General features: G+C 61.4%; 414 protein-coding genes, 10 tRNA genes, 3 rRNA genes, 1 other RNA gene and 3 pseudogenes (2 of these 431 only partly in view). 188 read left to right on the top strand and 243 right to left on the bottom strand.

Annotated features, from left to right (window positions below; all coding sequences use genetic code 11):
* Positions 1-833: the 5' portion of an alkaline phosphatase PhoX gene (locus D6858_RS09235; RefSeq protein ID WP_120109245.1), read on the bottom strand. Its footprint begins 493 nt before the window's first position; only the first 833 of its 1,326 coding nucleotides appear in the window; the start codon lies at positions 831-833; the stop codon falls past the left edge of the window.
* 239 nt (positions 834-1,072) lie between these two features.
* Between D6858_RS09235 and msrB the strand changes: the two genes are divergently transcribed.
* The 5 genes from msrB to D6858_RS09210 all read left to right on the top strand — a co-directional run bounded on the left by msrB (position 1,073) and on the right by D6858_RS09210 (position 7,082).
* A complete protein-coding gene (msrB, locus tag D6858_RS09230; protein WP_120109243.1) occupies positions 1,073-1,519 on the top strand; it encodes a peptide-methionine (R)-S-oxide reductase MsrB in 447 nt (148 codons plus the stop codon).
* Between the two features lie 2 nt (positions 1,520-1,521).
* Positions 1,522-3,012 carry a protein adenylyltransferase SelO gene (locus D6858_RS09225; protein WP_240623786.1) on the top strand — a complete coding sequence of 497 codons (1,491 nt, stop codon included), beginning with the start codon at positions 1,522-1,524 and terminating at the stop codon, positions 3,010-3,012.
* A 314-nt stretch (positions 3,013-3,326) separates the two neighbouring features.
* Positions 3,327-5,591: a TonB-dependent hemoglobin/transferrin/lactoferrin family receptor gene (locus D6858_RS09220; protein WP_240623784.1), complete on the top strand. Its 2,265-nt coding sequence runs from the start codon at positions 3,327-3,329 to the stop codon at positions 5,589-5,591.
* Positions 5,592-5,611: 20 nt separating this feature from the next.
* Entirely contained in the window at positions 5,612-6,586 is a 975-nt protein-coding gene (locus tag D6858_RS09215) for a DUF6607 family protein (RefSeq protein WP_120109241.1), read from the top strand.
* Positions 6,587-6,611: 25 nt separating this feature from the next.
* On the top strand, positions 6,612-7,082 hold the full coding sequence (locus tag D6858_RS09210) for a hypothetical protein (protein WP_120109239.1): 471 nt from the start codon (positions 6,612-6,614) through the stop codon (positions 7,080-7,082).
* A 32-nt stretch (positions 7,083-7,114) separates the two neighbouring features.
* On the opposite strand, the gene D6858_RS09205 is transcribed toward D6858_RS09210, so the two are convergent.
* A complete protein-coding gene (locus D6858_RS09205) occupies positions 7,115-8,047 on the bottom strand; it encodes a DMT family transporter (RefSeq protein WP_225081901.1) in 933 nt (310 codons plus the stop codon).
* A gap of 166 nt (positions 8,048-8,213) precedes the next feature.
* Between D6858_RS09205 and D6858_RS09200 the strand changes: the two genes are divergently transcribed.
* The gene (locus tag D6858_RS09200) at positions 8,214-9,449 is read left to right on the top strand and encodes a glycoside hydrolase family 6 protein (protein ID WP_240623782.1); all 1,236 of its coding nucleotides are present in this window, start codon (positions 8,214-8,216) and stop codon (positions 9,447-9,449) included.
* Here the strand turns inward: D6858_RS09200 and D6858_RS09195 are convergent.
* Complete coding sequence (locus D6858_RS09195; RefSeq protein ID WP_338067291.1) at positions 9,430-10,434, bottom strand: LacI family DNA-binding transcriptional regulator; 1,005 nt, start codon at positions 10,432-10,434, stop codon at positions 9,430-9,432. The genes D6858_RS09200 and D6858_RS09195 overlap by 20 nt on opposite strands.
* A gap of 190 nt (positions 10,435-10,624) precedes the next feature.
* Here D6858_RS09195 and D6858_RS09190 point away from each other — a divergent pair, with 190 nt between their 5' ends.
* Both D6858_RS09190 and D6858_RS09185 read left to right on the top strand, forming a co-directional pair.
* Positions 10,625-13,096: a glycoside hydrolase family 3 protein gene (locus D6858_RS09190; RefSeq protein ID WP_240623780.1), complete on the top strand. Its 2,472-nt coding sequence runs from the start codon at positions 10,625-10,627 to the stop codon at positions 13,094-13,096.
* Between the two features lie 38 nt (positions 13,097-13,134).
* Positions 13,135-15,768 (top strand): TonB-dependent receptor, encoded by a 2,634-nt coding sequence (locus tag D6858_RS09185; protein WP_120109661.1) that lies wholly within the window; start codon positions 13,135-13,137, stop codon positions 15,766-15,768.
* A gap of 213 nt (positions 15,769-15,981) precedes the next feature.
* Here D6858_RS09185 and D6858_RS09180 read toward each other — a convergent pair.
* Positions 15,982-16,055: transfer RNA gene (locus D6858_RS09180), tRNA-Gly, on the bottom strand.
* 220 nt (positions 16,056-16,275) lie between these two features.
* On the opposite strand from D6858_RS09180, the gene D6858_RS15975 reads away from it, so the two are divergent.
* Together D6858_RS15975 and D6858_RS09170 are read left to right on the top strand one after the other, a co-directional pair.
* Entirely contained in the window at positions 16,276-16,767 is a 492-nt protein-coding gene (locus D6858_RS15975; RefSeq protein ID WP_205664906.1) for a hypothetical protein, read from the top strand.
* 11 nt (positions 16,768-16,778) lie between these two features.
* Positions 16,779-17,087 (top strand): I78 family peptidase inhibitor, encoded by a 309-nt coding sequence (locus D6858_RS09170; protein ID WP_120109231.1) that lies wholly within the window; start codon positions 16,779-16,781, stop codon positions 17,085-17,087.
* Positions 17,088-17,090: 3 nt separating this feature from the next.
* On the opposite strand, the gene tatC is transcribed toward D6858_RS09170, so the two are convergent.
* The 9 genes from tatC to D6858_RS09125 all read right to left on the bottom strand — a co-directional run bounded on the left by tatC (position 17,091) and on the right by D6858_RS09125 (position 24,473).
* Complete coding sequence (gene tatC, locus D6858_RS09165) at positions 17,091-17,921, bottom strand: twin-arginine translocase subunit TatC (protein ID WP_120109229.1); 831 nt, start codon at positions 17,919-17,921, stop codon at positions 17,091-17,093.
* Between the two features lie 7 nt (positions 17,922-17,928).
* Positions 17,929-18,342, bottom strand: a complete 414-nt coding sequence (gene tatB / locus D6858_RS09160) for a Sec-independent protein translocase protein TatB (protein ID WP_120109227.1) — start codon at positions 18,340-18,342, stop codon at positions 17,929-17,931.
* Positions 18,343-18,371: 29 nt separating this feature from the next.
* Positions 18,372-18,617 (bottom strand): twin-arginine translocase TatA/TatE family subunit, encoded by a 246-nt coding sequence (gene tatA / locus D6858_RS09155; RefSeq protein ID WP_120109225.1) that lies wholly within the window; start codon positions 18,615-18,617, stop codon positions 18,372-18,374.
* Positions 18,618-18,681: 64 nt separating this feature from the next.
* Positions 18,682-19,317, bottom strand: coding sequence for an SMC-Scp complex subunit ScpB (gene scpB / locus D6858_RS09150; protein ID WP_120109223.1), 636 nt, complete (start codon positions 19,315-19,317; stop codon positions 18,682-18,684).
* Complete coding sequence (locus D6858_RS09145) at positions 19,314-20,120, bottom strand: segregation and condensation protein A (protein ID WP_120109221.1); 807 nt, start codon at positions 20,118-20,120, stop codon at positions 19,314-19,316. Before D6858_RS09145 ends, scpB begins: the two co-directional genes overlap by 4 nt.
* Positions 20,117-21,133 (bottom strand): beta-N-acetylhexosaminidase, encoded by a 1,017-nt coding sequence (gene nagZ, locus D6858_RS09140; RefSeq protein ID WP_120109219.1) that lies wholly within the window; start codon positions 21,131-21,133, stop codon positions 20,117-20,119. The genes D6858_RS09145 and nagZ overlap by 4 nt, the downstream gene beginning before the upstream one ends.
* Positions 21,134-21,233: 100 nt before the next feature.
* Positions 21,234-21,944 carry an SPOR domain-containing protein gene (locus D6858_RS09135; RefSeq protein ID WP_225081906.1) on the bottom strand — a complete coding sequence of 237 codons (711 nt, stop codon included), beginning with the start codon at positions 21,942-21,944 and terminating at the stop codon, positions 21,234-21,236.
* Complete coding sequence (argS, locus tag D6858_RS09130; protein WP_120109217.1) at positions 21,944-23,689, bottom strand: arginine--tRNA ligase; 1,746 nt, start codon at positions 23,687-23,689, stop codon at positions 21,944-21,946. The genes D6858_RS09135 and argS overlap by 1 nt, the downstream gene beginning before the upstream one ends.
* Positions 23,690-23,816: 127 nt before the next feature.
* On the bottom strand, positions 23,817-24,473 hold the full coding sequence (locus D6858_RS09125) for a hypothetical protein (RefSeq protein ID WP_120109215.1): 657 nt from the start codon (positions 24,471-24,473) through the stop codon (positions 23,817-23,819).
* A gap of 75 nt (positions 24,474-24,548) precedes the next feature.
* On the opposite strand from D6858_RS09125, the gene ispH reads away from it, so the two are divergent.
* Genes ispH through rnhA form a run of 3 tightly spaced genes read left to right on the top strand, consistent with a single transcriptional unit; the run spans position 24,549 to position 26,983 of the window.
* A complete protein-coding gene (gene ispH, locus D6858_RS09120; RefSeq protein WP_120109213.1) occupies positions 24,549-25,523 on the top strand; it encodes a 4-hydroxy-3-methylbut-2-enyl diphosphate reductase in 975 nt (324 codons plus the stop codon).
* Positions 25,524-25,538: 15 nt separating this feature from the next.
* The gene (locus tag D6858_RS09115) at positions 25,539-26,522 is read left to right on the top strand and encodes a homoserine kinase (protein WP_120109211.1); all 984 of its coding nucleotides are present in this window, start codon (positions 25,539-25,541) and stop codon (positions 26,520-26,522) included.
* A gap of 17 nt (positions 26,523-26,539) precedes the next feature.
* On the top strand, positions 26,540-26,983 hold the full coding sequence (gene rnhA / locus D6858_RS09110; RefSeq protein ID WP_120109209.1) for a ribonuclease HI: 444 nt from the start codon (positions 26,540-26,542) through the stop codon (positions 26,981-26,983).
* Positions 26,984-27,129: 146 nt separating this feature from the next.
* Here rnhA and D6858_RS09105 read toward each other — a convergent pair whose 3' ends face one another.
* The 3 genes from D6858_RS09105 to D6858_RS09095 are packed head-to-tail and all read right to left on the bottom strand — an operon-like array spanning position 27,130 to position 29,376.
* On the bottom strand, positions 27,130-27,306 hold the full coding sequence (locus D6858_RS09105; protein ID WP_102153455.1) for a YegP family protein: 177 nt from the start codon (positions 27,304-27,306) through the stop codon (positions 27,130-27,132).
* Positions 27,307-27,355: 49 nt separating this feature from the next.
* A complete protein-coding gene (locus D6858_RS09100; protein ID WP_120109207.1) occupies positions 27,356-28,474 on the bottom strand; it encodes an NAD(P)/FAD-dependent oxidoreductase in 1,119 nt (372 codons plus the stop codon).
* The gene (locus tag D6858_RS09095) at positions 28,471-29,376 is read right to left on the bottom strand and encodes an alpha/beta fold hydrolase (protein ID WP_240623779.1); all 906 of its coding nucleotides are present in this window, start codon (positions 29,374-29,376) and stop codon (positions 28,471-28,473) included. The genes D6858_RS09100 and D6858_RS09095 overlap by 4 nt, the downstream gene beginning before the upstream one ends.
* A gap of 171 nt (positions 29,377-29,547) precedes the next feature.
* On the opposite strand from D6858_RS09095, the gene D6858_RS09090 reads away from it, so the two are divergent.
* The 7 genes from D6858_RS09090 (at position 29,548) to D6858_RS09060 (ending at position 36,953) form a co-directional block, all read left to right on the top strand.
* Positions 29,548-30,036 (top strand): A24 family peptidase, encoded by a 489-nt coding sequence (locus D6858_RS09090; RefSeq protein WP_120109205.1) that lies wholly within the window; start codon positions 29,548-29,550, stop codon positions 30,034-30,036.
* An 87-nt stretch (positions 30,037-30,123) separates the two neighbouring features.
* Positions 30,124-31,218 (top strand): Flp pilus assembly protein CpaB, encoded by a 1,095-nt coding sequence (cpaB, locus tag D6858_RS09085; RefSeq protein ID WP_120109203.1) that lies wholly within the window; start codon positions 30,124-30,126, stop codon positions 31,216-31,218.
* Positions 31,219-31,282: 64 nt separating this feature from the next.
* Positions 31,283-32,929: a type II and III secretion system protein family protein gene (locus D6858_RS09080; protein ID WP_120109201.1), complete on the top strand. Its 1,647-nt coding sequence runs from the start codon at positions 31,283-31,285 to the stop codon at positions 32,927-32,929.
* A 16-nt stretch (positions 32,930-32,945) separates the two neighbouring features.
* Positions 32,946-33,605 carry a CpaD family pilus assembly protein gene (locus D6858_RS09075; protein WP_120109199.1) on the top strand — a complete coding sequence of 220 codons (660 nt, stop codon included), beginning with the start codon at positions 32,946-32,948 and terminating at the stop codon, positions 33,603-33,605.
* A gap of 1 nt (position 33,606) precedes the next feature.
* Positions 33,607-34,884 (top strand): pilus assembly protein CpaE, encoded by a 1,278-nt coding sequence (locus D6858_RS09070; protein WP_120109197.1) that lies wholly within the window; start codon positions 33,607-33,609, stop codon positions 34,882-34,884.
* Positions 34,885-34,963: 79 nt separating this feature from the next.
* A complete protein-coding gene (locus tag D6858_RS09065; protein WP_120109195.1) occupies positions 34,964-35,935 on the top strand; it encodes a type II secretion system F family protein in 972 nt (323 codons plus the stop codon).
* A 10-nt stretch (positions 35,936-35,945) separates the two neighbouring features.
* Entirely contained in the window at positions 35,946-36,953 is a 1,008-nt protein-coding gene (locus D6858_RS09060) for a type II secretion system F family protein (protein WP_120109193.1), read from the top strand.
* A gap of 69 nt (positions 36,954-37,022) precedes the next feature.
* Here D6858_RS09060 and D6858_RS09055 read toward each other — a convergent pair whose 3' ends face one another.
* The 5 genes and pseudogenes from D6858_RS09055 to D6858_RS09035 form a co-directional block, all read right to left on the bottom strand.
* Positions 37,023-37,514 (bottom strand): MarR family winged helix-turn-helix transcriptional regulator, encoded by a 492-nt coding sequence (locus tag D6858_RS09055; protein WP_120109191.1) that lies wholly within the window; start codon positions 37,512-37,514, stop codon positions 37,023-37,025.
* Positions 37,515-37,558: 44 nt separating this feature from the next.
* Positions 37,559-38,425, bottom strand: a pseudogene (locus D6858_RS09050) (phosphorylase family protein).
* 12 nt (positions 38,426-38,437) lie between these two features.
* The gene (locus tag D6858_RS09045) at positions 38,438-39,310 is read right to left on the bottom strand and encodes a crotonase/enoyl-CoA hydratase family protein (protein WP_120109189.1); all 873 of its coding nucleotides are present in this window, start codon (positions 39,308-39,310) and stop codon (positions 38,438-38,440) included.
* 167 nt (positions 39,311-39,477) lie between these two features.
* Positions 39,478-40,263: an SDR family NAD(P)-dependent oxidoreductase gene (locus tag D6858_RS09040; protein ID WP_120109187.1), complete on the bottom strand. Its 786-nt coding sequence runs from the start codon at positions 40,261-40,263 to the stop codon at positions 39,478-39,480.
* Between the two features lie 116 nt (positions 40,264-40,379).
* Complete coding sequence (locus D6858_RS09035) at positions 40,380-41,552, bottom strand: acetyl-CoA C-acetyltransferase (RefSeq protein ID WP_120109185.1); 1,173 nt, start codon at positions 41,550-41,552, stop codon at positions 40,380-40,382.
* 311 nt (positions 41,553-41,863) lie between these two features.
* Here D6858_RS09035 and D6858_RS09030 point away from each other — a divergent pair, with 311 nt between their 5' ends.
* The 3 genes from D6858_RS09030 (at position 41,864) to D6858_RS09020 (ending at position 48,521) form a co-directional block, all read left to right on the top strand.
* Positions 41,864-45,046: a TonB-dependent receptor domain-containing protein gene (locus tag D6858_RS09030; protein WP_120109183.1), complete on the top strand. Its 3,183-nt coding sequence runs from the start codon at positions 41,864-41,866 to the stop codon at positions 45,044-45,046.
* 84 nt (positions 45,047-45,130) lie between these two features.
* Entirely contained in the window at positions 45,131-46,639 is a 1,509-nt protein-coding gene (locus D6858_RS09025) for a putative 2OG-Fe(II) oxygenase (protein WP_120109181.1), read from the top strand.
* A gap of 4 nt (positions 46,640-46,643) precedes the next feature.
* The gene (locus tag D6858_RS09020) at positions 46,644-48,521 is read left to right on the top strand and encodes a tetratricopeptide repeat-containing sulfotransferase family protein (RefSeq protein ID WP_120109179.1); all 1,878 of its coding nucleotides are present in this window, start codon (positions 46,644-46,646) and stop codon (positions 48,519-48,521) included.
* A gap of 26 nt (positions 48,522-48,547) precedes the next feature.
* On the opposite strand, the gene D6858_RS09015 is transcribed toward D6858_RS09020, so the two are convergent.
* On the bottom strand, positions 48,548-48,829 hold the full coding sequence (locus D6858_RS09015; protein ID WP_133305269.1) for a hypothetical protein: 282 nt from the start codon (positions 48,827-48,829) through the stop codon (positions 48,548-48,550).
* Positions 48,830-48,995: 166 nt separating this feature from the next.
* On the opposite strand from D6858_RS09015, the gene D6858_RS09010 reads away from it, so the two are divergent.
* The gene (locus tag D6858_RS09010) at positions 48,996-49,541 is read left to right on the top strand and encodes a hypothetical protein (RefSeq protein WP_133305268.1); all 546 of its coding nucleotides are present in this window, start codon (positions 48,996-48,998) and stop codon (positions 49,539-49,541) included.
* Positions 49,542-49,804: 263 nt separating this feature from the next.
* Positions 49,805-53,020: a TonB-dependent receptor domain-containing protein gene (locus D6858_RS09005; protein ID WP_165859675.1), complete on the top strand. Its 3,216-nt coding sequence runs from the start codon at positions 49,805-49,807 to the stop codon at positions 53,018-53,020.
* Positions 53,021-53,348: 328 nt separating this feature from the next.
* On the opposite strand, the gene clpB is transcribed toward D6858_RS09005, so the two are convergent.
* Positions 53,349-55,928: an ATP-dependent chaperone ClpB gene (clpB, locus tag D6858_RS09000; RefSeq protein WP_120109171.1), complete on the bottom strand. Its 2,580-nt coding sequence runs from the start codon at positions 55,926-55,928 to the stop codon at positions 53,349-53,351.
* Positions 55,929-56,246: 318 nt separating this feature from the next.
* Here clpB and D6858_RS08995 point away from each other — a divergent pair, with 318 nt between their 5' ends.
* A complete protein-coding gene (locus D6858_RS08995) occupies positions 56,247-59,186 on the top strand; it encodes a M16 family metallopeptidase (RefSeq protein ID WP_240623778.1) in 2,940 nt (979 codons plus the stop codon).
* A gap of 76 nt (positions 59,187-59,262) precedes the next feature.
* Entirely contained in the window at positions 59,263-59,568 is a 306-nt protein-coding gene (locus D6858_RS08990; protein ID WP_102153473.1) for a hypothetical protein, read from the top strand.
* 60 nt (positions 59,569-59,628) lie between these two features.
* Here the strand turns inward: D6858_RS08990 and D6858_RS08985 are convergent, their stop codons facing one another.
* The 8 genes from D6858_RS08985 to rpsU all read right to left on the bottom strand — a co-directional run bounded on the left by D6858_RS08985 (position 59,629) and on the right by rpsU (position 67,275).
* Positions 59,629-60,720, bottom strand: coding sequence for an acyltransferase family protein (locus D6858_RS08985; protein WP_133305267.1), 1,092 nt, complete (start codon positions 60,718-60,720; stop codon positions 59,629-59,631).
* A 32-nt stretch (positions 60,721-60,752) separates the two neighbouring features.
* Positions 60,753-62,249 (bottom strand): Asp-tRNA(Asn)/Glu-tRNA(Gln) amidotransferase subunit GatB, encoded by a 1,497-nt coding sequence (gatB, locus tag D6858_RS08980; RefSeq protein ID WP_120109166.1) that lies wholly within the window; start codon positions 62,247-62,249, stop codon positions 60,753-60,755.
* Positions 62,242-62,382: a hypothetical protein gene (locus D6858_RS15820; protein WP_165859674.1), complete on the bottom strand. Its 141-nt coding sequence runs from the start codon at positions 62,380-62,382 to the stop codon at positions 62,242-62,244. Before D6858_RS15820 ends, gatB begins: the two co-directional genes overlap by 8 nt.
* Positions 62,379-63,863 (bottom strand): Asp-tRNA(Asn)/Glu-tRNA(Gln) amidotransferase subunit GatA, encoded by a 1,485-nt coding sequence (gene gatA / locus D6858_RS08975; protein WP_120109164.1) that lies wholly within the window; start codon positions 63,861-63,863, stop codon positions 62,379-62,381. Before gatA ends, D6858_RS15820 begins: the two co-directional genes overlap by 4 nt.
* Before the next feature lie 106 nt (positions 63,864-63,969).
* Positions 63,970-64,272: an Asp-tRNA(Asn)/Glu-tRNA(Gln) amidotransferase subunit GatC gene (gene gatC, locus D6858_RS08970; protein ID WP_102153477.1), complete on the bottom strand. Its 303-nt coding sequence runs from the start codon at positions 64,270-64,272 to the stop codon at positions 63,970-63,972.
* 40 nt (positions 64,273-64,312) lie between these two features.
* The gene (locus tag D6858_RS08965) at positions 64,313-66,025 is read right to left on the bottom strand and encodes a DUF4153 domain-containing protein (protein ID WP_165859673.1); all 1,713 of its coding nucleotides are present in this window, start codon (positions 66,023-66,025) and stop codon (positions 64,313-64,315) included.
* Between the two features lie 295 nt (positions 66,026-66,320).
* Positions 66,321-66,893 (bottom strand): FKBP-type peptidyl-prolyl cis-trans isomerase, encoded by a 573-nt coding sequence (locus D6858_RS08960; RefSeq protein ID WP_120109160.1) that lies wholly within the window; start codon positions 66,891-66,893, stop codon positions 66,321-66,323.
* 175 nt (positions 66,894-67,068) lie between these two features.
* A complete protein-coding gene (rpsU, locus tag D6858_RS08955; protein WP_095012790.1) occupies positions 67,069-67,275 on the bottom strand; it encodes a 30S ribosomal protein S21 in 207 nt (68 codons plus the stop codon).
* Between the two features lie 196 nt (positions 67,276-67,471).
* On the opposite strand from rpsU, the gene crcB reads away from it, so the two are divergent.
* The 6 genes from crcB to D6858_RS08925 are packed head-to-tail and all read left to right on the top strand — an operon-like array spanning position 67,472 to position 71,282.
* Entirely contained in the window at positions 67,472-67,879 is a 408-nt protein-coding gene (gene crcB, locus D6858_RS08950) for a fluoride efflux transporter CrcB (protein ID WP_120109158.1), read from the top strand.
* A complete protein-coding gene (locus D6858_RS08945) occupies positions 67,876-69,045 on the top strand; it encodes an RluA family pseudouridine synthase (protein ID WP_120109156.1) in 1,170 nt (389 codons plus the stop codon). Before crcB ends, D6858_RS08945 begins: the two co-directional genes overlap by 4 nt.
* A gap of 50 nt (positions 69,046-69,095) precedes the next feature.
* Entirely contained in the window at positions 69,096-69,695 is a 600-nt protein-coding gene (locus D6858_RS08940; RefSeq protein ID WP_120109154.1) for an FMN-binding negative transcriptional regulator, read from the top strand.
* Positions 69,692-70,342 (top strand): HAD-IA family hydrolase, encoded by a 651-nt coding sequence (locus D6858_RS08935; RefSeq protein ID WP_120109152.1) that lies wholly within the window; start codon positions 69,692-69,694, stop codon positions 70,340-70,342. Before D6858_RS08940 ends, D6858_RS08935 begins: the two co-directional genes overlap by 4 nt.
* On the top strand, positions 70,339-70,569 hold the full coding sequence (locus D6858_RS08930; protein WP_120109150.1) for a hypothetical protein: 231 nt from the start codon (positions 70,339-70,341) through the stop codon (positions 70,567-70,569). The genes D6858_RS08935 and D6858_RS08930 overlap by 4 nt, the downstream gene beginning before the upstream one ends.
* The gene (locus D6858_RS08925) at positions 70,566-71,282 is read left to right on the top strand and encodes an ATP12 family chaperone protein (RefSeq protein ID WP_120109148.1); all 717 of its coding nucleotides are present in this window, start codon (positions 70,566-70,568) and stop codon (positions 71,280-71,282) included. The genes D6858_RS08930 and D6858_RS08925 overlap by 4 nt, the downstream gene beginning before the upstream one ends.
* 936 nt (positions 71,283-72,218) lie before the next feature.
* Here the strand turns inward: D6858_RS08925 and D6858_RS08920 are convergent.
* The 4 genes from D6858_RS08920 to D6858_RS08905 are packed head-to-tail and all read right to left on the bottom strand — an operon-like array spanning position 72,219 to position 75,801.
* Positions 72,219-72,806, bottom strand: a complete 588-nt coding sequence (locus tag D6858_RS08920) for an ABC-type transport auxiliary lipoprotein family protein (RefSeq protein WP_120109146.1) — start codon at positions 72,804-72,806, stop codon at positions 72,219-72,221.
* A 25-nt stretch (positions 72,807-72,831) separates the two neighbouring features.
* Positions 72,832-73,782 carry an MlaD family protein gene (locus D6858_RS08915; protein WP_120109144.1) on the bottom strand — a complete coding sequence of 317 codons (951 nt, stop codon included), beginning with the start codon at positions 73,780-73,782 and terminating at the stop codon, positions 72,832-72,834.
* 10 nt (positions 73,783-73,792) lie between these two features.
* Positions 73,793-74,692, bottom strand: a complete 900-nt coding sequence (locus D6858_RS08910) for an ABC transporter ATP-binding protein (RefSeq protein WP_120109142.1) — start codon at positions 74,690-74,692, stop codon at positions 73,793-73,795.
* The gene (locus D6858_RS08905; protein WP_120109140.1) at positions 74,692-75,801 is read right to left on the bottom strand and encodes an MlaE family ABC transporter permease; all 1,110 of its coding nucleotides are present in this window, start codon (positions 75,799-75,801) and stop codon (positions 74,692-74,694) included. The genes D6858_RS08910 and D6858_RS08905 overlap by 1 nt, the downstream gene beginning before the upstream one ends.
* A 104-nt stretch (positions 75,802-75,905) precedes the next feature.
* Here D6858_RS08905 and D6858_RS08900 point away from each other — a divergent pair, with 104 nt between their 5' ends.
* Complete coding sequence (locus D6858_RS08900) at positions 75,906-78,635, top strand: valine--tRNA ligase (RefSeq protein WP_120109649.1); 2,730 nt, start codon at positions 75,906-75,908, stop codon at positions 78,633-78,635.
* Positions 78,636-79,770: 1,135 nt separating this feature from the next.
* A complete protein-coding gene (locus D6858_RS08895; RefSeq protein ID WP_120109138.1) occupies positions 79,771-80,505 on the top strand; it encodes a 7-carboxy-7-deazaguanine synthase QueE in 735 nt (244 codons plus the stop codon).
* Between the two features lie 38 nt (positions 80,506-80,543).
* Here the strand turns inward: D6858_RS08895 and D6858_RS08890 are convergent, their stop codons facing one another.
* From D6858_RS08890 to D6858_RS08870, 5 genes are all read right to left on the bottom strand, one after another.
* On the bottom strand, positions 80,544-82,220 hold the full coding sequence (locus D6858_RS08890; RefSeq protein WP_120109136.1) for an ATP-binding protein: 1,677 nt from the start codon (positions 82,218-82,220) through the stop codon (positions 80,544-80,546).
* A 96-nt stretch (positions 82,221-82,316) separates the two neighbouring features.
* A complete protein-coding gene (locus D6858_RS08885) occupies positions 82,317-83,036 on the bottom strand; it encodes a TIGR02186 family protein (protein WP_102153564.1) in 720 nt (239 codons plus the stop codon).
* 32 nt (positions 83,037-83,068) lie between these two features.
* Positions 83,069-83,986 (bottom strand): sulfite exporter TauE/SafE family protein, encoded by a 918-nt coding sequence (locus tag D6858_RS08880; RefSeq protein WP_120109134.1) that lies wholly within the window; start codon positions 83,984-83,986, stop codon positions 83,069-83,071.
* A 46-nt stretch (positions 83,987-84,032) separates the two neighbouring features.
* On the bottom strand, positions 84,033-84,692 hold the full coding sequence (locus tag D6858_RS08875; RefSeq protein WP_133305266.1) for a hypothetical protein: 660 nt from the start codon (positions 84,690-84,692) through the stop codon (positions 84,033-84,035).
* Between the two features lie 446 nt (positions 84,693-85,138).
* Positions 85,139-86,539 carry a glycosyl transferase family protein gene (locus tag D6858_RS08870; protein WP_120109129.1) on the bottom strand — a complete coding sequence of 467 codons (1,401 nt, stop codon included), beginning with the start codon at positions 86,537-86,539 and terminating at the stop codon, positions 85,139-85,141.
* A 95-nt stretch (positions 86,540-86,634) separates the two neighbouring features.
* Here D6858_RS08870 and nhaA point away from each other — a divergent pair, with 95 nt between their 5' ends.
* Positions 86,635-87,867, top strand: a complete 1,233-nt coding sequence (gene nhaA / locus D6858_RS08865; protein WP_120109127.1) for a Na+/H+ antiporter NhaA — start codon at positions 86,635-86,637, stop codon at positions 87,865-87,867.
* Positions 87,868-88,158: 291 nt separating this feature from the next.
* On the opposite strand, the gene nhaD is transcribed toward nhaA, so the two are convergent.
* From nhaD to D6858_RS08850, 3 genes are all read right to left on the bottom strand, one after another.
* Positions 88,159-89,469: a sodium:proton antiporter NhaD gene (gene nhaD, locus D6858_RS08860; protein ID WP_120109126.1), complete on the bottom strand. Its 1,311-nt coding sequence runs from the start codon at positions 89,467-89,469 to the stop codon at positions 88,159-88,161.
* A gap of 88 nt (positions 89,470-89,557) precedes the next feature.
* The gene (locus tag D6858_RS08855; protein WP_120109124.1) at positions 89,558-89,998 is read right to left on the bottom strand and encodes a VOC family protein; all 441 of its coding nucleotides are present in this window, start codon (positions 89,996-89,998) and stop codon (positions 89,558-89,560) included.
* Between the two features lie 129 nt (positions 89,999-90,127).
* Positions 90,128-91,102 carry a TorF family putative porin gene (locus tag D6858_RS08850; protein ID WP_120109122.1) on the bottom strand — a complete coding sequence of 325 codons (975 nt, stop codon included), beginning with the start codon at positions 91,100-91,102 and terminating at the stop codon, positions 90,128-90,130.
* A gap of 336 nt (positions 91,103-91,438) precedes the next feature.
* On the opposite strand from D6858_RS08850, the gene D6858_RS08845 reads away from it, so the two are divergent.
* A complete protein-coding gene (locus D6858_RS08845) occupies positions 91,439-92,188 on the top strand; it encodes a metallophosphoesterase family protein (protein WP_338067287.1) in 750 nt (249 codons plus the stop codon).
* A gap of 29 nt (positions 92,189-92,217) precedes the next feature.
* On the opposite strand, the gene rnpB is transcribed toward D6858_RS08845, so the two are convergent.
* The 4 genes from rnpB to D6858_RS08825 all read right to left on the bottom strand — a co-directional run bounded on the left by rnpB (position 92,218) and on the right by D6858_RS08825 (position 94,475).
* Positions 92,218-92,631, bottom strand: an RNA gene (rnpB, locus tag D6858_RS08840) — RNase P RNA component class A.
* 49 nt (positions 92,632-92,680) lie between these two features.
* Positions 92,681-93,046: a carboxymuconolactone decarboxylase family protein gene (locus D6858_RS08835; RefSeq protein WP_120109118.1), complete on the bottom strand. Its 366-nt coding sequence runs from the start codon at positions 93,044-93,046 to the stop codon at positions 92,681-92,683.
* A 77-nt stretch (positions 93,047-93,123) separates the two neighbouring features.
* Positions 93,124-93,831, bottom strand: a complete 708-nt coding sequence (locus D6858_RS08830; protein WP_120109116.1) for an N-acetylmuramoyl-L-alanine amidase — start codon at positions 93,829-93,831, stop codon at positions 93,124-93,126.
* A complete protein-coding gene (locus D6858_RS08825) occupies positions 93,831-94,475 on the bottom strand; it encodes a histidine phosphotransferase family protein (RefSeq protein WP_120109114.1) in 645 nt (214 codons plus the stop codon). Before D6858_RS08825 ends, D6858_RS08830 begins: the two co-directional genes overlap by 1 nt.
* Before the next feature lie 164 nt (positions 94,476-94,639).
* Between D6858_RS08825 and purU the strand changes: the two genes are divergently transcribed.
* A complete protein-coding gene (gene purU, locus D6858_RS08820) occupies positions 94,640-95,515 on the top strand; it encodes a formyltetrahydrofolate deformylase (protein WP_120109112.1) in 876 nt (291 codons plus the stop codon).
* A 9-nt stretch (positions 95,516-95,524) separates the two neighbouring features.
* On the opposite strand, the gene D6858_RS08815 is transcribed toward purU, so the two are convergent.
* Entirely contained in the window at positions 95,525-95,914 is a 390-nt protein-coding gene (locus D6858_RS08815; RefSeq protein ID WP_120109110.1) for a M67 family metallopeptidase, read from the bottom strand.
* 13 nt (positions 95,915-95,927) lie between these two features.
* A complete protein-coding gene (locus D6858_RS08810; RefSeq protein WP_120109108.1) occupies positions 95,928-97,127 on the bottom strand; it encodes a low temperature requirement protein A in 1,200 nt (399 codons plus the stop codon).
* A 125-nt stretch (positions 97,128-97,252) separates the two neighbouring features.
* Between D6858_RS08810 and D6858_RS08805 the strand changes: the two genes are divergently transcribed.
* From D6858_RS08805 to D6858_RS08785, 5 genes are all read left to right on the top strand, one after another.
* On the top strand, positions 97,253-98,197 hold the full coding sequence (locus D6858_RS08805) for an RluA family pseudouridine synthase (RefSeq protein WP_120109106.1): 945 nt from the start codon (positions 97,253-97,255) through the stop codon (positions 98,195-98,197).
* 141 nt (positions 98,198-98,338) lie between these two features.
* Positions 98,339-99,232: an RNA polymerase sigma factor RpoH gene (rpoH, locus tag D6858_RS08800; protein WP_102153508.1), complete on the top strand. Its 894-nt coding sequence runs from the start codon at positions 98,339-98,341 to the stop codon at positions 99,230-99,232.
* Positions 99,233-99,366: 134 nt separating this feature from the next.
* The gene (locus D6858_RS08795; protein WP_240623777.1) at positions 99,367-99,894 is read left to right on the top strand and encodes a ferritin-like domain-containing protein; all 528 of its coding nucleotides are present in this window, start codon (positions 99,367-99,369) and stop codon (positions 99,892-99,894) included.
* 139 nt (positions 99,895-100,033) lie between these two features.
* A complete protein-coding gene (gene mtgA / locus D6858_RS08790; RefSeq protein WP_120109104.1) occupies positions 100,034-100,702 on the top strand; it encodes a monofunctional biosynthetic peptidoglycan transglycosylase in 669 nt (222 codons plus the stop codon).
* A gap of 5 nt (positions 100,703-100,707) precedes the next feature.
* Positions 100,708-101,655 (top strand): cation diffusion facilitator family transporter, encoded by a 948-nt coding sequence (locus D6858_RS08785; RefSeq protein ID WP_120109643.1) that lies wholly within the window; start codon positions 100,708-100,710, stop codon positions 101,653-101,655.
* A 148-nt stretch (positions 101,656-101,803) separates the two neighbouring features.
* On the opposite strand, the gene clpX is transcribed toward D6858_RS08785, so the two are convergent.
* Complete coding sequence (clpX, locus tag D6858_RS08780; protein WP_120109102.1) at positions 101,804-103,069, bottom strand: ATP-dependent Clp protease ATP-binding subunit ClpX; 1,266 nt, start codon at positions 103,067-103,069, stop codon at positions 101,804-101,806.
* Between the two features lie 190 nt (positions 103,070-103,259).
* Positions 103,260-103,964, bottom strand: coding sequence for an ATP-dependent Clp protease proteolytic subunit (locus D6858_RS08775; protein WP_120109100.1), 705 nt, complete (start codon positions 103,962-103,964; stop codon positions 103,260-103,262).
* A 220-nt stretch (positions 103,965-104,184) separates the two neighbouring features.
* Here D6858_RS08775 and D6858_RS08770 point away from each other — a divergent pair, with 220 nt between their 5' ends.
* Positions 104,185-106,281 carry a TonB-dependent receptor plug domain-containing protein gene (locus D6858_RS08770; protein WP_120109098.1) on the top strand — a complete coding sequence of 699 codons (2,097 nt, stop codon included), beginning with the start codon at positions 104,185-104,187 and terminating at the stop codon, positions 106,279-106,281.
* 98 nt (positions 106,282-106,379) lie between these two features.
* On the opposite strand, the gene D6858_RS08765 is transcribed toward D6858_RS08770, so the two are convergent.
* The 3 genes from D6858_RS08765 to D6858_RS08755 form a co-directional block, all read right to left on the bottom strand.
* On the bottom strand, positions 106,380-106,961 hold the full coding sequence (locus tag D6858_RS08765) for a CHAP domain-containing protein (protein WP_240623776.1): 582 nt from the start codon (positions 106,959-106,961) through the stop codon (positions 106,380-106,382).
* 283 nt (positions 106,962-107,244) lie between these two features.
* On the bottom strand, positions 107,245-108,831 hold the full coding sequence (gene tig / locus D6858_RS08760) for a trigger factor (RefSeq protein ID WP_120109096.1): 1,587 nt from the start codon (positions 108,829-108,831) through the stop codon (positions 107,245-107,247).
* 62 nt (positions 108,832-108,893) lie between these two features.
* Positions 108,894-108,978: transfer RNA gene (locus tag D6858_RS08755), tRNA-Leu, on the bottom strand.
* Positions 108,979-109,130: 152 nt separating this feature from the next.
* Here D6858_RS08755 and D6858_RS08750 point away from each other — a divergent pair.
* Both D6858_RS08750 and D6858_RS08745 read left to right on the top strand, forming a co-directional pair.
* Complete coding sequence (locus D6858_RS08750) at positions 109,131-109,316, top strand: hypothetical protein (protein WP_120109094.1); 186 nt, start codon at positions 109,131-109,133, stop codon at positions 109,314-109,316.
* A gap of 48 nt (positions 109,317-109,364) precedes the next feature.
* Positions 109,365-109,643 (top strand): DUF3297 family protein, encoded by a 279-nt coding sequence (locus D6858_RS08745; protein ID WP_120109092.1) that lies wholly within the window; start codon positions 109,365-109,367, stop codon positions 109,641-109,643.
* A 515-nt stretch (positions 109,644-110,158) separates the two neighbouring features.
* Here the strand turns inward: D6858_RS08745 and D6858_RS08740 are convergent.
* Positions 110,159-110,980 carry a CHAP domain-containing protein gene (locus D6858_RS08740; RefSeq protein WP_120109638.1) on the bottom strand — a complete coding sequence of 274 codons (822 nt, stop codon included), beginning with the start codon at positions 110,978-110,980 and terminating at the stop codon, positions 110,159-110,161.
* A gap of 125 nt (positions 110,981-111,105) precedes the next feature.
* Here D6858_RS08740 and der point away from each other — a divergent pair, with 125 nt between their 5' ends.
* Positions 111,106-112,479: a ribosome biogenesis GTPase Der gene (gene der, locus D6858_RS08735; RefSeq protein ID WP_120109090.1), complete on the top strand. Its 1,374-nt coding sequence runs from the start codon at positions 111,106-111,108 to the stop codon at positions 112,477-112,479.
* A 666-nt stretch (positions 112,480-113,145) separates the two neighbouring features.
* Here der and D6858_RS08730 read toward each other — a convergent pair.
* Complete coding sequence (locus D6858_RS08730) at positions 113,146-114,153, bottom strand: isoaspartyl peptidase/L-asparaginase family protein (protein ID WP_120109636.1); 1,008 nt, start codon at positions 114,151-114,153, stop codon at positions 113,146-113,148.
* 103 nt (positions 114,154-114,256) lie between these two features.
* Here D6858_RS08730 and D6858_RS08725 point away from each other — a divergent pair, with 103 nt between their 5' ends.
* The 4 genes from D6858_RS08725 to D6858_RS08710 all read left to right on the top strand — a co-directional run bounded on the left by D6858_RS08725 (position 114,257) and on the right by D6858_RS08710 (position 117,684).
* Positions 114,257-114,775, top strand: coding sequence for a GNAT family N-acetyltransferase (locus tag D6858_RS08725; RefSeq protein WP_120109088.1), 519 nt, complete (start codon positions 114,257-114,259; stop codon positions 114,773-114,775).
* A 223-nt stretch (positions 114,776-114,998) separates the two neighbouring features.
* Positions 114,999-116,144, top strand: a complete 1,146-nt coding sequence (ispG, locus tag D6858_RS08720; protein WP_120109086.1) for a flavodoxin-dependent (E)-4-hydroxy-3-methylbut-2-enyl-diphosphate synthase — start codon at positions 114,999-115,001, stop codon at positions 116,142-116,144.
* Positions 116,141-116,896, top strand: coding sequence for a hypothetical protein (locus D6858_RS08715; RefSeq protein ID WP_120109084.1), 756 nt, complete (start codon positions 116,141-116,143; stop codon positions 116,894-116,896). The genes ispG and D6858_RS08715 overlap by 4 nt, the downstream gene beginning before the upstream one ends.
* Positions 116,893-117,684: a murein L,D-transpeptidase catalytic domain-containing protein gene (locus D6858_RS08710; protein WP_120109082.1), complete on the top strand. Its 792-nt coding sequence runs from the start codon at positions 116,893-116,895 to the stop codon at positions 117,682-117,684. The genes D6858_RS08715 and D6858_RS08710 overlap by 4 nt, the downstream gene beginning before the upstream one ends.
* A gap of 6 nt (positions 117,685-117,690) precedes the next feature.
* Here D6858_RS08710 and D6858_RS08705 read toward each other — a convergent pair whose 3' ends face one another.
* Positions 117,691-119,109, bottom strand: a complete 1,419-nt coding sequence (locus tag D6858_RS08705; protein WP_420823829.1) for a L,D-transpeptidase family protein — start codon at positions 119,107-119,109, stop codon at positions 117,691-117,693.
* Between the two features lie 169 nt (positions 119,110-119,278).
* On the opposite strand from D6858_RS08705, the gene D6858_RS08700 reads away from it, so the two are divergent.
* From D6858_RS08700 to D6858_RS15810, 4 genes are all read left to right on the top strand, one after another.
* Positions 119,279-120,178: a DMT family transporter gene (locus D6858_RS08700; RefSeq protein WP_120109080.1), complete on the top strand. Its 900-nt coding sequence runs from the start codon at positions 119,279-119,281 to the stop codon at positions 120,176-120,178.
* 177 nt (positions 120,179-120,355) lie between these two features.
* Entirely contained in the window at positions 120,356-123,028 is a 2,673-nt protein-coding gene (acnA, locus tag D6858_RS08695) for an aconitate hydratase AcnA (protein WP_120109078.1), read from the top strand.
* A gap of 166 nt (positions 123,029-123,194) precedes the next feature.
* Entirely contained in the window at positions 123,195-123,533 is a 339-nt protein-coding gene (locus D6858_RS15815; RefSeq protein ID WP_165859672.1) for a hypothetical protein, read from the top strand.
* Positions 123,534-123,587: 54 nt separating this feature from the next.
* A complete protein-coding gene (locus tag D6858_RS15810) occupies positions 123,588-124,103 on the top strand; it encodes a hypothetical protein (RefSeq protein ID WP_165859671.1) in 516 nt (171 codons plus the stop codon).
* Positions 124,104-124,681: 578 nt separating this feature from the next.
* Here the strand turns inward: D6858_RS15810 and ruvB are convergent.
* The 3 genes from ruvB to ruvA form a co-directional block, all read right to left on the bottom strand.
* Entirely contained in the window at positions 124,682-125,710 is a 1,029-nt protein-coding gene (gene ruvB, locus D6858_RS08685) for a Holliday junction branch migration DNA helicase RuvB (RefSeq protein ID WP_120109074.1), read from the bottom strand.
* Positions 125,710-126,123 (bottom strand): DsrE family protein, encoded by a 414-nt coding sequence (locus D6858_RS08680; RefSeq protein ID WP_240623774.1) that lies wholly within the window; start codon positions 126,121-126,123, stop codon positions 125,710-125,712. The genes ruvB and D6858_RS08680 overlap by 1 nt, the downstream gene beginning before the upstream one ends.
* Before the next feature lie 125 nt (positions 126,124-126,248).
* Complete coding sequence (gene ruvA / locus D6858_RS08675; RefSeq protein WP_120109072.1) at positions 126,249-126,854, bottom strand: Holliday junction branch migration protein RuvA; 606 nt, start codon at positions 126,852-126,854, stop codon at positions 126,249-126,251.
* Positions 126,855-126,979: 125 nt separating this feature from the next.
* Here ruvA and D6858_RS08670 point away from each other — a divergent pair, with 125 nt between their 5' ends.
* The 8 genes from D6858_RS08670 to D6858_RS08635 all read left to right on the top strand — a co-directional run bounded on the left by D6858_RS08670 (position 126,980) and on the right by D6858_RS08635 (position 135,317).
* Complete coding sequence (locus D6858_RS08670; RefSeq protein WP_165859670.1) at positions 126,980-127,330, top strand: hypothetical protein; 351 nt, start codon at positions 126,980-126,982, stop codon at positions 127,328-127,330.
* Between the two features lie 52 nt (positions 127,331-127,382).
* Complete coding sequence (locus tag D6858_RS08665) at positions 127,383-127,688, top strand: hypothetical protein (protein WP_120109068.1); 306 nt, start codon at positions 127,383-127,385, stop codon at positions 127,686-127,688.
* A 133-nt stretch (positions 127,689-127,821) separates the two neighbouring features.
* The gene (gene aroC / locus D6858_RS08660; protein WP_120109066.1) at positions 127,822-128,889 is read left to right on the top strand and encodes a chorismate synthase; all 1,068 of its coding nucleotides are present in this window, start codon (positions 127,822-127,824) and stop codon (positions 128,887-128,889) included.
* A 146-nt stretch (positions 128,890-129,035) separates the two neighbouring features.
* Positions 129,036-129,602, top strand: coding sequence for an alkyl hydroperoxide reductase subunit C (gene ahpC / locus D6858_RS08655; RefSeq protein ID WP_120109064.1), 567 nt, complete (start codon positions 129,036-129,038; stop codon positions 129,600-129,602).
* A gap of 116 nt (positions 129,603-129,718) precedes the next feature.
* On the top strand, positions 129,719-131,320 hold the full coding sequence (gene ahpF, locus D6858_RS08650; protein ID WP_120109062.1) for an alkyl hydroperoxide reductase subunit F: 1,602 nt from the start codon (positions 129,719-129,721) through the stop codon (positions 131,318-131,320).
* A 119-nt stretch (positions 131,321-131,439) separates the two neighbouring features.
* On the top strand, positions 131,440-133,638 hold the full coding sequence (gene katG, locus D6858_RS08645) for a catalase/peroxidase HPI (protein ID WP_120109060.1): 2,199 nt from the start codon (positions 131,440-131,442) through the stop codon (positions 133,636-133,638).
* Between the two features lie 82 nt (positions 133,639-133,720).
* Positions 133,721-134,692 carry an oxygen-dependent tRNA uridine(34) hydroxylase TrhO gene (trhO, locus tag D6858_RS08640; protein ID WP_120109625.1) on the top strand — a complete coding sequence of 324 codons (972 nt, stop codon included), beginning with the start codon at positions 133,721-133,723 and terminating at the stop codon, positions 134,690-134,692.
* On the top strand, positions 134,682-135,317 hold the full coding sequence (locus tag D6858_RS08635; protein ID WP_120109628.1) for a glutathione S-transferase: 636 nt from the start codon (positions 134,682-134,684) through the stop codon (positions 135,315-135,317). The genes trhO and D6858_RS08635 overlap by 11 nt, the downstream gene beginning before the upstream one ends.
* 20 nt (positions 135,318-135,337) lie before the next feature.
* On the opposite strand, the gene D6858_RS08630 is transcribed toward D6858_RS08635, so the two are convergent.
* Genes D6858_RS08630 through D6858_RS08620 form a run of 3 tightly spaced genes read right to left on the bottom strand, consistent with a single transcriptional unit; the run spans position 135,338 to position 137,762 of the window.
* On the bottom strand, positions 135,338-135,910 hold the full coding sequence (locus tag D6858_RS08630) for a Smr/MutS family protein (RefSeq protein ID WP_240623773.1): 573 nt from the start codon (positions 135,908-135,910) through the stop codon (positions 135,338-135,340).
* The gene (gene mltA, locus D6858_RS08625; protein ID WP_120109058.1) at positions 135,907-137,085 is read right to left on the bottom strand and encodes a murein transglycosylase A; all 1,179 of its coding nucleotides are present in this window, start codon (positions 137,083-137,085) and stop codon (positions 135,907-135,909) included. Before mltA ends, D6858_RS08630 begins: the two co-directional genes overlap by 4 nt.
* A 20-nt stretch (positions 137,086-137,105) precedes the next feature.
* Positions 137,106-137,762 (bottom strand): Tim44/TimA family putative adaptor protein, encoded by a 657-nt coding sequence (locus D6858_RS08620; protein ID WP_120109056.1) that lies wholly within the window; start codon positions 137,760-137,762, stop codon positions 137,106-137,108.
* A 229-nt stretch (positions 137,763-137,991) separates the two neighbouring features.
* Between D6858_RS08620 and secB the strand changes: the two genes are divergently transcribed.
* The 4 genes from secB (at position 137,992) to D6858_RS08600 (ending at position 142,293) form a co-directional block, all read left to right on the top strand.
* Positions 137,992-138,528: a protein-export chaperone SecB gene (secB, locus tag D6858_RS08615; RefSeq protein ID WP_120109054.1), complete on the top strand. Its 537-nt coding sequence runs from the start codon at positions 137,992-137,994 to the stop codon at positions 138,526-138,528.
* 30 nt (positions 138,529-138,558) lie between these two features.
* Entirely contained in the window at positions 138,559-140,166 is a 1,608-nt protein-coding gene (gene murJ, locus D6858_RS08610) for a murein biosynthesis integral membrane protein MurJ (protein WP_120109052.1), read from the top strand.
* A gap of 221 nt (positions 140,167-140,387) precedes the next feature.
* Positions 140,388-141,416 carry a tryptophan--tRNA ligase gene (trpS, locus tag D6858_RS08605; RefSeq protein WP_120109050.1) on the top strand — a complete coding sequence of 343 codons (1,029 nt, stop codon included), beginning with the start codon at positions 140,388-140,390 and terminating at the stop codon, positions 141,414-141,416.
* 190 nt (positions 141,417-141,606) lie between these two features.
* Positions 141,607-142,293 (top strand): DUF4136 domain-containing protein, encoded by a 687-nt coding sequence (locus D6858_RS08600; RefSeq protein WP_240623806.1) that lies wholly within the window; start codon positions 141,607-141,609, stop codon positions 142,291-142,293.
* A gap of 103 nt (positions 142,294-142,396) precedes the next feature.
* On the opposite strand, the gene D6858_RS08595 is transcribed toward D6858_RS08600, so the two are convergent.
* The 3 genes from D6858_RS08595 to D6858_RS08585 all read right to left on the bottom strand — a co-directional run bounded on the left by D6858_RS08595 (position 142,397) and on the right by D6858_RS08585 (position 144,837).
* A complete protein-coding gene (locus D6858_RS08595; RefSeq protein WP_120109046.1) occupies positions 142,397-142,693 on the bottom strand; it encodes a PilZ domain-containing protein in 297 nt (98 codons plus the stop codon).
* Between the two features lie 79 nt (positions 142,694-142,772).
* Positions 142,773-143,234, bottom strand: a complete 462-nt coding sequence (gene dut / locus D6858_RS08590) for a dUTP diphosphatase (RefSeq protein ID WP_120109044.1) — start codon at positions 143,232-143,234, stop codon at positions 142,773-142,775.
* Positions 143,227-144,837: a bifunctional phosphopantothenoylcysteine decarboxylase/phosphopantothenate synthase gene (locus tag D6858_RS08585; protein ID WP_120109619.1), complete on the bottom strand. Its 1,611-nt coding sequence runs from the start codon at positions 144,835-144,837 to the stop codon at positions 143,227-143,229. Before D6858_RS08585 ends, dut begins: the two co-directional genes overlap by 8 nt.
* Positions 144,838-145,117: 280 nt before the next feature.
* On the opposite strand from D6858_RS08585, the gene D6858_RS08580 reads away from it, so the two are divergent.
* On the top strand, positions 145,118-145,501 hold the full coding sequence (locus tag D6858_RS08580; RefSeq protein ID WP_120109042.1) for a hypothetical protein: 384 nt from the start codon (positions 145,118-145,120) through the stop codon (positions 145,499-145,501).
* Between the two features lie 13 nt (positions 145,502-145,514).
* Here the strand turns inward: D6858_RS08580 and D6858_RS08575 are convergent, their stop codons facing one another.
* The 3 genes from D6858_RS08575 to D6858_RS08565 all read right to left on the bottom strand — a co-directional run bounded on the left by D6858_RS08575 (position 145,515) and on the right by D6858_RS08565 (position 148,374).
* Positions 145,515-145,934, bottom strand: coding sequence for a hypothetical protein (locus D6858_RS08575; RefSeq protein WP_165859669.1), 420 nt, complete (start codon positions 145,932-145,934; stop codon positions 145,515-145,517).
* A gap of 63 nt (positions 145,935-145,997) precedes the next feature.
* On the bottom strand, positions 145,998-147,557 hold the full coding sequence (gene ubiB, locus D6858_RS08570; protein WP_120109038.1) for a 2-polyprenylphenol 6-hydroxylase: 1,560 nt from the start codon (positions 147,555-147,557) through the stop codon (positions 145,998-146,000).
* A gap of 73 nt (positions 147,558-147,630) precedes the next feature.
* The gene (locus tag D6858_RS08565; RefSeq protein WP_120109036.1) at positions 147,631-148,374 is read right to left on the bottom strand and encodes a class I SAM-dependent methyltransferase; all 744 of its coding nucleotides are present in this window, start codon (positions 148,372-148,374) and stop codon (positions 147,631-147,633) included.
* Between the two features lie 56 nt (positions 148,375-148,430).
* On the opposite strand from D6858_RS08565, the gene mutM reads away from it, so the two are divergent.
* From mutM to D6858_RS08535, 6 genes are all read left to right on the top strand, one after another.
* Entirely contained in the window at positions 148,431-149,246 is an 816-nt protein-coding gene (gene mutM, locus D6858_RS08560; protein ID WP_120109034.1) for a bifunctional DNA-formamidopyrimidine glycosylase/DNA-(apurinic or apyrimidinic site) lyase, read from the top strand.
* Positions 149,247-149,387: 141 nt separating this feature from the next.
* Positions 149,388-149,648 (top strand): 30S ribosomal protein S20, encoded by a 261-nt coding sequence (gene rpsT / locus D6858_RS08555; RefSeq protein ID WP_102153588.1) that lies wholly within the window; start codon positions 149,388-149,390, stop codon positions 149,646-149,648.
* A gap of 423 nt (positions 149,649-150,071) precedes the next feature.
* Positions 150,072-151,538 carry a chromosomal replication initiator protein DnaA gene (gene dnaA, locus D6858_RS08550; RefSeq protein WP_120109032.1) on the top strand — a complete coding sequence of 489 codons (1,467 nt, stop codon included), beginning with the start codon at positions 150,072-150,074 and terminating at the stop codon, positions 151,536-151,538.
* Between the two features lie 23 nt (positions 151,539-151,561).
* Positions 151,562-152,005 carry a DUF983 domain-containing protein gene (locus D6858_RS08545; RefSeq protein ID WP_120109030.1) on the top strand — a complete coding sequence of 148 codons (444 nt, stop codon included), beginning with the start codon at positions 151,562-151,564 and terminating at the stop codon, positions 152,003-152,005.
* Positions 152,002-152,775, top strand: coding sequence for a HesA/MoeB/ThiF family protein (locus D6858_RS08540; RefSeq protein WP_120109028.1), 774 nt, complete (start codon positions 152,002-152,004; stop codon positions 152,773-152,775). Before D6858_RS08545 ends, D6858_RS08540 begins: the two co-directional genes overlap by 4 nt.
* 34 nt (positions 152,776-152,809) lie before the next feature.
* On the top strand, positions 152,810-153,376 hold the full coding sequence (locus tag D6858_RS08535; protein WP_120109026.1) for a DedA family protein: 567 nt from the start codon (positions 152,810-152,812) through the stop codon (positions 153,374-153,376).
* Positions 153,377-153,395: 19 nt separating this feature from the next.
* Here D6858_RS08535 and D6858_RS08530 read toward each other — a convergent pair whose 3' ends face one another.
* A complete protein-coding gene (locus tag D6858_RS08530) occupies positions 153,396-154,103 on the bottom strand; it encodes an NAD-dependent deacylase (protein ID WP_120109024.1) in 708 nt (235 codons plus the stop codon).
* 36 nt (positions 154,104-154,139) lie between these two features.
* Between D6858_RS08530 and dapB the strand changes: the two genes are divergently transcribed.
* Complete coding sequence (gene dapB / locus D6858_RS08525; protein WP_120109022.1) at positions 154,140-154,868, top strand: 4-hydroxy-tetrahydrodipicolinate reductase; 729 nt, start codon at positions 154,140-154,142, stop codon at positions 154,866-154,868.
* Between the two features lie 10 nt (positions 154,869-154,878).
* Positions 154,879-155,529, top strand: a complete 651-nt coding sequence (gene nth / locus D6858_RS08520) for an endonuclease III (RefSeq protein ID WP_120109019.1) — start codon at positions 154,879-154,881, stop codon at positions 155,527-155,529.
* A gap of 450 nt (positions 155,530-155,979) precedes the next feature.
* Here nth and D6858_RS08515 read toward each other — a convergent pair whose 3' ends face one another.
* Positions 155,980-157,293, bottom strand: a complete 1,314-nt coding sequence (locus D6858_RS08515; RefSeq protein WP_240623805.1) for a dicarboxylate/amino acid:cation symporter — start codon at positions 157,291-157,293, stop codon at positions 155,980-155,982.
* Positions 157,294-157,426: 133 nt separating this feature from the next.
* Complete coding sequence (gene dapE / locus D6858_RS08510; RefSeq protein WP_120109017.1) at positions 157,427-158,569, bottom strand: succinyl-diaminopimelate desuccinylase; 1,143 nt, start codon at positions 158,567-158,569, stop codon at positions 157,427-157,429.
* 53 nt (positions 158,570-158,622) lie between these two features.
* Here dapE and D6858_RS08505 point away from each other — a divergent pair, with 53 nt between their 5' ends.
* Entirely contained in the window at positions 158,623-159,090 is a 468-nt protein-coding gene (locus D6858_RS08505) for a cupin domain-containing protein (RefSeq protein ID WP_120109015.1), read from the top strand.
* Here the strand turns inward: D6858_RS08505 and D6858_RS08500 are convergent.
* Positions 159,087-159,983, bottom strand: coding sequence for a S1/P1 nuclease (locus tag D6858_RS08500; protein WP_240623772.1), 897 nt, complete (start codon positions 159,981-159,983; stop codon positions 159,087-159,089). The two genes, D6858_RS08505 and D6858_RS08500, sit on opposite strands and share 4 nt — an antisense overlap.
* Positions 159,959-160,627, bottom strand: coding sequence for a glutathione S-transferase family protein (locus D6858_RS08495; RefSeq protein ID WP_120109613.1), 669 nt, complete (start codon positions 160,625-160,627; stop codon positions 159,959-159,961). Before D6858_RS08495 ends, D6858_RS08500 begins: the two co-directional genes overlap by 25 nt.
* A 234-nt stretch (positions 160,628-160,861) precedes the next feature.
* Here D6858_RS08495 and D6858_RS08490 point away from each other — a divergent pair, with 234 nt between their 5' ends.
* Positions 160,862-161,281, top strand: a complete 420-nt coding sequence (locus tag D6858_RS08490) for a VOC family protein (RefSeq protein WP_120109011.1) — start codon at positions 160,862-160,864, stop codon at positions 161,279-161,281.
* 421 nt (positions 161,282-161,702) lie between these two features.
* On the opposite strand, the gene yihA is transcribed toward D6858_RS08490, so the two are convergent.
* From yihA to D6858_RS08460, 6 genes are all read right to left on the bottom strand, one after another.
* The gene (gene yihA / locus D6858_RS08485) at positions 161,703-162,356 is read right to left on the bottom strand and encodes a ribosome biogenesis GTP-binding protein YihA/YsxC (protein ID WP_120109009.1); all 654 of its coding nucleotides are present in this window, start codon (positions 162,354-162,356) and stop codon (positions 161,703-161,705) included.
* Positions 162,353-164,149, bottom strand: coding sequence for a membrane protein insertase YidC (gene yidC / locus D6858_RS08480; protein ID WP_120109007.1), 1,797 nt, complete (start codon positions 164,147-164,149; stop codon positions 162,353-162,355). Before yidC ends, yihA begins: the two co-directional genes overlap by 4 nt.
* Before the next feature lie 44 nt (positions 164,150-164,193).
* Positions 164,194-164,403, bottom strand: a complete 210-nt coding sequence (yidD, locus tag D6858_RS08475) for a membrane protein insertion efficiency factor YidD (RefSeq protein WP_102153604.1) — start codon at positions 164,401-164,403, stop codon at positions 164,194-164,196.
* Positions 164,400-164,765 carry a ribonuclease P protein component gene (gene rnpA, locus D6858_RS08470; protein WP_120109005.1) on the bottom strand — a complete coding sequence of 122 codons (366 nt, stop codon included), beginning with the start codon at positions 164,763-164,765 and terminating at the stop codon, positions 164,400-164,402. The genes yidD and rnpA overlap by 4 nt, the downstream gene beginning before the upstream one ends.
* A 254-nt stretch (positions 164,766-165,019) precedes the next feature.
* A complete protein-coding gene (rpmH, locus tag D6858_RS08465; protein WP_102153709.1) occupies positions 165,020-165,154 on the bottom strand; it encodes a 50S ribosomal protein L34 in 135 nt (44 codons plus the stop codon).
* Positions 165,155-165,241: 87 nt separating this feature from the next.
* Positions 165,242-166,012, bottom strand: a complete 771-nt coding sequence (locus tag D6858_RS08460; protein ID WP_420823824.1) for an alpha/beta hydrolase — start codon at positions 166,010-166,012, stop codon at positions 165,242-165,244.
* 140 nt (positions 166,013-166,152) lie between these two features.
* Here D6858_RS08460 and D6858_RS08455 point away from each other — a divergent pair, with 140 nt between their 5' ends.
* Positions 166,153-167,661 (top strand): YifB family Mg chelatase-like AAA ATPase, encoded by a 1,509-nt coding sequence (locus D6858_RS08455; protein ID WP_120109003.1) that lies wholly within the window; start codon positions 166,153-166,155, stop codon positions 167,659-167,661.
* A 280-nt stretch (positions 167,662-167,941) separates the two neighbouring features.
* Here D6858_RS08455 and D6858_RS08450 read toward each other — a convergent pair whose 3' ends face one another.
* On the bottom strand, positions 167,942-168,490 hold the full coding sequence (locus D6858_RS08450) for a winged helix-turn-helix transcriptional regulator (RefSeq protein WP_205664904.1): 549 nt from the start codon (positions 168,488-168,490) through the stop codon (positions 167,942-167,944).
* A gap of 158 nt (positions 168,491-168,648) precedes the next feature.
* Here D6858_RS08450 and D6858_RS08445 point away from each other — a divergent pair, with 158 nt between their 5' ends.
* Complete coding sequence (locus D6858_RS08445) at positions 168,649-168,990, top strand: CC_3452 family protein (RefSeq protein WP_133305264.1); 342 nt, start codon at positions 168,649-168,651, stop codon at positions 168,988-168,990.
* 90 nt (positions 168,991-169,080) lie between these two features.
* On the opposite strand, the gene D6858_RS08440 is transcribed toward D6858_RS08445, so the two are convergent.
* The 3 genes from D6858_RS08440 to galE form a co-directional block, all read right to left on the bottom strand.
* On the bottom strand, positions 169,081-169,716 hold the full coding sequence (locus tag D6858_RS08440) for an HAD family hydrolase (protein ID WP_240623771.1): 636 nt from the start codon (positions 169,714-169,716) through the stop codon (positions 169,081-169,083).
* Between the two features lie 73 nt (positions 169,717-169,789).
* Positions 169,790-169,915: a type B 50S ribosomal protein L36 gene (gene ykgO / locus D6858_RS08435; protein ID WP_050599643.1), complete on the bottom strand. Its 126-nt coding sequence runs from the start codon at positions 169,913-169,915 to the stop codon at positions 169,790-169,792.
* Between the two features lie 89 nt (positions 169,916-170,004).
* Complete coding sequence (galE, locus tag D6858_RS08430) at positions 170,005-171,009, bottom strand: UDP-glucose 4-epimerase GalE (RefSeq protein WP_120108995.1); 1,005 nt, start codon at positions 171,007-171,009, stop codon at positions 170,005-170,007.
* A gap of 113 nt (positions 171,010-171,122) precedes the next feature.
* On the opposite strand from galE, the gene D6858_RS08425 reads away from it, so the two are divergent.
* Together D6858_RS08425 and D6858_RS08420 are read left to right on the top strand one after the other, a co-directional pair.
* Positions 171,123-171,737, top strand: a complete 615-nt coding sequence (locus D6858_RS08425) for a DUF4136 domain-containing protein (RefSeq protein WP_120108993.1) — start codon at positions 171,123-171,125, stop codon at positions 171,735-171,737.
* Positions 171,734-172,891, top strand: coding sequence for a M14 family metallopeptidase (locus D6858_RS08420; RefSeq protein WP_120108991.1), 1,158 nt, complete (start codon positions 171,734-171,736; stop codon positions 172,889-172,891). The genes D6858_RS08425 and D6858_RS08420 overlap by 4 nt, the downstream gene beginning before the upstream one ends.
* A gap of 72 nt (positions 172,892-172,963) precedes the next feature.
* Here D6858_RS08420 and D6858_RS08415 read toward each other — a convergent pair whose 3' ends face one another.
* The 4 genes from D6858_RS08415 to D6858_RS08400 form a co-directional block, all read right to left on the bottom strand.
* A complete protein-coding gene (locus D6858_RS08415; RefSeq protein ID WP_420823823.1) occupies positions 172,964-173,983 on the bottom strand; it encodes a S66 peptidase family protein in 1,020 nt (339 codons plus the stop codon).
* On the bottom strand, positions 173,980-174,384 hold the full coding sequence (locus D6858_RS08410; RefSeq protein WP_120108989.1) for a cytidine deaminase: 405 nt from the start codon (positions 174,382-174,384) through the stop codon (positions 173,980-173,982). Before D6858_RS08410 ends, D6858_RS08415 begins: the two co-directional genes overlap by 4 nt.
* A 131-nt stretch (positions 174,385-174,515) precedes the next feature.
* Entirely contained in the window at positions 174,516-175,220 is a 705-nt protein-coding gene (locus D6858_RS08405) for a glycoside hydrolase family 25 protein (protein WP_120108987.1), read from the bottom strand.
* Between the two features lie 7 nt (positions 175,221-175,227).
* Complete coding sequence (locus D6858_RS08400; RefSeq protein WP_120109607.1) at positions 175,228-175,722, bottom strand: UPF0262 family protein; 495 nt, start codon at positions 175,720-175,722, stop codon at positions 175,228-175,230.
* A 149-nt stretch (positions 175,723-175,871) separates the two neighbouring features.
* Here D6858_RS08400 and D6858_RS08395 point away from each other — a divergent pair, with 149 nt between their 5' ends.
* A complete protein-coding gene (locus D6858_RS08395; RefSeq protein ID WP_240623804.1) occupies positions 175,872-177,383 on the top strand; it encodes a replicative DNA helicase in 1,512 nt (503 codons plus the stop codon).
* Positions 177,384-177,428: 45 nt separating this feature from the next.
* On the opposite strand, the gene dcd is transcribed toward D6858_RS08395, so the two are convergent.
* Positions 177,429-177,983 (bottom strand): dCTP deaminase, encoded by a 555-nt coding sequence (gene dcd, locus D6858_RS08390; protein ID WP_120108983.1) that lies wholly within the window; start codon positions 177,981-177,983, stop codon positions 177,429-177,431.
* Between the two features lie 112 nt (positions 177,984-178,095).
* Entirely contained in the window at positions 178,096-180,456 is a 2,361-nt protein-coding gene (locus D6858_RS08385) for a TonB-dependent receptor (protein ID WP_120108981.1), read from the bottom strand.
* 132 nt (positions 180,457-180,588) lie between these two features.
* Here D6858_RS08385 and D6858_RS08380 point away from each other — a divergent pair, with 132 nt between their 5' ends.
* The gene (locus D6858_RS08380) at positions 180,589-181,221 is read left to right on the top strand and encodes a TetR/AcrR family transcriptional regulator (RefSeq protein WP_240623770.1); all 633 of its coding nucleotides are present in this window, start codon (positions 180,589-180,591) and stop codon (positions 181,219-181,221) included.
* 65 nt (positions 181,222-181,286) lie between these two features.
* Here the strand turns inward: D6858_RS08380 and putA are convergent, their stop codons facing one another.
* Positions 181,287-184,406, bottom strand: coding sequence for a bifunctional proline dehydrogenase/L-glutamate gamma-semialdehyde dehydrogenase PutA (gene putA, locus D6858_RS08375; protein ID WP_120108977.1), 3,120 nt, complete (start codon positions 184,404-184,406; stop codon positions 181,287-181,289).
* A gap of 51 nt (positions 184,407-184,457) precedes the next feature.
* Positions 184,458-185,939, bottom strand: coding sequence for a glycerol-3-phosphate dehydrogenase (glpD, locus tag D6858_RS08370; protein ID WP_120108975.1), 1,482 nt, complete (start codon positions 185,937-185,939; stop codon positions 184,458-184,460).
* Positions 185,940-186,015: 76 nt separating this feature from the next.
* Between glpD and D6858_RS08365 the strand changes: the two genes are divergently transcribed.
* The gene (locus D6858_RS08365) at positions 186,016-187,503 is read left to right on the top strand and encodes an acetyl-CoA acetyltransferase (protein WP_120108973.1); all 1,488 of its coding nucleotides are present in this window, start codon (positions 186,016-186,018) and stop codon (positions 187,501-187,503) included.
* A 38-nt stretch (positions 187,504-187,541) separates the two neighbouring features.
* On the opposite strand, the gene hemN is transcribed toward D6858_RS08365, so the two are convergent.
* The 11 genes from hemN to D6858_RS08310 all read right to left on the bottom strand — a co-directional run bounded on the left by hemN (position 187,542) and on the right by D6858_RS08310 (position 197,693).
* Positions 187,542-188,834 (bottom strand): oxygen-independent coproporphyrinogen III oxidase, encoded by a 1,293-nt coding sequence (hemN, locus tag D6858_RS08360; protein ID WP_338067284.1) that lies wholly within the window; start codon positions 188,832-188,834, stop codon positions 187,542-187,544.
* Between the two features lie 49 nt (positions 188,835-188,883).
* Positions 188,884-189,126 (bottom strand): hypothetical protein, encoded by a 243-nt coding sequence (locus D6858_RS08355; RefSeq protein WP_120108969.1) that lies wholly within the window; start codon positions 189,124-189,126, stop codon positions 188,884-188,886.
* Positions 189,123-189,278, bottom strand: coding sequence for a cbb3-type cytochrome oxidase assembly protein CcoS (gene ccoS, locus D6858_RS08350; RefSeq protein ID WP_120108967.1), 156 nt, complete (start codon positions 189,276-189,278; stop codon positions 189,123-189,125). The genes D6858_RS08355 and ccoS overlap by 4 nt, the downstream gene beginning before the upstream one ends.
* Entirely contained in the window at positions 189,275-191,392 is a 2,118-nt protein-coding gene (locus D6858_RS08345) for a heavy metal translocating P-type ATPase (protein ID WP_120108965.1), read from the bottom strand. The genes ccoS and D6858_RS08345 overlap by 4 nt, the downstream gene beginning before the upstream one ends.
* Positions 191,389-191,859 (bottom strand): FixH family protein, encoded by a 471-nt coding sequence (locus tag D6858_RS08340; protein WP_120108963.1) that lies wholly within the window; start codon positions 191,857-191,859, stop codon positions 191,389-191,391. Before D6858_RS08340 ends, D6858_RS08345 begins: the two co-directional genes overlap by 4 nt.
* Positions 191,856-193,388, bottom strand: coding sequence for a cytochrome c oxidase accessory protein CcoG (ccoG, locus tag D6858_RS08335; protein ID WP_120108961.1), 1,533 nt, complete (start codon positions 193,386-193,388; stop codon positions 191,856-191,858). The genes D6858_RS08340 and ccoG overlap by 4 nt, the downstream gene beginning before the upstream one ends.
* Complete coding sequence (gene ccoP / locus D6858_RS08330) at positions 193,369-194,289, bottom strand: cytochrome-c oxidase, cbb3-type subunit III (RefSeq protein ID WP_120108959.1); 921 nt, start codon at positions 194,287-194,289, stop codon at positions 193,369-193,371. Before ccoP ends, ccoG begins: the two co-directional genes overlap by 20 nt.
* The gene (locus D6858_RS08325; RefSeq protein WP_102153630.1) at positions 194,279-194,452 is read right to left on the bottom strand and encodes a cbb3-type cytochrome c oxidase subunit 3; all 174 of its coding nucleotides are present in this window, start codon (positions 194,450-194,452) and stop codon (positions 194,279-194,281) included. Before D6858_RS08325 ends, ccoP begins: the two co-directional genes overlap by 11 nt.
* On the bottom strand, positions 194,449-195,195 hold the full coding sequence (ccoO, locus tag D6858_RS08320; protein WP_120108957.1) for a cytochrome-c oxidase, cbb3-type subunit II: 747 nt from the start codon (positions 195,193-195,195) through the stop codon (positions 194,449-194,451). Before ccoO ends, D6858_RS08325 begins: the two co-directional genes overlap by 4 nt.
* Before the next feature lie 3 nt (positions 195,196-195,198).
* A complete protein-coding gene (ccoN, locus tag D6858_RS08315) occupies positions 195,199-196,869 on the bottom strand; it encodes a cytochrome-c oxidase, cbb3-type subunit I (protein ID WP_120108955.1) in 1,671 nt (556 codons plus the stop codon).
* Between the two features lie 80 nt (positions 196,870-196,949).
* Entirely contained in the window at positions 196,950-197,693 is a 744-nt protein-coding gene (locus D6858_RS08310) for a Crp/Fnr family transcriptional regulator (protein WP_133305263.1), read from the bottom strand.
* 172 nt (positions 197,694-197,865) lie between these two features.
* Here D6858_RS08310 and D6858_RS08305 point away from each other — a divergent pair, with 172 nt between their 5' ends.
* The gene (locus D6858_RS08305; protein ID WP_120108951.1) at positions 197,866-198,555 is read left to right on the top strand and encodes an OmpW/AlkL family protein; all 690 of its coding nucleotides are present in this window, start codon (positions 197,866-197,868) and stop codon (positions 198,553-198,555) included.
* A gap of 146 nt (positions 198,556-198,701) precedes the next feature.
* Here D6858_RS08305 and D6858_RS08300 read toward each other — a convergent pair whose 3' ends face one another.
* From D6858_RS08300 to D6858_RS08290, 3 genes are read right to left on the bottom strand one after another with little or no spacing between them, the layout of a single operon-like run.
* Positions 198,702-200,099 carry an efflux transporter outer membrane subunit gene (locus tag D6858_RS08300; protein ID WP_120108949.1) on the bottom strand — a complete coding sequence of 466 codons (1,398 nt, stop codon included), beginning with the start codon at positions 200,097-200,099 and terminating at the stop codon, positions 198,702-198,704.
* Positions 200,096-203,338 (bottom strand): efflux RND transporter permease subunit, encoded by a 3,243-nt coding sequence (locus D6858_RS08295; protein ID WP_120108947.1) that lies wholly within the window; start codon positions 203,336-203,338, stop codon positions 200,096-200,098. Before D6858_RS08295 ends, D6858_RS08300 begins: the two co-directional genes overlap by 4 nt.
* A gap of 7 nt (positions 203,339-203,345) precedes the next feature.
* Entirely contained in the window at positions 203,346-204,548 is a 1,203-nt protein-coding gene (locus D6858_RS08290) for an efflux RND transporter periplasmic adaptor subunit (protein ID WP_240623769.1), read from the bottom strand.
* Positions 204,549-204,746: 198 nt separating this feature from the next.
* On the opposite strand from D6858_RS08290, the gene D6858_RS08285 reads away from it, so the two are divergent.
* Together D6858_RS08285 and D6858_RS08280 are read left to right on the top strand one after the other, a co-directional pair.
* Positions 204,747-205,391, top strand: coding sequence for a hypothetical protein (locus D6858_RS08285; RefSeq protein WP_120108943.1), 645 nt, complete (start codon positions 204,747-204,749; stop codon positions 205,389-205,391).
* Between the two features lie 659 nt (positions 205,392-206,050).
* Entirely contained in the window at positions 206,051-206,701 is a 651-nt protein-coding gene (locus tag D6858_RS08280; RefSeq protein ID WP_120108941.1) for an FABP family protein, read from the top strand.
* On the opposite strand, the gene D6858_RS08275 is transcribed toward D6858_RS08280, so the two are convergent.
* From D6858_RS08275 to D6858_RS08260, 4 genes are all read right to left on the bottom strand, one after another.
* Complete coding sequence (locus D6858_RS08275; protein ID WP_165859668.1) at positions 206,695-207,369, bottom strand: energy transducer TonB family protein; 675 nt, start codon at positions 207,367-207,369, stop codon at positions 206,695-206,697. The genes D6858_RS08280 and D6858_RS08275 overlap by 7 nt on opposite strands.
* Before the next feature lie 13 nt (positions 207,370-207,382).
* Positions 207,383-209,536, bottom strand: a complete 2,154-nt coding sequence (locus D6858_RS08270; RefSeq protein WP_120108937.1) for a TonB-dependent receptor plug domain-containing protein — start codon at positions 209,534-209,536, stop codon at positions 207,383-207,385.
* A gap of 138 nt (positions 209,537-209,674) precedes the next feature.
* Positions 209,675-210,088 carry a DUF2946 family protein gene (locus D6858_RS08265; RefSeq protein ID WP_120108935.1) on the bottom strand — a complete coding sequence of 138 codons (414 nt, stop codon included), beginning with the start codon at positions 210,086-210,088 and terminating at the stop codon, positions 209,675-209,677.
* An 82-nt stretch (positions 210,089-210,170) separates the two neighbouring features.
* Positions 210,171-210,635 (bottom strand): Lrp/AsnC family transcriptional regulator, encoded by a 465-nt coding sequence (locus D6858_RS08260; protein ID WP_120108933.1) that lies wholly within the window; start codon positions 210,633-210,635, stop codon positions 210,171-210,173.
* Between the two features lie 269 nt (positions 210,636-210,904).
* Between D6858_RS08260 and D6858_RS08255 the strand changes: the two genes are divergently transcribed.
* The 5 genes and pseudogenes from D6858_RS08255 to D6858_RS08235 form a co-directional block, all read left to right on the top strand.
* A complete protein-coding gene (locus D6858_RS08255; RefSeq protein ID WP_120108931.1) occupies positions 210,905-212,647 on the top strand; it encodes a sensor histidine kinase in 1,743 nt (580 codons plus the stop codon).
* 51 nt (positions 212,648-212,698) lie between these two features.
* Positions 212,699-213,700: a polysaccharide deacetylase family protein gene (locus D6858_RS08250; RefSeq protein ID WP_240623768.1), complete on the top strand. Its 1,002-nt coding sequence runs from the start codon at positions 212,699-212,701 to the stop codon at positions 213,698-213,700.
* A 52-nt stretch (positions 213,701-213,752) separates the two neighbouring features.
* Positions 213,753-213,828 (top strand) — tRNA-Ile (locus tag D6858_RS08245).
* A 20-nt stretch (positions 213,829-213,848) separates the two neighbouring features.
* A tRNA-Pro gene (locus D6858_RS08240) sits at positions 213,849-213,925 on the top strand.
* Between the two features lie 405 nt (positions 213,926-214,330).
* A pseudogene (locus D6858_RS08235) lies at positions 214,331-214,690 on the top strand (integrase core domain-containing protein); the annotation flags it as partial.
* Between the two features lie 29 nt (positions 214,691-214,719).
* Here D6858_RS08235 and D6858_RS08230 read toward each other — a convergent pair.
* Both D6858_RS08230 and D6858_RS08225 read right to left on the bottom strand, forming a co-directional pair.
* Positions 214,720-216,027 carry a TonB-dependent siderophore receptor gene (locus D6858_RS08230; protein ID WP_120108929.1) on the bottom strand — a complete coding sequence of 436 codons (1,308 nt, stop codon included), beginning with the start codon at positions 216,025-216,027 and terminating at the stop codon, positions 214,720-214,722.
* Between the two features lie 223 nt (positions 216,028-216,250).
* Positions 216,251-216,697, bottom strand: a complete 447-nt coding sequence (locus D6858_RS08225; protein WP_120108927.1) for an Lrp/AsnC family transcriptional regulator — start codon at positions 216,695-216,697, stop codon at positions 216,251-216,253.
* A gap of 119 nt (positions 216,698-216,816) precedes the next feature.
* On the opposite strand from D6858_RS08225, the gene alr reads away from it, so the two are divergent.
* Genes alr through D6858_RS08210 form a run of 3 tightly spaced genes read left to right on the top strand, consistent with a single transcriptional unit; the run spans position 216,817 to position 219,588 of the window.
* On the top strand, positions 216,817-217,962 hold the full coding sequence (alr, locus tag D6858_RS08220; protein ID WP_120108925.1) for an alanine racemase: 1,146 nt from the start codon (positions 216,817-216,819) through the stop codon (positions 217,960-217,962).
* Positions 217,959-219,215: a D-amino acid dehydrogenase gene (locus D6858_RS08215; RefSeq protein ID WP_120108923.1), complete on the top strand. Its 1,257-nt coding sequence runs from the start codon at positions 217,959-217,961 to the stop codon at positions 219,213-219,215. The genes alr and D6858_RS08215 overlap by 4 nt, the downstream gene beginning before the upstream one ends.
* A gap of 25 nt (positions 219,216-219,240) precedes the next feature.
* The gene (locus D6858_RS08210) at positions 219,241-219,588 is read left to right on the top strand and encodes a RidA family protein (RefSeq protein WP_205664903.1); all 348 of its coding nucleotides are present in this window, start codon (positions 219,241-219,243) and stop codon (positions 219,586-219,588) included.
* A 48-nt stretch (positions 219,589-219,636) separates the two neighbouring features.
* Here D6858_RS08210 and D6858_RS08205 read toward each other — a convergent pair whose 3' ends face one another.
* Genes D6858_RS08205 through D6858_RS08190 form a run of 4 tightly spaced genes read right to left on the bottom strand, consistent with a single transcriptional unit; the run spans position 219,637 to position 225,108 of the window.
* Positions 219,637-221,955, bottom strand: coding sequence for a S9 family peptidase (locus tag D6858_RS08205; RefSeq protein ID WP_120108919.1), 2,319 nt, complete (start codon positions 221,953-221,955; stop codon positions 219,637-219,639).
* Entirely contained in the window at positions 221,952-222,485 is a 534-nt protein-coding gene (locus tag D6858_RS08200) for an Lrp/AsnC family transcriptional regulator (protein ID WP_120108917.1), read from the bottom strand. Before D6858_RS08200 ends, D6858_RS08205 begins: the two co-directional genes overlap by 4 nt.
* Before the next feature lie 50 nt (positions 222,486-222,535).
* Positions 222,536-223,729: a M24 family metallopeptidase gene (locus D6858_RS08195; RefSeq protein ID WP_120108914.1), complete on the bottom strand. Its 1,194-nt coding sequence runs from the start codon at positions 223,727-223,729 to the stop codon at positions 222,536-222,538.
* A gap of 17 nt (positions 223,730-223,746) precedes the next feature.
* Positions 223,747-225,108, bottom strand: a complete 1,362-nt coding sequence (locus D6858_RS08190; RefSeq protein WP_165859666.1) for a peptide MFS transporter — start codon at positions 225,106-225,108, stop codon at positions 223,747-223,749.
* A 247-nt stretch (positions 225,109-225,355) separates the two neighbouring features.
* Here D6858_RS08190 and D6858_RS08185 point away from each other — a divergent pair, with 247 nt between their 5' ends.
* Genes D6858_RS08185 through D6858_RS08175 form a run of 3 tightly spaced genes read left to right on the top strand, consistent with a single transcriptional unit; the run spans position 225,356 to position 229,297 of the window.
* The gene (locus D6858_RS08185; protein ID WP_120108910.1) at positions 225,356-226,759 is read left to right on the top strand and encodes an NAD-dependent succinate-semialdehyde dehydrogenase; all 1,404 of its coding nucleotides are present in this window, start codon (positions 225,356-225,358) and stop codon (positions 226,757-226,759) included.
* 10 nt (positions 226,760-226,769) lie between these two features.
* On the top strand, positions 226,770-228,182 hold the full coding sequence (locus tag D6858_RS08180) for an aminotransferase (RefSeq protein ID WP_120108908.1): 1,413 nt from the start codon (positions 226,770-226,772) through the stop codon (positions 228,180-228,182).
* Entirely contained in the window at positions 228,179-229,297 is a 1,119-nt protein-coding gene (locus D6858_RS08175) for a DUF2817 domain-containing protein (RefSeq protein WP_120108905.1), read from the top strand. The genes D6858_RS08180 and D6858_RS08175 overlap by 4 nt, the downstream gene beginning before the upstream one ends.
* An 87-nt stretch (positions 229,298-229,384) precedes the next feature.
* On the opposite strand, the gene D6858_RS08170 is transcribed toward D6858_RS08175, so the two are convergent.
* On the bottom strand, positions 229,385-231,697 hold the full coding sequence (locus D6858_RS08170; protein WP_165859665.1) for a TonB-dependent receptor: 2,313 nt from the start codon (positions 231,695-231,697) through the stop codon (positions 229,385-229,387).
* Between the two features lie 364 nt (positions 231,698-232,061).
* On the opposite strand from D6858_RS08170, the gene D6858_RS08165 reads away from it, so the two are divergent.
* Positions 232,062-234,332: a penicillin acylase family protein gene (locus tag D6858_RS08165; RefSeq protein ID WP_120108900.1), complete on the top strand. Its 2,271-nt coding sequence runs from the start codon at positions 232,062-232,064 to the stop codon at positions 234,330-234,332.
* A 53-nt stretch (positions 234,333-234,385) separates the two neighbouring features.
* Here D6858_RS08165 and D6858_RS08160 read toward each other — a convergent pair whose 3' ends face one another.
* From D6858_RS08160 to D6858_RS08140, 5 genes are all read right to left on the bottom strand, one after another.
* The gene (locus D6858_RS08160) at positions 234,386-235,828 is read right to left on the bottom strand and encodes an amidohydrolase family protein (RefSeq protein ID WP_165859664.1); all 1,443 of its coding nucleotides are present in this window, start codon (positions 235,826-235,828) and stop codon (positions 234,386-234,388) included.
* Positions 235,829-235,908: 80 nt separating this feature from the next.
* Complete coding sequence (locus D6858_RS08155; protein WP_120108895.1) at positions 235,909-237,207, bottom strand: serine hydrolase domain-containing protein; 1,299 nt, start codon at positions 237,205-237,207, stop codon at positions 235,909-235,911.
* A 67-nt stretch (positions 237,208-237,274) separates the two neighbouring features.
* Entirely contained in the window at positions 237,275-238,426 is a 1,152-nt protein-coding gene (locus D6858_RS08150; RefSeq protein WP_120108893.1) for an alanine racemase, read from the bottom strand.
* Positions 238,427-238,528: 102 nt separating this feature from the next.
* On the bottom strand, positions 238,529-239,488 hold the full coding sequence (locus D6858_RS08145) for a pyridoxal-phosphate dependent enzyme (RefSeq protein WP_240623767.1): 960 nt from the start codon (positions 239,486-239,488) through the stop codon (positions 238,529-238,531).
* A complete protein-coding gene (locus D6858_RS08140; protein ID WP_205664902.1) occupies positions 239,485-240,513 on the bottom strand; it encodes an ornithine cyclodeaminase family protein in 1,029 nt (342 codons plus the stop codon). Before D6858_RS08140 ends, D6858_RS08145 begins: the two co-directional genes overlap by 4 nt.
* Positions 240,514-240,914: 401 nt before the next feature.
* Between D6858_RS08140 and D6858_RS08135 the strand changes: the two genes are divergently transcribed.
* The gene (locus D6858_RS08135) at positions 240,915-241,460 is read left to right on the top strand and encodes an Lrp/AsnC family transcriptional regulator (protein ID WP_205664901.1); all 546 of its coding nucleotides are present in this window, start codon (positions 240,915-240,917) and stop codon (positions 241,458-241,460) included.
* Between the two features lie 15 nt (positions 241,461-241,475).
* On the opposite strand, the gene D6858_RS08130 is transcribed toward D6858_RS08135, so the two are convergent.
* A complete protein-coding gene (locus tag D6858_RS08130) occupies positions 241,476-242,387 on the bottom strand; it encodes a LysR family transcriptional regulator (RefSeq protein WP_120108887.1) in 912 nt (303 codons plus the stop codon).
* 69 nt (positions 242,388-242,456) lie between these two features.
* Complete coding sequence (locus D6858_RS08125; protein ID WP_120108885.1) at positions 242,457-243,833, bottom strand: M20/M25/M40 family metallo-hydrolase; 1,377 nt, start codon at positions 243,831-243,833, stop codon at positions 242,457-242,459.
* A 126-nt stretch (positions 243,834-243,959) separates the two neighbouring features.
* On the opposite strand from D6858_RS08125, the gene ettA reads away from it, so the two are divergent.
* Positions 243,960-245,636, top strand: a complete 1,677-nt coding sequence (gene ettA / locus D6858_RS08120; protein ID WP_120108882.1) for an energy-dependent translational throttle protein EttA — start codon at positions 243,960-243,962, stop codon at positions 245,634-245,636.
* Positions 245,637-245,833: 197 nt separating this feature from the next.
* On the opposite strand, the gene D6858_RS08115 is transcribed toward ettA, so the two are convergent.
* On the bottom strand, positions 245,834-247,144 hold the full coding sequence (locus tag D6858_RS08115; protein WP_120108879.1) for a chloride channel protein: 1,311 nt from the start codon (positions 247,142-247,144) through the stop codon (positions 245,834-245,836).
* Positions 247,145-247,347: 203 nt separating this feature from the next.
* On the opposite strand from D6858_RS08115, the gene D6858_RS08110 reads away from it, so the two are divergent.
* Entirely contained in the window at positions 247,348-248,229 is an 882-nt protein-coding gene (locus D6858_RS08110) for an RcnB family protein (protein ID WP_120108877.1), read from the top strand.
* A gap of 95 nt (positions 248,230-248,324) precedes the next feature.
* Here D6858_RS08110 and D6858_RS08105 read toward each other — a convergent pair whose 3' ends face one another.
* Positions 248,325-248,879, bottom strand: a complete 555-nt coding sequence (locus D6858_RS08105; RefSeq protein ID WP_120108875.1) for a cytochrome b — start codon at positions 248,877-248,879, stop codon at positions 248,325-248,327.
* Between the two features lie 110 nt (positions 248,880-248,989).
* Between D6858_RS08105 and D6858_RS08100 the strand changes: the two genes are divergently transcribed.
* Entirely contained in the window at positions 248,990-249,658 is a 669-nt protein-coding gene (locus tag D6858_RS08100; protein ID WP_120108872.1) for a prolyl hydroxylase family protein, read from the top strand.
* Between the two features lie 425 nt (positions 249,659-250,083).
* Here the strand turns inward: D6858_RS08100 and D6858_RS08095 are convergent, their stop codons facing one another.
* The 3 genes from D6858_RS08095 to D6858_RS08085 all read right to left on the bottom strand — a co-directional run bounded on the left by D6858_RS08095 (position 250,084) and on the right by D6858_RS08085 (position 253,700).
* Positions 250,084-250,629: a DUF1003 domain-containing protein gene (locus D6858_RS08095; RefSeq protein ID WP_120108870.1), complete on the bottom strand. Its 546-nt coding sequence runs from the start codon at positions 250,627-250,629 to the stop codon at positions 250,084-250,086.
* Positions 250,626-252,248, bottom strand: a complete 1,623-nt coding sequence (locus D6858_RS08090; RefSeq protein WP_120108868.1) for a lysine--tRNA ligase — start codon at positions 252,246-252,248, stop codon at positions 250,626-250,628. The genes D6858_RS08095 and D6858_RS08090 overlap by 4 nt, the downstream gene beginning before the upstream one ends.
* Positions 252,249-252,584: 336 nt before the next feature.
* Positions 252,585-253,700, bottom strand: coding sequence for a hypothetical protein (locus D6858_RS08085; RefSeq protein WP_120108865.1), 1,116 nt, complete (start codon positions 253,698-253,700; stop codon positions 252,585-252,587).
* Between the two features lie 198 nt (positions 253,701-253,898).
* Between D6858_RS08085 and D6858_RS08080 the strand changes: the two genes are divergently transcribed.
* Positions 253,899-256,625 carry an ATP-dependent DNA helicase gene (locus D6858_RS08080; RefSeq protein ID WP_120109600.1) on the top strand — a complete coding sequence of 909 codons (2,727 nt, stop codon included), beginning with the start codon at positions 253,899-253,901 and terminating at the stop codon, positions 256,623-256,625.
* On the top strand, positions 256,597-257,163 hold the full coding sequence (locus D6858_RS08075) for a SixA phosphatase family protein (RefSeq protein ID WP_120109598.1): 567 nt from the start codon (positions 256,597-256,599) through the stop codon (positions 257,161-257,163). The genes D6858_RS08080 and D6858_RS08075 overlap by 29 nt, the downstream gene beginning before the upstream one ends.
* Here the strand turns inward: D6858_RS08075 and soxR are convergent, their stop codons facing one another.
* Positions 257,164-257,613: a redox-sensitive transcriptional activator SoxR gene (gene soxR / locus D6858_RS08070; RefSeq protein ID WP_240623766.1), complete on the bottom strand. Its 450-nt coding sequence runs from the start codon at positions 257,611-257,613 to the stop codon at positions 257,164-257,166.
* Between the two features lie 112 nt (positions 257,614-257,725).
* Here soxR and D6858_RS08065 point away from each other — a divergent pair, with 112 nt between their 5' ends.
* Positions 257,726-258,097 (top strand): VOC family protein, encoded by a 372-nt coding sequence (locus D6858_RS08065; RefSeq protein ID WP_120108863.1) that lies wholly within the window; start codon positions 257,726-257,728, stop codon positions 258,095-258,097.
* Positions 258,098-258,354: 257 nt separating this feature from the next.
* Here the strand turns inward: D6858_RS08065 and ubiA are convergent, their stop codons facing one another.
* A complete protein-coding gene (ubiA, locus tag D6858_RS08060; RefSeq protein WP_120108861.1) occupies positions 258,355-259,272 on the bottom strand; it encodes a 4-hydroxybenzoate octaprenyltransferase in 918 nt (305 codons plus the stop codon).
* Between the two features lie 39 nt (positions 259,273-259,311).
* Between ubiA and D6858_RS08055 the strand changes: the two genes are divergently transcribed.
* From D6858_RS08055 to D6858_RS08045, 3 genes are all read left to right on the top strand, one after another.
* A complete protein-coding gene (locus tag D6858_RS08055) occupies positions 259,312-260,070 on the top strand; it encodes a 16S rRNA (uracil(1498)-N(3))-methyltransferase (protein ID WP_120108859.1) in 759 nt (252 codons plus the stop codon).
* A gap of 238 nt (positions 260,071-260,308) precedes the next feature.
* A complete protein-coding gene (locus tag D6858_RS08050) occupies positions 260,309-261,679 on the top strand; it encodes a glutamate--cysteine ligase (RefSeq protein ID WP_120108857.1) in 1,371 nt (456 codons plus the stop codon).
* Positions 261,680-261,686: 7 nt separating this feature from the next.
* Positions 261,687-261,986, top strand: a complete 300-nt coding sequence (locus D6858_RS08045; RefSeq protein WP_120108854.1) for a putative quinol monooxygenase — start codon at positions 261,687-261,689, stop codon at positions 261,984-261,986.
* Positions 261,987-262,189: 203 nt separating this feature from the next.
* Here the strand turns inward: D6858_RS08045 and D6858_RS08040 are convergent, their stop codons facing one another.
* The 5 genes from D6858_RS08040 to D6858_RS08020 form a co-directional block, all read right to left on the bottom strand.
* On the bottom strand, positions 262,190-263,557 hold the full coding sequence (locus D6858_RS08040; RefSeq protein WP_120108852.1) for a methyltransferase family protein: 1,368 nt from the start codon (positions 263,555-263,557) through the stop codon (positions 262,190-262,192).
* Between the two features lie 89 nt (positions 263,558-263,646).
* The gene (locus D6858_RS08035) at positions 263,647-264,990 is read right to left on the bottom strand and encodes an outer membrane protein assembly factor BamB family protein (RefSeq protein ID WP_120108850.1); all 1,344 of its coding nucleotides are present in this window, start codon (positions 264,988-264,990) and stop codon (positions 263,647-263,649) included.
* 41 nt (positions 264,991-265,031) lie between these two features.
* Positions 265,032-265,823 carry a tetratricopeptide repeat protein gene (locus tag D6858_RS08030; RefSeq protein WP_120109594.1) on the bottom strand — a complete coding sequence of 264 codons (792 nt, stop codon included), beginning with the start codon at positions 265,821-265,823 and terminating at the stop codon, positions 265,032-265,034.
* Between the two features lie 131 nt (positions 265,824-265,954).
* A complete protein-coding gene (locus D6858_RS08025) occupies positions 265,955-267,109 on the bottom strand; it encodes a glycosyltransferase (RefSeq protein WP_120108848.1) in 1,155 nt (384 codons plus the stop codon).
* A complete protein-coding gene (locus D6858_RS08020) occupies positions 267,106-268,017 on the bottom strand; it encodes an alpha/beta fold hydrolase (RefSeq protein WP_120108846.1) in 912 nt (303 codons plus the stop codon). Before D6858_RS08020 ends, D6858_RS08025 begins: the two co-directional genes overlap by 4 nt.
* A gap of 267 nt (positions 268,018-268,284) precedes the next feature.
* Between D6858_RS08020 and astD the strand changes: the two genes are divergently transcribed.
* Entirely contained in the window at positions 268,285-269,772 is a 1,488-nt protein-coding gene (gene astD / locus D6858_RS08015; RefSeq protein ID WP_240623765.1) for a succinylglutamate-semialdehyde dehydrogenase, read from the top strand.
* 122 nt (positions 269,773-269,894) lie between these two features.
* Entirely contained in the window at positions 269,895-270,926 is a 1,032-nt protein-coding gene (locus D6858_RS08010; protein WP_120108842.1) for a PhoH family protein, read from the top strand.
* Positions 270,927-271,059: 133 nt separating this feature from the next.
* Here D6858_RS08010 and D6858_RS08005 read toward each other — a convergent pair.
* Positions 271,060-271,134: transfer RNA gene (locus tag D6858_RS08005), tRNA-Gln, on the bottom strand.
* A 616-nt stretch (positions 271,135-271,750) separates the two neighbouring features.
* Between D6858_RS08005 and D6858_RS08000 the strand changes: the two genes are divergently transcribed.
* The gene (locus tag D6858_RS08000) at positions 271,751-272,830 is read left to right on the top strand and encodes a transglutaminase-like cysteine peptidase (protein WP_165859663.1); all 1,080 of its coding nucleotides are present in this window, start codon (positions 271,751-271,753) and stop codon (positions 272,828-272,830) included.
* Positions 272,831-272,862: 32 nt separating this feature from the next.
* Here the strand turns inward: D6858_RS08000 and D6858_RS07995 are convergent, their stop codons facing one another.
* The gene (locus tag D6858_RS07995; RefSeq protein WP_240623764.1) at positions 272,863-273,093 is read right to left on the bottom strand and encodes a beta-barrel domain-containing protein; all 231 of its coding nucleotides are present in this window, start codon (positions 273,091-273,093) and stop codon (positions 272,863-272,865) included.
* On the opposite strand from D6858_RS07995, the gene D6858_RS07990 reads away from it, so the two are divergent.
* The 6 genes from D6858_RS07990 to D6858_RS07965 are packed head-to-tail and all read left to right on the top strand — an operon-like array spanning position 273,065 to position 276,864.
* Positions 273,065-273,358 (top strand): hypothetical protein, encoded by a 294-nt coding sequence (locus tag D6858_RS07990; RefSeq protein WP_240623763.1) that lies wholly within the window; start codon positions 273,065-273,067, stop codon positions 273,356-273,358. The genes D6858_RS07995 and D6858_RS07990 overlap by 29 nt on opposite strands.
* Before the next feature lie 3 nt (positions 273,359-273,361).
* A complete protein-coding gene (locus D6858_RS07985) occupies positions 273,362-274,363 on the top strand; it encodes a type II secretion system F family protein (RefSeq protein ID WP_120108838.1) in 1,002 nt (333 codons plus the stop codon).
* 1 nt (position 274,364) lies between these two features.
* The gene (locus D6858_RS07980) at positions 274,365-275,336 is read left to right on the top strand and encodes a type II secretion system F family protein (RefSeq protein ID WP_120108836.1); all 972 of its coding nucleotides are present in this window, start codon (positions 274,365-274,367) and stop codon (positions 275,334-275,336) included.
* Positions 275,336-276,082, top strand: coding sequence for a hypothetical protein (locus D6858_RS07975; RefSeq protein WP_120108834.1), 747 nt, complete (start codon positions 275,336-275,338; stop codon positions 276,080-276,082). The genes D6858_RS07980 and D6858_RS07975 overlap by 1 nt, the downstream gene beginning before the upstream one ends.
* A complete protein-coding gene (locus tag D6858_RS07970) occupies positions 276,079-276,531 on the top strand; it encodes an A24 family peptidase (protein WP_120108832.1) in 453 nt (150 codons plus the stop codon). The genes D6858_RS07975 and D6858_RS07970 overlap by 4 nt, the downstream gene beginning before the upstream one ends.
* A gap of 60 nt (positions 276,532-276,591) precedes the next feature.
* The gene (locus tag D6858_RS07965; RefSeq protein WP_133305260.1) at positions 276,592-276,864 is read left to right on the top strand and encodes a hypothetical protein; all 273 of its coding nucleotides are present in this window, start codon (positions 276,592-276,594) and stop codon (positions 276,862-276,864) included.
* A gap of 46 nt (positions 276,865-276,910) precedes the next feature.
* Here D6858_RS07965 and D6858_RS07960 read toward each other — a convergent pair whose 3' ends face one another.
* The 3 genes from D6858_RS07960 to D6858_RS07950 are packed head-to-tail and all read right to left on the bottom strand — an operon-like array spanning position 276,911 to position 278,956.
* Complete coding sequence (locus D6858_RS07960) at positions 276,911-277,669, bottom strand: sulfite exporter TauE/SafE family protein (RefSeq protein ID WP_120108828.1); 759 nt, start codon at positions 277,667-277,669, stop codon at positions 276,911-276,913.
* Between the two features lie 59 nt (positions 277,670-277,728).
* Positions 277,729-277,920, bottom strand: a complete 192-nt coding sequence (locus tag D6858_RS07955; RefSeq protein ID WP_205664900.1) for a YgaP family membrane protein — start codon at positions 277,918-277,920, stop codon at positions 277,729-277,731.
* Positions 277,921-277,978: 58 nt separating this feature from the next.
* Positions 277,979-278,956 carry an MBL fold metallo-hydrolase gene (locus D6858_RS07950; protein ID WP_240623762.1) on the bottom strand — a complete coding sequence of 326 codons (978 nt, stop codon included), beginning with the start codon at positions 278,954-278,956 and terminating at the stop codon, positions 277,979-277,981.
* Between the two features lie 46 nt (positions 278,957-279,002).
* On the opposite strand from D6858_RS07950, the gene D6858_RS07945 reads away from it, so the two are divergent.
* Positions 279,003-279,665, top strand: a complete 663-nt coding sequence (locus tag D6858_RS07945; RefSeq protein WP_120108824.1) for a peroxiredoxin — start codon at positions 279,003-279,005, stop codon at positions 279,663-279,665.
* Positions 279,655-280,038, top strand: coding sequence for an ArsR/SmtB family transcription factor (locus D6858_RS07940; RefSeq protein WP_120108822.1), 384 nt, complete (start codon positions 279,655-279,657; stop codon positions 280,036-280,038). Before D6858_RS07945 ends, D6858_RS07940 begins: the two co-directional genes overlap by 11 nt.
* Here the strand turns inward: D6858_RS07940 and D6858_RS07935 are convergent.
* The 4 genes from D6858_RS07935 to D6858_RS07920 are packed head-to-tail and all read right to left on the bottom strand — an operon-like array spanning position 280,019 to position 285,994.
* On the bottom strand, positions 280,019-281,257 hold the full coding sequence (locus D6858_RS07935; protein ID WP_120108820.1) for an FAD-dependent monooxygenase: 1,239 nt from the start codon (positions 281,255-281,257) through the stop codon (positions 280,019-280,021). The genes D6858_RS07940 and D6858_RS07935 overlap by 20 nt on opposite strands.
* A gap of 45 nt (positions 281,258-281,302) precedes the next feature.
* Positions 281,303-284,572, bottom strand: coding sequence for an efflux RND transporter permease subunit (locus tag D6858_RS07930; RefSeq protein WP_120109589.1), 3,270 nt, complete (start codon positions 284,570-284,572; stop codon positions 281,303-281,305).
* A gap of 11 nt (positions 284,573-284,583) precedes the next feature.
* Positions 284,584-285,639, bottom strand: a complete 1,056-nt coding sequence (locus D6858_RS07925; protein WP_240623761.1) for an efflux RND transporter periplasmic adaptor subunit — start codon at positions 285,637-285,639, stop codon at positions 284,584-284,586.
* A gap of 25 nt (positions 285,640-285,664) precedes the next feature.
* On the bottom strand, positions 285,665-285,994 hold the full coding sequence (locus D6858_RS07920) for a rhodanese-like domain-containing protein (protein ID WP_120108816.1): 330 nt from the start codon (positions 285,992-285,994) through the stop codon (positions 285,665-285,667).
* Between the two features lie 80 nt (positions 285,995-286,074).
* On the opposite strand from D6858_RS07920, the gene D6858_RS07915 reads away from it, so the two are divergent.
* The 4 genes from D6858_RS07915 to D6858_RS07900 all read left to right on the top strand — a co-directional run bounded on the left by D6858_RS07915 (position 286,075) and on the right by D6858_RS07900 (position 289,569).
* Positions 286,075-287,358, top strand: a complete 1,284-nt coding sequence (locus D6858_RS07915) for an NAD(P)/FAD-dependent oxidoreductase (RefSeq protein WP_338067280.1) — start codon at positions 286,075-286,077, stop codon at positions 287,356-287,358.
* A gap of 24 nt (positions 287,359-287,382) precedes the next feature.
* A complete protein-coding gene (locus D6858_RS07910) occupies positions 287,383-287,586 on the top strand; it encodes a YgaP family membrane protein (protein WP_120108813.1) in 204 nt (67 codons plus the stop codon).
* Positions 287,587-287,623: 37 nt separating this feature from the next.
* The gene (locus D6858_RS07905; RefSeq protein ID WP_120108811.1) at positions 287,624-288,922 is read left to right on the top strand and encodes a TolC family protein; all 1,299 of its coding nucleotides are present in this window, start codon (positions 287,624-287,626) and stop codon (positions 288,920-288,922) included.
* A gap of 119 nt (positions 288,923-289,041) precedes the next feature.
* A complete protein-coding gene (locus tag D6858_RS07900; RefSeq protein ID WP_120108809.1) occupies positions 289,042-289,569 on the top strand; it encodes a MarR family winged helix-turn-helix transcriptional regulator in 528 nt (175 codons plus the stop codon).
* A 954-nt stretch (positions 289,570-290,523) separates the two neighbouring features.
* On the opposite strand, the gene D6858_RS07895 is transcribed toward D6858_RS07900, so the two are convergent.
* The 10 genes from D6858_RS07895 to D6858_RS07850 form a co-directional block, all read right to left on the bottom strand.
* Complete coding sequence (locus D6858_RS07895) at positions 290,524-291,711, bottom strand: acyl-CoA dehydrogenase family protein (protein WP_240623760.1); 1,188 nt, start codon at positions 291,709-291,711, stop codon at positions 290,524-290,526.
* A 145-nt stretch (positions 291,712-291,856) separates the two neighbouring features.
* Positions 291,857-292,504 carry a TetR family transcriptional regulator gene (locus D6858_RS07890; RefSeq protein WP_165859662.1) on the bottom strand — a complete coding sequence of 216 codons (648 nt, stop codon included), beginning with the start codon at positions 292,502-292,504 and terminating at the stop codon, positions 291,857-291,859.
* A 137-nt stretch (positions 292,505-292,641) separates the two neighbouring features.
* Entirely contained in the window at positions 292,642-293,808 is a 1,167-nt protein-coding gene (locus D6858_RS07885) for a tetratricopeptide repeat protein (protein ID WP_165859661.1), read from the bottom strand.
* Positions 293,805-295,037, bottom strand: coding sequence for a hypothetical protein (locus tag D6858_RS15805; RefSeq protein WP_165859660.1), 1,233 nt, complete (start codon positions 295,035-295,037; stop codon positions 293,805-293,807). Before D6858_RS15805 ends, D6858_RS07885 begins: the two co-directional genes overlap by 4 nt.
* Positions 295,030-295,869, bottom strand: coding sequence for a hypothetical protein (locus D6858_RS07875; RefSeq protein ID WP_133305259.1), 840 nt, complete (start codon positions 295,867-295,869; stop codon positions 295,030-295,032). Before D6858_RS07875 ends, D6858_RS15805 begins: the two co-directional genes overlap by 8 nt.
* Complete coding sequence (locus D6858_RS07870; RefSeq protein ID WP_120108798.1) at positions 295,866-296,318, bottom strand: hypothetical protein; 453 nt, start codon at positions 296,316-296,318, stop codon at positions 295,866-295,868. The genes D6858_RS07875 and D6858_RS07870 overlap by 4 nt, the downstream gene beginning before the upstream one ends.
* Positions 296,315-297,418 carry a tetratricopeptide repeat protein gene (locus tag D6858_RS07865; protein ID WP_240623759.1) on the bottom strand — a complete coding sequence of 368 codons (1,104 nt, stop codon included), beginning with the start codon at positions 297,416-297,418 and terminating at the stop codon, positions 296,315-296,317. The genes D6858_RS07870 and D6858_RS07865 overlap by 4 nt, the downstream gene beginning before the upstream one ends.
* A 20-nt stretch (positions 297,419-297,438) precedes the next feature.
* On the bottom strand, positions 297,439-298,617 hold the full coding sequence (locus tag D6858_RS07860) for an SEL1-like repeat protein (protein ID WP_240623758.1): 1,179 nt from the start codon (positions 298,615-298,617) through the stop codon (positions 297,439-297,441).
* A complete protein-coding gene (locus D6858_RS07855; protein WP_120108796.1) occupies positions 298,596-299,549 on the bottom strand; it encodes a hypothetical protein in 954 nt (317 codons plus the stop codon). Before D6858_RS07855 ends, D6858_RS07860 begins: the two co-directional genes overlap by 22 nt.
* The gene (locus D6858_RS07850; RefSeq protein WP_133305258.1) at positions 299,549-299,899 is read right to left on the bottom strand and encodes a hypothetical protein; all 351 of its coding nucleotides are present in this window, start codon (positions 299,897-299,899) and stop codon (positions 299,549-299,551) included. The genes D6858_RS07855 and D6858_RS07850 overlap by 1 nt, the downstream gene beginning before the upstream one ends.
* 359 nt (positions 299,900-300,258) lie before the next feature.
* Here D6858_RS07850 and D6858_RS07845 point away from each other — a divergent pair, with 359 nt between their 5' ends.
* From D6858_RS07845 to D6858_RS07830, 4 genes are read left to right on the top strand one after another with little or no spacing between them, the layout of a single operon-like run.
* Positions 300,259-300,942, top strand: a complete 684-nt coding sequence (locus tag D6858_RS07845; RefSeq protein WP_120108792.1) for a response regulator transcription factor — start codon at positions 300,259-300,261, stop codon at positions 300,940-300,942.
* Positions 300,900-302,291: a sensor histidine kinase gene (locus D6858_RS07840; RefSeq protein ID WP_240623757.1), complete on the top strand. Its 1,392-nt coding sequence runs from the start codon at positions 300,900-300,902 to the stop codon at positions 302,289-302,291. The genes D6858_RS07845 and D6858_RS07840 overlap by 43 nt, the downstream gene beginning before the upstream one ends.
* Complete coding sequence (locus D6858_RS07835) at positions 302,288-302,881, top strand: hypothetical protein (protein ID WP_120108790.1); 594 nt, start codon at positions 302,288-302,290, stop codon at positions 302,879-302,881. Before D6858_RS07840 ends, D6858_RS07835 begins: the two co-directional genes overlap by 4 nt.
* 22 nt (positions 302,882-302,903) lie before the next feature.
* Complete coding sequence (locus tag D6858_RS07830) at positions 302,904-305,627, top strand: CHAT domain-containing protein (RefSeq protein WP_120108788.1); 2,724 nt, start codon at positions 302,904-302,906, stop codon at positions 305,625-305,627.
* Between the two features lie 20 nt (positions 305,628-305,647).
* Here D6858_RS07830 and D6858_RS07825 read toward each other — a convergent pair whose 3' ends face one another.
* The 16 genes from D6858_RS07825 to D6858_RS07750 all read right to left on the bottom strand — a co-directional run bounded on the left by D6858_RS07825 (position 305,648) and on the right by D6858_RS07750 (position 322,351).
* Entirely contained in the window at positions 305,648-307,009 is a 1,362-nt protein-coding gene (locus tag D6858_RS07825; protein ID WP_133305257.1) for a hypothetical protein, read from the bottom strand.
* On the bottom strand, positions 306,967-308,220 hold the full coding sequence (locus D6858_RS07820) for a lipopolysaccharide biosynthesis protein (protein WP_120108784.1): 1,254 nt from the start codon (positions 308,218-308,220) through the stop codon (positions 306,967-306,969). The genes D6858_RS07825 and D6858_RS07820 overlap by 43 nt, the downstream gene beginning before the upstream one ends.
* Positions 308,217-309,275: a polysaccharide pyruvyl transferase family protein gene (locus tag D6858_RS07815; protein WP_165859659.1), complete on the bottom strand. Its 1,059-nt coding sequence runs from the start codon at positions 309,273-309,275 to the stop codon at positions 308,217-308,219. Before D6858_RS07815 ends, D6858_RS07820 begins: the two co-directional genes overlap by 4 nt.
* Positions 309,276-309,282: 7 nt before the next feature.
* Positions 309,283-309,714 carry an acyltransferase gene (locus tag D6858_RS07810; protein WP_205664899.1) on the bottom strand — a complete coding sequence of 144 codons (432 nt, stop codon included), beginning with the start codon at positions 309,712-309,714 and terminating at the stop codon, positions 309,283-309,285.
* 134 nt (positions 309,715-309,848) lie between these two features.
* On the bottom strand, positions 309,849-310,997 hold the full coding sequence (locus D6858_RS07805; RefSeq protein WP_120108779.1) for a glycosyltransferase: 1,149 nt from the start codon (positions 310,995-310,997) through the stop codon (positions 309,849-309,851).
* Between the two features lie 411 nt (positions 310,998-311,408).
* The gene (locus tag D6858_RS07800; RefSeq protein WP_120108777.1) at positions 311,409-312,911 is read right to left on the bottom strand and encodes an SGNH/GDSL hydrolase family protein; all 1,503 of its coding nucleotides are present in this window, start codon (positions 312,909-312,911) and stop codon (positions 311,409-311,411) included.
* Positions 312,912-312,923: 12 nt separating this feature from the next.
* The gene (locus D6858_RS07795; RefSeq protein WP_120108775.1) at positions 312,924-313,262 is read right to left on the bottom strand and encodes a hypothetical protein; all 339 of its coding nucleotides are present in this window, start codon (positions 313,260-313,262) and stop codon (positions 312,924-312,926) included.
* 94 nt (positions 313,263-313,356) lie between these two features.
* The gene (locus tag D6858_RS07790) at positions 313,357-314,607 is read right to left on the bottom strand and encodes a WcaI family glycosyltransferase (protein WP_225081934.1); all 1,251 of its coding nucleotides are present in this window, start codon (positions 314,605-314,607) and stop codon (positions 313,357-313,359) included.
* Complete coding sequence (locus D6858_RS07785; protein WP_120108771.1) at positions 314,577-315,524, bottom strand: GDP-L-fucose synthase family protein; 948 nt, start codon at positions 315,522-315,524, stop codon at positions 314,577-314,579. The genes D6858_RS07790 and D6858_RS07785 overlap by 31 nt, the downstream gene beginning before the upstream one ends.
* Complete coding sequence (gene gmd, locus D6858_RS07780) at positions 315,521-316,585, bottom strand: GDP-mannose 4,6-dehydratase (protein ID WP_120108768.1); 1,065 nt, start codon at positions 316,583-316,585, stop codon at positions 315,521-315,523. Before gmd ends, D6858_RS07785 begins: the two co-directional genes overlap by 4 nt.
* A gap of 304 nt (positions 316,586-316,889) precedes the next feature.
* Positions 316,890-318,077, bottom strand: a complete 1,188-nt coding sequence (locus D6858_RS07775) for an 8-amino-7-oxononanoate synthase (RefSeq protein ID WP_120108766.1) — start codon at positions 318,075-318,077, stop codon at positions 316,890-316,892.
* Between the two features lie 142 nt (positions 318,078-318,219).
* Positions 318,220-319,200 carry a copper resistance protein B gene (locus D6858_RS07770; RefSeq protein ID WP_240623755.1) on the bottom strand — a complete coding sequence of 327 codons (981 nt, stop codon included), beginning with the start codon at positions 319,198-319,200 and terminating at the stop codon, positions 318,220-318,222.
* Positions 319,200-321,026 (bottom strand): copper resistance system multicopper oxidase, encoded by a 1,827-nt coding sequence (locus D6858_RS07765; protein WP_120108764.1) that lies wholly within the window; start codon positions 321,024-321,026, stop codon positions 319,200-319,202. Before D6858_RS07765 ends, D6858_RS07770 begins: the two co-directional genes overlap by 1 nt.
* 24 nt (positions 321,027-321,050) lie before the next feature.
* On the bottom strand, positions 321,051-321,617 hold the full coding sequence (locus tag D6858_RS07760) for an RNA polymerase sigma factor (protein WP_120108762.1): 567 nt from the start codon (positions 321,615-321,617) through the stop codon (positions 321,051-321,053).
* Between the two features lie 6 nt (positions 321,618-321,623).
* Positions 321,624-322,064, bottom strand: coding sequence for a Spy/CpxP family protein refolding chaperone (locus tag D6858_RS07755; protein WP_120108759.1), 441 nt, complete (start codon positions 322,062-322,064; stop codon positions 321,624-321,626).
* The gene (locus tag D6858_RS07750; protein ID WP_225081940.1) at positions 322,061-322,351 is read right to left on the bottom strand and encodes a hypothetical protein; all 291 of its coding nucleotides are present in this window, start codon (positions 322,349-322,351) and stop codon (positions 322,061-322,063) included. Before D6858_RS07750 ends, D6858_RS07755 begins: the two co-directional genes overlap by 4 nt.
* A 174-nt stretch (positions 322,352-322,525) precedes the next feature.
* Between D6858_RS07750 and D6858_RS07745 the strand changes: the two genes are divergently transcribed.
* The gene (locus D6858_RS07745; protein ID WP_205664898.1) at positions 322,526-324,844 is read left to right on the top strand and encodes a copper-transporting P-type ATPase; all 2,319 of its coding nucleotides are present in this window, start codon (positions 322,526-322,528) and stop codon (positions 324,842-324,844) included.
* A 234-nt stretch (positions 324,845-325,078) separates the two neighbouring features.
* Here D6858_RS07745 and D6858_RS07740 read toward each other — a convergent pair.
* From D6858_RS07740 to D6858_RS07710, 7 genes are all read right to left on the bottom strand, one after another.
* Positions 325,079-325,830 (bottom strand): IS5 family transposase gene (locus D6858_RS07740; RefSeq protein WP_420823828.1). Its coding sequence is split into 2 segments (ribosomal slippage): positions 325,079-325,689 and positions 325,689-325,830, totalling 753 coding nucleotides; the frame shifts between segments, so codons are not numbered across the junction.
* Between the two features lie 110 nt (positions 325,831-325,940).
* Positions 325,941-326,017 (bottom strand) — tRNA-Met (locus tag D6858_RS07735).
* Positions 326,018-326,125: 108 nt separating this feature from the next.
* Positions 326,126-326,240 (bottom strand): 5S ribosomal RNA (gene rrf / locus D6858_RS07730).
* A 130-nt stretch (positions 326,241-326,370) separates the two neighbouring features.
* Positions 326,371-329,158 (bottom strand): 23S ribosomal RNA (locus D6858_RS07725).
* 278 nt (positions 329,159-329,436) lie between these two features.
* Positions 329,437-329,512 (bottom strand) — tRNA-Ala (locus tag D6858_RS07720).
* Positions 329,513-329,533: 21 nt separating this feature from the next.
* Positions 329,534-329,610: transfer RNA gene (locus D6858_RS07715), tRNA-Ile, on the bottom strand.
* Positions 329,611-329,790: 180 nt separating this feature from the next.
* Positions 329,791-331,278, bottom strand: a 16S ribosomal RNA gene (locus D6858_RS07710).
* The 16S, 23S and 5S rRNA genes sit together here with 3 tRNA genes alongside, the layout of an rRNA operon.
* Before the next feature lie 627 nt (positions 331,279-331,905).
* Here D6858_RS07710 and D6858_RS07705 point away from each other — a divergent pair.
* A complete protein-coding gene (locus tag D6858_RS07705) occupies positions 331,906-333,432 on the top strand; it encodes a lipopolysaccharide biosynthesis protein (RefSeq protein WP_240623754.1) in 1,527 nt (508 codons plus the stop codon).
* Here D6858_RS07705 and D6858_RS07700 read toward each other — a convergent pair.
* On the bottom strand, positions 333,353-334,195 hold the full coding sequence (locus D6858_RS07700) for a glycosyltransferase family 2 protein (RefSeq protein WP_120108750.1): 843 nt from the start codon (positions 334,193-334,195) through the stop codon (positions 333,353-333,355). The two genes, D6858_RS07705 and D6858_RS07700, sit on opposite strands and share 80 nt — an antisense overlap.
* Positions 334,196-334,311: 116 nt before the next feature.
* On the opposite strand from D6858_RS07700, the gene D6858_RS07695 reads away from it, so the two are divergent.
* The 3 genes from D6858_RS07695 (at position 334,312) to D6858_RS07685 (ending at position 338,793) form a co-directional block, all read left to right on the top strand.
* Complete coding sequence (locus D6858_RS07695; RefSeq protein WP_165859658.1) at positions 334,312-335,298, top strand: retropepsin-like aspartic protease; 987 nt, start codon at positions 334,312-334,314, stop codon at positions 335,296-335,298.
* 63 nt (positions 335,299-335,361) lie between these two features.
* Entirely contained in the window at positions 335,362-337,179 is a 1,818-nt protein-coding gene (locus tag D6858_RS07690; protein ID WP_120109567.1) for an ABCB family ABC transporter ATP-binding protein/permease, read from the top strand.
* A gap of 120 nt (positions 337,180-337,299) precedes the next feature.
* Complete coding sequence (locus D6858_RS07685) at positions 337,300-338,793, top strand: SulP family inorganic anion transporter (protein WP_120108741.1); 1,494 nt, start codon at positions 337,300-337,302, stop codon at positions 338,791-338,793.
* 40 nt (positions 338,794-338,833) lie between these two features.
* Here the strand turns inward: D6858_RS07685 and D6858_RS07680 are convergent, their stop codons facing one another.
* The 4 genes from D6858_RS07680 to D6858_RS07665 all read right to left on the bottom strand — a co-directional run bounded on the left by D6858_RS07680 (position 338,834) and on the right by D6858_RS07665 (position 342,333).
* A complete protein-coding gene (locus tag D6858_RS07680; RefSeq protein WP_120109565.1) occupies positions 338,834-339,781 on the bottom strand; it encodes a bifunctional helix-turn-helix transcriptional regulator/GNAT family N-acetyltransferase in 948 nt (315 codons plus the stop codon).
* 92 nt (positions 339,782-339,873) lie between these two features.
* A complete protein-coding gene (hslU, locus tag D6858_RS07675; protein ID WP_120108740.1) occupies positions 339,874-341,175 on the bottom strand; it encodes an ATP-dependent protease ATPase subunit HslU in 1,302 nt (433 codons plus the stop codon).
* Positions 341,176-341,253: 78 nt separating this feature from the next.
* Positions 341,254-341,814, bottom strand: a complete 561-nt coding sequence (gene hslV, locus D6858_RS07670; RefSeq protein WP_102153734.1) for an ATP-dependent protease subunit HslV — start codon at positions 341,812-341,814, stop codon at positions 341,254-341,256.
* A 36-nt stretch (positions 341,815-341,850) separates the two neighbouring features.
* Positions 341,851-342,333, bottom strand: coding sequence for an outer membrane protein assembly factor BamE (locus tag D6858_RS07665; protein WP_120108739.1), 483 nt, complete (start codon positions 342,331-342,333; stop codon positions 341,851-341,853).
* Positions 342,334-342,514: 181 nt separating this feature from the next.
* On the opposite strand from D6858_RS07665, the gene D6858_RS07660 reads away from it, so the two are divergent.
* Both D6858_RS07660 and D6858_RS07655 read left to right on the top strand, forming a co-directional pair.
* The gene (locus tag D6858_RS07660; protein ID WP_120108738.1) at positions 342,515-343,030 is read left to right on the top strand and encodes a ubiquinol-cytochrome C chaperone family protein; all 516 of its coding nucleotides are present in this window, start codon (positions 342,515-342,517) and stop codon (positions 343,028-343,030) included.
* A complete protein-coding gene (locus tag D6858_RS07655) occupies positions 343,027-343,566 on the top strand; it encodes a YceD family protein (RefSeq protein ID WP_120108737.1) in 540 nt (179 codons plus the stop codon). Before D6858_RS07660 ends, D6858_RS07655 begins: the two co-directional genes overlap by 4 nt.
* A gap of 32 nt (positions 343,567-343,598) precedes the next feature.
* Here the strand turns inward: D6858_RS07655 and ssb are convergent, their stop codons facing one another.
* The 5 genes from ssb to D6858_RS07630 all read right to left on the bottom strand — a co-directional run bounded on the left by ssb (position 343,599) and on the right by D6858_RS07630 (position 347,823).
* Positions 343,599-344,129, bottom strand: a complete 531-nt coding sequence (gene ssb, locus D6858_RS07650) for a single-stranded DNA-binding protein (protein ID WP_120108735.1) — start codon at positions 344,127-344,129, stop codon at positions 343,599-343,601.
* Positions 344,130-344,253: 124 nt separating this feature from the next.
* Complete coding sequence (feoB, locus tag D6858_RS07645; protein WP_120108733.1) at positions 344,254-346,122, bottom strand: ferrous iron transporter B; 1,869 nt, start codon at positions 346,120-346,122, stop codon at positions 344,254-344,256.
* Complete coding sequence (locus D6858_RS07640; protein ID WP_120109563.1) at positions 346,119-346,358, bottom strand: FeoA family protein; 240 nt, start codon at positions 346,356-346,358, stop codon at positions 346,119-346,121. The genes feoB and D6858_RS07640 overlap by 4 nt, the downstream gene beginning before the upstream one ends.
* 173 nt (positions 346,359-346,531) lie before the next feature.
* Positions 346,532-347,173 carry a COQ9 family protein gene (locus D6858_RS07635; RefSeq protein ID WP_120109561.1) on the bottom strand — a complete coding sequence of 214 codons (642 nt, stop codon included), beginning with the start codon at positions 347,171-347,173 and terminating at the stop codon, positions 346,532-346,534.
* 32 nt (positions 347,174-347,205) lie between these two features.
* Positions 347,206-347,823, bottom strand: coding sequence for an ankyrin repeat domain-containing protein (locus tag D6858_RS07630; RefSeq protein ID WP_165859657.1), 618 nt, complete (start codon positions 347,821-347,823; stop codon positions 347,206-347,208).
* Between the two features lie 75 nt (positions 347,824-347,898).
* Here D6858_RS07630 and D6858_RS07625 point away from each other — a divergent pair, with 75 nt between their 5' ends.
* The 8 genes from D6858_RS07625 (at position 347,899) to D6858_RS07595 (ending at position 353,451) form a co-directional block, all read left to right on the top strand.
* A complete protein-coding gene (locus tag D6858_RS07625; RefSeq protein ID WP_120108729.1) occupies positions 347,899-348,525 on the top strand; it encodes an SCO family protein in 627 nt (208 codons plus the stop codon).
* Positions 348,513-348,974 carry a YcgN family cysteine cluster protein gene (locus D6858_RS07620; protein ID WP_120108727.1) on the top strand — a complete coding sequence of 154 codons (462 nt, stop codon included), beginning with the start codon at positions 348,513-348,515 and terminating at the stop codon, positions 348,972-348,974. The genes D6858_RS07625 and D6858_RS07620 overlap by 13 nt, the downstream gene beginning before the upstream one ends.
* Positions 348,971-349,693, top strand: a complete 723-nt coding sequence (locus D6858_RS07615; RefSeq protein WP_120108725.1) for a M48 family metallopeptidase — start codon at positions 348,971-348,973, stop codon at positions 349,691-349,693. The genes D6858_RS07620 and D6858_RS07615 overlap by 4 nt, the downstream gene beginning before the upstream one ends.
* A gap of 302 nt (positions 349,694-349,995) precedes the next feature.
* Entirely contained in the window at positions 349,996-350,223 is a 228-nt protein-coding gene (locus tag D6858_RS16325) for a hypothetical protein (protein WP_420823827.1), read from the top strand.
* A gap of 258 nt (positions 350,224-350,481) precedes the next feature.
* Complete coding sequence (locus tag D6858_RS07610) at positions 350,482-351,093, top strand: hypothetical protein (RefSeq protein ID WP_120108723.1); 612 nt, start codon at positions 350,482-350,484, stop codon at positions 351,091-351,093.
* Between the two features lie 13 nt (positions 351,094-351,106).
* On the top strand, positions 351,107-352,114 hold the full coding sequence (gene ribD, locus D6858_RS07605; protein WP_240623753.1) for a bifunctional diaminohydroxyphosphoribosylaminopyrimidine deaminase/5-amino-6-(5-phosphoribosylamino)uracil reductase RibD: 1,008 nt from the start codon (positions 351,107-351,109) through the stop codon (positions 352,112-352,114).
* Between the two features lie 10 nt (positions 352,115-352,124).
* Positions 352,125-352,742: a riboflavin synthase gene (locus tag D6858_RS07600; protein WP_120108719.1), complete on the top strand. Its 618-nt coding sequence runs from the start codon at positions 352,125-352,127 to the stop codon at positions 352,740-352,742.
* A gap of 409 nt (positions 352,743-353,151) precedes the next feature.
* Positions 353,152-353,451, top strand: coding sequence for a GIY-YIG nuclease family protein (locus D6858_RS07595; protein ID WP_120108717.1), 300 nt, complete (start codon positions 353,152-353,154; stop codon positions 353,449-353,451).
* Positions 353,452-354,121: 670 nt separating this feature from the next.
* Here D6858_RS07595 and D6858_RS07590 read toward each other — a convergent pair.
* Both D6858_RS07590 and D6858_RS07585 read right to left on the bottom strand, forming a co-directional pair.
* Positions 354,122-355,300, bottom strand: a complete 1,179-nt coding sequence (locus D6858_RS07590; protein ID WP_120109558.1) for an amino acid aminotransferase — start codon at positions 355,298-355,300, stop codon at positions 354,122-354,124.
* A gap of 91 nt (positions 355,301-355,391) precedes the next feature.
* A complete protein-coding gene (locus D6858_RS07585) occupies positions 355,392-356,201 on the bottom strand; it encodes an EipA family protein (protein ID WP_120108715.1) in 810 nt (269 codons plus the stop codon).
* Between the two features lie 287 nt (positions 356,202-356,488).
* On the opposite strand from D6858_RS07585, the gene D6858_RS07580 reads away from it, so the two are divergent.
* Positions 356,489-356,580, top strand: a tRNA-Ser gene (locus tag D6858_RS07580).
* A gap of 6 nt (positions 356,581-356,586) precedes the next feature.
* On the opposite strand, the gene D6858_RS07575 is transcribed toward D6858_RS07580, so the two are convergent.
* Positions 356,587-358,629: a TonB-dependent receptor gene (locus D6858_RS07575; protein ID WP_120108713.1), complete on the bottom strand. Its 2,043-nt coding sequence runs from the start codon at positions 358,627-358,629 to the stop codon at positions 356,587-356,589.
* Between the two features lie 167 nt (positions 358,630-358,796).
* Between D6858_RS07575 and D6858_RS07570 the strand changes: the two genes are divergently transcribed.
* Positions 358,797-359,579 (top strand): enoyl-CoA hydratase-related protein, encoded by a 783-nt coding sequence (locus D6858_RS07570; RefSeq protein ID WP_120108711.1) that lies wholly within the window; start codon positions 358,797-358,799, stop codon positions 359,577-359,579.
* Here D6858_RS07570 and D6858_RS07565 read toward each other — a convergent pair.
* From D6858_RS07565 to D6858_RS07545, 5 genes are all read right to left on the bottom strand, one after another.
* Positions 359,566-360,738 carry a glycosyltransferase gene (locus tag D6858_RS07565; protein WP_120108709.1) on the bottom strand — a complete coding sequence of 391 codons (1,173 nt, stop codon included), beginning with the start codon at positions 360,736-360,738 and terminating at the stop codon, positions 359,566-359,568. The two genes, D6858_RS07570 and D6858_RS07565, sit on opposite strands and share 14 nt — an antisense overlap.
* 12 nt (positions 360,739-360,750) lie before the next feature.
* Positions 360,751-361,263, bottom strand: coding sequence for a DUF2141 domain-containing protein (locus D6858_RS07560; RefSeq protein WP_120108707.1), 513 nt, complete (start codon positions 361,261-361,263; stop codon positions 360,751-360,753).
* Positions 361,260-362,186, bottom strand: a complete 927-nt coding sequence (locus D6858_RS07555) for a hypothetical protein (RefSeq protein ID WP_120108705.1) — start codon at positions 362,184-362,186, stop codon at positions 361,260-361,262. Before D6858_RS07555 ends, D6858_RS07560 begins: the two co-directional genes overlap by 4 nt.
* Positions 362,155-362,304, bottom strand: a complete 150-nt coding sequence (locus tag D6858_RS15800; protein WP_165859656.1) for a hypothetical protein — start codon at positions 362,302-362,304, stop codon at positions 362,155-362,157. The genes D6858_RS07555 and D6858_RS15800 overlap by 32 nt, the downstream gene beginning before the upstream one ends.
* A 97-nt stretch (positions 362,305-362,401) precedes the next feature.
* Positions 362,402-363,151 (bottom strand): DUF2334 domain-containing protein, encoded by a 750-nt coding sequence (locus D6858_RS07545; protein WP_120108701.1) that lies wholly within the window; start codon positions 363,149-363,151, stop codon positions 362,402-362,404.
* Between the two features lie 135 nt (positions 363,152-363,286).
* On the opposite strand from D6858_RS07545, the gene D6858_RS07540 reads away from it, so the two are divergent.
* Positions 363,287-364,123: a transglutaminase-like domain-containing protein gene (locus tag D6858_RS07540; protein WP_338067278.1), complete on the top strand. Its 837-nt coding sequence runs from the start codon at positions 363,287-363,289 to the stop codon at positions 364,121-364,123.
* 198 nt (positions 364,124-364,321) lie between these two features.
* Positions 364,322-365,002: a L,D-transpeptidase family protein gene (locus tag D6858_RS07535; RefSeq protein ID WP_120108699.1), complete on the top strand. Its 681-nt coding sequence runs from the start codon at positions 364,322-364,324 to the stop codon at positions 365,000-365,002.
* Here the strand turns inward: D6858_RS07535 and tilS are convergent.
* The 5 genes from tilS to D6858_RS07510 form a co-directional block, all read right to left on the bottom strand.
* Positions 364,995-365,870, bottom strand: coding sequence for a tRNA lysidine(34) synthetase TilS (gene tilS / locus D6858_RS07530; protein ID WP_240623752.1), 876 nt, complete (start codon positions 365,868-365,870; stop codon positions 364,995-364,997). The two genes, D6858_RS07535 and tilS, sit on opposite strands and share 8 nt — an antisense overlap.
* A gap of 112 nt (positions 365,871-365,982) precedes the next feature.
* On the bottom strand, positions 365,983-366,918 hold the full coding sequence (locus D6858_RS07525; RefSeq protein ID WP_120108695.1) for a tetratricopeptide repeat protein: 936 nt from the start codon (positions 366,916-366,918) through the stop codon (positions 365,983-365,985).
* 153 nt (positions 366,919-367,071) lie between these two features.
* Positions 367,072-367,902 (bottom strand): helix-turn-helix domain-containing protein, encoded by an 831-nt coding sequence (locus D6858_RS07520; RefSeq protein ID WP_120109553.1) that lies wholly within the window; start codon positions 367,900-367,902, stop codon positions 367,072-367,074.
* Positions 367,903-368,051: 149 nt separating this feature from the next.
* Positions 368,052-370,319, bottom strand: coding sequence for a phosphoenolpyruvate--protein phosphotransferase (ptsP, locus tag D6858_RS07515; protein WP_120108693.1), 2,268 nt, complete (start codon positions 370,317-370,319; stop codon positions 368,052-368,054).
* A gap of 187 nt (positions 370,320-370,506) precedes the next feature.
* The gene (locus tag D6858_RS07510) at positions 370,507-370,665 is read right to left on the bottom strand and encodes a YdcH family protein (RefSeq protein ID WP_102153773.1); all 159 of its coding nucleotides are present in this window, start codon (positions 370,663-370,665) and stop codon (positions 370,507-370,509) included.
* A 204-nt stretch (positions 370,666-370,869) separates the two neighbouring features.
* Between D6858_RS07510 and D6858_RS07505 the strand changes: the two genes are divergently transcribed.
* Both D6858_RS07505 and D6858_RS07500 read left to right on the top strand, forming a co-directional pair.
* A complete protein-coding gene (locus tag D6858_RS07505; protein ID WP_102153774.1) occupies positions 370,870-371,067 on the top strand; it encodes a YdcH family protein in 198 nt (65 codons plus the stop codon).
* A 100-nt stretch (positions 371,068-371,167) separates the two neighbouring features.
* Positions 371,168-371,620: a DUF1465 family protein gene (locus D6858_RS07500; RefSeq protein ID WP_120108691.1), complete on the top strand. Its 453-nt coding sequence runs from the start codon at positions 371,168-371,170 to the stop codon at positions 371,618-371,620.
* 40 nt (positions 371,621-371,660) lie between these two features.
* On the opposite strand, the gene glpK is transcribed toward D6858_RS07500, so the two are convergent.
* A complete protein-coding gene (glpK, locus tag D6858_RS07495; protein ID WP_120109551.1) occupies positions 371,661-373,121 on the bottom strand; it encodes a glycerol kinase GlpK in 1,461 nt (486 codons plus the stop codon).
* A gap of 72 nt (positions 373,122-373,193) precedes the next feature.
* Here glpK and D6858_RS07490 point away from each other — a divergent pair, with 72 nt between their 5' ends.
* The 5 genes from D6858_RS07490 to D6858_RS07470 all read left to right on the top strand — a co-directional run bounded on the left by D6858_RS07490 (position 373,194) and on the right by D6858_RS07470 (position 379,375).
* The gene (locus D6858_RS07490) at positions 373,194-374,066 is read left to right on the top strand and encodes an MBL fold metallo-hydrolase (protein ID WP_120109549.1); all 873 of its coding nucleotides are present in this window, start codon (positions 373,194-373,196) and stop codon (positions 374,064-374,066) included.
* On the top strand, positions 374,051-374,734 hold the full coding sequence (locus D6858_RS07485; RefSeq protein ID WP_120108689.1) for a DUF4230 domain-containing protein: 684 nt from the start codon (positions 374,051-374,053) through the stop codon (positions 374,732-374,734). The genes D6858_RS07490 and D6858_RS07485 overlap by 16 nt, the downstream gene beginning before the upstream one ends.
* 95 nt (positions 374,735-374,829) lie before the next feature.
* The gene (gene nadA, locus D6858_RS07480) at positions 374,830-375,816 is read left to right on the top strand and encodes a quinolinate synthase NadA (RefSeq protein WP_120108687.1); all 987 of its coding nucleotides are present in this window, start codon (positions 374,830-374,832) and stop codon (positions 375,814-375,816) included.
* A gap of 91 nt (positions 375,817-375,907) precedes the next feature.
* A complete protein-coding gene (locus D6858_RS07475) occupies positions 375,908-378,034 on the top strand; it encodes a prolyl oligopeptidase family serine peptidase (protein ID WP_120108685.1) in 2,127 nt (708 codons plus the stop codon).
* A gap of 24 nt (positions 378,035-378,058) precedes the next feature.
* Positions 378,059-379,375 (top strand): DUF2254 domain-containing protein, encoded by a 1,317-nt coding sequence (locus tag D6858_RS07470; RefSeq protein WP_120108683.1) that lies wholly within the window; start codon positions 378,059-378,061, stop codon positions 379,373-379,375.
* A gap of 11 nt (positions 379,376-379,386) precedes the next feature.
* Here the strand turns inward: D6858_RS07470 and D6858_RS07465 are convergent, their stop codons facing one another.
* Positions 379,387-380,301 (bottom strand): DMT family transporter, encoded by a 915-nt coding sequence (locus D6858_RS07465; RefSeq protein ID WP_120108681.1) that lies wholly within the window; start codon positions 380,299-380,301, stop codon positions 379,387-379,389.
* Positions 380,302-380,354: 53 nt separating this feature from the next.
* Here D6858_RS07465 and D6858_RS07460 point away from each other — a divergent pair, with 53 nt between their 5' ends.
* Positions 380,355-381,461, top strand: coding sequence for an alkene reductase (locus tag D6858_RS07460; RefSeq protein ID WP_120108679.1), 1,107 nt, complete (start codon positions 380,355-380,357; stop codon positions 381,459-381,461).
* Between the two features lie 22 nt (positions 381,462-381,483).
* Here D6858_RS07460 and D6858_RS07455 read toward each other — a convergent pair whose 3' ends face one another.
* Entirely contained in the window at positions 381,484-381,858 is a 375-nt protein-coding gene (locus D6858_RS07455) for a hypothetical protein (protein WP_120108677.1), read from the bottom strand.
* Positions 381,855-382,526, bottom strand: a complete 672-nt coding sequence (lipB, locus tag D6858_RS07450; protein ID WP_120108675.1) for a lipoyl(octanoyl) transferase LipB — start codon at positions 382,524-382,526, stop codon at positions 381,855-381,857. The genes D6858_RS07455 and lipB overlap by 4 nt, the downstream gene beginning before the upstream one ends.
* 68 nt (positions 382,527-382,594) lie before the next feature.
* On the opposite strand from lipB, the gene D6858_RS07445 reads away from it, so the two are divergent.
* Positions 382,595-383,422, top strand: coding sequence for a DUF7847 domain-containing protein (locus D6858_RS07445; RefSeq protein WP_120108673.1), 828 nt, complete (start codon positions 382,595-382,597; stop codon positions 383,420-383,422).
* A 1,129-nt stretch (positions 383,423-384,551) separates the two neighbouring features.
* Here the strand turns inward: D6858_RS07445 and D6858_RS07440 are convergent.
* Positions 384,552-385,169 (bottom strand): class I SAM-dependent methyltransferase, encoded by a 618-nt coding sequence (locus D6858_RS07440; RefSeq protein ID WP_411848720.1) that lies wholly within the window; start codon positions 385,167-385,169, stop codon positions 384,552-384,554.
* 124 nt (positions 385,170-385,293) lie between these two features.
* Here D6858_RS07440 and D6858_RS07435 point away from each other — a divergent pair, with 124 nt between their 5' ends.
* Complete coding sequence (locus D6858_RS07435; RefSeq protein WP_420823822.1) at positions 385,294-386,694, top strand: MFS transporter; 1,401 nt, start codon at positions 385,294-385,296, stop codon at positions 386,692-386,694.
* Between the two features lie 75 nt (positions 386,695-386,769).
* Here D6858_RS07435 and arsC read toward each other — a convergent pair whose 3' ends face one another.
* The 3 genes from arsC to D6858_RS07420 form a co-directional block, all read right to left on the bottom strand.
* Complete coding sequence (arsC, locus tag D6858_RS07430) at positions 386,770-387,114, bottom strand: arsenate reductase (glutaredoxin) (protein ID WP_120108667.1); 345 nt, start codon at positions 387,112-387,114, stop codon at positions 386,770-386,772.
* A gap of 437 nt (positions 387,115-387,551) precedes the next feature.
* Complete coding sequence (locus tag D6858_RS07425; protein ID WP_120108665.1) at positions 387,552-388,094, bottom strand: (2Fe-2S)-binding protein; 543 nt, start codon at positions 388,092-388,094, stop codon at positions 387,552-387,554.
* A 40-nt stretch (positions 388,095-388,134) separates the two neighbouring features.
* Positions 388,135-388,893: a class II aldolase/adducin family protein gene (locus D6858_RS07420; protein WP_120108663.1), complete on the bottom strand. Its 759-nt coding sequence runs from the start codon at positions 388,891-388,893 to the stop codon at positions 388,135-388,137.
* A gap of 145 nt (positions 388,894-389,038) precedes the next feature.
* Between D6858_RS07420 and D6858_RS07415 the strand changes: the two genes are divergently transcribed.
* Entirely contained in the window at positions 389,039-390,376 is a 1,338-nt protein-coding gene (locus D6858_RS07415) for an MATE family efflux transporter (protein ID WP_120108661.1), read from the top strand.
* A gap of 16 nt (positions 390,377-390,392) precedes the next feature.
* On the opposite strand, the gene D6858_RS07410 is transcribed toward D6858_RS07415, so the two are convergent.
* The 4 genes from D6858_RS07410 to D6858_RS07395 are packed head-to-tail and all read right to left on the bottom strand — an operon-like array spanning position 390,393 to position 396,608.
* The gene (locus D6858_RS07410; protein WP_120108659.1) at positions 390,393-391,370 is read right to left on the bottom strand and encodes a DUF2891 domain-containing protein; all 978 of its coding nucleotides are present in this window, start codon (positions 391,368-391,370) and stop codon (positions 390,393-390,395) included.
* Positions 391,371-391,405: 35 nt separating this feature from the next.
* On the bottom strand, positions 391,406-392,347 hold the full coding sequence (locus D6858_RS07405; RefSeq protein ID WP_120108657.1) for a DUF979 domain-containing protein: 942 nt from the start codon (positions 392,345-392,347) through the stop codon (positions 391,406-391,408).
* Positions 392,344-393,021, bottom strand: coding sequence for a DUF969 domain-containing protein (locus D6858_RS07400; RefSeq protein ID WP_120108655.1), 678 nt, complete (start codon positions 393,019-393,021; stop codon positions 392,344-392,346). Before D6858_RS07400 ends, D6858_RS07405 begins: the two co-directional genes overlap by 4 nt.
* Positions 393,021-396,608, bottom strand: coding sequence for a hydantoinase B/oxoprolinase family protein (locus D6858_RS07395; protein ID WP_120108653.1), 3,588 nt, complete (start codon positions 396,606-396,608; stop codon positions 393,021-393,023). The genes D6858_RS07400 and D6858_RS07395 overlap by 1 nt, the downstream gene beginning before the upstream one ends.
* A gap of 88 nt (positions 396,609-396,696) precedes the next feature.
* Here D6858_RS07395 and D6858_RS07390 point away from each other — a divergent pair, with 88 nt between their 5' ends.
* The 3 genes from D6858_RS07390 to D6858_RS07380 all read left to right on the top strand — a co-directional run bounded on the left by D6858_RS07390 (position 396,697) and on the right by D6858_RS07380 (position 400,047).
* The gene (locus tag D6858_RS07390) at positions 396,697-398,187 is read left to right on the top strand and encodes a flavin-containing monooxygenase (RefSeq protein WP_120108651.1); all 1,491 of its coding nucleotides are present in this window, start codon (positions 396,697-396,699) and stop codon (positions 398,185-398,187) included.
* A gap of 33 nt (positions 398,188-398,220) precedes the next feature.
* Positions 398,221-398,985: a competence/damage-inducible protein A gene (locus D6858_RS07385; RefSeq protein ID WP_120108649.1), complete on the top strand. Its 765-nt coding sequence runs from the start codon at positions 398,221-398,223 to the stop codon at positions 398,983-398,985.
* A gap of 93 nt (positions 398,986-399,078) precedes the next feature.
* Entirely contained in the window at positions 399,079-400,047 is a 969-nt protein-coding gene (locus tag D6858_RS07380; protein ID WP_120108647.1) for a polysaccharide deacetylase family protein, read from the top strand.
* Between the two features lie 163 nt (positions 400,048-400,210).
* Here the strand turns inward: D6858_RS07380 and rplA are convergent, their stop codons facing one another.
* From rplA to D6858_RS07350, 6 genes are all read right to left on the bottom strand, one after another.
* Positions 400,211-400,903, bottom strand: coding sequence for a 50S ribosomal protein L1 (rplA, locus tag D6858_RS07375; protein ID WP_102153798.1), 693 nt, complete (start codon positions 400,901-400,903; stop codon positions 400,211-400,213).
* Between the two features lie 4 nt (positions 400,904-400,907).
* The gene (gene rplK / locus D6858_RS07370) at positions 400,908-401,339 is read right to left on the bottom strand and encodes a 50S ribosomal protein L11 (RefSeq protein WP_102153799.1); all 432 of its coding nucleotides are present in this window, start codon (positions 401,337-401,339) and stop codon (positions 400,908-400,910) included.
* A gap of 1,408 nt (positions 401,340-402,747) precedes the next feature.
* On the bottom strand, positions 402,748-403,284 hold the full coding sequence (gene nusG, locus D6858_RS07365) for a transcription termination/antitermination protein NusG (RefSeq protein ID WP_120108645.1): 537 nt from the start codon (positions 403,282-403,284) through the stop codon (positions 402,748-402,750).
* Positions 403,285-403,307: 23 nt separating this feature from the next.
* Positions 403,308-403,502 (bottom strand): preprotein translocase subunit SecE, encoded by a 195-nt coding sequence (gene secE, locus D6858_RS07360; RefSeq protein WP_120108643.1) that lies wholly within the window; start codon positions 403,500-403,502, stop codon positions 403,308-403,310.
* 270 nt (positions 403,503-403,772) lie between these two features.
* On the bottom strand, positions 403,773-403,922 hold the full coding sequence (locus D6858_RS15795) for a hypothetical protein (protein ID WP_157935727.1): 150 nt from the start codon (positions 403,920-403,922) through the stop codon (positions 403,773-403,775).
* A gap of 165 nt (positions 403,923-404,087) precedes the next feature.
* Positions 404,088-404,163 (bottom strand) — tRNA-Trp (locus tag D6858_RS07350).
* Between the two features lie 75 nt (positions 404,164-404,238).
* Between D6858_RS07350 and aat the strand changes: the two genes are divergently transcribed.
* Positions 404,239-404,937, top strand: a complete 699-nt coding sequence (gene aat, locus D6858_RS07345) for a leucyl/phenylalanyl-tRNA--protein transferase (protein ID WP_120108639.1) — start codon at positions 404,239-404,241, stop codon at positions 404,935-404,937.
* A gap of 35 nt (positions 404,938-404,972) precedes the next feature.
* On the opposite strand, the pseudogene D6858_RS16265 reads toward aat, so the two are convergent.
* The 4 genes and pseudogenes from D6858_RS16265 to D6858_RS07325 form a co-directional block, all read right to left on the bottom strand.
* Positions 404,973-405,155: pseudogene (locus D6858_RS16265) on the bottom strand (DUF2155 domain-containing protein); the annotation flags it as partial.
* Between the two features lie 224 nt (positions 405,156-405,379).
* Complete coding sequence (locus tag D6858_RS07335) at positions 405,380-405,778, bottom strand: NADH:ubiquinone oxidoreductase subunit NDUFA12 (RefSeq protein ID WP_120109546.1); 399 nt, start codon at positions 405,776-405,778, stop codon at positions 405,380-405,382.
* 48 nt (positions 405,779-405,826) lie between these two features.
* Positions 405,827-406,279, bottom strand: coding sequence for a DUF192 domain-containing protein (locus D6858_RS07330; RefSeq protein WP_240623750.1), 453 nt, complete (start codon positions 406,277-406,279; stop codon positions 405,827-405,829).
* A 65-nt stretch (positions 406,280-406,344) separates the two neighbouring features.
* Complete coding sequence (locus tag D6858_RS07325; RefSeq protein ID WP_240623749.1) at positions 406,345-406,836, bottom strand: regulatory protein RecX; 492 nt, start codon at positions 406,834-406,836, stop codon at positions 406,345-406,347.
* 224 nt (positions 406,837-407,060) lie between these two features.
* Here D6858_RS07325 and D6858_RS07320 point away from each other — a divergent pair, with 224 nt between their 5' ends.
* Complete coding sequence (locus D6858_RS07320; protein WP_120108633.1) at positions 407,061-408,800, top strand: fatty acyl-AMP ligase; 1,740 nt, start codon at positions 407,061-407,063, stop codon at positions 408,798-408,800.
* Between the two features lie 84 nt (positions 408,801-408,884).
* On the opposite strand, the gene D6858_RS07315 is transcribed toward D6858_RS07320, so the two are convergent.
* Genes D6858_RS07315 through D6858_RS07305 form a run of 3 tightly spaced genes read right to left on the bottom strand, consistent with a single transcriptional unit; the run spans position 408,885 to position 411,150 of the window.
* Entirely contained in the window at positions 408,885-409,190 is a 306-nt protein-coding gene (locus tag D6858_RS07315; protein ID WP_120108631.1) for a polyhydroxyalkanoic acid system family protein, read from the bottom strand.
* Positions 409,190-409,942: a hypothetical protein gene (locus D6858_RS07310; RefSeq protein WP_120108629.1), complete on the bottom strand. Its 753-nt coding sequence runs from the start codon at positions 409,940-409,942 to the stop codon at positions 409,190-409,192. Before D6858_RS07310 ends, D6858_RS07315 begins: the two co-directional genes overlap by 1 nt.
* The gene (locus D6858_RS07305; protein ID WP_120108627.1) at positions 409,942-411,150 is read right to left on the bottom strand and encodes a toxic anion resistance protein; all 1,209 of its coding nucleotides are present in this window, start codon (positions 411,148-411,150) and stop codon (positions 409,942-409,944) included. The genes D6858_RS07310 and D6858_RS07305 overlap by 1 nt, the downstream gene beginning before the upstream one ends.
* Positions 411,151-411,309: 159 nt before the next feature.
* Here D6858_RS07305 and D6858_RS07300 point away from each other — a divergent pair, with 159 nt between their 5' ends.
* Entirely contained in the window at positions 411,310-412,878 is a 1,569-nt protein-coding gene (locus D6858_RS07300) for a TIGR00341 family protein (protein WP_120108625.1), read from the top strand.
* Here D6858_RS07300 and ygiD read toward each other — a convergent pair.
* On the bottom strand, positions 412,865-413,656 hold the full coding sequence (gene ygiD, locus D6858_RS07295) for a 4,5-DOPA-extradiol-dioxygenase (protein WP_240623748.1): 792 nt from the start codon (positions 413,654-413,656) through the stop codon (positions 412,865-412,867). The two genes, D6858_RS07300 and ygiD, sit on opposite strands and share 14 nt — an antisense overlap.
* A 30-nt stretch (positions 413,657-413,686) precedes the next feature.
* A complete protein-coding gene (locus D6858_RS07290) occupies positions 413,687-414,922 on the bottom strand; it encodes an RsmB/NOP family class I SAM-dependent RNA methyltransferase (protein ID WP_120108623.1) in 1,236 nt (411 codons plus the stop codon).
* Positions 414,923-414,976: 54 nt separating this feature from the next.
* Between D6858_RS07290 and D6858_RS07285 the strand changes: the two genes are divergently transcribed.
* Together D6858_RS07285 and D6858_RS07280 are read left to right on the top strand one after the other, a co-directional pair.
* A complete protein-coding gene (locus tag D6858_RS07285; RefSeq protein ID WP_120109540.1) occupies positions 414,977-415,135 on the top strand; it encodes a DUF1674 domain-containing protein in 159 nt (52 codons plus the stop codon).
* A complete protein-coding gene (locus tag D6858_RS07280) occupies positions 415,135-415,392 on the top strand; it encodes a helix-hairpin-helix domain-containing protein (RefSeq protein ID WP_120108621.1) in 258 nt (85 codons plus the stop codon). The genes D6858_RS07285 and D6858_RS07280 overlap by 1 nt, the downstream gene beginning before the upstream one ends.
* Before the next feature lie 606 nt (positions 415,393-415,998).
* On the opposite strand, the gene D6858_RS07270 is transcribed toward D6858_RS07280, so the two are convergent.
* The 4 genes from D6858_RS07270 to D6858_RS07255 are packed head-to-tail and all read right to left on the bottom strand — an operon-like array spanning position 415,999 to position 421,772.
* Positions 415,999-417,411, bottom strand: a complete 1,413-nt coding sequence (locus D6858_RS07270; protein WP_120108619.1) for a cytochrome P450 — start codon at positions 417,409-417,411, stop codon at positions 415,999-416,001.
* Between the two features lie 36 nt (positions 417,412-417,447).
* Entirely contained in the window at positions 417,448-418,479 is a 1,032-nt protein-coding gene (hemH, locus tag D6858_RS07265; RefSeq protein WP_120108617.1) for a ferrochelatase, read from the bottom strand.
* Positions 418,476-420,785, bottom strand: a complete 2,310-nt coding sequence (locus D6858_RS07260) for a xanthine dehydrogenase family protein molybdopterin-binding subunit (RefSeq protein ID WP_120108614.1) — start codon at positions 420,783-420,785, stop codon at positions 418,476-418,478. The genes hemH and D6858_RS07260 overlap by 4 nt, the downstream gene beginning before the upstream one ends.
* A gap of 3 nt (positions 420,786-420,788) precedes the next feature.
* Entirely contained in the window at positions 420,789-421,772 is a 984-nt protein-coding gene (locus tag D6858_RS07255; protein ID WP_120108612.1) for an Mrp/NBP35 family ATP-binding protein, read from the bottom strand.
* 76 nt (positions 421,773-421,848) lie between these two features.
* On the opposite strand from D6858_RS07255, the gene hflK reads away from it, so the two are divergent.
* From hflK to D6858_RS07240, 3 genes are all read left to right on the top strand, one after another.
* Complete coding sequence (hflK, locus tag D6858_RS07250) at positions 421,849-423,042, top strand: FtsH protease activity modulator HflK (RefSeq protein ID WP_240623747.1); 1,194 nt, start codon at positions 421,849-421,851, stop codon at positions 423,040-423,042.
* Positions 423,042-423,890, top strand: coding sequence for a protease modulator HflC (gene hflC / locus D6858_RS07245; RefSeq protein ID WP_120108610.1), 849 nt, complete (start codon positions 423,042-423,044; stop codon positions 423,888-423,890). The genes hflK and hflC overlap by 1 nt, the downstream gene beginning before the upstream one ends.
* Before the next feature lie 135 nt (positions 423,891-424,025).
* Positions 424,026-425,564: a Do family serine endopeptidase gene (locus tag D6858_RS07240; protein ID WP_205664897.1), complete on the top strand. Its 1,539-nt coding sequence runs from the start codon at positions 424,026-424,028 to the stop codon at positions 425,562-425,564.
* A gap of 134 nt (positions 425,565-425,698) precedes the next feature.
* Here the strand turns inward: D6858_RS07240 and D6858_RS07235 are convergent, their stop codons facing one another.
* From D6858_RS07235 to D6858_RS07215, 5 genes are all read right to left on the bottom strand, one after another.
* Positions 425,699-426,406 carry a class I SAM-dependent methyltransferase gene (locus D6858_RS07235; protein ID WP_120108608.1) on the bottom strand — a complete coding sequence of 236 codons (708 nt, stop codon included), beginning with the start codon at positions 426,404-426,406 and terminating at the stop codon, positions 425,699-425,701.
* Positions 426,407-426,538: 132 nt separating this feature from the next.
* A complete protein-coding gene (locus D6858_RS07230; protein WP_120108606.1) occupies positions 426,539-428,737 on the bottom strand; it encodes a transglycosylase domain-containing protein in 2,199 nt (732 codons plus the stop codon).
* Between the two features lie 94 nt (positions 428,738-428,831).
* Positions 428,832-429,503 (bottom strand): glutathione S-transferase family protein, encoded by a 672-nt coding sequence (locus tag D6858_RS07225; RefSeq protein WP_120109532.1) that lies wholly within the window; start codon positions 429,501-429,503, stop codon positions 428,832-428,834.
* A gap of 78 nt (positions 429,504-429,581) precedes the next feature.
* Positions 429,582-430,085: a hypothetical protein gene (locus D6858_RS07220; protein ID WP_165859655.1), complete on the bottom strand. Its 504-nt coding sequence runs from the start codon at positions 430,083-430,085 to the stop codon at positions 429,582-429,584.
* 77 nt (positions 430,086-430,162) lie between these two features.
* A complete protein-coding gene (locus D6858_RS07215) occupies positions 430,163-430,546 on the bottom strand; it encodes a hypothetical protein (RefSeq protein WP_240623746.1) in 384 nt (127 codons plus the stop codon).
* A gap of 147 nt (positions 430,547-430,693) precedes the next feature.
* Here D6858_RS07215 and D6858_RS07210 point away from each other — a divergent pair, with 147 nt between their 5' ends.
* From D6858_RS07210 to D6858_RS15970, 6 genes are all read left to right on the top strand, one after another.
* A complete protein-coding gene (locus D6858_RS07210; RefSeq protein ID WP_120109528.1) occupies positions 430,694-432,124 on the top strand; it encodes an NAD-dependent succinate-semialdehyde dehydrogenase in 1,431 nt (476 codons plus the stop codon).
* 81 nt (positions 432,125-432,205) lie between these two features.
* Positions 432,206-433,318: an S-(hydroxymethyl)glutathione dehydrogenase/class III alcohol dehydrogenase gene (locus D6858_RS07205; RefSeq protein ID WP_120108601.1), complete on the top strand. Its 1,113-nt coding sequence runs from the start codon at positions 432,206-432,208 to the stop codon at positions 433,316-433,318.
* A gap of 14 nt (positions 433,319-433,332) precedes the next feature.
* Positions 433,333-433,707, top strand: coding sequence for a VOC family protein (locus D6858_RS07200; protein ID WP_120108599.1), 375 nt, complete (start codon positions 433,333-433,335; stop codon positions 433,705-433,707).
* Between the two features lie 117 nt (positions 433,708-433,824).
* Positions 433,825-434,328, top strand: coding sequence for a prolyl-tRNA synthetase associated domain-containing protein (locus tag D6858_RS07195; RefSeq protein WP_120108596.1), 504 nt, complete (start codon positions 433,825-433,827; stop codon positions 434,326-434,328).
* Positions 434,325-435,164 (top strand): S-formylglutathione hydrolase, encoded by an 840-nt coding sequence (fghA, locus tag D6858_RS07190; protein ID WP_120108593.1) that lies wholly within the window; start codon positions 434,325-434,327, stop codon positions 435,162-435,164. The genes D6858_RS07195 and fghA overlap by 4 nt, the downstream gene beginning before the upstream one ends.
* A gap of 248 nt (positions 435,165-435,412) precedes the next feature.
* Positions 435,413-436,615: an SHOCT domain-containing protein gene (locus D6858_RS15970; RefSeq protein ID WP_205664896.1), complete on the top strand. Its 1,203-nt coding sequence runs from the start codon at positions 435,413-435,415 to the stop codon at positions 436,613-436,615.
* 341 nt (positions 436,616-436,956) lie between these two features.
* On the opposite strand, the gene rpoC is transcribed toward D6858_RS15970, so the two are convergent.
* Together rpoC and rpoB are read right to left on the bottom strand one after the other, a co-directional pair.
* Positions 436,957-441,291 (bottom strand): DNA-directed RNA polymerase subunit beta', encoded by a 4,335-nt coding sequence (gene rpoC / locus D6858_RS07180; protein WP_120108591.1) that lies wholly within the window; start codon positions 441,289-441,291, stop codon positions 436,957-436,959.
* A gap of 71 nt (positions 441,292-441,362) precedes the next feature.
* Positions 441,363-445,535: a DNA-directed RNA polymerase subunit beta gene (gene rpoB, locus D6858_RS07175; RefSeq protein ID WP_120108588.1), complete on the bottom strand. Its 4,173-nt coding sequence runs from the start codon at positions 445,533-445,535 to the stop codon at positions 441,363-441,365.
* A 412-nt stretch (positions 445,536-445,947) separates the two neighbouring features.
* Between rpoB and D6858_RS16215 the strand changes: the two genes are divergently transcribed.
* From D6858_RS16215 to rplL, 6 genes are all read left to right on the top strand, one after another.
* Positions 445,948-446,073 (top strand): hypothetical protein, encoded by a 126-nt coding sequence (locus tag D6858_RS16215; protein ID WP_276308685.1) that lies wholly within the window; start codon positions 445,948-445,950, stop codon positions 446,071-446,073.
* A 27-nt stretch (positions 446,074-446,100) separates the two neighbouring features.
* Positions 446,101-446,631 (top strand): DUF2975 domain-containing protein, encoded by a 531-nt coding sequence (locus tag D6858_RS07170; RefSeq protein WP_120108586.1) that lies wholly within the window; start codon positions 446,101-446,103, stop codon positions 446,629-446,631.
* A complete protein-coding gene (locus tag D6858_RS07165; protein ID WP_120108584.1) occupies positions 446,631-446,864 on the top strand; it encodes a helix-turn-helix domain-containing protein in 234 nt (77 codons plus the stop codon). The genes D6858_RS07170 and D6858_RS07165 overlap by 1 nt, the downstream gene beginning before the upstream one ends.
* A 316-nt stretch (positions 446,865-447,180) precedes the next feature.
* Positions 447,181-448,065 (top strand): OmpA family protein, encoded by an 885-nt coding sequence (locus D6858_RS07160; RefSeq protein WP_120108582.1) that lies wholly within the window; start codon positions 447,181-447,183, stop codon positions 448,063-448,065.
* Positions 448,066-448,820: 755 nt separating this feature from the next.
* Positions 448,821-449,336, top strand: a complete 516-nt coding sequence (gene rplJ / locus D6858_RS07155) for a 50S ribosomal protein L10 (RefSeq protein WP_120108580.1) — start codon at positions 448,821-448,823, stop codon at positions 449,334-449,336.
* Between the two features lie 68 nt (positions 449,337-449,404).
* On the top strand, positions 449,405-449,782 hold the full coding sequence (rplL, locus tag D6858_RS07150; protein WP_102153832.1) for a 50S ribosomal protein L7/L12: 378 nt from the start codon (positions 449,405-449,407) through the stop codon (positions 449,780-449,782).
* Positions 449,783-449,905: 123 nt separating this feature from the next.
* Here the strand turns inward: rplL and D6858_RS07145 are convergent, their stop codons facing one another.
* The 3 genes from D6858_RS07145 to D6858_RS07135 form a co-directional block, all read right to left on the bottom strand.
* On the bottom strand, positions 449,906-451,651 hold the full coding sequence (locus D6858_RS07145) for a cation:proton antiporter domain-containing protein (protein ID WP_120108577.1): 1,746 nt from the start codon (positions 451,649-451,651) through the stop codon (positions 449,906-449,908).
* 4 nt (positions 451,652-451,655) lie between these two features.
* Positions 451,656-452,153: a c-type cytochrome gene (locus D6858_RS07140; RefSeq protein WP_120108575.1), complete on the bottom strand. Its 498-nt coding sequence runs from the start codon at positions 452,151-452,153 to the stop codon at positions 451,656-451,658.
* A gap of 75 nt (positions 452,154-452,228) precedes the next feature.
* Positions 452,229-452,762 carry an acyloxyacyl hydrolase gene (locus tag D6858_RS07135; RefSeq protein ID WP_120108572.1) on the bottom strand — a complete coding sequence of 178 codons (534 nt, stop codon included), beginning with the start codon at positions 452,760-452,762 and terminating at the stop codon, positions 452,229-452,231.
* Between the two features lie 107 nt (positions 452,763-452,869).
* Between D6858_RS07135 and D6858_RS07130 the strand changes: the two genes are divergently transcribed.
* The 4 genes from D6858_RS07130 to D6858_RS07115 all read left to right on the top strand — a co-directional run bounded on the left by D6858_RS07130 (position 452,870) and on the right by D6858_RS07115 (position 457,737).
* Positions 452,870-454,261: an MATE family efflux transporter gene (locus tag D6858_RS07130; protein WP_120108569.1), complete on the top strand. Its 1,392-nt coding sequence runs from the start codon at positions 452,870-452,872 to the stop codon at positions 454,259-454,261.
* 165 nt (positions 454,262-454,426) lie between these two features.
* Positions 454,427-454,714 carry a co-chaperone GroES gene (gene groES / locus D6858_RS07125; protein WP_102153836.1) on the top strand — a complete coding sequence of 96 codons (288 nt, stop codon included), beginning with the start codon at positions 454,427-454,429 and terminating at the stop codon, positions 454,712-454,714.
* 55 nt (positions 454,715-454,769) lie between these two features.
* On the top strand, positions 454,770-456,419 hold the full coding sequence (gene groL / locus D6858_RS07120; protein ID WP_120108566.1) for a chaperonin GroEL: 1,650 nt from the start codon (positions 454,770-454,772) through the stop codon (positions 456,417-456,419).
* A gap of 268 nt (positions 456,420-456,687) precedes the next feature.
* Positions 456,688-457,737 carry a serine hydrolase gene (locus D6858_RS07115; protein ID WP_240623745.1) on the top strand — a complete coding sequence of 350 codons (1,050 nt, stop codon included), beginning with the start codon at positions 456,688-456,690 and terminating at the stop codon, positions 457,735-457,737.
* A gap of 227 nt (positions 457,738-457,964) precedes the next feature.
* On the opposite strand, the gene D6858_RS07110 is transcribed toward D6858_RS07115, so the two are convergent.
* Positions 457,965-458,165 carry a hypothetical protein gene (locus D6858_RS07110; protein ID WP_120108561.1) on the bottom strand — a complete coding sequence of 67 codons (201 nt, stop codon included), beginning with the start codon at positions 458,163-458,165 and terminating at the stop codon, positions 457,965-457,967.
* A gap of 228 nt (positions 458,166-458,393) precedes the next feature.
* Between D6858_RS07110 and polA the strand changes: the two genes are divergently transcribed.
* Both polA and D6858_RS07100 read left to right on the top strand, forming a co-directional pair.
* Complete coding sequence (gene polA, locus D6858_RS07105; protein ID WP_120109523.1) at positions 458,394-461,240, top strand: DNA polymerase I; 2,847 nt, start codon at positions 458,394-458,396, stop codon at positions 461,238-461,240.
* 3 nt (positions 461,241-461,243) lie between these two features.
* Positions 461,244-461,373: the beginning of a sensor histidine kinase gene (locus tag D6858_RS07100; protein ID WP_120108558.1), read on the top strand. It continues 1,259 nt past the right edge of the window; only the first 130 of its 1,389 coding nucleotides appear in the window; its start codon is at positions 461,244-461,246; its stop codon lies beyond the right edge, outside the window.

Here is a 461,373-nt window from a genome sequence, read left to right as displayed (position 1 = left end):
GGGTTCCAGCTGCCCGGCTCCACCGTCATGCCATCCCAGTTGCGGGTATCGGCAATGCCTTCGCGCAGGACCAGCGCCTGCAACTTGCCCCCTTTGACCAGTTGTCCGGGCACATTGGGAATGAAGCGATACAGCAGCCCATCCTTGCGATCTTCGGTCTGGTACACGATGCCGGTTGCCGGATCGACGCAGGCCGCTTCGTGATTGAAGCGACCCATTGCCTTCAACGGAACGGGATCGACCAGCCCGCTGCCATTGGCAGGCACTTCGAAAACATATCCGTGATCGCGGTTGATCTTGCCATTGGCCCGGTCGACATTTTCTTCGCAGCTCAGCCATGTGCCCCACGGGGTGACGCCACCGGCGCAATTACGGATGGTGCCCGCCAGCGAGCGATATTGTTTCTCCACCGTCAGCGTCGCGGCATCCAGCACGAGAGTGGTCGTCCCACCCGGCAGCGGGACAAGGCTGCGCGCCACGGTATCGTAAGCCGGACCAGCAACACCGCCACCATCCTGACGCGGTTTCAGTTCGTGATTGCGAACCAGTGCAATCTTGCCACCGCCCAGATCGAAGCATCCCATACCGTCCGCTGCATCGGGGACAGTGAAGCCATCGCTCATCTTGTCGCCAAGTTGAGAAATCACGCGATAGGAAAACCCGCGCGGCAAATCGATAAAGCCCGCCGGATCGGCCACCAACGGGCCATACCCGGCCGCCGCGCCGAGAGGCGTGCTAGCAAGGCGAGTCGAGCATCCACTGGCGGCAAGCGCAGCAAATGCGCTGCCCGTGGCAGCAAGAAAGTGTCGGCGGTTGATCGGCATGTGAGTCATACAATTCCATTTCTGGCAGGTTCGATGCCCGCCTGCGATAGCGGAATGACGGTGCGATGACAGCCGAATTGAAAAGTAACCGGGAATATCCGGTGCACCACATTCGGCAACGCCGATACAATAAATCGCATAACCTCCAATCGTCCCGTTCGAAGCGACCAATGAGAGCAGCCCAAAGCGTTGAATCCGCGTTGGGCGGCACTACCTGTTCCCTGCCGCCTGCTTAATCGGAGATTTTCATGCTCAACTGGGAAGATGTCGTTGCCCGCGCCGCCGGTGGCAATCCAACTCCGCCACGACGGGTAAGCAAAACCGAAGACGAATGGCGCGACCAGTTGAGCGAAGCGCAGTTCTACGTCACACGGCAGAAAGGCACAGAGCGTCCGTTCAGCAGCGATATGTGCAGCCTGTTTCAACCTGGCCGCTACGCCTGCGCCTGTTGCGGCACAGAGTTGTTCGATTCCGCCACCAAGTTCGAAAGCGGAACCGGTTGGCCCAGCTTTACCGAACCGCTCGACGAAACCGCCGTCGCCTATCATGGCGACAACAGCCACGGGATGATCCGCATAGAGGCGCTGTGCAATGTGTGCGACGCACATCTGGGCCATGTCTTTCCCGATGGCCCGCCGCCCAGCGGGCTGCGATTCTGCATCAATGCTCTGTCGCTTGAAAAGGTCAGCACGTAATCGTGTCATCCGAGAGCGGCCTGCAAACCGGTTGGCATTTCGACAACAGCTATGTCCGTGATCTGGAAGGGTTCTACGCCCCCTGGCAGGTGGAGCCGACAGCTGCGCCCGAATTGTTACAGTTCAATTCCGCGCTGGCCGATCGCCTCGGCCTGTCGCACGAAAACATCAGCGATAGCGCGCTGGCGCAAATACTCGGCGGCAGTGTTCTCCCCAAGGGGGCCGAGCCGATTGCGCTAGCCTATGCCGGGCATCAGTTCGGCCATTACAATCCACAACTGGGCGATGGGCGTGCGCTGTTGCTGGGCGAACTGATCGCCCCCGATGGCGCGCGCTTCGATCTGCAGTTGAAGGGATCGGGGCGTACCCCGTTCTCCCGCAATGGAGATGGTCGCAGCGCTATCGGCCCGGCACTGCGCGAATATCTCGTATCCGAAGCGATGGCCGCACTCGGAGTGCCTACCACACGCGCTTTATCCGTTGTGGCAACAGGCGAGAGAGTGCAGCGCGAACGGGCCCATCCCGGCGCCGTGCTGGCCAGAGTGGCGGCGAGCCATATCCGCATCGGCACCTTTCAGTTTTTTGCCACGCATTTCGGCCCCGACCACGTTCGGCAACTTGCCGATTACACCATCGAACGGCACTATCCCGCAGCGGCAAATGCAGATCATCGGTATTTCGCGTTGTTCGAAGCCGCTTTGAACGCGCAGGTCGCATTGGTCGCAAAATGGACCAATCTGGGCTTCGTCCATGGCGTGATGAACACCGATAACGTCGCCATCAGTGGCGAAACCATCGATTATGGCCCTTGCGCTTTCATCGATAGCTATGCCCCCGATGCGGTATTCAGTTCGATAGACCGACAGGGTCGCTATGCATTCGGAAACCAACCCTTCATCGCACGCTGGAACATGGCGCAACTGGCACGTGCAATGCTGCCTGTTCTGGTGGACGAAGACCCGGATGCTGTCGACAAGGTCAACGCTCTGATCGGCACTTTCCCCGAACGATATATCGCCGCCTGGCTGGACGGCATGCGCGCCAAGCTGGGGCTAGCCAGCGTGGAAGAGGGCGATGCCGATCTCGCCAGCCGTCTGTTCAAAACGATGGAAGGGCAAAACGTCGATTTTACGCTGTTCTTCCATCAACTCGCGCGCGTCCCCGATGAAGGAGCGGCGGTTGTCAGCCGCCTGTTTTCCGATCCTCAGGCTGCCGATCCCTGGCTGGACGAATGGTTGGCCCGAATCGATCGCGATCCGCTCTCCGCAGCGGATCGGCGGGCTGCGATGAATGCAGTGAACCCGCTATATATTCCCCGCAATCACATGGTGGAACACGCGCTCGACGCAGCGGAAGAGGATAGCGACCTTGCGCCTTTCGAACGGCTGTTGGATGCGGTCCGCAATCCATACGCAGAACGCCCGGACCTGAGCGACTACGCACAGCCCGCACCACCCGAATTCGGCAAATATGTAACGTTCTGCGGCACCTGAAGCCGCAATTCCTGAAATCACCCTATCCCACCTGATTCGCTTAGCGAGGCTGAGCGAGGTTCCCGGCGCTGGCTGAGCGCCCCTGCGCCCGAAGAATGCCGCACTGTTCCGAACGCGAAACGCATTTCGCGAGCAACCGTGCCCCCCCTCACATCGGCTTTCACCGCGGCGAAGGTAAAGCCTTCAGTTCCCCATCCTCCGCGCCTCCCCCATCGATATTCCCCAGCCATCGTAGCCTGCGGGTTGACGGACAGCGATACCGATGCGAATAGATAGCTATTGCGAATCAATCTCATTATCAAAAAGGGGTGGGAATGAAGTTCCCTGCATCAAATAAAAGTGTCCGGCCAAGCCGCTGTTCTTTCCTGACGAAGCCGACAGAGGGGGCAGTTCGCCATTATGCCCGGCCCGCATGCGCCTCGCTGGCCATCGCCTTTGCCATGCTCACCACACCGGCACAGGCACAGGATAATGACGGCTATTTCTGGCTCAGCCGCATGAACCAGATTGTCGTCACAGCGACACGCACACCGGTCGAGATCGAAAATCTTCCGCTTACGGTATCGGTCACCACCGACGAGCAGATGGCGGACGAAATGGTGACAGACATCAAAGACCTTATCCGTTTCGAACCCGGCGTCAGCGTCCAACGCCAACCGGCACGATTTGGCGCTGCATTCGGCTCCACCGGTCGGGCTGGTAACGACGGCTTCAACATACGCGGCATCGGCGGAAATCGTGTATTGATTCAAGTCGATGGGGTGCGGGTGCCCGATGGTTTCTCCTTTGGCGCACAAAGCGTCGGGCGCGGCGACTATGTCGATCTGGGCCTGATCAAATCGGTTGAGATCCTGCGCGGTCCATCGTCAGCGCTTTACGGCAGCGACGGACTGGCCGGTGCCGTCAGCTTTATCACAGCCGACCCCACCGATTATATCAAAAACGGCAACTCTGTCGGTGGATTGGTTCGCGGCGCATATTCCAGTGCAGACAACGAATTCAGCGAAACCGCTATTCTCGCAGCGCGCAGCGGCGACTGGTCGGGCATGGTCGCCTATACCCGGCGCGATTACAACGAACTGGATAACAAGGGCACCGTCGGCGGTACTGGCAGCAGCCGTACCGAACCGAACCCGCAAGACGGGCGCTCCAATGCTGTGCTCGGCCGGATCGTCTTTGATCCCGCCAACGGCCACAAGCTGCGCCTGACCGCCGAATCCCTCGACACGCACTTGTTCACCGATGGTCTGGTCGGCCTCAGTTCCACAGTCGATCTGCTGCAGGCAGTCGATACCGGCAAGCGGCGCCGGGTCGGCCTCGACTGGAGCTGGGAAGGCGAAGGCGCGATCAACTTTGCACGGACAGCGGTATATTGGCAGGATGCCGAAGATCGCCAGTTTACCGACGAAGACCGAACACCAGCGGCCGATCGTGAACGACTCAACACATTCGAAAACCGGGTCTATGGATTCGCCGCCGATGCACGCTCCGACTTCGTCACCGGTCCGGCAAGTCATCGGCTCGTCTTCGGAGGCGATATCAGCAAGACCCGGCAGCGCGGAGTGCGCGACGGGGTAGAGCCTCCCTATGGCGAAGTATTTCCGACGCGCGCCTTCCCGACCACCGACTTCACCCGCGCCGGGCTGTTCGCAGGCGACGAGATCGCTGTCGGTCCACTGACGCTGTATCCGGCCATTCGTTTCGACTGGTATGACCTGTCACCGCGTGACGACGCATTGCTCCCAGGTTTTGTCGGGAAAGGGCAGGATGGTTCGCGCCTGTCGCCCAAATTGGGTGCTGTGCTGAAAATCGACGATGGCGTTCGGCTGTTCGCCAACTACGCCACCGGGTTCAAGGCCCCAGAACCGACACAGGTCAACCAGTTCTTCGAAAATCTGGCCTATGGCTACACATCGCAGCCAAACCCCGACCTTGGCCCTGAACGCAGCGAAAGCTTCGAAGGCGGTGTGCGCTTAAGCAGCAGCCATGTCAGCCTGGATATCACGGGCTTTACGTCACGCTATCGTGATTTCATCAGTCAGGAAGTTGTCAGCGGCAGCTTCACCCCCAGCGATCCCGCCGTGTACCAGTTCATCAATCTGGATCACGTGCAGGTGAAAGGGGCCGAAGCCCGCTTTGAAGCGCGTGCGGACAATGGCCTTAACGGGCGGCTGTCCCTGTCTTATGCGACGGGCGACGTGACAAGCCCCGATGGCGCAAGTACGCCGCTGTCATCGATCGATCCGCTCAAGCTGGTCGTCGGGCTTGGCTACCGCGATCCGCAGGGACGCTTTGGCGGACAGCTCATTGCAACGCACAGCACGCGTAAGGAACTGGATCGCACCACCGGTCTCTGCACGCCCGAATGCTATCGCCCCGGCGCTTTCACCATACTCGATGCCACGGCGAACGCCCGACTGTGGGAAGGGCTGACCCTGCGCGTGGGTGTCTTCAATATCTTCGACGAAAAATATGCCTGGTGGAGCGATGTGCGCGGCCTCGCGTCCACTTCAACTGTGACCGATGCCTACACCCAGCCGGGCCGCAACGCGAGCGCATCGCTTACGTATCGCTTCTGAAGCACAACAGGGGAACGATTATGATTAACCTCAAGACAATTCTGGGCGCCAGCTTGCTGGCACTGGCCTGCACATCGTGTCCGGCTCTCGCTCACCCGCCAATCGATGCGAAGCAGGCAGCCGCCCATTTCGATCAGGATCGCGCCGATATTCTGGCGATGGCGGGCAATTACAAGGTTCGGTTCGATATGCAGGAATCGACCCGCTGGGATCCCGCTTACACCCCCATCGACAAGAAGACTTCGGGTGGGCACGAAGTCGTTCGTGTTATCGAAGACACCGGTCGCAAAATCGTGCTCCAGCACATCCTCGTCGTGAAGCACGATGGTCAGGATATGGTCATCAAACACTGGCGGCAGGATTGGGAATACGAACCGGAGCGCGTGCTCGTTTATGCCGATACCGACACCTGGAAATGGGAAGACGTACCGGAAAAGATGCGGAGCGGTCGCTGGTCGCAAACCGTCTGGCAAGTCGACGATAGCCCGCGATACGGCGGATGGGGCCAGTTCGAAACACAGGGCGGTATCCGTCGCTGGCGATCGAACTGGACCTGGCGCCCGCTCGCTCGCCGCGACGCTGTACGCAACCCCGTCTATGACCGGTATCTGGCGATCAACCGTCACCAGAACACGCCTGACGGGTGGATCCACTGGCAGGACAACACCAAGATGGGTTCCAAAGACGGCAAGCTGGTGCCGATCGTGCAGGAATATGTCCTCAATACCTACACGAAATTCGACGGCTACAACGTCCAGGCAGCCGACGATTACTGGGCAGCAACCCGTGATTACTGGGCCGCTGTCCGTGCTGAATGGGACGATGTCGCCCAAAAGAAAGGTGGCATTGGCATCAAGGAACAGGCCGACACCGGCACTGTCATCAGTGCAGAACTGATGCAGCTGGCAAACGACATTCAAAACAAGACGACCACCACCGCGAAAGCAATCACCAAAGCCCGCAAGCTGATCGCCGACAATACCCGCCAGCTCTGATCTGCAAACCAAGGAAGCGCCCGCTATGTATGATTTCATCGACCGTCCCGTCACCGATCTCGATAATGGCGGACGCTTCATTGTCTGGGCTGCACGAAGCTGGGTAAAGGCCGTGGGCGAACGGCGCTGCCCCGCGCACGGCATCGCCCCTGCCTTTGCCAAGTGGAACTTGCTGAGTGGGCTGCAGCCGTTCCTGGCGATGATGGCTCTATTCAATCGCCACGGCTTGCAGAACTTCGAATTCTGCGGACTGCAATGCAACCACGTGTCCGAACACGAAGCGATCATTGTCAGTCTGGTGTGCGGATTGCAGGATGGCGATCCGGTAAGCGTACGCCACACACTCGACCTGTTGGTGGCGGAAGAGGCGATCGGGGATTTGATCGCAGCACTCGATATGCTGGACAAGGCGATGTACGCAGCAGGTATCCGCCCCGGCAGGGGCACTGCGGATGTAGCTACGATCGATACTGAGGCAAAGAAATCACGTCGCTGACAGAACCGTGCAGCGATGGGGATGGCACCGAGCTATCGCGCCGAAGCGCGGCGAATGCCCAACGCCGACATGATTATTCCGCCCAGGATCAGTATCATGCCGCTGACATGATAACCGTGCAGCGCCTCGTCCAACAATGCTGCGGCCAGTAAAGCACCGAATAGCGGCATCAGAGTAATCATCTGCCCTGCCGGGGCTGCACCCAGCCTGGCGACTGCGGCGTTGTAAAGCACATACGCGACCAGCGAAGGGAATATCGCCACATAGACAAATGCTCCGATGACATCGGCACGCAGCGGAATTGCCGCACCGGCCCGCATCTCCAATGCAGCAAACGGGAACATGGCAATTGCCCCGATAACGAACGTCGCAACAAGAAAGCTGAGCGGGTGGCAAGCGGGTCGCAGACGCAGAAATGCAGTGTAGAGCGCCCAGCACACCACTCCGCACAAGATCAGGAAATCTCCGAAATTAAGGTGTATTCCAAAAATTGCCGCCAGATGTCCGCGCAGCACGATCACCACGACACCCACCATCGACAGCATGACACCGATGATTTGCAGCACCGACGCCCGGTCTCGAAAAAACAGGCGGTTGAACACCAGCACCAGTGCCGGGATCGCGGCCTGAAGCAACAAGCCATTACTGGCGGTCGTAAAATGAAGCCCCGAATAGACAAAGGCGTTGAACGCGGCCACGCCGGTTAGTCCCAGCGCAACAACCGTTTTCCAACGGTCGATCAATATACTTTTGTCAGCGACAACATGCCGCCAGGCGAATGGCAGCACCGCCAGCAGCGCCCCCGTCCAGCGCACAAACGCCAGCGTGAACGGCGGGATCACACCATTCACCGCCCGCCCAACAATAAAGTTGCCGGACCAGAACAGGATCACGATGCACAATGTGGCGTAAGGCCACAACACCGCCCTCTGCTCATCGCCTGATACCGAACCGCCCGCTGCCACCAACCCTGTTCCTTCCAAACCACCCTTGCGTAAAAAATTGCGAGTCTTTCTGAAAGGCACCGCAGAAAACCAATTCGCGCATATCGCCGCTAGCAGCAACCAGTTTACCCACGGCATGAAGGAAGAGCACGCGCATATCGGTTAACAGACGCAAGATATATTGGTTATGATGGGTGCCATGTCAGGATATCTCTCTCTGCTTGCAGGCGCTGCGCTGAGCGTAACCGTGCCGGACCACGGACAGCCAGCGTTGTTCACCAATCCCGAAAGCACCACGCGCACGGCGGCAGAACGATTGGAGGGAGACGCCAGGCAGGATGCGCTGACGCTAAGCCGCTTTCCTTCAGCCACCTGGTTCGCAGGCGGAACACCCGATGAGATCGAAAAAGGGGTCGACAGACTGGTGGGTCTTGCGGCAGCTGAAAACAGCATCCCGGTACTGGTCGCTTACAATATCCCCGAACGTGATTGTGCCCTGTATTCTTCCGGTGGCGCAGATGAAACCGAAAGTTACCTCGCGTGGATCAAGGCCTTCTCAGCGGGTATTGCTAATCGGCCGGCAATTGTCGTTCTGGAACCAGACAGTTTGGGCATAATCCCGTGGTACTCTTCTCTCGACGGCAGCTTGGGGCAATGTCAGCCGCAAGGCGGTGATAAAAACAAGGCAGCCAGCAACCGCTTCATTCAGTTGACCACTGCAGTTGATATCCTTTCGTCCCTGCCCAATGTGCAGGTCTATTTGGATGGAACGGGCAGTAGCTGGCTTGCGCCGGGCGAAGCAGCACATCGGCTCATTCAGGCGAATGTTCTGAAGGCAGACGGGTACTTTCTCAATGTTTCCAACTTCGAAAGCGATGCCCGGGTAACAGCATACGCACGCTGGATCAGCGATTGCATCGCGCTTGTCACCGGTCGCAATGTCGATCCTCGAGAATGCCCAAGCCAGTATAGTCCTGCAACGTTTGACGATGTCGAAACCTGGCGCGCAACAGATGTTGCCTACGACGCTTTGTTTGCACGATTTAATCTTACGCGCGATCCTGCTTCACAGAAGCGGGCAATAATTGATACCAGTCGCAATGGCAGAGGATCGTGGGCCCCGAAAGTCGGTCTGCATTCCGACCCGGAAGTCTGGTGCAATCCCCCAGCACGCGGGCTAGGTCGCAGGCCAACGATGGAAACGCGCCATCCCTACATCGACGCATTTTTATGGATCAAGATTCCCGGAGAATCCGATGGCGAATGTTTTCGGGGCACGTCCGGCCCGAACGATCCTGAACGTGGTATCAATGCACCGCCAGCCGGTAGCTGGTTCCCCGAGCAGGCTCGCGAATTAATCCGGTATGCAGTACCGCCACTAACCGACAGCCAACGTCCGAAATCTAAAGAGGGGGAGCGGTAGAAGCCCGCACAATCAATTCATACGGATGATCACCGCGCAACGGAGGCGCCTCGCGCTGGCTATCGTTGGCATCGAGTGTTGCGATCAACCGATCGACCGCGTCCCATGCCATCTCATTCACCGGTTGGCGCACTGTGGTGAGCTGCGGCCAGGTTGTTCGGGACACTTCCGAATTGTCGAATCCTGCAACTGAGACATCACCGGGGACCGAAAGACCGGCGTCGCGGACAGCGGCCATCGCCGCCACCGCCATATCGTCGTTCTGAGCCAAAATGGCTGTCGGACGAGGCGAATTACTCAGCAATTCCGCGGCCGCGGAATAGCCAACGTCGTAAGTGAAATCGCCAGAAACAACTAAATCATCTATCGGCTCGGCATCGAAATCGGCAAAGGCCAATCGATACCCTTCCATCCGCGCAGCGCTCGCAGCATGGGACGGGTCGCCCATCACGATGCCGATACGTCTATGGCCAAGCTCCAGCAGATGCGTAGCGATTGCTCGCCCGGCCTCAACTTCGTCCATCGCCGTTACAATACCGCGATCCATTTCGTGATGAGGCGTAATGCGCGCATAGGGAAGCTTCTGTCTGTCGAGCATCGATAACAGTTCGTGCTGATCGCAGGCAGGCGGGGCGAGAATGACTCCATCCAAGCCTGCACGTAACAGTAAACTTCCCAGTTCTTCCGGACGATTTGCAACATCACGGAATGGCAGCACTACCAGCCGGTAACGTGAATTTTCCAGCCGGGCGAGCGCGCCGTTCTGCAGTTCCACGACATAGCTCGGACTTGGCCGCTCATAGGTCAAACCTAACAGATAGCTACGTCGGGCGATCAGGCTCTGCGCGGCGATATTCGGGTGGTAATCGAGCGCCGCAGCAGCTTCCTTAACCCGCCTGCGGGTATCCGCGTTGACGTGCGGCGCATCGTTCAACGCCCGTGAGACAGTCTTGATCGATACACCGGCAAGGCCCGCAACATCGATTATCGTTGATCGCTTCGAAATTGCAGCCCCCGCAAGATGCGTTGTTGCCCCAGTGCCGACCTTGTCGGTGCACGTGAATAGCGCCTCTCTTGACTTATGTCGATGGCTGACAGTAAACGTTGTCATAACAGCGGTAAACGTTGTCATATATGGAGAGGAGATTCTGGTGCGGCATTGCCGAGCTCAATTCGTGTTCAAGGCTTTTGCGGTAACGCTGTGCTCAGGCGTGGCGACTGCACCGGTTGTCGCACAGCCCGATCATCGGTCGATCGCAGATCCAAGCAAATGGCCTGAACAGGCGGCCCCCATCAAATCCGATCCTACGCTGGAAAGCCGAATCAATTCTCTGATCGCAAGAATGTCTCTGGAACAGAAAGTCGGTCAGGTTATTCAAGCCGATATCGGCAGCGTGACGCCGGAGGATGTTCGTCAATACCATCTCGGCTCCATCCTCAACGGAGGCAATTCGACACCTACAGGGAAATATAATGCTCCGGCCAAAGAGTGGCTGAAAGCGGCCGATGCGTTCTATGCCGCCTCAATGGCGCCTGATGGCAAATTGCCTCGTATCCCGATTATCTGGGGTAGCGACGCAGTGCATGGGCACAATAATATTGTCGGCGCGACACTATTTCCCCACAATATTGGTTTGGGCGCCGCACGCGATCCAGAATTGCTGCGTCGCATAGGCGAAGTAACGGCAATCGAGATGCGAACGACCGGCCTCGACTGGACGTTCGCTCCGACACTGGCGGTCGTGAGAGATGACCGGTGGGGCCGGACTTACGAAGGCTTCGGCGAAACCCCGGAAATCGCCACATCGTATGCAGCTCCGCTGATTGAAGGCCTGCAAGGCAAGATTGGTGACAAAGACTGGCTGCGCGGGCCGCATATCATCGCAACAGCCAAGCATTTCCTTGGCGACGGCGGGACCACCGGCGGCAAGGATCAGGGGGATACACGCATCGCGGAAAGTGGCCTGCGCGATCTGTTCAGCCCCCCTTACCTCCCCGCTATCAAGGCTGGGGTGCAGTCGATCATGGTCAGCTTTTCCGGCTGGAATGGCGCAAAAATGCACGGCAACAAATCCCTGTTGAATGGCGTTGTGAAACAGCGATGGAATTTCGACGGATTTCTGGTTGGGGACTGGAACGGCCACGGGCAAGTCGCTGGATGCACCGTCACTAGTTGCACTCAGTCTCTGGTTGCCGGACTCGATATGTATATGGCGCCCGACAGCTGGAAGGGTCTGTATAATTCGACACTCACCGCTGCCCGCGACGGATCACTGCCGATAGACCGGCTGGACGATGCAGTTCGCCGCATTCTTCGGGTAAAACTCAGGGCGGGACTGTTCGAAGCGGGAAAACCGTCTTCACGCCCTTACGCGGGCGAATTCGAAAGGCTGGGAAGCCCGGAACACCGGGCTGTCGCGCGTGAGGCGGTGCAGAAGTCGCTGGTCCTGCTTAAGAACGCAGGTCGTATTCTGCCTCTGAACGCCAGCGCCAATATCCTGATTGCGGGCGATGGCGCCGATAACATGGCGAAGCAGACAGGGGGCTGGACGCTCAGCTGGCAAGGCACCGGCACTGTACGCCCGGACTTCCCCAACGCGCAAACGATCTGGGAAGGAATTGCCGAAGCTGTCGATGCAACTGGCGGTCGCGCCACGCTGTCCCCCAACGGGAGCTACACCACCAGACCGGATGTGGCGATCGTAGTATTCGGCGAGGATCCTTACGCTGAATTCCAGGGCGACCGGGCCGACGTCGGCTATGACGATGCGCGATCCCTGAAACTGCTGCACTCGCTGCAAGCAGATGGAATCCCCACCGTTACGGTTTTCCTGTCAGGCCGCCCAATGTGGGTGAACCCGTTCCTTAACGCCTCTGATGCATTTGTTGCCGCCTGGCTGCCCGGCTCCGAGGGCGGTGGCGTTGCCGATCTTCTGTTCGGGAAAGCGCAATTCACAGGCAAGCTGCCGTATAGCTGGCCAAAAACCAGCGACCAGACCGCAGTGAACATCGGCGACAAGGGCTACGATCCCCTGTTTGCCTACGGCTTCGGACTATCAACGGACGAACCCGGTGACCTCACCACTTTGCCCGAAGATCGGGCAGCTCCGGCACAGACAGATGACAACATTCTTTTCGCCAGCGGCCGCTTCGGAAACGGGCGACACCTGCTCATCGGCGCGCCCGGCGCGTTGGCCACCAATCCCGGCCCGGATCTGATCACGGCCGAAAGAACCGATCGCAACGCGCAGGAAGACTCACTTCGGCTGCGTTGGAAGGGGGGCGGGCGTGCTGCAGCAGCCATCGCTCAGGATCGATCACGCGATCTAACACGACAGGCAAATGGCGACCTTGCGCTGGAGCTGGATGTAAAAGTGAACGTCGCGCCGACGGCCGACGTCAGCTTAATGATGAGCTGCGGAGAGAAATGTACAGGCGGAATTCCACTACGACTCACACTCGCAGAGGCAAAAAAGACCGACAAATGGACCCGCATCGCGATCCCACTGTCCTGTTTCGCCCAGGCCGGTGTTGATCTTAGCCGTGTCGAAGAACCGTTGATACTGGTCACTGAGGGACAGCTCGACCTTTCGATCTCCTCAGTACGTATTGCATCGCCGTCGGACAAACAACTTTCATGTCAATGAATAACATCCGCAAGCGAGCGGATGCAGGGGAGGATAGTATGATCAAGATGAAGTTCACCAAGGCGTTCAGCACAGCATTGCTTTGCTCCATCGCCAGCGTTCCGGCTTACGCTCAAACGGAGCCAGACAATGATCCGGCAACCGCAGACAACCAGTCTGCAGGAGACGACGACACCATTATCGTCACCGCCAACCGCCGCGCAGAGAATTTGCAGGACGTCTCAAGCGTTGTTCAGGCTTTGGACTCTGAGCAACTCAGGCGAGACGGTATTTCGGAACTGCGCCAGCTGCAGGTCGCCGTACCGGGTTTAAGCATTGCAAATCAGGAAGGTAACGTCGAAATCTTCATTCGCGGTGTGGGTTCGGCGAACAATACCGAACTGGGCGATCCCGGCGCTGCGCCTCACCTCAACGGAACCTACATCCCCCGCCCGCGCGGGTTAGGCGTCATGTTCTATGATCTGGAACGGGTCGAAGTGAACAAAGGTCCACAGGGAACTCTCTATGGCCGCAATGCACTAGCCGGGACGCTGAATATCATTACTGCAAAGCCACGGCTGGGCGAATTCGGCGGATATGTTCAGGCTGAAATTGGCAATCGTTCGTCCTATGGGGCGGAAGGAGCGCTCAATATCCCGCTGGGCGACACCATGGCCGTACGTGCAGCGGGCTATTACATCAATCGCGATGCAGGCTTTCACAATGCGTCGACAGGTGCGCAGGCGCGAAATCTAAAGCCAGCCGGACTCGAAGAAAACTATGCCGGGCGGCTGTCCTTATTGTGGGAGCCGAACGATCGGCTGACAATCTCCCTTGTCGGAGACTATGGCAAGGAAACCGGCACTGGCTATCCCGGCGCGAATATTTTTGGCGCCGTTACTGCCACTGGCCTCAGACCGGAAGATCTCGACTTACGAGAAGTCGTTTATCGCGGAATGCAGGGCGACATGGAAAACGAGCTCTGGGGTATTCAGGGCAAAATCAGCTACGATTTTGGCAAGTTCGGCGCGGAGCTCACTGGCAGCTACCGCTCGGTCGATTTTTATCAGGCGAACGCCAGCAGCGATGGAATCGATTATCCTGGCCGCGACCTTGATGCCATCCAGTATGACAACTTCTCGAACAACTTCTGGCAAACAGAATCGCAAAGCCAGGTCTATGAATTCCGCCTGTTCGCGAATGAAAGCGAACGGTTCCGCTGGAACGTAGGCAGCTTCTACTTCAATGAAGATCAGGCCGTCGGTTATCTGGCTCTCGCAGATCGGGGATACTGCTGTTATTCCGCAACCGAATTCACCATGCCCGACGTCAATGGTGAAAGCTATGCGTTCTACGCTGATGGCACCTATGATGTGACCGATCGACTGCGCTTGCTGGGCGGCATTCGCTATACCGAAGAGAAAAAGTATCGTTACGGTATCGGAGGCAACTGGGCACTAACTCTGGGAGGAGAAGACTACTCGTGCTGTTTCGCCACGCGCGTTGGCACCGAGGGCTTCAGACCTAACCTGCTGGATCGTCCCAACTTCGATGTAACGGGAATCGATACCCTGCAAGGGCGCGCCCAATTCCTGATCGAAGGAATTAAGACTGCAGGTCTGCGCGATACACTGATCGATCAGATTGGCGCCATCGCCAATGGCACAAATCCGAATGGCACCTGCACCAGCCGACCGGATATCGACAACGGATTCATGCAATGTCCGACGGGTTTTGACGGTGGATTCAGCTTTGTAAATCTCACCATCCCCGACCAGCAGGTCGGCCAGTCGAAATTCGATTTCGTAGATTGGCGTGTGGGCATGGAATATGATCTAAGCCCGGACAATATGCTGTACGCCAAGATTTCCACTGGTCACAAATCGGGTGGATTCAACGACAGCTTCAATGGATCGACAATCCCTGAAGCGTATAGCCCGGAAAAGCTGGTAGTGTATGAAATCGGCAGCAGGAACGCGTTCGACGCATTCGGTCGACGGGCAATTTTCAACCTGACAGGCTTCTACTACGAATATTCAAATCAGGTTTTTCAGGATCTTACCTGCATCAATCTGGATGAGACACAGACGCCACCGGTCTGCAATGGCTATTCGCTGGTAAACCGCAATATCGGTGCGTCACGCATTTATGGCGCCGAAGCAGAGTTAAAGCTCAAGTTACCTGCACACTTCGCATTGGACATCAATGCGGCCTACCTCGATACCAAGATAACCGAGGGGGTCGTGGCCGATGCAAGAGCGCAGGATTTCGACGCCGGGGGTGAATCACCACTGGTCAGCTTGGTGGGCAATCGCCTCCCGCTTGCCTCCAAGGTGAATTTGAGCGCACGGCTGTCGCAATCTTTCGATATCGGGTCGGGACGGTTCGACTGGCAGGCGCTACTTAACTACCGCTCGTCGTTCTTCCTCAGCCAATTCAATGAAAGCGATATCGTCTTTTTGGACGGCACACGACAGACCGCATTGGAAGCAGGTTTTCCGGATCTTCAGAAAGGGTTCGTCACGCTCAATCTCGGCGTCGGTTACTCGATCGAAAACCTGCGCCTGGAAGCCTGGGCAAGCAATGTCCTGAACCAAGAAGCCTCCCAGAAGGCTCTGGTCGGGTCTTCGCTCAACATCCGGTTCCTGAACGACGCCCGCAGCTATGGGCTGCGCGCACGCATCAGCTTCTGAATGTAACACCAACAAGACATTATTGTTCGATGGCGGGCCTGCTACTCAACTGTGCTAAGCGGTTTAGCAGGCCCGTAAATACGGGTAACGCCTTGTCATCCAGACCTGCACGCTGCGCGATCAAGCCCGGTTCACGTTACCGGCATGGCCTGCACATGCGAAAAACACAGACTCTCATCGATGTTTTGTAATTATCTGGGCAGCTTGAAAAGCTGGAGCGGGTGAAGGGAATCGAACCCTCGTCGTCAGCTTGGGAAGCTGCTGCTCTACCATTGAGCTACACCCGCTTAGTTTGCGAAAACCGTGGTGGTTGTCACACCGCCGTTGCAACGCGGGCGCCGCTTTCCACGATATGTGATCATTGGTCAATATGGGTTCGAAATTCATTGCCAACGCCACGCGGCCCATGAATGGCATCACCGCCCGATCAGCACGTCGCAAGCATCGGGGAAAGACTTGCCTCCTAAAACATTAGAGTCATAATCGATCACGCCACAGGGAGACTCCATGCGCCGTTTTCCGATTATCGCAGCCACGTTGCTCACTCTCACCGCTTGCAACCGAAGCGCACCGGACGAAGAAAGCGGCCAAGCGAACCCGGCAGAAAGCCTTCCGAGCTCATCTGCCGCGCCCGCGCCATCGGCAGACCTCTCTCGCCCCCAACACGGTATTCCCGAGCAAGGAATACCTGTTTCGATGCGTGGTCGTTGGGGGCTGGTGAGCGCAGATTGCGAAAAGGGAAAAAGCGATGCCAAAGGACTGATGATCGTTTCCCCGACAACGATTACATTTTATGAATCCGTTGGGCAGCTTTCGTCGATCAGTTCTTCATCGGACAGCAAATTCGATGCCCGGTTCTCATTCATGGGCGAGGGTATGAATTGGGAGCGGCAGGTTTCGTTCCAACTCAGCAAGAACGGGGACACTCTGTTCCGCACCGACGCCAACGGCCCTGATACCACCAACGGTCAATTCACATACAAACGCTGTTCAAATTGAGGAGTGAGATCATGCAGAAGTTAGCTGGGATCTGTGGTGGCGCTGTCGCTGCGATATTGCTGAGTGGGTGCGCCACAACTTATGCTGCGGACGATACCGCGCCTGCTGGCATCGCTCACAAGTGCGATGCCAGCAGCGTACAATCGAACCTGGGGGCAAAGGCAACCGCTGCGCTCGCCGCGGACCTGTTGAAACAATCCGGTTCGCGCACGCTACGATGGCTTCCCCCGCGGACAGCCATGACAATGGATTACCGCCAGGATCGACTGAACATCGGTTACGACGATAACTATGTTATCGAACGCATTATGTGCGGCTGACCCTTATTCGGATGCGGTCGACCCGGTGCCGTCCGCTTCTGCCTGGGTTGACTCAGCCGCCTGCCGTGCCTGTTCTTTCGCCGCTTTCTTTTCGCCGCGCCACATCAGCAGTAAGGAAATTTCAAACAGGCCAAGCAAAGGAATGCCAAGCATCAATTGGCTGATGATATCTGGCGGAGTAATGACCGCAGCCACAATCGCGATGCCAACGATTACATAACGCCGCGCTTTCGACAGTTGCTGGCGCGTGACAATACCTGCCCGATTGAGCAACATAAGCAAGACCGGCAACAGAAAACTCGCCCCGAAGGCAAAGATGAATTGCATCACCAGGCTGAGGTAATCACCCATCGCGGGAAGGGCTTCCTGCTTCAGCCCGCCACTCATCCCCTGAAAGCCGAGAAACCAGCGGAACGCCATCGGCATGACCACGAAATAGGCGAGGCTTGCCCCCATCGTGAACAGGATCGGAGTCGCAATCAGAAACGGCAGAAATGCCTTCTTTTCTTTCGCATACAAACCCGGCGCGACGAAAGCCCACATCTGGTTGGCGATAATCGGGAAGGCGAGGAAGAACGCCGCGAACAGCGCTACTTTGATTTCAGTGAAAAACGCTTCGTAAAGCTTGGTATAGACGAGCCTGCCTTGTCCTGCCGGGAACGCCTCCGTCAGCGGTCGAACGAGGAAGCCAAAGATATCGTCGGCAAAGTAAAAACAGATAGCAAAAGCCACCACCAGCGCTGCGATCGACCGCAAAAGCCGTGTACGTAATTCGACAAGGTGATCGAGCAGCGGGCTCTGTGTTTCATCGATATCGCTGATTTTGAAGGCCATCGTGCAATCAGCCCAGCGGCAATTCGGGCTCGTTGCCCGATTTCTTTTCCGGCAACAGATTTTCCGGTTTTTCAGATGCTGTCGGTTTGGGTTTGCCTTCTGCGGCGCTGGCCAGATCTTCCGGCCCGAGCTCTTCCACCTTCTGGTCGGGCAGCGATGTCATCTCATGCTCACTAAGATCGGCATTGGGGTGTTCGGCCATGATGCGGGCATTCTGTTCAGCCCATTTCTTTTCCATTTCTTCCATCTCCGCTTCGCGGATCATCGCATCCACTCCAGCGCGGAAATGGTTGGAAACACGGCGCATCTGCCCGATCCACCGCCCAGCAGTACGCAGAGCTGCTGGCAGTTCCTTGGGACCGATGACGACCACCGCCACGATCACAATCAACAAAATCTCGGACCAGCCGATATCGAACATAATGGGCGACCTGCCCTTTTATCGCATTGTCAGGAGTCGGACTTCTCTGCAGGCTTGGGGTCGGCGGCAGCTTGCGATGCGGGCTTTGCTTCGTGCTGCGGCCCTTCCAGCTTGTGCGTTTCGCCCTTGCCGCCTTTTTCGCCCTCACTCATACCCTTCTTGAAGCTATTGATGCCTTTACCGAAATCCCCCATCATTTCGGAAATGCGCCCGCGCCCGAACAGCACGAGGATAACGAGAGCGATAATAACGAGTTGCCAGACACCGACTTGCATGGGTCAATTCTTCCGTTTGAGGATTTGTAAGGGCGATATAGGCGGTTTCGAGGGTCAGTGCCAGTCAGGCTTTGTTATCATCGGTTTCTGGCGAATTGCCCCCGCCTTCATCCTCTTCGACACGGTCTTCACCATCCCCCATCAGCGCATCGAAAACGTCGTCCACCGGGTCCAGCAATCCCGCCGCTTTCAATTCATCGATGCCCGGCAGATCACGCCGCGAACTCAAGCCGAAGTGCGCGAGAAACTCGGCTGTCGTGGCATAGATTACCGGGCGGCCCGGCACTTCGCGCCTGCCCGCCACCCGGACCCAGCCCACCTCCATCAACACATCGAGCGTACCGGAAGAAGTCTGCACCCCGCGAATCGATTCGATTTCCGCACGGCTCACCGGCTCATGATAAGCGACGATGGCGAGCACCTCGGTCGCAGCGCGTGACAAGCGGCGAACCTGTTCCCGTTCGCGGCGCAGAAGATGGGCGAGATCAGGCGCAGTCTGGAAATGCCAGCGCCTGTCGCGTTCCACCAGATGTATGCCCCGCCCTTGATAGTGTACGGACAGAGCCTTTAGCGCCTGCCGCACATCGGGCACCGCCAGATCGCCCAGATGCCCGGCCAGCGATTCGGGGGTCATCGGTTCTTCCGCAGCAAACAGCGTGGCTTCGATAGCGCGCTCAAGATCGTCAGGCCGCTCGCTCATGCCGCTGCGGGCCTCCGAAGGCGCAGAGGACCGAAGGTTTCATCCTGCGCCAGTTCGGCCCGCCCCAGTCGCGCCAGTTCCAGCGCGGCGACAAAGCTGCTGGCAAGCGCCGATTTGCGTAGTCGCGGTTCGGCATGAGGCGGAAGAAACTGGCGCAATTCGACCCATTCCAGCGTCACACCAAGCATGGCCGAAACCCGTTCGAGCGCCGAATCGAGCGTCATGACCGGGCGTTCGCGCACCATATGCACGACCGGCGCAGTGCGGGCGTTGACCACACCATAGGCCCGAACCAGCGCGAACCAGTCGCACTGCCACGTCGTTTTGCGATCGGTCCGCAAACCTTCGGGCGCGCCGCGCAGGAACACATCGCGCCCAAGCCGGTCGCGGGCCATCAGCCGCGCCGCCGCTTCACGCATAGCGCCCAGCCGCTGAAGCCGTAATTGCAAGCGAAGCGCGAGTTCTTCCGGGCTGGGATCTTCCTGCTCTTCCTTGGGCAACAGCAGAGCCGATTTCAGATAAGCGAGCCAGGCCGCCATCACCAGATAATCAGCCGCTAGTTCCAGCCGCAATGCCTCCGCCCGGTCGATATAACCAAGATACTGATCGACCAGCGCAAGAATTGAAATTTGGCGCAGATCGACTTTCTGACGCCGGGCAAGATCGAGTAACAGATCGAGCGGCCCTTCCCACCCGTCGAGTTCGAGATAGAGCGCCGCGTCTTCGCCTTGCGTCGCCGCGGGACCACCCCATTCGGCCGCATCACCTTCAACCGGATCGAGAGGAAGGCGCGCTTCGTTCACACAGAGACCTCGGCCAGAGCCAGCAGTTCATCCCGCGTGGCGAGCAACGCGCTCCTATCCGCCGCCTGCGCCTGCCCCACCCCTGCCAGCGCACGATCGAGTCGCTCTGCCGCACGAGGGGTTATTTCCGGCAGGCACTCCGCAATCCCGACCATCTCATCCATCCTGGCCCAACAATTGAGCACCAGATCGCAACCGGCAGCAATCGCGCGAGCGGACCGATCGGGGATCGATCCATCGAGCGCTTCCATATCGATATCATCGGTGAGCAACAGACCATCGAAGCCGATCCTGTTGCGGATAATCCGCTCAATCACAGTGGACGAAAGCGTTGCCGGATTTTCCGTGTCCCATGCGGTGAACAGCAGATGCCCGGTCATCCCCATCGGCGCCCAGTTGAGCGCACGGAACGGGGCGATGTCGGTTTCCAACTCTGCCTCACTCGCCGTAATCGTGGGCATTTCCTTGTGCGTATCGCACTGGCTACGGCCGTGCCCGGGCATATGTTTGATACAACCGGCGACTCCGGCGTCGGCCAGCCCTTCCAGAATGGCGCGACCCAATGCGGCAACGCGCATCGGCTCGCTGCCTAGCGCACGATCACCGATCACGTCATGCGCTCCGGGTTGCCGCACATCGAGCGGCGGGTGAAAATCCACCGTTATCCCCGCATCGGCCAGTTCCATCCCCAACGCCTGCGCGTTAGCGCGCGCTGCGACGATAGCCGACGATGGCGCGACATCGTACAGCGCATCGAAAGCCGCGCCAGCAGGAAAGGGCGACCATTCCGGCGGACGCATTCGGGCCACCCGTCCCCCTTCCTGATCGATCCCGATGAACAGCTTCTCCCGCCCGTGGATAGCACGCAATTCGTTTGTCAGCGCGCGAAGCTGGGATGGGTTTTGGACGTTGCGCCCGAACAGGACATATCCCGCCGGATCAGCCTGCGTGAAAAAGGCACGCTCGTCAGCAGTCAGGGTGAAGCCGGATATCCCGAAAATCGCGGGTGTCATAAGGGCAAGCGTTGCAGGAAGAGACGATTAAGGCAAGCGTCCGACTCACTGCAATGTGGGAAACCCCCTGCTGCACAGGCGGGAGGGAGTCATTACTGTTTCAGCGCTTCACCTGGCAAGCCACACCATCGGCCTTCAACGCAGCGCACAACGCATTTGCTGCGGCAAGATCGCCCGGCACCGCCTGCAGGCGATAGATAGTGCCGATGTCGACTTTTCCTTCGATCACGCGGTGACGCACGCCATTCAGTTTATCTGTCTGGCGCATCAGGCTTGCCCATCCCGCCTCTGCCAAGGCCTTGCTGGAATAGGCCCCCACCTGGACGCCGGGTCCGCTGACAGGCGCCGCTGTCGCTTCATCGCCAGCCTTGCCGTCTTCCTTCGCGCCAACGGTCGATTCCACGGAATCATCGGTAGCGATGCGGCCTTCGGTTTTCTTCCCTTCGCCCACCGCCGGAGCGATGTCGCCAGTCCCTTCAAAAGTCTGCCCGCCGGGGTTCGCAGGCTTGACTTTGTAGTCACCTTCAGGTGCCTCAATAGTGGAACCATCGGGGACCAATTCGGGATCGGGGCCGCGTTTGCCGAGCCACCAGATCAGACCGACCAGTACGGCCAACGCCAACAGAGCCAGCAGGGCAAAGCCGACGATACGACCGGTATCGACCCCACCTTCCTGCTCGTAATCCTCATCCGATTCGAGCCAGGGCAACCGTTCATTGTCGTCTGCGAAGGCCAGCTCTTCAGGTTCCCCGAGCGGATTGCCTTCGTCGGGATCGATCGGTCGATCTTCGTTATCGCCCCCCGCCATCATCACATCTCCTCAACCGCCTGCACGCCAAGCAGTGCCAAGCCATTGTGCACTACTTGCCCGATCTGGCGCGCAAGGAAAAGCCTCGCGCCAGTGAGAGCCGAATCGTGTGCCACGATGAAGCGCTTTTCCGGCTCGTCGTTGCCGAGGTTCCAGAAGGCGTGAAGCGCAGCCGCCAGATCGTAAAGATAGAACGCAATCCGGTGTGGCTCACGCGCGCTGGCCGCCGCCTCCACGATCCGCGGGAATTGCGCCGCGAGACGGACGAGAGCGATTTCCTCGTCCCCCAAACGATTAAGCGCCGCAGGATCGGGTTTCAGCCCTTCGCCCGCGGCTTTGCGTAGCGTGGAGCTGATGCGGGCGTGGGCATACTGGACATAGAAAACAGGGTTGTCCTTGCTCGCTTCCACCACCTTGGCGAAGTCGAATTCCATCTGGGCCTCAGGCTTGCGGGTCAGCATCGTGAAGCGAACCACATCCTTGCCAACCTCTCGCACAACGTCGGCCAGGGTGACAAACGTGCCGGAGCGTTTGCTCATTTTCACCGGCTCGCCGCCACGCATGAGCTGGACCATCTGTACAAGCTTGACATCAAAGGGAATTTCTTTCCCTTCGCCCTGCGCCAGAGCGGCGACGGCAGCCTTGATCCGCTTGACTGTGCCGGCATGATCGGCACCCCAGATGTCGATCAGGGCATCGGCGGTTTCCGCTTTCTGCATGTGGTACGCGAGATCGGCCCCGAAATAGGTCCATTTGCCGTCGGATTTCTTGATCGGCCGGTCCTGATCGTCGCCAAACCGGGTTGCGCGGAACAGCGGCAGTTCGACCGGTTCCCAATCGTCGATCGTCTTGCCCTTTGGCGCTTCCAGTTGGCCATCATAGACCAGATCGTGCGCGCGCAGCCATTTTTCCGCTTCTTCCGGCTTGCCCGCTGCCTGCAGTTCCGCTTCGGACGAGAACACATCGTGTTCGATGCCGAGCAGCGCGAGGTCGGCGCGGATCATGTCCATCATCGCGTGGACCGCGCGCTTGCGGAACAGTTCCAGCCAGTCGCTTTCCGGCGCGGCAGCAAACCGATCGCCATATTCGGCCGCCAGCACTTTGCCGATCTGGACCAAATAGTCGCCGGGATAGAGCCCTTCGGGGATCGCACCGATATCTTCGCCCAGCGCTTCCCGGTAACGCAGATGGACCGACCGCGCGAGCACATCGACCTGCCCGCCCGCGTCGTTGACGTAGTACTCGCGGATCACATCGTGCCCGGCGTATTCCAGCAAAGTCGCCAGCGCATCGCCCACCACCGCGCCGCGGCAATGGCCCATATGCATCGGGCCTGTGGGGTTGGCCGAAACGTATTCGACGTTGACCCGCGTTCCCCGCCCCATTTTCGAGCGACCGTAATCAGGGCCAAGCGCGGCAATCGCCGCCAGTTCTTCACGCCAGACCGAATCGGCCAGCCGCAGGTTGATGAAACCCGGTCCGGCAATCTCCGCACTTTCCACCGAAGGTTCGCGATTGAGATGTTCGACGATCTTTTCCGCCAGCGCGCGCGGATTGGTCGCAGCCTGCTTCGCCAGAACCATCGCGGCGTTGGTCGCCAGATCGCCATGCGATGGATCGCGCGGCGGTTCGACGGTGACGTTCGCGGTGGAAACACCCGCTGGCAGCGCGCCCTCCATTTCGAGAGCGGACAGGACAGCGGCGATACGCGCGGCGAATGCGGCGTGGAGAGTGTGGACTTCGGACATGGTCGCGCGACTAGCCGAAATGACCAAAAGAGCAAGGTTCGCCTTGCCCGACCCAGCAAAACCGCCGCCGCCCTATCCCCTTGTCCTTACGCAAAAGGGATAGTCGCAGACCTGAATTTTCAGTCGATCAGCGGCGCACGTTGTATGCGAGCTGTTCCGGCGTGAGCTGGAAACCGACCAGCAATTCGAACGTCGCCCGTTCGACTGCCGCCTTCACCGAAGGGGTCGACAGCGGATCGACGGCGGCATCGGGATCGCCCGCCTTACGCGGCTTGACGATTTCCTTGCGAATTTCATCAGGCAACGTTGCGGCTGCACGATCGACAAAGGCCCCGGCCTGCGCTGTCGCCTGCGTGCGCGCCTGTCCATCGGCAAAATTGAGCGTCACTTCCCCGACTCGCTTGCTGACGACCGAATTGCCGCCGCGAGTCACGACAGAGAAGAACGGCAAAGTCACTTGCCGCGCGCCACGCGTATCGGTGCGGCTGGCGACTACCTGAAACGTGGCATTGGAATAAATCTTCTCGCCCGCGGTCGCTTCGTCGCAGGTGGACCGGACATCGGTGATCGCAGCGCTGACATCGATATTGTTCGCGGTTTGCGCGCCTGCGCTACGGAAAGTCGTGATATCGCCTGTGTAATCAGGCACGCCCACTGCCGGGCATGGGGTGCGGATGGCCGTGATCCCGACACCGTCGGACAACACGAGGTCCCCTCCGCGCTTGCAGCCGGCGAGCGCGGCCCCCATCATGAGAATGGTCAGGAGGCGATAGCGAGCGATCATGTCTGTTACGTTCCCAATTCAATCTGTCGTAACACGCCCTAGCGGCGCATACGCCGAAGCGCTAGGGGCCAGAGGATGAACGCGCCATTGCAAAATCCGCCCGCCGATCAAATGCGCCAGCCGCTGACCGTGCTGATTGCCGCGCCGCGCGGCTTCTGCGCCGGGGTGGATCGGGCGATTGAGATCGTCGAGCGGACGATCGATCGTTATGGCGCACCGGTCTATGTCCGCCACGAAATCGTCCACAACAGATTTGTTGTCGATGCCCTGAAAGCGAAAGGGGCGATCTTCGTCGAAGAACTGGACGAAGTGCCGGACGACGCGCCAGTAGTGTTCAGTGCCCACGGCGTGCCCAAGGCCGTCCCCTTGGAAGCAACCCGGCGGGGGCTCGAATGGCTCGACGCGACTTGCCCTCTGGTCAGCAAAGTGCACCGCCAGGCCGAACGCCAGATCGAATCCGGCCGCCATATCGTGTTTATCGGCCATGAGGGTCACCCGGAAGTAATCGGCACGATGGGTCAGGTTCCCGATGGTTCGATCACGCTGGTCGAAACGGTAGAAGACGTGGCAGACCTGCCGTTCCCGCAGGATATGGCGCTTGCGTTTCTGACGCAGACCACGCTGTCGGTCGACGATACGGCGAAAGTGGTGGCGGCGCTGAAGGAACGCTATCCGCATATCGTTGGGCCGAAGGCGGAAGATATCTGCTACGCCACATCCAATCGGCAGGCCGCGGTCAAACAGATCGCACCGGGCAGCGATCTGGTTCTGGTGATCGGTGCACCCAATTCATCCAATTCGCTGCGGCTGGTCGAAGTGGCGAAGCGATGCGGAACCGATGCCCACCTGATCCAGCGAGCGAGCGAGATCCGGCCCGAATGGCTCGATGGAGTGGGCACAGTTGGCCTGACAGCGGGCGCATCGGCACCTGAAACGCTGGTACGCGAAGTGGTCGACCGGCTGGCCGAATGGCGCGAAGTGGAAGAACACACCCTCGTTTCCGCCGAAGAAAAGATGGTTTTCAAGCTGCCCCGCCAGCTCGTCGACTGACCGGGCAAGACTGTTATGGCTGTTTACACCCATCTGGGCGCGGAAGATCTCGCCTCTCTGATCGCTACTTACAATGTGGGCGAACTCGTGTCCGCGAAAGGTATCGCGGAAGGTGTCTCGAACTCCAACTGGCTGATCGAAACGACCGGAGCCGACGGTACGGGCGCACGCTTCATTCTGACGATGTACGAACGGCGGATCGAACTGGACGATCTGCCTTTCTTCCTCGGCCTGCTCGATCATCTGTCAGCCCACGGCGCGCCTGTGCCGCGCACAATTCACTGTCGCGACGGCGATGCCTATCAGCTGATCGATGGCAAGGCGGTGGCGCTGATCGAATTCCTGCCGGGCGTATCGGTGGATCGGCCCACACCCGCACAGGCACGGGCCGTGGGGGCCGCGCTGGCTGAAATGCACCGTGCCGCGCACGATTTTCCAATGGAACGCCCCAACACACTCGACATCGGGGAAAGCCTGCGTGTGCTGCAACATTGCGGCGGCAATGCGCTGGCGACAGTCGATCCTGCATTGCCCGAGATGATCGACCATGCCGCGCGACTTTGCGCTGCCTGGCCGCAGGGCTTGCCACAGGCGGTGTGCCATACCGATCTGTTCCCGGATAACGTGCTGATGCGTGGCAACAACGTAACCGGGATGATCGATTTCTATTTCGCCTGCACCGATGCGATGGCTTACGACGTTGCAGTCACGCACGCGGCGTGGAGCTTCGATAAAAGTGGTGGCCGGTTCGATCCGGCCATCGGGCACGCCTTGCTTGCCGGATATGAGTCGGTTCGCCCTCTCGACCCGGTGGAGCGGCGGAGCTTGCCGGTACTGGCGCAAGGGGCGTGTCTGCGCTTCGTCGCCAGTCGGGCGGAAGACTGGCTGGAAACGCCGGATGATGCGCTGGTGACGCGCAAAGACCCGATGGATTACGTTCGTCGGCTCCACTTCTACGCCGAAGCGGGCGATAGCCCCTTCCATCCGGCCGTAGATTGAGCCACGCCGAACCGACTATGAAACACGTTGAAATATTCACCGATGGCGCGTGCAAAGGCAATCCCGGCCCCGGCGGCTGGGGCGCTTTGCTGCGAATGGGGCGTCATGAGAAGGAACTGTCGGGCGGAGAGGCCGATACGACCAACAACCGCATGGAAATGACCGCCGTGATCCGCGCGCTGGAAGCGTTGATCGAACCGTGCGAGATTTCACTTTATTCCGACAGCAAATATGTGATCGACGGGATCACCAAATGGGTCGACGGCTGGCAGAAACGCGGCTGGATCAATGCCAGCAAACAACCCGTCCGTAACAAGGATTTGTGGCACGAACTGATTGCCGCGACCAAACCCCACCAGATCGAATGGAACTGGATCCGCGGGCATTCGGGCCACCCCGAAAACGAACGCGTGGATCAACTGGCTGTTATCGCGGCGGAACAGGTCGCGGCAGGCGAATAAAAAACCCTCTCCCACAAACGGGGGAGAGGGTTGAAAAAGCGAGAGCTTGCGGCAGCGAGGCAATACACGCCGCTCAACTCGCAATGGTGGCGAGGCAGCTAGCTGCCCGACCACCTCTCTCCCTCTTCAGTGGGAGAGAGCGCTAGTCAGCTTTCATCTACAGTTTCTGCATCCGGGCCGTTTTTCTTGATCGATTCGATGGCGTTCTTGGCATTCGCCTTGGAACTGTAGCCCTCGGTCCAGAAAATCGGCTCGGCATTGTACATGAAGTAAGCTACGAATTCGCCAGCCTTATTCTTCTTGATCTTAAAATGATGCGCCATCTGGCCACCTCCTTTACAGGTTAAGTTCAATCGGCAGCCTAGCCTCTGGTTAACGAGAGTCCAGTACGAACCGCGCCGGATCGTATAACGCCGCATCGATCGCGTGAGTCAGCTCATCGCGCTCAGCGCCCAGCAACAGTTGCGCGCCCAACCGGGCCGCTGCCGGTGCCGTCTGGATGCCAAATCCCCCCTGCCCCGCGAACCAGAAAAAGCCCGGCGTTTCGGGATCGAAGCCATAGACCGGGGCGCGATCGGGGGCAAAACTGCGTAAGCCCGCCCATTTGCGATCCACCCCCAGCACACGCCAGTCGACCACGTGTTCGAACCGGTCAATTGCCTGCGCCACCGCCAGCTCTTCCGGGGCGGCATCGCACGGCGGCGACGGTTCTTCGTCATGCGGGCTCAGCCACAAGCGCCCGCTTTCGGGCTTGAAATAGAACTGGCCGGAAATGTCGAGCACCAGCGGCAGATCGACCGACGGAAGCGGCTCTGTGCGAAGCTGTACCACAGTGCGCCGCAATGGCTGGATACCCAATGCGGAGGCACCGGCCATCCGGGCCACATTATCCGCCCACGCCCCGGCAGCGTTCACCAGAATGCGCGCGCGCAATGTATCGCCATGTTCGGTGGTAATGTTCCACAGGCCGCTGATCCGCTCTGCTTGCGATACGCGGGCACGGTTGCGCTGCTCCACTCCGCCTTGTCGGGCTGCGGCGAGGTAATGCTGATGCACCCCCGCCACGTCGATATCGGCGCATGCTTCTTCCCACAAAGCCATGCACCATTCGGGGCGCAAACCGGGCAGGCGCCGCTCGATGCCCACACGGTCGAGCCGCTCGATAGAAACGCCGCTGTCGGCAAAGCGCGCCACGAATGCATCCATCGCCCCGCTGTCTTCCGCTCTGCCAATATAGAGCGCACCGCGCGGCGTCAGAAACCCGTGTTCACGTAGCCATGTGCCCGATGGCAGAGTGAGTGGCACGATTTCGGGCCCGCCATAGCATTCTTCCCAGAATGCCGCCGAACGGCCCGTGGTGTGATAGCCGGGGCGATCCTCCGCCTCCAGCATCACAATCGACCCGCCGCCGAGTTGCGCCAGCTCCGCCGCGATGCTGGCCCCGGCCATCCCTGCCCCGACCACTGCGATATGGTAGATGTCTTCGTTCACTGCTCTGCTGCGATTCCGTCGAGAAATGAGTCGATTGCGTCGAGCGCCCTGTCGCGCACGGGGTCTGCTTCGCGCAAGAGTTCATGGCTCGCTTCGTCCCCGAACACGACCAGGCGACAATGCGGCATGCGTGTCGCGGCATCTTCGATGGCAGTGAAGTCAACCAGCTTGTCCGCAGTCGTCGCGACGACGATGGTCGGGGTGGTCACGCTTTCGAGCACACCCGGCGCATAAAGCCGCCGCATCGACGCATAGCCCCGCTCGACCCAGCCCCAGCTGCCCGGCCCCATCACCAGTTCGGGCCGCTGTTCGCGCCACCATATCTCATCGGCATAGCGTTCGTGGTCGTGAGTCAGCAGCAGTTCGCGCCCTTGCGGAACTTCGCCGGGTTTCTCGCTCCATTTCCAGGCAGGCCGCCGCGCATCGCCCAGCGATTTCATCAGGCGGGCCGCGACATGCATCACAGCCACTGGCAACGGCCCGATGAAACCCAGCATCGGTGCCGACAACACCAGCCCATCGGGCGATACACGCTTGTCCGCCACCGCGCGCAGTACCAGATGCCCGCCCATCGAATGCCCGGCCAGCACATGCGGCCCCGGCGTTTCCGCACACCAGCGATCCCACAGCACCCCAAGATCAGCAATCCATGTGCCGAAATCATCGATATGGCCAGTGACCGGATCTTTGCCTAACCGACCGGAACCCGCCTGCCCGCGCCAGTCCGAAGCAGTGACGTGCCAGCCCATGTCATGCCAGTGAGCCAGCGTTTCGAGGTACTTTTCGTAAAAGTCGCCCCGCCCCGGCATGAACAGGATGGAACCGCGCGGAGGGGCATCGCCTGTGCCGGGTTGCGCCCAGTCGATCCGCCGAACCGCGTGGCCATCGGCAGTATGCCACACGCTTTCCTTCGCGTCCGCCGGGATCGCGCGGCGATCGAACGCTTTACCGGCACCGGAGTGGCCCGATCGTGCTTTATCGAACTGGCTAATCGCATCCCTCCGATCTTGGTTACTATTTGGTAAGCACTCGCCTGTAGCAACGACCCTCGACGGGGAACCTTGGGGGCTTCGATGCTTACGGAATACATTCACTACGGACTGCTGGCAGCATTGGCAATCGCGCTGCTGATTGCTGCGTTCACCGATTGGCGCAGCCGCAAAATCGGCAACTGGCTGAACGCCACGATCGCGCTGGGCGCGCCACTATTCTGGTGGGCCAGCGGTCTGACATTATGGCCCGAAGTCGCCACGCAGATTGGCATCGCCATTGCCACATTTGCCGTTCTTTCAGTGCTGTTTGCACTGAAATGGATGGGGGGCGGCGATGTCAAACTGCTGACCGCGCTGGCATTGTGGATCGAACCGACGTGGTTCCTCAACCTGCTTATCATGATGGCACTGCTCGGCGGAGTGCTCACGCTGGTCATGGGTGCCTGGCATATCGCTCGTCGTCAGCGGGAACGGCTGGCCATTCCATATGGTGTCGCGATTTCCGCAGCGGGCCTGTGGGTATTGAGCGCTCACTATCTGCCAGTCGCTCAATCTGCCCTGGCAAGCTGAACCTGATTTTAACCATTCGAGTCTTAATGATCGAAAATATACCCGCCCACTTTTCAGGGCGTTGGTCATGAGGGGGCTATAATAGCCATGGACAGTAAGAAGCTGGTTTTGCTCGTTGGCGCTCTGGTGATCGCGATTGCGACCGCTTTGATGGCGCGCAGCATGCTCGCGGGGGCACCTGCACCCAAGGCAGAAGCCGCCGCCCAGACACCCACCGGGCCGAAGGTTCTCGTCGCGCAGCGCGTGCTGCCCACGGGCACGATCATCACTGCTGACGCCATCGGTTTCCAGCAATGGCCGAAGGAACTCGTCAAAGATGCCTATTTCATCGATGGCGAATCCGACGTTTCCAAACTGCTCGGCACTGTCGTGCGCTTCCCGATCACCGCTGGTGAACCGGTAACGCAAGGCTCGCTGGTAAAACCCGGCGACCGTGGCTTCCTGGCTGCGGCACTTGGTCCGGGCATGCGCGCTGTGACCGTGCCGGTTTCCGACAACACGGGTGTGGCAGGTTTTGTCTTCCCCGGCGACCGGGTCGATCTGGTTCTGACACAGACCGTCAAGGGGGACGGTGAAGGCAGCAGTCTGAAAGCATCGGAAACCATTTTGCGTAACCTGCGCGTGCTGGCCACCGACCAGTCGACCACGCAAGACACTGTCGATGGGAAAACACAGGTCAAAGGGTTTCGCACCGTCACGCTGGAGGTAACGCCCAAGATCGCGGAAAAAGTCGCCGTCGCGCAGACCATCGGCACGATCAGCCTGTCTCTGCGCTCGATCGCGGACAATCAGTCTGAACTCGACTCGGCAATCGCGTCGGGCAAAGTCAAAATTCCGGACAACGCCACGCCGCAGGAAGAAGAACGTCTGCTGGCGAAAGCAGCCAGCTCGCCCAGCGATGGCCCGTCGACTTATCAGACCGGCGGTGACGTGTCGCGCTTCCAGCGCCGCACGATGCCCGCCGCAAAGCCCGATCCGAGCCAGATGATGGTGCAGAACGGGAACGGTACAACAACTACCGTGGTGCAACGCCCGTCGGGACCGTCAGTCCGGGTTACTCGCGGCAAGAACACTTCGAGCGTGACGATCTCGCGCAGCACCGGTCAGGTAATCGATACTCAGGCCGAAGCCATGGGCAACGGCGGGCAGGCAGTCGCCGGCACGCTGGGCGCCTATCCATAAGGACTGCACGATGAACGCCACGCATTCCATTCCGGGTTTCGGATTTCACACGAGGGGCAAAGCTATGAAACGCCGCCTTATTTCTTCTCTGCTGATTGCCGGTGCGGCCGCGCTCCCGCTGGTGGGCCTGCCCGCCGCACCTGCCGAGGCACAGAGCACTGTATCGCCCAGCCGCAGCATCAACCTGTCGATCGGACGGGGGGAACTGATCAATATTCCGGGCACTATGTCCGATGTATTTGTCGCGAACGACAGCATTGCGGACGTGCAGATAAAGTCGGCCCGTCAGCTTTACCTGTTCGGCAAATCCGGCGGTGTCACAACCGTATATGCCAGCAACAAGGCGGGCGATGTGATCTGGTCTGCCGATGTGCGGGTCGGATCGAACATCGACAGCGTCGATCAGATGCTGGCGCTGGCCATGCCAGAGGCCAAGATTTCGGTTGCCACGATGGGGACGGAAACATTTCTGCTGACCGGTACGGTCGCTGCACCCGAAGATGCAGCGGAGGCCGAACGACTGGTGCAGGCATTCGTCGGCGATAAAGCCAATGTCATCAGCCGTCTGAAAACCGCCACGCCGCTGCAGGTCAACCTGCAGGTCAAATTCGCGGAAGTCAGCCGCTCGCTGGTGCGTGAACTGGGGGTAAACCTGAAGACCATCGACAGCACCGACGGTTTCCAGTTCGGTATCGGTCGCGGACGTGAAGGCTTCTCCCCCAATCAGTATGTCGGCCCCGGTCAGACACTGGGAATGGGGCAATCGGTCAAAACGATCATTCCCGATCCGCTGGATCCGACCAAGACGATTACTGTCGAAGGATCATCGATTAAGCCGATCAGCGGCGGATCGACGCTGGGGGCCGCAGGGCGCCTGTTCGGTCTCGACATCATCGGCGCGCTCGATCTGGCAGAGCGTGTCGGTCTGGTCACCACGCTGTCGCAGCCAAACCTGACGGCACTGTCAGGTGAGACGGCGGACTTCCTCGCCGGCGGCGAATTCCCCATCCCGATCAGTCAGGGACTGGGTTCGACCTCGGTTGAATACCGCAAATACGGCGTCAGCCTTGCTTATACACCGACGGTTCTGGCCAACGGCCGCATATCCTTGCGGGTCCGGCCGGAAGTGTCGGAACTGTCGAGCCAGGGCGCAGTGTCGCTCGGTGGTTTCCAGATCCCTGCGCTGACTGTGCGCCGCGCTGAAACCACTATCGAACTGGGTTCGGGCCAAAGCTTCATGATCGCTGGTCTGATGAGCACCAACGCGCAGAATTCTATCGAAAAGGCGCCGGGTCTGGGCGATGTGCCGATCCTCGGCAATCTGTTCCGTTCGACCTCGTTCCGTAACGGCGAGACAGAGCTGGTGATTATCGTCACCCCCTATCTCGTCAATCCGGTGAACGGCAACGAAATCAAGCTGCCGACCGATGGATATCAATCCGCCAACGAACTGCAACGCTACTTCGGAATGCAGGACAACGCAGGCAAATCCGGCGCCGCCGGTCAGCGGCCGGGCCCCACGCTCGGCAACGGCGGCGGGCAGACACCTGACGCGGAAATCTCGCAACTGGAAGCGATGCTGCCATCGTTGCGTGCCGCCGAACAGGATCAGGCACGCGGCAAGCAAGCGAAGAACAACCGCAAGAAGAGCAAGCGCGACAAGCAGCGCACCGCCAATGCCGGCGATGTGAAGCCTGGCTTCAGCTTCTAAGGAAAAGGTGAGACCGATGACCAACACCCTAAACCGCAAACTTGCCGGTGCTGTCGCCCTCACTCTGGGCCTTTCGCTCGCTGCCTGCGGTGGCATGCCGCAGAATCGCTCGCTCTATTCAACGAAACAGCCGGTGGTTGAGCGGACGAATTTCACATTCGATGTCGCGACAGGATACGATGGCCTCTCGATCCCCGAACAGCAGCGTCTTGCCGGTTGGTTCGATGCGATGGACCTGCGCTATGGCGATCGCGTGTCGATCGACGATCCCCAGACCAACGGGGCCACGCGCGATGCCATCGGGCAGCTTGCCGCACGCCACGGCATCCTGCTGAGCAATGGTGCACCGGTCACGACCGGCGCTGTGCCGATGGGCACCGCACGGGTGGTGATCACCCGTTCCACCGCACACGTTCCCGGCTGCCCGGACTGGTCTGCCAAGAGCGACGCGAACTACAATAACGCCACGTCACCCAATTATGGCTGTGCGACCAACAGCAATCTCGCCGCGATGGTCGCCAACCCGGAAGACCTGATCAGCGGTCAGGCCGGCACGGGCGACACGACCATTATGAGCTCGAATAAGGCAATCGACACCTATCGCAAGAAGGCGCCGACCGGCGCAGGCGACCTCAAATCGAGTGGCACAGGCGGTAGCGGCGGAGGGAGCAACTGACATGAACGCACCTTGGAAACCCAACGCAGGCGGGCGCGATCCTTTTGCCGCTTTCCTCTGCGACGATACCGCGCTCGATTCATTGCGCCCGGTCGTGATCGAAATGGGCTGGCAGCCGGAAAAGTGCGCCAAAGGTGGCTTGCGCAACGCCGTCCAGTCGCTCTCGGTTTCGGCCAGCCCCAACATTCTGATGGTCGATCTGTCCGAAAGCGGCGATCCGCTGAACGATATCAACGCCCTTGCCGAAGTGTGCGAGCCGGGGACGGTGGTGATCGCGGTCGGTCAGGTCAACGATGTCCGCCTCTACCGCGATCTGCTGTCCAGCGGGATCCACGATTACCTGCTCAAACCGCTTTCCGCCGGGCAGCTTCGGGATTCGCTGACACAGGCACAGGCCGTCTTCTCGGCACCGAAGACAACTGACGGGGATGCGGCCAAGCGGCATATTTCCACCGCAGTCGTCGGGACGCGTGGCGGGGTCGGATCATCGACGCTGGCAACATCGCTGGCATGGCTGTTTTCGACGGATCACAAACTGCCAACCGCACTGCTCGATCTCGACGTGCACTTCGGGACCGGCGCACTGGCACTCGATCTCGAACCGGGTCGCGGACTGACCGATGCGATCGACAACCCCAGCCGGATCGACGGGCTGTTCATCGAACGCGCAATGATCCGTGCAAACGACAATCTCGCGATTCTTTCGGCGGAAGCACCGATCAACGCCCCGCTGATGACCGATGGCAGTGCATTTCTTCAGCTGGAGGAGGAATTCCGCCAGGCATTCGAAATGACAGTCATCGATCTGCCGCGGAACATGCTGATCAACTTCCCGCACTTGCTGGCAGACGTAAATGTCGTGGTTCTGGCGACCGAGCTGACGCTGGCAAGCGCGCGCGATGCGATCCGCATTCTGAGCTGGCTGAAGACCAACGCCGCCCACGCGCAGCCACTGATCGTGACCAACAAAGTGCAGCCGGGCATGGCCGAAATCAGCAAGGCCGATTTCGAAGCCTCTATCGAATGCCCGATCGACTTTATGATCCCTTTCGACAGCAAGGCCGCCGCGAACGCCGCGAAACTGGGACAGACTTTTGTCGAAGCCAATCGTGGCAGCAAGGCCACAGCAGCAATCCGGCAGTTGGCGGAACGCGTGATCGGCAGCGGCGATACAGAGGCCGCAGAGGGAACTGGCGCCTCCAAAAAGTCGCTGCTCGGCAGCCTCGATCTCAAAGGGTTGCTGGCGAAGAAAGCGAAACCGGCAAAGGTCGACGCATGAGGCATTGCGGCGCACCGGCCCTGTCCGTTGCGCCGCGGGCCCGGCGAACACAATCGGGCGGCAATAAGCGAGAATACCGATGAATGTAGTGCAGCTTCTGATGTTGGCAGTCGGCCTGATGGCAACCCTTGGGCTTGCCTATGCCGCGTTCTCCGGGCCCTCCCCGGCGAAAGAAGGTACGCGCCGTTTGGAAGCCGTCCGCTACCGTCATTCGGAAAGTACGGACGCAAAGGTCGAATCGCAGCTTAAGAAGGCCATCGCTGCGCGTAAGCCCAAGATGCACAAGGTCGCCGGATCCGGATCGAAGATCGAAGCACTTGCAGTAAGGCTCGACCGGACCGGCAAGAAATGGACCATTTCGCAGTATCTCTATGCATCGCTGGGCATCGCCCTTGCATTTGCCGTTATCATGTATCTGCGAACCGGTGCGCTGATGTTGTCGCTGGCTATCGGTATGTGCATCGGTGCCGGTATCCCGCATCTGGTGGTGAACTTCCTCATCAAACGACGGACCAATGCGTTTAACTCCAAGTTTCCCGATGCGATCGAACTGTTGGTTCGCGGCTTGCGATCCGGCCTGCCGGTCACCGAAACGCTGACAGTCGTCGCGCAGGAAGTGCCCGGCCCTGTCGGCATCGAATTCAAGGGCATCGTGGAACGTATTCGCATCGGCCGCACGATGGAGGAATCGCTTCAGGAAACAGCCGACAGGCTGGGCATCCCTGAATTCAATTTCTTCTGCATCACTCTAGCGATTCAACGCGAGACCGGGGGCAATCTGGCGGAAACGCTGTCGAACCTTGCCGACGTGTTGCGGAAACGGGCGCAGATGAAGCTGAAGATCCGGGCGATGAGCTCTGAATCGAAGGCCTCGGCTTATATCGTGGGTGCTCTGCCGTTCCTGGTTTTCGTTATGATCTGGTGGATCAACCCGGAATATGTCGGCGGCTTTTTCACCGAAGATCGCCTGATCGTGGCTGGCCTTGGCGGGCTGGTCTGGATGTCGATCGGGGTGTTCATCATGGCCAAGATGGTCAGCTTCGAGATCTGAGGACGCGGTAATGATCAACAACGCACCCGGTCCGACCCTTCTCGGCATCGATGTCATGTTCGTTGGCACAATCCTTGCGGGGGTTGCCGCCATGATGGTGATGCTCGCGATTTATGCTGCAGTCACAGTCAAAGACCCGATGGCGAAGCGCGTGAAGGCTCTCAACGAGCGGCGCGACGAGCTGAAATCGGGCATAGTTACCGCGAACGCCCGCAAACGGCAGAGCCTCGTCCGCAAGACCAACCAGACCGAGAAGGTCAAGGAAACGCTGTCGAGCATGAAAGTGCTCCAGCAAAGCCAGATCGAAGTGATCCAGCAGAAGCTGGCATGGGCCGGATACCGCAACAAGGAACTGGCTGTGTTCGTGATTTTCGCGCGCATGGTCATTCCCATCACGCTGGGCGTGCTTGCATTTCTGGTGTTCTACGTTTCCAGCATGTTCCCCGAATGGGGCAGCATGAAACGTCTGCTGGCGCTGACCGCTGCAGTGGGCCTGGGATACAAGCTGCCCGAACTGTTCCTGCAGAACAAGGCGACCAAGCGCACCGACGCGATCCGCAAGGGGTTGCCCGATGCGCTCGACCTGCTGGTGATCTGCGCAGAGGCCGGTCTGACGGTCGATGCGGCGTTCAACCGTGTCGCCAAGGAACTGGGCCGCGCTTATCCCGAACTGGGTGACGAATTTGCCCTGACCGCCATCGAACTGTCATTCCTCAACGAACGCAAGCAGGCGTTCAACAACCTTGCCTATCGCGTGAACCTCGAAGCGGTCAAAGGCGTGGTGACGACAATGGTGCAGACCGAACGATACGGCACGCCGCTGGCGTCGGCTCTGCGTGTTCTGTCGGCGGAATTCCGCAACGAACGGATGATGCGCGCCGAGGAGAAAGCAGCGCGTCTGCCTGCGATCATGACTGTGCCGCTGATTTTGTTCATCCTGCCGGTGCTGTTCATCGTCATTCTTGGCCCGGCGGCCTGTTCGATCGGTGATGCCTTCGCCGCGAACAACGCCCAGTAATCACCCAATTGTCGGGGCTGGCCTCGCGTCGGCCCCGACTGGGGGATCAGCAGTGCGGACGCGGACCAGTCAGGTGGGATCTTCCATCGTGTCAGGCATCGTATCGGGATCGAGTTCGCCCGCCGCTTCGCGCACGCGGGCAAGCAGATGGCGGAAGCTTTCCTGTTCCGCATCGGTGAAGCTGGCGAACAGCTTCGCTTCCATCTCCAGCGCCAGCGGCATGATCCGCCCGTGCATTTCGCGCCCGGCATCGGTCAGCGCCAGATGGTGCGATCTGCCATCGGCGGCGTTGGCACGACGCGCGACAAGATCGCGATCTTCCAGTTCGCGGCATGCGCGGTTGACGGCGACCTTGTCCATCAAAGTGGCCGAAGTCAGTTCGCGCTGAGTCATGTCGCCTGCATCGCCCAGCACGGCCATCACCCGCCATTCAGCGATACGCAGACCGAAACGCGCGCGATACACTTCCGCCACACGCGTGCTGACCGCGTTGGATGACACCGACAGAAGGTACGGCAGAAAATCCGTCAGGCGGGTATTGGTTGCTTCAGATTCTCCCATGATTTTCGTTACTAGGGAAACCAACGCGCTTGGCAAGTGGGCGTTCAGCGCAATACACGTTTAGCTATTGCGTCGAGCTGCGTAATAATCTTCCATTCGCGGGCATCCGGGGCTGTCGCCAGCGCTCCGTTCAATGCCGTATCGGCAGGCACCGGCGCGCGGTCTTCCGGCAGCAGGCCTGCAAGCGCCACCATCGTCGCGCGCGCAGTGGCTGCATTGGCTTTCATCGTGGCGAACACATCGGCCGCTTCGACTCCAGCCGCTTCGTCCCGCCAGGCATCGTAATCGGTCACCATGCCCAGCACGGCGTATGGCAGTTCCGCTTCGCGTGCCAGCCGCGCTTCGGGCATGGCAGTCATGCCGATCACATCGGCGCCCCACTAGCGGTAAAGGCGGCTTTCGGCGCGAGTGGAGAACTGCGGCCCTTCAATCGCGATATAGCACCCGCCACGATGGACCTCTGCCCCCGCCGCCTGCGCCGCATCGCCTGCCAGTGCGGACAGCCGGGCGCACACCGGGTCGGCCAGCGAGACATGCGCCACCATGCCGGCCCCGAAGAAGCTGCGATCACGCCCCTCGGTGCGATCGATAAACTGGTCGACTGCCACGAAATGCCCCGGCGCCAGCTCTTCGCGCAACGAACCGATGGCCGATAGCGAGACGACATCGGTAACCCCGCATCGTTTCAACACATCGATATTGGCCCGGTAATTCACAGAGGAGGGGGAGAGGCGGTGCCCTGCGCCATGCCGGGCAAGGAACGTGAAGCGCACCCCGCCCAGCTTGCCAGTGGTAACCGGGCCGGACGGTTCACCGAACGAAGAAGAGACAGTAATCTCTTGCGCGTCCTCCAGATCGAGCCCGTCGTGCAGGCCCGATCCGCCGATCACTCCGATATGCCAGGCGTCCATTCGCGATGTGTCCTATTCGAAATCCGGTTCTTCCCACCACGGGTAGAAGTCCGGCATCTGACCGCTGACGGTGTCGGGATAGACCGGACTGCGCTTTGCGAGGAAACTGGCCACACCTTCCTTCGCATCGTCGCTGCGGCTGAGGCGATAGATTGCGCGGCTGTCGATCCGGTGCGCCATCATCGGATGGTCCAGAGCGGAAAGCCGCCACAGCATCGCCCGCGTCATCGCCACCGATACGGCAGAGGTATTGTCGGCAATCTCGCGCGCCAGTGCCCGCGCCGCGCCAATCAGCTCGCCCTGCGGGTGAACCGATCGCACCAGCCCTGCGGCCAGCGCTTCCTTCGCGCCGAAGATGCGCCCGGTCATGCACCATTCCAGCGCGGTCTGCATCCCGACCAGCCGGGGGAGGAACCAGCTCGAACAGGCTTCCGGCGTGATGCCGCGCCGGGCAAACACGAACCCGAACCGGGCATTGTCGCTCGCCAGCCGGATATCGAACGGCAACTGCATCGTCGCACCGACACCCACCGCGACACCGTTACATGCGCCGATCAGCGGTTTCTGCGAATTGAACAGGCGCAGAGTCAGCCGCCCGCCACCATCGCGCACCCGTTCATCCGACAAGTCTTCAACCGGATTGGGATCGGAGAACACGTGGCCGCCCCCTTCCGGCGTCAGGTCGGCCCCGGCGCAAAACGCCTTCTCCCCGCTGCCGGTCACGATCACTGCCCGCACGCTGTCGTCGGCGTCGGTTATGTCGAGCGCATCGATCATCTCCGCCATCATCGTGCGGGTAAACGCATTCATCTTTTCCGGGCGATGAAGCGTGATCGTGGCGATGCCGTCCGCGATGTCGAGCTTGATCTGGGTGTAGTCTTTCATGGCCCTCTCTTTTCAATATCTTGGCTGAGACATGGACCACATGGGCCACTGTCCTGGCGCAAAAAAGAAAGCGCCCCGTTCCGTGCCGGAAATGGCAGGCGGAACGGGGCGCTCTGAATGGTCATGGCGGGCAGGTTATCCCCTGCCTCGCCAGTAGGAAACCTGCATCAACGCGGAGCCATGCGGATCGCGCCGTCGAGGCGCACGTCTTCGCCGTTGAAGTATCCGTTTTCGATCATGCACAGCGCCAGCTTGGCATATTCTTCGGGGTTGCCGAGCCGCTTGGGGAACGGAACGCTGGCGGCCAGCGCTTCCTTCACCTGCGGCGGTGCGGCATTCATCAGCGGGGTGTTGAAAATGCCCGGCAGGATCGTGTTCACGCGAATGCCTTCGTTCATCAGGTCGCGCGCGATCGGCAGGGTCATGCCGATTACCCCGCCCTTCGACGCCGAGTACGCTGCCTGACCGATCTGGCCGTCTTCACCAGCGACCGAGGCGGTGTTGACGATGGCCCCGCGCGAACCGTCTTCGTCCAGCGGATCGACCGACATCATCCCGGCCGCCGACTTGGCAATGCAACGGAAAGTGCCGACCAGATTGATCTGAATGATGAAGTTGAACGCATCGAGCGGAAATTGCTTGATTTCGCCCGTGTTGCGGTCGCGGCTCGCGGTCTTGATCGCGTTGCCGGTGCCCGCGCAGTTGACCAGAATACGTTCCTGCCCATGCGCTTCACGCGCTTTGGCAAAGCCTGCGTCAACGCTGGCATCGTCGGTCACGTTCACTTCGCAGAATACGCCGCCGATTTCCTCAGCGACTTTCTTGCCCTTGTCTTCCTGCAAGTCGAAGATCGCGACTTTCACACCTTTGGCGGCAAGCGCGCGGGCAGTGGCTTCGCCCAGACCCGATGCGCCGCCAGTGACGACTGCGGGAGTATTGGCACCAATTTCCATAGTTCTCTCCTAAGACTGAAATTCACACATTGGTCCGATGTCTTCGGTGCGCGCACCTTCGAACCGCATTCGCCCGGCTCGAAAACCGACGCGCGCGGTCGCGGGGCGAGCGCCGATTACACCGCTTCGATAATGGTTACGTTCGCAACACCGCCACCTTCGCACATGGTCTGCAAGCCATATTTCTTGCCCCGTGCGTGAAGCGCGTTGAGCAGCGTGCTCATCAGCTTGGTCCCGCTGGCGCCCAGCGGATGCCCCAATGCAATCGCGCCGCCGTTGACGTTGAGCTTCTCCGGGTCGGCGCCGGTGTGCTTAAGCCATGCCAGCGGCACGGTCGCGAACGCCTCGTTGACTTCGTACAGATCGATATCGTCGATCTTCAGCCCGGCGCGGGCCAGCGCCTTGTCGGTGGCGAACAACGGTTCTTCCAGCATGATCACCGGATCGCCTGCTGTCACCGTCAGCGTGTGGATGCGCGCTCGCGGTGTGAGACCATAATCCTTCAGTGCCTGTTCGGATACGATCAGCGCCGCACTCGAACCATCGCAAATCTGGCTGGCGCTGGCGGCGGTCAGAACGCCGCCTTCCTGCAACAGCTTGACCCCGGCGATGCTCTCCAGCGTGGCATCGAAACGGATGCCTTCATCGACGGTATGCAGCGCTTCGCCCTCGGGCGTTTCGATGCGGATCGGCACGATCTCACGCTCGAACGCGCCTGCTTCGGTGGCGGCGACAGCTTTCTTGTGGCTGGCCAGCGCGAACCGGTCGCAATCGTCTTTCGACAGGCCGTGTTTCTGCGCGATCATTTCCGCGCCCATGAACTGCGACCACATGATACCGGGATACTTTTCTTCCAGACCCGGCGATTTGTAGTGGCCCATGCCCTCTTTCATATGGAAGCTGGCGCTGGAGCCCATCGGCACCCGGCTCATGCTTTCGATCCCGGCGGCGATCACCGCATCCTGCGTACCGCTCATCACTGCCTGCGCCGCGAACTGGATCGCCTGCTGGCTCGATCCGCACTGGCGGTCGATGGTTACCGCCGGGGTCGCTTCGGGCAACAGCTTGCTGGCCAGCACGGCGTTGCGCCCCACCTGCATCGCCTGCTCGCCCGCCTGCGTGACGCAACCCATGATGACATCGTCGACTTTGGCCGGGTCCATCCCGGTCCGCTCAACCACCGCATCGAGCGAGGCCGCCGCCAGATCGACCGGGTGAACCCCCGCCAGCCGCCCACCCCGGCGCCCCCCGGCCGTGCGAACGGCATCGACGATATAGGCAGTGGCCATAATGACTGGTCCTCTCTTGAAACTGTTTGGTGTTGGGTAAGTGGGGTTTACGTTAAGGTCAAGCACCAACGCCCGCACCCTGCCGACCTGCCCATTCAAGAGGACTCATCGCACTGGTACAACAGCGTTACATCCATGTTGCAACGAAGACACATGAGTCACTAGAAACCTGAAAACAGCGCGTTTCGTGTTGCGAGGCGGACGCAGCTGACGCAATCTTTAGTCAGTGGAAAGTGTGCAATTGCGCTCACTTCCCGAATACGACTTGTAAACGGCCGACTATAACGGCCTTACCAAGGGGACTAAATTTCATGAGGGATTCTACCATCCTTAAAGCTGGCGTTGCACCGCTGGCTGTCAGCCTCGCCATGCTGGCGACGCCGGCGATGGCTCAGGATGCGACCGACGATCAATCCGTCGGCGTTTCGCCTGCTGCCGGTGCAGACGCAACCGAAACCGCCGGGGCGATCATCGTCACCGGTACCCGCATCAAGCAGCCTAACCTCGAATCGGCCAGCCCGGTTACCGTGATCGGCGCCGCGGAAGTTACCCAGACGGGTACGACGCGCGTGGAAGATCTCGTCAACGCGCTGCCGCAGGTTTTCGCATCGCAGGGCTCCAACATTTCGAACGGTGCCTCGGGTACGGCGACGCTCGACCTTCGCGGCCTTGGCGATGAACGTACGCTGGTTCTGCTGAACGGCCGCCGCCTCGTTCCCGGCGATCCGACCACGTCGGCTGCCGACATCAACGTGATCCCCGCCGCCATGCTGAAGCGGGTCGACGTTCTGACCGGCGGCGCTTCGTCGGTTTACGGTGCGGACGCGGTTGCAGGCGTTGTGAACTTCATCATCGACACCGATTTCGAAGGCTTCAAGCTCGACGTTCAGTCGTCGATCTACAACCACAAGAGCCGCAACGATCCGTCGATCACCAACGCTCTGGACGCTCGCGGCTTCGGTTATCCGACCGGGATGAACACCGACGGTGCATCGTTCGATGCCACGGCGGCATTCGGCACCAGCTTCGACGATGGTCGTGGCCACATCATGGGCTACTTCGGTTATCGCAAGATCAACCCTGTGCTTCAGGCCAACCGCGATTATTCGGCCTGCGCCCTGTCAGCGAGCACAGCAGCAGCTGTGGAAGGCGGCGCGAACAAGTACACCTGCGGTGGCTCAGGCACTTCGCCAACTGGCACGCTTTACGCTTACAGCAGCACCGATCCGCGGACCAGCGACTTCACCTCACTGACCTATCAGTTCGGTGCCAATCGCACGATCCTTCCCGGTGCGACGCCGTACAACTACGCACCGCTGAACTACTTCCAGCGTCCTGACGAACGCTACACCGCCGGTGTGTTCGCGGACTACGAAATTTCGGAAGCGCTGCACCCCTACATGGAGTTCATGTTCATGGACGACCGCACGGTCGCCCAGATCGCTCCGTCGGGTAACTTCGGAAACACCCTGTCGCTTAACTGCGACAACCCGCTCCTCAGCCCGGCGCAGAAATCGGTTGTTTGCGCCAACGAAAACCTGCTGGTCAGCCCATATCCGGGCGATGCGTTCTTCGTGGTCGGCAACGCCGCAGTGGAAAATCAGGCTCGCATCGATCGCGATATCGGCGAACCGCCGCTGGGCACCACCCCGTTCAACTTTATCGATCAGGCAACTGGCGCCACGTACCAACGTGGTTTCGCACAGATTCTGCGTCGTAACGTTGAAGGCGGCGCGCGTCGTGACGATCTCCAGCACACCAGCTACCGCGCTGTGCTGGGTACACGTGGCGATCTGGGTTCGGCATGGTCTTACGACATTTACTACCAGTACGGCCGCACCAACTTCGCTGAAACCTACACCAACGACTTCTCGGTCACGCGCCTCAACCGTGCACTCGACGTTGTGCTTGGTCCCGATGGCGTCACTCCGGTCTGTCGCTCGACGCTCGACGGCACCGATCCGAACTGCGTTCCCTGGGATATTTTCAACCCGGGCGTAACCGCCCCGTCCGCCGCATCGATTGCTTATCTGTCGACGCCCGGATTCCAGCGCGGCATCAACACCGAACAGGTGGCTTCGGGTTACTTCAGCGGCGCACTCGGCGAATACGGCATCAAATCGCCGTGGGCGAACGAAGGCATCGGCCTCGTAATCGGTGCCGAATACCGCAAGGAAAAGCTGGAGTTCTATTCGGACACGGCATTCCAGACCGGCGATCTCTCTGGTCAGGGTGCAGCAACTCTGCCGGTCGAAGGTTCGTTCGATGTGAAGGAAGTCTTCACCGAAGTCCGCATTCCGCTGGTTCAGGATAGCTGGATTTATGACCTGCAGATCACTGCCGGTTACCGTTATTCGGACTATAACACCGGCAATCAGACCGATACTTACAAGATCGAAGGTGAGTTCGCACCGATCCGTGACATCCGCTTCCGCGGTGGTTACAACCGGGCCGTTCGCGCACCGACAATTCAGGATCTGTTCGCACCGCAACGCGTCGTTCTCGACGGCACGACCGATCCGTGCGCGGGCTTCGCGATCACGGCGGCCGACACCGGCTGTCTGGCACAGGGTTTGACCGTTGGTCAGGTCGTGGCCGCGAACCCGGCAGGTCAGTACAACGGCCTGATCGGCGGTAACACGTCGCTGGAACCTGAAAAGGCCGATACCTACACCGTTGGTGTTGTGCTTCAGCCGAGCTTCCTGCCCGGCTTCAGCGCTAGCATTGATTACTTCGACATCAGTGTGAAGGAAGCGATCAGTGGCATCGGCGCTGATACGATCGTCAACGTTTGTACTGAGACAGCCGATCCGTTCTTCTGCGGGCTGATTAACCGCGACCCGTCAGGTTCGCTGTGGCGTACCTCGCAAGGATACGTAAGTAACCTGTCGCAGAACATCGGAGGAATTTCGACCTCGGGCATCGACGTCGCGGCGAACTACACTGCTGATGTTCTCGGCGGCCGGTTCAGTGCTTCGTTCGTTGGTACGTACCTCAACGGCAGCAAGGGTTATGTGGTTGACACCGGAGTTGATATCCCGAACGCGGACCAGACCTACAGCTGCGTCGGTCTGTACGGTAACGTCTGCGGCACACCGACGCCGAAATGGCGTCACCAGGCTCGCTTCGGCTTCGACCTCCCGTCGGGCGTGGGCATGTCGGTTCGCTGGCGCCACTTCGACGGCGTGACTCTGGATGCGCTGTCGTCGAACACCAACCTGAGCAACACCAGCAGCAACGGCCCGGCTCCGGGTGGTGTTGCGCGTCCGGGTGTGGCCGCGTTCCCGTCGGTCGATTACTTCGATCTGGCGCTGACCTGGGATGTGGGCGATCACTACAAGTTCCGCTTCGGCGCGAACAACGTGTTCGACAAGGCACCGCCGGTCACCGGCAGCCAGGCTTGCCCGGCTGGTACCTGTAACGGCAACGTCTATGCACAGACCTACGACGCAATCGGTCGTTACCTCTACGCAGGTGTGACGCTGGACTTCTAAGTCGTTCACACACAACGAAACAGAAGATGGCGGGCCTTCGGGTCCGCCATTTTCATTTGCGGCACTTGTTTGTATTGATTCCAGATGGACCGCACCGCAGCCACCCGGATCGTTTCCGCGTTTCCCATCGACGATGCGGCGAACGCGTTCTCCGCCGGGCTCGACCTCATCCGAAACGATTATCCCGAACTGTTGCTGCCCTGCGCGCGTGAGGCTGCGCGCCGCCATTCGCGCGATGCGCGGATGCATCAGTTGGTGGGGATCGCGGCGCGTAATGCAGGCGAAAGCCGGCTGGCGTACAAGGCATTCCAAAAAGCGGCCAAATATGCCTCCGCCGACCCGCTTATCGCACACTCGCTCGCCCGCACCGCGATGGAAGCGGGCAAACCGGCAGTGGCCTTGTTCGAAACCGCCATCCGCCTTGCCCCGCAAAACGGCGAAGTCTTGCAAGGCCATGCTGCCGCGCTGATCGCTGAAGGCCGCGCTCAGGATGCGATGGAGGGGCTTTCTGCTATTCTTGGCAACAATCCCGGGTGGCTGGAGGGTCATCGCGCCCTCGCCCACCTTCGCGGCCAGCTCGGCTTACCGGCTACGGAGGCGCTCGACCGATCCTTGATCTCGCATCCCGGCGCTGAGCCTCTTCACCATCTGCGGGTTTCGCTCTTACTCGAAACGCCGGACCCGATTGGCGCGCTCGACGCGCTTAAACAGGCACGGCAAACAATCGGAGAGCGGGGGTGGATATCCCTGCTCGAAGCGCACGCGACATCCGAGGCCGGGCAGAAAAGCGCGGCCGAAACACTATTCGCGCGCCTGCCTTCCCCTACTACGCCAAACGATGCCAGTCTGCACGCACGCTGGATGCTACGCAACGAGCGCGGCGACGACGTTCGCGCGCTTGCAGAGCCACTGCTGCATCTGGACACAGACCGAATTCTGCTGCCGTACCTCGCCTTGGCATGGCGACTGACCGACGATCCGAAAGCAAAGTGGCTGGAAGGAGATCCGGCACTGGTCAAAGTGATCGAGCTGGCGGACAAGCTGCCCAACCTGCCAAAGCTGGCCGAACACTTGCGCTCTTTGCATTTCGCCAGCGCGGCCCCGTTGGATCAATCGGTGCATGGCGGAACGCAAACCGACGGCAATCTGTTGCTTCGCGATGAGGAGCCGATCAACGAACTCCGCAAGGTTTTGCGCGCAGCGGTCGCAGAATATGTGGACGGTTTGCCCCCCGCCACGGACAATCACCCGACCGCCATCGCAGTGCGTGAGCCGCAGCGCATTGCCGGATCGTGGTCCGTGCGATTATCCGGCAGCGGTTTTCATCGCGATCACGTCCACAGTCAGGGCTGGATAAGCTCTGCATTGTACGTCGCGCTGCCCGATCTGGCAGATCAGGGCCATAAGGCAGGGTGGCTGACGCTGGGCACGGAACATGATCTGTTGCCATCGCTGCCCCCGCGCCAGGTTGTGGAGCCGAAGGTCGGCAGACTGGTCCTGTTCCCATCAACGATGTGGCATGGTACGCGACCATTTACCGAAGGCGAACGGTTAACCGTCGCGTTTGACATTGCCCGCCCGAAACAGACCTGAGGCTATGAACAAAGCAACGATCACCGCCCCTCCGCAAGAAATCCTCGCCGCGATGCAGGCTCTGCGGTCCGACGATCCACGGACCGCCCTGTCGCTGGCAGAAGCCGGCATATCGGGCGCGGCCGATCGCGCGCCGTTTCTGGCCATCGCCAGCCTTGCCGCGCTCCGGTTGCAAGAACCGGATCGTGCCGTCCCTTTCCTGCAGGAACTGATCGAGCGCAACCCCGCCGATCATGCCAGCAGAGCAAACCTCGCCAATGCACTGATCAGCGTGGGCAGAGAGCGAGAGGCGCTGGCGCTCGTCAGCGGGCGTCAGGAACCCGGCATGGCCCGCATTGAGGGTTATCTCAAACAGAACGCGGGAGCGACAGACGAAGCCATCGCCTGTTATCGCCGTGCGGTGGCCAGCAACCCTAACGATCTGTCGAGTTGGAACAACCTTGGCAACACCCTGTCGGAAACCGGGGATTACGACGGTGCCATCGAGGCCTTCGAACAGGCTATCACACTCGCGCCCGCCGATCTGGCGATCTATACCAATCTGGCCGAAGCCTTACGAAAGGCAGACCGGACAGAGGCGCATTGCAAAGTCCTGACCGATGCCCTGAAAGTGGCACCCGACGATATCGGCATTCTCGTCGATCTGGGGGTCGCACAGGCGAAGCTCGACGATATGCCCGCTGCGATTGCCACCTTGCGGCGGGCCATCGAATTGCATCCCGAATTCAGTGACGCTCACATCGAACTCGGGATGATCTACGAAAACCTCAACCGCGTGGACGATCTCGACGCGCTGGCCGCATCGGTCGATCAGGACAAGGCGCCCCCCGAGGCAGCATTCCTGTTCGCATGGCAAGCCCGACGCGCAAGTGATTTTGACAAAGCGGCTGAGTTTGCCGCAAAAATCCCTGAGAGCATTCACCCAATGCGCCGCGATCACCTTGTCGGCGGGATTGCGGACAGGCGGGGAGACATCGACACTGCCTTTGCGGCATTCGAGGCAATGAATCGGGCGGCAGTCGAAAACAGCCCTCCCCTCACGGAAGAGAGTTTCCGCTCTCAGGTCGAAAGCGAACTGGCGGAATGGACAGCCGACTGGGCCGCAGGATGGGCAGCCTATCGGCCGGGCGATGGAATGCGCGACCCGGTTTTTCTGGTCGGATTTCCCCGTTCCGGCACAACGCTGCTCGATACTATGCTGATGGGCCAGCCCGAACTTTCCGTCTTGGAAGAACGGCCAATGGTCGCCCATACGATCAAGCAGATGGAAGGCGCCGATCTTGCCACTCTGCCTGCGGACCGGCTCGACGAACTGCGCGCAATCTACTTCAATTCCGCCCGCCATTACGGGTGGGACGACACACGATGGCTGGTGGACAAGCACCCACTCAACATGCAGCGTGTGCCGACAATTCACCGCCTGTTTCCAGACGCCCGCTTTATCCTTGCGGAACGGCATCCTTACGACGTGGTGCTAAGCTGCTTCATGGCGAACTTCACGATGAATCTCGCGATGCGAAGCTTCACTTCGCTTGAAGAATCCGCGCTTACGTATGATGCGGTATTCCGCGCATGGGAACGCAGCATCGAACTCTTCCCCGTCAACCACATGGCGATCCGATACGAACGTCTGGTCGATGACACCGGCGGAGAATTGCGCCCGCTGGTCGACTGGCTGGGCATCGAGTGGAATGACCGGATGCTCGCCCACACGGAAACCGCGAAACAACGCGGCCGGGTGCGAACGGCAAGCTATTCACAAATCGGCGAAGAACTATACACCCGCGCTAAGGGGCGTTGGGTACGATATGCCGCTCATCTGGAGCCGGTTATGCCCATCCTTCGCCCCTGGGCAGAAAAAATGGGGTATCCAACCAGTTAGCCGATACCCCGAATACTGGGTTAGCCTCAGTTGCTTTTCCAGCGTGCTGCCTGCGCCTTGTCGACCGCCTGACGCTGTTCCCGCTTTTGTGCATCCCATTCTGCGCGCGTTTTACAGACCTTCTGAGCCTTGAGGCGCGATCCGACTTCCTGCTGACGCACGCAAACAACCTCGCTGGCCGCCCGTTTAGCGCCCGCCTCAGGCGTGACGGTCGTAACTTCCTGCCCTTCGGGGACAGTATTCTGCGCCTTGTCAGCATTGGCGGGCGTCGCTGCCGCAGCGGCCATGACTAAGAATACCTGAAGCATAGTATTTTCCTCGTTTCGAACTTCCGTCTGACGCAGTGTGCCAAATAAACCGGCCCACAGTCAAATATGCAGATCGCTTCACCATCGATTGATTGCGTTTACACAGCGGAACATTAATGTACCCTGCGATGAGTTGAGGCGCCCAAATTATTGAAAAGGAACACTGATGGCCTGTAGGCATCTATCTATCGTCGCTACCGGTGTAATTCTCGGCATGACAGGTGGACAAGCTGCAGCCAAAGACAGTTCAAGTAAAGACGACAGCCCGCATCTGGAAGCATTGCGCGCCTGCCAGAATGAATCCGTTGCCGAAGCGCGCCTCGCCTGCTTCGACAAAGCTGTAAGCACTCTTCTTTCCGCCGACGAAGAAGGTGAGTTGAGAATCGTAGACCGTGAAGACGTGCGCAAAACACGCCGGTCGTTATTTGGATTTGGCCTCCCTGATTTTGGCATTTTCAAAAGTCGGGGCGATAAAGAAGATGAGCAAGATTTTGAACAGCTCGAAACCACGATCGCAGCGGTCGGCGGATCACGGTCTACTGGCTACCTGATCACCACCGAGGAAGGGGCCGTCTGGTCGTTGAGTCAGGTTCCTAATCGACTGATGACTCCGAAAACTGGCCAGAAGATCGAAATCAAGAAAGGGGCGCTTTCGAGCTATTTTCTCCGCATCAACGGCCAGCCCGGAGTGAAAGGTAAGCGGGTACAATGATTTCTCACGAATCCCGCCAACTCCTCCGGCCTTAAGCGAATCGCCAAGATTCAGAACCTTACCGAAATTCCGCGCCCGCCGGTGTTGCAGAAGGGTTACACAGGTTGCAGTTCACCAAATGGTGAGCCGATTACAATTGCGGTACTCGGGTCAATCTCCCATTAATGTGGCAGTAGTCCGACCGTTAGGGATAATGGTCGACAACACCGAACTCTGGCTTTGAGAATCGGCTCCGTGCCGACATGACTTGGGGACAATTTTACATGAACAACTCGCGTATTTCTGCCTGGAGCAGAAAGGGCCACCTGTTTGCAGGTGCCGGAATCGCTGCTCTGATGCTGGTTTCCAGCCCGGCAGTCGCACAGGACGCCAGTGACGACACCACCGTTGAAGCGGATTCTACAGATCAAGCATCAGAGGCAATTATTGTCACTGGCTCACGTATCCGCTCCCCACAGATCACCTCCACCGTTCCGGTAACCACCTTCGGCGGCGACACCATTTACAAACAAGGTGAGCACAATCTTGGTGAAGCGTTGAACGAATTGCCTGCGCTGCGCAGTACCTATGCTCAGTCGAATCCAGGCTTGGGGATCGGCGTTGCCGGCCTCAACTTGCTCGATCTTCGCGGCCTCGGAATTCAGCGCACACTCGTATTGGTCGACGGTCGACGCCATGTTCCGAGCGACCTTCAGGTGACTGCGTCGGCAGTTGATATCAACACGATCCCAACCGATCTGGTAGAACGCGTTGACATAGTAACTGGCGGCAACTCAGCCGTATATGGTTCTGACGCGATAGCTGGCGTCGTGAACTTTATCATGAAGAAAGATTTCGACGGCCTCATCGTTCGTGGCGGTGCTGGCACTCCGGAATACGGCGCGGGCGCGAACTACTTTGCTTCCGCTACCGGCGGGAAGAACTTCGGCGACGGGCGCGGCAACATCTCCGCTTCAATCGAGTATACCCGTCAGAAGCGGCTTTTCGCGTCTCAGGTTCCTTGGCGCCGCAATCAAGTGGGATTTGTGACGACCCAAGTCGATCCAACCGGCGAAAGGTTTGACGGCACTCCTGATCGGACATTCTTCGACGACATTCGTTCTGCAACTATTTCGCGGACTGGCCTCGTTTCGTTCCCTCAGAATGTCGGCAATGCGGCTTGTGGTGGACTTACCCTAGGCGGCACGCCTTTCAATTGTGACTACATCTTCACCCCAAGCGGCGAACTTGTTCCTGTTACGTTTGATGAACGTATCGGGACGTCTCCTTACAGTTCATATATCGGCGGAAATGCCGAAACGGGCAACGAAGGTGAACAGACTTCAGTCTACCCTTCGAGCGAGCGGTATGTTGGCTCAATTATGGGTCATTATACGTTCAGCGATGCATTTGAGCTGTTTGCTTCGGCAAAATGGGCACATATCCGGTCGACCGGCTCCAATTCCGGCCCTGCTTTCAACCAAGGCCAATACATTACTTTTAACGATGAACGCGCACAGTATCGGCTCGACAATCCGTTCCTGAGCCAGCAAGCACGTACAACGATTACTAATGCTCTGCTTGCATCAGGGAACAACAACGGTATCGTAAATGTCTTCGGCCCGCTGTCTGCTGCAGACCGTACAGCAATTGCAAACGGGACATATCGCTTTGAATCTGCCCGTGCTTTTACTGATTTGGGTATCCGTGATGAAGATGCGACTCGCGACACTTATCGTATTGTCGTCGGCGCTCGCGGCCAGATTAGCAAGAACTGGTCCTACGAAGTTTCTGCTAACTACGGCGAGACTAAAGAAGACATCAAAGTCCTGGGCAATGTTAACGTTCAACGTCTGATGCTTGCGATGGATGCAGGTATTAATCCTGCTACCGGGAAGATCGAGTGTCGTTCTCAGTTCGACCCCAATGCTGCATATGCTTCCCCGGACGTGAGTGCAGAAGGCGGAGCCGCAACACTCGCCAACGATATTGCACAGTGTGTAGCTTATAATCCCTTCGGATTGGGCGACAACAGCCGTGCCAAGGATTACATTGTATCGAATGCTGGTTCCCAAGGGCACTTGCGCCAGTTCGATGCGATGGCCTTCGTTTCCGGCGACACGAGCGGTTTCTTCGAACTGCCCGGCGGCCCAGTCTCGCTGGTTGTCGGCGGCGAATATCGCCGTGAAAATGCTTATTTCAAAGCAGACGACGTAATTAATCAGGGCCTGACCTTCCTCAACTCGCTGGCCACATTCGATCCAAACCCTGTCGAAGTGAAAGAAGCGTTCGGGGAAATCGAAATTCCCGTCTTTGCCAACCAGCCATTCTTTGAGGAATTGTCGTTCAGCGGTGCTGCACGCGTTTCTGATTACAACAACTCTGCTGGAACGGTTTGGGCATATAATTTCGGTGGCCGTTGGTCCCCGGTGCGGGATATCACGTTCCGCGCCAATTTCGGTCACGCCATCCGTGCACCTAACTACACTGAAACCGATAGCCCTCTCAGCCAAAACTTTGCCTCATTCCAAGATCCCTGCGCGACAGTTCGACTGACTCAGGGTACTGACAACCGTCAGGCGGCATGTCAGGCGGCGTTGGGAGCAAATCTGACAAACACGTCGTTCCAGACGAAAGTTTCAGGTACTTACTCGCTCGAGATTATGTCGGGTGGTAATCCCAACCTTACAGCTGAGACATCCGACTCGCTGACCATCGGTGCGGTTTTTCAGCCACGGTGGGTTCCTGGTCTCGCGATCACCGTCGATTATTACGATATCAAGGTGAATAACGTGATTTCGTCGGTGGGTGCTCAGGCGATCGTCAACAATTGCTACGATCTTCCAGCAGGCAATCCGTTTTGCGATCAGTTTCAGCGTTATACCGGTACTGGCACTGGTCCGAACGGTGAAGTTCCAGGAGAGATTCTGGTTGGCTCGCTCATTGAGGGGCCGGTCAACTTCGCAAAGCGCGTTCGTCGAGGCATTGATGTGGACGTAAACTACCGGACGGAACTCGCACCGAGTACCTTCTTGGCTGCGCGGGCATATTACACGCACGGGCTGAAATCGAGCAATTACGAAGACTCAACCAACCCAGATTTCGAAAACCGGGTACTTTCCGAGTTGGGTAATCCTAAAGACGAATTCGTTCTGTATGCGGACTTGACTGTGGATGACTTCACGTTTGGTTATAAAGCTCACTTCATCGGCCCGATGTATATCGGTTCTTATGAAGATTACTTCCCGATGAACGGCGATCCAGCCCTCAATCCCGATGGCTATCCAGTCAGCAAGTTCCCCAGCGTTCTTTACCACGGCATCCGTGCAGCGTGGCAGGTTGGTGGTTCCGAAGGTGACCGTCCGTTTGAATTCTACGTAGGCGTCGACAATCTGTTCGATAAGCACCCGCCGCTTAGCGCTTCGGGTCTGACTTCGGGCAGTGCGATTTACGATGTGTTTGGTCGCCGGTTCTACACTGGTTTCCGTGCAAAATTCTAAGTCTTGACTTAGAAATTAATAATAGGGGGCGGAAGGTAACTTCCGCCCCCTTTATTGTCAGATAGCAACAAAACCCTTCGGTGTTGCTAACCTTCGTAATCAACTAAATGTAGGTAGGAACCTCACATCTGCTCGTGCACAGAGGTATCTCTCTTTCTATAAAGGTAAATTTGGCCACTAGCTATAAAATCACGAACCCCACTCGCACCCATTGGCAACATGCCGCCTACTGAATCCAAAGAGCGACATGACACCATGCTGGGTGGCACCGAATGGCGCCAATTTAAACCGAATGGCCTCCGGCATTCCCGGGGCGGCCAATCCCCCCTCACTCCACAACCATCTTCAGCTCCCCATCGCCTTCATCGATCCGTACGGTGCTGCCATCGGGCACTTCGCCGCTGAGGATCTTTTCGGCCAGCGGGTCCTGGACGTAGCGTTGTACGGCGCGTTTTAGCGGGCGTGCGCCATAGACGGGATCGTAGCCGACACGGCCCAGCCATTTGCGGGCTGCTTCGGTCAGGTCGAGAGTGATCTTGCGATCTTTCAGCAGCTTCTGCACCCGCGCGATCTGGATTTCGACGATCGGCGCCATATGCTCCGCGCCCAGCCGGTGGAACAGGATGATTTCATCCAGCCGGTTGAGGAATTCGGGGCGGAAATGCCCGCGCACCACATCCATCACCTGCGGCTCGACATCCTCGACTTTCTGATCGTCGGTCATGTTCGACAGGTACTGGCTGCCGAGGTTACTGGTCAGGATGATCAGAGTGTTGGAGAAGTCCACCACCCGGCCCTGCCCATCGGTCAGCCGCCCGTCATCGAGCACTTGCAGCAGCACGTTGAACACATCGGTGTGCGCCTTCTCGACTTCGTCGAACAGCACCACCTGATAGGGGCGACGGCGTACGGCTTCGGTCAGTACCCCGCCCTCTTCATAACCGACATAGCCCGGAGGGGCACCGATCAGGCGGGCGACGGCGTGCTTCTCCATAAACTCGCTCATATCGATCCGCACCATCGCGCTGTCGTCGTCGAACAGGAAGCCAGCCAATGCCTTGGTCAACTCGGTCTTGCCGACCCCGGTCGGGCCGAGGAACAGGAAGCTGCCCAGCGGTCGGTTTGGATCCTGCAACCCCGCTCGCGCCCGGCGAACGGCCTTGGACACAGCAGCAACCGCCTGTTCCTGACCGATCACGCGCGTACCGATCATCTCCTCCATTTTGAGGAGCTTGTCGCGTTCGCCTTCCATCATCTTGTCCACCGGCACACCGGTCCAGCGGCTGACGACAGAGGCGATATCGTCTTCGGTCACCTCTTCGCGCAGCAGCGCATTCTGCGCCTGACCTTGCGCGGCGGCGAGCGCCTTTTCCAGTTCAGGGATGCGGCCATAGGAAAGCTGCCCCGCCTTGGCGAGATCGCCTTCGCGCTGCGCCTGCTCCAGTTCGATGCGGGCCTGATCCAGTTCTTCCTTGATCTTGCTTTCCGCGGCGATCTTGTCGCGTTCGTTCTGCCAGCGGGTCGTCAATTCGCTCGACTGCTGTTCCAGATTGGCCAGTTCCTCGCGCAGATGGGCGAGGCGGTCCTTTGACGCCTGATCGCTTTCCTTGCCGAGCGCCTGTTCCTCGATCTTGAGCTGGATGATCCGCCGGTCGAGATTTTCGATTTCTTCCGGCTTGCTCTCCACTTCCATGCGGATGCGGCTGGCCGCTTCGTCCATCAGGTCGATCGCCTTGTCGGGCAGGAAACGGTCGGTGATGTACCGGTTGGAAAGCGTTGCGGCGGCGACAATCGCGCCGTCAGTGATTCGCACACCGTGGTGCAGTTCGTAACGATCTTTCAGCCCGCGCAGGATGCTGATGGTGTCTTCCACCGTCGGTTCGCCCACAAACACCGGCTGGAACCGGCGCTGCAGAGCGGCGTCCTTCTCGACGTATTTCTGATATTCGTCGAGCGTGGTCGCACCGATGCAGTGCAGTTCACCCCGCGCGAGAGCAGGCTTGAGCAGGTTCCCCGCATCCATGCTGCCTTCGCTGGCACCTGCTCCGATCAGGGTGTGCATCTCGTCGATGAACAGGATGATTTCGCCGTTCGCGCCTTTGACTTCGTCGAGCACGGCCTTGAGCCGCTCTTCGAATTCGCCGCGATATTTTGCCCCCGCAATCAGTGCGCCCATGTCGAGCGCCATCAGCTTGCGGTCTTTCAGGCTGTCAGGCACGTCGCCATTGGCGATACGTAGCGCAAGCCCTTCGGCAATCGCCGTCTTACCCACGCCGGGTTCACCGATCAGCACCGGATTGTTTTTCGTCCGCCGAGCGAGAATCTGCACCGTACGGCGAATTTCCTCGTCGCGGCCGATCACCGGGTCAAGCTTGCCCGAACGCGCCGCTTCGGTCAGGTCGCGCGCATATTTGCTCATCGCATCGTAGGCATCTTCCGCCCCGGCTGAATGCGCCTGACGGCCGCCGCGCAGTTCGGTAATCGCTGCCTCCAGAGCCTGCGGGGTCACATTGGCCGCTTTCAAGGCTTGTCCGGCATTGCTGGTCGTCGCCAGCGTCAGCGCCAGCAGCAGGCGTTCGACAGTCACATAGCTGTCGCCGCTCTTGGTCGCAGCCTGTTCGGCCTGATCGAGCACACGCACGCTGTCGTTATCGAGGCCGGGAGTCGATTGCGCGCCGGAACCGGACACCGCAGCGATCTTGCCCAGCGCCTTGTCCACTTCCTGCACGGCAATCGCCGGATTGCCCCCGGCGCGGGTGATGAGGCCCGCTGCCATGCCTTCGCTATCTTCCAGCAACGCTTTCAGCAGGTGATCGGGGGTAATCCGCTGATGGTTCATGCGGATAGCTACGGTCTGCGCGCTCTGGATAAAGCCCTTGGCGCGGTCGGTGAATTTTTCGAGGTTCATTGTCTGTCCCTGTTCCTTTCAGACCACAGATAGTGTTGCTCAATAGCAACACAAGGCCACCGCCACGGTATTTTTCGATAGCGGTGTGTTGGTTGACTAGGTGGGTGATTTCGTATGAGCGCGCAAGGCCCGCCCACTTCAAACCGACAACGCCCCGATTGAAGCCAGCGACAGTAAAAAAGATTCTGGCCTGCCTGCATAGCGTTACCCCACAACGCCCGTACTTCACCATATGCCGTTCGTCGAAAAGGGATGACGGGCCGCCTATGGCGGGATAGTTTCACTCGCAGCTATATTCACAAGCTAAGAGGACTATTCATGAAGCTCCGCACCGCCCGCAAATGGGCTGCGACCAGTATGGTCGCGCTATCGCTCGCAACTCTTTCGGCAACTGCGGCGCAGGCTGCGACCGATACCCAACAGTCTGCGATGGCCAGCGCGCCCGCCCCGGCCCCGGTGTCGGAACTGATCGATGCGGTGTCGATCCCCTATGAACAATTCAAGCTCGATAACGGGCTGACTGTACTGGTTCACACCGACCGCTCTGCCCCGGTGGTCGCGGTGTCGGTGTGGTACGGCGTCGGTTCGAAGCACGAGCCCAAGGGCAAGACCGGCTTCGCGCACCTGTTCGAACACCTGATGTTCAACGGCAGCGAGCATTCGCCAGGCGATTTCTTCGAACCGCTGCAACAAGTCGGCGCGACCGATTTCAACGGCACGACCTGGTTCGACCGCACCAACTATTTCGAAACCGTGCCGTCCGCTGCGCTCGACACCGCGCTGTTTCTGGAAAGCGACCGCATGGGCTATCTGCTCGGTGCGGTGACGCAGGAAAAGCTCGATAACCAGATCGGCGTGGTTCAGAACGAGAAGCGGCAGGGCGATAACCAGCCATACGGACTGGTCGAATACGAACAGCTCGAAAACCTCTATCCGGTCGGCCACCCCTATCACCATTCGACCATTGGTTCGATGAAGGACCTGTCGGGCGCGACGCTTGACGATGTGAAGAACTGGTTCACCGATCACTATGGCCCGAACAACGCCATCCTCGTGCTGGCGGGCGATATCGATCTCGCCACCGCGAAGCAGAAAGTGACCAAATGGTTCGGCGCGATCCCTGCCGGGCCGAAAGTCGCCGCGGTCAGCGCGCCGGTGCCCACCCTGCCCGCACCGCTGACCAAGACGATTTACGACAAGGTCGCTACGCCGCGCGTCTATCGCATGTGGGCGGTGCCGGGGCTTGATAACCCGGACTACATCCCGCTGGCGATGGGCGCGACCGTGCTGGGCGGCCTCGCCAGTTCGCGGCTGGATAATGCGCTGGTCCGTCAGCAGAAAATCGCGGTCAGCGTTTCGGCCAGCGCCGATATCTTCGCGCAGGCCGGTCAATTCGTGATCTTTGCCGATGCCAAGCCGGGCGTAAGCGAAGAAGAACTGGGCAAGGCGCTCGACGCGGAAATCGCCAAATTCGTTGCCGAAGGGCCGACTGCGGACGAACTGCAGCGCGCCAGCACTGTCTATGCCGCGGGCCAGATCCGCGGGCTGGATTCGCTGGGTGGCTTCAACGGGAAAGCGCCGACGCTCGCTCAGGGCCTGCTCTACAACGGCGATCCCAAACACTACAAAGCGGAACTGGAAACCGCCGCTGCGACTACTCCGGCGAAGGTCAAGGCGGTGACCGCCAAGTATCTCTCGCGCCCGGCGTTCCAGCTCACCGTCACACCGGGTGAGCGCAAGGAAGGCGGCGAAGATCGCGGCGGCTGGGGTGCTGCAACGCTTGCTGCGATGACCGGCGCCGTTGCTGGCGAAAAGGGCGCACCGGCCCGCCATCCGGCATACTACATGGCCCCCGGCAGCGAAGCGGGTGTCACTTTCGCCACTGCCGCCGACCGTGCGAAAGTGCCCGAAATCGGCACGATCAAGCCGCTCAAGTTCCCGAAGATCGAACGGGCAAAGCTGGCCAACGGGATGGAAGTCTATTTCGCGCGCCGTGATTCCGTGCCCACTGTCAGCGTGAAGATCGATTTCGATGCAGGCTATGCCGCCGATCCACGCGACAAGCTGGGCCTGCAATCACTGATGCTGCGGACCATGAACGAAGGCACCACCGACCTCGATTCGCAGGAACTGGCCATCGCCAAGGAACGGCTGGGCGCATCGCTGAGCGGCTATGCCAGTCTGGATGAAACCAGCTTCGGGCTGGACGCACTGGTGCCTAATTTCGCTGCGTCGCTCGACCTGATGTCGGATTATATCCGCCACCCGGCGTTCGATAACGATGCGCTGGAACGGGCACGCACACAGCAGCTTACCCGCATCAAGAACGAGATGAACAACCCCGGCGCCATTGCACAGCGCGCATTGTTCCCCACGCTGTTCGGCAGCCACCCTTATGGCATCGCGCCCAGTGGGACCGGTGATGCAGACGTCGTCGCCAAGCTGACTAAGGCCGATCTGGAGCAGTTCCACAATACCTGGCTGCGCCCCGATCGCGCCAAAGTGTTCGTCGTGGGCGATACGACACTGGCCGAAGTGACCAAGCTGCTCGAAGCGAGCTTCGGTGACTGGAAAAACCCGACCGGCCCCGCGCCGAAGAAGGATTTTTCAGCTACCATCCCCGCGCAGCAGAGCCGTGTGATCCTGATCGATCGGCCGTCTTCGCCGCAATCGGTGATCTATGCCGGTCGGGTTCTGCCGCATAAGGGCAGTGACGATCTGATCGTGCTCGAATCCGCCAACGAAGTATTCGGTGGCAGCTTCCTCAGCCGGATCAACATGAACCTGCGCGAGACGAAGGGCTGGTCTTATGGTGTCCGCAGCTCGATCGTGGAGCCGGATGATCGCACCACGTTCACTATTTATGCTCCGGTTCAGGCCGACAAAACCGGCGAATCGATCGTAGAACTGCGTAAAGACCTCGATGCCTACACCACTGGCGGCAAAGGCGTGACGCAGGAAGAGCTCGTCCGACTGGTGAACGGCAATGTTCGCGAACTGCCGGGCCGCTTTGCCACAGCGGGCGGCGTGTTGAACGGGATGGTCAACATCATCGAAAACAAGCGCCCCGATAATTACTACGAAACACTCGGCGCGAAATACACCGCACTCACCGCAGACCAGCTCGACAAGGCCGCTCTGGCAGACCTCAAGGGCAATGATCTGGTATTCGTTGTCGTCGGCGATGCCAAAGTCGTCGAACCGCAGCTCAAGCAGGTTGGCCTGCCGGTTGAGGTCCGAAAGGCAGATAGCGAGTAAGCTAGTGTTGACAGCAGTGTCAGTAACAGCGATTGATTGCCATACTGACACTGCTGCACAAAAGAGGAGAAGACATATGTCCGTAGGCGGAGCTTACGATTGCGTGACCAAAACCCCGATGGGCGATCAGAAGAGCGTGTTCACCGTCGTTCCCAGTGACGATGGCACCACGTTCACCGGCCAGAACGCCGGCGCGATGGGCACGATGGATGTTCAGGACGGCAAGATCGACGGCAACACGCTGACCTGGACCATGAACATGACCGTACCGATGCCGATGAAGCTCGAAGCGACGGCGACTGTCGATGGCGACGCGCTGACCGGCGAAGTGAAGGCCGGGGCGTTCGGTTCGATGGCTATGACTGGCCAGCGTCAGGGCTGATCGCAGACGCGAAATCACCGAAGGGGGCGTCGGGAGCGATCCCGGCGCCCTTTTTTCATGTCAGACGGCAGTGGAGTGGCTGGCCTGCATCCGCCGCGCCAGAGCAGTGCCCCAGTCGCGTGCCGGCTGTTCGATCCATCGATATGTCGCCAGCGCAATCAGATAGGTTCCGCCCAGCGTCGCCAGCGTGATCGCCGCAGCTTTGCCCCACCCGTCGATGCCGAGTGCCGCACAGACCGCCGCCGTGCCATACAGCGGGATCATGTGGACCAGGTACGTCGAATAGGAAATCTCGCCCTGATGCACCAGCGCGCGCGATCCCAGCAGTTGCGCCAGCGGTCGCAGCGGCCCACGGTCAGACAGCGCAGCGATCAACACGATTGCGATCATCGCCAGCGGGAGGATTGTCCACACGCCATCCTGCCAGACAGCACAGCCCGCGGCGAGCACCGTCGCTGCGACCCATCGAAGATCGCCACTCTGTGCCGACGCCTTTGCCGCAAAAATACCCGCTGCGAACAGGAACAGCTTGTTACCGATAAAGGCGCTGCCAAACTGCGGCCCAAGCGCCAGCAGCACAACGCATATCGTCAGCAACAATGCCAGCCTGTCCCACCGCCGCAGCGCCCACATCGCCAGCGGCGCGATCAGGTAGAATTGCATCTCCAGTGAAATGCTCCACGCTTGCCCCAGAATGGTGAACGCCGCCTGCGGCAACACGTGATTGGGCACCACCCCTTGTGCCAATGGCAGATGCACCGCCAGATGCGCGGGGAGATCATCGAGCGCCAGCCGCACCAGTTCCACCCGGCCCGCATTGCGCGCGGTGTCGGGCAGCGTTTCCCACGCGAACAGTTGCACCGGCAGCAAAGCGGCAGAAACCAGCAAGACAACCAGATAGAGCGGCGCCAGCCGGAAAATCCTTCGCGTGATGTATGGTGCAAATGGTTCGTTGCGCCGGTCGATCAGCCCCGCGATCACAAAGCCCGACAGCACAATAAATACATCGACCGCCAGCCCGTTGCGGTCGATCACCGGCAGGTTCCACCCCATCGCCAGCGACAAGTGCCCCAGCACCACCCACCACGCCATCACCCCCCGCAACCCTTCGAGCGGGAGGATTTTGCTGTGGGGGGCGCGGGCAACGCTCACGGGCGATCCGTCAGACGTTGCCAGTGCCCATATCAGCCCAGCTTGTCCTTCAAAATCTGATTGACCACTGCCGGATTGCCTTTGCCCTGCAGGGCCTTCATTGTCTGACCGACGAAAAAGCCGAACAGCTTGTCTTTCCCGCCGCGGTATTCCTCAACCTTGTCGGCATTGTTGGCCAGCACTTCGTCGATCACGCTTTCGATCGCGCCGGTATCGCTGAGCTGTTTCAGCCCTTCGGTTTCAGCGATCTCCGCCGGTTCGCGACCGGTTTTGAGAACGATTTCGTAGATTTCCTTGGCCTGCCCGCCGCTGATTTCGCCTGCATCCTGCATCTTCAGGATCGCGGCGCTGGCGGCGGCGGTGTTGTTCTCCACCTTCGCTTCGTCACCCAAGGCATTGAGCACACCGGGGGCGACCGACAGGGTCCAGTTGGCGACCTGCGTCGCGACGTCCTTCTCGCCTTTCCCCAGCGCGCTGGCGGTGGCGGAGAGCACGTCTTCGAACCGGCGGAACCCTTCCACTTCAGCGGTGAGCTGGGTGGCGTTGTATTCGCTCAGCCCCAGCTCTTCGACATAGCGGCGCTTCTTCGCGTCGGGCAATTCGGGCAGGCTTTCGCGGCACTGGACCAGAAAATCGTCATCCAGTTCCAGCGGCAGCAGATCGGGATCGGGGAAGTAGCGATAATCGTGCGCGTCTTCCTTGCTCCGCATCGAACGGGTTTCGTTGCGGTCGGGATCGTAGAGGCGTGTTTCCTGCACCACCTTGCCGCCATCTTCGATCAGATCGACCTGACGACGGGCCTCCTGCTCGATCACTGCCATCACGAAGCGGACCGAGTTGACGTTCTTGGTTTCGGTGCGGGTGCCGAATTCTTCGCCCGGTTTGCGAACCGACACGTTGACGTCGGCGCGCATCGAACCCTGTTCCATGTTGCCATCGCACGAACCGACATAACGCAGGATCGAACGCAACTTGCGAACATAAGCGCCCGCCTCCGCCGGGGAGCGCATGTCGGGCTTGGAAACGATTTCCATCAGCGCCACACCGCTGCGGTTGAGATCGACGTAAGACATCGTCGGGTGCTGATCGTGCATCAGCTTGCCCGCATCCTGTTCGACATGGATGCGTTCGATCCCGATGCGCTTGTCCTCTGGAATCCCCGCCTTCTCATCCGCTTCGATCAGCAGCGATCCTTCACCCACCAGCGGATGATAAAGCTGGCTGATCTGATAACCCTGCGGCAAATCGGCATAGAAGTAGTTCTTGCGGTCGAACCGGCTCCACTTGTTGATCTGCGCTTCGATGGCCATGCCGGTACGCACCGCCTGCCGGATGCATTCGCGGTTGGGCACCGGCAGCATTCCCGGCATGGCCGCATCGACAAGGCTGACCTGTGCATTCGGTTCTGCCCCGAATTCGGTGCTGGCGCCGGAAAACAGCTTGGCGTTGGAGGTAACCTGCGCGTGGACTTCCAGGCCGATCACGACCTCCCATTCGCCGGTTACACCCTGAATGCGGTAGCTACTCATCGTCGATCAACTTTCCATTCTTGTCGAAGCGCGCTTCGCCGTGCGCCACCCGGCGGGCCAGAACGGCCGGCACCAGATAGAGCGTAACCAGTACCGCAACACATGCGATTACCTCGATCGGACCGATGTTCACCACCACTTCTCCGGCCGAGCGGTGAACCCGGCGCGCTGTTCGATCGCCAGCCCTGCGTTGAGCACGCCCTGTTCGTCAAACGCCTTGCCGATCAGTTGCAGGCCGAGCGGCAGACCATCCTTGTTCAGCCCGGCCGGAACGCTCATCGCGGGCAGTCCCGCGAGCGAGGCGGGCACCGCGAACACATCGTTCAGATACATCGCCAGCGGATCGTCGGAGTTTTCGCCCAGCGGGAAGCTGGCGGTGGGCGTGGTTGGCGCCAGGATCACGTCGCAGTGTTCGAACGCCGCCTTGAAATCCTGCGATATCAGCGTGCGAACGCGCTGCGCCTGATTGTAATAGGCATCGTAGAACCCGGCGCTGAGCACATATGTGCCGATCATGATCCGCCGTTTGACTTCGTCGCCAAATCCGGCCGCGCGGGTGGCGGCGTACATTTCCTGAAGATTGGCCCCATCGGGCAAATCGCGCAGGCCGTAACGCACCCCGTCATACCGCGCGAGATTGCTCGACGCTTCCGCCGGGGCGACGATATAATAAGCGGGCAGCGCGTATTTGGTGTGCGGAAGGCTCACCTCGACGATTTCGGCCCCGGCGTCGCGCAGCCAGGCAATGCCGTTGTCCCACGATTCCAGAATGTCCGAGTCAGTCCCTTCCATCCGGTATTCCTTGGGGATACCCACCCGGCGCCCGCTCATATCCGGGTCCAGCCCATCGGTCCATTCGGGCACTGTCAGATCGAGCGAAGTCGAATCCTTCGGATCGAACCCGGCCATCGATTCCAGCATGATCGCGCAATCGGTGACATCGCGCGCCATCGGCCCCGCCTGATCCAGACTGCTGGCGAAGGCAACGATGCCCCAGCGGCTGCACCGGCCATAGGTCGGCTTGATCCCGGTGATCCCGGTGAAGGCAGCAGGCTGGCGGATCGAGCCACCGGTATCGGTGCCGGTCGCCGCCGGGCACAGCCGCGCGGCCACCGCCGCCGAGCTGCCGCCCGACGATCCGCCCGGCGCCAGCGCGGCATTGCTGCCCTGTTTGCGCCAGGGCGAGATCACATTGCCGAAATAGCTGGTTTCATTGCTCGACCCCATTGCGAACTGATCGAGGTTGAGTTTGCCCAGCATCCCCGCCCCGGCCTTCCACAGGTTGGCCGAAACAGTGCTTTCATATTCGGGGGTAAACCCTTCGAGGATATGGCTGGCAGCCGTTGTCTGCACACCTTGCGTGGCGAACAGATCCTTCATCCCGATCGGCACGCCGGCCATTTTACCCAGCGTTTCGCCCTTGGCGCGCGCGGCATCCACTGCATCCGCTGCCTCCAGCGCCTTTTCCGGGGTGGCGACGATGAATGCGTTCAGCGCATCCTGCGCGGCGGCAACATTGGCGTTGAACGCCTCTGCCACTTCGCGGGCGGAAAACGTACCGGCGGCAACCCCATCGCGGATTGCCTTTACGCCAAGATCAGTCAGGTCGGTCATACTGTAATAGTCCCTGCGAAGGTGAGCGCTGAAAGCCGCGCGTGCTTCGCCAGATTGAGTGCGATCCCCGCCGGTGCGGAGAAAAGCGAACGGTTACCCCTACGGTTCATTCGATGACCTTGGGCACCCCGAAGAACCCGTGTTCGGCAGCGGGCGCATTGGCCAGCACTTTATCCCGAATGCCCCCGCCAGTCAGCGGATCGGCATCGACGACATCGTCACGCAACCGTTGATGATTGGGGATGACCGCGGTCATCGGTTCGACACCGCTGGTATCGACTTCCCCCAATTGCTCCACCCAGGCAAGAATGCCGTTGAATTCGGGGACCATACGGTCAAGCGCGGCGTCATCCATCTGGATGCGCGCGAGGCTGGCGATCTTCGCCACGGTTTCTCTGTCGACGGACATACTCTGCCGTTAGCGTCGAGCGCGCGGCGCTTCAAGCGGGTCAGTCATCATCAAGCGGGCGATCGAGCGGTTTTCCGTCGACGAAAATGTAACGCTTTTCGATCATGCGGATTTCAACCTTGCTGTCCGGTCCGCTGACCGATGGGTATTCCTTCGCCAATACGTCGCCCGACGTGTCGGCTTCGGGCAAGGTGACCTCTGCAAATGACCTGCCCTGCACGATGGCGACATGGCGTTTCCCGTCGCGTGGTGCGCGGGTTTCAATCGCCACGCAGGCTTCGTTACACGCCCACCTGTTATCTCTGATATAGTCGCGGACCAGCTTTTCCAGTTTTGGATCAGATGGTTGCACACGAATAAGAAAGTCGGTCACTTCCGCCGGAGTCATCGTGCGATAGGGGCGGTTCTTCTGCGCCTGCGCCTCTTTGGCGAATTTGGCGGTATCACCCTTACCACTCGCCAGCCCGGCCAGAGCGCGGCGCCCGGCATCGCCAAAATCCCACCGCAGCGCGGCATAGTCGAACCTGTCAGGGCTGACTTTGCCGCTTTCCAGCCGGGCGATCTGGCTGCGCGCGGAAATCGCCCCGAAATCGAGAATCGGCAAAGCAAGAAACAGCGCAACCACGCAGATCGCCGCCGCCAGATGAATGTTCGATTCGCGGATGCGCGCCATCCAGCCGCCTGACTGCGCTTTGCCGCGCCACCCGCGCAGCACCGCGACCAGCCATGCAAGGCCATAGGCGCAGGCCACGCCAATCGCCACCAGCCCCCACAGCCGCTCTGGACTGAGGCCATATTGCGCCACCCGCGTGCCGAGCGATATCGCCGCGAACACCGTCAGCGGCAGGATACTGAGCGCCAACACCAGCCCGGCAATCCGCAGCACGCGGTTGTGGCTGGCGTCATCATCCGAATCGCGCACGATGGCGTTGGCCAACACCCATGCCCCAGCGGCGCAAGTCAGCAGGATCGGCGTAGCGCTACGTGTCGCCTCCCACAGCACATCCGGCCCTGAAACGATCATCGCCAGCAGGAACAGCGCCAGCCCCAGCGCCATTGGCACCGCGAGGATCGACAGCACCACCATTACCAGCCGCTGCAACGTACCGATGATTTTCAGCTCGTTCCACAGTACGCCCAGCGCCGCGCCGAATGCCGCGCCGCTCCATATCCAGCCGAACCAGTCCTTGTTCATCAGATCGCGCAGAAAATCGATCTTCAGCAGATGAAACAGCTCAGCCATCAGCGCCAGCATCAGCCATGCGGCACCCATGAACGCCAGCGCGCCCGCACCGCTGATCGCATCGCTCCATGCCGATTCGTGCAGTGTGCGATAGGGCGTGGCAAAGCGGGTGCGGTGGAAACCCGCCTGATACATCGGCAGAGCCAGCCCGGTGGCGATCACCCCGGCGAAGAAGCCATATTCGGGATCGGCAATGCTATCGCCGCCGCCGACCGCCCGCCATGCGAGCCCGGCCATCACTACGCCAGTGCCCAGCGCGAACACCAGTGCGCCTTTCCACCGCTCACGCTCCACCAGAAAGGCGAACGAGAGCGATCCGAAGAACAGGAACGCCGCCAGCGCCGCGCGCCAGCCCACTTTCACATACGGTCCGGCCCCACCGCCGGAGAAGTGAATCGCCAGCCCGGCAGCGGCGAGCACAGCGCCGAGCAGCCACGGGCGCAAGGCCCATTCGCTATGCGATTCGCCAGCGATGGTGCCCGGTTGCTGTGCCGTCTGTTGATCGCTCATGCGCCTATCCCCCCCTTCGATGCCTTCGCTCTGGTGTATGGGCGATAGCATGATCCGATGCACCGCACCTGAAGAAAAGCGGGACGCCGGATCAAGTCCGGCGCGACGGTTTGGGAAAGCGGAGGTGAAGTAGGCATCTGCCTCACTCTCCCCGTCACCCCGACCCCTGAACTGGGGTCCAGCTACCCCCGGTGCAATCGCCCCTGCAACCTCGCCAGACACACGAAAGGGCAACGTTCGCAATCGCCGTTCGCGACCCAAACGCTACCCTTACGGCAATCTCAAAATGGCTGGATTATTGCGGGCCGCCAGCACCCGGTGCAGCGCCGCCCTGACCCTGCATCTGCATTTGCATCATCTGCTGGATCGCCTGAATGCGGCGTTCGAAATCGGCGCGAGCCATGATTTCGCTGACTTTGATATCGAATGTCAGATCGGCGTTGGGCGGGATCGGCGCGCCGGGAGGCGGCGTGGCGCCATAGGCCTTGTCGGCGGGGATATGCAGCACGTAATGCCCGCCCTTCTGCATTTTCATCAGCCCTTCGCGGAAACCGGGGATCGTTTCCCCTTCAGCCAGAGTCATCGGGGTGCCTTCGGGGAAAATGCTTTTGGCGACTGGGGGCAACGGCTGTGAGCGGTCGAATTCCTTACCATCGGCCAGCTTGCCGATATATTCAACGAACACGACATCTTCCGCAGTGGGGGTCGGCCCGCTGCCGGCGGTCAGCGTATCGATCGAAACACCCTTGGGCGTGGCGGCCCAGGCGACACCTGCCGCGATCAGGACGGCAACGATCACACCCAGCCAGAGCTTGGTGAGCGAACCCTTGGCAATGGGTTGCAGCGGAACGCGGGTGATTTCAGTCATGGCAGACGTATTCCTGATACTGTGTGCCGGGAATCCGGCCTGATGCGAAACCCCACGCGGCGATACCGAACGGATAAAACCGAGCGAATACGACAAGGGGCGCAGATTGCTCCGCGCCCCGATGCCTTATCGTTGCCGTGGGTTCAAGACAATTGGGCCGCTGGCCCGCGTTGTCTTACTTGATCCCGTCGCGTTCCATCCGCTTGCGCTCCATCTTGCGGGCGCGGCGGACAGCGGCAGCCTTTTCACGGGCGCGCTTTTCGCTGGGCTTTTCGTAGTGGCGACGCAGCTTCATTTCGCGATACACACCTTCCCGCTGCAGCTTCTTCTTGAGCGCGCGGAGAGCCTGGTCGACATTGTTATCGCGAACGATGATCTGCATAAATCGAATACACCTCACAGCAAATGACGTGGAACCCGCGAACGGCGCGGGCAAACGCCTTTGAATTTCAACGAAAAAAGCCCCGCATCCGTTCCCGGAGCGGTTCGAACAGGGGCGCCTGTAGCGGTAGATTCGCCAATTTGCAAGCTGCGAGGGGAGTTTGCACGCGCGCGCCGGGGCGCTAAGGGCGCGGTACATGGCTATTCCATCTCCCCTTACCGCCACGGCGTTCGTCTTTGCAGGCGGCGGCATCGGCGCTGTGCTGCGTTACCAGCTCGGCCGATTCATGACCCACGTGCTCGGCCCCAATGTCGTGACCGCGTTCCCGTGGGCGACGCTGGCGGCCAACGTGATCGGCGGCCTGTCGATGGGGCTGCTCGCCGGATGGCTGGCCCGCCACGGCAGCCACGGCGAAACATGGCGGCTGTTCATCGGCGTGGGGCTGCTGGGCGGCTTCACGACATTTTCCAGCTTCAGCCTTGAAACGATGCTGCTGATCGAACGCGGTCAGGCCTCGACAGCGGCGATCTACGCCATCGTTTCAGTGCTGGCAGCACTCACCGGCCTGTATATCGGCCTGATTACGATGCGAGTCGCCGGATGAACCAGCCACAAAACCCAACTGACACCGGCCCAACCGACACCAGCGAAGTGCGCCAGTTCACTGTCGCGCCGGACGATGACGGTGTCCGGCTCGATCGCTGGTTCAAACGCCATTTGCCGCAAATCGGCTTCGGCACGGTCAGCCGCTGGGCGCGGACCGGGCAGGTGCGGGTCGATGGCAAACGCGCCAAACCGGAAGATCGCCTGAGCGCGGGGCAGGTGCTGCGCGTTCCGCCGGGTGGCGATGCCCCGCACCGCACCGCCAAACCGCGCAAGGAACTGACACCCGATCAGGTGGCAGAGGCCGAAGCGATGGCCATCAAGCAGACCCGCGCGGCCATCGTGCTCAACAAACCGCCAGGCCTTGCCACGCAGGGCGGCACCAAAACGCATAACCATGTCGATGGGCTGCTCGATGCCTTTGCGGGCGATGGGGAGCCGCGCCCGCGACTGGTTCACCGGCTGGACAAGGATACCAGCGGTGTATTGCTGGTCGCCCGCACACCGGGCAGCGCGGCGTTCTTTTCCAAGCGGTTTTCCGGGCGCAGCGCCAAGAAAGTCTATTGGGCTCTGGTCGTCGGTCGGCCAGAGCTGAGCGAAGGCATGATCGACGCGCCGCTCGCCAAACAGCCGGGCACCGGCGGCGAGAAAATGCATGTCGACGAAGAAAACGGGCAACCGGCCAAAACCCGATATCGCGTGGTAGAACGCGCAGGCAACACAGCCGCATGGGTCGAGCTGGAGCCACTGACCGGGCGCACCCACCAGTTACGCGCGCATATGGCGGCCATCGGCCACCCCATTGTCGGTGACGGTAAATATGGCGGGCAAAACGCTTTCCTGACCGGCAGTGTCAGCCGCAAGATGCACCTTCACGCGCGCCGCCTGATTATCGACCACCCCGATGGCGGCAAGCTGGACGTGACCGCCGACTTGCCCGAACATTTCGCGGCGACAATGGAACAGATGGGTTTCGACCTGTCGCTGTCCGACGCGGCACCGACACAAGGACCGCCCCCGCCGGGCAAGACAGAGAAGAAGCAGGCCGCGCGCCAACATGCCAAGCAGGTTCGCAAATCGCGCCCGTCCCGCCGTGGCCGTGGCGCTGCGAACAAAGTGACCAAGGGCGGTCCGGGCAAAGGGGCTGGCCGGGGCAAACGCCCGTGATCGCGCTTTCCGCTACCATCGCCAGCCATCGCGCCGGAACTAACCGATAGATGCACCCCAACGCTCTGTTCCGCAGCGAAGATCGCGCTCTGTTCGAAACGCTGATCGATGAAATCGGCTTCGGCATGGTATTCATGACCACGCCCGATGGCCCGCGCGTGGCGCATACCCCGTTGCTTTCGACTGGGGATGGCGCGGTGCAATTCCACATCGCGCGCGGGAACGCACTGACCCGATATCTCGATGGCGGCACCGCGCTGGTGACGATCAACGGACCGGATGCCTATGTTTCCCCCCGCTGGTATGCCGCCCGGGGCACGGTGCCGACATGGGATTACGTTTCGCTCGAACTCGAAGGGCGTGTGCGGCGGATGGCGTCCGAAGGGCTGGAGGGATTGCTCCACGCGCTGATCCTGCGTCACGAAGGGCGCATGGGTGGCGAACAGTGGAGCGTCGAGGAAACCCCGCCCGACATGTGGCGTAAACTGCTGGGCGCCATCGTCGGCTTCGAACTGGAAGTGCTGGCGTGGCGACCCACGTTCAAGCTATCGCAGAACAAATCCGCTGCCGAGCGCGCCGCGATTGCCGACGGGCTGGAACAACACGGCAGCCCCGCGCTGGCACAACTGATACGGACCCTTGGCGAATGACCCGGCTGGCGGTGTTCGATTGCGATGGCACGCTGGTCGATGGGCAGGCGGCGGTGTGCGATGCGATGGATGCGGCCTTTGCCGCTGCGGGTCTGACACTGCCCGATCGCAACCGGGTGCGCCGCATCGTCGGGCTGAGCCTGCCGCAAGCGGTGCGCGTGCTCGCCCCGGATGCGGAGGCAGGCCGACAGGCAGCGGCGGTCGACGCATACAAGGCATCGTTCCGCGCCACCCGCGAACAGGGTCGTCTGGAAGAACCTCTGTTCGAAGGGATCGCCGCGCTGCTTCACGCGCTGCGCGACAATGGCTGGCAACTGGCAGTGGCCACGGGCAAATCCGACCGCGGGCTGGCGGCGTGTCTTGCCGCACACGGGATTGGCGACATGTTCGTGTCGCTGCAAACAGCGGATCGGCACCCCTCGAAACCGCACCCCGCGATGCTGGAGGCGGCACTGTTCGAAGCGGCGGCACAGCCGGGCGATGCGGTGATGATTGGCGACACCACCTTCGATATCGAAATGGCTCGCGCCGCCGGGGTCCGCCCCATCGGGGTGGCGTGGGGATACCATGCCCCTGCCGAACTGATCGCCGCCGGGGCCGAAGCGGTCGCCGCGACCTGCGCCGAACTGGAAGGATTGCTGCAATGATCGGCGGAAACGACGGTGGCAACGAAGACAAGGCGCGCAATCGCTACTTCATCATCAATGCCATGCGCCTGTCGGGCGTGGTGATCGTCATTCTGGGCCTGTTGATTCACGAGGGGTTGATCGACCTGCCGCAATGGATCAGCTGGCCCCTGCTGGCGATCGGGCTGATCGAAGTGTTCGTGACGCCGCAAATCCTTGCTCGCATGTGGAGGACACCGCCCGAATGAAGCGGTTCTGGAAAGACGTGTCGGTGATCGCTGCGGAGGGTGGCTGGCAAATCGCTCTCGACGGGCGCGCGATCAAAACGCAGGGCGGCAAGGCACAGATCCTGCCGACCCGCGCGCTGGCTGAGATGCTGGCCGGGGAATGGCGCGCGCAGGGCGATGAGGTCGATCCCGCAACCTTCCCACTGCGCGATATGGCGGACTATGCCATCGATCAGGTTGCCGCCGATCCGGCGGGCGCTGCTGCCAAGCTGCTGGCCTATGCCGAAACCGATACGCTGTGCTATCGCGCCGATCCCGACGAACCGCTCCATGCGCGGCAGCAGGACGTGTGGGAGCCGATTGTCACTGCATTCGAGGCCCGCGAAGGGGTGCGGCTGGCGCGGGTGAGCGGCATCGTCCACCATCTGCAACCCGATGCGACAATGAACGCCTTGCGCGCGCGACTAGCCCGGTTCGATCCGTTTATTCTCGCTCCGCTGGAAGTGATGACCGCGCTGTCCGCATCGCTATGCGTCGGATTGTCCGCTCTGGAGCGGGACGCAGATCATGCCGCGCTGTGGACCGCCTCCGAACTGGAAGAGCATTGGCAGGCCGAGCTATGGGGCCGCGACGAAGAGGCCAAGGCCCGCCACGATACCCGCACCAAAGCATTTATGCTGGCCGCCGATTTCGCGCGGGCGGCAACGGCAACGGACAACAACGGCGAGGCGTGAAGGCGAAGAGATGGTCGCGGTTCACCCAGCCGCCCATTCCCCACGCCACGCCACGCCGCGTCACGCCGTGCCGCACTGTCCCATGTCGCGCCGCCCCTCCGTTCGTCATTGCGAGGAGCCGTAGGCGACGTGGCAATCCATGGACCGAACTCCACCCCCACCGCGACCGATGCGATTGGCGGAACCGTCAGGCCATGGATTGCTTCACTACGCTCGCAATGACGAGTGGAGAGGGAGTGGCACCCTGAGCGGGCGGAATCCTGAGGGGACTGCACCCCGAAGCACAAAACGCAACCCACCAGCCCGTCGCCCCAGCCCCAGCCCCCGAGCCGAAGCCCCGCCTTCCCTCAAACGCACCGCTGCAAGGGGGAAGCTGGACCGCGGATCAAGTCCGGGGCGACGTGGCGGCGGCAGATGGTTCTCCCCTCCTCCCCACTCGTCATTGCGAGGAGCCGAAGGCGACGTGGCAATCCATGGACCGAACTTCACCACCGCCCACGACCGCCGCGATTGGCGGAACCCTTAGGCCATGGATTGCCGCGCTACGCTCGCAACGACGAATGGCAGGGATAGGCGTCCCAAGGGCGCTGCATCGCGAGAGCGATACGTAGTAACCCGAGCCGAGGCCCCGCCTTCCCTCAAACGCACCGCTGCAAGGGGGAAGCTGGACCCCGGATCATGTCCGGGGTGACGTGGCGGCAGATGGTTCTCCACTCCCTACCCTCCTCCACACTCGTCATTGCGAGGAGCCGCAGGCGACGTGGCAATCCATGGACCGCCCTCGCCCCGCCCACGACCGCCGCGATTGGCGGAACCCTCAGGCCATGGATTGCCGCGCTACGCTCGCAACGACGAATGGGGAGGCAGGCGTGAAGGCGGTCGCCCTACTCGGGAAAAAGGTGACCGAACAGCGTTACATAAACTGCGGTTCGCCGCTTACCCCACCCACTCCGCGACATCGCCGGCCACTTTGTTGGCCGCTTCGTTCAGCGCGGCGCTTACCGGGCCTGCTTCGGGCGTCGCTACCGGAACTTGCGCTGAAAAGCGCCGTGTCTTCACTTTCTGGCCATTGACGTCGAGCACCGCATCATACGTGACCACCGCCTGCATCGAACGGGCGTCGTACCCGAATTCGGTCAGGGTGCCGCGTAACTGGCGCTTGGGCGTCAGTGCGGGATCATCGTTGTCGATCACCAGCTTGCCGGTCTTGGCGCGGATCGTTTCGCCCAGCAGATTGCGGAACAATTTGGCCGGGGCATCGACCCATTGGGCATCCTTGAGATAGGCGACACTGGTCGCATCGACCTGCACCGGCACCCGCGTGTTCGACAGTTTGGCCGCCGCCTCCGGCTCGGCCACAGCCAGCGCACCGGCGGCATCGCCGGAGATTGTCGTGCCAGCGGACACCGCCGCATCCGGGGTCAGGGTCAACAAGCTGTCGGGCACTTTGCCGCCGAGGCTGACGCAACCGGACAGCAAAACAGCGGGAACCAGCAGAGCGGCGGTGCGGATAGGACGGATCATCACGAATAGGTTCCTCGTCACGGGCTTATTTCGGATCGTAATCGGGCAGCTTCTTGCCCCCGATCAGACTTCCGGCACCCTGGTTCTTGAGCTGGTCTGTCATTTCGCGCAGCGCCTTGCTGGTACGCCGCAAGTCCTGCATCGTCGCATCGACCGCAGGCAGCGTGCTTTCGCTCAGTTCGCGCGCAGCAGGGCGGGCATCATTGAGCGTGGCGGTCAGCGCCTTGCCCGCCTGATCGGCGGATTTCAGCGTCTGGCGCATCTGTTCGGCCAGATTCTGGCCATCCTTGTTCACCAGATCGTTGGTCGAATTCATCACCTTCTCGAACGAATCGAGCGCTTCGCTGCCCTGCCGCAGAGTGACCTGCAATTCAGCCAGCGTCCGCTTCACTTCGGGGGTCGCGCTCGAAAGGTCGGCCGTCATCTTGTTGGTATTGGCCAGAATTCCCGCAATCGAATCCTGATTGCGGTCCGACAGCAGTTGCGTCAGCCGTTCGGTCAATGTGGCCAGTCGTTCCAGCAACAGTGGCGCATTGGCCAGCAGTTCGCTGAAACCGCCTGCCTTCGGCGGGATCACCGGCACGTCTTCCGGGCAAGCCGTGGTTTCGCAGGTGATCGGCGGCGCACCGTTGCGCGCACCGTCGAGCATGATCGTCGAAACGCCGGTGAAAGACCCCTGAATCGTCGCGGTCGTGCCAACCAGAATCGGCACATTTTCATCGATTTTGACCCGCACGCGGACGAATTGCGGATCTTTCTCCCACAACTGGATTTCGCTGACCTGCCCCGACGGGACACCGGCGAAGCTGACTTCCGACCCTTTTGCCAGACCGGAAACCGACTGGTTGAAAAATATGTCGTAATCTCGCTGGCTGCCTTTGTTCAGCCCGGCCAGCCAGACGAAAAACACCGCCAGCGCAGCGAGCAGCAGGAGCGTGACCGCCCCGACCCAGATGTGATTGGCCCGTGTTTCCATTGCGTTCTTCCTATGCCCCCTTGTCCGGGGCGCTGTCTATCGCTTTGCTATCGGCCTTTGCGCGATCATGGCTGTCTTTCGCCGCCCGGCCGCGCGGGCCGTTGAAGTATTCGTCGATCCACGGGTGATCGCTTTCCAGCAATTCGGGAATCGTGCCGATGGCGATCACTTTCTTATCCGCCAGCACCGCCACCCGGTCGCAGATTTCGTACAGTGTATCGAGATCGTGGGTAATCAGAAACACCGTCAGCCCCAGCGTATCGGCCAGTTCGCGTGTCAGCCGGTCGAACGCCGCCGCGCCGATCGGATCGAGCCCTGCCGTCGGTTCATCCAGAAAGAGCAGTTCCGGGTCGAGCGCCAGCGCACGGGCGAGCCCGGCGCGCTTCTTCATACCGCCCGACAGTTCGGATGGATACTTCGCCGCCGCTTCCGCGGACAGCCCCGTCAGCACGACCTTGAACCGGGCGATTTCGTCGAGCAGCTCGGACCCTATCTCTGGGTAGAACTGCTTAAGCGGCACCTGCACGTTCTCGCCCACTGTCAAAGTGGAAAACAGTGCCCCGCCCTGAAACAACACGCCCCACCGGTTACGCACGCCCAGCGTCTCGTCCGGATCGGCATCGGTGATCGAGCGTCCGAAGACCTCTATATGCCCTTCCTGCGGCACTTGCAGGCCGATAATCGAGCGCATCAGCACCGATTTGCCGGTGCCTGAACCGCCGACCACACCGAGAATTTCGCCGCGCCGCACCTTGAGCGACAAATCTTCGTGGACCACCTGATCGCCAAACCGGTTGGTCAGGCCTTCCACCACGATAGGGTATTCGCCGGTATAGCGCTGCTCGCGGCCCGCCTGCTGGCTATTGTCCGGCTGTTCATCCTGAGTGTCGATGGCGTCGGCCTCAGTCATCAGTCCCACCCTATCGAAGTGAAGAACACCGCGAAAAACGCATCGAGCACGATGACAGAGAAGATACCGAGCACCACCGCCTTCGTCGTCCGCAGGCCGACATCTTCGGAATTACCCTGCACCTGCATCCCCTGGTAACAGCCGGTCAGGCCGACGATCAGGCCGAATACCGGTGCCTTTATCAAGCCGACATAGAAATCGGTCAGCGGCACCACTTCTTTGATTCGCAAAAGAAATGTTCCAAACGGGATGCCCAGCGAAAAACCCGACACCGTGGCCCCGCCAATGATCGCCATGACCGAGGAATAGAAACCGAGCAGCACCATCATGAATGTCACCGCCAGCACGCGTGGCACGACCAGCGCCTCCATCGGGGAAATCCCGATTGTCCGCATCGCATCGATTTCTTCGGTCAGTTTCATCGTACCGAGTTGTGCAGCGAAGGCAGAGCCGGAGCGACCCGCAACCATAATCGCGGTCATCAACACACCCAGTTCGCGCATAGTGATCCGGCCCACCAGATTCACAGTCAGCATCTCCGCGCCAAACTGAGCGAGCTGAACGGCGCCCTGTTGCGCGATGACGATTCCGATCAGAAAACTCATCAGCCCGATGATGCCCAGCGCGGCCACGCCCACCAGCTCGAACTGGCGGACAAGCGCCGTCATGCGGAAGCGGCGCGGATGGCGTATCAGACTGAAAATGGAAGCGATGAACGCACCGAAGAAGCCCAGCGCATAGAGCACACCGCGACCCATCGCGAAAACCTGATCGCCCACACTGCCGAACACGCGCTGTGCGAATGGCAGACGTTGGGGCGACACATCGATATCGTCGTCGATATCCTCGACAGCGCCCAGCAACCGCTTGGCCCGATCGCTTGCCCCGGTAACCTCTGCCCCGGTCTCACGCGCCAGAGTGCACGCGATCCACGCCCCCACAGTATCGATTTCCGTAACTTCGGAAATATCGATTTCGGAAAACGGCCCGGTCAGTGCGCGCAGATCGCTATCGACCGCGCCGACAGTGGATACGAGGTAGGGCCCGCGCAGCACCAGCCGCTGCCCCCCGTCGGTATCCTCGATGGAAAATTCTGCCCCTTCGGTCATGCCCTGTTGCCTATGCGGGTAAATCGTCTCGACGACAAGCGCGGGATTTCGCTTGCACATGGGCGTTGCGCCTCGCGCGCTGCGCTGGCAAAGCGCCCGTCATCATGACCAGCGAGCTCGCCAAGACATTCGACCCGGCCCCGATTGAGGCACGGTGGTATCAGCACTGGGAAAGCACGGGCGCCTTCCGGCCCGAGCGGCCCGACGCGCAACCCTTCACAATCGTCAACCCACCGCCGAACGTCACGGGCTCGCTTCACATTGGCCATGCCCTCGACAACACTTTGCAGGACATTGTGATCCGGTACGAACGTCTGCGCGGCAAAGATGCACTGTGGGTGGTCGGCGTCGATCACGCGGGAATCGCCACGCAAATGGTCGTCGAACGCCAGCTGGAGGCGCGGCAGGACAAGCGCACCAATTACACCCGCGAACAGTTCGTGGAAAAAGTGTGGGAATGGAAAGAGGAAAGCGGCGGCCAGATCACCGGCCAGCTCCGCCGCCTCGGCTGTTCGATGGACTGGAGCCGCGAACAGTTCACGATGGACCCGCATTTCACCAAAGCGGTGATCAAGGTGTTCGTCGATCTCCATGCCAAGGGGCTGATTTACCGCGATAAGCGGCTGGTGAACTGGGATCCGAAGCTGAAGACCGCGATTTCCGACCTCGAAGTCGAAACGCGCGAAGTCAAAGGCAGCTTCTGGCATTTCCGATATCCGCTGGCCGATGGCGTCACCACTGCCGATGGCAAGGATTATCTCGAAGTCGCCACCACGCGCCCGGAAACCATGCTGGCCGATATGGCGGTGGCGGTGAACCCGGCGGATGAACGCTATGCCAGTGTCGTGGGCAAGGACATCGTCCTGCCGATCACCGGCCGCCGCATCCCGGTGGTGGCCGATGAACACGCCGATCCTGAACTGGGATCGGGCTGCGTCAAGATCACGCCGGGCCACGATTTCAACGATTTCGAAGTGGGTCGCCGCGCCGGGTTCGCTGCGGCGGACATGCTCAACATGCTCGATGCCGAAGCCAACGTGTGCCAGACGGCCGACGGGCTGGTGCCGCCTGAATTCATCGGCCTCCACCGTTTCCGCCGCGATGGCGAGGATGGCGCGCGCGAACTGGTGGTCGCGCGGATGAAGGAACTGGGCTGCCTGATCCCGCATGTCACCACCGACAAGGAAGGCAACGCGGTCGAACACGATGCCGAACCGCGCACGATCCAGACCCCGTTCGGGGATCGCGGTGGCGTGGTGATCGAACCCTGGCTGACCGATCAGTGGTATGTCGATGCCGAGAAACTGGCCGGTCCGCCGATGCAGGCGGTGCGCGACGGCAAGATCGAAATCGTCCCCAAGAGCTGGGAGAAGACGTTCTTCAACTGGATGGAAAACATCCAGCCTTGGTGTGTCAGCCGCCAGTTGTGGTGGGGACACCGGATTCCGGCCTGGTACGCTGAAGATGGCAGCATCTACGTTGCCGAGAGCGAGGAAGCCGCGCAGGCGCAGGCGGGCGCAGACGTCACGCTCAAGCGGGACGAAGACGTCCTCGACACATGGTTCTCCTCCGCGCTGTGGCCCTTCGCTACGTTAGGCTGGCCCGACCAGACAGAGCTGCTCAAGAAGCACTACCCCAATGATCTGCTGATTTCCGGGTTCGACATCCTGTTTTTCTGGGATGCGCGCATGGCGATGCAGGGCATTGAATTTATGGGAGAAGTTCCGTGGAAGCGGCTGTACCTCCACGGCCTTGTCCGCGCGGACGACGGCAGCAAGATGTCGAAATCGAAAGGCAACGTGGTCGATCCGCTGGGCCTGATCGACGAATACGGCGCCGATGCGTTGCGCTTCTTCATGGCGGCAATGGAAAGCCAGGGCCGCGACATCAAGATGGATAAGAGCCGGGTCGAAGGATACCGCAACTTCGCGACCAAGCTTTGGAACGCGACCCGTTATTGCCAGTCCAACGGCATCGGCGCGAGCGATACGCTGGCCGCGCCCGAAAGCCGTCTTGCCGTCAACACATGGATCATCGGTGAAGTCACCGAATGCCTTGAGAAGCTGGATGCGGCGATGGCCGATCTGCGGTTCGATGCCGCGGCAAACACCGTCTATCACTTCGTGTGGGACCGGTTCTGCGACTGGTATCTGGAACTGATCAAGCCCGTGCTGGGTGCGGAGGAGGATTCCCCCGCCGCCACCGAAACCCGCGCCGTGGCCGGGTGGGTGCTCGATCAGATTCTGGTGATGCTGCACCCGTTCATGCCCTTCATCACCGAAGAACTGTGGCACGCGCAGGGCGAGCGTCAGTACGATCTGATCGTCGCCAAATGGCCCGATCCGCGCGCCAGCGTCGATCCGGCGGCGAAGGCGGCAATCGACTGGGTGATCGACCTGACCACCGCCACCCGCGCGGCGAAGAACGAACTCGGCATCGCGCCGGGGGCCAAACTGGAAGCATGGGTCGCCAACCCGTCCGACGTTGCGACGCGCACGATCGAACGCAGCGCGGCAGCGATCGAACGCCTCGCCCGCCTGACCCCGCTGCACGTGGGCGAAGCGCCCGCCGGGGCGGCGATGCAAGTCACCGCGGGTGACGACGTGTTCGTGATCCCGCTGGAAGGCGTGGTCGATATCGCCGCGGAAAAGGCCCGGCTGGAAAAGGCGCTGGCGGCTTCGGAGAAAGAGGCCAAGTCGCTCGAAGGGCGGCTGTCCAACCCCAACTTCGTCGAACGCGCCAAACCCGAAGCGGTCGAGAAAGCCCGCGCCGATCACGCCGCTCATTCGGCAGAGGCGGAACGGCTGAAAGCGGCGCTGGCAAGGCTGGGGTAAGCGCCCGTCATACGCACCGCCGCAAGGGGGGAAGCTGGGCCCCGGATCAAGTCCGGGGTGACGTTGTGGCGGACGTTCCCTCCCCCTCGTCCTCCCTCACCCCCCCTCTCCTCGTCATTGCGAGGAGCCGAAGGCGACGTGGCAATCCATGGACCGCCCTTGCCCCGGCCACGACTGATATGACGGGCGGGAGCGTCGGGCGATAGTGTGTCACACGAAGGCACGAAGGCACAGAGTGGGTTTGGTTCGGGGATAGGGGGCCGCACTGCCGATGCTCCGCTAATACTATCGCGCCCTTCCCCTCGTCATTGCGAGGAGCCGAAGGCGACGTGGCAATCCATCGACCGCCCTCGCCCCCACCGCGACCGTTGTGATAGGTGCAACCGTCAGCCCATGGATTGCTTCGCTCCGCTCGCAATGACGAATGGCGGTGGAGTGGTGTGCTGAGCGGGTCACTCACTGAGCGGGTGTCGTCCTCAGGGCCTGCCCCCTCGAAGCACTACACAAAACCCACCGACCCGTCGCCCCGGCCCCCGAGCCGGGGCCCAGCTTTTCTTCAGACACAACGCCGCAAGGGGGAGCTGGACCCCGGATCAAGTCCGGGGTGACGTTGTGGCGGATGTTCCCTCCCCCTCGTCCTCCCTCACCCCCCTCTCCTCGTCATTGCGAGGAGCCGAAGGCGACGTGGCAATCCATGGACCGCCCTTGCCCCGGCCACGACTGATATGACGGGCGGGAGCGTCGGGCGATAGTGTGTCACACGAAGGCACGAAGGCACGGAGTGGGTTTGGTTCAGAGGTGAGGGCGAACTGCCGATGATTGGCCAATACTCTCGCCGCCCTCCCCTCGTCATTGCGAGGAGCCGCAGGCGACGTGGCAATCCACGGCCCACCCTCGCCCCGCCACGACTGATGTGACGAGCGCAACCGCCAACCCCCACCCCCACCCCCTCCCGCAAACCATTTTCCTAATCCGCCGCCATGTGCGATGGCGCGGCGATGACTGCTTCCGCCCGCCTCTGTCGCCACGATGGCACACACCTGTTTGCACCATACGGCCCGGGGCAGGTTTTTCTTCTTCAGGACAGTGTAACATGTGTAACACTTGTTCAGCCTCACCCTGCAAAGGCTGAACGATGAAGCTGGTGCTGGCGACCCAGGCACCGGGCGAAGCGGAGATCTTCGCTTCGCTGCAGGGCGAAGGGCAAAGCATGGGGCAGCCGAGCACTTTCGTGCGGCTGAGCCGGTGCAACCTCGCCTGCCAGTGGTGCGACACCGCCTATACCTGGCGGTTCGCAGGCGACAATCGCCCGCACCGCGATACTGTCGATTTCGACCGCAAAGCCAACCAGTTAACGCTGGAGGTGGCGGATGTGGCCGAGCGGATCGCCGCACTCGCCCCGCGCCGCCTCGTCATCACCGGAGGAGAACCGCTGTTGCAGGCAAGCGCGCTGGCCGAACTGGTCGGTCTGCTGCCCGATCACCGGGTCGAGATCGAAACCAACGGCACAGTCGCCCCGACCGCGCGGCTCGATATCCATGTCGATCAGTACAACGTCAGCCCCAAGCTGGCGCACAGCGGCAATCCCGCCGATCTGGCGCTGGTGCCCGAACGGCTGCACCACTGGGCAGGCGAACCGCGCGCGTTCTTCAAGTTCGTGATCGCCACGCCCCACGATGTCGATGAAGCGGTGGCGCTGGTCCGCACATACCATATCCCGCCCGCGCGCGTGTTCCTGATGCCCGAGGGGATCGACAGCGCCACTTTGCGGGAACGCGAACGCTGGCTCGCGGCTTTGTGTCTGCAGCACGGCTTCCGCATCAGCGACCGGCTACACATCCATCTGTACGGGGACACACGCGGAACATGAGCGACACCGCCCCCTGCCCCGGTAGGAAGCGGTAAGGCTCAGCCGCCCTGCGAACGCCAGCGCTGGACGATGCGGTGGACGCGGTCTTCCTCGCCGCCCGACTGGCGCCACAGATCGACGAAACTGGGGTCTTCCGACGCGGGGCGCTTGGCCTCTTCCAGATTGTCGAACGATACTCGCACCGGGATCGCCACACCTTCGCCGCACACAATGCATTCGCGGTTCCGCAGCGCCGGTATCGAATCGAGAAAACCGCGCGCCCCTTCGGGCATCGCCGCCTTCACGAACGACTGGTCGCGCTCGTTGTTCAAACGCATCGCGATGATCGTGCCGCATTGCGACAGCACCCCTTCGGCAAGGTCGCTCGGCCGCTGTGTGATAAGGCCCAGGCTGATGCCGTATTTGCGTCCTTCCTTGGCGATACGGCTGAGAATGCGGCCAACGCTGGAATCGTCGGCATGCTTCTCGCTCGGCACGTATCGGTGGGCCTCTTCGCAAACCAGCAGGATCGGGCGGGTCTTCTCGTCCCGGCCCCAGATGGCAAAATCGAACACCAGACGGCTCAATACCGCAACCACTGTGCTGGTGATGTCGGACGGAACGCCCGATACGTCGATGATCGAAATCGGCCTGCCGTCGCCCGGCATACGGAAGATGCGGCACAGAAAGTCGGCCATCGTATCGCCCACCAGCATGCCGGAAAACATGAACTGGTAACGCGGATCGGCCTTCAGTTCGTCGAGCTTGGTCTTCAGCCGCATATAGGGCGCTGTGTTGGTCGATTTGTCGAGCTTGCCCATCTCGTTCTGGATCTCGTTCGAGAGGTCCGAGAGGAGATAGGGGATCGGGCTGTCGACGGTGATCTTGCCCATGCTTTCCGCCAGCCGGTTCTTCGACCGGGCGCGGAGCAGGCATTTGGCGAGAATGTCGGCATCCATCTGCCGGTCGTTGCCCGTACGGGTCAGCAGAACTTCGCAGTGCTCTTCAAAATTCATCAGCCAGTACGGCATCTGCAGGTTGCTGACGTCGAGCACCATGCCGTTGTTCTTGAAAGCGGCGGCATATTCGCCGTGCGGGTCCACCATCACGATATGCCCTTCCGGCGCCGCTTCGCAAATGCGGTGCAGGATCAGCGCGGCGCTGGTCGATTTGCCGGTGCCGGTCGAACCGAGCAGTGCGAAATGCTTACCCAGCATCGCATCGACATACAGCCCTGCGCGGATATCGCGGGTGGGATAGACAGTGCCGATCGGGATCGAAGTGCGACCGTCCGACGCGTAAATCTGGCGCAGGTCGGCAGTCGTCGCCGGATAGACGTAGGCACCTGGTATAGGATAGCGAGTTACACCACGGCGGAATGCATTAATCCGCCCGGTCAACTTCTCTTCCAGCCCTTCGCCCAGAAAATCGACATCGGCTATGATCCCGCCGTTCTGCCGCCTGTCCTGCCTCTGATTGCGGACGCTGGCGAGCAGCCATGCGTTGCCCACGCGGATCTTGACCTGATTGCCGACTTGCCCGGCCAGCGCCACCGAAGGATCTTCATCCTTCATGCATTCGTTCAAACGCTGGAGGTCGAGCGCGATCTGCGACCCCGCCCCCGCAACGTCCAGCAAAACGCCGATCGGCTGCGAGGCATTGTTTTCGCCATCGCCCAGAAGATGATCGGTAGAGGCCGCCTGTTCGCGAAGCCCCGGTGCACTCATGTCGGTCATTCTCGAACCTGTCCCCAATTGGTTCCCCCGACGCGTATCTAGAGGAGACAGGGTTAAGATGCGGTCAACGGCAGCCAGCCCGCCGCTGAGGCGGCATCAGCCCATCGCGAACAACCGGCCCGCGATCCAGCCCATCGCGGTGGAAAGCGCCACAGCCAGCAGCCCGTACCAGAACGACCATATCTGGGCGAACACCTCGATAAACCGTTCGAAGCCCACTTTCCGTACATCGACCTTGGCAATAGCGGACGAGACGACACGACCATCGGAAATGGCAAAGGTTTCCGCGGTATATGTCCCGGTCTGCACGCTGGAAGGCAGCGCGATACGCGCCTGATACAGCACCCCCCCGCTCAGCTTCACACCGTGCATGTCTTCCTTGTACAACCCCTTGCGACGTTTCAGATCGACCAGACCGCTGGTGAAGCGGACCTGTTCTTCCGGGTTGATCGTGCCCGATGGGGATAACTGGATGTAATCGTTGCCGAGTTCGTAAATCGCCGCAGTGCGATCATCGACGATGTCCTTCACCGGACGCGAAGCAGCAACCGCAAAGAACGACGGGGCGGAGCGGAAATCGGTGCTGTCGGCGTTGACCCAGATGCCGCCGATCCGGCTCTTCTCGCGGATACGCACCGCTTCGGTCGGCCCCTTAAGCACGACGACGATATCGTATCCGCGTGCGGCGCGTGTTCCCGCCGGGTCGAGCACAGCGCCAAACAGCAGCAGGTTGGTGCCGGTGAACCCTTGCTGCACCTGAATTTCGTGCTGGCTCACTTCGGGCACAAGTATCGGTTCGCGCGCAGCGGTCAGCATCAGCAATGCCGCGAACAGGAAACCGATACGGATCACAGCGGGATCACCGTGAAAATCTCGTCTGGCCGCACGCTCAGGCCATAGAGCATCCGCAAGGCAATGAGCAGCACGATGGCGGCGAGGATGAAACGTAGCGATTCAGGCTTGGCCTTCTGCGCCAGCATCGAACCGAGCTGCGCGCCCGACACCGAACCGAGCAACAGCAGCGCCGCCAGCACGATATCGACCGCCTTCGTCGTCAACGCGTGCATCATGGTCGATACCATCGTCACGAACATGACGTTGAACAGGCTGGTGCCGACAACCACACCCGCGCTCATCCCCAGAATGTAGAGCATCGCCGGCACGAGGATGAAGCCGCCGCCCACCCCCATCAGCATCGTCAGAATGCCGACGAACATGCCGAGCAGCAGCGGCGCCAGCGGCGAGATATACAGGCCCGAGCGATAGAACCGCCAGCGCAGCGGCAGGCTGGCGACCAGCGGGTGGTGCCGCCGCTTGGCCGCACGTGGACGCCCTTCGCCAGAACGGCTGGCCTTGATCGCGCCCCACGATTCCTTGGCCATCAGCGTGCCGATCGTGCCCAGCAGAACGACATAGAGAATATTGATCGCGGTATCGATCTGGCCGACGGATTCGAGGAAGTTGAACAACAAGGCCCCAAGCCCTGTGCCGAGGATACCGCCGACCACGGTCACCCCACCCATCTGGTAATCGACACCGCCCCGGCGGCTGTGCGCGATAACCCCCGACACGCTGGCCCCGGTCACCTGCGTCGTAGCAGAAGCGGCCGCGACTGTCGGCGGAATACCGTAGAAGATCATCAGCGGCGTCGTCAGGAAGCCACCGCCCACCCCGAACAGGCCCGACAGGACACCCGTAAGCGCACCGAGCAGGACGATAACCAGCCCGTTGACCGACAGGTTCGCGATCGGGAGGTATACGTCCATAGCGAATCCCTAGTCGCATGGTGCGACGGTTGGAAGTGCCGTGTGATCAGAAACCCGCAGAAAGCGTTACGGCAACGCCATCTGGCGGGTCTGCGTCACCTGCCAGTTTAAGACGGTAGTCCAATGCCAGACGCAAGGGAACCGGCCCGGTATCCCAGTTCACGGCCACCGATGGCCCGATATCGAGCCTCCCCGCACCGCGCTGCACCCCGCCCCATACACCGCCACCAACGAACAGGCGCGCAGTGGATGTAGTGGCCACTTCGCGTTCGACCCGCAAATGGCCATCGATAAACGCCGTGGCGTACCCTCCCCCTACGTAACCCGACTGGAGATAGCCCGTTGCCGTTCCGCCGAGCGGGAGTTGTGTCGCGGGCAATTCCGCCACAGCAGCGAGAGCGGGGCGTGCCTCGGTTTGGCCGCCCTGATCGAATACGCGCATTTCGGCCTGCATCTGCAAGGGCACATCGGGCAGCGGCTTCCCCCCGATACCGATCGCCAGCTCGCTCTGGCGCGGCTGAGCGGGGGTGGCGGTCAGCCGGGTATAGAGAAATGCCCGATGGTCGTCGCGCGATAGCGCACGACGCAGCACGATCCCGGCCTGACTGCCTCCATACGTCGACGGACGGTTGCCGCTGGACGCGAACCGTCGCAACGACGCGGTCGGGCGATAGAAAACCCAGCTATCGATTCGCCAGAGCGGCACTTGCGCCGCCCGGTGCGCGGGCTGCGTGGCAGGAGAGGTCGGGGCAGCTGGTGAAACACGCTGCTGGCGATGTGGAGAACAGGCCGGACATGAAGCCGCTGCGGTGCCGACAGCGACGGGGGGCGTATCGGGCGCCATGCGCCCCCGCACCGCCACCGACCTTGCGGTTGCCCTCCATTTAGATCCGATGGCCACGCGCCTGTTCGGTGTCGCCATTCTCTCAGGGCTGCCTACAGGACTGCCAATCGGGGATACCATCATGAAGGGGGTGTCATCTGGCGCGCGCGGGATTGGCAGAGAGACAGATGGCGCCGATCCGACGGGCCGATGTGCCTCATCGGTCGGCCAGTTCCACACGGCAAGACGAATGGCGATCCACACCGCCAGCAACCCTGCGAAAGCGACGATCGGCCTGCCACGTCGCTGCGACGCGCACCGCAATCCCGTCATGCCGTGGCCCCGGCATCGGGCATATCCGGGTGAACCTGGTGGCTGGTCTTGTCCCAGCGCGGCGTATGTCCGCGTAACGTCCGCAGATAGTTCCACAGCGCGCGTCGCCCAGCCATAATGGCGATAATGTTCGCTACCGGGATACGCATCAATGCGCGCGCCCCTTCTGCCAGACCATATTCATGTGCAGTGAAGCCGAAGCGGAAAATGGCCCGCCAGATCACCCCGAACAGCATCAGCCAGAGAAACGCACGCATCGCTGGAGAAAGCAATGTGGCCTCCGGCGGCCAGTTCACACCTGCCAGCCCAAGAGTCAGAACCACTCCGTTCCATACAATTGTCAGATAGGCCAGTACCAGTGCCAGCGCCGCCAGCGGCCCGCGCCGGTCGCGCATCCGCATCCATGTGTCCAGCATGGTCCGGCCCCAGCCAAGCCGATCCCACGACTGGAAGGATATCCCCTCAATCCAGCGGGCCTTCTGGCGCACCGCCATGTCCAGCCGGCTGGGAAAGGCAGCGCGCGTCGCCACCAGTCGGCCATCCGGCGCGCGGCAACGGATAAACCGGCTGCGCCCGCCCATCGCGGCAATTTCGAGGCCAAGTGCGTAGTCTTCGGTAAGGCTGTCATCATCGAACGGACCATCCATTCCGCGCCGGGCGGAAAGCCTGCCGAGCATTGGCCGGGCTATGGCACAGCCGACCCCCGCCGTTGGAATGCCTGCGCCGATCGCATCGCGCACCAGCATTGTCTTGGTATGCGCTTCGGCAAATTCCTCGCAGTAATGCGAACCGATCCAGCGGGAATCGGGCAGCGCAGCGGGGATCACCGGTAATTGCACAAGAGCACAGGTATCGATCGCCCGGTCGAACACATCCATCGCCGCCCGATCCACCATGTCTTCGGCATCATGGATCACGACCATGCGAAATGGTACGCCCGATCGCTTCTCGTCATCGCACAGCGCACGATAGAGGCGGTTGAGACAATCGGCCTTTGTCGTAGGCCCGGCATGATCGGTTATCACCAGTCGGATACGCGGATCACATGCCGCAATCTGCATGACTGCATCGATGGTGGCCGGATCGTTCGGGTAGCATCCGACATAGATAGTCAGTGCACCATCGCCCCATTGTCGCGTCATATGGCGCAAGGTTGGCCCGATTACACGGCTTTCGCGCCAGGCAGCCACGAATACTGCGGCGTTGCCCGACACACTCTCACCCAACCGATCGGTTATCCTTATTGTGCGGGATTGCCAGCGCATCTTCACCGCAAGGCGAATCCAAATTAAATCTATTATAAGTTCATCAATAAAACCTATAATAAATATTATAATTGATAATGTGGATAATTCATTTATAAAAACGCATGTCGTCAAAATTAATGAATTTAACATTTCTTATTTATCATTTTGGCGAATCATTACTTACCCACCTAAAGGAGCAAGCTTCCGCTTGCAACGAATGATCCAGTTGTTCAAAGACAGCATTCATGTCCAAACATCGCAGCCCGCTCGCCGCCGTTGTCGCCCCGGTAAAGGCCGTCACCATTGCCCCGGTGAAGGCGTTATTCGTTTCCGATGCTCGCGAAGGGATCTTGCTGATTTTGGTGGCAATTGCCGCGATGATCATCGCCAATTCGCCGCTGTCCGATGCCTATCACTCGCTGTTCCATGCAACGCTGCCATTCACACCGGTGCCCAAGCTGGATAATTTGCACCTGTGGATCAACGATGGTCTGATGGCAGTGTTTTTCTTCGTGGTCGGGCTGGAGGTGAAGCGCGAACTGGTCGAAGGCGATTTGTCGAATCCGATGGCCCGCCGCCTGCCCGTGCTGGCTGCTGCGGCCGGCATGGCGATCCCCGCCGTGATTTTCATACTCGTTGCCGGTGACGATCCCGTTCTCTCGCGGGGCTGGGCAATCCCGGCGGCGACGGATATCGCCTTCGCGATGGGCATCGTCGGCCTGCTGGGCAACAGAGTGCCGCAATCGCTGCGCCTGTTCCTGCTCACTGTCGCGATTGTCGACGATATCGGCGCAGTGGCGATCATCGCGTTGTTCTATACCGCTCAGGTCAAGGCGATGTGGCTGATCGCCTCGGTCGCTGTCGTCGCGATTCTGGCAGTGATGAACATGCGCCGGGTCGATAACCTGATGGTATATGCGCTGGCAGCGATCGTGCTGTGGGTCTGTGTGCTCAATTCCGGCGTCCACGCCACCATCGCCGGGGTTGTTGCTGCGCTGATGATTCCGATGCGTAACCGCAAGGGCAACCCCCTGTTGGTCAAGGCCGAACATGGGCTGGCCCCCTGGAACGCCTATCTCGTGGTTCCCCTGTTCGGTTTCGCAAACGCCGGGGTCGATCTGCGCGGAATTGGGCTGGACGGCTTCTTCGCGCCGCTGCCGCTGGCCATTGCCGGCGGGCTGGTTCTGGGCAAGCAGGCCGGTATCCTTAGCGCGATACTCGGCGCCAAGTGGCTCGGCATTGCCAAGCCACCGGCCGGCGGAACATGGATGCACATCTGGGGTGTGGCCGCATTATGCGGGATCGGGTTCACGATGAGCCTGTTTATCGGCACGATGGCATTCGCCAACAACAACGAATTGTTCGAGCAGGCGAAACTGGGCGTGCTGACGGGCACACTGATATCGGTCGCAATTGGCTACACCCTCCTGCGTCTGGCGCCGCAGGCCGATGCCAGTGAGGGCGCGAGCAAAGACTGACCGCCGCTTCAACGGGTTCTCCCTCCGCCCTGAGGCTCGCCACTGACTGCCCCTTAACGCCTTGCTGTCCTACACGGCGGGCAACTGGCATGACGGGGCATGGTCAGCGCGCATGGTATCAGGGCAATTGCCGCCAACTCCGGTCGGCTTACGCCCTCATGCAAAGGCCTGACTTTTTCGGCTCAGGACAGTGTAACATGTGGTCCATGTCTCACTCCGCAGCGAGTGGCGACAGGCTATGTAGCCACCCGCTATTCAGCCAGAAACGGCACCGGCGATGCCATCGCCGGTTCAGCCTCCGGCCACTCTCACCAGCGCCTCGGTTTCCAGCAGATAGATACTCGCTCCGGCAAGATAGCCAAGAATTGCCAGGGGGCTGAACTTGCGGAGATACCACAGGAAATCGATCTTCTCGATGCCCATCGCTGCTACGCCCGCAGCAGAACCGATAATCAGGATCGATCCGCCCGTTCCCGCGCAATAGGCCATGAATTCCCACAGGAAGCTGTCCTGCGGGTAAAGGTCCATCGGGTACATACCCATCGCTGCAGCCACCATCGGCACGTTATCGACGATGGCACTGACTGCGCCGAACACCATCACGATCACATCCAGCCTGCCGATTTCGGTATCGAGCCATTGCGCCACACTGGCCAGCACCCCGGCATGTTCCAGTGTCGCCACCGCCAGCAGGATACCGACGAAGAAGGTAATGGCACTCATATCGATCCGCGCCAGCGCGTTGACGATTGTCACCTGCTGCCGTTCTTCCCACGGCTTGTCGCGGTGCATCAGATCGCCCACCGCCCACACCAGCCCCAATCCGAACAGGATGCCGAGGAACGGCGGCAGATGGGTAATCCCCTTGAACACCGGCACCGCCAGCAATGTGCCCAGCCCCAGCGCGAACATCACATTGCGTTCGAGAGCAGGGGTTTCGTAAATCGGTTCATCACCGGCACCCACTGTCACTGGATCGGGCGCGACGACCTTGCGTCCGCGCAGCCAGTAACTGACGATCATCAGCGGGACGAGCATGTTGACAAGGCTCGGCAGGATCAGCTTGCTGGTGATCGCAGCCGTGGTCACTTCGCCGTTGATCCACAGCATCGTGGTGGTCACGTCGCCAATGGGGGACCACGCACCGCCTGCATTGGCGGCGATCACCACCATGCCGGTCACCAACAGGCGATCCTCCCGCTCTTTCAGCAACTTGCGAACCAGCGAGACGATCACGATCGTCGTCGTAAGGTTATCGAGCGCGGCCGAAAGGAAGAACGTGACGAACGAGATGAACCACACCAATGTGGCCATTGTCTGCGCTCGCATACGGGATGTGATGACAGCAAAGCCATCATGGGCATCGACCACCTCGACCACCGTCATCGCACCCAGCAGAAAGAACGCGATTTGCGCGGTGTTGACCAGCGATTCGGACAGGTTCTCGTCAACGATATCCGGGCTTGCCGAAGCAAGGGCGTACACGGTCCACAACAGACCTGCCCCGATCAGAGCGGCAGCGGATTTGTTGACGCCGGTGGGTTCTTCCAGCGCGATGAATATGTAAGCGACGATGAAGATGAGAACGAGCGTGGTTACCATACCCGCGCCCTTCGCAAATTCATCGCGCTAAAGCCAGCGCAAGCGGCCCGTTTGCGACCAAAGTCGCCCGCGAGCCGCCTCACCCGGATTACCAGGTACCGGTGTTTTCCATGCTTGCCCAAGGCTCTTGCGGCGGGAGATGGCCATCCTGCAGCAGTTCGACCGAAATTCCGTCGGGCGATTTCACGAATGCCATATGCCCGTCGCGCGGCGGACGGTGAACCGTATGCCCGGCATCCATGATCCGTTGGCACGTCGCATAGATATCATCGACGCGGTAAGCGAGATGGCCGAAATTGCGACCGTTATCATACGTTTCAGGGGCGGAACCGTCTTCGGGTGGCCAGTTGTAGGTCAGCTCAACCTCGGCAACGCCCTCCTCCCCCGGCGCGGCAAGGAAGATCAGCGTAAAGCGCCCTGCTTCGACGTCGAAGCGGCGGACTTCTTCCAGGCCGATCAGGTTAAAAAACGCAATCGTCGCGTCGGGGTCGGTTACGCGAATCATGGCATGCAGGAACTTGGTCGTCATCGGGGAATCTCCAATTCAGTGCCCCCATCGCAGCCCATCCACCCTCTGCACAAGTCCCATACGGAAGATGGACAAAAAACGGGGGACGCAATGGCCCCCCGTTCCCCCCTTAAACGCTGTCGGTCGGGATCAGAAGCTGACGCCCAGCGTGCCGACAATTGTGCCATCGGTGGAACCATCGTCCACACCCAGCGCCTTGGCCTGCGGCGCTTCGACGCCGATGTACGACACACCGATTTCCAGCTTGTCGAGCACAGTCATGCTCGCCCCGATGGACCAGTCCCACGCCGTTTTGTCGGTGCTGAGCCCGGCGGTGTAATCCGGTGCGAGCGCCCCGCTGGTGTATCCGAGGTGAGCCGAAAGCGAGACAGGCGTATTGGGAATGCCGACGCCCAGTTCGCCATGCAGATAGAGGTTGTCGTTTCCGCCCAGCGAGTCCTGCTTCCAGGCATAGTTGATGCCCAGACTTGCCTCGACCGGCCCCAGAGTGGTGCTGACGGTGGCATAGGGCTCCCAGTAATCGACCGGGTCGAAGGCACCGTCGTTGGTCGGATAGACGAAATAGACCATGCCGATGTCGAACGTGACGCCATCGGATACATCGCCGCTCCACCCGGCGATCAGATCGAGCTCCATATCGCCATATGACGAACCACCCGCAATCGAAGATGCCCAGGTGCCGACATACACGCCGCTGTCGTGGGTGACTGTGATGCCGCCCTGAATCGCCGGATCGCCCGCCGAAAGCGACACGCCGCGGAAGCGGTAATCGGTCACCAGCGTTACGCTGCCCGATACAGTGAGGCCGGTTTCGCCTGCCTTGTTGCTGTCTTCGACCGGCTGGCTGGTGCGGATAACCGCACCCGATGTTTCGAGAGATGTCGCGGCATCGGCAGAAGACAGCGCATCGCTGTCGAGAGAAATGGCGCCGATAGCGCCGGTCGCAGCCGGAGTGGCGTTCAGCGACACGGTATCGAGCGACGACACATCGACCGATGTATCGACAATCGCTCCACCGTTGTCGGACGCCAAAGCAGGCGCTGCGAGGAGGGCGGACGAACTGAGAATCGTTGCAGCGGCAAGGCTGCGAATGGACGTGAGCATGGCAAACTCCTTTAAGTTTGTGCCTTCGTCCCTACCTGCGTATCCACCCGTTCCCATCTTTGATTGCGGAAATCTGCGGTAAATGCACAATAAATGTGCATGGACATGCTGCAGCGCACAAGAAAAATGTCGCCAACTATCGTAAATCACCTGCATAGTGTTGATTTTAGGCATCAGAGGGTGGTTCATTCCAGCGTCAGCCATTGCCCGCCATAGGGCTCTCGCCTATGTGGCGCCTGCGTGCCGCGCGCGCAAAGCACTTCCGGCCCAATCGTTATGCTATCATCTCTCCGTCGCCTCTTTCGTTCCAATACACCCGCCCCGGTAATCGCTGCCGTGCCGGCAGGCACACGTTATTACGCGGTAGGCGATATCCACGGGCAACGGGCGCTGTTCGATGCGTTGCTGGACGCGATCGCTCAGGACGATACCGCCCGCACCCCTGCCGATACACGCATTGTGCTGCTGGGCGATCTGGTGGACCGTGGGCCGGATAGCGCCGGTGTCATCGCTCGCGCCCGCCAGCTACAGGCCGAACGCCCCACCACTCTGCTGGCCGGCAATCACGAGGAAATGTTCCTCTCCGCATTCGAGGATACTGGAATGCTACGCCATTTCCTGCGCCACGGCGGCCGGGAAACGGTGATGAGCTATGGTGTGAAGCGCAAGGAATACGACAACGCCACGCTCGATGAATTGCAGGACATCATGCACAAGGTCATCCCGGAGGAAGATCGCGCCTTTGTTGCCGCATTCGACACGCACCATCTGGCTGGCGATTATCTGTTCGTCCATGCCGGGATCGCGCCCGGCGTTCCTCTGGAACAGCAGAAGCGCCATCACCTGATGTGGATCCGCGAAGAATTCATCACATATGATGCGCCGCACGAACACATGATCGTGCATGGCCATACGATCAGTGCCGAGGTCGATGCGCGCGCCAACCGGATCGGCATCGATACCGGTGCCTATAACACCGGACGCCTGACAGCTCTGGCGCTGGAGGGGACATCGCGCCGCACGATTCAGGCAGTCAGAGGCGAAGACGGCACGATCACGATCGAAACGGAAACACTCTGCCCGTAATATTCTCCGGCACAGCCGGATAAAGTGCAGGTGTCAGGGGGCCTGTAAGCCGGGTTCTGTACCGCCGACGGTATCCGAACATGCCGGACCGTATCGGCAGTGGCAGCCATTCATCTGGGCGACGGATTGCTCCGTACGCTCAAGCAGCCAACCCGGGCGGTCGGGTCCGAAACAGACCTGCCCCGCTTTCGCGAAGGCGCGCCGCCCCTATTCGGCCTTGCTCCGGGTGGGGTTTGCCATGCGGGCCCTGTCACCAGCGCCCCGGTGCGCCTTTACCGCACCCTTTCACCCTTGCCTGTGAGGTTTCCCTCCATCGGCGGTATACTCTCTGTGGCACTTTCCCTCGGCTTGCGCCGGGCGGGCGTTACCCGCCACCCTTGCTTCGTGGAGCCCGGACTTTCCTCGACACGGGTTGCCCCGCACGCGGCTGCCCGGCCCCCTGACGGAGCGGCATATAGAGGCACGTATCCCCGGTGGGAAGAGCGCGCAGCGTTACTCAGCCGCCTTGTCGACATACTGATCGTATGCCTCAAGTGCCTGCGCCGCGTACATCGCGCTCGGCCCGGCCCCCATATACACCGCCAGCCCCATTGTTTCTGCGATCTCTTCACGTGACGCGCCGTGCTTGCGCGCGCCTTCGACATGGAACGTGATGCAGGGATCGCACCGCGTCGCCACTGCGATAGCCACCGCCAGCAATTCCTTGGTCTTGGCATCCAGAGCCCCGCCTTCGTGCGCCGCAGCGCCCATGTCGCGAAAGGCCTTCATCACGCCCGGCGCGCCTTTGTGCAGTTCGCGGATCGCGGGAACGAGATTGGCGGCCATCGCGGGCCAGTCCTTGAATTCGGTATGCGCCATCTGTCACTCCTTCATAGCGTTTCCTGCGTCCTGTCTCATCAGGCGAATGCAGCGACATTGATCTGAATCAAAAACACCTAGCGCGAAAGGCCGCGATCGCGGTCGAGCAGCAACTGGAACAGGATCGCCCGCACCTGACCATCGATCTGGCTGTCAATCCGCTCTGGCCGCCAGCGGCGCTGGAACGCCTCCACCACTTTATGACCGTCTGTAATGTCATAACCGAACCGTTCGAGCGCGAGGTAGAATGCCGCATCGTTATCGAACGGATCGCCACGCTCCAGCTTTTCCGGCTTGGGCAGGCAGAGGCCATATTCCGCCAGCCGGTCCCACGGAAACAGCTCGCCCGGATCGACCTTGCGTGCAGGCGCCACATCGGAATGGGCCACTACGTTGGCGCGCGGAATATCGTATTGCTTCACGATCCGCGCCAGCAACGGGACGAGCGCATCGATCTGGGCATCGCTGAACGGACGATAGCCGAGCGCGTGGCCCGGATGGTCCAGCTCGATCCCTATACTGGCCGAATTCACATCGCGATGCCCGCGCCAGTACGATTGCCCCGCATGCCATGCGCGCTGCTCTTCCGGCACCAGACGGACGACTTCGCCCGCTTCGCTGATCAGGTAGTGCGCGCTGACTTCGGCCTGCGGATCGCATAGCCGGTCGAGCGCAACCTCCGCATTTTCCATTTCGGTATAATGCAGCACGACCATCGAGATCGGCAGCTTACGCTCGTTGCAATTGGGCGACAGCCGTTCGCGATGGACAAGCTCGTCGGCCATCAGTCCTCCGGTAGTACCGCGCCGAGCACCAGCGCATCGTCATGCAAGGCATATTGCAGCCCGCCGCCCGCGCGTTCCGCCAGCAGGGCCAGCATATGGGCGGCAGCGGTGCGGCTGGTAATCTCACTGCCATCCAGGCCGCCCTCCAGCGCCTTGCCGATAGTTTCGTCGAAGGCGATTTTCGGCCCCGCAGCGCGTACGACGATTTCGCTGGTGCCGTCGCGCAGTTCCGCGCCGATATCCAGTGTCCCGCCCCGCACCAGCGCATCCAGCCCGATTTGTGCCAGATTGAGCAGCACTTTGACCGCCGGTTTAGGCAAGCGATCGGCGGAAAGCGCCCAGTGCACTTCAACGCGTTTGGCCGACGCGACCAGCGATTCGATCACCGATTTCGCTTCGTCCACCGGCACGGCTTCCCCGAAACCTCCAGCGGCCCCGAATGCGAGACGAAAGAACTTGAGTTTATCGGCAGTCGTCCTCGCGCTTTGTTCGAGCAGTTCCATACACCGCTGGCGCATTTCCGGATCGCGCTCGTCAGCCAGCAATTCCAGCCCGTTGTTAAGCGCGCCCACAGGCGACAGCATATCGTGGCACAGGCGAGAGCACAGCAAGCTGGCGAGATCGAGAGCGTCGGTATCGTTCATTTGAAGTCGTCGTCTCCTGACGATTGGAGCATTTGGTGAACAATCCTTAAACGAACTTTCGCGCCGTTCCACCCGCAGTTTCTGTTCGATGCGACATCGCGCCCCGCTTGCATGTAGAAATTCTTGGTTGCGGGCCGCTCGTCTCCCGGCAACTACTCCTCCTCATGGACAATTCGTGCGAAGACAAATCATATATTCTGGCCCTCTCGTGCAAGGACCAGGTCGGCATTGTTGCTGCGGTCAGCGCGCACCTGGCAGCCCACGATGGATTTATCCTCGATAGCCAGCAATATGCCGACCTTGCTCTCGGCAGCTTTTTCATGCGGGTCGAATTTGCCGGAGCGGGACCGGCCTTTCCCGACAGGATAGAACAATTGCGCGACGGGTTCGCCCCGATTGCCGCGCAGTATGGGATGCGTTGGGAACTCGTCGCCGCGGCAGAGCGTCCGCGGGTGCTGGTTGCCGTGTCGAAGGGCAGCCATTGCCTCAATGATCTGCTGCACCGTTGGCGCACGGGCAACCTGCCGGTGGACATCGTCGGGGTCGTATCCAACCACCCGGACCTGCGCGATCTGACCGAATGGCATGGAATCGCGTTTCATCATCTGCCCATCGGCGCTGAGGGTAAAGATGCCCAAGAGGCGAGAATCCTCGCCCTGCATGAAGAACTGCGGGCCGATTATCTGGTGCTTGCGCGCTATATGCAGGTGTTGTCATCAACCACCGTCGACAGGCTGGCGGGCAAATGCATCAACATTCACCACAGCTTCCTGCCCAGTTTCAAAGGCGCGCGGCCCTATCATCAGGCGCATAGCCAAGGCGTGAAGCTCATCGGCGCGACCGCGCACTTCGTGACCAGCGATCTGGATGAAGGACCGATCATCGAACAGGATGTCGAACGGGTGGACCACCGCGCCACGCAAGACGATCTGGTGCGGATCGGTCGCGATATCGAAGCGCGGGTGCTGGCCCGCGCTGTTCGCTGGGTGGCGGAACGGCGGGTGTTCCTCAACGGAGTGCGAACTGTCGTCTTCCGGTAGGCGTCGGCTCTACCCGATACGGCAATCGACGGCAGCGAATCCATCTGGCAGATCGCGCCACCAGCGCACTTGCCCCTGCCCGAAAATCGCCCACACCCTCCCGTCGCCCGATGCCATCGCTGCATCGGTGGCGGACGGTGCAGGTGGCCCATGCGGGTGGGAATGGAAGTATCCCACCACGTCCGGCCCGCCCGCCCGCGCGGCACGGTGCACGTCGATCAGCGCCTGCGGATCGATCTCGAAATGCGTCGCGGGCGAAGGGTGGACATTGGCGGTAGCGACTATGGTGTGAACATGCGCGCCTTTGCCTAGCAGCAGGCCGCAGGCTTCGTTCGGATGCGCTTCGGCTGCCAGACGGATCATCCGGTCGTACAGGTCGCCACTCGTAGTTATACCCATCGCCGCTTGTCGCTCAGCTCTCTGCACGTATCCGGCGACGGGCCCGCGTGGCCATCGCGCTGCGAACGAATACCGCCAGCACACTCAACACTGCCATACTTTCCAGCGCAGCAGGCATCAGCGCGCCTGCAATCAGCACCAGCACAGCGAATACGGGAAGAACCGCGCGGGCACCGCCATCGAGCACGAACCGATCGCGCACGAACCACAGCCCGGCCATGTAAAGCGCCAGTGGCACAGCCACTGCGATATCGCCCGCCCGCAACGGGATGTGAGCATGGCCGGTGACGATATCGACCAGCACCCCGAAGCCTGCACCGACAGCAGCGGTCGCCGCGAAAGGGATCAGGTGGCCATAACCCCACTGGAAATGCAGACCTTCATGCTCGGTATGAACGCGCAAGTGATCGTCGCGGGAAAAATAGAGCCACCACATCGCAAACGCGATCACCAGCGATGCCAGCGCCACATGCAACAATGGCGATGCCAGCCCAATCTCCTCGCCCCCTTTGGCCAGCGATGCCGAGCCTGCCAGCAGGATTTCCCCCAACAGGATAATCATCAGCAGGCCATACCGTTCAACAATATGATCGTCATGCCAGGGGGTCATGCCGGCCCTCTCAGCATAAACCGGAACCATCAGTTCGGTGACAGCGGCAAGTGCCAGTACCGCGAAAAACACCGCCGTCCCAGGCACCATCAACCAGGCAAGCGCCACCCACAGCACCTGCGCGACAGCGATCCCAGCGGCATAGCGCCGAGCGGTGGTCGCATGCGATGGATCGTTGCGCGCCGCGATCAGCCACAGAGCGATCATTCCGATCCGCATCACGACATAGGCCATAACCGGCAAAGTAATATCCAGCCCATCGAAGAAACGCGGAACCGACGCGGCCAGCCACAGAAACCCGAACATGATCCAGAACGTCAGCAGTCGATAGATCGGGCCATCGTTGTCATAGGCCGAGGCAAACCAGGTGTAGTTCATCCAGGCCCACCAGATCCCGAAAAACGCCACCATGAAAACGGGCAACGCCTGCATGGCGTGCCCTTCCGCGATGCCGTGGTGCAGGCCCACAGCGGCGGACGCTATCGCGATCACAGTCACCAGATCGAAAAACAGCTCCAGCGGCGTTGCTGCGCGATGCGTTTCATGCGGATCGCGCGGACCGAAAGGTCTGTAATCGAACAGTCGCCCCTTCACTTCACTCATGCCATTCCTTCCTGCGGCATCAATGATCCCACTGAATGGCGTAGCGCAGGGAAGAGCGCACGCAAACCCACAAAGCCGCCCTCCGGCGCTTGTCGAAGGGTGCCGCTTCACCTAGGCCATTGCGCGTGACCCAGCCCGAAACCCTGACCGGCATTCTCACCAGCGATGGCAGGATCGACAAGGTATTGGCGGAGGAAACCGGCCTCTCTCGCGAGCGGGTTAAGGCGTTGATCGGTGACGGAGCAGTTACTGTCGGCAGCGCAGTGGCCAAAAGCGCTTCTGCAAAAGTGTCCTCCGGCACCGCGTACAGCATTGCCCTGCCCCCACCTGCCCCATTGGCGGCGCAGCCACAGGATATCCCGCTGTCGGTGGTGTTCGAAGATGAACATCTGATCGTCGTGGACAAGCCCGCCGGGCTGGTCGTCCACCCCGCAGCGGGCAATCCCGACGGCACACTGGTCAACGCTCTGCTACACCACTGTACCGGGCAGCTTTCGGGCATCGGCGGTGTGGCCCGCCCCGGAATCGTCCATAGGATCGACAAGGATACATCGGGCCTGCTGGTCGTCGCCAAAAGCGATGCCGCGCATGAAGGGCTGACGAAACAGTTTGTCGATCATTCGATCCACCGCCGATATCTGTCCGTCGCCGGCGGGCAGCCCAATCCGGCGGAAGGGACGATAACGGGCCGCCTTGGTCGTTCGGATAGCAACCGCAAGAAAATGGCGGTGCTGCCTGACGAATCATCGCGCGGGAAGCACGCGGTCACGCATTATCGCACTATCCGCCGCCTGAACCATGCCGCGCTGGTGGAATGCAGGTTGGAAACCGGGCGAACTCACCAGGTGCGGGTTCACCTTGCGTCAATCGGTCATGCCCTATTGGGCGACCCTGTATATGGCCGCACGCCTGCCCCTCTACGCCCTGTTCTCAAGGAACTGGGGTTCGCCCGACAGGCGCTTCATGCCGCGACTCTCGGCTTCGTTCATCCTGTCACTGGCGAAGATTGCTGGTTCGAAAGCGAATTGCCCCGCGATATGGCGGAACTTATCGACGAACTCGCTCGTTAAAATCGACGAAATGCGCTGCAAAATTGCGCGCAAATCCCTATATACGGTAGTGTGTGCCCCATCCGGAGGATGCCCAGAAGGGGTCCGCCAAGCGAGGGCGACGCTAGAAAGGTAAGGGTAATAGTGAGCAATTCCAAGCCAATGTCGGTCCCCGCACTGGGCGGCGAGCAAAGCCTCAACCGCTACCTGTCGGAGATCAAGAAATATCCGATTCTCACCGCCGAGCAGGAATATATGCTCGCCAAGCGGTACGAGGAGCACGAAGATCCCGAAGCTGCCGCGCAGCTCGTCACCAGCCATCTGCGGCTCGTGGCGAAAATCGCGATGGGCTATCGCGGATATGGCCTGCCCGTCAGCGACCTGATTTCCGAAGGGAATGTCGGGCTGATGCAAGGCGTCAAAAAATTCGAGCCCGATCGCGGGTTCCGTCTCGCCACCTATGCCATGTGGTGGATCAAGGCGAGCATTCAGGAATACATCCTGCGGAGCTGGTCGCTGGTTAAAATGGGCACCACCGCCGCGCAGAAAAAGCTGTTCTTCAACCTTCGCCGGATGAAGAAAAACCTCGACGCTTACGAGGACAGCGATCTGCACCCGGACGACGTGCGTAAGATCGCCACCGACCTCGGCGTGCCCGAACAGGAAGTGGTGAACATGAACCGCCGCATGATGATGGGGGGCGACGGTTCGCTCAACGTCTCCATGCGAAACGGCGAAGAAGGATCGGGCGAATGGCTCGACTGGCTGCAGGACGAACGCCCGCTGCAGGACGAAACCACTGCAGAAGCAGAAGAAGCCCACGTGCGCCACGAAATGCTGGTGGAAGCGATGGATAGCCTCAACGACCGGGAAAAGCATATCCTGGCCGAGCGGCGCCTGACCGATAATCCGCAAACGCTGGAAGAACTGTCGCAGGTTTACGACGTCAGCCGCGAACGTATCCGCCAGATCGAAGTGCGCGCGTTCGAAAAACTGCAGAAGGCGATGCAGCGGATCGCGAGCGAGCGGCTGCTGCCTGCACCAGAGGCCGCATAAGCCAACGGCACAGCGAATAGCCTGGAACGGGCCGCGATCCCCACGGGTCGCGGCCCGTTTTGCGTCCGGTCAATGTCAGCAAGTGTCGAACCTGCGACTACCGCCACAAGAAGGGGACAACAGGAGACTGACCGATGAACCGGTTTATGTCGGTGCTTGTTCGCCAGACCTTCGCCCCGCTCACTATTGTAATTTTCGGCAGCGCTGTCGCCTGGGCCGCGCCCCCTCCCCCGCCCGCTGCCCAGTCCACCGGCGACCGCGCCGCACTGCAAACCGCGCTGGACGATGAATACAGGGCAGAAGCGACCTATCGTGCCGTGCTCGATCAATTTGGCGACGTGCGTCCGTTTTCGAATATCATTCGGGCAGAGCAGCGCCATGCCGAGATGGTAATTGCACAGATGGTCCGTCTGGGCATGACGGTTCCGCCCAATCGTTATATCGGCACGATTGCGGCCCCGAAGACCCGCCTCGACGCCTGTCAGACAGGGGTCGAGGCGGAGAAAACCAATATTGCGCTATACGACCGGTTATTGCCGCAAGTGCGCGATCCGCAAGTGAAGGCAACACTGCAACTGTTGCAATCGGCCTCGCGCGAGAACCATCTGCCAGCATTCGAACGCTGTGTCGCGCGCGGCGGAATGATGGGTCGCAGCTGGTAACGGCATCCTGAGCGAAATCGGCCCGGCGCAGTTCTGTCAATCGCCGCAGGAGCCGGGCCGATAAGCGCTTTGTGCGAAACTCAGCAGTGAAGACAAAAGCGCCATTTTCTTTTGCCTCTGCGACCGTTACCCCTTCGGCATGACCCGTGTCGCGATGTTTCTTGCCAAAATAGTTGTTGGCTTCATCCTGTTCAGCCTGCTGTGGGTGGTGCTGTACCGGTTCGTGCCAGTCCCTGTCACAGCCACGATGCTGATGGACCCCAATGGCATAACCAAAGATTGGGAATCGCTATCCAACATCGATCGCAACATGGTCGATGCAGCAATCGCCGGTGAAGACGGCAAATTCTGTTCGCACAACGGATTCGATCAGGAAGCGATTGAGAAAGCAATTGAGCACAATGCCCGTGGCGGGCGTATCCGCGGCGGCTCCACGATCAGCCAGCAGACCGCCAAGAACGTGTTCCTGTGGCAAGGCGGCGGCTATTTCCGCAAAGGGCTGGAGGCGTGGTTCACTTTCCTGATCGAGAACCTGTGGGGCAAGCGGCGGATCATGGAAGTCTATCTCAACGTCGCGGAAACCGGGATCGGTACGTATGGCGTGGAAGCGGGCGCTCAGCGCTATTTCAAACGTTCCGCTGCCCGGCTCACTCCGCTGGAGGCGGCCCGGATCGCGGCGGTCCTGCCACTGCCCAAGGAACGCGCAGCGATCAGCCCCAGTGGCTTTACCCGCCGCCACGGTAACACCATAGCCCGCCGCATCGGCATTGTCCGCCGCGACGGGCTCGATTCCTGCATTTACGAGTGAGCGATATGGGCGCGACACATTCACATAGCGGCGGACACGATCACGCCGGGCAAGACCACCACCATGCACACGGTCATGGAGGCCATTCGCACGCCCCGGCCAGTTTCGGACGCGCCTTCGCCATCGGGATCGTGCTCAACACCGTATTTGTCGGAATTGAGGCCGCATACGGTTTTATGGCCGGATCGATGGCACTGGTTGCCGACGCCGGGCACAACCTGTCGGATGTGCTCGCGCTGGCGCTGGCATGGATTGCCAGCGTTCTGGCTCAGCGCTCCCCCGGCGGACGATTCACCTATGGCTACAAAAGCTCAACTATTCTGGCGGCGCTGGCCAATGCGGCGCTGCTGCTGATCGCCATTGGCGGTATCGCCTATGAAACCGTGCATCGCATGTCCTCCCCACCGAAAGTGGAAGGGTGGACGATGATCGTGGTCGCTGGCATCGTGATCGTCATCAACACTTTCACTGCCCTGCTGTTCATGCGCGGCAGCAAGCACGATCTGAATGTGCGTGGCGCGTTCCTTCACATGGCGGCCGATGCATTGGTCAGTCTGGGCGTGGTGATCGCAGGGGTCGTAATCCTGTTAACGGGCGCGAACTGGGTCGATCCGGTGACCAGCCTGCTGATCGTTATCGTGATCGCATGGGGCACCTGGGGTCTGTTGAAAGACAGCGTCAAACTGGGCCTCAACGCGGTGCCCGAAGGGATTTCGGTGGTCGCGGTGCGCGAATACCTCGTCACTCTACCCGGAGTGGCTGCCGTGCACGATCTGCATATCTGGCCGATGAGCACCACCGAGACCGCGATGACCGCGCATCTCATGATGCCCGGCGGCCACCCCGGCGACATATTCCTGCGCGAAGTGGCGGAAGAACTGGCCCACCATCACGGCATCGGCCACACTACGCTTCAGGTGGAAATCACGCGAGGATGCGATACCGGGTGCTGACCGGCAGATAGCAGCCCTCGCACCCCAAAAACCGCCTTCCCAAAAACGAAACCCCGGTCTGCTGGCCGGGGTTTCGCAATTTCCAGGTCGATAGTATCGGCCCGCCTGCGGCACATGCGTGTCCGAGACAGCAAGAAGCCCCTAAAGCTTAAGCTGCCTCTTCCTTATCCGTCTTGCCACCAACTACGCGGATCGGTTCCTTGCGCCCTTCGACAACGTCCTTGTCGATAACGATTTCGGTCACGTCTTCCATGTCGGGCAGGTCGAACATCGTGTCGAGCAGGATGCCTTCCACGATCGAGCGCAGACCGCGCGCACCAGTCTTACGGGCGATAGCCTTCTCAGCGATGGCGCGGAGAGCGTCATCGTTGAAAGTCAGTTCGACATCTTCCAGTTCGAACAGCTTGCAATACTGCTTCACCAGCGCATTCTTCGGCTCGGTAAGGATTTGCACCAGCGCTTCGACATCGAGATCGTTGAGCGTCGCGATCACCGGCAGACGGCCGACGAATTCAGGGATCAGACCGAATTTCAGCAGATCTTCCGGCTCGCACTTCTGGAGCAGTTCGCCCACGCGGCGCTTGTCCGGGTCGGCCACATGTGCGCCGAAACCGATGCTGCGCTTCTGCAGGCGGTCCGCGATAATCTTGTCCAGCCCCGCAAACGCACCGCCACAGATGAACAGGATATTGGTGGTGTCGACCTGCAGGAATTCCTGCTGCGGATGCTTGCGCCCACCCTGCGGCGGGACAGAAGCCGTGGTGCCTTCCATCAGCTTGAGCAAAGCCTGCTGCACCCCTTCGCCCGAAACGTCGCGGGTGATGCTGGGATTTTCGGCCTTACGGGTAATCTTGTCGATTTCATCGATATAGACGATGCCGTGCTGCGCCTTGTCGACGTTGTAATCGCTGGCCTGCAACAGCTTGAGGATGATGTTCTCGACATCTTCACCGACATAGCCAGCCTCTGTCAGAGTAGTGGCATCGGCCATCGTGAACGGCACATCGAACGTGCGCGCCAGCGTCTGCGCCAACAGGGTTTTGCCCGAACCGGTGGGGCCGACGAGCAGGATATTCGACTTGGCCAGTTCGACCTCGCCCGCTTTGCCCGAATGCTTGAGCCGCTTGTAATGGTTGTGCACCGCGACCGAGAGCACCCGCTTGGCGCGATCCTGCCCGATCACGTAATCGTTCAGCGTGCTGAAGATTTCGTGCGGGGTCGGCACGTCGCCTTCCTTGCGCCCGGCAAGGCCTGCCTTCGCTTCTTCGCGGATAATATCGTTACACAGTTCGACGCATTCGTCGCAGATGAACACCGTCGGGCCGGCGATCAGCTTGCGCACTTCGTGCTGCGATTTGCCGCAGAAGCTGCAGTAAAGGGTGCTTTTCGAATCCGTTCCGGTCAATTTGGTCATTTCCTGCTCATCCCGAATCCCTGCCTACAACGCAGGGATTCGCTGACCTTACGGCCAGTGATACGATAATCCAACAGCTTGTACCTATCATAGCTGCCTTGCGACAAGCTGAAGGCACAAGGTTGCCGGTTTCCTACTCCCTGTGCCCTCGAATGGCACAGGACGCAGCCGAATGGTTACGGACGCGGCCTTATTCGGGCGCGCCGCCCGATCCTTCGGCCTCTGGTGTTGCGTCGCTTTCAGGGCGGGTTTCGAAGACTTTGTCGACCAGCCCGAACTTCATCGCCTCGTCCGCTTCGAGGAAGGTATCGCGGTCCATCGCCTTCTCGATTTCGTCCAGCGTGCGGCCAGTGTACTTGACATACAGGTCGTTCATCCGCGCCTTGATGCGCAGAATTTCCTTGGCCTGAATTTCGATATCGCTGGCCATGCCGCGCGCACCACCGCTGGGCTGGTGGATCATGATTCGCGCGTTGGGCAGTGCTATCCGCATACCCGGTTCCCCCGCGGCCAGCAGGAAGCTGCCCATCGATGCCGCCTGTCCCATGCACACCGTCGACACGCGCGGTTTGATGTATTGCATGGTGTCGTGGATCGCCATCCCGGCTGTCACCACACCGCCGGGCGAATTGATGTACATGCTGATCGGCTTGCTCGGGTTCTCGCTTTCGAGGAACAGGAGCTGCGCGGTGATCAGCGAGGCCATCCCGTCTTCCACCTGCCCGGTCACGAACACGATACGTTCGCGCAACAGGCGGCTGAAAATGTCGAAGCTGCGTTCACCCCGGCTCGTCTGTTCGACCACCACCGGCACCAGCGCCCCGGTGAGGGGATCGCGTGTGAACTGGCCCTGTGTGCCGTAGGTTTCGCCGGAGTTGCCGAGCAGGTCGATCATTGTGGATGTGCCTTCATATTGGGTCGATTGCGACCGCCTATGTCGCGAGTACCGGAGCGATGTTCAAGGGGCTTAACCGCAATCCCCACTGCCGCAACAGGAAGTGGAACGATTACAAATGTCATTGAACGGCACGTAAGCGCCGTTGATCGAGTGCGCTCTGTTCCCTTTTCCCCAACACCAATAGCACCATTCCCAAGACTATCCGGAGAGGGGCTTCATGCGTTATTTCAATGGGATGCTGATGGCCTCCGCCGCTATCGCTGCACTTGGCACTACGCCTGCGCGCGCTGGCGAGAAGCCTGCGACTGTTGCCGCCGACTCCGCCGCAGCCGACCCTGACACCTCACATGTACAGGGCGCCTACCCGGCAGACTTCTTCACTGCATTCTCCCCGAAAAGCGCGCTCGACATGCTGCGAAATGTGCCGGGTTTCCAGATCCGCGAAGGGGATTCCAGCACGCGCGGGTTAGGTAAGGCGACCGAAAACGTGCTGGTGAACGGGCAGCGATTGTCCGGCAAATCCGATGGTCTTTACGATCAGCTTGGCCGCATTCCCGCCAGCAACGTTGTCCGCATCGAAATCGTGGACGGAGCGCGCCTTTCGATACCCGGCCTTTCAGGGCAGGTCGCCAATATCGTCACCGGTGGCAACAGCTTCTCCGGCCAGTTCGGATGGAACGGAGAGGTCCGGCCGCACTTTTCCCACCCCGGATATCTGGGGGGCGAGATTTCAGTGACTGGCAAACGGGGCCGCGTGGAATATACGCTGGGCCTGTCAAACGACGAAGGACGCGGCGCATATGGTGGCCCCTACTCCATTCGCGATGCCAACGGCTCCGTGATCGAGGCCCGCGATGGTCGGCTATGGTCCGACAGCGACGAACCAAAGGTCAGCGCGGGTTTGAAATACAATGGGCCCGGATCGACGATGGGCAACCTCAACCTGTCATATCAACGGGAGTATTCGACTTTTGCGGAAGACGAAGTCCGCCTGCCAGTGGACGATATCGCTCGCGACTGGTTACTAACCGGACGCTACCGCGCGTATAACTATGAAATCAGCGGCGATTATGAATTCCCGCTGGCAAGCGGGCGGCTCAAGCTGATCGGGCTGGAGCGGTATAAGCGCGCCCATCGGGATGAAAACGCGGTCATCAGCTTTGCCGATACCAGCGATCCGGTCGGCGGTCGCTTCCGGCAGGATCTGTCCAGCGGCGAACGCATCGCGCGGGCGGAATATGGCTGGAAATGGGGGCAGGCCGACTGGCAGATCGCGCTGGAAGGGGCATTCAACCGACTGGATGAGCAGGGCGCGCTGTTCGACCTGTCGCCCGCAGGTGAGTTCGTGGAAGTGCCATTTCCGGGCGGCACCGGCGGCGTGCGGGAAAGCCGGTATGAGGGATCGCTCAGCTACGGTCGCCCGCTGAGCAGCAAAGTCACTCTGCAACTGCTTGCAGCGGCGGAATCTTCGACCATTTCGCAGACCGGCGCCAATTCACTATCGCGCACATTCTTCCGCCCGAAAGGCACCGCCAGTCTGGCGTGGGCACCGGAAAAAGGGCTGGATATCTCGCTCAAAGTAGAGCGCGCGGTCGGCCAGCTCGATTTTGACGACTTTCTTGCCCGTGTATTTCTCGATCTGGGCAATCAGAACGGTAACAACGCCGATCTCGTCCCGTCCCAGCAATGGAACTTCGATCTGGAAGGAAAGAAGGAACTGGGCCGCTGGGGATCGACCAACCTGCTGCTTTTTGCCCGACTGTACGACGATTATATTGATGTGATCCCGCTGCCCGGCGGCGGCGAAGGGCGTGGCAATATTCCCAGCGCGCACCGCTATGGCCTCCAATGGACCAGCACATTCAACCTTGACCCGATCGGGTTCCACGGTGTCAAAATCGATTCCGATGTTGTCTTGCAGACATCGTCGCTGGTCGATCCGGTGACGAACGAGAAGCGGCAGATCAGCTATCTGGCAACGCGGGTGGTGAACGTATCGCTGCGCCACGATATTCCGCAGAGCGACTGGGCGTGGGGCGCGGCCATCGAATCACAGGAAGTGACCGATTACTACCGTGTGGGCGAGTTCGGGTATGACAACGAAGGCCCGGTATTCGACATCTGGTTTCTGGAAAACAAAGATGTGCTGGGAATGACCGTGAAATTTCAGGTCATCAACCTCTTCAATGCGCGCCACCGGCTGTACCGCACTGTGTATGACGGCCCGCGCGATGTTGCCCCGATATTGCTGAAGGAAGATCGCGCGCAGTTGATCGGACCGATGTTCCGATTGAGTGTGAAGGGAACGTTCTAGCCCGCCCTGGAGTGCCTTCGCTGGACCGGACTGACTTGCTGTGCTCCAGTACCGCAATCGAGGGGAGCGGTTCGACGCTCCTCAGGATTTTCAACTGACTACTTCGCAGCCAGTTGGATGGAAGCGCCTTCACCAGCACCGTTGCCTTTGGCAATATGGATTGGGCCGGTGTCGAGATCCTCGCTCCCGGGCGCTTCGGCGTAAATGAAGCCGAAGGTTGGATTCACCCGGGTACCGAGCCCGCCGATCGGCGCATACCATACGCGCACCGCGCTCCAGTCACCGGCATCGGACACATCGACTGCCATCGCCGCGCGTTCGATCCGGCCCGGCCCCGACCAGTTCGCATGATTGAGCAGGATGTGCCGTTCATCGACGATTTTCGCGACTGTCGCGACATGGCCATAGGGCATCGCGCCAGTGCTCTTGAAGGCCAGCACAGCGCCGATTTTCGGCTGCTTACCACGAGCATAAGTGCCTTCGGCCTGCCCCCACCATGTGCGGGCGTTGCCGTGGATCGAGATACCCGAAACCTGCCGCGCATAGGGCACGCATTGCAGTGCCTTGGCCTGAACCACCGCTGGCGTCGCGACAGCGGCCATTGCGGCCAGCAGCGAAGCGATCATCGGCGACTTGCGGAAAAACGTGCGGAACATGCCGCGCGCGAATTGCGATCCCATTGTATTCGTGACCCCGCACGTATTCTTTAACCCGTCGCAGAGGGTAGTAGCCGGGCATAAATCCATCGAACACCCCGCCACAAAGGCGCTGTCCTGTCTGTCGCACAACTCGTCGCAAGACATGGAACGCCTGTACATCGGCCCGGAAAACACCCGACCCATCAGGGCGCTCTGCCGCATCCATCGCTGCCGACCACCGGCAAAACGAAACGGGCGCACCTGTCGCCAGGTACGCCCGTTTCGTCACCACGCCTGCAAAGGCGCGGCTGCGTATCGAATACGCTTATTTCTTGGCCGGAGCTTTCTTGGCCGCAGGCTTTTTAGCCGGCGCTTTCTTTGCTGCAGGCTTGGCCTCTGCCTTGTCGTCCGCCTTGGCAGCAGCTTTCTTAGCGGGTGCCTTCTTGGCCGGAGCCTTCTTCGCAGCAGGCTTTGCTTCGGCGGCATCGTCCGCTTTGGCATCGTCCGCCTTGGTGGCGGCTTTTTTGGCCGGAGCCTTTTTCGCCGGAGCTTTCTTCTTCGCGGCCGGCTTGGCCGCTTCGTCTTCGTCCGCTTCGATGGCGGCCTGCAATTCCTCGCGCGTTACTTCGCGATCGGTGATTTCAGCCTTCTCGAACAGGAAGTCGACGACCTTGTCTTCGTACAGCGGGGCACGAAGCTGAGCGGCTGCCATGTCGTTGGTGCGGATCAGTTCCATGAACCGGTCGCGGTCTTCGGGGCGATACTGCTGCGCCGCCTGCTGGATCAGCATCGACATTTCCTGCTGGGTAATCTGCACGCCGTTGGCCTGCCCGATTTCCGACAGCAGCAAGCCCAGACGCACACGGCGTTCTGCGATCTTGCGGTAATCGTCCTTCTCGGCTTCGATTTCTTCCATCGCGGCCTTCGGGTCTTCTTCCCGCGCCGCTTCCTGCATCAGCTGCTGCCAGATCTGTTCGAATTCGGCATCGACCATCGACGGCGGGACGGGGAAATCGTGGCCCGCGGCCAGCTGATCGAGCAACTGACGCTTCATCGCGGTGCGGGTCAGGCCGTTCAGTTCCTGCTCCACCTGCCCCTTGAGCAGACCGCGCAGCTGTTCGAGGCTTTCGAGGCCAAGCGACTTGGCAAAATCTTCGTCGATCTTGGTTTCGTCTTCGACCTGAACCTTGTGCACCTTCACATCGAAGGTGGTTTCCTTGCCCGCGAGGTGTTCCGCCGGATAATCTTCGGGGAACGTCACGGTGATGGTCTTCTCGTCACCCGCTTTCGCGCCGGTGAGCTGTTCTTCGAAGCCGGGAATGAACTGGCCCGAACCGATCACCAGCGGCGCTTCTTCAGCCTTGCCACCTTCGAATTCGACTCCGTCGAGCTTGCCGACGAAATCGATGATAAGCTGATCGCCATCACCCGCCTTTTTGGTCTTGGCGGCATCTTTCCAGCTCTTCTGCTGGCTGGCGATCTTTTCGAGCGATTCGTCCACTTCCGAATCGGCCACCGGAACAGTCAGACGTTCGAGCTTGATGCCATCGGTGGCGGGCGCTTCGAGATCGGGCAGCACTTCGAGACTGACCGACAGTTCGGCATCCTTGCCCTGATCGTAGCCTTCGCCCAGTTCGATCTGCGGCTGCATCGCGGGGCGCAGTTTCTTGTCACGCATCAGCGAATCGACTGCATCCTTGATCGTGTCGTTCACCACCTGCGCGTGAATCGCATCGCCGTGCATCTTGCGCACAAGGTTGGCGGGCACTTTGCCGGGGCGGAAGCCGGGCATCCGCACCTGCGGCGCGATCTTCTTGATTTCGGCAGCGATCGCAGCTTCGATCTCCGATGCCGGAATGGTGACGGAATAGGCGCGCTTGAGCCCGTCGTTGGTGGTTTCGTTGATCTGCATCTGAGCGAAAAGCCTTCTTGAGAAATCCGGTGTGTCTGTCCGGGCGCCCGTGCGCGGCGGTATGGTGCGGGCGAAGGGACTCGAACCCCCACATCTTTCGATACTGGTACCTAAAACCAGCGCGTCTACCAATTCCGCCACGCCCGCAAACCCGAACGAAGCCGCGCGAATAGCCGGGGCCATCCACGAACAAGGGAGCGCCGTTAGCCCGCCCGGCGCGAAAGGGCAAGCCACGAGACCACCGGAACAGACATGCTTTTCCATTCGTTGTGATTTTGCGACTTCAGGAGAGCCCAAAAATGACCCATCCGACCGCAGGCGAACCGGCCCCTGCACCCGACAAAATCGAACCGGCCGCCCCGCCCGAGACACCGCCCGCGCCCGCGCCCGATGAGCAACCGGTGCGCCAGCCCGACGAAATCGCTCCTCCGCAGCCCGATACAGTGCAGCCGGGCGAACATCCGGGCGAAATCCCTGCCACCTGATATGCGCGATATCTTGCGGCCCGCCCCTCCTCGCACTAGGGGGCGCGCATGAGCGACAATAAAGCCCAGACCCCGCCCGATCGCCTCGCGGTCAATCCGCGCAGCGAATTCTTCGATGCCGACGCGCTGCAACGCGGCGTGGGCATCCGGTTCAAAGACCGGGTGCGGACCGATATCGAGGAATATTGCATCTCAGAAGGCTGGGTGCGGGTTCAGGCCGGCAAATCGATGGACCGCAAGGGGCAGCCGCTGACCATCAAGCTGACCGGCCCGGTCGAAGCATGGTTCGAAGATCTGGGCGAAGACGCACCCATCGCCAAGGCGTGATTTGGGAGGCACCTGTCGTGCTGACGGTGCCTGCCACCCCGTTCCTCATTGTGTACGCAGTGAAGTGTTTGATCCGGTCGACGGTCCTGCCCATCGCATCGTAAAAGACAGAGGTAACGCGCGCGCCATGGATTGCCACGTCGCCTCCGGCTCCTCGCAATGACGAGTGGGTGGGATTTGCGCAATAGTATGGACTGGCCATCGACAGTGCGGTCCCCTACCCCCAAACCACGCCCTCTCCGTGCCTTCGCGCCTTCGTGTGACAAGCTTCCACCCCACCCTCCTTTCGTCATTGCGAACGTAGTGAAGCAATCCAGGGTCTGAGGTTCCCATCCATTGCGGCAGTCGTAAGGGTGGCGAGGGATGGTCTATGGATTGCCACGTCGCCTCCGGCTCCTCGCAGTGACGAGTGGATGGGATACACGTAATAGTATGGAACGGCCATCGACAGTGCGGCCGCTACCCCCGAACCAAACCCTCTCCGTGCCTTCGCGTCTTCGTGTGAATTACTTTCCCTACCGGTCGTATCGCGCCAGTGCAGCGGAAATCGGATCGTTGGATGCCGCCTGAGTGCGCGTTTCGCGGCGCGGCGTCGGTGCCGCCATCGCCACCCGCGCAGGGGCCGATGCAACGGTGCGGCGCGTAAGGGACTGGCGTGGCACGGATGAGGCTTTCGGCGCGCCGATATCGGCAAAAGCGGACAAGAACTCCCGCGAAGGCGCGCGCGCCGGGCGCGGCGTGCTGGCAACCGGAACGACAGCGGGCGCAGGTGTCGCCGCGGCGATAGTCGTGCGGGGTGCGAAATCGGCATTCCCGCTGGTGTCGCGGTCAGGATAAATAAACCCGGCCACCGGCCACTCAGTGCGGCCAAGACCCTGAATCGGATCGTACCACACACGCACTTCGCTCCAGTCGTTGGCGGGCGACACATCCACTGCCTTTACCCCGCGTTCGATCTGCCCGCGCCGCCCGTTGATGGGCGACCAGTTGGCATGGTCGAGGAGAACAGTGCGGCTGTCGATCACTTTGGCCACCGCTGCGACATGGCCCAGTTGCATGTTGCGATAGGGGGTGAACGCCATCACCGCCCCTTTTTTGGGCCGGTTTCCCCGTTTGTAACGGCCCGCCGCCTTGTCCCACCAGGTCAGCGCGTCGCCATAAATCTTCACCCCGGTGCGTTCGCGCGCATAGGGCACGCATTGCAAATAGGGCGGCAGTTCCACCCCGGAACCCACAGAGCCACCAGCAGGAACATCGAAATCCGCCGAATCGGCCAACACGGGCGACGTAGCGACACAGGCGATGGCGAGCGCGAAGATGCTTGTGGTTACCTTCATATTCATCACGTTGCCGCAAGGTGGTTAGAGGGAACCTTCGCATTTTGGTTAATTGCCCTTTAACCACATGTCCGATAACGGTGCTTGCCATTCGCGCGCCAACAGGCCACCTGCGCGATGAAGTCATGAAACCGCAGGTCATCATTATCGGGCGCCCCAATGTGGGCAAGTCCACGCTGTTCAACCGGCTGGTCGGCAAAAAGCTGGCGCTGGTGGACGATCAGCCCGGCGTCACGCGCGACCGGCGCATGGGCGACGCGACGATTGCCGGGATGGAATTCACTATCGTCGACACCGCCGGGTGGGAAGACGATGACGCGGAAACTCTGCCGGGCCGGATGCGCAAACAGACCGAAGTCAGTCTGGAAGGGGCCGATGCGGCATTGTTCGTGGTCGATGCCCGTGCGGGCCTGACTCCGCTCGACAACGAAATCGCCCGCTGGCTCCACAGTCAGAAAGTGCCGGTGGTGGCAGTCGCCAACAAGGCGGAAGGGAGCACCGGCCAGTCGGGTGTGCTGGAGGCATATTCGCTCGGCTTTGGCGATCCCGTCGCGCTCAGCGCCGAACACGGTGAAGGGGTGGCCGACCTGTTCGATGCCCTGTGGCCGATCATCGGAGAGAAGGCCGAAGGCGAAGAAAGCGCGGACGAACCGAGCGAGGAAGAGCTGCTCTCCGGGCCGCTGAAGCTGGCTATCGTCGGGCGGCCCAATGCGGGCAAGTCCACGCTGATCAATCGCCTGCTGGGTGAAGACCGGCTGCTGACCGGGCCGGAAGCGGGCATTACCCGCGATTCGATTGCCATCGACTGGCAATGGACCGACCCGCAAACCGGCGATACCCGCGATATCCGCCTGATCGACACCGCCGGAATGCGCAAACGCGCGCAAGTGGTAGAAAAGCTGGAAAAGCTTTCCGTTGCCGATGCGCGCCGCGCGATCGATTTCGCGGAAGTCGTGGTGCTGCTGCTCGATGCGACACGCGGGCTGGAACATCAGGATCTGAAGATCGCCAGCCACGTGCTCGAAGAAGGGCGCGCGCTGATGATCGCGATCAACAAGTGGGACATCGCTGAAGACGCGAGCAAGTTGTTCAACGGCATTCGCGGTGCGCTGGACGAAGGGCTGGCGCAGGTTCGCGGCCTGCCGTTGTTCGCTGTCTCCGCCCGCACCGGCAAAGGGCTCGACACGATGCTCCACGCCGCGTTCGAAATCCGCGAGGCATGGTCGAAACGCGTGCCGACATCGGCGCTCAACCGCTGGTTCGACGACGCACTGGAAGCGAACCCGCCACCCGCGCCCAAGGGCAAGCGGATCAAGCTGCGCTATATCACGCAGGCCGGCACCCGCCCGCCCCGCTTCGTGGTGTTCGGCACCCGGCTGGACATGCTGCCCAAAAGCTATGAACGCTATCTGGTGAACGGCATCCGCAAGGAACTGGGTTTCGATGCCGTGCCGGTGCGGGTCGTGCTGAAAACGCCGAAGAACCCATTCTCGAAATAAGCGGCGGCGCTGGTTTAGCTGCGCTCCGGGGCGTGTCGGCTGGCGTATGAAAACAGCCGCTCACCCACCCTCGCCCCATCGTCATGCCGGACCCGATCCGGCATCCCGCTGTTCTTTCCGCGACCGGTCAGCAGTCAGCTTCCACACCTTCGCCATACCGTCCCTCGTCATTGCGAGCGTGGCGAAGCAATCCATGCCGGGAGGGTTACAGCAAACACTACCCTCACACGGCGCGGCAAGGGCAGTCCGTGGATTGCCGCGTCGCTTGCGCTCCTCGCAATGACGAGGGGGCTGGAGTGGCGCTGGTTTAGCTGCGCTCCGATGATGTGTGCCGACCAGAAGATGGAGAGACGACGGCACCGTTGCTCAGCCCGGCAAAGGAATTTCCTACATCGCTTGCGCCGGGCATGATCGCATGATGTTCCAGCTATCGTCACCGCAGCGGATCGGCAGCACGAATGGTGTGCAGTGTTCGGTTTTATGCAAGTCCACACCGCACCATGCCAGAAGGGCGCTTAACAGCCTGTCCTCTCACAACAATTCGCAGAAAGTCACAGATTTCAAAACTTCAGGGAGCGGTCCATGTCTCGTGCCCGCAGCCCCGAAAAAGGGCCGCCCCGCGTCAGGATCGGCCCCGTGTCGCCAATTGCGCCGCCAAGGCGGGGATCACTCGTCTTCGTCTGCGAAGATGGCGACTTCATTGGTGCCGCTGCTGGTCGCCCGGCCGCGATACATGCCGGGGGTATTCATGCTGAACACTGCGTCGCCATCTTTCGACACCACGATCACTCCGCCATCGCCGCCCATCGTGGCGACGTCGCCGATCACCGCGTCGGCGGCAGTCTGCGCGTCTTCCCCGGCGAGCAGCATCCGGTCGCAGATCGCATGCGCCACGCCCACGCGGATGAAGTATTCACCCCAGCCAGTGCCCGACACGGCGCAGGCGCGATCGTCGGCCCATGTTCCCGCGCCGATCACCGGGGAATCGCCGATCCGGCTCCACCGCTTGCCCGTCATCCCGCCGGTCGAGGTGCCCGCGGCCAGATGGCCGTGTTGATCCAGCGCCACCGCACCAACAGTGCCGAACTTGAATTCGACATCGAGGGCGGAGAGGTTCTTCGCCTTCATCTGTTCCAGTTGCCGTTTGCGTTCTTCGGTCGCGAACCATTCGGGACCGACGATTTCCAGCCCCTGTTCCGCGGCGAACTGTTCGGCGCCTTTGCCCGAAAGGAACACGTGCGGGCTGTGTTCCATTACTGCCCGCGCCAGCAGGATCGGATGTCGCACCGTGCCGACCCCGGCGACCGCCCCCGCCGCGCGTGTTTCGCCCAGCATGATCGAGGCGTCCATCTCGTTAGTCCCGTCCCAGGTGAACACCGCACCGCGCCCGGCGTTGAACTTCGGATCGTCTTCCAGCTGGGTAATCACGGCGGTAACCGCATCCGCCGAAGAGCCGCCGCGCTTCAGCACAGCCGATCCGGCATCGAGCGCGGCCTGCAATGCAGCGCGATAGGCGGCCTCTTTCTCCGGCGTCATCCGCTCGCGAGTCAGGGTGCCCGCGCCGCCGTGGATGGCAATCGACCATTTTGCAGTGGGCACAGGCTCCTCCGCATGAAGAGTGCTGCTGGCGGCAAGCGCCGCGAAACAGGCAATGGCTTTCCAGACAAACGACATTTCGGTCCCTCCAATGTCCGGGCAATGCGCGCCCGCACCGCGATAGGCAAGCCTGCCATAGCGATGCTTCCCAGCCGTGCTGCCGGTGTTTAGGATAAGAGCCATGCTGTTACGCCCCGCCTCCACCACCGACATCCCCGCCCTCGTGGAACTGAGCCGGGAGTGCTTTGTCGCAGCATTCGGCCACCTGTACGCGCCGGAGGATTTGCAGAGCTTCCTCGACAACGAAAGATCGCCCGAAAAGCTGGGCGCTGCAGTGGCGGATGCCGATACCGGGGTGATGCTGGCAGAAGATAGCGCGGGACTGATCGGGTATTGCACGATGTACTTCGACGCGAGTTTCCCCGAACGCCCCGCTCCGCCACCCACGCGGGCCGCTATCCTCAGCCAGCTATATTGCGCCCCGCAGGCCACCGGGCGCGGCGTGGGCGCGGCGCTGATCGAATGGGCGATTGGCGAAGCACGGATGCGAGAGAGAGAGGCGATCCAACTGTCGGTCTATAGCGAGAACTTCGGTGCTCAGCGGTTTTACCAGCGATACGGATTCGCCAAAGTGGCCGATATCGCGTTCTGGGTGGGCAGCCATCGCGACGATGAGTTCCTCTACGAACTCACGCTGTAGGCAGTCATCAGAATGCTGCCGCCCCAGCCCGGTTTCCTAATCGCATACAGCTTGGTATCAGGGCCGCGATGAACCACCGCCATCAATTCGGTCGCAATCGTGCAGCACTGCCCCCATATGGCCCCCTATATGGCGATGCGTCCGGTGCCCGCGCGGCAGTGGACTTTTTTGGTTCAGGACAGTGTAACATGCGGTCCACGCATTCAGGGTACAGGCAAACAGTATGAACGCGATACGTCCGTGGCGCACAATCGAACGGCGCAAATGTCGCCAGATCATGGTCGGTTCGGTGCCGGTAGGCGGCGATGCGCCGATTACCGTGCAGACGATGACCAACACGCCAACTTCCGACGCAAAGGCGACCATCGACCAGATTCGTCGATGCGAAGATGCCGGGGTCGATATCATCCGTGTATCCTGCCCCGATGAAGCGAGCACCGCCGCGCTGCCGGAAATCGTCCGCGCGGCGCAGGTGCCGATCGTGGCCGACATCCATTTCCACTACAAACGCGCATTGGAAGCCGCCGATGCGGGGGCCGCCTGTCTGCGGATCAACCCCGGCAATATCGGATCGAGCGACCGCGTGGCCGAAGTCGTCCGCGCGGCCAAAGCCAACGGCTGCGCGATCCGCATCGGCGTGAACGCGGGTAGTCTTGAGAAAGACCTGCTGGAAAAATACGGCGAACCCTGCCCCGAAGCGCTGGTCGAAAGCGCGCTCGACCATATCAAGCTGCTGCAGGATCACGATTTCCACGAATACAAGGTGGCCGTGAAGGCGAGCGACGTGTTCCTCGCCGTGGCCGCCTATCAGGGGCTGGCCGACGCGGTCGATTGCCCGCTGCATCTGGGCATTACCGAAGCGGGCGGGCTGATCGGCGGTACGGTCAAATCGAGCATTGGCATCGGCAATCTGCTGTGGGCGGGGATTGGCGACACGATCCGCGTCTCGCTGTCGGCAGAGCCGGAACAGGAAGTGCGCGTCGGCTTCGAAATCCTCAAAAGCCTCGGCCTGCGCACACGCGGCGTGCGCGTTGTATCGTGCCCCAGTTGCGCACGGCAGGGTTTCGACGTGATCCGCACAGTTCAGGCACTGGAAGACCGGTTGCAGCATATCAAGGTGCCGCTGTCGCTCTCCGTCCTCGGCTGCGTGGTCAACGGACCGGGCGAAGCGCGCGAAACCGATATCGGCATCACCGGCGGCGGTGCGGGCAAGCACATGGTCTATCTGTCGGGCGTGACCGATCATCACGTGCAAAGCGCCGACATGCTCGATCACATCGTCAGTCTGGTAGAAAAGAAAGCTGCCGAAATCGAAGATGAAATGAGCGACGCAGGCGAAGCCGATACCGTGGTGGAAGCCGCCGAATGATCGGCGCATTCTTCCAGCGGTTTTGGGAGACGGTACGCGATGGTGTGCGCCTGTGGTGGCTGGCCCCGATCATCCCGCTGATCGCTGCGCTGCCCGAAATGGTGCAGCATGTGGCGGAAGTGAAGCTGGGCATGTTCGCCAGCAAAGAGGCCTTCCAGACACTGGCGATGGACCCCACCCGCTGGGCATTCGGATATGGCAAGATCGCGGGCCTGTTCATCGCGATCATGGCCGCATTGTCGTTCTGGGCCAACCGCGAGCGCGGGGCGCGCTGGTGGAACTTGCGCGGGATTCTGTGGGGCGCGGTGCTTGGCAGTGTTGCGCTTCAGGTTGCAATCAGCCTGCTCGGAGTGGGCATAACCCGGTTGCTACCCGGCATGGAGGGACAAGCGATCAATATCGCTATTTCGCTCGCGACCCTCCCTTTGCTGATATGGATGATTGGCGGCCTGCTGGGCGACCGCGCCATGACACTGGCCGCGTCGTTTCATTCAGGCTGGTTCGCCGTGCTTCGGATCATCGTCTTCGTCGGCCTGCCCTACTTTCTGCTCATGGGAGTTCACATGGGCAATCATTACCTCGCATTCAGCCAATCCCCGGCTGTGGTCTGGACACTGTTGATCTGGGATTCGCTGGTGGTAGGCACTATGGCAGCCCTGATGGGTACGGCGCTGCATCACGCATACCGTCCGCTTGGCGGAAAGGGGCATTCAGGCCCGGTTAGCCAGCGCGACTCTATAGGTGCAGCATGAAACGTCGCGATCTCCTGAGAGGGTCATTGGCTGTGGGGGCCGTCGGTCTGGCCCTGCCATCCGCGCTGCGTGCTGCGCCGATCCCGGCGCAACCGATGTCGCTCAACCCGCGCGATCGCAAGCTGTTCGCTATCGCGCACGAACAATTGCAAAAGCATGGCCATCGTATGTGGCTGACCGACATCGTCGGGATTGCCGATTATGGCGTGCGGTCCAGCGAACCGCGCTTCCATTTCTGCAATTTCGAAACGGGGACTGTCCAATCGTTCCATGTCTCGCACGGTTCGGGATCGGACCCCGAACACGACGGGTGGCTCGATTGGTTCTCCGACGTTCCCGAATCGAATTGTTCAAGCAAGGGCGCGTTCATGACCTTCGGCTGGTACACCGGCCGTTATGGCACCTCGATCCGGCTTGAAGGATTGGATTCGACCAACACCAATGCCCTCAGCCGCGCCATCGTGATGCACCGTGCATCTTATGCCGAACCGGGGTTCCTCGCCCGGTGGGGCCGCCTTGGGCGCTCCAACGGGTGCTTTGCTATGGGTGAGGCTGATTTCAAGCTGGCGCTGTTGCATCTGGCAGGCGGACGGCTGCTTTATTCGGACAGACTGGGTATTGGCCCCGACGGGCAGCATGTGGAAAAACCTGTCGCGCCGCCGCCCGAACCGGTCACACCGCAGACTCCGCAGCAGGTGCCACAGCAAGTACCCCAATCACAAATGGATCTGCGCCCCCTGATGCGCGAAGGCGACCCGAAGGCGCAGCTCAATCCGGGGGTTTACTGATCCCGATCAGGTTTGCAGATCGTCAATGATCTCAACCACCTTCTCATCTGTCTTGCGAGCACGATTGGCCACGCGCGGCTTGTCGAAACTGGCCAGAACCGGGGCATCGCGGCCATAGATGTCACTGAACGCCCGCAGCTTGCCGTTGATGTCCACACCCATCGTAAAATAGGTAATGTAAACAGGCATTTGCTTCTCAATCGGCACACGCGTGTACTTGCCCGAGGTGCTGATCGCGACCGCCTCGTCCGCCGCAGCCTTGCGGGTTTCCGGGGTATTGGCGAGGTTGCCGAGGATCGCCAGCGTAATGGCCAGTTCCTGCGCCCGTTCGGTGCGGATGCAACCATGGCTCAGCGCGCGCTGATCGCGATTGAACAGGTTGCGCGACGGCGTGTCGTGCAGGAAGATCGCGTGCGGGTTCGGCATATCCAGCTTCATCAAGCCAAGCGAGTTGTTCGCCCCCGGCTGCTGAACCACGGTGACGAACCCGGTCTTGGGGTCTTTCCACCCCTTGTAGCCGGCGGCCTTGGCCCAGCCCGGATTGTTCAGCACTTTGGCGCCCAGCCCTTCGCCCTTCACGATCGATTGCGGCACTGTCCAGGTCGGGTTGAAGATCACCCCTTCGACCGTTTCCGCCAGTTGCGGAGTCGCTGTGCGCCCCGGCTTGCCGACAATGGTTTTGTAGGTCGAGATGATCTTGTTGTTGACCGTCAGACGCAGTTGATATTCCGGCACGTTGGTCAGCAAGTATTGCTGACCCAGATCGCGCGGCAACCAGCGCCAGCGATCCATATTGGCCTTGATCAACTTGCGCCGTGCCGGGTCGGTCGTTTCCGCCAACGCATCGCGCAGCCGGGCATAATCGGGCTTTGTCGGATTGAGCGCCTTGAGCGCACCGGCGATGTTGTGGCTCGCCAATGCATCGGCCATAATCTCGCCGGTGGGGTAAAGATCGGGGTCCGGGTCGACGACGAACCACTGCTTGCGGTCGTCCATCGGTGTGCGCCCGTCGCGCAGATCTTCCACCAGCCATTGAAATGCCTGACTGGCTGTCTGATTAAGCGTGTCGCCCGGCCCGGCTGCAATCGCCGCACTCAGGGCATCGGGGTTGTAATCCTTGGGGTTCAGCCCTTCGCTGCCGATGCTGGCGATCACGCCGAGAAGCGCCTTCGCATCGCCAACCGACCACACCTGCACCAGCGGCGCGACCTGTTGCACCACAGGCGTTGCTTCCATAACCGGGGGAGGCGTAGTGGCTTGCTTCGGCGCAGTAACGTCATCGGCACCGCCACGAACCGGTTGAGACGCCACAACGGGCGCTTCGGGCGGCAACAGATTTTCGGGCGCCTTGTCCTGCGCGAACGCGAACACCGGATAAGTCAGGGCAGTCACCCCTGCCAGCAATGTACGCGTGTAACCCTTGATCACGGTCGTTCTTCCTCAAATGATGCGGTTGCCCCGAAACGGCGCAACCCGCCCTTCCGGGCCGGTTATATGCCGATGCACCCCCGCCAATCAATGAGCGCGCCTGACTGTGGCCTGAATCCCTGCTTCGCGAGTTGCCTTCGCGCACCACACGGTTATGCCGCATCATATGGGAAAGACAGAACACCCGTTGCTGCCGGTTCTTATCGCAGCATTGGCCATCGGGCTGCTGTCACTGATGGACGCATATATGAAAAGCGCGGCGCTGGCCGTGGGCGCCTACAGCGCACTGTTGCTGCGCGCACCGATTGGAATAGCGATCGCCGCACCGCTTTGGAAAGCCAGAGGCGGCAAATGGCCCGCCCCGCATGTGCTGCGGCTGCACGTGATTCGGGGCGTCGTCATCACCGGAATGGGCTTCACGTTCTTCTTCTCGCTCACACGTCTTCCCCTGGCGCAGGCGATCGCCATCAGCTTCATCGCGCCACTGATCGCGATGTTCCTGGCGGGGATCGTACTGAAGGAAAAGGTAGAGCGACGGGCGTTTATTGGGGCTGCGCTCGGACTTACTGGGGTACTGGCAATCCTCGCCAGCAAGATCGTGCACGAAACGATGGACGGTGGTGCGCCATTGGGCATCGCCGCAGTGCTGCTGTCCGCGGTGCTCTATGCATGGAATCTGGTGCTTCAACGGCAGCAGGCTCTGGTGGCTGGCCCATTGGAGATCGCCACATTCCAAAATGGCATCGTGCTCCTGAGTCTGCTCGGATTCGCCCCGTTCTTTATCCAGTGGCCCGAAATTCCTGCATGGGGCGATATCGCGGTCAGCGCCGTTTTATCGACCATTGGCGCGATGCTGTTCGCATGGGCATATGCCCGCGCCGAAACCCAGCGACTGGCCCCCATAGAGTACACCGGGTTCCTGTGGGCTTCGCTATTCGGGTGGTTGTTTTTCGCTGAACCCGTAACGTCAGGGACACTCGTCGGAACCGTTCTGATTGTTGCCGGATGCTGGATCGCAACCCGCCGTCGGCCCGATATTCAGGTGCCCGAACAAGTCGTCGCCTGACAGGTCTTATCATGGAACGAACAAAGTAATCCTTCGCATCTGCACCATCGTCTTACTTGACGTTGCGCCGGGATACGCGCAGGTGCCCGGGCACATATCCCATACCCGCCGCAGGGGCCATCCAAGGCTGCCCGCGGCCTCACGTTTGAAGCCACAGGCGAAAGGATTGACGCGCGCATGACCCAGGTCGGTAAGGACACGCTCGGAACCCGCAGCACACTCAAGGTAGGCGATAAGGAATATGCCTACTACTCGCTGAACAAGGCGGCCGAAAAGATCGGTGATGTATCGAAACTGCCGTTCAGCATGAAAGTCCTGCTGGAAAACATGCTGCGCTTCGAAGATGACGGTTTCACCGTCGGACGCGAACATGTGCAGGCCATCGCGGACTGGCAGAAGAACCCGGTCACAGGCGAAGAAATCCAGTATCGCCCGGCGCGCGTACTATTGCAGGATTTCACCGGCGTTCCCTGCGTGGTCGATCTGGCCGCCATGCGCGATGCCATTGCCAAGCTCGGCGGCGATACCGCCAAGATCAATCCGCAGGTTCCGGTGAATCTCGTGATCGATCACTCGGTAATGGTCGATGAATTCGGCACCCCCAAGGCGTTCGCTCAGAACGTCGAGCTGGAATATCAGCGTAACGCTGAGCGGTACGACTTCCTGAAATGGGGCTCCAAGAGCTTCCAGAATTTCTCCGCCGTGCCTCCTGGCACCGGCATCTGCCATCAGGTGAACCTCGAATATATCGGTCAGGGCGTATGGTCGACCGAAGATGCCGATGGCAAACTGGTCGCCTACCCCGATACCTGCGTCGGTACTGACAGCCACACCACGATGATCAACGGCCTCGGCGTGCTGGGCTGGGGCGTCGGCGGAATCGAAGCCGAGGCCGCAATGCTCGGTCAGCCGGTTTCGATGCTGATCCCCGAAGTCGTCGGCTTCAAGCTGACCGGCGAACTGGCCGAAGGTGTCACCGCCACCGATCTGGTGCTGACCTGCGTGCAGATGCTGCGCGAAGTTGGCGTTGTGGGCCGCTTCGTCGAATTTTACGGTCCGGGCGTGTCGAATCTCAGCTTGGCCGACCGTGCGACCATCGCCAACATGGCCCCTGAATACGGCGCAACTTGCGGATTCTTCGGCATCGACCAGAAGACGCTGGATTACATGCACCTCACCGGCCGCAGCGAAGAAACCATCGCGCTGGTCGAAGCATATGCCAAGGAACAGGGCCTGTGGTTCACGCCGGAAAACGAGCCGGTGTTCACCAACACGCTTTCGCTCGACATCGGCAGCGTTGTCCCCTCGCTCGCCGGGCCGAAGCGCCCGCAAGACAAAGTTATCCTCCCCGAAGTGGACGAATTGTTCAACTCGGACCTCAAAAAGCTGTACGGTAAGGATGCCCCCGCGCGCGTCGATGTCGATGGCAGGGATCACGATATCGGAGACGGCGACGTTGTGATCGCCGCAATCACCAGCTGTACGAATACGTCCAACCCCGATGTTCTGGTTGCTGCCGGTCTTGTGGCCAAGAAAGCCAACGAACTGGGCATGCAGCCCAAACCGTGGGTCAAGACCAGCCTCGCACCCGGATCGCAGGTCGTTACCGATTATCTGGTGAAAGCCGGCTTGCAGGAACACCTCGACGCAATCGGTTTCGATCTTGTCGGCTACGGCTGCACCACCTGCATCGGCAACTCCGGCCCGCTTGCCGAACCGATCAGCAAAGCAATCAACGGCAACGATATTGTTGCCGCCAGTGTGCTGTCGGGCAATCGCAACTTCGAAGGGCGCGTATCGCCCGATGTGCGCGCCAACTTCCTCGCCAGCCCGCCGCTGGTTGTGGCCTATGCGCTGAAAGGCACCGTCACCACCGATATGGTCGACACGCCGATCGGGCAGGATAAGAACGGCAATGATGTGTTCCTGAAGGACATCTGGCCGACTAACGCCGAAGTCGCGGAAATCCGCGCCGGTGCAATCGACCGTCAGATGTTCGAAAGCCGCTATGCCGATGTCTACAAGGGTGACGAACACTGGCAGGCAATCGAAGTCGTTGGGTCGGACACCTATCAGTGGCGCGCCGGTTCGACCTATGTCGCCAACCCGCCTTATTTCGACGGGATGGAAATGACCCCGGCGCCGATCACCGACATCGTCGACGCCAAGCCGCTGGCCGTTCTGGGCGACTCGGTGACCACCGATCACATCAGCCCCGCCGGCTCAATCAAGGCCGACAGCCCCGCAGGCGAATACCTGCTGGGTCACCAGGTCGCCAAGCAGGACTTCAACTCTTACGGTAGCCGTCGCGGCAACCATGAAGTGATGATGCGCGGCACTTTCGCCAATATCCGCATTCGCAACGAAATGGTTCCCGGCATCGAAGGCGGAATGACGCGCTATAACGGCGAAGTCATGCCGATCTACGACGCCGCGATGAAGCATAAGGCCGACGGCACCCCGCTGGTTGTGGTCGCCGGCAAGGAATACGGCACCGGTTCCAGCCGCGACTGGGCAGCCAAAGGCACTCTGTTGCTGGGCGTACGCGCGGTCATCGTCGAAAGCTTCGAGCGTATCCACCGTTCGAACCTTGTCGGGATGGGCGTGCTGCCGCTGCAGTTCACTGGCGGCGACACACGCGAATCGCTGGGTCTCACCGGTGATGACAGCTTCACCATTCATGGTCTGGCCGATCTGACGCCGGGGCAGGATGTCGAAGTATCGGTCACCCGTGCAGACGGCAGCAGCTTCACCTTCACTGCGAAGTGCCGCATCGATACCGCGAACGAGATGGAATATTACCGCCACGGCGGCATCCTTCAGTACGTTCTGCGGAAACTCGCAGCCTGAGATCGGTAAGACGGCGATGTTATCCATTCAGCGGATCCGGACAGCCGACCGCTGAATGGCCGACCGCCAGAGCGGTATTCGTCTAAGAGCACATAATGAAAGGGGCGGCCTCCTCTCGGAAGCCGCCCCTTTCGCATACAGCCGACCGGGGGGTCAGGCTGCTTGCTTGGTCTTGAACTTGCGCCGCGCCAGAACTGCCGCTGCGGCCGCGCCGAACAGAATGGTCATCGGCGGTGCCGGAACAGGTGTGCCGCTGCTGCCGCTCGATGAAGAGCCGGAAGAGCTGCTGCTCGACGAAGAAGACGACGACGACGAAGACGAACTGCTGCTCGACGAAGAGCTGGAACTGGTCGAGCTCGTCATATTGCCTGTGCTCGAACCGATCCCACTGCTGCTGCTTGAGGAGGAGGAGGAGGAGGAGGAGGATGACGACGAAGACGACGAGCTGCCAGAGCTCGACGAGCTGCTGCCTCCGGAGCTGGTCCAGCCCGACGAAGAACCGTGATGGCCGCTTGAACCACCGTGGTGACCACTCGATCCGTGGTGTCCGCTGGAGCCGTTGCCACCCGACGAGCTGCTGCTCGACGAGCTGCTGCTGGACGATGAGCTCGAAGAACTACTTGAGGAGCTGCTGGATGACGAGCTGGACACGTCACCGGACGAGCTCGAAACATTACCAGACGAGCTGGAGACGTTGCCTGAGGAGCTGGAGACGTCGCCTGAGGAGCTCGATACATTACCCGAAGAACTGGAAACGTTACCCGATGAGGACGAAACAGCACCAGACGAGGAGGAGACGTCACCAGAGGAACTCGACACGTTACCAGAGGACGAGCTGATGGTCCCCGAACTCGACGAAGTCGAACTGGTCACTCCACCAGTCGTAGTCGAGCTGACCACCACGTTGCCCCCGCCGCTGGAGCCGCCACCGAAAAAGCCGCCAAAGAAGCCGCCTCCAAATCCGCCGCCAAATCCGCCGCTGCCGCCAATCACGGTTACTCCGCTGCTGCCACCGCCCGACATCGGGGGGGCTGCGGGCAGCGGCATCGGCGCAGGGACCATCGCCATACGATAGACTGGCGGGCATTCTTCTGTGCCTGCGCCAATCTGACGCGACGTACCGCCTGTGAACATGCCTCCCGCGTAACCGGATGCAGCACCGTCGATCGGCTCACAGCTCACTTCACGACGCACAATACGGCGCTTGCGCTGCACGGTTTCAGGCACTTTGCGTTTTGCGACGTGACGCACTTTCTTGACGTACTGCTTGGGCGCGGTCTTGACCGATTTGATATTGGCCTGGTTCGCGATCGGTTTTTCGGCAACGTGCACTGCACCGCCTGCCAGCAGAGCGGTTCCTGCTGCAGTGGCTGACAGTTTCGCCAGGGCCATTTTTACCGACATGGGCACGTACTCTCATTTCCAAACGGGGAATCCGACCGGCGATTCCGGCCCGGTTACTCCCCTGTGCTGGCAGGAGAGGGCAGTGAGTCATCACCGGCAATTAAATTAACCACGAAAAGTTGCGCCCAATGCGAATTTTCTGGGTCAAATGTGGCTTCAGCAACAGTCTGTCCCAAAGTGATACCACTTAGCTAATCGCGATTAACGATATTTAACTCCAGACTACCAATCCGCACGATCGCCCGCGAATCATTTGTCGCTATCGAACAGGCCGCCCGTGGCTGGGCGGGGCGGTTTCATATCGACATGCGCCCACCCCGCATCGTTAAGGCAGCGCCCCCGTGCGGTGCGGGCAACCAGCCCCAATTGTATCAAATAGGGTTCGATCACTTCTTCGATCGTATCGCGCGGTTCGGACAGGCCCGCGGCGAGCGTTTCCACACCGACCGGCCCGCCTTTATATGTCCCGGCGATCATCATCAAATACCGCCGGTCCATCGCATCCAGACCAAGACGGTCGACTTCCAGCCGGGTAAGTGCGGCATCGGCCATCGCAGCGGTGACAATGCCGTTGCCTGCCACATGGGCAAAATCGCGCACCCGCCGCATCAGCCGGCCAGCCACCCGCGGCGTACCTCGGCTGCGCCGCGCAATTTCACGCGCACCGCCGGCATCGATTGGCAGATCGAGCAGTCGCGCGCCACGCGTGACGACGTGTTCCAGTTCTTCAACGGTATAGAAATTGAGCCGCACAGGAATACCGAACCGATCGCGCAGCGGAGTAGTCAGCAATCCCTGTCGCGTGGTTGCCCCAACTAGCGTGAACGGCGGCAGATCGATACGGACGGAGCGCGCCGATGGCCCTTCCCCGATAATGATATCGAGCGCCCGATCTTCCATCGCGGGATAGAGCACTTCCTCCACAACGGGATTAAGTCGATGTATCTCATCGATAAACAAAACATCATTCGGTTCGAGATTAGTCAACAGCGCGGCAAGGTCGCCTGCCTTGGCAATCACCGGCCCGCTCGTAGCGCGAAAGCCTACGCCCAGTTCTCTGGCGATGATCTGCGCCAGTGTCGTCTTGCCCAGACCGGGCGGGCCAAAGAACAGAACGTGGTCCATCGCCTCCCCTCGTCCGCGCGCAGCTTCGATGAATACCCGGAGGTTATCCCGCGCAGCTTCCTGTCCCACAAATTCAGTGAGCGATTTGGGGCGCAGTGCCGCATCGGGATCGTCCGGTTGGCGACTGGCCGTAAGGTTGGGGTTATCGGTCATCAGAACGGATTTTCGCTGTAGCCTTCGTTTGCCAGCAGCGCATGTGCGGTCATCGCGGAAAGAGCCAGTTCCACTCCCGGTTCTAGATCGCCCTTCTCCATTCCCATCCGCGCCGCACTCTGCCCGCAGAGAATGATCCGCACACCATGGTCGAGCAGTGCGCGGGTGAGGGGCTGGTTGGGGTTTGCCGCTCCGCCATGTGTCTTGCTCCATGCGGAGTTGGACAGAAGATCGGGCCCGGCCGTGCCGTGCACCACCACAGCCGCGTGAATAGCATCCCGAGGCATTCCGGCAGCAACGTTCATATTGATAAATCGCGCTACGCTCTCGAACGTTTTGTTCAGCGCACCGTCTTTCGCGCCGACCGAACTGTCGAACGCAACCTTGAATTCCGTGCCAGGCGGTATTGGCATGTCGGACTCTACCGGAGCGTGCGAGCCGAATTCCGCAAAAACCGGTCCTTTGACAAACCCACCAGTATCCGCCGCCTGTGCCGAAACAGCAAAGGAAAGTGCCGCGAGTGCAATGACTATTCGCATCATCCCGCCGCTCTCTTCAATGCGACACGGATCAGGTCGCTTTCGCCCGCTCCTTCGCCCAGTTCACTAAGTGCGGTGGCCACGGCACGGGCCGCAACCGCTGGTTTAAATCCCAGGTTTTCCAACGCACTGACTGCATCGGCGCTAGCCCCGCCACCTGGTGCCAGCGTTTGCGCCGCCACACCGCCGGATATTAGGGGAAGAGCGCCTGCCTTATCCTTCAATTCGTTCACGATGCGCCCGGCCAGCTTCGGGCCGACGCCTTGCGCGCGCGCGACCATCGCTGCGTCGCCACCGGCACAGGCCGCCTGCACTTCTTCGGGTGACAGCGCAGACAAAATTGCCAGAGCGACCTTGCTGCCCACCCCCTGAACCTGAGTCAGCAACCGAAACCAGTCCCGCTCCGCCGCTGAGGCGAAGCCAAGCAGGCGCATGTCGTTTTCGCTCACCTGCAGATCGGTGAATACCGTGCACCCCTCCCCCACTTCGCCAAGGGCGGCGAGCGTTTTGGTGGAACAGTGAACCAGATAGCCGACGCCGGAAACATCGATCACCGCCCAGTCGGTGCCGGTTTCGTCGAGCAGGCCCTTAAGCTTTGCAATCATGGTTTGTTCTTGCCTTCTTCAGCCGCGGATTGGAAGAGAGGAACACAAACCTTTTCCCGACAAGCCTGCCGCACCCGACAGACATGCCGATTGCAATCGGCACCCCACAGACCTAAAATTCAATCGTGACTGGCTCCTTCCCTCGCATGACCCAATGGTTCGCAGCATTGCTGCTGGCGATCATCGGCCTTCAGGCGATGCCGCCCAGTCCGGTGCCGGTGCGCGTCGAACATGGCTCTGCCTTCAGTGCCAGCACAGTCGAAGTGGCGTTGCCGATCCGGCGCGAGGCGACAAGCGAGATCAGGGAAATTGCCAAGGCACCCGCTTTGGTTTCCCAAACGCCCGGCCCGCGCTTCGTCTGGAGCGTTCCGGTTATTCAGCCACATTGGCCTGCAAACCGGCAGACTGCGCCTCCGCCGTCGTTGCGCCCGCTTAAATCGCCACCAGCGCCCAGAGCACCGCCCATCGCGACTTGATCGTTCATCCGCGCATCGCGCGGGCAAGCTTACGATTTAAGGACGCACAATTATGCATAATGCCGATTCCGGCATCGCCACCGGCGATGTCGATCGTTTCGATCAGGTTGAAGCTTTGCTGGGACGTTATCCGGCAATCTCACAGGACGAATTAAACGATCTCAAACATTGGTTTCGCAAGGAAGCCAGCGCGTTCGAGGTGGCCAGTCTGGCCAGCAAGGAAGCGATTCACTATGGCTATGCCCAGTTCCGACGGGAACATATCGATGTTTTCTCTTTCCGCGACGTCGGAAAAGGGCTCATCGCTGTAGCGGTACTGATCGCCATTGTGGGAGGCCTTTGGTTACTTGGAGTGTAGCGCCGATTCCGTGGGGAAGCGGGGCAATCTCCGCTCCCCATTTACACCCGAAGCAGCTTCGAAAGACCCGCTTGCCGGTGAACAAGCATCGGGCACGTGGACTTGTCGGGCGCTTTCGGCAAAAAGCAACGCCATGAGCTGGAACACATTCGGTCGCGTTTTGCGCTTTACTACCTGGGGCGAAAGCCATGGCCCTGCCCTTGGTGCAGTAGTGGACGGCTGCCCGCCCGGCTTGATGCTGAGCGAAAGCGACATCCAGCCTTACCTCGATGCCCGCAGACCGGGGCAGAGCAAGTTCACCACGCAGCGTCAGGAGCCTGACGCCGTGCGTATTCTGTCAGGCATATTCGAAGGGCGGACAACCGGCACCCCAATCAGCCTGATGATCGAAAATGTCGATCAGCGGAGCAAGGATTACTCCGAAGTCGCCAAGGCATATCGCCCCGGACACGCCGATTATGCGTACGACGCCAAATACGGATTTCGTGACTATCGTGGCGGTGGGCGTTCTTCGGCGCGGGAGACTGCGGCGCGTGTGGCGGCGGGCGGCGTCGCCCGCAAGGCCATTCCCGAAGTGTCGATCGTAGCCTATGTCAGCGAAATCGGCGGCGATGCCATCGACCGTAGCAATATCGACCTGAGCGAAATCGACCGTAACCCGTTCTTCTGCCCCGATCCCGCCGCCGCCACCCGTTGGGAAAGTTTGGTGGATGATGCCCGCAAGGCTGGTTCATCACTCGGCGCAGTCGTCGAATGTATCGCCACTGGTGTGCCTGCCGGTTGGGGGGCACCGATCTATGCCAAGCTCGATGCCGATCTTGCCGCTGCGATGATGGGCATCAATGCCGTAAAAGGGGTCGAAATCGGCGATGGCTTCGAAGCGGCAAAACTGACCGGTGAAACCAACGCCGATCCGATGCGACCGGGTGAAGACGGCCCGCAATTCACCGCCAATCACGCTGGCGGCATAGCTGGCGGAATCTCAACCGGGCAGCCAGTGGTCGTGCGGGTCGCATTCAAGCCGACCAGTTCGATTCTCACACCGGTCGAAACGATCGACCGCGATGGCAACGCCGCCGAGATTCGCACCAAAGGCAGGCACGATCCATGTGTCGGCATCCGCGGAGTTCCTGTCGTTGAAGCTATGATGGCGCTTGTGCTGGCCGATCATAAGCTGCTTCACCGGGCACAGTGCGGTTAAATTCAGCCACTTGCTTGATTAAGGAGCCAGTCGTTCAACCCTGATCGATAAAATCGATTGTTGCAATCGCACAAATCTACTTTTCCGCAGCGCAGCAATGACTAACTGATGGAGCGAGTTTCCAACCCTCCAGAGGAGATAAGATCATGGGTATCATCGGCAGCACCATCAAACCTTTCAAAGCAACCGCTTTCCAGTCCGGCAAGGACTTCTTCGACGTGACCGAAGAAGACGTGAAGGGCAAATGGGCAGTGTTCTTCTTCTATCCGGCTGACTTCACCTTCGTCTGCCCCACCGAGCTGGAAGACCTTGGCAAGCAGTACGACGCCCTGCAGGGCATGGGTGTCGAAGTGTACGCCGTGTCGACCGACACGCAGTTCAGCCACAAGGCATGGCACGACACCAGCGAGAAGATCGGCAAGCTCAAGTATCCGTTCCTTGGCGACCAGCTCCACACGCTGAGCAACAACTTCGGTGTGCTGCGCGAAGAAATGGGTCTGGCTGACCGCGCAACTTTCGTCGTCGATCCCGATGGCGTGATTCAGGTCATGGAAATCACCTGCGAAGGCGTTGGCCGCAACGCGGAAGAACTGGTTCGCAAGATCAAGGCTGCACAGTACGTCCGCAACAACCCCGGCCAGGTTTGCCCCGCCGCGTGGGAAGAAGGCGGCGAAACGCTCTCGCCTTCGCTCGACCTCGTCGGCAAGCTCTGATCGCGTAACGCGACACAGGCTGAGCCTATTCACGGGGAGGCGGGCGGACACGTCTGCCTCCCCGTTTTCATAAAATTTGCACTTACAGACATTGCATAACCGGAAAGGGGCCCGCCGTGCTCGACGCCAACCTGACACAGCAGCTCAAAAGCTATCTTGAAAACCTGCGCGAACCGATCGAACTGATTGCCTCCCTCGACGATGGCGAAAAGTCGGCGCAGACCCGTGAACTGCTTACCGAGATCGCTGCTTTGCATCCCAAAGTGACTGCCAGCTTCGATGGCAGTAACGAACGCAAACCCAGTTTTGAAATTCGCAGCGCAAACAATCAGCAGCGTTCGGTGCGGTTTGCCGGGCTGCCAATGGGGCACGAGTTTACCTCGCTGGTTCTTGCCTTGTTGTGGGCTGGAGGACACCCGCCAAAGGTCGATGCCGATCTGCTGGAGCAGGTACGCGGCCTGACCGGGCCACTCGATTTCGAGATGTATTTCTCGCTCTCTTGCCACAACTGCCCCGACGTAGTGCAGGCACTGACCCTGATGGCGCTGGAAAACCCCAACGTGACGGCGACCCTTATCGAAGGCGGGGCCTATCAGAATGAAATCGATGCGCGTCAGGTAATGGGCGTGCCCGCGACCTTCCTCAACGGCGAACCGTTTTACAACGGCAAGATGGAACTGGCCGAAATCGTCGCCCGCCTCGACAGCAGTGCGAGTGAGAAGGCCGCTGCCAAACTGACCGCGCAGGAACCGTTCGAAGTGCTGATCATCGGTGGTGGCCCCGCCGGGGTGGCCAGCGCAATCTATACCGCGCGCAAGGGGTTCCGCACCGGAATCGCCGCCGAACGGTTTGGCGGGCAACTGAACGACACGCTGGGCATCGAAAACCTGCCCGGCACCGAATACACCGAAGGCCCGCGCCTCGTCACCGATCTTAAAACTCAGGTCGATGCCAATGCGATCGAAGTGATGAATCTCGCCCTTGCCGAACGTCTCGAACCCGCAACACAGAAAGGGGCGCTGCACACCGTTCATTTCGCCGGTGGCGGCACCTTGAAAGCGCGCGCGTTAATTCTGGCCACAGGTGCCCGCTGGCGCAATCTCGGCGTGCCGGGCGAAGCCGAATACCGTAACAAAGGCGTCGCCTATTGCCCGCACTGCGACGGGCCGCTGTTTAAGGGCAAACGCATTGCCGTGATCGGCGGCGGCAACTCAGGCGTCGAGGCAGCAATCGATCTGGCTCAGGTTGTTGGCCATGTCACGCTGATCGAATTCGATCACCAGTTGCGAGCAGACAAGGTCTTGCAGGACAAACTGCGTTCGATGGACAACGTGGACATCATTGTGTCCGCTCAGACGACGGAAATTACCGGCGCCGATGGCAAGGTGAATGCGTTGAAACGGAAGGACCGCAATTCAGGCGAAGAGCATACACTCGCGCTCGAAGGCGTATTCGTCCAGATCGGCCTCGTGCCCAACAGCGAATGGCTGAAGGACAGCGGCATCGAACTGTCTCAGCATGGCGAAATCGTCACCGATGCGCGCGGGGCGACCAACCTGCCCGGCGTGTTCGGAGCGGGCGACACGACCACCGTGCCTTACAAGCAGATCGTGATCGCCATGGGACAGGGTTCGACAGCGGCGCTTTCCGCGTTCGATTACCTGATCCGCAACGTCGCAATCGATGAAGACACGCAAACGGCCGAGGCAGTCGCCTGATCGCTTGAATCGATCATAATTACACATCTAATCTGTTAGACCGATAATATGGAAACTCCCATACTGTGTGGCATTGGTCGAATGACCACCCACTTATTGCCGCACGAGGAGAGTTTCCGATGAACGCAGAAGCAGGTTCGATGTCAGGGGGCGGTTGCCCGTTCCACGGTGGAGGCGATGGCGGTGTGCGAAGCCTGCTGGGCCGGACCAATCGCGATTGGTGGCCCGATGCACTCCAGCTCGACATCCTCCATCAGGGGACGAGCAACCCCGATCCGATGGGAGACGATTTCGACTATACCGAGGCATTCAACGCTCTCGACTATAATGCGCTGAAAGCCGACCTGAAAGCACTGATGATCGATAGTCAGCCGTGGTGGCCGGCTGACTATGGTCACTACGGTCCGTTCTTCATCCGCATGGCCTGGCATGCCGCGGGCACCTACCGCACCGCCGATGGTCGCGGCGGGGCCAACAGCGGGCAGCAACGCTTCGCCCCGCTCAACTCCTGGCCAGACAACGCCAACCTCGACAAGGCACGCCGCCTCCTTTGGCCGATCAAACAGAAATACGGCAAGCATATCAGTTGGGCCGATCTGCTGGTGCTAACCGGGAATGTCGCCATCGAAAGCATGGGCGGCCCGGTCTTCGGGTTTGGCGGTGGACGGAAGGATGTGTTCGAGCCTGAAACCGATGTCTATTGGGGCACGGAAGAACAGTGGGTCGGTGAAGGTGCGGAAACGCGCATTCAGCCCGACAAAGATCTGGATATCGAAAACCCGCTGGCCGCGATCCAGATGGGCCTGATCTACGTCAATCCGGAAGGGCCCGGCGGCAACCCCGATCCTTTGGCCTCCGCCCGCGACATCCGCGAAACATTCGATCGTATGGCAATGAACGACGAAGAAACCGTGGCGCTTACCGCGGGCGGTCACACGTTCGGCAAATGCCATGGCGCAGGCGATGCCTCGTTGGTCGGCGCAAGCCCGGAAGGGGCGGACATCGCATTTCAGGGCCTGGGTTGGACCAGCGGCTATAACACCGGAATGGGCGGTGACACCATTACCTCTGGCCTCGAAGGGTCATGGACTAACACGCCCATCGAATGGACGCAGAACTACTTCCGCCTTCTGCTGGATTACGAATACGAAATCGTTGAAAGCCCGGCAGGTGCAAAACAGTGGCAACCCATCGATCAGCGGGAAGAGGATATGGCCCCGGCGGCACACGATCCCTCCAAACGCGCGCCGACAATGATGACCACTGCCGATATAGCGCTGAAGGCTGACCCGGAATACCGCAAGATATCCGAAAAATTCCGGGCTGACCCGAAGGCATTCGAAGATGCATTCGCCAGGGCATGGTTCAAGCTGACCCATCGCGACATGGGGCCCAAGTCACGCTATCTCGGGCCGGAGGTTCCTGCAGAAGACCTGATCTGGCAAGATCCGGTGCCTGCCGGCACAACCCCTGCCGACGCCGATGTGGCCGCTTTTAAACAGGCCATCCTCAACAGTGGTCTTACAATTGGCCAGTTAGTCAAAACCGCATGGGCATCGGCTGCGACCTATCGCAAATCGGACCATCGCGGTGGTGCCAACGGAGCGCGCATTCGTCTCGCTCCGCAAAAAGACTGGGCTGTGAACGAACCGGCAGAACTTCAGGCTGTTCTCGGCAAAATCGACGAACTGCGTGACGCACTCTCGATGGCCGATGCCATCGTGCTGGCGGGGTCGGCAGCGGTCGAAAAGGCGGCCAGCGACGCTGGCTATGCAGTGTCTGTTCCGTTCACTGGCGGACGGGGCGATGCAAGTCAGGAACAAACCGATGCATATAGCTTCGAACCGCTCGAACCGCAGGCCGATGGTTTCCGCAATTATCTGAAGACGAAGCTGAGCGTGAAGACCGAGGACATGCTGGTCGACCGCGCTCAATTGCTCGGGCTTTCCGCGCCGGAAATGACTGTGCTGATCGGCGGGCTACGCGTACTCGGTGCCAATCAGGGCGATCGTCCGCACGGGGTTTTCACCGAGCGCAAAGGGCAACTGACCACCGACTTTTTCACCAACCTGCTCGACATGAACACCGCGTGGAAAGCGGCGGACGACAGTGGGGACGAGGAGTTCGTCGGCTCCGACCGGGCGACTGGCAAGGAGAAATGGCGCGCCACGCGCACCGATCTGATCTTTGGATCGAACAGCCAGTTGCGCGCCATTGCGGAAGTCTACGCCGAAAACGGCAACGAAGAGAAATTCGTCAAAGACTTCGTAAATGCCTGGACCAAAGTGATGAACGCCGGTCGCTTCGATCTGACTTAGGTTCCCGCAGGAGAGCACCCGCGGCAGCAATGCCGGGGTGCTCTTTCTTTTCGGGCAACGCGGTTCACGCTATGGAGCCGCCATGCCTGATACCGAGTCATCTGCCGCCCCCTCTGTTCGCGTCGCAGCACTTTATCGTTTTACCCGATTTGCCAATCATACGGCTCTGCGTGAGCCGCTGCTCGCTATATGCAAAGCAAATGATATTCGCGGCACGCTGTTGCTCGCGTCCGAGGGTATAAACGGCACAATTGCCGGTTCACCGGAGGGAATCGACGCAGTATTGGCGCATATCCGCGCGCTGCCGGATTGCGCCGACGTCGACGTGAAGTTTTCCGCTGCATCGTCGATGCCGTTTCATCGCATGAAAGTGCGGCTGAAGCGCGAAATCGTAACGATGGGGCAGCCCGGCATCGATCCACGCTACACCGTAGGCACTTATGTCGATCCAGCGGAGTGGAATGACCTGATCGCCGATCCCGAAACAATCGTGATCGACACCCGCAATGATTATGAAGTGGCGGTTGGCACCTTCGAACGGGCAATCGACCCCAAAACCGCGACCTTCCGCGATTTCCCGGACTGGTTCCGGGCGCAGCGTGTTCGCCTGTTGGGCGAAGGCAAAGCACCCAAAGTGGCCATGTTCTGCACCGGTGGCATTCGCTGTGAAAAGTCGACAGCTTTCCTCAAGCAGGAGGGGGTCGAGGAGGTGTTTCACCTTAAAGGCGGCATTCTCAAATACCTCGAAACGGTGCCGGAAGAAGAGAGCCTGTGGCGCGGCGAATGCTTCGTCTTCGATCAGCGCGTCACGGTTGGACATGGACTGGCGGAAGGTAGTTACGGCCTATGCCATGCATGCCGCCGCCCGGTGAGCGATGCCGACCGAGCCTCTCCCCTGTTCGAAGAAGGCGTCAGTTGCCCCGCCTGCCATGCGGAGCGAACCGACGCTCAGCGCGAGTCCTATCGTGAACGCCAGCGGCAGGAATTGCGCGCCGCTCGGCAGGGACTCACTCATGTCGGCGCTGTGTTTGCCGACGGACATGATGACAAATAGCGCCGCGCCGGTTCTCTACAGCTTCCGTCGCTGCCCCTATGCGATGCGGGCGCGCCTTGCGCTGATGGTAAGTGAAACGCGCTGCCAGTTACGTGAAGTGAAGCTGTCGGAAAAACCGGCCGCCTTGATCGCCGCTTCGGCCAAGGCCACGGTGCCTGTCCTGGTTCTGCCCGATGGGACAGTGATCGACGAGAGCATCGATGTGATGCGCTGGGCACTTGCCCGCAACGATCCCGAAAACTGGCTGAATCGCGACGATCCCGCGCTGATTGCTGCAAACGACCGGAGCTTCAAACACGCCCTCGACCGATACAAGTATCCAGATCGCCATCGATCAAAACCGTTGGAGCATCGCGAAAGCGGGCTGGAGTTCTTGCGTGAACTCGACGCACGTCTGGCCACTGCCAGTCAGTTATGCGGCGCTGACAGAGGGCTGGCGGATATGGCTGTCTTTCCCTTTGTCCGTCAGTTCGCCGCAGTCGACCGGGAATGGTTTAATACCCTGCCGCTGCCGCATTTGCAGCGATGGCTGGCAGGCCACCTCACGTCCGACCTGTTTGCAGCAATTATGATGCGGCCCAAACCGTGGGCAGAGGGCGATGCTCCGATCTGGTTTGCCGATTAAGCGATGGCTGCAAGATATGCTCAGCCGCGTGGACGTCTGAGAACGAGATAGAGCGCGCCCTCGCCCCCATGGCGGCGATGCGCTTTGCGGATGGCTGCGATGGCACTGCCATGTGGCCCGGCTGCCAGCCAGTCGAGTAATTTGGAGCGAATGGCTCCGCGACTGTCCCCCCGGTCTGCCGCCGGTGCGCCCCTATCCTTCCCTGCGATCAACAGCACCACCCGCGCGCCCATTGCTCGCGCCTGCGCCAGTCCTGCATCGAGACGCGCGTGGGCGGCCTCCAGTGTATGCCCATGCAGGTCGAGCGTGAAATCAGGCTCTATCGCGCCTCGCCCGAAGCGCCGGTCCCAGTGCGAATCCAGCCCTCGTCCGGTTGGAGCGGCAGGGGGTGGTAGCGCAGCGCGAGGGGGACTGACCGTAGAGAGCTTCGACTTGACGGGCCGGATAAATACGGGGGGCGCCTTGCCCGCGGGCGGTATGGTCGCACCCTGTTCCGCGACCGGCATGGTGCGCCCCGCGATCGGCGTCACGGTGGCGGCGACTTTCGCCCAGATCGCCGCTTCCTCCGCAGTCAGTCCGCGTGGAGGCTTCACTGGCTCCGCAGGCGCGCGAGCGTCCCCTTGGGCACGAATATCAGGGCATTGCCCCGCGTACTCATCCCGCCTGCAATGCGGCGCGCGTCTTCGCCGGCACCCCAGAAGGTATCGAACCGGTTGGCCCCCTTGATGGCCCCGCCGGTATCCTGCGCGACCCACAACCCATTCGCTTCCGGACGGTCCATCGCCAGCCACACCGGCGCTCCCAGCGGGGTGAACGCGGGATCGGCTGCTACAGAGCTTTCCCGGCGAACCGGCACACCCATCGCTCCCAATGGTCCATCGCCGGTCAGTTCGCGAAAGAATATCCAGCTCTTGTTGAGGTTCATCAACGCTCTGCCATCTTCCGGGTTTTCACGCATATAGGCCATCAGGCCCTGCATAGAACCGGGGTATTGGCCGGGCCCGTCTCCCAGCAATCCACGTTGGCGCAACACGGAACCGATGCCGACATATTCGCGGCCATTCTGACCGACATAGCCGATCCGCATTACCGTGCCATCGGGGGCGACCAAACGGCCAGACCCCTGTATTTGCAGGAAAAAGAACTCTACCGGGTCAGCCACCCAAGCAATTTCGAGGCCCCGCCCGGCGAGAGCACCGGCTTCGATTTCGGCGCGCTCATAATAAGGAACGAAAGCACCGGTTTCATCGTATCGCCCCAGCGGAGCGCGCCCTGTCCGTTCGCTTTCCGGTGTAGAAGCGGGCCAGGCGCGCACAAGATCGTCTGGCAGCGCATAGACCGGCACATCGTATCCAGGAATGTGGGTGCGACTGCCGTGGATCTCCGGCTCGTAGTAGCCGGTCGCGAACGCGGTGCCGTTTCCGACCCGGACAGTTTCGAAATAGCGCGCGAAAAACGCCTGTGCGTCGTTAGGCTTCCAGGCAGATGCCGCCGCGCACGCAGGTTGCCAGTCGGCACTGATTGTCAACCCCGAAGCATCGTTGCGGGCCAGCAATTTGGGGCAACTTTCACGGAAAGACGACAGCGCATCGAGCGCATCGCGCGCACCGATACCCAGCGATTCAATCGCCGGTCCCGCCGTGACTCCTGCCTCTACAGCATTGGTTGCGGTGGGCGGCTTAACCGCTTCGGTTCGGGGCGCAGGTACGCACGATGCCAGCAACAGGGCACCGGCCAGCGCCCCGGCAAGTCTGAAACGACCGGTCATTACCCCCCACATGGCCGATGTCAGGCTTCGTCGGTTTCGTCGAGCACCCACTGCGGGCTGCTGTCGCGAACGTCCCGGCGGAATGTCCACAGGTCGCGCGCTTCGATCGCATCGTCGAGCGATCCGGCTACGACATTGCCATCCTTGTCACGCGTTACCGCTGCGATATCCGCACGGAACGACACCCGGATACGGGCAGTCTGGCCGACGAGTTCTGCCATGTCGATTTTCGCATCTTCGATCCGAACCAGGCGATTTTCCAGTGTTTCGCCCGCCTGCTCACGCGCGGTGATGGCCGCATCGAAACCGGCATAGACATCTTGATCCGTCAGCTCTTTCAGGGTTTCCCGATCACCCTGCCAGAACGCTTCCAATACCATGACATAGGCACCCTTGGCCCCTTCGAGGAACCCGGTGATGTCGAAATTGCGATCGGCACTGGCAATTGCCTGAACGCCGCGCTCAACCGCCATTGGCGCCCCTTCCAGCGCTGCCGGACGGAACTGCTGCTCCGGACGCTGTGCAGGGGCAAGCGCCGCCGGGTGAGCCGAGTCACCTGCGTCAAAGCGATTGGGAATCGATTCTTCCTCGTGTTCCGCACGTCGCCCCAGAACCGAGTAGAGACGGAGTCCGAGAAACGCCGCGATCATGGCGAGGATGACGATCTGGAGTATCACTTGATTACCTGTCTTTCCCTGCGGGTGCTGTCGGAACGGCTGAAAACCGCCCCATATCCGCAAAATGTCACTACATAACTTGCCCGACATAAGAGCAAATTACAAATGAACAACGCATGAGGGGCATAAACGGGTCTGCCGTTGCGGTGGCGTTCCCACAATGCTAACCGGCGGCCCTATTTCGGCACCGAACCGTGTCGTACCAGCAAGATACAGGATAAATAGCAAGATGGCCGACGAAGGCGACGTTCTCACCGATCTCAACATGGACCCGGCCGCAGGCGCGAACGGTGCCGATAATCAGCCAGTTGCCGGAATTATCCAGCAATATGTCAAAGATCTCTCGGTCGAAAACCCCAACGCGCCCGCTTGTTTCCAGTGGCAGTCGCAGCCCGAAGTGGACATTCAGTTCAATATCGCGGCGCAGCAAATCGATGGCGAAGTCCACGAAGTGGAACTGAAGATCAACGTCACTTCCAAAACGAAGGAAGGCACGATTTATCTCGTCGAGCTGTCCTATGCCGCTCTGGTCGGGATGCGGAACCTGCCTGACGAACAGGCGCACCACTTCCTGTATGCAGAGGCACCGCGCCTGCTGTTCCCGTTCGCCCGCCGTGTCATTGCCGACGCGACCCGCGACACCGGGTTCCAGCCGATGCAGATCGAACCGATCGATTTCAACGGCCTGTATATGCAGCAGCTTCAGCGCCGTGCCGAAGAACAGGCCGCTGCCGGTGGCGACATGCCGCCCGCTGGCGAAGCCTGATTTTCGCAATCGCGTGAAAGCGTCGGGGGCGTGAGTTCGCTCGTCCGCAGTGTCGGCACCATCGGGAGCCTGACTGCACTTAGCCGCGTTTTCGGTTTCGTACGCGATATGCTGCTTGCCCGAGTGCTCGGCGCCGGGCTGGCGGCAGACGCGTGGCAACTGGCGTTCACGCTGCCCAACACGTTCCGCCGCCTGTTCGCGGAAGGGGCGTTCAGCGTCGCGTTCGTGCCGATGTACACCCGGCGGCTGGCGGGCGACGGCGGGGAACAGGCGGCCGACGAATTCGCGGGCGATGTCCTGTCGATTTTCGTGTGGGTTCTGCTGGGCTTTTCCGCCCTGTGCATGATCGCGATGCCCGGCATCGTGTGGCTGCTGGCCCGCGATTATCAGAGCGTTGCGGGCAAGTTCGACTTGTCCGTGATGCTCAGCCGCGTGACATTCCCCTATCTGGCGCTGGTCAGTCTGGTCGCCATGTTATCGGGTGTGCTGAATGCGCGTTCGCGATTTGGGCCGGGCGCATTTGTGCCGGTACTGCTCAATATCGTGATGATCGCAGGGATCATCGCCGGGTATTACCTGCGCGGCGACAGCGGGGACGACACCATCGTTGCCACTGCACTGGCGATATCGCTGTCGCTGGCCGGTGTGGCCCAGCTGGCGTATATGTGGCGCGTCACCCGCAAGGCCGGTGTGAAACTGAAAGTCACCGCGCCGAAGATAACGCCCGATGTCAAACGGCTGGGGATGCTGATCCTGCCTGCCACATTCGGGGCGGGGATTTATCAGATCAGCCAGCTGGTCGATACGTTCTTCGCCACCAGCCTGCCGCAAGGTTCGCTTTCGCTGCTCAAATTCGCGGACCGGCTGAACCAGATGCCGCTGGGAATATTCGGCATCGCACTGGGCACGGCCATCCTGCCGATGCTGGCGCGACACATCCAGTCGGGCGACAAGCGCGAAGCGCAGCGGTTGCAAACCAATGCAGTCGAAATCGCGATGCTGCTGTGCCTGCCGTGCGCCGTGGCGCTGTCGATCTGCGCCGAAGCATTTACCGCGGGGATTTTTCAGGGCGGCAAGATGACTGCCAACGATACCGCGATCATGGGCAATATCGTCATGGCGCTGGTCGCCGGTCTGCCTGCTTATGTTCTGGTGAAGGTGTTTCAGCCTGCCTTTTTCAGCCGGGAAGACACCCGCACCCCGGTATTCGTTGCCGCCGGTGCGCTGATCGTGAACATCGGGCTGAATTTCTGGGTCGTGCCGCGTTACGGCATTGTCGGCCTTGCCGCGGCAACGGCCACCACGGCGACACTGAACGTGCTGACGCTTTACACCATTCTGCAAATTCGCGGCTGGTTTTCGATGAGCTGGAAACTGGCGGGGCGGATTGGCCGCCAGATCGTGGCGACAGCGGCAATGGGCGCGGTCCTCTGGTGGCTGACGCCTGCGCTGCAACCGTATTGGAGCGGGCACGCCTTCGCGCGAATATGGTCGCTTTCCGCGCTGGTTGCGGTGGGTGCGATCGTGTTCTTCGTCACCGCCTACTTCGTTGGTGCGCTGGACAAGGATCTGATCGCACAGCTTCGCCGTCGCCGCCCGGCAGCCAGTGGCAAATCCCCCGGCAGCTCCTCCGAATAGCTGGCGCAGCATCGTAAGGGCTTTCGCCCGACGTCCGGCGGCGCTATGGGCATGGCCATGCACCCTATGCCTTCCTTCGCAAATGCTGCGCCGCGCCGGTTTTCCGTGCGCGGCCGGGCGGCCTGGCGATGGCTTTGATCGCCTGATCCAGACTATCCTGCCGCGCCTCAGCGGCAGCCAGCTACATTTGCGATTTACCCATTTTTCAAAGGCATAATTTCATGCGTATTGTTTCGGGCATTCAGCCCACCGGCAACCTGCACCTCGGCAACTACCTCGGCGCGATCCGCAACTGGGTCCGTATGCAGGACGATCTCGAACCGGGCAGCGAATGCCTGTTCTTCCTGGCCGATCTTCACGCCATCTCGATGCCGCACAGCCCGGCGGAGCTGCGCCGTGCAACCTTGGAAATGGTCGCTGCACTGGTCGCTTGCGGGATCGATCCGAATCGTTCGGTGCTGTTCAATCAGGCACAGGTGCCCGCCCACGCCGAACTGCAATGGTTGCTCAACGGCACCGCGCGCATGGGCTGGTTGAACCGCATGACGCAGTTCAAGGACAAGTCCGGCAAGAACCGCGAAGGGGCCAGCGTCGCGTTGTTCACTTACCCCGTGCTGCAGGCGGCGGACGTGCTGCTGTATCAGGCGACCCACGTTCCTGTTGGCGAAGATCAGAAACAGCATCTGGAACTGGCGCGCGACATCGCACAGAAATTCAACAACGATTTCTGTTCGGAAGATGCGCCGGTGTTCACCCTGCCCGAAGCGTTCATCCCCCCTGCCGCCGCCCGGATCATGAGCTTGCGCGACGGCACCAAGAAGATGAGCAAGTCGGACCCCAGCGAAATGAGCCGGATCGAACTGGCCGACGATGCCGATACGATCATGAAAAAGATCAAGAAAGCCAAGACCGATCCCGAACCGCTGCCCAGCGAGATGGCCGGTCTGGAAGGTCGGCCCGAAGCATTGAATCTGGTTTCGATCTACGCCGTTCTGACCGACGAGAAGCCAGAGGCGGTGCTGGCGCGCTTTGCCGGTCAGGGTTTCGGAGTGTTCAAACCAGCGCTGGGCGAAGTGCTGGTGGAAACGCTCAGCCCGATTTCGCTGCGGTTCCGCGAACTGGTGGAAGACCGGGAAGCTCTGGACGCGATTCTCGCCAAGGGTGCGCTGCGCGCGCGCGAGATCGGTATTCCGACTCTCGACGCGACTTACAGCGCGCTAGGTCTGGTAAGGGCACGCGAACGCGGCTGAATACATGCGTGGCGGGGCTTGTACCTCTTGCAAGCCTCGCCATATTTTTCTGTGAACCGGCTTGATGTTCAAACTCGGTTCACCGCGCGTAGTTTACAACTCGCCGTACCAGTGACAGCATGTGCGCTCATCGAAGGGGTAGGCCGCATCACGCGCAGGTCAGAACACAAGAGGACCGCTTTCTATGAATATGCCCACAAAATGGGGTCGCCGTATCAAGCTTCTCGCCGCGCCTTTGGCGCTTGGTGTGCTGGGCGCTTGTGCCACCCCCTTCAACGCAGATGTTTCGCGTTTCCAAACCCAGTTGCCTGCGCCGGAAGGGCAGACATTCGCTGTCGTGACATCGGACGCCGACCTTAAGGGTGGGCTGGAATTTTCGATGTATGCCAATCAGGTAGCGGCTCAGATGGAGAAGCTGGGCTATGCGCGCGCTTCCTCTGCCGAAGCGGCCACATTGCTGGTCGATTTCGATTACGGGGTCGACGATGGCCGCCAGCGGGTGCGCCGCACCGCGCTTGCCGATCCGTTTTACGATCCGTGGTACGGTTATGGCCGGTTCGGCTACAGCCGGTTCTACCGCCCTTACCCCAGCCGTTACTGGGGTGGCCCGTGGAGCTATGGCTTCTACGATCCCTTCTTTGACAATGGGTTGGACGTGTACACCGTGTACAAGAGCGGGATCGAACTGAAGATCAGCCGTGCATCCGACGGGGAACGCCTGTTCGAAGGTCGGGCAGAAGCGCTGTCGACTTCCAACCGGCTGCAATATCTGGTTCCCAACCTGATCGAAGCGATGTTCACCGATTTCCCCGGTGACAGCGGCAAGACCGTCCGCATCTCGGTCGCACCGGAAAATATGCCGGCGAAGCGTCGCTGACATCTATATCATTGACTTAACTGAAGGGCGGGTCCGATTTTTCGGCTCCGCCCTTTCTCTTTCCGGCCACTTCATAAGCGGGCACCTACGCGCTGATCGGTATTCAGCTGCTCAGTTTCAGCCTGATGTGATCGAATGTCGGGCCATACAGTTCATCACTAAATTGCACGCCGACATACCCGGCATCGACCCAGCGCACCGTCGCATCGAACGGGCCAAGGTTTTCAATTCGCAGCGTAATTTTATCGCCCGGCACAAGCCCTGTGAACCGATCGTAGAACTGGCATCCCGTTTCGGAGAGGTTTTTCAGCTGAATATCGCGACGAACACCGTTTTTTGACCGATAACGACCCCAAACCGACACATTGTGCCGCATTTTCGCTCGCTGGTCGTCGTTCATCGCGATCCCCTACCCAAATGGGTCAGATGGAGCACCGACGGGCCGCCGGACTTTTCGATACCGGCCCCCCTTACCCCATCTATGTCAGCGCCGCGTGCCCACCGGTCGAACCGAAACCGCCAGCGCCGCGCTCAGTTTCGTCCAGTTCATCCACTTCGCACCACCCGGCCTGTGTGACCGGCGCGAGGACGAGTTGCGCCACCCGATCCCCACGCGCAATCGCGAACGGTTCGGAGCCATGATTGATAAGGATAACCTTCAGTTCGCCGCGATAATCGGAATCGATCGTCCCCGGCGTATTCGGCACGGTAATCCCATGTTTCAACGCCAGCCCGGATCGCGGGCGCACCTGAATTTCGTAACCCGCAGGGATCGCCACCGCCAGCCCGGTGGCGACCGCGTGGCGCGCACCCGGTTCGATTGTCACGTCTTCCGCCGCCAGAACATCCATCCCTGCCGCGCCCTGAGTGGCATAGGCAGGCAGGGGCAACCCTTCGCTGTGCGGCAGGCGCTTGAGCTTCACGGACACCATATCAGTCATCGCGCGGGTCGATCCGGTTGAGCGTTTCGGCAATGCGTTCGGCCAATGCCATCGCAACTTTCTCCTTCGGCATTTCGGGCAGGTTTTCGACACCGTCGGCGGAAACGATGTGCACGGTGTTGCTATCGCCGCCCATGACTCCGCCCGATACATCGTTGGCCACGATCCAGTCGGCGGTTTTGCGTTTCCGTTTGGCGGTCGCGTTTTCGACCACGTCCTGCGTTTCGGCTGCGAAGCCGATCAGCAACCTGGGGCGCAGCTTACCGGCGGCGACCGAGGCAAGAATATCGGGATTTTCCGCCAGCAACAGCGCCGGCGGGGCAGAGCCGCGCTTCTTCATCTTTTCCTGCGCGTAATCCCGGCTGCGCCAGTCAGCGACAGCGGCGACCATCACCGCGACATCTGCGGGCAGAGCGTGTTTCACCGCATCGGCCATCTCACGCGCGGACTCGACATCGATCCGGTCCACACCGGTCGGTGTTTTCAGATGAACCGGCCCCGCCACCAGCGTGACACGCGCCCCCAGCGCCGCCGCCGCAGCCGCAATTGCGAAACCCTGTTTCCCGCTGGAGCGGTTGGCGATGTAGCGGACCGGGTCGATCGGTTCATGCGTCGGCCCGGCAGTGACCAGCACATGCCTGCCATACAAAGGGCGATGTGCCGGATCGCTGTCGAAATCGGGCTGCCCGTCCAGTGGGTCTTCTTCGACCAGCACTTCATCGGTGGTGGTTCTGGCAATTGTGCGGCCAATCGCATCGGGATCGGTCGGCGGAGCTGAGCGCGCCTGCCCCTTCTGTGCCATTAGCGGGCCGCTGAGGTCGGGTTCGGGCAGAGGCGCATCCCCTGCCTCGACCTCCGCTTCATGCTCAGACAGTTCTTCGATCTCACGCTCTTCGACCGACTCTGCGCGGCGCGCGTGCGAACGCGGGATCAGCGCGGCAAGCAGACTGCCAAATCCGCCCCGGCCCTGCGGTTCGGGCGCGTCTTCCGCTTCCGCCTCTTCCTCCACCGGCGGCGATGCCACCGGGGGGGCAGACGGCAAAGGCAGATCGTTGCCGGGATCGATTGCCAGACGTTCGGCAATCGCCACCCAGATCACAGGCGGTTCGGGCAAGCGCCCCGGCCCGAATTCGCCGCAGGCCATCGGCCCTTCGTCCGGGTCGATCACTGTCACACCGGCATCGCGCAGCCACGCGACATTGCGCTGCGTCGCCGCGTGGCCCCACATGCGGACATTCATCGCCGGAACCGCCATTACCGGCTTGTCGGTCGCCAGGATCAGCGTCGTCGCCAGATCATCGGCAATGCCCGCGGCCATCTTGGCCATCAGATCGGCTGTGGCGGGACATACGACCACCAGATCGGCCTGCCGCGACAACTGGATGTGGCCCATCTCGACCTCGTCCTTCAGGTCGAACAGGCTGGTATAGACTTTGTTTTCGCTCAGCGCAGCGAGAGCCAGCGGGGTGACGAACTGGCTGCCGCCGTCGGTCAGCACGCACGTCACCTCGCCCCCGTGCTTGCGGATCAGGCGCACCAGCTCGCACGACTTGTATGCCGCGATACCGCCGCCAACGACGAGCAGGATTTTCGGCCCGCTCATGTCAGCAACCCCACGCGCGGCACGGGATCGCTCGGTATCCGGCGCGTGCATGACAAATTCCGTCGTTTCATGAATTCAGCCTAGCGCTCCGCTATGGCGATTGCCAATCCTCAACCCGCATTGCAGTCTGCTTTGCCCGCTGGTTTTTATCCTGAAATGCACGGGCAACGGGCACAGGCTGGTACTGTCCCCGGTTCGAAACGAGATTTCGCCATCGCAGATCGTGCAATTTGCAGGAGATCGCCCTAAGCACAGGGTCGAAATCAGGAGAGATCACTCTATGCGCTTTATCGTCACGGCCCTGTTGTTCGCCATCGGCCTGCTGTTTCTGGTTCTGGGCGCGAACTTTCTGGTGTTCCCCGCCGATGCGGGACTCGGTTTCGGATTGACCGCCAAGGGGGCACAGGGTCTGGCTGTGCTGCGCGCCGATTTCCCCGCGCTGTTCTTCGTTGGCGGTGCCACGATGCTGTGGGGCGCGTGGAAGCGGAACGGGGAACTGTTGCTGGTGCCGGTGGCAATCTTCGGCATTGCCTTTGTCGGGCGTGTCGTATCGCTGGCCATCGATGGCCCGTATGAAGCGTTTGCCTTCCCGATGATGGTGGAAGCGCTGGCCGTGGCTTTGTCGCTGATCGGCAGCCGGGTGTTGCCGCACAAGGTCGTCTGATCGGGCCGAGCGTTCAGGCGAAGATGTCGGTATCGATCCCGCGAGTGAGTTGCGCGATGGCCGATTTGAGCATCGCGCGATTGGCCCACGCCGCGCAACCACCGGCAAAGGCACCGAACGCCGCAACCGCAACAAACGATCCCACAGTGGAATCGCTGCCTTCCGCAGACAGCGCCCAGAATATCGAAACCACCACTATGCCAACCGGCGCACCCACCGCGATCCAATAGCGCCTCCGCGCCCAACGTGGGTTTCGGGCGATCTGGCGCAGCATCGTCGCTGAACAAAGCAGCGAAAGCGGTGTCCCTATTATCAGGCCCAGAAGCGCGGCAAAAACAGCGCCGATCGCCATGAAAATGATCATCTCTGCCCCGCTATCGCCGAACAGCGTCACGACCAGCATAATCGCAAGGAACGTTGCCACCCCACTCACCGGCCCGGCGATAAGAGCCGGTCCCAGGCTGCGTCGCAAGGCCTGCCCGAACGTCACGCCCGGCTAAAGATGGAGAAACCCGGTGGCCAATGCACCGACCACTGCCACGGCGCCAACTCCGAACCCGGCCAGCACCTGCAACCAGCGCACACCGCCCGACACGCGCCGTTCCCACATCAGCGGGACATCGGGCAACGGCGGCTGTTCGGGCGCGCCACCCTTGGCCGGGAAGCGCTCCTCCACCCGGCGCACAAGATCGGGCAGGCGCAGCAGCGTTTCCAAATCGCTCTTGATCCGGCCCGCCAGCGCGGCTTCCGGCCCCAGCTCGTCGCGGATCCAGTTGCGGACGAAGGGGGCGGAAACGTCCCACATGTTGATCTGCGGGTTCAGGCTGGTGGCGATCCCTTCGACCATCACCATCGTTTTTTGCAACAGCAGCAGGTGCGGTTGCGTTTCCATGTCGAAATCGCGGGTGATCGCGAACAGCCCGTCAAGCATTTGCCCGACCGACAGTTCGCTCACTGGCTTGCCGCGCATCGGTTCGCCCACCGCGCGCAAGGCCGTCGCAAATTCATCGACCGAGTGATAGCTGGGCACATATTGCGCCTCGAAATGGATTTCCGCCACACGGCGGTAATTGCCCGTGGTCAGGCCATAGAGAATTTCCGCCAGCCATTGGCGCGCGCGCCGGTCGATCCGGCCCATAATGCCGAAATCGATGGCGGTAATCGTGCCGTCCGCCCGCACGAACAGATTGCCCTGATGCATGTCGGCGTGAAAGAATCCGCCGCTGATCGCCTGCCGCAGGAACGCCAGCACCAGCCGTTCGGCCAGTTCGGGCAAATCGTGCCCGGCGGCGATCAGCGCTTCGCGGTCGGATATCTTGATGCCGTCGATCCAGTCGACAGTCATCACCCGGCCATTGGTCCGGTCCCAGTCGATGGCGGGGATGCTGTATCCTTCCACCCCCTTCATCGATTCCGCCAGTTCGCTGGCTGATGCCGCTTCGCGCCGCAAATCCAGCTCGCGATTGGTCCAGCGTTTGAAGTTGGCGATAGTCAGCCGGGGGCGCAGCCGGCGCGCTTCTCCACCCAAAGCCTCCAGGTGGGCGGCGGCCCATTCGTATGTCGCGATATCGCGTTCGAGCCGCTTACGGACACCGGGGCGGAGCACTTTGACCGCCACTTGCCGCCCGTCGGTGGTCACCGCCTTGTGAACCTGTGCAATCGATGCCGCGCCCACCGGAACAGGGTCGATTTCCACGAACAGATCGCTCACCGGTCTGCCGAAACTGGCGGCGATCGCCTGCTCGATCTCGCTGTACGGGACCGGCGGCAGATCGTCTTGCAAAGTCAGCAGGTTGGCCACTGCCGTTTCGCCCACCAAATCGGGCCGGGTGGCCAGCGATTGCCCCAGCTTGATCGCTGCCGGGCCGATATCCTGAAACGCCCCGGCATAATCGGGTTCGCGCGGCTGAATCGTGCCGAACCGGGCGACGCGCGCCAGCCGCTTGACCTGCGGCGGGGTGTTCGGATCGCGCTCTATCCCGCGCAAGGCCCCGTGCCGCGCCAATGTGCGGCCCCACTTCAGCAACCGGAAGATATGCGTGATCGGGCGGGTCATAAGTCAGCGTGGCGCACAGCAGCGGCGGCACTCTCCCCTTGTCGGCAGAGGGAACAGGCGATGCGCGGCACCGTCAGACCTTCCATCCCGAATGGATCGCCACCAGCCCGCCCATGATCGGCTCCACCCGTGTGCGGGTAAATCCGGCATCGCGGATCATCGCTTCGAATTCGGGCATCGGCGGGAACCGACGGATCGATTCAATCAGATAGCGATAGGATTCGGAATCGCCCGCGATCAGCTTGCCCAGTTGCGGCACCAGCTTGTGCGAATAGGCATCGTACACTTCCCTGAACCCCGGCCATTCAGTGGTCGAGAATTCGAGGCAGAAGAAACGCCCGCCATGTTTCAGCACCCGGTATGCCTCGGCCAGCGCCTTGTCGATATGGGTCACGTTGCGGATGCCGAACGCGATGGTGTACGCATCGAACAGGCGGCTGGGATACGTCAGTTCTTCCGCATTCTGGCGCGACCAGCTCAGGCCATCGATCCCGCGCTCCATCGCCCGCTCGATCCCGACATCCAGCATTTCCTGATTGATGTCGGCCACTGTCACTTCCGCACCGCGCGCCGCCATGCGAAACGCGATATCGCCGGTGCCGCCCGCCATATCGAGAATCGCCTCGCCCGGCTGCGGTTTCACCCGGCGGACGAAGCGATCTTTCCATAACCGGTGCATCCCGCCCGACATGGCATCGTTCATCACATCGTATTTCGCCGCGACATTGGAAAATACCGCGCCGACACGGCGGGTCTTTTCCTCTGGGGCCACGTCTTCGTATCCGAAGGAAACCTGCTCGTCTGCGTGTTGGGTCATGCAACGCGCCTTAGGGGAGTTTCAGGCAGGCGCAAACACTGTTAGCAGCCAATGCGATGCCAGAACTCCCCGAAGTCGAAACCACTGTGCGCGGGCTCGCGACATTCCTCGAAGGGGAAACGATCGCGCGCGTCATCCTCAACCGGCCCGATCTGCGGCGCCCCTTCCCCGCCGATCTGGTGCAGGCGATGACCGGGGCAACGGTCAGCACACTGGAGCGGCGGGCGAAATATGGCCTGATCCACACCGACCGCGATCGCACTCTGGTGTTCCATCTGGGGATGAGCGGGCGCTGGCGGATCGATCCCAATTCGCCCGACAAGCACGATCATCTGGTGATCGAAACGGCCAGCCACCGTTTCGCGCTTAACGATGCGCGGCGGTTCGGCTCGGTCGATCTGGTGGACACCCCGCTGCTGAACGACTGGCCCGCATTCGCTGCGATGGGGCCGGAACCGCTCGGCCCCGGCCTGACCGCCGCGCATCTCAAGGCTGCATTTGCCGGACGCAAGCAAGCGATCAAGCTGCTGCTGCTCGATCAGCGGATCGTGGCCGGTCTTGGCAATATCTATGTGTGCGAGGCGCTGTTCCGCGCCGGGATCGATCCGCGCAAACCCGCCGGGCGCGTCGGCATGGGTAAGCTGGAATTGCTGGTGCCCGCGATCCGCGCGGTGCTGGAGCAATCGATTCTCGACGGGGGATCGACATTGCGCGATTACGCCCGCCCCGATGGCCAGCTTGGCTATTTCGCCACCCGCTTTGCGGTTTACGGCCGCGAAGGCGAAGCTTGCGTTCATGATGACGGCGGCACTATTCGCCGTATCGCGCAAGGCGGACGCAGTACGTGGTTCTGCCCTGTATGTCAGCGTTGAGCGGATTTGCCGCGCTTTCCCTTGACGATTCGCCCCTCTCCCGCTAGGGGCGCCGCTTTCCGGCGGATACTCCGCCACTTATGACATTTGACGCACAGGATTCCGGTCGCCCCGAGCGGGCGGCCCGCAGTAAGGACAGACATGGCCAACACGCCGCAAGCCAAGAAGCGTATCCGCCGCAACGATCGCCGGGCGGAAATCAACACCTCGCGCATGAGCCGCATCCGCAGCTACCTGAAGAAGGTTGAAACCGCGATTGCCGGTGGCGACAAGAAGGCCGCTGCCGAAGCGCTGAAGGAAGCACAGCCCGAACTGATGCGCGGCGTTGCCCGCGGCGTGCTGCACAAGAACACCGCCAGCCGCAAGATGAGCCGGCTGAGCAAGCGAGTCGGCGCTCTCTGAGTCGCGACTCGCGGGGGTCATAATCCCCCGCCAACCTGTCACATCAGGACCAACGCCGGTGCGATTGCGCCGGCGTTTTCGTGTGCGCTGTAATCGAATCGTCAAAAAGCTAGGAAATCCGCCGATTCGCGAGGCTGTAATATTTAAATTACTTCTTTTCAGTGACTTATATGCAAAGCTTAGGTTTTTGACGAGTCAACCGGGTTTATTTCAAAAATTTTGCGCCCCTGCCCTTGCCAGCAGGCCCGCGCTGTTGAATTGAAGATTGCATCAGCGGTTGGACAGCGCTGATTCACATCACTGGATCAGGCTTCCTAGCCCGGCGTCGGGGGATTCCGGGCAACGGCGAAGCTGTGTCCAAATTGAAGCTGGTATGCGGGCCCGATATTCAGTCGGGCGCCGATTTCGTGGGGGCTGGAACCAATGGCCGAATTGAATGGCGTTGCAGGCACGCCGCGACGCAAAAAGGGTGAAGACGGGATGGAAGATCTGGAGGCAGTAAACCTTGCGGCTGATTGGGCAGACATCAGCCTGGGACTGCGGAAAGATCTTGGTCACCAGCTTCACAGCCAGTGGATCAAACCGATTCAGGTCGGTGGTTTCGAAGAAGACACCGGCACCCTCAACCTGTACCTGCCCACCGAATTCTCGGCCAACTGGGTCAACGACCGATTCCATGATCGGCTCTCGCTCGCGTGGAAAATCGCCCGCAGCGAAGTGCGCCATGTAAAGATCGCGGTCCATCCGGGCCGCCGCAAACTGCCTGAGCTGAGCTTCGGGGAAGGCCACCGCGCGGCCAACGATGGCGGCGATCCCAACATGATTGCTGTTGCCGCCGGTACGATTGGCGATCGCGGCTTCACATCGTCTGTCGGGCTGGACCCGTCGCTGACTTTCGCGGCCTTCGTCACTGGCGAAGCGAATGTGCTGGCCTGCAATGCCGCTCAGCGGATGGCAGCCATCGAACAGCCGCAGTTCAGCCCGCTTTACCTCAAGGCAGCGACAGGACAGGGCAAGACCCACCTGCTTCACGCCATTGGCCACGCCTATCTCGCGGCCCATCCGCGGGCGCGGATCTTCTACTGCAGCGCCGAACGGTTTATGGTCGAATTCGTGCAGGCGCTGAAATCGAACCAGACAATCGAATTCAAGGCACGCCTGCGTAGCTTCGATCTGCTGCTGGTGGACGATATCCAGTTCATCATCGGCAAGGCCAGCGCACAGGAAGAACTGCTCTATACCATCGACGCGCTGCTGGCCGAAGGCAAGCGGCTGGTCTTCGCCGCCGACCGTGCGCCACAGGCACTCGACGGGGTCGAACCGCGCCTGCTCAGCCGCCTGTCGATGGGGCTGGTAGCGGATATCCAGCCCGCCGATATGGAATTGCGGCGCAAGATTCTCGAATCCAAGCTGACCAAGTTCGCGCCGCTGGATGTGCCGGCGGACGTGATCGATTTTCTCGCTCGCACCGTCACGCGCAACGTGCGCGAACTGGTCGGTGGCCTTAACAAGCTGATCGCCTATGCTCAGCTAACCGGGCAGGAAGTGTCTCTCCAGCTTGCCGAGGAACAGCTCACCGATATCCTGTCGGCCAATCGCCGCCGGATCACGATCGATGAAATCCAGCGCACGGTTTGCCAGTTCTATCGCATCGACCGCGCGGAAATGGCCAGCAAACGGCGCGCCCGCGCTGTGGTTCGCCCGCGACAGGTGGCGATGTACCTTTCCAAGGTACTGACTCCCCGCTCTTATCCCGAAATCGGCCGCAAGTTCGGCGGGCGTGACCATTCGACAGTCATTCACGCGGTTCGCCTGATCGAAGACCTGCGGCAGCGCGATGCCGATATGGATGGCGACGTCCGCAGCTTGCTGAGACAACTGGAAAGCTGAGCGTATTGCGCTATGGGGGCTGAATGACCCCCACAGACTCCACGGCCATCGACCACGCCCATCCCGCTGAATTACCGGCAACTTACTGGCAGGCTGCGCGGCGCGGGGCGAGCGGGCATTGTCCGCGCTGCGGCGGTGGGGAGCTGTTTCGCAAATGGTTGAAGCCGGTGGATCGCTGCCGCGCTTGCGGGCAGGACTGGACCCTTGCGCGGGCGGACGACATTCCCGCCTACATCGCGATCTTCGCCACCGGGCATTTGCTGGCCCCGCTGATGATTATGCTGATCCTCGATTTCGACATGTCGTCGTGGGCGGCGTCGGCCATCATCATCCCGCTGGCAACGGCAATGGTTCTGCTGGGTTTGCAGCCGACCAAAGGTGCTGTGATCGCTCTGCAATGGTGGCTGGGAATGCTCGGATTCAAGCGCGAACGTCCTGACACCAGCCCGATTTCCGACCGGAAATGACCCTTACTCCGGAACGTCTGAGTCGCTTCGCGCGGCATATCGTCCTGCCGGAAATCGGCGGTGTGGGGCAGGTCGCGCTCGCAGACGCGCATGTAGTGATCGTCGGTCTCGGCGGCATCGGCAGCCCGGCGCTGCAATATCTGGCCGGTGCAGGCATCGGCAAGCTGACACTGGTGGATGACGATACCGTCGATGCCAGCAATCTGCAGCGCCAGACGATCTATGCCGAACGCGATGTCGGCCACGGCAAGGCCGTATCGGCGCGCCGCTGGCTGGCCAATTTCGACCCGAAGATCGCGGTGGAGCTGGATGACCGGCGGATCGACGGCAGCCGCGCACCGCAGATCGTGACCGGGGCCAGCATCGTGCTGGACGGCACCGATAACTTCGCCACCCGCCTGGCAGTGTCCGATGCCTGTGTCGCAATGGGCGTTCCGTTGCTGAGCGCGGCAGTCGGGCGGTTTCAGGGGCAAGTGGCTGCTTTCGCCGGGCACCTTGCCGACTCCCCTTGTTATCGGTGTTTCGTGGGCGATGCGTTCGATGCGGACGATTGCGATACGTGCGCGGACGACGGGATGCTGGGCGCGATGGCGGGCTGGGTCGGGACATTCGCGGCGATGCAAACCGTCCGCGCCCTGCTGGCCCCTGTCGGCGCGATGGGGCCTGCACAGTGGGGCATCGTCCACCTGCTTGACGGTCTGCAACCGGGAATGCGGTCGATGACCATCCCCAAAGACCCGCAGTGCAAGACATGCGGCGCAACTGCATAAGCCAGCCCACCTGCAAGCCTCATCGCAGTGCGCGATGACGATAGAGGGCTTCATCGCGCAATACGGGCTGCTGGCTGTTGGTCTGGGCGCAGCTTTCGAAGGGGAAGCTGTCGTCGCCACCGGCGGATTGCTGGCCCATCGCGGGCTGATGCCGCTCGATCAGGTGATGCTGGCCGCAGCGGTCGGTTCGTGCATGCTCGATCAGTTCTACTTCTTCCTTGGCCGCTATCTACGCGATTCATGGCTCGTCCGTCGCGTTACCTCGCGCGCAACCTATGGCCGGGTGCTGGCCATGATCGAGCGTAACCCGACGCCCTTCATACTGGCGTTCCGCTTCATGTGGGGCTTGCGAACCGTCAGCCCGATAACGCTCGGCACCTCTCAGGTCGCGTGGCCACGTTTCGCCATCCTCAACGTGATCGCCGCCGCGCTCTGGGCGGTCATTGTCAGCTCAGCCGGATATTTGTTCGCAACCGGCCTGACTGCGGCGGGGGCGGAACTCCACCGGATAGAGCACCTCGCACTAGCAGTCGTGGCGATTACGGTGATCGGCGCGATTGTCGGCCTGGCGATGCGCCGCATATTCATGCCAATGCCGTGATATACAGGCAGGCCAGCACTCAGTTCTGCTGGCTCAGCACTTCATCCACCCACGAAGGCACGAGCTCGCTCGCCGGGCCAAGCCGCGTTTCGTCGAACCAGCCACTGCCCTGACTGCGTTCGAGGTTCAGTTCGAGCGTCTTCGCGCCCAGACTACGCGCGTCGCGCACGAAACCTGCCGCCGGATAGACGGCCCCGCTGGTGCCGATAGACACAAACAGATGCGCCCCTCGCATCGCCGCGTAAATATCCTCCATGCGATAGGGCATTTCGCCAAACCACACGATGTCGGGGCGCAGGCGCGGCTCGCCACAAGCGGGACAGTCAGGTCGGTCGATCAACGGACCGGTCCAGCGGCTGCGCGTATCGCACGCGGTGCACCATGCGTTGAGGTGTTCGCCGTGCATATGAAGAACGCGCTCGGCACCGGCGCGTTCATGCAGATCGTCGACATTCTGAGTCACGATCAACAGCCCCCCTTCCCATTCGCGATCAAGCCGCGCCAGCGCCCGATGCGCGGGATTGGGCGTTTTGGTCTGGATGGCATCGCGCCGCATGTCGTAAAACCGCAGAACGAGGTCGGGATCCCGTGCGAACGCCTCTGGCGTGGCGACGTCTTCCACCCGGTGCTGCTCCCACAGGCCACCGGCGTCGCGGAAGGTATCGATGCCACTTTCGGCGCTTATCCCCGCACCGGTAAGGATGACGATGTTGCGGATGTCTGCCATGCCCGGCAATGAAGCACGAGCAATCGGGGACTGGCAATGGCACGAATTGGAATTATCGGCAGTGACGGCCGCATGGGCCACGCATTGGTGAATGCAGTGGAGGCCGCCGGGCACACAATGGCAGGCGGCGTGGATCGCGGCGGCGATACGGCAGAACTGGCGGATGAGTGCGACGTGCTGGTCGATTTCTCCTCTCCCGCTGCGCTGGAAGGGAATTTACATGCCGCTATCGGGGCGGGCGTGCCGATCCTGATCGGAACGACCGGTCTGGAGGAACGGCACCATGCCGCGATCGATGCAGCGGCGCAGGCGATTGCCGTGCTGCAGACAGGCAACACCTCGCTTGGTGTAACCCTGCTCGCCCATCTGGTGCGCGACGCGACCGCGCGTCTGGGGCCAGACTGGGATATCGAAGTGCTGGAAATGCACCACCGGATGAAGGTGGATGCCCCGTCGGGCACTGCCTTGCTGCTGGGCGAAGCGGCGGCCGAAGGGCGCGGGATCGATCTGGCGGCCCATTCCGAACGCGGTCGCGACGGACAGACCGGTGCCCGTGCCGAGGGGGCAATCGGCTTTGCATCGTTGCGTGGCGGCACTGTGGCCGGGGAACACAGTGTTATTCTGGCAGGGGAGGATGAGCGTATCACTCTGTCGCACAGCGCAGAAAGCCGGATGATTTTCGCACGCGGCGCGGTGAAGGGGGCCGTGTGGCTCGTGGATCGGGATGCCGGGCGCTATACGATGCCGCAGGTTCTGGGGCTGTGATCCGCGTGCGATGACCAAAGACCAGATTTTCGAATTTTTCCGCCGCCTGGCGGAGGATAACCCCGAACCGGAAACCGAGCTGGAATATGGCAACGCCTACCAGCTTGTCGTCGCCGTGGCATTATCGGCACAGGCGACCGACGTGGGGGTAAACAAGGCCACGCGGGCGCTGTTCGCCAAAGTGAAAACTCCCCAACAAATGCTGGAGTTGGGCGAGGATGGCTTGAAAGAGCATATCAAGACCATCGGCCTGTTCAATTCGAAGGCCAAAAACGTCATCGCGCTCAGCCGGTTACTGGTGGACGAGTATGGCGGCGAGGTTCCCGGTACGCGCGAAGAACTGGTCAGGCTGCCCGGTGTCGGGCGCAAGACAGCGAACGTCGTGCTCAACTGCTGGTTTGGGCAAGAAACTTTCGCCGTCGATACGCATATCTTCCGTGTCGGTAACCGCACCGGGCTGGCCAAGGGCAAAACCCCCGAAGCGGTCGAGGCGAAGCTGGAAAAGCGGGTGCCCGGCCCCTTCCGACTGGGCGCTCATCACTGGCTGATCCTGCATGGCCGCTATGTATGCAAGGCGCGCACCCCGGAATGCTGGCGCTGCACAGTGGCCGATCTGTGCAGCTATCGCAGCAAGGTGATGGAAAAACCCAAGGGACGCTAGGCTTCTGGCGACCTGCAAATGGCGGCTTCCCGCATTACTCCGCTATCCACCCACTCCTTCGTCATTGCGAACGCAGTGAAGCAATCCATGGATCGACGATGCCGCCCATAGCGGCGGTTGCGATGGAGGGGATGTTCGGACCATGGATTGCCGCGTCGCTCCGCTCCTCGCAATGACGAGCAGGACAGGGGCATTGGGGGGGCCTTAGTCTTGCCCGCATTACTCCGCTACCCGCCCACCCCTTCGTCATTGCGAACGCAGTGAAGCAATCCATGGATCGACGATGCCGCCCATCGCACCGGTTGCGATGGAGATGACGTGCACTCTTTGGATTGCCGTCTCCCCACCCTTCGTAATGACGGGAAGGACACACCAGCGCTCTGTAACGGTCCACAAAGGCCAGCTTTGCGTCCGCCACACCATCACCCGAAGGCGAATTGGCCCTAAGCCCTATTCGTTCGCCTGCGGGTCGAGGTTCAGCCCCTTGCGCCCATCTTCGGACGTATGGTGCGGTGCCACCGGATCGTCGAGATCGGGATCGCGCATCGGCTGCAGCATCCCTTCCCACTTGGTGATCACGCTCGTCGCGACAGCGTTACCCAGCACATTGGTTGCCGTGCGGCCCATGTCGAGGAAGTGATCGATCGCCAGAACCAGCGCGATGCCTTCGATCGGCAGATCGAACATCGCCAGCGTGGCCGCGATCACCACCAGACTGGCGCGCGGAACGGCGGCAATCCCCTTGGAACTGATCATCAATGTCAGCATGATAATGATCTGCGTGCCAATCGACAGATCGACCCCATATGCCTGCGCGATGAAGATCGTCGCAAAGCTGGCGTACATCATCGAACCATCGAGGTTGAAGCTGTAGCCGAGCGGCACCATCAGGCCGGAAATACGGCGCGGGACACCGAACCGGTCAAGCTGTTCGAACAGCTTGGGCATCGCCGCTTCGCTGGATGCGGTCGAGAATGCAATCAGCACCGGTTGCCGCACATATCGCACCAGCGACAGCGCCCGCCCGCGCAAGAACACCCATCCTGCCAATATGAGCAGCGTCCACAGGATAGCGAGCGCGAAGTAGAATTCGCCAACCAGCCGCGCATAGACAACAAGGATGCCCAGCCCGTTGGCAGCCACTACATTGGCCAGCGCACCAAACACTGCGAAAGGCGCGAACCGCATCACATAGCCGGTGATTTCCAGCATTAGATCAGACAGTGCCTCTGCCCCGCGAACCAGCGGCGCACCGCGTTCGCGCAAGGCAGTCAGCCCGATCCCGGCGAACAGCGCGAAAACGAGGATTTGCAGAACGTTGTTATCGGCCATCGCGCCGATCACGTTCTTCGGGAAGACATGCTCGATGAATTCGTAGAAATCGAGTTTCTTCACTTCGCCCACGGCCTGTGTCGGCGCAGTAATATCCACCCCTACACCCGGCTGGAACAGGTTGACCATCACCAGACCAAGGCTGATCGAAATCAGGCTGGCGATGATGAACCATGCAATCGCGCGAAAACCGATACGCCCCACCGCTGTGCTGTCACCCATATGGGCAAGGCCCGAAACGATCGTGGCGAGCACCAGCGGCGCGACCAGCATTTTGATAAGGTTGAGGAAAATATTGGAAAGCATCTGGAAGCCACGCTCCCAATGCTCGTTCGAGAGGATTCCGGCGAGGTACCCCTCGTGCACCAGCCAGCCCGCGAACACGCCCAGGACAAGCCCGACCATGATGCACGCCGTCAGATGTTTGGTCAGCGCATGAAAGAACCAGCCAAATAGCGATTTCGGTTTATCCGGCACAGGCGTGCTGGCTGGAGCGGCAGTGACCATGGTATTCCCCCGTTGCGATCCCGGCGCTTCGCGTAACAGCGGTTTTGCCGCTACACAATCAGCTTCGCAGAGCCGCCTGTGCAACCCGCGCATAAATCCGCGCCAGTGCCTCCAGATCGGCCATCGCCACCGCTTCGTCCCGCTTGTGCATCGTCGCGTTGCACAGACCGAATTCGATCACCGGGCATACGTCTTTCAGGAACCGCGCATCCGATGTGCCGCCGCTGGTGGACAGTTCGGGTTCGATGCCGGTTTCGGCGCGGATCGCCTCTGTAATCATGGCGGAAAATGCGCCCGGCGGGGTCAGGAAGCTTTCGCCCGAAATCACGGGAATGGCTCTGCCGCCATAACGTGCCGCGATCTCGCTCACTTTCGCACCCAGTTCCGTGCCTGTGTGCAGGTCGTTGAAACGGATAGAGATGCGGGCCTTCGCCAGCGCGGGGATCACGTTGTGCGCCGGATTGCCGACTTCCAGATCGGTGATTTCCAGATTGGAAGCCTGAAACCAGTCGGTTCCTTCATCCAGCACCAGCGCATCCAGTTCGGCCAGCATCGCCACCAGCCGGGGAATCGGATTGTCGGCATTGTGGGGATAGGCGACATGGCCCTGCACACCCTCCACCTCCAGCCAGATATTGACCGACCCGCGCCGCCCGATTTTCACCATATCGCCCAGACGATTGACCGAAGTCGGCTCGCCCACAAGGCATAAGTCTGGCGCAAGGCCGCGTTCGCGCATCCGGTCGATCAGCGCGCGGGTGCCATAAACCGCCGGACCTTCCTCGTCCCCGGTGATGATGAAACTGATCGTCCCTGCATCGGCGGGAATCTGCCCCAGCGCGGCGACCATCGACGCGATCGAGCCTTTCATGTCGACCGCCCCGCGACCGTAGAGCAGATCGCCCCGCCGCTCTGGCGCGAACGGGGCGCTGGTCCACCCTTCCCCCGGCGGCACGACATCGAGATGCCCCGCGAAGGCGAAGTGGCGGCTGCCCGCCGGGCCAGCACGCACGGCCAGCATGTTTTCCACCGGGCCATCGGGCGCCTCGCCCCGCACAAACCGGTCTATCTCAAACCCCAGCGGCACCAGCATCGCTTCCAGTGCATCGAACACCAGCCCCTGAGCAGGTGTTACGCTGGGGCAGGCAATCAGCCGTTCGGCAAGGTCGGTTGCATTTCCGCAAGTGCTGGCATCGGTCATCGGCAAGGCGCTATACCAACCGCAGCAGGCAATCCAGCAAGGTGAACTGTACCATGCCCAAGCTCGATCTCGACGCGATCCCGCAAACCAACCGCACCGGCTATCCCGCTCCGTATGATGGGCCGGTGGAGGGGCGCTGGTATCGCCGCCTCGCCCCTGCTTCTGGTCTGACCCGGATGGGGGCAAGCCATGTCGTGCTCAGACCCGGCGCATGGTCCTCTCAGCGGCATTGGCACCGGGAGGAGGACGAACTGCTCGTCATGCTGGCCGGAGAAGCCGTGCTGATCGAAGACGATGGCGAAACCATGCTGCACCCCGGCGATGTAGTCGCATGGGTCGCCGGGGTTGAGAACGGGCATCACCTGCAAAACCGCAGCGATGCCGATTGCGTATTCGTGGCGATCAGCGCGGGCGACAAGTCGCGCGACAGCGGATCGTATCCCGACATCGATATGCAGTTCGATCCCGATGGATATGCGCGCAAGGATGGCACCCGATACCCGGCCAGACGCACGCCTTAGCCGCGCGGCGTTTCAGGCAACGGCCCCGGTGCGAACGCCTTGTCCAGCGATTGCGCCATGCGGATTCCGGCCTGTTCGATCCGCTTCTGGATCACCGGCACCGATTCCGCGATAACCTCCTGAGTTAACGCCGCATCCTTTGGCAGTGGAGCGGCCCCCGCCGCACAGGCATCGCGCCCGAACGCGGTGCGATAGGCAAAGTCGCGCGCCACCTGCCAGCTTTCGCGGCCCCAGTCGGCGGGCGTACCGCCGCCCAGTGCCGCTTTCTCCGCCGCGGAGTAGTGTCGCACCAGCGACGGCTGCGCGCTGCTGATCGCGCGTTCGGCCATCGGCCCGTCCCAGATCCAGTGCAGGTTCAGCCCTGGCACGATGCCATATTCGGCCTGCACATCGTTGCCGCCGCGATCCTCGTGATCGCCCGAATGCAGCGGCTGGTGGATGTCCCCTACGAAGTGGACGAGGAAGATCAGCGCCTGCAGCCGCACCGCATCGGGCAGGCTTTCATCGGCCAGTATCCGTTCGTTACGGGTGATCTGTGCCGATACGCAGTTGCCCCCGCTGCAGTTCTTGCGCGCCGAATACTCCTCGCAAATAGGTTCGGTCTGGTAATGCCACGCGAAGGTGTAGCCATAGCGCCAGCTGTACTTACGCACGCAGTCGGGCCATACGGCGGCATCTTCCAGACTATGCACCGGGCAGTCGGGCGTGCCGAGTTCGGCGCTTTTCGCGAGTAACCGTGCGATCGCCTTGCGCGTGGCGGGGGAGACGTTGTCCATCGCGATCGCGGCGGTTGTACGGTGGCCATAGCTGCCCCACGCCAGCGCGCTTTGCGGCAACCAGCTGAGCGCCACCGCCGCGAGTGCCGCGATCAGACGGCGGGAACGGTATCCCATTGTTCGATTACCCATTGTTCGTCTTCCGCACCCTTGATCCATGCCTGCATCCAGTCATGTTCCCAGACCGCCTGCATATACGCCTGCGCGAATCCGGGAACGGCAATGCCATAGCTGACGAAGCGGCTGACAACAGGGGCATAAAACACATCGGCCGCCCCGAATGTGCCGAACAGGAACGGTCCTCCATGGCCGAACCGGGCACGCGCCTCTGCCCACAGTTGCAGGATGCGGACCACGTCGGCTTTCACCGGATCGGGCAGTTCCACCCCTTCATGCCGGGCGCGCACGTTCATCGGCAGCGCGCGGCGCAACGGCAGATAGCCGGAGTGCATTTCGGCCACCATCGAACGCGCCATCCCGCGCGCAACATCGTCTTTCGGCCAGAACCGGTCGCGACCGACCTTGTCCCCCAGGTATTCGAGAATCGCCAGGCTGTCCCACACCACCGTTTCGCCATCCCACAGGATCGGCACTTTGCCGCGACTGGGCTGCACTTCGCCCATTGCGCGCTTCGCCTCTTCCCAGTCCTCGCCGCTGATGTTGACGGTCAGCTCTTCGAACGCGAGGCCTGATTGCTTGCAGGCGAGCCACCCCCGCAGCGACCAGCTTGAGTAATTGCGGTTCCCGATGATGAGCTTCACGCGACTTCCTTTTCCATCTGGATCGGGCGGTAGTCGTTCATCCCTGCGCTGTCGAGCCTGAACGGTGGACCGCTTGTTACACTGTCCTGATCCAAAATTGTCGGCTTCCAAGAAACGGGCGAGTGCCTCTTCAAACAGAGCACGGGCTTCGGCAGGAGTGATGCGTGTCATGGCGTGAATATGACGGATCGCCATTATGTAGGAAAATGCGCCCGCGCCGCGTATGGATGCGCGATGACCTTGCGCCCGTTCCACCTCGCCTTCCCCGTTCGCGACCTTGCCGAAGCCCGTGCATTCTACGGCGGTCTGCTGGGATGCGCCGAGGGGCGCAGCGCCGACAGCTGGATCGATTTCGACTTCTACGGCCACCAGATCGTCGCTCACCTCGCGCCGGATATGGGGGGCGACGCAGCAGCCAACCCGGTCGATGGCCACGACGTGCCCGTGCCGCATTTCGGCATCGTACTGACTATGCCCGACTGGCAGACGCTGGCCAACCGGCTGACCGCGGCGGGCATACAGTTCGGCATCGAACCGCATATCCGCTTCAAAGGGCAACCGGGAGAACAAGCTACGATGTTCTTCCGCGACCCAAGCGGCAACGCACTGGAGATGAAAGCATTTGCCAACGACGCGATGTTGTTCGCGACTTAGTGGAGTTGGTGATTGAGGTGTGGGTCTGGGCTGCAGGAGCTGTTGGCCCCCACTTGGGCCTTTCTCCGTTTGATCCGCTGCAAATGATCTCATGCCTCGATGCGGACGTTTGTTGCGCTGGCATTATCTGGCGATGGAAATGCACTTCGATCGCGGAAACGCTCGAATATGCAGGACGCGAAGAGGTCTGCCCCCAGCGATGTCTTCGCTTCCCTGTGCCCGTCACCCCGGACTTGATCCGGGGTCCCGCTTCTGCTGGCATCGCGCTGGAAGATGAGCTGGGCCCCTCTGATCAAGTCCGGGGCGACGAATTAGGAACTGATCTTCACATACATGCGGCGAGCACGTGGCGGGGCCGCCAACTGTTTAAGCCGTATCCATCCATCGATCCACTCACAGCCCGCGAAAGAGCCAATCCGGATCAGCTCTCGGCATCTTCCAGCACGGCCGCTCTAAGTTCCGCGATACCCATGCCCTTCTCGCTGGAGGTGACGTGGATCAGTGGGAATGCCGCGGGGTGCTTGCGCGCTTCCACCTCGACTGCGGCGCGCACTTTCTCCAGTTCGCTGGCTTTCACTTTATCCGCTTTGGTCAGGACGAGGCGATAGCCGACGGCGCTTTCGTCGAGCATCTTCATCATCTCGCGGTCGACATCCTTCAGCCCGTGGCGGCAATCGACCAGCACCAGTGTGCGTTTCAATACCTGACGCCCGCGCAGGAAATCGCGCACCAGATGCTTCCACTTCTCGACGACTTTCACCGGCGCCTTGGCAAAGCCATAGCCCGGCATATCGACCAGCCGCATTTGCAGCGGATCGCCCACGTCGAAGAAGTTCAGTTCCTGCGTGCGGCCCGGGGTCACCGATGTACGCGCGATCGACTTGCGCCCGGTCAGCGCGTTGAGCAACGAGCTTTTGCCGACGTTGGACCGTCCGGCGAATGCCACCTCCGGCACCACCGGATCGGGCAGGAAATGAAGCTGCGGGGCCGAAAGCAGGAAATCGACCGGCCCGGCGAACAGCTTGCGCGCGCGTTCGACCAGTTCGGCCTGCCTGCTTTCTTCCTCGGAGCTCACCCCTTGGCCTTGGCCGACCGTTCCTGGTCAACCTTGTCCTTATCCGCCTGCGCCTTGAGCTGCGGGTGCTTCGAATAGAGGTAGCTCTGCTGGGCCACGGTCAGCAGGTTGCTGGTGATCCAGTAGAGCAACAAACCTGCCGCAAACGGCGCCATCACAAACATCATGATCCACGGCATCAGGCTGAACATCTGGCGCTGGATCGGGTCCATCGCTGTGGGATTGAGCCGGAACGTCGCCCACATCGTAATGCCCAGCAGCACCGCCAGCACACCGATCCCCAAGAAGCTGGGTGGCGTGAACGGCAGCAGACCGAACAGGTTGAGGATGTGCAGCGGATCGGGCGCGGACAAGTCCTTGATCCACAGAATGAACGGCTTGTGCCGCATGTCGATCGACAGCATCAGCACCTTGTACAGCCCGAAGAAGATCGGGATCTGCAACAGCATCGGCAGACACCCGGCCAGCGGGTTTACGCCTTCCGCCTTGTACAAAGCCATGATTTCCTGCTGCTGCTTCTGCTTGTCGTCTTTATAGCGATCCTGCAGCGCCTTCATCTTCGGCTGGATCGCCTTCATCGCGGCCATGCTGGCAAACTGTTTCTGGGCAATCGGGAACATCAGCCCGCGCACGATCAGCGTCAGCAGAATAATCGCCACGCCAAAGTTGCCCGCAAAATCATACAGATGTTTGAGCAGCCACAGGATCGGCTTCTCAACGATGCCGAACCAGCCCCAATCGATTGCGTTGCTGAACTGCGGAATACCGGCCTTCTGATACGCGTTCAGCACGTCGCTTTCCTTGGCCCCGGCGAACATCCGCGTGGTGCGCGAAATCTGGCGGCCGGAGGGCACGGTCAGCGAATCATAGATCACATCGGCGCGGAAGATATCGTTGCCCAACGCGCGGAAATCGGCATCGACCGAAGCGTTCGACTGCGGCACGAGAGCCGACAGCCAATAGATATCGGTGAACCCGATCCACCCCGTCTTGCCATCGGGGGTGGTGGTGCCGGATTCGGCCACGTCCTTGTAATTCGTGCCGAAGTTCACCCCGTCACCGAATTCACCGATTGGCCCGGAATGGATCGTCCACTGATCGACACTGGCCGTCTTGCTGGTGCGATTGATCAGCGCGAACGGGCGCACCATCACACTTTGCCCGCCGGTGTTGGCGACAGTCTGGCGTGCGGTGATCAGGTATTTGTCATCGACCGACAGCTCAATCTTGAATTGCTGACCGACGCCATTGTTCCACGTCAGCGTAACCGGGTTATCGGGGGTGAGCGGACCTTCGCTCGCCTGCCACACCGTCTTGGGATCGGGCACTTTCACGCCCTGACCGATCCACCCGAGCTGCGCGAAGTACTGCGCCGGGGTGCCATCGGGCGAGAACAGGCGGACCGGGCCGCTATCTTTCTCCACGCTCTGGCTATGGCTGGTCAGCGTCAGATCGTCGATCTTCGCACCGACGAGGTTGATCGAACCGGAAACTTCCGGTGCGGCAATCTTCACGCGGTTGGGATCGGCCAGCACGGTTTTCAGATCGCGCGCCTCCAGCGCCTGCTGCGCGGGATCGGTCAGCCCCCCTTCGCGGGTGTGCTTGATGCTCCCGTCATCGGCCGGTGTTGCGGACGAAGCAGTCTTGCCATCCCCCGGAATGGCCGGTGCCGCAGCGGTGGTCTTCGCCGGTTGGTCCGGTTGCGGATACAATCGCTGAACGATGGCCTCCCATCCGAACAGCAACAGGCCGCACAGCACCACGGCAAAAATGAGATTACGCTGATTGTCCAAGAGATCCGATCCCGTTTATGTTCATATCATCAGGGCCAAAAGGTTCAGGGTACTGGGTCATACCCGTGTCCGCCCCAGGGATGACAGCGCAATATACGCTTCAACGCCATCCATCCACCCCTGATTGCACCGTATTTTTCCAGCGCCTCTATCGCATACTGCGAACACGACGGCGCATAGCGGCAACTGGGCGGCAAAATACGGCTCGGCCCCCACTGCCACAAGCGGGCGATCAGAATCAGAGGATATTTCATCGGTTGCGCGCCCGCCGCCGGGGCGGATCGCCCTGCCCCTTCGCCGCGCGCGCCAGAGCCACGCCAAGCTCTTCCCGCAAAGCGGAGAAATCGCGCTCTATCCCGCCGTCGCGGCCAATCAGCACGTGATCGTGGTCCGCCAGCCCTTCGCTGGGCAGCGCGTCGCGCAGCAGTTCGCGAAACCGGCGCTTCATACGGTTGCGAACCACGGCATTGCCGACTCGCTTGGTCACAGTGATCCCAAACCGCTTGCCCCGCCCGCCGTTGGGATGCGCCAGCAGGATGAAACCCGGCCGGGCCACCCGCACCCCGCGATTTGCCGCGAGGAAATCGGCGCGTTTACGTATCGTCTGAACCGTCATGTCGGAAAAACAGATAGGCGCAGCTGCTTGTTGGTGCGAGTCGTTTTGTCGAATCGACGAACGACAGGGCATGGAGGCTGAACCCGGCAGCGAAGGCATAAGCACCGAAGAGTAGGCCTCCCGAGGAGCCGGGGCCGCACGTACGACAACGGGCCCCCGAATCGGGAGCCCGTCAGGTCCGGAGACCATTCGCCGCCAGCCGCAAAGCGGAATGGAGACGAAAACACACGCCCCGCGGGGCGCAGGCCATCAGATCAGGCGGAAAGCTTCTTGCGGCCACGCGCACGACGGGCACGGAGAACATTGCGGCCGCCGGGGGTCGCCTTGCGGGCAAAGAAACCGTGGCGACGGGCACGCACGAGATTGCTGGGCTGGAAAGTCCGCTTCATCGTATCCTCGAAATCAAAAACTGGCACCAATTGCAGCGCCAACAAAAAGGGCCGCCCGCAAAGGCGACCGCCTACAGGTGGGCGCGGTTAGGGTATGCTGCGGCCCAAGTCAAGATATGCGATTTTCGGAGCGGTGACTTGCGTCGTCACATCGGCATAGCGCACAGCGCGCTGCCGCTCGCTCCCCTGACCGATCCAGCCGCGCATGTCCTGCGCGGTCAGCCAGCGGGCATCGGCATTGGGCGTCGAATTGGTCATATCGTAAAACGCACGGGCCTGAGGCGCGCTCATCCCCATCGACTGATAATAATCGACGTATGCCCGATTGACCGGCGAATCGGCAGCAAAGTCCCGCGCTTCGCGTCCGTAGTTATCCTGCCAGGAATGGACGGCGAATTCCGCGCCATCGTCGATCCAGCGTTCCTTCCCCGCCAGAAACAGTTCGACCGCGCCCGAACGCACCGATCCATGAGCGGGAACATGCGTTATCAATCCGGCGGCGCGGATCATCCGGCCAACCATCAGATTCGCAGTGTCGTCATCCGTACCCGGACACTCCACCATTTCGAGCGTAGTGATTTGCGGGTAAGCCCGCATCATCGCCGCGAATGCCCGTGGTGAGCGAGCATCGGTTGCATCGACCAGCGCAGCCCGCCGTGGATCGATCACCCGGAAAGGGCCAAAACGGGCGATTCCCTGTGGGATCGGCGCCGGATCGACAGCCGTGAAACGGCCACCTGCATCGTCCACCCATTCTTCCACGATCGTGACACTGATGACCGTGCGCGCGTAGGCAGGCAGCGCGAAAAGGCTGATAATACAGACAATCAGGGAAATTACGCCACGCATGACCATCATTTCACCCCCTACACCTTGCTAGACACCCAATTAAAATGGTTTCAATATTATTAATTAATAAATATTAACCATATCGAATCGCTTTCGACTTCGCTATTTATTACATCCATTACGTAACAATACGCAAGTAGAGGGTATTCGTGGTCGCACTGGTTCGTACCGTTGCTTATCTTGGTCTGGAGGCGCGGGCGGTGGAGGTGCAGTGTCAGATCGCGCCGGGGCTACCGCGCTTCGCGATAGTTGGCCTGCCCGACAAAGCCGTGGGCGAGAGCCGCGAACGGGTGCAGTCCGCGCTCGCCGCGATGGGGCTGGCGCTGCCGCCCAAGCGGATCACTATCAACCTGTCCCCCGCCGATCTGCCGAAGGAAGGCAGCCATTACGATCTGCCCATCGCGCTCGCTCTGCTGGCCGCGATGGGCGTGACCGACGCCGAGCAGTTGGGCGACTGGATCGCCGTGGGCGAACTGGCGCTCGACGGGCGGATCGCGCCGTCACCGGGGGTCCTGCTGGCCGCGCTCCACGCCAGCGAACATGACGCAGGTCTGATCTGCCCGGCTGTGCAAGGGCCGGAAGCGCGCTGGGCCAGTGGCATTCCGGTGATCGCCGCGCCCGATCTGATCAGCTTGCTCAACCACCTCAAGGGCACCCAGCAACTGCCCACACCGCAGCCGGGCGAAATCGAAGAAGCCGCGCACCTGCCCGATATCCGACAGGTGAAAGGGCAGGAAACCGCCAAGCGCGCACTCGAAATTGCGGCGGCAGGTGGGCACAATCTGCTGATGATCGGCCCACCCGGCGCGGGGAAGAGCCTGCTGGCAAGCTGTCTGCCAGGCATTCTTCCGCCCCTCACCGCATCGGAGGCATTAGAAGTCAGCATGGTGGCATCGGTGGCCGGTACGCTGGAAGGCGGGCGGATCAGTAGGGCGCGCCCGTTCCGCGCGCCTCATCACTCCGCCAGCATTGCCGCATTGACCGGCGGCGGCCTGAAGGTGCGCCCCGGCGAAATCAGCCTCTCCCATCTAGGTGTGCTGTTTCTTGATGAATTGCCGGAATTTCAACGTGCAGTGCTCGATTCACTACGCCAGCCCCTGGAAACCGGCAAAATCGATATCGCGCGCGCCAATGCCCACGTCGCATTCCCCGCGCGTGTGCAACTGGTGGCGGCGATGAACCCCTGCCGCTGCGGCCATCTGGGCGATCCTGCGCTCGCCTGCAGCCGCGCGCCCAGATGCGCGGCCGATTATCAGTCGCGGGTGTCTGGCCCGATGCTCGACCGGATCGATCTCCATGTCGAAGTACAGCCGGTCAGCGCCACCGATCTCTCTCTGCCGCCACCGGAGGAAGGTAGCGCGGAGTTCGCCGCGCGCGTGGCGCGGGCACGGGCACGGCAAACCGATCGCTTCGCCCAAACCGGTGCGCGCACCAATGCCGAACTGACCGGTGAAGCGCTGGACGAATTCGCGACACCGGAAGAGGCAGGGCGAACCTTGCTGTTGCAGGCGGCGGAGCGGATGCGCCTGTCTGCCAGAGGCTACACCCGGATGCTCCGCGTGGCCCGATCAATCGCCGATCTCGCCGGTGCGGAGCGCGTGGGGCGGATTCATGTGGCGGAGGCGCTGTCGTACCGCCGACAACCGCCGCGGGCATAATGATGGGCACGTTGCCCTCTTTCGTCAGCCGGGCCTCCGAAACAGCGTCATTCGGTTACCCACCCACCCCTTCGTCATTGCGAACGCAGTGAAGCAATCCATGGCCTGACGGTTCGGCCCATTGCACCGCTTGTGATCAGCGGCAGCCCTAGGATTGCCGCATCGCTCCGCTGCTCATAATGACGCGACGCGGGGAGCGGTTAGAGATGGTCGTGCCAACAAACGTCGGGGCGAAGGCCGTGAGCGACGAACTATGCGGCCAACTTCAGTTTCAGACCTTTTAGCGCACAGCCTTCAATGCCGGAGCATTTGGCGCACCCCTCACCCGGTCAAAACCGTCAGCAGCGGTCGCCTGTGTACCATCCGCCCGTTTTCCGAGGTCTTCGGGGGCGACAAAGCGCAAATCCTTGCCCGTCAGCCGCCGCCCATCATGCGACACGATCGCGATGGGGCCAATGGGCAACCGGTCCTGTTCATCCACCAGAACCGGGTTTTCGATCACATCGGTGCCGTATTTCTGCCCCCACTGACGCAGAGCGATCATCGCGGGCAGCAGATCGACACCCTTGGCAGTAAGGCGGTATTCGATTCGCCGACGGTCATCGGCGCACGGTTGCCGGTCGAGAATCCCGTGGCTGACCAGCCGGGCAAGCCGGTTGGACAGGATATTGCGCGCGATACCCAGCTCGCTGAGGAATTCTTCGAAATGGTGCAAACCGTTGAAGCTGGCGCGCAAGATCATAAATGACCAGCGCTCCCCCATCACTTCCAGCGCTTCGGGTAAGCCGCAGGCAGTCAGTTCGTGGAGTGGTTCGCGGATATCGCCCATAATCTTCTCGCTTTCACAGCTTCCCTAGCGTCTTTCGCGAATGTCACAAAAGCGAAAGTAAGTTTTCTATTGCAACTTACTTTCGAATTGCATAGGTATCTATTCGCAACTGATATCGATTCGATGTCGGGTTTGACAAGTTGAAAAGGATGCTTCGGATGAACCTCTCCCTCTCCCAATCCGCTCGCCCCATTGCGATTGTCGCCGCGCTTGGCTGGACCGCGCTGACATTTGGCACCGCTCTGGCACCCTCCCCTGCACAGGCGGCGCAAGGTCCGTTCTATCAGGCTGAGCTGGCCTCCGCCGCGGGTAATAACGTTGTCGTCGCGGGCGGAGTGGCATGGCATTGCGCCGAAACCGCCTGCACCGCCGATCGCGCAACCAGTCGACCGGAAATCGTGTGCGCGCGTCTGGCGAAGAAGGCAGGCGATGTCACGTCATTCTCTGCCGATGGCAAAGCGCTGGACGAAGCGAAACTGGCGCGTTGCAACGGCAACTAATTCCCGACCGTCCCCTCCTCTCCATAAAGCGGGACGGACATTACGCCCCCGGTCAGCCAATGGCCGGGGGCTTTTTTGTGAAATCGCGGATCAGATCAACCCACGTGCGACAAGATCGGCCTCCAGCACATCTGCCGCGCCAAAATGGTGAACCTGCCAGCCCAGCGAGCGGGCACTTGCGATGTTGGCGGCATTGTCGTCGATAAACAGCATCGTTTGCGGATCGCGACCGAACCGCTGCGCCGCCAGTTGAAAGATGGCCGGGTCAGGCTTGGCCAGTTTCTCTTGCCCGGACACGACGATATCGCGCATCCGATCGAGCGGCGGGCAAGTCGGCCGGAACATCTGCCAGAATTCCGCGCCGAAGTTGGTGATCGCGTAGAGCGGCACACCGCGCATGTGCAGGCGTTCGACGAGGGCGGCACTACCGGGCACCGGGCCTGGCACGGTTTCGAGAAAGCGCGTGGCATATGCCGCGATCAGATCGGCATATTGCGGAAATTCCGCCTGCCGCGCGGGCACCATTTCCGCCAGCGGCACCCCGGCATCGTGCTGAAAGTGCCATTGTTCGGTAACGACATTGGCCAGAAACCAGTCGAGTTCGTCCGGGTCGGCAATCAGCTTGGCGAACAGCGCCCTCAGATCCCATTGCACCAGCACACGGCCAACGTCGAAAACGACGGCCTCGACCGATGGGGCAGGGAGATTTTCGTTCGTATCGGTCACGCAAAAAGCCCCCGCTTTCGCAGGGGCCCTCTGTCTTTTTTGGCGCCGCGAGCGAATCGCGGCGGCACTGCCATCAGCCCTGACGCGCCTTGAAGCGACGGTTGGTCTTGTTGATGACATAAGTGCGCCCACGGCGACGGATCACGCGGCAATCGCGGTGACGGCCCTTGAGCGACTTGAGGCTGTTGCGGATCTTCATGGGTTGCGCTTTCCAAAAATTTCGGCACCGGAGATGCGCTCCGATGCCGCAAAATCAAGCCGCGCCCCTAAGGGTACGGCGGGGCAAAGTCAACCGCCACCACGGATTTCGCCAAGCTTTCGCTCCCACGCCAGTGCATGGCCGACAATCGTGTCGAGATCGGCATATTGCGGCTGCCACGGCAAAGTCTGGCGGATCAGCCCCGGATCACTGACCAGCTTGCCCGGATCGCCTGCCCGGCGCGGTTCCATCCGGCGCACGATCGTGCGGTTGGTCACCCGATCGACTGCGTCGAGCACTTCGAGCACGGAAAAGCCCCGGCCATATCCGCAATTCATCGTCAGCGACCGGTCGGGCTGCGCCACCAGCGCTTCGAGCGCCAGCACATGTGCCGCTGCCAGATCGGACACGTGAATGTAATCGCGTACTCCGGTCCCATCGAGCGTATCGTAATCGGTACCAAACACCGCAACGTGATCGCGCTTCCCCAATGCCGCTTCGACCGCGACCTTGATCAGATGAGTCGCCCCGGCGGTCGATTGCCCGGTGCGGGCGCGGGGATCGGCACCGGCCACATTGAAATAACGCAGCGCGCAATAGTTCAGCGGGTGTGCAAAGGCGGTATCGGCCAGCATCCGCTCCGTCATTAGTTTCGACCAGCCATAGGGGTTGATCGGAACCGTGGGGGTCTGCTCGGTCACTGTATCGGTGCCCGGCATACCATATGTCGCCGCCGTGGAACTGAAGATCATATGCGGCACACCGGCATCGACCAGAGCAGCGATCAGCGCCCGACTGCGGACAGTGTTGTTGTCGTAATACTTGAGCGGATTCGCTACCGATTCGGGCACCACCACCGAACCGGCGAAATGCATCACGGCACCGATACCCTGCTCGGCAACGATGCGAGCGATCAGCCCGGCATCGGCGATGTCGCCTTCATAAAAGGCCACGTCATCAGGCACCGCAAACCGAAACCCGGTGACAAGATTATCAATCACCGCAACACGATAACCGGCATCGCGCAAAGCGAGAACGGCATGGCTGCCGATATAGCCGGCGCCGCCGGTAACGAGCACGTTTGGATTGATCATGACGGGCGTGCTACCACAACTGCACAAAGATAGAGTTAAGCGAGCTCCATTCACCGCCGGGACAGGGCATTTGGTCCAAGCTTGTGCGTGAACCATTCGGGATTTTATCTGCCATGCGCATCAAACCTGCTCTCTTCGCCATTCCGGCCCTGATGCTTTCACCGGCTCTGGCAGAGCCTGTGGCAGCGGCAGAAGTGGAAGTCACGCGCTTCCACACCCCCGAATCCCTCGCCGGGGCGCAACCGGGACCGATCGCGCTGGTCGTCGGCAATGGTTTCGAAGGCAGCGATCTGGAAGCGCGCGCCTGGCTCGATGCAGTGGGCGCTGCTCTGACCGAACAAGGGTTTACTATCGATCCCGAAGCCACGCGGATGGCGCGCATCTCTCTCACCCAGAAGGTATTCAAAGACGATTCCTCGCGTCGCAACAGCGGGGTCAGCGTGGGCGTGGGTGTCGGGGGAGGCAATTATGGTCGCAGCAGTGGGGTAAATCTCGGCGTTGGCCTCGGCTTCCTGCTTGGCGGCAAGAAATCGCGCGAACAACTGGCGACCACTCTGGAGGTTGTATTCGAAGATGCAGCGGGCACTCACCTGTGGGAAGGCCGCGCGCAAACGAATCTGAAAGCCAGCGCAAAAGACGCGCAACCAGCAAAACTTGCGCCTGAAATGGCGGAAGCGCTGTTCTCCGGGTTCCCAGGAGAATCGGGAGCGACTATCGAGGTCAAATGACCTCATCGCAAAACACCCCGCCCGCCATCCGCATCGATTCTCAATTCGATAGCGGCAATATCGAAGTTCTCAGCGTGGACGGCGCAACTGCCCGCCTCGCGATCCCGCACGACCATATGAGCGAATTTCGCCAGTGGTTCCATTTCCGCGTTTCGGGCGCGGCGGGGCGCGAACTGGTGCTCAAGATCGTCGATCTTGAAACATCGGCTTACCCGGCAGGCTGGCCCGGCTATCGCGCCTGCGTGAGCGAAGACCGCGATTTCTGGGGCCGCGCCGACAGCGAATACGACGCGAAGGCTGATGGCGGCACGCTGACCATACGTTACACCCCGGCCAGCGATCTGGCATGGTTCGCGTATTTTGCGCCCTATTCGATGGAGCGGCATCACGATCTGGTATCGGAAGCCGCCGCCAGCGAAGGCGTTTCCTATCGCGCGCTCGGCACCACGCTCGATGGGCAGACCATCGATTGCCTCGAACTGGGCGAAGGTGACAAGCAGGTGTGGCTCTATGCCCGCCAGCATCCGGGCGAATCGATGGCCGAATGGTGGATGGAAGGCGCGCTCGAATGCCTGACCGATCCCGCCGATCCCATCGGCCGCGCGCTACGCCAGCGGTGCCGGTTCCATATCGTGCCCAACTGCAACCCCGACGGCAGCCGTCGGGGCCATCTGCGGACCAATGCCGTGGGCACCAACCTCAACCGCGAATGGGAAACCCCCAGCGCCGATAAGTCGCCCGAAGTGCTGGCGATCCGCAATGCGATGGACGCCACCGGCGTCGATTTCGCAATGGACGTGCATGGGGACGAAGCGATCCCCGCTGTGTTTCTGGCCGGATTCGAAGGTATCCCCAGCTGGACCGATGATCTGGGCGATAAATACTATCGCTATCGCGCGATCCTCGAACGGCGCACACCCGATTTCCAGACCGCGAAAGGCTATGCCGTGTCGAAGCCCGGCACTGCAAACCTTTCCATGAGCACCAACCAGCTGGCCGAACGTTTCGGTGCCTGCTCGATGACATTGGAAATGCCATTCAAGGATAACGACGACCTGCCCGATGCCGAACAGGGGTGGAGCCCGGAACGCTGCCAGATTCTGGGCCGCGATTGTCTGGCCAGCTTGCTGGAATGGCTCGACGAAGGGAACTGAGATTTACGGCCTGCGGCGGGAACGTCGCAGGCCTCATTCACCATTCGAAAACAAGGCTTGCCGCCTTGCGAGCTAGACGACAATCGGCTCCAGCAGCCGGATGGTCCGCGCATCGGCATCCAGTTCGACTTGCCCGCCCGATGGCACGCATAGCTGGTTGCGGACATGGCCGATATTGGCCCCTGTAAACGCCGGTATTCCCAACGGGCCAAGATACTGATCGATCACCTGATCGAGTGTGAAGCCATCGTAATCGGCGTCGGTCGTGCGGCAATCGGTGCATTGGCCGAAGACGATTCCGTTGATCCGCTCCAGCACACCTGCCAGTCGCAATTGCTGGAACATCCGGTCGATCCGGTATTCGGATTCCCCGATATCTTCCAGAAACAGGATTGCACCTGTGAAATCGGGCATCCACGGTGTGCCCATCAAAGTCGACACGATCGTGAGATTTCCGCCCAGTAGCTTGCCCCGTGCCTGGCCACCACGGATCGTCCGTCCCGGTCGCCCCACGGCCTGTTCTTCCGCAATGCCGCCCAGTGTCGGGGTACCGGCTGCGAAGGCGAGACGCCAGAAGCTCTCCCACTGTTCCTTCGGCCAGCTACTGGTCGCGTTGCCGCCGTGGATCGTCGGATATCCCGCCTTCGCCGCGAACGACAGGTGCAGCGCGGTAATATCGCTGAACCCCATAAACAGCTTGGGATTGGCGCGAATCGTGTTCCAATCCAGCAACGGCAACAGGCGGGCACCGCCCCAGCCGCCGCGGGCACCGAACACCGCCCGCACTTCGGGGTCGGCATACATCGCATTGATGTCGGCAGCGCGATGGGCATCGGTGCCCGCCAGATAGCCATCGCGATCGCCCGCATGCGGGCCAACTTTCGGCACCAGCCCCATGCCGCGCAGCCAGTGCTCGGCATTTTCGAGCTTGTCTTCCGAACTCAGCGCGCTCGACGGGGCAACAATGCCGACGACATCGCCCGCTTTCAGGCGCGGCGGCAGATTGCGGGTTTTCGCCGTCGCCCGCAGCGGCATTCCCGCCATCGCAGCGAGAACGCCTGCCCCCGCAAGTGCACCGCGCCGGTCGATCACGACAGGCTCGCCGGACCGAATGCGTCGGGCAACAGCGCGCTCAACGTCACGCGCCGCACCTCACTTGCGCCCACGCACAATATCTGCGGGTCGGTGCTGCCCAGTTGCGCCAGTTCGTTGAGCACCTGACGGCAGCGTCCACAGGGCGTAATCGGTTCATCGGTCGGCCCTGTCACTGCCACTTTGACCAGACCGCCACGTACTCCGTCGGCCATCGCTTTCGATACCGCCACTGTCTCCGCACACAGCGCGAGGCCGTAGCTGGCGTTTTCGATATTGGTGCCCGTCACCACGCTGCCGTCGGCAAACAACAGCGCCGCGCCGACCGCAAATTGCGAATAAGGGGAGTATGAATGCGCGGCAGCGCCACGGGCGGCATCGATCAGATCGGCATCGGTCATCCCACCTGCTTACTATGCGTCTGCCTAGCTGGCGAGTGTCGAGAATATCACGGGGCTTAACCTGCGGTTATTGGCTGATGCCATTGGGGGTGTCTGTTAAACTCTCAAGCGCCTCAAACCGTGCTGGGTTGCTATGGCTGTACCACCACCCAGCGCAATGGCTGATCCGCCGCCGGGCTATCGAGCCTGCGATTGGCAGTCCACAGCAACCACGGACGCTTGGCATATGTCGGGCGGAAACGGGTGCCTTCCACCCACAGGTTACGCTCGAACCGTTCCGCCAAACCATAGCGCGCCTCGAATCCCCGCGAAATCTTAAGGATCGCATGTTTGCCCGCATGGGCTTCGATCTGATTGATCAGCGTCATCAGCTCGCTTTCCACGGCTGCCTCGCTTACCCGTTGCGGGCAATCATCCGCTGTCCGGTCGAGCGCGATGGCAGGTGGCAGGAGATTGCCACCGCGCGGGACGATAGTGACGAAATTGGCCGACTGACCATCGGCCAATACGCACGGATCGAAGCGATGCACCGCACCGACTTTCAGGCCCGCTGCGCTGGCCGCCGCGAGATCGGTGGCAAAGCGCCTGTTCGCACCCTTCTCCCCATCGCTGGCGTCGATATAGGCGAACTTCGCACCCAGCGCGCGCAGAGTGCGGAAATTGACCGCGCCATCAGCGGCACCGACTTCGACCCCCTGATCGGGATATTCTGCCACTGGCGGCATCCAGTTTTGCAAGTGCCACCAAAACCAGCCCGCGCCGATCAGCACGATCAGCGCCAACGCGCCAATTGCCCGCAACCGCCAGCCGGTTGCCGCCTTCCTTTTGCGCGCCATGCCCGCCTCAGCCCTTGATGTGGAGAACGCAGATCAGCGTGAACAGTCGCCGCGCCGTCGCGTGATCGGTTTCCACTTTTCCTTCCAGCCGTTCCATCAACAACGCAGCGGCATCGTTGTGAATCGCCCGGCGCGCCATATCGATGGTCTCGATTTCCTGTGCAGTGGCCTTGCGGATCGCCTGATAGTAGCTGTCGCAGATCGCAAAGTATTCGCGGATGGGGCGCCGAAAACGCGCAAGCCCCAGCAACAGGGTTTCCAGCGGCTGCCCATCTTCGGTGGAGATCGCCAGCGCAAGCCGCCCTTCCGGCACCGACAGCGCGAGATTGTATGGCCCGTTATGCCCAGCCTCCACCGCACGGATCGGTTTGAAGGCGTTTTCTTCGATCAGGTCGTAAATCGCCACGCGCCGTTCCTGTTCGACATCGGCATTGCGCCAGAGGATCGTATCCTCGTCTAACGTGATATGGGCGATGCGCCAGGTGGGCTTGAAATCGGACATGATCGAAAGCTGCCTTTCGCAGACCAGCCGGGTATCCCGCAAGGCCAAACCTGCGCCATCCCCGCTATCCACAACCCGGTGTGGTATCGCAGCCCTTGCCAACGACGGGGCCGGAAGCGCAAGACGCGCGAATGCCCGAACAAGACCTCATGTTGCGCCAGCCCGAAACCACCGCCACCGGGGCCACTGCGCCCGTCATCCGTGCGCTACCCGCAAATATCGAAGCAGAGGCGGCGTTCCTAGGCGCGATCCTGATCGACAATCGCGTGCTGGAAGAACTGGGCACCCCGATTCGCGCGCAGCATTTCTTCGAACCGGTCCACCAGCGGGTGTTCGAACGGATCGTCAGCCTGCTCGATCGCAATGCCGTGGTCACGCCGGTCACCCTCAAACCCTATTTCGAAGCGGACGAAGCGCTGAAGGAACTGGGTGGAATCACTTATCTCGCCCAACTGACCGCCGATGGGCAGGGCCTGCTCGCCCCGCGTGAACTGGCCGAACAGATTTACGATCTGGCTCTGCTGCGCGAGCTGGTGTCGGTCGGACGCAATCTGGTGGAAGGCGCGCTGGACACCAGCGAATCGGTCGCTCCGCTCGAACAGATCGAACACGCCGAAGCGGCGCTGTTTCAGGTGGCCGAAGGGGCATCGAGCCAGAACGAAGCATCCAGCTTCGGGCAGGCAACGAACAAGGCGCTCGGCCAGATCGAGAAAGCGATCAATTCAGGCGGCCATATCGCAGGCAAGACCACCGGCTTCACATCGGTGAACGACAAGATCGGTGGTCTGCACGATTCCGACCTCGTGATCCTGGCCGGGCGTCCCGGCATGGGCAAGACCTCGCTGGCGACCAATATCGCCTTCAATTGCGCCAACCGCCTGTTGCGCGACCGAGTGGACGGGATCGACGACAAGGCATCGGTGGGCGCAGGCGTCGCCTTCTTCAGTCTGGAAATGAGCGCCGACCAGCTTGCCACGCGTATTCTGGCCGAAGTCGCGGAAATTTCCAGCGAAGCGCTGCGTATGGGGCGGCTGAGCCGGGACGAGTTCCAGCAATTGTCGTTCGCCAGCCAGAAACTGTCCGAACTGCCGCTCTATATCGACGACACGCCTGCGCTCAGCATTGCCGCGCTGCGCGCGCGTGCGCGCCGGTTGAAGCGGCGGCACAATATCGGGCTGATCGTGGTCGACTATCTGCAACTGTTGCAGGGATCGGGCCGCGCCAACGACAACCGCGTAAACGAAATTTCCGAGATCAGCCGCGGCCTGAAAACGCTGGCGAAAGAACTGGAACTGCCGGTGATCGCGCTGTCCCAGCTCAGCCGCGCAGTCGAACAGCGCGACGACAAGCGCCCGATGCTGTCCGACTTGCGCGAATCCGGCTCGATCGAGCAGGACGCGGATATGGTCTGGTTCGTCTATCGCGAAGACTATTACATCGCCGCCAAGGAACCCAAAGTGCCGCAGGCGGACGACGATGCGAACGTACACGATGCCCACAGCGCATGGGCAGCGGAAATGGAACGGGTGCACGGCATCGCCGAACTGATCGTGGCCAAGCAACGCCACGGTGCCACCGGCAAAGTCCGCCTCAAATTCGAAGCGAAATACACCAAGTTCTCCGACCTGGCGCAGGACGACCGCGGTTACGGATACGACTGAGGTATCAGCCACGCGCCCACCGGGGCTGCACGGTGGCGCGGGCGCCTAGAGTTTAGGCAACGTTACCCCGCGCTGCCCCATGTATTTGCCGGCCCGGTCCTTATAGCTCGTCTCGCAGCGCTCGTTGCCTTGCAGGAACAGGAACTGACACGCGCCTTCGTTGGCATAAATCTTCGCGGGGAGCGGGGTGGTGTTGGAAAATTCCAGTGTTACATGCCCTTCCCAGCCCGGTTCGAGCGGAGTGACATTCACGATAATGCCGCAACGGGCATAAGTGCTCTTGCCCAGACAGATCACCAGCACGTCTTCCGGTACGCGGAAATATTCCACCGTGCGGGCCAGCGCAAAACTGTTGGGCGGGATCACGCAGACATCGGTTTTGCGATCGACGAAGCTGTTGGACGCGAAATCTTTGGGATCGACAACTGCCGAATCGACATTGGTGAAGATCTTGAATTCGTCCGCCACGCGCGCGTCGTAGCCATAGGATGACAGGCCATACGATATACACCCATCGCGCCGCTGCGCCTCGACGAAAGGTTCGATCATGCCGCGGGTGGTGGCCGCGTCGCGGATCCATTTATCGGAGAGAATCGCCATGTTGTGGTGATTGACCAGCTCTGCATCAGGGGCAAGCGGGCGGGCGCGCTTTTCCCCCCTTAGTCATAGCAGGAGCGAGGGAGCCGAACAGGCGACTCCCTCAAATCCCCGATCAGAAATGCACCGTCCCGGTAACAAAGACCTGCCGCGGGCTACCGTAGAACGCAGTCAGCGTTCCTTCGGTGCCGAGCGTGGGGGTTGGATATCCATTAATACCCAGCGGGATCGCGCCAGTCACAGGATCCGCTGCCACGAAAGTATAGCCGGAACTCTTGTATCGCTTGTCGGTCAGATTGCGTCCATGCAGCCCGATACTCCACCGTTTGTCCGGCGCTGTGTAAACCAAATTGGCATCGAGCAAGGCATAACCGTCTTGATCGATATACGGATTCGGGATTTCGAACTGGTAGGTCTTCGAACGATACGAAAGCGAAGTTGTGAAGGCGATGTCGCCATCCCCAACCGGCGTGGTGTAACCCAGCGTACCACTGGCGGTGAACTCAGGTGTGTTCTGCACCTTGCGATACGCTGCCACATCGGTCGGCACGCCGCCAATATTGGTAATATACTGTTTGTACTTGGCATCGATATACCCGAACGCCCCCGACAACGTCAGCTTGTCGCCGCCTGCCATAAGATCGCGACCCAGTCGCGCCGTAGTTTCGAATTCGATACCCTTCATCTCCGCCTTGCCCGCATTCGAAACAATGCCGCAGAAGGTTGCGATACCGCCTACATTGCAGGCCACCGATCCAGGTATCTGAACGTCGGAATAATCGGCATAGAAACCAGCCAACGCGACATAGAGGGCACCGTTCAGCAATTCGCCCTTATATCCGACTTCATAGCTATCGACCTTTTCCGGGGCAAAGCTCAGATAATCGGCCACTTCGGCGTCAGTGGGGCTGCCGGGTATCGCTGCGGGAGCATTCACCCCTACGCCACGCGGGTCGAACCCGCCGCCTTTGAACCCCTGAGAGAAGCTGGCATAGAGATTATGGTTGGATGTCGGCTGGAAGCTTAGCGAAACGCGCGGCGTGAACTTCTTGTATTCACGACTTCCATTGAAATCGGTGCTCGGCGTGCCGAACGGGATACCCGCACCACCAAATACCGGCGACCCACCGCCAAGATAATTTTGCCGCAAAATGCTGGCCGAACGCTTGTCCCAGGTATAGCGTCCGCCAAGCGAAAGGCTCAGCTGATCGGTAAAATCGACAGTGACATCGCCAAATACCGCATACGTCTGCGTATCGACGTCGGCCTGCGTGAATGCGGTGAATCCGTTGAAAGTCGTGAACAGTCGCACATCGAACTGCGTGTCGGCCTCCGCCGTCAGATAGTAGAAACCAACCAGCGCTGAAATCGGCCCGTTATCGTAGAGTGCCTGAAATTCCTGGCTCAACTGTTCATTGAAGTAATAGGCCGGCACATCGACATCGACCGCAGGCAACGCATCGAAATCGATCGGACTGGCAGAGCTATCCTTGCGCCACGAGCTGATTGAGCGAAACTTCAGTGAATCCGACGCTTCGATTTCGACATGCATGGCCACGCCATAGGCTTCAACATACTGCTTCGGATCGACCAGACCGCCCCGCGTGTCATAAACATCGCCCAGAACGGGTGCGCCGGATTGTTGCCCCGGAATCAGGCGGTGACCACCACGGGCGCTGCTGTTGTCCTTGGTATAATCACCCGAGATACGGATCGATACTGGCTCTCCATACCCACCCAGTTCGATGGTGCCGCGCGCGGCCCATACATCTTTGTCGTAATTTCCTTCACCGGTAGTCAGGTTGGTGCCAAACCCATCACGCGTCAGGCGGGCAGCCGCCGCACCGACCCGGATCATGTCACTGAGCGGAGCTGAGCCGGAAATGACCCCATCGATCTGATTATAGCTACCGTAAGTCGCGCGGATATTCAGCTCGGGTTCCTGCGACAGCGGACGGGTGACGTATTTAACCGCGCCACCAACTGTATTTCGGCCATACAGAGTACCTTGAGGCCCGCGCAAAACTTCGATCCGTTCGACATCATAAACATCGAGCACCGCCGCTTGCGGGCGATTGAGATAGACGTCGTCAAGATAGATGCCGACACCCTGCTCGAACCCGGAAACCGGGTCTTGCTGACCAATCCCGCGAATAAAGGCAGTGAGCGTGGAATTGGTGCCCCTGCTGGCCTCCAACGTGGTGTTGGGCGTGGATTGCGCGATATCTGTGACATCGATCGCACCAGCTTGCTGCAAGGCAGCACCACTATATGCGGTCACCGCAATCGGCACATCGACCAGCGTTTCTTCACGGCGCCGGGCTGTCACTACAATCGCGCCCTCGTTGATATCTCCGACATCGGCAGCAGGCGCGGCATCGGTCGCATCCTGAGCAAAGGCGGGCGCAGCGAACGCCCCGAGCGTGAGCGATGCGGCGAGCGCCAGACGGCTGGCATGAATAATCGGACGGGTCATGAGTTTGTCTCTCCTCCAGGGCGCGCGGTTCGGGTGCCGCATCTGCCGTTCCCCGCTTCAATATTGAAACATGAACCACCTTTCAACTTTTTTCGTTGCGCGATCGATTTGATGGCCTTACGTCGTTGCCCGATGGCCACAGCCGATCGCATTGAAGAGACGGAAAAGAGCGTCGCCAGCCCCGGCAAACAGCCGCGCACTGCGCGTGGGCGCGAAACCATGCGCCGCCTGCTCGATGCGGCGGCCAAGGAATTCGGTGAACGCGGTTTTCATGAAGCGTCGATCAGCGGGATTACCCGCCGAGCTGGCACCGCTCTGGGCAGCTTCTACACTTATTTCGACAGTAAGGAGGCGATCTTCTCCGCGCTGGTCAAAGATATGAGCGAAGGCGTGGCCAAGGCCGCTGCTGCCGGGATGGCGGCCGATGCCAGCGGGGTGGAGCGCGAGCGCGAGGCGCTGGCTGCGTTTCTGGGCTTTGCGCGCCAGAACAAGGAAATCTACCGCATTATCGACGAGGCTGAATTTGCCGATCCGGCCAGCTATCGCGACCATTATGAAGGCGCAGCAAACCGCATCGCCGCCCGGCTGGACGCCGCCGTTGAGAATGGCGATATCGCACCGGGCGACAACGAAGTGCGCGCATGGGCGATCATGGGAATGAACGTGTTCCTAGGCCTCCGCTTCGGTGTGTGGGACGATACCCGACCGGTCGACGATATCACCGGCGCCGTGGCGGCGCTGCTGGGTGACGGGCTGGGCTGTTAAGCCAGCCCGCCCCGCCAACACCAGCTATCATGGCGCGCCCATCGCGCTCAGCTGCTAAAACCCGGCTATAGCCCGGCCAGCAAGCTGGCATTGCCCCCCGCAGCCGTCGTGTCGATGCAGACCACCCGCTCGGTTGCGAAGCGCGCGACGTAGTGCGGGCCGCCAGCCTTGGGCCCGGTGCCGCTCATTCCTTCGCCGCCGAAGGGCTGGCTCTCGACCACTGCGCCGATCTGGTTTCGATTGACGTAGAAATTGCCGACAGTCGCCAGCCGTTCGACCGTCCGCCGGGTGGATTCAATGCGACTATGCAGCCCTAACGTCAGCCCATAACCGGTCGCGTTGATATCGGCCACGACCTGCTCCAGATCGCTGGCCTTGAACCGCACGACATGCAGCACCGGGCCGAAGTTTTCCCGCCGCAGATCGAGGATCGAAGGGATTTCGATAATCGTCGGCGCGACGAAACAGCCTGCTGCCGTGCTACGGGGCATTTTCTGCCGCCACACGGTCTGCCCGCCTTTCTTGCGGCGCGCCACGTGGCGTTCCAACGCGGCCTTGGCATCGGGATCGATCACTGGCCCGACATCTGTTGCAAGGCTTTCGGGGTTACCGACAACCAGCGCCTCGAATGCACCGCGGATCATCGCCAGCATTTCGTCCGCCACATCTTCCTGGATGTATAGCGTGCGGAGCGCACTGCATCGCTGGCCCGCGCTCTGGAATGCACTGGCGACTACGTCGCGGGTCACCTGTTCAGGCAAAGCCGAACTATCGACGATCATCGCATTCTGCCCGCCGGTTTCCGCGATAAAGGTCGCGATCGGACCTTCGCGCGAGGCAAGGCTGCGATTGATCGCCTGCGCCGTGTCGGTCGACCCGGTAAAGGCCACCCCGGCCAGCCGGGGATCGGACGTAATGAACTGTCCAACGTCGCCTGCACCGGGCAGCAACTGAAACACCTGCTCGGGAATGCCCGCTTCATGGCACAGACGGATCGCAAGCGCCGCGATCAATGGGGTCTGTTCGGCAGGCTTGGCCACAACCGTGTTCCCCGCCGCAAGCGCGGCTGCCGCCGGGCCGATGAAGATCGCCAGAGGGAAATTCCACGGACTGATCGTTGCGAACACGCCGCGCCCGTTCAGAGTGAGGCGGTTTTCCTCCCCCGTCGGCCCCGGCAGCCTGATCGGCGCGGAAAACTGGCGGCGGGCTTCACATGCATAATACCGCAGGAAATCGACCGCTTCGCGCAGTTCGAGCACCGAATCGACCAGCGTCTTGCCCGCTTCGCGCTGGCACAGGCTGATGAATTCATCGGTATGCGCTTCAAACGCATCTGCGGCCGCTTCCAACAGAACCGCCCGCTTCTCCCCACCCAGCGCATTCCAGCCGTGCTGCACTTCGGCCGCCAGACCGATGGCGACCCGCACCTCGGCCTCGGTCGCATCGCGTCGTGTACCGACTTCATGCACCAGATCGTGCGGCGACGTGATAGGCGCGACTTCACCCGATTCCTGCGCCGGAAAAGTCGGACCCGCATCCCAATGGCGCGAATCAAGAGCAGCCAGCCGTTTCAGCAATGGTTCGCGGACGAGGGGATCGGCCAGATCGATACCAGCGCTGTTGCGGCGACCGGGGAAAATATCGGCAGGCAGCGCAATCGATGGATCGCGCTTCGGCTCCAGCTCAGCCAGTTCGGCCACGGGATCGGTTGCCAGTTCAATCGCGGGCACTTCGGCATCGGCCATCCGGTTCACGAAGCTGGAATTGGCCCCGTTTTCCAATAGGCGCCGCACCAGATAAGCCAGCAGATCCTTGTGCACCCCAACCGGCGCGTAGACCCGCACCGGGGTCCGCGCGTTGCCTTCCAATTTGCCCAGTTCGGCATAGACTTCCTCGCCCATGCCATGCAGCCGCTGAAATTCGAACTCGCGCCCTTTCGACAGCGCTTTAATCGCGCCAATCGTATAGGCATTATGAGTCGCGAACGCGGGGTAGATCGCGTCGCTCGCTTCGAACAGCTTGGCCGCGCAGGCGAGATAGGACACGTCGGTGGCGACTTTCCGCGTGAATACCGGAAAATCGCTGTACCCACCAACCTGGCTCAGCTTGATTTCAGTGTCCCAGTATGCCCCCTTCACCAGTCGCACGAACAGCCGCCGACCATAGCGGCGCGCCAGCCGCGCCGCCCAGTCGCAGACATGCACCCCGCGCTTCTGATAGGCCTGAACCGCCAGCCCGAAACCGGTCCATTCGCTGCCATCGGGGCGACGGAACAGATCGTCGTCCGCGACCAGCTCTTCGATAATGTCGAGCGACAGTTCGAGCCGCTCGGCCTCCTCCGCATCGATCGTGAAATGGATATCGGCGTCGCGCGCTTTGCCCGCCAGTTCGCGCAACATCGGCACAAGTGTCTTCGTCGCTGCTGCCGCATGGAGGAAATCATATCGCGGATAGAGCGCCGACAGCTTGACCGAAATGCCGGGCGAACGCGTCACCCCACCCTGCGCCTCTTTCGCGAGGCGTTCGATAGCGCGTTCGTATGCGTCGCGATACCGGGCGGCATCTTCGAACGTCATCGCCGCTTCACCCAACATGTCGAATGAATGGGTTTCGCCTTTCGCACGCGCAGGTGCTGCGCGCTTGAGAGCTTCGTCGATAGTCCGGCCAAACACGAATTGCCCGCCGAGGATTTTCATCGCCTGCAATGTCGCCTTGCGGATCACAGGTTCGCCCAGTCGGCCAATTGTCCGCTTGAGTGTGGCGCCCATGCCTTTCTGGTGGAGTTCCGGCTTCTCCAGCACTTCGCCGGTCAGCATCAGCGAGAATGTCGCGGCGTTGACGAATGTCGAACTCGATTCGCCCAGATGCTCGCTCCAGTCGATATCCCCGATCTTGTCCCTGATCAGGGCATCGGCGGTGGCGCTGTCCGGCACGCGCAGCAACGCTTCGGCCAGACACATCAGCGCCACACCTTCTTCGGTGGCCAGCCCATAAGTATGGAGAAATGCGTCTATCCCGCTGGCGTTATGTTCGCGCGCGCCTTCAACCAGCTTCACGGCAAGCGCCGCAGCCTCCCCATGAACAGCCTGAGCAGGCGCCGCCTGCCTCAGGCGCTCGGCAACACAAGCCTCCTCTGTCTGGCGATATGCGTGGCGAATCTGGCTACGGTCGATTGGTTGTTTCATGGGGCCCCTGTAGGAAAATCGGCGCGCCCATGCACTCGGTTTCGTATGAAATCAAACCATGTGATCGAGCGCCACAGCTACAGCGGCCTTTTGCGACTTGGACATATGCAACCCTAACTTACTGCGTCGCATCAGAACATCTTCTGCAGTCCGTGCCCATTCGTGTATCGCGAGATAGCGCAATTCAGCTTCGGTAAGTCCCGCACCGAATTCACGGCCTAGCGCTTCGAGGCTGTCGCACCCTTGCAGCAACACTGAAATGCGGTCGCCGTATGCCCGCGCCATCCGTTCCGATCGCATATCGCCCAGCCACGGCCAACGAGCGCGCACCTGAGCGAGAAAGGCCGGGAAATCAACGGCGGCAATATCTCCGCCAGGCAGCGGCGCGCTGGCGGTCCATTCGCCAGCGGGCACATCGATATGCCGGGAAATACGCGCCAGAGCATGCTCGGCCAGCTTGCGATACGTTGTTATTTTGCCGCCGAACACGCTGAGCAACGGCGCCGCACCATCCGGCGCATCGATCACAAACTTGTAATCACGCGTGACGGTTGCGTTCTTTTCCGCGTGATCTTCGTACAGCGGGCGAATTCCGGCATATGTGAAGGCGACCTGCTCCGACGTGACCGGCTGGCGAAAATACTCGCTGGCCGCAGCACAGAGGTATTGAGTTTCCTCCTGCGAAATCGCCACACTATCCCGGTCACCGGTGAACAGCTTGTCAGTCGTGCCAATCAGAGTGAATTCGCGTTCGTAGGGGATCGCGAACACGATCCGACCATCGCGATTCTGGAAAATATAAGCATGCTCGCCATCATAAATGCGCGGGACGGCTATGTGGCTGCCCTTCACCAGTCGCAAGTGATCGGCAGCGCGGCCTTTGGTGGCGATATCGGCGATATCGTCCACCCACGGACCAGCCGCATTGGCGACTGCCCTTGTTTCGATCACTTCTGTACCGGATTCGCTTTCCAGTGTGGCGCGCCAGCAATTTCCCACTCGCTCCAACCCGGCGCACCGGGTGCGTGTGCGAATATCCGCCCCCCGTTCGTGCGCGTCCATCGCCGTCAGCACCACCAGCCGGGCATCGTCCACCCAGCAATCCGAATATTCGAACCCGTGGGTGAACTGCGAGCGGAGAATACCGCCTAGCGGTGCAGCGGACAGATCCACTGCCTTGCTACCCGGCAGACTGCGATTGCCACCGATATGATCGTACAGGAACAAGCCCAGCCGCAGCATCCATTTGGGCCGTAATCCCGGTTCATGCGGGAGAACGAAACGCAGGGGTTTGACCAGATGCGGCGCGATCCGCAGCATGACCTCGCGTTCCCGCAAAGCTTCCCGAACCAGACGGAATTCGTAGTTTTCGAGATAGCGCAGGCCGCCGTGGATCAGCTTGGTACTGGCAGACGACGTATGAGAGGCCAGATCGTCCTTTTCCACCAGCGTCACCGACATGCCGCGCCCGGCGGCATCGCGGGCAATCCCCGCGCCGTTGATTCCACCGCCGATGACAAGCAGATCGCGCATTTGCACCGCGCTAACCGGGGGAGCCGCGCTTGGGAAGGGGTTGCATACAAGCACCCACCACGCGAATGTTGCAAACATGGATGAGAGGACACCCGTTATCGTTGGCGTGGGTCAGGTCGAAGACCGACCCGATGATCCCCTTACCGGGCTCGACTCGGCCGGACTGATGATCGCCGCGCTGAACGCCGCGGAGCGCGATGCAGGCGGCGGCGACTGGCTGGCATCGGCGGATTCTCTGGCTATCGTCAGCCAGATATCGTTCCCCGATCTCAACCCCGTGGCCCAGCACGTCGCCGCAGGGATTGGCGCCGCCCCGGCTCATTTGTACGAAACAGCAACCCCCAGTGGGGACAGCCCCATGTTGTGGCTGAACGAAGCGGCCAATCGCATCGCCCGCGGCGAAGCGCTGATCTGCGCGATCACGGGCGGCGAAGCGCTCCGCACCGCTGCAAAGCGCGCTGCGCTGCAAGAGAAACGTCACGACGCCTTGCGTAATGCGGCACACCGGCAACGACTGGGGTACGCGCAAAGTCATGGGCTTATCGTTCCGACCGACGTTTATCCGCTCTACGAAAATGCTCTGCGCGCTCATCTCGGCCAGACTCTTGCGGAAGGGCAGACGGAAAGCGGCGCGCTGTGGGCGGGCATGTCGCAAGTGGCGGCGCAAGCACCATCGGCATGGCTGCACGATGCGAAAACCAGCGCGGAGATCATCACCCCCGGCCCCGCCAATCGCCCGATTGCCTTTCCCTACACCAAGCTGCAGGTCGCCAACGCCAGCGTGAATCAGGGGGCTGGGTTTATCGTCACCAGCCTGGCAGAGGCACGGCGGCGCGGCGTGCCCGAAAGCCACCTCATCTATGTCGGGATGGGGGCCGCCGCGCACGAACCGGGCGATATATTGGCCAGAGCGGACTACTATTCATCGCCCGGAATGGCAGCGGCGATTTCCCATGCACTGGCGTTCAACCGGCTGACCGCAGACATGCTCGATCATGTGGAGTTGTATTCGTGCTTCCCGTGCGTGCCCAAAATGGCGCGCCGCGTGCTCGGCTGGCCGGATGATCGCGATATCACTGTGTTTGGCGGCCTGACCTTCGGCGGTGGCCCGATCGGCAATTATATGAGCCACCCGCTCGCCTGTATGGTGGAGCGCTTACGCAGCGGGGGCGGTACTGGATTGTTGTTCGCCAACGGGGGATATGCCACGCATAACCACGCCATCGCTGTGTCCTCCGCCCCTCTGCCATCGGCCCGGTTCCCGCAGGAATTTTCGGTGCAGGAACAGGCGGATGCCCGGCGCGGACCAGTTCCGCCGGTAAATACCGATCATCGCGGCGCAGCGACCATCGAAACATATACCGTGTTCTACGGCCGCGATGGCCAGCCGGAACGCGGAACCATCGTCGCCCGCACTGACGACGGCGCACGGACACTGGCGACTGTGCCGGGGAGCGATACTGAAACCATCGCATTTCTGACGGACGGCTCACACGAACCCGTCGGCAGTGCCGGAACCATCATAGACGGTCCCGCTGAACTAGCGCGCTGGCGGTGTGATTAGGCCCCGCGCCGCCTTGGTGCCCCAACGGTAGAACCCAATCAAATCGCCGTGCTGAACTTACGCGTCGAAGCGATCCTGTAAGGGTCAAACACTGCGGCGATACTGCGCGCATAAGGCACTGCGTGGTCAGCGATGGTCAGCAACCGTCCATCGATCCGGGCCAGATCACGCGCCAGAAACGGTTCAAGTCGTTCGCGGGTATCGGGATCAAGCAGACCACCGACATTCGCCCTGCCGTGGCAAAGCAATGCGACAATCGCATCGCCGCGCCGCATATCAGCAGTCGCACGATGCACACCCAACGTGGCCGGGTGCCGCCCCTGCGACAGCATCATGCGATAGCGGCCAGTGTTCTTTTCATTCTGCGCCAACAGACCGGGGAAACTGCTGATCGCAGATGCTCCGATGCCCAGAAGCACTTCGGATGCATCGTCGGTGAAGCCCTGAAAGTTGCGGTGCAACCGCCCTTCCTCAGCCGCCCGCGCCAGCGGGTCGCCCGGTAAGGCAAAGTGATCGAAACCCACCGCGCGATAACCTGCGCCCGTTAGAAAGGCATAGCCACGTTCCGCCATATGGAACCGCGGTTCCTGACCCGGCAACTGGCTGTCATCGATGCGCCGCTGCCGCGGCAACATATGCGGGACGTGAGCATATCCGAACAGCGCGATCCGGTCGGCATGATGCTGAACCGTCAGAGCGAGGCTTTCAGCCAGATCGTCCCATGTTTGCCCCGGCAGGCCATACATCAGATCGAAGTTGAGCGAAGTAATCCCTGCATCTCGCAGCAGTTCCACACTGCGGGAGATGGTTTCCTGCGGCTGCACCCGGCCAATCGCTTCCTGCAAATGCGGGGCGAAAGTCTGCACACCCAAGCTGGCGTGAGTGGCACCGATATGGCGTAGCGTATCGCCCCAATCGTCTGTCAGCGACCGGGGGTCGAGCTCGATGGAAACCACCGGATCGGCCACCAGCGGCAGATGGTCGCGAAGCTGGGCGAACAGGTGTTCGAACTGAGCCGGGGCCAGCGCATTCGGACTGCCACCGCCGAATGCGATCCGCGCGATCCGCACATCTGCGGGCAGCATCGTACCAACGAGCGCGATTTCCGCGTACAGTGCATCCATATAGCTGGCGAGCCGTTGCGCCCGGTTGGCAGCGGCCGTGTTGCAACCGCAATACCAGCAGATCTTCTCGCAAAACGGAATGTGGACGTAGAGCGAGATGTCGCCACGCGCGTTGCCGATCGCTTCCGCCATATCTGCCGGACCGATGCCGGGGCGAAACTCCGCCGCAGTGGGGAAACTGGTGTAGCGCGGGACCGGAGTCGCCAACAATTCAGGATAATGGGGCCAATACATGCTGCCCCGTTATGCGATTCGATCAGTCGTTACTTTGCGCTGGATCAAATTGCTTGCGCTTGCGCTCGCTCGAATGGCACCCCTTGGCGCAACACGGCTGGCTGGCGGGTGGCAGTGGCTGGCCGTTCACCGGGATCGAAATCGTGCCGCCATTGCACAATTGCGCGATCAGCCCGCCGCTGGCCGCTTCCCCATCCGCCGGAGCGGGGCCGACGATGGCCGGAATCAACGCGACGATAGCAGTAATGGCAAGCTGACCGCTCATTTGATCTCGTCCCCATCGTCATCGAACAGAATGCGGGCTGCGGAACCATCCGGGTCTTCAAACTGGCCATTCCGCAGTGCCCAGAAAAAGGCCCCCAGTCCGATCAGGCCAAGAAACAGCGCAATCGGGATCAGGATCAGCAGCCCGTTCATCGCGCCGCCCTTGCCAGCCGCAGCGAATTGCCGATCACCAGCAACGAACTGCCCGACATCGCAACCGCAGCGATCAATGGTGTGACCATCCCCGCCATCGCCAGCGGAACGGCGAAGATATTGTACGTAATGGCCAGCGCGAAGTTCTGTTTGACCACCCGCATCGTTGCCCGTGCTGTCTTCACCGCGCGCGGCACAGCCAGCAGCGAATCCTGCACGAACACGAAATCGGCGGCTTGCAGCCCGACTTCGCTGGCCCCGCCCGGCGCCATAGAGACATCGGCCGCGGCCAGTGCAGGCCCGTCGTTCAACCCGTCGCCCACCATCAGCACCGTATGGCCCGATGCCCGCTGGCGACCGATCGCCTCCTGCTTGTCCTGCGGCGAAGCCTTCGCCTGTGCTGTCAGCCTCAATTCGCGGGCCACCTCTGCGACAGCGGCGGCGTTGTCGCCCGACAGGATCGAACTGACTACGCCATCTTGCGACAGGCGGTCGAGCGCGGCGCGTGCATCGGGACGCAACCGGTCGGCGAACGGAATCAACACCGCTGGCCGCGATCCGATCTGCAATTCGACCGCACTACCCCCCGCATTTTGAGGACGACGCAGCGCCACCGGCATACCTTCGAACGTACCGAACACACCTTCGCCCGGGCGTTCGGCAACCTGTTCAATCGTAACGGCGGATGCGCGCGATGCCAGTGCCCGCACGATGCCGCGCGACAACGGATGGCGGCTGTGGCTTGCAAGGGCATAGGCGATGTTTGCGGCATCGTCAGGCAGGCTGGCCATTACCGCCGGATCGGGCAGAGCCTGCCCGCACGTAAGCGTACCCGTCTTATCGAACAACGCACGATCGATCTTGGCCAGACGTTCGAATGCCGAACCGTCCTTCACCATCACACCCGCGCGCAGCAGCGATCCGCTGGCAACGACTTGCGCCACCGGCACCGCCAGCCCCAGCGCGCAGGGGCACGTGATAATCAGCACGGCAACGCCATAGACCAGCGCGTGATAAATCCCCGCACCGGCAATCAGCCAGCCGATCACCGTCAACGCGGCCAGCGAGTGTACCGCCGGGGCATAAAGACGCGCGGCCCGATCTGCGAGGCGGACATATTTGCTACGGTCCTGCGCGCTGGCTTCCATCAGGCGGGCGATTTCCGCCAGTGTCGTATCCTGCCCCGTCCCTGTCACCGTGACATCGACCGGGCTGTCGAGATTAAGCGTACCGGCAAAAACTCCGTCGCCGCTGGCCGCCGCGACAGGCGCGCTTTCCCCAGTAAGGAGCGACTGGTCGAACCGACTACCCCCGGCGATAATATCGCCATCGGCCGCCAGCCGCTCCCCTGCTGCGACACGGATCGTCATCCCCACTTCGATCGCGTCAGCAGCCATCCATTGAGGCGTTCCATCCGCCCCGATTACCATTGCTCCCTGAGGTGCCTGCGCCAGCAGGGCATCGACCCCGCGCCGCGCCCGATCGCGCATCATCGCGTCGAGCACCCGGCCCGCCAGCAGAAAAGTGAGCAACATCAAAGCGCCATCGAACCACGCATCAGCGCCGCCAACGACGGTTTCGTAAACGCTCAACCCGGTGGCGATCACCACGCCGATAGAGATCGGCACGTCCATATTGGTGCGCCGTTTGCGCAGCGCGCTCCATGCGGACGAGAAGAACGGACGCCCGGCGAAGGCAACCGCAGGCACGGCAATCGCTGCGCTGATCCAGTGAAACAGTTCGCGTGTACTGCCTTCCGCGCCAGACCATACGCTGACCGACAGCAGCATCACGTTCATCGCCGCAAATGCCGCCACCGCCAGCGGCGCCAGCAGCGGCTTCACCGCCGATGGGTTGCGTTCGAATTCGTTATGGCGCGGCTGCGCTTCGAAGCCGATATTCTCCAGCGCGCCGACAAGGTCGCGGTCGCTCATCTTGCGATCGTGATCGACCGTGACCATCCGCGCCGACAGGTTGACCCGTGCCGAAGCGATCCCCGGAACATCGGCCAGCCCGCGCTCGATCTTGCTCATGCATCCAGCGCAGTGCATTCCGGGCACAGCGAGCACGGTGCGTTCGCATGTCTGCGGATCGAGCGGGCGATGCACGTTCATTGCAGCGCGACTTCCTCACGCCACATATCGCCGCCCTGTTCAACCTTGAGACGTAGCGTCCAACGGCCCGCAGGGAGAGCTTCGCGTGACACGAAATGCCCTGCGCTGGCGAGATCGAATGCCACCATCCGGTCTGCTTCGCGGCCCAGGGGGTGCCATGCTTCAGCGGTGACCACCACCCCATCCCCCGGCCCGGACAGCGTGATTTCCAGCCGCCCGTCTTCCCGACGCACGACATCGGCAGACCATCCCAGTGCCTTCTCCTTCGCCGCTTCGTCCAGCCAGCGATTGAAATGCTGGCTGGCAACATAGGAGTTTTCGACCGTGACCCCGCCGAACGTCGACAGGGCGAAACGGGCCATCAACACGTTCACGCCAACCACGACCCCGAAAAACACCACCAGGATCGCGAAGATGTGCCAGCCAGTGAACTGACCGCGCACACGTTCCTGTTTCTGCTGTGTCATTCGGAGTCTCCCGGCGCGGTAAAGCGTGCCTCTGCCTGATCGGTTTCCTTTTGCGGATCGAGCGATGTGACGCCGAAGTGGAAATCCTGCGCCTTCGTATCGGGCGGAGAGATCACGTACACGCGCAGCGCCTTCGTCTCATCCGGCGGTACGTCGATGACGAGTTTCCGTTTGGCATCGGCATAATCCATTGTGCCGGTCCACATTTTCGCGCCCGGCAGCCCGTCGATCACGACTTCCATCTTGCGCGGGCGGCTTTCCATATTCCGTAGCTTCACTGTGTACGAGTTGCGAAGCGCCCCGTCACTCATCAGCATATATGGAGGGTTCCGGTCGGGCGCAGCGGAAATAGAGGTATGGCTGCGCGTGCCGAGCAGGAACAACATGCCCAGCCCGATTGCCGCCCAGATGCCGAAGTAGATCACCGTGCGCGGATGCAGCAGCGTTTTCCAGGCAGGGCGCGGCGTCTCGCCGGCAGCTTCGCGCTTGCAGTCTTCCAGCGTTGCATAATCGATCAGACCGCGCGGACGGCCGATATCCTTCATCACTTTGTCGCAGGCGTCGATACAGAGCGCACACGTGATACAGCCAATCTGCGGTCCTTCGCGAATGTCGATTCCGGTCGGGCATACCTGCACACATTGCGTACAATCGATGCAGTCCCCGAATTCGCCGGGGTTCTTGGCGGCCTTCTTCACACTGCCACGCGGTTCGCCGCGCCAGTCCTTGTACGTGACGATCAGCGATTTTTCGTCGAGCATCGCCGTCTGGATACGCGGCCAGGGGCACATATAAATGCACACCTGTTCGCGCATGAAACCACCAAGAACGAATGTGGTCGCTGTAAGGATGGCGACAGTGGCATAGGCGACCGGAGCAGCCTGCCCCGTCCAGAAATCATGTGTCAGCGTCGGTGCATCGGCAAAATACATGATCCATGCACCGCCGGTCCAGAATGCAATGGCGAGATAGATCGTCCATTTGAATCCACGGCGCAAAACCTTGCCCCACGTCCACGGTGCGGCATCGAGCCGCATCCGGGCATTGCGATCGCCATCGACGAACCTGTCGATATGCTGAAACAGATCGGTCCACACGGTTTGCGGACAGGCATAGCCGCACCACGCGCGGCCCACGGCACTGGTGACCAGGAACAGCCCGATCCCCGCCATAATCAGCAAGCCTGCGACGAAATAGAATTCCTGCGGCCAGATTTCGATGCCGAACATGTAGAAACGGCGATTGGCCAGATCGACCAGCACTGCCTGATCCGGCGCATAAGGCCCACGATCCCACCGGATCCACGGTGTGATGTAATAGATGCCCAGCGTGACGAGCATCACGAACCATTTGAAACGACGGAAAGGCCCATCGATCCGCTTGTTATGAACCGCCCGGCGTTTCTCGTAGAGCTTTACCGGCGCAGGTTCGCGCGGCGGGTCGTGCCGCTTCGTGAAGTCCGAAGGCTTCGCCGAAGCGGCGCTTACCGGTTGTTCGACCGTGTCGGTGCTATTGTTGGGGCTGTCCATCGTCCTGCTTCACTGGTTCAGGGGTTGTGGTCTGTGCGATTTTCTCCCCGCCCCCCAGCGAGTACACATATGCGGCCAGCATCTTGATAGTCACCGGATCGAGGCGACCACCCCAATGCGGCATCTGGCCCATACGCGGATTCAGGATCTGCTTTTCAATGTCGGCTTTAGTGCCACCATAGAGCCAGATTGCATCCGCAAGGCGCGGCGCGCCCACAGTGCGGTCGCCCTGCCCCTTGTCGCCGTGACAGACGACGCAGTTATCGGCGTATATCTGTGCACCTTGCGCGTTGGGTTTGGCCTTGCCGCTCAGCGACAGGACATGGGTGGCCAGCGCATCGAGCTGTTGCGGGTCGAACACCCCGGCAAATGGCGGCATCGCGCTCTGACGCAGATCGTCGTCATTTGCCTGACGGATACCGTGGGTGATCGTATATTCGATCGTCTTGATATCCCCACCCCACAGCCAGTCGTCGTCGTTCAGATTGGGATATCCAAGAGTCTGGCTGCCCGCTGCGCCCGAACCGTGACACTGTACGCAATTGACCTTGAAAGCCGCCGCACCGCCCGCGACGGCCTGCGCCATCAGGTCGGGCTGCTCAGGCAGCTTGACGATATCGACCGCAGCGATTTTGGCCCGCACTTCGCTACGCTCAGCATCCGCCGCTTTCATCTCTTCCGCCAGTTGCCCCCGGCTCGACCAGCCCAAAGTGCCCTCGGTCGCTTTGTGAACCATCGGGATCGCCGGATAGACGATCATATAACCGATCGCGAAAGCGATACAGCCATAGAAGGACCACAACCACCAGCGCGGCAGCGGCGTGTTAAGTTCTTCGATCCCGTCCCATTCGTGGCCAACGGTTTCGGTCTGTGTGGCTTCGTCGATACGCTTATTCGCCATCGGTCTCGTCCTTGAAGATGAGGTTGGCCGCTTCGTCGTTGCTATGCTTGGCACCGGGCCGGAACGGCCAGGCACAAAGGAAAGCAAACACGAAGAACATCGCTATCAGGCCCCAGCTATCCGCCAGATGCCGCAGCGCTTCGTAGGTGGAGTGCGGGTTCATCGGCCCTTTTCCTTCGCCAGCTCTTCCTGCGCGGCCGGTGCGTTGACATCGACCAGCGTGCCCAGCACCTGAAGATATGCGATCAGCGCATCCATTTCGGTCACCCGGTCAGGATTGCCGTCGAAATCGCGGATCTGCGCCTTGGGATACCGCTTCTCCAGATCGCCGGCATCGGCATTCGGATCGGCCTGTGCCATCAGATCGGTATCGGCCTTTTCAATATCTGCCTTGGTATAGGGAACACCGACGCGGTTGAGAGCCGTCAGGTTGGCTTTCATATCCGCAACGTGGAGGTCCGTATCCGCAAGGAAGCCATACTTCGGCATAACCGAGTCCGGCACCACTGCTTCCGGGTTGGTCAGGTGCTGTACGTGCCACGCATCCGAATAACGCCCACCGACACGCGCCAGATCCGGCCCGGTACGCTTGGAACCCCACTGGAACGGGTGATCGTACATCGATTCCGCTGCCAGAGAATAATGGCCATAGCGTTCCTGCTCGTCGCGGAACGGGCGGATCATCTGGCTGTGGCAGACATAGCAGCCTTCGCGCACATAGATGTCCCGACCGGCCTGCTCCAGCGGAGTATAGGGCCGCATACCGTCCACTTTCTCGATCGTATTGTCGATCCAGAACAGAGGCGCGATTTCCACGATGCCGCCGATGGTTACCGTAATGAAGGCCAACCCGGCCAGAACCGTGACGTTACGTTCAATCTTCTTGTGAGTACTAATCATGCTCATGGCTCAGGCCTCCTGCGCCGCAAGTGCGGGTGCGGAAACGATCGGGCGGTCGAGTTCGGCGTCGTAAGGCGCGCTCGTCATCGGAGCTTCCTCACGCTGCCTGCCTTTGATCGTCATCCAGACGTTCACGACCATCAGCGTTGCGCCGGAGAGGTAGAGCACGCCACCGATTGCACGCAGGGCATACATCGGGTGCAGCGCAGCCACCGTTTCCACGAAGGAGTTCACGAGATAGCCGTCCGGCCCGTATTCGCGCCACATCAGGCCCTGAGTGATACCAGCCACCCACATCGAACCGGCGTAGAACACGATACCGGCAGTCGCGAGCCAGAAGTGCCAGTTGACCATCCGCAGGCTGAAGAGGCGTTCCCGCTTCCACAGGCGCGGCGTCAGGAAGTAAACCGCTGCGAAGCTGATCATCCCGTTCCAGCCCAGCGCACCGGAGTGCACGTGGCCAATGGTCCAGTCGGTATAGTGGCTCAGGCTGTTGACGCTCTTGATGCTCATCATCGGGCCTTCGAACGTGCTCATGCCGTAGAATGCCACGCTCATCACCAGCATACGGATGATCGGATCGGTGCGGACTTTGTCCCATGCGCCGTTCAGCGTCATCAGGCCGTTGATCATCCCGCCCCAGCTTGGCATCCACAGCATCACGGAGAACACCATGCCCAGCGTCTGCGCCCAGTCGGGCAGCGCGGTATAGTGAAGGTGGTGAGGACCGGCCCAGATGTAGAGGAAGATCAGCGCCCAGAAGTGAATGATCGACAGGCGATAGCTGTAGATCGGACGACCGGCCTGCTTCGGCACGAAGTAATACATCATCGCCAGGAAGCCAGCGGTGAGGAAGAAGCCTACAGCGTTGTGGCCATACCACCACTGCACCAGCGCGCCCTGCACACCGGCGAACAGCGGATAGCTCTTGGAGCCGAGAACGCTGACAGGAAGGTCGATATTGTTGACCACGTGGAGCATCGCCACGGTCAGGATGAAGGCGAGGTAGAACCAGTTGGCCACATAGATATGCGGCTCTTTACGCTTCACGATCGTGCCGACGAACACCACCAGATAAGCAACCCAGACAGCCGTCAGCCACCAGTCGACATACCATTCAGGTTCGGCATATTCCTTGCTCTGCGTAATACCCAGCAGATAGCCCGTCGCAGCCAGCACGATGAAGAGTTGGTAGCCCCAGAAAACGAACCGCGCGAGCTTGGGAAATGCAAGTTGTGCGCGGCAGGTGCGCTGAACGACGTAAAAACTCGTCGCGATCAGGATATTGCCGCCAAACGCAAAAATCACCGCACTGGTGTGCAGCGGACGGAGGCGCCCGAAATTGAGATATGGTTCGAGATTAAGCTGCGGGAAGGTCAGCTGCAGCGCAATCACCACCCCCACGAGGAACCCGGCCATGCCCCAGAAGACGGTGGCGATAACGCCCCACCGAACTGGCGCATCGTCGTACACCTCCGGCCCATCCGGCAATTTGAACATGCCGGTTTTGGTCGCCAGCGGATCGTGCGCGCGCGCGGTCGCAACCATCGCGATGAACGCCGCGATCCCCACGATCGTCATCTGGATGGCGAATCCACTGTCTTGCGCCCCGGCGATCGCCATGATCGCCAACAATAGGATCGCGAACCAAAGTCCGATCCTTCCGAGTGTAGCTTGCATCGTTCGGGTTCCTCCTGCGCTCGCGCCCTAATCGCCCTCGCGCACCGATTGATTGATTTGGGTCAATTAGACTGAAAAAGTCATACACGCGGGCAAGTGGGGCCCGCACGTTGCAACAGTGCCTCGGGGTCCAGCACACGCACACCTGATCGCCCCCCGGTCTCGATCAGGCCTGCATCACGAAGTTCGCCAAACTGGCGGCTAACCGTTTCAATGGTCAACCCCAGACTATCGGCAATATCGCCGCGCGACATAGGTAGCTCTATCAGCACCTCATTATCGCTGGCAACGCCAATTCGCCCAGCCATCTGCATTAACAGCCTGGCAACCCGTTCCTGAGCCGTTTTGCGGCCCAGCCCTACCGAATCGTCGCGACATTCAGCCAATGCGGCATCGGTCCGGCGGTGCAGTTCGACCAACAACTTCGATTCTTCGTTCACCGCCTGCAGAAACCGGCGGGTAGGAAACGATAATATCTGCGAGGGCGTGAGCGCGATGAGACCATATTCATGCTCTGCCCGTGCAGGCACCGAAACCAGATCGCCTGCAAAGTGAAACGACAAAACCTGCGCCCGATCAAGCGCAGCCCATGCGACCAGTTTGCAGGCCCCTTCGGCAAGGAACACAAGCGAGTCCTCGTCGGAAAAAATAGCCGCGCTTTTGCCTTTGCCGATTTCGATCGCTTTTCCCAGCGACATGATCTGAGCCTGCACATCCCATGCGAATCCACGCGTGCCGAACGCTTCTTCGAATCGCACGAAGCATTGCGCGGTAACCGCGTCGATTTCCGGCTCGCCCGGAGACAGGATGTCAGGTCGATTCATGCTGTGAAATGCAGATATGACTGTTGTCGATAGATCAGCGAACTGATCGAAACTTCCGCGACGTTCATTGACATAGGTCAACTACAACTCTGCCGGATGGGGCCATTGGGCCTCCAACGCAGCAACAATCCTTGGCCGCACGGGGTGGCCACTGCTGTGTAGGACAGTGAATATGAAAGCCTATTTTGCAGCCGCCGGTTTCGCCGTGGCGGCACTCGCCAGCCAGCCGGCCGCCGCCGCAGACGGCGGCAAGATTCAGGTCAAGGTAATGGCCACTGCCGTCCTCCCCGACGGCAAGATCGACAAGGTTGAAAGCATGGATCCGGCCATTGCTACTGCGCTGACCGGTGTGACATTCGACACGACTGCCAACGACAATGTCGTTCCCACAATTGCCGCGGAATACTTCGTCAACGATGCCATCTCGGTCGAAACGATCTGCTGCCTTACCAGCCACCATGTGAACGGCACGGGTGACCTCGACGGTGCGCGTCTGGTCGATCACGTGATGATCCTGCCCGCCACGATCACGCTCAAGTATCACCTCGATGCCGGCCCGGTTAAGCCTTATGTCGGCGTTGGCCCGACGGTGTTCTTCGTGATCGATGAACGGCCCGGCCCCGATGCAACGACCGCCCTCGGAGCCACGCGGGTGAAGATGTCGAATTCGTTCGGTGTCGCGCTTCAGGGTGGCTTCGATATCCCGGTCAACGACAAGGGAATGATCGTCAGCCTGGATGCGAAAAAGTACTTCGTGAAACCGACTGCCAGCTTCTACGACGCGAACGACACGCTGCTGCTGAAAACCAAGCACCAGCTCGATCCGTGGGTGCTGAGCGCAGGCGTCGGCTTCCGCTTCTGACCTGACCGGATCGTTTTCGATCCAGACTTATTCGCTCGCCGTCATCCGGTTCTCAATCCACTATGGGGTGTAAGAGAGCCGGAGGGCGGCGACGAATTTTATCCGCCGTCCGCCGTCCGCTCCCGCATGATCGAGTGGCGCACTTCTTATTCGAAGGCGTCGCTGCCAAGCACCTGATACAGCGTGACGCGATTGAGGATGGATGCCAGTTCCATCGACACCTCCGCCCGTTGCGCGGTGTAGAGGCTGCGCTGCGCCACCAGACTATCCAGAAAACTGGCAACTCCGTTGGTATAACGCGCTTCTGCCAGGGTCGCCGTTGTCGCGGCAGCGGTCGCGTTGGCGCGATTGGCGCGGAGCCGTTCGGCCAGAGTACCCTGTACCGCCAACGCATCAGCCACTTCGCGGAAGGCGGTTTGGATGGCCCTCTCGTACGAAGCCAGTGCGGCATCGCGTTGCGCTTCGCTGACAGCGACATCGGCACGGCGGCCACCCGCATCGAAGATCGAAAGACCGGCATCTGCCCCCGCTGTGGCGCGAAACGCACCGCCGGTGAACAGATCGGCCAGCGCCGTGCTCGCCAGCCCGACAAGGCCGGTCAGCGAAATCGACGGGAACAGCTTTGCCCGTGCGACGCCGATATCGGCATTGGCCGCGCGCAGATCGTATTCCGCGGCGATCACATCGGGGCGGCGCAGCAGCGCCTGCGAACTCAGCCCTGCGGGGAGAGTGGCGAAACTGCCGTCGATCTCGCTCAGCCCGCCGGGTAACAGAGCCGGATCGACATCCGCACCCACCAGCAAACGCAGCAGATTTTCGTCCTGCGCCAACGCGGTCTTCTGGGCCGCGATGTTATCCTGCGCGGTGGCAAGTATCTGTTCGGCCTGCGACAGATCGCTACGCGGCGCGACACCGCCTTCGAACCGCGCACGGGTCAGCCTTACGCTATCCGAGGCGTTTTTTGCTGTCGCCTCTGCCAGCGCGAGCAGGTCACGGTCGGCGGCATAAGTCGCCCATGCCGCGGCGACATTCGCGGCAATGCCCAGCCGCACCGTTCGTACGGCGGCCTCTGTCGCCAGAGCGCGATCGCGCTGCGCCGCTGTAGCGTTCGATAGTTTGCCGAACAGATCGACTTCGTAACTGGCGACACCGCCTTGCAGCGAATAGAGTTCCGACCAGTCGCCATCGGTCCCTTGCGCGGTGCCGGTGGCCGCAGCGGTCGCGCCAATGGCCGGGAACTGCGCCGAACGCACCGCCCGCACTTGCGCCCGCGCCGCTGCCAGATTGGCGGCGGCGATGCGGATATCGCGGTTATTATCCAGCGCCAGGGCAACAACCTGCTGCAACCGCTGATCGCGGAATACCTGAGTATAGGGCACTTGCGGCAAATCCGCTTCGCTCTGCGCCAGATAGGCATCGCCCACTGGCCACGATTGCGGCACCGGCGGCGGCGGCAAAGCGGTTTGCGGCGCGAGCGAACAAGCCGCGAGCGATACAGCGAGAGGCACGGCCAGCCCGCCTGCAATAATACGCCGCGCGATCATGACGAGGCTCCCGTGTTATCCTGCGGCCCGTTCGCTGGCCTTTCAGCGAGCGGTTCGTCATCTTCGCGCCAGTGGCGGACTTTCTCGTTCAATGCATTCAGCGAATCCCGCGTGCCGCGACGCACCAGTACGAAGAACAGCGGGATGTAGAAAATCGCCAGCAATGTCGCCGCCAGCATCCCGCCGATCACCGATGTGCCGATGGCGATCTGGCTGTTGGCGCCCGGCCCGCTTGCCATTGCCAGCGGCAGGACGCCGAAAACGAACGCAAAACTGGTCATCAGGATCGGGCGCAGGCGGATACGTGCCGCTTCCAGCGCGGCATCGATGACGCGTGCACCCTTTTTCTCCTCCTGCTCGGCAAATTCGATCATCAGAATGGCGTTCTTGGCAGTCAGGCCCATCGTGGTCAGCAATCCGATCTGAAGATAGACATCGTTTTCCAGCCCGCGCATCGTTGTCGCAAGGATTGCCCCCAGCAAGCCAACCGGGATCACCAGCAGCACCGCCACCGGGATCGACCAGCTTTCATAGAGGGCAGCAAGGCACAGAAACACCACCAGCAACGACAGGGCATAGAGCAACGGCGCCTGACTGGAGGCATTGCGCTCTTCGTAAGACGACCCCGACCATGCCACACTGGTGCCCGGATACTTCGCTGCCAGCGCGGCCATCGTATCCATCGCTTCGCCCGAACTAACGCCCGTTGCCGCCTGCCCGGAAAATTCCGCTGTCGGCACACCATTGAACCGCGAGGAACTGGATGGCGTGGTCGCCCAGCCGATGTCGGCAAATGCGGTGAACGGCACCATATGGCCCGATTTGCCGCGCACATACCATTGCGACAAGTCGCTTGGATCGGATCGGAACGGCGCATCGCCCTGAACATAAACGCGCTTCACGCGTCCTTTGTCGAGGAAGTCGTTCACATACCGCCCGCCCCATGCCGCTGCCAGCGTGGCATTCACATCCGATTGCGTCAGGCCGTAAGCCGCCAGCCGCGTGGGATCGATATCGACTTTCAGAGTGGCAACATCCGACAGGTCGCTCAACCGCACCGACTCCAGCCTGGGATCGGCGTTGGCATCGGCCAGCAAGCGGTCGCGCACATCGGCAAATTGCGCGGCGGACAGATTGCCGCTGTTGAGCAATTGCATCGAGAACCCGGAAGACGAGCCAAGCCCGCGGATCGCGCCCGGCACCAGCGTGAATACCCGCGCGTCGCGGAAATCGCGCAGCGCGGCATTGGTCCGGTCGGCGATCGCCTGCGCGCTGCCTTCCGCACCGGGCCGGTCGTCCCAGTTCACCAGCTTGGCAAAGCCCATGCCGGTGTTCTGGCCACCGCCTCCACGCGGCGATCCGGCCAGCACAAACAGCACCTTGATCCGTTCGCCTTCGTTTTCCAGCAGATACTTCTGGATTTCCTGCGCCACCTCTTCGGTGCGAGCCATCGTGGTGCCCGAAGGGAGCTGGTATTGCAGGAAAACGTCGCCCTGGTCTTCGTTCGGCAGAAACCCGGTGGGCAAGCGGAAGAACAGCACCGCCAGCGCGGCGACCAGCGCGGCATAGATACCCAGAAACAGCCACTTGCGTTCAACCACAGTGCCGATCGCATCGCGATAGCGGGTGGACATGCGATGGAAGCCCGAATTGAAATCGTCCTTCGCTCGCTCCATCGTATGGACCACGCGCGGATAATGGCGTTCCAGCCAGCTATCCCCCTCGCCCGCCGCGCGCTTTCGCTTCAGCAAAGTGGAGGTAAGCGCGGGGCTGAGCACCAGCGCAACCAGTACGGAGAGGACCATTGCCGCAATAATGGTCAGTGCGAACTGACGATAGATCACCCCGGTCGATCCACCGAAGAAGGCCATCGGCAGGAACACAGCGGACAGCACCAGTGCAATCGCCACCAGTGCGACCTGAATTTCCTTCATCGATTCAATGGTCGCTTCACGCGGAGTCATCTCCGGGTTTTCTTCCAGCAGACGCTCGACGTTTTCGACCACGACAATCGCATCGTCCACCAGCAAACCGATAGCGAGCACCAGCCCGAACAGAGTCATCGTGTTCACGGAAAAACCGATCAACGCGAACACCCCGAAAGTGCCCAGCAAGACCACCGGCACCGCAATGGCCGGGATCAGCGTGGCCCGCCAGCTTTGCAGGAACACGAACATCACGATCACGACCAGCACGATCGCTTCGATCAGGGTTTTCTGCACTTCGCTGACCGACAACTTGATGAAATCGGTCGAATCGTTGGCGTATCCGATCACCAGCCCTTCGGGCAGGCCTTTCTCCATATCGGCAATCAGCGCTTTTACCCGTTCGGCGGTCTGCAATGCGTCAGCACCGGGAGACAGCGATATCGCGATGCCGGCGCCGGGATGCCCGTTGATCCGGCGGATCGTGGTGTAGTTTTCCGAACCGACTTCCACCCGCGCGACATCGCCCAGCCGGACGGTCGATCCGTCGGTCTGCGTTTTGAGAGTGATCGCGCGGAATTCTTCAGGAGTCTGGAATTTGGACAGCGCGGTAACAGTCGCATCCAGCATCTGCCCTTCCAACGTGGGCAAACCGCCGATCTCGCCTGCGGCAACTTCGGTGTTCTGCGCCTGAATGGCGGAAATGACATCGCCGGGCATCAGGCCCACTGCCGCCAGTTTGCGCGGATCGAGCCAGATCCGCATCGCGTGCGGTGCACCGAAAACATTGACATCGCCCACCCCGGAGACACGCGAAATCGGGTCCTGAAGGTTAGAGCTGAGGTAATCGGCCACCGCATTGCCGGATCGGGTATCCGTCTCGTCATAAACGGCGATGGTCAGCAGCCGGTCGGGGTTCGACTTGGTGACGCGCAACCCCTGCGCCTGCACCTGTTGGGGCAGTCGGGCCAGCGCCGACTGCACTTTGTTCTGGACCTGCACCTGCGCGATATCGGGATCGACATCCTTGGAAAACGTCGCGCTGATCGACGCATTGCCCTGCGACGTCGATTGCGAACTGAAATAGAGCAAACCGTCCAGCCCGGTCAGTTGCTGTTCGATCACCTGCGTAACGCTGTTTTCGACCGTTTCCGCCGATGCACCGGGATAACTGGCGCGGATATTCACATTCGTAGGCGCGATATCGGGATATTGCTCTGTCGGCAGAGTCAGCAATGCCGCCAACCCGCCCAGCATCACGATAATCGCCAATACCCATGCGAAAATCGGGCGTTCGATGAATATGCGTGACATGGGTCGGTCAGCCGCCCTGCCCGGCAGAACCGGCCTTGCCAGTGGCAGGTTGCTTGCCCGCCCGGTCGGGAGTCGTGGCTGGAACCGGTTTGATCGCCGCACCGGCCTTCAGTGTATCCTGCGCCTGCGTGATGACTTTCTCGCCCGCCTTCAGGCCGGACGTCACCACCCAGTCGGCCCCTGCCGTCCTTTCCGTTTTCACAGAGCGGCGTTCGGCCTTGCCGTCCTTGCCCACCACATAAAGGTAGGCGGACCCGTCGAAGTCGCGCTTCACCGCCTGTTGCGGGATACGGAACGCGCCCGTCTCTGTGGCCTGATCGAAGCTGGCGTTAACGAACATACCGGGCAGCAACAGCCCGGCGGGATTGGGGAAGCGCGCCCGCAGCGTGACCGTGCCGGTATCTTCGCTGACCGAGATTTCCGAAAACTGCACTGTGCCGGGCAACGCATATTTGCTGCCGTTGTCGAGCGTGAGATGAACTGTCGTGCTGCCCGCTGTCGCGCCACCTTCGGCCAGACTTTGTCGCAAACGGGTCAGCTCGGCCGCCGACTGCTGCATATCGACATAGACCGGGTCGGTCTGCTGAATCACAGCCAGCGGATCGGTCTGATTGTTGCTGACCAGCGCGCCGACGGTGAACAGCGAACGACCGATACGCCCGCCAATCGGCGCAGGCACTGTGGTGAAACGCAAGTTGATCTGCGCGGTGTCGAGTGCAGCGCGGCTTTGCGCGATGGCAGCGCGCGCCTGATTGGCGGCAGCAAGCGCATCGGTATAATCCTGCTGCGATACTGCGCCCATTTCGACCAGCGGTTTGTAACGATCGGCTTTCGCACTCGCGGCAGCGGCGCTGGCCTGTGCACTGGCCAGATTAGCGCGTGCCTGTTCGACTGCGGCCCGATACAGGCTCGGGTCGATCTGAAACAGTGGCTGCCCCGCCTTTACATAGCCACCCTCTGAAAAATAAACTCTCTTTATCAATCCATTAACTTGCGGGCGCACTTCGCTGGTCTGGAATGCCACCACGCGCCCGCCCAGTGTAACCGGCACCGGAACAGTGGACGGCTGCGCCACGATATAGCCAACGGTCGCCGCCCGGTCGCCTTTCGCGCCATCACCGCCATCGCTGCCACAGGCGGCAAGACCGGAGATAAGCGATACGGCCAGACAGGAGGCGAACAGTCGACGAGCGGGGGAGCTATCAGTCACAGGAATCCGGCAAATCAGGGGAGAGAGGCGGGCTGAATGACGTTTGTTGCCGATAATCCGCAGCGGTGCAATGCGATTGATTATCCATATGTCTGTCGGCACCATCTGACGGACATAACCGGATATGGTGCACCGCCTGAAACCCCGCTCGCCCCGGCATTCAGCTTGCGATCACAGACGTTTGGATAGAGCGACAGTATGAAACGTCCTGCCCTCACTTTTGCCATACCGGCGCTGTGCCTTGCCACCGCATCGGTCGCTGTCGCAGAAATGCCTGCCGCCGCGCAGTGGGATATCGGCCCGTGGGTACGCGGCCGGAATTACTCGGTCGGAATGCCCGCCCATCCCACTCCCGGTGCCAATGGTTCGGTATCGTTCGCTTTCCCGAGAACCGGGTCGGGCGAAATCGACGCGATGACAACCGCAGTATATCCGCTGGACGGGGCGCAACAGCTCACGATGCGCTATCGCATCGACGCACCAGCAGGCACACGCTTCGTGCCATCTGAAAACCCTGAGCAGACGGCCACTGTCTCGCTCTATTTCCAGCGCGCCCGCGACACATGGACTGCCAAGGGCAAATACGCATCGTATCGCTGGTATGTCCCTGCCCGTGCTGTCATCCCGCTGGCGCCCGGTGAACACACCGTGACTGTGCGGTTCGACGAACGCTGGACCAATGTGAATGGCCAGCCCAACAGCAGCGACCCGGCCGGCTTTCGCGCTTCGCTGCGCGATACATCGCAAATCGGCATCGCCTTCGGTTGGATGGGACGCCGCAGCCACGGAGTCCATGCCACTGGCCCGGCGCGGTTTACCTTGCTCGATCTCGACATTCGCTAGTGAGGCGGTGCCCATCCCCAACCGCCGCCCATCCCTTGTCATTATGAGGAGCCGCAGCGACCTGACCAATTAAGGGCCACCGCTGCCCCACCCACAACCAACGCGACAGGCGGAGCCCTCTCACCATGGATTGCTTCACTCCGTTCGCAATGACGAAGGTAGAGGTGAGCGCGGACATGGCACGGGCAGGGCACAGACTCTGCCCGACCGCGCCGTCCCCGCCACCCTCCCTCGTCATTGCGAGGAGCCGCAGGCGACGTGGCAATCCAAGGACCACACTCCGCCTCCATCACAACCGATGCTACAGGCCGGAACCCTCTCACCATGGATTGCTTCACTCCCCCTCACTAACGAAGGGAAAGGTGAGCGCGGAAAGATGGACCCGGCTCAAGACCGAGGTAGCGGCAGGAGAAAACGGCTTCCCATCGTCTGTACGCCGACCCTTTCCTACATCGCCCCGGCATCGCATAAAGTCGCCGCTCCCCGGACTTTTCCGGGGCGTGTTCACATTTGCGGGCGGAGTGGATTTTTCTTGCTCTGGACAGTGTAACATGCGGTCCACGGCTTCAGATAACTGCAATGAAGTCTGAACAGGCAACACAGACTTGACCGAATGGCCCTCCGTCCGCTTGATGCGAAAAACGGCAACAGGACATGGCATGACGATCCCAGACGATATCTACACCGAACCCGAAGACATCGATCCCGATACACTCGCCAATCTCGGGCCGTTGTTGCGCCTGGCGGGGGTATGGGAAGGCAAATCGGGGGTCGATATCAACCCCAAGGCCGATGGTCCGCAGCAACGCAGCTATATCGAACGGATCGAGCTGCAACCGGTCGATCCGCAGCCCAACGGGCCGCAACTGCTCTATGGCCTGCGCTATCACGCGCATATCAACGACCCGGAAGAAGAGATCACGTTTCACGACCAGATCGGTTACTGGCTGTGGGAACCGGCCACCGGCCTTATCCAGCAAACGCTGGCTATCCCCCGTGGGCAAGTCGCACTGGCGTCAGGCTTCGCCAAGGCGGATGCGGATAGCTTCACTGTCGCGGCGAAACGCGGATCGACCAGTTACGGCATCTGTTCGACAGAGTTTCTCGAAGGGGCATTTCGCACCGATTCCTACAAGCTGGACGTGACTTTCCACCCTGACGGCACGTGGAGCTATGTCTCGGAAACGATGCTGGCGATCCGCTGCGAAGGGGAACCGTTCCTCCATCGCGACACCAACCGGCTGACCAAAGTGGCCGAACCCAACCTCAACCCCTGGGCAGAGATCGTTCGCAACGCGAAGGGTCAGTGAAACCGCACGGCGATGGTGAAATCGAGGCTGTCCGCATCTTTGGGAGGCGCGGCGAATGGCGCGGCCTGACGGACCATTCGCAAGGCCATCCGGTCGAGCTGCACATCGCCGCTCGATTGTGCGAGTCGGGTGGCGTTTAGCTGCCCGGTGGGAGTCAGGGTGAAGGCGACGGTCACCTCCCCCTCCTTCCGCAGACCGCGCGGTTTCCAGCGCATGATCGCCGCCCGCAATTGCGCGGCATAGGCAGCAAGCGGATCTGCCTTGGCCGTGACGGGTTGCGGTGGCGGTGGTGGCGCGGAATGGGGCGCTTCGGGCTGAATGGCCCGCGCGGCCGGAGCGGCGGGAAGTAGCGGCAAGGGAGTGCTCGCTGCGCGACCCGGCGACAGATCACTGACGACAACTGGCGGTTGCGCGTCAGAGCTGCGCGGCACAGGCCGGACCGGCGGCACAACCCGGCCAGCCTTGCGCCCTTCCGGCGGGGGCGGGGGCGGCACGGGTCTTTCCGCTGCTTCGAATATCGCGACCACTTCACGGGAGCGATGGTGCCGTTCGCCCTGTCCGGCCACGGCGAAGGCCGTCACCGCCGCGACCAGCAGTGCGCCATGCACTGCAATCGCGGCGGCAAGGCCGGGCAGGCTCCAGCCGGTGCGGGTGTCGGCAAAAGCCATTGCCCGCGTCCGGTCAGAACTTCGTCGACAAGCCGACGTTGAACGAACGGCCACGACCCGGCACAGTCTGTAATACGCCGGTCGCTTTGTAATCGCCGAGCGACATCCCGCCGAGCGGCAGGGCATATCCCTTGTCGAACAGGTTGGTCACGTCGAAGCTCACCCGCACGCCCGACAGAGTGTAAGCCACACCGATGTTCGCCAGAGCATAGGCATCGGTAACAGGCTCGCCCCGCGTCGCATCGACCCGGCCCTTCTCCGCCACCCATTCGACATCGGCACTCAGTTCCAGCGCACCCGAACGATGGGCGACGCCTGCCTTCACATCGAGCGGCATCTGGCGATAGACCGCCCCCCCATCGCTGAGGTTGTTCGCTTCGATCCACGAGAGCGAGGCAGTTAACTGCGTACCATCGTTCCCGCTACCCTTGGCGATCTGGACCGCGCCCGACAGGTCCACACCATAGAATTCGGCGTCCTGATTGGCGAATTGCAACTGCACGAACCCGCTCGGCTGCCCCATCATATCGGTGAAGGCCACCCCGGTGGGCACAGCGTCGATATAGTCGTCCACGCGGGTATAATAGGGCGCAATCCGCAGGTTCCAGCCCTGCGCCTCTCCCCCCAGTGCAAGCGCCACGCTGAACGTATCGGCCCGCTCCGGCTTCAGATCGAGATTGCCGACATAGCCGTTGCCATCGCCGTACCAGCCGATCATCCGGCTCGCCATCGATCCACGGCCCCAGCTATAGCGTTCGTAAATGTTGGGCGAGCGGACCTTGTGGGCATAGCCCAGCTCCAGCGCCGCATCGCGCGACAGGTCGTAAACCAGCAGTGCAGACCCGCTCCAGTTGCCATCGCTGCGGTGGCGGTCGGCGGCGTTGAACGCTGCGGCGGCCTGCACATCGGCCATCTGCATCATTCCGGTGCCGTACGGCTGCACATCGCCGGTATCCATCGTCACACTATCGAACCGCACACCGACGATGGAGGACAGCCGGTCGCTCCAGTGACGTTCCCACTCGCCATAGCCGGCGATCCGGTCGCGGGTGGCGCCATTGACGTTCACAAACGTGTTCGGCCCCATCATCAAATTGCCTGCAACCGGAGGCCAGTAATCGTCCAGCCACTGATGGTGGTATTCCGCGCCCAGCCGCACTGTGTCGTGCGGCGATGCCGGGATGGTCACTTTGGCCGACGCGTCGAAGCTATGCACTTCGGTGTTCATCGGCATCGAACCGGGCAGTTTGTCTTCGAGGAAGTTCATCTCGTGATCGGTGTCGCGATAGGCCGCCTTCAGATCGATATCGCCCCAGTCGTAGTATCCCTTGTAGCTGGCGTTAAGGAACCAGCTCTTGTTATCGACCATGTCCATGTACTGGTTCGGGAACCCTTCGTAGGGGGCGTACTGGATTCCGCCTTTGACCTGCAACAGCCCGGTGGCGTGTTGCCATGCCAGCGCCAGCGCATGATCGGTCTTGGCATATTCGGTCGAACGCACCATGCCATCATCACCGCCGCCATCGTATTGATCGGACTGGCTGTACGATCCGGTATATGTCGCGCTCAGATTGCTGCCCGCGACTGTCAGCTTCACCGCACCGCCGAACCCGTCGCCGTTGGAGCGGTAGTAGGCGGAGGCATTGCCGGTGATCAGCGTTTCACCGCTGCTGGCGAACTGCGGTGGCGTGCTCTCGACAGCGATGACCCCACCGATATAGTCACCTCCACTGCTGACCGGCGCGACACCCGTCAGCACGGCAATCGATGCAATCGACTGCGGGTCGGTATAGGACAGCGGCGGGTTCATATCGTTGGGACACGCGGCATCGATAGCGAACCCATCGACCAGCACTGTCAGGCGCTGCTCCGACAAGCCGCGAACAGACGGCATAGAGGAGAACCCGCCACCGGTTGCGGCGCTGACGCCCGGCAGAGACGACAGAATGGCTCCGGTGTCGCTTGTCGTCGCCTGCTTCCGATCGAGTATCTTGCGATCGACACGAATGCCGGTGATCGGGGTATTGGCGATCTGCGCGCTGGCCTGTTCGGACTCGACGTCGATGGGATCGATCCGGGTCGCATCCTGTGCATGGGCAGCCAGCGGCGCAAGCGCGCACCCGGCAACCAGCGTGGCACGAAGGGCGATGGAATTTCTGGACTTCATTTCATAGCTTCCTGCGATTGCCCGCAGCGCGGCGCGAACGCTATCGTACGGGCAGATGTGTCTGGATAGGTGGCGACTGCGGCAGAGCGCGCCTCCGCAGCATGGCGAGGCGAGCGGTCTGGCAGTCAGTTCAGAATATCAGACAGTCGCAGGGGGCCCGCGCAGTGGGGGCCGCAGGTATAGCGCGGGCGTGAAGGGCAAAACCCGCGCAGGTGCAAAGCCGAGCACAAGGATGAACGCAAACGCCAGAGCCAGCAGCACGCCATCCGCCCCGCCCAATGCGGCATGGGACAGGCTGGTAAACCCGCAGTGCCCATCCTTCTTGGCGTGATCGGCGGAACTGCCCCGCTCCCCTTGCGTGGTCGGGATAACCAGCTTCATCTGGCGGAGCGCACCGGTGCCATCGGTACAGATTGTAACCGTCAGCACCGTGTTGTTCGCCGGTGAAAGCATGAAGCCTGCGGGAATGGCGGCCTTGATGCAAAACGCCAGCATCACCAGCGCAAGCGCGAGGTGGCGATGCTGCCGAATCAAGACACGCAGTGCGTTCATGGCAGCCCCGCTAAACTCAAAACGATGATATGTCAGCCACTACCACACTGCCACATGGCGATTGAGACACCCGGAAGGCCCGTCAGTCGAGCGGAACGCCGGGCTCGTGCTTGGAAGTGCGAATGGTCAGCGAGGTCTTCACGCTGGCGACATTGGGTGCCGGAGTCAGCTTGCTGGTCAGGAATTCCTGAAAACTCTGCAGATCACGGCTGACGATCTTCAGAATGAAGTCGATTTCACCGTTCAGCATATGCACTTCGCGCACTTCGGGCAGGCTATGCATATGCGCCTCGAATTCGCGCAAGGCGCTTTCGGCCTGGCTCTTAAGGCTGACCATCGCAAATACCGTGATGGCGAAACCCAGTTTCGACGGATCGAGTTCGGCGTGATAGCCGCGGATGACCCCGTCTTCTTCCAGAGTGCGGACCCGGCGCAGACATGGCGGAGCGGTCAGCCCGACGCGCGTAGCGAGTTCGACATTCGTGACACGTCCTTCGCTTTGCAATTCGGCAAGCAATTTCCGGTCGATATCATCAAGGTTGGCCATTGCCGCGCCCCTGCCTGAGCCCCTACTCTCCCCTTGCCCACGGTCATGCACGAGCAATGAAACCACAGACAAAGCAACGAAAGCCGCGAAGAATCGCCTCTACGGCTAATATTATTGTTTCTGGCAGCAATTGTCCCACTTTGCAACGTGACCTGCATGATGAATTCCGAACGGAATGCAGCGCGTTAGGAATTAATAGTGCGGCAGTGTGTAAGCGCAGCCGAATCGAACTTTCAGAACTGGCCCGCAGCGGAGAGTAACGTACAGCAATGCAGATCGACGACCGCCTCGCAACAGTGCTGCGCCACCGCGCCGCCAGCGAACGCGCGGCGCGTACGCAGTATCGGCAATTACTCGACTTGCTTGGAGCGCGCCGCACGACAGGCGATGAATCGATGCTGGCCGCGGCATGGCTGCGGCTTGCTGCCTTGGGTGAAACCATCCCCGTGCCCGATCGCGCTGCGATGATCCGCGAACCGGGACTGCGCTTTCGCAACCCCGAACTGGCGCTGCATCTGGCGGATGACGAACCCGAAGTCGCCGCCTCCGCTCTGGCGGTAGCACAACTTTCGGTGGATGACTGGGAAGCGACCATTCCCCGTTTGCCGGTTCGTGCCCGTGGGTTTCTCCGCCTGCGCCGCGATCTGCCGCCGGGAACGCAGGAACTGCTTGAGCGGCTGGGTATTCGCGACCGCGGCTTACCCAGCCCCGACATTGCCGAAGAACTGGCGGAAACCGAAGCCTCCACCCCAGAAGCCGATATCGCGGAACAACCGGGCGCGAAGTCCGCAATCGTCACGCCGATCCGCCCGATCCCCGCCAATGATCTGGCACACGGTCGTGCCGCGACAGCATTCGCGCGGAACACGCGCGACGATGGTGACGATGGCGACGATGGTGAAATCGGCGCACTTGTCCGTCGGATCGAGAGTTTCCGTAAGGCGCGGAGCAATCGCCCCCAACCGGATAACGCACCGCGTCTGCCGTTGGGCGAAAAGGCAGACAACGGCCGGGTGCCACTGATCGGCTTTGCCTTCACGACCGACAGCGAAGGGCGTATCGATTGGGCGGAACGCAATGTAGCACCGATGGTAGTCGGTGCCATACTGCCCCCTGCGAGAGAGGCCGCGAAGCGCCACCGCCAGCCTTTGCGGCATGTCGAGTTGGATTGGGAAGGCGCCCCGATGATAACCGGTAACTGGATCGTGGATGCGGCACCGCGCTTCACCGATGCGGGCGGACGCTTCTATGGCTATGCCGGTCGATTCCGCCGCCCGCCCCCTGCGGACACCGTGGTGGATCAGCCACAAACCGATCGCAGCGCCGATCTGATGCGCCAGTTGCTGCACGAACTCAAAACACCGGTGAACGCCATTCAGGGTTTTGCCGAAGTGATCCAGCAGCAGTTGTTCGGCCCGACACCCCACGAATATCGGGCGCTGGCAGCAACGATCGCAGGCGATGCAGCGCGTATGCTGGCAGGGTTCGATGAACTGGACCGGCTTGCCAGGCTCGAAAGTGGAGCGTTGGAGCTTCAACTTGGGCATTGCGATTTCGCCGAAGTCCTCGGTCGCACCGTCGATCAGCTTCAGGACGTGCTGAAATCCCGTGGCTCTGCGTTCGAGCTGGACCAGCACGGAACCTGCGATGCCTCGGTCCCGCTTGCCTGCGAAGATGCAGAGGCGCTGGCATGGCGGCTGCTGGCAACCCTTGCCGGATCGGTCGGCACCAACGAGCGGCTCAGGCTGGAAGTCGCCGATACCGATGGTGTCATCATGCTATCGTGTGACCTGCCCGCTGCATTCGCTGCGCGAGACGATATCTTCGCCGATAGTTCCCGTGCAACGGGATCGGTCAGCGCCGGCATGTTCGGGACAGGCTTTGCCTTGCGGCTGGCCCGTGCAGAGACCCGCGCCATTCATGGAGATTTGCACCGTGAAGGATCGCGACTGATCCTCCTTTTGCCGCATCTGGCTGCGAGCCAACCGGCGATGAGTGCAACCGAAGCTTAACCGGTGCGCGTGTAGAGCGCTGAATGTATTACCGAACGACAGGGGTTCCGTTTGGACCGATCGATTATCGCTATTCCGCCCAATGGGCGGCAAGCCGATTTTGGCTCTGGCTTCGGCCAGCGATCGCTGCTGACAGTCGACACCGAAGAGGAATTCGACTGGGGCGCTCCGTTCACACGCGACCAGTATGGGTTGAGCCACGTTCCCGATATTGCTCGATTTCAGCAGTTTTGCGAAAAACGCGGGGTCGTTCCGGTGTATCTGGTCGACTGGCCAATCGTTCAGTCCCCTGCTGTTGTGGAGATTATCGGCGGCTCTGTGAAAAACGGACAAGCGGAAGTTGGTGTCCATTTGCATCCGTGGGTCAATCCTTCTTTCGAAGAAGAGGTCAATTCGCACAACTCCTACGCCGGAAATTTGCCCCCGCGACTGGAACGGGAGAAATTCCTGCTGTTGCGCGATGCAATCGCGGAAAAGTTTGGCAGCGAACCGTTGATCTATCGCGCGGGTCGCTATGGAGCGGGAGCGGCGACCGCCAATCTTTTACGTGAAGCTGGCATCCTTATCGACAGCTCGGTCCGGACCAATTTCGATCATCGCGCAGACGGTGGGCCGAACTACACCAAGCATCCCCTCTCTCCCTATTGGATAGGTGGCGACCGGCGATTACTGGAACTGCCGCTTACCAGCGTTTATTGGGGCATATTGCGAAAGCAAGGTCGCGCGCTTGCCCCGATGCTTGCCCGCCTGCCTCATGCGCGCGGACTCTTCTCCCGCCTCAACCTGCTGGAAAAAATCGCCCTGACCCCTGAAGGTGTCAGTGTGGAAGAAGCGATGCGCGGGATCGATATTGCCATCGACGATGGCCTGCCGCTGCTGGTGATGAGCTTTCATTCCCCTTCGCTGGCAATCGGACATACGCCATATGTTCGCAACGAAGCGGACCGGGAAAAATTTTACGAATGGTTCGGCCATATCTATGCCTATCTGGCGCATCGAGGCATACGACCGACCACTGTCAGGCAAATTGCACAAGCCGCAGGGCTTCGATAAGCTTGCCAGCCGGCTCAGGGAACGCTACCGGGCGCGCTCCGGCAACCGGAACGGGCCTGTAGCTCAGCGGTTAGAGCTGGCCGCTCATAACGGCTAGGTCGCGGGTTCGAATCCTGCCGGGCCCACCACCGGGGCCGGAAGGTAACGTCGGGGAGTAGCGCAGTCTGGTAGCGCGCCTGCTTTGGGAGCAGGATGTCGCAGGTTCGAATCCTGTCTCCCCGACCAACCTTCCGGTATTAGGTAGCAAACGCACAAAGCGAAAACCGCAGAAATCCTTATATCTGCGGCATGGGCCTCAGTAACTTCCTCGGCAGCAACGAAGACAAGATTTCCAAGCTCAAGGGCGAGCTAAAGCGGAAGCGTGAGGAGTTGAAGCTGATCATCGACGGGGTCAGTCGGATTACTGAGTTGCAAGATGAGATCAGGGCGCTTGAGAGCCGGATTGAGGCTGGCATTGCATTTATACAGCCCGACTATCCTGATTGGGACCCTAACCACATCAAGCCGTACGAGGCCCGTTCTTGGAAAAGCCCGTTCGAGGTTGGCGAGGTCGGGCGTCTCGCCCTGAGCGTCCTACGAGAACAGGGCACTTGGATGACGGTCCGTGAGATTGCACGGACTATGTTGGACACAGAGCTCACCAGCAATGCCGTCCTGGCGTGGTGTGGCGAGATCGGCGTCGAGTGGCATTATATCGCTCCGGGCAAGCCGATGCAGAATGGCTATGTCGAGAGCTTCAACGGCCGCATGCGCGACGAGCTGCTTAACGAGACGCTGTTCATGAGCATGGCCCATGCACGTGTCGAGATCGCGGCCTGGGTGGAAGACTACAACCGGGAGAGACCGCACTCATCCCTCGGCTACGAAACCCCGGCGGCGTTCGCCGCCAAACTGGATAAGCAATGGCCTGCTTCGCTACGCCCTGCGGGCTCCGCTACGCAGCCCATTGCTTCAACCGCGCTCATGCGCAACAACGCGGTCCGGCTCTAACTCCCGCTGGAGGAAAGCTGGGGGTCACGTCACAAGGTCGGAACATAGATGTCCAGGCCGGCCATCAGTTCGTGCTTTACCGCACCTGTTTGCAAGTCGATCTTCAAGCGGGTGTCGGTTGAAAGGCTGGTGGTTTCTTCGCGGCGCGAGCTGATCGTACGGCTCAGCCAGCCATCGGCGGTAACAGCGCCGACCTGCAAATAATCCCAGTCCAGCTCGCCTTCATAGTAACGCAGCGCGTGTTCAAACGAAACCGCATCGGAGAAACGGTGAGAGAACCGGTATCCTGCATTCCATTGATTGGCGTCGTAATCATCAAAGTCTGGTTCACCAACAAACCGGTCACGGGGGATCCGTCCATTGGACAGGCCCTCGCCCGTTACCAGTTGTATACTAAGCGGGGCGGCGAAATTCATCCGGATTTGCTGGTAACTACCCAGTACAGTCAATTGAGTGTCGCCTGAGATATTCCATGTCAGAGCATGCGCGATGAAGCGCTTGTCATCTTTTATGTACTCAACATCGGTGTTGGAATCTCTGACCAGACCAGTCAGGCGAAACGCAATCTCGCCGGAAATCGGCCCGGTGTAATCGGCAGCAAGTTCGAACCGGTCGAAGCCGCCATATTGTGCTCTGATCTCGCCCGATGGCGTGAAGGAGGGGCGCTTACTAACCGCGTTGATGACCCCACCCGGACCAAGCTGGCCGTACAGCACCGATGTCGCGCCGCGCAGCACCTCAAGTCGTTCAAGCGAGTAAGGTTCGATACCGCCGCCATAAGTCGAAGATTGTGGCTTCAACCCGTCGAGCAGAATGCTGCCGTCCGCTGTGTTCACCGGGAAGCCGCGCAAATACACGTTGTCGGCTGCGCGCGCGAAACTGGCGGACTGGGTGATCAGGCCAGGGGTATAGCCAAGGCTTTCGCTGATCGTCTTGGTGTTGATCGCTTCGATAAAGGTCGAATCAACCACCGATACGGATTGCGGCGTCTCGATGAGAAGAGCGTCCGATTTGCCGACGCTCACGCGGTTGTTCACGCGTGCGGTCACAACAATCGATTCATCGGTGGAGGCAGCACCGGCGCCCTTTTCCTGAGCAGCAGCTTGCGCGGGTGCCAGCGAACAGAGAGCTACGATTGAACCACTCAGCATCAACATCTTACGCCTGACGGAGACCTGACCGACAGTTGCAGCCACGCCGCGATTCGATTTGCGAAATGATCCAATCATTTTTAACCCCCCTTGCTCGTCTGATTGCTGCAGCGCCGGCAGTCCCCCGTGCTCAGCATTTCGATTGAGCCTATTGTACAAGAGAGTGAGGCGTGATGTATCCGGCATATCCCTGAAGAAACAGACAATTCTTCTTTCTCTTCAGGTTCAATCCGAAGAAACCGAACGCCATCACACATGCGTTCAGTCCGCCCTCGGACGGAAGGATCATAATAGGAAGTTGCCCGATACGAGCGCAGTTTGCACGCAGGGGAGGATACAATTATATGCGGGTTTTCGTTCAAAACTGAACGTATAAATTTTATGTCCCTAACTTAACGAGGTCGCGCCGTTATCGCCCCCGATGGCTGCGCATGGCGAAGCTCGATGTGATACGAGATACTCCCGGCAGCCGCGACAATACATCGCGGTGGAAGTTGCCATAATCATCGATACCGGCAATCTGTACGCGCAGCAGATAATCGCCATCGCCTGTCATCAGATACCATTCCTGAATCTCGGGATGCATTCGCAGTGCATTCTCGAACCGGGCGAGATATTCTTCTGTCTGACGCTCCAGTTCGATCTGGACAATCGCGCTCATTCCTTCCCCCGGCCCCAGACCGGAGATAATTGCGGTATAACCCTGTATAACGCCGGATCGTTCGAGAATTCTGATACGGCGCAGGCAGGCGGATGGGGACAGGCCGACCGCTTCGGCGAGAGCATTGTTGGTGATCCGCGCATCGAGCCGGAGACACTTTACTATCCGGCGATCGATCTCATCCAGCATGGCCATGCAAAATAATCCATTTGTTCGCAGCTCGTGCATATTACGAGCGAAGATCAGAATAAACCGCGCCACATCGGCAGATATTTCGAATCTTTGTCCCCTATCCCTGCGGCAGGGAGGTGGCCATGGCCGAACGATATCACCAATATGCCGCGTCCAGTATCATGGAAATCGATCTGGATGCCTTGCGCGCCAATTATCGCGCAATCTCCTGTCAGGTTAAGCCCGCTCAATGCGGTGCTGTTGTAAAAGCCGATGCGTATGGACTTGGCGCCTGCCGGGTGGTTCCTGCATTGCAGCGCGAGGGATGCCGTCTGTTCTTCGTCGCCCAGCTTTGCGAAGCTATTTCGATAGAGCCTGTTCTTGGTCCTGACTGCACCGTTTACATTCTGAATGGAATCGATCCTGGTAACGAAGCAGTATGTGCGGATCGAGGTTTCATTCCGGTCATCAATTCCGCACTTCAACTCCGGAACTGGCGCACCCTGGCTCGCGAACGGGGGCAGGCGCTGCCCGCCGCGCTGCAAGTGGATAGCGGAATGTCACGGCTCGGCCTGCCCGCGGCACTGGCTGCAGATTTCGCCAGAGATGCTTCGTTGCGAAGGGAAATCGATTTCAGGCTGCTGATGACCCATCTGGCCTGTGCCGACGATCCGGCCCACTCAGCCAATCGCGATCAGCTTGCGACCTTTTCCAGCCTGTCTGCTTTGTTCCCCGATGTTCCCCGCTCGATCGCCAACAGCGCAGGCAGCATGTTGGCAAAACCATTCCACTGCGATGCTGTCCGCCCCGGCATTGCACTCTACGGTGTCGATCCCGGTCCCGGCACGGCAAGCCTGCGCCCGGTCGTAAGACTAAGTGCGCGTGTTCTGCAAATTCGCGAGATCGTTGCCGGAACCGGGGTGGGTTATGGACTGACGCATATCGCACCGACAGCGCAGCGTCTGGCGACAATTGCAATCGGCTATGCCGACGGCTGGCCTCGCAGCCTGAGCGGAATCGGCGCGGCCTATTTCGAAGGCACCCGACTTCCCATCGCTGGCCGCATATCGATGGATAGCATGACCGTCTGCATCGACGCGCTCACCAGCCAGACTCTGCGCGAAGGCAACTTCGTCGAACTGATCGGACCATCGCAGACGCTGGCCGACGTGGCCCGCGATGCAGACACGATCGCTTATGAAATCCTAACCCGGACCGGGAGCCGCCATCAGCGGATCTACTCCGAGCAAGGCGATATCGAATTTATCAATCCGGGAGACCTGATGTGAGAGTCGTTGTTTTGGGCGCTGGGGTGATCGGCGTCACATCGGCGTGGTATCTGGCCGAAGCTGGGCACGAAGTGGTCCTGCTGGACCGGCAACCCGGCCCGGCAATGGAAACCAGCTTCGCCAACGCCGGTGAAATTTCGCCAGGCTATGCCTCCCCGTGGGCCGCGCCCGGCATTCCCGTGAAAGCAATGCGCTGGCTGTTCATGGAACATGCTCCGCTGATCCTGCGCCCTCGTTTCGATCCGGCAATGATGCGCTGGATCGCCGCCATGCTTCGAAATTGCACCGCGTCACGGTACGCCTTGAACAAGAGCCGGATGGTCAGTCTGGCAGAGTATAGCCGGGATGAACTCGTCGCATTGCGAAACAGGCTCGACCTCCACTACGACCATGGTTCACGCGGAACCTTGCAACTGTTCCGGACGCACAAACAGGTCGACGCGAGCGCAGGCGACATTGCCGTTCTGCAAAGCTACGGCGTGCCTTACGAAGTGCTCGACCCGGATGGCTGCATCAGTGCCGAACCGGGCCTTGCTGCATCGCGCGACCGGTTTGTGGGTGGCTTGCGCCTTCCCGGCGATGAAACCGGCGACTGCCACCTGTTTACCAGTCAGCTCGCCCGCCGTCTGGTCACGGAGAATGTCGAAGTACGATACGATACCCGTATCGAGGCAATCGATCGGGTGGGCGACATCATCGCAGGGGTACGCACCGATAAAGGGATTGTCCAAGGCGATGCCTATCTGGTCGCCACTGGCAGCTACACGCCCGCATTGCTTGCCCCTGCCGGTATCCGCGTTCCGGTTTATCCAGTGAAAGGATATTCGATTACCTTGCCGATTGCGAACCCGGAAGTGGCCCCCACATCGACCCTGCTGGACGAAAGCTATAAAATCGCGATCACGCGCCTTGGCGATCGCATTCGCGTAGGCGGTATGGCGGAACTGTCCGGCTTCAACGCGGTGTTACCGCCAGCGCGCGAAATCAGCTTGCGCCATTCTTTGAACGATCTGTTCCCGGGCGCAGCGACAAACGAAGCTCCGTCAAATTTCTGGTCCGGGCTGCGTCCGATGACGCCCGACAGCACTCCGATTGTCGGCTCTACCCCGGTACGAAACCTGTTCCTCAACACAGGCCATGGCACACTGGGCTGGACCCTGGCCTGCGGTTCGGCAAGCCTCATCACGCACCTGATTTCGGGTCAGAAGCCGCCCGTCGAACCCGACGGCTTCAACATCAAGCGCTATTCATAATGAAACAACCAGAAGGATAAACATCATGACAATCGAACGCCTCCATTCCGGTGTCCGCATGAGCCAGGCCGTGATCCATAACGGCATTGTCCATCTCGCAGGCCAGGTCGGGGCGCCAGGTGAGGATGCCGCGGCCCAGACCCGCGCTGTACTCGAAAATGTCGACCAGCTTCTTGCCGAAGCGGGAACCGACAAGTCGCGCCTGCTCACGGCCACGATCTGGCTTGCCGATATGGCCGATTTTGGCGCGATGAACGGGGTGTGGGAAGAATGGATCGGCGGCGCCAACGCCCCCACCCGCGCGACCGGCGAAGTAAAACTGGCAACGCCCGACTACAAAGTCGAAGTGATCGTTACGGCCGCGCTGCCCTGATGGATGGCGCCATTCGGGTGTCCGGTGCCATGCCGGACACCCGTGGCCTTATTGTCCGGACGGTGCCGTTGGCATCAAATCCACTGGCGGCTCGACCCCGTCGAGATGCTCAAGCAGATAAGCCAGCGTCTTGCGCCGTACATATTCGCGGTCCACTCCACGAAAGCCGTGTCGTTGCGACGGCAGGATCAGCAGGTCGAAATTCTTGCCCGCTTTGATCAAAGCATCTGACAATCGCATCGTATTACCTAGCGGCACGTCGTTATCCAAAGCGCCATGGATCAACAGCAACTTGCCCTGTAAACGCGGTGCGAGGGCCTGATTGGTTGCATATCCATCGGGCGAACCGGCCGGCCCTGTCAGGGGGTCCCCGAAATTGAATTCGCCCGACCCCATCTCGTAGAGGTGGTTATCGTGGTTGCCCGCCGATGCCACGCCGACCTTGTAGAAATCGGGCGCCAGCATCATCGCGGTTGCCGCCATCAGGCCCCCGCCTGAATGACCAATGATGCTCACCCGGTCGATATCGATCACGGGGAACTGGCTCGCCACCCCACGGATCGCGGCCTTGTTATCCGCAATCGGATAATCGCGCACACTACCGACTTCAAACGGGTAATGCTGATATCGCTTGCCCCTGATGAACGTGCCGCCGCGCTGGCCAATATTCAACACTGCAAACCCCGCCGCTGCCAGACGACCGTTGGGATTGTCGGGATCGAAGCGGATCGGCCCCATCTCGGTGGATGGGCCGGGATAGACGTCGGCCACAATCGGCAAACTACCCTCGTCGCTGTTTTGTCCGGGCAGCCATAGCCATCCATAAAGCGGCGTCGCTTTATCGGCTGCCAACGTGCGAATGCGCGCCGGTGAGCGCCAGCCCGAACGCTCCAGCGCGCTGGTATCGGAGCTTTCCACGGTCATGACGATCACACCGGCCCGGTCGCGCACCACCATCGTGGGTGCAAGATCCGGGCGGGAAAACGCATCGACATAATGCCGCCCATCCGGCGCGAGTGTCACTTCGTGATGGGCGTCTTCACGGTCGAGCGGTCGCGATTTGCCGGTCCCGATTTTGGCGATATGTATGCGAAACTGCGCCGGATTGCGGTACCTCGCATCGTCGAACGCGGTGTAGATCATCTCGCGCCCGTCCGGGCTGAGATCGAGGATCGACCACGCCGAAGTGTTTCCCGGCGTCACATCGCGAACAAACCGTCCCGACCAGTCGTAAAGGCCGTAATGCTGGAAACCACTTCGGTCGCTTCGCCACAGGAAGCCTTTCTCCAGCTCTCGAAAATCAGCGAAGCGCACCGACCATCCATCGCTCGGCGCTTCCCGCAAGATCACCCGCACTTTGCCCGTCGCGACATCTGCCGCACACAGCTCTACCGCTGAGTAGCCACGCGTCATTCGCGCGAAATAGAGCGTTCTGCCATCGCGCGATGGCCATATGCCGCCCTGCCCCGGATCGAGGTTGCCGACATGAACCCAATCGCCTGTGTCCACACGTACAGCCGGGCCACCCTTTGCATCGAAAATCCATAGCTCGGAAACCGGCAGGTTCGTTTCGCCGGGCAGAGGCATTTTCTGCGTAATCATGCGAGGACGCGGTTGAGCCAGTGAATCGATTTGCCACAGGTCGCCTGTGGTTCGCAGGTCTTGTCGCTGGATGTAGAATTTGGTCCCGGAACCGATCCAGCCGATGCGCGGCGCGCGAGCATCGGCTCTGCCGGTAATCGCAGCGATATCGGTAGGCTGTGTGTCTGCCATGCCGGAAGAGAAGCTGCGCCACAGTTCTCCATCGTTGCTTAACTGCACTGCGTCGCCATCTGCGGTCGAACTGTACAGGTTATGGTCTTTCGTCCAAACTTTGTACTGCCCATCCGGTGACGTCGCTGCATGGCGATCGGGTCGCGAACGCGACACGGTATTATCCGCTAGAGTATAGGTCAGTCGTTCTTCGCCGATGTTGAGCCTCACGCGCTGCCCGCCGCCATCGACAGATAACGCCGCGGCAGGCAGTGAGCCTGCCGGCACCCCCTTCACGCCGGCGCGGGCGAGGATTGTCGACGCGCGAATAACCTCTTGCCGGGTCTGCGCTATGGGATCGACTTTGTACAACGCGACATCGCTTGCCAACGTGCGCGCATAGTAGAACGCCTTGCTGTCACTCTGCCACACAACTGCCGGGGCAGCCGGTGCAATCGCATCGGACAGCTGGCGAACCGCATCGGGAGAAAACACATCTCCACGGCTTTCGCGACAGGCGAAATCGCACTGCCCGTTCGTGCTCGCCTGAACAGGCGTGACTACAGCAACGGTGGCGAACAGCGCGATCGCGCGAAATGTGCTCAGCGCCTTCACAGTTCGGCCTCCCCGTTATCGTCGGCTCCGCGGATGAAATTCGGGCGGTGCTTTACTGTCTTCATTACAACGTTGGAGAAAAACTGGCCGATCCGATCATGTCGCTCGGACAGATCGTCCATCAGACGCATGTAGTCGTCCATGTCCACGGCCACGACTTTCAATCGGTAATCGAACTGGCCGGACGTGGCCGTGCATTCGACGATTTCCGGAATTTCCATAACGATGCGCTCAAACCGCGAATGCTCATGATGTTTATGCGATTCCAGCGTCACATCGGCCAAGACAGTAATGAAAGAGCCAAGCGCCCGTTGCGAAATGACCGCACGATACCCCTCGATCACTTTCGCCTGTTCGAGCCGACGCACCCGGTTGAAGCAAGCACTTTCGGACAGATCGACATCGAGCGCGAGACGCGAATTGGTGATCCGGCCATTGTCCTGCAAAATGCTGAGAATTGCCATGTCAGTGGCATCCAACTGGACCGTCCCCACACTAGACCGGAAACTTCTTATCGGTGTGACTTTCATCGCCTCTCACTTTCCAAAAACTATCTGGGCCGCGCTATCGCCCCGCCTGCTCAGTCGTTCACCACCAGCCGTTGTGGGAAACTGCAGAAGCGTTCGGCGCCGTTTTCGGTCACGTGGAATGCCTCGGTGATCACAATCGATGCACCATCCTGCCAGACACCTGGCATCAGGTGGAATGTCATGCCAGGCTGCAAAACAGTCTCGTCGCCAGGCCGGATGCTGGCGGTCAGCTCGCCCAGTGTTGGTGGATATGCGATGCCGATGGGGTACCCGCAGCGCGATGTCTTGCTGACACCGCGCGGCCGGGCAACCGATTGCCAGGCTGCCTCGACCTCATACAAGCGCGCGCCGGGTTTCACAGCATCCAGCGCAGCGTTCAATGCTTCCACCGCGATGCTTTCGAGATCGCGTACGGCAGGGGGTGGAGTCCCGATCCACACGGTTCGCGACATCGGGACGTGGTAGCGATGGTGGCATGCCATCAGCTCGAAATTCACCTGAACATCATTTCCATACGGCTGATTGCGCCAGCTGAGATGTGGCGTATCAACCCAGTCACCCGACGGCATGAACGGCGGGGAACTGGTATATGTCCCCCCTGCCCCGTCTGTCCCTGCAATCAGCGCGCGATAGATATCGCCAGCCAGCTCGTTTTCCTGAACGCCGGGGCGTGCACCTTGCGTCGCAACCGTCATGGCTCCCTGCACGATTTGCGCCGCTTTACGCATATATTCGACTTCGGCAGGCGATTTGATCAATCGCACCCAGTTCACCAGCAAGCTGGCATCGACCACTTGTGCATTAGGTGTTTCCGCCCGGATAATATCGCTGGCCAGCGCAGTCAGGTAATAATTGCTCGCTTCCAGTCCCAACACGCCTTTATCCCAGCCCCTTTCCGCCAACAGAGCGCAAAGCGGCTGGGCGGGATGCTTATCGGCCGCCTGCACATAGTCGTCTGGATAAGCGATGATATCGTCATCAGCGAGCCAGCTGGTAATCCGCGCGCTCTTCCGGTCGATACCCCGCCCCACCCAGACCGGAGCATCCGCTTGCCGAACCACGAGGTACTGCGGCGTGTAAAACGACCAAGCATCGTATCCACTGAGGTAGTAGAGGTTGCATGGGTCGGTCAGGACAAGCGTGTCGATCCCGCGTTGAGCCATCGCCGACCGGACATTTTTTAGACGGGTGTCGTATTCCGAACGTTCGAAACGCAGATATGCTGCGGGGCGATCTTCAGACATATTAATTCCTCTTTGGGCTACTCTGCGTCCGGATCCGCAGCACGGCGCAACGCCGGTACTGTCCAGCGCAAGACAAGCAGGATTACGATTGAGACGCCAAGCAGCGCCTGTATGCTAATGAAATAAGAGACTTGGCCGATTTCGGATGCGAGCGGCCCAAGCCACCCGGCCATGTAGTTACCTACACCAACTGTGACATACCAAACGCCAATCAGCAGCCCGACCCGATGTGCGGGGGCAATCCGGCTGATGGTCGAAATCTGCGGTGGCCAGATCAGGACGTCACCCACTGAAAAGAACAAATAACCTGCTACGATCCACAGAGGCGAATGAAGCCCGCCACCCGCGCTTTCATTCGCCGCACCGATAAAGAAGAAATAACCAATCAGTAGTGCAGCAAGACCGGCTGCCTGTTTCATGAATATGTCAGGCTGCCGCCCCTGTGCAGCCAGCTTGTCGTCAATCATCTGCGCCACTGGTGCCAGCAGAACGAAGCCGACCGTGCTCACGGTAAGGAACAGCGCTGCGGGGATTGTCGCACCGAAGGCGAACCGTTCGGTGCTGTCACGCACCATCAGAGTGAGAACGCCTGCTTTCTGGTAGAAGGCGATGGCATAAATAGCGGTGAAGAAGGTCATGCAGGCAATCGCCAAACACGCGCCAGGCACACTACCCTTCTGACGGTTTGCAGCGATTTCAGCCTGCGGCTGGCGCTGCATCGTCCCGATCAACCGGTCCGACTGCGCGAGATAGAGGCACAGTCCCAATGCCATTCCGACAGCAGAGGCGAGAAACCCCCATCGCCAGCCCAGTGCCTCCCCGAAAGCCCCGGAGAAAATCGTTCCTCCAATCGACCCCAGCCAGATCCCCATCATGAACAAGGTATATCCGGCCTGTCGCGCGTCACCGTCTTCGCTATCGTAAAGGCCGCCGATCAGAGCGGATACGGCAGGCTTGAGCAAGCCGGTGCCGAAAACAACCAGCGCCAGCCCTGCCATTGCAAGGATGGTCCGCATTTCGCCCAGCACATATCCCGCCGCGAACAGGGCGGCATTTCCGGCCAGAATGCCTAACCCGCCACCCACTACGCCGCGGTGATGCCCCAGCCAGCGATCGCAAATCCATCCACCCAATGCAGGTAGTGCAAACGCAGCCCCGCCGAAGATTCCGTAAGCATGAAGCGCTTCGTCGCGGCTCCATCCCAAACCACCGTCCGGGATCGCTGACGAAAGAAACAACACCAGCATCGCGGTCATGCCGTAATAGCTGAATCGCTCCCAGAATTCGGTAGCCGACACCAGATACACACCGGCAGGCTGGCGCCATAAACTGCGTTTTTTAGGCGGCTCGACAGACGCATTCGATTGATTTTGGTTCATAATGCCAATTTTCCTTGCCGAAGCCTGTTGTATCGCAGGGCCCTGCCCGATCCTTCGGCACAATCCGCAATCAGCCGAAATTTCTTCGGAATGTCCCGCGAAGTCCCCGCACCGCAGACCGCGACGCAACATTCTTCTGTGAAGCCCAGAAATAGAGGGAGGAAATTCGCAAAAGGATCGCGAGAGCCGGAACCTTCGCGCTGCAACGAAGCCAAAATAGCACTTCGTTCACGCAGGAGAATCGCGCTTGGCCAGCCTCAATCAACGCCCGTCGACCGATGAGTTCGCGGTCTATGACCCCGCCGATGGTTCGGTTGTGGGTATGGCGCAGGAAATGGACGCGAACACACTCGATCTGATGGTTGGCAATGCCCGGCGTGCGTTCTCTGGGTGGCGCGAACAACTGCCTGTATCCCGTCGCGACGCTTTGCGACGCTGGGCTGAGATCATGCGGGGCCGAAAGGAAGAGTTCGCCCAGCTGATGACGCGCGAACAGGGCAAGCCTATCGCTGAATCGCGGGGCGAAATCGACTACGGACTGGGCTTTATCGAATGGTTCGCAGAGGAGGGAGTGCGTCCCACAGGCGAAATTCTGGCCCCGCATCTGTCGGGCAGTCAGGGGATCGTGCAGCAGATCCCCATCGGTGTCGCTGCCCTCATAACTCCGTGGAACTTTCCGTTCGCGATGATCGCCCGCAAGGCCAGTGCCGCCCTTGCCGCTGGCTGCACTGCGATCGTCAAACCATCTCCCGAAACACCGCTCACGGCGCTGGCGATGGAAGACGCCGCCCACGCCGCCGGGTTGCCTGAAGGTGTTTTCTCGGTCGCAACAAGTGAGACAGCGGCGCTAAGCGAGCAACTGGTTGCTCACCGCGATATAGGTGTGATCAGCTTCACCGGCTCCACCGCAGTTGGTCAGAAGATTCTTTCGTCAGCCGCCGCAGGCGTCAAACGCGTCCTGCTCGAACTGGGTGGACATGCGCCCTTCATCGTACTCGATGATGCAGACATCGATCGCGCAGTTCAGGATGCGGTGGGCGCGAAGTTCACCACCGGCGGTCAGGATTGCCTAGCGGTCAACCGCTTCTTCGTCCCCGAGACGCTCCGCGACACCTTCGTCGAAAGGTTTGTCGCCGCCACGCGAAAACTACAGGTGGGACGCGGTATCGATCCGCAAACCGCGATCGGGCCGATGACGACAGCCGCGCAAGCCGAATCTTGCCGGGAACAGATTCGGGACGCAGTCGATCAAGGGGCGCAGCTGGCCTTCACAGGCACCGCCCCATCGGGCAACTGCTGGCTCGCGCCGACAATATTGACCGGTGTAACCGACGAGATGCGGATCGCGCGCGAGGAAACCTTCGGGCCGGTGGCCGCCATCAGCACCTATAGCGAAATAGGCGATGTGATCGGGCATGTGAACCGGTCGCGCTATGGACTGGCCGCATACGTTCACGGCGGCGATCTGGACCGCGCGACACGGGTCGCGCAGCAGCTGGATTACGGCATGATCGCTATCAACACCGCCCGTATGACCGGCCCCCCCGTCCCCTTTGGTGGGATGCGCCAATCTGGCCTCGGACGCGAAGGCGCCCGTCACGGCCTCATCGCCTTCACTGAAACCCGTTACCTCTGCATTTGCAGCAATTAGGAGACAACCAATGGCCTCAACACTCCAGGAAACGACGGAGCGCGCTGGCAGCAATCGCGACCTCGGGCTGATCGATCGCAAGAGCATGATCCACCCCTTCACCCCACTGCGTACATTTTCCGACGGCGAAACCGGCGGGCCGGTCGTGGTGGACCGTGGCAGCGGCGCATGGATCGAAACCGCCGATGGGCGTAGGCTGCTCGACGGCTTCGCCGGGTTGTACTGCGTCAACATCGGATATGGCCGCCCTGAAATGGCAGAGGCGATCGCCGCGCAGGCCGGAAAGCTGGCTTATTACCACGCCTACGCCGGTCACACGAGCGAGCCAGCGGCACTTCTGGCCGAACGCATCCTCGAAATGGCACCCGCCAATATGCGCCGGGTTTTCTTCGGTCTGTCAGGTTCGGACGCCAACGATACGCAAGTCAAACTCGTCTGGTTCTATAACAATATCCTCGGCCGTCCGACCAAGAAGAAGATCATTGCCCGCGAACGCGGTTATCATGGTGCCACAGTGATGGCATCGTCGCTGACCGGTATGCGTTTCTATCACGAAGGGTTCGATGCGCCTTCCGGCCCCGTACTCCACACTACAGTACCACATCACTATTGGGGTGCGGAACCGGGCATGGATGAAGCTGGCTTCGTCGCGAAATGTGTGGCCGATCTCGAAGCGCTGATCGCGCGCGAAGGTGCCGATACGATCGCCGCATTCATCGGCGAACCCGTTCTGGGCACCGGTGGACTGATCCCCCCGCCAGCAGGATACTGGCCCGCGATTCAGGCCGTCTTGCGTCGCCACGATATCCTGTTGATCGCCGACGAAGTCGTCTGCGGTTTTGGACGCGTCGGCCACAATTTCGGTTGTGACGCCTATGGCATCGAGCCCGATCTCATCACGGTCGCCAAAGGTTTGACGAGCGCATATCTGCCGCTGTCCGCCGCCATCGTTGGCGAACGGGTATGGTCCGTGCTGGAACAGAGTTCCGACGCACGCGGCCCGTTTGCACACGGCTACACCTATTCGGCACACCCGACATGCGCCGCAGCCGGGCTTGCCAATCTCGACGTGATCGCACGCGAAAATCTGATCGAGCGGGTCGCAGAATTTGCTCCGCAGTTCCAGGCAGCTTTCCAAGATGCATTTGCCGGTCATCCGCATGTTGGCGAAGTGCGTGGAACCGGTATGTTGGCGGCGATCGAATTCGTTGCCGACCGCGACAGCAAGCGGCGCTTCGATCTGTCGGAGAAGATCGGCGCGCGCCTCTCTGCCGCCGCATTGGAGGGGGGCCTGATTACCCGCTCAATGCCGCATGGCGATATTCTTGGCTTTGCTCCGCCGCTGGTAATCGATACCAATGATCTCGATTTCATGATCGAGAAAACCAAATCCGCAATCGCATCGGTCTTCCCCGGAGTATGACCTTTTCAAGCGTGTTCGAACCCGTCACTCAGGCCGCGCGTCGGCATTTCGCCGCTAGCTTTGCCGAAGCACGTGACGGGTTCGTGCAGGCGGCAGGTGGGGCTGTGCGCAGTTATGCCACAGTCAGCACCGGCCCGGACGGCAGCGAATTGTTCACAGACTGTGCGTGGATCGGCGATCCCGAAGCGCGCACAGTGCTGGTGCTGATATCCGGCACACATGGTATCGAGGGATATTCCGGTTCAGCGGTCCAACGTGACTGGATTGCGGAACATGCCGCCCAATGGCCCCATCACGCACCGGCAGTCCTGCTCGTGCATGCACTCAACCCCTATGGGTTCGCGTGGGATCGGCGGGTTACAGCGGAAGGCTGCGATCTCAACCGCAATTTCATCGATTTCGCGAACCCGCCCGCCAACCCTGATTACTCCGAGATTGCCGAACTGCTGGTTCCGTCGAGCCTCGATCAGAGCCAGATTGAGCGGTCTGAGGCAGAACTCGCGCGCTGGCGCGCCGACAAAGGTGAACTGGCGTTCCAGATTGCACGAAAGAGCGGCCAGTGTTCCGATCCGAAGGGCATGTTCTATTGCGGGACTTCCCCAGCAGAAGCGCATCGCACTCTCGACCGCATCTTCACAGATTATCGGTTGATGGAACGGGACTTTGTGACTGTGCTCGATATTCACACAGGGCTCGGTCCTTATGGATACGGGGAACCGCAAAGCGAGCATGATCCTGCTTCGCGCTCACACGCGATTGCTCAGGATGTCATCGGGCCATCGCTGACTTCGCCTGAATTGGGGACATCTTTCTCAGTGCCGCTCCACGGCACCATGCAACAGTTCTGGGACCAGCGAATTGCCGATGGCCGGCATTTGTATCTCTGTCTGGAGTTCGGCACATTCGATCAGGAATCGAGCCGCAAACTCTATCGTGAAGACCACTGGTATCATGGGCACGGGACCGGCGATCCGCTCAGCGATTACGGCCTCGACTTGCGGCGACGCATGCGGGCGCATTTCGATCCGGCGGAAGAGAGCTGGAGGGAAATGGTGCTGGTTCGTACCAGGCAAGTGATCGCGCAGACACTGCGTCACCTCGATCAGGTTCGCTAGCGGCGCTTTGAAGGGCTAGTCTCTCACAAGCTTCACAGCAGCTCGTGTAATATGGGGAGCGGTCATAACGACCGCTCCCCATATTCGTCAGAAGTTGCTGGTCACTGTGATGCCCGCAGTCCGCGGCCGTACAGTCGAACCATAAAACAGATCCGAGCTGCGGAACTGCCGTGAAAGGTAGTTAGGCAATTCGTTGAACACGTTGTCGACGAAAACCGAAAGGTTCACCGTAGAGGTTCGGACACCCGCACGGATGCCCACGAAATGCGTGGCCGGATCACCGGGGATCGCCCCGTCATACCCGATCACGATCGACGGCGTCTGCGACCCCGCAGACCGGAATTGGTAATTAACACGAGCATAACCATCGACGTTGCCAATCGGGAAATCGTATTGCCCCGAAGCACTGACCGACCACGGTGAACGCGCGATGCGCTGCCCTTCGGTGACGATAGTGCTGGTGCCGACGACGAGTGTGTCATCGTATGTCGCATCGACATAACCCACACCACCGTTGAGCGAGAGCCCGCCAAGCTTCAGCGAAGCCGCGAAATCCACACCCCGGCTGGTTGCGGAACCGACATTGGTAATAAAGCCGAGCCCACAGGATGGCAGCGTGACACGTGCCTGAATGCGCGACCAGTCGATCCAGAATACGCTGGTATCGAGCGAGAGCTTCCCGCCCAGCAGACTGTTCTTGGCACCGACTTCGTAGCTCCACACTTCATCGGATCCATAGCTGGTAGGCGCTCGGTCGAGACCGAGATCGGCGAGATCGGTTCCGCAGCTCGCTGTGCCGACAGCCCCCTGTGCGCCGCCGGGGCGGAAACCCTTGGATGCGCTGGCATAGAACAAATGATCGTCATTCGGTTCCCACGACAGGCCGATTTTCGGGGTAACCGGCGTTTCCGACTGTTCGCCAGTCGTCGTCACCGTTGCACCGTTCTGCGGCCCGGCGACAAGGCTGTCGAATGAGAAACGTACGTGAGAGACACGCATCCCCGCCGTCAGTTTGAGCGTGTCCATCAGGCGATAATCGATCTGCGCGAAAGCGGCGATCTGCTCGTCGACGCTCTTCTGGTTATCGTAGAAGGCATAGCCCTGATAAAGCGGCACACCGAAAACGTCTTCGATGGTCAGCCCACCGGTCAGCATGGGTATCATGGTGACCAGACTGGAGCCGTTGATCCCTTCGAAATCGTTTTGCGTCGCATGCGAATAATATGCGCCGACAGTCCAGTTGAGCCGCGCCTGTGCATCGGTCGACTGCAAGCGAACTTCCTGCGTGTAGACGTCCTGTCCGCTGAGATAGTCGGCGTCGAACGTCATACTTGGATCGAGCGGAATCGACTGCCCTGACAGCAGGTGCCAGACATACTCGGTGTAGTTCGGATATGACGCCATGTTCCGCGTGAAGTACGAACTGTTCGAAACCAGCGCGACGTTGCCCAGATCGGCATCGATCTTGACAGCGGCCAGCGTGAACCGGTCATCGAACGGGGATGCAAGGGCGTTGCCCGCGCGGAAGTCCCCTTCATCGATGTCGGACAGGCTCTGCCAGAAAATGCCCGAATCGTCTGCCGACACCCGCTGATGGAAAACCGACGGGGTAATGGTGACATCTTCGCCCGCGCGAATCTTGAACGCGAGCCTGCCCGCGTAACTCTCTTGCCGGTTAGCATTTTCCTGAATCATCGCGCCGGTCGAGGGATTCACCCGGTCGACATACCCGCCGTCGCGGCGATACCAGCCACTGGCGCGGAGAGCGAAATTATCCTCAGCAATAGGCACCGACAGCGCCAGACCGGCTTCGTAGCTCATCTCACCGCCTTCGGTGTGAGACACTTCTGCGCGGCCGTATCCATGCGTTTCGGTCAGGCTCGGTTCGGGCGTGATGAAGCGGACAGTGCCGCCTTCCGACCCGGCACCGAACAGAGTCCCTTGCGGACCTTTGAGCACCTCGATCCGTTCCAGATCGAACACTTGCGGATACGCATTGGTATTCGTCGCTGAACGAACTGTACGGATCTGAATCGGTGTGTCGTCGATATAAATGCCCGTCGTCGCTGTGCCGACGGTCGAACGGATGCCGCGAATCGAGATAAACGACCGGTTGCCGGATCCGAACTGCTGACGCGAAAACTGGAGGTTGGGCGTAATGCGGGCCAGATCGTCGACTGACTTCGTTCCCAATGCATCGAGTGTGTCGCGGGAAAATGCGGCGATGTTGATCGGAACATCGCTCAACTTTTCATCGCGCCGGGTTGCGGTAACGACAATCGCCCCGGCGAACTCGTCAGCTTTCTGGTCAGTTGACTGTTCCGGTGCCTCTTGTGCCAGTGCCGGGCTGGTGGTGCCCAGCGCCAGAAGCGAGACGGCTCCAAGAACTTTATGCCTCATGATCGATGATACCATACGCAAGTTGAATTCCCTTTTCGATCGCGGCTCTTCGGCCCGTTTCGATATCAATGAGCGACCCAGCCGCCTGTGTGCGGCCCGGCGGCGGCGGTATGAGCCCTTTCGGGCAACTGCATCATAGACTGGCCCCGCCACACAAAGCCGCGCCTTGGCGGGCAGGTAACATAATAATCTTCCGGCAATATGCGATTCGGCGCCAGAATCTTCGAATTACGATACCCCGAACATTACGGAATGGAGACCGACGTTGCAGCAGAAAGAAGATTCCTCGGCCCATCGATCCGGCAAAAACGGACTCTTCGCGGCCTAGCATTTAGACTGCCCTTATCAACAGGAGAGCTTGCCCATGCATCGCCGTCACTTCACAGCCGCAGTCGCTCTGGCAACACTGGCCGCGTGTTCAACACCTTTGCAATCGACCACCGCAACGCCCGCGTCCGCGACAGAAATCCTGTGGGACAATTATGGTGTTCCCCACATTTACGCCGATGATGCTCAAGCGGCTTACTACGCCTTCGGCCGCGCTCAGATGGAAAATCACGCCGAGCTTCTGCTGCTCAACGTTGCCAGCGCCCGGGGTCGCTATGCAGAGTACTTTGGAGCGGGCAAAAATGACGAGAACGTCCGCAGCGATATGGACGTGCTCACCAACAGCATTCCCGAACGCGCTGAACAATGGCTGGCCAGCGGTGGCGAAGAACAGCGCGCTTTGCTTTCAGCGTTTGCAGATGGCGTCAACGACTGGGCGGAAAGCAATCGCGATACGATTGATCCGGCGATTGCCCGTGTCCTGCCGATAAAACCGTCAGACAGTCTCGCCCTTTATCAACTGAGCGTACACTACAGTTTCATGGGCGCGCGCGCCTATACCAATGCCAAGGCGTGGCAAGCGGGGCAGAAGCGCGCCGAAATCTCCAATTCCGCATTCGGGTCGAACGCCTACGCGATCACGCCCAAGAAGTCCGCAACGGGCAACGCGATGCTGATCGGCAACCCACATATCGATCTGGGTGCCGTCGGGCCGCAACGTGACAACGGCTTCCCCGCAGCGCGTAAGGGTCTGTTCCATTGGATGGAGGCGCACCTTGTCATCCCCGGAAAAACCAATTTTACTGGCGTTGCTTTCGTCGGCTCCTCCCTTCAGGCTATTGGATTTAACGACAATCTGGGCTGGAGCCATACAGTCAACGCTATCCAGAATGCCGACGTGTACGATCTCAAGCTGGAAGATGGCGACAAATATCGCTTCGGCAATCAGACACTTGCGCTCACCAAGCGTCCGGCAAGTCTGAAAGTTTGCGATTTCGGAACCGACCAGTGCGAAGCGCGGTCGTTCACAATTGCCTCCAGCGTTCACGGCCCCGTGATCGCGCGGCGCGGCGATAGCCACGCGCTGGCGCTGAAGATTGCCGGACTCGATACCGACCGGCCCGCGCTGCAATATTGGCGGATGATGACCGCGTCCAACATCACGCAGTTCGAAAGCGCGTTTTCGATGCTGCAGATGCCGTATTTCAATGTGATCTACGCTGATCGGGACGGGCATATTATGCACGTCGATGCCGGTCAGCGACCAGTGCGACCATGGGGCGATTACGACACCTATCGCGGGATACTTGACGGATCGGATCCGCGCCTGCTCTGGAAAGAGACAGTTGCATGGAACAAGCTGCCGCAAGTCCGTGATCCCGTCGGCGGCTTTGTCCAGAATTCGAACGATTCCCCGTGGACATCGACGTTCCCCGCAGCGATCAAACCGAGCCAGTTCCCGGCATGGATGTCGTTCAATCTGATGGACCTGCGCCCTCAGCAATCTGCATTGGCATTGCTCACCAAGCCGCGTTTGACAATGGACGATCTGGTGACAGCAAAACAATCGACCCGGATGATACTTGCCGACCGGTGGCTCCCTGATCTCATTCCTCTGGCCCGCAAGAGCGGGGATGCCGATCTGCTTGCAGCCGCCAAAGTTCTGGAAAGCTGGGACAGGCGCGCCGACACAGATAGCAAAGGGGCTGTCCTGTTCGACCGTTTCAGAGTGGCATACGTTGCCACCGATGCGCCGCCACCGCCAAACGGGAATCCGACGACACCGCCAGAAATGTTCCGCACGGCATTCGATCCGGCCCGGCCACTGGAAACACCCGTCGGGATCGGTCAGCCGGAACGCGCCGTTCTCGCGCTGCGCGAGGCAGTTCAATCGATGCAGAAGGACAAGCTTCCGCTCGATATCGAATGGGGCGCAATCCATCGCATTGCATTGACAGGGCGCGACAAATCATGGCGCAACCCACGCGAACTGGCGAATTATCCATCGGCAGGCAGCATGGATGCCTATGGCGGATTGCGGCTGGTTAAATATGTCCCCTCGCCCGCCGATGGCAAAATGCGCGCCGCTGCGGGGGAAGGATGGATTCAGGCAATCGAATTCCAGCCTGACGGTGCCAAGGCACAGGTATTGCTCGTTTACGGTAACGCCAGCCGTCCCGGATCGCCGCACATCGTCGATCAACTGCCTTTGTTTGCAGAAAAGGCTCTCCGCCCTGCATGGCGCGATCGCCGTTCGATCGAAGCCAACCTCAGCCGTCGGGAAACAGTGGATTACAGCGGTAAGTAAGGGGCAATTTGCCGGTCGCCCGTGAGCGACCGGCAGGCACACCGGCGGTCTCTTCAATCGTTGTTATCGTCGGCGTTCTCGCGCGCTTCATCCAGAAGACCGTCGAGAGCGGTACGGTTGAGATAACGCCCTGCCCGGAAAACAGCATCGATATGCGATGCATTGCCAATATCGGTCAAGGGGTTGGCGCTCAGCATCACGATATCGGCCACTTTGCCGGGCGCAATCGTGCCATAATCGCCCTCTCGCTTCATAAAGCGCGCCGCTTCGATCGTTGCCGCCTTCAAGATCGCAAGTGGCGGCAACCCTGCCTCCTGCAACTGGTTCATTTCCAGCTGATAGGAAAAGCCCGGAATAATGTAGGAATCGGGTGTGTCGGTGCCGACCAGAATATTTACCCCGGCGCGATACGCATCTCCGGTCAGGCGCAAACCGTGAAAGTAGAAACGCACCAGATCCGATCGCACCGACCAAGGCAGTATGCCATAACGTTCGGCTTCCTCACGCCACTCCGCGCGGCCCTCCGTCGGAATGTATGCCAGCTTCGGATCGTCGCGAAATTCGGGCACCCACGCCAATGCATCGAACCTGCGAGTGCCATGCGTGGGGACGTAATAAGTGCCTGCCGCCACCATCTCTTTGAACAGGAGTGCACAGGCAGCCGGATCATACTCGTCTACAGTCCGACCGACCAATTTAGCGAATGCCGGGTTCTTCCACCGCCCGACAAAGCGAGCCTCTGGCTGATCGAGATAGTAGGTTTGCAGTTCCTCAGCTACCCCCGGCGCGCAGGCAATGGGCAATTCCCGCGCATGATCCACGGTGCGCTGTCCGGCCGCCACAGCCTCACGAACAGAAATCTGCATCGGAACATGGCCACCCGTTTCGACCCCCAGACGCGCGGCTCGCCGCATCAATCCGAAGTACGCATCGCGCGGGACGGAATCGTATATTTTGATAAAGTCGATATGACGATTGCGAACGAAGTCGACCAGATTTTCGGCTTCCCGCGCGGTCTCGACTTCGAAGTGTGCATCATCGGTTGCGACAGCGGACTGCCGACCCTCGCGTCCGCTGACCACCAACAGCGGCGATGCCAGCAGCTGTGGGGCATCGAGTTTACCCCCCGCCAATTCGGCTTTCATATGTTTCAGTTCGGGCAGTGACAGATCAGTGCCCATATCACGAAAAGCTGTCACACCGTTCGCGAGCATCAGATTAAGCACGGTAGTCTGATAGGCACGCTCTGCCGGCAGGTGGGCATGCATATCCCAAAAGCCGGGAACGAGGTATTTCCCGGTCCCGTCGATCGTTACCGCCCCTTCCGGGATCGGAAGTGTAAGATCCCCAACCGTTGCGATCCTGCCCGCGCGGATCAGGACGCGGCGGTCCGAATTGATCGCGGCATTCTGGCCCGCAGCGGTGACATCGATGACCGAGACGCGGTCTATCACATAAGTCGGCTCACGATCATCCGCAGCATAGGCAACCGGCATTGCCAATGATGCCCCACCGGCAATGCACATCGCAAGAGTTCTTCGAACCGACCGGATCGACAACCCAACACACGCTTTCATCATTGTAAAATCCCCTTGCCGCGATTGATCGAGGGCGATGGGGCAGGTGCATCCAGCGGCTTCATGCGCTGAAACAGATGCAGTAATATGTCATCGCCGAGCTCGTTCATCGCGTCTTTCCCATTGGTCGATAGAACAACAAGCCCGACCCGCCTCTCCGGTGAAAACGCCAGAAATGCGTGGTGCGAATCCGCGTCCCCGGTGTGACTGTAGACGTTCCCGTATTGTCCAAAGTGGCTCATCCGCCAGCCCAACGCCTGCGCGAACAGAGCATGCGGCCCGTCGAAATACTCCAGCCGGGGGCGCAACAGGGTGTCCACGGCTTCCGTGCCGCCCAACACCGCACTCAACCGGGTCTGATCGATCAACAGAGCAAGATACCGCGCCAGATCGGGGGCAGTCGAACTGACACCCGCAGCGCCCTTCAGCTCGCCGGACCGCCAGTTCGGCGTACGGAATAGCTGCCGGACTGTCGGATCAAAAGAGTACCCTGCCGGCACTCGCGCTTCCATCGTCTGCAAACGATCGACCACCGTATCGGTCATCCCAAGCGGGCCGGTGAGTTCGTCAGACAATAGCCGCGCGTAAGACTTGCCCGATGCCCGTTCGAGCACATGGCCCGCAACATCATAGCCCATATTCGAATACCGCCGGACACCGGGCGGCCCCGCTGCCCGATCCGTGGCCAGAGCGGTATAGAGGCGGTCCACCGTCGCGCTGTCGGGATCGAGAATGGTCGGATCGAACCCATGCGGAGATTCCACCAGCAGGTTCCTGCGCGTCGAAGGGTCGCGTGGCCATCCGGCAGTATGCAGCAGCAGCGTCTCCAACGTGACGGGCCGCGCAACAAGCGATGGCGAGAGCCGCGCTGTGGATGGCAGATACCGCTCAATCGGCGCATCGAGCGAAACGACGCCGCGCGCCGCCAGTTTAACGGCCAGAAACGCCGTCATCGTCTTGGTCAAAGATGCGACGGGGAACACCGCATCGGCAGGCATGCGGATGGTATGGGCTTCGTCCGCGAACCCATACCCCGACATTTTCACTATCTTTCCATCGCAGACCAGCGCGATGGTGAACCCACCGGGAAGCTGTTCCGACCGGATTTTACCTTCCGCCAGACGATCGATTTCCGCAATCGCCGCGTCATCCAGCTTAGCTGTACAGGAAAGCGCATTGGGCCTGTCACCACCCGGCGTGTGTGCGCGTGCGTGCGCTGGCCCACTGAAAACAGTTGCCGCCAGCGCGATGCATGCGCCCAGTCGAATTGCTTCCCGGCATAGATCGGAAACAATCATACCTTTATCCCGGCAGCTGTCGGCCAAATAAGGGTATTGGCACCAATGCGTGAAATCTCTCCCGTCTTCAGCCAATCGATTCCCATCCGTTGGTTCTGGTCCATACGTCCTCCGCGTCCGCACCACCGATCATGTGATAGGTATCATATGCAGCGGCAGTCATATCTGCATGATTGGGAAGAATACGCACGCGCTTTCCAATCGGAAAATCGGTGAGATCGATAACCGCGCCCGACGGGGAAGTGACAAGGCCCAGTTCCTGGCTCACCGTTCCGACCTGCAAATCACCGATAGGTTTGCCGGTATCGGCATCGCACACCAGCCCGAAGCCGGCGTCGAAACTGCGCCCCTGCGTGCTGCGATCTTTCGACAGCGCGAGCGCACCGGCATCGACAGTGAAGCGGTTGAGCGATTTGCCGTGGCTGATCACCGTAGCCAGGACTGTCACGGCGATATCGTCAATCGTGCAGGCACCGATGCCCGCCTGAAACAGATCTTGAAAGGTGTAGATGCCGCACCGTACTTCATCGATCCCGTCCAACGTATCGGCGTGCAAAACGGCCGGGGACGAGCCAAAGCTCAATCGGGGCTTTGCCAGTCCTGCAGCCTGCACTTTGTCCGATGCAGCCAGAAGCGCGCGACGATGGCGTTCGGTCAATGCCGCTGCTTCCGCCGGGGTGGCGCAGCCATACGATGCCCCGCCATAAGACATGATCCCCGCCAGATTCAGATGCGATGCCTTGCCGCACAGGGCCAGAATCGCATCGAAATCGGGGTCTTTCGGATCGATACCGGTGCGATAATGATCGACGTCGATCTCCACCCAGATCGCGATAGTCACCTGTTCGGATTCCGCGACGACAGCGATCTGTTCAGCCGATTGCAGCGTATCGACCAGCAGGGTGACGTTTTTCCCGGCGCGCAACAGGGGCGCAATTCGCTGCGCCTTTCGTCCATCGGACGGCACAGCATAAAACAAGTCGTCGAAGCCCGCTTGCGCGAGATATTCCGTCTCGCGGATCGTCGAAGTCGTGAAACCGGCCGCACCGGCGTCACGCAGGAGCTGAGCCACCGAAATCGATTTGGGCGTCTTGATATGCGGGCGCAGAGCCACCCCCAGTTCACTCGCGCGTGAAGCCATGCGTGCGATATTGTTCTTGATGATGTCCCTGTCGAGCAAGAGGCAGGGCGTGTTCAGATCATCGAAATCGTGCGACATGGAATATCCTGTTTGAAACGGTTCAGAGTTGGAAGCGGATGCGCTGCCCGCCTGCGATGGGGCGGCACATCTGTTGCGAATTGCGAAGTGGGTCTGGCGGCATCATCGCGATTGCCACGGCAGGTGATCGAGATCGACGTTCCCGCCCGTCAGGATGATCCCCGTACGCGCGTTCGCGAGATCGACCCGCTTTTCGAGAATTGCCGCAACAGGCACTGCGCTGCTCGGCTCGATCACGATTTTGAGGACTTCCCAAACCAGCCGCATCGCATCGACAATCGCGCTTTCGCTCACAGTCACGAAACGATCGAGGTGCGCGCGCAATATGGGCAGGTTCTTATCGCCCAGAGTCGTCCGCAATCCGTCGGCAATCGTGTTGGGCGGATCGGCATCGACCAGTGCCCCAGCGGCCCATGACAGATACGCATCGTTCGCCTGTTCCGGCTCTGTCGCGATGATCTGAATGTCTGGCATCAGGTACCGGGCAATCGTTGCCGTACCCGCCATCAGACCGCCGCCGCCAACCGGAGCGAGTATCGCGTCGATTCCGGGGATTTCCTCCAGCAGTTCCATCGCTGCCGTTCCTTGGCCCGCCATAACCATCGGGTCGTTGTAGGGGGGGACCAGAGTTGCGCCCCGCTCTTCCATCAGCGCCGCGGCTGTGGCTTCCCGCGCATCGATAGTCGGTTCACAAAAATGGATTTCTCCGCCGAGCCGACGGACCGATGCGACCTTCGCCGCCGGGGCGTTCTCCGGCATGACGATTATCGCGTCGATCGATCTGCTACGCGCGGCCAGTGCCAGCGCCGCGGCGTGATTGCCCGATGAATGCGTGAGTACGCCTCGTGCAGCTTTCTCAGGCGAGAGAGCGAGCACGGCATTGTGTGCGCCACGCGCTTTGAACGCGCCGATACGCTGCATGTTTTCGCATTTGAAAAACAGCTCTGTACCAAGAAGTTCGTTCAGCCGACGCGAAGTGAGAACCGGGGTACGATTTACAAACTCCGAAATGCGCGCCGCCGCGCGGATGACATCGCCGGGGGCAATTGCAAGATCGGTCAAAATTCGACCTCCTGTGCAATACCTGCCGCGCGCGCCTGCGACAAAGCGAAGGACGCAATCACCAGATCCTGCAGGCCGATCCCCGAACTGTCGTAGATCGTCGTGCTATCCGGCGATGCGCGACCTTCGGCTGCCCCTCGCAGAACCGCACCGATAGCGGTGATCCGCTCCGCATCCGGCGTACCGGCCAGATACTGAAATTCGCCAATGACAAGCGATTGTCCCGGCTCGTCCGCAAACAATTGCGCGCGGGCAGCAAGTTCGACTGGCAGTTCCTGCTTTCCCGGCCCATCGGCGCCCATTGCCGATATATGTGTGCCGGGCCGAATATCGGCAGCGTCGAATAACTTCGCACGCGAAGGGGTCGTTGTCGCAACAATATCCGCTTGCGCCAGCGCGTCCGCAATATCAGTCGGCTCGGCAGCGATACCATCCGCCTGAAGTTTTTCGGCAAGCTCTTTCGCGGCCTCCCGATTGCGTCCTGCGATCAGGATCTGCTCGATCGGTCGAACCAGCGAAATTGCCTTGGCGTCGTGCCACGCCTGATTGCCCGTGCCGATGATCGCCAACACCCGTGAATCCGGTCGCGACAGAGCTTCGACACCTACGGCATCGGAGGCCGCAGTTCGCAGGCCGTTCAGCCAGGATGCTTCGACAATAGCTGTCGGGAAACCAGTGGCATCGTCCAGCAGGACAGTGGTCGATCCATGGTTGAGCAAACCGTGTGCCATGTTGCCCGGCCAGTAACTCCCGATCTTCAATCCCGGCACACGGTTGATTGCATCGTATCCCGGTTTCGCCCCGAAACGCGTTGCAGGATCGGAACCATGACCGCGCGCGCCAGCGAAGTTGAGCGACTGACCGGCATCAAGACTGATGAAAGCTTCCCGCATCAAACCGATGGCATCGGCATGACTCACCACTTTCTGAGCTGCCGATCCGCTGACGATCGTTATCGAATGTCCTGACATGAAAGTAAGTGTCCGTTGAGTATAAGCGGTGACGATAACTGGAATATCGCGCACGAAGCTGCCCCAAAGCTGCGCGCAATAATCGACAGCAGGGCCAACGGTTGAGCGAAGACCTTGCTACCGCCAGCACCGTAAGGACATTCGAACATCGAACTTTTGGTAATTGCCCCCGCTGGCCGAACTAAATTCGGCAGACCAATCGAGCGGCTCGCCAAAACATCATGAGCCGACAGTAAGATGGTCGAAAGAATCTCCTTCGCCCTCGGTCAGGTACGCCTGCGGCGGCCGTCACGGACGTTCGCGGCAGCCGAAATTTTGACATTACCGGATAGCTAAATCATTGATTTAGTATTGCTTAATTTGCCCGGAAAAATTGCAAAACCTATTGTATAATAACGTTTTTTATCAGTTTTGTGAAATTTGTGTTTCACAAACCCCATGATAGTCTCCGCCCTATGAACTGTCTCTCTGTCGCGCCGATCCAGTCCTCCCATCCTCCGGCGAGCCGGACCCGGTCTTCTGCGCCGCGGATAGCTCTCGATTCAATCGATCTCGAAATTCTGAAGAATCTTCAGCAAGACGGACGCATCAGCAAAAGTCAGCTGGCCGAACGGGTCAATCTTTCAGCCAGCGCCTGCTTCGAACGTATGCGTCGGCTGGAACAACAGAAGCTTATTCTGTCCTATCACGCGAACATCAACGTCCGCGTTCTGGCGCAATATGAAGTGTTTTTCGCAGAGCTGACTCTGAAGAGCCACCGGATATACGATTTCGACCGTTTCGAACGACACGTCGCCAAACTCGGCCCAGTCGCGGAATGCTATGCGCTGGGCGGTGGAATTGACTACCTTCTCAAGGTGATAACGACCGACATCGAAAGCTATCAGGAAATCATCGAGGACCTGCTCGTGGCCGACATCGGGATCGAGCGCTATTGCACCTACATCTGCACCAAGATGGTCAAAACCACCGGTGGCATCCCGCTTCAGGCCGTACTCTGATCAGCTGTAACGCAGTTAACTATTTAACCCACGCCACGGCGGCGGCGACATGGCCTGTGCGAGATAATCGAGAAAAGCCTGTGTCCTGCCAGCCCGCGACGCCGCTGGCCCGACAAGCACGACCACATCGGCATTCGCAATGGCATAGTCCTCCAGCAACGGGACCAGTCGGCCCGAAACGATATCGTCTGCCACATCCCACTCCGAACGGACAATGATCCCCCTACCGTCCAGCGCCCATCTTCGCACGATCTCGCCGTCGTTCGTTGCAAGGAACGGGGTAACCCGAACCGATATCGCGCCTGCGGAGGATGAGAAGCGCCACAAAGTGGCATCCTCTTCGTTCTCGCGTAGAGCCAGGCAGCGGTGACCGGCAAGGTCGCCCGGTGTTTCTGGCGCACCATGCTCCGCAAGGTAGGATGGGGCAGCGCATAATATACGTCTGTTCGGCGCCAGCTTCCGCATTGTCAGCCCGATATCGGTGAGATGCCCGATATGGATCGCGATATCCCAGCGCCGGTCGAGATGTCGCCCCAGCTTGTCGCTCAATTCGAGATCGACCCGGATACCGGGATTCCCCTCCCCGAAACTGGCGACCAGCGGTGCGACGTAGCGTCGCCCGAAACCTGGCGGGGCGAGCACGCGCAGATGGCCTGTGATATTTGAACGTCGCGCCTGCATGTCGCTGACCAGTTCATCGATATCGTCGACGATTGGTGGGCCACGCTCCGCCAGCAGTTTGCCTTCATCGGTCAATACGAGCGAACGCCCGGAACGTGTCACCAACCGCAAACCAAGCCTCTGTTCAATGAGGCGAAGGCGCTGAGTGACTGCCGAGGGAGAGATATCAAGACGCCGCGCACCGGCGGCCAGCGTCGGCTCGGATGCAAGGATCAGAAAGAACCGGATATCGTCGGAATTCACCACTGGTTATTTCTGCACCAGGACGCTCACCTTGGCAAACAGACTTCCTTACCGCCGCGCAACTCGCTGACGTCAGTTCTGATCAGCAGGTTTGATCATACCACTTTCGTTGGCCAGAATGCCCGTCACCTGAGTCCATACAGCAACATTTTGCCGCAAGGCTGCGGGATCGATCTTGTCGAGTGTGTCGTCAGGTGTGTGGTGCAGATCGAAGTAATGCGTGCCATCCTGGTTAAGATCGATGATTGCCGCCCATGATTCCCGCGCCAGGTTCAGGTCAGCACCACCATTGGCTTCGTCCTTGCCTGCCGTGACTCCGAACCGTGCGACTGCGTCCGCCAGTCGCTTATAAAGCGCAGGGTTGCTTTCCGTGAAATTGGTATCGATCCGCCAGATGCGGTCGGCACCGAAATCGCTCTCGATCCCGACAGCGATCTTCTCACCCTTATGAGCAGTGGCATAGGCTTTCGATCCCCATAGCCCGGTTTCTTCCGAACCGGCGAATAACACGCGAATCGTCCGCAGGGGCTGTCCTGCCGCGGCAACGCCTTTCGCAGCGGCGGCCGCAATCCCGCATCCGGCTCCATCGTCTATCGCACCTGTACCCAGATCCCAGCTATCGAGATGGCAAGCGAGCAAAACCGGAGGCAGCGAGGGATCGCGCCCGATGATTTCCCCGGTCACATTGCCGCTTTCGACAACACCCAAATCCTTTGGCGTCAACACCAGCCGGAGCGTGAGCGGCTTACCCCGCTTGATCATCCGCACGAGATTGTCGGCATCGGGATTGGACAATGCCCCTGCCGGTGTAGCGGCAACCCCATCGGGAAAGCTCGTTCCGCCCGCATGGGGAGTCCGGTGATTTTCCGTACCGATGGAACGGATAACCGTTGCGAGTGCCCCTTTGCTCGCCGCCAGCCCCGGACCGGTCCACCGCGCGGGGCCGGCAAAGCCATAACCCGACCCGTCTTGCGTGCGCTTCATATGATGATCGATGAAAGCGATCTTTCCCTTAAGGCTACCCTCAGGTGCTGCCTCCAGCGCAGCATAGCTCGGGAAATAGGCCACTTCGCCCGTTACTCCGTCAGGCGGAGTGGCGACACTACGCCCCAGTGCAGTAATCGTCAGCGGTTGCGCGAAGGGGGAAACAACCCATGCCTTCTCTTCCCCGCGCACCCAGCCCTGAATGGGAAAGGTTTCGACCTTCACATTGGCAAAACCGTTGGCGTTCAGCCATGCCTGTGCCCAATCGCGGGCACGCGCTTCTGCCTCCGTCCCCGCCATTCGCGGCCCGATTTCGGTCGTGACCCCTTCGACGAAATTCCATGCCACCGTATCGCTTTCAAGCATCTTATCAGCGACAGCCTCCACCGTTGGCTGCTTGGGCGAAGTGGCCTGAAGCGGGGATGCAAGCGACAGTGCGACAAGCGCGAAAATGGTTTTCTGCATGAAGGCTTAGCTATCGGCATCAGTTGATAGTGCCAAGCCCTTTAACCGCGCTTGCCCTTCTGCCTGACTCCTCCTATCTGCCGCCACACGTTTTCTCACATCCCAGCGACATCCGAAGGACGACTGATGGCCGCCCAATATGCATTCGTCATGAAGAACATGACCAAGACTTTCCCCGGCGCACAGAAGCCGGTTCTGTCGGACATCAATCTGCAATTCTATCAGGGTGCTAAAATCGGCATCGTCGGCCCCAACGGGGTGGGTAAGTCGACCCTGATGAAAATCATGGCCGGGATCGACACCGATTTCACGGGCGAAGCATGGCCGGGTGAGAACATCACCGTCGGCTATCTGCCGCAGGAACCGCATCTCGACGAGAGCAAGACCGTCCTCGAAAATGTCAAAGACGGCGCGCGCGAAGTGGCGGACAAGGTTGATCGTTTCAACGAAATCACCGGCCTGATGGGTGACCCGGATCGCGAAGATTTCGACGATCTGATGATGGAAATGGGCACTCTTCAGGAAGAAATAGACGCAGTTGACGGGTGGACTCTCGACAACCAGCTCGAAATCGCGATGGAGGCACTGCGCTGCCCACCGGGCGACTGGGAAGTCAGCAACCTGTCGGGTGGTGAAAAGCGCCGCGTCGCATTGACCCGGCTACTGATTCAGAAGCCGTCGATCCTGCTGCTTGACGAACCGACCAACCACCTTGATGCTGAATCGGTCGAATGGCTGGAAAACCATCTGAAGGAATATGCGGGGGCGGTTCTGATGATCACCCACGATCGCTACTTCCTCGATAACGTAGTCGGCTGGATTCTCGAACTCGATCGCGGGAAGTACTTCCCATACGAAGGCAACTATTCGACCTATCTCGAAAAGAAGGCCAAGCGTCTGGAGCAGGAAGATCGAGAGGAATCGGGTCGCCAGAAGCAGCTCAGCCGCGAACTGGAATGGATTCGCCAGACGCCAAGCGCACGGCAGACCAAGTCCAAGGCTCGTATCCGCAAGTTCGAGCAATTGCAGGACGCGCAGAACGATCGCAAGCCGGGGAAGGCGCAGATCGTCATTCAGGTGCCCGAACGGCTCGGCGGCAAAGTCATCGAAGCGAAAGGCATCACCAAGGCATATGGCGACAAGCTTCTGTTCGAAGACTTGTCATTCATGCTGCCCCCCGGCGGGATTGTCGGTGTGATCGGACCCAACGGCGCAGGTAAATCGACCCTGTTCCGCATTATCACCGGCCAGGAGCAGCCCGACAGCGGGACGCTGGAAATCGGCGACACCGTGCGGCTCGGCTATGTCGACCAAAGCCGCGACGATCTGACTGCATCGAACAACGTGTGGCAGGAAATTTCCGACGGACTCGATTACATGAAGGTCAATGGCCACGACATGAGCACACGTGCCTATGTCGGGGCGTTCAACTTCAAGGGTCAGGACCAGCAGAAAAACGTCGGCAAGCTATCCGGCGGTGAACGCAATCGTGTGCACATGGCCAAGATGCTGAAGCAGGGCGGCAACGTTCTGCTGCTCGACGAACCGACCAACGATCTCGATGTGGAAACACTGGGCGCACTGGAAGAGGCGATTGAAAACTTCGCCGGTTGTGCTGTGGTCATCAGCCACGATCGCTTCTTCCTCGATCGTTTGGCAACACATATCCTCGCCTTCGAAGGTAACAGCCATGTCGAATGGTTCGAAGGCAACTTCGAAGCTTATGAAGAAGACAAGCGCCGCCGCCTTGGCGATGCGGCAGATCGGCCTACGCGCCTTGCGTACAAGAAACTGACGCGCTGATAGGGAGTTCGGTGGGCCTGGATTGGGTTCACACGAAGGCACTAAGGCACGAAGATGAGCGTGCGGCAGTAATAAAGCCGTTCATGCATATAGTGTGAGAATGATGGCTGCCGCACGCGGGCGGCCACCATTGCTACCTTTCTTCGCGCCTTAGTGTCTTCGTGTGAACAAAACGACAAACTACAAAGCTTCCTGCTTCAAGGCTTCTCGATTTCCACACCCTCACTCGCCTTGGCAGATTCATCGGGTGAGGAGGGAATAAACCCTTCCGCCAACGCATGATACAATCGCTGGCGACACACCATCGCCCCGGCCCAGTCCCCAATCAGCGCAGTCGCAAACAAGGGCAGAATGGCAGTCGAATTACCAGTCGCCTCCGACAGGATGATTACCGCCGTCAGCGGCGCGCGGACAACGCCGGTGAAATAACCCGCCATACCCAGCAGTACGATCATCCCGGCATTTTCCGGTGCGAACAGCGGTGTGAACAGATGGCCGATCCCCGCACCCACCGACAATGATGGTGCGAATATTCCACCGGGAATTCCACTCACACTCGTCGCCAGAGCAGTTATGAATTTGGCAGGCCCAAACCACAAATCGCCGTGCGAACCGGTTTCCAGCATCAGTTTGGTCGGCGCATAGCCGGTGCCCGATGTTGCCCCTGATGTAACGAAGCCAAGCGCCCCCACTACGACCCCGCAGGCCAGAGCAGCTTTGACCGGATGCGCCTTGAATGGCCCGGCCCATTTTCCCGCCGGGCCGCGCGCCGCCAGCATCAGTCGCGCAAACAAGCCGCCCAGTGCCCCGCCGACAATACCCGCCAGCGGCGCAGCGATCAGCACGGTCGTGACCGGCAAGCTGCCATCGATCACTCCGAAATAGGTGTAGTTACCGGCCAGCCCCTGTGCCGTAAGGCCGGAAATCATCACAGCACCCATGACCAGCACCGCCACACGCTGTTCATATGCGACAGCCAGTTCCTCGATCGCAAAGGCGATCCCTGCCAGTGGTGTATTGAACGCCGCCGCGACCCCGGCCGCACCACCGGCGATCACGACACCCGATGTAACCCGCACGTGGAGGATCTGGTGCACTTTCACCATCAGCGCAGCGGCCAGTTGTACTGTCGGCCCTTCACGCCCGACCGACGCTCCACCAAACATTCCCGCAACTGTCGCCACCACTTTGAACAAGGCCACGCGCACAGACACCAGTGCTTGCGCCGCCTTTCCGTTGGGCTGATGGCTGGCGGCAATCGCCTGTGGGATGCCCGAGCCACGGGATTCGGGCGCAATTCGCATCGTGACCCATATGATCCCGGCGAACAACGCAGGCGTAACCACAAGGTGAATCCAGGGATAGCTGCGCTGCAGATGTTCGAACGTATCCTGCGCGCGGTCGCCTGCCCATGCGAACGTCAACGCACCCAGACCAACCAATACCGCCGCGACAAGCGTTGCAATGCGCCGTCCCCAATCCTCTGGATTGACGAACTCGTCTGGCATGGACTGGCGCAGACGTCGGCTTGAGGGGAAGCGCAGCCTCATAACACGACGCCTATTCCTCCGTCTGCCACATGTCGAGCATGGTTGCCACAAAATCGCCTTTTTCTTTTTCGTTCAGATAAAGGACAGCCTAGCTTAACTAAATAGCGGCTCATCGCATATTGGCCGCAGGTGGTGGAGCGGCTTCATGATGGAGAGCCGCCATGACTTTAAAAGCCTTACTACATACCGGGGCCGCCGCAGCCATTGCTGCTGCGATGGCATTCGCTGCACTCCCCACCGCCGCCAACGCCGCAGAAAGAGGGCCGCGCTGGGGCCGCGAAGATGCCCCGCGCATGGAACGCCAGTCGCGGCAGGAACGGCCGCAGCGCACCGTGCGAGCCCCTGTCCAAACTCAAACTGCCCCACCGCAACGCCGTGCCGAACAGCGTGCCCCCGTCGTTCAACAACGCAGCGGCGGCAACTGGAACGGTAATGACCGTGGCACCCGGACGTGGAACCGCAGCGATTCGCGACCGGCCAACACACGCACCGATGCACAACGGGCCGGAGTTCCCGCGTGGGATCGCAGCGGTCGCAATCGCAGCTATACCGACAACGATCGCAACCGCGCTTATTCCGGTCGCGATAGTGACCGCCGCAATAACTGGCGCGACAACCGGCGAACCGACAGCCGTTCCCAAGGCACTTACAACCGTGACAGTCGCCACTGGAATGGCAATCGTCAGACCTGGAATCGCGACCCGAACCGCTGGGATCACCGTCGTGACAACCGGCGGTGGAGCCGCGACTGGCGGAGCAATACGCATTACGACTGGCACCGCTATCGCAGCCATAATCGCAATGTCTTCCGCATCGGACGGTATTACGCGCCGTACAATGGTTATCGATATAGCCGGGTCGGAATCGGGTTCTATCTGAACAACCTGTTTTTCGGCGGCCGTTACTGGATCAACGATCCCAGCTTTTATCGCCTGCCGCCGGCATACGGCCCTTATCGCTGGGTCCGTTATTATGACGATGTGCTGCTGGTGGACACCTACAGCGGCGAAGTGGTCGACGTAATCTACAACTTCTTTTGGTGAAACAGACACTTATCCGTTGACGACGGTTTCGAGTGGTTCGTCGTCGAACGGAGCCCCCGCCAGCGACACGCTGGCGGGGGATTTCTTGTAACCGCTCAGTCGCGCGCGGTGCCGAACGGCAGCATACGGAACAGATTTCCGTCTTTGTCGACGAAAGTGTGCTTGAGCGCGCCGAGCACGTGAAGCCCGGCCAGATAGATCAGCACAGTTCCGGCAGTGGCATGAAGCTCGAAAATTTCATGCCCGGTCCCCTCGTCCAGCCCCAGCGGGAGTGCCGGGAATTCGAACAGGCCCCAGAAAGGAACGCCGGAACCATAGCCCGACATGGCGATCCATCCACCCAGCGGCAATCCAATCAGCAGAATGTAGAACAGCGTATGTGTTGTCTTCGCCAGAATGCGTTCCCATGGCTGAAGACTGGCCGACAGGGCCGGAGGACGGTGCAGCAGCCGCCAGATCACCCGCAGCAGCGTGAGCAGCAGGATCGTCATCCCAAGCGAGAAGTGATAGGACATTACTTCGCCCCGTTCTGCCTGTGGCAGATCGTGTGCACGTTCGGCGATCTGCCAGTTGGCGATCACGGCAATCGCGATCAGCCAGTGCAGCAGCATTGCTACTTTCGAGTATTTGGCACCCTGTGTCATGCTCATCGTAGAATTCCCCAAGTATGGTCCCCCGACTCCTGCAGTGTTGTAGCGATGGTGCGAATCACCGCAAGCGGCAGACTTGAAACCATGCACCAGCTTGCTAGGAAACCGGCATGGCAAAGACCAAGACGATCCCCGATCAGGACGCATTGCGCCGCATTGGCGAAACAGTTCGCGCGCGGCTCGATGCCGATCCCAAGGCTTACAAAGTCCCGACAGATAAAGCGGAAATCTGGGCGGTCGGTGAATTTCTCACTCCGGTCGAATGCGACCGGATGATGCGAATGATCGACGCGGTCGCCCGACCCAGTTCGCTGTACGATCAGGATTACGATTCCGGTTTCCGCACCTCCTATTCCGGCGATCTGGAGCCATTCGATCCGCTGGTGATGGCCGTCAGTCGCCGAATCGACGATCTGATGGGCATCAACGGTATCTGCGGCGAGACCCTGCAAGGGCAGCGCTATGCCCCCGGACAGGAATTCAAAGCCCACAACGACTGGTTCTATACCGATCAGGATTACTGGAAGTCAGAACGCAAACGCGGTGGCCAACGCAGCTGGACCGCAATGGCATTCCTCAATGAAGTAGGAAAGGGCGGCGAAACCCAGTTCGTGGAAGCGGAGATCAAGATCGCGCCCAAACCTGGCGTATTGCTGGTGTGGAACAACGCCCTGCCCGATGGCACGCCCAACGAAGGCACGCTGCACGCGGGCACCCCGGTGATCGAAGGCGTCAAATACGTGCTCACCCGCTGGTATCGCACCCGCAAGTGGGGGTGAGCGACGGGCTGCGCCAGGGCGTGGCGGAAGCAAAGCCGCCATTTGCAGGCTGTCGGGATAGACTGAAGCCTCACATCTCCCCCCTCGTCATTACGAGGAGCCGTAGGCGACGTGGCAACCATGGACCGCACCGCGCCTCCGCCACGACCGATGCGACGGGCGGAACCGTCAGGCCATGGATTGCTTCACTCCGTTCGCAATGACGAGCACGTGAGTTAGTACTTGAGTGAAGCGAGTAGGAAGCCAACTCCCCCTCCCCTCGTCATTGCGAGGAGCGTAGCGACGTGGCAACCCATGGACCGCACCTCGCCGCCATCGCAACCGATGCGATAAGCACCGCCCTCATGTCACGAATTGCTTCACTGCATTCGCAATGACGAGCCGGTAAGTGGGTGGAGCAGAAAGCCCGCTTGCCCCACCTCCCCCTAATCCTCGTCGGGATCGCGCCGCTTCACTGTTTTGGCATCGTCGCGTTCCAGCACCATCGTGGCGAACCGGTCTATCTTACGCGACAGGCGCAGGATTTCGAGCTGGGTCCGCAGGTTGACTTCGTAATCGTGCTGCGCGGTGATCCGGTCTTTCGCCGCCTGCCGGTTCTGGCTCATCATGATGACCGGCGCCTGTATCGCCGCCAGCATAGAGAGCATCAGGTTGAGGAAGATGTAGGGGTATTTGTCAAACGGGCGCACCCCCAGATCGGTCAGCACTTCGCTGTTCACCAGCATCCACGCCAGCAATACCACACCAAATGCGACGATGAAGCCCCAGCTGCCGCCCACGGCCGCCACCCGGTCAGCCAGACGATCGCCTAAGCTGGAATGCAGTTGCGCCGCTTCGTCTGCATCGATGCCGAGGTAGCTGCCGCTAGCCACGCGCTTGATAACGCGCTGTTCTTCCGCGTCGAGCTCTTCCAGCACCCGCCCCAGCAAGTCACGCGCGAGCTTGTCTGGATCGGTTGCCGGACCTGTCATCGCGCCAGCGCCTCTGCGATCAGCGCGCGGGTTTCGGGAATGCCGTAGAGCGCGATGAAGCTGCCCATGCGCGGCCCCTGCGCCGAACCGAGCAGTGTTTCGTACTGCGCCCTGAACCAGTCGCGCAACGATTCGAAGCCGAATTCCTCGCGCTTGCCGATCTCGTACACTTCAGTCTGGATATCTTCCGCCGAGGTATCGGCGGCCATCCCGGCCAGCGCACTGTCGAGCGCCCGCAGCGCCGCCGCTTCGTTCGCGGTCGGTGCGCGCTTGCTGAGGGTCGGCGCCACGAAGTCGCGGTTATAGGCCAGCGCGGTATCGACCAGTTGCGCCAGCGCAGGATGCGCTTCGGGCGTAGCATTCTCGACATAGTTGCCCAGGTAGGACCACACCTGCTCCGCATTCGCTTCCGCCCCCAACACTCCGACGAGGTTGAGCAGCAGGCCATATGTCACTGGCAGGTTGTCGCCCGCACCCGGCGTTTCACTCGACACACCGCGGTCGGATGAGAGGTTGGCGCGCAACAGATGCCACACCGGGTTGCCCAGTTGCTTGTCCAGTTCCTGTTCGGCCAGCCGTTCGCGGAACTGCCAGTAATCGTCCACCGCGCGCGGGATCACCCCGGCGTGCAGGCTCTTGGCGCTTTTGGGATTGGGGAAGATGTAGAAGCCCAGCGAATCGTCGCTGCCGTAAGTCAGCCATTCTTCGATCGTCAGACCGTTGCCCTTCGACTTGGAGATCTTCTCTCCCTTCTCGTCGAGGAACAGTTCGTAGATCAGCCCTTCGGGCTTGCGGCCACCCAGTACCTTGGCGATACGCCCCGATTGCACCCCGCTGTCGGTCAGATCCTTGCCATACATCTCGTAATCGACGCCGAGCGCGACCCAGCGCATCGCCCAGTCGACTTTCCATTGCAGCTTGGCCTGACCTGACAGAGCCGACTGTTCGATCACAGTCCCGTCTTCATCGGTGAAGCGTATCATGCCCGCATCGGCATCGATCACTTCCACCGGCACTTGCAGTACAGCGCCGGTCGTCGGGCTGATCGGCATGACCGGGGAGTATGTCTTGCGCCGTTCTTCGCGCAAGGTCGGCAGCATGATGTCCATGATCGCCCCGAAATTACGCAGCACCCCGCGCAAGGCATCGTCGAACGCGCCCGAATTGTAACGTTCGGAAGAGGACACGAACTCGTATTCGAAACCGAACCGGTCGAGGAAGTCGCGCAGCATGGCATTGTTGTGTGCGGCGAAGCTGTCGAACTTGCCGAACGGATCGGGAATGCGGCTGAGCGGCTTGTTCAGATTATCGTGCAGCAACTGCGCGTTCGGCACGTTGTCGGGCACTTTACGCAGCCCGTCCATATCGTCGCTGAATGCCACCAGCCGGGTAGGCGCACCACCGGTCAACGCCTCGTATGCGCGGCGCACCAGCGTCGTGCGGAGCACTTCCTGAAATGTGCCGATATGCGGCAGGCCGCTGGGACCATACCCCGTTTCGAACAGCACCGGTTCGCCGCCCGGTTTGCCATCGGGATAGCGTTTGAGCAGCTTGCGCGCTTCCTCAAACGGCCATGCCTTGGACACGCGAGCGGCTTCTGTCAGTGCATTATCGGTCATATCAGCGCGCCTATGCCCATGCCCGCCCCGGTTGCAAGTGCGAACAACGCTGTGCGGCACAGACATGGAACGCTCCTTCGAGTTTTGAAAAGTGTGACTTTTGCCCGTTTTATATTATCTTTCAATATATTACGTGTGACTTTCCAAAGCACACTGTGGACTTCGCCAAATCGACAGTTGGAACGGCAAATCGATAGTGTGCAACCGGTGGTCATAACCCGACAATAAACGATCCGCCCGTCTGTAGGACAGACGGGCGGATTGCCAATAAAGTGCGCTCCTTCCATCCGACAGGGAGAGTCATTGAAGGAAGGGACGCCGGGGCTTGGCCCCAAGTTATGCAGATGCCGGTTTCCAGCCGCGCAGCGCAGGCCAGTGATAGGCGTACTGCCGCAAATCGATCCGTGGCTTCACCTTTTCAAAGCGACGGCCAAGCGACTGGAGGATCAGCCGGGCGCGGCGGGCACGCGCACGGGGCGAACGGAACGGGTTCGCGCGATCCGGCGCTGCGGCAATCATGCGGTGCAGCAGCGCATCGCGCTCCTCGAATGTCTGCGGCAATTCGTCAGGCAGCGGCACTCCACTGCGGTCGCTAGCTGGTTCAGGCCGATACGGCGCATAGTTTCCGGCAAACGCATCAGCTTGCGGCGCAGTCCTTGCAGCGGGAATGGCCAGCGCCGGGGCAGCATCCAGCGCGGTGACCTGGGGCTCGCGCTCGAACACCGGCTCAGCGGCGGACGGGGCAGGCTGGCGCGGCCTGACCGGCGCAATCTGCGCTGTGGTGGAGGCACGGCGACGGCTCCGCGAACGCAGCATAAGATAGGTGCCCGCACTAATGCCACCGGCGGCCAGCAAAGCGATCAGGACTTCGAGCGGAATGCCTTCTCCCCGATCGGGTTGCTGGGCGGGATTGGCGGCAACGTTGGCTGCCAGCGGAGCAGCAACCGGCGCGTCTTCTGCCAGCGGTTCGCCATCCACGGTCATTTCCGACACCGCATTGGGGGCGGCGTTGCCGGCGGCTATCGCATCGCGCCCGTCGGTCACCGCCGATGCATTCCGCGCGGAATCGGCACGTGCACCGGTTGTTGCCGTGGAGCGATTCTGCTGAGCCGGGGCAACGCTTCGCTCGATGGGCGCCTCATTAGCGGCCTCAGACAGGGAAGCAGGCGCGGTGCGGGTGGTCGCGACCGGCGGTGGCACTGCCGTGGCATCGACCGGCGCAGCCATCGGCATATCCAGCGGCACGCTGGCTGCGGGCGGCTGCGGTGCAGGTGTAGTGACGGGCAGCGTTACCGTGTCGGGCCGACTTTGCGATCCGGCGGAGGCACTGTCGAGCACGATTACAGGCTGCGACGTGCTCGTGGCATCCTGAGCCATCGCGGCAGCGGGGAGGAGCGCGGCCATCGCAATCGCGACGGGGGCGCAAGCGAGCGGATTGGGGGTCTTCGTCATGCCATTAAAAACGGTCACTGTTTCGCCACAGTTCCAGACAGCCCAATTGGCCAAAATTCATATTGCATTGTTTTCAAATGAATTTTCATTTGAAATTCGCGGCAAGCTGCCGATCGGGCGCGGTGAATGGATAGGCCATGCCACACGCAATCCGCTGATCTGTTTACTTTTCGTTCCGGCGACTTCATGGTCCCGGCGATGGCCGAACCGCTGCCCCTCCCCGCCCTTCATGCCAGCCACGCGGGCACATGGTTGCGCGATGGCATTGGCGGCACACGCGGTGTGAGCAAGGGCGAGGCGGTGATGGCCGTGGCCGATACGCCGCTGCTGATCCTCAATGCCCCGCTGGTCGCCAACCGGCTGGGCTATCCCGATCTGTCGGGGCTCGATCTGCTGGAACTGTTCGCTTTCGTCCATCCGGCACGGTTCGCGGTGCCGACCCCGCGCGGACTGGCCCATGCTCTGGGCATAGACGAACCGGCCAGCGACGATGGCGTGCCGGCATTCCTGCAGCGCGCTGCCGGTCATCTGCTGGCCACGTGCGAGAGCGAGGAGTGGGCCGAACGCGACGGCGCATGGTCCAGCCTGCAATCGCTGGTCCGTCTGCGCTGGCCATGGGCGAACATCCTCGCCCCGCATGTCCGCAAGCCAGAACGGGCAGAAAAATGGCTGTTCGCCCGATTGTCCGAGTGGGAAGAAAGCCCCGAACGCGGCCAACCCGCCAATGTCCTGATCGAAGAGGCGGAAGTGGAAGCGCGGCTCGAACGGCTCACCGGTGACGGCGCCGAACAGCGCGAGGGACAGCGCCGTTATTCGCGCGATGCCAGCAAAGTGTTCGCCCCGCGCCCCCGCCGTGAAGTGCCGCATTTGTTGCTGGCGCAGGCAGGCACCGGGATCGGCAAGACGCTGGGCTATCTCGCTCCGGCATCGCTGTGGGCCGAACGGTCGGGCGGAACCGTGTGGGTTTCGACTTATACCAAGAACCTGCAACGCCAGTTGCGGCAGGAAAGCGGGCGCGCGTGGCCGCCGGTGCGCCGCGATGGCAGCCGCCCCGTGGTCGTGCGGAAAGGGCGCGAAAACTATCTCTGCCTGCTCAATCTGGAAGACGCGCTGCAAGGCGGCTTTTCCGGGCGCCCCGCTGTGCTGGCGCATCTGGTGGCGCGATGGGCGGCATTTTCGCAGGATGGCGATATGATCGGTGGCGATCTGCCCGGTTGGCTCGGCTCGCTGTTCCGCAAGCGCGGCATTGCCGCACTCACCGATCAGCGCGGCGAATGCGTCTATGCCGGGTGCCCGCATTACCGCAAATGCTTCATCGAACATGCCGCGCGGGCCAGCGCGCAGGCCGATCTGGTGATCGCCAATCATGCGCTGGTGATGGTCAACGCAGCGCGGGGCCGCGACCATGCCCAGCGCCCGACCCGCGTGGTGTTCGACGAAGGGCACCACGTATTCGAAGCTGCCGACAGCACGTTCGCCGCTGCGCTGACCGGGGCGGAGGCGATCGAATTGCGCCGCTGGATCATCGGCCCGGAAAAATCGCACAAGGGCCGCCGACGGGGCCTCTCCGCACGCCTTGCCGATATCGCCAGTTACGACGACGCAGGCGGCGACGCGATAGAGGCCGCGGTGGAAGCGGCGCAGGCCTTGCCCGCCGATGGCTGGCTGCAACGGCTGAACGAAAGCGTACCTGCCGGCCCGGTGGAGGCATTGCTGGGTGCAGTGCGCGCGGTGACATATGCCCGCGATGAAAGCGGCGGGCAGGAAGCAGGCTATGGCATCGAAACAGAAGCGGCCGGGCTGGATGGCCCGGTGGTGGAACTGGCCGGGCAAGCAGCAGAGGCGCTGGCCGCGATCCGTTCGCCATTGTTGCGACTGGGCGGGCGGCTGGAGGCGATACTGGCTGACCCTCCCGACTGGCTCGACGCGCAGGGCCGGGCGCGGATCGAAGGCGCGCGACATTCGCTGACCTGGCGGTGCGACTTGCTGTCCGCGTGGGAGGCTTTGCTCGACCGGCTGGGCGGGCCGGGCGATCCCGAATTCGTGGACTGGCTGGCGGTCGACCGCAACGAAGCGCGCGAATTCGATATCGGGCTGCACCGCCACTGGCTCGATCCGATGAAGCCGTTTGCCCGTGTCGTGCTCGAACCCGCCCATGGCGTGATGCTGACCAGCGCGACATTGAAAGACGGGGCCGAATGGGATGCCGCCATCGCCCGCAGCGGCGCGGCGCATATCGACAGCGCACCGATGCTGGGCGAATTCGAAAGCCCGTTCGATTACGCCAACCGCGCCGAAGTGCTGATCGTAACCGATATCCGCAAGGGCGACATTCCCGCGCTGGCAGGGGCCTATGGGCGGATTATCGAGGCGTGCGGTGGCGGCGTGCTGGGCCTGTTCACTGCGATCCGCCGGATGCGCGCGGTGCATGGCCGCATTGCCGACCGGCTCGCGCGCAGCGGATTGCCGCTGTACGCGCAGCACGTCGATCCGATCGACACCGGCACATTGGTGGACATTTTCCGAGACGATCCGGCGGCCAGTCTGCTGGGCACCGATGCCCTGCGCGACGGGGTCGATGTGCCGGGCCGCAGCTTGCGCTGCGTCGTGATGGAACAAGTCCCTTGGCCGCGCCCGACGATCCTGCACCGCGCCCGCCGCGCGGCGGGCGGCGGCAGCGCGTATGACGACCGCCTGATCCGCGCCCGGCTAGCGCAGGCATTCGGGCGGCTGATTCGCAGCCGAAACGATGCCGGGCACTTCGTTGTCCTGTCGCCTGCATTCCCCAGCCGCTTGCTCTCTGCCTTCCCTGAAGGGACGCCTGTTTTGCGTCTGACGCTGGAGGAGGCTTTACAACGGCTCGCCAACAGTGTTTTCGAAACGGCGAGCCATGCCGATGCCTCGGCCCCACCGTTCGAAGGATGATCTGACCGTGCCCAAGTTGCTCGGCCTCCTGCGCCACGCCAAGTCCGACTGGGACGATATGGGCACCCGCGATTTCGACCGGGGCCTGAACGATCGCGGGCGACGCGGAGCGAAGGTGATCGGGGATCATATCCGCGATCACGGTGTAAAGTGGGACCGCGTGATCGCCAGCCCGGCCGAACGTGTCCGGCAAACACTGGCTGCTGCCCTTCCCGAACTGACACCCGAATTCGACAAGCGCGTCTATCTGGCCGATGCCGACACTCTGATCGATGCGATCCGCGATCATGCGGGCGATGCATCCTGCGTACTGCTGGCGGGGCACAACCCCGGTTTGCAGGATCTGCTGTTCACGCTGGTATCCCCCGCCAACGAAAACGCGCTGTTCGATGAAGCGGCGGTGAAATTCCCCACGGCAACATTCGCAGTGCTGGAACTGGCAATCGACGACTGGGCCGATCTGGGCAAGGATTGCGGCAAGCTGGTCCATTTTGCCCGCCCGCGCGATCTCGACCCGGAACTGGGGCCGGAATCGTAATCAACGCAGCACGCGCGGCCCTGCCCCCTCCGCCGCCCATTTATCCTGCGGGTTATAGAGCTTGCACCGCGCCAGGCTGAGGCATCCGCAACCGATACACCCGTCGAGATCCTCGCGAGTCTTTTTCAGAATGGCGATTTTCGCGTCGATGGCTTCGCGTACCCGCCCGCTGATCCGCTGCCAGTCGCGCGCGTCGGGTGTGCGGCCATGCGGCAGACGGCGCAGCTCCTCCTCTATATCGCCCAGCGACAGGCCAAGCTGCTGCGCGATCAGCACGAAGCTGAGCCGCCGGATATCGCTACGCGGGAAGCGCCGCTGATTGCCGCCGGTGCGGATCGGTTCGACCAGCCCGCGTTCCTCGTAATAACGGATCGCTGACACAGACAACCCGGTGCGCCGAGCCAGTTCACCGATGGTCAGCAGATCGCTGGCGCGCAAATGACGGGGCATTACACAAACTCCTTGACCTCAAGTTAGCTTGAGGTTGCATCAACGACAAGCGGGCGATTCGCCGCCCCGCCCGGCACTGACCGGACACCGATTGATACGAAGGATTGAGGCAATGCCCACCGGAACACTCGAACACGTGAATATCTCCGTCACCGACCCCCGCCGCAGCGCGGACTTCCTCAGCAAGCTGGCCGGATGGCGGGTGCGCTGGGAAGGCCCCGCTATCGGCGGTGGCCATTCGATTCATTGCGGTAACGACGATACGTATGTCGCGCTCTACACGCACCCCAGCACCAAAGGCAGCTTCCAGAAGGGTGTGCCGCTCAACCACATCGGGGTAGTGGTCGACGATCTCGACGCAGCGGAGACAGTTGTGAGCGACGCCGGGCTGGAGCCATTCAACCACGCCGATTACGAACCGGGACGGCGGTTCTATTTCTACGACTGGGACGGGATCGAATGGGAAATCGTCAGCTATTCGTGAGATTCGCTGGCAGGGTTTGCGATGGCGGCGCTGTTTTTGAAGCGTCACGCCGGAAGATAGGCTGGACCCCGGCTCGGAGGCCGGGGTGACGGGACAGGGAAGATACGACCCACCCCTGCATCATTGCAATTCCCCTCCCCCCTCTCGTCATTGCGAGCGCCGCGAAGCAATCCGCGGACTGCCACGTCGCCTGACGGCTCCTCGCAACGACAAGTGGAGCGACACGGACCAAATCATGCCCCCCACACGCATAGAGGTTACGAACTGCCGACCACGAAACAGGCCGCTGCCATCAGCGCCCCGGCGAAGCGGTTGGCGCGGAAGCGGGTCAGGGGATTGGTCGGGTCGCGCTCGTCAAGAGTGGCGACCTGCCAGCTCAGATGCGCCGCCGCCGGGATCAGCGCAAGCAGCGCGATCCAGTCGTGCCGCAGCAGCCAGAACGCCAGCGCCCACAGCGCCACTGCACCGCCGTAAAACAATGCCACGCCCGCTTTGACATGGCCGCCCAGCCGGAGCGCGCTGGAGCGGATACCGACCAGCGCGTCATCCTCCCGATCCTGCAAGGCGTAGATCGTATCGTATGCGATGCACCACAGGATTGCCCCGCCATAAAGCGCAGCGAGCACGTCGAGCCGGTCGCTCCGCATCGCGACCCATCCGGTCGGCGCGCCCCATGTGAACACCAGCCCCAGCCAGGCCTGCGGCCACCATGTAATCCGCTTCATGAAAGGATAGGCGATGACCAGCGCGATACTGCCTAGCGCCACAACCTGCGCCTGCCAGCGCAATTGCAACAGCACGACAAGCCCCACCGCACACAGCGCCAGCAACCAGATCCACGCCAGCTTCGCGGAAATACGACCGCTGGCAACCGGGCGGCTGGCAGTGCGCGCCACCTGCCGGTCCAGATCGGCATCGACGATATCGTTGTAAACGCACCCGGCCCCGCGCATCGCGATCGAGCCGAGCAACATCCATGCCACCAGCGCGATCTGCAATCCGCCGCCGGCCAGCCACACACCCCATGTGCACGGCCAGAACAGCAGCCACCAGCCAATCGGTCGATCGAACCGGGCAAGCATGGCCAGATCGCGCGGCACTTGCGGCAGGCGCGCGATCAGTCCGCGATGTTCGCTGTCTGGGACGATGGGTTCGGGCGTTGCCTGTTCGGTCACGGCTTGTCCCCTAACGCCGCGCGTGCCAACTGCATAGTCATGGCTGTAACACACGATCCGAAGGTTCCCGCCTGGCCGCCCCGCAGCGCGCCGCGCCTGTTCGTTCCCGCTCCGCTGGCGGCAGGAATGCCGGTGACAGTTTCAGGCAACCCTGCGCACTATCTCTGCCGCGTGATGCGGGTGAGCGAAGGCGACGCCGTGATCCTGTGCGACGACGCGACCGGCGAATGGGCCGCACGCATGGTATCGGCTGGCAAGCGCGATGTCGTGCTGGAACCGGTGGAACGGCTGCGCTTGCGCGAGGCTGTGCCCGATCTGTGGTTGTGCCCGGCTTTGCTGAAGAAAGACCGGTTCGACACCGTGCTGGAAAAGGCAACCGAACTGGGCGTGGCCGCGATCCGTGCGGTGGTGACGCGCCGCTGCGTGGCGGACAAGCTCAACCTCGACCGGGCACGGACCGTTACGACAGAGGCCGCCGAACAATGCGCCCGCACCGCGCTCCCCGAACTGGCCGCGCCGGTTACGCTCGACGCGTTGCTGCGCGACTGGCCCGCTGAACGCGCGCTGTTCTTTGCCGATGAACTGGGCGGCGAACCTGCCGCCGCCGCCTTCACCGCCGCCGGGGCGCCTGCCGCGATCCTGATCGGGCCGGAAGGCGGGTTCGACGATGCCGAACGCACCGCTATCCGCGCCCACCCGGCCGCCTGTGCGATCACTCTCGGCCCGCGAATCCTCCGCGGCGAAACCGCAGCGATTGCGGCAATGGCGCTATGGATGGGTGCTGCTGGCGACTGGTAAGAGGCTCCGCCCTCGCTACTCCCTCGTCATTGCTAGCGTAGCGAAGCAATCCATGGACCGCCCTCTCCGCCCTAACACAACAGTCGCCAACCGCAGCCACCCTCGCCTCATGGATTGCCACATCGCCTGCAGCCCCTAGCAATGACGGGTGAGGGTTTCCTGCGTCACAGGCCATACGAACGTGCTGAAAGAAGAATTCTCTGGCGCGTGAAGATTGGGTTGCTTACGGCCAACGACCATGAGCACGCGGACCACATCCGAGCAGGCCGATCCGGTTATCGAGAGCCGCGACCAGCTAATTGCCCCCCTTGCCTCCGGTGCGAAACCGGCGGACAAATGGCGCATCGGCACCGAGCATGAAAAGCTGGTGTTCCGGCGCAAGGATTTTGCCGCGCCGAGTTATGACGAGCCCGGCGGCATCCGCGATATCCTGCTGGCATTGCAGGAATTCGGCTGGAGCCCGGTGGAAGAAGGCGGCAAAGTCATCGCGATGAGCGGAGACGACGGAACTGTCAGCCTCGAACCCGCCGGACAGCTGGAACTGTCGGGCGCGCCGCTGGAAAACCTCCACCAGACATGCGCTGAAACCGGCCGCCATCTGGAACAGGTGAAGGCAATCGGCGAACGCTTCGGCGTCGGCTTTCTCGGTCTGGGCATGTGGCCCGACAAGACGCGCGCGGAACTGCCGGTCATGCCCAAGGGGCGGTACGAGATTATGATGCGGCACATGCCGCGCGTCGGCTCGCTCGGCCTCGATATGATGCTGCGGACCTGCACTATTCAGGTCAATCTCGATTATAGCAGCGAAGCCGACATGGCGCAGAAGTTCCGCACCAGTCTGGCGCTGCAACCGCTGGCCACGGCATTGTTCGCCAATTCGCCCTTTACCGAAGGCAAGCCCAACGGCTTCCTTTCTTACCGCAGCCACATCTGGTCGGACACCGATCCGGCGCGCACCGGCATGCTGCCGTTCGTGTTCGAAGACGGTTTCGGATACGAAGCCTATGTCGATTACATGCTCGACGTGCCGATGTATTTCGTGTTCCGCGACGGCAAATACATCGACGCCGCCGGGCAGAGCTTCCGCGATTTTCTGGAAGGCAAACTACCTGCCCTGCCGGGCGAGAAACCGACCGAAGGCGACTGGTGGGATCACTTGTCCACCGCATTCCCCGAAGTGCGGCTCAAGTCGTTCCTCGAAATGCGCGGTGCCGATGGCGGGCCGTGGAGCCGGATCTGTGCGCTGCCCGCACTGTGGGTCGGGCTGCTGTACGATCAAGGCTCGCTCGATGCCGCATGGGATCTGGTGAAAGACTGGTCGATGGAAGAGCGTGAAACGCTGCGAACATCGGTGCCCCGTCTGGCGCTCGACGCGCCGATCCCCGGCGGCAAGACTTTGCGCGATATCGGCCCCGAAGTGCTCGCCATCGCGCGCAACGGGCTGAAATCGCGGGCGCGGCTCAATTCGGGCGGCGACAACGAAACCGGCTTCCTCGAAACGCTCGATGAAATCGTCGCCAGCGGCAAAGTGCCCGCACAGCGCCTGCTCGACATGTACAATGGCGAATGGGGCGGCGATATCAGCCGGGTGTACAAATACAGTTTCTGAGCCGCGTATGATCCTGGTCGTCGGCACAGTTCGCATCCGGGCAGACGGGCTGCAAGCGGCGCTCCCCGCCATGGCCGCAATGGTTGCTGCCAGTCGGGCAGAAGACGGCTGCATCCGCTATTCCTATGCTCAGGATGTTTTGGACCCGACAGTGATCCACGTATCGGAAGCATGGCGCGACCGTGCTGTGCTGGCCGCGCACTTCGCCACACCGCACCTCGCTTCATGGCGCGCACAGTTCGCTCAGCTGCGCATTACCGACCGCGATCTGAAGCTATACGAAACCGACGAAGGTGAACCGGTCTGACGGATTACCCGGAACTGCGATGCGAAATTGAGCAGGCCTGCCGATCAGGTCGGCACGACGCAGTGGAGCGGTAGCAACCACCTCCTTAACTTGTCACTGCGAAGAGCCGCAGGCGACGTGGCGATCCAGGGACCACACGTCTCCCCGCTTCACGAACCGCAATCCCGGTTTTCTTCTGGCGCAACGCCATCCACAGCCCAGCACTACTTCGCCGGGGCGGGTGCCCGACGCATCACCGGGCCACGCGGGCGCAGAAGCCGCAGCAATTTGCGGAGGCGCGCCGTGACAAGGCCGTGTTCGGCCATCCACGCGTGGTATTCCCGATACTTCGCATCTTCGGACAGCAGGTGCATCTCTTCCGTCCGGGCGCGCCAGTAGTAAATTCCGCTAACACAGGCGAGGAAGAAGACATTGCGAATCGGGTCGGTCCACGATCCCGAGGTCACCAGAAACGGCAGAGTGGACAGCCACCAGAACGTGTTTTTCGCCAGATAAGCCGGATGGCGGGTAAACGCATAAGGGCCGTTGGTGATGACACCGCGATAGGTAAGGTTGGAAAAACGCAGACCAAACGCCACCGTCGCCCAGGCATAGATCGCGGTCAGCACCATCAGCAGTGCCGCCCATATCCACATCAGATAGGTGTGCCCGGCGAACCAGAACGCCCAGTTATTCTCCGCCCAGCCCGGTGTGCCAACATTGTAATCGAGCAGGCCCACGCCGTTCAGCGGGGGGTAGCACAGCAGCGCCGCGACCCATCCGGCCACGAATGGATTGCCGCTGCGGATATGTGCGTCGAGCGGGCGGAACGTGACGAGATAGCCGACTGTGCCCAGTTGCACGTCCACCAGAAACAGCAAGCTGACCAGCGCCATGCCCAGTTTCACCGGATCGGCGGCGATGGCGCTTAAATCGACGTTGACCGCTTCCTGAAACCCCGGCGGCAGGATCGAGATCATGAACGCGCCGAAGAACCCCTTGATAACCCATGCACGCCAGTGCTTCTTCACTTCCGCCGGATCGTATGCCTCCCGCCCCAGCAGCAACGCACCGAAATGCCACGCATGATCGCGCGGTTCGATCATAAACCTGTCGAGCCACAGGACATAAGGGATCGACAGCGCGAACATCGGTAGCGCGGCATATTTCAGCACTTCCATCGCAAACAGATACTGCCCGTCCCAATACCACCGCGCGAGGCAATAGATCGCAGCGATCGCCGCCCATGTCGCCCACAGACCGACCAGCTTGGTACAGGAAATCTCCTGCGTTTCCGACAGTTTGCGGCGCAGACCCCAGGATATCCCGGTGGACGGGCGACGGTGAACCTTGTCTTTCAACAACGACACCGCCGCCATTGGCAGCGAGGTAAACACCAGCCCGGCCAGCGCGGCGTTCGGACCGTCGAGCCGGGCATCGGGCCCCGGCAAGCCGAACATATCGATCAGCCACGGCCAATGGCGGCAGATCATCACCCATACGAACAGACCAGCGAGACCGGCCATGCCGACTGCGGCAGATACATCGCTCGCCGGGCGGCGAGCGGAGGTGTCGGGGCGGTGAGCGCTCATATGCGCGTCCGCCTTAGGGCAAAAGGGTTAAGAGGCTGGAAACCTGGCCCCATCCCGCCCTCGCCATTACAGCAGCAGCAACGGTCGCTTTAACGGAAAGCGGTGATCCGGCCGCTGTCGTCCAGTACATACAGCGTCTGGTTGGCGACGATCGGCGGCAGGCTGATCGCGCTCTTGAACTTGGTCCACGACGTAGCCGAGCCTTCCCCGCTGCTGACTCGCCAGATTTCGCCTTGCGTATTGGCGATCCACAGCTGGTTTCCAGCCAGCACCGGCCCGGTCCAGAAGATCGGGTCGGTTTTCTTCTTCTCGTTGCGATACTGCGGCAGATCGGTCAGCCAGCGGACTTTGCCGGTATTGCGGGCAATCGCCAGCAGCTTGGCGCTGTCGGTCAGAGTGAAGATCCATTCACCCGCCACTGCCGGGGTCGAGATGCCCGCCAGATTGAGTTCCCAGATACGCTGCCCGGTGGCCAGTTCGTAAGCGGCCATGCGGCCACCCTGCCCCAGAGCATAGACCCGGCCGCTGTCGATGATCGGATCGGCATCGATATCGGTCAGCGATCCCACTTCGGTGGAAATCGACGTGCGCGCCAGTGCATCCGACCACAAAGTGCGCCCGTTTTCATAACGATATGCCGCCAGCTCGCCAGTCGAATAACCGGCGATCACAGTGCCTTGCCCCGCAGCGGGGGCGGCCACGCCGAACACACCGGTCTGCGCACTCGATCCCGATTCCTGCCATTGCAACGAGCCATCGGTTTCGGACAACGCGAAAATCTGGTTGTCCTGTGTCATGACATAGACCGAACCGAACGCCACCGTCGGTGAACCGCGCAGCGGGCCCGAGGGATGCGCGCGCCACAGTTCGTTGCCGGTTTCCGCATCGAGCGCCACCACCTCACCCACACCGTTGGTGGCATAAACATGGCCGTTGGCGAAACTGGCCCCGCCGCCAAAATTGGCCGCCGCCGGGGCACCTTCGGTTTCGGTGCTGCGCGACCACAGCTTTGCGCCGGTATTGGCATCGAACGCGTTCACCGTGCCGTTGGTATCGGACACGAACAGCTTGCCTGCGCCGACCACCGGGGCCGCAGCCAGTCGGCGGCGATCGCTCGAACCGGCGATCTGCGCGGTCCATATCCGTTGCGGGCTATCGGACAATGCCAGATTGCCGGGTGTCTTGCCTGCAGTGCCTCCTGGCTGTGCCCATTCGGTGTTGGCTTGCGGCGTCGGCAACACCACGGAGACCCCGGCCAACGCCGGATCGACTTTCGCGCCGCTTTCGATGCGCGACAGGATCGGCATACGATTACCGACCGTAGGGGTCACTTTGGCGTCTTTACCGCCAAATACCTTGCAGCCAGTCAGACCGACCGACAATGCTGCGATCAGCAGCACGCGCCCGGTGATGGAAATTGCCTTGCCAGTCATGCGGTATCCATTTCCTGTGATTGCGTCGCGGCCTGCATTCATTATTGGGGCGCCCCCGCGCCGCCTTGCGATGCAGGGCCAACTTCTTGCTCTTTCAGCACTTTGTCCACATCGTCGATCGCATCGACACCCAGCAACCCGGCCATCTGCCGCGCCCGCGATTTCAATGTTTCCGATGTATTCTTGTCCCGCACGATCTGTGCGAACAGCTTGCCCGCTTCGGCATTCTTGCCCTGATCGAGATAGGCCATTGCCAGCATTTCCCCGGCCACGGGGAACCACGGCTTGTCCGGCGCGACCAGCGGTTGCAGGCGGGAAACGACATCGGCGGGCTTCATCGTGTCGTAGTTGGCAGCGACTGCACGCACCGTCGCCAGATCGCGCAATGTTTGCGGCGCCTTGGCATCGGCGGCGACCGCTTCAAACAGTTTGCCTGCCTCGGCCGCCTTGCCCTGTTCCATCGCGATGCCGGCTTTCAGCAGTTGTGCCGATGCTGCGGCGCCCGGTTCGCCATTTTCGATAACAGGGGCCAGCCCCTTGTCACCGCTGGCCAGATCGCCTGCCTGCACTTTGTCGAGGGCGGATACGAACGTTTCCGAATCCGCTTCGTATTGACCCTCACGGTGTTCGTGCCACCAGAGGTATCCGCCGAACGCCAGCAGCCCCACAACCACGATCGCCAGCAGAGGCCTGCCATATTTACGGCTGAAGTCCGCATATTGATCCTGCCGCACGGCATCGTCGACTTCGCGCAACAGGACATCGTCCTGCGCGGCCTGTTGCTGGGCGCGTTTCTCTTCGCGGGAGAGGGAATTGCCGGGTTTCAGGGCCACGTGGCGGCTCACCTTATTCAATACAAAGTTTCGGGTAACGCGCGTCTTTAAACGATGGGGCAGTCAATTCAATCGTCAAACCCGCCTGTCCCCGCCCGCGTGAACCGCGGCTTAAGCATAGGCACGGCGTATCAGGCAGGGATTTCGCGCCCCATGATGCCCGAATAGAGGCGGCGATAGGCGCCAATCATCCGGTCTTCCCCGAATTGGGCCACTGCCTTCGCCCGGTTGGCTTCACCAACCGATTCGCGCAATGCTGCATCGCTCGCCAATGTGGCCAGCGCATTGGACAGCCCGCCGATATCGCCCGGCCCAACGATAAAGGGCAGGTTTTCATCCGCCACCATCGCACCGATGTCGCCCACTGCCGGAGCCGCAGCAGGAAGCCCCGCCGCCATCGCTTCCACCAGCGAGATCGGAAACTGCTCGCTTTGTGAAGACAACGCAAAGATATCGAACAGGCCGACGAACTTCGCAGGATCGCTGGCGAAACCGGGCAAATGCACACGATGTTCGATGCCATGAGCCTGTGCCTCCGCCCGGATAGTCGACACTTCCGGCCCTTCGCCCACGATCACCAGTTGCCACGGCTCTGGCAGCGAGGCGAAGGCGCGGACCAGCAGGTGCAATGCCTTGATCGGGCGCAAGCCGGCGACCGTGCCGACCCACAGCTCGCCGGGATGCTTGATGATCCCGCGCAAGGCATCGGCCTTCGGCGTCTTCGCGAAAGAGGCGACGTCGATCCCGTTGGGAATTCGCCGCACCCGCCCGAACGGCTGCGCCCATTCGGTGAGCGCAATACCCTCCAGCTTTTCCGACGGAACCACCAGCGCACTCGCCCGGCCCAGCGCAATGCGGCGATACCAGTTGCGGCTCGGCTTCAGCTTCTGTTGTTCATCGGCATTAAAGCCGTCTTCGTGATGGATCAGCGGGGGCAGCGCAATGGCCTTGCCGAACAGGGTATGCGCCATCACCGCATCTATCGCACCCCAGTTGTATGTCAGCACTAGATCATATTCAGCCATCGCTTGCGCCATCGCCTGCAACCGCCACGGTGTCGGCTTGCCCACCAGCGGAGGAAATTCATCGGGATAATCGACATCGATTCCGTGGGCGATCTCGTTTGCGGCGGACAGTTCGCCCGGCTCCCCCGAAACCACTGCATGGGCCACGTTCTTGCCAAAGGCGTTCATCAGCCGCACCGCGCGGCGCTCCTTTCCGCCGGCGGAAAAGGTCGAGTGGAGGTGAAGGATACGCGGGATCGCGTTCTGCGCGCCACCCGTCATACGATTTGCGCGAGCAGGCGGTCGAGCGCGGCAACCGCTTCGGGTTCGGTCAACAGCGGAGTATGCCCGACGTTGGGCACGGTCACATAATCCAGCGCAGGAATGCGCCGCTGCATTTCCTGCGCGGTTGCAGCCGACAGCACATTCGAGCGTTCCCCCCGCACCAGCACCAGCGGACGGCCTGCCAGCGCTTCGAACATCGGCCACATATCAGGGGCGGCGGATGGATCGGCATCTTCGAAAGGATCGGCAATCGCCATGTCGTAATCGAACGCGATGCGCCCGCCGGAGCCCAGCACCATTACCCGCTTCGCCATTGCCAGCCAGTCGTCGATAGTGAAGCCGGGATGCGATTCCTTATGCTGCGCCTCCAGCGCGCGGGCGGCGTGCATCCATGTCGGGAAACTGCGCCCTTGCCCGACATAGTCGACGATCCGTTCCAGCCCCGCCGCCTCCAGCTGAGGGCCTACATCGTTGAGCAGCGCCGCGGCAATGCGATCGGGCGTAGTGGCTGCGATCAGCATTGTCATCAGCCCGCCCAGCGACGTACCGACCGATACGAAGCGCTCGATCCCCTGATCGGCCAGCAACGCCATCACATCCGCCACATAATGCATCGGCGTGTAAGTGGCCGAATCCTTCGCATAATCGGATTCGCCGCGTCCGCGCATTTCAGGCACGATCACACGCCATTCGCCCGCGATCATTTCGGCCAGTTCTGCAAAGTCGCGCGCATTGCGCGTCAGGCCGTGCAGACAGATTACCGGCGGTCGATCGTCGCGCCCCGGATAATCGCGATAATGCAGTTCCAGCCCGTCTGCGGTTTGCCAGGTGCGATCTGCCCATGCCCGTTCGGCAGACTTGCCGCCCGCATCGGGAGCACCGGTAAAACTGGCAGTATTGTGCATAAAGTGCGAAACGGTCCCGTATCTGTGCGCGGATTGGCAGCGGCGTGGTTATCGCCCGATGCGCGCCGTTCCGCAAGCGCGCAGGTGGGCGGCAGATAGCCGGTGCCCCGTGTGGGGACGAGTTTGCTTGAACCTGCTGTACGGTATCTCTAAGTCAGGCGCGTGGCTGCGTCCTCCTGTTCAAGGCCCGTTTCGGCGGCAGTGACGCACCACCCACGTCGCACTCAAAAGGCCTGCATGGGATCGCAGGCGTGGGGGAAATACCGCTTGTCTAACACCGAACCTGTAACCGAAATCGTCTCCTTCGAACCAGCCACCGGCGCCGAACTGTGGCGTGGTGCCGTGGGCGACGTCGATGCCATCGTGGCGCGCGCCCGCAACGCCTGGCCCGACTGGGCCTCCCGCCCGCTGGCCAACCGGATCGAACTGTGCCGCCGCTTCGCCAACGAAGTGCTGAAGGCACAGGATCAGTTCGCGGAACTGATCGCCCGCGAAAACGGCAAGCCTCTGTGGGAAGCCCGCACCGAAGTCGAAACGGTGATGGGCAAAGTAGATATTTCGGTCACCGCCTATGCCGAACGGACCGGTCAGAAAAAATTCGACAGCGCGCTGCAGGGCACGGCAGCGGTTCGGCACAAACCGCACGGTGTGATGGCAGTGCTGGGTCCGTATAACTTCCCCGCGCATCTGCCCAACGGGCATATCATCCCGGCGCTGATTGCGGGCAATACCGTGGTCTTTAAGCCAAGCGAAAAAACCCCCGCCGTGGGCGAATTCCTGATCGGTTGTTTCCACCGCGCAGGTGTTCCGTCAGATGTGATCCAGTTGCTGATCGGCGGCCCGGAAGAGGGCAAGGCGCTTGTCGCGCACCACGATATCAACGGGGTGCTGTTCACCGGCAGCGCACAGGCAGGGATTGCGATTAACAAGCGGCTGGCGGGCAATCCGGGCAAGATTCTGGCGCTAGAGATGGGCGGCAACAACCCCATCGTGGTGCTCGACACTCCCAAAATAAACGATGCCGCCGCGCTGATCGTGCAAAGCGCATTCACCAGCGCGGGCCAGCGGTGCACCGCTGCACGGCGTCTGGTCGTGGTCGACAGTATGTATGATGCGATCATCGACGAAGTGAAGAACCTGGCCGACCGGATCGTGTTCGACGAACCGTTTGCCAATCCAGCCCCCTTTATGGGCTGCGTGATCGACAACAATGCCGCCGATCAGTTGATGGAAAGCTTCCTCTACCTACTCTCTCACGGGGGCAAGGCGATCAAGCACATGCAGCGGCCTGATAACGACAAGCCGTTCCTCAGCCCCGGCCTGATCGATGTCACCGCGATGAAGGAACGGCCCGATGTCGAGCTGTTCGGCCCGCTGCTGCAAGTGATCCGGGTGCCCGATTTCGCGGCCGCGATTGCAGAGGCGAATTATACCCGGTTTGGCCTGTCGGCATCGCTGATCGGTGGCTCGCCTCAGGATTACAACAAGTTCTGGGCCAATGTCCGTGCCGGAATCGTCAACTGGAACCGCCCGACCAATGGCGCCAGTTCCAAGGCGCCGTTCGGCGGGCTGGGCCTGTCGGGTAACCATCGCCCGGCGGCCTATTACGCTGCCGATTACTGCGCCTACCCTGTCGCCAGCACCGAAATGGACCAGCCGCGCGCCAGCATCGGTGTGGGCCTGCGCGAAGAGCGCCGCCGCAAGCGCCGCGATGTGCAGGACGATGAAGCAACACAACACGGCAGCGCGAGCTAGGCTCTGACCCTTGCAGGACAGTGTGCGGACAATCGTGCTTTTCCACCACCCACTGGTCGCAGGCCGCTTGCCGTATCCGAACGCACCCCTAGACTGCCGAATCGCAAACCCGAAAGGAGCGCATGGCCCGTAAACCCGCCCGCGCCGGGCAACCGGCGATTTCACCTCCCCCCGCACCTTTGCGCGAATCGCGTCGCGCCCGTGCGGAGCTGTCATTCGAAGACCAGTCATTGCTGGGCCCGCTGTTCGGGCAATTCGATGCCAATCTGGTGCAGGTGGAAAACCGGCTGGGCGTGTTCATATCCGCCCGCGGGGATCGCATCCTGATCGAAGGGAGCACGGATTCGGTGGCCCGCGCGCGCGACACGCTCAATGCGATGTACGATCGGCTGGCGCGGGGCGAAGATCTCGATACCGGCGCGATCGAATCGCTGATCGCGATGTCCAACGAACCGACGCTGGACGGGATCGTGCGCGGTGGGGACGACGCACCCAAAGTGATGATCCGCACCCGCCGCAAGACCATCGTTCCGCGCAGCGCGGGGCAGATCCCCTATATGCAGCAACTGGCGAGCAAGGATATCGTCTTCGCGCTCGGCCCCGCGGGCACTGGCAAGACATACCTCGCCGTGGCGCAGGCGGTCAGCCAGCTGATCAGCGGCAGCGTACAACGCATGATCCTGTCGCGCCCGGCGGTGGAAGCGGGGGAGAAGCTGGGCTTCCTGCCCGGCGACATGAAGGAAAAGGTCGATCCGTACCTGCGCCCGCTTTACGACGCGCTGTACGATTGCATGCCGCCCGAACAGGTCGAGCGCCACATCGAAAGCGGCGTGATCGAAGTGGCCCCCATCGCCTTCATGCGCGGACGGACGCTGGCCGATGCATTCGTAATTCTCGACGAAGCGCAAAACACCACGCGCGAACAAATGAAGATGTTCCTAACCCGGTTTGGCCAGAACAGCCGGATGGTCGTCTGCGGAGACCCGAAACAGGTCGACATTCCCGGCGGCGATTCGATGAGCGGACTGGCGGATGCCGTAACCAAACTGGAAGGGATCGAAGGCATCGCTGTGTCGCGCTTCACCGCCAGCGACGTGGTGCGCCATCCCATCGTGGGTCGTATCGTCGAAGCGTATGAGGGGCCGGGGGCGTAATTCAACGACACGGAAAGCGCGCGCGGTATCTGGGGAGAAGAGTACCTCTTTCCCACACCACACCTGTAACCATAGCGCGCCTGTGCGCGAGGCACGCTTTCAATAAGCATCAAAGGCGGGGAGGGAAAACTGCTGGCTGGGGCGGCAGGATTCGAACCTGCGCATGCCGGTACCAAAAACCGGTGCCTTACCGCTTGGCTACGCCCCAGCAGGCGGCCCCCTATAGCGCCTATTGCAGCGATGTGAAGTGGTCAGACAGGATTACCCAATACTATCGCAAAATACGGATCGTTGCACCAAGCGAAACCTGTGTTGAAGACAAGGCATCATCCGTTTGACGCGCGACAAATCCGACGGTGCACCTCACGCGTATTTCGATATTCGAGCGATAACGTAGTCGTTGTAGCTCTCCCGAATCCTCCTTTCAGGGCGGCAAGTGACGAACTTGCCGCCCCTTTTTCGCTTTAGTCGGCGTGATGCGAGTTGCGGGTGGACTGTTGCAGCACCGGCATTCTACAATGCGGGATGCGCTGGGATCGCGCGATCAAGCCTTTGTGATGAAAGGGATTGGCGCTGACCCACCGAACGACAATAGTCCGCAAAACTGCTAACGAGCCGAAATCAGGACTGGTGATTTTCAGTTCCGTGCCTGGGTCAGTGCGGATGCCCAATCAGATCATTTCGCCAGAACAAGCGGACGTGGCGCGACCCGATGGCAGGCCATCACGGTTAAAAATATGGCTAATATCAGTTAACCCTATCGGGAAAGCCAGCCTTGACTCAATATTGGCAAACCCCGGACCATGTTCGCACATGGCTCCATCATGGCCCGCAAGGTCCGCTATTCCCTCGGGATCGCTGCAATGGCGGCGGGCGCGGGCATTTCGGGGAGTGCCATGGCCACTCCACTGCCCTTATCGGCGGCGCTGATGTTTCCCGAAATCACCAACTGCTCGCTTTCACCGCTGGCGGTGACACAGGTTGCGATCATTACACCGCAAAGCAAGGCGCAGGCTGTATTGGGCGGACAGGTCAGTGCGCTGGAACGCATTCGTGCAGCGCAAATCAGCGGGGATGCCACAACACAATCGCTGGTCGATGGACTGAAGCTGGCCGTAATCGAACCACTGACGCCAGCATCGGCCGGCTTCAACAGCACTGTATCGCAGGCCTGTATCAATCCGGCATTCGCACGCAGCGCTGCACCGATTGCCACCCCTGACGCCGGGCGGATGACCCCTCCAATCATAACATTGTCATTCCCCACCGCGTCAATCTTGACCCCCCCGGTTCTGGCGTTGAAACCACTGCAATTCGCCCAGAATGTGCCCCCTGCTTTATCTGTCCCGTTCGCCGTGCCGCCTGCAAGCGCACGTGATAGCGACCTGATTCTGGGGTCAAAGCGGGTGGCAATCGGCAAAACACAGTTCGACCGCAACTGGGCCCGCGTAAAATCGGAAAGTCTGGGCAATGTCCGCCGTCTGGGGCTGCCCACGTTCAAGGCGGGGCAAAGCACGGCAGACAAGCTGGCGACGGTCCGCGCGATCAATGCCTGGGTCAATCGGCGCATCAGTTATGTCGAAGATGCCGACCCGTTCGGTCGCTCCGATTATTGGGCCGGTGCGCGTGAGACGCTGCGGATCGGCAAGGGCGACTGCGAAGATTTCGCGATTACCAAGATGCAATTGCTGGCCCGCGCAGGTATCCCGCGCGACGACATGATCCTGACGATAGCACGCGACAATGTACGCCGGGCGGACCACGCTGTACTGATGGTGAAAATCGGGGATGAGCGCGTGATGCTCGACAATGCAACCGACGCTTTGCTCGATGGTAGCACGGCGCAGGATTACCGTCCGATCCTCAGCTTCGGATCGCGGCAGGCGTGGCTCCACGGATACTGATCACACTCACCACCTGCTGATCGCCGCGTCGCTTACCGTTCGGTAAGCGCTGTGCCGAATGCCTTTTCAACCGGCTTGAGCAGGTATCCCAAGATCGAACGACTTCCAGTCACGATCTCCACATCGCAGATCATACCGGGCACAATCGGCAAGCGTTTGCCATCTTTCATCAGGTAGGAACGATCGGTTTCGACCACCACCGAATAATAGGCTTTGCGTTCGACATCGTCGAAGATGCTGTCCGCGCAGATCGCCTCTGCCATCAATGTAGTCATTCAGATCGGTCGCCAGGCCGATGGTCGCCGTCGCCTGTTGAGCCTGTCCGAAGTGGTCGGGATGGAAGGGCCGACGATCACGATGCAGGAAATATTCCGCTTCAAAATGGCCGGACGCGGCGAAGACGGATCGGTGCTCGGCCATTTTGAGGCGACCGGCATCCGCCCCAAGTTCCTGCAAGACGCCGCCGATTATGGCATCGATCTGTCCGCAGAGCTGTTCCGCCCATCCCTCCGGCTTGGCGGGATCTGAGCGATGACATCCGAATTCGTCCGGTTCTTCATCTTGCTGGCAGTATTCGCTTCAATTTTCCTGATTGGCCAGGCGATCCTGCGTGTCACTGTCGACAAGACTGCCCGCAGCCGGGCGGTGAACAAGCGGCTCGAACTGATCGCCAAGGGTGTGGAGCGTGAGGATGTCGTCTCCTATCTCCGCAAGAACCACCCGGCGAGCGGCGGCTATGGCGATGGCATGATCGGCAGAGCCACCGGTTCTTTCCGTCGTAACCTGATGATGGCCGGTGTCCCGCTCGATGTGAATCGGTCGCTGATGCTGATGGGATTGCTGTTCGCGATCATCGTCCTGCTGCTGTTCTTGCTTGCATGGTCGTGGAACATCCCCATCGGTTTCGGGTCGGTTCAGATCGTGCTGGCCTTCGCCGGCGCGGCGGCGGTGGGGCTGCCGGTGTTCGTGATGTCGTTTCTGGCGCAGCGGCGGCGCAAGAAGATGCAGGCGCAATTTCCGGTCGCGCTCGACATTTTCGTCCGCGCACTGCGCTCGGGCCATCCGGTCGCCTCAGCTATCCGTCTGCTGACCGAAGAGATGGACGATCCCATCGGCTCCGAATTCGGGCTGATTTCCGACGAAGTTTCTTACGGTGCCGATCTGACAGCGGCACTGTCCGCGATGGCTGAACGGTGGGATCTCGACGATATCCGTATGTTCGTCGTCTCTCTGGCCGTACAAAGCGAAACAGGTGGCAACCTCGCGGAAATCCTCAACAACCTGTCATCGGTCATTCGCGAACGCGCCAGTCTGTACCTGAAAGTCAGAGCGCTTAGTTCCGAAGGGCGGATGACAGGCTGGTTGCTATCGGTTCTGCCAGTGATCGCATTCGTCATGCTGTTTTCGATGAACCCGGCGTTCTACCTCGATGTCGCGACCGATCCGGTGTTCTATATCGGGTTCCCTCTGCTGGTGGGATGGTATTTCGTCGGCGTGTTTGCCATCCGTCGCATGATCGATCTGAAAGTCTGACATGGTAGAGCTGCTCGCCAACAACCTTGTCGCCCGGATCGCCTTTCTGGTCGCACTGTTCGCCATCGTAATGGTGCTGGTCCAGACTGTGATCCGACAGTTGAGCCGGCGCAGCACAGTACGAAAATCGCTCAGGGAGATCGACTCTATCGGCGGCACTTCACTCAACCGCGCTTCGTTGCAGGAAAGAACCGATACCGCGTGGAGCAAGCTGGCTGACAGGATCGAGAAATCGGGCCTCAATCTCAACGACAGCAGCGGAGATGCCTTACGGCAGAAACTGATCGCGGCGGGGTACACCTCTCCGGCCGCTCCGCGTCTGTTCACGCTGATACGGCTGTTTCTCGTCCTTGCACTGCCAACAATCTATGTGCTGGTCGTGGCAGGAAGTGCCGAGCCGGTTTCGCTGTTCAAGCTCTATGTTATCGGTTTCGTGCTCGCGTTGGCGGGCCTTTATCTGCCCAACCTGTTCATCACGGCCAAGGCAGACCGGCGCAAGGAAGCGATCACCAACGGCTTCCCCGATTGTCTCGATCTGATGCTGGTATGCGTAGAGGCCGGTCTGGGGCTGGAATCGGCAATGGACCGGGTGGGACGCGAAATGACCACATCGCACCCCCTGGTTGCTGAGCTGCTGTCAGGCGCAACGCTGCAACTGCGTGCAGGTGCACAGCGCGACGACGCCTTGCGGCGGATGGGCCAATCGAGCGGGGTCGACGAGATCCGCAGTTTCGTGACTCTGCTGATTCAGTCGGACAAGCTCGGCACCAGCCTGTCCGATACCTTGCGCGTCTATTCCGATGAAATGCGCGAAAAGCGTCGGATGCGGGCCGAGGAGAAGGCGCACCGCTTGCCTGTGCTGATCTCGATCCCTCTGGTGGTCTGCATGCTGCCGGTGATGGTCGGCGTGCTGATGCTACCGGGGGTCGTCCGTACAATGAGAGTTCTGTTGCCTGCTTTGGGGAGTGGATAATGAAGATACTTCGACATGGATCGGCAGCAATCGCGCTGATTGCTTTGAGCGGATGCCAGGCGCTGGGCTTGCCGTCGTTCGGGCTCCATTCGCGCGCGCCTGCCGATCGCTGGGCACCATCCAGCGACTATCGCGCGGCACTGGACGACGGACGCGCACAACTGCGCGATGGCAATCTCTCCGCAGCGGCAGCTCTGTTGCGTGTGGCTCAACAAGATCCCTCCTTGCGCGCTGAAGCATCGAATGCGCTGGGCGTGACATATGCCAGACTTGGCCGTGACGATCTGGCTGAACGGTATTTCCGGGTAGCCGTCGATATCGCGCCCGGCGATCAGCGGTTTGCGGCCAATCTCCTGCGATTGCAGGCACAGGGCCTGTCGAGCCCGCTTGGAAGTCGGGATGTCCAACTGGCCAGCACCGCTGAGCGGGCAATCCCAGGCAATGCGACCCAACCCGTCCTCAGGGAAGTGAACATCGCCGCCGCCGATCCTGTCGAAACGACCCGCGGCTTCACATTTATTCGCACCAGCACGGATACCGGGAGCAAACCGCCAATCCTTGTGGCCTTGAATACCGCCAACAAAGCAGCAGAGAGCAAAGACCAGCCAGGAAAGGCCTCCGTGGAAAGCATCGCTGACGAAGCATCCGCGAAACCTGCCGGCAAATCGGTATATCCCGTGCGGATCGATCTGGCGCAAACGCAGAGTAAATCGGTGTATCCGTTGAGAATTCATCTCGACCGATGAACGATATCGTTTTGTATTACCTCCCCGCCCTCGCACTGGCGGCGGCGGGGGCGATCACCGATATCCGTTCGCGCCGGATACCGAACCTGCTGTGTATCGCACTGGCATTGGTGGGCATCGCCACACTGGCCCTGTCAGCAGGCGTCGGCGCATTGCCGTGGAGCCTGCTGATTGCACTGGTTGCCGTGCTGATCGGCATGGCATTGTTTGCAGCCGGGATGATCGGCGGGGGAGACGCCAAATTCTACGCCGCCGCCGCATGCGGCCTGCCATCACAGGAATGGTATCATTTTCTGGGCTGGGTATCGCTGTCTGGCCTGCTGCTATTGTTCGTTATGGCGATTAGTCGCAGGATAGCGGGCAGAAAGGTATTCAAACACGGCGAATGGTCGGTGCCCTATGGCGTAGCGATATTCGCAGGATTCGTGCTCACCGTTCTCCAGCTCTGATCGGATTGTGCACACGCGGCTTTAAGGGGATTTCAAGACTATCGGTTCATACCGCACGGTATGACTGGACTACTCTCTACCCTGTTGAGTTCGATGCTGAAATTTGGCGTGGTTGCACTCGTGCTCAACGAAGTGCGCGGTGTGGTTCTGGCTGTGCCGGTGATCTACGCAATCTATCAGTCTGGCGGTACGCTGATGGCAATCTGGATCGGATTCTGCTCACTCGCCGGGATCGCGCTGTCGGTCATCGTACCGATGATCGCGATGAAGCAAGTGCAGAAACGGTTGGACCGCGCAAATGCGTCGCGACAACCCGCCCTTACTCCCCGATAAACACAGCGGCCGCTTCCTTGTGGTCGTGGGCCTTCATGGTCAGCAGCTACATCGCACTCCAGCTCCTCCACAGCATATAAATCGCGACAACGAAGATCAGTACCGCGAAGACAGTCTTGAGCTGCCCACCGCCCGAAAGCCGCTTCGCCAGCCGGGTTCCGAAGAAGCCGCCGATAACGCCCCCGACGATGAACGTACCGGCAAGCACCCAGTCGACCAGCCCGGAGAAAGCGTAATTCGCAGCCGTCGTCAGGCCGAATGCCGTCACCGCCACAAGACTGGTGCCGACAGCATTGATCATTGCCATGTCGGTCGCCGCCATCAACCCCGGCACTATCAGGAAGCCACCGCCAATGCCGAAAAAGCCGCTGAAAGCCCCTGTGCCGAACCCGTAGCCCAGCACCTTGGGCGCATTGGTCCGGGTGCACTGGACCCCCGGCGTGCCCTGATTGCGCCGTCCACGCAGCATTAGCGCGCCCACCACCAGCATCAGAAGCGCGAACAGAAACAGCAACTTGTGGCCATCCACGCTCTTGCCAAGCGTCGATCCCCCGAACGCCCCCACGATCCCGGCGGCGGCATAGACCAGTCCGCAGCGCCAGCGCACAGTTCTCTCACGCGCATGTTGCAACAGGCCGCTGGCGGCGTTGGCAGCGACAGCCAATGCACTGGTGCCGATGGCCACGTGCGGACTGGACACCCCGACGAGATAAACCATCAGCGGCACGGCAAGTATCGACCCGCCGCCTCCGACGAGACCCAGCGAAAAGCCGACCACCCCGCCCGACAACGCGCCGAGCGCCATATGCAACGGATCGAGCACTGCAAGCTCCTGAAATTACCCTGCTGACGAGCGAGCGGCGGTCAGCCTTTCTTACGGGTATCGAGGCCGATCAGTTTGTATGCCGGGCAGAAGCCGATCAGGCTCGTCAGCAGCAACACAGCCGCTACGATCCATGCGACAGTCGCCACAGTGCCCGTCAAAACCCCGGTGGCCGCGAGCACCGCCAGAATAATCGCACCGATCACGCGCATTGTCCGGTCAGATTTTCCCATGTTCAACATTGCCTTGGCTCCTTCATCGCATGGCAAGACCCGCCATTGGGCTGCCGGTTCATACCCCTTGCACGGGTATCTTGAGATAGCGCGTTCCGTTGTCTTCCGGCGGAGGGAAATGGCCTGCGCGCATGTTGACCTGAATTGAAGGCAGGATCAGTCGCGGCATTCCCAGCGTGGCATCGCGGGCCTCGCGCATAGTGACGAAATCGTCCTCGTTCACACCGGAGGCAGCATGAATATTGCCGTCACGCTCTTCCGCGATCGTCGTCTCCCACACGAATTCGTCGCGCCCCGGTGCCTTGTAATCGTGGCACAGGAACAGCCGCGCCTTGCCCGGCAGCTCCAGCAATCGACGGATCGATCGGTAAAGTGTACGGGCATCGCCGCCGGGAAAATCGGCCCGCGCGGTTCCAAAATCGGGCATGAAAATCGTGTCTCCGGGAAACACTGCATCGCCCACGACATAGGCAAGATCCGCTGGCGTATGACCGGGAACGTGCAACACCACCGCATCGATTTCACCAATTGTGAAGGTATCCCCGTCAGCGAACAGGTGATCGAACTGCGTTCCATCGCGCTGAAATTCATCCCCTGCGTTGAACATAGCGCCGAACGTATCCTGCACCTCCACTATGTGGGCGCCAATCGCAATCCGGCCACCCAGCGCCCCTTTCAGATAGGGGGCGGCAGACAAGTGATCGGCATGAGCATGGGTTTCCAGAAGCCAGGCGATCTGCAACCCCTGCTCTTTGACGTAAGCGATTACCTTATCAGCGGATTCGTACGATATGCGGCCCGATGCCGGATCATAATCCAACACCGGATCGATAATCGCAGCAGCCCGGTTTTCAGGGTCATGCACGACATGGGTGGCAGTGAACGTCGCTTCATCGAAAAACGTGTGAACGACCGGTGCCCGCGTTTTGCCCAACAGAGCATTTTCGACGATTCCGGTCGCTTTCGCCAAGGCCCGATCCTGTTCGCGATCAACCATCGATAACTCCATATTCATTTTCAGATAGTAAGTAATCATGTATATGTCTTGCGTCAAGGCGAGAGGGAAACTAAAGACAAGGCTGATGGCGCCATTTTCAGACAACACTCAGGACACCCCACCGCTTCGCATTGGGGATATCGTGCCACGTTTTGCAGCGCGCAGCACGCAAGGGGCGATCGACCTCGCCGATTATGACGATCGGTGGTTCATCCTGTTTGCCCACCCCGCTGATTTCACACCTGTTTGCACCAGTGAGCTGATCGAACTGGCGAAGGCTGAGGCAGATTTTGCCGCGCTCGATTGCGCGCTGATTGGCCATTCCGTCGATAGTCTTTACTCTCACCTCGCGTGGCTGCGTGCGATCCACGAACTGTCTGGGGTGAAGGTCGGCTTTCCACTGGTGGAAGATCCATCGATGGAGATCGCCCGCGCTTACGGAATGATGAGCTGCGATGCCGCCGATGCGACCACTGTTCGCACCACGTATTTCATCGGGCCGGGCGGCATTTTGCATGCCTCGATCTGCTACCCGCTCAATGTCGGGCGATCGATCCCCGAAATGCTGCGTCTGGTGAAGGCTTTGCAGGAGGCGGAACGCAACGACGCACTGGCTCCGGCAAACTGGCAACCGGGCGACGCATTGTTGCGCGATCCTGAAGAGACTATTGGGAAGGTCCTCTCCGACAGCAAAGCAAACGACTGGTTCTATTCCCCGTTCAGGGCCGGAGGGCGCGATGGCCAGTAATCCAGAACGCGATTTCGAAGGCAGCGCCGAATTGCTGCGCGCCATTGCCCATCCGGTACGCCTGCAGATCCTCTGTGCGATCAAGGATACAGATCACGCGGTGAGCGAGATCGAGGATCTCACCGGCATTTCGCAGCCGGGCCTGTCGCAGCAACTGGCCATTTTGCGTAAAGCGGACCTGGTCACTACCCGGCGCGACGGGAAGAAGATCTACTACCGCGTCGATCGCGAGCAAATGCTGGGCGCGAGCGACCTGCTCGATGCGCTCGCCGGCACCAATCTGGGCGCACAGCGCGACCGGCGGGCAGCGCAACTCCACAGTGGCGGCGGGGCGGCGACTTTCGCCCGTATCGTCAGCCGCTCAAACGACTAAGCGGGCCGGGCGGCAGGCTGGGCAACCCGGCAGACCTGGCCGGAATGCCCAGCCTGCGATTGCCCGATAGCAAAAGGGCCAGCGCGCCGGATACCGGTTTGCTCGCGCCCAACCGCAAGACTGCTTTCCGCACCGGACGGGCAAAGGGCGTATCGTCGGTATAGAGCCCCACGAGATGGCGCGTCGCTTCGTACAGCGGCAAAGTCGCCATCTGCTGCTCGATCGCATATCGCACCAGACGGGCATAGCGTGGCATTCCGCCACGCAGAACGCGCCCCAGCTCCCATGCACCCGCGAGACCGAAGTTGAATCCGTGCGCCGTCACCGGGTGCATACCTACCGCCGCATCACCCACTAACGCCGCACGTGGGCGCACGAAGCGTTCGGAGAAGGTCATCGTCAGTGGATAGGCGAACGGTTGCTCCACCGCTTCGATATCGCCCAGTTCCCCGACGAGGATCGCCTTGGCATAGGATTCGCGACATGCCTCGGGCCAGGCGAGGAAATCCGCCGCTTTCGCGTCAGGCAAAGTAAGCACAAACGAAGTCAGTCCGAGGCCGAGCGGGAGCAGCGCAACCGTGCGCCCGTGGTCGAACCATTCCAGTGCCTTACCACCCAGCGGGTCGTCCGAATGACGCACCCGCATACAGATCATCGTCCGTTCCGTTTTATGGATTCGTGCCCCTATGCCCAACATCCCACGCACTGCGGAAAAGCGCGAGTCCGCTGCCACCACCATTGCGCCGCGCAGTGTCTCGCCAGACGCCAGACGAACCTCTGCACCGCCTTCGGTGACGGCTGCACCGATCACGCGCTGTTCAGTGCGCAGATCCAGCCGCGCCTGCCCCGTAACCGATTGATAGAGCGCGCGTCGGATCGCGTGATTGGGAACCAGATTGCCGAGGTTATCGCTATCTCGCCCAACAGGATCGATGGCCATCGCGAACGAAGATCTGCCGTCGCGCACGCGCGCGCCCCGCAGCGGGTGAATTTCTTCCTTTGGAATCAAAGGCCAGACGCCCAGATCATTCAGGATGCGTTGGGACCGGAGCGTCAGTGCGATCTCTCTGCCATCGGGTGCGGGATCGACAATGCTCTCTTCGGATTGATATTCCAGCAGGGTGATGCGCACCGGCGCATCGGCCAGACTCCGCGCCAGTGCCAAACCTGCCGGACCAGCGCCGACGATGATGATATTATCGAGCGTTTCGTGTGACATGCGGCAAGTGATCGCGCCGCTTCGCTATCCGGTCATTGCGTTCGGTCAAGCGGCGTCGGGTTCTTCATCCTGCGGCTTATCGAACAAGGTGAGCGGACGGCCATCATCGCGCAGCACGACGTAGATCGCCGGGATAACCAACACCGTCAGCAGAGTCGAACTGGCCAGACCGAACAGGAGAGAGATCGCAAGCCCTTGAAAAATAGGGTCCGTCAGGATCACCGCCGCCCCGATCATCGCAGCCGCTGCAGTCAGCACAATCGGTTTGAAGCGGATCATGCCCGCTTCCAGCAGCGTGTCGCGCAGCGACCTGTCCGGGCTGCGGGCGTGGCGGATAAAGTCGACCAGCAGGATCGAATTGCGAACGATAATCCCCGCCAGCGCGATGAAACCGATCATGCTGGTGGCCGTGAATGGCGCGGAAAAAAGCATATGACCCAATACGATACCAATCAGCGTCAGCGGGATGGGAGTGAGGATCACCAGCGGAATCTTGAAGTTGCGGAATTGCCCGACAACCAGCACATAGATGCCCAGCAAAGCGACCATAAAGGCGCCGCCCATATCGCGGAAGGTGACCCAGGTAATTTCCCATTCGCCATCCCACAGCAATGTGGTCTGCTGTTCGTTCGCTGGCTGGCCGTTCAGACTTATCTCTGGTTTTTCAAGACCATGCGCTGCCCAATCGAATTCATCGATGGCCTTGTCCACCGCCAGCATCCCGTAAATCGGCGCTTCGTAGCGGCCAGCAAGTTCGGCGGTGACCATCGCCACGCCGCGTCCGTCGCGGCGGAACAGCGCTTCGCTGCCCTTGCTCTCGCGCGCGTCAACTACTTGATCCAGACGGATTAATTGCGGTCCCATCGGGCCTTGCGCGGCGGCAACCGGGGTGGCGCCGAGCGACTGGCTCCAGCTGCGTTGCGACTGGTCGAGGCCGATGCGGATCGGCAGGGGAGTACGGCCCAGCCCTTGCGGGGCGTAACCCACTGTTTGATCAGCCATAAGTGCACCGATACTGTCGTACACCTGCCGTTCGGAGAGGCCGTAATGGTCGAGCCGGTCGCGGTCCGCCACCAGCCGCAATTGCGGGGTCTGCTGGCCAAAGCTGTTGTCGACATCGACGATGAAAGGCACTGATTTAAATATCTTTTCTACCTGCAAAGCGGTCGCGCGGCGGCTCGCTTCGTCGGGGCCGTAGATTTCGGCCAGCAGCGTGGCGAGAACCGGCGGGCCGGGTGGCGTTTCGACAACCTTGATCGATCCACCGGGCGGTAAAGCGATTGTTTCCAAACGCTTACGCATATCGACAGCGATTTCGTGGCTGGAGCGGGAGCGATCCCCCTTGGGCAGCAGAGTGACCATCACGTCACCCATCCACGGGCGGTCGCGCAGGAAGTAATGCCGCACCAACCCGTTGAAATTAAACGGTGCGCTTGCCCCGGCATAGGCCTGCATACTGACCACTTCGGGCATTTGCCGGGCGACGGTGGCCGCCTGTTCCAGCACGCGCCCGGTCTGTTCCAGACTGGTGCCTTCGGGAAGGTCCACAACCAGTTGAACTTCCGACTTATTATCGAATGGCAGCAGCTTCACCGTGACCAGTTCAAGATAGAACATTGAACACGATATGAGAGTCGCAATCCCCACAAATATAAGGAAATTTCGTGCCGACTTGCGGTCTTTCACCACACGGGCGGCGAATCTGCCATAAAGCGCCCCCAATTTATCGGGATGACCCGCGTCATGCCCGTGATTGGCCAATGTCGCGCGAGCAAACCGGATCATCAGCCACGGCGCGATGATCACAGCCACGAAAAAGCTGAACACCATTGCCGCGCTGGCGTTGATCGGGATCGGCGCCATGTACGGCCCCATCAGGCCCGACACGAACAGCATCGGCAGCAGCGCCGCGACCACAGTCAGCGTTGCGACGATAGTGGGGTTGCCCACTTCGGCCACGGCTTCGATCGCGGCTTGCTGGCGGGTGCGGCCGCCATCGGTGCCGACATCGGGCATGGCCCAGTGGCGGGCGATGTTTTCGATCATCACGATCGCATCGTCGACCAGAATGCCGATGGAGAAGATCAACGCGAACAGGCTGACCCGGTTAATGGTAAATCCCATCACATTGCTGGCGAACATCGTCAGCAGGATCGTGGTGGGGATCACGATGGCTGTCACCCCCGCTTCGCGCCAGCCGATGGCGAAACCGATCAGCAGCACGATCGACACTGTTGCCAGCGCGAGATGGAACAGCAGCTCGTTCGCTTTCTCGTTCGCGGTTTCGCCGTAATTGCGGGTGACCTGCACGTTCACGCTTTCGGGTATCAGCGACCCTTCGAGTTCGTGCACCCGCTCGACGACATTTTCGGACACCGTCACGGCATTGGCCCCGGCCCGCTTGGCCACCGCCAGACTCACCGCCGGTGCCGTGTTCCACGCGCCATCCTTGCCATCGCCCGACCAGTCCCACACGCGGGCCTGATCCTGTGTCGCCCCTTCGGTAACGGTCGCGACATCGCGCAGATATACCGGCGCGCCGGTGACAGAGCGGACTTGCAGATTGCCCACTTCCTGCGCGCCCGACACCGTCTGGCCCACCACCACCGTGGCCGCCCGCCCGTTTTCGCGCACAGTGCCAGTGGGGAACGAACGGTTGGCCTGACTGGCGGCATCGATCACGGCATTGAGCGGCACCTGATGCGCGGCCAGCTTCGCCGGATCGGGGACGATACGGATCGCCTGCTGTTGCCCGCCGACGACGAAGGTGAGGCCGACATCGCCCACTTTGGCGATTTCGGTCTTGAGCCGGTCGGCCAGTTCATAGAGCGACTGATCGCTCCAGTTACCGGGCGCACCGGGTTTGGGCGTCAGCGTCAGCACGACAATCGGCACATCGTTGATCCCGCGCACAGTGATCTGCGGCGGCGGGATGCCCACGGGGATGCGGTCGATATTGGCCTGTATCTTCTCGTTGACCCGCACCGCGGCGTCTTCCGGGTCCGACCCGACGAGGAAGCGGGCAGTGACCATCACCCCGTTATCTTCCGCCTGAGTATAGACGTGTTCCACCCCGTCGATCGATTTGACGATGGTTTCCAGCGGCTTTCCCACCAGTTCCACCGCATCGCTGGCCGACAGGCCGGGCGCGGCGACACGGATATCGACCATCGGCACTTTGATCTGCGGCTCTTCCTCGCGCGGGATCGTCATCGTCGCGATCAGGCCGACGAGGATCGCAGCCAGCAGCAGCAGCGGCGTGAGCGGAGACTGGATCGTCGCCCGCGTCAGCCGCCCGGAAATGCCCAGGTTCACCGCTTCACCGCTCATTTCTGCGCCGCCCCGCCTTTCGTTGGGGCACCGCTTTTGGCAGCGGGCTTCACCAGCATATCGCCCGCCGACACGCCGGAGAGGATTTCGACTTTGCCCGCTTCGCCCGCCGGTGCGGTCTGCACCGGTACAGCGGCGGCTTCACCCTGTTTCGGCTTAACCGTCACGTAATCGACGCCAAAGCGGGTGACGACATAATCGGCGGGCACGATCAGCCCCTTGCGCGATCCGCCATCGACCTGCGCGGCCACCCGCCGCCCGATCAGCGCGGCATCCAGCCCCGGCACATCGGCATCGGCGCGCACCTGCCCCGCCGCGACCGAGGGATAGACCCGCGCAATCGTGCCGGTCCGCTCGGTCCCGTCATCGGTAGTGACCCGCACGGCAGAGCCGGGATGAACCTTCGCCGCCAGCGATTCAGGCAGATCGAGCCGCAGGACCACCGGGCCGGAGGTGATCGTGGCGATCACCATTCCAGGGGCGACCGCCGATCCGGCGGGCACGTCTGCCGCCAGCACACGGCCACTGGCAGGGGCGATCAATGCGCCCTGCCCGGCCACCGCGCCCACCGCTTTCTGCTGTTCACGCGCAGCGCGGACCTGCGCCTGCGCGGCAGCGGCGGCCGCCTGCGCCTGTTCCAGTCGCGCCTTGGCATAGACGCCGTTTTCATAAAGGTATCGGGTGCGCGACAGCTCCGCCTGCGCCTGTGCCGCCTGCGCCTGCGCCGCGGCGGCCTGCGCACCATAGGCCCCCGACTGATAGCCAAGCTGGCTATCGACCACACGGCCAATCGCCTGCCCGCGCTTCACATAATCGCCTTCCTTCACGGAAAGTGCGGTGAGGATGCCGGGGATGCGGGCCATGACTTGCGCCTGATCGACAGTGGCGACTTCCGCGCTCACTGCTGTCCAGTTGGGCACTTCGGCCTGACGCACCACCAGCACGGGGCCGCTGGCCGCCGTTTTCGCCGGTGCCTGCGCCACTTCGCTGTCGCCACATGCCGCCAGCGCCAGACTGCCGCCCAGTGCAAGGATCAGTGCCGTTGCCCGCATCGTTGCCCTCATTTCGTTTTTGGCCTTATTTCTCGACCGGTAGGCCTGCACTGTTCCATGCGCCCATGCCACCGGCAAGGTGGGTGTCGACCGGCACATCCGAACATTTCGCCAGCGCTTTGGCCGAACGAACCCCGCCCGCGCAGTTGAGCACCACGGTCTTGCCTTCCGCAGCGGGCAGTTGCGCGGGATCGAATTGCGACAGCGGCAGATTGATCGCGCCGGGAATGTGCCCGCCCGCGAATTCGCCGGGTTCGCGCACATCGACCACCACCGCCTGACCATTGGAGACCATCGTGTGCAGTTCGCCCGCAGACACTTCGCGGACGGGAGATTTTTTGCCGAAACCGAACATTTTCGATCCTTTCGATTATTGATTTGCATATATCGTGTATATGTTTTATCCGTCAACCCGTAATCGCAAGAGAGGATTCGATGATGTCCCAACCCCATATCGTTGTCCTGGGCGCCGGTCTGGGCGGCACGATCGCCGCTTACGAGATCGCCAGCGCCACGCGGGGCAAGGCGCGCGTATCGGTCGTCAACAAAGGCGACGATTACTGGTTCGTACCGTCGAATCCGTGGGTCGCCGTGGGCTGGCGGGAGCCGGAGGCGCTGCAGGTGCATTTGCCGCCGGTGATGGAAAAACACGGTATCGCCTTCACCGGCACGGGCGCGCGCAAGGTGGACCCGGTGAATAACCGGATCGAGCTGAACGATGACTCATATATCGATTATGATTATCTGGTGATTGCCACCGGCCCCGATCTGGCGTGGGATGAAATCGACGGCTTCGGCCCGGATCGCAACACTGTGTCGATCTGCGAAACCGCCAGTGCACAGCAGGCGCGTGCACGGTTCGAAGAGCTTTGCGCCAACCCGCGCCCGGTTGTGGTCGGCGCGGCGCAGGGGGCCAGTTGCTATGGCCCGGCCTACGAAATGGCGATGATCCTCGATACCGAGCTGAAGAAGCGCGGCATTCGCCACAAAGTGCCAATGACGTTCGTCACCCCCGAACCCTATATCGGGCACCTCGGGCTGGACGGCGTGGGCGATACCAAGGGCTTGCTGGAAAGCGAAATGCGCGACCGGCACATCAAATGGGTCACCAATGCGAAAGTGGACAGTGTCGAACCCGGCACGATCCACATCACCGAAGTGAACGAAGACGGCAGCGAGAAGAAGCGCCACGATCTCGATTTCGGGTGGTGCATGCTGATGCCGCCGTTCCGCGGCATCCCCGCGCTGATGGGGCTGGACGGGCTGGTCAACCCGCGCGGTTTCGTGCTGGTGGACGAACATCAGCGCAATCCGAAATACAGCAATGTCTTCGGGCTGGGCGTGTGCATCGCGATCCCGCCGACCGGGCCGACCCCGGTGCCGGTGGGCGTGCCCAAGACCGGCTTTATGATCGAAAGCATGGTCACCGCCATCGCGCAGAACCTGAAGGAAATTCTCGACGGGCAGGAACCGACGCACGAGGCGAGCTGGAACGCGATCTGTCTGGCCGATTTCGGGGATGGCGGGGTGGCCTTCGTCGCCAAGCCGCAGATCCCGCCGCGCAACACCAACTGGGCATCCGAAGGGAAATGGGTCCATCTGGCGAAGATCGGCTTCGAAAAATATTTCCTCCGCAAGATCCGCAAGGGTGAGAGCGAGCCGTTCTATGAAAAGCTCGCGCTGCATGTGCTGGGGATCAAGAAACTGACGATGGACTGACCTCGTGTTGAAGGAGATGTTGCGATGAACCTCGACCGTGCCGTGCTGGCCTTTGCCGCGATTGTCGTGCTGGCGGGATCGATCCTGTCGGTCACTGTCCACCCATACTGGATCGCGCTGACGATCTTTGCCGGGCTGAACATGTTGCAGGCGAGCGTGACCGGATTCTGCCCCGCGGCGATGATTTTCCGCCGTCTGGGTGTGGCACCGGGCTGCGCCTTTCGCTGATCGCCTGGCCGCTGATCGCCCTTAGCTGAGAGAACCGATGCGTATCGTTTTCCCCCGCTCCCCTTCTGCCGCACTGCCTTCGGTCGCGCTGGCCGTCGCGCTGGCATCCGCTGCGCTCGCGACCCCCGTCGCTGCTGAAACGCTGGATGAAACGCTGGCTGCCGCGCTGGCGCATTCGCCTGCGATAGAGGCGGCGCAGGCCCGCGCCGATGCCGCCGATGCCGCTGTGGCGCAGGCGCGGGCAGAGCGGAATCCCAGCGCCAGTGTGCAGGGGCAGATCGGCTATGGCCGGATCGATCCGCGCGGGTTCTTCGGCTTGCAGGCGGAAAACGTCACCCCCCGCGTGGCGCAAGTGGGGGCGGAAATGCCACTGTTCACTGGCGGGCGGATCGGGGCTGCGGTGGCACAGGCGCAGGCCGGGCGCGAAATGGCCGCGATCGGTGCCGATGCCGCTGCGCTCAACCTGCGGTTGCAGGTAATCGCCGCCTACACGCAGGCGCTCGCGGCGCAGCAGCAGGTCGCCAGCTATGGCGCGATGATCGATACTTTGCAGGAAGCGGTGCGGCATTCGCAGCTGATGTTCAAAGTCGGCTCCGCCACCTCGACCGATGTCGCACAGGCAGAGGCGCGTCTGGCAGAGGCGGAGGCAGGCCGCGCCGGGGCAAAAGGCGCGCTGAACGAAGCGCAGGCCCGGCTGAGCGCGCTGGCCGGGCGCCCGATCGCGCCCGACACCGCGCTGCCCCCGCCGCCGGTGGTGCCCGCCAGTGCCGAACAGGCCGCCACGCTCGCCGCAGCGGACAACCCGCAAGTGGCGCAGGCACGCAAGGCCGCCGACATGGCCGGTGCCGGAGTCCGCGCCGCCAAAGCAGAGCGAATGCCGACAGTCGGCGCCTATGCCGAAGCGTCCAGCGTGCGCGACCAGTTCTTCCCCGGATACGCCGCCGACAGCGCCAGCGTGGGCCTGCGCGGGGAGTGGAAATTCTTCACCGGCGGCAGAGTCGGGGCCAAAGTCGACAAGGCAGAGGCCGAAGCCCGCGCCGCCGCCGCCGATGCGCGGCTGGCCGAGCAAGGGGTGCGGATACAGGCCGTGCAGGGCTTCGAGGCCGTGCAATCGGCCCGCGCGATGCTCGCCGCCGCGGAAAAGCGCGCCACCGCCACGCAAGAGGCGCTGCGCGGCACCCGTCTGGAAGTGAAAGCTGGGGCCAAGCCGCAACTCGCCCTGCTCGACGCCACGCGCGAGGCGCTGTCTGCCGAATCCGCCCGGATCGCGGCGCAAGGCCAGTTGCTGACCGCCGCCTATACCCTTCGCAGCGTCACCGGGATGGAGCAGCAGTAACCCCCGCCACCGCATTGGTGCGATAAATCAGGCTTTTGATTAATTGGCCGCCCGCTCTTTTCACGGATTAACAATTACATTAATCGGTTAGCGGGAGGACAATTTCGCATGACCGGTCAATGCTAGAGCCACATCTGGAAATAGCGCGCCTGACGCGCGAGCTGGCGTCTCAACTGCTTGAAAAGGCGGTGATGGTTGCGCGCCACTTCGACCTGGGAACGACCGAAGTGCGCGCCATCGAACAGCTTTACCTGTCCGGCCCGATGACAGCAGGCGACCTGGGCCGCGCCCTCGCGCTGACCAGCGGATCGGTGACTGCGCTGGTCAAGCGCCTGCAAGCCAACGATCTGGTCGAACGCACAGTCGACCGGCAGGATCGCCGCAAAGTATGGATTTCGCTGAGGGACGACAAAATCGAAGAGTTCCTCCGCCCCTACCTTTCGACCATCGCGCAGGGGCAAAGCGTGATCGATCGCTTTTCGGATGACGATCTGGCAACGGTCACCCGCTTTCTAAAGGAATACTGCACCGCATCGAGCGCCGAGAATATGGCGACCGAACGCGAGACGCGAGCCGACAGCGCGAAGCCCGGAGGCAGGCGGGACGCGTCAGGCACGATCACCGGGGTCGGCGCAGGACTCAGCTAACGCAGGCCCGAACACCGCGTCACCCGACCGTCCCGCCTTCGTCATTGCGAGGAGCCGAAGGCGACGTGGCAATCCAGGGACCGCCCTTGCCCCGGCCACAACCGCCGCGATGGAGGGGAGGCGGGCGGAGGCTTGTCACACGAAGGCACGAAGGCACGGAGTGGATTTGGGCCCGCACTGCCGATGCTTGGCCAATACTATCACGCGTATCCCCTCCCCTCGTCATTGCGAGGAGCCGAAGGCGACGTGGCAATCCCTGACCCGCACTTCTCCCCGGCCACAACACACGCGATGGGCTGCGCCCTCGGTCCATGGATTGCGTCACTCCGTTCGCAATGACGAGTGGCAAGGCGGGGGTGCGGGTAGTCCGGCCTCTGGCTCAAGGGCCACGGTGACACGGCAGGCACGGAGGTGAGGCAAAGCGGAACGGACCCACTCCCCACCCACGTCGCCCCGGACCTGATCCGGGGCCCCGCTTTTTTCCAACGCGGCGCCAGTGAAAGCTGGACCCCGGCTCGGAGGCCGGGGTGACGATGTTAGTGGAGCATGCCGATTGGCTGGCAGCCACGCCCACCCCCTCCCCTCGCCATTGCGAGGAGCCGCAGGCGACGTGGCAATCCAAGGGCCGCCCTTCCCCGGCCACAACCGCCGCGATGGAGGGGAGGCGGGCGGAGGCTTGTCACACGAAGGCACGAAGGCACGGAGTGGATTTGGGCCCGCACTTCCGATGCTTGGGTCAATACTATCACGCCCACCCCCTCCCCTCGTCATTGCGAGGAGCCGCAGGCGACGTGGCAATCCATGACCCGCACTTCGCCCCCGGCCACAACACACGCGATGGGCTGCGCCCTCGGTCCATGGATTACGTCACTCCGTTCGCAATGACGAGCGTTGCGGGCGGGTGCCGGGACAGGCACGGAGGCGAGACGGAGCAGAACGCCCCCGCCCCCGGCCTCACCCCTGCGCGGCGAATTCGCGCAGCATGTGTTTGGCGATCTGGAGCTGGAGGATCTGCGTGGTGCCTTCGTAGATGCGATAGATGCGGGCATCGCGGAAAAACCGCTCTGCATCGTACTCCGCCAGATAGCCCGCGCCGCCGTATATCTGCACCACGCGGTCTACCACCCGGCCGCACATTTCGCTGGCGAACACTTTGAATGCCGCGGCTTTTCGCAGGATATTCTCCCCCCGGTCGGCGCGCGCGGTTACGTCGGCCATCATGCATTCGGCGGCGTAGATCTCCGTCTCGCTTTCAGCCAGCATCTGCTGGATCAGCTGAAAGTTGGCAATCGGTTCGCCAAACGCCTTGCGCTCCGTCGCATAGCGCAAGGCACTGTCGAGCGCGCGGCGGGCATAGCCGGTGCTGGCCGCGCCCACCGAAATACGCCCGTTGTCGAGGCTCTTCATCGCGAACACGAAACCTTTGCCGGTTTCCCCACCCAGCAGCGCGTCGCCCGGCACGTGCACATCGTCGAGCATGATATCTGCGATATGGCTGCCTGCCTGCCCCATTTTCTTGTCCGGGCTGCCGACCGACACGCCCGGCGCATCCATCGACACGATGAATGCGGAAACATGCGCGTTCTTGGGCAGATTCTCTTTCTCCGTGCGCGCCATGATCAGGCCGACCTGCGCGTGCGGGGCATTGGTGATGTAGCGTTTGGTGCCGTTCAATATCCAGCCGTTGCCATCTGGATCGGGGCGCGCAGTTGTCGCCATCGCCGCGCTGTCGCTGCCCGATCCCGGCTCTGTCAGGCCGAAACAGGCGATTTCGCCCCCGGCGATGCGGGGCCACCATTCGGCCTTCTGCGCGTCTGTCCCGCCGTTTTTGATCGCGGAATTGAACATCCCGATATTGATCGAGAAGATCGAACGATAGGCTGGCGCGGCATAGGCGATGGTTTTCACTGTGCGGGCATATTGCGTGGTGTTCAGCCCAGCACCGCCGAACTCTTCGGGAATAGAAAGCCCGAACAGCCCCATATCCTTCATTTCCTGAACGATATCGTCGGGGATGCGATCGTTTTCGATCACTTCGCGTTCCGCCGGGATCAGGCGTTCGCGAACATAGCGGTCGAGCTGGTCGATGAACTGTTCGAACAGTTCCGGGTCCATGCCGGGATTGACGGTCGCTTCGCTCATAATAATCCTCTCGTCCCCGCTGCGCGGCATACGCAGCCCCCGATATCGAGCCGGGTTGCGAAAGAATACCTAGTCCAACCGCAGACCGCTGGCCATACCCATATTTCGAAACCGGTGCCGCGCCATGATCGCCAGCGCGCCGCGATCAATCCCTGCTCATCAGGCCGGCGAGGAAGAAATCGATGATCGCCGCGGCATTGCGCTTGCTGGATTCGGCGTCGATTTCCTGCCCCAACGCCCCACCGAGGATAAAGCGCGCCGCATTCAGCCCGTCTGCCGCGCCCACTGTTGCGAAATAGAACAGCTTCTTATCGACCGGACGAAACACCCCTTGCGCCACCCCGGCGTCGATGATCGCTGCCTGTGCATCCATCATCGGCTGGATCAGCCGCTGCGTCAGCCGGGCGGCATATTCGGGGGAACCATCGCGGACCATCGCCTGCAACAGTCGGTTGAAAAACGGGAAGCGGTAATATGCCTCGGCAATACCGTTCAGATGCATCCGCATCTTTTCGACCGGATCGTAATCGGCAGCGAGCAGGCTTTCCAGTTGGGCCAGCGCGCGGGCGATGCTGCGTTCGAGCGCGGCGACCAGCAGCCCCTGTTTGTTGCCGAAATAATATCCGATCAGGCCCTGCGGGTGCCCTGCCCGCTCGGCAATATCGACGAACGACACATCCAGTGTGTCGCGTTCGCGCATCAGATCGATTGCGGCCTGCACCAGTTGCTGCGCGGATTCCGAATTCGCCGGATCGCCCCGCGCGCGGCCTGTTGCCACGCTACGTGATGCCATATTCTCCCCCATGCATGGCCGCTTGCGTTGAATAACCAGCCTTATGGGGCTTCTTTCATACAAATTTGCACAATTTGGCAAGCGATTAGCATCGCTGGCGACAGTGGGACGAAAGGGGAAAGTGCTGCCGCCTCCCGCTATTTCTCGCCCTGGCGTATCTTCAGCGCCGAACAGGCGATCTCATGACCAAGGCTGCATCCCTTTTCCAGCGCGTGGTTCGATGCCGCACGGTCACGTGGGCCGCCTTCGCCCAATTCGGCCAGCACGTTGAAGGTCATGCAAGAACGGGCATCGCCGCCGCTGCACAGGTCGGCATACATCTGCCGCGCGGCGGGGCGATCCTGCGGGCCGCCCTGACCATCGAACTTCATCTGCGCCAGTTTGCTGCACGCGCTGACGATGCCGCCATCGCAGGCTGTGCTGTAAGCGGCGCGGGCGGCGGGCAGATCTTTCGCCCCGGCCAGATCGTCTATCAGCACTTCACCCAGATTGTAGCAGGCGTTGGTTTCACCGCTCTTGCAGGCAGCGGCAAACAGCGATTTCGCACGCGACGGATCGCGATCCCCGGCAAGACCGTTGACGAGAATCAGCCCGTAATTGTCGCAGGCGAAAGTGGAGCCTTGTTCGCACGCACCGCTCAGCAGCTTTGCCGCGCGGGCCGGGTCTTTCGCGATGCCTTCGCCCATTATCAGCATGTAACCCTGATTGGCGCAGGCATCGACGTTCTTGCCTTCTTCGCACACCGCCTCGAACATCGACACCGCGCCGACCAGATCCTGTGGCCCGCCTTCCCCGAATTTCATCATCACGGCATAATTGTTGCACGAATCCGGGATGCTGGCCTCGCACCCTTTGACAAAGGCGGCACGGGCATCTGCCAGTTCGGGGGAGCCTTTCACTGCGTTTTCATACAGCGTCTGCCCCAGATTGTGACACGCCCCGCTATAGCCGCCATCACACGCGCGGCGGTAATTCCGCACCGCGCCGGGCACATCGACCGGGCCACCCAGCCCATCTTCCAGCAGTGCGCCGAGGTAGTTGCAGCCCAGCATTTCCTCCAGCGCGCAAGCCCTGGCCGCGAACCGGCGGGAAGCGGTGTAATCCTGCGCGATATCCTTGCCATGATAGAGCCGGATCGCCTGATCGAGACAGGCCCGCCCGTTGCGATCGGCCTCGCACCCGGTGGCCGGATCGGCAGCCGGGGCAGGATCGGCGGCAGGCTCCGTCGCCTGTACAGGGAGAGGAGCAAGGCCGAGCGTGATCAGCACAACCGGCGCGAGGAAACGAAGGATCAGCGCGCTCACAGCCGGCCCTCCTTCGCAGGCATCGGCGCATTCGCCCAGATCAGCGCCTTGCGGATATTGCCCATTTTCTGGCTCTGCACCGGTGGGTCGCGCCCGATTTCGAGGAATGGCGTCCATTCCTTGCCATTCATGCGATAGGATACCGTGACCGCCGCATCGTCGCTCAGCCGCGCCAGCTTCGCTTTGCCATCGGGCGGCAGGACGAATTCCGATGAGCCGATTACGTTGGTGCCGCTGCCCGATTGCTTGGTCAGCGCAATGCGCGATCCATCGGGCAGGTTCAGCGCGACTTCGTCCACATTGCTCCGTAATCTGGCGATCCAGCCGCCCTGCCGGGCAACCAGTATCTTGCCGTGCGGATCGAATGTGCCGGGGCGGGAGAGGTGGAAGAACACCACCGGCTTATCCCCCCGGTCGAGCACGCGATAGACGTTCAGGCCCCGCGATGGGCGGGTGCCAAGAAAGCTACCAAGCCGCGAGCGCCACGCTCCCATGTCCGCCGAAATCGGGGTGGCGGAGATGTAGGTGCCGACCGATGTGAACACCTGAACCGGCTTTTTGCCTTTCTGGAGATACAGATTGTTTTCTTCTGTCAGCAGGATCGAATCGTATCCCGGCTGCATCATCTGCGACACGCCTTTCTGGCACTGCCGGTCGATGATCGCAGCGAACTCCTTCGTCAACGCATCGTAATCCGTCCGTCGCTTGGCGATAACGGCTGCGCTTTCCGAGGCCGTGCGCGCGAACCTCCATTCGGTCGGATTGAGCGCCTGGTACACCCCGTCCACTTTGCAGGTTTTGGAATCGCTGGCGATATTCGAAGGGGCCGCAATCATCGCCAGCGCCATCACATGCGCGTCCTCAATCGTCTTCCACTGCTTGGGATGGCTCGCGCGGGCGAGGCACCCTTTCCATTCGGCCTTTGCTTTGTCGTACAGGCTCAGTTGATCGACCTGCTCCTTCTTCAGCACTTTGCCGAGATCGGATCGCAGCAGATCGCGAAACACCCGCAAGCCGCGATATTCGCCAAGCGTGAACAGGTCGCAATTTTCGTTGGCGCCGAGGGCATAGTCCGTCACCATGTACATGTTGGCAAACTGGCGGATCTGCTGCTGCATCTGTTGCTGCTGCGCCGTGGTTTGCGCCTGAGCATTCGCGCCAGCAGGCAACGCCATCGCCAGCGCCGCTGCCAGAGCTACCCGTATCGCTGTCTTGAATGGCTTATTCATGTGTATTCGCCTCGCTGCCGGGTGCCTGTATCCGGTGGGTTTCGACCGGCTTTGTTTCGTTGAATGTGATGGAAGCCACGTTCATCAGATTGCCCGCAGGCATTGCCAGGTCGATGAAGGCCGTGCCGCCGGTGGCGCAGCAACCGCCGTCGCTCTCGCGCTTCACCGGCACGGCCACGAACATCTCGCGGAAATCGAAGTTCACTCCGCTCGCCAGCGAAAACCCGGCCGGCAGCATCTGCTCCGCTTCGAAAAGCAGTTCGTTGACATCGAACGTGGTCCATCCCTGTTCGTGGCGGGAGAGGACGATATCGGCATTGCCCATGCCGGTGCCGCCGGTGCGGCCCGGTCCGTGAAGCAGCATCAGTTCGTTGGTGTTTTCCACCAGTTGCGGCGGCGCGAACCACCCCTCTGTCTGCCGCGCGACCAGCACATACAAATCGTTGGCAGTCACCCCTTCGAGGATCGCCATCATTTCGACCCGTGGCCCGTCTTCGGGATAGAGCACCATATGCTGCCAGGTCAGCGGGCGCCCTTGTTCGACAGTGATGATGCGCCCGAACGCCACCGGGTAACACCGCGCCTTCGTTTCATAGAGGCAGCGGGTTTCGATATCGGTCGGCAGGTCTTCGATCCGCTCCACCGCGCGGATCAGATCGGATTCGTCGCACCCGCTCTGATATTTGCCGTCGGGGCAGACGAGCACGGTTTCGACCTGATCGACGTAAGCAATCTCGCCATCGCCGGTCACTTCCTGCGCCAGCGCCGGTTGCGCCAGACCGACCGGGGCCAGCAGCGCGGCGAGCAAGCAGGGCCTATGCCACCCGGTCACTGGCATATCCCCAGATATTCCATCATCACCTTCAACCCGCGCTCTTCACCGTTGGCATAGCGGGTGTATCGCCGGTCGGCCTCGCTTTCGGCATCGGCCTTGTTTTCTGCCAGATAGTCTTCGTCATGGTCTGCATCGACGAACCGGCGGGCCTCGCGCGTCCATTTGATACGCCGCGCTTTGGCATTGCCGACCGAGAGTTCGGGATGCAGCGCCTGTACGAAATCGGCATCTGCCGCGCTTTCGACGATATAGATCCAGCGGTCCCACATCGCCGCGCATTCGTACATTTCCGAAACCGACTGAGGCGACAGGCCGAGTTTCTTTGCGTCTTCGTACAAGGCGTTGTGGGTGGCGGCATCGCGTGCGCCCTGTTCGCTGGCGCTACCCGGCTGAGCGGCACCCAATGCCGCCACCGCTGCCAGCGCGAATGTTGCTGCGCGGATCATGCGCCCACCTGCCCGGCCAGCTTGCAGCCTTCCTGAATGCCCAGTTTGCAACCGAGGTTGAAATACCGCTTCGCTGCCGCCGGATCGCGCGCACCGCCCTGCCCTTCGCGCGACATGATCGCTGCGTTCATGCAGGCCCCGGCATTGCCGGTATTGCACGCCTTGCCGAAACTGCTGCGGGCACCGGCCATATCGATCCTGATCCCCGCGCCGCCATATTGCGCCACGCCATATTCGAGGCAGCCGTCGGATTTGCCCGCTTCGCACGACAGGGCAAATGCCTTGGCCGCACCGGCCAGATCGACCGCGCCGCCCTTGCCATCGCGTTGCAGGATCGCCAGCGCATAGCAGCCATCGGCGGCATAGCCGGGGCACGCCTTGGCCAGATATTGCCGCGCCCTGGCATAATCCGGCCCGTTGCCCACCCGGCCATAGAAATAGCTGGTGCCCAGATCATAGCACGACGTAGCCATTTTGGCGTTGCAGGCAGTGGTCAGCGGAGCGATTGCTCCGGCAAAATCCTTCGGCCCGCCGACACCGTTCTTCAGCATGGAGCCATAGTTTTCGCACGCTTCGGCCATGCCCTTGGCGCAGCCGCGCTGATATGCGCTGCGGGCCAGCGGCAGGTCTTTCGCCCCGCCTTTGCCAGTGCGCGCCATCGCGCCCAGATTGGTGCAGGCGGCGGCGTTGCCATCGGTCATGCACCCGGCGCGATATTTCGTGCGGGCCGTAGCGAAATCGCCGGAGTTGTAGGCTTTCTGCCCTTCCATCGCATTGCCGGTGCCGCCCGCTTCGACCATTCGCACTGCCTGCGCTTCCGGCTTGGCCGATGCCGTGGCCTGCTGCGGCGATTGATCGGCTTCGGAACATGGCTTGCCTGCCTTGTTCACCTGTTCATACCGCAAGGCCCAGCCGATTTCTTCGTCGCTGACCCGGCGTTTATCGGGGCGGGTGGAATTGAGATTGCGGGAAATATCGTCGTACCGCGCCTTGCACGCCCGCTCTGCCGGTGAATTGGGATTGGCCTGTGCACTGGCCGGCCCGGCGATCAGCGCCGCCATCAATAATGCCAGTGCCGCGATCGGCATGTTCTTCTTCATCGTCTCACCCCATTTTCGGTTTATTGGCAGGTCGGGTGGCTGCTGGAGAGCCGCCTGCTGCCAGTGCAATTGTACGATCGGTATCGGTCGCGGGTCTGCTTCGCGATCTGCGCGCTGCTCGGTACGCGGACCGGTGTGAACGAACTGCCGCCCGACGATGAGCGATACCCCGACCCGCGCGATCCGCCCGCCGCCTGCCACCGGCGCGTGCTGGCGCCGGGCATATTGGTGCAGTTCCAGATGCCGCAGTCGTTGCCACGACCGCGCTTGCGCTTCGCCATTTCCGACGCGACGATTCCGGCGATGGCGCCGCTGGGGAACCAGTATTCCAGCACGTAGAGATGGTCTTCGAAAATGCGCGACATCGCCCCCGCGCGCGCTGCCGCCATCACAGCGGTCTCCGCCTGCGATTTCGAACGCGTGCGATAGAGTGCGTAATACAGCGCCCCGTCATAATCGCGCCGCTGCATGAAGGCATCGAACACCGCATTCCGTTGCGCCTGTGCATCCAGCGCGGCCTGCTTCTTTGCTTGCTGCTCCGCCTCGATCTTGTGCCGGCGGGCCTGCAACTGATTGCCGAACCGGCAGATGTCCGCACTTGCCGGATCGGCAGGGCGGCAGGCGTTGAGTGCGATCTGTTCCGCGGGCAGATAATCGTCGAACGTGTAATAAATATGCGCCAGATCGATGCACGACTGCCGGTTGCCGCTGTCGCAGTTCACCCGGCGACAGTGCAGCGCCTGTTCCGCATCGAACAGCGGCGATGCACTGTCGGCAAACACCGCTTCGGCCACTTCGCAGCCGTCGCGATCCTGTTCTGCACAGGCGCGTTGGGCGAAATTGGCGGCGCTGGGCAGATCGCGCTCGACATCCCCTTCCCCCGCGAAGAAGATCAGCGCCAGCCGCCCGCAGGCCGGGGCCTGACTGGCCGCGCACGCCTGTTGCAGGAACCGCAGGCTCAGAAACGCATCGTATGCCGGGCTGGCTGTGTCGGACAGCGCCATGCCCGCTTCGCCGCAAGCCGCTCTGTCACCCGCTTCGCAGCGCGCAATCGCGGCACTCACCGCGCCCCCCGGTTGCGCGTACGCGGGCGACAGAGCGGACAGCCACGCTGCCGCCGCAATCGCCATGGTGGCAATGGCGGGGATAGCGGCGCGCGCGGCCGACGAAAGGCGGATCACCAGCATTTGGTGACCCATGCACCGGGGCTGCCGGGTTCGGCCGGGCGATAGTTCTTCTCGCAGTGCCGCCCGATGGAGCCGACGGGGCGCGCATTCGCCTGACGCGCTTTCTGCGCGCGGTCGGCAGCGGCGCGTTCGGCCCAGCGGCGCCCTTCATCCACCGATTGCCGCTTCGCCCGCAAGCGGCGGGTATATTCCGCCTCTATGATGCGCGAGGCTGGCGGGTTGTATTGCCAGTAATGCTTGTAGGCGATGGCATAGATCGCTTCGTCGCTGAAACTACGCACCCCTTTGGCGCCGATCTGCGCGATAATTTCGCCCAGATAATCGCCATCCTCGTTCGGTTTGAACAGGTCTTTGCCATAGGGATAGTGATAGACGAGATAGTCCGCGACCGCTGCATAGTCCCCGGTTTTGGCGACATGCGCGCGGAGCGATGCGGCGGACAATGTGCCCAGCGAATTCAACTGCATCGGCGCGCTGGCTTGTTTTGGGGCTTGTTTTGGGGCTTGCTGCGGAGCCTGTGCGCTGGCCTGCCGGGTGGCCGCGTTCCGGGCACCCGGCTTGTATGTACCGGCCTTGCGCGCGGCGAGTTCCTGATAGAGATCGGAACAATCGCGTGCAGTGCCCAGCACATATGCTTCCAGTCCCGCCTGCCCTTTCTCCTTGCGGATCCGGGTCCATGTCCGCCGCACTTCGGCGTCGGCGCGTTCCTGCACCTCTTCGCTGCCGCCGGTTTCCTTCACGAAGTGATCGGTGGCGAACTTGCTGGAAATCGGCAGCTTGATGCCTTTCGATTCCGATACGTTCAGCGCCGCGCCGCATTCGAACAGGTATTCCGCCCCGTCGCTTTCCTGCGCCACCGGCACAGCGGGCACGGCACAGATGATCAGCGCAAGCGCCGCAGCGGCCATCGTTGCCCGTCGCGGCGGGTTGGCGGGGCGGATCATCACAGCCCCTCCAGTTCCTTGTCGCAGGCTTTCGCGCGCTGCATCATGTGCGACAGCGCTTCGTCAGCGCCCATCACCTTGGAACGCTTGCGGTATTTCGCCTTGGCTTTGTCGACATAGGATTTCGCGTCGAGTTTATACCGCTCCGCGAACATATGGATCACTTGCGCCCACTGCTCGCTGGAGTGGTTGAGCCGCGCACCGTTCGATTCCGCAACATGCACGACATAGACGCATTCGCCGGTCGCCTTCATCACCGCTTCGTTGCTGGCCTTGGCCTGTGCCTGCCCTGCAACCAGTACCGCAACGGCAACCATCGCCGCCCCGCAAATCGTTTTCCGTATTGTCATGAACCCATCCCTTCCGTGATGGCTCACTCTTACTCAGCGCGGTGTACAGGGCGCAGACACGATTGCCGTTAGAATCATGACATTTGCTGTTAAGTGTCTGTTTCTGCGCCCGGCAAAGGGCCGCAATCGAATTCCTAACGAGATTTGTCACGGGTCGCTGCCAGCGATCGTTGCTACACAGGCATTGCGACCCGAGGGGCATTTGCCCTGACACCTAGCGGGCCCTGCTCCTGTTGCGGGGCCCGCCTTTTCGGCATTCCCTTTCCGTCGCAATCGTCCGCGCGCGCTTGCGAGGGGATCGATCCATCGGCACAGTGCGCGCAGGATATGTCACGCGGTTTGGGGGCTACGGTACTGGCATGAAAGTCCTTTACATCGAAGACGATGCCCGCGCAGCAACCGAGGTGCGCGAACTCGCCTGGCAACAGGGCGACACCATCGTAGTCGAAAACAACGGCACCGACGGGCTGAAGCGTGCCGGGCTGGAACCGTTCGACGTGATTATCATGGACCGGATGCTGGGCGATGCCGACGGGCTGGAACTGGTCCAGCGGCTGCGCGGCAGCGGAGTCAGCACGCCGATCCTGATGCTCAGCGCGCTGGGCCGCACCGGCGACCGGGCCGAAGGACTGGAGGCCGGGGCCGACGATTACCTCGCCAAACCATTCGAAGCCCTGGAACTGCTCGCCCGCATCCGCGCGCTCCACCGCCGGGCATCGGGGCGTGAACACAGCGCCGTGATCCTGTTCGGTGCGTTCGAATGTCATGTGAAGGCGCGCACCGCGTTCCGCGACAACCGGCACTTGCCGCTCAGCCCGCGCGAGTTCGAACTGTTCCGCTATTTCATGGAAAACGCCGGCGAAGTCGTAACCCGCGAAATGCTGCTGCGCGATGTGTGGAACATGTCGTTCGACCCACAGACCAACGTAGTGGACGTGAATATCGGCCGCCTGCGCCGTAAACTGGAAGAAGGCTTCGACAGCCCCGCGCTGGAAACGGTGTGGGGCGCGGGATATCGGTTGTTGCAGGGGCGCACATCATAATCGCTCGCCGCTCCATCTTCACGCATATCGTTTTTCTGTCGGCCATCCTGTCGGCGGTGCTCCTGCTCGGGCTGTGGTGGGTGACAGACCAGACGATCCGCGAAACGCTGGCCACCTCCACCCGCAACAATGTGGACGTGGACCTTGCGGGTCTGATCGATATTCACGCCAGCGGTGGCCGGTCGGAACTGGAGCGGCGGATTGCCGATCGTCTGGCCGTGGTGCCGGTGGATGGCAGCCGCCCGCACTATCTGCTGGCCGATGCAAAGGGCGGCGCGATAGCAGGCGACATCCAGTCGTGGCCAGCGCTCGATCCCGCGATATCCGAAAGCGGAACCATCCCTATCGGAGACCGCACGCAGGCCTATGCCCGCGCCACGCTGATCGCGCCGGGCCTACGCCTGCTGGTCGCGCACGAACCGCTGGACGAAGGGCCATTGCTGGCACGGGTAGCGACAGTGTTCCTGCTGGGCGGGGCGATTTTCGTCGCCTGTATCGCGCTGTTCGCGCAAGCGGCGAGCGGACGCATTCGCCAGCGCGTATCGCAAGTCAGCAGCGCATTCAGAGCGAGCGACGACGACGCGCTAAAGCGGCTGACAATGCCGGACCGCCCCGACGAAATCGACCGCATCGCCAGTCAGGCCGCCGACGCGATCAAGCGGGCGCGCCAGCTATCCGAAGCGAACCGCGAAACATCCGAACAGATCGCGCACGAAATCCGTACCCCGCTGATGCATCTCGACACGCGATTGGTGAAGGCGCTCAAACAGCAGGGCAGCGACCCGACAACGGCAGCGCATCTGGCCGAAGCGCGGGGCGAAATCCGCCGTCTGGTCGGCACGCTGGAGGCGCTGCTCGACATCGCATCCAGCAAGGCGCGCACCGGTGATAGTCAGGGGATGAAGCCGGTCGATCTCAGCACGATGGTCAGCGGTATCTGCGAACTCTATGCCGACAGCGCGGAAGAGGCCGGGTATGATTTCCAGTGGCAAATCGCCCCCGATGTGACCATGATCGGGGATGCAGCGCAACTGGGCCGGATCGTGACCAACCTTCTCGACAATGCCTTCAAATATAACCGCGATAACGGCGCCATCCGGGTGGAGCTGGCGCCCGGACCGGTCCTGACAGTCAGCGACGATGGCCCCGGTATCCCCGATGCCGACCGCGAGCGGGTGTTCGACCGGTTCTATCGCGGCAAAGCGGCCAGCGGGGGTCAATCGGGCAGCGGGCTGGGCCTTGCACTGGCCCGCGCCATCGCGGCGCGCCACGGGCTGCAAATCCACCTCGTACCCGGCACCATTGGCGCGCGCTTCGTGGTCGAACCCGAAAGCGAGGACGCCGTATGACGATCCCGGCCCGCTTGCTGACGTTCATCGCCATTGCGCTGCCATTTGCGCTGGCCGGATGTGCCACTGCGCCTGCCGAGGGGACTATACGCGCCGCCCTGCCTGCCGATGCAGGCTCTGCCGTATTCGCCGCGACCGATCTGGCGGCGGCGCAGGATGCCTATGACGCGGGCGACCGCACGGCGCTGGCCACCCTGCTCGACCGGTTGCGTAACCGCGGCGTCAAGCCACTCGATGCCGACGGGGAACAGACAGTCGATCGCTGGTCACAGGCCGCCACCGAAAGCGGGCCGCCGCTGCGGGGCCGCGCGCTGGGGCCGGGGTTCCTGCGCGGGCGACTGAAACCTGAAGAGCTGCGCGCGACCAGCCAGATTTTCCTCGCCGGGAAGCCGACCGAGATTTCCGTGGCCGGGGGCAAAGGCCATCCGCTGCGTCTGCGCCTGCTGGACGCCAAAGCGAAAGTCGTGTGCGAACACGAACCTGCCTATGGCCGGTCGTGCCGCTTTACACCCATCTTCACACAACGTTATTCGATAGAGATCGCCAATCGGGGGGCAGATGAGGCATCGTATTACCTGGTGTTCGACTAGAGCGGTTATCGCTGCCGCTCTGATGGCTGTCGCAGTTCCGGCATACAGCGCACCGCCGGTGGGGGACGATCCGTTTATCGGCACCGTCGCCCGCTACGAAGCTGCCGCTGCCACGCTGCAATCCGGCGACGGCGATCTCGACCCGCAGCAAATCGCCGCGCTCGCTTCGCAAGCGATCACCGCCGCATACTTTTCCGAGCGATATCAGGCCGCCGCCGATCTGTTTGCGCGCTATCAGGGGTCTGCCCTCGATCCGCTGGCCACCGTGACCGGGCTAGGCGCGATCCTGCAAACCAGCGACGATGCTGCGGCAAAGGACAAGGCGCGCAACCGGCTGGCCGCGTTCGTCACTCGACCGGCGGGAGACGCCCTGCTTGCCCCCGCGGTATCGCAGGCGACGCTGGGCGCCGATGCGATGCTGCGAGACGATCTTCCCGGTGCGGTCGCGTTTTTCCGCAAGGCGATGGAACTGGCGCAGCGCGATCTGCCTGCGGACGATCCGGCACAAGTCATGTTCGCCAACGTATATGGCCGCCACCTGCAATATGCCGACCGCACAGCGGGGCGCGCTGCTGTCGAACGGACCGAACGGCTCGCGCTCGATATCCTGCCCGAAGGCCACCCGCTGTGGATCGACGTATGGTACGATATGGCGGCCCGCGCGCAATCGGCGGGGCGGTTTGGCGAAGCGGCAGCGATCTATGCCCGGATCACCGATCTGGCGGCCCGCGAATGGGGGCGGGATGATCGGCGGCTCTACCCCATCCTGCAATACCGCGCGATCGCGCTATCCGGGCTGGGCGAACGGCAGGCCGCGCTCGACATTGCCCGGCTTGCGATCACTGTCGAAGGCGGTCGTCCGGCGGGGGACCGCGCGATGCACCGCGAGCTGATTGGCGGCCTGTTGCTGGGCGAAGGGCAAGTGGCAGAAGCCGCCGCGTCTTACCGCGAGGGACTGGCTCTGCTCGACGGGACCGACCCCGGCGATCTGCGCTGGGCCTTCATCCAGTCCCGCCTCGCCCGCGCGCTCAGCTTTCTGGGGCAGAATGCCGATGCGCGCGCGATGGCCGAACTGGCTGAAACCGGCTTTGCCGCCAAGCTGCCTGCTACGCACCCGGCGCGGATCACGGCAGAGGTGATGATCGCCAAGACATTCGCCCGCACCGGCGATCCGGACCGCGCCTTCGCGATGTTGCAGGCCAGCGTGGCGACTAACGAGAGCAAGATGCTCGACGCATATGCCCGGTCGCAGGATGTGCGAAGCGTAGCGGCATCGAACAACACGCTGTTCCGCGATTTCGCATGGGTCGCGCTGAAGACCGGCCGGATGGAACAGGCATGGCGCGCCGCGCAGCTCGCCACGCTGGGCGAACTGGCGATATCGTCCGCCAAACTCAGCTATCCCGGGGATCCCGAGGGATTCCGCACTGCGCTGGAAGGGGTGCAGGCCGCCCGCGCGGCAGAGGCGGACACGCGCCAGCAACTGGCCGATGGGAAGGCCGGTGCCGCTGCACTGTCCACCGCCATCGCGCAGCGCGAAGCAGTCGAGCGCCAGCTCGACAGCGATTATCCGCGCCACGCCGAAATCCTGCGCCCCACGCCGCTGACGCTGGCGGAAACGCAGGCAGGGCTGAGCGATGCAGAGGCGGTTGTGATCCCGCTGATAGTGGAAGATCGCAATGTCACGATCGCTGTCACCCGCGATGCGGTGATCTGGCATGAAACGACTTCGCCGTATAATTCCACCACTGCGCTGATCGACCGGCTGCGCGCTTCGCTGGAAGAATCCAGCATGGCGAATGGCGCGGCCACCCCGTTCGACAGCGCCACCGCGCACGAAGTCTATCGCCGTTTCTTCGGCCCCGCGCTTGCGCCCGCGCTGACAGGGAAAAGCAAGCTGATCTTCCCCGCAGGCGGGCCACTGGCGCAGATTCCACCCTCGGTTCTGGTGAGCAAGGCCCCGGTCGCCGGGAAAACACCCCGCTTCCTGATCCGCGATTTTGCCATTGCCGTGCGCCCGTCGCTACGCCCGCTGGCCCCATCGGACAAAGCGCCGTCGCATGCCTTTGCCGGGATCGGCGCGCCTGCTTTGTCCGCCGTAAATGGCGACGCGCGTTCGTTGAGGGGGATGGATATCGACCTCAAGACATTGCGCGCATTGCCGTCCTTGCCGGGATCGCTGGCCGAACTGACGGCGATGGGCAACGCCTTCGCACACGACGATGCCCTGCTGCTGACTGGCGCTGATGCGACCGAAGCCAGCGTCCGCGCCGCGCCACTGGGCGATTACCGGGTGCTGGCGTTTTCCACCCACGGACTGGTCGGTGGGCAAATTCGCGATCTGGCTGAACCGGCGCTGGTGCTGACGCCACCCGACGCGCCGACTTCTGCCGAAGATGGCTTGCTGACTGCATCGGAAATCGCCGCGATGGACCTTGCCGCCGACTGGGTGATCCTGTCTGCCTGCAACACCGCCGCTGGAAATGGGCGCGGCGGCGCGACTTATGGCGGACTGGCACGCGCGTTTCAGGTGGCGGGTGCGCGCTCGTTGTTGCTGTCACACTGGCCGGTGCGCGACGATGCAGCAGCCTTCCTGTCGGTCGAAACCCTGCGCCGCGCTGAAACCGGGGCAGACCGGGCGCAGGCCTTGCGAGAGGCGCAATTGCAGATGATCGCTGATAGGGCCGGAATGCCGGGGGAAGCCAACCCCGGCGTGTGGGGGCCGTTCGTACTGATCGAGGGGTAAGGAGATAACGCAGCGGTGAATTATCGCTGGCCGCCTGCGCCCCTTCGCCCGATGGCGGCCAGCCACCATGCCACCGCCAGCAACGGCAGAATGCCGCCGGAAAGCAGCGCCGTGCTGAATTCGCGGCTGCAGAAGAAATACATGTTCATCGATAGCGCGATAGTCAGCACCAGCCGCAGATCGGCCCAAGCGATGCGCGATGTCGCTACGGTCGCAAACGACGCGATGCCACCCGCCATCAGAGCAAACACTGCAATCCCCGTCCACCCGAACCCGGCATAACCCGATCCGATAAAACCCACCTGATACGTCGTATCGGCGCCGAAATAAGTGCGCGGAATGAAGCTGGTTACGTTAAAGTACTTCTGCCCCAGCAATTCGGCCAGCAGGCCATAGTTGCGAATGCCCAGAAACGGGGTGCGGGCCGGAAATTCGCTGAACCACAGCCGCAATGCATCGGCCTGAGCGAAGGCCGCTCGATAAAACACCAGCTTCACCAGATCGCCGCGCGCCAGCAATCCATCGGCCAGGGCTGCACGGTATTGCACCAGATAGAGCACGAATATCAGCCCCATCGCAGCCACCACCACCAGGGCGGCGGCGGCCCTCTCTTTCGATGTCAGTGACAGTCTGCCGCGAGAGTATGCGAACAGCACCATCCCCACAGCGAACAACGTGTAGATCAGCGGGAACTTGTTCAACTGGACCATCGTGAAAACGAAAACCGCCACGGCCATGATCGTCGCCGCAATCCGCAGCGAGCGATAGCGTGTCGCGACCACCACATTGAGCAGCAACAGCACGATCGACACCGTTTGCCGGGTATAGTTCATCAGCAGCTCTATCGGTGCGTCACTGAAAAGCTGGCGTCGCAACGCGGTGTAGCTGTGGGGCGAAGTTCCGCGCAGATAATCGACAATGCCTTTCAGTCGAGGCGGACCGGCCAGCTCGACGGCAAGGAACGCCATGCAGAACATCGCGCTGATCGCGATCAGCCAGATCGCCGCCTGCCGGTTGCGGAACAACAACGGCGCGCTTGCACCCCTGATGGCAATCTCCGGCGCAATCGCACTTGGATAAGCGGCGCGCACGGCCAGCATGGCCAGCGCGATACAGTAACTGGCGAGCGTGACAGCGAGCACGTATCGCATCTCCACTGCATCGCTCACACCCGCGCTCAGATCGCGCAAGCTGCGGATCAGCGTGTGCGGACCATATTGCAGCAGGTACACCGCCACCAGAAACGTCGCCGGAGAGATCGTGGGAAATCGCGCGTATCTCAGTGCCAGTATCAGCACCGTATAGCTAAGCAGAGCGGCTGCATATCCCACGATATCGATCATGCGCGCCACCCGGCGACGAGCGAGCAGTACAGCCGCCAATAACCGATCCCCATAGCGGCCAGCGCCAGCGCAGTGCCCACCGCCGCGCCCATCGCGCCGTGGGCAGGGATCAAAACAAAGCCAGCCACCAGATTGATCGCCGCCCCTACCCCAACAATCCGGGCGATCCGGCCATTTTGGCCCAGCGTTACGAACATCGGCATCAGGGCATTGAACGGGGCAGTAATCAGCTTGCCCGCAGCCAGCACCGCCAGAACACCGCCCGCCTGTCGATATTCCGGGCCAAACACGCCCGCCAGCAACGGGCCGGGAAACAGGATCAATGGCAGTGCGATCGCCAGCGAGAGCCCGGCGGCGGCCAGCAATGTCGTCTGCACGAAACGATGCTGCGCGTCAGTATTGCCCAGCCCCAGCAGCAACAGGCGCGGCCCGGCGATCAGGCCCACGAGTTCGGGCACGATCTGAAGAAAGAAAGTGATGCGGATGGCGACACTGAAATCCGCCACCTGATCGATAGTCGATAGCGGCGCGAGCAGCAGGACATCGATCCGGTTGAGCGCCTGCGCCAGCCCCTGCGATACCAGAGAGGGCAACGCCATCGGCATGATTACCCGCCTCACCCGCCAGTGCGGTAGCGCGGGGCGGCCATCGGGCACGGGCGCAACGATCCGCCCTAAATCGCGGTGCGCCCATACCGCTGCCAGCAGGTTGGCCCCCAGCAACACCACGCCAAATGCAAATGCCGTCGATATCGGTGCGATCAGCAATATCGCGATAGTCAGCCCGTTCACGGTGGCGGTATCATGCATCACCGCCCGCAATCGCTGCGCCCCGCTCAAAAACGTCGTTCGCGCGATCCGGCGATAGATCATGCTGGCCGAACATACCGCTACGATGCACAGCAGCGCGATACTCTGGCCCCACGTGCGCTCTGCCCGTTCGAACACCAGCCCGGCCGCGATCAGCGCCGCGACCGGCAGCGACACCAAGACCGCCAGCGCGGCATACTGCCGCATCTTCCACAGTGCGCCCGAACGGCGGAAACGGGGCAGGACATAGGCGGAAAAGCTATCCAGCCCCAACGGGCCAATCGCTTGTGCGAACGCGATTAACCCTACCAGATAGAACGCCGATCCTGCCTCCTCCTTGCTCAACAAACGCGCCAGCAGCACAGTTATGGCAAGTTGCATCGCCTTCGATGCAGCATATGCAGCCAGCAGCGGAACGCCACCGGCGAGGCGCGCCTTCATCGCCCCACAGCTTCGTCGAAAAAATCGGCCAGCAAGCGGGCGTTGCGTTCGAATGCGGGGGCCACACTGTCACGATGCAAGGCCGCGCGATGCGCCAGACGTGCGCCCGCCCGCGCGGCTTCGTCCAGCCGAATGATCTGCCCGTTCAGGCCCGCCTGATCGAACACCGCAGTTATCTTGCGCTCTGCAGGGCCGACGAAAGCATATGGGGTGGCGCCCGCCGTTGCCGCCAGCAACAGCGAATGGAGCCGATTGGACACGATCGCTCCGGCATTGGCATAAACCGCCATCCCATCGTCAAATCCGGGCCGCCCCCCAACCAAGTTGATCATTCGCAGATCGAGTTCGGCGGCCAGCCTGCGATGCAGATTGGCATCGTGCGCGACCTGGCAATACAGCTTCGGCTCCAGCCCGGCTTCGCGCATCTGCGACGCCAGCGCGCGAACCGCGATCCGCAAACTGTCGAACGGGATGGAGTTCACTTTCCGCAAAGCGATCAAGCCGTCCCGCCCCCCGTTGGCAGACGCACAGGGAAGCGCGAACGCAAGATCGGGCACGACTGGCACCTCGACCCCCATCCGCGCAAATGTGGCCTGAGAAACCGGATCGCGCACCGTGATCGGCTGGCTTCGCTCCAGCAAGAGCGCGAACAAGCGCGCATCGCCCGCTGCGGGATCGGCCATCGAAGCCCCGACCTGCAACGTAGCGCTCCTCTGCGGCGCGATACGCGACAGTGCCGCCAAGGTTCCGCGTCGCATCCATCCACGCCCGGTGCCGACATCACCGGGCGACAAGGTCAGCGCTATACCATTGCGGCACAGCGCACCCACGGCGGCGTAAAGGCCTGCCAGTGTGGAGGCATAACGAATGTCAGACGCCCCCAGACGCGATGCGAGCGCATCGAATTCAGCGAGATATCCCTGTGGTACACCATCGGTCAGGCACACCAGAGGCGCGCGGGCAGAAATACATGCCGCGAGAACGGCGTTGATCGTCAGATCGCCGAGGTTGTCGAACTGCGTCCGCAGCGACATCATATACAGAGGGCGTGTCACCGTGCGCTCAATCAACCCGCCCGATATCGGCAAACCGCCTGCGGACCGGTCGCGCCGGATTGCCGACGCAAATCGTATATGGCGGCAGATCCCTGACCACCACTGCCCCGGCCCCGACAATGCAGCCATCCCCGATAGCGACCGGGCCGACAATGATCGTACCGAAACCGATCAGCACATCGCTGCCGACACGGACCGCGCTGTCATCGCGACGTGGCTGAGTGTACACTGTGCGGCCTGGATCATCGAACGGATGGTCGTTGCCAACAATCGCCACGTTGCTCGAAACCAGAACGTGATCGCCGATTTCGAGATCGGTTTCGCAGGTGAAGTTCTTGCCAAACGATACATAGCTGCCGATGCGGCAGTGATGCGGGGCGCGTATGTCGGCATTGCGTGCGATGGCCACATGTTCGCCGCAGACCAGGTCGCCCGCCATCGTGCACCGGACCCACGCCAGTCGCAGACGATGCAGCCCGATCCGCAAACTGCTGAGCGGCCACGGTCGGGGCCTAAACGGAGCGCCCCTGTTCACTGGCGCCTGAAAGGGCGGCGATGTCATCGATGGCGCTTTCATGCGCTGCCTCCGCACGTTTCGATCACGCAGCGTTCGATTGCGGCGGCCTGCGTTTCGGGGTTCCATCTGTCATGAACTGCCTGCCGCGCAGCCACACGCACCGCCGCTCGCGCAGGGGCGTTATCGAGCCAGTCGGCAATCGCCCGCGCCAGATCGTGCGCCGCGCCATAATGGAAGAATGCACCGGTACGGCCCGGTTCAATTGCCTCCACCTCCGGCATCTGGCGGTCGAAATCATCGTGAGTGATCGCCGGAGTGCCATACATCAGAGCGTGGATGGCAGAGAGGCCGATCTTGCCCGGCGCCACGACGATATCGGCGTGATAGATCGCCGGACCGATTATTTTTTCATCGTAGCAGGCGCCGTAGAACCGAACCGCCAGATTGCGCCGCGTCGCGTCGGCTTCCAGCACGGCGCGTTCCGGCCCGTCGCCCAGCAACGCAATATTGACCGGTCGCCTCTGCCGCCCCAACCGATCCGCTGCATCGAGTAACAGATCCAGCCGCACCTTCCGCGTCAGCCGCCCAGTATAGACCAGTAGCGGCCGTTGCGGATCGTCGAACAAAACCCGCGGGTTGGCGGATGCCAGCGTGCCAGCTTCGATCCGCGACACCACACGGTCGGCCGCATCCAGATCGAGGCTGTTGTAGATCACGCGAATGCGCGACGGGTCGAACCCGCCCATGATCCCCAAACTGCGGGACCGCTGCGAATAGACCATCACGCAATGGGCCAACGCATGGAAGGCATTGCGAACGCGGTGCCGGTTCGCCGATTCACGACGCAACCAGCCATGCGACCAGAACAGCACCCGCTTGCCCGTCAGCCGCGCCAGCACCGCGCCCAGCCACGTCGCAATAAAGTGCTGATCAGCAAGGAATATTATCGCCTCATACCGACGCGAAAGCGCAGCGCGAACGGCGGCAGGTTGCCACATAAACGGGCCAAACGTCCGAAACGGCGCATCGACAAAACGGCGCACGGAGGCCGGATCGACCGGCTCAATCCCCTGATAGGGCGCATTCCAGCCATAGAAAGCGTATTCGATACCCGCACATCGATCCATCGCCTGCATCACGGCACGCCGATAATGGGGCCACACGTGATAAACCACAGCCACGCGCAAGCGGCGGGAACCGGTCATTTCCCGATCAAATTCGACGGTGCGCTATGCCTTCCGTGATCCGATGCCCAGGCAAGACATCGGATCACAGGCACGCCAATGGCGCATGTCACCGCATGATATGCATGACCTGCCTGCGCTCCCGGTAAACGTGCATAGCGCGCAGTAGCGGCATGCTTTCGTCTGCCGCCCCATGCGCCGAACCCCGAATAAAAGCTGGCAGGGCGAAGCAAAGCGTTGACACACTGCGACAATCGCGCACCCCTAAAGGAACGCAAGAAGTCGTAAATCAGCAAAATACAGCAATGTTTTCTGGTAAATTTTTTACCATTCATAAATAATACCTGCAATATATAAATGCTATATTGCAGAACATGCCCACATCTCGCAAGATTTACTGCGATTTATCCATGCCGTATAGGAACAGTAGCACTACCCCGCCAATCCGCGCGGCAGATATCCGGGCACCAGCGAAGCCGACTGAAACAGCGCGGGCTGCGGTGCGGGATTGCCCGCGCTGTCGTGAAACAGAGTGACTCTTATCGCAGTCGCATCGGCAGGCACTATCACGCCGCTGATACACCAGGGCACCCAGCTATCCGCCTGATTGAGCGCATAGCTGCGGGTGGTCGCGATAATCGTGCCATCTTGCGGTGCAGCGGCTCGTATCTGAATACGCCCCACCGATCCGGGCGCCCCTGCCGGTCGGTAAACCCACACCAGCAGGCTGACCGGTCGGCCCCGCATCTGAGCAAAATCGTTCACATCCTGATAGATCGCACAGCCGCCTTCGGTCCCCAGAACCGAGGCCGCGTATCCATTGCGCGGCGAACGCCGAATGGCCTCCTCCCGCTTCACGGACACGGGCCCCTGAGGCAACCACCCATCGGGCAGGCCGAGTGGATCGTCCCAACTGGCGAAGTCCCCATTGGACAACAGGTTCAGCGCCGGGTCCAAATTGGGGGACAATAATGAAACCGGGCCCGCACATGGCCGCGGGGATGCATCGCCCCATGCCGCGCGCAACGCAGGGACAAATCCATGCTCAATGCCGGTATCGCTCGGATGGACTGAATCGTAGAGTTTCAGCCGCATATCGGGCCGATCTTGCGACAGATTGAGGGTATAGGTTCCAACGCCACCTCTTCCGCTGCCCAGAGCGGTCACGCATGTATCGGGTTCGGCACCGCCAATACGGTCCCCCACCGCAATGCTCTGTCCCGGCTGCGCCATCCATTCGGACACAGTCAGCGTTTTGCCGGCGATAACGCCACGCGCCACCCCTTTCTCTGAATACCAGTCGAGCGGCTTGCCCGCCGCGATCCACGGTGAATAGCCATCGATCACAGTAACATCACGCAGCTGCTCAAGACGCTTCCACGCGCCGAAAGCAGTCGCCATCGCATCGTTCGAACTTTGCGGATTCTGGATCAGAGCGGCAATCGGCACGCCGGGATGGGCAAGCCGGAAATACTCGATCGCCGCCAGCAACTCGCCAGCCACCATTTCGGTGGTCGTGCCGGTGACATGGTTATGCCCATGACATAGCATCAGGACATCGGGCGTATCCCAAGCCAGTCCGCTGCTGCCTGCCCACAATCGGCCCATCGCGTAATGCAACGGCGCACCCGGCACGGAAAAATTGCGGATCTTCACGGTCGGCCCGGTGCCGCGCGCTTCGGTAGCCGAAGGGGCGAACGCACCCTCCCCATCCCATGTGGCAATCTCTACATTCGGGTTCGAATGGTGGGTTGCGATCAGATCGGCGACCCGGAATATCCATTCGCGCGGGTTCTGCCCGCTGTTGGAAAGGCTGTCCGCCCAGTTATAAATCGACACGTCGCGACCTTCGTCGAGCAGCCATTTGATATGGCCGAACGCATTCGCCTGGCCAACGTTCGCAGCGCTGGCGGTGGGAAAAGCGGAATAAAGCAATGATGTTCCCCCTCAGTCGAGCAATGTGAAAACAGCGCGTTCCGCGCCATCGAGGGCAGTGATTGCCGCGACGGCGAACGGCAAAAGCGTCACCCCGGCCGTTACCGGCAAGGCCACGGTGCCCCCATTGGCGAGTTCGATCAGCACTTGTCCGGAACCAGTGGCAACGATCATCAGCGCACGTCCGGGATCGAGCGCAGTGTCCGGGATCGCGGCGCGCGCATGGGAATAGCTCACTTCCCCGATCGGCAGAGGATTTTCATCGTCAACAGGCCTTGCGGAGCCCGCTTTTGCGAATGCAATTGCTGTTTGAGTGACATAGCGTGCGGGGCTGGCGATGGAGGGGATCATAGTTCATTCTCCTGCAGACGGGTTCGCGGCGGCGCGAATCGGCAGGCAGCGACCTAGGTCGGACCAGTGATTGTAGGAAAGAACAAAACAGGAACTATTTGAAAACCAACTGCCTCATTTCATGATCGCAGCGTTGCAAGATGGCGGTTCGCGCCCAATTGCGCTCTGCCTTGATCCGCGCAGCCTGCCCCAGACGCGCGCGGCGTTGCGGATCGCGCAACAAGCTGGCGATGGCATCGGCAAAGGCCACAGCATCGCCGGGCGGAACGGCCACGCCTGCCCCGCTCACCTCGTCGGCAATTCCGGTGCCGGGATCGGCGGTGGCCACCACCGGTCGCCCCGAAGCGAACATGTTGGCCAGCTTCGACGGCAGAACCAGATCCGCCACTCCGGCGATTTGCGGCAACAGATGGACGCTGGCCAGCCCCAACAGGTCTGCCAGTCGTTCGCGCGGTTGCAGATCGCGGAAGCAGACATTCGGCAAATCGGCAGCGCTCGCTTCCAGCCGCGCGCGATCGGGACCGTTGCCGCAAATCACGAACTGGATATCACCCCGCCCACGCAATATCCGGGCGGCGTCGAGCACGAGATCGATCCCCTGTTTATTGGCGATATTGCCCGAATAGAGCGCAACATGCGACGCGGAAATCTGCCACTCATCACGCAATGGTGACGGCTGATCGAGCGGCCTTATCGCATCGATATCCGCCCAGTTTCGCAATTCGCGAATCTGCCCCTCTGGCACACCCTTCGCCACCAGCTTGCGGCACATTTGCGGGGAAATTGTGCTGGTAATATCGAAGCTTGCCAGCATCGTCCGTTCCAACCGGCTGGCGACATTGAGCAGGCCCCCCTCAGCCAGCAACCCGGTGGAGAGCGCCACCTCCAGCTCGAAATCCTGAACGTGGAGCCACGATTTCGCCCCAGCCAATACCGCTGCAAACCGCGCGACGGGAGCAGCGATGAGCGATGGCGCGACCGCGACAACCAGATCGGGCCGCCGAACGATTGCGCGCGCCAGCATGGGCCACATTGCCGCAAGCGCAAAGCTGACTTGATGCAACACGCGCCTCATCCCGGTCGGTTGCCGCGGGACATAGTGCGGGCATCGCACGACTTTCACGCCATTTTCCACTGTGCGCCGCCACCGGTTGCGATGGCCTGCCGCGATGCGCCAATCGGGATAGTAAGGTTGCGCTGTTACCACCGTCACCCGATGGCCTGCGTGCGCCAGATGCTCCGCCCAACCGGTTGAACAGGGGCCGATGCCGATCTGCTCGGGCGCATAATTCATACTTAATATCAGCACCTTCACTACCTTCTCGCCGCATTCGCGAGAAACCATTGGTATGTCGCGGCGATCCCGGCGCGCAGGGGCATCTGCGGGCGCCAGCCCATCTGCACCAAGTTGCTGCTGTCCAACAGTTTTTGCAGTGTTCCATCGGGCTTGCCCCGATCGGTTTCGATCGCGCCGTCAAACCCGATCTCGGCACAGACAAGCCTTGCGACTTCGGCAATCGACACGTCCGCACCCGCTCCCACGTTGACGGGCCGTTCGCCGGTGTAGTTCCGCAACAGGCACACACAGGCATCCGCCAGATCGTCGACGTAGAGAAATTCGCGACGCGGAGTGCCGGTGCCCCAGATCGTGACCGCCTGTGCGCCGGCCACTTTCGCGTCATGCGCCTTGCGGATCAGAGCGGGCATTACATGGCTGTTATTAAGGTCGAAATTGTCGCCCGGACCATAGAGGTTGGTTGGCATGGCAGCGATGAAATCGCACCCGTATTGCTGACGGTAAGCCTGGCACAATTTCACCCCGGCGATCTTGGCGATGGCGTACCACTGGTTGGTCGGCTCAAGCGCGCCGGTCAGCAACGCATCCTCGTTAATCGGCTGAGGCGAAAATTTCGGATAAATACAAGATGATCCGAGCAAGAGCAGCTTGCCCACCCCATGCTGTCGAGCGGCCTCCACCACATTCGCTTCGATCATCAGGTTGTCATATAGAAACGATGCGGGGAAACGCTGGTTGGCGAGGATACCGCCGACTTTTGCCGCCGCCAAAACCACGACATGCGGCCGATTTTCAGCAAACCAATCAAGCACTAGCGCCTGTTCGCGCAAGTCGCATTCGCGCGGTGCCGTAAGAATCGCGCACCTCTCGCGCTGCAGGCGACGGACCAGAGCCGCACCGACCATCCCGGCATGTCCGGCAACATAGACCCGCTTGCCTGAAAGGTCGAAAAGCGGCCGCGTCATACCGCCGCTTTCAGAGCGGGATTACGCTGCAAGGCACTGATATCCGCAGCAACCATTTCGCGCACAAGATCCCGCACCGATGTTTCAGGCTCCCAGCCGAGCTGGCGGCGCGCCTTGGTCGCATCGCCAATCAGAATGTCGACTTCAGTCGGGCGGAAATATCGCGGGTCCACTTCCACTCTGCATTGTCCGCTCGCAACGCAGAAGCCCTTTTCATCAATACCTTGCCCTTCCCAGCGCAACGCGATCCCGGCATCGGCGAAGGCCCATTCCACAAATTGCCGCACCGAAGTCGTTTCCCCCGTTGCCAGTACATAATCGTCGGGCTCTTCCTGCTGAAGAATAGCCCACATTCCCTGGACATAGTCGCGTGCATGGCCCCAATCGCGACGCGCATCGAGGTTGCCGAGATAGAGCTTGTCCTGTTCGCCCAGCTTGATCGCGGCGGCGGCGCGGGTAATCTTGCGGGTGACGAAGGTTTCGCCGCGCATCGGGCTTTCATGGTTGAATAGGATGCCGTTCGACGCATGAATTCCGTAAGCTTCCCGATAGTTTACGGTGATCCAATAGGCATAGAGCTTGGCCACGGCATATGGGCTGCGCGGGTAGAAAGGGGTGGTTTCCCGCTGCGGAATTTCCTGCACCTTTCCATAGAGTTCGGATGTCGATGCCTGATAGAACCGGGTTTTCCGCTCCAACCCCAGAATGCGGATCGCCTCCAACAGCCTCAGCACTCCAGTCGCGTCGGAATTGGCCGTATATTCAGGTGCTTCGAAGCTGACGGCAACATGGCTTTGCGCGGCGAGATTGTAGATCTCGTCGGGTTGCACCTTCTGGATTGTACTCACCAGATTGGCGCTGTCGGTAAGATCCCCATAATGAAGGATTAATTGCGGATTACCTTCGTGAGGATCCTGATAAAGTTCCTCGATCCGGCCAGTGTTAAACGACGAGGATCTGCGTTTTAAACCATGGACCTGGTATCCCTTACCCAACAGATATTTCGCGAGATAGGCACCATCTTGACCGGTAACACCCGTTATTAGCGCCGTTTTACCCACATAACCCCTTACACTTCGCGGTGATCGATGAATCACGAACACATAAGGGTGCCATATAAATCATATTGCACAAGAGTTGGATTGCAATTGGGCATAACATTTAAATATTTAATAGCTCGGATCGCATTCACACACCTGTATTTAGACATTCATTTTTATATGACGGAGCGATATTAAATAATCGATTTACCCAACCCGCCAGCTACGCCTGTTCAAAGCGATTTCGGAGATGTCTGGCGGAAGAAAATCAGCCCAACCCGCAACTGAACCGCTCCGGCAAAACCCGGCAGAGCGTGTGGGGGCTCTATGGTAACAGTTCAGCCAGCAATTCAGCCAGTCGCGCGATACCTGTCCGATCCACATTGCGCGTGATCGAGATACGCAGACGCCCGGTGCCGGGGGGCACGGTCGGCGGCCTGATGCCGCGCACATCCAGCCCAGCATCCTGCAGCGCGCCCGCGATGGCCATCGTCTGCCGGTCTTCGCCCACGATCAGCGGCACGATATGCCCCCCACCCAATGCGCCCAGCGGTTCGAGCAGTTGCGCGGCCAGCCGGACATTCGCCGCCAGTTCGGCACGCAGATAGTCCGACCGCCCGACAAACAGCAGCGTTTCATGCACCAGCTGCGCGATGAAGGGCGATGGCGCGGTCGAGAAGATAAAGCCCCGCGCGCGATTGACGAGGAATTCTGTCACCACCGCCGGGGCGCAAACCAGCGCCCCTTCACAGCCCAACGCCTTGCCACAGGTATGCACACTGATCACGTTGTCGCGCCGCGCCAGATCGGCCGACAGGCCCCGCCCCATCGGGCCAAGCACACCGGTCGCGTGGGCTTCGTCGATCACCAGAATGGCATCGTATCGGTCCGCGATCGCAGCCAGATCGGCCAGCGGCGCGCTATCGCCATCCATGCTGTACACCGATTCCACCCCGATCCAGATGCGCCCATCGGGGTGATCGCGCCGCCATGCACGCGCGACATCCTCGAACGCGTCGGCATCGTTGTGCGCCACAACGCAATGTTCGGCGCGCGTGACGCGCAGGCCATCGTGGATGCTGGCATGGATCAGTTCGTCGCACACGATCATATCGCCGGTCTGCGGCAAAGTGGCAAACAGCGCGGAATTGGCGGCAAACCCGCTCGACAGGAACAGCGCGGATTCGCTGGCGAAGAATTCCGCAGCGAACCGTTCCAGCGCAATATGTTCGGGGCAATTACCGCGCAGCAACCGCGACCCGCCCGATCCCACCGGCACCCCGCTGGCGACAATGCCGCTGGCGATCCGGTTCAGTTCATCGGATGCCGCGAGGCCAAGGTAATCGTTGGAGGAAAAGTCCGCCCCGCTTTTGGGGGACAGCGTACGATATCGCCCGATCCCCCTCAGATGAGCCAGATCGGCCCGCTGCCGCGCGAACAGATCGGGCCGCTGCGCCGGTTGGGCACCATTTGCGCCATCGGGAGCCGTTGAAATCCGCTCTTCATCCGCCATGCGATCAGGCCCCCTTCCGCGATTCCGTCATCGTTCCGAGGGGCCCATGGCAGAGCGGCCCGGCAAAAGCCACGGCCCCCGAAACTACCCACTCCGCGATCTCGCCCGGCGCGCAGGGCAAGCGCCTCTTCCCCGGTGCGGATCAGAACCAGAAACGGAGGCCGACGACATAGTTCGTCACGCTCGGATCTTCACCCGCGGCACGGGCATAGTCGGCACTCCTGCCTGCTTTCCATTCCTGCTCAATGCCGACGTAAGGGGCGAATTCGCGCGTGAATTCATAGCGCAGGCGCAGCCCGGCTTCTGCCGAATCCAACCCCGCACCAACCCCGAGTTCCGGAATGTCCTGCGCCGCGAAGTTCAGTTCCGCGCGGGGCTGTAAAATCAGGCGCTGCGTGATCCGCTGGTCCAGCTCGGCTTCGAGGCGCGCGGTCAGATCGCCCTTTGTCGAAAGAAACGCGGCGGCATCCACTTCGAACAGATAAGGTGCCAGCCCCTGCACACCGATAACCGCATGGGTGCGCTCTGCGCCGGTGAGGTCTTGCCGGACGCCTGCCTGCAAATCCCACCACGGGCCGATGGCGTGGCTCCACAAGCCCTGCACTTCGGCTGACTCCACCGGTTCTCCGAAGCTGCCTTCGCCTTCGCTTTTGAGCCAGAGCTTGTCGATGTCTCCGCCATAATAGGCCTGAACATCCCATAGATAGCCATCCCTGCCTTCACGCGCGCGATATTCGGCGCGGTCGGCCTGAAACCAGAACACCGGCATTCCGCTTACCGCTCGAACCACCGATGCGCGCGAGGCAGCCATTTTTTCCGGGCCGACGAAAGCGTCGGCAGCGAAGGTCGGGCCGGAAAAGGCTTCAGGCGGAGGGGGGCCTTGGGGGATCGGCGCATCATTCGCCATCGCGGCGTGATCCATGCCCGCATGGTTCATCGCGCCATGATCCATAGCATCGTGATCGATTGCTCCACCATCAGCGGTGGTCGTCTCCGCGTGGCTTTGAGATGGGGCTGACGTTGCCATATCTCCGGCAGAATGCGCTTCGTGCCGATGATCCTGCGCGATTGCCGTGCACGGCATCGACGCCAGCGCCAACAGCAGAAAAGGTGCAGCGCGCATCACCCTTCTCCTCCCTGCAACGGGCGGACCGTCACGACCTGAAACATCCCGCTATGCATGTGGTACATAAGGTGGCAGTGAAACGCCCAGTCGCCGGGTTCGTTCGCTGTCAGATCGAACTGCGCGCTGCCGCCGGGCTGCACGATCACAGTATGCTTCAACGGCTGGTGCCCGTGCGGCGCGTCGTTCACCAGTTCGAAGAAATGACCGTGCAGATGAATCGGGTGCGCCATCATCGTGTCGTTGACCAGCTTGACCCGGACCCGTTCGTTGAAGGCAAAGCGGATCGGATCGTCGGTGACGGCAGAGAATTTCTTCCCGTCAAACGACCACATGTACCGCTCCATATTCCCGGTCAGGTGAATCTCTTTCAATCGCGTCGGGCGACGCATATCGGAATGCATCTTCGCGGACACGAGCTGCCGGTAATTGAGCACGCGATGGCCCACATCATTCAGGCCGATACCGGGGTCGCCCATGCGATCGACCGGGTTCATCGACACCATGTCGATGCCCGGCCCCACCTTGACGCTTTGCGGCAAGAGTGCGGTGTCGCGCATCGACATCGATCCCATGTTCATCGGCGCCGGTCCGGCAGCGGACGGGGTATGCTGCGTCCCGCCATGATCCATCGCACTGTGGTCCATCGCACTATGGTCCATCGTTCCGCCCGATGAACCGTGATCCATCTGGCCGTGGTTCATGCCCATGTCCGCCATCGTCAGCAGCGGTGGATCGCGCAGCGGCGGCACCGTGGCCCGCGCCCCTGCATGACGGGTCAGCATGGCCAGCCCCATCCCCGACCGGTCCATCGCCTCGGCAACGATGGCAAATGCATCCGCGCCGCCCGGTTCGATAATGACATCGTATGTTTCGGCGTTACCGATCTGGAATTCGTCGACCTCCACCGGGCGAACATTCTGCCCGTCGGCGGCAATCACTGTCATCGGCAGGCCCGGAATACGCACGTTGAAGAACGTCATCGCAGAACCGTTGATGAAACGCAGGCGAACCCGCTCGCCTGGATTGAAGGCAAATTCCAGCCCGTCTTCTGGCCCATGTCCGTTAAGCAGATAGCTGTAGAGCGGCGCGGACACGTCTGCGATATCGGTCGGCATCATCCGCATCCGCGCCCACATCCGGCGATCCGCGCCCGACAACGGATAATCATCGGTCGCCGTCGTCTTCTGATAGTTGAACGGGGCCTCCCCCACTTTCAGCTTCTTCATCAGCGTATGCGGGTCCATCGGCGACCAGTCGGACAGCATCACGACATAATCCCGGTCGACCGGGTGCGGATCGCCATCGGCCGGGTCGATGATGATCGGTCCATAGTGGCCCATCGGTTCCTGCAAGGTATGGGCATGCCACCAATATGTCCCGGCCTGGCGGATCGGAAAAGTATAGCGGAACCGGTCGCCCGGCTCGACCGCCGCCATCGTCACCCCCGGCACCCCGTCCATCAGGAACGGAACGAGCAGGCCATGCCAGTGGATCGACGTGCCCATCGAACTGTTGTTTTCGAGATCGACCACCAGATTCTGCCCTTCGCGCAGCCGCAGGAGCGGGCCGGGCAGCGTGCCGTTGACAGTCACCGCGGGTCCGTGGCGACTTCCGGTGGCGAAACTGGCGTCGGCAACTGTCATTGTCAGATGCTCTCCCGACAGAACATCACTGCCCTTGCGCGCGAGTGCCCCGCTGTGACTGCCGCGCGCCCAGCCGGGAACACTGTGGCCCAGCCCGATCAGGCTTGCCACGCCTGCACTGCGGGTCAGGAATTTTCGGCGGTCGATCGCGAGCCTGTCGCTGTGGGATGAGAAGGTCATACCGCGCTTACGCCCGGCCAGCGATCACCCCTCAAACAAATCGTACTTTTCGCGCAGACGCTGACGCGCGCGATAGACGCGTGTCTCAATTGCCTTTTCCGTCGTGCCCAGCAGCCCGGCGACTTCGCCTTGGCTGCGCCCTTCGATGGCGACCAGCACCAGCGCCTCTCGCAATCGCACCGGCAGCCCGTCGATTGCCCGCGATACTGTGTCCAGCGCCTGCCGGTCGGCAACCGCAGACTCCGTATCGGGCTGGTCTGCCGCCACCGGAATCTGCGGATCGAGCGCACCAAACCCCAGCAACCGGGCCACTTTCCGCCGTCTCAGGCGGTCGCGGCATTTGTTAAGGGTGACGGCGGTCAGATAAGCCGCGACCGGCTTCCCCGGATCGAGCCTTGCGCGCGCAACCCATGTCGATGCCAGTGCATTTTGCAGCGCGTCCTCCGCGTCCTCGCCTGTACCGAGCATACGGCGCGCCAGGCCGAGCAGGCGCGGCAGATGCGGTTCGACCAGCTTGCCGAATGCCGCTCTGTTGCCCCGCCTGACCTGTTCTATCAGGTCGGCATCAAGCGTGTTGTCGCGCCCCTGCACTTTTCGTCATTCGCCGGGTTCGCCAGTGAGCGACAAAGCCACATGCCGGTCAAAACGGGCCTGCTGCTGCGGATTAAGCAATGCGCGCATAGCGAACACATGCTGGACAGTCGCTTTTTGCAGATCGCCCATCCGCGCGTGGACATCGTCGATCGCGGCAGCGACTTTGGGGCCATATTCGTGCTCTTCCTCCATCGCCGCGGCCAGTCGCGCATTGGCGGCACCGAGCGACAGGTCGAGTTCCTTGCGCTCTACCGCAAAGCGCGTTTCAAGCCGGTTGAGCCGGGCGCTTTGCGAAGCGGTAAGGTCGAGCTGTTCGTGAACGAAATCGTGCAATGTCTGCGGCTGGTTGGTGTCGCGCCATTCGTTCGCCGCGAACGCGCCGATGCACCCCGCCGCCACGGCCAACAGGATTGCCAGAACGATCTGAAACGCGCCGATCTTCATGGTTCGACGTGCAACAATGACGCTGGCGAGAGGTCGGCCCCTTCGACCAGTCGATAATTAGCGGTTTCAGCTCTCGCCGGAGTTTGCGTCGCGCCGACCCCGGCCCCCAGCCCAACGAAAGCCATCGCGGCAAACAGCGCCAGACGGGTCCGACGGCTCGCCTTTTCTTCAAGCTGCCCGGCCTGCATCCAGACACCGTCCATGAACCCGTCAGGCGTTGCCGGATCGGGCATGGCGGCCCATGTCGCTAACGCGCGTTCTACAGGGTTGTCGTCTTGGTTTCGCATCCGGCCTCTGTCCTGTCCTTTCAGCGCTTATACGCCAAAGCGGCACCTTCCCCTCAAATATTTTCCGAGGGGAAGGTGCCGCTGCTGCGTAGAGTGGGCATTGTGGTTTCTCTCGCCACCCGTGCGATGGCAAGGGAGGTGTTCAATCGGCGATCTGCCGGGAAAGTATAACCGATGACAACCTTTGTCTGCCCGATGCACCCGGAAGTCCGCCAGGATACGCCGGGCGATTGCCCGCAATGCGGAATGCATCTGGTGCCGGAAGGTGAGGCGAAGGCCAGCACTGGCCACGACCATCCATCGTGTTGCAGCCACACCCCCGCCGGATCATCGGGCGATGGCGAATATGACCATGTTCCTGCCGGGTATGCCGGGCCGGTTTACACCTGCCCGATGCATCCCGAGGTGCGGCAGACCCATGCGGGCGCCTGCCCCATCTGCGGAATGGGGCTGGAACTGGAATCCGCCCATATGGCAGACGATGCTCCGAACCCCGAACTGGTCGATTTCACCAGGCGTTTCTGGATTGGCGCGGTTTTGACAGTGCCTCTGCTGGTGCTGGCAATGGGTCCGATGATCGGACTGGGCGTGATGCGCGAAAGTCTGGGCGAACGGGCGGCGGTGTGGCTCGAATTCATTCTGGGTACGCCGGTCGTGCTGTGGTGCGGGTGGCCCTTTCTGGTTCGGGGGTGGAATTCGTTTCGCACCCGCAACCTCAACATGTTTTCGCTTATCGCGATGGGCGTGGCCGCCGCATACCTGTTCAGCGTGGTCGCGGTCCTCGCGCCGGGTATATTCCCGACGGGATTTCGCAATGCCGATGGGCATGTGGCCGTCTATTTCGAAGCCAGTGCGGTCATCGTCGTGCTGGTGTTACTGGGCCAGTTGATGGAACTGCGCGCGCGTGAAGGCACCGGCAAAGCTATTCGCGCTTTGCTGGATCTGGCTGCGAAATCGGCCACCCGGATCGGCAAGGACGGGCACGAGGAAGACGTGCCATTGGAAGATATCGCGGCTGGAGACCGCCTGCGCGTTCGCCCCGGCGAGAAAATCCCCGTCGATGGGGTAGTGATCGATGGCCGCTCTTCGGTCGATGAAAGCATGATCACAGGCGAGCCGGTGCCGATCGAGAAAACTGCCGGCGACAATCTGACCGGCGCAACGATCAATGGAACCGGCAGTCTGGTGATGGAAGCCAGACGCGTGGGCGGCGATACGATGCTGGCGCAAATTGTCGATATGGTCGCCGCCGCACAGCGATCCCGCGCGCCTATTCAGCGGTATGCCGACAAAGTTGCGGGCTGGTTCGTTCCGGCGGTTATCGCGGTGGCGATTGTGGCCTTTGTCTGCTGGGCCATTTGGGGGCCGTCACCTTCGCTCGCCTACGCATTGATTGCCGCGGTGTCAGTGCTGATCATCGCATGCCCCTGCGCGCTGGGCCTCGCAACGCCGATGTCGATCATGACTGCAACCGGTCGGGGGGCGCAGGCTGGCGTACTCATCAAAAACGCCGAAGCGCTGGAACGATTTGAAAAGATCGACACGCTGATAGTCGATAAGACCGGTACTCTTACCGAAGGCAAGCCGCGTCTGGTTGCCGTGATAGCCACCGGATCGCATAGCGAAAACGACGTTCTCCAACTGGCCGCCGCGCTCGAACGTGGCTCGGAACACCCTCTGGCAGAAGCTATTGTGAACGGCGCTGCGGATCGCGGCCTTCCCGTTGGCGACGCCAGCGATTTCGAAGCGATCACCGGCAAAGGTGTCCGAGGGATAGTGGTGGGCCGCGCTGTCGCGCTGGGCAACAAGGCTTTGCTGGCGGATATGGGGATCGCCATCGGCGATCTGGCGGACACCGCCAATGCGCGGCGCGATGCGGGCGAAACCGCAATGTTCGTGGCTCTGGATGGAGCGTTAGCGGGGATCGTCTGTGTGGCCGATCCGGTAAAGGAGACTACGCCCGATGCGCTCAAGGAACTCCACAACCTCGGCCTCCATATTATCATGGCGACCGGCGACAACGAACGGACAGCTCGTGCCATCGCCGCCCGCCTTGGCATCGACGATATTCGCGCCGACGTCCTGCCCGAAGGCAAAGCCCGCATCATTCGCGAGTTGCAGGAACGGGGCGCCAAAGTGGCCATGGCAGGCGACGGCGTGAACGACGCACCGGCGCTGGCTCAGGCCGATGTCGGTATCGCCATGGGCACCGGTGCCGATGTGGCGATTGAAAGCGCGGCGATCACTCTCGTCAAAGGCAATCTCGATGGAATCGTCCGCGCGCGCCGTCTGGCGCAGGCGACGATGAGCAATATCCGCCAAAACCTGTTTTTCGCACTGGTCTATAATTCAGCCGGTGTGCCGATCGCGGCAGGCGCGCTCTACCCGTTATTGGGGTTACTCATCAGCCCGATGTTTGCCGCTTTTGCAATGAGCGCGTCTTCGATTTCCGTTGTGCTCAATTCCCTGCGCCTGCGGACGGCGCGGCTATAGAGGGTTGCATGGGCGCCGGGGCACGGTATTCGCCGTCAGAACAGTTGGTATTTAGACCCGCGCTGAAACAAACCCGCTGCGGTCGGCATCAACGCGATCGAAATTAGGCGACACTTCATCCCTCAGATGATTGATCGCCATCGAGAATTGCTGTGATTTTCTGTGCCAATTTTCATCCTACTGTGCCAAAACAGTGCCAAATCCAAAAACAAAGGCCCTAGGTCGGATCGACATTCAACGTAGCCCGAGCATAGCGGCAGCAAGGAATACGAAGCCGCTGAAGTGGACTGTTCGGCGTTCGTAGTGTGTGGCGACTCGGCGGAAGTGTTTGAGGCGGTTGAAGCGTTGCTCGATGCGATTGCGCTGTTTGTAGGCGATGGCATCGGGTGGGATGATGATTTTGCGGGTGCGATTTGAAGGGATCACGGCTTCGGCACCGATCTGGGCAATAATGGCGTGCAAAGCATTGCTGTCATAGGCTATATCGGCCAGCACGGCATGTCCTTCCTGCCCTTTGAGCAGAGCGGGAGCTTGGGTGACATCACCTATCTGGCGTGCGGTAACGATGAAGCGCAGCAGCCGGCCCAACGTGTCGGCGAGCATGTGGATCTTGGTTGTCAGTCCTCCTCGGGAACGCCCCAGCGCCTGATCCTTTGCCTCCCCTTTTCCGCTTGCCGCCTGCTGGTGCGCGCGAACGATGGTGCTGTCGAGCATCAGATATTTGTTGTCCCGGTCTGCGGTCAGCGCCTCGAATACCTGCTTCCATACCCCGGCATGGCACCAGCGGCTGAAGCGGCGATGGACCGTTTTCCATTTGCCATAGCGATCGGGAAGGTCGCGCCAATGTGCCCCGAGCGCAGAACCCGCAAACATCCGTTCACAAACAACCGGTTATCCGATCCGGTCCGCCCCGGATCGCTCGCCTTACCGGGCAGCAAGGACGCAACACTTGCCCACTGTGCCTCGCTCAACTCGTATCGCTTCACGCCCATTCATAGCCTTCGCTCAATCGCGAAACCCTATGAATCAACACTTACGCCGTTTGGGAATCCTGAATGTCGATTGGCCTTAGCCTTTCGGCCAAACCCTGACTATTTGGTTGCGGGGGTTGGATTTGAACCAACGACCTTCAGGTTATGAGCCTGACGAGCTACCGGACTGCTCCACCCCGCGGCACCACTCGTCTCGCGCGGAGACGAAAAGAGGGCCTCAAGGGCCCTCCGAGAAGGGCCTTAAGCCCCGACAAGTGAATGGGTTTACCGCGCACCCGCCGGCTACAATGCCTGGCGACGACCTACTCTTCCAATGCTTAAGCATTAGTACCATCGGCGCAGTCTGGTTTCACGGCCGAGTTCGAGATGGGATCGGGTGGGTCACAGACGCTATGGCCACCAAGCAATGAAGCAGGCGGATGCGGGTTTAAATCGATGCACCATACTCTCGATAGAGAGCAATTGGGCGTTATCCGACTGGAGAACTCCTCCATTATCGCGGACAGCGCAGGGCTGTCGTTGATGGTGGGATTCAACAAGCGCGAAAAGAACTATTAGGACCGGTTAGCTACACGCATTACTGCGCTTCCACACCCGGCCTATCAACGTCATGGTCTATGACGGTTCGAAGATACCTTATCTTAAGGGAGGCTTCCCGCTTAGATGCTTTCAGCGGTTATCCCGTCCGTACATAGCTACCCTGCGGCACCCTTGGCAGGATGACAGGTACACCAGAGGTACGTTCACCCCGGTCCTCTCGTACTAGGGGCAACTCCTTTCAAGTATCGACGCCCACGGCAGATAGGGACCAAACTGTCTCGCGACGTTCTGAACCCAGCTCACGTACCACTTTAATTGGCGAACAGCCAAACCCTTGGGACCTGCTCCAGCCCCAGGATGTGATGAGCCGACATCGAGGTGCCAAACGATTCCGTCGATATGAGCTCTTGGGAATCATCAGCCTGTTATCCCCGGCGTACCTTTTATCCGTTGAGCGATGGCCCTTCCACGAGGGACCACCGGATCACTATGACCGACTTTCGTCTCTGCTCGACTCGTCAGTCTCGCAGTCAGGCAGGCTTATGCCATTGCACTCTTGCAGACGGTTTCCAACCGTCCTGAGCCTACCATCGCGCGCCTCCGTTACTCTTTAGGAGGCGACCGCCCCAGTCAAACTACCCGCCACAGAGGGTCCCTACACCGGATAACGGTGCGAGGTTAGACATCAGAAAACAGCAGGGTGGTATTTCACCTATGGCTCCACTCGGACTGGCGCCCAAGTTTCAAAGCCTCCCACCTATGCTACACAACTCTTTCCTAATGCCACTCTGAAGCTGCAGTAAAGGTGCACGGGGTCTTTCCGTCTAACCGCGGGTACTCCGCATCTTCACGGAGAATTCAATTTCGCTGAGCATATCCTGGAGACAGTGGGGAAGTCGTTACGCCATTCGTGCAGGTCGGAACTTACCCGACAAGGAATTTCGCTACCTTAGGACCGTTATAGTTACGGCCGCCGTTTACTCGGGCTTCAATTCGGAGCTTGCACTCCTCCTCTTAACCTTCGAGCACCGGGCAGGCGTCAGACCCTATACGTCGTCTTGAAGCCGACTTAGCAGAGTCCTGTGTTTTTGCTAAACAGTCGCTACCCCCTGGCCTGTGCCCCCCACCAAAAGTTGCCTTAAGATGGGGCCTCCTTCTTCCGAAGGTACGGAGGCAATTTGCCGAGTTCCTTCAGGATACTTCTCTCAAGCGCCTTGGTATACTCTACCTGACCACCTGTGTCGGTTTCGGGTACGGTCTATATGGAGAGGCTATTTCCTGGAACCGCTTGGCTGCCCGTTCAATCCAATAAGAACGAACAACTTCCACGATCCGTCACACATCTCCAGGCCCACGAATATTAACGTGGTTCCCATCGACTACCCCCTTCGGGCTCGTCTTAGGGGCCGGCTCACCCTGCGCCGATTAGCGTTGCGCAGGAACCCTTGGTCTTTCGGCGACAGGGCATCTCACCCTGTTTGTCGCTACTCATGTCAGCATTCTCACTTCCGATACGTCCACCGTCGGTTACCCTTCGGCTTCGCTCGCTTACGGAACGCTCCGCTACCGCTGCAGTAAACTGCAACCCTAAGCTTCGGTGCATCACTTTAGCCCCGATACATCTTCGCCGCAGGAACCCTTATTTAGACCAGTGAGCTGTTACGCTTTCTTTAAAGGATGGCTGCTTCTAAGCCAACCTCCTGGTTGTTTTGGGATTCCCACATGCTTTCCCACTTAGTGATGACTTGGGGACCTTAGCTGTAGGTTAGGGCTGTTTCCCTTTTGACGACGGACCTTAGCACCCGCCGTCTGTCTGCCGGATAAGACTCGATGGTATTCGGAGTTTGGTTAGGTTTGGTACCGCTCGCGCAGCCCTAGCCCATCCAGTGCTCTACCCCCATCGGCATACGTCCGACGCTCTACCTCAATAGATTTCGCGGAGAACCAGCTATTTCCCGGCTTGATTGGCCTTTCACCCCTAAACACAACTCATCCGAGCATTTTTCAACATGCAACGGTTCGGCCCTCCAGTGCGTGTTACCGCACCTTCAGCCTGGTCATGCCTAGATCGCCGGGGTTCGGGTCTAATGCATCATACTCTGTCGCCCTATTCAGACTCGCTTTCGCTGCGCCTACACCTAACGGCTTAAGCTTGCATGATACACTAAGTCACTGACCCATTATGCAAGAGGTACGCTGTCACCCCCTATGGGGCTCCAACTGCTTGTAAGCATCCGGTTTCAGGTACTGTTTCACTCCCCTAATCGGGGTGCTTTTCACCTTTCCCTCACGGTACTGTGTTCGCTATCGGTCATGTACGAGTATTTAGGCTTGGAGGGTGGTCCCCCCATGTTCAGACAGGATTTCACGTGTCCCGCCCTACTCGAGTCTTCACTCATCACTTTCGCATACGGGGCTATCACCCGCTGTGGCCACTCTTTCCAAAGTGTTCTGCTAGTTGAAAATGAAGCACTGGCCTGGTCCCGGTTCGCTCGCCACTACTACGGGAATCTCTGTTGATGTCTTTTCCTCCGGGTACTGAGATGTTTCAGTTCCCCGGGTTCGCTTCACCAAAGCTATATATTCACTTCGGTGATACCCTATCCACCTCTTCCCGATCTCCCGAAAGAGACCGAAAGGAAATGGTGAGGGTGGGTTTCCCCATTCGGAAATCGCCGGATCAAAGTTTGCTCACAACTCCCCGACGCTTATCGCAGCGTGCCACGTCCTTCATCGCCTGTACATGCCAAGGCATCCACCAAATGCTCTTACCTCACGCTTGAGAATCCACACCATCAACGACAGGCCTGCATAAAGCACAGTCGCCTCACGATGATGCGGAGGAATTATCTCAGCCAGATAATCAATTTGATTGATTTGTGATGATATCAGTCACCCTGATCGTAATCAGTATGACGATACCGCCACGGCATCGATTTAAAAACCCATTCACAATGTCAAAGATCGCAGGCAGCAAATCCGCCCACTACCGACCGAAGCCGGATAGCTTTTCGTTTCATCCTGGAGATTTCGCATACACCCAAAAGTGTACCGCGCGGCTGGTGGAGCCTATCGGGATCGAACCGATGACCCCCTGCTTGCAAAGCAGGTGCTCTCCCAGCTGAGCTAAGGCCCCTAATGCCAGCGCGGTGCGGAATGGTGGGCCTGAGAAGATTTGAACTTCTGACCTCACCCTTATCAGGGGTGCGCTCTAACCAACTGAGCTACAGGCCCAACCCGCTGCCCAGCTGGCCGTAAGGCCGCGGGCGGCGTGAGCCAGCTCAGGCGTCATGCCACAGGCCAGGCCTGAGGCAATCTCCAGTGATGAAAGGACATGAGGACGACGGCAATGTTCTTTGGAAAGGACGAAGCACTTTCCGACGCGAGGTCGGACGCTTTCGGCCGTATCCTTAGAAAGGAGGTGATCCAGCCGCAGGTTCCCCTACGGCTACCTTGTTACGACTTCACCCCAGTCGCTGATCCCACCGTGGCTCGCTGCCTCCTAAAAGGTTAGCGCACGATCTTCGGGTGAAACCAACTCCCATGGTGTGACGGGCGGTGTGTACAAGGCCTGGGAACGTATTCACCGCGGCATGCTGATCCGCGATTACTAGCGATTCCGCCTTCATGCCCTCGAGTTGCAGAGGACAATCCGAACTGAGACGACTTTTGGAGATTAGCTCACCCTTGCGGGATAGCTGCCCACTGTCATCGCCATTGTAGCACGTGTGTAGCCCAGCCTGTAAGGGCCATGAGGACTTGACGTCATCCCCACCTTCCTCCGGCTTATCACCGGCAGTTTCCTTAAAGTGCCCAACTAAATGATGGCAACTAAGGATGAGGGTTGCGCTCGTTGCGGGACTTAACCCAACATCTCACGACACGAGCTGACGACAGCCATGCAGCACCTGTCACTGGTCCAGCCGAACTGAAGGAAAAGATCTCTCTAATCCGCGACCAGGATGTCAAAGGCTGGTAAGGTTCTGCGCGTTGCTTCGAATTAAACCACATGCTCCACCGCTTGTGCAGGCCCCCGTCAATTCCTTTGAGTTTTAATCTTGCGACCGTACTCCCCAGGCGGATAACTTAATGCGTTAGCTGCGCCACCCAAGTTCCATGAACCCGGACAGCTAGTTATCATCGTTTACGGCGTGGACTACCAGGGTATCTAATCCTGTTTGCTCCCCACGCTTTCGCACCTCAGCGTCAATACCTGTCCAGCGAGTCGCCTTCGCCACTGGTGTTCTTCCGAATATCTACGAATTTCACCTCTACACTCGGAATTCCACTCGCCTCTCCAGGATTCTAGCCATCCAGTTTCAAGGGCAGTTCCGGGGTTGAGCCCCGGGATTTCACCCCTGACTTGAAAAGCCGCCTACGTGCGCTTTACGCCCAGTAATTCCGAACAACGCTAGCTCCCTCCGTATTACCGCGGCTGCTGGCACGGAGTTAGCCGGAGCTTATTCTCCAGGTACTGTCATTATCATCCCTGGTAAAAGAGCTTTACAACCCTAAGGCCTTCATCACTCACGCGGCATTGCTGGATCAGGCTTTCGCCCATTGTCCAATATTCCCCACTGCTGCCTCCCGTAGGAGTCTGGGCCGTGTCTCAGTCCCAGTGTGGCTGATCATCCTCTCAGACCAGCTATGGATCGTCGCCTTGGTAGGCCTTTACCCCACCAACTAGCTAATCCAACGCGGGCCCATCCAAAGGCGATAAATCTTTGGTCCGAAGACATTATCCGGTATTAGCTCAAATTTCTCTGAGTTATTCCGAACCTAAGGGCAGGTTCCCACGCGTTACGCACCCGTGCGCCACTATCACCGAAGTGATCGTTCGACTTGCATGTGTTAGGCATGCCGCCAGCGTTCGTTCTGAGCCAGGATCAAACTCTCAAGTTTGTGTCACTCACTTATTCGGCACGATCCGAAGATCGCTATCCAAACAAGCAAGAGCATCAAGGAGCCGATACCTGCACTGTCAAACGTAATGGATACGAATGGACATGTATCATCACATGGAAAACGTGGAGTTTCCCAAGGATGTGGCATCGACTTGGTTACCGGTTACCGGAGCCTTGAGGTCCCCGGACCGGGCGCCGTCGCCCACATGTCCCTTCATCAAAAATCAACAATGTCAAAGAGCCACTCAACAAAAGAGGCGGACAACTGATCGATCCCCGATTTACACCGGGGGACCGGTTGTCCACATTTGTTGGCGACCGAAGCGGTGGGAGCCAGTTAGAAACCGTCAGCACCGCGTCGGTGAGAGGCCATATATGTGGGGTGTTGATTCGGGTCAACGGCTTTTTGCAATTTTATTTCACGGAGTTCCTAAATACATGAAAATAAACGAATAAATCTTCCGTTTTTGGCCATTGGGGCTGTTTGGGTGGCGAATCGCGGAAGGTGTCGCTGAGGCATTCCCGAGGGCATTTCCCAGCATCCCGTTGGAAGATTGGCAAATCTTCACTTTTGGCGGCTATTCGGGCCCGCAGAGGTCCAATGCAGAGCAACCAGACACCATCCATGGAATCACCCGAAATACCCACAGGCACCGATCTGGCCGGGCGCGTGCGTAGTGCGCTCGCATGGCGTTGGGGGTCGCAAGTGGCGGCGCAGTTCATCACCTGGGCATCCACTATTGCCGTTGTGCGGCTACTCTCGCCGTCCGATTACGGGCTGTTCGCGATGAGCCAGGTTGTGGTGACCGCGCTTGCCTTCCTGAACGGATACAGCTTCGCGACTTCGCTGATTCAGGCGCGCGAAGTGGATGCGCGTCGTATCGGGCAGGTATTCGGACTGCTGTTGCTGTTCGCGGGCGGGCTGGCGCTGGTGCAGGTGCTGATCGCGCCATTGGCGGCAGACTATTACAACCAGCCGATGGTGGCGCATATATTACGAGTGCAGGCGCTGCTGTTCCTGACCACCCCTTTTATCGCCCTGCCCACCGCCTTGCTTCAACGGCGGCTTGAGTTCCGCAGTCAGGCCTATGTCAGCACAGCCAGCGCCATCATCTCCGCAGTCACTGCATTCGTTCTGGCGTGGTTCGGGTTCGGCATCTGGGCGCTCGTGTGGGCACCTCTCGCCGGATTCGTGAGTCGCGCCATCGGGCTGACGATTGCCGCGCGCCTGCTGGTAAAGCCGATCTTCAACTTCCGTGGCGCGCGCGAGATCATCTCTTTCGGTGGGGCGCTGACGTTGTGCCAGATGTTCTGGATCATCCAGAGCCAGAGCGACATCTTCATCGCGGGCCGCAGCTTCGGCGCACACGAACTGGGCCTTTATTCAGAGGCGCTGTTCCTTACCCTGATCATCACCGGGCGATTTCTGCCCCCAATCAACGAAGTTGCGTTCCCGGCTTATGCCGAGTTGCATCAGCAAGGGCAGAGCCTCGCGCCCAGCTTCCTGCGGACGATGCGGACCGTCGCACTGGTCACTGCCCCCTTATATATAGGGCTGGCGCTGACGGCGGAGCCAGCAGTGGTGACACTGTTCGGCCCCAAATGGGCAGACATGGCGCCAATCGCGGCGGGACTTTCGCTGGCAATGCCGGCAATGGCTTTGCAGATCGTGTGCAGTCCGGCGACCAACGCGATGGGCGATGCGCGTATATATGTCATCACCAGCGCTGCCGGGGCGATTATTATGCCAGCGACGTTCCTGATAGGGATCGCTTACGGGCCGATCGGACTGGTCCATGCATGGTGGGTGGCCGCGCCATTACTGCTGGCGGTAACGCTGGCCGTGACATTGCCGGCCGTAAGAGTTTCGCTGGGCAAATTACTCGCCGAGTTGCTGCCGATCGCCATCGCCTGCGGGGTGATGGCGCTGGCCGTGATAGCAGTGGAGCGCATAGCGCCGCCTATGCCGTCGATTCTCCTGCTGGCCTTGCTCGTTCCGGTTGGCGGGCTGGCCTACTGCGGAACCTTGTGGTTCGGATGGCGCTCTGTCGTGCGCGAAACGTGGGCCATGCTCAGGCAGCGCACGCCTCAGCCATCCGTTTCAGCGCCAGCCGATCGAACCACCACCATGCAGGATGCGCCCGCGGAGTAAATTGCGGGAGATATTGCGGATAAAGCGACGACAGCTGCCGCGGCAGGCCGACGGGGCCCTCGCCCCGCATAATGTCGCTGACGATACGGTTCTGAAAATGCCGCACGGCATAGTTGATCATCCGGCGATACTGGATCGACAGGCTGGCCGGGTTCAGCCGCGTGGGTTCGCACAGGAAGCCTGCATCGGGGCACGGCGCCACCCCGGCATCGTTCCAATGGCTCTCATTCTTCAGATCGGTCTTGGCGAACGCCGCCAGCAGGCCATCGTCCCCCACCAGATCGTTAGGCAAGCGGATGCCGCGTGCCCGCATCCGCGCGACGAAATCGCCCCGCAATGCATAGAGATCGCCGAACATATTATGATCGCGCATAATCACCTCGCGATAATAGGAAGCCCGACGGCCATTGCAGGGCAGGCCAGCGGCGGCATTGGCCGTGGGGTTATCGGCAAGAGTGCGCGCAAGTGCAGCGAGCGATCCGGGCTTAACCTCCGCATCGCCATCGACGAAGACATATGTCTCCGCCTCCAGTCCGGCGCTGTCGAGCACGAATCGGTTCCAGCTGCGCGACTTCCCGCCTTCGGCATATTCATGGACGGTCACACCGGCAAACTCGCGCGCAATCCGCGCGGTGCGGTCGGTGCTGCCATTGACCACCACATGCACCGCCACATCGGCTGCATCGAGCGGCAGGCTGGCAAGGCACGTAGCGAGACGCCGTTCTTCGTTATGGGCCAGGATTGTCACCACGATCGGGGGCATTCGCAAGGCTCCTTATGCTCGCTCTGGTTCTGTTCGCTTTGCGCTTGTTCTGGTCGTTGTAGAGCGAACCGGCATTATCTGCTATGTCATTCGGGCAGAGCCTTTGGGAGAGGGCCATGATTGCGACTCTATTGCTAACCGTTGCTGCTTCCGGACTGGGACTGGGAACGACACTGCCGCCTGCCCCGCCACCTGCGGCAGTGTCGGATGCTGCGCTGCCCGGTGCATCTGCGCCAACCACCGACATCCCTATTTCGCCCACTGCCGACAGCGTGGTGCTGGATAGCGAGCAGGACCGTTACCTGCGGATGACAGTGCCGGTCACGATAGAGGGGTTCGGCCCATTCCGTTTCATGGTCGATACCGGCGCGCAGGCGACAGTCGTGACGCCCGAACTGCGCGACCGGCTCCAGCTCCGCTCGCTCGGCGTCGCGACAGTGATCGGCATGGCCAGTATCCGGCAGGTCGAACTGGTTCAGCTCGACGGGCTGGAATTCGCGGAACGGGTATTCGATGCTTTGCGAACCCCGTTGCTGGAAAACCGGCATATCGGCGCAGACGGAATCATCGGACTGGACAGCTTGCAGGATCTGCGCGTGCTGCTCGATTTCCGCGACGATACCATTGCGGTGGACGATGCCAATGCGCTGGGCGGCAACTCAGGCTACGAAATCGTCGTGCGGGCGCGCAACAAATTGGGGCGGATGATCATCACCAATGCAGTGGTCGATGGGGTTCGTACCGCACTGATCGTCGATACCGGGGCGCAGTGGTCAATTGGCAATGCCGCGTTGCAAAGCCGCCTGCGTACTCGCGGGCAGACCGATGTCACCGCGAACGATGTGAACGGTGCGTCGATTGCCGGGAAGCTGTCTTTGGCTCACAACGTCGTGATCGATCGGATGCAGTTGCATTCGATGCCGATCGCATTTGCCGATGCCCCTGCGTTCGCCGCGCTGGGATATGGCGACAAACCCGCGTTAATTCTGGGCATGGAAAGCCTGCGCCTGTTCGACCGTGTGGCCATCGATTTCGCACAGCGAAAGGTGCTGTTCGACATGCCCACCGGTTCAATGCGTGACAACCGGATGCGGCCGGGCTGATTCGCGCCTGCCTTGTCCGGCACACAGGTTGTCTAACCGGCCATGCGCCTCCACATGAAGGCGATGCCACCCGATCAGCCCGCCCCGACACCCGCCGATCACGATGGCTGGGCCACGTTGCGTCGCTTCCTGCCATATCTGTGGCCGAAGGACCGGCCCGACCTGAAGCGGCGGATTATCGGCGCGATGGTGCTGGTGCTGCTGGCCAAAGCGGTGACGTTGGCGACACCGCTGGCAATGAAGAATGCGGTCGATACGATGGCCGCGCAAGGCGACCCGATGGTGTGGGCCGCGCTCAGCTTCGTCATCGCATTTGTCGCCGGGCGTTTCCTCAGCAGCGCATTCGACCAGTGCCGCAATATCGTGTTCGAACGTGTCGGGCAGGATGCGACGCGCAAACTGGCGGAAGATACTTTCGACCGGCTCCACCGCCTTAGTTTGCGATTCCATCTGTCGCGCCGCACCGGCGAAATCACCAAGACCATCGAGCGCGGGACCAAGAGCATCGATACGATGCTCTATTTCATGCTGTTCAATATCGTGCCGACAGCGATCGAGCTGATCGCCGTAGCAGCGATTTTCTACACGCTGTTCGGTGCGGGGCTGGTGCTGGCGACCGCGATTACCGTGGTCGTCTATATTGCCCTCACCCGCTGGATCACCGAATGGCGCACCGAACTGCGCCGCCGGATGAACGAACTGGACGGCACCGCGCTGGCCCGCGCAGTCGATTCGCTACTGAATTACGAGACAGTGAAGTTCTTCGGCGCCGAAGCGCGGGAGAAAGAGCGCTATGGCCGTGCCGCCCGCGAATATGCCGAAGCGGCGATCAAGTCCGAAAATTCGCTCGGCCTGCTCAATATGGCGCAATCGCTGGTGATGAACACGCTGATGCTGTTCGCGCTGGCTTATACAGTGTGGCGCTGGAGCAAAGGCGGCCTGACCGTAGGCGATCTGGTCGCGGTGCAGACATATCTGACGCAGCTGTTCCGCCCGCTCGATATGCTGGGCATGGTCTATCGCACGATCCGCCAGGGGCTGATCGATATGGCGGCGATGTTCCGCCTGATCGATATGCCGGTGGAAGTGGCCGATGCACCCGGCGCGCCCGCGCTGATAATCCGCGAACCGCGCGTGATATTCGACAACGTGGTGTTCGGATACGATCCCGACCGCACGATCCTCCACGGCCTCAGCTTCGAAGTGCCTGCCGGGGGGCATGTCGCGATTGTCGGGCCTTCGGGCGCGGGCAAATCGACTATCGCGCGGCTATTGTTCCGCTTTTACGATCCGTGGCAGGGCCGTGTGCTGATCGATGGGCAGGACATCCGCGAAGTGTCGCAGGAATCGGTGCGCGCCGCCATCGGCATCGTTCCGCAGGATAGCGTGCTGTTCAACGATACCATCGGCTATAACATTGCCTACGGACACGATGGCGCCACGCATGAACAGGTGGTGGCCGCCGCGCGCGGGGCCGCGATCCTGCCGTTTATCGAACGATTGCCACAGGGCTTCGGTACCGAAGTGGGCGAACGCGGGCTGAAGCTGTCGGGTGGAGAGAAACAGCGCGTCGCCATTGCCCGCACTCTGGTGAAAGATCCGCCGATTCTGCTGCTCGACGAGGCAACCAGCGCGCTCGATTCGCGTACCGAGCGCGATATCCTCGCCACCCTGCACCGGGTCAGCGCACACCGCACATCGATTTCCATCGCTCACCGGCTGTCGACGATTGCCGATGCCGACACGATTCTGGTGATGGAGGCAGGGCAACTGGCCGAACAGGGCAGCCATGCCGATCTGTTGCGCCGCGACGGGCTCTATGCCGAAATGTGGGCGCGGCAGCAGGCGGAAAGCACCGCGCAAGCGGAAGCCGCAGAATAATGCGCGGGGTTGTGCTGCACTGCACAATAATGCACTAGCGCCGATGTAACAGTGCCGTGGCATTGCGCGGCGGGCCGTCTCAGGCAGCTGATAACACAACAGAACAACAGGTATTCGGATATGTTTTCACCTGCCACGCTGAAACGCGACTGGCTCGCTCAGCCACGCGCCGATATTCTCGCCGGGGTGGTCGTGGCGCTCGCGCTGATCCCCGAAGCAATCGGTTTTTCGATCATCGCCGGGGTCGATCCGCGGGTCGGCCTCTATGCCTCGGTGGCGATTGCGCTGGTCATTTCGTTCACTGGCGGGCGGCCGGGCATGATCTCTGCCGCCACCGCCGCCGTGGCGGTGCTGGTGGGGCCGCTGGTGCGCGATCACGGGGTCGAATACCTTTTCGCCGCGACGATCCTGATGGGTGTGTTTCAGGCGCTGGCGGGCCTGATGCGGCTCGACCTGCTGATGCAGTTCGTCAGCCGCTCGGTCATCACCGGGTTCGTCAATGCACTGGCGATCCTGATTTTCATGGCTCAGTTGCCGCAACTGATCAACGTGGGGTGGGAAACCTATGCGATGGTCGCGGTCGGCCTCGCGATTATCTACACCTTACCGCGACTGACCACCGCCGTCCCTTCTCCGTTGGTGGCTATCGCGGTGCTGACAGCATTTGCCATCGCCACCGGCGCACCGGTGAATACAGTGGGCGATATGGGCACATTGCCCGATGGCCTGCCCAGCTTTGCACTGCCCAATATTCCGCTGACATGGGAAACGCTGGCGATCATCGCGCCTTATTCCGCGGCAATGGCAGCGGTCGGCCTGCTCGAATCGCTGCTCACCGCCCAGATCGTCGACGACATGACGCACACCGATTCGGACAAGCGCCGCGAATGCGCCGGGCAAGGCATCGCCAATATCGCGGCGGCCTGCGTCGGCGGCATGGGTGGCTGTGCGATGATCGGGCAATCGGTTATCAACGTCACGTCGGGCGGACGCGGGCGGCTTTCGACCTTCACCGCAGGCGCAACGCTGCTGGCCGGGCTGGCGCTGGTCGGCCCCTGGCTGGCACAGATTCCGATGCCCGCACTGGTCGCGGTGATGATTATGGTCAGCATCGGTACGTTTAGCTGGAACTCGATCCCTAACCTGCGCCACCATCCGTGGCCGTCCTCGGTGGTGATGCTGGTGACTGTCGTGACTGTGGTAACCACGCACGATCTGTCGATCGGGGTGCTGGCGGGCGTGGTGCTGTCGGGCATCTTCTTCGCCGGGAAGGTCCGCCGGATGTTCGCGGTGGAGCGTGTGCGCGAAGCGGATCGTGCGGTCTATATCGTGACCGGGCAGATATTCTTCGCGTCGGTCGATCGCTTTATCCGCTCACTCGGCCCGGAGAGCACGCAGCCCGACCCGTCGGATCACGTGGTGATCGACGTGAGCGGAGCGCATTTCTGGGATATCTCAGCGGTCGGGGCGCTCGATAAGGTGGTCGAACGGATGCGCCGCAACGGGCGCAGTGTGCAAGTGCTGGGTCTCAACACCGCCAGCGCCGATCTGGTGGACAAGTTCGCGCTTACCGACAAGACCGGCGTGGAAATCGGCCTCGCACCACATCCATGAGGGTGGAGGCGGTCCGCGTCAGCAGCGGGCCGCCCCACCATCACCCGACGAAACGCATCGCGACATCGCATCGCGCATAGCGAGAGCCATATTGCACCATGATTTCGGCATCGTGGGCAAAGCCAAGCTTCTCAAACAAATGAATCGCTGGGGCGCACTGGCTGTTGGTCAGCAGATAGAGCGGATCGGCCCCCATCGCCCGCGCCCGTGCAATCACGGCGTCGAGCAGGAATTCACCGGCCTTCATCCCACGCACCGATTCGCGCACACCCATCTTGGTCAATTCCACACCTGAAGTGCCGGACCGTTGCAGCGCGCAAGTGCCCACAATGCCCAGACCGGGCGCCTCGACGAACAGCACCGCCCCGCCGGGATCGACGATTTTCGTGCGGGGGTTTTCCAGCACTTCGATATCGACCGGTTCCAGCGTGAACATCTGTTCGATCCATACCGCATTGATGTCGTAAAAATGGTGCGCCAGCGAATCGTCGAATTCGCGAATACGCAGTCCGCCCGGCTGTGCCCGACTCGCCCGTTCGGCAATCGATCCTTCATCCAGCGCTGCCTCTATCGCGGCGATCTGATCGAGGAACGAACCTGAGGCACCAGCCATCAGTTCTTCTGCTGCCATGCCAATGCGCGACCACATATCATGCGTCGCCCGGTGGGCTGCATAGCGCCCTGCTTGCGTCAGTTCGACCAGTCGGGTGCGCTGGTCTGCGGCGGGCGCATCGGTCAGAATATCCAGTTTGGCCAGTTGATTGACGCTACGCGTCACGCCGGGCTGGCTGACTCCGATTTCCTCCGCCAGTTGCCCGATAGTGCGCGGCCCCGCCCGCAAGGCGGCCAGCACGGCCATATGCCCCGGCTGCAACGGCAGCCCGGCATCGGCAATCACACTGGTGGCGCCCGCCTGCATTCGTTCGGCCAGCCGCTTTAACCTGCTGCCCAGAAATGACGGCCCCATCTCGGCAATAACATCACGCATCGCATACTCCATATCATGTTATATAACGTGATATGGGTATCGTGGTTGCTGTCAAGCTCCCTTTCGTATTGCCACCTGCCGGGCAATATCGATCAGAGGATATACTTCGACAGATCGCTGTCCCCGGCCAGCCCGGCCAGCCGTTCGCGCACGTAATCGGCGTCGATCGTCACGGTTTCGCCCTTGTGATCTTCCGCTTCGAAGCTGAGTTCTTCGAGCAGCTTCTCCATCACGGTCTGCAAACGGCGGGCGCCGATATTCTCGACGCTTTCGTTCACTTGCGCGGCGATGCGGGCGATTTCGGCAATCGCATCGTCGCCCAGTTCGAGGGTGACGTCTTCCGTGCCCAGCAGCGCCTTGTACTGCGCCACCAGATTGGCACGGGTTTCGCTGAGGATGCGGACGAAATCTTCCTCCGTCAGTGCGCGCAGTTCGACGCGAATCGGCAGGCGGCCCTGCAATTCGGGCAGCATGTCGCTCGGCTTGGCGACGTGGAACGCGCCGCTGGCGATGAACAGCACATGGTCGGTCTTCATCGGCCCGTATTTGGTCGAAACCGTGGTCCCTTCGATCAGTGGCAGCAAATCGCGCTGCACCCCTTCGCGACTGACCGATCCGCCGCGCACGTCGCTGACCGCGATCTTGTCCACTTCGTCGAGGAAGACGATCCCGTTGTGCTCCGCATTTTCCAGCGCGACACGGGCCACGTCATCCTGATCCATCCGCTTTTCGGCTTCTTCGTCGACCAGCTTGTCCCACGCATCGGGGACTTTCAGCTTGCGCCGCCTGGTCGGGGTCTTGCCCATCGCCTTGCCGAACATGTCACTCAGGTTGATCATGCCGACATTGCCGCCCATCCCGCCGATATCGAATGGCATCTGCGGCGCTTCTTCGACTTCGATTTCGACCTCGACTTCGTTCATCGCATTATCGACGATGCGCTGGCGGAAACTTTCGCGGGTCGCTTCGCTGGCGCTGTCGCCTACCAGCGCATTGAGCAGCCGTTCCATCGCCGCCTTGCTGGCCGCTTCGCGCACGGCTTCGCGGCGACGGTCCTTTTCCAGCCGGATCGCCTCTTCCACCAGATCGCGGGCAATCTGTTCGACATCGCGCCCGACATAGCCGACTTCGGTGAACTTGGTCGCTTCCACTTTCACGAACGGCGCTTCGGCCAGTTTCGCCAGACGGCGGCTGATCTCTGTCTTGCCGCAGCCGGTGGGGCCGATCATCAGGATGTTCTTGGGCGTCACTTCATCGCGCAGATCGGGCGACAGGCGCTGGCGGCGCCAGCGATTCCGCAGCGCCACGGCAACCGCGCGCTTGGCATCTTTCTGCCCGATAATATGTGCGTCGAGCGCTTCGACGATGGCTTTGGGGGTGAGATTGTCGGTCAAGATAATCGCCTTGGTTTCTTATGGGGTATCGCGCCGGATGGCATCCGGGGCGCAGCCTTTGGCCACACTGGAAAGAATTCAGACCGTTTCCAGCGTAACCTGATCGTTGGTGAACACGCACACCTCTGCCGCAACCGCCATCGCGCGGCGGGCGATCTTTTCAGCATCGTCTTCGTAATCGGATAGCGCGCGTGCGGCGGACAGCGCGAAATTGCCGCCCGATCCGATGGCCGCAATGCCGCCTTCGGGTTCCAGCACATCGCCGTTGCCAGTCAGCACCAGCAGCGTATCCGCATCCGCGACGATCATCAGCGCTTCGAGATTGCGGAGGTATTTGTCCGTCCGCCAGTCTTTCGCCAGTTCCACCGCGGCGCGCATCAGTTGCCCGGAATACTGCTCCAGCTTTTTCTCAAGCCGTTCGAACAAAGTGAAGGCATCGGCGGTGGCCCCGGCAAATCCGGCGACAACTGCGCCGCCCTTGCCGATGCGCCGCACCTTGCGGGCATTGGGCTTCATCACGGTGTTGCCCATGGAAACCTGACCATCGCCCGCAACCACGGTTTTGCCGTTGCGTTTCACACCGATGATGGTGGTGCCGTGCCACGGGGTCAGCCCGTGCGAATCGTTTCTGTCGCTCATGCCGCCGGATATGGGCCTGCGCGGCGCGGCTTCAAGTCAGGTACCGTTCGGGCCGCCGCCTGTACGCTGGCCCGGACCCGCACCGGCGCCGACCTGCCCGATATTGCCGAACAGGTCCTGGAAGAAACCGCGGTGGCGGCCCAGCGTGGGTGTTTCTGCCCCATCGGGGCGCAGATAGACCACTTTGTCCATGCCCGTGCGATCGACCGCGACGACATTGCCCGCCGCATCGAACTTCACCGCCAGAACCGATTGATTGACGATGCGCGGCCGCACGAACGGCTTACGCCCCGTCACGCTCGACACGTAATACCATGTCGGCTGGCCATATTCGCTTTTAAAGCTGGGATCGCCCAGCGTACCTGCGACCGATGCCTGATTATCGATCCCCGGCTGCACGGACGAGGTCAGCGTTTCATCGACGATATAACCACGATGTTCCTTGATCGAGGCGCAACCCGAAACCGCCAGCGCCGCCGCCAACGCTACGCCTGCCAGGATGGTCCGTTGTACGCTCATCGAAAATCCTCTTGTATTTCCGCCGATAAAGGCGCGGGCGCGGGGCACCCGAAACATTCGTCCACCCCGCCTTAGGGCCGCCTGCGCGCGCTGGCAATCGCCGGTTGGCGGATGGATGCGACCAGCGCGATGCAGATGCGTGGTTGAATTGCGGCTGAATGTCGCCGAAATGGCCCCAGACATGAGTATCTTTACCCGCCTGTTCGCCCCCAAGCCCGACCCGCGCGAAGCATTGCGCCCGCTGTGGAATGCCGTCGTCGCGGAAGCGCGCCGCCCATTGTGGTATGCCGACGGCGGGGTGGCCGATACGGTATCGGGACGCTTCGATATGGTCTGCGCGGCGCTGGCGACAGTATTGCTGCGGATGGAGCGCGATGCCGGACTGGAACGCGAATCGGTGATGCTCACCGAACTGTTCGTGCGCGATATGGACGGGCAATTGCGCGAATTCGGCGTGGGCGACGTGATCGTGGGCAAACGCGTGGGCAAGCTGGTGGGCGCGATGGGCGGCAGGCTGGGCGCCTATCGCGAAGGGCTGGCTGGCGACGATGCGGAACTGGCGGAAACGGTGCGGCGCAACATCACGCTGCTCGACAATGCGGACCCGGCGCTGATCGCCAACGGCCTGCGCGCGCTGGCCACGCGGCTGGACATGACCGCCGATCCGGCATTGCTGGCTGGCGAGATCGCCGCATGAGCGAATCCCCGCCTCCGCCGCCCGAATTCAGCCGTCTGGTGAAGGTTCGCCCGCACCCGCCCGAAACGCTCACCATCGAAGCGAGCGATAGGGAGCGCGTCGCACTGGCGCAGCGATTCGGCATTGCCGCCATCGATTCGCTGGTGGCCGTGGCCCACTTTGCCGAAGATGGGGCGGCCATCGCTGTCGATGGGGAAATCGATGCGGCACTGGTGCAGGAATGCGCGGTCGCAGGCGATCGCTTCCCGGTGAAAGTGGCGGAGAGTTTCTCTGTCCGCATGATCCCGCCGGTACGCCATCCGACAACGCCCGATGAAGAGATCGAGCTGGACGAAGGCGATCTGGACGAGATCGAATTCGATGGCGAAATGTTCGATCTGGGCGAAATCGTCGCGCAAAGCCTCGCACTCGCTATCGATCCCTATGCCGAAGGCCCCAATGCAGAGGCTGCGCGCAAGGAAGCCGGTATCGTCAGCGACGATGCACCGCAGGACGGCCCGCTGGCCGACCTGCTACGCGGATTGAAGAAAGACTGAATTCGAGAGACAGGCTGACGCCCCCGTTCCGATCAGAACGGGATATCGTCTTCCAGATCGTCGTAGTTCGAGCCGCCACCGGAACCACCGCCCGACGAACCGCCGCCGCTCTGGCCCCAGTTGCCGCCACCGCCGCCCGAGCCACCGCCCGAACCGCCACGGTTCCAGTCACCGCCGCCGCCATTGCCGCCACCGCGCTGGCCACCGCCACCGGGCGCCCCGTCGAGCATCGTCAGCGTGCCGTTGAAGCCACGCAGGACGATTTCGGTCGAATAGCGATCATTGCCCGACTGATCCTGCCACTTGCGGGTCTGCAACTGGCCTTCGATATAGACCTTGCTCCCCTTACGCAGATAGTTTTCGGCCACGTTGACCAGACCTTCGGAGAAGATCGCCACGGTATGCCATTCGGTACGTTCCTGCCGCTGACCGTCGCGATCCTTCCACGTTTCGCTGGTCGCGATCCGCAGGTTGCAGACCTTCCCGCCGTTCTGGAAACTCCGCACTTCTGGGTCAGCGCCGAGGTTCCCGATCAGCATTACCTTGTTGAGTGACCCGGCCATGTTCGATTCCTTTAAGCAAATTCGACCGGCGGCTTAACCGATGGCGCCAGCGCTGGCCACCCGTGGTGGCGGCGATTCCCACATCGGGTTGCGACGTGCGCCGGAAAGCGGGCCGGTTGCCCGGCTATAACCCCAGCGCCACCGCGGTCCAATACGTCAGCCCGGCGAATATATAGGCGAGCGCAAACAGGTAGCCGAGCATGAACACCGGCCATTTCCACCCGTTGGTTTCGCGTCGCACCACGGCGATGGTCGAAAGGCACTGCGGCGCGAACACGAACCATGCGAGGAAGGCGAGCGCGGTCGGCAGGCTCCAGCGAGCCGAGAGCTGCGATGCCAGCCCCGCTTCGGTGGCGGCCTCGTCGTCTTCCGGCGCATCGACTGCATAGGTCGTCGCCAGCGAACTGACCGCCACTTCGCGCGCGGCCATCGCCGGGATCAGCGCCAGCGCGATATCGCGGTTGAAGCCGATCGGTTCGACCACCACGGCCAGCCCTTTGGACAACTGCCCCGCGATCGATGCATCGACCTGGCTCTGCCCCGGTTCGGCACGCGGGAAGCTGAGCAGAATCCACAGCACCACAGTGACAGTGAAGATGATCGTCCCCGCGCGGCGCAGGAACACCCATGCGCGTTGCCACAGGCCGATCAGCAGATCGCCCAGATGCGGCAATTGATAGCGCGGCAATTCCATGATGAAGCCGCTTTCCTGCCCCTTGGTCACCGAACGGCGCAGCACCAGCGCTACCGCCATCGCCCCGACAATGCCCGCGACATAGAGTGCGAACAGCACCAGCCCCTGCAATCCGATAAAGGCGAACCCGCTGGGCCCCACTTTCGTTTGCGGGATAAAGGCGGCGATAATCACGGCATAGACCGGCAAGCGGGCCGAACAGGTCATCAGCGGCGCGATCAGGATTGTCGTCAGCCGGTCTTTCGGATCGGCAATCGAACGGGTCGCCATGATGCCCGGAATGGCGCAGGCGAAACTGGACAGCAACGGAATGAAACTGCGGCCCGACAGCCCCACGCTCTGCATCATACGGTCCATCAGGAACGCGGCGCGGGCCATATATCCGCTGGCTTCCATCGCCAGAATGAAGGCGAACAGGATCACGATCTGCGGCAGGAACACCACCACCGATCCGACACCCGCCAAAATGCCCTGCGTCACGAAATCGCGCGGAATCCCGGCGGGGAAAGTCGCCACGACCCAATCGGATACCGCCCCGATCAGGCTTTCCAGTCCATCGGCAAACGGCGTGGCCCAGGCGAACACCGCCTGAAATACCACGAACAGAAATCCGAACAGGATCACCGGACCGATCCACGGATGCAGCAGGACTTTATCCAGCCCGGCGTGGAGCCGATGCTCCGTGCTTTCCGACAGAATCGCCGCCTTGGCAATATTGGTCGCGGCCAGTCGCCGTTCGGGCAGAGTCAGATGCGGGCGTTCGTGCGGTTCGCCCGGCTCCACCTTTGTTTCCGCCTTGGCGATGGCATCGATCAGTTCCGCGATCCCGCGCCGCCGCACCGCCACTGTCGGCACCACCGGCACACCCAGCGAGGACGCCAGCGCCGCCGGATCGAGCACCAGCCCGTCCCGTTCCGCCAGATCGACCATATTGAGCGCGACCACCGTTGGCCGCCCCAGCGCGATCACTTCCTGCGCGAACACCAGATGCTGTTCGAGATTGGCCGCATCGAGCACCACGATAAGCACTTCGGGTGTGGCTTCACCCTCAAACTGACCGTGAACGACCTTGCGCGTTACCTCTTCATCGGGGCTGGTCGGATCGAACGAATAAGCACCGGGCAGGTCGATCAGTTCGACCGACTCGCCGCTCGGCAGGACAACCCGGCCCGCTTTGCGCTCCACCGTCACGCCCGGATAGTTGGCGATTTTCTGGCGCGCGCCGGTCAGCGCGTTGAACAGCGCGCTTTTCCCGGCATTGGGATTGCCGACCAGCGCAGCAGTGCGAGAGGCGTTCATAATGGCTCCACCTCCATCGCGGCGGCATGGATGCGGCGTATCGCCACGGTCATCCGGCCGACCGTGATCGCCAGCGGATCGCGTCCGCCGAACACGCCGCGGTGCGCCATGCCTATACAGGCCCCTTCATCGATACCAAGCGCGCGCAAACGCGCACCTTCTTCGGGGGCGAGACGGTCCCAGTCGACCGATACGATGCGCGCCGATGCGCCGCGTTCGAGAGCTTCCAGTGTCACGAGGCGGCTGGTGCCAGATGTGCGCGCTAATTGCAATTCATTATCAATAAACTGATCGCGCAATCTTGCCTGCCTTGCCTGCCACCCATCGCGCCGATGCCATCAAGGCATTGACGCAGCACGATTAGCATCAGGAAACGGCGCTGCGATTTGCGCTATCGCAAATGGTGCGATCAGCGCGCCGGGTAACGCAAACGGCCCAGAAAGCGGGATATGCTGAAGTGTTGATCGTTACCCTTCAGCAATTGCGCCTTGGCCTTTTCGAACCGCATCACGCCATCGATTCGCCGGTCGAGGAAAGCGCGGGTTTCCGCCTTTCCTTCGGTTTCGTCATTAGCGAACACTGCCAGCGTGGCGGCATAGATCGAAGAGAGGATCGCGCGCTTGGTATAATGATTGTAATCGGTGGCGGTATCGCCCGCCATGCGCCACATCTTGTCGGCACTGGCCCAGCCCAGCTTGCCCGCGCGGACCACGTTTTGCGGCATCGCCATGATCGCGGTGGCCCGGCGCAACGCTTCTTCCCGCCCGGCAATCGCATCGAGCCGGGCGAGTACGAGTGCGGCGATCTTCTCGCGGATCTTCATCGTCGCCAGTTTTTCCGGCGGCAGCGCCTCTGCCATCGCCAGATCGACCGTGCCAATCCACGCGGCGATCATATCCATCGCCCCGCCGGGATAGGCGAGTCGGGCGACATCGACATCGGCCCCCGCCATTTCCGCCGCCGCAACCAGCGCCGCATCGCTCCACCCGTCGAACGCTGCCGAATCGGCAATCGCCGGGGCCAGCGCCAGCGCCAGTTCGTCCAGCGTCATATCAGCGACGGGGACAGGGGCGGCGGCCGCGCTCACAGGCCGGGACCGTAGGATTTCGGTGTCGATTCACCGCGCTCGGATTCGGCCTGATCGATCGCCTCGATCACGCCCGACGATTTGCTGAGCAATTGCGCGTAATCGCGCGCCGAGCGGCCCGAATTGTCTGTCCGGTCGGCATCCGCGCCGTGTTTCAGCAGCAGGCGGATCAGCGGGATATTGCGCTGATGCACGGCATTGATCAGCGGAGTTTCGCCGGTATCGGTCTTGTCATTGATATTCGCGCCTTTGTTCAGCAGACGCTCCGCCCCTTCGACCCAGCCCAGATTGACCGCCAGCCCCAACGCGGTCGCCCCGTTATAGGCCGGAATATTGGGATTGGCCCCCTGATCGAGCAGGAAGCGCAACCACACTTCGTCGCGCCGCTGCACAACCGCGAACAGCGCGGTCTGCCCGGTCGACTGGTCGCGCGCATTGATGACTGTGCTGCCCGGCGCCTTCAGAAACTTGGTCGCGCTGTCGCCATCGCGATCCTTCACCGCTTTCAGAAACTGGTATCCATCCGAAAACTGCTGCGCCATCGCAGGCGGCGCGCCGAACATCAACGCAGCCGCCAGTATCAGGCCGGACTTGCGAAGGACGGTACGGGGCATTTGCTCGATCTCCATAAAACGAACCAGCGGTCGAAATTCGCACGATCGCACTTGTCGTGCGCGGGTTAGCAGACCATGAACCGATGCGCCATGCTGCGTAAGATCAAAACTCCTCTCGCCCTGTCCGCCACTCTCGCGCTGTCGCTCGCTGTTGCAGGCTGCGACGGGCCGCCGAAAACTCCGCTCGATCAGGCTCCGCTGGCGGGCGCGGCCATCGGCGGGCCGTTCACGCTGACCGATCAGAACGGCAAGCAACGCCAGTGGAGCGATTTTCGCGGCAAGTTCACCACCGTCTATTTCGGATACACGTTCTGCCCCGATGTGTGCCCGATCGACACGCAACGCACCGCGCAAGGGATCGCACTGTTCCGCAAGAACCATCCCGATCTGGCGGACCGGGTGCAACAGGTGTTCATCACTGTCGATCCCACCCGCGATACGCCGGAAAAGGTTGGCCAGTTCGCCTCCGCATTCGGCAAAGACATCATCGGCCTGACCGGGTCGCCCGCCGAAATCGAGAAAGCGGCCAAGGAATTCAAGGTCTTCTACGAAAAGGGTAAGGACGAGGGCGACGGCGCCTATCTCGTCAACCATTCCAACGTCACGTATCTGTTCGGGCCGGAAGGGCAGCCGGTCGCCACGCTGCCGACCGATCTCGGCGCAGAAGACATCGCCAAAGAGCTTGCCAGGTGGGTGCGTTGAGAGAGCGCTTCTGGGAACTGCCGCTGGCCGATCTGACCCGCGCGGAGTGGGAGGCATTGTGCGACGGATGCGGCCGCTGCTGCCTGCACAAGCTGGAAGATGAAGAAAGCGGCGCGATCGAATACACCAACGTCGCCTGCAAGCTGCTCGACACCAAAACCGCGCAGTGCAGCGATTATCGCAACCGCAAGGCATTCGTGCCCGATTGCATGCGGCTGACGCCCAAGCTGGTCCGCGCGGTTGGCTGGTTGCCGCATTCGTGCGCCTATCGCCGCCGCGAGGAAGGGCGCCCGCTGGCCGACTGGCACTATCTGATCTGTGGCGACCGCGAAGCGGTGCACCGGCGCGGCCCCGGTGTGGCAGGGCGGGTGGTCAGCGAAACCGAGGCCGGGCCGCTGGAACATCACATCGTGGAATTCGACGACCTGTCGGGCGGACGGGCCCCGTGATCGACTGGCTGCGCCGCTCGCCTGGCGACCCGACGGTCGACATCGCGGGGCGCACACTGCCGGTCGAAATCAACCGCAACCGCCGCGCCCGCCGTCTGACCATGCGGCTGGCACCCGATGGCAGCGCGGTTCGGGTTACGCTGCCCAACTGGTTCCGCACGGCAGAGGCGCTGGCTTTCGTCCACGCGCGCACCGCATGGCTGGCCGAGCAGATCGCCAAAGTGCCTGAACGTCGCCCGCCAGCACCCGGCGGCATGCTGCGCTATCGCGGAGCGGAACTGGCGATAGACTGGCGCGCCGATGCACCCCGCACCCCTGCGCTGGCCGATGATCGGGTGACGATCGGCGGCCCGCACGACAACCTGCCCGCGCGCCTGCAACGCTGGCTGGAGCGCGAGGCGATGCGCCTGATGGCGAGCGATCTGGCGTTCTATGCCGAGCGCGCCGGGATCGAGACGCCCAAACTCGCGCTCAGCCGCGCGCAGCGGCGCTGGGGCAGTTGCTCCACCGCGGGGATAGTGCGAATCAACTGGCGGCTGGTACAGGCCCCTGATGCAGTGCGACGCTCGGTCGTGGCGCACGAAGTGACCCACTGCCTCCATTTCGACCACAGCCCCGCCTTTCACGCCGCGCTGGCTACGATCTTTGAAGGCGACATTTCCGCCGCCGATACATGGATCAAGGCGCATGGCCGCACACTCTACGCCAGCTTCGGCTAGCAAGCGGGAAGCACCGCCCGCCGTAACCCGACCACTCCCTCGCCATTGCGAGGAGCGGCAGGCGACGTGGCAATCCGTCGACCGCGCCTCGCCTCCGTCGCAACTGTTGCACGAGAAGGGGACGTCGGGCGGAAACCTGTCACACGAAGGCGCGAAGGCACGGAGAGGGTTTGGTTCAGGGGTAGGACGCACTGACGATGGCTGGCCAATGCTATCGCGCCTCACCCACCCCTCCTCAATGCGACGAGCCATAGGAGACGTGGCAATCCAAGGCCAGCCCTCGCCTCCGCCACAGCCAATGCATTGGGTGCAACCGTTGCGTCATGGATTGCTTCACTGCGTTCGCAATGACGAAAGGAGGGATGAGTACAGCGTTGAGCGGCGCGTTGTCCGACCAGACACTCCCTCCTCTCGTCATTGCGAGGAGCCGCAGGCGACGTGGCAATCTATGGCCAGCCCTCGCCTCCGCCACAGCCAATGCATTGGGTGCAACCGTTGCGTCATGGATTGCTTCACTGCGTTCGCAATGACGAAAGGAGGGATGAGTACAGCGTTGAGCGGCGCGTTGTCCGACCAGACACTCCCTCCTCTCGTCATTGCGAGGAGCCGCAGGCGACGTGGCAATCTATGGCCCGCCCTCGCTTTGCCACAACCGCCGCGATGGGCGGAACTGCCGCACCATGGATTGCTTCACTGCGTGCGCAATGACGAAGGGGCAGGAGGCCAGAAATACCGCCTCGCTTCCCGGTCACTAGCCGAACCGGCGCTTTGCCCCTATCTTACCGGTCATGCGTGTATTGCATCGCCTTAACCCCGGCCCCGGATTCGCGGATTTCTGGTCTGAATTCAGACGGCCCAACCCCTATCGCTGGCCGATCCTCGCGGTGTCGGTGCTGGCGACATCGTCGCTGCTCTATCTGCTGAGCAGCGACGCGCAGCGGCCCAATCTGCTGGTGGCGATCATCCTGCTGGCATTCGGCGCGGTGGCGGTGACAATGTTCGTGATCGCCCGCATCCGGCTGCGCTGGGGCATTCTGGCGATTGCCGCGCTGATTGCCGCGATCCCGATGTACCAGTTCGCCAAGTTCCGCGTGATCGGCCCCGGCCCCAAGGCGCAGGTGACATGGATCACCACTTTCGCGCCCGATCGCACCGACGAAGAAATCATGCAGTCCAACATCGCCGCGCAAAAACGCGCCGACGAACGCGCCGCGCTGGAAAAACAGAGCGAGGAACGCAAGAAAGACCTCTACCGCGCGCTGGGCCGCGCCACCGGGGTCGATGTCGATGCGATCCAGAAACAGATCGACGCGGAAGAGGCCCAGGAAAAGGCCGCCGCCGAAGCGGAGCGCAAGCAATTGCGGGAAGAAATGGGCAAAAGCGCCCAGCCCGGCCAGTGAAGCGGCCCATTGCGTGGCCGATAGTCTGACCCCTTCACCCACCACCGATCACGCCAGCGACCGCCGCTGGCTGGCCACCGCCGCCCGGCTGGCGGGGCGCGGCAGACCGCTCAGCCGCCCCAACCCCGCTGTCGGCTGCGTGATCGTGCGCGATGGCGTCGTGGTCGCCCGTGGCTGGACCCAGCCCGGTGGCCGCCCCCATGCCGAAGCGATGGCGCTGGCCGCCGCGGGGGATGCGGCAAGGGGCAGCACGATCTACGTCACATTGGAACCATGCGCCCATGTCAGCGCACGCGGCCCCGCCTGTGCCGATCTGCTGGTCGCCGCACGTCCGGCGCGGGTCGTGGTCGGCACACTCGATCCCGATCCACGCACATCGGGCAAGGGCATGGCCCGCCTGCGCGCCGCCGGAATTGCAGCAGACCATGTGCCCTCTGGCGAAGCGGAAGACAGCCTGACCGGATACCTGATGCGCCAGCGCGCCGGGCGGCCGCACGTCACGCTGAAGCTGGCGATGTCGCTCGATGGCTGCATCGCGCTGGCCGATGGCACATCGCAATGGATCACCGGCCCGGCGGCGCGCGCGCATGTCCATGCTCACCGGGCGCAGGCCGATGCCATTCTCGTGGGCGGCGGCACATGGCGCAACGATCGCCCCCGGCTGGACGTGCGCCTGCCGGGGATCGAACAGCGCAGCCCGCAACGCTGGATACTGACCCGTGGCCCCGCGCCAGAGGGTGCGCTGGCACTGCCTTCCCCGCAAGATATCGCAGCGATGGCAGGTGTGCAGTATCTCTATGTCGAAGGCGGCGCGCAGACCGCCGCTGCCTTCCTCGCCGCCGATCTGGTCGACCGGATTGAGCTGTACCGCGCGCCAATCGTCGTGGGCGATGGTTTGCGGGCGGTCGGCGCGCTCGGCCTCACCGATCTGGCCGCTGCCCACGAGCGCTGGCAATTCGCAGAAAGCTGCCAGCTTGGCAGCGACAATTACACCGCCTATCGCCGCACACGCAGCAGTTGAGGAAGTTACCATGTTCACCGGGATCGTCACCGCCATCGGCACAGTGGAAAGCGTGGAACAGCGCGGCGATCTGCGCCTGCGTATCGCGTGCCCGTGGGATCCGGCAAAGATCGCCATCGGCGCATCGATTGCCTGTTCGGGCGTGTGCCTGACAGTGATCGAACGCGGTGGCGAGGCGGGCGCGGCATGGTTCGCGGTCGATGTATCGGGCGAAACCGTCGCCTGCACCGCCGCGCACAAATGGAAACAGGGTGCCAAACTCAACCTCGAACCCGCGCTGAAAGTGGGCGACGAACTGGGCGGCCATATCGTGACTGGCCATGTCGATGCCGTGGGCCGGGTGGCGCATTGGGAACCCGAAGGCGATTCGATGCGCGTCACTATCGATGCGCCCCCCGCACTCGCTCCGTTCATCGCCGCCAAGGGATCGATCACGGTCGATGGCGTCTCGCTGACCGTGAATTCAGTGGAGGACCGCCCCGATGGCGCGGTCCACTTCGGCCTCAACATCATCCCCCACACCGCCGAAGTGACCACGCTGGGCGAACTGAGCCAGGGCGCGGAAGTGAACCTGGAAATCGATACCGTGGCGCGATACCTGCAAAGGCTGGAAAGCCTGCGGGGGTAAGGCGTCAGACGACAATCCGGCATTAAAGCCCCTCGTCATTGCGAGGAGCCGACAGGCGCCGTGGCAATCCATGGCCGGACGTCCACGCCCATCACAACCATCGTGGCAAGGGCAGGCCTCAGTCCATGGATTGCTTCACCTGCGGTTCGCAATGACGACAGGAGGCGGGGCGTCAAAGGGAAGGGCAGAGCGTCCCGGCACCAACCCCACCACCTCGTCATTGCGAGGAGCCGTAAGGCGACGTGGCAATCCACGGTCATACGCCCCTGCCCTTCACAACCGCCGTGGCAATGGCAGGCCGCCGTCCATGGATTGCTTCACCTGCGGTTCGCAATGACGAAAGGAGGGAGCAACAATCACTTACGGATTCGTCGTTGCACCTGTCATAACACCGTCGCAATTCGCGCGCATGAAACACCCGATTGCACCCGCCGTCTATATCATCGCCAGCCACCGCAACGGCACGCTTTACACCGGCGTCACCTCCGATCTGGTGAAACGTATCTGGCAGCATCGCGAAGGTACTATCGAGGGGTTCACCCAATGTTACGGGTGCAAGCGGCTTGTCTGGTTTGAACACCATGCGACGATGGAACACGCGATCGCACGGGAGAAGCGGATCAAGGCAGGCTCGCGTAAGCGCAAGATCGCTCTGATTGAAACGCTCAACCGCAACTGGCGCGACCTGTGGTTCGACATCTGCCGGTGACCATGGTGCACAGGTGACGCCATTGGGTGCTCGCCATGGAGGAGGGGGAACAGGATGCCTCCACCACCTCGTCATTGCGAGGAGCCGGAAGGCGACGTGGCAATCCATGGCCGGACGCCCGCACCCTTCACAACCGCTGTGGCAATGGCGGGCCGCCGTCCATGGATTGCTTCACCTGCGGTTCGCAATGACGAAGGGAGGCAGGGCGACAAAAGGACAGGCAGCATCCCGGCACCACTCCACCACCTCGTCATTGCGAGGAGCCACAGGCGACGTGGCAATCCAAGGCCAGACGCCCGCACCCCTCACAACCGCCGTAGTAATGACGGGCTTCAGTCCATGGATTGCTTCACCTGCGGCTCGCAATGACGACAGAGGGCATGGCCCCCATGCACACCACCGCACACTTTCCTACACGCGCGGGTGGTGCGACAATCGCCGCCTGCTCTTTCTCAATGTACAAGCTCTCACGGTTTACCACGCGCTGTTCTTACTGCGGGAATCGAAAGTCACACACGCTTGCGATTCCGCTGCGAGCAAAGTCCACACGCGACACGCGCGAAAACGCCCGCTCACCCTCGGGGCTGGCAGCGAAAGTCACAGCTTTCAAAACTGCAAGGAGCGGTCCACCGATATGTGGACTTCGCCCCCCGCATTCAGGCCACGGCGATCAGGCGGAAACGGCGGCCACCGCGTCGATGAACTTGTCGATGTTGCCGCTGGTCAGGCCTGCCACATTGATGCGGCCCGATCCGGCCATGTAAATGGCATGCTCGCTACGCAGGGTGGCGATCTGCTCCTTGCTCAGCGGGAGCATGGAGAACAGGCCGTTCTGAATGCCGAGCGGGGTCATGTCGACCGCACCCGCCGTTCCCGCCGCCGCCAGCCGGTCGCGCACCTGACGCATCCGGGCGCGCATGGTGTCGAGTTCGTCCAGCCACATCGTAGTGAGCGCGGGATCGGTCAGGATCAGGCGCACCGCCGCACCGCCGTGATCGGGCGGCATCGACCAGTTGGCGCGCGCCAGCGAAGCGGCGTTCGACATGATCGCATCGAGTTGGCCCGGCTCCTTCGCCATGACGTAGAACGCGCCCACGCGATCGCGATAGAGGCCGAAGTTCTTGTCGCAGCTATAGGCGATCAGCGCTTCGGGCACCGATGCCAGCACCTTACGCAGGCCATAGGCATCCTCTTCCATCCCGTGGCCGAGACCCTGATACGCGACATCGATGATCGGCAAGGCCTTGCTGGTGGCCAGCGCGGCGGCAATCGCATCCCACTGTTCGGGGGTGTAATCGATCCCGGTGGGGTTGTGGCAACACCCGTGCAGCAGGATGGCGTCGCCTTCCTGCGCATTGGCGATTGCCGCCAGCACGGCATCGACATTGGCGGTGCCGTCGTCGTTGTCATGATCGAAAGCGACCATGTCGAGCGGCAGGTCAGCCAGAATCTGTGCGTGGTTGGGCCAGCTTGGCGTGCCCATGAATACCCGGCGAATGCCCGCGGCCCTGGCCAGCGCCACGGCAAGGCGCACCGCGCCGGTGCCGCCGGGGGTCTGCATCCCCTGAACGCGACCGCCCATCGACGGGTCTTCCGCGCCGAAGATGTAAGGCATCAGCGCCTCGACAAAACCCATGTCGCCTTCGGGGCCGAGGTAGGCCTTCGAATCCTGCTCATCCACCAGCTTGCGTTCGGCGGCCTTGATCGCAGCGAACACAGGGGTATCCCCCTGCCCCGTGCGATAGACACCGACACCCAGATCGACCTTGTCGGGCCGCGGATCGGCAGCATAAAGCTTGATAAGCGCGAGCAGCGCATCGGGCGATTGAGCTTGGAGACGGTCTAGCATGACGTTCGTCCCCATACTCCATGCAGATGGGGCCGCAACAGCAAACCCGTCGCGGCCCCATACTGACGATGCAGATTTTCTTGAGGTGTGCCTAGAACGGCAACCAGCGCTGCTTGTGAGAGAACTTCATATACCCGGCGTTGACCCCCAGCCGCAGCCCGGCGCCCACCCGAATCGGGATGATGACCACGTCGCCCCACCGCATGTACGAAGCCGTCAGCCCGCCGACGACATAGGCCTGCCCTTCCGCAGCGGGGAAGCGTTTGAACAGGTCTTCGGTGTCGTAGAGGTTATAGACCAGAATGAAGGTGTTGCCCGCATTGGCCCCGGCATCGAACCCGATCGAAGGGCCGGTCCAGTACACCGGTTGCTTGCCTTCCACCTTGTGAAACAGCGTTCCCGAACCATAGCGCGCGCCGATCACGAACGCCCCGCTCGCTTCGCGCCCAACGATATAGGCATTGGGCTCACCCTGCTTGGCGAGGATGTTCTGGATCATCCGCGCCAGCCCTTCGGCCCCTTTACCGAACACGCCTTCTGCCGCGCCGATCAGGTCGTCCTGCTTGTAAGTCGTGCCTTGCGCGGATGCGGTGCCGGGTTCGGCGGTCGCCTGTCCGGCAGCGGTCGATGGATCGGGCGATGTGACCACCGGATCGGCCCAGCTCGGCGCGACTTCGGCATTGGTGCCGGTCGCAATGTCGCTGTCCACCGGGGCCGGCGCGGTCGGCGGGGTCTGGGCGTTATACGGTGCCGGTTCGCCGGGCTGTTCGAGATCGGCATCGACCGCATTGTTCGGGTCAATGGTTTCAATCGATTGCGCCATCACCGGCGTTGCCGCGATCGCGGCACCCGCCGCCACGGCGATCCATGCGCGGCGCAGCGCGTCGAAAGTGCGGCTCATGCTGTCCCTCCGTCCGGCCCGGCCCCTGTGGCCGGTGCAGCAAATATCCAGTTCGCAACAGAGTCCTTCGCGGCTGAAGCGACAATGAACCGGCGACGAATCGAATCGCTTTTGCGGCGAACCGAGTCCTGCCTGCCCCGCCCCTGCCTGCTTCCGCGGCCAGGCAGAAAGGCATTGCGATGCGCCCGATAAGCCACTGACGCGGAAGCCATGCAAAAACGATGCAACGTGCCCCTTGCCGCCCCCCGCCCCCCTCGCTATAGGCCGCCGCTCGCTAGCTGCGATCCGGAGACGTGGGTGAGTGGCTGAAACCAGCTCCCTGCTAAGGAGCCATACCTCTATCGGGGTATCGAGGGTTCGAATCCCTCCGTCTCCGCCACCTTTATCACAGGCCGATCTTTACCCCCGCCCAAATGGTGCGCGGAGTGCCGATGTCGATTGATCCGGCCTGATTGCGGGTAACGATCGCTTCATTGCTCAGGTTCTCTCCCCGGATCACCAGTGCCAGACGTGCGATCAGGGGTACTTGCAGGTAAGCATCGATGGTCGTCGCGGCGGGCAGCAGATCGGTCTGCAGATCGTCTTCGTATTGTGCGCCGACATGGCGCAGCGTCGTGGAGAGTATCCAGCCAGTAGCAGGGCGGTATGTCGCTGTGGCGCTGCCCGCCCATTGCGGCACCTGTTGCGGACGATTGCCGTCAAATGCAGCACCCGCCTGCTCCATCCGCGCATCGGTATAGGCCAGCGATCCGCGCAAACTGAACCGGCCCAGTGACAGCCCGGCCCCGGCCTCCAGCCCGCGTGCATGGATCGCATCGATATTGCGGCGCTGGCGGGTCACGACGTCGAGCGTGACATTGGCGATGGCGTGTTTCACCCGGTTGTTGAAGGCAGTCAGCGACAAGTCCACCGCACCGCCCGGCGCGAAATCGATCCCCGCTTCGTATCCGACGAGCCGTTCGTTATCGAGCGCGGCATTGGCCTGCGTGGTCACGGGGAAGACCACGAACGGGCGGTACAGTTCGTTCAGCGTCGGCAGGCGCAGCCCGGTATAGGCCGCAGCGCGCAACCGCACGCCATTGCCCAGCCGGTAGAGCGCTCCGCCGCGCACCGATGTGTCCCAACCCGAACGGTTGGCGAAGCGATCGCTGACCGTTAGCGCGCCGCCCCCGTCACGTTCCACATAGAACCCGTCGCGTATGGTGAACCGGTCGGCCCGGACGCCTGCGGTCAGCGTCAGATCGCCCAGCGTCAGATCGTTTTCCAGATAGAGGCCGAGGTCGGTATTGTTGCCCCCGGCATGACGGCGGGCGGTAATCTGGCCGGTGAAAGCGCTGAGCGCGGTTTCGGAGAGTTCGCCCGATGCCTTTCGGTAATCCAGCCCGATCCGCAGCACATTGGCCGGGCCAAGCGGAGGGCGCAGCTCGATCTTGCCGCCCAGCCCGGTGGCCGGAGTATTGCGTTGATCGAGCACCGGCACGAACCGGGTCGAGCTGATGACGACATTCGTAAAATTGCGCGCCTGCACATATCCCAGAATATCGAACTGCCAGTCCCCGCGCCCGACCAGGCGCAAGCTGGCATCCTGCCCTTCCATACTGCTGTCCGCCCCGGCGAAGCGCAGCGTTCTGTCGTCGCGATAGGCCAGCGCATGGGCCTGCAACTCGATATTGTCGCTCAGCGGCGCGACGGCGCGCATCTGCACTGAATAGCTATCGTAAGCCGCACGCGCGCTGGCAGGCACCCGCTGTCGTTCGGGCGTCGTCCAGAAACCCTGTCCGCGATCCCATCGTCCCGACACCGTGGCAAAACCCGCACCGAGCGGCGCGGCCAGCGTAACACCTACCTCTGTCTCGCCCCGATCATTCACCAGCACCTGCCCGCTGACAGGGCCAAGTGAGGCCGCATCGGCGCTGACCATATCGATAGTCCCGGCCAGCGCACCTGCACCGAACGGCCCCGATCCACCCCCGCGCGTCACCTGCACATAAGCCAGCCGTTCCGGCACGATCGCGCTGAACGGGATATAGCCGAAGAACGGATCGCCCATCGGCACACCGTCCAGCAACACCAGCGCCCGGCTGGAAGCATTGCCGCCCAGCGCCCGCAATGTGGCCCCCTGCGCCGATGGATTGGCGGAGCGGCTATCCGACCGGCGGAACTGCTGAAATCCGGCCAGCGATGCCAGTGCATCCTCTATCCGCCCCGATGCCGTGGTCGCCAGCACCTCCCGCTCGATACGCCGGGTATCATAAGCCGGTGTTGCTGGTGTATCGCTCAGCCCCTTTCCCGTGACGATAATCGGCGGGCTGCTGTCGCCGGAGGCCTCTTCCGCCAATACAGGAGCGGGCACCGCGATCCAGACGGACAGCGCAGCGACCAGCCCCGGAATGACGCGCACCGATCCTGCATCGTTCTGCACACCCATGTTCCACTAACCCGCGGTTATTGCTCTGGAACACACGCGTTGCCCCGGCCGACTGCCCGACACAAGCCGTTCTCCGCACTTTCGCAGCTTGCCAAAGCGCGCAGGGCAATGCCATTGAGTTCGCGATTGGAACTGAATGCGGGCAACGTCCCGAACGGGAGAATACAATGGCATATGAAACCATCACGGCCGAAAGAGACGGCGATGTCCTCACGATAACGCTCAATCGGCCCGAACGGCTCAATGCCTGCCCCCCGGAAATGGCCGGGGAACTGTTCGATGCCTTGCGCGAAATTGGCGATGCCCGCGCGGTGTTGCTAAGCGGTGCTGGCCGTGCGTTCTGTTCCGGCGCCGATCTGGCTACCAATGCCAGTTCTTCGATCAGCGGCGGCGACCGTGCATACGCTTCGTTGCAACAGCACTATAATCCAATGATCCAGCTGCTCGCTTCGGTTCCCGTGCCGGTGGTGGCCGCAGTGAATGGCCCGGCGGCAGGTGTCGGCTGCTCCATCGCACTGGCGGCGGATTTCGTGATTTCAGGCAGGAGCGGATATTTCCTGCAGGCGTTCGTCAACATCGGTCTGGTGCCTGATGGCGGGTCCAGCTGGATGCTGCCTCGTCTGATCGGGACCGCGCAGGCGACGCGAATGATGATGCTGGGCGAAAAGATTTCTGGCGAAGAGGCGGAGCGGATCGGCCTGATCTACAAATGCGTGGAAGACGATGCGCTGATGGGCGAAGCATCTGCCCTCGCAAATCGTCTCGCTGGCGGACCGACAGTGGCGCTCGGCCTGATGAAGCGCACCTTACGGGCCGGCTTGTCCGGCGATCTGAACACCACGCTGCAGGCAGAGGCTGATACTCAGCGGATCGCAGGAAACACTGCCGACGCAGCCGAAGGGGCGATGGCATTCCTTCAGAAGCGCAAGGCCGCTTTCAAAGGGGCGTGAGCTCCGCTTCGCGAGCATGTCGCTCGGCAATTGCCGTGGCATAACTGGCGAACAGATCCGCGAAGTGTTCTTCCATCGTGCGGCTTTTCCAGGTGAACGGCGGGAACGGTTTGCTGAACATTTCCACGATGGCCTGCGCGGCACTGGTCGCGCTGCGCGCGCGATAGCGGATACCTGCCCCGTTGCGGGCATGATCCGCCGCACCGCCAAGATCAGGCACGATGCTTGGCGTACCCGAAGCGCGGGCCTCTGCCGCCGCCATGCAGAATGTTTCCGCTTCGCAGCCGTGAATCAGTGCATCGGCGCTGGCCACGATTCGGGGGAACTTGGCCCGGTCGGTTTCAGGGCCGAACACCCGGATATGCGGGCTGCCCGCGATGCGGCGCTTGATATTGTCCTTTTCCTTGCCCTGCCCGAACAGGACCAGTCCGATCTGCAATTGCTGCCCGGCCAGATGAACGGCATCGACCACCATCGGCCAGCGCTTTTCGGGAGATAGCCGCCCCACACCCAGCAACAGATGCGCGCTGGGTGGCAGTTTGCATTCGCGCAGCAATTCAGCCCGCAGTTCGGGATCGCGCTTTTCCGGGGAGAAGCGATGCGCTTCGATGCCCATCGGATTGATCTCGATATGATCGACCCCGCCCCGCCGCAGCCGCTCGCCCAGTTCGTGACTGGCGCAGACGATGCGGTCGAACCGGTGGCCCATTTCGCGCATATGATCCCAGAATTGGTAGAAATGCCGGTCGATCATCGCGCGGCTGAACGGCGGATTGAGCCAGCGGTAGGCATAGGCCGACAGCGGATCGGCATGCATCACCATCGAACGGGCGACCGGCGCATCCCATTCGGCGACCATCTTCGAACTATGCCAGGGGGTCGACACTTCGACGAAATCGGGCGACAGCGCATCGAGCGTATCGTGCACCTGATCGGTATCGTCGAAATAGTGATATTTGCTGTCGAGAGGGAAGCGCGGGCACGGCACGAACATGATTCGTGCATTCGGCCCGCGCTCCGATATCTCGGCCCTGGGGCCGGGAGCAACGATAGTGATTTCATGCCCCAGCGCCGGCCCTATGGCGAGTTTCTGTTCGACATAGGTCCGCACACCACCGCCATGCGGGGAATAGAATCCGCAAACGTCGACGATGTGCATGGGCCAAAGCCCTTAACGCTTGAGCGGGGCAACTCCAAGTCCGCTGCGATAATTCATCACGACATCAATCGAAGTCGGGCTCGATCCGGCGCGTGTGGCAACGTGCTTCACGTTCGGCTTGCCCCACCCCAGCTTGGGGTTGGAGGAGAAGCCGATACCATCAACTTTCCAGCCAAATTTCCGGTTCTTGTCCCGGTCGTGCAGCACGCTGACGGCATATGTGCCCGCGCGCGGCACGCGGATGCAGATCGGGGTGGAAGACGACGCGGGCACTTCCACCCGGCTGAAGGTCTTGCCCTCCATAACGAGGATGTTGTCGTCCTGAAGGAAGTCTTTCTTCGTTGCAGGGTAAACTTCGATTTTCAGGTTGCCGGTGCGGTCTTTCATGCCGACCGGATTGACCAGGAAGGCGGGCCCGCTTTCATTCGCGCGGCACTGACCTTCGGCCTTGCCGAGATCGGGTGTCGAGGGGATCGGGGCCGCGGCGACGAGCAGCAGCCCGGCGGGGAGCAATAGAGCTCTCATTCGGTTACCTCCGGTTTTACGAGATCGGCCACGCCGAGCACCGCTGCGACACACATATGCGTGATCAGCAGCAGGCCGGCCATCATCGCCATCAGCGTGCCGATCGCAATGTCCTGGCCGAATAGGAACACTGCGAGCCCGGCGAACACGACATCCTTGTTCGGGATGAAGGGCAGGCGAGAAATAAGCATGCGGACAGTCGCGAGGAACATCCACCACGCAATCGCGACGCTGGGCAACGTCAGGTGCCACAACAGCGCCGACAGCGCGATCGACGCGACGATACGCGCGACATGCATCGCGAAAATAAACAGTAGTTCGTTGCGCGGCAGCGAGAAGATCGACTTGCGGAACACCATCGCCGCAAACGAAATCAGCAGGACCACCGCCAGCGACCACAGCAACGGACGACTGCCTTCCTGCAGGATCGTGCTGCCGATCATCGGCCACACGCCGACCAGCAACAGCAAAGTCATCACGTTACCCGCCACGGCGGACAGGATCGTCACGTCCTTCACCGCGCCAAACGGGGCAGCGACCATCGCCGTGCGTTTGCGCGCCCACGAATAGAAATAGGCCTCGCCCAGATATCCGAGCAGCAGTTCGTTAGCGACCTGCTTACGGAGCAGGGCACCGAAGCCAGACAACGGAATCTGCCACAGGCGGCGGAAGATGACCCATTCGCTGATCGGCCCGATCAGGTAGAAGAACGGGAACACCAGCCAGAACAGCGGCGAACGCGGGACCATCGCCCACAATTCGGCAAAGTTCAGCGAACGCAACTGCCATGCCACCGCCGCCAGCAAGGCGAGCGAGATGGCCATCGGCACCAGGTTCCATAACCGGTTGCGCGTCGGGCGGTCGAGCGGAGCCAGCTCGATACGGTCGCTGTCAGGCGTCAAGGCAAGCGTATCCTGCGTCATATTGCGACGTTTTTTCGAGCCTATCCTGTTCGAAACGAAGGCCGGACAGAGCATCGCCCGCCAGCATGCGGCACCGTGCCGCCATGCCCGCGATATGGCGCACAGCAGATTTATCCATTGTGAACTCCATCGGCAGGTTCCTGTCAGGCAGCATATGCGGCCCGACTATGCGGGCGGATACCGGTCGCGCAGCGGCGATCGATGGGGAAATCAGGTCAATTGGCAGCATTGGCATCCAGATCGGCATAGCGCCCGACAGGGCGGCGACGCGCGAAGGCGCCAACGGTGCGATCGATATCGCGGAGGATCGATTGTTTGGTGGTATCGCCGGGGTGCACCGCGATCCGCACGGTGTTCAGCGGTTGCAAGCCGGTGCGCGCCAGCCCGGCAAAGAACAGCGACGATGCCGTCCGCATGCTGGACCGGCTGGCCCAGGTAATTACCGGGCCTTTCGCCAGCACCGCATCATCCGCCGGGCGCCAGACGCGAAAGTGATCTTCCGCCAGACGGAAGCCGACTTCGGATAAAGCCGCCCGCGCGCCATCGCCATATAGCCACGCGGGGGCGATGAATCCGGCAGCCTCCCGCCCGATGGTGTCTTCCACCAAAGCCTTGCCATCGCGCATCCGCCGTAAAGCTTCGTCGTGCGACAGGCCGAGGAACTCTCCTTCCCCTGCAGTCATATGCTTCGCCTTGAAGTTCGCCAGCCCTTCGTGCTGCGACAGATCCTTGTGAAACCAGCCGTGGACGAACATTTCCACCCCGCGATCGGCCCATTCGCGCAGCTTCGCGCGATAGGCTGCGTTGGGTTCCAGCGGGTTCACGCCCCAGTGATCGGGCACCACCAGCATGGCAAAGCGCGGCCCGCCCAGCAGCCCTTCCAGACGATCGGCAAGGCGATCCACCTGATCGGAAAAACCGGGGCCGACATCGTGTATCGACACAAGCAGACGGCGCGCGCTCATCCCCGCAGCATCGCACGGAAATGGGCGGCCCCGCAAAGGGCAGCCGGAAAGGCCCGGTTGGACAACATAACAATCTTGTCCGCACGGGTAATGACGATTCCGGGGAATTCAAGCTTGCACGGCATTAATGAATTGATGAAACCTGCGGCGGAACCGGGCATTATCAGCCGTATCATGATCATCTCCATCAACGCCCATTTCGACTTCACGCTGCCGCAGCTCACTGATGTCGCACTGCAATTCGAAGCTGCGGCGCTGCCCGAACAGCAAGTGATCCGCTGCGACACCCGCCTTTCGCCCAGCGATTATTTCGCGCGCATCCCGGCGGAAGATAACATCGGTGAACGGATCATGTTGAGCGCCGATGGCTTTTTCAGCGTGGATTATTCGGCGGAAGTGGAAATCGACCGCATCACCGCTCCGCTCGATTCACTGGAAGCGCTTCAGCCACACGAATTGCCGGGCGAAGTGTTCAGTTACCTGATGGATTCGCGGTATTGTCAGGCAGACCGGTTCCATTCTTTCGTCGACGACGAATTCGGCGCGACCACCGGCGGCGCGCGAGTGCTGGCGATCCGCGACTGGATTGCAGAGCACTTCGCATACGAGCCGGGTTCGAGTACGCCCGAAACCACCGCGATGGACAGTTTTATCGAACGGCGGGGCATCTGCCGCGATTATGCCCATGTGCTGGTGACACTGGCGCGAGCCTCCACCATCCCGGCGCGCTTCGTCTCGTGCTTTTCCCCCGGTGTCGAGCCGCCCGATTTTCATGCCGTGGCTGAAGTCTTCCTGGCCGATCCCACGATCGATGGCGGCGGCGCGTGGCATCTGGTCGATGCCACCGGGATGGCCACGCCAGACGATATCGTGAAGATCGGTGTAGGGCGCGATGCCGCCGATGTCAGCTTCCTGACAACGTTTGGCGATTCTCGGTTTGGCGACAAAACAGTGGGCGTCAGCCGCGCATAATTGTCTGGCTGCGCAGCGGCGGCGGAGAATCAATCGGTCTGTGGATTGCCGCGTCGCGCCGCTCCTCTCAACGGCATCGCCGTTCCTCCAGCCCCGGCACGCCCGTCCCCGTTAACATTTACGCGAGCGGCGTCCCACAGGGAGACGCGCCCGCCTTCGCCACTGGTCGCCACGCCCGGTTCGCGCCATAATGCGCGCATGAATACGATGGTAAAATGGATTGGCGGTGCGACAGCGGCAGTCGTTCTCGCTGCCGGTGGGGCCGTGCTGATCAGCGACCGGATGGCCGATGACCAAACCGAAGCGAGCCCCGCTATCGAAGATGCGATTCCGGTCGATCCGGCAGCCCTGACTGACGAGAAAGTCGCCGGTGACGATGCCAAGCCAGCCGCATCTGCCACCCCCGATGCGGATGAGCGTTTCGTCGTGAAGCGCATCCTCGATATTCCCGGCCCCATCAAATACGGCCAATATTTCTGGGACGACAAAGACGTGCCCGATGGTCCGCTGGTGATGACGGTGGACCTCGATGCGCGGGTGCTGTCGGTGTTCAAGGGCGGGTATGAAATCGGCGCGGCTGCCGTTCTGCTCGGCACAGACGATTATCCCACGCCGCTGGGCACGTTCCCGATCATGTCGAAGGAACGTCACAACGTTTCGGAAAAATACGGCAACGCCCCGATGCCGTGGACCATGCGCCTCACCAACGACGGGGTCGCTATTCACGGCGGGTCGAACGTCGAAAACGGATATGCCAGCCACGGCTGCATCGCCGGACCGGACGAATTCGTGTCGAAGATTTTCGCTATCGCCAAGCCGGGCGACAAAGTCATCATCACCCGTGGTGAAACGATGACGAAGGGCGATTCGATTATTTAAGATCGTGTCCCGGCGTTCTGCGCGCTGGCTCCGGTCGCAATACCCATGCCGCTCCACGGGGTTGCGCCAGCACGCCGCCCAGATTGGCGGCTTGCCCAGCCAGTAAAGCCTGATCGAGCCGGGCGATGGCCGAACCGCGCGCATCGCCGCCGAGCAAGCCGATGGCCCGCGCCAGCACCCGCAAACGCACCGCGCGCGGCGCCTGTGGGCGATATGTGATTTCGGCACCGTTCACGGCAACCTGCCGGTCCCACTCGCCCTGCGCGGCCCATTCGATCGCTTCGTCCGCATCGGCCAGATGGGCCGCGCTGGTCGCCAGCGCCAGCGGATCGATCCAGTCGGTTGCGGAAAGCTGTGCGCGCACGCGCGCCCGGTCATACCGCGGATCGGCATTTGATGGGTCAACGGCAGCAATCAGCCCCACGCCATCGACAATGCCCTGCAATTCCGCCTTGCGCCAGCCAAGCAGCGGGCGGATCAGCGGCGCGCCGCCCGGAGAGACTCCCACCGCGCGCACCCCGGCAAGGCCCGCGACACCGCTGCCCCGGTTGAGTCGCATCAGCAGGGTTTCGGCCTGATCGTCAGCGTGGTGTGCGGTCGCCAGCGCCGCCAGCCCGCGCGCCGCGAGCCAGCCTTCCAATGCGTCATATCGGGCGACACGCGCTTCTGCCGAGACATTGCCCGGCTCCACCGAAACCGGCAATATCGCATGCGGCACGGCCAGATCGGCACAAATACGCGCAACCATCGTCGCTTCGTCCACGCTTTCAGGGCGCAGACGGTGATCGACGGTGGCCGCCTCTATCCGCCCCGGCAATGCAGCATGGGCGAGCAGCAGGAGTGCAAGACTATCCGGCCCACCCGACACAGCCAGTCCCAGTCGTGGGGCATCCGGCGCGGGCGATGCAACAGCGGCATCGGGCCAGACCCGTTCGAGGTCTGCCCGAAACCGCGCGATCAGATGCGGATGCAGCCCGCTATCAATTGCATTTCACTTTCTTGAGATTAGCCTGATACTGGCCGCTCAGCCGCCCGGTGGCGACCGCCGGATAGGTATCGCTGAATTCGGCCAGCGCGATGCAGGCGCGCTTGGTATCTTTCATAGCGATCATCGCTTCTGCCAGATAGAGCAGGCTGTCTGGCGCACGCGCGCCCTGCTTGTCGGACTGATAGTTCTTGAGGAACCATGCCGCCGCTTCCTTGGGCTTGCCATCGTCGAGATAGGCGCGGCCCAGCAGGTTGCGGCCATAACTGATCCGCGAATGCTTCGGATATTTTTCGACGAACAGCGAAAGCTGCTGTTCCGCTTCGGGATAGAATTTCGCATCCCACAGGCGGAAGCCGTAGCTGTATTCGTCATCGCCTGCATCGCCGGTCTGCGGTTTGGCAATCGCCTGCACCGCCGCCAGCCGTTCCGCTGTCGGGCCGCTGGGCTTCGCAGCGGGCTGTGCCGGTTGCGCGGCCGGTTTCGGGGCCGAAGCGCCACCGGTCATCGCCGAAAGGTTCGAGCCCACCGCTTCGCTCGATGTCGTAGTGGTCGCGGCAGGCGCCACCCCGCTCAACGTATCGAGCCGCTGGTTGATGACATTGATCGCGTTGGTGTTCACCTCGGTCTGTGCCGTCAGCCCGGCAATCTGCGATTCCAGCGCATCGAGCCGGGCGAGAATATCGGTCACCGCCGTTGTCGTGGGGGCGGCGGTGTTGGTGGTCGTCGGCTGTGCCTGCGTGATCTGCGGTTCGAAGAACTTGCCGTCCGCACCGGGGAAGACCTTGCGCTGCAACGCGCGAATTTCCGCCTCGACCTTCTTCAGGCGCGCTTCGGAATTGGCATCCTGTGCTGCGACCGGGGTCGCGGTGGCGGCGATGGCAGCCAGCGCCAGCGGCGCGGCGATCGCCCGAATGGTGAAATTGCCCATGTGGTCCCTTCCGTCAGATGCCTTCAGACATATTCGACACTCCCCTTGAACGGGTCAGTCGAACGACGCCTGAACAGCAGCGGCGGCAATCTGCCGCCGCGTGGCGTGCTTGTCGAGCCGCCGGTTAACCTTATTCGGGGAAACTGCGCGAGATCAATTTCCCGTTGCCGTCGGTTGTGCCGCTGGTTGCGCGGCCCTGCCAAGCAAGGCCGCAGCGGTAACCGGCACATCTTTCATCACTTTGTCTTCGTCAGACAGTTTGGGAACAGCGCGCCCGCCAACAGTGATGGAAAACGCATCGGGCCGCCCGGTCCATGCCATCGGCCCCTTTGCATCGGCGGGAACGGTATAGCTTTCGCCTTTGGCCATCTGTTTCTGCATCAACTGTTTGCCATCGGCGTCGTAGAACTTGATCCACATTCCGTCCTGATCCGACGTGAATACCACCGGGCCGTTGGCAGGGACCGCCGCCGGTTTCGCGGCAGGGCGCGGCGCCGCGGTCGCGCTGGCCGACGCAGCAGGCGCATCGTCAGGGCCAAGCAGCGATGCAGGGCCCGCCCCCGGTGCGACCACGCGGGTGTAGAACATGAATCCGCCGACCAGCAGCAGCAGGACCGCCAGCACACTCAGCGCAGTAAGCCCGCGCGAGGGCACCCGCGTCGGATCGCCCGGCTCAAACGTCGCGACCCGTTGCCGTTCCGAATAATCGGTCGCGCCCAGTTGCGCGCGCACATCATCCAGAATTTCCTTCTCGTCGAGGCCCAGCATCCGCGCATATGTGCGCGAAAAGCCGATCGCATATGTCCGCGCGGGCAGCGCGCCGAAATCGCCCGCCTCGATCACTTCGAGATGGCGCAACGGAATGCGGGTTTCGGCGGCGACCTGTTCGATCGTCATCCCGGCAGCTTCGCGTGCCAGACGCAAGCGATCACCCGCACCATGCAGCGGGAGTTCTTCGTTCGGCGTAGCCGTATCCTGATCCATTACCTGTCCAAATGATTGTGCGACCCGTCCCCCGGGCGTGTTATCAGAAAAGAACCGCGTGTTACCTGTCAAGAATTCGATGTTATACGTGGCATTGTTGTCGATGAAGTGGCCGAAGTGCACGGCGAACCCCGCAAAACCCCGCCAAATCAGTCAGTTTCGATACCTCTTTCGTCTGCCCATTGCTGTAACGCGGCGCGCATGTCCGGCGGCGGCGAATGCAGCCACCCGGTCATCGCAGTGCCGATTTCCGCCAATTCCACCTTGCGAACCAGTTCCTTGATCGGGCCAATGGCAGCAGGTGTGATCGACAGCTTGCGAAAACCCAGCCCAAGCAGAGCCAACGCCTCCAGCCGCCGACCGCCCATTTCACCACATACCCGCAAGTCCACCCCACTGCCTTCCACCGCCAGCACGACACGGCGCAGGAACCGCAGAATAGCGGGGCTGACCCAGTCGTATCGTTCAGCCAGCTTGGGGTTGGCGCGGTCCGCGGCAAACAGGAACTGCGTCAGATCGTTGGTCCCGATCGAGAGAAACGAAATCCGGGGCAGCAGCGCATCCAGCACTTCGGCCAGAGCGGGCACTTCCAGCATGGCCCCATAATGGATCGCTTCGGGCAGGATTTTCTTGCGCTTTTTCAGGAAGGCAAGCTGGCCATCGAACACCGCCTTCGCAGCGTCGAATTCCCACGGTTCGGATACCATCGGGAACATCACGTAAAGCGTCCGCCCGCTTGCCGCCTCCAGCAAAGCGCGGGCCTGCGCCTTGAGCAACCCCTCACGCTCAAGCGCCAGACGCAGCGCGCGCCAGCCCATCGCGGGATTCTCTTCGTTTTCCGCCTCTTCCGAATGGATATACGAAACCGCCTTGTCGCCGCCGATATCAACTGTGCGGAACACCACCGGCTTATCGCCCGCAGCTTCCAGAACATCGCGATAGAGCCGAGTCTGCCGTTCGCGTTGCGGCATCGTGGCGGATACAAGAAACTGGAATTCCGTGCGAAACAGACCGACCCCGTCTGCCCCGACCAGCGGCAGCGACGCAATATCGTCGCGCAGACCGGCATTCATCATCACCTGGATTCGCGTACCGTCGCGGGTGAAAGGTTCGACATCGCGCAATTCGGCATAGGCTGCCTGCCGTTCACGGGTGCGGGCGAAACGATCGACAAACAGATCGAGTGTTTGCTGCGCCGGGCGGACATGGACAATCGACTTGTCGGCGTCGAGCAGCACCTCGTCGCCATCGCGCACGATACCGCGAATTCCGCGCGCCCGACCCAGCACCGGAATGCCCATCGCCCGCGCCACGATGACCACATGCGCAGTCAGCGAACCTTCTTCCAGAATAACGCCCTTGAGACGCCGCCGGTCGTATTCAAGCAGTTCCGCCGGGCCAAGATTACGGGCGATCAGGATCGTATCGCGCCGCAGACCTTGTGTGGCAGCGGTGCCGAGCTGGCCCGAAACGATCCGCAACAGGCGGTTCGACAGATCTTCCAGATCGTGCATCCGATCGGCCAGCAACGGATCGTCAATTTCGCGCATCCGCATCCGGGTGCGTTGCTGCACCCGTTCGATAGCGGCCTCTGCCGTCAGCCCGGAATCGATCGCTTCGTTGATCCGGCGGCTCCACCCTTCATCGTAAGCGAACATCTTGTAAGTCTGGAGGACTTCGTCATGTTCGCCGCCGGTTCCGAATTCGGCCTGACTGGCCATCGCTTCGATCTGATCGCGCATCTTGTCGAACGCGAGATAAACCCGCTGGCGTTCGACCTCGATATCGTCGGCTACGACCTGATCGATCTGGATGCGCGGCTGGTGGAAGACAGCTACGCCCGAGGCGATGCCTTTTACCAGACTGAGGCCAGTGACCATCTGCGGGCCGGACAGCGCCTCCCCCAGCGCGCCGGTTTCTTCATCGACCAGACCGTTGTGCGCGATCAGTTCGCTCAGCACCATCGCCACGGTCTGCAACGCTTCGATCTCGACATCTTCGTAGCGGCGGGGGTCGGAATGCTGGACGCACAACGTACCAACCGCCCTTTCGCGATAGACGATCGGCACCCCGGCGAACGAATGGAACCGCTCTTCCCCCGTCTCCGGGCGATAGGCAAAGTCGGGATGGGCCGCTGCTTCCGCGAGGTTGAGCGTTTCGATCCGGTCGGCGATCACGCCATTGAGACCTTCGCCCACCGCCAGTCGGGTGACGTGGACCGCGCTCTGTTCCAGCCCGCGGGTGGCGAACAGTTCGAGCATTCCTTCGCGCAGAAGGTAGATCGAACAGACTTCGCTATGCAGGTTTTCACCGATGATTTCGACCACGCGATCGAGCTTGCCCTGCGGGTGCAGGCGCGAAGCCATGACTTCGTGTAACTGTGTGAGTATCGAACGGGCGGCAGCTGCAGCGGACATCGGATGCCATGTCTAACCGATTGTGCCCGCATTGGGAAACGCCCATTCGCGGCAGTTGCGTATTATCATGAGAAATGGCGCGTGCAGCAGGCCATCCGGCCTCTGCGACGCGCCATCCTCCCGCCGGTCAAGCGGCGATCGTGCCTGCCGAAAGGGGTTGGCAGGCGCGCAAAACCCTCATGCGGTACTAGATCTGGTTCAGCTCTTCTTTAATGCGGAGCTTTTGTACCTTGATGCGCTTGATCGCCTCCACATTGGGTGCCGGTCGATTCATCTCCTCGCGCAGGCGGGCTTCGAGACCAGCATGTTTGGAGTGGAGGGCATCGGCGTGGGACGATGAAAGCATATCGTTCTCCTAAACGAAGGGGCCCCTTCTCGCGGGGGACACCCGGTGAAGCGACTCGCACCTTCGCGGAACGAGCCGCGTCTCATTATTGAAACATAACATTGATGACTTGCGAAGCCCCCACGAATCCCTAATCGACGGACCGCGCGCGAATCTGCGACGAGGCGTTCGCGCCTGAGCGCGAGCATAGGGAGTAGGGCGGGGATGACGGAAGAAGAGCTTCGCAAGCGCCTCGCGATGCTGCGAACCGAGCATCGCGATCTGGACGCAGCGATCGATGCCCTGACCGCCGCCGGATCGACCGATCAGTTGCAGATTGCCCGGCTTAAAAAGCGCAAACTGCGCTTGAAAGACCAGATCTCGATGGTCGAAGACGAATTGTTGCCCGACATCATCGCCTGACCACCCCCGCTGTCCCGTTGCGGGACAGCGAACAAACCGATGCGGGAAAACTCGGTTACCAAGCTGGAATCGGCGATTCGCCCGATCTAGCTGGTTTGACATGGGGAAACCGCGCAGCATCAGCCAGCCGATTATCGAAGCGCTTTATTGCGAAGCGCTGATCCTTGCCGACGAGGTGAGGTCCGCGTTCGATCTGGTGCCTTCGGCCAACGAAACCAATGATCTGGCGCGGATCGCATTGTCTGCCGAAGGGCTGCGAACCACCACACGCATGATGCACCTGCTGGCATGGTTGCTGAACCAGCGCGCCTATCATGCCGGCGAGCTCAGCGAATTTCAGTTGCGCCGTAACGGTTTTCTGCCGCCCGACCGCCCATCGGACCCTGCCAATCTGGCCTATCTGGAGCCGGAAACCTGCTCGCTGATCCGGGACACCGAAGCGATGCATTTGCGCGTTTCAAGGCTCGATAACGCGTGGCGCGACCGGTTCGCGATGCGCGATTCCGCTGTCCGTGGATTTTACGAAAAGCTGGGCCGGGAAATGGGCGCCTGATCGGGTTTTGTCTGATCAGACAAGCCGAAACCAACGCGGCCTAAACCGCCGCCAGCGCCTTTTCCCAGCGTTGCAGCCGCTCCACCCGCACCTGTTCCGACATACGCGGCTCGAACGTCCGCACTGTGCCCCGCATCGCGCGGACCGCATCTTCCAGCGATCCGAATAAACCGGCCCCTACCGCCGCCAGTATCGCCGCGCCCAGCGCCGTGGTTTCCACCATATCGGGCCGTTCGACGGGTATATCCAGCATGTCGGCCAGATCCTGTGCCATCCAGTCGTTCGCGCTCATCCCGCCATCGATCCGCAAGCCGGTCCACCCCGCACCGTCTGCTGCGAAAGCATCGGCCAGATCGTGGGTCTGATGGGCCATCGCCTCCAGCGCGGCGCGGGCGATCTGGGCACGCCCGCTGGCGAAGCTCAGCCCCGCGATGACTCCGCGCGCCTGCGCCAGCCAATGCGGCGCACCCAGCCCCGATAGCGCGGGTACGATCGTCACGCCGCCGCTGTCGGCCACGGATCGGGCCAGCGCCTCGGTTTCGCTGGCGCTGGAGATAATGCCCAGCGAATCGCGCAGCCATTGAATCAGGCTGCCTGCCACGAACACCGATCCTTCCAGCGCATATGTCCGTTTGCCGCCGCGTTGCATCAGCACCGTGCCGAGCAGGCGATGATCCGAATGCGGCACTTCGCCACCTTTGTTCGTCAGCACGAATGCGCCGGTGCCATATGTCGCCTTGGTTTCCCCGAACGCGAAGCAGGCTTGCCCGATAGTGGCGGCCTGCTGATCGCCCGCCAGTCCGGCAATCGGCGTTCGGGTACCGAGCAGAATGGTATCCGCCAGCTCTCCATACGTATCGATCACTTCGGGCAGGGCATCGTGTGGCACCCCGAACAGACCGCACAGTCCGCTGTCGAACAGCGGCGCGTCCAGCGGCAACAGCAGTGTGCGACTGGCGTTGCTGGCGTCGGTCATGTGCGCCCCGCCGGTCAGATGATAGAGCAACCACGATTCCACTGTCCCGAACGCCAGCCGCCCGGCCCGCGCCGCCGCGCGCACCTGGCCATCGTTATCGAGCAGCCAACGCATCTTGGTGGCGGAGAAATAGGGGTCGAGCAGCAATCCGGTTGCTTTCTGCACCGCCGGTTCGTGCCCCGCCTCTTTCAGCCCGGTGCAGAAATCGGCTGTGCGGCGATCCTGCCACACGATGGCGCGGGCCAGTGGTTCACCGCTCTGGCGATCCCATGCCACCACTGTCTCTCGCTGATTGGTGATGCCAATCGCAGCAATATTGGCGGCGCCGACCTTTCGCGCGACTTCGTGCATGCAGGACAGCGTCCGGTCGCGGATTTCGCTCGCATCGTGTTCGACCCAGCCCGGCCTTGGATAGTGCTGCGTCAGCGGCCGCTGCGCCACCGCGGCGACCGCGCCGTGCAGGTCGAACGCAATCGCGCGGGTCGATGTCGTCCCCGAATCGAGCACCAGAACATAGTCGGTCATAAACGGCATCTCTCCTCGCCCTTGCAAACGGGTCGGGGTGACATGGCGCAGGCCTGCCCCCATATGCAAGCGATGGCTGGACCTCCTCCCAAACCGTGGCCCACCGGGCTGGTCGAACATCCCGAACCGCTGGTGCGGCGCGTACTCGCACCCAATCCGTCGCCATATACTTATACCGGAACGCAGACCTATCTGGTGGGCGACGACGACCGGATCGCGGTGATCGATCCCGGCCCGGACGAGCCGGATCATATCGCGGCGCTGCTGTCCGCAATCGGCGATGCCGAAGTCGCCGCGATCATGTGCACTCACACCCACCGCGACCATTCGCCCGCCGCCCGCTCGCTGGCGGAAAAGACCGGTGCGCCGATTGTCGGGTGCGCGCCTCTGGTGCTCGACGACAGCGGACCGCGGGCCGACGCGTCATTCGACAAATTGTACGAACCCGACCGCGTACTGGCCGATGGCGAAGCGATGACCGGCCCCGGCTGGACACTTACCGCCGTTGCGACGCCGGGGCATACATCGAACCATCTTTGCTTTGCGCTCGAACAATCGGGCGCGCTGTTCACCGGGGATCACGTCATGGCATGGTCCACCAGCGTGGTGGTGCCGCCCGATGGCGACATGTCGGCCTATATGGCCAGCCTCGAAAAACTCTATGCCCGCGAAGATCGCGTCTATTACCCGGCGCACGGTCCCGCAGTGGAGCGGCCACGGCAACTGGTGCGCGGAATGATCGGACACCGCCGTCAGCGCGAAAACCAGATCGTGCGCCTGCTGAGCGAAAACGCGCAAAGCCCGCGTGAACTGGTGGCCGTTATGTACAAGGGACTCGATCCTAAACTGGAAGGCGCCGCGCGAATGAGTGTGACCGCGCACCTGATCGATCTGGAACGGCGCGGCATGGTCAGCCGTTCGGAGGATATATGGCAGACAAACTAACCAGCGAAGAGATCCGCCCCGACACCCCCGTACAGCGCCAGCAATCGCTGGCCCGAGTGCAGGCTATGCCCTGGCTGATCGTCATCGTGTTGCTGGCTGCGGTCGCATTCCTCACCTGGCGGGCCTATTTCTACAGCGAAGAAGGCGACCCCGTCGGCAGCGCGATGCTCGCCTTCGAAAAGCAGAATTCGCTCAATGTCTTCTCCAGCCGTTTCGAAGTGGTCGCGGAAAGCGAAGATGCGCGCGGCGTGCTGGGGATCGACCTGCTGAAAAGCAGGCAAGCGACTATCCTGCCTGCCACCGTCACCTACACGCTCGACCTGTCGCACGTCGGGCGCGACAGCTTTGCATGGGATGCTGCGAATGAAACGCTCGACGTCGTATTGCCCGCGCTGAAGATTTCGCGACCCAATCTCGATGAAGCAGCAGCGCGGGAGTTCACCGATGGCAACTGGGTAACCGCCGGGGCACAGCGGGCACTATCGAAGAACAATTCGTTGCAAGCCGAACGCAAGGCTGCTGCATTTGCCAAGAACCCGCAGGTTCTGGCTCTCGCCCGGCAAGCAGCGAAGGAAGCCGTGAGCCAGAATCTCGCCATTCCGATGCAAGTCGCCGGATATGGCGATGTGAAGGTGCGGGTTCGTTTCGAGGGCGAAAAACAATCCTGAGGCCATAAGCCACACAGAACGCCCGCGCGGAAGCCCCTCGCCTCTGCGCCCATTCGAGCTATAAGCGCCGCAAACGCATCGCAACGGGACACGATATGACTGCCGAAACCAAGCTGCCCACGGGCGAAGATCTGATCGCCGAAATCGATCGTCTGCGTAAAGAGCGCAATGCAGTGATCCTTGCCCACTACTACCAGTCGCCACAGATTCAGGATCTGGCCGATTTCGTTGGCGACAGTCTGGAACTGAGCAAGAAGGCGGCGGAAACCGATGCCGACGTCATCGCGTTCTGCGGGGTCAAATTCATGGCCGATACGGCCAAGATCCTCAGCCCGGAAAAGATTGTTGTCCTGCCCGATATGGACGCTGGCTGTTCGCTGGAAGACAGTTGCCCGCCGGAAAAGTTCAAGGCTTTCCGCGAAGCGCACCCCGACCATATCGCGCTGACATACATCAACTGTTCGACCGAAGTGAAAGCGCTGAGCGATGTGATCGTCACCAGTTCCAGCGCAGAAACGATCATCAGCCAGATCCCTGAAGACCAGAAGATCATCTTCGGCCCGGATCGCCATCTGGGCGGGTATATGAGCCGCAAGTTCAACCGTGAAATGCTGTTGTGGCCGGGCGTATGCATCGTCCACGAAGCATTCAGCGAAACCGAACTGCTCAAGCTGAAGGCGCAGCATCCCGGTGCACCGGTCGCTGCACACCCCGAATGCCCGCCAACCATCGTCGATCATGCCGACTATGTCGGGTCAACCAGCGGCATTCTGCAATTTGCCCAGACCTTCGAAGGCGACACGCTGATCGTGGCGACCGAACCGCATATCATTCACCAGATGGAAAAGGCGCTGCCCGAAAAGACCTTCATCGGTGCGCCGGGTGCGGACGGCAACTGCAGTTGCAATATCTGCCCCTACATGGCGTTGAATACGCTGGAAAAGCTCTACACCGCGCTGCGCGATCTCGAACCGCGGATCGAAATCGAGGAAGGGCTTCGTCTGGCGGCCAAGCGCAGCCTCGACCGGATGCTGGAAATGGCCAGCGGCACCATTGGCAAAGGCGACCTCGGCAAAGTGTAGGCGACGGACAGGCTGCGGGGGCTGGCCAATGCCGCCCCTACGCCTTAGGAAGTTTCGCCTGATACCAATGCATTGACGAAGGGCCGCATTCATGAAGCCGACTTCCCGCCGTATCCTTGCCCTTGCCGGAGTGGCCGCCGTTGCGCCGCTGCTGATCGCGGCCACTGCCCAGAGCGGCGATCCCTTTGTCTGGCTGGAGGATATTCACGGCGAGAAGGCACTGGCTGCGGTCGATAAGTGGAACGCGGAAACGATGGCCGCGCTCACCGCTGCGCCGACTTATGAAAAGGACCGCGTCGAAGCCAAGGCGATCATGGACGACGATGCCCAGATCGCCGAGCCGGGCCAGGTGATGGGCGATGTCGTCACTAACCTGTGGCAGGATGCCAAACATACCCACGGCCTGTGGCGCGAAGCCAGCCTGTCGTCGTTCAAGGCGGGCAAGCCCGAATGGAAAACGCTGATCGATCTCGACGCGCTGTCGAAAGCGGAAAACCAGAAATGGGTGTGGCACGGGGCCGATTGTCTTGCGCCGGATTACAAACGCTGCCTGATCTCGCTCAGCCCCGGTGGTTCGGATGCCGATGTCGTGCGCGAATGGGATCGCACCAAGGGCAAGTTCGTCGACGGCGGATTCGAATTGCCGCAAGCCAAGAGCGGCGTGACCTGGCAGGATAGCGACACCCTGCTGGTCGGCACAGACTGGGGCGCGGGGTCGATGACCGATTCCGGCTATCCCCGTGTGCTCAAGCGGTGGAAGCGCGGCACTCCGCTGTCCAGCGCCACCACGGTGATGGAAGGCGCGCCGTCGGATATCTCGGTCGGCAGCTTTGCGATCATGGATGGCGACAAACGCTATGTCTTCGTCACCCGCGCGACCAGTTTTTACACCAGCCGTGCGTGGGTGGAGGGGGCAGGCGGTGCGCTGATGCCGGTGCCGATGCCCGACACCGCCGATCTGCACGGCATTATCGATGGCAAGCTGCTGGCTTATCTCAATAAACCGATGGGCGAGTTCAAGGCCGGGTCGGTCGTTTCATGGCCCATCGCCCCAATCGCGGAGGGCAAGGCCCCGGCCCCTTCGCTGGTGTTCGCACCGACCGACAAACAAGCGGTGCAGTCGGTTGCGACCACCGATCACGCGGTATGGATCAACCTGCTCGACAATGTGTCGGGCAAATTGCTGGCGCTCAAACCCGATGTCAATGGCGGCTGGGCACAGGCCGTTGCCAGCCTGCCGGACAAAGCGACGATCGCGCTGGATGCAGGTGACGACAAGAACGACACAGTGTTCGCTACAGTGCAAAGCTTTACAGTGCCGCCGACGCTCTATGCTGTTGGCGCCGATGGCAAGGCCGACGCCGTGCAATCGCTGCCCGCCAAGTTCGACGCCAGCCAGATCGATGTCGAACAGTATTTCGCGACATCGAAAGACGGCACCAAAGTCCCCTATTTCCTCGCCCGCAAGAAAGGCGTGAGCAAGCCTGCGGCGGCGTTCATTCATGCCTATGGCGGTTTCCGCGCGGCGCAGTTGCCGACGTATCTGACCACGCAACCCTATCGCGCCGGGCCGGTGGCGATGTGGTGGGTGGACGAAGGGCAGGTCTATGTCCTCGCCAATATTCGTGGCGGCGGCGAATATGGGCCGGGCTGGCACGATTCCGCGCTGCGTCAGAACCGCCAGCGCGCTTACGACGATCTGTATGCCGTGGCCGAAGATCTGGTCGCACGCGGGCTGACGACCAAAGGCAAGATCGCTGTGTCGGGCCGTTCGAATGGCGGGCTGATGGCGGGGGTCGCCGTGACGCAGCGGCCCGATCTGTTCGGCGCGGCGATCATTGGTTCGCCGCTGCTCGATATGAAGCGGTATTCGCACCTGCTCGCGGGTGCATCGTGGATGGCCGAATACGGCAACCCCGATGTACCGGGCGACTGGGCCTTTATCCGCAAATATTCGCCATATCAGGCCGTGAAGAAAGGCACCAAATATCCGCCGGTGTTCTTCTATTCCTCGACCGAGGATGACCGGGTTCATCCCGGCCATGCGCGCAAGATGGCGGCTAAGCTGATCGATTACGGCAATCCGGTCTATTTCCACGAATACCGCCTCGGCGGCCATTCAGTGGGCGGGGATCACGGGGAAGACGCGGTACGCGCCGCGCTGATCCGTGCTTATCTCGACCGGGTATTGATAAAGGGCGACAAGTCGGCACCGTAACCGGTCCCGTGCGTTGAACACGCAATGACAGCACAAATCCGCTGGCTATGGAGTCGGCTCAACGCGAATTACTGGTTTTACCCGGCACTGTTTTCGGTGTTTTCCGCGGTGCTGGCGTTCACGCTGATCTGGCTGGATCGGAACGGTTTCGCGGATTGGCTCAATACCATGTCGATCATTGTCCCGGCGCGGCCCGACGGGGCGACCAACATGCTCAGCGTCATCGCCGGATCGATGATCGGCACGGCCGCGACGGTGTTTTCGATCACAATCGCTGCAGTTGCTTACGCCAGCGGCAATTACGGTCCGCGCCTGTTGACCAATTTCATGGAAGACAAGGGCAATCAGCTTTCGCTGGCGACCTTTATTTCCACCTTCGTCTATTCGATCATCGTGTTGCGATCGGTCCGCGCGGAAGACGAAGTGGCGGCCAATGCCACCGACGCGGCATCGACAGCACTGCCGGGCTTCGTGCCGCAGCTATCGCTGCTGGTGGCATTCGCGCTGATGGCGATTTCGGTGGCGGTGCTGGTGTTCTTCCTCAACCACATTCCCAGTTCGATCCGCATCAACACCGTGCTCGAAGGGATCGGTCAACGCCTGCTCGAACAGGTGCGTGACGAATTTCCCGAACGAAGCTGCGAAGCCGAGCCCGATGATCAGCCCGGCGGCCAGCCGCTGCGAGCCGAAGGCACCGGCTATGTCCAGATGATCGATTTCGATGAACTGAGCGAAATCGCGGAGGAATACGGGTGCGCGATCTCGCTCAAGGTCCGCACGGGGGATTTCGTGCATCCCGGTGTCGCGCTGGCGGAGCTGGATGGCGACGAGCCGGACGAAGAACTGACTGAGAAGCTGCACTCAGCGCTGATTCTGGGTGCCACCCGGACGCCCAAGCAAGACCCCGACTTCCTGATCGACGAACTGGTCGAAATCGCCCTGCGCGCGCTCAGCCCCGGCATCAACGATCCCTTCACTGCCATCACAGCTCTGCACTGGCTGGGCGCCGCCACCGCTGAGCTGGGGAATCGCGATTTGCGTAAGAACGCGCGGCAGGAAGCGAACGAAAAGTGGGTCTATCCCTTGCCCGATGGCTTCGCCCATTTCGTGCGGCGCGGGTTCGGTGCGGTGCGCAGCGCGGTTGCCACCAGCCCGCGTGCATCGCTGGTCATGTTCGACGTGCTGGCCAATGCCGCCAGCACTATCGACGAAGAATACCGCGTGGACCTGTTACGCGGGGAAGCGGCGCTGCTGCTGGAACAGGCACGCACCGCCTTACAAGGCCCCGATTTACAGGACGTGGAAGATCGCCACGCGGACTTCCGGGCGCGGTTCGGATAATCCCCCTCCCGCTATACCCGCACACGCGGCGCGGCAGGGGCCTGTGTGCGAGCCAGCACCAGCGCGGCGGCCACCAGCACCATCCCGGCGATATCGGGCGCGCCCAGCGTTTCGCCAAATGCAAGCCAGCCTACTGCCGCAGCAATCGCGGGCTGTGTCAGCAAAGCCATACCGATAATCAGCGGTGAAAAATTTCTGAGCGAATAGACCAGAAGCCCCTGCCCCACGATCTGGCTGGATATGGCCAGCGTCACCACCGGGGTCCACCCTGCGGGACCGGGCAAGACCGGTTCGCCCAACGCCAGCGCCACGATCAGCAACAGCGGCGTGGCGGCAAGGCTGACCAGCAGGAGCACGCTCCACTGCCCCATCGTCGCCCGCGCGCGCTGCGCCGGGATCAGGTAGAAGGCATAACACAGCCCGGCGAACAGACAGAACAGATCGCCGGTCAGCGTCTTGGCCGAAATTTCCAGACTGCGCCCCATCAGGATCGCAGCCCCGCCGATGGCCGCCGCCAGCGCCAGCCCTTCGCGGGTGTTGGGCAAGCGGCGCAAGGCGACAATGCCCCACACCATCAGGATGATGCTGCCCGCATTGCCGAACAGCGTGGCATTGCCCAGCCGGGTGCGCTCGATCCCGGTGTGCCAGCTCGCCAGATCGAGCGCGAAGAACGTGCCCGCAGCCAGCACGAGAGCCACCATCCGGCCATTCACTTTGCCCGGCAGGCGGGTGCGCCACGCCAGCACGGCCAGCACCGGCAAGGGCAGCAGCATACGCCAGAACCCGGCGGCAACCGGGCCGGTATCGCTCAGCCGCACCAGCCAGGGGCCAAGCGCCAGCACGATATTACCACCGATCAGCGCCACGAAGTGTCGCACGTCGGGGTGAAAGGCATTCTTGTCTGCGCTGCTGCTTGTCGAGTTCATGAGTCGCCCCTAGCTCCGTTGCAGAACGAAACCAGCAAAAAGGATGGCCATCGATGCACGATGCCCTGTTTACGCCGATCAAGGTAGGCGCAATCGAAGCGAAGAACCGCATTTTCATGGCCCCGCTCACCCGCGGGCGGGCGACAGTTCCGGGCTTTGTGCCGAACGAAATGATGGTGGAATATTACCGCCAGCGCGCCGGTGCAGGGCTGATTATCAGCGAAGCCACCGGCATCAGCCGCGAAGGTCTGGGCTGGCCCTCTGCCCCCGGTATCTGGAGCGCGGAACAGGTCGAAGGGTGGAAACCCGTGACTCAGGCGGTGCACGATGCAGGTGGCAAAATCATTTTGCAGATGTGGCACATGGGGCGTCTGGTTCACCCCGATTTCCTCGACGGCAATCCGCCGGTCAGCGCCAGCGCGACCACCGGGCCCGATCATGCCCACACCCCCACGGGGCGCAAACCATACGAACAGGCCCGCGAACTGAGCGTGGCCGACATTGCCCGCGTGGTGGAAGATTACCGCAAGGCTGCCGCCAATGCGAAGGAAGCCGGGTTCGATGGCGTGCAGCTGCACGGCGCAAATGGCTATCTGGTCGATCAGTTCCTGCGCGATTCATCGAATTTGCGGACCGATGAATATGGTGGCCCGGCGGAAAACCGTGTGCGGTTCCTGCGCGAAGTGCTCGAAGCGCTGATCGATGTGTGGGGCGCGGATCGGGTCAGCGTACGGCTGTCGCCCAATGGCGAAACGCAGGGGGTCGACGATAGCCATCCCGCTACCACTTTCGCTGCTGCTGCACAGGTTTGTCAGGATCTGAACCTGTCGTTCGTCGAACTGCGCCAGCCGGGGCCGGATGGCACCTTCGGCCGGACCGACGTGCCCAAACAGGATGGCATGATTCGCAAGATCTACACCGGCCCACTGGTGCTCAACAGCGATTACACCGCGGCAGAGGCTGAGGCGGATGTGGTCAGTGGCCGTTGCGAAGCGATCAGCTTTGGCCGCCCGTTCATCTCCAATCCCGATCTCCCGGCGCGCATCGCTGCCGGTGCGGAATGGGCACCGAACAAAGGTGTTCCGCAAACCTGGTATATGCCGGGTGCGGAAGGTTACATCGACTATCCGACGATGGAAGAAGAAGCCGCTACTTCCTGAAGGGAACGGTGCAAGCGGGCGATCAGTCTTCTCTGGTCGCCCGATCGCCCAGCGAAATGCCCGGCTCCGGCGCGGCAGCGGCAGCGGCAGCGGCAGCGGCAGAAGGACTGGCCGATGGAGCGGCGGCGGGCGCATCAGCCGCATCGCCGTCTGCCTCTGCCGTTGCGGCGCTATCCCCGTCTGGCTTGGTGCCGCCCTTGTCAGACGGACTGTCTTTCATCGGCGGCGATTGCGATTTCACCGAATCGAGCGGCAGCATTTCATCGCTGATCGTGCCGGGCAGAACTTCGCCCGCCGCCGTCTGACGTTCCGCCGATGCACCCGCGCTGTCTTTATCGCCGCAAGCGGCGAGGAGCGCGAGGAATGGCAGAGCAAGAAGTGCAGGCTTGAACGTCATCGTGTTTCCGTATCGCAAGTGCCGAGCCGGGCGAGAAAACCATCGGCTTCGGCCAGCAATGCCTCATCGAAGGCACCTGGCGCAAGCACGATGCCCAGTCGTTCCATACTGGTCACCCCGAATTCGTCGATCCCGCACGGTACGATCCCGGTGAAATGGGTGAGATCGGGCGACAGGTTGACTGAGAACCCATGCATCGTGACCCAGCGCCGCACCCGCACCCCGATCGCGCCGATCTTCGCTTCGCGCCCGTCGATATCGCGGGTCCAGATCCCCACCCGGCCATCGGCAGGCCACGCCTCCACCCCCAATCGGGCGAGCGCGGCGATAACCCATTGTTCCAGCCCGTGGACGAAACAGCGCACGTCTTTCCCGCGCCGATTGAGATCGAGCAGCACATAGCCGATCCGCTGACCCGGCCCGTGATAGGTATAGCGCCCGCCCCGCCCGGCCTCGACCACATCGAATCGCGGATCGAGCAGTTCGTCGCGCGTGGCGCTGGTTCCGGCGGTGTAAACCGGGGGATGTTCCAGCAACCAGATCAGTTCACGCGCCTGCCCGGCCGCAATCGCCCGGTTGCGCGCTTCCATCTCCTCCAGCGCTTCGCGATAGGGGACCGGCGCGCCGGATACGCGCAATTCGATCTCTGGCGGAAGATAATCCATCATCGGTGATTGCGTGGCGATGCCCGCAGCGGTTATCAAGAGGCAAGACGCGAAACAGGGGAATACCGCAAATGAAATTCGACATGAGCAAAGCATGGGAAGACGCGACCCGGCTGATTTCGGCCAATCGCGATGTCATGCTGGTGGTCGCGGGCGTGTTTTTCTTCCTGCCATATTTCGCATTTGCCCTGCTGATGGGCAATCGCATGGTCGAAGTGGAAGCGAGCATGGCCAGCAATGCCGACCCCGAAGCGGCGATGCAGGCGATGACTGCGTTGTATGGTTCGATCTGGTGGGTGATGGTGCTGGTCACCATCGTTCAGGGAATCGGCATGCTGGGCCTGCTGGCTCTGCTGACCGACCGCCGCCGCCCCACTGTGGGTGAAGCGCTGGCCATCGGGGCGAAGCTGTTCGTGCCCTATCTGATCGCGCAACTGCTGGTCGGGTTCGCGATGGGCCTGCTGATGATCGTGCCGATTGCCATCGGGGCCGCCGGTTCGGTTGCCGCTGCTGTCATTGTCGGGCTCGCGCTGGTGGTGCTGGCGGTTTACGTATTCGTGAAATTCGTGATGGTCGCCCCGGTGATCGCCATCGAACGGGTATCCAACCCGATTGCCGCGCTGCGCCGTTCGTGGCGCCTGACCAAGGGCAACAGCCTGCGTATCTTCCTGTTCCTGATGCTGCTGGTGCTGGCCATCGCAGTGGTCGGTTCGGTGATCGGGCTGGTCGTGGGCCTGATCCTCGCGATTGGCGGCCCCGAAGTCGCGACCATCGGGCAGGCGATCGTTTCCGGCCTGATGAACAGCGTGTGGGTCACTCTGCTGCTGGCCGTGCTGGCCGCGATCCATCGCCAGCTGACCGGCGGATCGCCCGAAGCGGTCAGCGAAACCTTCGACTGATCGGCAACCACGCATAACACGCCTTTTGTGATTGAGGGGCGGGCTGAGTGACGATGTGGGCGGAGGAAGTCGATTAGCCCCCGCGCGCCTTCGTCATTGCGAGGAGCCGCAGGCGACGTGGCAATCCATTGACCACACCTCTCCCCCGCCACAACCGACGTGGCGGGCCGCACCCTCAGTTCATGGATTGCTTCACTGCATTCGCAATGACGAGTGGTGCCGGTGAATGCCGGGACAGGCGCGGAGGCGAGGCAAAGCGGAACGGCCCCACCCCCCACCAACGTCGCCCCGGACTTGATCCGGGGCCCTGCTATTCTTCCAGCGCGGCACCAGTGGAAGCTGGACTCCGGATCAAGTCCGGGGTGACGATGTAATGGCGGAAACCGATTGGCCGGCGGCCATGCCCCACCCTCGCCTTTATCGCAACCGCTGCGATGGACGGAAACGTTGGGTGGAAGCTTGTCACACGAAGGCGCGAAGGCACGGAGTGGGTTTGGTTTAGGAGCAGGGGCCGTACTGCCGATGGCTGATCGATACTGTCGCGCGTCCCCCCCTCGTCATTGCGAGGAGCCGCAGGCGACGTGGCAATCCATTGACCGCACCCCCACCGCGCCACAACCGACGTGGCGGGCCGCACCCTCGGTCCATGGATTGCTTCACTGCGTTCGCAATGACGAGTGGCAGTGCGGGTGCGGGGTAGTCTGGCCCCTCGCTCAAAGGGCCACGGTGACGCGGCAGGCACGAAGGCGATATAAAGCGGAACGGCCCCACTCCCCACCAACGTCGCCCCGGACTTGATCCGGGGCCCCGCTATTCTTCCAGCGCGGCACCAGTGGAAGCTGGACCCCGGATCAAGTCCGGGGTGACGATGTAATGGCGGAAACCGATTGGCCGGCGGCCATGCCCCACCCTCGCCTTTATCGCAACCGCTGCGATGGACGGAAACGTTGGGTGGAAGCTTGTCACACGAAGGCGCGAAGGCACGGAGTGGGTTTGGTTCGGGAGCAGGGGCCGCGTACTGCCGATGGCTGATCGAGACTGTCACGCGCCCCACCCCCACGCCATTGCGGGGAACCTTCAGGCGACGTGGCAATCCATTGACCGCACTGCGCCGCAATCGCGACTGGCGTTAGTCTTTCCAGCCCCAGAACAACTGGCACGGCAGCACGTTGAGCGGTTCGAACCCGCTGTCGATGTGTTTGAAGTGTTTGGCCATAAAATCACGCGCCGCCGCGGAAAACTGATAGACCAGGAACGCGCCGCCGGGGCGGATCACGCGATAAGTGGCGGCGGCAATCGCCGGACCGACGCCATCGGGCAGAGTCGAGAACGGCAGGCCCGACAGGACATAATCCGCCTGATCGAACCCGTGCGCCTTCACGATATCTTCGACATCTTCGGCAGAGCCGAGCACAGCGCGAAACCGGCTGTCCGAAATCGTGCGGTTGAGATAATCGATGTACAGCGGGTTGGTATCGATTACGATCAGCGTGCCGTCGCGCCGCAGGCGTTCCAGCACAGGCAGGCAGAACGTGCCCACACCCGGCCCATATTCGACGAACAGCTTGCATTCGTCCCATTTCACCGGGGCCAGCATCTTGGCGATCGTGAACCGCGAAGACGGGATGATCGAACCAACCATACGCGGATGTTCGACGAAGCCGCGAAAGAATACCCCCCACTGGCCAAGATAGCGACTCAGCTTGCGGCCGAGGCCTTCTTCACGGCGCAGCGCCAACTCGTTCACTTCGTTCAAGGTTTATTGTGTCCCGTATCTGCGACCCTGCAAACGACGGGCCGATCGGATAGGTTCGCACTTGCAAATTCGCGCGCGCATTGCAAGCGCTGCCAACCACGGGTAGCCGGGTGATATGCGCGAAGACGCCCCATTACCCCCACCTGCGCCCGCGCCTGCGCCCCCACCTGCGCCCTCGCCGCCGCCGCCCCCGATAGCCCGGCACATTCCGCCTGCGCGGATGGCATTGCTGTTCATGGTGATGCTGGTGACGGCAGCGGGCAACACCGCGATGCAATCGGTGATGCCATCGATCGGCACCGAACTGGGCGTGGCCGATGTGTGGATCAGCCTGGCCTATACCTGGTCGGCATTGCTGTGGGTGATCTGCGCCCCGATGTGGGCCCGCCGGTCGGACCATCGCGGGCGCAAGGCGATGATGGCCATCGGCCTGATCGGCTTTATCGCCAGCTTTGCCCTGTGCGGCATAGTCCTGTGGTTCGGGCTGGCCGGCGCTTTGCCTGCATTGTGGACTCTGCTGCTGTTTGCGGCGGCGCGCAGCCTTTATGGCGGGTTCGGCTCTGCCGCGCCGCCGGCGGTGCAGGCCTATGTCGCCAGCCGCACACCGCGCGCCGAACGGACACAGGCGATGGCGGTGATCGCTTCCAGTTTCGGACTGGGCACAGTGATCGGGCCTGCACTGGCGCCGTTGCTGGTGTTCCCGATGACAGGGCTGGTCGGCCCGTTTCTGGTATTCGCCATCATCGGCATCGTCGTGCTGATCGCCTTGCGCCTGCGCCTGCCCGACGACGCGCCGAGTTATGCCGCGCGCGGATCGATCACCGCCGCGCCGTTCAGCGCCAGTGCCAATCCCGGCCTCGGCAAAGACACGTCGGATGACGAAGACAGCAACGATACCACCCCGATCCCGCATCTGCGGTGGGGCGATGTGCGCCTGCGCCCCTGGCTGGTGTCGGGCCTGCTGGGCGGGCACGCGCAGGCGATGACGCTGGGGATCATCGGCTTTTTCATTCTCGACCGGCTGCATCTGCGGGCCGATCCCGATGCAGGCGCCAGTTCGATCGGCATCGTGCTGATGTGCGGCGCAGGGGCGACTTTGCTGGCCCAATGGGGGCTGATCCCGATGCTGCGGCTCGGCCCGCGCGCATCGACGATGTGGGGCATGGCACTGGCGACGGTGGGGGTGATCATCTTCGCCGCGGCGGACACTTTGCAGCCGATCACGCTGGGCTTCTCCATCGCCTCGCTCGGGTATGGGCTTTACCGGCCCGGCTTCACGGCCGGGGCATCGCTGGCGGTCACCCGGCGCGAACAGGGGCAGATTGGCGGCGTGGTCGCGTCGGTCAACGGCGCGGCCTATGTCATTGCCCCGGCCATCGGCGTGTGGCTGTACGGCCATCACCAATGGCTGGGCTTCGCATCCATCTGCGCGCTGTGCCTGAGCGTGTTCGTGGTCGGCTGGCGCTGGCTGGAGCCGGACGCGATTCTGGAAGCCCGCCACGAAGAGGCGGACTGACGCGCCACTCTCTCCCCCGGCCTGCCCCCCCACTCTGCATCACGGCGACAGAGCGAGGGAGGCCGCCAGGCGCGGTTACAAAATCTCTTCGATCTTTTCAGGCGGGCGGCACAGGCGCACGCCCTTGTCCGTTTCCACCAGCGGGCGTTCGATCAGCCTGGGATCGGCCACCATCGCATCGAGCACGGTATCGTCATCCCTTTCTGTCAGGCCGCGCTCTTTCGCGTCGGTGCCCGTGGTCCGCAGGCCGTCGCGCGCGGCCATCCCGGCATCGCGATAGAGCTGCGCCAGCTTTTCCCGCGTGGGCGGATTTTTGAGGTACTGGATAACCTCCACCTCCACCCCGTCACGCGCCTGCAGGGTTTCCAGCGCGAGGCGCGACTTGCTGCAATTGGGATTGTGCCAGATCGTGGCTTTCATGCGCAGTTCTCCTTCTCCGCCGCCCTAGCGAAGCGCCATTTTTACGCAAAGGCGATAATGAGTATTGCTATTGCGATTTAATCGCAATAATAAGGGCCACACTACCTGCTTGCCTGTATTCGGGTGCGTGTGGAAATTTGACGCTGCCACGCGATACTCCGTCCCGCAGGCACCCCGCGATGGTGCCGTTCCTCGTCCCGGTGCGGTATCATCGCGGGTATTGCCGCCATAGCGCACAAGGGTGCCTGTCGGCCCGCCGCGTGCGAAACAGATGAAACGGCAAACGAACGATGGCAGGCACGGCATCCATAAATGTCCCCTATCCCGGCAAGGCCGCTGTAGGAAAGCGTTCATTTCGCGTCCACCGCAGCCCCAGATCCGCGACCGGCGGCCCGCAACCGGCGATCCGCCCTGCCCGGCCCGGCGCTATCGGCAGATCAGTCTTTCGGCGCAGCCATCGCGGGCACCGCCTTGCCCGCATCCTGCGCGCTGATGCCCGGTGCCGGGGCCGCGCTGATGGTTTCTTCACGGCGGGCGACGCGCCCTGCCCGCTGGATCGCCCGCACCAGCCGGGGATAGACCCCGCAGCGGCACAAGTTGGGCAATGCCGCGCGAATATCCTCTTCGGTCGGGTTGGCGTTCGCTTTCAATAGGGCCGCCGCCGCCATCACAATGCCGGGGGTGCAAAACCCGCACTGAATCGCCTGTTCGGCCACCAGCGCTTGCTGCACCGGATGCGACCGGTCGCGCGCCAGCCCCTCTATCGTGGTGATATAGCGGCCTTCCGCCTCGGCAATGGTGATCAGGCAGCTTCGCAGCGCCTCCCCGTCGACGATCACGGTGCAGGCATGGCAATCGCCCACCCCGCACCCGTATTTGGTGCCGGTGAGGTTGGCCGCTTCGCGCAGGGCGTGGAGCAGCGGGGTCTTGGGATCGAGATCGAAGCGCACCGGGCGCCCGTTGACAGTCATGCCAGGCATGGCGCCCCCTCTATCCGTTCAGAACCCCGCGATGCCAGCCTTATTCGCGCCAGCTCGGGTCGATCCGGTCGATCTTGCGCTTCCACGCGGCGAAATCGGCCGCGCCCGGCCCGCCGGGCAAACTGACCTGCCCCAGATCGCGCTGGTGCACATCGATCACATCCTGCGGTACAGTGACCGGTTCGCCCTGCGCCAGTGTCGCCACCTGAATTTCGCAAGCCCGCTGCAATGCCCATGCCTGCACGAACATCTCGGGCAATGTCCGCCCCAGCACCACCGGCCCGTGATTGCGCAGCATCAGCACACGTTTCTGGCCAAGGTTGGCCAGCAGCCGCTCTCCTTCCTCCTCGCGCACGGTGACGCCTTCGAAATCGTGATAGCCGATCTGGCCCTGAAAATTGCAGGCATAGAAACTGATCGGCAGCAGGCCGCCCTTGTGGCTCGATACCGCCATCGCCTCGGTCGTGTGGGTGTGGCAGATCGCGTGCGCCCAATCGAGATGGCGGTGGAAATAGGCGTGCTGGGTGAAACCCGCCTTGTTGACCGGGTAATTGCCCGACAGCACGTTGCCGTCGATATCGATCTTCACCAGATTGCTGGCGGTCACTTCATCGTAAAGCAGCCCGAACGGGTTGATAAGAAACGCGTTGTCTTCCCCCGGCACTTTCACGCTGATGTGGTTGTAAATCGATTCCGACCAGCCGAGCAGATCGAAAATGCGATAACATGCGGCCAGATCCTGCCGCGCTTCCCATTCGGCGTCGCTGCATTCCATGCGGGGTTTCAACTGAGTGGCCACGGCGTTTCTCTCCTCGTGCGTGCATTGTGCATTCGTTCTGCATTCGTTGTGCAGGTATTCGGTTTTCGCTCGATACTTATCCTACCACAGGTAACAGACACAAGCGGCTTGGCCCGGCGGCGGCCACACGCTATCGCGCCTGACAATGAGCAAGGCGGCCAGACTGACACGTGGGAGCATTCGGGGCCACCTGGTAACACAGACCGTACCGATGATTATCGGATCGGCGGCGATGATGTCGGTCGGCCTGATCGATGCCTATTTCATCGGCCATCTCGGCAGCGCCGAACTGGCGGCGGTATCGTTTATCTTCCCGATCACGATCGCGCTCGCCAGCCTGGGCGTCGGGGTGATGGTGGGGATCAATTCGGTCGTCTCGCGCGCCATCGGCGCAGGCGACATGATTCTGGCCGCCGAACGCGCCCATGCCGGGGCCGCCTTCGCACTGGTACTGGGCGCGGCGATGGGGCTGGCGCTCTATTTCCTGCTCGATCCGCTGTTTTCGCTGATGCAGGCATCCGATGCACTGATGCCGCTGATCCGCCAGTACATGGTGCCCTATGCGATGGGGGTGCCGCTGCTGTTGTTCCAGATGGGCCTCAACGGCGTGTTGCGGGCACAGGGCGAAGCGAACAGAGCATCGATTATCGCCATCGGTTATTCGGTCGCCAACTGGGCGCTCGACCCGCTGCTCATCAATGGCGGGTTCGGCATACCTGCGATGGGGGTCGCCGGGGCAGCATGGGCGACTGTGCTGGGCTGGGTGATCGGCATCGTGCTGGCGCTGTGGCTGATCCGCAGCACGGCACTGCCCATCGGGTTCAGGCTGCTGCGCGATGCCCCGCTGGGCGCCTCGATCCGCGAAATCATGAAAGTGGCTGCGCCTGCTTCGTTTTCGAATGCGATCAATCCTATCGGCCTTTCTATCCTGACTGCGCTGCTCGCTACTCAGGGCGATGCCGCGGTCGCCGGGTATGGTGCGGCGGGCAGGTTGCAGAGCTTCGCCACGGTGCCGCTGCTGGCGCTGTCCGCCTCCATCGGCGCTATCGTCGGCCAGAACTGGGGTGCCAACCGGCCCGACCGCGCGCGGCTGGCGATGCTGGAAGCGGGGGTGTTCTGCATCGGTTATGGCCTGTTGCTCGCCGTGGTATTGTTCGCGGCGGGCCAGTGGTTCGCGCAGATATTCACCAGCGATCCGGCGGTGATCCACGAATTCGACAGCTATCTGCGGATCGCGGCATGGGGCTACGCCGGGTTCGGATTGCTGATCGTCGCCAATGGCGCGCTCAATGCCGTGGGCAAGGCGACTTATTCATTGGCGCAGAGCGCGGCGCGGGTGTTCCTCGTCATGCTGCCGGTGGCCTGGGTCTTGCGGCCGGCATGGGGCCCGGCAGCGATCTACACCGCCGAACTCGCCGCCAACATACTGGGCGGCGCGCTGGCGGCGGTGGTGGTGTGGCGCATGTTGCGCCAGCGGGGATAGCTGCGCTTCGCCGCGGTCAGCTTTCCAGCGCCAGCAGGGCAAAGCTGGCGAGCCAGTGGCTGCCCATGTAATCTTCCCCGATATGCGGCAGGCTGGCGGCGATATGCGCCGCCGCCACCGGCTCGAACCGCTCTGCCTCTCCCAACGCGAAGCCGATCTGTCGCCAGCACCACGCCCGGCTGAGGTTCAGCCCGTCGAGATGCGCGATCTTGCCATCGGTCCGGTCAGAGACATGCACCGGCTCGAACAGCATCGCCGGTTCGCCCCGCTGGGCATCGGGCAGAAACGCCGCGAACCATTGCGCGAACTCCGCCCGCTCCATCACCCGGCTCATCAGCAACGCCGCGGTCAGCGCGGGCGACAGGAATTCGTCGCCCCCCGGTTCCCAACCGCGATAATCTTGCCGGTCGGCAAACCAGTCTCGTGCCCGCTGCCGGATCAGTGCCGCCAGATCAGGATCGCGGGTCTCTGCCCACTCCAATGCCAGCACCAAAGCGAAGGCAGTGTTGAAATGGGTGCCGACAGTGATCGAATACGTCAGTTTGGGCAGGTAATCAGTGAGATTGGAGGCAAATCGACGTGAAAGCGGCGATAGCGCATCGCCCCAACCCGCCGAATGGCGGTCCGCCTCGGCCTGCAGCGCGAGCATCCAGCCCCAGCCATAGGGCCGCTCGAACCCGCTGGCATAGGGGCGGTCGAGCCGGGCAATCTCGCCAGCTACCTTGCCGGGCACGAACATCGCATCGGCCAGCACACGGATATCGGCCACCTCTGGAATGTCGGGATAAAGACGCGCAATTCTAAGCACTTGCCAATATCCGTGGACGCAGGAATGCCAATCGAAACTGCCGTGAAAGATCGGATGGATCTCCGCCGGGGGCAGGACATCTTCTGGCCCCGACATCACCAGATCGAGCTTGTACGGCCACCGCTGCGTGAGATGGCTCAGCGTCATCCGGGCGAATTCGCGGGCCTGCGATTGATCGATTTTCATCCGCACTTTAGGAGGTGAAGGGGGTGGTGAAGTCATCACAAAAACGAGACCAGATAGAGCAGGACGATATTCGCCAGCAGCAAGGGGACCGCGGTGGGAATCTGCGCTTTTATCACGGCATTCTGGTCCTTTAGCTCCAGCAAAGCGGCGGGCACGAGATTGAAATTGGCCGCCATCGGCGTCATCAGCGTTCCGCAGAACCCCGCCAGCATGCCAATCGCCGCCACTTTGATCGGATCGCCCGACCAGATTCCCACCAGCACCGGCATCCCGACCCCGGCGAACATCACCGGGAATGCAGCGAAGGCATTGCCCATCACCATCGTAAAGCCCGCCATTCCAAGGGCATAGACCGCCACCGCGCCCAGCCTGCTGCCATCGGGAATGATCCCTTGCGCGATCCCGCCAACGACTTCACCTACTCCGGCCAGCGCGAAAACCGCCCCCAGACTCGCGAGCATTTGCGGCAGCACCGCAGCCCAGCCGACCGAATCCATCAACCGGACTCCTTCCGCCAGCGGAGTCAGCGGTCGCGGCCTGAACCACGCGTAACATGCTGCCAACGCAAGCAAAACGCCCAGTGTCAGACCGACGAGCGTGACCTGTTTGCTATCGAAAACAGCTGGAAAATATTTGAACGCCAAAGTGCCCGCCAGCGCCACCGCCGGGATAATCAGCGCGGGCAAAAACACCCGATTACCCCGCGCCTTAGCTTCCGCCTCACGCTCGGTATCGGTGGTGGTTGCCTGCGTACCGCGCCCCATCAGCTTGAATCCGGCGACTGCCACCAGTCCCAGAACCAGCACGCCATTGCCGATATCGCCCAGCAGATCGCCTGCCCAGAAGCTGGTCGCCAGCAAGCCATAAAACGCGGCGTTGCCCCACCGTTTGGAATTGCCCCGGTCGCTCGCGCTCAGCAATGCGAAGGCAAGAAATGCAGCGCCGCCAACGGTATAGACGAAGTTGAGCCCAATCATGCCCGCACCTCGGCAACGGCGGCGCTTTCGCGTTTCAGCTTGCGGTCGAACCGCCACAGGCGCGATCCGTGGATCAGAGTGGCACAAATCGCAGTGGGAATAGCCCATATCGCCAGATGCAGCGGCTCAACCTCTATCCCGAACCCTTCCAGTACCCCTTTCATTAGCAGGATCGAACCGATGGCGATGAAGATATCTTCCCCGAAAAACAGACCGACATTGTCGGTCGCAGCGGCCAGTGCAGGCACCCGGTCACTATCCGGGTCCGCACCCTGCCGCTCGGCAGCGGCCTGCGCCATTGGAGCGACCAGCGGGCGGACAGTCTGTGCCGGCCCGGCAATCGACGTCAGGCCCAGCGCAGCGGTGGCCTGCCGAAACAGCATGTATCCGATCAGCAATCGCCCGACTGTCGCGCCTTTCAAGGCGGAAACCGCCGTGCGGGCCCGTTGCTGCAATCCGTGGCGTTCGAGTATGCCAATCACCGGCAACACGAGATAGACCACGCTGACATAGCGCGCATCGTTGAACGCCTTGCCGAATGCAGCCAGCACATCGACCGGATTGAGCCCTGCGGCCAGACCAGTGACCAGCGCTGACAGCGCCACCACCAGCAAAGTGTTCAGCCGCAAGGCAAACCCGGCGACGATCACAGCAATACCCAGCAAAACCCACATCAGCGCGCACTCCCCCAACCGCCGCCACCGGGCGTTTCAATTACAAACACGTCCCCCGCCGCCATCTCTGCCGACGCGGTGGAGGAGAGTGTTTCGACTGCCCCATCGGCCCGCTCGATGCGATTTGCCCCCAGCGCACCATCATCGCCGCCTTCCAGCCCGGCAGGCGCCACTATACGGCGATTGGCGAGGATATTGACATGCATCGGTTCGCGGAATGCAATCCGCCGCACCGCGCCATTCCCACCGCGCCATTCACCCGCACCGCCCGACCCTGAGCGAACGGCGAACTGTTCCACCAGAACAGGAAGGCGCGCTTCCAGCACTTCGGGGTCGGTCAGGCGCGAATTCGTCATATGCGTTTGCACCACATCGGCCCCGGCAAAGCCCGGTCCGGCACCCGATCCCCCGGCAATCGTTTCATAATACTGGCGACGGTCATCGCCGAACGTGAAGTTGTTCATTGTCCCCTGACTGCCCGCCTGCGCACGCAATGCGCCCAGCAGGGCATCGGTAATCACCTGACTGGTTTCGACATTCCCGGCAACCACGGCCGCCGGATATTCCGGGCTGAGCATCGAGCCATCGGGGATGGCAATCGTGATCGGGCGCAGGAACCCGTCGTTCAGCGGGATCGCACTGTCGAACAAGGTACGGATGGCATAGAGGCATGCGGCGCGCACGACAGGGCGCGGCGCGTTGAAGTTATCCGTCAACTGATCGCTGGTGCCGGAAAAATCGATTGTGGCCGTGCGCGCCTGCCGGTCCACCGAGACGGCAACTTCCACCACCGCACCGTTGTCCATCGCCACCCGGTGATGCCCGTCGGCCAGATCGCCTAGCAGATCGCGCACTGCATTTTCGGCAAAGGCGAGCAGATGTTCCATATAGGCGCTGACGATATCCGCCCCATAGTCCGCCACAAGCCCCAGCAGCCCTGCGGCACCGCGACGGCAAGCAGCCACTTGCGCGGACAGGTCGGCGATATTCTGATCGATATTGCGCGCCGGATGATCGCCTGCCGCCAGCAAGGCGCGCATCTCGCTCTCGCATAGCTGTCCTTCGCCCACCAGCAGAACATCGTCGAGCACGATTCCTTCCTGTTCGATCGAGGTGCTGCCCGAAGGCATCGAACCTGGCGCGATACCGCCAATATCGGAATGATGCCCGCGCGCCGCGACGAAGAAGCGCGGCACGCGTTCGCCTGCGACGAAGACCGGTGCGATCACAGTGATATCGGGCAAGTGGGTGCCGCCGGCATAGGGCGCGTTGAGCGCATAGGCATCGCCCGGCTGCATCGAACCACCGCGATTGGCGATCACTGTCCGCACGCTGTCCCCCATCGATCCGAGGTGGACCGGGATATGCGGCGCATTGGCGATCAGGTTGCCCGACGCGTCGAACACCGCGCAACTGAAGTCGAGCCGCTCGCGAATATTGACCGAGCTGGCCGAATGCTGCAGCGCCGCGCCCATTTCCTCGGCCAGCCCCATGAACAGGCCGCCGAAGATTTCGAGCCGCACCGGGTCTGCTTCTGTGCCCACCGCCTCGGTGTGTGCAGCAGCATCGCGGGTCAACACCAGCGATCCGCAGTCCGCCAGTCGCGCAGACCAGCCCGGTTCCACCGACAGCGTAGCCACCGGATCGATCACCAGCGCAGGGCCGGTCACCTGCTGACCGGGCGCCAGGTCTTCGCGGCGATACACCGGTGCAGAATGCAATGCGCCAGCCATATAGCAATCCGTCATGGCGGCAGGTTCGGCATCTGCCGTTCCGTGCGCGAATTGCAGCGGATCGCCGTGTTCGGTCGGCGCAACCGCTTCGATCCGCAGGGTTTCGAGCACAAGCGGCGCGCTCGTATCGTATCCAAACCGCGCCCGATGGGCCGCCCCGAAGGCATCGCGCATAGCCGCCATATCGCCCAGCGGAACGGCAATAGCGCTATCGCCCGCGGCGAGCCGGATATGCGCTTCGCCCCGAATTTCGATCCGGCGGGCGACGATGCCCTGCCGCTCCAGTTCGACACGCGCTTCGGCTGACAAACGGGCGGTGGCTTCCTCCAGCGCATCGCTACAGTCGTCCAGCGGCACCGCCAATGTCGCTTCGCGCACAGCGCGCCGGTCTGCCAGACCCATGCCATAGGCAGACAATACGCCCGACAGCGGATGCATCAGCACGGTACCGATCCCCAGCGCATCGGCCACCAGGCAAGCATGTTGCCCACCCGCGCCGCCAAAACAGTTCAGCGCGAACCGTGCGACATCGTGCCCGCGCGCTACAGAGATCGAACGAATTGCCCCGGCCATGCTGGCAACTGCGACAGCGATGAAGCCTGCGGCGGCCTCTTCCCTGCTCATCCGTCGACCGGTGGCGGCCTCCACCTGATCGAGCACCGCGTCCATCCGCGCTTCGGCGGCGGCATGGTCGAGCGGCTCGTCGGCCTTGTCCCCGAACACCGCCGGGAAGAATGCAGGCTGCAACTTGCCCAGCAGAAGGTTGCAGTCGGTCACGGTCAGTTGTCCGCCTTGCCGATAACAGGCCGGCCCCGGCTGCGCACCGGCGCTTTCCGGGCCGGCAAGGAAACGTGCCCCATCGAACCGGCACACCGATCCGCCGCCAGCGGCAACAGTATGAATCCGCAGCATCGGCGCACGCACCCGCACCCCGGCCACGCGATTTTCATTGTCGCGCTCATACTCCCCGGCGAACAGCGAGACATCGGTCGAAGTGCCCCCCATGTCGAACCCGATAACACGGTCGAACCCGGCGGCTTTGGCGGTCTGCGCCATACCGACAATCCCGCCCGCCGGGCCGGAAAGGATAGCATCCTTGCCGCGCAACGCACTGGCCGCTGTCAGCCCGCCATTCGATTGCATGAACAAGGGATCATGACCTGCCCCCAGCGCGGTGGTCAACCGATCAACATAGGCGCGCAGAACCGGGGAGAGATAGGCATCGACCGCAGTCGTGTCGGCGCGCCCGATCAGCTTGGCCAGCGCAGATACCCGGTGGCTGACCGCGATTTCAGTGAAGCCCGCCTCGGCCGCCAGTTCAGCCAGCGCCTGCTCGTGCGCGGTGTAACGATACCCGTGCATCAGCGCGATCGCCACGGCCCGGAGGCCCCGTGCACGCGCTGCTTTCAGCCCGGCAAGTGCAGCCGCCCGGTCAAGCGGCTGCAGCACTTTCCCATCGGCGGTGACGCGCTCGTCGATCTCCAGCACTTCGGCGGGCAATGGTTCGGGCTTGTCGATCCGGCGCGCGAAGATGTCGGGCCGCTCCTGCGTCCCTATTGCCAACGCATCCCCGAACCCCTGGGTAATCGCCAGCAATACCGGCTCACCCTTGCGTTCGAGCAAGGCGTTGGTCGCAATTGTCGTACCGATGCGGATATCGGCAGGCGGCAGCGGCCCTTCGCGTACCCCGGTCAGCCGCCGCATCGCCTCGATAGCGGCATCGGTATAATGTGCAGGGTCTTCGGACAGCAGCTTGGCAGTGTGAACCGCGCCATCGACATCGCGCGCGACGACATCGGTGAATGTCCCCCCGCGATCGATCCAGAACTGCCAGCGAGCGGAGGAATCGGTCATTCCCCACGCTATGGAGCAATACGCCGTGCAGATTCAATTGCACGATGCAACCAATCGAGTTACCTTCCCCGTGATAGGGAGAGATACAATGGCCAAAACGGCTTGCGACCACGATGTATTGATCGTCGGCGCCGGGATTTCCGGCATCGGCATGGCGGCTCATCTGGAAATGATGTGCCCGGGGCGGGACTACGCCATTCTGGAGGCGCGCGAGAACCTTGGCGGGACATGGGATCTGTTCCGCTATCCCGGCATCCGCTCTGACAGCGACATGCACACCCTCGGCTTCGTGTTCGAACCGTGGAGGCATGAGAAGTCGATTGCCGATGGCCCGTCGATCCTCGAATACCTGAACCGCATCGTGGACGAACGCGGCATCCGGCAGAAGATATCGCTGGGCACCAAGGTCGTTTCCGCCAACTGGCATTCGGATCGGGCCTGCTGGGAACTGGTCGTCGACAAAGGCGGATCGCGCCAGACAATCACCGCCAACTGGCTCTATCTCGGCACGGGATACTACGATTACGACGACCCCTATGATGCGGGCTTCGATTTCTCCGCATTTCAGGGACAGGTGGTCCACCCGCAGTTCTGGCCGGACGATCTCGATTACACCGGCAAGAACGTGGTCGTGGTCGGCTCGGGTGCGACAGCGGTTACTCTCGTTCCCTCGATGGCGGACAAGGCAGCCAGCGTGACGATGCTGCAGCGGACGCCGACGTGGATGTTCTCCCGCCCGGCGAAGGATGCGCTGGCCAATTTCCTCCGCAGGATTCTGCCAGAGGAAACCGCCTACAAGATCACCCGCTGGAAGAACGTGTTCATGCAGGACAAGAGCTTCAAGACGGCGCGCAACAAGCCGGAGAAGGTCAAACAGTTCCTGCATAAGAAGATTCAGAAGGCGCTGGGCGATCACTACGATCCCGCGTCGTTCACCCCGCCCTACGACCCGTGGGATCAGCGACTCTGTCTGGTGCCCGACAACGATCTGTTCGAAGCGATGAAGCGCGGCAAGGCGCAAGTCGTCACTGCCCATATCGACAGCTTCGATGCCACCGGTGTGAAGCTGAAAGACGGACGGCATCTGCCCGCCGATATCATCGTGACGGCGACCGGCTTGCGACTGGCGGTTGCTGGCAAAATCACCGTCAGTCAGGATGGTACGCCGGTCGATTTCGCGCAGCGGTTCTATTACAAGGGATGCATGTTCTCCAACCTGCCGAATCTGGCGGTTGTGTTCGGGTATCTCAACGCAAGCTGGACTCTGCGGGCCGATATCAACTCCGAATATGTCTGCAAGGTACTCAATCACATGGACGCCGTCGGCGCCAATGTCGCGATGCCTTATCTGGCAGACGATCACGGGCTGGAGGAAGAAGATCTGTTCGATTTTTCCAGCGGCTATATCCAGCGCGGCAAACACCTGATGCCCAAAAGTGCAACCACTTTGCCCTGGCGGCTTAATCAGGATTACCGCGTCGACAAGAAGGCACTGGCCGAAGCGCCCATCGACGACGGCATCATGCGCTTCGATCATGTCGATCAACGCACGCAACAGCAGCTGGAGGCAGCAGAGTAGGCAAGCGGGAGAATTTGGGTTAGCGCATCGGGCATGACCGCAGCCGAACGCATCTGGACCGCCGGACTTGTTATCATCGGGGATGAAATCCTGTCGGGCCGCACGCACGACAAGAACATCGCCCAGGTCGCCACCTGGCTGCAGGTGCAAGGCATCCGCCTGTCGGAAGTGCGCGTGGTACCCGATATCGAAGAACGGATCGTGGAAGCGGTCAACGCCTTGCGCGCTGCCAACGACTACCTGTTCACCACCGGCGGCATCGGCCCCACGCACGACGACATCACCGTCGATGCCATTGCCCGTGCGCTGGGTGTGCCGGTGGTCATCCACCCGGAAGCGCGGGCCATGCTCGAACGGTATTATGCCAGCAAGGGCACCGAACTGACCGATGCGCGCCTGCGTATGGCGCGTGTGCCGCAAGGGGCGGAACTGATTCCCAACCGCATGTCGGGTGCGCCGGGTATTCGCATCGGCAATCTGTTCATGATGGCCGGTGTGCCGCACATTACCGCCGGAATGCTCGATGCGTTGACCGGTACACTGGAAGGCGGCGCGCCATTGCTGACCGAAACGGTCGGCTGCTGGGTCGCGGAAAGCGAAGTGGCCGACCTGCTTCGCGAGGTGGAGAAGGCGCACGATAACGCGCAGATCGGCAGTTACCCGTTCTTCCGCGAAGGGCGCACCGGCGCCAATTTCGTGATCCGTTCGACCGACGCGGACACCCTCAGAAGCTGTATCGACAGCCTGTGCGACGGGCTGGCCACCGCAGGGCACGATTTCACCCCTGGCGGCATCTGAAGGTGTTGCAAACCCTCGGTTAACCACTGTACGCTACCCTCTGGCACCAGAGCTCTTGGGGGGAACAAACGGGGCGGCACGCCTTCTTGCGTTATGACTGTGGTCTATCTCACTATCGATACCGAGTATTCCTCGGCACTGGCAGCAGAACCTGACGCTGTATCGCGAGAGGAGAACTTCCGCCGCATGATCGCAGGCGACGTTGCCGGGGGCGAAGCGGGCATTGCCTATCAGATGGATGTGCTCGAACGGCATGGCCACCGGGGCGCGTTCTTCGTCGACCCGATGCCCGCGCTGATATGGGGCGTGCAGGCGATTGCCGATGTGGTTGGCCCGATCGTCGATCGCGGGCACGATGTTCAGCTCCACTGCCACCCCGAATGGCTGGATATCGCCGGTGATGCCAACCCACTGGGCAATCGCACGGGCCGCAATATGCGCGATTTCACGCTTGCGGATCAGGTGGAAATCCTGACCTATGCCCGCGATACGCTGATCGCCGCCGGGGCGCCTGCGCCAGTCGCTTTTCGTGCAGGCAACTATGGTGCCAACGACGATACGTTGCGGGCGCTGGCCCGGATCGGCATCGCTTACGATACCAGCCATTGTCCCGGCATCGCTGTCTCCGATTGCCGCATTGCTCTGGGGCCGGAACATCGGCGCCCTCTCCGCCATTGCGGCGTGATCGAGGTTCCCATCGGTTGCATCGAAGCGGTCAACGGCGATTTGCGCCATGGCCAGCTGACCGCGCTTTCCCTGCGCGAGATGACTGCCGCGATCCGCCACGCGCGCGACCATGATATAGCCAGCCTCACCCTGGTGTCGCACAGCTTCGAACTGCTTTGCCGCGACCGTTTGCGGGTCAACCGCATCCTCTGCCGCCGGTTCGACCGGTTGTGTCAGGCCATCGAAACCATGCGCGGCGTATCTGTGGCCACTTACACTTCGCACCCTCCGCAGATCAGCAAGCGGACAGCGCCAGCCCCGGTCTTGCCGCACGACAGCGTTCGCACGACATTGCGGATTGCCGAACAGGCGCTGTCGAACGCGCTTTACAGCTAGGCAACATCGCGGCGCTTTCCTCCCATTTCGGGGAAATAGCCGCCACCAGCATAGCCCCGACAAAGCGAAGGGCCGACAGGTTTGCACCCATCGGCCCCTTGCATGTTCGTTGCGTGTAGGAAACCCACCACCCACTCTCGAAGAGCGGGTGGCGGCGCCAGTCTTACGCGCCTTCGACTTCCGACAGGTCGACCTTCAGGCCCGGCCCCATTGTCGAGGTCAGCGAGATCTTCTTGACGTACTTGCCCTTGGCGCCCGACGGCTTCGCCTTGACGATCGCATCGGTCAGCGCCTTGAAGTTCGCCTTGATGTCTTCGTCCTTGAACGACAGCTTGCCGATACCCGAGTGGATGATGCCCATCTTTTCCACGCGGAATTCGACCTGGCCGCCCTTGGCGTCCTTAACGGCCTGTTCGACGTTGGGGGTGACGGTGCCGAGCTTCGGGTTCGGCATCAGGCCCTTGGGGCCGAGCACCTTACCAAGACGGCCGACAACGCCCATCATGTCGGGCGTGGCGATCACGCGGTCGTAGTCGAGGTTGCCGGCCTGCATGTCTTCCATCAGGTCTTCGGCACCGACCTTGTCGGCCCCGGCAGCGAGCGCCTTTTCAGCGTTGTCGCCCTTGGCGAACACAGCGACGCGCACGTCCTTGCCGGTGCCCGAAGGCAGCGAAACCATGCCGCGAACCATCTGGTCGGCGTGGCGCGGATCGACGCCAAGGTTCATCGCAACTTCGACGGTTTCGTCGAACTTGCTCTTGTGGGTACGCAGAGTCGCGATTGCTTCGTCGACGGTGTACAGCTTTTCGCTGTCGAGTTCCGCCAGCGTCTTCTGCTTCTTGGTCAGCTTGGCCATGTGATCAGCCCTCCACCACGTCGAGGCCCATCGAACGCGCGGAGCCTTCGATGATGCGGGTTGCCATTTCGATGTCGTTCGCGTTCAGGTCCTTCATCTTCTGCTCGGCGATTTCAGCCAGAGCGGAACGCTTGATGGTCCCGGCAGACACCTTGCCCGGTTCTTTCGAACCCGACTTGAGCTTGGCCGCTTTCTTGATGAGGAAGCTGGCCGGCGGGCTCTTGGTGGTGAACGTGAAGCTGCGGTCGGCATAGACGGTGATCGTCGTCGGGATCGGCATGCCTTTTTCGAGGCTGTCGGTCGCGGCGTTGAACGCCTTGCAGAATTCCATGATGTTGACGCCGCGCTGACCCAGCGCAGGGCCGATCGGGGGCGACGGGTTGGCGGTGCCGGCAGGCACCTGCAGCTTGATATAGCCGTCGATCTTCTTGGCCACGGATGGCCTCCTTTCTCACTGTTGCCGCCTGCCGCAGCAGGTGGCGCATGGTTAGCGGTCAAGCGGAGCGCCGCGGCGATCCTCCCGCATGGATTTCCCGATGCTGAAAGCTGGGAAGGCGCGCACATAGCGTGGGGGCCGTGAAATGCAAGTGATTCGCCATCTGCACACTCGCGCACCTTCAGCTTTCAGCCCGCGAAGCTGAACGAGTGTTACACATGTTACACTGTCCTGAAGAAGAAAAACCGCACCTTACGCGCGGCGGCACGGGCCACCCGCACGAACCGCAGCAGGCAGCGTAAAGGCGACAGGCGAAGCGAAAGGAACGGGGCCGGGTCATGCCGGTCACGGTGGCGCAATTGGTGCGTGTAGGAAAGCGGCGGGGGCAATCCATCGTACAACGCTCGCCTCCATTGCAACCGTTGTAATGGGAGGGGGCGTCGGGCGGAAGCTTGTCACACGAAGACACGGAGCGGGTTTGGTTCGGAGGGAAGGAGTCACACTGCCGATGGCTGGCCAATATATTGTGCGCTCCCCCTCGTCATTGCGAGGAGCCGCAGGCGACGTGGCAATCCATTGCCCACCCTGCCCCAGCCACAACCGCCGCGATGGGCGGAACCGTCAGCCCATGGATTGCTTCACTGCGTTCGCAATGACGAAATAGAAAGGTGGGCGCTGGAGCACACTTCATGAACGCGCTTACACCCCCCTCGTCATTGCGAGGAGCCGTAGGCGACGTGGCAATCCACGGGTCACGCCTCGCCCTGACCACAACCGTTACGATGGCCGGAACCGTCGCACCATGGATTGCGTCACTGCGTTCGCAATGACGAACCGAGAGGTTGGCACCGGACGCTGGGCCCCGGCTCAAGGCCGGAGTGACGACAGCGAGAGAATGCGCCTGTGCGATCCCAACAAAGCCCCCTCGTCATTGCGAGGAGCCGTAGGCGACGCGGCAATCCAGGGACCGCACTTCGCCTCTATCGCAACCGTTGCGATAGGAGGGGGCGTCGGGCGGAAGCTTGTCACACGAAGACGCGCAGACACGGAGTGGGTTTGGCTCGCGGGTAGGGCCACATGACCAATGCTATCATGTGTCCCCCTCTCGTCATTGCGAGGAGCGAAGCGACGTGGCAATCCAGGGACAGCCCTTTGCCCCCGCCACAACCGCCGTGATGGGCAGAACCGTCAGGCTGCGGATTGCTTCACTCCGTTCGCAATGACGAAATAAAGAGGTAAGCGCGGGAAGCTGAGCCCCCCGCTCAAGGCCGGGGTGACGACCGCGAGAGGGTACGTCTGTATGATCCCGAAAAGGAGATATCCGCACACCGGGCTCGCCCGGAGACGCCAGTTACAAGAAAACCACGCCCGGCAAGGCGCGTCGATCGCGCCCGCCGGACAACCGGAGTTACTTGACCAGCTCGACCTGTTCGAATTCCAGCTCGACCGGAGTCGCGCGGCCGAAGATCGAGACCGAAACCTTGACCTTCTGTTTGTCGAAATCGAGTTCTTCCACCACGCCGTTGAAGCTGGCGAACGGACCGTCGAGCACTTTGACCTGATCGCCGATTTCGTAATCGACGCTGACGTGCTGCTTCGGCGCGGCCTTGGCTTCTTCCATGCCACCGAAATAGCGGGCCGCTTCGCGTTCCGAAATCGGCTGCGGCTTGTTGCCCGAACCGAGGAAGCCCGTGACCTTGGGCGTGTTCTTCACAAGGTGATAAACGTCGTCGGTCATCGTCAGCTTGGCAAGGACGTAGCCGGGCATGAACTTGCGTTCGACCTGCACCTTCTTGCCGCGCTTGACCTCGGTCACGGTTTCGGTCGGCACTTCAACCGCTTCCACCGCTTCGGCCAGTCCCAGCCGTTCGGCTTCCGCGATGATCGCGTCGCGCACCTTGTTTTCGAAACCCGAATAAGCGTGGATGATGTACCAGCGAGCCATTGTCGTCCTGCTTGTAAGTGAACTCAGGCGAGCGTCAGCAGCCAGCGCATGATTGCGCCGAACACCGTGTCGATGCCGAGAAAGAACAGCGAAAGCACGACCATCAGAATCGCCACGAAGATCGCAGTCCGCACCGTTTCTTCACGGGTGGGCCATACGACCTTGCGCATTTCGGCCTGCACTTGCCGCATGAATTCACCGGGGCTGGTTTTGGCCATGATCGTCAGCTCTCGCCTTCGTAATTGATACGTCGCTTTCCCCAATGGGGCCGTAGCCGCCCCGGTTCAAGTGCCGGGAGGGCTTATATTGCTCCAGATGTCGGAAAGCGAAGTGGCGTGTAGGCGGCGCTGGCGACAAAAGCAAGCGGGTGGCGAGACGCGCAGTCATGCGCCGATTATGCTCGCCCTCCCGCTTTGTACCGACGGGCATTATACTGGCGGGACTGTCAGGGGCGCCCCTGCCTCACGGCAGCGGAGCGCCTCTGTGCGTCAGCGCAGTCCGAACAGGCGCGCCAGCAGCCCTGGCTCTTCCATCGGGCGGATCGGCCCATGTTTGCGAAGACGCAGCGACGCATCGCTATACGGTCGCGGGGAGACCCAGCTATCGGGTCGGCTCGAACGGAATGACAAACTCGACATCGAATCCTCCTTTCGCCTCAGTTCAACGCTGTAAACGAACGGTTCGACGCAGTAGTTCCCGAAAAGGGGCGATTCGATGGGAATTTGGGAGAGGAAACAACGCGCGCAATCGCGCCATCGTGCCGCCATTGAGCGAAGCGATATGTACGGATTGTCGGGATACGCTGGCAGGGGTGACAGGATTCGAACCCGTGGCCCTCGGTTTTGGAGACCGATGCTCTACCAGCTGAGCTACACCCCTGCAGCGGATGGGCGCTTTAGGTGCAAATGCGCGGCATCGCAAGCGGGGAAACCAATGCTATAGGGTGAAGCGACCATGCACGCCCCCGTCCCACCCCCGATTCCCACCGACATGCTGTTGCTGGCATACCGCAACGGCATCTTCCCCATGTCCGATTCGCGCGACGATCCGGAGGTGTTCTGGGTCGAACCCAAAGTGCGGGCGGTGATCCCGCTCGATGGATTCGCGATGTCGCGTTCGTTGCGGAAAGTTGTGCGGCAGGGCCGGTTCACCGTCACCTGCAACACCGCGTTCGCTCAGGTGATCGATGAATGCGCCGCACCGCGCGCCGATCACCCGGAAAGCTGGATCAGCGCGCGAATCGCCGCCAGTTACCGCGCACTCCACACAGAGGGACACGCGCATTCGATCGAATGCTGGCGCGATGGGGCGCTGGTTGGCGGATTATACGGCGTGGGATTCAACGGCGTGTTCTGTGGGGAGAGCATGTTCAGCCGCGCCGACAACGCATCGAAAGTGGCGCTGGCCTGGCTGGTCGCGCTGTTGCGGCGCGGCGGGGCGGCACTGCTCGATTGCCAGTTCATGACCGATCACCTCGCCTCGCTCGGCGCGGTTGAGATCACACAGGCGCGTTATTGCGAATTGCTGGCCGTGGCCGGGGCGCTCGATGCGGCATCGTTACCCGAATCGTTTGCCGTGCTGGTGGCAGAGGCCGAGGGTTTGGGCGTTTCGCCCGACCAGCTCATCGCGCAATCTTCCACCCAGACATCGTAAACCGGATCCTGCACGACGTTCAGGCTGGGCGATTCCTTGAACAGCCAGCCGGAAAACACCTTGTTCCATTTGGGCGTCTGACCGGCGGAGGCCGCGCGGCGGACGAACACTTGCGTGAACGCGCCGGTCTGACGCGGCCATTCCCACGGCGCGGTCCGCTCGCAAGCGGCCAGCCGCACGACCACATCGCCAAACCGCTTCGCTTCGCCCGGCTTCATTTCGAAAGTCTGCTGCATGTAATTGCGCTTGTTCAACACACCGATTTTGGCGATGCGCTCTTTCATCGGTGTCGCTGCACCCGGATCGGCCGGTTGCGGCAACTTGGGCGCGGCCATATCCGGCAGATCGTCGGGGATGCCGGTATCCTGCGGCTCGGGCGGAGGCGCGGCCTTGGTGCACGCCACCAGCGCGAGCGGCAGGAGGACAGCAACCGCGCGCATTGTCAGGCGTCCGGGCTCCACGCCTCGTAATCGCCGGTGGCGCTGGCCCGCTTGCCGCCACGCTGCAGCGCACCTTGCGGCAGGTATGCTCCGGCAGTGCCGGTGGCATTGGGCGTGTAATCCACTTCCCAGATTTTCGGCGGGGGCAGGCGGCTTTCAGGCACATCGTCGAACGCGCCGTGCAACCAGCCATGCCATTCGGCCGGAACCCGGCTGGCATCATTGGCGCCGTTGTAGATCACCCAGCGGCGTTCGCGCCCGTCGGGCAAAGGCTTGCGCCCCCTGAAATAACGGTTGCCCTGCGCGTCGGTGCCGACTTCGATCCCATTGCGCCAGCTGAAGAGCGCGGTGCCGATGGTGGCGCCGTTCCACCAGGTGAAAATTTTCGCAAGAAAGTTCATGGTCCGCCGGTTAGCCGATTCGCGCGCGAGCGCCAAGCACCAAGGCGATCACCATTTCACCTCTGTCCCCGGCCCGATGCCCAGTTGCGCCGCGCGCCCGCCCGGCAGCTCCAGCACGGCGCTGGTCATCCCGTTGGCTGTGACCGGCGTCAAGGAATAGGGTTCGGTATTGGCCGATATATTCATCACCCGGTGATCGACGCCAATAAACACGATATCGAGGGGAAGCGGCGTGTTCTTCATCCAGAAACTGGCCACATCGGGCGGATTGCGGGGAAAGATCATTCCTTCGTCCGGCCCCAGATGTTTGCGGAACATCAGCCCTTTGGCCTGCTCCGCATTGCTACTGGCCACTTCGGCATGAATCACATGCGGCCCGCTGGCGGTTTGCAGAGTGACGGGGATGACCGACAGGCCCGATTCGGGATGAACTGCATGCGTCGGCGCGGCGGGCTTCGCCTCGGTCGCCCCTTGCGGCGAACAGGCCGCCAGCAGCGCCACCGCCGCGGCCAATGCAATGCAAGGCCGGAAACAGGAGGGGCGGGATGAACGGATCGCATGGTGGATCACAGGAAATCGTCCTCTTCGGATTCGTCGGCTTCGGCAGCCCATTGTTCGACCGCTGCCACCGAATGCGCCTCTACGACCGTGCGCGCAATATCGAATCGATGCCCTGCCCGCACGATTGCGGCGATCTGTTTCTCACGAATTGCCGGATCGGGCGCAGCGCGGCTCCACGGACCGAACCGCCTGCGCGTCGCCAGCTTGATCGCCGCCCGCCTTATTCCTGCCTCGTCCGGGCTCAAACCCGCGTGAAGTTCGGCCGAAATCCCAGCCGCATCGAGGTCTTGCGCGACCCGGCGCGGGCCGTACCCGCGTTGCAGCAGACCGTCGCGCCGCGACTGCGCCCAGGCGGCATCGTCGACATATCCCCTGTCTGCAAATCGCTCTACAATTGCATTCAGGTTCGGCTCACCGGCACCGTCCCAACCCCGTTCGCGCACTTTGCGGGCAAGATAGTCGCGCAGTTTGCCGGTGCTGGTGGAAAACCGGGCCACGTAAGAGAGCGCAATTTCTTCAAGACGTTGCGCGTCAAGCGGGGCCGGTTTGCGGCGGGATCGGGGACTATTGCTGACCATTCTTGCCATAATGGTGCCACACTGTGTAACGAATGGGAAACTTTGAAACACCTGTGCATCGGGGCAATCGTGCTCCGAAGGAACAATAACCATCAACGGATGCGCCGGAACGGGCGCGCTGCAAGCGGGTTTCGCCTCCACACATGACCGACACCACTCTTACCCCTACTCCGAACGATTGCGCTCTTCCGCGCCGCCGGTCGGATTTCGCCACTTTTGCCGAAGCGATCGATTACGCTGCGCGAAGCGAGAAGGGTCTCAATTTCCACGATATGCGCGGCGATCTCGTGCGCCCCTATCCCTATCGCGAATTGCGCGACGACGCGCTGGCGGCGGCCCGCCGTCTGATCGCGTCGGGTATCGGCAAGGGCGATCGCGTCGCGCTGATCGCGGAAACCGGCCCTGAATTCGCTGCGCTGTTCTGCGGCTGCGTCTATGCCGGGGCATGGCCAGTGCCGCTACCTCTGCCGACGACGTTCGGCGGGAAAGAAAGCTATATCGATCAACTCGCGGTCCAGCTGGAAAGCAGCGATCCGACGATCCTGATCTATCCCGGCGAAATCGCCGAGATGGCGCAGGCCGCTGCCGAACGGCAAGGTTGCGAAGGATCGAGCTGGCAGGACTATGCCCTGCGCGATGCGCCCGATGTCGATCTGCCTACGCCCGACCCGGACGATATCTGCTATTTGCAATATTCCAGCGGCTCGACCCGTTTCCCCACCGGGGTTGCGGTGACGCACCGCGCGCTGCTGCATAACCTGTATGGCCACGCGACCGGCGTGAATCTGGGCGAAAACGACCGGGTGGTGAGCTGGCTGCCATGGTATCACGATATGGGGCTGGTCGGCTGTTTCCTGTCGCCCATCGCCAATCAGGTAAGCTGCGATTACTTGCGGACCGAACATTTCGCGCGGCGGCCGCTGGCATGGCTCGATCTCATCAGCCGCAACGCAGGCAATACCCTGTCGTATTCGCCCACCTTCGGCTACGACATCTGCGCCCGGCGTATTTCCAGCCAGAGCAATGTGGGCGAACGGTTCGACCTGTCCCGCTGGCGCACTGCGGGCAACGGGGCGGATATGATCCGGCCCGACGTGATGCAGAATTTCGTCAACGCCTTCGCCGGTGCCGGGTTCAGGGCCAGTGCCTTCACCCCCAGCTATGGTCTGGCGGAAGCGACGCTGGCGGTCACCGTGATGCCTCCGGGCGAAGGCATCCGCGTCGAGCTGGTCGAGGAAGAGCGCCTGTCGGGTGCCGACCGCGATCTCAGCCGCCCGGCCCGCTATCGCGCGATCGTCAACTGCGGCAAGGCCTTGCCCGACATGGATATCGAAATCCGTGGCGAAGGCGACACGATCAGGGGCGATCACCAGATCGGCAAAGTATGGTGCCGTGGCCCCAGCGTAATGCATTCGTACTTCCGCAATCAGGAAGCGACCGACGAATGCCTCGTCGATGGCTGGCTCGATACCGGCGACATGGGCTATATGGCCGATGGTTATCTGTTCATCGTCGGCCGTGCGAAAGACATGATTATCATCAACGGCAAAAACCACTGGCCGCAGGATATCGAATGGGCGGTGGAACAACTGCCCGGCTTCAACCACGGCGACATCGCGGCATTCGCAGTCGAAACCGAAAATGGGGAAGAAGCGCCTGCGGTGCTGGTCCATTGCCGCGTGTCCGACCCGGAAGAACGGATCAAGCTGCACGAACAGATCCGCGACAAAGTGCGTGCGATCACGGGCATGAACTGTGTGGTCGAACTCGTACCGCCGCGCACTCTGCCGCGTACCAGCAGCGGCAAGCTGAGCCGGGCCAAGGCCAAGCGGCTGTATCTGTCGGGCGAAATCGAACCGATCAAACTGCTCGAAGCAGCCTGAGAACCATCGCAGCGGATTGAGCGCGGGAGGGGCGGCAGCGTTTGCGCGCCTGCCCTTCACGGCGCATCCGCACCGGTGAAGCGCTTATTCCTTCGGCGGGGCCAGCAGTTTCTGGCCACCCTTTTCCACCGCGCCCCGGATCATCGGCTCCAGAAACGACAGCATCATCGGCAATTGCACTTCGAACACCAGCTGACCGGGTTCGAGATCGACATTGCCCGACACCTCCTGCCCCATCGCGCCGATCGTCATGCTCATCCGATCGTCGCTGGGCCAGGCGGTTTCCACTGTCGCGCCGCCGGGAACATAGTCCGCGATTTCATGGCTTTTCGCCTTCATCCGCTGGCGGACGGTATCGTTATCGAGATTATGCGGAATGGCCACACGCATCAGGTTCGCTCGCTTTCCGGGCTGTCGGGATCGCCGTATTTGTAATCGAGATAGCGGGTCCGCACCGCCAGATCGTCCAGCGCGCCATCGGCCAGCTGGCGGGTAACGTGATCGATTTCTTCGCTGATCTTGCCAAGACTGCGGGTAATCTGTTCGTCGGGCGTCGCGCCGGCGCGCTTCTCGGTGCGGAGATGGGCGGGAATCTTGCGATAGCTGTCGACCATTTGGGGCAGCGTTTCCCCCACCAGAGTGCGGACTTCGCGCGCCGCCGGGTGGTTCTGATCCACGCCGTCAAGCTGCAGGCCCAGCGCATCGAGCTGGACCCCGATCTTGCCGACCATATCGGCGGCGGGGGCAGGCAGCGCGGGGCGTTGCGCCTCCAGCCACAATTCGGTGCGCCCGACCAGTTGTTTCGCATCGCCGCGATTGAGTTCGGCGCGCTGAGGCACTTTCACTTTCGGGAAATTGCCAAACACCCATGCCGCCACCACGACCGCCAGTGCGATTGCCATAACCCCGGTAAAGCCGATCCCGTTGAGGATAATTCCGGCAACAGAGGCCGTGACCATGATCGCAAACACCGCACCCACGAAATAAGTGATGCGTTTCACGATGTTGTCGCGCTTCAACTTGGCCGATCCGCGCCCGATAGAGCGCGCCGGGCGGTGAGTGCCGCCATCGCGCTGCACCGTCAGCGAACGGCGCGCATCGCCCAGAATACGGTCACTTTCGCGGGTGCTGTCGCCTGCCATCAGCTCTCCACCGACAGCAGTTTCGATTCACCGACCTGCGCCTGCGCCTTGGCCTGCCCTTCGGCACGGGCGATATAGCCTTTCGACCTTTCGACTTCGCTGGAGAGCGTTTCGACCGTCTGCTTCATGCTGTCGAGCGCGCGCAGCTTGAAGGTATCGACTTCGTCCATCGTATCGTAAATGTTCTGGAACGCGCGTTGCAGCGTTTCCAGCGGGATCGTGCTCGATGCCGCCTGTTCGTGGATCTTGCCGGTCTGTTCGCGCAGCATCGTGCTGGTCGAATCGATAATCCCGGCGGTGGTCTGGTTGAGCGCGGTGATCTGCCCCAGCACGAGCCGCTGATTGGTCATCGCTTCGGCCACGGTGACCGCCGTGCGGAGCGCGCCAACTGTCGTGGTGCTGGCGCGATCCACGCCCTTCACCAGTTCGACGTTGTTTTTCTTCACCAGATCGAGCGCGAGATAGCCCTGTACCGACACCGCCATCTGCGTCAGCAGATCCTGCGTCCGCTGGCGGACATAGAACAGCGCGGTTTCGCGGATCGCCTTGGCCTTCGCCGGATCGGTCGCGTCGAGTTCGGCGGCCTTGTCTTCCAGCTTTTCGTCCAGCGTTTTCGAAATGTGGACCATCTGTTCCAGATTGCCCATCGCTTCCCACAGCTTGGTCCGTTCCACGTCGATAGCGGCGTTGTCCATCAGCAGCTCGTCCTTGCCGCTGGCCAGATTGGTCAGGATCGACTGGATATGGGTCTGCGCGCTCTGATAGCTGCGGAAGTAATTGTTGAGCTTGTTGCCGAACGGGATGATGCCGAGGATCTTGCGCCCTTTCGACAGCTTTCCCTTGCGGCCCGGATCGAGGTCTTCGACCACCCGGCGCAATTCGGCCAGATTGGCGCCAACGCCTTCGTCCTTGTCCATCGCGCGCACGGGGCGGTCGAGGAACCGGTTGGACTGCTGCGCCGCCGCCATGATTTCCTTGCGGCCCATATTGGTGATCTGGTCGACCTTCTGCCCGAATTCGGGCGAATTGGCATCCTGCGAGACCAGATCGGCCACGAACGAATCGACTTTCTCTTCCAGCTTCGATTTCTTCTCGTCGCTGACAGGAACGAGGCCTGCGGCGCGTTCGGCGCTTACCTGCGGCACCGGATCGGGCGGCGTCAGTTCCAGATCGTTCGCAGTGGCGGTCTTGGTTTCAGTCGCGGTCATCTGTCGTGCTGGCTCCATTGGCGGAATGGGTACAATACCTTAGACTGTATTAGTGCGATAAGACACAGGTTTCAAGCAAATCCCGCCCTGTGGCATCGCCCCGCCCATGTCGCACAGCGAGGCTTCCCAAGCCCCAGCCTTGCGGATAAGCCCTGCCTGATGAGCGAGACAAACGCCCCCCCGCCCCCATCTGCGGGCACGACTGCCGCCTCCATCCCGCACGAAGGTCACTTCGCCGCTGTCGTCCATAGCTGGCAGCAGTGGTGGCGCACTTCTGTTACCTCCACCGTCGATCAGGCGGCGGTGATCGAAAAGCGGCGCGAAGATTGCGATACTTCCGCCCGCTATCTGTTTCTGACTGCGATGAGCGGGGGGATCGCAATCCTCGGCCTGCTGCTGTCCAGCCCGGCAGTGGTGATCGGGGCGATGTTGCTGTCGCCATTGATGGGGCCGATTATCGGCCTCGGTTTCGCGCTGGCAATCGGCGATTACCAGTGGCTGCGCCAATCGGCCAAATCGCTGCTTTACGGCAGTGCGATGGCGGTGTTTCTCTGCGCGCTGATCGTGTTCTTCTCTCCGATCCAGACAGTGACGAGCGAAATCGCCAGCCGTACACAACCCAACCTGTTCGACCTGCTGGTCGCGCTGTTTTCCGCGATGGCGGGCGGATATGCGATGATTCGCGGGCGCGAAGGCACTATCGTCGGTGTGGCCATCGCCACGGCTTTGATGCCGCCGCTGGCCGTGGTCGGTTTCGGGCTGGCGACCCTTAACTGGACGGTGTTTCAGGGCGCGCTGCTGCTGTTCATTACCAACCTGATCACGATCGCGCTCACCGCGATGGTGATGGCGCGCATCTATGGCTTCCGCACCGAGTTGAGCCAGCGGCAAACCCATTTGCAGAACCTGATCGTGGTGCTGGTGTTTATCGCACTCGCCGTCCCGCTCGGATACTCGCTGATTCAGATTGGCAAGCAAGCCAATGGCGAACGACTGGTGCGTGGCGAATTACAGGATCTGTTCGACACCAATTCGCGCCTCAGCCAGATCGATATCGACTGGCGGACCGATCCGGTAACCATCGACGCCACAGTCCTGACGCCGAAGCTGGAGCCGGATGCCGAAAGCAAGGGCAAACGTGCGCTGGCACGAATTCTGGGGCAGGACGTCGATCTCAAACTGACGCAGTACAAAGTCGGCACGGGTGCCCAGGCGGCGGAAGCCGCTCAGCTCGCTGCCGCCGAAGCGAAAAAGCGCGAGGCGGAACTGGTCAAAGTCGATGAACTGACGCGCGAACTGGCGCTGGTGGCCGGTGTTTCCTCGAAAGACGTGATCGTCGACCGGGAAAACAACCGTGCGCTGGTGCGGGCGAAAGCACTCCCCGGCGCGACTCTGGCGACATATCAGGCGCTTGAATCCCGCATCGCGGCCGGTGTACCCACCTGGCAGGTGCAGATCCTGCCGCCACCCGGCGGTGCATTGCCCACAATCGCATTCGTGGCCGATGGCGATAACAAAGGCCAGCCGACCGAGGCGGGGCGCCGCGCGCTCGCGTTGGTGGGATGGGCTGCACAGCGCAGCGGTATGGCCGTGGCCCTGCGCGGCGGGACTGCGGCCGAACGCGAAACCGCCGCTGCGATTCTGGCCGATTCCAACGTCACCCCTAAGCTCGAACCCGGCGGCCCGCAGATGACCGCGCACTGGGTAACGAACGTTAGCGCGTCGTAAGACCGAGGCCGTAACTGGTCATCGACAAGCCGCCATATTCGTAACCGCGCAGCAGAGTCGCGGGCGTTTCGCCCGCTGACTGCGCCAAGCCTGCAAGATACAGCAGCGGCAGGTAATGATCGGGCGTGGGCACCGCCAACGCATAGTCGGGATGCCGCGCCAGCGACAGGATATCGCCTGCCGGATCGCCCAGTTCGGCAACGACGGCATCGTCGAATCGCTCGGCCCAGTCGTATCCCTGCCCCGCCATCTTCCAGTCGACCTGCCGCAAATTGTGCACCACGTTGCCGCTGCCCAAAATCAGGACGCCGCGCTCTCGCAATGGAGCCAGTGCCGCGCCAAGCGCAAGGTGATATTCCTGCGGACGGTCGGCATTGAGCGATAGCTGGACGACCGGCACATCCGCATCGGGGAACATATGCGCCAATACGCTCCACGTGCCGTGGTCCAGCCCCCACTGATCGCTGTCGGCCATCACTTGTTCGGGCCTGATCGCTTCGACAATTTCATCGAACAGATCGGGCAAGCCGGGTGCCGGGTACTGATAATCGAACAGTGCCTGCGGAAACCCGTAAAAATCATGAATGGTGCGCGGATGCGCCATCGTCGTCACCGCAGTGGCACCGATATACCAGTGCGCCGAAATCGACAGAATCGCCCGCGGGCGCGGCAGACTCTCACCGAGCGACCGCCACCCCTGAGTATAGCGGTTGGCTTCGAGAGTGTTCATCGGGCTGCCGTGGCCGATGAACAATGCGGGCATCGTCTGATCTGTCATGACAGTCAGATAAGCGCCCCGCGCCCGATGTCATCCGGCGGCGCGGAACCGGGCAATGAAAAATCCATCCAGCCCACCGGCATCGGGCAACATAGCAGGATCGGTTCGCACCCAGCCTTCCGCCGTGGGCTGCAACCCGGCGGGCAGTTCCGCTGCAGTGACCGGTGCGGGCGGCAGTGGACATTGCACGGCCTGCGCCTCCCCCTCTTCCGGTTCGAGCGAGCAGGTCGCGTAAACCAGCATTCCACCCGGTGCCAGCCACTGCGCCGCCCGCACGAGAATTGCCGCCTGTAATTCGGCCATCTCTGCGATCTGCGCCGCGTGGATACGGTGCAGCACATCGGGGTGGCGGCGGGCGGTGCCGGTGGCGGTACACGGCGCGTCGAGCAGGATCGCATCGTATGTGCAGCCCGGTTCCCACGTCAGCGCATCGGCGGCGACGACTTCGGCGCTCAGCCCGGTGCGGTCGAGATTGTCGACCAGTCGGTCGAGCCGCTTGGCGCTCTTGTCCACGGCAGTCACCTGCCAGCCGGCCGCCGCCAGTTGCAATGTCTTGCCACCCGGCGCCGCACACAAGTCCAGTACGCGCCGTCCTTCGCCAGTGCCCAGCAAGCGAGCGGGGAGCGAAGCAGCGATATCCTGCACCCACCATGCGCCCGCTTCGAACCCTGCCAGCCGTTCTACAGCGCTGCCCCGCGCCAGCCGGACATGGCCGGGGGCAAGGCTGGTGCCGCCCAGTTCCGCAACCCAATGTTCAGTCTGGCTCCAGTCCTTGATCGCCAGATCGAGCGGGGGCAGTGCCGCCAGTGCAGTGGCGATTGCTCCAGCCCGCTCCCCCCACCGCGCGACTACCTCCGGCGGCAATGTGGGTGCGACGGGCAATGCCACGCCCTGTTTCACCAATGCAGAGAAAACCCCGTGGGCCAGACGGCGCGGCCCGCCGGTGAGCAGTTCCAGCCCGGTGGCGATCACCGCATGCGGCGGGGTATCCAGCCGCAGCCATTGCGCCAGCATCATCCGCAGCACCATACGCGGCTTGGCATCGTCGGGCAGAATCTGCTGTGTCGCACCGTCGATCATGGCATCGAGATCGCGCAGCCAGCGCAGACTTTCCCCGGCGATCGCGCGGGCCAGCGCCCGGTCGCTCGGCGTCAGCCCCTTGGCAGCAGACCGCTCCGCCAGATCGAGCGTCTCGCCCCGGCGCAACACTGCATCGAGCATACGGAGCGCGGCGGTGCGCGCGGGTAATCCCTGAACTTTGGCCATAGCGCGCCCCTATCCGCGATTGCATCGGCTGGCCAGCGGGTCCATTCTATGGACATGACTGAAAAGACCACGCCCCCTCGCAAGAAATTCGAGAAACCCGCCCACTGGACCAACGAACCCCTGCCCAGGCCGCAAGAGGGCAAAGTGGACGAGGAACTCAGCCCCACCCGTTATGGCGACTGGGTGAAAGACGGAATCGCCGTCGATTTCTGATGGTGCGCCAGTTCTCTGCCGATGAACGCGCTGCCCTGCTGGCGATCAGGGGCGTGGGGCCGACCGTGATCCAGCGGCTGGAGGAAATCGACGTCGCCAGCTTCGATGATCTGGCCAATACATCGGTTGAAACGGTGTGCAATCGTGTGGCCGCTGCGCTGGGTACATCGTGCTGGAAAAACAGCCCGCAGGCAAAAGGGGCGATTGCCGCTGCGATCGATTATGCGCGAACTCAAACGGGCGCGATGAGCCAATAACCGGTATCCCGCTTATGGTGCCCCACTGCGTTCACAATGACGAGGGCAGAAGGAAGGCGGTGGCGGAGGAGCCAGATCGGTCACTCCCCCCACCCCCCGTCACCCCGGCCTCCAAGCCGGGGTCCAGCTCCCCTAGCGCAGCGCGGAAGAACAGCGGGGCCCCGGATCAAGTCCGGGGCGACGGTGTGCTGGGGGCTGAGGAATGGCGCGGGTTGCTGGTCGTGGCTGCCGTGCCGCCGGGCGACTCTTCTGCCGCCACCCGTTACACCCACGAGTCTCCGCATCCCCTCGTCATTGCGAACGAAGTGAAGCAATCCATGGCCAGAGGTTTCCGCCCACTACTCCGGCTGTGGCGGGGCGAGGCGCGCCCCATGGATTGCCACGTCGCCTGACGGCTCCCCGCAATGACGAGGGGAAGGGAGGTAGTAGCCGGGTCGCTCCACCCACCCCCCCGTCACCCCGGCCCTGAACCAAAGTCCAGCTCCCCTAAGCGCAGCGCGGAAGAACAGCGGAGCCCCGGATCAAGTCCGGGGCGACGGTGTGCTGGGGGTGCGGGCTTGCACGGGAGTGACGGGCTTGCGTGTTACGCCGACTGCGGCGCCCGGATCACAACGGCTTGAATTCCACCTTCAGCCCATCTCTCGGTTTCGGAATCGGCCAGGCCTGCCAGTCGGGCGTATAACCCGGTTCGATCTCGATCCTGTATTGCTGCAGCAACTGCGCCATCAGAATCTTCACCTGCATATAGGCGAAGTGCAGGCCCAGGCACATATGCGCCCCGCCGCCAAACGGCACCCAGGCATATTTATGGCGCGCCTTCTCTGCCTCGCGCGTGAAGCGCATCGGATCGAACCGCTCGGGATTATCCCAGTGTTCTTCCGAATGGTGCACCAGATGGGTGTTGATCCCGATCCCCGCCCCGGCAGGAATGGTATATCCGCCGAATTCGAACGAACGCAGCGCCCGGCGCGGCGTGCTGGGCACCGGGGGCACGATCCGCAGCGCTTCCTTGAACGCCATTTCGGTCAGTTCCATCTTGCCCAGATCGCTATATTCCAACGGGCGCGGCTTGCCCTGCGCGTCCGGCCCACCAGTCACGGCGATCGCTTCCTGACGCAGTTTTTCCTGCCATTCGGGATGCATGGCCAACTGCCACACCAGCGTCGTCGCGCTGGAGGTGATGGTGTCGTGCGCGGCCATCATCAGGAAGTTCATGTGATCGACCACTTCGTCCACCGGCAGCAGGCTGCCGTCTTCGCGCGTGGCAGTGGCGAACTGGCTGAACATATCCTGCCCCCCGCCCTCGGCACGGCGGCGGTGGGTTTCGGCGGTGAAGTATTCCACCAGATATTTGCGACCATCGACCCCGCGCTTCATCATGGTGAACGGCAACGGAGTGCGGATCGGCGCGACCGACGCCTGCACCATATCGACGAACGCGGCATTGATCTTGTCGGCTTCTGGCCCCCACGGGATGCCGATGAAGCTGTCCGCCGCAAGGTCGAGCGTCAGCGACTTGATCGCTGGATAGAATTCGCGCCGCCCTGCCCAGTTCTTCGTTTCCTGCGCGATCCCACGGTTGAGCGCCCCGGCATAGTGGCGCATCGGTTCGGGCTTGAACGCAATCGACAGCGCCCGCCGGTCCGCCCGGTGATGGTCGAAATCCATCAGCATCAGCCCACGCGGAAACAACTGATCGAGCAACGGGCCCCAGCCCTGTTCGGAAGAAAACAGCTTGTCCCGGTCGAACAGTACCAGTTCGTTGGCATCGGCACCGACCAGCATCACGCCCCAGCCACCGAAAGCGCGATTTTTATAAACCGGGCCATATTTGGCGACCATATCCCGCGCAAAGCCGTGCGGATCGGCCAGCATACGGAATGTGTTGCCGACTACGGGCCAGCCGGATTCGCCGGGGATATGCGCGACATCGGCTTCGCTCAGCCGCCCTTGGGTCCAATGTTTGGGCGGGGCGCTATGGGGCGTTTCCGCCGGTACAGCAGGGGCGAGCGTTGCCATCGAATCCTCCGTAGTTATTTACCCCAATGTAAATAACTACGGGCAGTTAATCCAGCCCGACAATTCGCGCCGCACCAGCGCATCGAGCATCGCCATCCCCGCATCGCCCGCGTTGAGGCAGGCAAGCGCGGCGAACCGTTCACCCCCTGCGGCCAGAAACTGTTCCCGCCCGCGGATCGCCAGCTCTTCCAGCGTTTCGAGGCAGTCCGCGGAAAAGCCCGGCGCGGCAATGGCGATTCGTTTGGCACCGGACCGCGCCTCTTCCTCCAGCACGGCGTCAGTCGCCGGTTCAAGCCACTTGGCCTTGCCAAAGCGGCTTTGAAACGTAGTCGCGAAACGCATGTTCGGGCGGTTCATCGCCGCTTCCAGCAGACGGGCGGTCTTCTGACACTGGCAGTGGTATGGATCGCCCAGTTCCAAGGTCCGCGCAGGCATCCCGTGGAAACTGAGCAGCAGGAGATCGGGGGCAAAGTCCAGCGCATCGAGCTGCGCGCCCAGATCGGCTGCCAGCGCATCGATATACAGCGGATCGTCGTGGTACGCGGGCAGAGTCCGCATCGCCGGTTGCCAACGCATTGTCCGCAGGCTGTCCGCAGCTTTGTCCACAACCGTCGCGGTCGTCGCGGCACAGTATTGTGGGTAGAGTGGAGCCAGCAGGATACGGTCGCACCCGACCTGTTTCAGCCTCGCGAGTTCATCCGCGATAGCGGGCTGGCCATATCGCATCGCCCAGCCGACCTGCACCCCGTCCCCCAGCCGCGCCTGCAGCCGTTCTGCCTGCTCAGCGGTGATGGCGGCGAGAGGCGAACCTTTCTCGGTCCAGACCTGCCGGTAAGCATGGGCGCTTTTCTTCGGGCGGGTCGTCAACACGATCCCGCGCAGGATCGGCTGCCACACCAGCGCGGGGATTTCGACCACGCGCGGATCGGAGAGGAATTCGGCCAGATAGCGCTTCACCGACCGCGCATCGGGCGCATCTGGCGTGCCGAGATTGACCAGCAGGACGCCAACCCCACCCGTCTTAACCGGCGGATGATCGGGCGGAAGAGACTGAAATTGTTCGCTCATATACCCTCGGAAATGAGCGGCAATCGCCGCATACGCAAGCCCGTTGCCGATTGCAGAGCGTTGGCAATCGCCGGCGCAGCAACCGCCACGCCGATTTCACCGGGATCGGCCGGCAGCCCGTTGCCTGCGATAAATTCCACAGTCACTTCGGGGGCATCGCCCAGTCTCGGCAAAGCCAGCCCCGCCAGACGCCCGCTGGCGGGAGCCCCTTTGCTGTACGAAAACGCCGATCCGGTCGCCAGCCCCATCCCGAACAACAGTCCGCCTTCGATCTGCTGGCGCGCGATATCGAGATTGACGATCCGCCCCAGATCGACCGCAGCGGCCAGTTTGCTGACTTTCACCCCGCCATCGCCCGCGTGAGCAGTGGCGATGCAGGCGATCCGGGCTACAGCCTCTTCCGGTGCATCGGGCTCAGCGCTGTTGCCCGTGCCCCTGTCCCCACCGATACGCCAGCAGGCGATGCCTTGCCCGCTCTTGTCCGCGCCGCCATCCCATTGGGCCATCCGCGCGGCGCGTTGCAGGCATTCGGCTAGCCGCGGATCTTCGCCCAGCAATTCCATACGATACGACAGTGGCTCGCGCCCCACGCGCTTCGCCAGCTCGTCGATAAAGCATTCGACCGTGAACGCGAGATAGGCATGGGCATTGCCGCGCATCCGCCCACTGGGCAGGCCGACGTTCACCGGCACATGATCGATCGCGATATCGGGAATGGCATAAGGCACCAGCGCCCCTTCGAACGCCAGCGGATCGGCGGTACTATCGGTCACCCGCAAGGCCGCTTCCGCTGTTTTGTTGTCGAACAGCCGCTTGCCAAATTCGCGCACAGTGGCAGGCATCGCCACGCGCAGGCGCAAGCCGGTGGGCGAGCCGTTTTCCTGCGCGGTCCACCCGCTGGCGAGGCACGCCAGTGGTGCGCGCGGGCGACCGGCAACCGCCTCCTGCGCGCGCGACCAGATCAGTTGCACCGGGCGGCCCGCTGCCTGCGCCAGCACGGCGGCTTCTATCGAGTGGTCGTGTTCCAGCCGCCGGTCGAAACTACCGCCTGCCCCAACCGGGTAAAGCACCACATCACGGTCCGAAAGGCCCACTGCACGGCCCGCCGCCCGCCGCGCATGTTCGGGCGCCTGACTGGCGACCCACAGTTCCAGCCGCCCATCGGCCAGCCGCGCGGTGGCACTGGCAGTCTCCAGAGTCGCATGAGTCGCCGGAGCAATGTCGTAGCGATAGGTGACCGACGGTTCACCCAGCGCCGCATCGCCGCCACCGCGTGTGGCGATACGCACCGCATCGCCTTTCAGCAGAGCATTATCCAGCTTCTGTTCGATAGTGTCGCTATCGGGCGCGGCGGACAGTTTGAAGCGTGGCTTGAGCGCTTTCAGCGCCTGCTCCGCCGCCCACCATGTCTCACCCAGCGCAGCGATCCAGCGTGGGTTCTTCACCACCTGCACCAGCCCGCGCACTTTGCGCGCAGCGGCCAGATCGAAGCCGGACAGCTCCTCTGTTCCTACCGGCCCGTGATGGATCGCGGCATAGATCATATTGGGCAAGCGCACATCGCCTGCGAACAGGAAGCTGCCATCGACCTTCGCCGGCAGATCGAGCCGCGGGTACGGCACCGTCTCATCTTCGGCCAGCAGCCCCGGCCCTTCGCCATATGGCTGCGGATTTATCGGTGGCGGATCGGGCGGCGAGAAGCGTGACGCGTCCCCTGCCAGTGCCGCGAACGATAGCTGTTTGCCATTGTGGAACACGAACCCGCTGTGCGCGTCGCATTCTTCCCATGCCACACCCCAACGTTCGGCGGCGGCCATTACCAGCATCGCCCGCGCTGCGGCGGCCGCTTCGCGGGCAGGCCCTTCGAATGCCGCCAGCGACAGCCCCTCGGCCGTAGCGTTGAAAGGTTCCTCCTGCGCGTAACGCAAAGCCAGCAGCGCGTCAGGTTGTTCGGCAAGGCCCGGCATCATCGGCATCCATAGCGGCGCCCATTTGGCCGCCAGCGGAACATTGGCATATGCGCCCGACACCGGCGCAGGCTCCACCGCAATCTGTCGCCAGTCGGCACCCAGCTCAGCCGCGACCAGTTGCGGCAACAGAGTCGTGATCCCCTGCCCCATTTCCAACTGCGGCACAGCTACGGTCACGACTCCATCGTGGGCGATTTTCAGCCAGGCGCCGAACGCCCATTCCCCGCGGCCGGGGCTGAGCGGCGTCTCGAATTCGCGCGGCCACAGGCTCCACGCGACAACCAGCCCGCCGCCGACCGCCGCGCCTGCCAGCAATCCGCGCCGCGACAGCTGCACCGGTCAGCCGCCCCTGCTGTCCAGCCACGCACCCAGACGGGTGGCGATCGCCGCGAACGCTTCCGCCTGTGGCCCGTCACCCGCAGCGGGCGGTTCCCCCGCGTCGCTCGCTTGCCGGATCGCGAGATCGAGCGGGATACGGCCCAGGAACGGCAGACCTTCCGCCTCCGCTTCGCTTTCCACTGCACCGCGCCCGAACGGATCGCTGATTTCGCCGCAATGGGGGCAGGCATAACCAGCCATGTTCTCGACCATGCCGATCACCGGCACCTGCGCCTGCGCGAACAGTTCGGCGGCACGGCGCGCATCGATCAGCGCCAGATCCTGCGGAGTGGATACGATCACCGCCCCGGCTGGCTTGTGTTTCTGAATCATCGTGATCTGCACATCGCCCGTGCCCGGCGGCAGATCGAGCAGCAGGACATCGACGCCCGACCAGTCGGCTTCCATCATCTGCACCAGTGCACCGCCCGCCATCGGGCCGCGCCATGCCACGGCCTTGCCCGGATCGACCAGATGGCCGACCGACAGAACCTTCACACCATAAGGACTGTCGAGCGGGATCAGTTGCTTGTCCCGCGCCTTGGGACGCTGCCCCTGTGTATGAAGCAAAGTCGGCTGGCTGGGGCCATAGATATCTGCGTCCACAACACCCACCCGGCGTCCGGCCCGTGCCAGCGCGACCGCCAGATTGGTGGTCAGCGTCGATTTACCGACCCCGCCCTTGCCCGATCCCACGGCCACGATCACCGGGCCACTTGGTTCGGCTGCAGGCGCCCGATCCGCCATCAGCGCAACGCGCACATCGGCCACCCCTTCGACAGCCGAAAGCGCCGATTTCGCCTCGCTTTCCAACGCGGAGCGTTCGCGCGGATCCATCCCAGCTGCGTCGAGAACGACTGTAACGGTGCCGTCGCGGGATTTCAGCGAACGCACACGGGCAGCGATTGAGGCCGGTAAGCTGGCTCTGAGCAGGTTTTCATCCATGGTGCGGCCCGCACTAGCAGCAAAATCGCTGCCGCAACCCCTGTTTTTCCTGCGATCCCCACCTATAAGGGGTTCCATGAAGATCACTGATGGGTTGGGACGCATGTTTGGCCGGGGTCCCGGCGGCATGGCAATGGCTGGAAAAAATCCCTGGGGCGGCTCCGGTAACGGTGGCGGCACTAATGGGGATGGCGATGGTTCGGGCGGTGGCACGGATGGCGGCGATGGTTCTGGCCCCGATGGCGACAAACCGCGCGGGCCACGCAATCCGTGGCTGCCCGGCGGCGGCGAACCGCGCCGGTCGGCGTCAATCGAAGATATCTTTCGCCAGCGTGGCCCCGAAGGCCCCCGGCGCGGTGGGCCTGGTGGCCCCGGTTTCCGTATGCCTGGTGCAGGTGGCGGGCGTAACTGGTTCCCTGTCGCAGTACTGGGCATCGCGGCGGTCTGGCTGGGCTTTTCGATGTTCCATCAGGTCGGCCCGAAGGAACAGGGCATTGTTACCACTTTCGGCAAATACAGCCGCACTTTGCAGCCGGGCCTCAATATCACTGCCCCCTGGCCGATTCAGGAAGTCGATGTCGAAGAAGTCAGCGAATTCCGCATCGATCAAATCCCAGAGGGGACCGGGCAGAAACTGATGCTGACCGGGGATCAGAACCTCGTCGACCTCAGCTATATCGTCCGCTGGAATATCAAGGATCTGAAGCAGTTCCGTTTCCAGCTCGACGACCCCTCGCAAACCGTGCGTGAAACGGCAGAGGCCGCGATGCGCGCCTCGGTGGCGGAACGCAGGCTCAACTCGGTGCTGTCCGGCGCGGGCCGTGCCGATATCGAACTGGCGGTGAAAAACCGGATGCAGGCGATCCTCGATGCCTATAATTCCGGCGTTTCGATCCAGGGTGTCGAAATCCGCAAGACCGACCCGCCCAAGGAAGTGGAAGATGCGTTCAAGAACGTGTCCGCCGCGCAGCAGGAAGCGGAAAGCTATATCAATCAGGCGGAGGCTGCCGCGCAGCAGGTGCTGGCCCGCGCACAGGGCGATGCTGTGGCATTCGACAAAGTCTATGCCGAATACAAACTCGCCCCCGAAGTGACCCGGCGGCGGATGTATTATGAAACAATGGAGCGTGTCCTGCGCGATACCGACAAGACCGTGGTCGAAGCCCCCGGCGTGACCACATATCTGCCGCTACCTGAAATGCGCCGCGGTGCGAAACAGTCCGCCAACAACAGCACTACGCCAAGTGCCAAGCCGGCGGAGGGCCAGTGATGGACAAGCTCTTCGAAAATTATAAATCGCTGCTGATCGCAGTGGCTGTGGGCGCGGTGGTGATCCTGTCGTGCTTCACCATTGTACCTGAAAACGAACAGGCGGTGGTGGTCCGCGCGGGTCGCCCCGATCGGATTATCAACCGCTTCGCCCCCAATGAACCATATGGCAGCACCGGCGCGGGCGTTGTCGCGCGTATTCCGTTTTATGAGCGGCTGGTGCGGATCGATCGCCGCATCCTGAATGTGAACATGGAACCGCAAACCGTGCTCTCCACCGACCAGTTGCGGCTCAATGTCGATGCCTATGCCCGCTATCGGATCATCGATCCGGTCAAGATGGTACAATCGGCAGGTACTCTGGACACGGTCGACACGCAACTTTCAGCCATCCTCAGCTCTGTCGTGCGGCAGGAACTGGGGCGGCGCAGCTTCGCTTCGCTGCTGACCGCTGAACGTGGCACCACGATGGCGAACATTCGCAAGAAGCTCGACACGCAGGCGCGCAAATATGGCGCTCAAGTGCTCGACGTGCGGATCAAGCGGGCCGACCTGCCCGAGGGCACCCCTCTGCAATCGGCATTCAACCGGATGCGAACCGCGCGCGATCAGGAAGCGAAAACGATCCTGGCGCAAGGGCAGAAGAACGCTCAGATCATCCGCGCGGAGGCCGATGCACAGGCTGCGAAAATCTATGCCGATGCATTCGGCAAGGATCCGGGGTTCTACGATTTCTATCGCGCCATGCAGAGTTATGACACGACATTCTCCGACGGGTCGAAGGGATCGAGCTCGATTATCCTTTCGCCGGATAACGAATATCTCAAACAATTCCGTGGGAAACAGTGACGATTACAGGTGTGTTCAAACGCCGTTAAGCCCAGCGGGCGTGTGTAGCCGCGCGGGGACGAACCGGGACCTTGCACCATTCAGGCGCCAAGGCCCGCGACAGATGAAGAAGAGGAAGCAAAGGACGTGAAGCGCGTGCGATACTCTTATGGAATTACTTCCGCGCTGCTGGTGGGCGGCGCAGCCATTTCGCTGATTACCGGGCACCCCGCCGGCGCGCAGGTGGCGCAGAACGACGACAGCCAGATTGCCAAAGTCGTGCCCCGTGCCGGTGCCCCCGAAGGGTTTGCCGATCTGACGGCGCAACTGCAGCCGGCAGTCGTCAACATATCGACCCGGCAACGGATCAAGGTGCAGAGCCAGAACCCGTTCGCAGGCACCCCGTTCGAAGGGATGTTCGGCAATCGCGGCGGGCAGACGCAAACCCGCGAGGCGCAGTCGCTCGGTTCGGGCTTCATCATTTCCGCCGATGGCTATGTGGTGACGAACAATCACGTCATCAGCCCGGAAGGGAATGGCGAGATCGAAGAGATTACCGTCACTACCCCCGACGGCACCGATTACCCGGCCAAGATCGTGGGCAAGGATGACGCATCCGACCTCGCCGTGCTCAAGATCAGCCGGACGAAGCCGTTTCCGTTCGTGAAATTCGGGGATTCGGCCAAGGCACGCCCCGGCGACTGGGTGATCGCGATCGGCAATCCGTTCGGGCTCGGCGGCACGGTCACATCCGGCATCGTATCGGCGGTCTATCGCGCGACCGGTTCGGGTTCGCCCTACGACCGCTATATCCAGACCGATGCCAGCATCAACCGCGGCAATTCGGGCGGCCCGCTGTTCGACATGCAGGGCAATGTCATCGGCATCAATAATGCGATCCTCTCGCCATCGGGTGGCAGCGTCGGCATCGGCCTGGCGATCCCGGCGGAAACCGCCGCCCCGATCGTGAAGAAGCTGATGGACGGCCAGGAAATCGAACGCGGCTATCTCGGCGTGCAGATTCAGCCGGTCGCCGGCGATCTGGCGGATTCGCTGGGCCTGCCGCAGAACCGGGGCGAATTCGTGCAGGCAGTCGAGCCGGGCCAGCCCGCCGCCAAGGCCGGTATCGAGCCGGGCGACGTCGTGACCAAGGTCGATGGCAAGGATGTGACCAACGATCAGACGCTGTCGTTCCTCGTCGCCAATGTGAAGCCGGGCACAACGATTCCGGTCGAACTGTACCGTCAGGGCAAACGCCGCACCGTCAACGTGACCGTGGGCAAACGCCCGAGCAATGCCGAACTGGCACAGTCACAGATGTTCAACGGCAACGATGGCGACGACGATTCGCAATCGGGTTCCGACAGCAGCAGCACCAGCGAGGCGATTGCCGACAACCTCGGCCTGCAAGTCACTCCGATGACCGCGCGGATCGCCGCCCAGCTGGGCGTGTCCCCCGATACCAAGGGCGTTGTCGTGCTGGGCATCAACCCCAGTTCGGACGCGGCCCAGAAGGGGATGAGTCGCGGCGACATCATTATGTCGGCCAACTATCGCGCTATCGAATCGGTCAGCGATCTGGAAGCGGTGGTGAAGAAGGCGCGCAGCGACAACCGCGATTCGGTGCTGCTGCAGGTGAAGAAGCGTGGTCGCTCTCCGCAATACGCCGCGATCCGCCTGCTTCGCAAAGACTGAACCTGTCCGGCCCAACGCCGGATAGCGCGACACAACAAAAGCCCCGCCGCGATCAGTTCGCGGCGGGGCTTTTTACTGGCAACACGGTTCAGTGGAGGCACTCAGCGAAGGCATTCAGTTGTGACGGCGGCCAATCACAGTGATGGGCGCTGCGCGTGCCATCCGCGAATCGCGAACGCGTGAAAGAACGGCACCGGGTCCGCAAACCCGGCATCCCGCCACAATGCTTCGGTGGTGTCGGGCGATACCACGCCCAACGGATCGCGGAACATCGCGATCAATGCCTCCACAGGCTTCTCATCCTGCCCCATCAGCGATTGGATCCGCGCCCAATCTTCCACAGTCGCAGCTAGCAAGGGATCTTCCAGATCGACACTGATTTCAGCGCTGACAAACAGGCCGCGCGGCTTCAACCGTTGATGGATCGCGCGGTAGAACGCAGCGCGCTGATCCAGCTTGATGAAGTGGGCCACGAACAGGCTGACCGCCGCGTCGAAATGTGTGTCGACAATATCTTCGACTGTGCCGTGAACAAGCTGGCAGCGCCCCAGCAGACCTGCCTCGCCCAGCCGATGGCGGCATACCTCCAGCATTTCGGCTGCAGGATCGACGCCCACAAACCGCCAATCCGGGTTATTGGAAGCAAGCGCGAATATCTCCGCCCCTGTCCCCACACCCACGCACAGGACAGACGCATTGCCAGGCACAGGAGCCAGTACGAGATTGGTCAGAAAATGCAGGCAGCCGCTGATCGGTTGCAGCGCGCTGTTACGCCGATCATAGGCATCCGCCATTTCCTGATTGAAGAAATTTGGCGTCGCGGGTGTGTTGGGCTGATTCATTGATACAATGTATCATGAGTCGATGGCATGTCATCCGATTTCGAACAGACTACGCGCCTGAACGCATCAGTTACCCCTGCACCTCACTGCGCAGCGATCACGTGCGTCGCCCTCCGGCCTGTAATATCGCCGTCAGTTCTGGGGCGTGGGCTGAATCGTTACCGAACGCGGGCCGGTCTGGCGGGGTTCAGCGCGCGGTGCAGCCGCCCCGCTGCGACCGGTCGCGCGATTGAGGAAATCGTCGCTCGCCGCTTGCGGGTTATCGCCCGACCGGCCGTTCGCTGGCGGCGCAGGGGTGGGCTGCTGTTGCGGTTGCTGGCCATTGCCGGGGGCAATGCCCTGTTCGCCATCGGGCGGGAACGGCATCTGGCCCGGTTGATCGGGCTTGTTCGGTTCGACCAGATTGCCCTGATCGTCGATATAGTAATAATCGCCCGGATCGCCGTACATATGCTCTTCATCCGGCTCCATCTGCCATTCGGGCAGCTTGAGATCGGTCTGGAACTGTTCGACCGGGCGATCCTTCACCGCCACTTTCATATAAGCGGAAAACGCCCGCGCCGGGGCTGACCCGCCGTGCAGCCCCGACACCGCCTTGGCATCGTCCCGTCCCATCCACACACCTGTGGTAATGCCGCTGGAGAAGCCGAGGAACCAGCCGTCCTTGTTGGAACTGGTCGTGCCGGTCTTGCCCGCCACCGGGCGCCCGATCTGCGCCGCGCGCCCGGTGCCGGTGGCAACGGTGGTCTGCAAAAGATCGGTCATTCCGGCGGCGACATAGTCGGGCACCAGTTGCGCCTTGCGGGTGTCTTCGTGCTGATAGAGCACCTGCCCGCCGGTCGTCGTCACTTTCACGATACCATATGGTTCAACGCTGAACCCACCCGCCGAAATCTCTGCAAAGGCGCGGGTCATTTCGATCACACGCACTTCGGAACTGCCCAGTACCATCGATGGGTACGTCGAAATCGGGGTCGTGATGCCAAACCGCTTGGCCATCGACGCGACTGTGCCGAACCCGACTTCGTTGCCGAGCTGCGCCGCGACGGTGTTCTTCGAGTAAGCGAACGCGCTACGTACATCCATTTCACCGGCGAAACTGCCGCCCGAATTGCGCGGCGACCAGCCATCGATCGTGACCGGCACATCCTTCACCCGATCATCGGGCGTATATCCTGCCTCCAGCGCAGCGAGATAGACGAACAGCTTCCACGCAGAGCCCGGTTGCCGCATCGCCTCGGTCGCGCGGTTATAATTGCTGGTGACGTAATCGGTGCCGCCCACCATCGCCAGAATCGCGCCATCGCGATCGAGCGACACCAGCGCGCCTTGCGCGCCCTTGGGCACATTGGCCTTGATCGCATTCGACGCGGCGTTTTGCATACCGGGATCGAGCGTCGTCCACACTTCGATTGGCTCTGTCGTATCGGGCAGCAGCACTTCCAGCTGCGGCAGCGCCCAGTCGGTGAAATAGCGCACCGAATTCTGGTTGGTATCTTTCTTCAGCTTGACCGCGCTGGGATCGACCGCCGCTTCGCTGGCGCTGATCCGGCCCTGCTCGCGCATCAGCGACAGCACGACATTGGCCCGGCGCACCGCCGCATCGACATCGGCCGTGGGTGAATAGCGGCTGGGCGCCTTCACCAGACCGGCGATAATCGCGGATTCGCTCACCGAAAGATGGGTCGCCGGGTGGCTGAAGAACTTACGACTGGCGGAATCGATGCCATAGGCACCGCCGCCAAAGTAAACCTTGTTGAGATAAAGCGCGAGGATTTCCTGTTTGGAAAACTTCAGTTCCAGCGCCATCGCCAGCACGCCTTCGCGCAATTTACGATCGAGCGAGCGGTTGGAATTAAGGAACAGATTACGGGCAAGCTGCTGCGTAATAGTGGAGGTCGCCCCCAACCGCCGGTCACCCGTCATCCAGACATAGACCGCACGCGCCAGCCCGATGGGATCGACCCCGAAATGCGAATAGAACCGGCGGTCTTCCACCGACACCATCGCATCTTTCATCGGCTGCGGGATCTGATCGGGATCGAGCCACTGGCCATAACTGGGGCCGAGTTCGATCAGTTCCGACCCGTCGCGCGCGCGCACTACGATAGTCTGGCCCGGCTGGGTCGCCTGCAAAGTGGCATAACTGGGCAACGACCGTTCAGCGAACACCACCGCCACGCCCAGAAACAGCAGCGCCAGCACCGCCAGCCCGGTGCCCCAGACAAACGCGCGTTTCAGCCACAAACGCCAACCGGTCAGCGGTGGTTTCTGTTTGCCATTGCGTTGCTGTCTGGTTGCCGCCGCCCGCCGACTGCCCCGTTTCGCCATTTGGTTACTCACGATCCATGTTCAGGAACCCGCTGCATAGGGGACTTATAACCCGGCGTGAACGGACAAGTTCTGCCAACTCTGCCAACAGCGTTCAGGCGTCGACCTTGGCATAATGCGATGGCGGCTGGATTACTTCCATCCGTTCGCTCAGCAAAGGGCGGAAGCTGGGCCGGCTTTTGAACACGGCATACCAGCCGCGCGCCGAATCGTGCCCGCTCCAGTCGATCCCGCCCAGATAATCGATCACCGAAATCTGTGCCGCCGCGGCCAGATCGGCCAGGCTCATCGTCGCCCCTGCCAGCCAGGGCCGGGTATCGACCAGCCAGTCGATATAATCGAGGTGGCCATGCGCCGCCTTCATCGCTTCGCGCAGAATGCGTGAGTCCGGCGACTGGCGGTGCACGATCCGCTTGAGCATCCGTTCGTAGAGCAGCGGGCCGGTAACTTCCGCGAACAGGTTTTCATCGAACAGCGCCACCAGACGGCGAATTTCCGCGCGACCGATGGCCGTGCCGTTGATCATCGGCGCGCGATCGACCGTTTCTTCGAAATATTCGCAGATCGCCCGGCTATCGGCGATAACGATGTTCTTTTCGGGATGTTCGATCACCGGGGTGCGCCCGGCGGCGTTGAGTTTCCAGAACTCGTCACTCGCATCCCACGGATTTTCGCGCCACAATTCGTAGCCCACGCCTTTCTCGCTCAGCAGCAGGCGCACCTTGCGGCTGAACGGGCAGAGCGGGAACTGATAGAGACGCCACATATGCATCTGCTCATGCACCAGCCGCGCGCCAGCGTCCACCGGGCGCACGTGGGTTGGCGCGGAATTTTGTGGGTGAACTCAATGGGTCGTGCGGTTCTGCGGTTGGTGGGTCGCTGTCGCAAGCGCGCCCCGCATCCGCTCCGCCATACCGCGCAGAGCGGGCATCATCGCTTCCAGCCCGCCAGCCATCCCTGCCATCGTATCCATCATGCGCGGCAGGTTTTTCGCCGCCGCGCCGGGCACCGCGGAGGCGCCGGGGGCATATTTCCGCAAAGTCATATCGGGATCGACCGCAGCCGGATCGCCGCCACCTGCCTCCGCCACCGATCGGGCCAGCGGGGCAATCGGCATGTCGAGCAGCATTTCGCCCAGTACTGCCACCGTTCCGGCGATCTGTTGCTGCATCTGCGGATCGGACAGCTTGCTCTGCAATTGCGATGCCGCCGCGCCGTCGTTCGCCTCAGAGCCATCGGATGCATTCTGCGCCATCGCAGAGGCGGGGGCGAGAGCCACAGTCGCGGCGATCACAACAGGCAGAAACGGGCGCACAGGCAGCTTCCTCAACATCGGACGATTCGTCACGGGGCTATAGCGCGGACCCGATGATCGAAACCTGAATATACCGCGCGCCTCTCGCCCGCACGGATCGCCCACAAAAATTACAGGCCAGAACTGTCGAGCATCGACAGGCAGGCGGGCATGGTCTTGCTCAGCGTGTCGCCTTCGGCCAGTTCGCTGGCTGTGCGCTGCACCAGATCGCCCACCGCGTCGCGGGTCATTCCGGTTTCGTCCATCAATTGCGCCGATGTCCGAACGAAAAATTCGCGCCCGCGCTCGGCCAGCGGGGGCCAGTCCTTGCCTTTGCCCGCCTTCTGCAGCCCGGCACCAAGCGCGAACGCCGCCGAACAACGCACCGCGGCGCTCTGCTGCAACGACAGTTTTGCCTGTGGCGCGGTGTCCGATGCCGGGGGTGTCGTTTGCGCCGCGAGCGGTGCGGCAAGGAACGATAGAGCGGCGGCAACGATTGTCGGGATACGGATCATGAAGATGGCTCCTATTCGCCCGCGGATGAACCTCATCCGACCGACATGCAATCATTGCATTGTGCAACCATTGCCAATCGTGCCGCGAAAGCGCATCGGCATGGTCCGGCAACGCTGACCCCAACGTTATACGAGAAAGTGATTACTATGACCGATTATCCCACCCTTTACCTGTCAATTGGCGGCACCAATCTGTCAAAAGAAGGGCGTGATGCCGTCAATGTGATCAACCCGGCCACCGGGGAAACCATCGGCAGCGTGCCACATGCCACCGCCGCCGATCTGGATGCCGCGCTCGATAATGCGGCCAAAGGTTTCAAAACATGGCGTAATACTGCGGCAGACAAGCGCGCTGCGATCCTCACCAAAGCGGCAGCGCTGCTTAAAGAACGCGCTGGCGATATTGCGGTGTCGCTCACTCTCGAACAAGGTAAACCGCTGGCCGAAGCGAAGGGAGAAATCATCTATTCCGCTATGCTGCTCGAATTTTATGCGGGCGAAATCAAGCGGATATACGGTCGCACGCTAGTCCGCCCCGAAGGACAGCGGGTGGAAGTGCAATATCACCCGGTCGGCCCGGTCGCCGGGTTCGCGGCGTGGAACTTCCCCGCGCTCAACGTGATGCGAAAAATCGGCGGCGCGCTTGCGGCGGGCTGCTCCACGATTGTGAAGCCTTCGGAAGAAACCCCCGCCACCGGCCTCGCGCTGGTGCAGGCGCTGATCGACGCAGGGGTGCCGGGCGATACAGTGCAGTGCGTGTTCGGGGTGCCGGACGATGTCAGCCGTCACCTTCTCGCCTCCCCCATTATCCGCAAGATCACTTTCACCGGCTCCACCGCGGTTGGCAAGCATCTGGCGAAGCTGGCGGCAGACGATCTCAAAATCGCCACGATGGAGCTGGGTGGCCACGGGCCGGTGCTGGTGTTCGACGATGTCGATATCGACAAGACGCTCGATACGATGGTCGCCGCGAAATACCGCAACGCCGGGCAGGTCTGCGTCAGCCCGACACGCTTTCTGGTACACGAAAGCAAGTTCGAACAGTTCCGCGATGGATTCATCGCGCGCGCAGAAAAGATCAAAGTCGGCAACGGGATGGACGACGGCACTCAGATGGGGCCGATGGCCAGCGAGCGCGGCCCTGATGGCATTGCCAAGAAGATCGCCGATGCAGTCAAGAAGGGCGCGAAGCTGGGCACTGGCGGCGAACGGATTGGCAACCAGGGATATTTCTTCCAGCCTTCGGTCCTGTCGGAAGTGCCGACCGATGCCATCATCATGAACGAAGAACCGTTCGGCCCGATCGCTCTCATCAATCCGATGGCCGGTGAAGAGGCGATGATCGAAGAAGCGAACCGCCTGCCCTATGGCCTTGCCGCATACGCGTGGACCAACGATCCGGCCCGCCGCCGCCGCCTCGCCGCCGAAGTCGAAACGGGTATGCTGGCGATCAATTCCGCCAGCATGAGCGCGGTCGACGCCCCGTTCGGCGGGGTCAAATGGTCGGGCTATGGCAGCGAAGACGGGCGCGAAGGCGTAATGGCCTGCATGGTGCCCAAGACAGTCCACGAATCCTGATGGTAAGGACGTAAAACTGCCCTTGAACCACGCTTCGCGGCCAGCCATGCTTGGCGCGAACCGACAGGAGATCCCACTACGATGAAAACCCGTGCCGCCGTCGCCTTCGAAGCGAAAAAGCCGCTCGAAATCGTCGAACTCGACCTTGAAGGGCCCAGGGCGGGTGAAGTACTGGTCGAAATCATGGCGACCGGTATCTGTCATACCGATGCCTACACCCTCGACGGGCTCGACAGCGAAGGGCTGTTCCCTTCGGTGCTCGGCCACGAAGGGGCGGGAATCGTGCGCGAAGTGGGCGCAGGCGTCACCAGCGTGAAGCCGGGCGACCATGTCATCCCGCTTTACACTCCCGAATGCCGCCAGTGTAAATCGTGCCTTTCGGGAAAGACCAACCTGTGCACCGCGATCCGCGCGACGCAGGGCAAAGGGCTGATGCCTGACGGCACTTCGCGCTTCAGCTACAAAGGACAGAGGATCTATCACTACATGGGATGTTCGACATTCTCGAACTTCACTGTGCTGCCCGAAATCGCCGTCGCCAAAATCCGTGAAGACGCTCCCTTCCAGACGAGCTGCTACATCGGTTGCGGCGTCACCACCGGCGTGGGCGCGGTGGTCAATACCGCGAAGGTGCAGGTGGGCGACAATGTCGTGGTGTTCGGTCTCGGCGGGATCGGCCTGAACGTAATTCAGGGCGCGAAGCTGGCCGGTGCAAACATGATTATCGGGGTCGATATCAACCCCGATCGCGAAGAATGGGGCCGCAAATTCGGCATGACCCACTTCCTCAACACCAAGGGGATGAACCGCGACGAAGTCGTCGCCAAAGTGGTCGAAATGACCGATGGCGGCGCGGATTATACCTTCGACTGCACCGGCAATACCGAAGTCATGCGCACCGCACTGGAGGCATGCCATCGCGGTTGGGGCACCAGCGTGGTGATTGGCGTGGCCGAAGCGGGCAAGGAAATCGCCACCCGGCCGTTCCAACTGGTGACCGGGCGCAACTGGCGCGGCACGGCATTCGGCGGGGCCAAGGGGCGCACCGATGTGCCCAAGATCGTCGACTGGTACATGAACGGGAAGATTCAGATCGACCCGATGATTACCCACGTTCTGACACTGGAAGAAATCAACAAGGGCTTCGACCTGATGCATTCAGGCGAATCCATTCGCAGCGTTGTGGTTTACTGAGGAGAGAGAAGACTATGTTCAGCCATGTCATGCTGGGTGCCGACGATATCGACACAGCAAAGAAATTCTACGACGCAACGCTGGGCGTGCTCGGCGCGCGTGAAGGCAGCATCGATCCCAAGGGACGACTGATCTACATCCACAACGGCGGTGCTTTCCTCGTCACCAAGCCAATCGATGGCCAGCCCGCCAGTTGTGGCAACGGTTCGACCATCGGTTTCGTGATGGAAAGCCCCGAACAGGCCAAGGCCTGGCACGATGCAGGTGTTGCCGCGGGCGGCACCTCGATCGAAGATGAACCCGGCGAGCGCCCCGGTTCGGGCATGTACCTTGCGTACTTGCGCGATCCGTCGGGCAACAAGCTCTGCGCTCTCCACCGTCTGGGGTGAGCGACGGCGCAGGCATCTCCCCCTTCGTGCGCGAAGGGGCAGGGACAGGGGGTTTTCGCACAACATATGCCGGAACCCCCTCCCCAACCCCTCCTGTCATCGGGAGGGGTTTTTAACATGCGCGGGGAAGCAGGCTTGCGCGCGGATCTGTCCGCATTGGCGATCCCTTTCACCGCGCATGAACATGCGGCGGTGTTCACTGTCGCGGAAAGCCGCCGGATCGATGCCGACTTACCCGGCAGGCATACCAAGAACCTGTTTCTGAAAGACACCGCCGGTGATTTCTGGCTGGTGACCGTACCTGCCGAAGCCCGCGTAAAACTGAAGGCCCTGCCCGATGCCATCGGCTGCAAACGGGTCAGCTTCGCGAAGCCGGAGGATATGGAACGCCTGATCGGCATCACACCGGGCAGCGTCACTCCGCTGGCGATGATCAATGCTGCGCCGGGCAGCGTGAGGCTGGTGCTCGATGCCGGGCTGGCGGCGGCAGAGCGGATCAACGTCCACCCCTTGCGCAATACCGGCACGCTCGGCCTTGCGGGGCGCGACGTGCTGGCGCTGGCTCGCCACTGGGGCCATGAACCGCGCATAGCCGCTATACCGATTGAGGAACCGCAATGACGTTTGAAACCCAGTCCACCAACCGTGCCTTTGGCGGAACGCAGGGGGTCTATACCCACCAATCGGAAGCGACCGGCACCCCGATGACGTTCTCGGTATTCGTCCCCGACCATGCACCGGACGCGAAGCTGCCCGTGCTGTGGTATCTTTCCGGACTCACCTGCACCCATGCCAATGTGACCGAGAAGGGCGAATTTCGCGCCGCTTGCGCCGAACACGGCATCATCTTCATTGCGCCGGATACCTCGCCACGCGGCGATGATGTGCCCGATGACGAGGGTTACGATTTCGGCAAGGGCGCCGGGTTCTATGTCGATGCCACACAGGAACCGTGGGCGCAGCATTTCCAGATGCGCCGCTATATCGAGGATGAAACGCCCGCGCTGATCGCCGCGCATTTCCCCGTCGATATGGCGCGACAGGGAATCACCGGGCATTCGATGGGCGGGCACGGCGCGCTGACCATCGCACTGCGCAATCCGGGGCGATTCCGCTCGACCAGCGCCTTTGCCCCGATTGTCAGCCCGCTGGAATGCCCGTGGGGAGAGAAGGCGCTCGGCGGCTATCTCGGCCCCGACCGCGCGGCATGGCGTGCATACGACGCCTGCGCCCTGATCGCAGACGGCGCGCGCCTGCCCGATCTGCTGGTCGATCAGGGCACCGCCGACGGATTTCTGGACGAACAGCTCAAAACCCACCTGCTGACCGAAGCCTGCGCCAGGGCAAGCATCCCGGCCACGATCCGAATGCAGGAAGGGTACGATCACTCGTACTATTTCATCTCGACATTCATGGCCGAGCACATTGCGTGGCATGGGGAGCGGCTGAGGGGATAATTGTGGCGCATCGCCCAACGATATGTTGCGGCAGCTTGCGATCCGATTGCTGACGCTGCGCGCCGATCTTGTCACTCATCCAAGCAGACATTCGGCGTAAATCTGGCCAGCAAAGCAACTCGTTTAGGCTTACTACGTTGTCGGCCCTATACCATTATGTCGAAGTCATTTTTCCCGAATACTTTCGCGGCCGTGATTGACTTGGAGCCGTGCAAGTTGAAAAAGCAATAGCAATTAACGGGGGTTACATGACTAAGCACATCTTCTGCGCCGCAATTTCCTCCTCAATCCTTTGCATGTCTACTGCGGCAATAGCCGGCCCCGACGAAGATATGCGCGATGCCGCGCGGGCAGAGGCTTCGAAACTACGCGCAGAGGGGTGGCCGAAGGAGCGATGCTACGCAGGGGTGAGCTTATTTAACAACGTTGTTACAGAAGGAAATGGGACAATACTTGCTGGTGACGAGCTTCTCTACATCGGCGACACGAGTGTTGAGAAAGCTACCACCGACGAGATTGCGAAAACTCTTAGCTCGACCCCGCCAAATGGCACGATAACCGTTCAGGTGCGTCGTAATGGTCAGGTGCAGAACGCCACCCAGAAGTGCGGGAACTTGGCCGATTACCAGCGCCCATACCTCGAAGCCTTAGATTTCGCGGCCAACAAGAAGTGGTACGAATGCATCGATGCACTGGCCAGTCGGCCTGACGACCCTTTCTATCTTAACCTTCGAGTACGTTGTGCACGCGTCTCACGTAAAGCTGCCGAATACCCCATTCAGCAATGGATGGATAAGGGCTACCGCCGCTCTATCGCCATGGGCGTTTATATGCCTGACAGTTGGTTTGGGATTGCCACGTCACTGCTCAAGGGCAGATACGATGTTAGTCCGAGTGTCTACGACAGCCTCGTCGATCAGGTGAAGGGCTGGGATGATGGCAAGACTTGGGCATCAGTCCAGCCCGACTATACCGCCATGCGGCGAGCCGCCGAAAAGGGCGTCAAGTTGCGGCTCATTGACCCGCAGAGCGCCATCATCGATATGCCATATGACTTTATCTATGGTTCTTGGTCGCCTGCGTTCACGGGAACGCGGTTCGAAGGCTTCATGACCTGTGGAACCGTCAACGCCAAGAACCGCATGGGTGGCTATACTGGTTCGACTTTCTTTATCTCAGTCATCGATGAGGCGGGATTCGAAAAATACACTGACATGGACAGTTCGGCCTCCAAGTATATTCGGCCTGTAGACAATGCGTGTTCCCAACTGGTCAAGAAGCTCAAATACTTTGACGAGCAGTCTGAGGCGACCGTGGATGCACCAAGTAGCAACGCGGGCAAGCCATCGATGGCACAGGAACTGGAAAAGTTGGCCGCGCTTCGTGCCAGTGGAGCGCTGAGCGACGAAGAATATGCAGCGGCAAAGGCACGTGTCCTTTCTGGCTCATAGAACTGCGATATGCATCGCAACCCTCTGAAACACAAAGAGTTCGAGCGGTCGAGCGGTGCTTCTCAATACGGAAAATCACCCCAGCTATTCGGCTCCGTGCTTACCGTCCAGCTATCGCCGTCGCTGCAACATCCGCTTTCTCAACACACATACCGAAAGCCGACAGGCAGCTTTCCCCCCCAAATTTAGGATATAGCCACAGCCTATTCCGCTGGTCTGTCTTGCAGCATTATGCCCACACCGCTGCCGGTCTTCTGCCAGCACAAACGAAAAACCCCGCCGGAAGCACATCGCTTCCGGCGGGGTAATTCTATGTCAGTCCGGTCAGACCGGTGAGGGGATCAATCCTCTGCCTTGTCTTCGCTCGCCGTGTCCTCGGCGGCAGTGTCTTCGGCGGTCTGCAGGTATTCGCCCGCATCGGCATCGGTGCCGTGGGTTTCGCCTTCGACCGCGGCCAGCGGATCGTTGCCTGTGTCGTCGAGCGGATCGCGCAGCGCTTCGGCGGCGCGTTCTTCTGCGGCGGAGTTGGCAGCGATGATCGCTTCCTGCGCCTTCTTCCACTGCGCGCGCAGAGCGGCGTCGCGACTGGATGCGGTCACGCGCATGCGGTTCATGCCCGCGCCTGTGCCCGCCGGGATCAGGCGGCCAACAATCACGTTTTCCTTCAGACCGATCAGCGAGTCCCGCTTCCCTTCGACCGCCGCCTGCGTCAGCACGCGGGTGGTTTCCTGGAACGAAGCGGCGGAGATGAACGAGCGGGTCTGCAGGCTCGCCTTGGTGATCCCCAGCAGGATCGGCGTGCCCGTGGCAGGCTGCTTGCCCTTGCCAAGCTTGGCATTGGCTTCGTTCATTTCTTCCAGATCGACCTGTTCGCCCGGCAGCAGCACGGTGTCGCCACCGTCGGTGATTTCAACCTTCTGCAGCATCTGGCGAACGATCACCTCGATGTGCTTGTCGTTGATCTTCACGCCCTGCAAACGATAGACTTCCTGGATTTCGTTCACGAGGTATTCGGCCAGTGCCTCAACACCCATGACTTCCAGAATGTCGTGCGGGTTGGGCGAACCGGAGATGAGCGTATCGCCCTTCTTCACGAAGTCGCCTTCCTGCACGTCGATCACTTTGGTCTTGGGGATCAGGTACTCGACTGCTTCCCCTTCCTCCGGCACGATCGCGATCTTGCGCTTGGCCTTGTATTCACGAACGAATTCGATCTTGCCGCTGATCTTGGCGATAACCGCATTGTCCTTCGGTATACGCGCTTCGAACAATTCGGCGACACGCGGCAGACCGCCGGTGATGTCGCGGGTCTTGGCGGCTTCACGCGATGCACGGGCGAGAATGTCACCCGCTTCGACCTGCTGCCCATCTTCGACCGACAGCGTGGTGCCAGGTGCGAGCATGTAGCGTTGCGCTTCGGTTTCGCCGTCGTCGGTCTGGCCTTCGCCCAGCAGCGTAAGCCGCGGACGCAGATCTTCCTTCTTCTTGCGACCCGATGCGCGCAGTTCGGTGACCACACGCTGGGCGATGCCCGTGGTTTCGTCGACGCGTTCTTCCATCGTCGTACCGTCGATCAGGTCCTGATAACGGACCGTACCCGACTGTTCGGTGATGATCGGCAGGGTAAACGGATCCCATTCGGCCAGGCGATCGCCTTCCTTCACCGCATCGCCATCCTTGAACATCAGGACAGTACCATACGGCACCTTGTGGATTTCGCGTTCACGCCCTTCGGCGTCGACCACCGCCAGTTCACCGTTACGCGCCATCGACAGGATCTTGCCACGCTTGTCGATGATGGTCGGCATGTCGCGGTATTCGATCTTACCGTCTGAAATCGATTCCAGGTGGCTGGTTTCGTTCAGCTGCGCCGCACCGCCGATGTGGAAGGTACGCATCGTCAGCTGCGTGCCCGGTTCACCGATCGACTGCGCCGCGATCACGCCAACCGCTTCACCGATGTTCACCGGCGTACCGCGAGCAAGGTCACGACCGTAGCAAGTCGCGCAAACGCCCTGTTCGGCTTCGCAGATCAGCGGCGAACGGATCTTCGCCACCTGCACTTCGGCCTCTTCGATAGCCTTGACCATCGGTTCGTCGAGCAGAGTGCCGGCCTTGGCGATCACTTCGCCGGTCGCGGCGTTGACGATATCTTCCGCCACGGTGCGGCCAAGGATACGTTCGCCCAGCGATGCGATCACCGAACCACCCTGAACGATGGCCCGCATTTCCAGCGCGTTCTGGGTCTTACAATCGGTTTCGACGATCACGCAGTCCTGCGACACGTCGACCAGACGGCGGGTCAGGTAGCCTGAGTTCGCCGTCTTCAGCGCGGTATCGGCCAAGCCTTTACGCGCACCGTGGGTCGAGTTGAAGTATTCAAGAACGGTCAGACCTTCCTTGAAGTTCGAGATGATTGGCTGTTCGATGATTTCGCCCGAAGGCTTGGCCATCAGGCCGCGCATACCCGCGAGCTGCTTCATCTGCGCTGGCGAACCACGCGCACCGGAGTGGCTCATCATGTAGATCGAGTTGATCTGCGCTTCACGACCGTCGGCATCCCTGGGCCGCGCACGAATTTCGTCCATCATGGCGTCGGCCACCTGGTCGCCGCAACGGCTCCACGCGTCGATTACCTTGTTGTACTTTTCCTGCTGCGTGATCAGGCCGTCCTGATACTGCTGTTCGTAATCGGCAACGAGGGCCTTGGTCTGATCGACCAGTTCGACCTTCGAATCCGGGATAATCATATCGTCCTTGCCGAACGAAATGCCCGCACGGAACGCGTGGCGGAAACCGAGCGACATGATCGCGTCGGCAAACAGCACGGTGTCCTTCTGGCCGGTGTGGCGATAGACTTCGTCGATCACGTCGCCGATGTCTTTCTTGGTCAGCAGGCGGTTGATGACTTCGTAAGGAACCTTGTGGTTCTTCGGCAGACATTCACCGATCAGCATACGGCCCGGAGTGGTATCCACCCGCTTCATATACTGCTTGCCCGCTTCGTCGGTCTGCGGAACGCGGCTGGTGATCTTGGAGTGGAGCGTCACCGCGCCCACTTCCAGTGCCTGATGCACTTCGGCCATATCGGCCAGCAGCATGCCTTCGCCCGGTTCGCCTTCGCGGTCCATCGACAGGTAATACAGACCCAGCACCATATCCTGCGACGGAACGATGATCGGCTTGCCGTTCGCGGGGCTGAGGATGTTGTTGGTGGACATCATCAACACACGCGCTTCGAGTTGCGCTTCCAGTGAAAGCGGTACGTGAACCGCCATCTGGTCACCATCGAAGTCGGCATTGAAGGCCGAGCAGACCAGCGGGTGAAGCTGGATCGCCTTACCTTCGATCAGCACGGGTTCGAACGCCTGAATGCCAAGACGGTGAAGCGTGGGTGCGCGGTTCAGCATAACCGGGTGTTCACGGATCACTTCGTCGAGGATGTCCCAGACTTCCTTGCGTTCCTTCTCGACCCATTTCTTTGCCTGTTTCAGAGTCATCGACAGACCCTTGGCATCGAGGCGGGCGTAGATGAACGGCTTGAACAGTTCGAGCGCCATCTTCTTGGGCAGGCCGCACTGGTGCAGCTTGAGTTCCGGCCCGGTCACGATAACCGAACGGCCCGAATAGTCGACGCGCTTACCCAGCAGGTTCTGACGGAAGCGGCCCTGTTTGCCCTTGAGCATGTCGGACAGCGATTTCAGCGGACGCTTGTTCGCCCCGGTGATCACGCGGCCACGGCGGCCGTTGTCGAACAGTGCGTCAACGGCTTCCTGCAACATGCGTTTTTCGTTGCGGACAATAATGTCCGGCGCGCGCAGTTCGATCAGGCGCTTGAGGCGGTTGTTACGGTTGATGACGCGGCGATAGAGATCGTTGAGGTCCGACGTCGCGAACCGCCCCCCATCCAGCGGCACCAGCGGGCGCAGTTCGGGCGGGATGACCGGGATCACTTCAAGGATCATCCATTCGGGGCGGTTGCCCGAATCGATAAAGCTTTCCACGACCTTCAGACGCTTGATGATCTTGGCAGGCTTGAGCTTGGACTTGGTGGTCGCCAGCTCTTCCAGCAGATCGTCACGCTCACGCTCAAGATCGAGGTCCATCAGCATGAACTTGACCGCTTCGGCCCCGATCCCGGCGCTAAAGCTGTCTTCGCCGTATTCGTCCTGCGCTTCGAGCAGTTCGTCTTCGGTCAGGAGCTGGAATTTTTCCAGCGGGGTCAGGCCCGGTTCGGTGACGATGTAGCTTTCGAAATACAGCACCCGCTCAAGCTGCTTGAGCTGCATGTCGAGCAGCAGGCCGATGCGCGAAGGCAGCGACTTGAGGAACCAGATGTGCGCGACCGGCGCGGCCAGTTCGATGTGGCCCATGCGTTCGCGGCGGACCTTGGTCACGGTCACTTCAACGCCGCACTTTTCGCAGACGACGCCCTTGTACTTCATGCGCTTGTACTTGCCGCACAGGCATTCGTAGTCCTTCACCGGGCCGAAGATGCGCGCGCAGAACAGGCCGTCACGCTCAGGCTTGAACGTGCGGTAGTTGATCGTTTCGGGCTTCTTGATTTCACCGAACGACCACGAACGGATGCGTTCGGGCGATGCGATGCCGATCTGGATCTGGTCGAAGGTTTCCGGCTTGGCCAGCTGGTTGGTGAATTTGGTCAGTTCGTTCATTTTGCAAATTCCCTTGGGGGGATCAACAGGGGGTGGCGGGGAGGCGGCCCTTCGCGAGCCGCCGGCCCCTGTTATTCAGCGGCAATCTGGCCAAGGCCGTCGTCATCTTCGTCGCCATCGTTAAGCGACGAGAGTTCGACGTTGAGGCCGAGGCTGCGCATTTCCTTCACGAGCACGTTGAAGCTTTCCGGGATACCGGCTTCGAAGGTGTCGTCGCCCTTGACGATCGCTTCGTAAACCTTCTGGCGGCCGACCACGTCGTCCGACTTCACCGTCAGCATTTCCTGCAGCGTGTATGCCGCGCCGTATGCCTGCAGCGCCCAGACTTCCATTTCCCCGAAGCGCTGACCACCGAACTGCGCCTTACCACCCAGCGGCTGCTGCGTGACGAGCGAGTACGGGCCGATCGAACGGGCGTGGATCTTGTCGTCGACCAGGTGGTGCAGTTTGAGCATGTAGATATAGCCCACTGTCACCTTACGGTCGAACGCCTCACCCGTGCGCCCGTCGAACAGCGTGACCTGACCCGAAGTGGGCAGGTTCGCCTTTTCAAGCATGATCGACACGTCGCCTTCGCGGGCGCCGTCGAACACCGGCGTACCGAACGGCACACCGTTCTTGAGGTAGCCCGCCATTTCGACGATTTCGGCGGTCGAGCGGCTGTCGATGTCGGCGTGGTACTGTTCGCCGTACACATCCTTCAGCTTTTCAATCACCGCTTCCGGCGGCTTGGCTGCGGCCGGATCGGGATTGGCCTCGCGCCATTCTTCCAGCGCAGCAGTAATCTGCTGACCAAGGCCACGCGCCGCCATGCCGAGGTGGGTTTCGAAGATCTGTCCGACGTTCATACGCGACGGCACACCCAGCGGGTTGAGCACCAGATCGACCGGCGTTCCATCTTCCAGGAACGGCATGTCTTCCTGCGGCAGAATGCGCGAGATAACACCCTTGTTACCGTGGCGGCCGGCCATCTTGTCGCCCGGCTGCAGCTTGCGCTTCACCGCGACGAAAACCTTGACCATCTTGAGCACGCCCGGTGCCAGTTCGTCACCACGTTCCAGCTTTTCGCGACGGTCTTCGAACTTGTCTTCGATGCCCTTCACGGCTTCGTCGTACTGCGCCTTGATCGCTTCGAGCTGGCTCTGGCGATTGTCGTCGGCAACGGCGAACTTGAACCATTCGAACTTTTCGATTTCGTCGAGCAGTTCTTCGGTGATTTCGACGCCCTTCTTCGCGCCTTTCGGTACAGCCGCAGCGGTCTGGCCGATCAGCATGTCTTTCAGGCGGTTGTAGGTCGCGCGGTTAAGAATGGCGCGTTCGTCCTGGCTATCCTTGCGGAGGCGTTCGATTTCCTCGTTCTGGATTGCGCGGGTACGGTCGTCCACTTCGATACCGTGGCGGTTGAACACGCGCACATCGACCACCGTGCCCGAAACGCCCGGCGGCAGACGGAGCGAGGTGTCGCGCACATCGCTGGCCTTTTCACCGAAGATAGCGCGCAGCAGCTTTTCTTCCGGGGTCATCGGACTTTCGCCCTTCGGCGTGATCTTGCCGACCAGAATGTCGCCCGGATGCACTTCCGCACCGATATAGACGATGCCCGCTTCGTCGAGGTTGCGGAGCGCTTCCTCGCCAACGTTGGGAATGTCGCGCGTGATGTCTTCCGGGCCCAGCTTGGTGTCGCGGGCCATCACTTCGAAATCGTCGATATGGATCGAAGTGAACACGTCGTCTTTCACGATGCGTTCGGAGATCAGGATCGAGTCTTCGTAGTTATAGCCGTTCCAGGGCATGAACGCGACGAGGCTATTCTTGCCCAGCGCCAGTTCGCCCAGCTCGGTCGAAGGACCATCGGCGATGATATCGCCCGCCTCCACCGATTCGCCCACTTTCACGAGCGGACGCTGGTTGATGCAGGTCGACTGGTTTGAACGTTCGAACTTCTGCAGGCGATAGATGTCCACGCCCGACTGGCCGGGTTCGACATCGCCCACAGCGCGGATCACGATGCGGGTCGCGTCGACCTGGTCGACCACGCCGCCGCGGGTCGCGGTGATCGCAGCACCCGAATCGCGGGCCACGGTTTCTTCCATGCCGGTGCCGACGAACGGCGCCTCGGCCCGTACCAGCGGCACGGCCTGACGTTGCATGTTCGAGCCCATCAGCGCGCGGTTTGCGTCATCGTTTTCCAGGAACGGGATCAGCGATGCCGCAACCGAAACGAGCTGTTTCGGGCTGACGTCCATCAGCGTGATCTGTTCACGCGGCAACATCACGAACTCGCCGTTTTCGCGGGCGGAGATCAGTTCTTCGGTAAAGCTGCCATCTTCGTTGGTTTCTGCCGAAGCCTGCGCCACGGCGTGCTTCTGCTCTTCCATCGCGGACAGATAGACCACTTCGCTGGTCACCTTGCCGTCGATCACCTTGCGGTACGGGGTTTCGATGAAGCCGTACTTGTTGACGCGGGCGAAAGTCGACAGCGAGTTGATCAGGCCGATGTTCGGGCCTTCGGGCGTCTCAATCGGACAGATACGGCCATAGTGCGTCGGGTGAACGTCACGCACTTCGAACCCGGCACGTTCGCGGGTCAGACCGCCCGGCCCAAGCGCCGAAACGCGGCGCTTGTGCGTGACTTCCGACAGCGGGTTGGTCTGGTCCATGAACTGCGAGAGCTGGCTCGACCCGAAGAATTCGCGCACCGCGGCCACCGCAGGCTTCGCATTGATCAGATCGTTGGGCATCACCGTCGATACATCGACGCTGCTCATACGTTCTTTCACTGCGCGTTCCATACGCAGCAGGCCGACGCGATACTGGTTTTCCAGCAGTTCGCCCACCGAACGGACGCGGCGGTTGCCGAGGTTATCGATGTCGTCGACTTCGCCCTTGCCGTCCTTCAGATCGACCAGTTCCTTGACCACGGCGAGGATGTCTTCCTTACGCAGCGTAGTCACGGTGTCTTCGGCATCGAGGCCGAGGCGCATGTTCAGCTTCACGCGGCCCACGGCGGACAGGTCATAGCGTTCGGGATCGAAGAACAGGCCTTCGAACAGCGCCTCTGCGGTTTCCTTGGTCGGCGGTTCGCCGGGACGCATGACCTTGTAGATCGCTTCCAGACCTTCGTCGCGGTTTTCGGCCTTGTCGACCTTCAGCGTGTTGCGGATCCACGGGCCGGTGTTGATGTGGTCGATGTCGAGCAGGACAAGACGATCGACCCCGGCAGCGTCCAGCTTTTCCAGATTGTCGGTATCGACTTCGTCGCCCGCTTCGATCCAGATGCGACCGGTCGATTCGTCGATCATGTCAGCCGATGCATAACGGCCGAAGATTTCTTCGGTCGGGATCAGCAGGGTTTCGAGACCGTCCTTGGCCGCCTTGTTCGCAGCGCGCGGGCTGATCTTCTGATTGGCGGGGAATACTTCTTCGCCCGTTTTGGCATCGACCAGCGCGAAAGCCGGCTTCTGACCGCGCCAAGCATCGGCGACGAATGGGATCTTCCAGCCATCCTTGGCGCGTTCCCACACTACGGTGTTGTAGAAGACCGAGAGAATTTCTTCGCTGTCGAGACCCAGCGCATAAAGCAGCGCGGTCACCGGCAGCTTGCGCTTGCGGTCGATACGGACGTTGACGATGTCCTTGGCGTCGAATTCGAAATCGAGCCACGAACCGCGATAGGGAATCACGCGGGCAGCGAACAGCAGCTTGCCCGAACTGTGGGTCTTGCCGCGATCGTGGTCGAACAGCACACCCGGCGAACGGTGCATCTGGCTGACGATCACGCGTTCGGTGCCGTTGATGAAGAACGTGCCGTTCTCCGTCATCAGCGGCATGTCGCCCATGTACACGTCCTGCTCTTTAATATCGAGCACCGAACGGGTTTCGGTTTCCTGATCGACTTCGAACACGATCAGGCGCAGCGTCACCTTCATCGGGGCCGCATAAGTAATGCCGCGCTGACGGCATTCGGTCACGTCGTACTTGGGATCTTCGAGTTCGTAGTGAACGAAATCGAGCTCCGCCGTGCCCGCGAAATCGCGGATCGGGAAAACCGAACGCAGCGTCTTTTCAAGGCCGGAGACATAGCCGGTCGAAGGGTCGGAACGCAGGAACTGCTCGTAGCTTTCGCGCTGAACCTCGATCAGGTTCGGCATTTTCACGACTTCGTGAATATCGCCGAAGATTTTACGGATGCGCTTCTTGCCGGTGCCGGTCTGCTTGGCCGGAGCCTTCGCCTTGGTCGCCATAGGGAAAATATCGCCTTTGCCTTGATGCTGACCCTGTGGCGGGCCAGCGGATTATCGCCGTTCACGCGCGGGAAGTCAGCCGGGACGCACGAAACCCGCAGCATATCATGCACCCCGTTTGCGAGTGCTGCTGCAGGCAAATATTGCGTCGCGATTATGGCTGTCGCCGCCTCCATCCCGGCAGGGCCTTCGCGCCAAGGCCCCGCTTGCTCGAAGCGGTCGATGTGAGCGCCATGTAGGAAACAGGGGGGCGAGAGTCAATGTTCGTGTTGCGCCCGCCCAGCCGGGCGGGCGTCCTCGGCGCTGGAGTGGTGCAAAAAGCAGCAATATATCGTTTTTCGATATTATCGATTGACAATAAACCGACTCGGTCTTATTGATTATCGATATTGACCTTATCGGAGAACGAAAAATGAATAAGCCCAACCTTCTCGCCGCCGCTCTCGCCCTCGTGCTGACGGTCGTCACCTTCCATCAGGCTATCGCCATCCCCGCCCCGGCCACAGCGCCAATCATGTCGCAGCAATTGCTTGCCTGAACTCAGCACGACGCAAAGGACATCGCCATGAACAACCGCCCTAACGACATTCTCCTCCTCATCGGCAAAATTATCTGCATTTTCATGCAAGCAGCCCTTGTGATCGGCGCGATCGCACTGACTATTGCTATCCCTGTCGTGCTGATTTTCGGATCGAGCGCGACCGGAGCGGGCGGGCTTCCCGCCGACTTCCCGCTTTGGGCGCTTGCTGCTGTGATGGCGGTCGGCCTCATCATAGTGGCGCTGATGTTCGGTTTCTTCGATCGCCTGCGCCGCATCATCGGCACCGTTGGACAAGGAGACCCGTTCCAGCCCGAAAACGCCACCCGCCTTTCGCAGATGGGCTGGCTGATTGTCGGGGCGCAGCTCATGGTCATCCCCGCAGGAATACTCGCAGCGGTGATAGCCCCGTTTGCCGACAAGATGGACAACGTGCACTTCACCATCGATGGCGGCTTCGACGCCGAAGGTATCCTTCTGGCTATCGTCCTGTTCATCCTCGCCCGCGTGTTCCGCCACGGCGCCGCGATGCGCGACGATCTGGAAGGAACAGTGTAATGGGCGGCGAAACCGAAGGCAGCGCCATCGTGGTCCGGCTCGACGATCTGCTTTACGAACGGCGCATGACCCTGACCGAACTGGCCGAACGGGTTGGCCTGACTCTGGCCAATCTCTCGATCCTCAAGACGGGCAAGGCCAAGGCGATGCGGTTCAGCACGCTGGAGGCGATCTGCCGCGAACTGGACTGCCAGCCGGGCGATTTGCTGGAATATCGACCGGATAGCATCTGACTGGCCAATACTGCGGCCCGGATCGCGGCGGCATGCCTTTAAGGCGCGCCGCCGCGACTGTTTCGGTAAACGGATCATCGCACGCAAAGCCCGCGTTGCCCCCGTTCACAAAGGGATAGCCACCTGCGTTCATCTGCCAGACAGGTCAATCTGAACACCCGGCACCCCTCTGGCATTGTCCCCGGCGTCCCTGCCGGGTTCCCCCGGTGCCAATCGCCACGCCTCCGCCGCCACTCCGGCTATCAGGCGCGAGGCGACTGAAAACAGCAGTCCGGCGCGATCCTGTGCCGGACAACCAGTTTTAAGGAGCGGAAATATGAACGTCATTTCCCGAACGTCCGGTGCTCTTCCCCTGATCGCCCTTGTTGCCATGGCCGCATCGGCCCCTCTCGCAGCGCAGCCTGTTTCTTATGATGAGGGGGGCGAACCCGCCGCCACTGTCATCGGCACGCCCCCCGCCGATCTGAGCGAGCTGGAAGCCGGCCCGGAAATCAACGGTATCATTTCCGCCCGCGACGACACCCGGTTTAAGGTTACCGCAGACGACGGCACCGACACGGTCCTTTATATCAGCGACGCCAGCGAAATCCGGTCGAGCGGCGGCTTTCTCGGTCTGGCGCGTGACAAGCTGGGCGCCGAAGCTCTGCTGAACGGTCTGCCGGTGTCGGTCGAAACCAAGCAATGGGCCAATGGTCTGGTCGCCAGTAAGATCGCACTGAAAAGCAAGGATCTCAAAACCGCGCAGATGATCCGCAGCGGCACCGCGCAGGGCTTTGCCGAACAGACCGCCGCGACCGAAGCGCTACGTGGCCGGATGGGCGACATCGACAAGTACAACGTCAAAGGCACCACCAACGTCTATTTCGACACCGGCAAGTGGAAGCTGACGCCCGAAGCGGAACGCGATCTGTGCGCCGCCGCCTCTCAGGCAGAGGGGATGGACAATGCCCTGCTGCTGGTTGTTGGCTACACCGATTCCGACGGCAGCCAGGAATTCAACCAGACGCTGAGCGAGAAGCGCGCAGGGCGCGTGGTCAACTATCTGCAGCAGAACTGCGGATGGAAGCCATACCGCATGCTGACCCCGACAGGCATGGCCGAGGCCGACCCGGCAGCGGATAACACCACCGCATATGGCAAGGCTCAGAACCGCCGCGTGTCGGTCAATATCCTCGTCAGCAAAGGACTCGACGGGATCTGATAGAAGACAGGCGTCGGCCCCTCGCCAGCACGTGAGGGGCCGATTGCTTCATTACAGGGAAAGCCCCGCCCCACCCTCGTCATTGCGAGGAGCCGTAAGGCGACGTGGCAATCCATCGGGCAACGCTCGCCCCCCTCACAGCCGCCGCGATGGGAGGAGGCGTCGAGTGAGGGTGTCACACGAAGGCGCGAAGGCACGGAGTGGGTTTGGTGCGGGAGTAGGGACCGCACTTCCGATGGCTGGCCCATACTATCGCGCATAGCCCCACCCTCGTCATTGCGAGGAGCCGCAGGCGACGCGGCAATCCATGACCCGCTCTCTCCTCCGACACAACCGCAGTGACAAACCGCAGCGCCACATCACGGATTGAGTCATTTCGTTCGCAACGTCGAACGACAAGCGACCACGAAAGGCGCGAAACCCGCCATTTGCCACCCCGAAGGCGAAAGCACAGTCCGCACCCACAGGGGTTTCGCTTGACTCGCGGCCCCAAATCCCTATTGGCCCGCGCTGACCGTTACGGCGGTCGTCCGTCCGAGACAGTTGGTGGGGGTATATGGCCCCCTTAATTTCCAGCCTAGGCGGGGAACAGAGTTTCCGGGCAACCCCGTCAGGGTGTTTGCCCATCGCGCTATCGGCGCACCTCCTTCCCTTGTCGATGGACTCGCCTGCGTTGCAGCTTCGGCTGCCACGCGGACAAGCATGAGCCGGTCCTGTCGGAGCCATCCGGCGGGATCATAGTGAAGGAGTAAGGCATGGATCGTTCGCAGAAATCCGAAGCGGTCGCATCGCTGAACGCAGTCTTCCAGGAAGTTGGCGTGGTGGTTGTCACCCGCAACCTCGGCATGACGGTGGACCAGTCCACCGAACTGCGCGGCAAGATTCGTGAAGTTGGTGCAACCTACAAGGTTGCGAAGAACCGTCTCGCCAAGCTCGCCCTCAAGGACACTCCCTACGAAGGGCTGGAAGAATATCTTTCCGGCCCGACGGCGCTCGCCTGGTCGGAAGACCCGGTGGCGGCGGCCAAGGCCGCAGTGGAATATGCCAAGACCAACGACAAACTCGAAATCGTCGGTGGTTCTATGGGCGGGCAGTTGCTCGACGAAGCCGGGGTCCGGGCGCTTGCCTCGATGCCCTCGCTCGACGAGCTGCGCGGCAAGCTGGTCGGTCTCATCAACGCCCCGGCGACGAAAATCGCCCAGGTCGTCAATGCACCGGCTGCCAAGCTCGCTCGTGTCTTCGGTGCCTATGGCGCCAAGGATGCGGCGTAAGCGGTTTTTCGAATTCGATACGAAACATCTGGGGCCATTCGCCCCGCCAATATTTGGAGTAACCAATCATGGCCGATATCGCCAAGCTTGTTGAAGAACTGTCGAAGCTGACTGTCCTGGAAGCCGCTGAGCTTGCCAAGGCACTGGAAGAAGAGTGGGGCGTGAGCGCCGCTGCTGCTGTTGCTGTTGCCGCCCCCGGTGGTGCCGGTGACGCCGCTGCCGCTGCTGAAGAAAAGGATGAATTCGATGTCATCCTGACCGGCGACGGTGGCAAGAAGATCCAGGTCATCAAGGAAGTCCGCGCCATCACCGGCCTGGGCCTGACCGAAGCCAAGGCTCTCGTCGAAGGCGCCCCGAAGGCGCTGAAGGAAGGCGTGAACAAGGCAGAAGCCGAAGACATCAAGGGCAAGATCGAAGCAGCCGGCGGCACCGTCGAACTGAAGTAAGCCTTACGCGCTTACATTCGATCTCGCTTGCGAGACACGCGAAGGGCGGTCCCGATGGGGCCGCCCTTTTTGCGTGGTGCCGCGGCTCAACAGGTGCGATCCTGAACGAAGCGGCAGCGTCCGCTACCGCTGCTGCTGGCGGATCACCATATCGCGGGCGGCGCGGTAATCGCCCGCTTCACGCTGGGCCTCCAGCCGTTCCCGATCGTTATCGCGATAGGTGTGTTCGGCGCTGTCGATATCCTGCAGACTGTCGCCCAGCGCCTCCAGCGCGGCGCGCGCCATCGCCACCGCCGATTCCATCACTTCGCGCACGGCATATTCGTGCGGCGCATCGCGCAGGTCGATCAGCGTGCGGCGGTCGTATGCCCGCAGGAACACGCGCGCCTGCGGGAATGCTTCGCGCACGGCCTCCAGCACGCCTGCGTCGATCTGTTGGCCGTCGATACAGAAACAGATGATCGTCGCTTCGCCCGCGCCCGCCTGTCGCAGCAGATCGATACGGGTGCCATCCCCGAAATAGACCTTGGCCCCGAACTCGCCCGCTGTATCGATCATCTCGGTATCGCGGTCGATCAGGGTGACGGGGATATCGCTGGCGATCAGCATTTGCGCCACTGTCTGCCCGAACCTGCCATAGCCGATCACCAGCGCGCTGGCGCCATCGGCCCGTGGCCCTTCGCGTTCTTCGGAAGAGGCCGGATCGCGGCGCAAGGGGGCGGTGAGCATCATCAGGAACGGCGTCGTCGCCATCGACAGAGTGACGACCGCGCCGAACAGGCTGGCCGCTTCGGGGCTGATCAGCAAGCCGTTTTGCGCCTGCGCGAACAGCACGAAGCCGAATTCGCCCCCCTGACTGAGCAGCAGACCGAGCGCGAGCGCGCTCCGCCAGTTCATGCCCGCAACCATGCCCAGCCCGCCGATCACCAGCGCCTTGGTCGCGATCAGCGCCAGCGCCATGCCCGCCACGAACAGCGGCCGTTCAGCGATGGCGTGCAGGTCGAGCATCATCCCGACCGAGAGGAAGAACAGCCCCAGCAGGATCGAACGGAACGGTTCGATATCGGTTTCCAGCTCGTGCCGGTAAGGGCTGTCGGCCAGCATCACCCCGGCGATAAACGCACCCAGCGCAGTCGACAGGCCCAGCGCCTGCATCAGCGCCGCCGATGCGACCACTGTAAACAGCGCGGCGACCACGAACATCTCGCGCTCGCCAATATTGCCGATCAGGCGGAACATCGGACGGATCACGAACCGGCCTGCCAGAACAAGCCCGACGATGGCGGCAACAGTCATCAGCGCCAGTTGCCACCCCGGCGGCCCTTCCTGCGCCTCAGGACTACGGCTGATCGCGGCGATCACGGTAATCAGCGGGATCAGCGACAAGTCCTGAAACAGCAGGATCGAAAACGCCCGCTCGCCAAACGGGCTACGCAGACGCCCCGCCGATTGCAGCATCGGCAGGACCTGCGCGGTCGAACTCAGCGCCAGCGGCAGGCCCAGCGCCAACGCAGCCGCCCATGTGAAGGTCGTGGCCACCCCGATCACCACCGTCAGCGCCAGACCGCACAGTACCACCTGCGCCAGACCCAGCCCGAAAATATCGCGCCGCAATCGCAGCAGTCGCGCAGGCGCAAGCTCCAGCCCGACGACGAACAGCAGCAGGGTAATCCCCAGTTCGGCAAATTGAATCTTGGTTTCCGCCCCGCCGGTCAGGCCCAGAACCTGCGGCCCGACAACCGCGCCGGCCACCAGGTATCCCAGCGTGGCCCCAAGGCGGAGCTGGCGGAACAGCAGCACGAAACCGAGCGCGAAGCCCAGCAGGATCAACCCTTCGTACAGGTAACCTGTTCCGCCGCTTTCGTGCATTCGGTCAGGTCAACGATTTGAGGTAAGCGATGACTTCCTTGCGCTTCGCTTCGTCTTTCAGACCGAAGAAAGCCATCTTGGTGCCGGGCACGACCGCTTTCGGGTCAGTGAGATATTTGTCCAGCGTGGCATCGTCCCACGTCAGCCCCGATTCCTTCATCGCTGTGCTGAACTGATAGCCGGGAATCTCACCCGCTTTGGTGCCATATACACCTGCCAGCGACGGGCCGATCTTCATCTCGCCCGGCTTGGTGCTGTGGCACGCCTTGCATTGGATGAAAGCGACCGGTTCCTTGCCAGCGGCCGCAGCATCGACTGCCGCCGCGGTATCCTGTGCCGCATCGGCGGCCGCGTCAGTCGCAGGCGCGGCTGTTTCAGCGGGCGTCGCTTCAGGTGCCGCGGTCGCTGCCGGAGCGGTATCGCTATCGTCCGCAGGCTGGCCACAAGCAGCCAGCGCCAATGACAAAGTCAACGCACAAGCGATGGAAAACGTATGTTTCATGACGGTTCTTCCCCTTGGTATCGTGGTACGATGCCCGACACCTAGGCCACCCCCATACGCGCCCAATGATCTCGGTCAAAGATGCAAGTTGGCCCGCACCCCTATCATATCGATTCCGGGGTTCTGCTGGCTGTCGAACAGGCGGGCGTTGGAGATATGCACCCAGCTCGCCTCCACCGTCAGGCGCGGGGCGATTTGGGTGCCGACCGCAATTTCCGGTTCGAACAGCACCCGGCTGCCCAGATCGGTGCGATAGCCGGTATCGGGGTTCACCCGCGTCGACGGCGCGTTGTGAACCACCAGCCCGACACCGGGGCGCACATAAACCGGGCCGAGTGAGAACTTGCGGCTGATTCCGGCCCCGATGAAATCGGTTCCACCGTCCGAATTGACCGACCCAAAAACATAGGGCTGCAACCGCAGCGGCCCGCCCACGGGATCGAGGCGATAGCCCGCCTGAATGTCGGTGCCCGATTCCTGCGTATCCAATGTGAACGGGGTATCGACGGCATGGGCATATATCCCGCCATAGATTTCCCCGGCCATCGCCGGGGTGGCGACAAGTGAAACGCCCGCAAACATGCAGGCAAGAATGGCTTTTCTGGTCATGCCTGCCCCATGGCTGTGGCAAGCTTGCCGCAAGCTGAAGTGATCTTCGCTCAAACCGGTTTCGCAGCTTCCCCCGGCAGATGGCCCCGCCTATTCGGGACGGCTTTATGTCTGACGCAAATACTCTTGAGCGCAACAGCGCATGGCGCGGCGAAATTCGCGAAACCTTCAAGCTGGGGTGGCCGCTGGCGGCGGCGAACCTGCTGCAAATGCTGGTGCACGCCGTCGATGTCATCTTCGTCGCGCGGCTGGGAGAGCTGGAGCTGGCCGCTGCCGCGCTGGCGATTGCGCTGTTCGGGCTGATCATGTGGGCGTTTTCCGGGCTGACCGGGATGGTCGCCGCTCTGGTCGCAGAGGAACTGGGGCAGCGGCGCCATTCGGTGCGCGAAGTTCGCCGCAGCGTGCGGATGGGCCTGTGGCTGGCAGTGGCCTGCGGGATCGCGGGTATGCTGGTCTGCCTTTCCGGGGAAAGCCTGATGCGGGCGACAGGGCAGGATCCGGCTATCTCCACTATGGCAGGCCGGTTTCTGACGATCATCATGTGGGCAATGGTGCCGATGATTATCGCCAACGTGCTGCGTAGTTTCGTGTCCGCGCTGGGCCGCCCGGTCTTCGCCACGATGATTACCGCCTCGGCCATCGGGGTCAGCGCACTGGCGAATTACATGCTGGTGTTCGGCCATTTCGGCGCGCCCGCGCTGGGGCTGGACGGGTCGGCGCTGGCCAGCGTTGTTACTGCGAGCTTCATCGTGCTGGCCTATGTCATTGCGATCGGCACCGACCGCCGCCTGCGCCGCTATCGCATTTTCGGCAACTGGTGGCGCCCGGAATGGAGCCGTTTGCGTGAACTGGTCCGCCTTGGCACTCCGGTTGCGCTGACGATTCTGGCCGAAGCCGGTCTCTTCAGCGCCGCTGCGTTTCTGATGGGGCGGATCGGGCCGGTGGAACTGGCCGGACACACCATTGCGCTGCAAATCGCAGCGCTGGCGTTCCAGATTCCATTCGGCATCGGACAGGCGGCAACCATTCGCGTGGGATACCATTATGGCGCGGGCGACCGCGATGCAGTGGGCCGCGCAGGTTGGGTCGCCATCGGCATGGCAATGGTCTTTGCCGCGGTCAGCGCCAGCGCGATGGTGCTGTGGCCAATGGCCATGCTGGGCATCTATATCGATCCCTATGCCCCCGCCAACGCGGCGCTGGTCGGCTTTGCCCTGCAGTTCCTGATCGTCGCCGCCGCGTTTCAGTTCGTCGACGGGTTGCAAGCGGTCGCCGCCGGGGCCTTGCGCGGGGTGCAGGATACCCGCATTCCGATGCTGTTCGCGGTGTTCAGTTACTGGGTGCCGGGCATGGGCGTGTCGGTTCTGCTCGGCTTCTATACCCCGCTGGCGGGGGTGGGTGTTTGGTTCGGACTGGCCGCCGGACTGATCGTCGCATCGATCCTGCTGCTGGGCCGGTGGATGCGGCGCGACCGGCTGAACCTCGACCGGCACCGCTGAGGCGTCGCGGGCGCGGTTGGTCCGGGTTGCGGCACAGGCTGCAATTTTTTTGCACGCGCGCCTGTTGACTCACCGCAAGGCCCTTCTCATATCGCCGCCGCTGGCACTCTCCATGCGGGAGTGCCAGAGTTACAGTTTCATCCACTCACGAGAGAGGTCAGACACATGGCATTCCGTCCGTTGCACGACCGCGTTCTGGTTCGTCGTATCGAAGCCGACACCAAGACCGCCGGCGGCATCATCATCCCCGACAGCGCACAGGAAAAGCCCAGCGAAGGCGAAATCGTTGCTGTTGGCACCGGTGCGAAGGCCGAAGACGGCACCGTCACTCCGCTCGACGTCAAGGCGGGCGACCGCGTCCTGTTCGGCAAGTGGTCGGGCACCGAAGTCAAGATCGACGGTGAAGACCTGCTGATCATGAAGGAAAGCGACATCATGGGCGTGATCGGCTGAGCCGACCCGCACTGACGCTTCCCATACAAGACACGAATTTTCAGGAGAAACATCAATGTCTGCCAAGGACGTAAAATTCGGCCGCGATGCGCGTGAACGCATTCTGCGCGGCGTCGACATCCTCGCCGATGCCGTGAAGGTCACGCTCGGCCCCAAGGGTCGCAACGTCGTGCTCGACAAGAGCTTCGGCGCACCGCGCATCACCAAGGACGGCGTTTCGGTCGCCAAGGAAATCGAACTGAAGGACAAGTTCGAAAACATGGGCGCGCAGATGCTGCGCGAAGTGGCCAGCAAGACCAACGACCTCGCCGGTGACGGCACCACCACCGCCACGGTGCTGGGCCAGTCGATCGTGCGCGAAGGCATGAAGTCGGTTGCCGCGGGCATGAACCCGATGGATCTGAAGCGCGGTATCGACCTCGCCGTTGGCAAAGTGGTCGAAAACCTCAAGGCCCGCAGCAAGGACGTGTCGGGCTCCAACGAAATCGCCCAGGTCGGCGTGATTTCCGCGAACGGCGACAAGGAAGTCGGCGAAAAGATCGCGGAAGCGATGGAAAAGGTCGGCAAGGAAGGCGTCATCACCGTCGAAGAAGCGAAGGGCCTCGAATTCGAGCTCGACGTTGTCGAAGGGATGCAGTTCGACCGTGGCTACCTCAGCCCGTACTTCATCACCAACCCCGACAAGATGACCGTGGAACTGGATAACCCCTATATCCTGATCCACGAGAAGAAGCTGTCGAACCTGCAGTCGATGCTGCCGATCCTCGAAGCTGTGGTGCAGAGCGGGCGTCCGCTGCTGATCATCGCGGAAGACATCGAAGGCGAAGCGCTGGCCACGCTGGTGGTCAACAAGCTGCGCGGCGGCCTGAAGGTCGCAGCGGTAAAGGCACCGGGCTTCGGCGATCGCCGCAAGGCCATGCTGCAGGACATCGCGATCCTGACGCAGGGCGAAATGGTTTCGGAAGATCTCGGCATCAAGCTGGAAAACGTCACTGTCGGCATGCTCGGTGAAGCCAAGCGCGTCACCATCGACAAGGACAACACCACCATCGTCGATGGCGCCGGTTCGGCGGACGACATCAAGGCCCGCGTCGGCGAGATCAAGGCCCAGATGGAAGCCACGACCAGCGATTACGACCGTGAAAAGCTGCAGGAACGCCTTGCCAAGCTGGCAGGCGGCGTTGCGGTCATCAAGGTCGGCGGCGCTTCGGAAGTCGAAGTGAAAGAACGCAAGGATCGTGTCGACGACGCACTGCACGCAACCCGCGCTGCGGTCGAAGAAGGCATCGTTCCGGGCGGCGGCACGGCTCTGCTCTATGCGACCAAGGCGCTGGACGGCGTTCACGGTGAAAACGACGATCAGACCCGCGGGATCGACATCGTTCGTCGCGCGCTGCAGGCTCCGCTGCGTCAGATCGCTGAAAACGCAGGCCACGACGGCGCAGTTGTCGCTGGCAAGCTGATCGACGGCAACGACGAAAGCACCGGCTTTAACGCAGCGACCGACACTTACGAAAACCTCGTGGCTGCCGGCGTGATCGACCCGACCAAGGTCGTGCGTACCGCGCTGCAGGATGCGGCATCGGTGGCCGGTCTGCTGATCACCACCGAAGCGGCGATCGCTGAAAAGCCGGAAGACAAGGCCGCTGCCCCGGCAATGCCCGACATGGGTGGCATGGGCGGAATGGGTGGCATGGGCTTCTAAGCCCCGCCGACTCATCATCGTTTACCGAATCGGCCCGGCAGGATCGCTCCTGCCGGGCCTTTTCTTGCGCCATATCAATCTCTCAGCGGGCGAGTTCGCGGCGCGCCTACCCCGCGATACGTGATTACCGCAGCTTATGGTTAAGTTATTTTTGACTTAGATTTGTGACGATTCATGCCTAACGCGGGCAACTAGATGTCGCGAAAGCGCCACTTTTCGTCGCCGCTGCGTTGCGAGGCAGGGTCGGGCCGTTAAGTCTGTGACAACCATGAGGGATTATAACGGGGTTATGGGACGCAAGAACAATCTCGGCCGGTGGACTACCGGCCTCGCACTGGCTCTCGGCCTCGCCGCTGGCTCTGTCACACCGGCACAGGCGGCCGATGCCGTCGATGTCTCCGCCGCATTCGATCAGGTGCTGGGCACCGATCAGCGCGCGCCGCGCGCGTTCGACCTGCAATACGATTCGGCGCTTGAACGTCTGGTCGGGCGGATCGCCGATGGCTCGCAAGGGCGGATCGGCGTGGCCGCGGTCGATCTGGTCACCGGTCAGCAGGTCTCGATCCTCGGGGATCAGCGTTTCCCGATGGCCAGCACCAGCAAGATCGCCATCGCCGCCACTTTCATGGAAGGCGTGGAACAGGGCCGCTGGTCGCTCTCCAGCGAATTCCCGCTGATGGTCCCGGTGCGTTCGGCCCCGCATTCCAGCGCGGTCGCTCCGGTGCGTCCGGGCCAGTATTTCAAGGCGATCGACCTGATCGAAATGATGATCACCCGGTCCAACAATCAGGCGACCGATGCCTTGCTGAAAGTCGTCGGCGGTCCGCGCGCGGTCAACAAATGGGTCCGGGCGCAGGGGATCGAGGAATTCCAGATCGACCGCGACATCGCCACACTGGTGCGCGACGATGGGGCAATCGATCCGGCCAAGCAGATCGACACCCGCGATTCCGCCACGCCCAAGGCGATGGTGAAACTGCTGACCGGGCTGTATCAGGGCAAATACCTCAACGAAGCGAGCCGCCGGGTCATTCTGGGCGCGATGGAACGTTGCCGCACCGGTTCGCGCCGGATCAAGGCTTTGCTGCCCGACAGCGCGATCGTGGCGCACAAGACCGGTTCGCTGAACAACACCTCCAGCGATATCGGCGTGATCAAGGCGCCCAACGGGCATGCGATTGCGCTGGCCGTCTATGTCACCGGGCAAGGTTCGCGACCGGCTCGCGAAGCGAAAATCGCCAGCATCGCCCGCACTCTCTATGATGGATATACCGCCCGTGGCGACAGCGGCCGGCAGTACGCCTCCGCCGATTACTGACAGCTCATTACCGACACACCCCCTGTCGGTAGCGCCCTGCCCACCGCACACTGGTGGCGGGGCGCAGTTGGTTGCGCGCCAGACGCCTGTTGGGCGGGTCGCGATGGACGAGGGATCGCGCACGCCATCGCGCACGCCGATAGATCGCACACATAGAAAAAGGGCGGCACCTCGCGGCACCGCCCCAATTCTATCGCTTTCGCGCCAGAGGCGCGCGCGGCCAACTCTTAGTTAGCGGCGTCCGAAGCGGCGTCAGCAGCGTCCGAAGCGGTGTCCGAAGCAACGTCAGCAACGGCATCAGCATTGGCCATCGTGTCGGCAGCAGCCGAGTCAGCGGTGGTTGCAGCAGCGTCCTGGGTCTTTTCCGAGCAAGCGGCGACCGAAAGAGCGGCACCAGCGACAGCAGCGGCGAGAATGATCTTACGCATAATTCGTTGTTCCTTTGAACAGCGGTTACAAAATGCCCCGGCGTGCTGCCGTGCATGACCGGTCAAATAATGGCAACTTTGTGGCAAAGCAAGCCATTTCCGCCCTATTTGCCCAAATCCCGCCGCATTCTCAACGGGAAATCAGGCGCAAACGGCGCAAATCCGCCATTTTGCCGGTTGCAGTAATTGCGGCTGACCCGGCGCGCGCGGACTGCTAGCACCGCGTATATGGCAGACAAGCAGCATCTCTATCTCGTCGACGGTTCGGCCTATATTTTCAGGGCTTATCATCGGCTGCCCCCGCTGACCAATCCCGAAGGGACGCCGGTGGGCGCGGCCTATGGTTACACCACGATGCTGTGGAAACTGGCGGAAGATCTGCACACCGCCGATGGCCCCACCCATCTGGCGGTCGTGCTCGATAAATCGAGCAAGTCGTTCCGCAACGATATTTACGATCAGTACAAGGCCAATCGCCCCGAACCGCCAGAGGATTTGCGCCCGCAATTCCCGCTGATCCGCGATGCCACCCGCGCATTCAGCCTGCCGCTGGTGGAAGAACCCGATGTCGAGGCGGACGATATGATCGCCAGCTATGCCCGCGCCGCTGCGGCGCAGGGGTGGGATGTCACTATCGTCAGTTCGGACAAGGATCTGATGCAGCTCGTCGGGCCGGGCAAGGATGGGGCCGGCACCATCGACATGCTCGACACGATGAAGAACGCCCGTATCGGCGTGCCCGAGGTGGAGGAAAAATTCGGTGTCGCGCCCGAACTGGTGGGCGATGTCCTCGCGCTGATGGGGGATTCGGTCGATAACATTCCCGGCATTTTCGGGGTCGGGCCGAAAACCGCCTCGAAACTGATCGCCGAACACGGATCGCTGACCGCCGCGCTCGATTCCGCAGCGGAGATGAAGAAATCCAAGCTGAAAGAACGGCTGATCGAACATCGTGCCGATGCCGAACTGAGCCGGGTACTGGTGACGCTGAAAGAAGACTGCCCGCTGCCAATCCCGCTGGAGGATATGAAGCTGGAGGGCGTGCCCCCCGGCCCGCTGGCCGACTTCCTCACGACGCACGGGTTCACCAGCCTGCTGCGGCGGCTCGACACCGGTGCGGGCAGCCCGTCGCGCAAGACCGATCTGAACCCGGCGAAACAGGAAAATGCCGGTACGCAGCCCGCCGCAGCGGGGGCTGGCAATCGCCAGCCATTGCCCGAAATGCCCGCAGTGGACCGCACCGCCTATACCTGTGTGCAAACCGAAGACGCGTTGCAGCAGTGGATCGATCGCGCATTCGCCGCCCGTCTGGTGGCGGTCGATACCGAAACCAGCGCGCTCGATGCGATTGCCGCCGATCTGGTCGGTATCAGTCTGGCGCTGGGGCCGAACGACGCCTGCTATATCCCGCTCGCGCATGGCGGCAGCGATATGTTTGCCGAGCGGCCCGAACAGATCCCGCTCGACCGCGCAATCGCCATGCTCAAACCGCTGCTGGAAAGCGACGCGGTGGTGAAAGTGGGCCAGAACATCAAATACGATCTCAACGTGCTGGCTCGCCACGGCATCGCCGTCAGCCCGATAGAGGACACGATGATCGTCAGCTTCGCATTGGATGCCGGGCGCGGCACCGATGGGATCGGCGGCGGGCATGGGATGGATGAACTGTCGGTCCGCCATCTCGGCCATGCCCCGCTGGCGTTCAAGGACGTGTGCGGCACCGGCAAGAAAGCGATCCCGTTCGGTGAAGTCCAGCTCGACCGGGCAACCGAATATGCCGCCGAAGATGCCGACGTGACATGGCGGCTGTACAAACATCTCAAGCCGCGCCTTGCCGTCGAAGGCGGCACCCGCGTCTATGAACGGGTGGATCGCCCGCTGATCCCCGTCGTCGCCCGGATGGAACGCGAAGGGATCAAGGTCGACCGCGCCGCGCTGTCACGACTGAGCGAAGAATTCGCCGCGCAGATCGGTACGCTGGAAAAGCAGATCCACGAACTGGCGGGGGAGGAATTCACTGTCGGCAGCCCCAAGCAACTGGGCGATATCCTGTTCGACAAGCTGGGCCACAAAGGGGGCAAGAAAGGCAAGAGCGGGCAATATTCGACCGATCAGTCGGTGCTCGAACGGCTTGCCGGGGATGGTGCGGAAATCGCCACCAAAGTCCTCGAATGGCGCCAGCTTTCCAAGCTGAAGAGCACCTATACCGATGCCTTGCAGGCGGCGATCAATCCGGCGACCGGGCGGGTGCATACCAGCTATAGCCTGGTCGGCGCGCAGACCGGGCGGCTCAGCTCGACCGATCCCAACTTGCAGAATATCCCGATCCGCACCGCCATCGGCCGCCAGATACGCGAAGCGTTCGTCGCGGACGAGGGCAACGTCCTGCTCGCCGCCGACTATTCGCAGATCGAACTGCGGCTTGCCGCGCATATGGCCGATGTGCCTGAACTGAAACAGGCCTTCGAAGCGGGCGAAGACATCCACGCCCGCACGGCGAAGGAAATGTACGGCGAAGTCACCCGCGACACCCGCGCCGCCGCCAAAACGATCAACTTCGCCATCCTGTACGGCATCAGCCGCTGGGGTCTGGCGGGCCGGTTGGGAATCGAACCGGACGAAGCGCAGGCGATGATCAACCGGTATTTCGAACGCTTCCCCGGCATTCAGAAATATATCGCGCACACGCTCGAAAGCGTGCGCGAACGGGGCTATTCCGAAACGCTGTTCGGTCGCAAGACATGGTTCCCGCGCATCGAATCGAAAAATCAGGCCGAACGGCAGGGCAGCGAACGCGCCGCGATCAACGCCCCGATTCAGGGCACCAGCGCCGATATCATCAAACGCGCGATGGCCCGCATGATGCCCGCTCTGGCCGATGCCGGATTGCAGAACGTGCGTATGCTGCTGCAAGTGCACGACGAACTGGTGTTCGAACTGCCCGAAGGCGATGTCGATGCGGCCAGGCCGGTGATCGAACGCGTGATGGCCGAAGCGGCCCTGCCCTCCGTCAAACTCTCCGTCCCGCTCGGTATCGAGATCGGCACCGGCAAGAGCTGGGACGCGGCGCACTAACCGATGGCCATGCCCCCCTCTCTTCCATCCGCAACCGAAGATCAGGATGCCGAATCGGTCGCCCGTTTGCGCGCGCGCCATACCAAACGGCGCCGGATGATGCGGCGGTGGGGCAATATGGCGGTGTTCCTCA

This window comes from Tsuneonella suprasediminis, from assembly GCF_003605755.1.
Lineage (GTDB): Bacteria > Pseudomonadota > Alphaproteobacteria > Sphingomonadales > Sphingomonadaceae > Tsuneonella > Tsuneonella suprasediminis.
The sequence above is the reverse complement of the archived record's forward strand: the minus strand, read 5'-3'. Positions and strand labels throughout refer to the sequence as shown.

Coding starts and splice junctions, on each gene's coding strand:
- D6858_RS07205 (WP_120108601.1), top strand. CDS start 432,206: ATGAAAACCCGTGCCGCCGTCGCCTTCGAAGCGAAAAAGCCGCTCGAA.
- D6858_RS08730 (WP_120109636.1), bottom strand. CDS start 114,153: ATGTCGTTTGTCTGGAAAGCCATTGCCTGTTTCGCGGCGCTTGCCGCC.
- D6858_RS07225 (WP_120109532.1), bottom strand. CDS start 429,503: ATGTGGCGTCTCTATCAGTTCCCGCTCTGCCCGTTCAGCCGCAAGGTG.
- D6858_RS07445 (WP_120108673.1), top strand. CDS start 382,595: ATGAAATTCGACATGAGCAAAGCATGGGAAGACGCGACCCGGCTGATT.
- D6858_RS08895 (WP_120109138.1), top strand. CDS start 79,771: ATGAAGCTGGTGCTGGCGACCCAGGCACCGGGCGAAGCGGAGATCTTC.
- D6858_RS08190 (WP_165859666.1), bottom strand. CDS start 225,108: ATGAACCAAAATCAATCGAATGCGTCTGTCGAGCCGCCTAAAAAACGC.
- D6858_RS08665 (WP_120109068.1), top strand. CDS start 127,383: ATGCATAATGCCGATTCCGGCATCGCCACCGGCGATGTCGATCGTTTC.
- D6858_RS08175 (WP_120108905.1), top strand. CDS start 228,179: ATGACCTTTTCAAGCGTGTTCGAACCCGTCACTCAGGCCGCGCGTCGG.
- D6858_RS08715 (WP_120109084.1), top strand. CDS start 116,141: ATGATCGGCGCATTCTTCCAGCGGTTTTGGGAGACGGTACGCGATGGT.
- rpsT (WP_102153588.1), top strand. CDS start 149,388: ATGGCCAACACGCCGCAAGCCAAGAAGCGTATCCGCCGCAACGATCGC.
- D6858_RS08080 (WP_120109600.1), top strand. CDS start 253,899: ATGGCCGAACCGCTGCCCCTCCCCGCCCTTCATGCCAGCCACGCGGGC.
- D6858_RS08010 (WP_120108842.1), top strand. CDS start 269,895: ATGGCCCGTAAACCCGCCCGCGCCGGGCAACCGGCGATTTCACCTCCC.
- D6858_RS08765 (WP_240623776.1), bottom strand. CDS start 106,961: ATGGGATCGCAATTCGCGCGCGGCATGTTCCGCACGTTTTTCCGCAAG.
- D6858_RS07770 (WP_240623755.1), bottom strand. CDS start 319,200: ATGCGCGCTGCACCTTTTCTGCTGTTGGCGCTGGCGTCGATGCCGTGC.
- D6858_RS07935 (WP_120108820.1), bottom strand. CDS start 281,257: ATGTCACACGAAACGCTCGATAATATCATCATCGTCGGCGCTGGTCCG.
- D6858_RS08045 (WP_120108854.1), top strand. CDS start 261,687: ATGATCCTGGTCGTCGGCACAGTTCGCATCCGGGCAGACGGGCTGCAA.
- fghA (WP_120108593.1), top strand. CDS start 434,325: ATGACGTTTGAAACCCAGTCCACCAACCGTGCCTTTGGCGGAACGCAG.
- D6858_RS07460 (WP_120108679.1), top strand. CDS start 380,355: ATGCACGATGCCCTGTTTACGCCGATCAAGGTAGGCGCAATCGAAGCG.
- D6858_RS07575 (WP_120108713.1), bottom strand. CDS start 358,629: ATGGGTGTGCAGAACGATGCAGGATCGGTGCGCGTCATTCCGGGGCTG.
- D6858_RS08020 (WP_120108846.1), bottom strand. CDS start 268,017: ATGCACAATACTGCCAGTTTTACCGGTGCTCCCGATGCGGGCGGCAAG.
- ccoG (WP_120108961.1), bottom strand. CDS start 193,388: ATGGACAGCCCCAACAATAGCACCGACACGGTCGAACAACCGGTAAGC.
- D6858_RS08540 (WP_120109028.1), top strand. CDS start 152,002: ATGACCCTTACTCCGGAACGTCTGAGTCGCTTCGCGCGGCATATCGTC.
- D6858_RS08680 (WP_240623774.1), bottom strand. CDS start 126,123: ATGCCAATACCGCCTGGCACGGAATTCAAGGTTGCGTTCGACAGTTCG.
- D6858_RS09215 (WP_120109241.1), top strand. CDS start 5,612: ATGATTAACCTCAAGACAATTCTGGGCGCCAGCTTGCTGGCACTGGCC.
- D6858_RS09015 (WP_133305269.1), bottom strand. CDS start 48,829: ATGCTTCAGGTATTCTTAGTCATGGCCGCTGCGGCAGCGACGCCCGCC.
- D6858_RS08745 (WP_120109092.1), top strand. CDS start 109,365: ATGAGCGACAATAAAGCCCAGACCCCGCCCGATCGCCTCGCGGTCAAT.
- D6858_RS08275 (WP_165859668.1), bottom strand. CDS start 207,369: ATGGCTTTTGCCGACACCCGCACCGGCTGGAGCCTGCCCGGCCTTGCC.
- D6858_RS09005 (WP_165859675.1), top strand. CDS start 49,805: ATGAACAACTCGCGTATTTCTGCCTGGAGCAGAAAGGGCCACCTGTTT.
- D6858_RS08915 (WP_120109144.1), bottom strand. CDS start 73,782: ATGGAAACACGGGCCAATCACATCTGGGTCGGGGCGGTCACGCTCCTG.
- D6858_RS16215 (WP_276308685.1), top strand. CDS start 445,948: ATGAATAAGCCCAACCTTCTCGCCGCCGCTCTCGCCCTCGTGCTGACG.
- mltA (WP_120109058.1), bottom strand. CDS start 137,085: ATGACCGGTCGTTTCAGACTTGCCGGGGCGCTGGCCGGTGCCCTGTTG.
- D6858_RS07895 (WP_240623760.1), bottom strand. CDS start 291,711: ATGAGCGAAGCGACCGTCAATCCCGGCATGGACCCGGAACTGTTCGAA.
- gatA (WP_120109164.1), bottom strand. CDS start 63,863: ATGACCGACCTGACTGATCTTGGCGTAAAGGCAATCCGCGATGGGGTT.
- D6858_RS08785 (WP_120109643.1), top strand. CDS start 100,708: ATGGGCGCGACACATTCACATAGCGGCGGACACGATCACGCCGGGCAA.
- D6858_RS07110 (WP_120108561.1), bottom strand. CDS start 458,165: ATGCGTAAGATCATTCTCGCCGCTGCTGTCGCTGGTGCCGCTCTTTCG.
- D6858_RS07410 (WP_120108659.1), bottom strand. CDS start 391,370: ATGAAAATCGATCAATCGCAGGCCCGCGAATTCGCCCGGATGACGCTG.
- purU (WP_120109112.1), top strand. CDS start 94,640: ATGGACAATTCGTGCGAAGACAAATCATATATTCTGGCCCTCTCGTGC.
- D6858_RS08855 (WP_120109124.1), bottom strand. CDS start 89,998: ATGACGACCAAGTTCCTGCATGCCATGATTCGCGTAACCGACCCCGAC.
- D6858_RS08490 (WP_120109011.1), top strand. CDS start 160,862: ATGACCTTGCGCCCGTTCCACCTCGCCTTCCCCGTTCGCGACCTTGCC.
- tatB (WP_120109227.1), bottom strand. CDS start 18,342: ATGTTCGATATCGGCTGGTCCGAGATTTTGTTGATTGTGATCGTGGCG.
- D6858_RS08380 (WP_240623770.1), top strand. CDS start 180,589: ATGGCCACAGCCGATCGCATTGAAGAGACGGAAAAGAGCGTCGCCAGC.
- D6858_RS08990 (WP_102153473.1), top strand. CDS start 59,263: ATGTCCGTAGGCGGAGCTTACGATTGCGTGACCAAAACCCCGATGGGC.
- rnhA (WP_120109209.1), top strand. CDS start 26,540: ATGAAACACGTTGAAATATTCACCGATGGCGCGTGCAAAGGCAATCCC.
- D6858_RS08595 (WP_120109046.1), bottom strand. CDS start 142,693: ATGAACGACGACCAGCGAGCGAAAATGCGGCACAATGTGTCGGTTTGG.
- D6858_RS07805 (WP_120108779.1), bottom strand. CDS start 310,997: ATGACCGGTTCCCGCCGCTTGCGCGTGGCTGTGGTTTATCACGTGTGG.
- D6858_RS08170 (WP_165859665.1), bottom strand. CDS start 231,697: ATGAGGCATAAAGTTCTTGGAGCCGTCTCGCTTCTGGCGCTGGGCACC.
- D6858_RS07890 (WP_165859662.1), bottom strand. CDS start 292,504: ATGGCATCACGTAGCGTGGCAACAGGCCGCGCGCGGGGCGATCCGGCG.
- D6858_RS08545 (WP_120109030.1), top strand. CDS start 151,562: ATGACCCCCACAGACTCCACGGCCATCGACCACGCCCATCCCGCTGAA.
- D6858_RS08500 (WP_240623772.1), bottom strand. CDS start 159,983: ATGGGATACCGTTCCCGCCGTCTGATCGCGGCACTCGCGGCGGTGGCG.
- D6858_RS07255 (WP_120108612.1), bottom strand. CDS start 421,772: ATGGATGAAAACCTGCTCAGAGCCAGCTTACCGGCCTCAATCGCTGCC.
- D6858_RS07635 (WP_120109561.1), bottom strand. CDS start 347,173: ATGACGCTGGACGAACTGGCGCTGGCGCTGGCCCCGGCGATTGCCGAT.
- D6858_RS09010 (WP_133305268.1), top strand. CDS start 48,996: ATGGCCTGTAGGCATCTATCTATCGTCGCTACCGGTGTAATTCTCGGC.
- alr (WP_120108925.1), top strand. CDS start 216,817: ATGGCCGAACGATATCACCAATATGCCGCGTCCAGTATCATGGAAATC.
- D6858_RS07755 (WP_120108759.1), bottom strand. CDS start 322,064: ATGAAGATCGGCGCGTTTCAGATCGTTCTGGCAATCCTGTTGGCCGTG.
- D6858_RS07830 (WP_120108788.1), top strand. CDS start 302,904: ATGGCTGTCGCAGTTCCGGCATACAGCGCACCGCCGGTGGGGGACGAT.
- D6858_RS07570 (WP_120108711.1), top strand. CDS start 358,797: ATGGCATATGAAACCATCACGGCCGAAAGAGACGGCGATGTCCTCACG.
- D6858_RS09080 (WP_120109201.1), top strand. CDS start 31,283: ATGAAACGCCGCCTTATTTCTTCTCTGCTGATTGCCGGTGCGGCCGCG.
- rnpA (WP_120109005.1), bottom strand. CDS start 164,765: ATGACGGTTCAGACGATACGTAAACGCGCCGATTTCCTCGCGGCAAAT.
- D6858_RS09105 (WP_102153455.1), bottom strand. CDS start 27,306: ATGGCGCATCATTTTAAGATCAAGAAGAATAAGGCTGGCGAATTCGTA.
- soxR (WP_240623766.1), bottom strand. CDS start 257,613: ATGCCCCGTCATTTGCGCGCCAGCGATCTGCTGACCATCGGTGAACTG.
- dut (WP_120109044.1), bottom strand. CDS start 143,234: ATGACTGATATGGTGTCCGTGAAGCTCAAGCGCCTGCCGCACAGCGAA.
- D6858_RS07465 (WP_120108681.1), bottom strand. CDS start 380,301: ATGAACTCGACAAGCAGCAGCGCAGACAAGAATGCCTTTCACCCCGAC.
- D6858_RS07505 (WP_102153774.1), top strand. CDS start 370,870: ATGACGGAAGAAGAGCTTCGCAAGCGCCTCGCGATGCTGCGAACCGAG.
- D6858_RS07545 (WP_120108701.1), bottom strand. CDS start 363,151: ATGAGCGCGCGCCGTCTGCTTGTGTCGATACACGATGTCGGCCCCGGT.
- D6858_RS07130 (WP_120108569.1), top strand. CDS start 452,870: ATGTCTGACGCAAATACTCTTGAGCGCAACAGCGCATGGCGCGGCGAA.
- D6858_RS07965 (WP_133305260.1), top strand. CDS start 276,592: ATGACTGGACTACTCTCTACCCTGTTGAGTTCGATGCTGAAATTTGGC.
- D6858_RS07540 (WP_338067278.1), top strand. CDS start 363,287: ATGAAACCTGCGGCGGAACCGGGCATTATCAGCCGTATCATGATCATC.
- D6858_RS07955 (WP_205664900.1), bottom strand. CDS start 277,920: ATGGGAAAATCTGACCGGACAATGCGCGTGATCGGTGCGATTATTCTG.
- D6858_RS07300 (WP_120108625.1), top strand. CDS start 411,310: ATGAGCGAGACAAACGCCCCCCCGCCCCCATCTGCGGGCACGACTGCC.
- D6858_RS08325 (WP_102153630.1), bottom strand. CDS start 194,452: ATGAACCCGCACTCCACCTACGAAGCGCTGCGGCATCTGGCGGATAGC.
- D6858_RS08995 (WP_240623778.1), top strand. CDS start 56,247: ATGAAGCTCCGCACCGCCCGCAAATGGGCTGCGACCAGTATGGTCGCG.
- D6858_RS08085 (WP_120108865.1), bottom strand. CDS start 253,700: ATGACGAAGACCCCCAATCCGCTCGCTTGCGCCCCCGTCGCGATTGCG.
- D6858_RS07535 (WP_120108699.1), top strand. CDS start 364,322: ATGAATACGATGGTAAAATGGATTGGCGGTGCGACAGCGGCAGTCGTT.
- D6858_RS07315 (WP_120108631.1), bottom strand. CDS start 409,190: ATGCGTGTGGCCATTCCGCATAATCTCGATAACGATACCGTCCGCCAG.
- ccoN (WP_120108955.1), bottom strand. CDS start 196,869: ATGCAAGCTACACTCGGAAGGATCGGACTTTGGTTCGCGATCCTATTG.
- D6858_RS07210 (WP_120109528.1), top strand. CDS start 430,694: ATGACCGATTATCCCACCCTTTACCTGTCAATTGGCGGCACCAATCTG.
- crcB (WP_120109158.1), top strand. CDS start 67,472: ATGGCTATTCCATCTCCCCTTACCGCCACGGCGTTCGTCTTTGCAGGC.
- D6858_RS07215 (WP_240623746.1), bottom strand. CDS start 430,546: ATGATCCGTATCCCGACAATCGTTGCCGCCGCTCTATCGTTCCTTGCC.
- D6858_RS07395 (WP_120108653.1), bottom strand. CDS start 396,608: ATGACCGATTCCTCCGCTCGCTGGCAGTTCTGGATCGATCGCGGGGGG.
- D6858_RS07960 (WP_120108828.1), bottom strand. CDS start 277,669: ATGGCGCTCGGCGCGTTGTCGGGCGGGGTGGTCGGCTTTTCGCTGGGT.
- D6858_RS08420 (WP_120108991.1), top strand. CDS start 171,734: ATGACCTCATCGCAAAACACCCCGCCCGCCATCCGCATCGATTCTCAA.
- D6858_RS07200 (WP_120108599.1), top strand. CDS start 433,333: ATGTTCAGCCATGTCATGCTGGGTGCCGACGATATCGACACAGCAAAG.
- D6858_RS08165 (WP_120108900.1), top strand. CDS start 232,062: ATGCATCGCCGTCACTTCACAGCCGCAGTCGCTCTGGCAACACTGGCC.
- D6858_RS07680 (WP_120109565.1), bottom strand. CDS start 339,781: ATGCGTGATGTTATTGCCGAGATGGGGCCGTCATTTCTGGGCAGCAGG.
- msrB (WP_120109243.1), top strand. CDS start 1,073: ATGCTCAACTGGGAAGATGTCGTTGCCCGCGCCGCCGGTGGCAATCCA.
- D6858_RS07565 (WP_120108709.1), bottom strand. CDS start 360,738: ATGCACATCGTCGACGTTTGCGGATTCTATTCCCCGCATGGCGGTGGT.
- ccoO (WP_120108957.1), bottom strand. CDS start 195,195: ATGAGCATGATTAGTACTCACAAGAAGATTGAACGTAACGTCACGGTT.
- D6858_RS08025 (WP_120108848.1), bottom strand. CDS start 267,109: ATGACGGGTGGCGCGCAGAACGCGATCCCGCGTATCCTTCACCTCCAC.
- tatC (WP_120109229.1), bottom strand. CDS start 17,921: ATGGCCTTCAAAATCAGCGATATCGATGAAACACAGAGCCCGCTGCTC.
- D6858_RS07230 (WP_120108606.1), bottom strand. CDS start 428,737: ATGGCGAAACGGGGCAGTCGGCGGGCGGCGGCAACCAGACAGCAACGC.
- D6858_RS15975 (WP_205664906.1), top strand. CDS start 16,276: ATGCGCCGTTTTCCGATTATCGCAGCCACGTTGCTCACTCTCACCGCT.
- D6858_RS07475 (WP_120108685.1), top strand. CDS start 375,908: ATGAAGCCGACTTCCCGCCGTATCCTTGCCCTTGCCGGAGTGGCCGCC.
- D6858_RS08925 (WP_120109148.1), top strand. CDS start 70,566: ATGAAGCGGTTCTGGAAAGACGTGTCGGTGATCGCTGCGGAGGGTGGC.
- D6858_RS08355 (WP_120108969.1), bottom strand. CDS start 189,126: ATGAGCGGTCAGCTTGCCATTACTGCTATCGTCGCGTTGATTCCGGCC.
- D6858_RS08890 (WP_120109136.1), bottom strand. CDS start 82,220: ATGACCGACATGAGTGCACCGGGGCTTCGCGAACAGGCGGCCTCTACC.
- nhaA (WP_120109127.1), top strand. CDS start 86,635: ATGTCCAAACATCGCAGCCCGCTCGCCGCCGTTGTCGCCCCGGTAAAG.
- D6858_RS09210 (WP_120109239.1), top strand. CDS start 6,612: ATGTATGATTTCATCGACCGTCCCGTCACCGATCTCGATAATGGCGGA.
- D6858_RS07665 (WP_120108739.1), bottom strand. CDS start 342,333: ATGAGCGTACAACGGACCATCCTGGCAGGCGTAGCGTTGGCGGCGGCG.
- D6858_RS07985 (WP_120108838.1), top strand. CDS start 273,362: ATGACATCCGAATTCGTCCGGTTCTTCATCTTGCTGGCAGTATTCGCT.
- D6858_RS07320 (WP_120108633.1), top strand. CDS start 407,061: ATGACCGACACCACTCTTACCCCTACTCCGAACGATTGCGCTCTTCCG.
- D6858_RS07195 (WP_120108596.1), top strand. CDS start 433,825: ATGCGCGGGGAAGCAGGCTTGCGCGCGGATCTGTCCGCATTGGCGATC.
- scpB (WP_120109223.1), bottom strand. CDS start 19,317: ATGAGCGAGCGGCCTGACGATCTTGAGCGCGCTATCGAAGCCACGCTG.
- D6858_RS09035 (WP_120109185.1), bottom strand. CDS start 41,552: ATGGCCACTGCCTATATCGTCGATGCCGTTCGCACGGCCGGGGGGCGC.
- D6858_RS07400 (WP_120108655.1), bottom strand. CDS start 393,021: ATGTGGGTTTTGCTGGGTATTGCTGTGATCGTCGCCGGGTTTGCCTTG.
- D6858_RS08900 (WP_120109649.1), top strand. CDS start 75,906: ATGACCAGCGAGCTCGCCAAGACATTCGACCCGGCCCCGATTGAGGCA.
- D6858_RS07920 (WP_120108816.1), bottom strand. CDS start 285,994: ATGTTCGGTTTCGGCAAAAAATCTCCCGTCCGCGAAGTGTCTGCGGGC.
- D6858_RS07905 (WP_120108811.1), top strand. CDS start 287,624: ATGCGTATCGTTTTCCCCCGCTCCCCTTCTGCCGCACTGCCTTCGGTC.
- D6858_RS07750 (WP_225081940.1), bottom strand. CDS start 322,351: ATGCGAAACCAAGACGACAACCCTGTAGAACGCGCGTTAGCGACATGG.
- D6858_RS08285 (WP_120108943.1), top strand. CDS start 204,747: ATGAAACGTCCTGCCCTCACTTTTGCCATACCGGCGCTGTGCCTTGCC.
- D6858_RS08700 (WP_120109080.1), top strand. CDS start 119,279: ATGGGAAAGACAGAACACCCGTTGCTGCCGGTTCTTATCGCAGCATTG.
- D6858_RS07925 (WP_240623761.1), bottom strand. CDS start 285,639: ATGCGGGCAACGGCACTGATCCTTGCACTGGGCGGCAGTCTGGCGCTG.
- D6858_RS09045 (WP_120109189.1), bottom strand. CDS start 39,310: ATGAAAGACTACACCCAGATCAAGCTCGACATCGCGGACGGCATCGCC.
- D6858_RS15805 (WP_165859660.1), bottom strand. CDS start 295,037: ATGAATAAGCCATTCAAGACAGCGATACGGGTAGCTCTGGCAGCGGCG.
- D6858_RS08385 (WP_120108981.1), bottom strand. CDS start 180,456: ATGACCCGTCCGATTATTCATGCCAGCCGTCTGGCGCTCGCCGCATCG.
- mutM (WP_120109034.1), top strand. CDS start 148,431: ATGCCAGAACTCCCCGAAGTCGAAACCACTGTGCGCGGGCTCGCGACA.
- der (WP_120109090.1), top strand. CDS start 111,106: ATGAAACCGCAGGTCATCATTATCGGGCGCCCCAATGTGGGCAAGTCC.
- D6858_RS07900 (WP_120108809.1), top strand. CDS start 289,042: ATGCTAGAGCCACATCTGGAAATAGCGCGCCTGACGCGCGAGCTGGCG.
- D6858_RS07490 (WP_120109549.1), top strand. CDS start 373,194: ATGGCTGGACCTCCTCCCAAACCGTGGCCCACCGGGCTGGTCGAACAT.
- D6858_RS08150 (WP_120108893.1), bottom strand. CDS start 238,426: ATGTCGCACGATTTCGATGATCTGAACACGCCCTGCCTCTTGCTCGAC.
- D6858_RS08600 (WP_240623806.1), top strand. CDS start 141,607: ATGCCCACAAAATGGGGTCGCCGTATCAAGCTTCTCGCCGCGCCTTTG.
- D6858_RS08035 (WP_120108850.1), bottom strand. CDS start 264,990: ATGACTGGCAAGGCAATTTCCATCACCGGGCGCGTGCTGCTGATCGCA.
- nadA (WP_120108687.1), top strand. CDS start 374,830: ATGACTGCCGAAACCAAGCTGCCCACGGGCGAAGATCTGATCGCCGAA.
- D6858_RS08345 (WP_120108965.1), bottom strand. CDS start 191,392: ATGAACGTGCATCGCCCGCTCGATCCGCAGACATGCGAACGCACCGTG.
- katG (WP_120109060.1), top strand. CDS start 131,440: ATGAACGCAGAAGCAGGTTCGATGTCAGGGGGCGGTTGCCCGTTCCAC.
- D6858_RS07335 (WP_120109546.1), bottom strand. CDS start 405,778: ATGAACTTTCTTGCGAAAATTTTCACCTGGTGGAACGGCGCCACCATC.
- D6858_RS07975 (WP_120108834.1), top strand. CDS start 275,336: ATGAAGATACTTCGACATGGATCGGCAGCAATCGCGCTGATTGCTTTG.
- D6858_RS08960 (WP_120109160.1), bottom strand. CDS start 66,893: ATGACTGAAATCACCCGCGTTCCGCTGCAACCCATTGCCAAGGGTTCG.
- D6858_RS07865 (WP_240623759.1), bottom strand. CDS start 297,418: ATGAAGAAGAACATGCCGATCGCGGCACTGGCATTATTGATGGCGGCG.
- D6858_RS07455 (WP_120108677.1), bottom strand. CDS start 381,858: ATGACGTTCAAGCCTGCACTTCTTGCTCTGCCATTCCTCGCGCTCCTC.
- rpoC (WP_120108591.1), bottom strand. CDS start 441,291: ATGAACGAACTGACCAAATTCACCAACCAGCTGGCCAAGCCGGAAACC.
- D6858_RS07700 (WP_120108750.1), bottom strand. CDS start 334,195: ATGCCCCCGATCGTGGTGACAATCCTGGCCCATAACGAAGAACGGCGT.
- D6858_RS08050 (WP_120108857.1), top strand. CDS start 260,309: ATGAGCACGCGGACCACATCCGAGCAGGCCGATCCGGTTATCGAGAGC.
- glpD (WP_120108975.1), bottom strand. CDS start 185,939: ATGCGCGATCTGCTTGTCATCGGCGGTGGAATCAACGGCGCGGGGATT.
- D6858_RS07525 (WP_120108695.1), bottom strand. CDS start 366,918: ATGGGCAATTTCACCATTCGGGCGATCGCCGCGCCGCTGGCGCTGGCT.
- D6858_RS08295 (WP_120108947.1), bottom strand. CDS start 203,338: ATGTCACGCATATTCATCGAACGCCCGATTTTCGCATGGGTATTGGCG.
- D6858_RS07855 (WP_120108796.1), bottom strand. CDS start 299,549: ATGATCCGCCCCGCCAACCCGCCGCGACGGGCAACGATGGCCGCTGCG.
- D6858_RS07170 (WP_120108586.1), top strand. CDS start 446,101: ATGAACAACCGCCCTAACGACATTCTCCTCCTCATCGGCAAAATTATC.
- D6858_RS09060 (WP_120109193.1), top strand. CDS start 35,946: ATGATCAACAACGCACCCGGTCCGACCCTTCTCGGCATCGATGTCATG.
- D6858_RS07590 (WP_120109558.1), bottom strand. CDS start 355,300: ATGCTAGACCGTCTCCAAGCTCAATCGCCCGATGCGCTGCTCGCGCTT.
- tig (WP_120109096.1), bottom strand. CDS start 108,831: ATGCAGATCAACGAAACCACCAACGACGGGCTCAAGCGCGCCTATTCC.
- hflC (WP_120108610.1), top strand. CDS start 423,042: ATGGACAAGCTCTTCGAAAATTATAAATCGCTGCTGATCGCAGTGGCT.
- D6858_RS07845 (WP_120108792.1), top strand. CDS start 300,259: ATGAAAGTCCTTTACATCGAAGACGATGCCCGCGCAGCAACCGAGGTG.
- D6858_RS08095 (WP_120108870.1), bottom strand. CDS start 250,629: ATGACAGGTCCGGCAACCGATCCAGACAAGCTCGCGCGTGACTTGCTG.
- nth (WP_120109019.1), top strand. CDS start 154,879: ATGACCAAAGACCAGATTTTCGAATTTTTCCGCCGCCTGGCGGAGGAT.
- D6858_RS08425 (WP_120108993.1), top strand. CDS start 171,123: ATGCGCATCAAACCTGCTCTCTTCGCCATTCCGGCCCTGATGCTTTCA.
- D6858_RS07595 (WP_120108717.1), top strand. CDS start 353,152: ATGAAACACCCGATTGCACCCGCCGTCTATATCATCGCCAGCCACCGC.
- D6858_RS08305 (WP_120108951.1), top strand. CDS start 197,866: ATGAAAGCCTATTTTGCAGCCGCCGGTTTCGCCGTGGCGGCACTCGCC.
- ahpC (WP_120109064.1), top strand. CDS start 129,036: ATGGGTATCATCGGCAGCACCATCAAACCTTTCAAAGCAACCGCTTTC.
- dapB (WP_120109022.1), top strand. CDS start 154,140: ATGGCACGAATTGGAATTATCGGCAGTGACGGCCGCATGGGCCACGCA.
- D6858_RS07950 (WP_240623762.1), bottom strand. CDS start 278,956: ATGATTACTTACTATCTGAAAATGAATATGGAGTTATCGATGGTTGAT.
- D6858_RS08040 (WP_120108852.1), bottom strand. CDS start 263,557: ATGAGCGCTCACCGCCCCGACACCTCCGCTCGCCGCCCGGCGAGCGAT.
- D6858_RS07290 (WP_120108623.1), bottom strand. CDS start 414,922: ATGGCCAAAGTTCAGGGATTACCCGCGCGCACCGCCGCGCTCCGTATG.
- D6858_RS08405 (WP_120108987.1), bottom strand. CDS start 175,220: ATGGCGCGCAAAAGGAAGGCGGCAACCGGCTGGCGGTTGCGGGCAATT.
- gatC (WP_102153477.1), bottom strand. CDS start 64,272: ATGTCCGTCGACAGAGAAACCGTGGCGAAGATCGCCAGCCTCGCGCGC.
- D6858_RS08100 (WP_120108872.1), top strand. CDS start 248,990: ATGGCAAAGACCAAGACGATCCCCGATCAGGACGCATTGCGCCGCATT.
- D6858_RS08115 (WP_120108879.1), bottom strand. CDS start 247,144: ATGCCAGACGAGTTCGTCAATCCAGAGGATTGGGGACGGCGCATTGCA.
- D6858_RS08815 (WP_120109110.1), bottom strand. CDS start 95,914: ATGGGTATAACTACGAGTGGCGACCTGTACGACCGGATGATCCGTCTG.
- groES (WP_102153836.1), top strand. CDS start 454,427: ATGGCATTCCGTCCGTTGCACGACCGCGTTCTGGTTCGTCGTATCGAA.
- D6858_RS07835 (WP_120108790.1), top strand. CDS start 302,288: ATGACGATCCCGGCCCGCTTGCTGACGTTCATCGCCATTGCGCTGCCA.
- D6858_RS15795 (WP_157935727.1), bottom strand. CDS start 403,922: ATGTCGAGTTTGTCATTCCGTTCGAGCCGACCCGATAGCTGGGTCTCC.
- D6858_RS07910 (WP_120108813.1), top strand. CDS start 287,383: ATGAACCTCGACCGTGCCGTGCTGGCCTTTGCCGCGATTGTCGTGCTG.
- D6858_RS08750 (WP_120109094.1), top strand. CDS start 109,131: ATGACCCATCCGACCGCAGGCGAACCGGCCCCTGCACCCGACAAAATC.
- rplJ (WP_120108580.1), top strand. CDS start 448,821: ATGGATCGTTCGCAGAAATCCGAAGCGGTCGCATCGCTGAACGCAGTC.
- D6858_RS07415 (WP_120108661.1), top strand. CDS start 389,039: ATGAGCAAGGCGGCCAGACTGACACGTGGGAGCATTCGGGGCCACCTG.
- D6858_RS07520 (WP_120109553.1), bottom strand. CDS start 367,902: ATGGATCAGGATACGGCTACGCCGAACGAAGAACTCCCGCTGCATGGT.
- polA (WP_120109523.1), top strand. CDS start 458,394: ATGGCAGACAAGCAGCATCTCTATCTCGTCGACGGTTCGGCCTATATT.
- D6858_RS07655 (WP_120108737.1), top strand. CDS start 343,027: ATGAGCGAATCCCCGCCTCCGCCGCCCGAATTCAGCCGTCTGGTGAAG.
- cpaB (WP_120109203.1), top strand. CDS start 30,124: ATGGACAGTAAGAAGCTGGTTTTGCTCGTTGGCGCTCTGGTGATCGCG.
- D6858_RS08155 (WP_120108895.1), bottom strand. CDS start 237,207: ATGATTGTTTCCGATCTATGCCGGGAAGCAATTCGACTGGGCGCATGC.
- aat (WP_120108639.1), top strand. CDS start 404,239: ATGCACGCCCCCGTCCCACCCCCGATTCCCACCGACATGCTGTTGCTG.
- D6858_RS09185 (WP_120109661.1), top strand. CDS start 13,135: ATGATCAAGATGAAGTTCACCAAGGCGTTCAGCACAGCATTGCTTTGC.
- D6858_RS07695 (WP_165859658.1), top strand. CDS start 334,312: ATGATTGCGACTCTATTGCTAACCGTTGCTGCTTCCGGACTGGGACTG.
- clpX (WP_120109102.1), bottom strand. CDS start 103,069: ATGACCAAATTGACCGGAACGGATTCGAAAAGCACCCTTTACTGCAGC.
- D6858_RS07145 (WP_120108577.1), bottom strand. CDS start 451,651: ATGCACGAAAGCGGCGGAACAGGTTACCTGTACGAAGGGTTGATCCTG.
- D6858_RS08160 (WP_165859664.1), bottom strand. CDS start 235,828: ATGCCGGTTGCCTATGCTGCGGATGATCGTGAGCCGACTTATGTGATA.
- D6858_RS07820 (WP_120108784.1), bottom strand. CDS start 308,220: ATGAAGGCGCGCCTCGCCGGTGGCGTTCCGCTGCTGGCTGCATATGCT.
- mtgA (WP_120109104.1), top strand. CDS start 100,034: ATGACCCGTGTCGCGATGTTTCTTGCCAAAATAGTTGTTGGCTTCATC.
- D6858_RS07425 (WP_120108665.1), bottom strand. CDS start 388,094: ATGCCTGGCATGACTGTCAACGGGCGCCCGGTGCGCTTCGATCTCGAT.
- D6858_RS08260 (WP_120108933.1), bottom strand. CDS start 210,635: ATGGCCAACCTTGATGATATCGACCGGAAATTGCTTGCCGAATTGCAA.
- D6858_RS08710 (WP_120109082.1), top strand. CDS start 116,893: ATGAAACGTCGCGATCTCCTGAGAGGGTCATTGGCTGTGGGGGCCGTC.
- D6858_RS08450 (WP_205664904.1), bottom strand. CDS start 168,490: ATGGGCGATATCCGCGAACCACTCCACGAACTGACTGCCTGCGGCTTA.
- aroC (WP_120109066.1), top strand. CDS start 127,822: ATGAGCTGGAACACATTCGGTCGCGTTTTGCGCTTTACTACCTGGGGC.
- D6858_RS07990 (WP_240623763.1), top strand. CDS start 273,065: ATGCTGTCCGCGCAGATCGCCTCTGCCATCAATGTAGTCATTCAGATC.
- D6858_RS08850 (WP_120109122.1), bottom strand. CDS start 91,102: ATGCTCACGTCCATTCGCAGCCTTGCCGCTGCAACGATTCTCAGTTCG.
- D6858_RS07705 (WP_240623754.1), top strand. CDS start 331,906: ATGGAATCACCCGAAATACCCACAGGCACCGATCTGGCCGGGCGCGTG.
- D6858_RS08930 (WP_120109150.1), top strand. CDS start 70,339: ATGATCGGCGGAAACGACGGTGGCAACGAAGACAAGGCGCGCAATCGC.
- D6858_RS07280 (WP_120108621.1), top strand. CDS start 415,135: ATGGTGCGCCAGTTCTCTGCCGATGAACGCGCTGCCCTGCTGGCGATC.
- feoB (WP_120108733.1), bottom strand. CDS start 346,122: ATGAACGCCTCTCGCACTGCTGCGCTGGTCGGCAATCCCAATGCCGGG.
- D6858_RS09220 (WP_240623784.1), top strand. CDS start 3,327: ATGAAGTTCCCTGCATCAAATAAAAGTGTCCGGCCAAGCCGCTGTTCT.
- D6858_RS08810 (WP_120109108.1), bottom strand. CDS start 97,127: ATGAGTGAAGTGAAGGGGCGACTGTTCGATTACAGACCTTTCGGTCCG.
- D6858_RS07850 (WP_133305258.1), bottom strand. CDS start 299,899: ATGACAATACGGAAAACGATTTGCGGGGCGGCGATGGTTGCCGTTGCG.
- D6858_RS08400 (WP_120109607.1), bottom strand. CDS start 175,722: ATGTCCGATTTCAAGCCCACCTGGCGCATCGCCCATATCACGTTAGAC.
- D6858_RS08535 (WP_120109026.1), top strand. CDS start 152,810: ATGACGATAGAGGGCTTCATCGCGCAATACGGGCTGCTGGCTGTTGGT.
- D6858_RS07380 (WP_120108647.1), top strand. CDS start 399,079: ATGACTGTGGTCTATCTCACTATCGATACCGAGTATTCCTCGGCACTG.
- ccoP (WP_120108959.1), bottom strand. CDS start 194,289: ATGGCGAATAAGCGTATCGACGAAGCCACACAGACCGAAACCGTTGGC.
- D6858_RS08300 (WP_120108949.1), bottom strand. CDS start 200,099: ATGATCGCGCGGCGTATTATTGCAGGCGGGCTGGCCGTGCCTCTCGCT.
- glpK (WP_120109551.1), bottom strand. CDS start 373,121: ATGACCGACTATGTTCTGGTGCTCGATTCGGGGACGACATCGACCCGC.
- D6858_RS07870 (WP_120108798.1), bottom strand. CDS start 296,318: ATGATCCGCGCAGCAACATTCGCGCTGGCAGCGGTGGCGGCATTGGGT.
- rpmH (WP_102153709.1), bottom strand. CDS start 165,154: ATGAAGCGGACTTTCCAGCCCAGCAATCTCGTGCGTGCCCGTCGCCAC.
- D6858_RS08445 (WP_133305264.1), top strand. CDS start 168,649: ATGAACCTCTCCCTCTCCCAATCCGCTCGCCCCATTGCGATTGTCGCC.
- D6858_RS07555 (WP_120108705.1), bottom strand. CDS start 362,186: ATGACGCAGGATACGCTTGCCTTGACGCCTGACAGCGACCGTATCGAG.
- D6858_RS07600 (WP_120108719.1), top strand. CDS start 352,125: ATGTTCACCGGGATCGTCACCGCCATCGGCACAGTGGAAAGCGTGGAA.
- D6858_RS15800 (WP_165859656.1), bottom strand. CDS start 362,304: ATGGATAAATCTGCTGTGCGCCATATCGCGGGCATGGCGGCACGGTGC.
- D6858_RS07610 (WP_120108723.1), top strand. CDS start 350,482: ATGCGTGTATTGCATCGCCTTAACCCCGGCCCCGGATTCGCGGATTTC.
- D6858_RS08505 (WP_120109015.1), top strand. CDS start 158,623: ATGCCCAAGCTCGATCTCGACGCGATCCCGCAAACCAACCGCACCGGC.
- secB (WP_120109054.1), top strand. CDS start 137,992: ATGGCCGACGAAGGCGACGTTCTCACCGATCTCAACATGGACCCGGCC.
- rpsU (WP_095012790.1), bottom strand. CDS start 67,275: ATGCAGATCATCGTTCGCGATAACAATGTCGACCAGGCTCTCCGCGCG.
- hslV (WP_102153734.1), bottom strand. CDS start 341,814: ATGAGCGACAGAAACGATTCGCACGGGCTGACCCCGTGGCACGGCACC.
- trpS (WP_120109050.1), top strand. CDS start 140,388: ATGCGTATTGTTTCGGGCATTCAGCCCACCGGCAACCTGCACCTCGGC.
- D6858_RS07305 (WP_120108627.1), bottom strand. CDS start 411,150: ATGACCGCGACTGAAACCAAGACCGCCACTGCGAACGATCTGGAACTG.
- D6858_RS08230 (WP_120108929.1), bottom strand. CDS start 216,027: ATGCCGGATACATCACGCCTCACTCTCTTGTACAATAGGCTCAATCGA.
- D6858_RS07115 (WP_240623745.1), top strand. CDS start 456,688: ATGAGGGATTATAACGGGGTTATGGGACGCAAGAACAATCTCGGCCGG.
- D6858_RS08000 (WP_165859663.1), top strand. CDS start 271,751: ATGGCCCGCAAGGTCCGCTATTCCCTCGGGATCGCTGCAATGGCGGCG.
- D6858_RS08135 (WP_205664901.1), top strand. CDS start 240,915: ATGAACTGTCTCTCTGTCGCGCCGATCCAGTCCTCCCATCCTCCGGCG.
- D6858_RS07285 (WP_120109540.1), top strand. CDS start 414,977: ATGACTGAAAAGACCACGCCCCCTCGCAAGAAATTCGAGAAACCCGCC.
- D6858_RS08105 (WP_120108875.1), bottom strand. CDS start 248,879: ATGAGCATGACACAGGGTGCCAAATACTCGAAAGTAGCAATGCTGCTG.
- D6858_RS07270 (WP_120108619.1), bottom strand. CDS start 417,411: ATGGCAACGCTCGCCCCTGCTGTACCGGCGGAAACGCCCCATAGCGCC.
- D6858_RS08585 (WP_120109619.1), bottom strand. CDS start 144,837: ATGAGCGGGCCGAAAATCCTGCTCGTCGTTGGCGGCGGTATCGCGGCA.
- D6858_RS07790 (WP_225081934.1), bottom strand. CDS start 314,607: ATGGTTTCTCGCGAATGCGGCGAGAAGGTAGTGAAGGTGCTGATATTA.
- nusG (WP_120108645.1), bottom strand. CDS start 403,284: ATGGCTCGCTGGTACATCATCCACGCTTATTCGGGTTTCGAAAACAAG.
- D6858_RS07310 (WP_120108629.1), bottom strand. CDS start 409,942: ATGGCAGGCGACAGCACCCGCGAAAGTGACCGTATTCTGGGCGATGCG.
- ettA (WP_120108882.1), top strand. CDS start 243,960: ATGGCCGCCCAATATGCATTCGTCATGAAGAACATGACCAAGACTTTC.
- D6858_RS07795 (WP_120108775.1), bottom strand. CDS start 313,262: ATGATCCCCTCCATCGCCAGCCCCGCACGCTATGTCACTCAAACAGCA.
- D6858_RS08255 (WP_120108931.1), top strand. CDS start 210,905: ATGCAGATCGACGACCGCCTCGCAACAGTGCTGCGCCACCGCGCCGCC.
- D6858_RS07915 (WP_338067280.1), top strand. CDS start 286,075: ATGATGTCCCAACCCCATATCGTTGTCCTGGGCGCCGGTCTGGGCGGC.
- D6858_RS08910 (WP_120109142.1), bottom strand. CDS start 74,692: ATGACTGAGGCCGACGCCATCGACACTCAGGATGAACAGCCGGACAAT.
- D6858_RS08210 (WP_205664903.1), top strand. CDS start 219,241: ATGACAATCGAACGCCTCCATTCCGGTGTCCGCATGAGCCAGGCCGTG.
- D6858_RS08870 (WP_120109129.1), bottom strand. CDS start 86,539: ATGTTAAATTCATTAATTTTGACGACATGCGTTTTTATAAATGAATTA.
- D6858_RS08090 (WP_120108868.1), bottom strand. CDS start 252,248: ATGACCGATAATGCACTGACAGAAGCCGCTCGCGTGTCCAAGGCATGG.
- nhaD (WP_120109126.1), bottom strand. CDS start 89,469: ATGGTAACCACGCTCGTTCTCATCTTCATCGTCGCTTACATATTCATC.
- secE (WP_120108643.1), bottom strand. CDS start 403,502: ATGGCCAAAACCAGCCCCGGTGAATTCATGCGGCAAGTGCAGGCCGAA.
- D6858_RS08180 (WP_120108908.1), top strand. CDS start 226,770: ATGGCCTCAACACTCCAGGAAACGACGGAGCGCGCTGGCAGCAATCGC.
- D6858_RS09090 (WP_120109205.1), top strand. CDS start 29,548: ATGCTTACGGAATACATTCACTACGGACTGCTGGCAGCATTGGCAATC.
- arsC (WP_120108667.1), bottom strand. CDS start 387,114: ATGAAAGCCACGATCTGGCACAATCCCAATTGCAGCAAGTCGCGCCTC.
- D6858_RS08110 (WP_120108877.1), top strand. CDS start 247,348: ATGACTTTAAAAGCCTTACTACATACCGGGGCCGCCGCAGCCATTGCT.
- D6858_RS08795 (WP_240623777.1), top strand. CDS start 99,367: ATGAACCGGTTTATGTCGGTGCTTGTTCGCCAGACCTTCGCCCCGCTC.
- argS (WP_120109217.1), bottom strand. CDS start 23,689: ATGTCCGAAGTCCACACTCTCCACGCCGCATTCGCCGCGCGTATCGCC.
- D6858_RS07390 (WP_120108651.1), top strand. CDS start 396,697: ATGGCCAAAACGGCTTGCGACCACGATGTATTGATCGTCGGCGCCGGG.
- ssb (WP_120108735.1), bottom strand. CDS start 344,129: ATGGCCGGGTCACTCAACAAGGTAATGCTGATCGGGAACCTCGGCGCT.
- D6858_RS09055 (WP_120109191.1), bottom strand. CDS start 37,514: ATGGGAGAATCTGAAGCAACCAATACCCGCCTGACGGATTTTCTGCCG.
- ptsP (WP_120108693.1), bottom strand. CDS start 370,319: ATGTCCGCTGCAGCTGCCGCCCGTTCGATACTCACACAGTTACACGAA.
- D6858_RS08935 (WP_120109152.1), top strand. CDS start 69,692: ATGACCCGGCTGGCGGTGTTCGATTGCGATGGCACGCTGGTCGATGGG.
- D6858_RS08075 (WP_120109598.1), top strand. CDS start 256,597: ATGCCTCGGCCCCACCGTTCGAAGGATGATCTGACCGTGCCCAAGTTG.
- D6858_RS09125 (WP_120109215.1), bottom strand. CDS start 24,473: ATGATCGCTCGCTATCGCCTCCTGACCATTCTCATGATGGGGGCCGCG.
- putA (WP_120108977.1), bottom strand. CDS start 184,406: ATGAAACAACCAATCGACCGTAGCCAGATTCGCCACGCATATCGCCAG.
- dapE (WP_120109017.1), bottom strand. CDS start 158,569: ATGACCGATGCCAGCACTTGCGGAAATGCAACCGACCTTGCCGAACGG.
- clpB (WP_120109171.1), bottom strand. CDS start 55,928: ATGAACCTCGAAAAATTCACCGACCGCGCCAAGGGCTTTATCCAGAGC.
- D6858_RS09040 (WP_120109187.1), bottom strand. CDS start 40,263: ATGGAAATTGGTGCCAATACTCCCGCAGTCGTCACTGGCGGCGCATCG.
- D6858_RS09020 (WP_120109179.1), top strand. CDS start 46,644: ATGAACAAAGCAACGATCACCGCCCCTCCGCAAGAAATCCTCGCCGCG.
- D6858_RS08410 (WP_120108989.1), bottom strand. CDS start 174,384: ATGACCGATGCCGATCTGATCGATGCCGCCCGTGGCGCTGCCGCGCAT.
- D6858_RS09200 (WP_240623782.1), top strand. CDS start 8,214: ATGATGGGTGCCATGTCAGGATATCTCTCTCTGCTTGCAGGCGCTGCG.
- D6858_RS07630 (WP_165859657.1), bottom strand. CDS start 347,823: ATGCCCCGTACCGTCCTTCGCAAGTCCGGCCTGATACTGGCGGCTGCG.
- D6858_RS07995 (WP_240623764.1), bottom strand. CDS start 273,093: ATGGCAGAGGCGATCTGCGCGGACAGCATCTTCGACGATGTCGAACGC.
- D6858_RS07775 (WP_120108766.1), bottom strand. CDS start 318,077: ATGGCGGATGAAGAGCGGATTTCAACGGCTCCCGATGGCGCAAATGGT.
- D6858_RS08835 (WP_120109118.1), bottom strand. CDS start 93,046: ATGGCGCATACCGAATTCAAGGACTGGCCCGCGATGGCCGCCAATCTC.
- yidD (WP_102153604.1), bottom strand. CDS start 164,403: ATGAAATATCCTCTGATTCTGATCGCCCGCTTGTGGCAGTGGGGGCCG.
- D6858_RS08280 (WP_120108941.1), top strand. CDS start 206,051: ATGACGATCCCAGACGATATCTACACCGAACCCGAAGACATCGATCCC.
- D6858_RS07785 (WP_120108771.1), bottom strand. CDS start 315,524: ATGACGCGGCCGCTTTTCGACCTTTCAGGCAAGCGGGTCTATGTTGCC.
- D6858_RS07660 (WP_120108738.1), top strand. CDS start 342,515: ATGAGTATCTTTACCCGCCTGTTCGCCCCCAAGCCCGACCCGCGCGAA.
- D6858_RS07970 (WP_120108832.1), top strand. CDS start 276,079: ATGAACGATATCGTTTTGTATTACCTCCCCGCCCTCGCACTGGCGGCG.
- dcd (WP_120108983.1), bottom strand. CDS start 177,983: ATGGCGATTCTCTCCGATAAATGGATCCGCGACGCGGCCACCACCCGC.
- D6858_RS07690 (WP_120109567.1), top strand. CDS start 335,362: ATGCCACCCGATCAGCCCGCCCCGACACCCGCCGATCACGATGGCTGG.
- D6858_RS07940 (WP_120108822.1), top strand. CDS start 279,655: ATGGCCAGTAATCCAGAACGCGATTTCGAAGGCAGCGCCGAATTGCTG.
- D6858_RS07685 (WP_120108741.1), top strand. CDS start 337,300: ATGTTTTCACCTGCCACGCTGAAACGCGACTGGCTCGCTCAGCCACGC.
- D6858_RS08830 (WP_120109116.1), bottom strand. CDS start 93,831: ATGGCCGACGAGCTTGTCCATCGCGAACGGCTGTCGCCCAATTGCAAC.
- rplA (WP_102153798.1), bottom strand. CDS start 400,903: ATGGCCAAGCTGACCAAGAAGCAGAAGACGCTGGCGGAACTCGACAGC.
- D6858_RS09030 (WP_120109183.1), top strand. CDS start 41,864: ATGAGGGATTCTACCATCCTTAAAGCTGGCGTTGCACCGCTGGCTGTC.
- D6858_RS08565 (WP_120109036.1), bottom strand. CDS start 148,374: ATGACCCAACACGCAGACGAGCAGGTTTCCTTCGGATACGAAGACGTG.
- D6858_RS08270 (WP_120108937.1), bottom strand. CDS start 209,536: ATGAAGTCCAGAAATTCCATCGCCCTTCGTGCCACGCTGGTTGCCGGG.
- ccoS (WP_120108967.1), bottom strand. CDS start 189,278: ATGAACGGGCTGCTGATCCTGATCCCGATTGCGCTGTTTCTTGGCCTG.
- D6858_RS07435 (WP_420823822.1), top strand. CDS start 385,294: ATGCGCGAAGACGCCCCATTACCCCCACCTGCGCCCGCGCCTGCGCCC.
- D6858_RS07165 (WP_120108584.1), top strand. CDS start 446,631: ATGGGCGGCGAAACCGAAGGCAGCGCCATCGTGGTCCGGCTCGACGAT.
- gatB (WP_120109166.1), bottom strand. CDS start 62,249: ATGAGTAGCTACCGCATTCAGGGTGTAACCGGCGAATGGGAGGTCGTG.
- D6858_RS07510 (WP_102153773.1), bottom strand. CDS start 370,665: ATGCTTTCATCGTCCCACGCCGATGCCCTCCACTCCAAACATGCTGGT.
- D6858_RS07385 (WP_120108649.1), top strand. CDS start 398,221: ATGACCGCAGCCGAACGCATCTGGACCGCCGGACTTGTTATCATCGGG.
- D6858_RS08125 (WP_120108885.1), bottom strand. CDS start 243,833: ATGCAGAAAACCATTTTCGCGCTTGTCGCACTGTCGCTTGCATCCCCG.
- ygiD (WP_240623748.1), bottom strand. CDS start 413,656: ATGACAGATCAGACGATGCCCGCATTGTTCATCGGCCACGGCAGCCCG.
- ruvB (WP_120109074.1), bottom strand. CDS start 125,710: ATGACCGATAACCCCAACCTTACGGCCAGTCGCCAACCGGACGATCCC.
- D6858_RS08365 (WP_120108973.1), top strand. CDS start 186,016: ATGGATGAGAGGACACCCGTTATCGTTGGCGTGGGTCAGGTCGAAGAC.
- D6858_RS08775 (WP_120109100.1), bottom strand. CDS start 103,964: ATGATCGACCTGCTCGGCAACTCCGGCGAAACCTACGGCACACAGGGC.
- D6858_RS08310 (WP_133305263.1), bottom strand. CDS start 197,693: ATGAATCGACCTGACATCCTGTCTCCGGGCGAGCCGGAAATCGACGCG.
- D6858_RS09065 (WP_120109195.1), top strand. CDS start 34,964: ATGAATGTAGTGCAGCTTCTGATGTTGGCAGTCGGCCTGATGGCAACC.
- rpoH (WP_102153508.1), top strand. CDS start 98,339: ATGTCGGTCCCCGCACTGGGCGGCGAGCAAAGCCTCAACCGCTACCTG.
- D6858_RS07745 (WP_205664898.1), top strand. CDS start 322,526: ATGACAACCTTTGTCTGCCCGATGCACCCGGAAGTCCGCCAGGATACG.
- D6858_RS08905 (WP_120109140.1), bottom strand. CDS start 75,801: ATGACCGAAGGGGCAGAATTTTCCATCGAGGATACCGACGGGGGGCAG.
- D6858_RS08200 (WP_120108917.1), bottom strand. CDS start 222,485: ATGAAAGTCACACCGATAAGAAGTTTCCGGTCTAGTGTGGGGACGGTC.
- D6858_RS07810 (WP_205664899.1), bottom strand. CDS start 309,714: ATGGCGGGCGACCTGGTCTGCGGCGAACATGTGGCCATCGCACGCAAT.
- D6858_RS08940 (WP_120109154.1), top strand. CDS start 69,096: ATGCACCCCAACGCTCTGTTCCGCAGCGAAGATCGCGCTCTGTTCGAA.
- D6858_RS15970 (WP_205664896.1), top strand. CDS start 435,413: ATGACTAAGCACATCTTCTGCGCCGCAATTTCCTCCTCAATCCTTTGC.
- D6858_RS08265 (WP_120108935.1), bottom strand. CDS start 210,088: ATGAACGCACTGCGTGTCTTGATTCGGCAGCATCGCCACCTCGCGCTT.
- rplL (WP_102153832.1), top strand. CDS start 449,405: ATGGCCGATATCGCCAAGCTTGTTGAAGAACTGTCGAAGCTGACTGTC.
- D6858_RS09115 (WP_120109211.1), top strand. CDS start 25,539: ATGGCTGTTTACACCCATCTGGGCGCGGAAGATCTCGCCTCTCTGATC.
- D6858_RS08945 (WP_120109156.1), top strand. CDS start 67,876: ATGAACCAGCCACAAAACCCAACTGACACCGGCCCAACCGACACCAGC.
- D6858_RS07235 (WP_120108608.1), bottom strand. CDS start 426,406: ATGAATCAGCCCAACACACCCGCGACGCCAAATTTCTTCAATCAGGAA.
- D6858_RS09170 (WP_120109231.1), top strand. CDS start 16,779: ATGCAGAAGTTAGCTGGGATCTGTGGTGGCGCTGTCGCTGCGATATTG.
- D6858_RS08740 (WP_120109638.1), bottom strand. CDS start 110,980: ATGAAGGTAACCACAAGCATCTTCGCGCTCGCCATCGCCTGTGTCGCT.
- D6858_RS08225 (WP_120108927.1), bottom strand. CDS start 216,697: ATGGCCATGCTGGATGAGATCGATCGCCGGATAGTAAAGTGTCTCCGG.
- D6858_RS07765 (WP_120108764.1), bottom strand. CDS start 321,026: ATGACCTTCTCATCCCACAGCGACAGGCTCGCGATCGACCGCCGAAAA.
- galE (WP_120108995.1), bottom strand. CDS start 171,009: ATGATCAATCCAAACGTGCTCGTTACCGGCGGCGCCGGCTATATCGGC.
- ykgO (WP_050599643.1), bottom strand. CDS start 169,915: ATGAAGATCCGCAACAGCCTCAAGTCGCTCAAGGGCCGTCACCGCGAT.
- ispG (WP_120109086.1), top strand. CDS start 114,999: ATGAACGCGATACGTCCGTGGCGCACAATCGAACGGCGCAAATGTCGC.
- D6858_RS09070 (WP_120109197.1), top strand. CDS start 33,607: ATGAACGCACCTTGGAAACCCAACGCAGGCGGGCGCGATCCTTTTGCC.
- D6858_RS08065 (WP_120108863.1), top strand. CDS start 257,726: ATGCCCACCGGAACACTCGAACACGTGAATATCTCCGTCACCGACCCC.
- D6858_RS08395 (WP_240623804.1), top strand. CDS start 175,872: ATGTTGCGCCAGCCCGAAACCACCGCCACCGGGGCCACTGCGCCCGTC.
- D6858_RS07485 (WP_120108689.1), top strand. CDS start 374,051: ATGGCAGACAAACTAACCAGCGAAGAGATCCGCCCCGACACCCCCGTA.
- acnA (WP_120109078.1), top strand. CDS start 120,356: ATGACCCAGGTCGGTAAGGACACGCTCGGAACCCGCAGCACACTCAAG.
- D6858_RS07405 (WP_120108657.1), bottom strand. CDS start 392,347: ATGATTGGGCTCAACTTCGTCTATACCGTTGGCGGCGCTGCATTTCTT.
- D6858_RS07500 (WP_120108691.1), top strand. CDS start 371,168: ATGGGGAAACCGCGCAGCATCAGCCAGCCGATTATCGAAGCGCTTTAT.
- D6858_RS07945 (WP_120108824.1), top strand. CDS start 279,003: ATGGCGCCATTTTCAGACAACACTCAGGACACCCCACCGCTTCGCATT.
- D6858_RS07585 (WP_120108715.1), bottom strand. CDS start 356,201: ATGAGCCGCACTTTCGACGCGCTGCGCCGCGCATGGATCGCCGTGGCG.
- hemH (WP_120108617.1), bottom strand. CDS start 418,479: ATGAGCGAACAATTTCAGTCTCTTCCGCCCGATCATCCGCCGGTTAAG.
- D6858_RS08770 (WP_120109098.1), top strand. CDS start 104,185: ATGCGTTATTTCAATGGGATGCTGATGGCCTCCGCCGCTATCGCTGCA.
- D6858_RS08825 (WP_120109114.1), bottom strand. CDS start 94,475: ATGAACGATACCGACGCTCTCGATCTCGCCAGCTTGCTGTGCTCTCGC.
- D6858_RS08530 (WP_120109024.1), bottom strand. CDS start 154,103: ATGGCAGACATCCGCAACATCGTCATCCTTACCGGTGCGGGGATAAGC.
- D6858_RS09025 (WP_120109181.1), top strand. CDS start 45,131: ATGGACCGCACCGCAGCCACCCGGATCGTTTCCGCGTTTCCCATCGAC.
- D6858_RS09075 (WP_120109199.1), top strand. CDS start 32,946: ATGACCAACACCCTAAACCGCAAACTTGCCGGTGCTGTCGCCCTCACT.
- D6858_RS08195 (WP_120108914.1), bottom strand. CDS start 223,729: ATGTCTGAAGATCGCCCCGCAGCATATCTGCGTTTCGAACGTTCGGAA.
- D6858_RS08340 (WP_120108963.1), bottom strand. CDS start 191,859: ATGACACAGCAGAAACAGGAACGTGTGCGCGGTCAGTTCACTGGCTGG.
- D6858_RS08880 (WP_120109134.1), bottom strand. CDS start 83,986: ATGGACGTATACCTCCCGATCGCGAACCTGTCGGTCAACGGGCTGGTT.
- ruvA (WP_120109072.1), bottom strand. CDS start 126,854: ATGATTGCAAAGCTTAAGGGCCTGCTCGACGAAACCGGCACCGACTGG.
- rpoB (WP_120108588.1), bottom strand. CDS start 445,535: ATGGCGACCAAGGCGAAGGCTCCGGCCAAGCAGACCGGCACCGGCAAG.
- groL (WP_120108566.1), top strand. CDS start 454,770: ATGTCTGCCAAGGACGTAAAATTCGGCCGCGATGCGCGTGAACGCATT.
- D6858_RS08055 (WP_120108859.1), top strand. CDS start 259,312: ATGGCTGTAACACACGATCCGAAGGTTCCCGCCTGGCCGCCCCGCAGC.
- D6858_RS08725 (WP_120109088.1), top strand. CDS start 114,257: ATGCTGTTACGCCCCGCCTCCACCACCGACATCCCCGCCCTCGTGGAA.
- dnaA (WP_120109032.1), top strand. CDS start 150,072: ATGGCCGAATTGAATGGCGTTGCAGGCACGCCGCGACGCAAAAAGGGT.
- ispH (WP_120109213.1), top strand. CDS start 24,549: ATGAACGCGCCATTGCAAAATCCGCCCGCCGATCAAATGCGCCAGCCG.
- D6858_RS08965 (WP_165859673.1), bottom strand. CDS start 66,025: ATGAGCGATCAACAGACGGCACAGCAACCGGGCACCATCGCTGGCGAA.
- D6858_RS08920 (WP_120109146.1), bottom strand. CDS start 72,806: ATGATCCGTCCTATCCGCACCGCCGCTCTGCTGGTTCCCGCTGTTTTG.
- D6858_RS08635 (WP_120109628.1), top strand. CDS start 134,682: ATGACAAATAGCGCCGCGCCGGTTCTCTACAGCTTCCGTCGCTGCCCC.
- lipB (WP_120108675.1), bottom strand. CDS start 382,526: ATGATGGATTATCTTCCGCCAGAGATCGAATTGCGCGTATCCGGCGCG.
- D6858_RS08885 (WP_102153564.1), bottom strand. CDS start 83,036: ATGCTGACCGCTGCGCGCGAACCGATACTTGTGCCCGAAGTGAGCCAG.
- D6858_RS07140 (WP_120108575.1), bottom strand. CDS start 452,153: ATGAAACATACGTTTTCCATCGCTTGTGCGTTGACTTTGTCATTGGCG.
- D6858_RS08580 (WP_120109042.1), top strand. CDS start 145,118: ATGCGCTTTATCGTCACGGCCCTGTTGTTCGCCATCGGCCTGCTGTTT.
- D6858_RS07135 (WP_120108572.1), bottom strand. CDS start 452,762: ATGACCAGAAAAGCCATTCTTGCCTGCATGTTTGCGGGCGTTTCACTT.
- D6858_RS09135 (WP_225081906.1), bottom strand. CDS start 21,944: ATGATGGCGGGGGGCGATAACGAAGATCGACCGATCGATCCCGACGAA.
- D6858_RS08460 (WP_420823824.1), bottom strand. CDS start 166,012: ATGATGGTCATGCGTGGCGTAATTTCCCTGATTGTCTGTATTATCAGC.
- tatA (WP_120109225.1), bottom strand. CDS start 18,617: ATGCAAGTCGGTGTCTGGCAACTCGTTATTATCGCTCTCGTTATCCTC.
- ubiB (WP_120109038.1), bottom strand. CDS start 147,557: ATGACCCGCCCGATCACGCATATCTTCCGGTTGCTGAAGTGGGGCCGC.
- D6858_RS07980 (WP_120108836.1), top strand. CDS start 274,365: ATGGTAGAGCTGCTCGCCAACAACCTTGTCGCCCGGATCGCCTTTCTG.
- D6858_RS07470 (WP_120108683.1), top strand. CDS start 378,059: ATGACAGCACAAATCCGCTGGCTATGGAGTCGGCTCAACGCGAATTAC.
- D6858_RS07560 (WP_120108707.1), bottom strand. CDS start 361,263: ATGAGAGCTCTATTGCTCCCCGCCGGGCTGCTGCTCGTCGCCGCGGCC.
- D6858_RS07860 (WP_240623758.1), bottom strand. CDS start 298,617: ATGGGTCACCAAATGCTGGTGATCCGCCTTTCGTCGGCCGCGCGCGCC.
- nagZ (WP_120109219.1), bottom strand. CDS start 21,133: ATGACACCCGCGATTTTCGGGATATCCGGCTTCACCCTGACTGCTGAC.
- hflK (WP_240623747.1), top strand. CDS start 421,849: ATGAAGATCACTGATGGGTTGGGACGCATGTTTGGCCGGGGTCCCGGC.
- D6858_RS07625 (WP_120108729.1), top strand. CDS start 347,899: ATGAACCGATGCGCCATGCTGCGTAAGATCAAAACTCCTCTCGCCCTG.
- trhO (WP_120109625.1), top strand. CDS start 133,721: ATGCCTGATACCGAGTCATCTGCCGCCCCCTCTGTTCGCGTCGCAGCA.
- D6858_RS07160 (WP_120108582.1), top strand. CDS start 447,181: ATGAACGTCATTTCCCGAACGTCCGGTGCTCTTCCCCTGATCGCCCTT.